Here is a 461,373-nt window from a genome sequence, read left to right on the forward strand (position 1 = left end):
ATCATAAAGAGATGATGCCCCAATTTGCCGATACGAATAATAAGATTCTAAACTATAAGAATCTCTCTCTTGGGCTATTTCTCTTTTCCATTGGCTTATTTAAAAAAGTAGTCATTGCTGATAGTTTTGCAAGGTGGGCGAATGCTGGATTTAGTGTGGTAGAAAATGGCGAGATTCTTAATTTTTTTGAATCTTGGGCGAGTATTTTATGCTATGCTTTTCAGCTCTACTTTGACTTTAGCGGATATAGTGATATGGCTGTGGCTTTGGGACTTATGTTTAATATCAAACTGCCTATTAACTTTAACTCCCCATTTAAAGCGTGTAATATTTCTGATTTTTGGCGTAGGTGGCATATAAGCCTTACAAATTTCATCACCACTTATATCTATACGCCTATGATTAGAGCTTTTAAGAATCCTACATTTGCCAAAATGATGGTGGCTACATTTTTGACTTTTCTCATCGCTGGAATCTGGCACGGATCTGGCTGGGGCTTTGTGATATTTGGGGCTTTACACGGCTTAGCCCTTGTGATCCATCAATATTGGAGTAAAAAATGGAGTAAGATTCTACAATTTAAGTTTCCAAAGATTCTAGGTTGGCTACTCACTTTTCTACTCGTGCTTGTGGCTTTTGTATTTTTTCGTGCTGAAAATCTGCAAGGGGCGGTGAATCTGTTAAAGGGAATGTTTGGTGGGGACATAGTCTTACCTAGCTTTTTAGAATCTAGGCTTAGATTCTTAAGTGAATATGGGATTCAATTCCATTGGTGGTTAGAGCAGATAGAGGGGAGCTTTATAACGCCATTGTGGATTCTAGGGGCTTTTATTGTGTGTTTGTGTTTCAAAAATAGTGTGGAACAAACAGCACATTTCAAGCCTACAAGATTCAATCTTTTTACAACCGCTCTTTTTTCGCTTATAGCTTTTCTTTCCATTGATAAAGCACAACAATTTTTATATTTTAATTTTTAAGGAGCAAAGATGAAATATAAAAAGTTTGTTTTATCTTATTTTATGATTTTGCTTATATTTGGACTACTGCTTGTAGGCATATTTTATTATCTCTCTAGAATCTTTGAACATAATAGCTTTGAAAGCATTGTGAAAAGACAACTGGAGCAGAACTCCATTTATGGCACAGCATTAAATGAAAATGTCTTTGCCTACAAGCTTGAGCTAGTGAAGCAGATAAAGCCAAAGATTATAGCACTTGGTGGCTCTAGGGTATTGCAATTTAGGGAGGAGTTTTTTATAGATTCTTTTGTGAGTGCGGGTAATGCGATGAATACACTCAAAGAAGGGAGGTTGTTTTTAGAAGAAGTATTAAAGTTTTACAAACCTGAAATAGTCATCTTAGGGCTTGATATTTGGTGGTTTAATGCTTTATATCCAAACTATGAGAAGGGAGTGTATTTTAATATAACAGGGACAAATATTAGCACAACAAAGATACTTGATATAGCAAAACATATTTACAACCAGCAATTCTTTCAATCTCAATATCTCTTAGATAATCATTTTATTGCAAATCCTTATAGCCATCTTGATTCTTTAGGACTAAATGCTATGTATAATGGCAGGGGCTTTTTCAAAGATGGCTCATATGTATATGGAGAAATTTTCAAAGATGAAAAGACAAAGGATGCTAATTTTGCTGACACATTGTGGAGGATAGAAAATAGTAATTCACAATTTGCTTATGCTTCTCACATAGATGTAAAGCGTATGCAGGATTTATTTGACATACTTAATATTTTGAAAAAACACAACATACAAGTTGTTATTTTTATCCCTCCTCTTGCTCCAAGCATATATAAAGCTATGCAGGAGAAGCAAGAGAAATATGCGTATATTGATGAGCTTTTTACAAGCCTAGAAAAAAATTACATAACTTTTTTTAATTATTATAATCCAGCAGTGCTAAAAGATGATGATTGCGAATTTTTAGATGGCTTTCACGGAGGAGATGTGTTTTATGTGAGAATCCTTGTAGATATGGCACAAAAAAGTGAGATATTACAACCCTATGTCAATATGCCCTATCTCACAGAGCTGATACGCACACATAAAGGCAGAGTATTTTCTAAAGATTCTATCAGCGATTTAAAAGAGCAAGATTTTTTGAATTTAGGGTGTGGGAAGTAAGGCTATCTCCCTTTTTTCTTTTTATTGTCCCCCCCCCCCCCTTTTTTTTTTGCACCGCCTTTCTACTACTTTTTTGCCCTTTTTGTTTATTACTCGTGTCGCAGGGCGTCAATGGGGTTAAGCTTTGAAGCGCGTCTAGCTGGGAGATAGCCAAACAAGATTCCAATAAAAGCAGAAAACAAAAAGGCAACAATGGCTGTTGGCACATCAAAAATAAATGGAATCTCCATATAATAGCTTAATCCAAGTGAAGCAAAAAACGCCCATATAATCCCAATCAAACCACCAAAGGAGCTTAGTGTAATAGATTCAATCAAAAACTGCATAAGCACCTCACTTTGCAACGCCCCAATCGCCATACGCGTCCCAATCTCCTTTGTCCGCTCGGTTACAGAAACAAGCATAATATTCATAATGCCAATACCCCCAACAATCAAACTCACCCCCGCTATCATACCCAAAAGCCCTGTTAGCCTTTTTGTCGTGGAAGTAAGTGTTTGCTCAATTTGCTTAGTATCCATAATCTCAAAGGAATCTTTCTCACCAACGCGGACATTTCTCACTTCACGCAAAGCCTGAGTTAAAACAGGAAGTATTTCTGTGGAATCGGCATTATCCTTTGCCCTAAGCATTAAGCGATTAACAAAAAAGAGTGAGTTATTCCCTGAAACAGAGCGTAAAAACGCCTTCATAGGCAGTAAAATCACATCATCTTGATCATTTCCCATACCGCCCTGCCCTTTAGATTCTAAAACGCCTATACATTCACATACAATGTTATTTAAGCGGATTTTCTGCCCGAGCGGATTACTCTCATTAAAAAGATTTTTTCGCACAGATTCGCCTATCAAGCAGACATTACTCCCCACACGATATTCATTTTCTTCAAAGCCCCTGCCCTCACTACTATCCCATTGCGTTACTTCAAAAAAGCCTTCCGTTACGCCTTGAGCCTGTGTAGTGGTATTTTGAGATTGAAATTGCAGCACAACTGAACTTTGCGAGATGGGTGCAACAGCTTGTATATAATCTTGTGTAAGGGCTTGTAGCCTTTGGGCTTCTTGCAAACTAAAATTACGGCGTAAATTTGCCCCACTTGGATTCATAGCCCTTGCAGGAAACACAAGCAAAAGATTGCTTCCAAGTGAAGAAATTCTATCTGTTATCATTTTGGTTGTGCCATTGCCTATGCTAATCATCACAACAACCGCCCCAACGCCAATAATCACGCCAAGCATTGTCAAAAATGCGCGTAGAAAATTCCGCCTTATCTGCCGAAAGGCTAACATAAAGGCATTGAGTATCATAAATCCCCCTTAGAATCCATCTCTAAAGTATCAGTAGTTATAGAATCCGCCCTTAAAGATTCAGCCTTTTGAGCGTTTAAAGTATCGCTTTGTGAATCAGCCACCAACTTACCATCTAAAAAATGCAATTCTCTCTTGGCATATCTCGCCATATCCGGCTCGTGCGTTACCATAAGAATCGTAATGCCTAAACTTTGATTTAAGCTCTTTAGAATCTCCATTATCTCCACACTTCTTTTGGTATCAAGATTCCCCGTTGGTTCATCGGCAAGTAAAAAAAGTGGTTCCTGTGCGATCGCCCTAGCGATAGCCACTCTTTGCTGCTGTCCGCCACTTAGCTTGGCACTTGTATGCTCTGCCCATTCTCTAAGCCCTACTTTATCAAGCGCTTTCAAGGCTATCTCTTCACGCACTGCCTTTTTCACCCCACGATACATCAAGGGTAGCTCCACATTTTCAAGTGCCGTTGTGCGGGGCAGGAGATTAAATCCTTGAAAAATAAAGCCTATATAATTGCGGCGGAGCAAGGCGCGTTCATTGTGAGATAAGCTAAACACATCTATATCCCCAAAGTGATATTCTCCACTACTCCCCACATCAAGTGTGCCTAGAATATTGGCAAGGCTTGATTTACCCGATCCACTAGGACCCATAAGGGCGACAAACTCCCCCTTATCTATCTGCAAACTCACGCCCTTTAATGCTTCAAACGCACTCTCTCCCTTGCCATAAGTCTTATGAATATTTTTTAGGACAATAAAATTACGAGATTCCATATCTCTGCCTTACTTCATCTTTATATTTGTAATGATGGGCGTTGTTTCATCAATTCCACTTAGAATCTGCGTAAAATTCCCATTGCTAATGCCTAGCTCCACGCTCACAGATTCTGCCTTGCCATTGTTTAGAATCCACAGAGTCCCCGTTTTTGTATGAGATTTTTGTTTGCTATGAATCTGTGCTTTGGGGCGAGGTGGCGGGGCAAACATATTCCCAAGAGATGAGCTAGTTTTTTTACCCCCCACTTTTTGCAAGGATTTGTTTAAGTCAAAATACAAAGCCGAGCTTGGCACAAGCAGGACATTTTCTGCCTTTGCGGTGATAATATCAGCTGTGGCACTCATATCGGGGCGTAAAAGCAAGGATTTGTTATCTACTTCAATTTTAGCACGATAGATGACAATATTAGAGCTAGAAGCACTAGAACTGCTAGAGCTTGAACTTATTGTGCTGCCATCACCTGAACCAAAATTCACACGATTAACCTTTGCGTGAAAGATTCTATCTGGATAAGCATCAACACTAAAAGTAACTTCCTGCCCCTCTTTAACCTTGCCAATATCTGCTTCTGAAATACTCGCATACAGCTGCATTTCTTCTAAATTTTCAGCCACCTTAAATAATGTCGGTGCTTGAAAACTCGCCGCCACACTCTGCCCTACTTCCACATTGCGAGAAAGCACAATACCATCAACGGGGGATATGATGATAGAATTTTTTAAATCAATTTTAGCACTTTCAATGCTTGTTTGAATCTCCACAATGGAAGCGCGTTTAATGTCCACATCAGCCCCTGCACTTGTATAGTTTGTCTTAGCATTTTGTAGCTCTAAAAGTGAAGGTGAAGCTCCATTAGTCGCATTATATAGCTCTTGTAATCTATCATAATTCCACTTTTTATCCTTTAAAGTTTGCTCACTTGCTTTGAGCTGGGCTTTGGCGGAATTAAGCTGTGCGGTGTATTTAGCAATCTGCTGATTGATACTATCAGGATTGATACGCGCTAGAATCTGCCCCTTTTTGACTTCATCATTTTCTTCTACTAGCACTTCAAGCACAAGCCCGGATATAACACTGCCGATTTCCACTTCATTCACAGGGGAAAGTGAGCCAGAAGCCGAAATGCTTGAATGTATATTGCCCCTTGTTGCGTGTGTGGTTTCAAAGCTAATTTTTTCTTCAAATAGCCACCATACAAGCCAAGAGCTTATAATGATAGCCACTAAAACAACGATGATAATGCCCCACGCTAATGGAGTAAGCTTTTTTCTTATTTTTTTTGGTTTTAATGTTTGGTAGAGATTCATTATTTTTCCCCTTTTGGTAAAGTGTCGGTTTGAGTATTGAGTTGAGCTGAAGTATCTAGTGCAAGATTCCCGCCTAATGCTTTAAAAAGCGTGATAAGTGAGAGAATCTCATTTGTCTTTACGGTAAAAAGCTGTGTTTGCGAAGAAAGATAGGTATTTTCCTGCGTTAAAAAATCATTTGTATCAAGCAATCCACGCGTATTTTTAGCCCTATTGCTTTCATAGGCTTTTATTGCTACTTCATAGGCATTTTGCGTATTTTGAGTTTGTCGTTTTTTAGATTCTATATCAAATAAGGCATTTTCAATTTCGCCCAAAGCGGTGTTAATATTATTTTGCAAGGTGTAATACGCCTCTTTACTTAGCTCCTTTTGAATAAGGTAGTTTTGCTTTAAAGATGTGCGATTAAGAAGCGGGGCGGTAATGGAATTTGCGATTTGAAACACAAGCGAGCCTGCCCCTGCACTACTATATAGAATCTCGCCCACAGAACCACTTAGAGAAATGCTAGGCAACCTTGCAGCTTTTGCATTAGTTTGCTTGTAAAGTTGAGAATGTAGGGCGTATAGGCTAGATTCAATATCGGGGCGGGATAGCAGAATCTCACTTGGCATTTTATCTATGTAAAAAGTCGTAATTTGCGGAAAGCTATAAGTAGATTCCATAAAATCTATATGTTTATGTAGTTCACCAGATTCGATGTTTAATAGCACAAGCAGGGCGTTTTTATTTTGTTCAAAGGTGTAAAGTAAGCTCTCATAATTGTTTTTTTGTGTCGTGGTATTTGCTACAAAGCTTTGATGTGTCGCAATGTCAATAAGCCCAACTTGCAGTTTTTCTGCATTAATAGATTCTATATGTTGAAGATTTTCAAGTGTGTTTTTGGCTAAAAGCAAGGCATTGGCATTTTCACGCAATGTGAAGTAGAGACTTGCCACTTCAGCAATGAGTGAGATTTGTGCGTAGGCAAGGTTACTTTGAGCGGTAGCATAGTCTTTTTTACTTGATTGTCGCAGGGCATTAAGCTTACCAAATAAGTCAATCTCCCAGCTCATACCCACACTCGCATTTACAGAGTTTGCTCCCGGGCGAATCATCGTGCTTTGCGAAAGGGTGCGTCTATCAATATAGCTTGAGTTGATAGATCCATTAATTGTAGGCAGCATACTTGCGGTGTTGATTTTCACTTGCGATTTGGCTTGTTTGATACGAGATGCCATTGTCAGCACATTGGTGTTGTTTTCTAGTGCTATATAAAGCAGGGAATGAAGTGTCTTGTCATCAATAAGGGCTATAAATTGTCTTAGGCTAAAAGGCTCATCATCTGTGTGATTTTGGGGAGATTGTAGATTCTGTTGCGTTTTGGAATCTTGTGAATCTTTAATGAGTGAAGGGGCGTTGCGAAATTGCTGTGGGATATGCGTTTGCGTAGCAGTCTCTTCAAGGCTTGGAATCTTGGTGCTACACCCTGCAAAAATACAAACAAGCAAGATTTTATAAAAAACCTTAAAAAGCGTTGTTTTATCCACTAGAATCCTTAATAAAAAAATAAAGCTTGGCATACTATTGAAAAAATGTGAATTTTAAGTGAAGTTTAAAAAAAAGAAATACAATATGCATCCTCTCAAAATTTTACTATAAAAGGAGTGTAATGAGGTATGTCTATTCAGTTTTAGTGCCATTATGGCTGATTTTAATGACTGCGTGTTCTCATCAAGGGGCTTTGCAAACTTTCAACGAACACTATTATGGTGGAGAGGATACAAAGGCTTATGAATACGCAAAATCACAAGCAGGAGATTCTGGAGATGTCTTATGGAATCTGCAAGCGGGTGTCAGTGGCTTTGGCTCATCACAAGAAGATGTTGCAACTTTGCTAGAACAAGGAGAGGGATTGTTTAGCAAATATGAATCTGAAGGCTTGATGGGTGGCTTATTTGGCAATGTGGGTGCTGTGCTTGTGAATGAAAATGTCAAAACCTATCGTGGCAATATCTATGAGGGCGTTTTATTTAACTACTACAAAGCGTTAAATGCTATGGAGCTAGGAGATTACGCTTTGGCTCGTGTAGAGTTTAATAGAGCAAATGACAGGCAACGCAGGGCAAAGGAGTATTTTAGAAAAGATATTAATAAAGCAATGGAAGAAAGCAAGAAGGAAAATGCTTCAAATGAGGATCTTAAAAATATTAATGCTAGACATACCAAGGAAAGCACAGCTTCTATTTTAGAATCTCAATATAGCAACCTTAAAAACTTTAATATCTATGAAGGCTTTATTAATCCTGCTGTGAGTTATGTGTCTGCGTTGTTTTTTATGAGTGAGGCTGACTACTCAAAAGCGACTGATTTATACAAAGAAGCCTATGGAATCACACACGCTTATGTAATCAATCAGGATTTAGAAGTGATGAATAAACGCAAAAGGGGTGATAAAACAAAATACACTTGGTTTATCATAGAAGATGGCAAAAGTGCTTCACTTGAAGAGCTGTCCATTGACTTACCTGCATATCTTGTAAGTGAAAGTGTCTTGCACGTGGGCGTGTCAATCCCACAACTGAAAGAGGGTATCCCAAGTGCAAGTTTATACCAAGCAGTGAGTCATAAGAACAAGAGAGAATACAAGGCTTTTGAAGTAAGTGATACCGATGGTATTATTGCAAATGAGTTTAGTGAAAAACTCCCTTTTATCCTTACTCGTGCTATAAGCTCTGCCATCTTAAAGGCAACAACTCAAGCGACTTTAAATAATGTGGGTGGCGATCAGTTTGGTGCGACTGGAGCGATTGTAGGATCGCTTGTTGGAGCGGCTTATTCTGCAGCTACAAACAATGCTGATGTGCGTATCACAACAGCTCTGCCAAAGCGAGTTTTAGCTCTGCAAGTGCCAAATAATGCGTTAGATTTTGCACTTCAAGCCGATGGCAACACATTGTATGAAGTAAGTTTTTCTTGCAAAAAAGATACAGAAAGCGAGAAAAAAGTAAGCAATGTTATTGTTTTGTGCGATAAAAATGATAACATTCTTTATCTGCGTTCAAAAGGTAAAAATCCAACTTATCAAATTCTAAAAGGAGGAATCAATGAATAAGAAGTTAGTAGCGTGTGGAGTGGCTTTAAGCACACTTCTCATAGCTGGGTGCGGTGGCGGACCTGAATATGTAGATGCGTCAAATTCTAAGGCGTATGCGAGTATGGGCTTAGACTATCACGATATTGAAAAAGCAGCAAGTGATAGTGTGCAATCGCTTCTAAGCAGTGCTCAAGTGCGTGAAATCTCACAAGGTGGGAAGAAAAGAGTCGTTATGATTTCTGGTGTAATTAATGACACTATGCAGACGATTGATACCGACCAGCTTAGTCGTAAGATTACACGCGATATGAGAAATAGTGGTAAGTTTGTGCTTACTCTGGCTCAAGGGGCAAAGACTGAAAAAGGCATTGATATGGCAAGAAGTGCGCGTGATAATGATGAGTTTGATCAACGCACAACCATAGAAAAAGGCAATCTAAAATCTGCCGAGCTTTCACTCTCTGGGAAAATCGTGCAAAAGAACACAAAAGTTGGCTCAAAGCAACGCACAGATTACTTTTTCTTACTTACACTGACCAATCTTAAAGATGGAACTGTTGTCTGGGACGATGAAGTCAATATCATCAAGCTTGGCTCAAACTCATCGGTAACTTGGTAAGATTCTAAAACTAAAAACAAAGGAGATAAAATGAATACAAAGGCAAAATTGTTAGCAGGAAGTGTTGTAGCGGCATTATTACTCATTGGCTGTGGTGGCGATGATTCACTTGGGGTTGGCGGTAAAAGCATAGATAAAAAAGCACTTAAGGCTCTCAATCTTAAAGGTGCACCAAATTGGGTGCTTAATGCTGGACAAGGCGATATGAGTGCTATTGGAGATGCGGAAATTGTAGGTGGAGATTTAGGCTTTGCGCGCAATGAAGCCCTTGCTTTAGCTAGAGATGAAATCGCACGACAAGTTTCAGTAAGTGTTAAAGGCTCACTTTTAAATGCTAAAAGCAAAACTAAAAGTGATATGGGCGATGCGAGTATGCAGTCTATCACAGAGGAAATTACAAAACAAAGCACAGATACGATTCTTAGTGGGACAAAGCAAACTGACACTTGGATAACTGGTGATGGCTCACGCATTTTTGTTCTTGCAAAGCTTGATGAAGGTAACAAAGCAAAACTTGAAGCAAATGTAAAAAAGCAAATTGCTCAAAACAGGCTTATCCCCAATGATATGAAGCGAGAAATGCTGGAAAACCTTGATTTAAGCTCTAGTGCTGAATAAAGATTGGTAGAGAATGCGGTTAATAGGTATCTTAGCGATAGGGGCTGTTTTTTGGTTGGCTGGTTGCGGTGGCGATTCGCCTAAACAACCTACTTGGTTTGGTAAAAACGCACAAAGTGAAGCTTTTATGATTGGCTTTGGTAGTGCCAAAACGCTTGATGTCGCCAAAGCAAGAGCATTAAGTGATATAAGCAATCAGCTAAGTGTGCAGGTGAGTTCGCAGTTTAAATCACACACACAAAGGCAAGATTCCCATATCACACATAGTGCGAGTAATGAAGTCAAGCTTGATACGGCTGGGATTGAGCTAAGTGATGTGAGCTATGTCAAAGATGAGTTTAAGGACAATCAATATTTTGTCCAAGCTCAGATTCCAAAAGCTTCACTCATTAAGCAGTTTCAAAACTCATTTAACAAAGAGTATGGTGCTTTAAACTTTAATAGAATGTCGCAATGCAGTAGCATTTCAATCAAAGACAAAATGCGTCTAGCGTATGCATTAGATAAACTTAGTCTTTATGGAATGCTTTTGCACTCGCTTGGTGTGAATACAAGGGATCTTTCAGCACTTGAAGATACGCTTTCAAAAAACTCACCCTTGCCTACTACAAGACTTCAGATTCAGGGTGCAGCTGGGGATATTGTGGCAGCAGAGCTTGAAAAGGAGTTGGGAGAATTCTACAACTTTGACTTAGAAGCGGAAAGTGTGATTCAAGTCAAGCTTAAGATGAATCTTATTAATGGAAATACGATTAAAGCTGATGCGGTTATGACTATTTATGATTGTCGCAAAAATGCTGTATTTACAACAAGTGTGAGTAACACACATCAAGGCAACAATATTGATGATTCTCTTAGCTTTACTACTAAACGCATAGGTGTTCAGCTCTACAAAAAACTCCAAGAGTGGGTAGAGGGATAAAACTCTCTAGGCATTTTGAAATGGCTTCTCCTTATGGGGAGCCAAACTTACTTCTTTTTGACTATGGCATTGCTCTAAAGATTTTAGATTTGCTAACACTCATTAGAGAGACTTATCCTTACAAATTAATTCCATACAAAACACAAATACTCTAAATAATCCCACCCTGCACTACTTATACTGAAGTAACTTTGTGATTTTTTGGTTTAAATATAAAGAAGATTTCCAAACAACGCTTATCGCACTATTTAAAAAATAAAAAGCCTAAATCCGTTAAAATTCTAAAACTTAAAAAATCCCACCATTAACACTATCAACAAATCTCATCTTATTCACAACAGAATCTATAAGCCCTTTCATCTCTTTGCTGTGATTGTCATTTGCGGCGATTTTTTCAAATTCATCAAAGCTTAGTTTTGAAGAATTGTTTTTAAGATAATCCATTGCCACTTTTTCATTACTATTGATCAAACCCTCTTGTTTAAGTGTCTTTGCAAGATTCTCAAAAGAAGTCTTATCTTTGAATCCACTTTCTAGCTCACCGCCGATTTCTTTAGCCTTTTTTAGCTCTTGTGATGGGGAAAATTTATCCTCAATTCTTTTGGTAATATCTATATATTGCAGGGAATGCGTAGCCTTATCTCTATTATGGAGACTATCAACACCATTAATATCCTGCTCACTCTCTCGTGTTTTGTTAGCATCTTGAGGTTGATTAGCAACATTATAAATATTAGCTAGTAGTCCTTGCACACCACCGTGACTAGCTTTTGTAATATCCACCTGTAATCTCCCGCTACATAATCAAATCTAATATAAATAGAACCTAAGCAAATAACATTCCTAAAAATCCCAACCCTTGCGTGATTGATCCTGCTTTATATCTTGCCCCTCGCTCTCATTTCCCTCTTCCTGTTTGCCGACATCTTGCCCTTGAGATTCTGCTAAATCTAGCAAAATCAAATAAGCCTTATCAATCTCCTTAAGACGCGTCAAAGAAGTGTCTTGAAAGCTTTTATTAATATTTTTGTTATCAAAAATATTTTGCTTTGTTTGCTTGATAAGTGCGTGATACTTTTCATTTAAACTCGCTTTATCTAGCTTGTTTGTATCTGTGATCTCAAAAATAGCCCTAGCCTGTTGTGTATCCATTTCAATCTCATCGGCATACTCTTTTTCAAATGCGTTGTATATGCTATTAAAATCATCATTAACTATCTCAAAATACGCTGCAATATCAATAATCTGCTCCTGTTCAGAATCTTCAAGCTTCCCATCAGCATACGCAAGAGCGAATAAAAACTCCACCACCTTCAACCGCTTCTTATACTCGCCCTTTGTCAAAGCCACATAGTTTTCACACAATTCATCAAGCTCAACACTTGGTGTTTTTTCTTTTTCAACAATCTCTTCTAGCTCTTCCTTGCTAAGCTTAGGATTCTTAGATTCAGCTGCCATATCGCTTAGTATCTCATCTAAAAGCTGTTTCTCCAAAGGACAGATTTTATCATCACTCCACACCACTCGTGCGATAATCGCCGCAAGGATTGAAAACTCGTTTGATTTGATTTTACTCTCCCAAGTATCCTCCACCTGATAAGGATTATCAAAATTTATCGGTGTATTATCCGCATTACCAAAGCCAAATGATGTATTTTGTGGATTTTGGTGTAATGGGTTTTTGAGATAATCCTGCAAAGTGTTATAAAGAAAATATATCACAACTCCTGCAATGAGTAAAAGCACGATCTCCATAGTGTATTATCCTTTGTGTGAGTTTGGCAAATATTGTAGCAAATTTTACTTTAGCGTTTGTTAATACGCTTTTCAAAATCCTTTTTAAGCTTTTCTTCCTGCTCTCGCTCGGCTTTTCTCAACCGCTTAAGCTCTTCAATCCGCTCATTCTCAAGAGCGATTTTCTTTTCCCTACTATCGCGGATTCTCTGCATATATTCCTCACGCCTTTTTGGGTCCTGATAGCGGATAGGCTTCATAAATAGCACTCCCACGATGATGAAAAAAAACACCAACGCCATTGCCGCATCTTCTCCGCCAAAGTGATACCAAGTCGCTCCAACAACCGCGGCAAGAAGAAGTTTCCAAAAAGCCTGCATTAAAACATCTCCACTTTTTGCTGATGATGGTTAAAGCCAAGTTTTTTATGATCGCTCTCTCCACAAGCAAGGAGCAAAATTTGAGGCAAAAACACAATCGGCAGCGTGATATTATCGCGATTATACGCTTTGCAAAGCTCCGTGCGTTTAGAATCTAGCAAATCAAATTGCCCCAATGAATAAGAAAGGATAAAATCCACACCCAAATCTGCCAAATCAAAAAATAGCTTTGCTCCGTTATACAACGCACTTTGTGGATTAACTTCTAAAAGATGAGTGTAATACTGCAATGCAAGTGGATTTTCAAGCATTTTTAAATCAATTTTTTCATAGATTCTGTGATTCGTGCTTTTTGGTAAATGTCCTTGATACGCCCCACGCACGATAATAGAGCTAAAGGGTGAAAATCTCTTTTGAATAAGATTGTCAAACTCCAAAGTATTAAGCAAATCGGGCAAATAGCTCATCTGCACCTTGCTATCATAGAGCAATTTAAATTGATGTAAAAAATTTGTTTCAATATCACGCATAAGTGTAGAATCTGATTCTATAAGTGTCTTAGCATACAACGCATTAGCATAGGCATCTTCCTCGGCAAACACAAGTGTAGCATTAAGCGAGTTTGCTAAGGCAAGATTATAGGCGACATTATGCACTAAAATGTCTTTGTGTGTGAATCTAGCAAAATATCCGCCACAATCAAGCAAGGATTCTTTTGGTTTTAGCACTCCAAGTCCTAGTCTTGCAAACAATTCGTTTGTGCTACTTAGCAACGCCTTTGCATTTTCATATCTATCATATATAATATATTTCATTGCCTAGATCTCCTTTAGTGTATGCAAATGAGCAAATTGCTTATGTTTTGTAGAAAGCACAAGGCTTATAAGCTCCCACATCTCTTCATCAAGCGTATTTCCGCGTGGATACGCCATATCTGCTAAACTCACAAAGTTTAAAATCCCACTTTGAGGTTGGACAATCCACTCCAAAAGCTCATTTAGCTTTTCTGGATGGCGGGAAAGTAGCCACTTAAAATACAAGAAGAATCCATCGCCCAAATACTCATCATTACTCATTGGTGTAATGAGATTAAGCAATAGATATTTATCTAGCTCTTCTCTTTCCTCCGCATTCAAAAAGTCCGCCCACGCAAAAAACGCATCATATTTTTTTCTCAACGCTTTTTTATCCACAAGCAAATCTTTATACGCATAATACACGCTAATAGGTTCAATCTGCCATTCATCACCAAATCGCTGGACTACATCAATCAAGTTTAGATTCTCAAAAATAGCAATACCATTAATCCTTAGTGCCAAATGCTCTATATCACAAGCATATCCGCTAATTTCCTGCTGTAAAAATACGAGTAAGTCTCGCAAAGTTTGATTATCTTTTATCTGCAAACATAGCTTTTTATAATAAGGCAGATAATCCACACCTGCTTCAAACGCAAAAACTTCAAGTTGCACCTTATTCATCAAAACTCCTTATCTTATTTAGAATCTTGTCTCAAATGCCCTGATTGTAACACATTTCATTTACACTATCCCTTAAAAGGTTAATTATTTTTTAAAAAATCTACCATTTTCTGGACTTAAAGCAAAGGCGAGATTAGACTGCTCCAACCCCTCTTTTTGGATCGATTCAATCTCTTCAAGCTCCTGTTTTGAAAGGTTATAAAAACAAGGGTGGCTTACATTTGTAAAAAGTAGAATCTCACGCAACAATTCATTATCGTGAAGTAAAATCTGCACAATCCCTTCATACTTAATATTCACAAAGCTTCCAATATTCTCACTGCCAAATCCCGCTTCAAAGCTCATACCGCTATCGTGTAGCTCTATACTCTCAAAAGTATATCCCGCTAAGACAAAAAGTGTAATATCATTAAAAGTGCTTGTGATATGCTCTGGCAGCTGGGGAGAGAAACTTGCCTTTTTCATATCGCATAGGATATTAAAATTCACGCCATTATTAAGCAAAAACTGCAAAATATCCCGCATATGTGCGGTCATCACCGCCTTAAATTGTGGCTGAAAAAGTATCTTGTGCATTGACTAGCTCCTTAAATTCCATAAGCATTTTTTGCACTTCATTCATACCAATAAGCCAAAATTTATCGCTTTCTAAATTGAATCCAAACGCACTAATAAGCTCTTTGGGACTTTTACTTCCGCCAAGTGAAAGAAACTCGGTATATTTTTGGATAAACTTCTCCCTATTGCGTGGTGTTTTTTGTGCCTTATACAAGCCAAATAACGCCAAAACAAGCAGCTGCCCATAGCTATACGCATAGCAATAAAAGGGCGAATGCACAAAATGGGGGATATAGCACCACCAACTTTCATAATTTTTAGTGAGTATGAGACTATCCCCAAACATTCTTTCATTTTCTTCACGCCAGATTCTATCAAAGTCCTCAGGCTTCAGTTCATCGCTTGTAGCGTGAATCCTCCGCTCAAAATGTGTCATCGTAATCTGCCGAAAAAGCGTTGAAAAAATATCTTCTAACTTTCCTGCATAAAGTGGGATAAGCTCATCTTTGCTTAAAGATTTTTTTAATGTATCAAAAAGTAGCATTTCAGCAAAGACCGAAGCTGTCTCTGCCGTAGTCAGTGGCATATCCATATTGAGATAGCCTTGCGTTTTTGATAACTCTTGGTGAATCATATGACCAAACTCGTGAGCGATTGTAAAGACATCGCGGCGAGAATTTGTGTAGTTTAAAAGCACATAGGGGTGTGCGGTTGGCACACTGCCGTGGCTAAATGCCCCTCCTCTTTTATTTGGGGTGGGGTGGGAATCTACCCAGCCTTTTTTTAATGCCTTTGTAGCTATGTCTTTAAACTCCTTGCTGAAATCCCCAAATGCCTTTAGCACAAGCTTTAATGCGTCATTGTAGCCAACTTCACTTTGGCTAGATTCTAGCGGTGCATATCTGTCATAATCTTTTAATTGCTTAATGCCAAGTAGCTTTGCCTTTATCGTGTAATACTCGCCAACAAGACCATAATGTGAGCTTACAACATCTACGAGCTTATCTACACTTTTTTGCGTTGCAGCATTGCTTAGATGTCGAAAAGATTCAGGGAGCTTGTATCCACGCAATGACTGCATAATGCTTAAATCCTTACGCACCATATTAAGAATATAGCTCAATAAATGCCGAGATTTTTTTAACTTTTTTGTAAAAATCTTTTGAGCTTCCTTGCGGACATTGCGTTTGCAATGATGTAATAGACTTAAAATCTCCTCTTCACTTATAGTAGTTTTTAAACTCGCCTTTGACTTTTTAATCTTTTTCTGCAAGGGACTTTTATCATTTGCTTTAAGATTTGACACAGGATTTTTAAAACTCAAATGCGATAAATGCTCATCAAAAAGCCGAGAAAACGCCCCCACACCCACAGGTGAAGTCACTAAAAGCACCTTTTCTTCTTTCAACGACAGGCTAAACTCATCTTGTTCAATGAGTTTTTGTAAAAAATAGGCATATTGTGGGCTAGATTTAATACATTCTTTTTGTTGATTTTGTGAGAGTTTGCAAAACTCTAGCTCAAAAAATAGCACAAGATTGTGAATCTGCGTTGTTTGCATTTCATATTTAGCATACACATCGCCCTGTGTGCTATCCTTGGCAAAGCCCAAAAACACATAGGTCATCACCCGTCCAATACCCTCTAAAATCTCTTCATACTCCCTAATCACTGCACAAAAATCCTGCGATTTTATCTCGCTTAACTTACCTTCATAAGCCTTAGCAAACTGCCTAGCATTGCGTTTAAGAGAGCTCATAAATCGCTCAAGCTGTTCTTCACTCCTAAAAAGTGCTTTTAAATCCCATTCTGTAACTTCTATCATTTTATCTCCTTTTTGGATTCTGTAATCGCTTAAATTTTTAGCTCTTCTGGCTCATCTTCTTGAATCAGTGTCAAAGCCTTAAGGAAGCTGAGTTTATCCATTTGCATACCTGAAGTCATATTTTTCAAAGTCAGCGTTTTTGAATTAAACTCGCTCTCACCAATAACGATGACAAACTCGTGTCCCTTAGCATTAGCATAGCCAAATTGTTTTTTAAGCTTACTTATTTCCGGATAGACTTCAATGGGGACTTTTGAGCGGCGGAAAGATTCTGCTAAAAAATGTGCGTAGCCAAAATATGTAGAATCCATACAAACAATAAGCGCACGAGCTGAAGTTGCCTTTTTATCAAGTAGATTTAGCTCTTCTAACGCTGCCAAAAGCCTATCGATGCCGATACTCGCCCCCACGCCGCTCATTTTGTCCTTAGAGAAAGTGCGTGTGAGATTATCATACCGCCCACCTGAACACACGCTCCCTATGCTTTTTAGGGCATTCAGCGTTGTTTCATACACGATTCCTGTGTAATAGCCTAGCCCTCTAGCGATTGAAAAATTCACACGATAAGTATCCCTATCCATTTGTAAAGGCTCTAGCACCGCATACAAGGCTTTTAAATCCTTTATGCCTTCCCTTGTATTTTCATTCCACTCTTCCATAAATGATATTTGTTTGAAAAAGCTCTCACTATCGCCCTGCTGCTTGATTGAAGTATATTCTAGCAGATTATCAGCTTGAGTGCTAGAAAGACTAAGCTCTTTTTGTAGTTCCGCACTTACAGCCTCTTTTCCAATCTTATCTAACTTATCAATAATCCGCAAAGTCGCATTGACATTCCGCTCCCCTACAATGCCGCAATACTCGCAGATTCCATTTAAGATTTTACGATGATTAAGCCAAATAGTAAATTCATCTATGCCAAGCCCCACAAGCGAAGCGTATATCACTTGCAGAATCTCCGCATCACAAGAGATACTATCACTCCCAATAAAGTCAAAATCACATTGTGTAAATTCCCTATATCGCCCCCTTTGCGCTCTCTCTCCACGAAACACATTCCCAATAGCAAAGCGTTTAAAAGGCAAATCCACTTCGTTTTTATATTGCGAGACAAAGCGTGCTAAAGGCACAGTCAAATCAAAACGCAACGCTACATCTCTATCCCCGTGATCCTTAAAGCGATACAACTCTTTTTGAATCTCTTCACTCCCCTGCTTTACAAGCACTTCAGCATATTCCAAATGCGGCGTCTCAATGGGGACAAATCCAAAGTTCATAAACACACTGCTAACCTTACTTAACAAATGAGCTTTAGCAAGAGCCTCTTTGGGTAATCTATCCTTAAAGCCACTAAGTGTGCGGGGCGTGATAAGTGCCATTATAAAACCTCCTAGAATAAAAAAGCAAAATTTTAACCTATTAAAATTCCAAAACTCTACATTTTTTGGTGCGATGTTTAGATTTTTTAAGATAAATGCAAGATTTTATCTTAAAAATGTTGTATTTCGGCTATATTTTTAACTATTTTCATTCTCACATACTTTAATTTTTGAATTTTTTGGCTTTTTCTTTGCTACAATTTTGACTTTATTGCATTATGCTAATTTGTGGAGTTAGAATCTTGTTTCAATCTCATCATACAATTCATACCAAAGATGTTAAAAGCATTTTGTTGCGGCTGCCAAATTGGCTAGGCGATAGCGTTATGGTGTCTTCTGCGTTTGAATGGCTTAAGCTTAGCTTCCCCTGTGCTGATTTTAGCCTTGTAGGCACAAAGGCGAGTTGTGGAATCTATGAGCGAGATTCACGCATTAAACATATTTTTATTGATGAAAGCAAAAAGGCTAAATCTAGAATCCTAGCCACAAAAGACTTAGCCAACGCCATAGGCAAACACGACTTAGCCATTACTTTTAGCAACACCTTTTTTTCTGCCCTGCTTTTGTATCTCATAAAAAGCCCTGTGCGTATAGGTTACGCAAAAAACGCTCGTGGATTCTTGCTTACCCACGCATTAAAATTACAAAAGCAAAATTTACAAGGCAAAAAATATCATCAAGTGCTTTTATATCTCTCTCTCATCGCCCCACTTTTACAAGTAAGAGAGCAAGTCGCACACACACTTTCTAACACTCTTACAAGAACATTGCCAAATAATGCCCCAAAAGAGCCAATTTCACATAAGATTCTAATGCCAAATGAAATCCTAGAAGCCCTTTCAACAAAGCCTTTAACGCTTATCTCACATTCCATAGATTTAGCACATTTAGCTTCCTCAAAAACAAACTCAAATCAGCCAATTATCGGTATAAATCCCGGTGCTGCCTTTGGGAGTGCGAAGCGATGGGAGCAGTCGCATTTTGTAAGCGTGATAGAATATTTTTTAGATAAAGAATATCAAGTTTATCTTTTTGGATCAAGTGCTGAATCTAGTGCAAATATAGACATTGCTAACGCCTTAAAGAATCATAAAAACTTACAATATTTTCATAATCTCACAGATAAAACAGGCTTAAGCGAATTAATTGACTATATCAACGCTATGAGTGTATTTGTTACAAATGATAGCGGACCTATGCATATCGCCACAGCGTTGAAGGTCCCAATAGTAGCCATTTTTGGACCAACAGATATAAATGAAACTGCCCCATATACCCCAACCCACACAGAGCAGTCTATTGCCCTACTTCACGCTGACTTGCCCTGCTCTCCTTGCAAAAAGCGTGAATGTCCGCTCAAACATCATAATTGTATGAAGCTCATCTCGCCACAGGAAGTTATCACTTCCACTCTAAGAGTGCTAGAAATCAACCAAAAAAGGCTAAATGATGATAATTGACGCACATAGCTCCACACCATTGCAACGCTACAAGATTCTAAGTAATACCATAACCCCCCGCCCAATCGCGTGGGTTAGCACGATTTTTCCAAATGGTGGGATAAATCTCGCACCCTTTAGTTTCTTTGCACCCATCAGCGTGAATCCGCCTATTTTTTCGCTCTGTATAATGCAAAAAAGTGATGGCAGTCAAAAAGATACTTTTAGGAATATCACACAATCAAAAAGAGCTACCATCAGTATGTGCGAGCTTTCGCATTTAGAAGCCTTGCAGAATTCTAGCAATGAACTTGATTTTAATGTGAGTGAAGCGAGTGAGTTTGGTATTTCGCTTGAGATTATAGAATCTAACTATCCACCCGTGCCGCAAGGAATAAAAGTCGCTTTTATGTGTGAGCTGTATGATGTGCTAGAGCTTGGCGATAGTAAGAGTGTGCTACTTGAAGCAAAAAGCTTTTATATCGCTGATGAAATTTATACGCAGGATTTAAACTTTTTGCCACAATTTATTGGACGCGTAGGGCGGATTTACAAAAGCCCGGGCAGTCAAATATTCTTACAAAACAACCACGAAAAAAAGGATTGATTATGCCCTTGTCATTATTAAAAGATTTAGTCAAGCTCCCTAGCATCACCCCGCAGGAATGTGGAATCTACACTATGATTAAAGAAAAATTTAGCCAGATTCAAACCCCGCTTTTAGAAAGCCTTGTCATTGAGCAGGAAAATAATGGTGTGAAAAATCTTTTTTACCTTTTCTATCCAAAGGGGGCTGATATAAGTGCATTGCCCCATTTATGCTTTGCTGGGCATATTGATGTCGTCCCCACAGGGGAAAGTTGGCAGTATGAACCATTCTCTGCTAAAGAAGTAGATGGATATATCTATGGCAGGGGAACACAGGATATGAAAGGCGGTGTGAGTGCGTTTGTGAGTGCAATTTGCCAAAGTTTAGAATCTCAAAGCCTTGAAAATTGTATGCTCTCTATCCTACTTACAAGCGATGAAGAAGGGGAAGGAACTTATGGCACAAAAATTATGCTAGAAACGCTACAAAAACGCCACTTACTGCCCCATTGCTGTATTGTCGCCGAGCCTACAAGCACACATCACACAGGCGATACGATAAAAATCGGGCGTCGCGGATCCATTAATGGCACACTCATCATTGAAGGCAAACAAGGGCATGCCGCCTATCCGCAAAAATGTCTTAATCCCATAGAATTGCTTGGGAGCAGACTTGGGTTTTTGGCTGGAGTGAATCTTGATAATGGCAATAGCTATTTTGAACCAAGCAAACTTGTGATAACCGATATTCGCGGGGGTATGGAGGTTGTGAATGTAACACCGCAGAATCTTAAAATAATGTTTAATGTAAGAAATTCCCCTTTAAGTGATGAATCTTCTATCCGCATATATGTAGAATCTACTCTTGCTACACTGCCCTATACGCTGACACTCAAAACAAGCTCTCTGCCCTTTATCACTGAAAGCAACACAGAGCTTGTAAAATCACTCAATGCCGTGATTGAAGCAAAGGTGGGTAAAAAGGCGGAGCTTAGCACAAGCGGTGGGACAAGCGATGCGAGATTTTTCTCTGCTTTTGGTGTCAAAGTGGTAGAACTTGGCGTCCCAAATGATAGAATCCACGCCATCAATGAGCGAGTAAAAATAGATGATATTCTCATACTGCACGATATTTTCATTGATTTTCTAGCAATTTTTAAAAATAGTGCTAAAAAATTTGTTTGAGTTTAGAATCTACACAATCTATAAAAGGAGTTATAAATGGCAATTATCGCACAAGCTAGGACATTAGAGTGGTTTTTTAAAGCTTACCCACAGCTCAATGTCGTAAAAGAATATATCTCTCAAGCTCTCAATCCGCAAAGTGAGATTCATAAAAGAATTTCAACACTTCAAATTCCACAATTTCAAGATAGAATTGAAGTGAGCTATCCCCTTGAATACGGCATTAGAGCCATTGAGCAAAGCTATTATCTTAAGCCTATGAAAAACGCATTTTTTGAAACACACAAAGCCTATTTGGACTTCCAGCTTGTGATAAGTGGCTATGAGTATATGTGTATTGGCGATAAAGACACTTTTGATGTGAAAATCCCTTATAATGAATCTAGGGATTTAATCGTGTATGAAAACACCCTACCACAGAATCTTTGCTTAAGTAATACAAATACCAAAGGAACGCAAACACAGCAAGATTCTAGCAATAATCAAAATAGAATGCTAGAATCTTGCTATACACTCCCAAACAACGAAACTTTAAATGCCCCTTACCGCACACAGATTCTTTTAAGTAGTGGGGATTTGGCTATATTTTTTCCAGAAGACACACACGCTGGGGGCTTAGAGCTAACACCTGATATACTCCCACATTCTAAAATTATCAAAAAAAGTGTGCTAAAAGTCCCGGTAAGCCTGATTCTCTAAGGCAAGTGGTAAATTTAAAAACTTGCAAATTAGAATCTCTAGCAAAACTCAATCAATCACTTGCGAGTCTGCTTTAAGTCCAAAATCTCTAAAATAAATATGCTTTCGCCTAGAATCTCAGCTTAACTTTCCTGCATACACGCCATAAACTCTTCCTCACTCAAAGTCTTAACACCTAGATTCTGTGCTTTTTCAAGTTTGCTCCCTGCCTTTTCTCCATAAATCACAAAATCCGTCTTCTTACTGACACTTGAGCTTATCTTTGCCCCCTTAGATTCTAGCATTTCAACAATCTCATCTCGTGGCTTATTCAATGTGCCTGTTAGCACGATACTTTTGCCATAAAAAATATGCCCACTATCAAGCTTTATCTGCTCAATTTTTGGACTAATAATTTCAAGCAATTTTGCTATAAGCTCCTTATTTGCGTGGTTAAACTCCACAAGTGAATACGCCATCTCTTCCCCAAAGCCATCAAGACCTAGAATCTGCTGAAAATCCGCACTAAAAGTATCTCTGCCAAAGCTTTGAGCTAATCTCTTACTTGCCCCCTCGCCTATATGCTCAATCCCAAGTGCATTGATAAAACGCCATAGTTCCACGCCTATGGTATTTTGTATGGCTACAATAAGATTTTTCGCCCTTTTTTCTTTCCAGCCCTCAAGGGCTAAAAGCTGAGATTCTTCTAAAGCATAAATATCTAAAATACTTTGGATTAAGCCATTTTCAAAAAGCTGAATTACAATCTTTTCGCCAAGCCCATCAATATTGAGTGCTTTTTTTGAAGCAAAATGGATAATAGATTCTATCACTCGTGCTTCACAGCTCAAATTTTGACATTTGATAAAAATCTCTTCAATCAATAGCTCCTGCCTACACACAGGGCAATGCGTGGGCTTTGTGATAGGGATTTGTGTGCCATCACGCAACGCAGTTATAGGCTTAATAATCTTAGGTATCACATCGCCACTGCGGATAATAATCACTTCATCATTTATGCGTATATCCTTGCGTTCAATCTCGCTAAAATTATGCAGTGTCGCACGAGCAATCATCGCCCCTTCAATCTCCACAGGCTCTAGTTCCGCCACAGGTGTGATAATCCCCGTGCGTCCCACTTGCAAGGTAATATCTAGAATCTTAGAGCTTTTCTCCACCGCTGGAAACTTAAACGCACACGCAAAACGCGGAGCTTTAATCGTCCAGCCCAGCCTTTGTTGAATCTCTATTTCATCTAGCATTATCACCATACCATCAAGCATTATGGGATAGTCATCGCGTTTTGATATAAGTATTTTATACATCTGCATAATATCATCACTTCCCTCGCAGTGCGTAAGGAAAGGCACAGGAGCAAAGCCAAAATCTGTAATTTTTTGTAACGCTTCATAAAAGCTACCAAATTGACTAAGCCCCGCCCCAATCCCCCAAGGCATAAAGCGGAGTTTCCTTTGAGCCGTAATCTTAGAATCTAGCTGTCTTAGGCTGCCAGCAGCGGCGTTTCGTGGGTTAGCAAAAAGGCTTAGATTCTGCTCCAATCGCTCGTTATTTATCTTTTCAAAATCATCTTTAGCTATCACAACTTCTCCGCGTATCTCAATCTCACCTTTATAATCAATGCTTAAAGGAATGCTTTGAATCGTCCTAGCATTGCTCGTTACAAGCTCTCCTACAATGCCATCGCCCCTTGTAGTCGCACTCACTAAGATTCCATCACGATATAAGAGATTGAGACTTGCCCCATCAAACTTTGGCGAACAGGTAAAGTGTGAATGCGGATAGCTTTTATAAATCCTTTCACACCACTCTTGCATCTCCGCTTGATTAAAGACATCTTCCAAGCTCCACATACGCTCTATATGGGAATTTTTACTAAAAGATTCTAAAGGTGTGCCACCTACGCGTTGGGTTGGGGAGTTTGGGCTAATCAATATTGGGTTTTGCCTTTCAAAGTTTAAGACTTGATGATACAGCTCATCATATTGGCTATCCGTGGCGATTGGGTCATCAAGCACATAGTAATGATACGCCATTTTTGTGAGCTTTTGAATGTTTGAGCTGTATTCTTGCTGCGTCATAAGTTGCCCTTTAGATTCTAAGTTTTTAGGATTTAATGCTATTTTATGTATTTTGCGATAGAATTATAGCACTTTCATTCAAATGCTACATTTTGCAAATGCTAAGTTTTGAAAATACCAAATTTGGAGGCAGGGTTTGACACAGGGACAAAATGCAATTGACAAAACCACTTCGTTACACCTTAATAATGAAGTGCAGTTTTTATGCTTTACACTTGAAGAGGAAAAAGATGGCACAAATCAGCTTTACGCAATGAATGTATTTAAAATCCGTGAGATTATCTACTATGATAATGAGCTAACAGAAACCGTTGGGGATAATAGCGGAATTATTCTAGGCTATCTCACGGTAAGAGATGAGACAATTCCGCTTGTAGATATGCGGCGATGGCTGTATTATAGCAAGGACGATCCTTGCAGAGATTTGCGAGAATACTCACTCAATACCGAAAAAAGCCTTGTGATTATTTGTAGCTTTTCAAACAACACCGTGGGGCTTAAGATTATGGGTGTGAAACGCATTATTCACAAAAGCTGGAATGCTATTAGTGTCGGATCGGAATTTGGCATTGATGGCGATGCGAAAATCACAGCAACAACAAAATATGATGATGGCTCTGTGATACAGATTCTAGATGTGGAGCGAATGCTTACAGAAGCCTTTCCTGTAGGTAATGCTGCAAATGAGCTTGAGATTAACGACTTGCAAAGTATTGCTAGTGATAAAATCGTGCTTTTGGCTGAAGATTCTAAATCGGCGGCAAAATCCTTGCAAAGAATTATAGAAAAGCTTGATCTAAAATACTTTAGCTTCCCTAATGGTGAAGCTTTACTTGACTACTTGCATAATCCGGGTGTGGCAGCAAAGATTGGTGCGATTATCACGGATTTAGAAATGCCTGTTGTCTCTGGCTTTGAAGTGTTAAAACGCATTAAAGAAACACCATCAACTTGCCATATCCCTGTGATTATCAATTCATCAATGAGTAGCGATAGCAACCATCAAATGGCGGAGCGACTGAAAGCCGATGGCTTTGTTAGTAAATCAAATCCTACCGAGATAGAACAAGCATTGCGGCAGATTCTCGTAGATATTGATTTTTAGAATCCCAACATCATATTGAAAAAGGTAAAAAATGTTAAGAACTCATTTGTGTGCAGAATTAAATGAAAAACATATTGGCAAAGAAGTGCAGGTATGTGGCTGGTGTAATACTTACCGAGACCACGGCGGCGTAATTTTTATTGACTTGCGTGATAAAAGCGGGATTATCCAGCTTGTGTGCGACCCGAATAGTCAGGCTCATAGCATTGCTTCAAGTGTGCGTGATGAATATGTGCTTATCGCTAAAGGGAAAATCCGCACTCGTGGTGAAGGGCTAGAAAATCCAAAGCTCAAAACGGGAATGATTGAAGTCGTGCTTGAAAGCCTAGTGATTGAAAATAAATCGCCCACACCTCCCATTGCCATTGGCGATGAAAGTGTGAATGAAGAGTTAAGGCTTAAATATCGCTATTTGGACTTACGCTCTCCTAAAGCCTATAATATTTTTAAAATCCGCTCCGATGCGGCAATCGCAGCAAGGAATAGCTTACAAAAAATGGGCTTTCTTGAAGTGGAGACACCCATTCTCACAAAGGCTACACCTGAAGGAGCAAGGGACTATCTCGTGCCTTCTCGCGTGCATTCTGGCGAGTTTTATGCCCTGCCCCAAAGCCCACAGCTTTTTAAACAGCTCCTAATGATGAGTGGCTTTGATAAATATTTTCAAATTGCCAAATGCTTTAGAGATGAGGATTTGCGTGCGGATAGACAGCCCGAATTTACTCAAATTGACATTGAGATGAGCTTTTGTGAGCAAAATGACATTATTACTATGGCGGAGACATTATTGCAGGATATTTTTGTAGCCTGTGGCGAAAGCATACAAACGCCTTTTATGCGTATGCCTTACACTCAAGCAATGGAATCTTATGGGAGTGATAAGCCGGATTTACGCTTTGAAATGCCCCTTGTGGAAGTCGGCGATTTATTTTTAGATTCTAATAATGAGATATTTAAAAATATCGCTAAAGATTCCAAAAATAATCGCTTTAAGGCACTTTGTGTCAAAGGTGGAGATAGCTTTTTTACACGCAAAAGTTTGGGCGAGGCAGAAGAGTTTGTGCGGAAGTTTGGTGCTAAAGGTTTGGCATATATTCAAGTGAAGGAAAACGAATTGAAAGGTCCGCTTGTGAAATTTATTTCAGAATCTGCTATGAATGAGCTTATCTCACGCGTGGAGGCGGAGCCTAATGACATTATTTTCTTTGGTGCTGGGGCTAAAAAAGTCGTGTGGGACTATATGGGGCGGTTGCGATTAAAAATTGCTATGGATATGAATCTTATTGATGAAAATATGCGGAAGTTTTTGTGGGTGGTGGATTTCCCAATGTTTGAAAAAGAAGATGGCAAGGTCAAAGCCCTGCACCACCCTTTCACAATGCCAAAAGATTTAGACAAAGATGATGTTGAAGAGATAGAATCTATCGCCTATGATGTGGTGCTAAATGGCATTGAACTCGGCGGTGGAAGCATTAGAATCCATAAAGATAGCATTCAAAAACGCGTGTTTGAACTGCTTGGCATTAGCAATAATGAAGCACAAGATAAGTTTGGATTCTTGCTTGAAGCCCTAAGCTTTGGAGCGCCACCTCACGGGGGAATTGCCATAGGTTTTGATAGGCTTATTATGCTTTTAGCTAAAACGCAAAGTATCCGCGATGTGATAGCTTTCCCTAAAACGCAAAAAGCTACCTGCCCACTTACCCTTGCCCCAAGTGCGGTAAGCGATGAGCAGCTAAGAGATGTTCATATCCGCCTTAAAGGGGAATGAGTGGATTCTCATAATAATATAAAAACAAAGAGTTTCTTTCTCTCTTTGCCCTTTCTCTTTGTGCTTTATGCGACACTCTGCATTCTTGGTATTTTAGCTTGGCGATATTTCGTTACACAAGCACCACTTTTTGAACACACTTATTTAGAACTTATATCAAGGGGAATTGTCCTTGTTTTTTATCTTTTTGTCGTGAATCTTCCTGCATTTTTTCTTATATTTATTCCCATATTGCGACAAAGTCTTGTTGTTTTTGGCGTATGTCTTGCCCTTGTTGTTGCCTTTTCTCTCACGGGGTTGCCTGCTACCCTAACTCTCAGCAATCAAATTTTTATGATTCCTTGGTTTGTGATATGGGAAAGCTTTATTATAGTCGGCATTGTGTGTAATACCTTTTTCCGCAACACACCCAAGCTCAATGCATCTATCGTGCTAGCTTCAAGCCTTACAATCATTTTTGGCTTTTGCCTTGGCGTTGTGCTTTTTATATTTTGCATAGCATTTCAATTCTCTATCTTTGACAAATATGATTTTACCGGCAAAAACTATGGGATACCATCTTATAAACAAGTTCTCTTTCAAAACTCGGGATTTTAGATTCTAAAATCCGCTAGATTCTATTCTCTTACAGAATCTAGCACCGCAACCTTTAGAATCTATTTTACTCAAATCTTACTTTTAATAAAGGCTTCCATTTCACTTACAATCGCTTCAATGCTCCGCTCACCATTAATCCTATGTAGCACATTGCTTTGTGTATAAAATGCTTCAATCTCTTTAAGCGGAGTGAGATACACCTGCATACGATTATTAAATACTTCTGCATTATCATCAGCCCCCCTAGCTCGTCCCAGAACTCTATCTCGTGCCATAGATTCACTCACTTCAACTTCTATCACGCTTATAAGCTTAACTTCGCTTTGAGCTTTAAGCTTCTTATCCAAGGCTTCCATTTGCTCCACACTTCGCGGATACCCATCAATGATAATCACATCTTTTGGGGCGTTTGCCATAGCCTTTACAATCGTGCTTACCACAATATCAAGCGGCACAAGATTCCCTTTACTGATAAAGCCATCTATGATTTTCCCTTGCTCACTGCCACTTGCGACCTCTTCTCTTAGCAAATCGCCCGTGGAATAATGCACGATAGAATCCGCACTATTCTTTGCGATAAGCTGTGCGTCTGTGGTTTTCCCACTGCCCGGTGCTCCAATGATTAAAAACAACTTTTTCATAAACTCTCCTTTACATTGTTTTATGATTTTCAACAGAGCTAAAATTATAACTTGTGAAACCTTAAGAGTATATGCTTTCAGCAATTTTTCAGCAAAAAAATAAGAAAATCCCACCTTTAAATTTTCACAAATAAGGAGTTTTTATGCTAAGACATAAGCTTATCGCTACACTTGGGGGGGGGCTGCTTCTGCTATCTTCTTCTACTTTGGCTGCGACATTAGATTCTCTTCAAAAAGACATTGATGAACTCAATGATCGCGTTGATGCAAATGAGCTTGCCGCCACACTTAATAAAGTGAAATTTGGGCTTGAATTTACCACAGCGTTAAACAACATTCAATCAAAAGCAGAAGGCACAACGAAAAATTACAAAAACCGCTGGGCTATGGGACTTTACCTTAATATGAATGCCGATGTGAATAGATATACAAAATTCACAGGGCGTCTTTCTATGACAAAAGCATTTGGTGATATTGATTTGGGTTATCCTGCAGTTGGGACGATCGGTTCGCTAGATGCAGGACGCGGTATAGCCGGAGGAAGTGCTATCTATGTAGAAAGAGCCTATGTAGATATTTATATGGGGAAATATACCGCCCTTACTATCGGTCGTTTGCCCGGCACTGATGGTCCCGGATCAAATCTCCGCAATAGCTCGGCTCGTATGAGCACATACCCTGCCCTTGCGGTAAATGCACTTGGCGATGGTGCTGTGCTAACACTCAAACCTTATACAAACGCAGCCCTAAGAGCTGGATATTCTAAAATCTATCAACCCTTGAATCCAAATAGTTCTTCTGCTGGTGGAAATATTTGGGGTAATAAAGGTGCAAGTGATGCAAATCTGTTCTTTGGTGCGTTTGAAACACCTTTTGCACCAAAAAGCTTTGGGCAAAATCTCTTAATGCTGACTTATATCAATCTCCAAAACTATGCCACACCTGATATAAAAACAGGTCAGACTAGCTCAACTAATGGCTCAACAAATACAACTAATGCTGTAATTCCCGCCCAAAATATTGGCGATATGCAATATGTGAATCTTCATATTGAAAATGACAAAATGCTTGGCACAGGGCTTAACTGGTTTGTATCAGCAAGTTATTATAAAGGTAGTAATGGTAAGTCAAGCAAGCTAGCAGAAACAATAGCAAATACACAAAATGCGGATACGCCTTATATCAAGTTTGCCAACGAAAATGCGTGGGCGGTTCACGCTGGATTGCGTTATGATATTGGCTCGACTTTCAAAATCGGCTACGAATACTTCAAAGGTAGTCAATATTGGTATGCTTTCTCTCGTGTAAGCATTAATGATCCATTCAACTTCCGCAATACACGCGGTGATGTACACGATGTCTATGCGATTTGGCAGCTTGATTTGAATCAATTTTTCCGCCTAAGCTACACAAGACAACATTTTGATTATAACACAGCTGCTATGCCTATGCCTACACCAAAAGCAGATATTACAAATCAAAACATCGCTCTTGCGTATCTTTTGAGATTCTAAGAAAGGAGTAAGAAATGAAAAAATATATTGCAATCGCCCTTATCGCTGGGCTTCCTAGCTTTATGTTAGCAGATTGTGCTTCACTTATGAAGCAATATAATGCTCCTGATCCATCATCTAAGACAATGGCTCAAATCAATCGTTGGCTAAAAAAAGTGGATAATGCCGCTGATGCCAAAACGCTTGAAAGCTGTATGATAGCTCAAGCTGCTGATAATCCAAACAAAGCACAAGTTGCTGGTAAATAACACTTCTATTTGCCCCTGTATGCTATCATATCGGGGCAGTTTCTCTTTTTTCCGCTTATTTATAAATACTAGAAATTGTGAATCTAAAACCTATGGTGCAACAATGTTAAGACAATTTATAATGCGATTTTGCTTTTTCTTTGCCTATCCCATATTCCTTTGTGCAGAACATTTTGATTACAGCTCATTACAACCCTTAGAGCAAGTTTCTAAGAATCTAACAAACTATGAGAATCCTTACATCTATGAGCCTACAAGTAGGCTAGGCTACCTTAGCGTTGGCTCTGGGCTAATTTTAGGCGGGACACTTGTAGGAGCTGGTGTGCTGTATCTTATGCCGGAGAGTGTAACAAACTGGGATAAAAAAGAGATTTATAATCTTGGCGATAATTGGGCTAGGAAAACTGCGTGTGGTCCTATCGTAGATGGTGATGATTGGTATTTAAACTGGATTACTCACCCATATTGGGGTGCAGTGTATTATATGCAGCCGCGTGTAGCAGGATATAGCTGGGCTGAATCTGCTCTGTATAGCACTCTTGCTTCTGCACTCTTTTGGGAATATGGTGTGGAAGCCTTTGCCGAAACGCCCTCTTGGCAGGATCTTGTCATCACCCCTGCGGTTGGCTCAATTCTAGGAGAGCTATTTTATCAAGCGAGTATGAAGATTCACAAAAATCACAATACTTTGCTTGGCTCAAGATTCCTTGGCAAAACTGCATTGCTTCTTATGGATCCTGTGGGTTTTATTTTGCAGGATTTGAGCCTTGCAAATGCCTTTGGTGTGAAAAATAAAAATGATATGCAAAGCTTTATCACACCCACAAGTGGCAAAAGTGGCTCTGGAGCTAGGCTTGTTGTAGTGAAATATTTCTAATGCCAAATCCCCAACATATCCAACATCTCCACTATATCTATGGTGGCATTTACACATTATTATGGGATAATACGCCCATATCTTTAGGAATCTACACAAACGCCACACATATCACACACATCACTTGGGACAAAAAGCTTTTAAATAAATCTCACAAAACGCCCTTAAGTGATGAATGTGCCTTGCAGATTCAAGCCTATTTTGATAAAAAACTTCTCTATTTTGATTTGCCCCTTTTGCCACAGGGAAGTGCGTTTCAAATGCGTGTATGGGAAGCTTTAAGGCAGATTCCTTATGGGGAGAAACGAAGCTATAAAGACATTGCTAGAGCTATTCATAATCCTAATGCTTCACGGGCTGTTGGCAACGCAAACAATGCAAATCCATTAATGATACTTATCCCTTGTCATCGTGTAGTGCGTGAAAATGGGGACATTGGCGGATATGCCTTAGATATATTCAAAAATGCAATGGGCATAAAAGCTAAACTTTTAGAGCTTGAATCTAGCCCTAAATACTAAAATCATAAAAACTCACACTTAACATAATGCCTTGTGTATCAAAAGATTCACCTTTAATCTTTTTGCTTTTTTCGTTAAACCCTCGTGTATAGCCCACACTTAGCCCATAGCCTTGTGCAATATCTATAAAAAGCTCTGCTCTTGCTAATCCACCATAGATGTTATATTGCTCTTTTGGAATATGTGGCATAGCAAGATTACTCATCTCAAATCCCCCACCAAGCAACACAATCACTAACCCATTAAACAAACGATAGCCAATCTGTCCGCCCACAGAGCCACTATACAAGCCATTTTTGTTTTCAACCCCAGCACTCCCCTCAAGCCACGCGTTTAAAAGCACCTTTTTAGAATCCCCAAGCAAAAATCCACGCTTTAGCCCAAAAAGCACTGCCCCGCGTGTATTATCATAGCCCTGCTTACTTTTGACATTATACGCCACACCACCAATACTTACACTGCCAAAAGTGGAGTTATTCTCATAAATGGGTGCGGGTGAAAAATCCACTGCGAGAAGATTCTGCCCCACACTCAACACAAAAAGTGAAAGTAAGAATCTCTTAAGTATTCCTCCCACAGCCACTACCCCCAAATGCTTCCTGTGTATGGCTGACTTTTATCCACATCATCATAACGCTTTCTGCCTCTTTTATTTCCGCCCATATCTCTACCATTACCCCTGCTATTGTTTCTTTGAGATTGTGGCTTAGACTTTGCATTGTGTGAAAATTTGCTAGATTTTTTATTGTGTTTTTGCTCTTTAGATTCGGATTGGGATTCAAGCTGGGCGATTTGCTCTTTACTTAGCCCAATCTTATTTTGCTTACTTTTTTCCAAATGCAAGGCAATGAGCTTAAGGCAAAGTTGTGTTGTATCAACCTTATCTTTAAGCTTTTCATAAATCGCCACAGATTTATCATTAACCTTAGCGTGGGAAATCTCTTGTGAAAACGCATCATCGCTGTATTCCTGCGTAATCTCACACAATGTGAGCTTTGCTTTTGTAATCTGTTTAATCTTGCTTAAATCTTTATATTCAAGCGGTGTGGCAAGGGTGATAGCCACACCCTTTTTCCCTGCCCTGCCTGTTCGCCCTATGCGATGCACATAGCTTTCAGGATTCAGCGGTATGTGATAGTTAAACACATGACTCACATCGCTAATATCAAGCCCACGCGAAGCCACATCAGTTGCCACAAGCAGTTCAATCTCATTTTCCTTAAACGCCTTAATGGCTGTGCGTCTATCCCACTGCTCCATATCGCCGTGCAGTGCCATAGCCTTGAATCCCTTTGTAACAAGCCTTGTCGCCAATGCATCGGCTTCTTTTTTGGTGCGTGTGAAAATAATGCTTTTTGTGGGATTTTGCGTCTCAAGTAGCCGCACAATCGCTTCATCTCGCTCCCCTTCATTGATAATGTAGTATTGCTGTTCTATGTCTTTATTTGTAATATCTGTGGGAGTGATTTTTACAAACTCCGGCTTATCTAGAATCTTCAAGGCTAGATTCTTGATAGGCTCTGGCATTGTGGCGGAAAAGAGCAAGGTTTGGTGCGTATTTGGCAAAAACTTAAAAATCTCTTCAATATCATCTAAAAAGCCCATATCAAGCATTTCATCAGATTCATCAAGCACTACTACCTTTGGAGCGAAATTCTCTATCCTGCCATTTTGCAAGTGATCAAGCAATCTGCCCGGTGTAGCTATCATCACCTTTGGCTTTTTCTCTAACAAATCACATTGCCGCTTGATACTCTGCCCCCCATACATACAAATGGTTTTAATACGCCCAAATCGCCCAAGCTTTAGCACCTCTTCGCTAATTTGCATAGCAAGTTCTCGTGTGGGTGTAATCACAAGGGCTTCAATCTCTTTGTTGCGACTAAGGGCATTTAAAATGGGGATACTAAAGGCAGCCGTTTTGCCCGTGCCTGTTTGAGCTTGAGCGATTAAGTCTTTGCCTTGTAAAACAATAGGGATACTTTGAGCTTGAACGGGGCTAGGAGAGCTAAATCCCGCTTCTTTAATGCCCTTTAACACAAAATCTTTTAAGCCAAATGTTTCAAAGCTTTGTTCGTTTTGGGCTGGAGATTCTTGAGTGGGTGTTTGTGAATCTTGTGTCATTAGTTGCCTTTATGTAATGGATTTGATAATGTTATTTTCATAAATTTGAAGCAATTTAAAAAACGCGATTATAGCAAAAATTGTGCTTTTTGGGATAAATTTACAAAAATATTATAAGCCTTAGCTATAATGCTAATGCTTTAATAATTTTTAGCACAATCAAATATAAGGATAAAAGTGAATCTGGAAAGCACCCTTATCACACTCTATGATTCTACGCCTTTTGGGGCAAGTTTTTTAGCTGGGATTCTTACCTTTCTAAGCCCTTGCCTACTGCCGCTTATCCCCCCTTATATCTCTTACATCTCTGGCATAAGTATTGAAGAGCTACATCAAAAAACAACACACAAATCCCGCATAATCCTAGCTTCACTTTTATTCATCTTTGGTTTTTCAGCAACCTTTATAACCCTTGCTCTCTTTGCTGAATCTACCCTTAGCTCAATCCTTAGCTCATCTATTATGCGGTATATTGCTGGGGGGGTGATTATCCTTTTTGGGATTCATTTTTTGTTTCAATTTAAATTCGCCTTTTTGTATAAAGCCTTTCATTTTAGCCCAAATCACACTGCCTTTGGCTTTTTATCCCCCTTTGTGCTAGGCGTTGGCTTTAGTATCGGCTGGAGTCCTTGTGTGGGTCCCATTCTTGCTTCAATCTTAGCTCTTGGGATTTTTAATCAAAATAGTGCATTGTGGCTCATGCTATGCTATTGCTTGGGGCTTGGTTTGGCTTTTTTGCTCGTGGCGATTTTTATCAATACTGCCCTTAAAATGCTCAAAAAACTCACGCCCTTTCTTAAAGTCATTGAAGTGATTTCGGGGATTTTGCTTATTCTTATAGGCGTGTTGATTATGGCACAAAAGAGTGATTTTTTACTGACCTAAAGGAGTTTTATGCTGTTTAAAAATGCGATACTTTGTGATTATCAGGGAGTAAAAGAGGCGGACTTACGCACACAAAATGGGTTGATTTCACATATAGGCTCTTTAAGTCCTATGGAGAATGAAAAGGTGCTTGATATACAGGGTAAGATTCTATTTCCTGCGATGATTGATTTAAATATCGCCCCAAAAGCCCTATCTCTCTCAAGTAAAACGCTCATTTCCTTAGCACAAAAAGCCCTAAAAGGCGGTGTTGGCACAATTTTACTGAATCCTTATACAAATCCACCTTGCAGTGAAAATGGCTCTATTGAACTCATAAAAAGCCTAAATAGCAAATCCCCTATCCACCTGCTCCCCGCGATTAATCCACTCACGCCTAATGATAGACTTAGCGATATTAGCTCACTTCATCAAAGTGGGGGCAAAGCTATTTTTGTAAAAAGTGATTATGACGCCCATACTTTTATGCGTATCGCACAATACGCTCAAATGCTTCACATTCCGCTTATATGCTTCCCTCAAGATTCTACTCTCGCTGATGGGGCGATGAATGAAGGACTTTTAAGTGCGGAGTTAGGACTCCCTTCAATCCCCACATATAGCCAAACCAAAGAGATTCCAAAAATCGCCGAAATGCTAAAAGATTTACCCTTAAGGCTTATTTTTGATTCCCTTACCTATCCGCGTAGTTTTGAATTATTAGAATCTTACAAAAACAAGGGCTATGCCTGTGAGTTTTTTACCCAAAGCCCAATCCATCATCTCCTGCTTGATGAAAGCCTATGTCAAAACTACAACACCGCTGCCAAGCTTAACCCTCCGCTTGTAGATTCTATCTCACAAAAAGCATTGCTAGAAAAGCTTAAAAATGGCGAGATTGACTTGCTTGGCTCTTTGCAGTCGGCAGATTATAACTCTAAAAAGGACCAAGTTTTTGAGCTTGCAAGTTTTGGTATAGATGCCCTTGAATCTTACCTATCACTTCTTTATACATTTTTGCATAAAAGCCACAAGATTCCATTAGAGATAATCTCAAAGCTCACAAGCTTCACGCCCTCACAAATTCTAGGACTAAACAAAGGAGCATTGCAGGAAGGGAAAATCGCCGAGCTTGTGCTATTTAATCAACATCAAACATACATTTGTAGCGATATATTCTCTCCTTACTATCAACAAGAGCTTTGCGGTGTTGTAGAAGCGTTTTTAAGCAATGAGATTCTACACGATCCCAACAATAAACTTTAAAGGATAAAAAATGCAGGATTTTAAAAGCTTTCTTACAACTTTTATTCCACAGCTAGAACATTTAGGCATAGCTCTTTTCAAAGCTTGTATTATTTTGATTGTGGGCTATTATCTCTCGCGTTTTTTAAGCTCTAAAATCCGCAAGATTGTCGCCAAAAAAGATGAGATTCTATCCCGCTTTATCTCTCAAGTTGTCTTTATTCTCTGCCTTGTGGTGATGATTGTCGCTGCACTTGGCACGATTGGTGTGCAAACAAATTCCATCATCGCCGTGCTTGGGACTGCGGGTGTGGCTATCGCCCTTGGACTTAAAGATTCTCTTTCATCTGTGGCAAGTGGCATTGTGCTGATTATCTTGCGTCCATTTAAAAGGGGGGATTTGATTGAAGTAGGCGGTTTGGTAGGGAGTGTGGAGGCGATAAATCTTTTTACAACAAATCTCCGCTTAAATGATGGCAAGGTCGCTATTATCCCAAATAGCAATATGGCAACAGCAAATATCATAAATACCACTTTCAACGACCAAAGACGCATTGAGCTTATCATCGGTGTAGGTTATGAAAGTGATATAGAATCTGTGAAAAAAATTATCATTGATGTGCTAGAAAACACGCCTGAAGTTGATCCAAATCAACAGCATTTCATAGGCTTAACCGAGCTTGGAGTAAGCTCACTTAACTTCACACTCCGCTTTTGGGTGAAAATAGAATATGGCATTTTAAACACACAAAGCAAAGTGTTAGAATCTATAAAAATCGCCCTTGATAAAAACGGCATTGAGATTCCATATAACAAGCTTGATGTGAATATCACAAGCACAAAATAGGGCGTATAATGATTGAAATATTTGGTGCCGGACTAGTGTTTGTATGTAACGAAAAGTTTGAGATTTTGCATAATGGTGGCATTGCCTTTGAATCTAGCAAGGATAGCATTTTACGCGTTGGGGATTATGAAAGCCTAAGTGCTGAGTTTAAAAACGCAAAAAAGACTTTTATCCCTAATGGAATCTTGCTTCCTGCCCTTATTAACGCCCATATACATTTTGAGTTTGGCGGGGTTTTGGCGGAGTTTTGCTATGGGGATTTTGGAAAATGGCTTGATAGCCTTATGGAAAATCGCGATAATGTGTTAGAAAATGATGCGTTTGAATCCATTATCAATCAAGGGATTAATGAGCAGTTAAAATCAGGCGTAGGCTCTGTGGGGGCGATAAGTAGCTATGGTAATGATATGGAGATTCTAGCCCATAGCCCTTTGCGTTGCGTGTATTTTAACGAAGCCATAGGGAGCAACGCAGAAGTGATAGATTTCCTTTACGCTAATGTGCTAGAGCGATTAAATAATGCTAAGAATCTCAAATCGCCCACTTTTACCCCCGCCATCGCCCTACACTCGCCCTACTCGCTCCACCCCATTATGGCAAAAAAACTTATAGAACTCTGTGTGAGTGAAACCCTCCCACTATCTGCTCACTTTTTAGAATCTCCACAAGAAAAGCAGTGGCTTACCCAGCAAGATGGCTATTTTAAGGGCTTTTTTAAACGCTTAGCTAACATTGAAAACGCAAAGCCCTTTTATACACCACAAAGCTTTTTAGAAATGCTCTTGCCTATAAAAAATGCCCTTTCACTCACACATTGCTTACACATCACGCAAAAAGAGCTAGATTTATGTGAGAATGCGACACTCATCACTTGTCCGCGGAGCAATCGGCTTTTAAACAATGCTTTTTTGCCCCTTGAGATTTTACAAAATCGCCCAACCGCCATTGGCACTGATGGCAAAAGCTCAAATAATAATGTTAATTTACTTGATGAGTTACGCACAGCCTTATACGCCTATCCGCAAGCTGATATTTTAGAGCTATCTAAGACTTTATTGCTTGGTGCTACACTCTGTGGGGCAAGAGCTTTAGGGCTAAATAATGGAATCTTGGCTAAAAATAAAAGTGTAGATTTTGCGATTTTTGATTTTGAAAAGCCACTTTTTTGCGAAAATCAAACCCATTTAAATCAAGCTCCGCTGCATTTTATCCTTAATGCAAACTCCCCCACTCATCTCTATATCAACGCAAAGGTGGTAATATGAAAGAAGTCTCTAGTATTTTATTTGTATGTTTAGGCAATATCTGTCGCTCCCCACTAGCTGAAGGCATAGCAAGGGAGTTTGTGAAAAAATATAATCTACCCTTAAAGGTAGATTCAGCAGGGACAAGCGGTTGGCATATTGATGAATGCCCCCACGCTGGGTCTAGACAAATAGCAAAAAAGCATAATTTTAGCATTGATGATTTGCGTGGTAGGCGTGTGAGCGTGTATGCTGATGATAGTTTTGATATTATCATCGCCTTAGATTCAAGTAATTACAAGGATTTATTGCAGCTTGGCTTTGATAAAGAGAAAGTAAAAAAGCTAGGCGATTTTGGGCTAAATGGTGTAGATGTCCCTGACCCTTATGGCTACAAGGATATGGATGGCTTTGAAAAGGTGTATCAAATGATTGCATTTTGCGTTAGAAATCTGCTTTGTATGCACTATCCTGTGATAGAATCCGATTCAAATTTTTTAGATATTAAGCAACCAAACTTTTAAAGGCAGGATAATGACAATCATACTCTATGGTATCAAAACTTGCAGTAGTGTCAAAAAGGCAATAACCTTGCTAGATAAGCATAGTATTCCATTTCACTTTATTGATTTAAAAACCACTACGCCAAGTCAAAAACAGCTCAATAAGGAACAGCTCAAGTCGTGGATAGAATCTAAAGGTATTAAAGTCATTCTTAACAGCAAAGGCACTACTTATAAAAATCTCAAAAAAGAAGGCAAAATCACAGAATCTATCCTAGATTCACATATACAAGAGCAAATTGATATACTTTTTGCCACGCCTATGCTTTTAAAACGCCCCATTATCACAAGTGATAAACGCCTCATCATCGGCTATAATGAAAGCGAGATTTTAGAGCTTATCCACGCCTTTCAACAAAGGGCATTATAATGACATTTCGCCCTGCTTTCATCATATATGCTTTTTTTCTCATCTTAGGTTTGAATGCCTGTGCGGATAAAGTTATCCCTAGCCATCAAGTCAAAGATTTACAGACTTTGCCTCAAGATGCACTCTTTTATCTCCCAGCGGATTTAGAATCTAAACGCAATGACAAAGTCCTAGCAAAACTTCAAAAAGACTATTTGCAAAAACATTTCTCTCCGTGGCATCAAAAGCCAAATCCTAAAAAAAATGAAGTCTTTTGGATTGTGCCTTCACTGCAAAATCTTGCCACAAATGAGAGCAAAACCAAAAGCAAAAATAAAAGCTATGGTGAAGATCTCCAAGAGATAAGCCCACAAATCGCACAAAATATTATAGATTCTATGAATCTTAGCTCCTATCCAAACCAAAATCAAAAAGCCATTATCACCACAACGACTGCTGTGCGTGCCGTGCCGACAAACAAGCCCTTGTTTAATAAGATAAATGGCTATCCATTTGATAGGTGGCAAAACTCCCTTATCTTTGCCAATACACCTGTGCTGATTACACACATAAGCAAAGATAAGCAATGGGTGCATATACAATCAAGCTTTGTGTATGGCTGGGTAGAATCTACTCATCTTGCCACGCTTACATCTAAGCAGATTAGCGAGATAGAGAGCTACACACAATACATCAGCCCAAAGATTGATAAGATTCCACTCTATAACTCACAGCATCACTTTATCTCACAAGCACGCATTGGACAGATTTTCCCCAAATATGGCACACAGCTAAAGCAATCTGTGGGCGTAGCAGTCTATGTGCGTTTGCCAAATGGAGAAGCTAAAAGAGAACAGGTATATTTGCCTAATGAAATGATGAAGCCTTTCCCACAAATTGCAGATTCTAAAGCCATTGCTGAAATCATCAATACAATGATAGGGGATAAATATGGCTGGGGCGGATTCTTAGAAAGTCGTGATTGCTCGGCTTTTGTCCGTGATATTTTTACAAATTTTGGCATTCATCTTCCGCGTAATTCAAAAGCCCAAGTGTATTATGGAAATAATCAAGTTGATTTAAGCAATCTTTCACGCAAAGAAAAAGAAAGCTATATTATTGCTAATGCTACGCCTTATCAAACAATCCTTTGGCTACAAGGGCATATTATGCTCTACATCGGCGAGTATGAAGGCAGGGCGATTGTGGCTCATAGTGCGTGGAGTGCGACTACGGGCAGAGGCTATGAGAATATGCTAGGCGGTGTTGTTATCACAAGCTTGTATGTGGGGGAAGAGCATAATTCATTATTTGCAAAATCCCCACTTCTGCTTGATAAGGTTAAGGCAATGTCTAATATCTCTCAACTTGCTGAAAAAATCACCGCCCCACAAGAATTTGGCAAGAATCTAAAATGAAAGAAGCTCAATGAAAAAAATAGCTTATATTTTACTTTTACTCTGTCTTTGTGGCTATGCCGAGCCTATTAAGGTGCTTGTGAGTGTTCTGCCACAAAAGCAAATGCTAGAATCTATCGGCAAAGAATATGTAGAAGTAGAAGTGCTTGTCCCGCCTAGCAAATCCCCTGAAATCTATGAGCCAAATATACAACAAATGAAGCATATTCAAAATGCTGAAGTGTTTTTTGGCGTGGGAATGCCTCTAGAATCCACTTGGCTTAAGAAATTCCACAGCATTAATCCAAAACTAAAATATTATAATCTCTCAGAATCTCACGCTCACACTTTAGATTCTAGCTCACTTTCTCACTCGCAAGATTCTAAACATTCTAGCACACACACTCACAATCCACATATCTGGCTTTCTCTTAAAGAATCCCAAGCACAAATAGCATTCATTGCCAAGATTCTAAGCACCTTGCAACCAACGCATAAAGACTTTTTTACCACACAATCAACACAACTTACAAAAGAGCTTGAGCAGATTTATATTCAAGCTCAAAATCTTTTTGCCAAATACGCAACAAAAAGCTTTCTTGTGTATCACCCAGCCTTTGGGGATTTTGCTAGGGATTTTGACTTAGAAGAATTAAGCATAGAAAAAGATGGCAAAGAAGCTAAGGGTAGAGACTTGAGAGAGCTTATCGCACAGATTAAACAAAGACAAATCAAAGCCCTTTTTATCCAACCACAATATTCAAAATCTCGCGTCCAAAGCCTTGCGAATGAATTAAAGCTTGAAATTCTTACTCTCAATCCACTCAAATCCCAATGGCTTAACTCCTTTGCTCTCTATGCGTGTCAAATCGCCCTATCCCTTGATGAGAATAATCCCAAACTACAAGAATGCCTAGAAAAGCACTTTAGCAAAGAGAGAAACAAATAATGCTAGAGATGAAAAATGTAAGCTTTGCTTATGGGGCAGAAAATGTGCTAGAAAAGATTAACTTCAAGCTAGAATCTGGCGATTTTTGGGCGGTGATAGGACCAAATGGCGGGGGCAAGACAACATTTGTAAAGCTTTTGCTTGGGCTACTAAAGCCAAATAAGGGCGAGATTAGCTACACTTCAAATATACAGCCCTGCCATATCGGCAATGTCCCACAAATGACTTATCACAATATACAATTCCCCATTTGCGTGAGAGATACCATTGCCCTTGGGCTGCTTAAACCTAGAATCTTTGGGTTCAATCCAAAAAAGAGTGAATGTTCTATTTTTCAAGCAATGGAACTTTTAGAAATCACTCATCTTGCTAAAAAGCCCTTATATGCTCTATCAGGCGGAGAGCGGCAAAAGGTGCTTATCGCAAGGGCAATTGTGAATAATCCGCAGATTCTTATCCTTGATGAGCCAACGGCAAATATTGACTCTAAAGCACAAAAAAGCATTTATGAACTGCTCAAAAAGCTTAATCGCACGATGAGTATTGTTGTGGTAAGCCACGATATTTCACTCACACTTGGCTATGCCAAAAAGGTGCTTTATGTCAATAAGAATGCTGTTATACACGAGATTCCACATTTTGAGCTTGATATGAGTGGACATATTTGTGAAGTAGATTTGCTAACTCATTTTGCTATGCAACCTAACAATTCGTCTTTGGGTAATCATAGCGTTGATTCCACACTTTGTCATTTTGAGTGTAGCGAAAAATCTAAAAACTTAGAATCTAAAACAAATCTCATAATTTCCGCAGTAGCAAAGCACGACTTTGCTACCATAAAAATCAATGGTGGCAATTCACAGGCAAATTTACGCAATTTATCGCCACAAAAAGCGATGGATAATCTCAAGGATTTAAAATTATGATTGAACTCTTTTCATATCAATTCGTATGGGTGGCATTATTTGTATCATTTCTTGTGAGTATTTGTAGTGGAATCATCGGCTCTATGATTGTGGCAAATAAAAATGTCTTTATCGCTGGGGGCGTAGCTCATAGTGCTTTTGGCGGTGTTGGATTAGCTCTTTTTTGTGGCTTTAGCACGATGCTTGGAGTGTTGTGCTTTGGGGTGCTTATGGCGATATTTTTAGCCTATGCGTTTTTATACCAAAGAGAAAGGCTAGATGCCTATGTGGGTGCAAGCTGGGCATTTGGAATGGCAATAGGCATTATTCTTATTGACTTAAGTCCGGGATATAATAGCGATATTTCAAGCTATCTTTTTGGCTCAATTCTCGCTGTTGGCACAGATGAAATGATAGCAATGGCGGCATTTGATATTTTCCTTATCATTTTTGTTAGGCTGTATTATTATGAGATTCTAGGCTTATTTTATGATAGTGAGTTTTGTCAAACAAAGGGCTTAAATGTGAATATGTGGATAAGCATTGTCTTTGTGCTTATCGCCATTGGTGTGGTGCTGTCTATGAGCGTGGCTGGGCTTATTCTTGTTTTGGCGATTTTATCAATCCCTGCATATATTGCCAATCTCTTTTCCCACTCGCTTGGCTCTATGATGTTTATCTCGTGGCTTATTTCACTTATTTTTATGTGGGCTGGGTTTTTTATCGCCTATTATTTTAATGTCAGTATTGGGGCGTGTATTGTCGTGCTGTTGGCACTTGGAATGTTTAGTGCTATACTTATTCATAAAATTACAAGGAGGCTTTTATGAGAGAAGAGGATTCAAACAAAATCGCTAAAAGAGCGGTTAAAATTGCGTTGTTTTGTGTGTTTGCTACTTTGCTTTTAAGCCTTATTAATATTTACATCTTAATTAACCAAGTCAGTGCCACAGCGGCTATGAGCAAAGAAATCAAAGCCTTGCAAGAAAAAGTTGGCATTGAGCGTGAGAAATTCAACTAGCACAAAGTGATGTTTTCTATAAACTCAATATGCCCACCTTTGATGATGAGTGCATCAAGGCAATACTCTTGCGTGAGATTCTGCGTTGAAAGATAGAATCCTATTGTGGATATAAGCTTTTCAATCTTGCTTGGCGTGATGTTATAAATAGGCTCAAAGCCACTTTTAGCCCCAACACTCGCACTTTTGACTTCAATAAAATGTAAGATTCCATCTCTTTGAGCGATAATGTCAATCTCCCCATATCGTGCAAAAAAGTTCCGCTCTATAATCTCAAAGCCATTTTCACGCAAAAACGCACACGCCTTGTCTTCTGCCTCTTTGCCCTTTGCCCTACTCATACTCATCTTCAAGCCGCATTTTGAAAGGCTTTTGGGTAATGGATTCTATATTTTCAAGCTCACACAATGCGTGATTTATCTCTCTTTCAAAGCAATGATGTGTAGAAAATAGCATTGTGGCGATATTTTTCTTATCTGTCTCTTTTTGCAAAAATGCACCAATAGAAATATTATGTCGCCCTAGAATCTGTGCTACCTCCCCTAACACTCCGGGCTTATCTCTCACATAAAGGCGTATGTAGTAGCGTGAGTGAATCTTTTCTTTATCTTTCAGTCGCAATTTACCCTCTTCCAAAGGTCGGCTAAAGCCAAGCATTGCCGCACTCTCCCCCCTAGCAATAGCGACAATATCACTTATCACCGAACTTGCTGTTGCTTCCCCTCCTGCTCCCGCTCCATAATACATACTCTCCCCCACATAATCGCCTATCACACTAATGCCATTCATCACGCCATCAACCTTGCTAATCATAGATTTTTTTTTAATCATACTTGGATGGACGCGTAGCTCCACTTCATCATCTTGCTTTTTAGCAATGCCTAGAAGTTTAATCACATAGCCAAATTCATTCGCAAACTCCATATCATCAGGCGTTATATCAGCAATACCTTCAATCAATATATCTTCGGGCATAGCGTGGATTCCATACGCAAGGGAAGCAAGGATTAAAAGCTTATGCCCCGCATCGCCACCATTAATATCAAGGCTAGGGTCAGCCTCCGCATAGCCAAGATTCTGCGCTTCTTTAAGGGCGGTGGCAAAGTTTTTGCCAAACTGCTGCATTTGAGTTAGGATATAATTACTCGTGCCATTGAGAATCCCGCGTATGGCTAAAATATGATTAGCACTTAAGCCATCTTTCAAAACGCGTATAATGGGTATGCCACCACACACGCTTGCTTCAAAGCCCACAGGCAAACCACTCGCAAGGGGTGCAATATCACTTCTATGGTAGGCTAACATTGCCTTATTAGCGGTGATAAAAGCTTTTTTTGCTTTCAATGCTCTTTGTGCTATTGTGTAGGCAAACTCCACACCGCCCATAAGCTCAATGACAACATCAATCTCACTATCTTGTAAAATCTCATCTATATTCGTGCTAAGGGCTACATTTGCATTCATATCGGCAAGTTTTTTTGCCGCTTTTGCTTTATCACGCACAACAATACTTTTTAAAACTATCTGCTTCCCTGCCCTTGCATTAATAATCTCACCATTTGCTAAAATTGCCTTTAACACACTGGAGCCAACAACCCCAAAGCCAACCATTCCCAAAACAAGCTTTGACATCAAATAATCCTTAAAATCTTAATAAAATCTTATGAAAATTGCTTCAAAAATGCCTTGAGATTCCGTGCGGATTGGCGGATTCGCTTTTCATTTTCAATTAACGCAATTCTCACATACCCTTCTCCATAATCCCCAAAGCCCACACCCGGACTCACAGCAATCTTTGCCTCTTTTAAAAGCCTTTTTGAAAATTCCAAGCTACCCATATCACCCACACATTCAGGCAACTTTGCCCAAATAAACATACTTGCCTTTGGTTTTTTCATCTCCCAACCCGCTTCTTTAAAACTCTTAATCAGCACTTCCATACGCTTTTCATACTTACCCTTTATCTCTTCCACACAGCTTTGATCGCCATCAAGGGCGATAGTAGAGGCAATTTGCAAAGGCGTGTAGATTCCATAATCAATCCAGCTTTTAATCTTTTGCAACGCTTCAATAATTTTCTTATTCCCCACCACAAAGCCAACTCGCCAACCTGCCATATTATAAGTTTTACTCAGCGTATAGCTCTCAACAGCTACATCTTTAGCTCCGTGGATTTCTAAAATACTTGGCGTTTTAAAGCCATCAAAGCAAAGCTCGGCATACGCAATGTCCGAAATAATATAAAATCGCTCCTGCTTTGCCATAGCCACTAAGCGTTCATAAAACTCCCTATACACAACAATAGTCGTGGGATTATGCGGAAAATTCACAACAACAAATTTTGGACGGGGCATTACTTCTTTTAGCACCCTTTTAATATTTGCAAAAAAATCATTTGCATCAAGCTCCATTTCATCATTCCACTTTAGCCCAAAAGTAGAGACATTCGCCCCATTAAGAATAAAAGCATAATAATGAATAGGATAGGCAGGCTCGGCTACAATGGCATTATCACCAGCATTTGCAATAGCTTGGACTAAATGCACATAGCCTTCTTTACTCCCCATTGTTACACACGCTTCAGATTCTGGGTCTAAATCCACACCATAAGTCCGCTTATACCAATTACAAATGGCTAAACGCAACTTGTAGATTCCACGGCTTACAGAATAGCCTTGATTCTTATCTTTTTGTACGGCTTCACAAAGCTTTTGGATAATATGTTCAGGTGTCTTACCATCTGGATTCCCCATAGAAAAGTCAATCACATCTTCATTATTGCGACGCATTTCAAGTTTAATCTCATTAATTGCAGCAAAGACATATTTTGGCAAACGCTTTATTTTGCCAAACTCAATCTCATCAAACATAGCTCTCTCCTCATTGTTAGATTCATAATCTACTTCAAATTCACAGCAATACCACCCTTAAGATTCTCCGCCCCATCATAATCTGTAATCATCACAAACTTCACACCTTGTGGAATCTTAACTTTCAAGCTTTCATTACTACCGGCATTACTTATCATATCTATAATGCCAAGATTCTTATCATACAACACAATATGTGGATTCCACTTTGGAAAATCCACAGCCTGTATATATAAATCTCCGCTTGTATTGACACTGACCCAATATTCCCCGGAGGCATCACGCCATTTAAGTGCTGCTGATTTTGCTAAGAATTTTGTATTTGGCAGACGCGACTCATTGACTTCAAGCATATATTCCCACTTCTGTGCATTGATACGATTAATATCAAGGCAAACAAAGCCCCTTTTACCTAACTCATCAACAATAATCCCCATATCAGGGCTATGCTCGGTATTAAAAGAAAACTCCACACTTGAAAGCCCACCACTTAGCTCCGCTCTGCTTACTACAAAGTATGAATATCCCATCGTGCTTAAAATATTATTCCCAATCTTTGTTAGTAACACGGGACTAGTCCTTGCACTAAAGCTAAGTTTTACCTCGCTTGGTTGAGAAAAGCGCGAGCTAAGTAGCCCATTACTTTTTAGCGCATAAACAATTTTAGCAATATCCAATCGTCCGCCTGTATAGTATATATTTCTATTTGCAAAGATTCTATTAATGAAATTTGCGTTTGTTTGGTAGCTTTGCTCCCCCATTAGATTTTTTATCTTATCATCAAAGGCATCAGCCCACGCACCCGCTACAATACAAAAAAGAATGAAGATAAGCCTTACCATTCAAGACCACCATTCAGCTGTTTAAAACGCGTATAATTCACATCTACAAGGCTTGAGCCATCAAAATACATTCTCACTGGATGTTTGCTCCCGTGAGCTACTTCCTCGCCATTGAGTGTGAGCTTAAATGCACTATGCCCCATCACAAAAAGCATTTTATTGTTTAATGGAATCTCATAACTATTTTTATATGCAAACTGCTCCTTGCTTCCTGTCTCAAGATTAATCACGCCAAGCCACAAATCCTGCTCGGCTTGGATATATAAGATATTATCACTCGGCTTCTTTTGACTATCTGCTTGAGAATCTGCTTGACTAGGCTTAGGGCTAAAAAAGAAATTTTGCTCTGGGTGGCTTGATTGATGAGTTTCTTGAGTTTGCGTTGTTGTATTTTGTGGGGCTAAAGCTTGTGGCATAGAATCCTTACTTGTAGATTCTAAAGGCACATCTTGAGATTGCACTTCCTGTGTATTTTGTGTTGGCTTATCTGCTTGTTGTGTTGGGGCATTATCTAGCGGTTTTGTTGCATCAAAAAATACACCATCATACCCCTCATCATTCTCATTTTGTGCTGTGCTACTAGACTGCGAAGTAGGCGGAATAGGACTATCCTGCATAAAAGCCTTGTAGGCAAAATATCCCATAAGTGCAAGAAAAACAAGTCCTAAAATCACATAAAGCCAAGAGTAAGATTCTGCGTGAGACTTACTTTTAGATTCATTTTTTAATGCAATCTCAATCACGTGATGCTCACGCTCTTTTTGTAAATCTTTCTTTCTCTCTTCTTCTTTTTCTCTCACAATCACTACATTTTCAATAAGCTTTTGAGATCGCTCTTCTTGATCCTGTTTGCTTATCACCTCTGCAACACTACTTATATCAGGCTTTTGCAACTGCTCTTTAGAGAGAATCCAATCACGCAAATCAACACCATACTCACGCTCCAAAATCGCAATGAAGCCCTTTGCCCGCACACTATCAATCTTATCAAATCGCTTTTCTAGCACATCTTCAATCTTAGAACTCGCAAGTTTAGTTGTTTTGCTTAGCTCCTTTAGCCCAATTGCCTTAAGCTTCCCTAGTTCCTCATCAAGTAATTGCATATTAATGTTTCCCTGCATAATTAATCCTATCTATTAAAATTCCCGTAGCCACCGCTACATTGAGCGAATCAAAGTGATGCTTCATTTTGATAGAGAGCATTGTATCAAGTTTGTGCTTCAATCGTGCTGATAAACCCATAGATTCACTTCCTAGAAACAATGCCCATTTTTGTGGATTTTCTATTCTCTCTTGCCCTCGCATATCCGCACCTACAAGGGTAAAGTTTGCATTTTTAAGCTCATTTAGCACATCAAAGACTTGTGTAAAAACCCCATAAGGCATATTTAAAAACGCCCCACTTGAAAGACGCACTATACCTTCTATCGCTTTTTGACTAAGGCTTGGCAAACAAATGACTATTCCGCCCACACCCAACGCGTAAGCTGTGCGAAAAATTGAGCCAATATTCCCCACATCGCTAATCTCACATAGCACCAAAAGTGAATCTTTCTCCTTTAGTTCTTTAAGACTTAAAGCTTGTGGCGGGATAATTTGCGCGAGAATCCCTTGATGATTACCGCCACGAGAGAGAGCTTGAGCTTTTTTATTATCCACGCGTTTAATGGGCTTGTCTAATTTAGCAAGTTGTGAAAATAAATCTCTAGGCAATTCTTTTGCGAGATAAAATTCTGTAATACTGCAAGGGCAAGTCTCTATGGCATACAAAATAGGCTGCTTACCATAAATAATCACTGCTTACTCCGCACTCAAAATTTCTTCATAGCATTGCTTGATACTTTTACCACTCATCTTGCTTAGAATCTTTGCCTTAATCTTTGGTGGAATATCAAGCATCAGGGCTTCCTCATACTCTAGCGAATATTCCTTATGCTCCAAAGTATGCGAAAAATCAAGGATAAGCACCCACTCTCCTCGTATTACAGAATCTTCTAGCATTGTGCCAATCTCGTGTGCTGTGCCATAATATCGCTGCTGATGAAGTTTTGTAAGCTCTTTTTGCACGGCAATGCGAGTATGTGGAAGTAAAAATGCAATATCTTGCAAGGTCTCTAAGATTCTATGCGGACTTTCATAGCAAATCGCACTATACGCACCGCCCATATTGAGCCTAGCAATCTGCAAAAGTTTCGCTTGTCGCTCTAGCTTTTTATGTGGTAAAAATCCTACAAAAACAAATGGTGTAGATTCTACACCACTCCCACAAAATGCCACATTTAACGCACAAGCCCCGGGCAAAACATCAAAGGCAATGTGATGTTCTATCGCATAAGATACAAGCTTTGCACCAGGATCACTAATACAAGGCATTCCCGCATCGCTAAGATACACGACATTTGTATTGAAAAAATCCTGCGACAAGATGGAGAGAAACTCATCTTGATTATGTGAGTGAAAGGATTTGATTTGCTTAGAATCCACAAATTCCTTAGGATTCTGTTCATTTGGAAGTTCAAGGATATTGCGTGAAATGAGTAGCTCTAAAAGCTTTTTAGCCACTCTTGTATCTTCACACAAAATTACATCAGCTGACTTTATGGCTTCCAACGCCCGCAAGGTAACGTCTTCAAGGTTTCCTATGGGGGTTGGCACAAGTGTCAGCATAGATTTATTTCATATTATATTTTTGGCGGAATTTCTCAACGCGTCCAGTGATGTCAGTGATTTTATCACTTCCTGTGTAGAATGGGTGGCAAAAGCTTGAAATATCAATGCGTAGCTCACTCTTATTGCTTAAAACCTCAATTTGCTTTCCGCTTGTTACGCAGGTTACCTTACAAGGGATGTATTCTGGGTGGATTCCTTTTTTCATTCTATGTCCTTTGTTTTGTGTTGATCTAAAAAAGCTGGGGATTGTAGCAAAAAATGTTTTAATTCCTGCTTTAATAGAGTAAATTTTATAAAGTGGTGTGTATATAAAACTACAAGGCTAGAAGCCTAGCCTTGCAAGGATTCTTAGAATCCAAATTTAGCAAATGCAAGGGCAGAGTTTTGCCACTTACCATTCCAAGAATCAACAATCGCTCCACCAAGAGTTGTTCCAGCTACACCTCCCTTGCGTGTCCCAACATACCCAGCACCGACTTTGAAATACATCTTATCACTTCCTTGCCAAAGTGTGAGTGAGCCAACCGCAGAGATTTCCTCATAATCGCCACCAGAGTAAAGCACATCAAGGGCTGCTCGCTTAGATTCAATACCACCGAAGATATACCAAGTATCGCCATAGCCTAAGAAACTACCTACTCCAGCTCCACTCATACCGCCACGATAGCCATAGAATCTTGCTCTATCGCCATAGTTTAGTAAATGCGAGTTTTTGCCATTTGAAATATACCCTGCACCAAGTTTAAAGACTTCATTTAAACGCAATTCTTCATCAATCCAAAAAGTCATACCATTTGTGCTTTTACCATCGCCTACGATATTATCCATACCATACACGGCACGCAAAATTGTCTTTGACTGCACATTTCCAGAGCCAATATCAAGCTGTGCTTTTGCACCCGCATTCAAAATATCGTGCGTGCCAACCTGTGTATTTGTATCTGTAAGATAGCTCACAAATGGAGAAACTTTAAACATTTCACCAAATTTGATATCCACACCACCACTTGCAAGTTCGCCAACTTTGCCCTTTTGGTGTTGATAAGTATCAAAGCTTGAAAGCTCATAGCCCATTCTGTTATAAGCCTGTCCTGCTCCAAGCTGAGAGTTTCTCCAATATGCCCATAAACTTATAGCCCCACCATCTACATTTAACGCACCACCTTGCACATTGCCATAGATCCAATCTACACCCGTATAGTTTTTACCATCAACGCCTAGGAAAAACTGCCCTATATCAAAGCGTCCAAGCACAAAGCTTAATCTCCCGCCATCATATTTAAAATACGCATCAGACACATCAGCATAATTTGGAAATGCCCTTTTAGTGATAAAATCATTTTGTGAAATATCATAGAATGGGTAAGCACCCCAGCCACCAAGACCAATGCTTATGTTTTTGCCTAAGCCTAGCTCAATCCCTACGCGTGCAGAGACATTGCCATAAGCTGCTTGCACTTCCTTGCCTTTGTCATTCTTCACACCTAAACCACCAAATCCTTGATGATAAAATGCTCCTAAATGCCCAAAAGGATTCACCTCTACCGCATTTGCACCAATCGCCATAGCAGAGGCTAAAACAAGTGAAACATATACTTTTTTCATAAAAACTCCTTAAAAAGATTTAAAAACTAACTTGTGCAAAGACACGAGTCAGCAGATAATTCCTACCATCATTGGCAAAAATTGAATTATCGAGCGTAAAATCGGCATTATTTATCATTCCTATAATCTTTGCACCCAACTTGATATTGTGTTGAGGTTCAGAGACAAGTCCAATCTCCCAGTTAAATATGTTTTTGCTTCCTATGGTTGTATGCCTAATAGCTGCATCAAGCTGCACATATTGCCTTAAGTCATATTCTAAGAATCCATAAAGTGATGTGGCATTATTGTAAAAAAGCCCTTCTCGCCTTTCAAAATAGCTACTCTGCCCAAACGAATCAATCCCCCTAGCTCCATTTTCAGCCACAGAGAGAACACCACCTCCAACATTCATACCCAGCCACTTTGCTCCACCCTCAAGCCATACAAATCCCCCATCGCCTTTTGTGCTTGAATGGTCAATGATTTTATCATTCCTAGCACTAAAAGACAAAAAGTGCATTTTCCCATATAAAAGTGCAGTATTTACAGGCACAGCCACAAGCACTTTTGCACCAAAGGCGGTAAAATCATTAGGAGCAGCATAAATATATGGGGTAATTTGCAAAGGAGATTCAGGAAGTGTGATAGTTGCCCCTAGATACAACGCACCCACACTACCAAATGGATTTGAAAAATTATCCATTCTATAATTTGTTACATATGCATTTTTATATGCCCAGATAAAATCAAGCTTTAAATTTTCTATATCTTCATAAGTCGCTGACACACCTTGTGTATAATGCTTAATCCACTCGCTATTAGTTTGGAATCTCCCTGCATACACACTTAAGCGATTGGGATTCACAAAACTTGCATAAAGCTCTGTGAGAACAAAATTATCTTTCACTTGCGAAAAGTCTCCGCCGTGTGCTTGATATAGCTTTGTTGCAGCCCACATAGAGCCACCAAGTGCCACACCTTGGAAGCGTTGGGTTTGATAGGCTAAAGACACATTGGCATCAGCGAAACTTGGTGCACCACCTGTCATACCTTGATAATACACGCCCATATGTCCGCTTGGACGCCCAGTTAAGAGCAATTGTGCGATATTATTTGCATTTGCTACTTCATAGAATCCACATACGCACAGCAAAACTGCTAGTATTCTTTTCATAAAATCCCTTTAATCAAATCCCTAAGTCCTTTTAGAGATGAAGCTTTACTTTTTTAAAGGATTGTCAGCAAAAATAATTCCACTTTTATTTATCTCACAAAATAAGCCTATAACCGCATTTTTCACATAGCTCGCAAGGGGCTTTTCCATGCTTTAATGCCAAAGCAAAATCCACAAACTTTTTACTTTGTAAAATCTCCCTTATGCCCTGCTCTCTCACATTGCCAAAGCTCGTCTTCCCACCATGATCAATACAGCAAGGCACCACATTGCCATTACTTAAGATTCCAAACTGCTTTATCGCCCCATAGCAAAACACTTTTATATTACTTTTTTGAGCTTTTAGCCGATAAGTTTTCACCCCGCTACTTTGCTCCCATTCAAATGAAGTTTTAGGATTAGCAAATACCTTTGCCCCAAGCCTTACTCGCCCTTTTTTAAGACTTTCCATAAATACATTAGAATCTAGCCCAAAAAATCTAGCCACAAAGCCACACAACACCCTAAACTTCACACTATCAGCAAAAATATCATCACTATGCAGACGCAGATTCACAAAAATGGGCGAATTTTGAGAGAGATTAAACGCACAAAATTTTAGAATCTGCTCCAAATGTCGCTTTTTCAAAAGATTCTCATTTGCCAAAAACGCACTTAAAGAAAACGCCACCTGCACAAAAGGCTTTTGTGTGAGTAGCTCAAAATGCCACTCTTGCAAAAAAAGCCCTGTGGTAACAAGCTCCACTGCCAAATGATATTTTTTCAAGATCTCAACATAAGAGATAAAATCTTGTACCCCCAAAGGATCGCCCAAAATATGCAAACACACCCGCTTTGTGTGAGACCGAATCTCATAACATATCTTTTCAAACAGCTCTAAATCCATAGCTCCGCGTCTTTGCTCCATATTTGCACTCGGGCAAAATCCACACTTCAGCCCACAATAATCGCTTATTTCAATATAAATCTTTTCAAATTTTAGCTTAGATTCTGGTTTGCATTGTGGCGTAAATTTTGCTTGAAACTGCGGATTGAATCCACCCTCACATAGACTTTCCCTCACACTCCGCCACCTTGCAGTTCAAAGCAAAAGAGATGAAAAAACGCCCATATAATCTTTTTATCACTTTGATAAACATTTGGCAGATTCAAAGCCTGAAAAAACTCCGTCTTTTCCTGCCTTTGCGTATTTTTAGCCTTAAGCTCATCTATTATCTCATTAAGATGATATATCCTTTTACGCTCATAGTCATACTGCCCCATCATCAGCTCTACAAGGCAAAGCACCATAGCAGCAAGTTTTGATTGATTAAAAATCATTTGAGATTTTTCATTGTGAATCTCGCCTAGATTCACACTCATCATTTCATTATGAGATAAAAGCTCTAAAATCCGCTTAGATTCTAAAGGCATAATAAATTCCAAAGCTTTATGCAAAGCAAAAGGCAATTCCTTTGTATTGTGTAATTCTTTTTGCATTACAATGCTTAATGCCCTACTCATCGCCATAAGATATTGTGGCATATCTTTAGTGTTAGGATAAAAGCTGTATGTAAAGCCCTGCAACTTACCAAAAGCCTTGAGCGTGTCAAAATAGCCAAGCTCCAAGTTCTCTTCAATACTCATTTTGTCAAAATCAAGCATACCGCCAAGGGGCTTAAGGGGGTAAATATTTTTCACAAGCGGATGATGACTAAAGGGGTGAGATTCTGGATTTAACGCTATGGCGATAACCTGCTCTGCACCTAGCTCAAAAGCAAGACTAATAGGGAGATTGTCATAATATCCCCCATCTATGTAGCCCCATCCATCAATCTCACATACCGGAAAAGCCGGAAAACACGAGGCTGAAGCCAAAATCCACGAAGCGAGATTCTCCATTGAAAGCTCATTTTTATATTTTTTTACAGGCACAAAGCTAGGGAATCTTACACTCATTAACGCATAATCCACGCTAGAGCTAAAAAACCGCTCATCAACGCATTTTTGAATAATCTTTTTAAGCGGAGTGATATCCATACCCTTATTATCCTTGTAGCTTTTGATAAAGGGCAGAAGTTTCTCACTATTTTCATAATAATATTGCAAATCTGTGCGGAGATTTAGCCCATTTAGCACCACCTTATCTATATCTATCTCACGCCACAGCCCCAAAGCCTTTTCATAATCGCCAAGCACCATTAATGCTCCATTCAAAGCCCCAATGCTTGTGCCTGTAACCATATCATACTTTATACCAAGCTCCCTTAATGCCCTCCACGCTCCAATTTGATACGCCCCCTTAGAGCCTCCACCACCTAGCACAATAGCTACTTTCACTTTTTTCCTTTATGTTTTTTTATTATGTTTGTCTTAGAATCTCACCATAGATTCTATAAAATTTTATAGAATCCACCCTTCAATCCCAACGCTAAAAATCCCAAGATTCTAGCTTGTCATTACTTACAACTCGGCCTGTATAACTTGTATAATAAATATTCTTAGAATCTTGCTTTGTTATTCCAAATATCATACAAAAAACTTAGTTTTTATTATATAAACTCACTCATTAAAGTTTATAGAATCATTATAAACTTTACACATAATTTAATATTTTCTGCTATGATTGCCACTTCAATTTGAATTTTAAGGAGAAAAAATGGCAACAAAACATCAATTTCAAACAGAAATTACACAACTTTTAGACCTAATGATACATTCCTTGTATTCCAATAAAGAGATATTCTTGCGAGAGCTTGTAAGTAATGCATCTGACGCACTTGATAAGCTCTCATATCTCACGCTCACACAGGATAATCTCAAATCCCTAAGCTTTGAGCCACGCATTGACATATCCTTTGATGAGCAGAAAAAAACACTCACCATAGAGGACAATGGCATTGGTATGAGTGAATCTGATATGAAAGAACATTTAGGCATTATCGCAAAGTCTGGCACAAAGAGCTTCCTTAGCCAACTGAGCGGGGATAAAAAGAAAGATTCAGCACTTATTGGGCAGTTTGGCGTAGGCTTTTACTCAGCATTTATGGTAGCACATCGTGTCGTGGTGCAAAGCAAGAAAGCAGGTGAAGAAAAAGCCTATGCGTGGGTAAGTGAAGGCAAGGGCGAATATGAGATTGGCGAGTGTATTAAAGAATCTCAAGGTACACAAATCACGCTGTATTTGCGAGATGAAGATGCACACTTTGCGTCTCGTTGGGAGATTGAAAACATTATCCATAAATATTCCCAGCATATCGCATTCCCTATTTATCTCCATTACACAGAGACCAAGAGTGAAAACGCAGAAGATTCTAAAAAAGGAGATTCTACAAAAGAGAGCAAAGAAAACAAGCAATCCCAAATCAACACCGCTAAAGCCCTATGGAAGATTCCAAAATCCGAGCTTAAAGATAAAGATTACAAAGAGTTTTACGCCACACTCTCACACGATAATAATGAGCCTATGCGGTGGATTCACACAAAGGTTGAAGGCAATTTAGAATACACCACACTTTTTTACATCCCTAGCAAAGCTCCATTTGACTTATTCCGCGTGGATTATCAATCAGGTGTGAAGCTCTATGTCAAGCGGGTATTTATCACTGATGATGACAAGGAGCTATTACCGCCATATTTACGCTTCGTGCGTGGGGTAATTGATAGTGAAGACCTGCCTTTGAATGTGAGCCGCGAGATTTTACAGCAAAATAAGATTCTAGCTAATATCAAATCCGCCTCCACAAAGAAGATTTTAGGCGAGATTGCTGATATCGCAAAAAACGAAGAAGAGTATAAGAAATTTTACGAGCAGTTTGGTAAAGTGCTGAAAGAAGGCTTGTATGGTGACTATGAGAATAAGGACAAGATTCTAGAACTTCTGCGGTTTGAGAGTGTAAAGGCTGAATCTATCTCGCTTAAAGCCTATAAAGAAGCAATGAGTAGTGAGCAAAAGAGCATTTACTATATGCTAGGCGAAAATAAAGAAGCGATTAAAAATGCACCACTGCTTGAAAAATACGCACAAAAGGGCTTTGATGTCTTGCTTTTAAGCGATGAGATTGACGCGGTTGTAATGCCGATGATTGGCGAATATGACAAAACTCCGCTAAAAAGCATTAATAGCAAAGAAGCCTTAGAAGAGCTAGGGGAGCAAAGCATTGATGAAGCCACACAAAAAGCCTATGAGCCGCTGATAAAAGCCTTTAAGGACACCTTAGGAGAGCAAATCAGCGAAGTCAAACTCTCACAACTAGGCGATTCACCAATCACGCTGATTAAAGAAGACTCTAATCCAATGATGGCAAATCTTATGGCACAAATGGGGCAGAAACTCCCCGAATCTAAGCCTATCTTAGAGCTTAACATCACTCACCCACTTTTTGAAAAGCTTAAAACCGCAAATGCGGAAAAAATCGCACAAAGTGCTACTTTACTCTTTGGTGCGGCAGTGGTGCTTGAAGGCAATAACCTTGAAAATGCTAAAGCTTTCAATGCTGAACTCCACGCCCTTCTACTCCAAAGCCTTTAAGGCTTTGGTGGCTTGTTTATCAAACTTTTTTGCTTTTTCTGCGTGTCTTATTTAGAATCTAGCTCACAAGCCCAAGCTGTCAATTATCCTAAATATCAAAAATAGAATCTGTGTAATTTTAAATCAAAACTCCCCCATATACATTTTGTAGCCACTGATTACTTTTAGTAACAAAATCCCACAAACAAAAAAAAAAAAAAACATTTTATCTATCTTTCAATAAACTTGACTAGAATACAGCAATTATTTCTCATTTTTTTGAAATAAGTTGGAGGTCATTATGCTTACATCATTAAGAAAACTCAAATTTGGCACTAAAATGAATCTTATTGTTGCTATTGTCGTTTTAGTCTGTATTGGTATTATGGCACTTGTCATTTTCTCACAATCTCGCTCCACGCTTGATAAGGAAGCTAAAACTATGCTCTATAATGTCGCCCAGCGACACGCAAACAAGATTGCCCCGATTTTTGATGAGAGTTTTGCACTTTTGGAAAACACACAAGGTGTAATCAATAACTTTCTTAAAGCTGGAATCACGCTTGATAACAAGACGATTGATAAAAGCGTATCAAGCCTACTAGATACATCAAATTGGGCAAAATATGCCTATGTATTTTTATTTGAGCCTTACGCTCACAATGGTTTGCAAAAAGATTTTGTTTCCAAAAACGGCAAAAGTGGATATTTAATGATTTATCGTGATGATGATCCTACGCGTATCGGCGGTGTCCATCGTGTTAATGCTGAATCTAAGGTGCTTGATTTTTCAGCTGTGCAAAATGCGATACAAGAAAAACGCTCTATCTTTGGTGTGCCTGTTGAAATTACCCTTGAGGGTGAAAGCTTCCACGCAGTCAATGCTGTCGTGCCACTCTTTAGCGGGAATCAACTCATCGGTGTGCTTGGTATGTCAATCAACCTTGATACGATTATCCAGCAAATCGTGCTAAATAAAGAAAATAGCGTGTATGAAAATGACTTTATCTCAATCCTTTCAACCGGTGGTGTGTATGCGGCAAGTGATGATATTAGCCTATTTGGTAAAAAGATTGCCGAAGTCAATACTCACCCATCACTTCAACAAATCACAGACGCTCAAGCTGCACATACAAGTGGTGTATATGAATACATAAATCGCCACGGCAAAGAAGCAATCGGTGGAGTTTCTACCTTTGAAGTGTGGCGTAATACTGGCTCGTTTTAGAGTGTGCTTGTCTCTGCACCGCAAACTTCAGTCTATGCACCATTAAGAAAAATCACAATCACTATGCTTGTGTCCGTCTTGGCAAGTTTTGCAAGTATCGTATTTATCATTTCGCTCTTTGTGAGACTTGCCCTTGTAAAGCGTCTATCTAGTATCTCCAACGCTCTCTTTGAATTTTTTAAATACCTTAATCATCAAAGAAAAGATGCTCCTAATCCTTTAAAGATTATCGCTCAAGATGAATTAGGACAAATGGGAATTGAGATTAACGAAAACATAGAAAAAACAAAGCTAGGCTTAGAATCCGACCAAGCCCTTGTGGCACAATCTCTTCAAGTCATAGACAAAGCAAAACAAGGTTATATTGATAGCCTTATAGAATCTAAAGGCAGTAATCCACAGCTTAATAATCTAAGAGATTCTGTAAATAGAACTGCTTAAACTCTTAATGACAGGTGTGGGAAAAAGATTTAAATGAGATTAATCGTGTATTTGAATCTTATGTAAGCTTAGACTTCACCACAGAAGTAAATAATGCAAGTGGTAGAGTAGAAGTAGTTACAAATACTCTAGGAGAAGAGATTGAAAAATGCTTCATACAAGCTCTAACTTTGCTCAAAATCTAAGTGAAGAGGCAAAAGCATTAGCAGAAGCAGTAAATAATCTTACAAATCTTACTAACTCTCAAGCAAGTAGCCTAGAACAAACAGCTCAAGCCGTAGAAGAGATTACTTCATCTATGACAAAATGTTAGTGGCAAGACAAGTAGAAGTTATACAGACAAGTAGAAGATATTAAAATGTTATAGCATTATTAGAGATATAGCAGACCAAACAAATCTACTAGCTCTTAATGCTGCTATTGAAGCAGCTCGTGCTGGAGAACACGGAAGAGGATTTGCTGTTGTTGCTGATGAAGTGAGAAAACTAGCGGAGAGAACACAAAAATCTTTAGGTGAGATTGAAGCTAATACGAATCTCTTAGTGCAAAGTATTAATGATATGGGTGAATCTATAAGAGAACAAACAACAGGTGTAACTCAAATCAATGAAGCCATATCTCATTTAGAATCTGTAACACAAGAAAATGTAGAGATAGCTAACTCTAGTGCTGAAATAAGTCAAAGAGTAGATAGAGTAGCTAAAGATATATTAGATGATGTGAATAAGAAGAGGTTTTAGGGGGATTTCACATTGATGAAAAGAATCTTAAGGGCTTAATTGCAAGTCTATAAGATTCTAATATTTGTAGCCTTACGCTTAAAGGTATGTTTAAAGCGTAAGACTCTGCTTAAACACGATTATTAATAGCCTCACTTATGTAGAAAATCAACTTTATACTTGTAAAAATTAAATTTGTCCCCTTAATAAAAGGCTAAAGCCTAAATATAAGGAAAGATGAAATTCAAAAACTTTCATCCAAATAAACGCTTTTTATATGCTTGTTTTTGTATTAGATTCAGATTTGCGATGATTTGGAATATGCTTTATATCCCCAAGCTTATACACAACTTCACTAAGCCTTTATATATATTCTTAGGACAACAACACGAAATTGAAATTTTTAAAGTTTAAAAATCTTATGGGAATTTAGGTTTTGTAAAAATTGATTAAAAGCAAGGGAAGTATCACTTTCTATTTTACAAGAGATACACAACAAGAATAAAGGCTATAAGTATAAGGAGTCTAGATTCTCCTACGACATATAGAATCTAGACTCCACTTACCTAACACAAATCCTAAAACCTCTTCTTATTCACATCATCTAATATATCTTTAGCTACTCTATCTACTCTTTGACTTATTTCAGCACTAGAGTTAGCTATCTCTACATTTTCTTGTGTTACAGATTCTAAATGAGATATGGCTTCATTGATTTGAGTTACACCTGTTGTTTGTTCTCTTATAGATTCACCCATATCATTAATACTTTGCACTAAGAGATTCGTATTAGCTTCAATCTCACCTAAAGATTTTTGTGTTCTCTCCGCTAGTTTTCTCACTTCATCAGCAACAACAGCAAATCCTCTTCCGTGTTCTCCAGCACGAGCTGCTTCAATAGCAGCATTAAGAGCTAGTAGATTTGTTTGGTCTGCTATATCTCTAATAATGCCTATAACATTTTTAATATCTTCACTTTGCTGTATAACTTCACTTGTCTTGCCACTAACATTTTGCATAGATGAAGTAATCTCTTCTACGGCTTGAGCTGTTTGTTCTAGGCTACTTGCTTGAGAGTTAGTAAGATGTGTAAGATTATTTACTGCTTCTGCTAATGCTTTGCCTCTTCACTTAGATTTTGAGCAAAGTTAGAGCTTGTATGAAGCATTTTTCTAATCTCTTCTCCTAGAGTATTTGTAACTACTTCTACTCTACCACTTGCATTATTTACTTCTGTGGTGAAGTCTAAGCTTACATAAGATTCAAATACACGATTAATCTCATTTAAATCTTTTCCCACACCTGTCATTAAGAGTTTAAGCAGTTCATTTACAGAATCTCTTAGATTATTAAGCTGTGGATTACTGCCTTTAGATTCTATAAGGCTATCAATATAACCTTGTTTTGCTTTGTCTATGACTTGAAGAGATTGTGCCACAAGGGCTTGGTCGGATTCTAAGCCTAGCTTTGTTTTTTCTATGTTTTCGTTAATCTCAATTCCCATTTGTCCTAATTCATCTTGAGCGATAATCTTTAAAGGATTAGGAGCATCTTTTCTTTGATGATTAAGGTATTTAAAAAATTCAAAGAGAGCGTTGGAGATATTGCGGATACGAGCTGTGATTGTCATTCGCACATAAATAGACATAAACAACACGATCGCAAGTACGCAAACCAAAATACCTACAACATTTAAATTTCTCATATAGCCCACAGACTCATACACTGATGATTTAGGTGCAACAATAACGCTCCCCCACCACTGCCCAGTTCTTCCTCGCCCCACTTCAAATGAAGCCACCCCCATAATACTCGCCTCCCCTCGCGTATTTGTTACTTCATACACACCAGATTCGTGGGATTTGAGTGCGTTGATTATGGTTTGCATACTAGGATTATCCCTACTTACATCGACAAGACTTTTTCCCATAAGCTCACTATTTGGGTGAAGCACAAGTAGTCCCTCGCTTGTTGTAAGCACACGATAATCATTATTAAAAACCTTCATACTCTCTGCAAAAAGAATATCTGCAATCAAATCAAGATGTAGCGTGCAACCAACAACACCCACGACACTGCCCTTCTCATCTTTAATAGGATAATTAAGCGTTGAGCGTATTATTTGCTTATCTCCCATTTGCACTTTCATTGGGTTGCCAACGCTATGCTTACCACTATTTAGTGCTTTTTGCAATCCATCATCTTCTAAAAACGACGCATTAGCGGGTAAAATCGCCACCCCACCAATCTCTTTTCCAAGTATCATTACCCCGCCATTACTTAGCCTATGATCACTACTCACATCAGGTATCAATGCAGAATCTTTAAGATAGATATAGCCATATTCCACCCATTGACTAGAATCTAAAAGTGCTGTTAAAATATTTTTGCTTGTATGCTCCCTTAGATTCCCACTATGAATGTATTGTGTAATATCTATTTGAGAATAGCCTAACGCTACAAAGCTTTCATTAATATGTCCCTCTATGGCATTTCCTGCCCTCTTTGCCGCATTTAGCATAAACCTATCAGCACTCTCAGTTTGGATATTTTGCGAAACCCTCACTACAATAACACCCAAAACTCCCATACACAAGATCAGAAGTAAGCTCACCGAAATAACAATCTTGCTTCCTATGCTTAACCTGTTAAACATCGTCTCTTTCTCCTTACAATCCATTTTTTAAGCCCGAAATTTTTTAGAAAAAAAGCTAAAAAATTAACAAAGGAAAAATTACTTTTAACTTATTAAGAAATTGTATTATTTCCTTTGTTAAAATTTATGCTGAAAAAACATAGGATTCTGTCTTTCAATCCACTACCCTACAAAGGAGACTTAGATGAAAAATGACCCATTCTCCCTTAAGCTTTCGCAACGCGACATTGCAGGTATCTTAAACATAGACACAAAAACGCTTTATAATTGGCGGAAAAATAAAAAGGAGCTATATGCAGTTGTTATGCTTGGCTTTAAGTTTAAAGAGCTATTATCCACACAGCAAAATTTCATAAAAGAATTAGAATTTATAGAATCTCAAGTGCTATCTCAAACACGACTAAATTCTGCCCCCCCCCCCCCCCGCAGTCGCAATGCGACAGCGAAGATCCAGACGAAAATAAATAAACTATTCTCTCGCATCGCATAAAGCAAGACAAAATATGACTTTAGATTCTAAAGATTTTGTAGCAAATTTAGAATCTAAAGTTACTTTAGATTCTACACTAGATTCATTCTCCACATCAAAAGCTGAAAATACACTTATAGCTTCCCTCAAGCTAGTTCCAGTGGTGATAATATCATCTACCAACACCACAAGCGGATAAGAGATATTTCTTGTAAGATAGAATCCTTTTGGGTTATTTTGACGAAAAGCAAGGCTTTCCCCTGCGTATTTAGTGGTATTTTTTGCCTTTAAAGCACCATAAGCCCCTTGACATCGCCCCTTAGATTCTGCTTCAAATGCCCTTAAAATCACGCCTGTATGCGAATACGCCCCATAGGGATAGTCATCTAGCCCCACAAGCCCTACCCTTTGAGTAAAATCAGCAAAATCAATATGTGTGAAAAAATATGCCGCTGCTTTGTGTGCCAAAAGATTTAAAACACGCGACCCGATAAGCTGATATTTACTCTGCATAAGCAAACTCACATCACTATACGCATAAAAGCTATATGCGTATATAGAATCTGTTAGCTTTCTTGTAGAAAGCTTAAGCGGTATAGAATCTAAACAAGCCTTGCATATCACAAAATCCACACGCCAATGCCACCGCCCACACACAAGACATTTCATCTGCTTAACGCCCTGTTTTAGATTCTATACTGCTTTTACTCAAATGCAATCTTTTGAAAATCCTTCTTAAAAACAAAATCGCACAAGCTCCAAAGCTCCTTTAGCAATTATTTAGGCTAGATTCTACTCTTTTAATCTCACCTACAATCTCTTGGCAAATCGCTTCCCTATCCAAACTCGCATCTATCTCAACATAAGGCAATCCTAGAATCTTTGTCGCCTCGCACATTCGCCCCTGTATCTCAAGCATATATTCTATACCACGGCTTTCAATGCTGTCATTTTTCTTAGATTCTAATCTCGCTTGTAATGCACTCTTTTCTAGCTTTAATATCACTACAAGTTGTGGCAAGATTCCCCTCAGGACAAGTTTATTTAGCATAATGGCTTTATCCATATCTATATGTTTTGCATAAGCAATGCTTGAGATTAAGCTTCTATCCGAGATTACAAGCCTGTTTTTATGCGGCTTTAATACTTCTTTGTAATGCTGCGCCCTATCCGCAAGAAAAAGCATAAACTCCGCATATTCATCAAGCACAAAGCCCTGCCTTTGCGGTGCAAAAAGGATTAAATCCCGCAAAGATTCACCTATCACGCTACCACCGGGTTCTTTTGTAAAAACAGCCTGTGGAAAATGCTTTTTAAGTAGTTCTAGCTGGGTGCTTTTACCACAAGTATCAATCCCTTCAATCACAACATACATTTTTTTAATCCTTTTTTGCTTGAGAATCTAATATCTTTTGCTGATACGATGAAAGTATAAAAGCCACAGCAGATTCAGGCACAAGATGAGAAAATCGTCCATTATGTTCAATAATGGAGCGGACAACTGATGAGCTGATAAAAGCATTTTCCAAAGTCGGCATAAAATAAATTGTCTCAAGCGTATCATTTAATGACGCATTCGCATGGCCCATTTGTAATTCATACTCAAAATCACTCACCGCCCTAAACCCCCTTATAATCACCCTAGCCCCCTTCTCTCTAGCAAAGTCAGCTAAAAGATTTTCAAAGCTCTCCACCTGCACATTTGGCAAATCACTTGTGCTAAGTTTTAGTATCTCAAGCCGCTCTTGTAAGCAAAACATCGGTTTTTTAGCGTTTGATGCTGCCACAGCAACAATCACTCTATCAAAAATCTCAATGGAACGCTTGATAATATCCAAATGCCCATTTGTGATAGGATCAAAAGTCCCCGGATAAATGGCAAGCTCTCTCATATATGCTCCTTATACTCATTAATCTGTGTCAATTTTCCAACGCTTATATAAGCTATTTTGAATTTTCAAGCTATCAAGCCATTTGCCGATGAAAAAATACTCCATAGATTCTAAATCTCTTATCTTAGCATAATACCCCACATTTGGCGGAGAGATAATCACGCCAAGGTTTGAAAGCCTACTCATTTGCTCCAACGCAATGGGGCTAAAGGGCATTTCACGCGGGGCTAAAAGTAATGTGCGTCTTTCTTTCAGCATAACTGCTGCACAACGCGAGATGAGATCATCACATAAGCCGTGAGCCACTTTTGCTAAAAGATTCATACTTGTAGGGATTATCGCCATCGCATCTATACCAAAACTCCCTGATGAAATCCCGCTATCTAGCTCATCTTCATCATAGATTCTAAAATCTCGGCTTTGCCTTGCCCTATCAAGTGCGGATTCAATCTCCTGTCCCATTTCACTCAATGCCACAGCCTTTGCCCCCTCACTGACGACAACAAATAATTCTATATCTTTGGGGATAGATTCTATAAACTTCACGCCCAAATGCACTCCACTTGCTCCACCTATGGCAACCACAAGCTTTTTGATACTCATTTTTACCCCTTTTTATGTCTTTTCAAATGTAAGATCATAGTATCTCGCCCTTATTCTCACTCACAATCCTAATCCGCAGAATCTTTCCGCTATCGGGATTTTGTGCGTTTATAATCTCATTATACGCCCCACTTTGCTTTGCTACAAGCAAAGTTTCAATACTCACCCCCTCTTGCACTCCCAAAACACGCACCATATCGCCCTTTTTGACTAAGATTCTAGGTTTAATCTTATCTTTAGTGATAGGCATTTGTGTGCGGATATAGCTTTTTGCACTATATTTTTGTATCTCCTCTATGCTCACAAACTCCGCCCCCACACGCTCAAACTTGATAAAATCCTCTTCCACATTCTGCAAGCTTAGATTCTCACTAGAAGGGATATTTTGTGTGCTTTTTGCCACCCTTAAACGAGCTTGTATCTCATAGATAAATGTGAGCTTTTTAATACGCTCTCCATCTAGTGTGCGGTATCTCATAGTAAAGCTTCCGCTGTTTTTTTTTACAGCAAAGTTTGGAATGCTAAAATCAATCAAAGTATAATCCTTAGGCAAACTCCCCAAAGGACGAACGAGTATCTTATCAATCTGTAAATCCTTACCATAATGCTGAATATACATCTTTTGGATAAATTCTAGGGCGTCATTTTCTTTCATACTTGAGACAAATTCAAACTCCACCACATCGCTTTCAAAGGAGATTATCTCATAGCCAAAGCGTTGAAAAATAAGCTTAATATCCACACTTTTTAGCCTAAGTATGAATCTATCGGGCGGAAAAGAGGCGATTTTAAACTTTCTATCCATTTGCGGAAATAAATCTGTGGAGTAAATATCATTTTGGCTCACAGAATAGCTTTTTTGTAAATGTAGCTTTGAGCTAGGCACAGATTCTGGAATCTTCATATCATCTGCCAAGCCCCCCACCACAGCAAATACCCACAGCATAAAACAGCTAAATATTTTTTTCATTTTTCTAAGCTCCATTTGCCAACTCTTGCTTTTATATCCCATTTTATATCAATCCATTTTTGTATCAATTTAGCTTCTCCACAAAGCTTCTTAGAATCACGCGTCTCATACCGCCAAAGTTAATCCTAAGCTTACACTGCTCTCCCTTGCCTTCCATACCCTCCACGCTTCCAACACCAAAAATCTTATGCACCACCTGTGAGCCTATCTCTATTTTATCATCGCTAGATTCTAAAACCGCAGAATCTCGCAAAGATTCCGCCCCCTCTACTAGCCCACTCTCTTTTAGGAATCTTGACTGCCTAAGCTGCCACTCCCTTTTGCCACGATAGAGCCGACTTTTGCTATAACATAAGCTTAAATGCTCTTTCGCACGAGTGAAAGCCACATAGCCAAGCCTCCGCTCCTCTTCTATCTCATCATTCTCTCCCCTATACAGTGGGAAAAAACCCTCCTCAAAGCCAATCACATAAATATGCTTAAACTCTAAGCCCTTTGCTGAATGCACACTCATACAGCTTACACAATCCCCAACCGCCTCATCACTAGGACTAGCAAGGGCTAAGTCATTTAAAAACTCATCTAAAGTATTTGTGGGATTATGAATGACATAGTCTTTAAACATACCATAAAATTCATAGATATTCCCTTCCCTATCTACTTCATCAAGTGGGCTAAACTCAAAAATAAGATTCTCCTGCATATCCTCAATCATCTCACTTAAATCCGCCATATTCCGCCATTTAGATAAATCTTTTTGTAGTTTGACAAGTGCGGTATATGCCTTTTCTCCAATGTGGGCTTTAGATTCTAATGGATATTGCTCCAAACACGCAAGACAGGAAAGCCCTTTGCTTTGAGAGAGCTGCTCTAGTTTGCTTTGTGTAACCTTACCAATCCCGCGTTTTGGGCGATTAATAATCCTAAGGAATGAAAAATCATCATCTGCATTCACAATCAAACGCAAGTAGCTTAACAAGTCCTTTATCTCGGCTCGTTCATAAAACCGCACCGCCCCAATGAGCTTATATGGAATCTTAAAGCGATTAAAGCTCTCTTCAATACTCCTTGATAACGCATTCACACGGAATAAAATAGCAATATCGCTTGGATTTTCCCCACTCTCACACAGCCTTGCTATCTCTTTAGCCAAAAATGTAGCCTCTTGTGCTTCATCATCATTTTCTATCACTCTAACTGCTTGTATAGAGCCTTTAACACTTTTTAGATTCTTACCCAAACGCTCGGTATTATGAGCGATTAAAGCATTGGCTGCTTGCAAAATCTCCTCACTTGAGCGGTAGTTTTCTTCTAGCTTTATGGTCGTTGCCCCGCTAAATTCCTTAGCAAAACGCAAAATATTGCCAATATCCGCTCCACGCCACCCATAAATGCTTTGATCATCATCACCCACGACACAAAGATTATTATGCGTTGTGCATAGAGATTTTAGAATCTTGTATTGCAGCTCATTTGTGTCTTGATACTCATCTACCATAATGTATCGATACCTTTGGCTCATCTCTTTAGCAATATCACTCCTTTGGGATAGAATCTTATAGGTAAGATAAAGTAAATCATCAAAATCAAGTAGATTCTTTTTTTGTATATAGCTTTCATACTCGGCATAGATTCTATTCATTAGCTTATACTCCGGGCTATGAGCGTAAGTAGCGGCTTCTTGTGGGGAGAGAGTGCTATTTTTCATATTTGAGATATAGGAGTCAAAATGCGACACAGGCAGGGCTTTTGATAAGGATTTTAAAATCGCTTTTTTATCATCAGAATCTAGCACGACAAAGTTTGCCTCCCGCTCCAACACCTTAATATAAAAACGCAAAAAAAGTAAGCCAAATTTATGAAAAGTGCATAGAAGTGGCGGGGCTTGGTAGGCATTACTTAAAAGGCTTAATGCTCTATCTCTCATCTCTTGTGCGGCTTTATTTGTAAAAGTCAGGGTAAGTGTGGCACTTGGTGGGATTCCCACTTCGTTAATAAGATAAGCTAGACGCGTAGTGAGCGTTTTTGTCTTCCCACTCCCAGCCCCAGCTAGAATCAGCAAAGCCCCATCAATATGTGTGGCTGCCTCTTTTTGCTTGGGATTCAAAGATTGAAGTGCTTGATGAAGTGGTGAATCTGCCATAAGATTTTGTTGTTATTATTTTATATCTTTGAGACTTGCTTCGACAACGGAAAAATCAGGCTTTTGCGAAAGATATGGAGCAACTTCCTTATCACTTAACTTTTTCCATATTTTTGTCTCACCCATTAAGCCCGATTTATCAATACTCCCTCGTAGCTCAAGCGTATCACCTTTAAGCGTAACTTTTGCATAATACTCTTTTCCCGCATCAAAGTTATACACTTTGCCATTTTTAAACACATCGCTTTTGCCATCTCGCACAAGGTTATACACAAATACACTGCCCTTATCAAAGCGTTCTCTTAGAGCTGGATTCTCATTATTCACATCTTTTTTAGGGGCAGAGCCATCAACATTCGCAAAGCCATAGCAGTAATATTTCCCATCTTTTTGAAAAAACTCCACGATAGATTGTCTCCCACTCTCACCCTTATGCGTCATATAATAACCCTCTAAATCCGCTCCAAATAGCCCAACACACATTCCACAAGTAGCAACTAGCTGAAATATACGCATTATCTCTCCTTTAAGTTTTAATAAGATAAAAAGTGGCACGAAATTCGCTTGTGCTTAGATAAACTCGCGTTTTTGCAAGTTTGATTTTGTAAGTATAACAAAAATATATTAGAATAACACAACTTTTTACCAACTTGCTTACGCAAAGCCCAAGTTAAGTAAGCACAACTGAAAGGGAGTATATGAGATTCTACACAATCCTAGCTTGTATCGCATTTTGTGGGAGTTTAGCACAGGGTGCAAAAAAAGAAGTTGTTCAAGATTTCCCACAAGATAAAAACCCCGAAGAAGTGCTAGAAGATGTCAAACAAACGCGTCAGGAATTACTCTATAAAGTCGCAGGGATAAAAATCAAAAAGCCAAAGGACCCAAGAGAAGGATTCTATGGACTTGTTAGCATTGGGGCTGCTTTTACCCCAAGCCTAGGGACAAGTAGTGTTTTAGGCGTAGAAGTAGGATATGATTTTATCTTTGGTAAAAGGCATTCTTTGCGGATTTTTGGCTTCTTTGATCGCACAAATTATGGCGGATTTGCCGACTTAGAGTTTGATAGCAGTAAGCCAAATGCAATGCAAATTTATCGCGGTGGATTTTCAGCAGAATATAGAATCTACGCAAATTCCTACATCGGCTTTCGCATTAGGCTTGGCTCACTAGGAGCGTTTAACTTCTCAAGGACGGATTCAGCCATTATCCCAACCCTTACTGCCGAGCATAAAAAGTGGTTTTTTTCAACAATCGCTTTTGGACCTATTTTCACCTATGGCAGACATCACGAGCTTTTTGTGGGCTATGATTTGCTAGATTACCAGAAAGAACGCGGTATGAGTGTAAATTATCTCAAATATTCATATAAATTTTAAAGGAGTTTTTATGCTTGATGTCAAACAATACTATATTGATGCCAATGCCTTGCTTAAAGGGCATTTTCTCTTAAGCAGTGGGAATCATTCAGATCACTATCTGCAATCTGCCCGTGTGCTTGAAAATCCAAAAGTCGCTGAAAAACTAGCCAACGCTTTAGCCAAACAGATTCTAGAATCTCATATAGAAGTGGATTGTGTCTGTTCTCCGGCTCTTGGTGGGATTTTGGCAGGATATGAGCTTGCTAGGGCTTTGGGTGTGAGATTTATCTTTACAGAGCGGGTAGAAGGGCAAATGCAGCTAAGGCGGGGCTTTGAAGTGAAGCAGGGTGAAAGGGTGCTTGTGTGTGAAGATATTATCACAACAGGTGGTTCAGCGTTGGAATCTGCACAATGCGTGGAGTTTCAAGGGGCAAAGATAGTTGCCTTTGCAGGATTAGCTAATCGCGGATTCTGCAAACGCGTAGGCTCACATTTAGAGCGGAAAAAGGAAGCACGACTGCCAGAGCATATACCGCTTTTTGCATTAGAAGATTTTGTGTTTAATATGTATGAGCCTAGCTCTTGTCCGCTTTGTCAAAATGGAGCAGATAAAGCTGTGAAGCCCGGTAGCCGTGGGAACTAATGGCAAAGCGTTGGCGTGAGATAAAGTCTCAAAAACACACTCCACAGATAGAATCTCAACCGCATTCACAATGGGTAAGCTTCAAAGATTTTCATCTCAAAAAGCAACTTCAACTAATGTATGCGAGTGAGCGGATTAAGGCATTTATCACAGATATGTTTATGATAAATATGCCCCTTTTATATCTCACAACCTATGTGTTTTTAGATGGTAAAAACGACTTCACACATAATCAAAGTGCAATTCTTGCCTGTGGTGTAGGCTATGGGCTTATCATTTCGCTTTTTTTGGCTTTCACTTCGCAAACACCCGGTTATCGCTATATGGGTTTAAAGCTTATGCAAAGGCAGGATTCTCATTCCAAGAAAGCTACTATGCAAGAGCAATCCGCACAAGATTCAAATACTACTGATGAGACACACTCGCCCTTTGTCAAAATCAGCCTTTTTAAATCTCTCGTGCGTTATGTGCTGTGGCTTGTTGGCACGACTTTCCTTGTAGGGCTACTCTTTGGGCTTATCCGCCGTGATGGACGGCTTTTGCACGATGTGCTTTGTGGGACTTACATTATCAAAGTCTAAATGTGTGCTTAAGGCATAAGATTTGTGCCGATAAACTCTCGCCCTAACTCCTTAGCACACTCAAACACGCTAAAACTCCCACTTGCTGGATCAAGCACTAAATCGCCCTTATTTGTGCAAGATTCTATTAAAGCTTTTTGCAATCCTTTGGGCTTTGAATGCGGATGAATCTTTAGCTCATCATTTGGAATCTTCTCACTCCACACATCGCGGATATTATGAAGCCGCCAAGTATTTTTAGCCTTTATCGGTGCTTTTTGCAAAACCAGCAGATACTCGCTCTGTCGCCTTGTGCGATAGCCCATACCTATTTTGAGCTTATCCCAAGTAATGAGATCTACCACCTGCAAACTTGTTTGTTTCACCCACGCTTTTACCCCCTCGCATAGATGAAACTTATCAATCCACAGCATCAAATAACAACTAGGCTTTAGCACTCTATCAATCTCGCATATAAAGCTTTGAATCTGCGTTTCACTCATCTGCACAAGATTGCTTCTGCCCTTTTGTCGCTCCCCTTCATTCCCATAACGCATTTTATCAAGCACCCCACGATACTGCGGGTCAAAAAAACACAAATCAACACTGCGAGATTCTAAACTCCCCATAAGCTCTAAGCCATCAATGTTGAGTTTGGTGTTAAGCAGTTGAATATGAGTAAGTTTGGTATTTTTTTGAATCTTCACATATTACCTTTGTGCTGCCTTTGGCAAAAATCTCTGTCATTATAGCAAAAGATATATTTAAGATAAATGCCAAAATTCACCGCAACTGGCTTAAGGCTATAAGTTTTCTCTAAAAAAGTTTTTTAAACGGGTGTAAATCTCTTTATTCCGTCTCTTTACATCTTCTTTTAGCCAATCATTTTGTGGCAGGTTGGCTAAATATTGCACTTCTTTTAAGTGGCTATTTGCAAAATCTGCATATTCTTTTTTCTTTTGAGCAAAGAAATTATCAGTACATTTAACATTACTCTTTTTAGGAAGTAGAATCTTATTGCCTATCTGCTCTAAATACTCCTTGTGACTCTCTTTATTCCAGCCATTAAAGTTAGCATTCTGCCACTGCTTTGGTAAAATATGTTCAACCTCCAAACAAGAAACATCAATAGGCTGTGAAAACTCATCATAAATGTAGGCATAAAGATAGAGCAAGTATTTAGCTCTTCTGGTGGCTATGTTGTTAAAGTTATTAAGAAAATTTTCTTCATTTGGATATGAGACTTTTTCAATTTCACTGGTCAAAGATATACTATGCAGAAGATTAACATTAAGTTTAAATACAATGTGATCAGTTGTGTTAGTGGTAGCTTGGTTATTTATAAAGAGCAAGCTCATTGTTTTAAGCAATTCTAGTAATGGTGCTTCAAAAACATTGCTAATCACATTCTTATCAGTACTTTCGCATATAAAATGCTCTTTATTTTTCCACACTAAGCAACTCACAAACGACTTCCAGCTTGAGTTTTGAAAGAGAAAAAGCACATTCATATATAAAAGTGATTTATCTTGCAAATAATTTTGTGGCTTTAACCAAAAATTTGTCAAACAAGTGATGAAGGGCATTGTTTCACTTTTATACAGCCATTTGTCCCTATAGCCATAAGTTACCTTTTTCTTACTATTTTCTTTACTTTCTTTCGTAAAAAAGTCTAAAAGACCAGGTGTTGTTGTATCAAAATCTTTATTCACCGCCCTAATAATGTGCATATACTGCAAAAATAGAAAATCAAGATTCACATCTTTATTACTCTCCACACTCTCTATATTTGCTTCAATCTCACTCCATTGATTAATAAAGCCATCGATATTGCCGTGCTCTTTGTAGTGTTTATATAAATATCCCTTTAACACATCAGCGTTAGAAAGTGGCATACCGCGAGAATTAAGTGTATTAAAAATTGTCATTGCAGATTCTTGACTATCACATACTACAAATAATACAAATAGATTTTTGCCCAAGACAAAATTGCAAAACTTACTCCAGCTAAGTGTTTGAGATCCTTTTAACTCTTCTAATTTATCTTTAAAATATAAATAGTTTTGCACATAAGGTGAGCGGTTATTTTTTATTTTCTTATTATCTTTTTGTATTAAATTCTCATCAATTGTATCACTTAAAATCTTGTTGAGATTCTCTTTCTCTTTTTCTGTGGCAACCTCACTTTGCAAATGTTGCTTGTCAAAGTCAAATCCTTCATCATTTTTATACTCCCACAAACATTTGCCAAAATCTTTTTCAAAATCCCCTTTTTCTTTTTCGCTATTAGATTCTGTTTTGAAACATTCATAAAATGCCCGAAATAGCAGAGTAAAAGTCGTAATTCTCTGCTGTCCATCAATGATTTGAAATTCATCTTTCTCTTCTGAAAATGCAATAATAGAGCCTAGAAAATACTCATCATCACTGTCATTAAAAGCATTGACAATATCATTCCATAATGTTTCACATTCATTTATCCCCCATTTATATGGGCGTTGATACGGTGGGATAATAAACTTTACATCCTCTTCGCTTAGCATTTTTGCAATATATTTTTGCTCTGGTTTAAAATTCACAATCACTCCTTACTATAGAATCTGGGCTAGATTCTAGTGCAGTGCAGGTCTTTTTTTGTAAAATTATGAAAAATTCATCAACCCATTTAGATTTTTAGCAAAAAAGTAACATTTTTTGTCTTTACAAAACCTATCTCTTCTCATAAACAAAGTTTATGAGCATGTAATACTTTTAGATTCTACCCCACATACGCAGTTTTTTTATCAAGGTAACGCACAAGCACAGATAGGCTAAAGCACACGACAAAATAAATACTCGCCACTACACCAATCATCAAAAGAATCTCTTCAAAGCTTGTAAGCTGAGCTAAGATAATCTTAGACTGATAGGTAAGCTCGGCGATTTGTAGCCCAGCAAGAAATGAAGTATCCTTAAATGTCGTAATAATCTGTGAAAGCAGTGAGGGAATGACTTTCCTAAAAGTTTGGGGCAAGATAATATAAAATAATGTAAAAAATTGACTAAATCCCTGTGAATACGCCGCCTCAAACTGCCCTTTTGGAATAGAGTTTAGCCCACCGCGGATAATCTCCGCCATAACCGAGCTTGTATAAAGCGAAAAGCCGATTGTCCCCCACACCGCAGGATCAGCCCTCCCAAAAAAGCTTGGCAAAACAAACACCGCTGTTAGCATCCATAAAAGCAAGGGGGTATTTCTAAAAGTCTCTATGTAGATAGCCGCTAGTGTGCGTGCTATCCTCCCGCCATAGTTACGCGTGATAGCAAGAAATGTCCCAAGAATGATAGAAATCACACAAGTAGCCACCGCCACCATAAGCGTTAAATATAAGCCATCAAGCAAAAAATGGAAGTTCGTCTCGTTAAATACATTTTCCATTCTAGATTCTCCTTAACGCTTAAGATGGGCATTTTTCAGCCTGTCTTCATAAAATTTTGCAAAATACGCCAACGGATAGCACACGATAAAATACAGCAATGCGGTAAAGAGATAAGCTGGAGCATAATTGCTCGTATCCCCAGCATAGCTATCCGCCACATACATAATCTCCCCACCCGCTACAATGAGCAACACAGAAGTATTTTTGATAAGATTCACCATTTGATTTGTAAGTGGCGGGAGGATAATCTTAATGGTTTGGGGCAGGATAATATAACGCATTTGCTGTGTGTAAGTGAATCCTTGCGAAGCGGAAGCTTCAAACTGCCCTTTTGGGACCGAGAGTATCCCACTTCTCACTACTTCACTCACATACGCTCCGTGATATGCCCCAACCCCCAAAACGCCAACGCTAAATACATCAAGGTGAATCCCAAGCGGAGGCAAAGCAAAATACAAGAAAAAAATCTGTATCACAAGCGGTGTATTTTGAAAAATCTCAACATAAATGCGTGTGTAGGCTTTAAGAATCTTAAATCTGCTTGTCGCCATAACGCCACCAATTGTCCCAAAAATAAGTGCAATCAAAAGAGCCAAACAACTCACCGATAAGGTATAGCCAAAGCCTGATAAAAACTCATCGGCGTGTGAAAGCATATCTGCAAACTTCCACAACGCAAATGGATTTGAGCTAGGATTTTCCTCATCATACAAACCAACAGATTCTAAGAATCCAAAAAGACTATCCCCCAAAGTCTCACTTCCTATCATTTCAGTCTCCAAGCCTACATCTTCCACTTTTTTATAGTCCCCACTTTTTAGCTAACTCATCAATCTGTGTTTTATTATCCTTCACAAATTTGTCAATAAATGTGGCAAACTCTTTATCTTTCTTAGGGCTTACAATGCCGTATTCTTGTGGCTCAAAGCTATCTGGGAGAATCTCACTCTTATCATCAACATAACCCAAAAGGATAGATTTATCCACACCAAAGGCATCTACGCGTTTTGCATCAAGGGCTGCTTTGATACTTGGATAGTCTGGAAACTCGTTAAACTTCACATTAACACCAAGCTTTTTAGCTGCTGCATCAATAGCCTTTTTCGAAGTCGCCGCTTGAGCTACACCAATAGTCGTATTTTTCATATCAGCGATAGATTTATACCCCTTTTCTTTCAGCACAAGTAAGCCCACAGCGTCCTTGTAGTATGCCTGTGAAAAGTTATAAGTGCGTTTGCGTTCTGGCGTGATTGTAAAGGTTGCAATAACCGCATCAATACTGCCATTATCAAGCAATGGTCCCCTAGTTTTGGCATTCACAGCTACGAGTTTAATCTTTTTCTCATCGCCCAAAATGCTTTTAGCCAAAAGTTTTGCCACATCAACTTCAAAGCCTTGAATCTCCTTTGTCTTTTGATCAAGTAAGGCAAAGCGTGGCACATCATTTTTCACACCCACAACAATCTCACCGCGTTTTTTAATATCTTCTAACATTCCTGCATTTGCTTGTAGAGCAAAGATGCCTGATACGAGAAACAAACCTGCTATTTTTAGCATTCCTTTAAAACCTAGTTTCATTACAACTCCTTTAAAATTAAGTTTAGCCTAGTGGCTCAAAATTTTTCCCAAAAATGTCCTTGCACGCTCTGTTTTTGGCGACACAAAGAAATCCTTAGGCACACTCTCTTCCACAATAGCACCATCTTCCATAAAGATGATTCTATCCGCCACCTCCTTGGCAAACCCCATCTCGTGCGTTACGACAACCATTGTCGTATTGCTTTGATGTGAGATTTCACGCATAACATCTAAAACTTCTTGTATCGTTTCAGGGTCAAGTGCGGAGGTTGGCTCATCAAAAAGAATGTAGGGCTTTTGTGTGCATAGACTTCTAGCAATCGCCACGCGTTGCTGCTGCCCTCCGCTAAGTGTGGCGGGATAGACTTTTGCCTTATCTTTTAAGCCAACGACTTCAAGGTATTTGTAGGCAATTTCTTGTGCTTCTTGTTTTGTTTTACCTCGCAGCTTAATGGGTGCAAGGGTCAAGTTTTCAAGCACAGTTAAATGCGGATAAAGATTAAAATGCTGAAACACCATCGCACAATACTCGCGACATATCTTTGTCTTTGTCTTATGATTAAGCGGAATACCACCAACAATAACTTCGCCAGAGCTTACCTCTTCAAGCCCATTCATACAGCGGATAGTGGTGCTTTTACCACTGCCACTTGGTCCAATGATAACAAGCTTTTCACCATCTTTAATTGTGAGATTAATATCTTTCAGCACGTGGTGTTTGCCATAGTATTTATTGACATTTTTAAGTTCAATCACGATTATCCTTGTTTGTTATGATTTTTGGGGAAACTGCAAAACTCTAGCACAAAATTACATAGAATTTGGAATAATGATGTAAAAATTGTGTATGACAAACAAAATATTGTTACAAAATTATATATATCACATATTTTTATTCACATCAAAGATTTATAAAATCAGTATATTTGTCCAACTAAAAAATAGTATTTATGCACCCAAATCTATTTCTAGCCATACAAACTTAACAAATAAACTTGTAACATTTTTCCTTTAATAAAACATTTTCCAAAAATCTTTCACCTTGCTTTTTTCTTTCTATTTCCACATAACTTCTTATAGTTTCTAAAGCTTCATTATAAGTTTTTTTGACACTTATCCCATCTTCTATATCACATATCCCTCTTTCTACAGAAAGAGAATAAAAATATAAAAAATAATAACTTGCATATTTTAAAAAAGAATAATATTCCTCCAATTCAATCTTTTTTTCCTCAATAAATAAATAAACTTTATATATTTTCAAAATATCTTTTGCATTAATTTCACTATCAAAAATATTCTTATACTCTAAATCAAACACTAAACCCTTATTGTTTCTTGCCTCTGTAGGTTTTCCTTTATATGCAAAGCAACACTTGCCCTATCTTTTCACTATCTATCCTCTTTTTCTTTGGATAATTTTTATATTGATTCTTTTTTCTCTCGTAGTAATATCCCAAAATTCTAAACTCATTTTCAAGCTTAATTTGTAGCTCATCAATTGAACGAATATCTCGCCATTTGACTGGATTTTGATTATTTGTAAACTCTGATATTTTAGCTTTTAATCTCTTGCTGTTGGTTTGATAAATCTTGTACAAAACAGAAACATTTTCTATATTATCATTTTGACTAAGCACTTCCTTAAGTGAGTGGATAGTTTGTCCACCATTAACTATTTGAATATTCTTAAGAATGATAGATACATCTTTTTTTCCTTGATACTGAATATTATCGCAAATAATTGTGATTCCATTATTATAAAAAAGAAATTAGAAGATTCTACATCATCTAGAGTCGTTTTTTTTAATAGATTTATTCACATTTGTTCTTTGATGTAAATAAACACGAACATTATCGTCAAAAGCCATCTCTTCAATATTGCCTTCTCTAATTTGTATTAAACTTACCTCTACATCCTTTCTTAAAATTTCACTATTACTTACTATTCTAATAATATCTTTTGCATAAAGCTCCATAATTAAAGCCCTATTTCTACCTTCATTTTTTTTTCAAAAAAATTGCCAGCAATACTCTTGACTCTCACATCAATTGATAATGTCCTATCAATAACTTTCTCTAGCAAATTGTCTAAGTGCAGAAAATTAATAGAAATATCTCGATATATATTTTTTTGTTTCAAATTTATTAATTTTATCTAATTGAAATCCATTAAAATAATTGCTTATAAAATAGAGATCAAAAGAAAAAAATGTCCTTTTTCTTGCATAAGAAAAATTTCCCTACACCTTTCTTGCAACATTTTATCAAGCCCATCACATTCTTTATTGAATAATTTTTCCAAAAATAATAAAATACTATCAAGTTTATTTGCTGGAAAATAATCATTTTTAGCTATTTCAAAATCTTCTGTATATCTGAAAAACATTATACTTATCCTATTGTTTTCAATAAGCATAGCATCAACTCCTGCTTTATCTAAAAAATTTTTTTCTCTTGTTTAAAATTTATACTATATATCAATGCTTCATCAGCTTCATCTTCTTGTAGTTTGAATATATTTTCTGCCACAAACCAATAAAACCCTATATCTTTCCTATCAAATCTATATTTCTCACTGTAATCTTCTATTGATTTGTTTACTGCAGTTTGAATAAGTTTAAAATCTTGATAATTAGCCATTTTCTATCCTTTCTTCTTTAGTGAGATATTTTATCTTCAACGTCATATCAAAATATTGATTTACTTTTACAAACACAATAAAAAACCATAACAACAAATACCCAAATATACTTACTAATAGTTTTAAACTCATTCTATAACTTCACTATAAAAATTAAAACTCTTATTTTTTTTAAATGATTATTGATGCAGGAAATTTTTCAATAAAGTAAAATTTGTTATAAACTCTTATCACAGCCTAGATCAATACTTTTGAAATAAAATATAGCAATACTAATAAATACTATTTAAAATAATATAAATATTTTCTAAGAGTATTTTTGCATCTAGCAAAATAAAGAAAAGGCTAAAAGTAGTTTCATAGAAAAAAATCTTTAATGGCATAAGTAAATATAAAAAACAAAAGAATATTGATACTCAATATAGAAAATATAAATCTATTGTAAAAAAGTATAACCTTCGAGATTAAACTCTAGCTCTCAATCCGCTTTATCTCATCTTTTAAAAAGTTTTTCCATTGCGTTGGTGTTAGGGCTTTTGCTGTGATGAAAATATCTTTATCACCCCTGCCTGACACATTTGCAATGATTTTTTTGCCTTTATTCTCTTTGCATACTTTAAGTAATGCAGCAAGGGCGTGGCTAGACTCTAAAGCGGGGATAATGCCCTCATTCTTAGCAAAAAATGTTAATGCTTCTAGTGCTTCATCATCTGTAGCGGAAGTAAAATGCAAACGATTGGCTTCATATAAATGTGCGAGTTGCGGTCCAATCCCAGCATAATCAAGCCCTGCAGAAATAGAATGCGTATGACTAAGCTGCCCGTCCTCATCTTGTAAAAATAGGCTTTTGTAGCCTTGAGCTATGCCTTCACTTGCATTTATAGCATTAATCCTAATAGCATTTTCGCCAATGCCATTCCCCTTGCCCCCAGCCTCAACGCCTATAAGCTTGACATTTTCTTTCAAATAATGTGCAAAAAAGCCCATAGCATTACTTCCGCCACCAACACAAGCTATCATAATATCAGGCAGTCCGCTAAAATAAGCCTTTGTCTGCTTTTTTAGCTCCTTGCTAATCACGCTTTGTAAATCCCGTACAAGATCAGGGTAAGGATAAGGACCAACCGCACTGCCTAGCACATAAAAGCTATCTTCGCTTCTTTTACTCCACTCTCGCAACGCTTCATTCACCGCATCTTTAAGCGTTTTGCTCCCGCTACTGACACTCTGTACTTTTGCCCCAAAAAGCTCCATATTAAAGACATTTGGATGCTGTCTTGCGATGTCAATCTCCCCCATAAAGATTTCGCATTCTAGCCCAAGCTTCGCACAAGCCGCCGCTGTGGCTAAGCCGTGCTGTCCCGCACCGGTTTCAGCAATCACGCGCTTTTTCCCCATATATTTTGCCAAAAGCACTTGTCCTAGGGCGTTATTAATCTTGTGTGCGCCTGTGTTTGCCAAGCCTTCAAACTTAAGATAAATCTCGTTATTTAGAATCTTAGAGGCATTTTTGGCATAAATAAGCGGTGTGGGTCGTCCTACAAAGTGCTTTAACAGACTTTTTAGCTCCTTTTTATACCCTTTGCTAAGAAACACGCCGCGATAGGCTTTCTCCAACTCTTTGAGTGCTGGAAGCAGAATCTCTGGGACATATTGTCCGCCAAAAGCGTGTTTGCCACCTTTTGCTTCACCAAAATAACCATTTTTAGATTCTGTAAAAACTTTTGCCATATTTTCCCTTTACTATAAAAAATAATCTTGATTGTAAGTAAAAAGGCATTAGCTTCACTTTAAACTTAAGACATTTTCAAAAAAAATGAGATACAATCGCCTTTTTCTTTACTTTTTATCCATTTTTGGAGGACATTATGAGTAAAAATAAGCAAACTCAGCTTATGGGGCATATTATCGCTGGGTATCCTACCTTGGAGCTAAGTATGTATGCCGCGCTTGGGATTGCCCACGCTGGGGCAAACTACCTTGAAGTGCAGTTTCCATTTTCTGATCCAAATGCCGATGGCGTAGTGATTGAAGAGGCTTGTGATAAAAGCCTAGCTCAAGGTTTTAAAGTTACACAGGGCTTTTCCTTGCTTCAAGCACTTTCTTCACGCCTAGCCCATACGCAGAGTAAGGATAAAACAACGCGTCTTATTGTGATGACTTATGCGAATTTGATTTTTCGCTATGGTGTTGAAGAGTTTATCAAAGAGGCAAAGGAATGTGGGGCGTGGGGTATGATAGTCCCTGATTTGCCTTTAGAATCTGATGAAAAACTCCGCATTTTAGCTCAAAAATATGAGATTAACATCATCTCGCTTATTGCCCCCAAAACCAAGGCTTCACGGATTAAGAAAATCGCTAAAGCAAGTGATGAGATTGTCTATATCGTCTCTCGCTCTGGGACTACGGGATCAAAAACGCATATAGATTCTACACTTTTAGAGTGGCTTAAGTTTATACGCAGATTCTGTAAAAAGCCTTTGGCACTGGGCTTTGGGATAAATAGCAATGAACAGGTTGAAATGCTAAAAAATAATGTTGAGATTATCGTGGCTGGAAGCTATTTTGTGCGGTTTATCACCGAATTATCTAAAGAATCTAAGCTCACTCCGCAGGATTATCTCCACAAGTTGCAAGAGCATACAAAAGCCCTTATGGGTTGGTAGATTGCTTGGTAGGCTTTGCTCGTGGAGTTTAGAATCTGGCTTGAGAGATTTGCTAGATTCTAGAGTGAGAGAAAGATTTTTAGATTCTGCTGAATATCGTTGTTGAAAAATTTAACTCGTGGTCGTGCCTTAAGCACAAGGCAGAAAAGCCTTGAATCTAAGACTAAGATTCAAGATTTGCGGTGTTGCTAGTTGGGCTTTTAGTAAAATTTAGGGTGGAGCTAGACATAAAGTCTGCGGTTACCCTAAATTTTACTAAATCGCTGCTATGGATACCCAAAGCTGAATTTTTCTAAGACTTCACAAAGTGTAAAGATAGAGAATTCACACAATGTCGCGTGTTTTTAGGCGTAAATCCTTCTCCATAAAAAATATGCCCTAAATGTCCGCCACACGATGAGCAGACAATCTCTGTGCGGATTCCATCGCTATCTGGCAGCTCACTCACTGAATCTTGTATATGGGAGTCAAAACTCGCCCACCCGCAGTGTGTGGGGAATTTAGAGCTAGATTCATAAAGTGGTGTGCCACACTGGCGACAGAGATACACACCATTATCAAAATTATCTGTGTAGATTCCACTTCCGGGGGCTTCTGTGCCTTTGTGTAAAATCACGGCTTGTTCTTGTGGGCTAAGTGGTGGCATAGAGATTTTATCTTTCATATTCTTTCCTTAAAAGTAGTATCTATACCCAAGCAGGACTTTTACCATTCCGTCTAGTGGGGCATTTTGACTAGGGTTGTGGGGTTTGCAGTGAGTTTGCCTACCCCTCCGCCAAGCTCAAAAAATAAAGTATGTCCAAAATGCGAGATAAACTCGTGTCCCATTCCCGCGCTCACTTCCCAATATTGCGGCGTTTTAGCGAGATTTTCTTTTGTGCTAAGCAGACCATAACCGCCACTTAGATAAAGATATGGACGGAAGTATTCAAAGCCAATACTTGAAGCGACTGTGCTACCTGAAAGAATACCAAGGCTTAGTTTGTCATAGATTCCAAAAATTTGCGAATCAAAGCGTTCATCATTAAAGAGCTTTGAAGCTTTAGATTCAAGTGAAATGCTATTGCGTAGGCTTAAAAGTGAGCCTTGAAAGAGTGAAAAGCCTAGCTCCAGCCCACCACCCATACTCGCCCCTGTGTTGGCATACACACCAAGGCTTATATTACTCCTTTCTCCAAACTCCCCTGCGTGAAGAGAAAAACAGCATAATAGTAATAAAAGATATTTTTTCATTGACTTTCTCCAAACTTTTATGTGGCTTCGTGTGGAAGCTCATTATACATTGTTAAAGTTTATGGTTAAAGTTTGTGTAATAAAACTTAGCTAGGATTAGCGTTTCTAAAGCTATCCCACGCAAAAAAGTAGAATCTATGGCGTTTCTCATTTTTACACTGACTTTGCTTTGCATTTATATCCGTCCTTTTAGGTTTCCTTTGTGGGTGTATAGCTCTCTTGGGGCATTGCTTTGCTTGGGGTTTGGGGTTGTAGGTTTTGCTGATGTGGCATTTGTGTGGAATATGGTATGGGATAGCACACTCACACTTGTTGGTCTCATTATCTTTTGCATTGTGCTTGAAAGGCTCTTATTTTTTGACTTTTTAGCCTACAAGATTCTAAGATTTTTAAGTGAAAAGGGGGAGTGCGGGGGCATTTCTAGCTTTAAATTTTATGTGTTTATTGTGCTTTTTGGGGGATTTTGGGGGGCATTTTTTGCCAATGATGGTGCGATTTTAATCCTAACACCACTCATCATCGCCCTTTTTGGCAAGCTAGATTCTAAAGATATGGAATCTAAGCTAGATTCTAAAAATTCAACGCAGATTCTAACCCCACTTGTGATTTTCCTGCTTATAGTGAGTTTTGTAAGCGATTTTGCTTCAAATACCTTTGTGATTTCAAATCTCACAAATATCATTGCCTTGCATTTTTTTAATCTTAATGCCCTAGATTTTAGCAAGGTTATGGCATTGCCACAAATTTTTATTATCATTGCTAGTCTTTGCTTTTTTATCCTTGTGCGTAAGAGATTGCCTAGAATCTTAAGGGTTAAGATTCCAAATGCGGAATCTCACACGATAGAATCTAGCACAATGCCACAAAAAAGCGTGATTATCATTTGTTTTGCCCTGCTTTTCTTGCTTTTATGCGGGATTTTTATAGCAAATGCTTTTGCTCTCCCGCTTTCTTCTTTCACGCTTTTATGTGCGGCTCTTAGCCTTATTCTTGCGTATAAAAGGATTGAGATTCTGCCCTGCCTTAAGGCTTCGCCCTTTGGGATTGTGGTATTTTCTTTAGGGCTTTTTATCGTGGTGTTTGGACTACATTCTACAAGCTCTTTTATGCGTGATATTTTTGCGTTTTTCCTTGATGATTCTCTAAGTGATAGTTTTTCTGCACACACTCTCACACAAATCTTTAGCGTTGGTGTGATTAGCTCACTTGGCTCTAGCCTTATTAATAATCTGTCTATGGTTATGCTTGGCAACCTTGCTTTAGGCGACTTTGTGGGGCTAGATTCTAGCTTTAGGGAGTTGCTAATTTACGCTCATCTGCTCGGCTGTAATGTCGGGGCAAAGCTCACGCCCATTGGCTCACTTGCTACACTGCTTTGGCTTTTTAGCCTTAAACGATATGGCATTTATATTAGCTTTTGGCGGTATATGCTAGTGGCAATGCTTGTCGTGCCTTTTATGCTGTGCGTGGGGCTTTTGGGGCTTGTGGTGTATGCAGGTCTGCATAGAATCTTAATGTAATTTTAAGTTTAAATTAATCTTAGAATATTACAATATAGCTCTAAATTTGAATGAAAGGAAAGCTATGAAAGGAAAGATTCTAGCAGTGGGCTTAATCAGCGGTGAAGATGGCAATCGCTACACTTTTGAGACAAGCGATGTGGCAAATTTGGAAGGTAGAAGTATGGAAAATCTCACGGGCTGTGAGGTGGATTTTGAAGTGAGTGAAAAGGCGGCAAAAAATGTTTTCATCACAGGTGGCAGCATTAATATGGCAAATATTCAAGGGCAATTGATGGCAAATGACACACAAAGTATTCGCTTTAAGTTTTTACTTAGCATTGGGCTTTATTTTGGAGGAAGTTTTATCTCTATAATCCCATTTATAGGCTGGGTGATTGGAGGTATTTTACTCATTGCTGGGTTTGTGCTGTTTGTGTTGGCTGTGCTTGGGACAAAACGCACAAGTGAAAGTCAAACTTTGTTTAAAAACTTTATTCTCTGTATTGCGGTTTTTGCAGTGACATTTACTTTGGCTATGATTTTTGGCAGTAGTGTTTTGTTTGGTGTTATGGCTGGGTATGATTCTGCTGGTGAATTTGGGCTTGTTGTGGCGATAATATTGCTTATTGTTGGTACTATTGTAGCACTTGTATATCAGCTTTTATTCTTTAGAGAGTTGGCATTTGTTACCGAGCAGAAGTTCTTGCTTTGGGCTTTCTATGCAAATATTATTGGAGGCATAACAGCAGTTATTTTTATCGGCTGGTTATTTGTGCTTGCGGCTCTTGTATTGTGGATTCTAGGATTCTATCAAATGAAAGAAATCCGCAAACGCACAGAAACTGATGTAATGCCTTGGTTTTAATTTTTAGATTCTACTTCATTTTAGAATCTAGCTTTAGCCCTATTTGCTTGAATGCGTTGGGGCTTGGGAGCTAAAATTCTTAACTAACTTCTTTCTAAACTTCTTTTGCTACAATGTCAAATCTTTTTATCTTACATTGACAAGGCGTTTTTATGCGATTAGATTCTCATTTTGTTGAAATTTTAGTGCTTGATTTTGGCTCACAATATACACAGCTTATTGCTCGGCGGCTGCGTGAGTATGGAATCTATACCGAGATTGCCCCTTACTTTGAAAAGCTAGATTCTATTAAAGCGAAAAATCCTAAGGGAATCATTCTTAGTGGGGGACCTGCGAGTGTGTATGAAGAGGGGGCGTATAAGCCGGATTCTAGAGTGTTTGAGCTAGGAGTCCCCGTGCTTGGAATCTGCTATGGTATGCAGTATATCGCACATTTTTTTGGCGGAAGCGTGGTAAGGGCAGAGGCACAGGAGTTTGGCAAAGCGGTTTTAGAAATTGCGGATTTAAATTTGGCGTTGTTTAAGGGTGTAAAGCAAGATTCTATCGTGTGGATGAGCCACGCGGATAAGGTGGAGTCTCTACCTAGCGGCTTTGTGGAATTAGCTAAAAGTGGAAATACGCATTATTGTGCTATCGCGGACTTTAAACGAAATGTATATGCTTTGCAGTTTCACCCAGAAGTCGTGCATAGTGAGTGTGGCGGAGAGATGTTGAAAAATTTTGCTGTGGGGATTTGTGGGGCAGATATAAGCTGGAATATGCGGAATTTTGCGGAAAGTGAGATTGCAAAACTGCGTGAAAAAGTGCTTGGGGATTCTAAAAAAGTGGATTCTAAGCCAACGCAAGAAAATCTACAAGAAAAAGGGTTAGATTCTAATGCGGAAGGATTTTGTGATGATTTTAAGGGTTGTGCAGATTTTGAAGCAAGGAGTTTATTAAACATAAATGACGAAGCTACAAAATCAAACTCCCTTAAAAACACGCAAAAGCCAACGCAGAAAGTGTTGTGTGCTGTGAGTGGTGGAGTTGATTCTAGCGTGGTAGCCATACTTCTTTATCGTGCCATAGGGGAGAATCTTATCCCTGTTTTTGTGGATACCGGGCTTTTAAGAAAGGGGGAGAGAGAAGCGGTAGAAGCGATGTTTAAAGAGAATCTAAAAGTGCCTTTGATTGTAGCCGATGCGAGAGAGCTATTTTTAAGACGATTAAAGGGCGTAACAGAGCCTGAGCAAAAGCGAAAAATAATCGGTGAAACCTTCATAGAAGTCTTTGAAGCTGAAGCTAAAAAGCACAACACAAAAGGTGAAATAAAATTCCTAGCACAAGGCACACTCTACCCTGATGTGATTGAATCTGTGAGTGTGAAAGGTCCTAGCAAAACGATAAAAAGCCACCATAATGTCGGCGGACTGCCTGAATGGATGAAGTTTGAGTTAATCGAGCCTTTAAGAGAGCTTTTTAAGGACGAGGTAAGGGCGTTAGGCAGAGAATTAGGAATGCCTGAATCTATGCTTATGCGACATCCTTTCCCCGGACCCGGACTTGCCATACGCATTATGGGCGAGGTGAATGCGGCGGATTTAGAGCTATTAAAAGAAGCGGATTCTATCTTTATAGAAGAGCTGCATAAATGGGGTTTGTATGATAGCGTGTGGCAGGCATTTTGTGTGCTTTTAAATGTGCGAAGTGTGGGCGTAATGGGCGATAACCGCACTTATGATAATACTATTTGTGTAAGAGCCGTGGAAGCACAAGATGGAATGACAGCGAGTTTCTTACACTTACCCCACGCATTTTTAGAATCTGTCTCAAATCGCATAATTAACGAAGTAGCAGGGATTAACCGAGTCGTGTATGACATCACCTCAAAACCCCCGGGAACCATTGAGTGGGAGTAGGGAATGACTGCGAAACAAAATATGTTGCCAAATTTATTGATAGAAATTGTAGAGTTTTTACAACAGCAAAATCTGCATTTAAGCCAACAAAGTCGCGATGGGCGAATTAACTCTGCTTTTAATGAAGATGAGATTTTTAATCTTTTAGATTCTCATTTTGTGATAAATCGTCCTAATATGCGTGATTGGGTGGATTTTAGTTTTTGTGAAAATAATGTGTTTTATCCTGTGAATATCAAAGTTAGCACGACAAAAACAACTGATAATCTCAACTGCAAACTTGGAATCTACTATGCTTTAACAGGTAAAATTCCACCTTTTGGCAATGGAGTAAGCTGGGAAATATACTTTAAAATGCTAAAAGAAAACTTAACAACAAATGACAAGGATTATTATTTTTTAATCATCAATAAAGATAATCCTAGCGATGTATTTGCCACTTCGCTTAAATGTTTAGAATCCATCTTGCCAAATGGTAACAACCTGCCCTTTCAGGCAAAATGGGATAATAATCGCCAAATCACACAAAGAGATTTTGAAGAAGTGAAAGATTTTTTATTAGGCACATTTGAACAGTCTTTAAAACTTAGGGCTGATGCATATTTGCATTTTAGGAAATACTTTTATGAATCTTGATGTTGAAAGCTTGGGGCAAGTTTTTACCCCACCACATATTGTAAGCGATATGTTAGCTTTAGTGCAAAATAGTGGGCGATTTTTAGAGCCAAGCTGTGGCAATGGGGCATTTTATGAGAATCTACCTAGCAATAAAGTAGGGATTGAGCTAGATTCTAGTGTTGCTTGCAAAGGGGCTTTAAGGCTTGACTTTTTCAGCTATCCTGTGAGTGAAAAATTTGATACCATTATTGGCAATCCCCCTTATGTGAGATTCCAAGATATTAGGACTCACACAAAAGAGCTTTTAACGCCCTTTATGTCTATGTTTGATGAAAGAAGTAATTTATATTTGTTTTTTATTTATAAGTGTATTTTGCATTTAAATGATGGTGGAGAGCTAATTTTTATCACGCCTAGAGATTTTCTAAAAAGCACTGCAAGTGTAAAGCTTAATGAGTTTTTGTTCCACACAGGGAGTATTACGCATTTTGTAGAGCTAGGGGATAGAAAGATTTTTGCAAAAGCCCAGCCAAACTGCATAATATGGCGTTTTGTTAAAGGGGATTTCACGCGTAAAACACAATGTTTAAAAGAATTTTCTTGCATAAATGGTCAAATCTTATTTACAAAAAAGACTTATACCATTCCTTTTAATTCATTATTTTTTGTAAAAGTTGGGGCTGTGAGTGGGGCGGATTCTATCTTTGGAAACGAAAAATGGGGTAATGTAGAATTTGTCGGCTCACAAACTTGCAAAAGTGGCAAAACTAAAAAAATGATATATGGTGAGTATGGTAGGGATTGTTCGTATTTACAGGGCTTTAAAACACAATTATTACAGCGAAAAATCAAAAAGTTTAATGAAGCAAATTGGTGGGAATGGGGGAGAGATTATTATAAAAGCGAAATGCCTCGCATTTATGTCAATACCAAGACACGCAATAAAAAGCCCTTTTTCTTACACCCTTGCAATGCTTATGATGGCTCAATTTTAGCGATTTTTCCAAAGTTTAAAGTGGATTCTACAATGCTACAAAAAATATGTGATAAGCTAAATGAAATAGATTGGCAGGAGCTTGGATTTGTGTGTGATGGGCGGTTTCTTTTCTCACAAAGAAGCCTAGAAAATGCAATGCTAGATTCTAGGTTTATTAAAACTAGCATAATCAACGAAGCAACAGGGATTAACCGCGTAGTCTATGACATCACCTCAAAACCCCCGGGAACGATTGAGTGGGAGTAGAGATAATTCAATGACAAAACCAACGCATTTAAGCACACAAGAAAAAATCAATCTCGGCAGTTTTTATACTGCTGATTTTTTGGTCAATGCAGTCTATATAATGCTTAAAAAATATGTAGATTCTAAAGATCATGTGCTGCTTGATAGCTCGTGCGGAAGTGGGAATTTCTTGCAATCACAAGCCATTATAAAAAGCGGATTTACTAAAGATAGCTTTAGTAAAATCATAGGAACTGATATTGATAAAACGGCTTTACATATCGCAAAACGCACACTGGATTCTAAGGTGATTTTGCTTCATAAAAACGCATTACATAATGTTACTAGGGAGCATTTTTCTATCGCACAAACTGATAGGCTCATTATCATAGGCAATCCGCCTTATAATGACAGAACTTCCATCGTGCAAAATCATCTTAAAAATAAAGAATCCATACAAATAGATTCTGCTTTGCAACATAGAGATATAGGCATAAGCTTTTTACGATCTTATGAGAGACTAAAAGCGGATTTTATCTGTGTTTTGCACCCACTTTCTTATTTGATAAAAAGGGCTAATTTTAGCGCATTAAAAGATTTTGTAAAAGCTTACAAACTCATAGATTCTACAATTATTAGCTCTCAAATTTTTTGCAAAGATTCTAAGGGGTATTTTCCTATTATTATCGCTCTGTATAAAAGGGATAATAAGGGAATGGATTATGAATATATTTGTAATTTTAAATTTAAGACAATAAATGAAAAAGAATTTAGCCTAAAGGGGTTTGATTATATTGGCAACTACATTGATAAATATCCTAATAAAAAGCGTGTAGTAAGCTCTAAAATCAAAGCGATGTTTTACACAATGCGTGATATAAATGCCCTGCGTCGTTCTAAGACTTTTATAAACAAAGAAAATAGCAATACGATTTTTGTAACACAAGAAAAATATAGCCTTTATTGCTATGTTGATGTGTTTAAATTATTTTTGCCACATATCCCTTATTATTTTGGAAACTGTGAAGTAATGATTAACTTTCAACAATTTAAAGCCCTAGAATCCCACTTTATACAAGCAAGTGAAAGCAAGATTCTAAGCCCTGAAATTTCGCAGTATTTTAGAGATTTACTAGGAGTGCATTATGAAAATACAACAATGTGAAAATAAACAAATCTTTGTAGAAATTCCGCTTACCACACAAAGTGGCAAAACAAGAGTAAAAACACGCAATAGCTTTTATGAATATGGACTGCCCACTGCAACAAGACAGATTCCATTTTCACAAAAGCATTACATTGAGTGGCAAATCGGCTATGATGTAGATAAAAATGATAAAGAAAAGTTGGCTTTAAGCACTTTAAGGCAAAGTGAGTTTATCGGGGCAAATGGCAAGACAAAAGCCCTGTATAAGCTTAGTGAATATCTGTACTATTTCACGCAATGGGGGATTATTACAGAGAGTGAAATAACAAATTTATTAGCATTTTTGCAAAATATTAACGATGATGAATTTTTGGATTCTAGGAGTGATTTACAGATTTTACGAAGCCACCCTATAAGTAAAAAGATTTTAGGTGTGGAGTTTTATGAATCTCAAGTCAAATATCCGCTTTTGGTGCATAAATTTAATCATTTTGATGTGCTAGTAGAAATCATCATTAAAGAAAAACAAAGGGCGGTTGGTGTGCAGCCTATGCTTTATGTTTGCTTTCCCATCACAGAGCTACATTGTAACCCCGTGCTTTTAGGCAGAGTGGCAGAATCTAAAGAATGCGGTTTGCTTATCTTAGATTCTAAGGATAAAAACTTTTTACTAGAGATTTTTAAAATCTTTGGAATGCTAAGTAAAAATCACAATTATGATGTATGCGAGATTGTAAAGATTATAAAAGTTAATATAGCCATAGAACCTATATAAAAACTCTTTGGTTCTATCTCATCACACAAGTAAAACTTTGCACCCAAAGATCACTATAAGGAACTTTTTTTGTTATTGATAAGCAAAGCTTTCACTATAAGCTCTAGCCCCTTAGCTCCACTGCCCTTATCAGCAAAGCTTCCCTAGAATGCTTTAATTTTTCACTTACAATCTCTTCTAACAATATCTGCAAGATTCTACCTATATCCTTACCCACAAAGCCCAAAGCCTTTATATCATCGCCATTTATACATAGCTCTTTTAGACTTAAAGGCAGGTTTGAAACTAGCACCTGCTCCATATTTTTTTGAAACTCTTTAAGCCCCTTTTGAGCTGAATCTTGCGTTAAATCTTGAGCCACCACCGCCATTTTTAGCCTTATCATATCACGCAAAATCCGCTCTCCGCTGATAGACAGCTCCTTATCCCCACTCATTTTCTCACTTGCACAGCCCCGCTCCAAATGCCCAAACTCCCTAGTCTCCCTACCGCCAAGGGCGATAATCCGCCCTGCTATCTCCTGCCTATTTGTCTCAAGGGGTATCTCACACGCTTTTAGAATCTCACTCACATACCGCCTTGTTTTATTATCAAATTTGAGAGATTCTAAAATCTTATCCGCCTTATCTCTTTTGCTTGTTTTGCCCCAATCGCACACTTGAGCTAAAAATAAAGCCCAAACAAATGCTTTAGATTCTATATTTTGCGGCAATCTTACTTCCAGCCCTTCAAAGCTTATCATTCCGCCAAATGCCACATTCAGCACATCACTATACTTACGCATAATTTTTTCCGCTGCCCTGCCACATAAAAGCTTTGTAAGCTCATCTCTTATGCGTTCTTTTGAGATATAGCATAAATTCTTAGCACATTCTCGCAATGCAGAATCCGTGTGAGATTCTATCTCAAAGTCCAAAGTCGCAGCAAAACGCAAGGCACGCAAGATTCTTAAAGCATCTTCATTAAAACGCAAATGTGCCTCCCCCACACACACAATCTTACGATTGATAATATCCCTTAGCCCACCTACCTTATCAATTAGCCCCGTATGTGGCGAATACGCAAGGGCATTCATCGTAAAATCCCGCCTTTGTAAATCCTGCTCTAATTCAGTGGTAAATCTCACGCTATCAGGTGCTCTTTTGTTGCTATAAGCCCCCTCTATGCGAAAGGTGCTTATCTCATAAATCTTATTATTATAAATCACACTTATCGTGCCGTGCTTTAAGCCTGTGGGGATTGTGCGGGGGAAAAGCCTTATCACTTCACTTGGCAGGGCAGAAGTGGCAATGTCATAATCACTTGGCAAATTTTGATAAGCTAAATCACTTTTAAGCCCCGCATTATCGCTACATTCTAAAGTATGTAAAATCATATCACGCACACACCCACCAACAATATACGCCTTATATCCGCTCATTTGTAATTGAGAAAGGATAAACTCCACGCTTTCAGGCAGTTGTGGGGTAAAATCTTTAGGATTGAAGTGAGATTCTGGCATTATTTAGAATCTCGCCTAGATTCTAAATGTATTTCCAAACTAGATAATCTTGCCATTTTCTAGCCCTTTTCTTAAACGCAATAGCCCAAATCGCAAAATCAACCGCCGAATGCAAGACACAAACATAAAAGGATACCGCACATAATGCCGAAATAAAGTTTTCACAATAAGCATTCTAGCCTTGGCTCTATACGCTCTATGTAAAGTAGATGTGCGTGAGACATTCATATCACAGGCATTTAAAATATGAGCTAGAATCCTAGAGCTATTCATCGCCCCGCTTATGCCCTCCAGCGTGCTTGCGTTAATAAACCCAGCCGCCTCGCCGATTAAAAATACGCCACTATGTCCTAAGACAAAGTCCTTTAGCCTTGTAGGTTGCAACACCAAACACGCCTCTTTTTTTAAAGGCTTCCCAAAGATAAAGCCCAAAGTGCGAAGTCGCTCTATCTGTGTGGCAAAGCGTTCTTGGCAGTTTGCGTGTGGATACGCCCCACCAAAGATAAAATAGCCATTTTTTGACATACTCCAGCTATAACTTGGCGTAAGTTCTTTATCAAAAACACAAGAAAGCATAGGAGCGTTATGTTCCTTATACCATTCTTGGATACACACAAGCGACTTTGTCTTAAGCTGTGGGTAGAGATACCGCCGTAAATGGCTCTTTGCCCCATCAGCACCGATGATAATCTTAGCCTTACAAGTAAAGTCCTGCGATATTTTAGCATTCTTAGAATCTTGGCGTTTAAAATGGAGCGTGTAGATTCCATTTTCACCTTGCTTGAGACTTTTAAAATACGCCTTATGAAAGGTAGAAATATGACTAGGAATGCGTGATTTTTGCCATAAGTCAAAGGCGTGTCGCTCCATATTGATGTAGCCTTTTTGAATGTAAGAAGCGTGAGGGTAGCCATAGTCAATGGTGTTTATGGCAAAAATTTGAGGCTCTACAAGTAGGCGTGTGGGGAGATTTAGCCCTTGTGTGGCAAATGCTTTCTGCCCGCCCTCAGATAGTAGCCCACCACAAGGCTTATGAAAACTCTCATCAAAGCAATCTCCACTAGAATCTTTTTTATCAATGGCGATGACTTTGAGATGAGATTGTAAAAGTGAGGCGAGATTGCTCCCTGCCACACCTAAGCCGATGATGGCTATATCAAACTCCCCTAAATCACGCATTGTCTCTTTTGAGCTTGTATTTTCACGCATTACCCTATCCACAATCCTTTCTAAAATAAAAATAAGGCAAGGATTTTAGCATAGTTTCATTAAATGCTTTTTGTGAAAGATTTTAGAGCAAATCAAGCATTCTTTTCTTTGCTTTTGCCACATCAAGTAGTCCATTTTTTGCCCTAGCATTCAGTGAGCTAAAAATATCTTCTATCATTGTAGAATCTAACCCATAATCACGCGGATTGCTTGAGATATGAAGTGTTTTAAAAAGATTTTTAATGCCTTGTTTATAGGGGCGTAGGATAGAATCTGCGTTTTCATCACTTATACAATCTAGCAAAATCGGCAGAGTAAAGCTACACGCCAAGCCGTGTGGCACACCAAAACGCATTGTGATAGGATAGCTTATGGCGTGAGCTAGGGCGGTTTGTGTGTTTGAAAAGCTAAGGGCAGCGTGCATACAAGCAAGGGCTAGATTTCTTCTAATCTGCGTTGTCTCTTTAGTGTTTTTCAGGGAGATTTGCTTTTTGCTTGTGCGACAGCCCTTATGGCTAGTCTCCGCACAAAAAGCTTCACAACCCTTGAAATTATCTAAAAATCCTTCCGCAGTGGTGGCGGTGCTGTTTGTGTTTTTTGTAGTCCTGTCATTTTGAGCCGTAGGCGAAAAATCTTTTTTAGATTCTATATTGTTAGATACTTCGCCTAAAGGCTCAGTATGACAAGCAATTGTTGTAGAATCTAAAATCTGTTTAGAATCTAAAGAGGTTAGCATTTCATATAATGGTGGCAGATTCTCTAAAATCAGCTCAATAGCCGCCTTTGCATATTGCGTAGAAATGGGATTTGCATTTTTATTCCAAATGGATTCTACTGCGTGAGATAGGCTATCAAGCGTGGTGTGAATACTAAGACTTAAAGGCAAGGATAGCAAAAGAGAGATGTCATAAAATGCTATTTGTGGATATAAGCATTTATGCGATAAAGAATATTTGACATTTGCCCCTTTATCCCAAATAGTCGCCCATTGTGTCAGCTCACTGCCCGTTCCAGCCGTGCTAGGACAGGCAAAAAGTGGCATCGCCTTTGCCTCGCCCACAATCTCCAAACCCCCATTCTTTGCTATAATCTCATTTTGCAGGGCAAAAAACTTCGCACTATCTAGCACACTCCCACCACCAAGAGCAATAACCACATCATAACGCCCCTTTAACTCCGCCTTTATACTTTGCAAGGATTCTAACTCTGGATTTGGATTTACAGAATCATAGATGATAATGTTGCTAAAAATCTTTGCGATATTTTGGGCTAAGTTTGCTCTTTTAGATTCTATGGGATTAGAATTTGGTGTTTGAGATGGTAGCTCACGCTTAGTATGACAAGGGAGAGAATCCACAATTCTAGAATCTTGGCTAAGATTTGAATGATTAGATTCTATTTGGCATTCTAAGGATTGAGATGAGAAAACCAGCGAAGCGGTGCAAGGCGAAGCTGCAGCGGGTTTCTTTAGTAAATTGGCATTATCAAGTGAGCCAACAAGAAGCTTACTAGAGGTAAGTGCCGCGGTTGGCGAACGCAGATTCGCCGATTTATCGCTCAATACTGAATGATCTTCTTGCCTATTAAAGCTTTTAGAAGTTACTAGCAATATTCTCTTTGAAGCCAACTCATTTTCCGCTAGATTCTGTAAAGATTCTAAAATATCCACATCAAAGTGGATTTGCACAGGATTATAATAACTAAAACTCATCGCTATTCCCCCGCATATACTCGCTTAGTCTTTGAGCCACTTCTTGCGGTGTAACCTTTGGTCGCCCTAGGTTGTCTTTAGAGCCTTTTTGGATTTTAAGGTAGATAAACCACGCCCCTTTTTTAGAATCTAAATTGCTAGGATTTGTTTTAGATTCTATAACTTTGTCATACTGAGCCGTAAGAGAAGTATCTTTGTTTGAAATGTTTTGATTTTTAGATTTTTTATTTTTTTCTTTAAGGAGGAAGGGCTTAAATTGCGAAGTCGCTCCCTCCCCCTTAAAAATCCCCCACCCCGACAACGCCTTCCTAGTGCTACGCACGAGTGCGGTATTGCTTTGTAAGTTTTGTGTGAATTTGGGGGCAGGAGTTACCTTATGAGTAATGACTGCCTCCAAAGACGCACAATCTTGCAAATGACTACCCAAAGACGAATTGCCACAAGCTGAATGCCTCGCATCTAAAAACAACCGAACATACAACTCAAACTCTTCTAAACTCTCCGCTATATACACATTCACATACCCACACGACCTAGCAATACTACTAAAATCCACAAAAGGTGAGAGATTAAACTGCCCACCTGTGCTATCGTGGCTTTCATTATCTAGTAAAATATGGCAAAAATTATCCCTATCCCTCGTGTAATATGCATTTGTGCTTAATGCACCAAGCCGCATAAGCAGGGCAGAATCACCATCTATGGCAATGACTTTTTGTCTGCTTTTTAACGCAATGCCAAGTGAGAGAGAACTCACACAGCCCATAGAGCCAACCATATAAAGCTGATTTGGACTATCCTCTATTTCATATAGTTCCCTGCCACATTTACCTGTGGTAGCAAACAGTAAAGCTTTAGAATCTTTTGCTAGAGTATGCAGAACTTCCAAGGCTTCTAGCCGTGTAGGCATTTTGTTTGCAGGTTGGGTGGGTTTAAAATCTGGTTTGGATTCTGTGTTGTTAGAATCGGCTTGAGATTCTAGAATCTTGTCATATTTGCAAGTGTGGGCAAGAGCTTTGCTCGTGCGAGCCTTTGAAAAAGGCGAAATATCTCTTTTAGATTCTGTGCTAGATACTTCAGCTAATGCTTCAGTATGACAAGGGGTGGAATGGGCTTGAGATTCCATATTGCTAGAATCTTGGCATTCTAAGGATTGAGATGAGAAAACCAGCGAAGCGGTGCAAAGCGAAGCCGCAGTAGGTTTCTTTAGTAAATCGTGGCTTTGCGAAGCAGAAGCAAGAAGCTTACTCGGTGTAAGTGCCGCAGCAGCAATCCGCGATTTATCGCTCAATACTGAATGCCCACTCACAAGAGAGACTTTAGAAAAAGTTTTATCTCTCACAATAAAGAAAAAACTCTCCCCTTTTTCTAACCACTCTAAAGCCTCTTGCACCTGCATTTTAGCCCTATCCATATCTGAATCTAAAAAGGCATATTTAATCTCGCAAGTCTCTAGCAATGTATCCGTGATAACGCCTAATAACTCGTGCTGTGGCTCATCTGTGTTTTTACCGCTAGAATCCCTTTCACCACGCAAGGACACAAAGCCTAGAATTGGAATCTTAAAAGTATAGTTAAGGCTTGTTAGGGGGCTTAGGGCGTTGCTTAAGCCGCTATTTTGCATTAGCACCACGCCGTAGTTATGGGGCGTTATCTCTTTGGTGCTTTTAGCAGATTCTGCACTCAAGGCTCGGTCATTTGCGTTTAGCAAACTCCCTTCGCCTTTCGCTTGAAAACCACTAAAATCACTCAAAGATACTTCCGCCTGAGAGTCTTTATTGTTGGAATTAACTTGAGATTCTAGGCTTGTAGATTTTTCGCTACGCTCAAAATGACAAGGGGTAGAATCCACAATTCTAGTATTTTGCAAGTATGGACTAGTGCTACGCACGAGTGCGGTATTGCTTTGTAAGTTTTGTGTGAATTTGGGGGCAGGAGTTACCTTATGAGTAATGACTGCCTCCAAAGACGCACAATCTTGCAAATGACTACCCAAAGACGAATTGTTATGAATTAGTCGGCACAAACTTATCCCACTTGCAATCGCCACCGCATCACCCTCATTATTACTCATAATGAAACGCTTGCTATTAATCGCATAATTAATAAGCGGTGCGAGATATGAGCAAGGCACACCGACAAAATCCCTTAATCCCACACTCTGCAAATAATCACCAAATTCCTGCGTGTCTAACATAGTTTTCCTTTCTCTAAGTTTTAATTAAGGCAATACTTAAATTATCGCCTATGGGAAGTGTGTAAATCTCATCGCTAGATTCTGCGATAAATTCCATAACCGCCTCCCTCACGCCAACATAGCCTTGCGAAAAATATTCGTGGCAGAGTATCACACCGCCCTTTACCATTTTGGGATAAAAATATCTAAGCCCCGCTAAAATTGGCTCATACAAATCACAATCAAGATTCACAAAGCAAAATCTTTCATTCTCTAGTCCCACAGCACTTTGTGGAAACCAACCCTTTTTGATTACACATCGCTCTTTATAGGGCATTTTACTTAGCACCAGCTCCACGCTTGTATTGGCAAAATGCTTTGCTCCAAGTGAATGAGCCATAGTAGAATCTTTACTTACATCGCTGTGAGTGAAGCCCTCAAATGTGTCAAACAAATACAAAGTTTTATCCCTAAAACTTTCATTTATATACCTTGCAAAATCCCCTCTATACACACCAAGCTCCGCTACACTGCCCTCTAAATGTTGCGATATTTTTGCAAAATCCTGCAAAAATACAATGCGTGCCTTGACACTTAGCTCAATATAGCCTACATCAATTTTTGCCTTTGGGATACCCATAGATTCTAACTGCTCGCTAATCTCATAAAGCCCTGTGAAAGTGCCTACAATCACTTTGTCAAAGTCTAGCTCCAGCAACTTAGGAGAAGAATATATACTTACCCCCCCCCCCGTAGAATCTTGGGTATTTTCTAAACAGATTTTCTGCCCTGCCTTTTGCGGATCATTATCAATAAAAGCGATAATCTCTACATTCTTATCTTGCATAAGATTTGCTCCAATGAGCCTACCGCAGTTTCCTGCACCAAAAATGACAACCTTTTGCATATTTGCTCCTTAAAAGTAATTTGTGTTCTATCTACCAAGCAATAGATAGAATCCAAACTACAAAATTTATAGAATCTGCCACTCAGATTCTATATTACATAGAGTTTTGTTTTGAGTGATTTTAGAAAATCTACTAATTTAGAATCTAGCAATTCTAAGATTGTGAGTGAGAAAACAAGGCAAAGCCGCAGTTTCTTTAGTAAATGTGGGGCTCAGGAAAATCACAAGGTTACCTTAAAGGGTAATGACCGCCGTGATTTTTCGCAGCTCCCGCATTTATCGCCACAAGCTGAATTGCCAAAACACAAAAACACTAAATTGTCCCCGGAATAAGTGAGAGAATCTCCTTCACACTCATACAAGAAGATTCCATCTCCTTACTTCTATCAAACTCTAAAATCCCTTGTGAGACCTTTTGCATCGCTATAAATGAAGCCCTAAGCAAGTGGTTTGCATAAATGATAATATTTGCCCCTGCTTCCCCTAGCTCTTTTGCAGTGATTTCATTAAAGCTTGTAGGCACGACTACCACAGGCGTTTTAGAATCTTTCTCTCTAAAGGCTTTGAGAAAAGCTAACACTTCATCAGGGCTTTTTTGGCGTGAATGTATCATTATACCATCTGCCCCAGCGTTAATATAGGCAAAAGCCCTTTTTAGTGCATCTTCTTGCCCTTTGTCTAGTATCAAAGATTCAATACGCGCGATAATCATAAAATCCTGTGTAATCTGTGCGTTTTTCCCTGCTCTAATCTTGTCGCAAAAGACTTCAATGTCTTCTTGGGTTTGCTCTACATCATTACCCAAAAGTGAATTTTTCTTTAAGCCCGTTTTGTCTTCAATGATGACAGCAGATACTCCCGTTCGCTCCAAACTTCTCACAGAAAAGACAAAATGCTCTATCTTGCCACCTGTGTCAGCATCATAAATCAAGGGCTTTGAGGTTACTTCAAAGATTTCATTAATGGTGTTTAAGCGGCTTGTTAGCTCTACGGCTTCAATATCTGGCTTACCCCTGCTTGTGCTATCTGTAAGGCTAGAACTCCAAAAGCCATCAAACTCTAGCTTTTTGCCGCTAGATTCTACACAAGCATTTTGTGCGATAAGGGCGGATATAGCGGAGTGGGTTTCACAGATTCTAAGTGGAGTTTTTGCATTCACAAGTCGGCGTAAGAGCGAAAGTCTAGCATTTGTGCTGATACCAATCGCCCTTGCATCAAGGTTTAGCTGTGTGGAGCTTATGCCCTCTGTGTAGCTAGGCTCTATAAGCTCACCGCAATTTAGCTCCTGCAGGGTATCAATGACATTTTGACGCGTTTTACTCTGTGTGCCGCTTTTCCAATCATCGCCGTGGATTACGAAGCGAGGCTTTAAGGAGCGGATATTGCCCTCATAACTCAATGTATCTTGCGGGATAACTCTATCAATCTCTTTTAAATGGCTAATGACTTCATAGCGTTGGGCATAGTTCATATAAGGTAGTCGTTTATAAGAGGCTATTGCCTTATCGGTCAAAAGTCCTAGCACGACTTCGCCCCTTCTGCCCTCACTAGATTCTAAGCTATCGGCTAACTCTCTTGCGATTTTTAGGATATTAATGTGTCCGGGGTGGATTAAATCTGCCGCCATAGCGACATAGACTATTAAAGCATTTTGATTAGGCTGACTAACGGGGGGGGGGGGTAAATGTATTTTTTCGCATACTTATCCTTTTAAAGTGGGTTTTTGAGTGAGAGTTTCTAAATCACTTGGAGTGAAAAGTGATTTATAAAGATTCAAATCATCTTTATTATCACATTCGCCCCAAATGCCACTATAAGGCATACAGGCTATCTTCTGCCCATTTTTAAGCAGGGTATTTAAAAGCGTGGTGCTATCCGTTGTTTTTGGGAGATTTTCACTTAAAGAAAAAAGGGTGCGTAAGCCTTGAAGGCTAAAAGATAGTAATCCCATATACTGCCCTTGTATCTCATCTAGATTCTGTGCTTTTAAGCCAATCTCTCGCAAGACTCCATCGCTTTGCTTAAAGCTCTCCGCATCAAGCAGTGGCTCATCAAAACGCAATTCCCACAGCTTACGCCATTGTGTGCTATATAAGATTCCTATATCATCTTTGCTTTTAAGCAGAGAATCTATCGCAGCAACGCTATAAAAAATATCGCTATAACTCACCACCACCCTATCGCTATCCATTAGCCACTCTTTTGCACAATACAGGGAGTAAATCATATTAGAATCTGCCCATTGCGGATTGATAATGCTGTGTAGATTAAAGTGCTTTATATAAGATTCTAAGCATTCCCTAGCATAGCCCACAACAATGCCTATATCATCTATCCCAGCGTTTTTTAACGCTTCAATTTGGTAGAGCAAAAGCGGCTTTTTGTGAAGTTCAACCAAACATTTGGGCTTCTCTTGTGTCAATTCCTGCATACGACTACCGCGTCCTGCTGCTAAGATAAGAGCTTTCATTGTGTGCCTCCATTTGCTGATATGTCCCAATTACCAAAACAAGAAAACAACGCAAGGTGCTTCAAAGTCGGGTGGATTCTATAATATGTCTCGCCCTCTTTGCGATTTTGCGAAGTTAGGCTAAAAGCCCCATTTTGCTTGTATTCTAAAAGCACTTTTACAAGAGCTTGAGAGCGGATATAAGGCTCAAGGGTAGTATCAATATCCGTGTTAGCAAACTCGCATAATTGCTTTGAGCTAAGGCTAAAAAAGCCTAGTATATCGCCACAATCAAGCCCATCGTTTAAAAACATAGCAGTTGAGCAAATCTCCCCTTCTTCTAAAAGTGAGTAATAGCAAGTCGTTGAGCCTTTATACTGCGGGAGCTTCCCAGCGTGGATATGGATAAAATGCTTTGGAATATGAAAATATTTAGATTCTAAAATCCCCCCGCCATAGCCTGAATAAATCACATATTTTTGTGGCAAACTTTCCACATAACTAAACACCGCTTCATCATTAATATCCTGTGTATCAATGCAATGTGTGCTAATGCCTAAGTCTTGAATCTGTGAAATGACTTGCCCTGCTTCAAGGGCATTGCCTAAAATCACAATATGGCTTGGGACGATACCACATTGCAACATCGCTTGAAAGTAGATATTTGAACGAGAGCTTAGGGCATATATCATAGCAAGGCTAGATTCTAGCTCTACACACTTTGCAGGAGCATTTATAGAGCCAAAATCAAGCGGAGTGTCCTTATACTCATAGTCTTTGATAGAATCTATCAAGGATTTAAGCTGTTGCAGCTCTGCTTGTAACTCTATTTGCAAATCATTGTGTGCTAGAATCTGCCTATCAACACTCGCAGATTCTATAAAATCCACGCAAGGTTGAAACCCTGCTTTTTGTGCTATCATTTTCACAGCTTCTATTTCACATTTCACGCTTTTGGCTAGGTAAGGCATTATACCCCCCCCCCCCGCTAGAATCTAACACTGCCAAATCCATAGCAGGATTATAAATAAGTGATAAAAGCGTATCGTTAAGTTTTAGCAAAGTATTAAGATACAAAAGATTATGTGTTTGAGCAAAAAACGCACATAAGGCTTTAGCAAAGCATAAATAATTATCAATATGCGTATATGAACTCATCTTATCTGGCTTTAAAATCTCTTCGTTAGAAAATCTAGAAACCCCTTTATCATAAGATATATACAGCCTTTTATTGATCTCAAAAGTTTTAATCACAAGCTTTAGTATTTTCTCGTTTTTACAAGATTCTAAAATATAGTCATTGACAGATTCTAGCTCTCTTTGCTCCATATTTTTACCTTGATTTTGGGCTGGTTCGCATAAAAATGTAAATAAAGCCCTGCGTGTAGAAAGATACTCTTGTAAAAATGCCACGCCACCAAAGGTGGTGTAATTGTAGCTTTGTGGTAGGTTTAGGTTATTTTCTGTGATATATGGATACATTTTTGCCCCTTAAGTTTGTAAAAATTGAGAGATTAAAGCCCTATCTGCTTGTATAGTAGAATCTTGTCTCTCTCGCTCTGGATGCCACATTAACGCTAGAATCTGCCTACTTTTCATCGCCTCTATCTCACTCTCAACATAAGCTAGATTCTCAAATCCACTTGGCACTTCCTTGATACAAAAATTATGATAGCTATGCACACTATGTGTAAGTGTGCCGCTTAGGGCGTGGTATTCTTTAACGGCGTGTGTGCTTTTGTGAAGTTTTAATCCAAAATATGTCGCTACAATCTGCATACCACGGCATATTGCTAGAATCTTTTTATTATGTTGTAACGCATACTCAAGTAGCATAAACTCAAATTCATCTCGCTTGGGATACTGCCCAATGTCATTGCCCCCACTTAGCACAAGCACTTCTTTATCTTTAAATATTTCAGCAATATAATCTTTTTGACTAAAAGACACACCAAAGCCCCTGCAATCACACTTTAGCAAATACTCATACAAGGCTACATCTAAGCATTCCCATAGCTCATTATAGGGCTTGTGGTGGCAGATTCTTTGGGTTATCAAAGCAGTCATAGCACAACCACCTTAGAATTCGCACAATCAATTTCTACCGCCCCTGCTGCTGCAAATGTCGCAAACTTCTCCCCACAGCCAATCACGGCTGGAATCCCAAGCTCATTTGCTCGTATTGCCATATGTGAATTTGCCCCGCCAAACTCCGTAATAAGCCCCTTAATATCGTGTGAAAAAATCCAATCAAAACCCGGATCCGCCCTTGAAATACACACAATTTTTTGAGTTAAATCCGCCTTTATCTCATCTTTTAAGTGAAGCACCTGCCCTTTTATGCGTTTTTGTGTGATGAAATTTGGCATAGATTCAGCAATGCTAAAGTATTCTGCTTGAGATTCATCTGTGATAAGTGGAGGCAGGATAATGGCTTGTTGCAGCTCATAGGAGCTTTTGCCATATTCAATGGATTCTAAAATCAAACGCTCCAAATTATTAGAAGTGCGATAGGCTTTAAAGAAAATATCCACATCGCAATAGCTCATATCTTCACTACTTAGTCCAAACTCCGCTCCAAGCTTTGCTATAAGGCTTAAAGCCGTGCTTAGATTCTTGCTAAATTCAAACTTAGACTGCTCCCTGTATATAATGCCTGTGGCGATAAAGTCAAAAAAGCCTAGCACATCAGTTTGTATGCTATGCTCTTTTAAAAGGCTATCAATGGCTTTAATCTGCTCTAAGCTTAGATTGAAGCTTTCTTTATGTAAGTTTAGCGGGGTTTTGTGCTTAAAATAAAAATCAAAGCCTTCATCATATCGTGGCGATAAAATATCATAAGTCCCCGGACGCAAATGCCCATATTTACGCAAAAAGTCATTTTTTGAGAGATGATGCAAATCGGTGGCAAAGTGAGAGGTTATACACTCTAAAGATTGAATAAAATTTTGCTTTTGCCATTCGTCTAGAATCTGTTCTTTCACTAATGCATTCAAAAAGCCCATTGCCATAAAGCCAATGCGTGCCAATCCCACAAAAGGCTTTGTACCATAGTTTCTACAATCTTGCAAAAGCCAATAGATTTTCTCAAGTAGAGAGCTTTCAAAGCTTAGAATCTGCTCTCGTTTATGACTTAAAATCTCTAGCTTTTGTATATCCGTGGTGTAGATTTTATTTGCGATAATGTTGTTTGTTAGGGCTTTTAGCTCTTTTGTTATCTCATTTATTTGCTTTGCTCCAAAGCCATATTTGCTTAAAATCTCTATCCTTCTTGGTGTATCAAAATAATAGCTATCAAAGAGAATCTCAAACTCTACCTTATCGTGCCAATGCGGATTCTCCCTTAATCGATGCAAGTAAAAATTAACAAGCATTTGACTTATATCATCTCTCAAATGCCGCGGCAAAAATGAATTAAAACTTGCCCTCACATCAACATAAGGTTTGCCGTGTAGATTATAAATCAGCGGATTGGCACTCACATCTTTATAGCCATACTCCGCCCTTTGTGTCGCATATACAGAATCTGTAATGAGATTAGCATACAAAGAAAGGGCTAGGGGGTGTGGGTGCAGCCCGATAATCTCAGCAGGATTCCAATCAGGCATAATCCCAAGTATGCCTTTTGTGCCTTGCAGTGAGGGGTGGGGCTTTAGGATAGAGTGAATCTTGTTTTTAAGTAAAGTGAGTTGTATGCTATGCGATGGGTATTGCTTGTGCGTTTTTACAAGCAGGGGGCGGACTTGAAAGCAATAGATTTCCTTGTCTGTGATACCAAACTCCACATCAAGTGGCGTATGCGGAATGAGCGATTCTAGCTCACGCAAAAGCCTTACAATCTTTTGTAAATGCGCATTGTTAATCTTTTTAGTGCAATGAGCGATATAAAAAGTCTGCGTGTTAGCCTCTCCACTTGTGATAGCGTGGGTAGATTCTAAAGAATATTCTATGACATAATAAGGAGCATTTGACTTTGGCTGCCTATTAAAAGCCACACCAGAGCAGATAATACCCTCTGCCATAGGCTGAATAAGCACCACTTCATCATTTGCTACACTTGAAAATGCCTTGTTTTTATCATCAATCTCTTTGTGATATGAAGCAAAAACTTCAAAAATATGCTCTTTTAGCTCATCTTTTTTGATATGTAGAAAACTCGCATAGGCCCCGGCATTTGAGTGAGAAAAGCCATCTTCACTCTTTGCTGATGAACGCACGATAAAGGAAGTAAAAGGTGTAGAATCTAGCTCTTGTAAAAGATGATTGAATGCACTAGATTCTAAAAAATCCTTTTTGCTTAGAATCCATAAAGGCAGAATCTTAGCGTATTGAAGCTTTGAATGGAGATTTTGTAGTGTTTTAGCTTTTGTGTCTAAAATATTATTTTCTACGCTTTGTGTGTGGCGTTGTGTAGAGTTTTGGGCTTTGCTTTCACGCAAAAAGCTATCAATTCTCAAGGCTATGTCATAAGGTGTCAAAGCACTATCATAGGAGATATGTAAATGTGCTTGTGGAATATCCACTTCTAAGTCAAGTCCGCCGACATTCCGCACGAGCCCAGATTTAAACTTGCTATAAATCCCCGCAGAATCTCGCTTTTCAAGCACGGATTTTGGCACATCAAGGAATATCTCATAATACTCACTCAAATGCAGACGATTATACGCACACACCTCTTCTAACATACCATTTGCTGCGATAATCACAGCCTTGCTAGATTGTGAAGAGAGACTCTTGGCAAGCTCGGCATAGCGGATACCAAGGGCGATACGAGAAGCCCTATCATAGCCATTTTGCTCAAAAATCTCACGCAGATGATTCCCATCAAGGATAATATTTTCAATCTCTCTTTTGTCTAGAATCTTACTTAGCTCTTGTGCTACGCTGCTTTTCCCAGCACCATTTAAGCCCATAATCCAAATAATCATAAGGCAATCCTGCTAGGCTTTGTGGATAGTGTAAATAGGGAGTTATTCGTGAAGCTATGGCTAGATTCAAGGCTTAGTTTGGAGGTTAGCTTACGATGTAATGTGAGAATTGCCTTAAGACTCGCAATGCTCCTTTCTTGCGATAATGCGGATAAAGTAGTCATCTTCACCATTAAATGGTGCAAAGCCATTATCTTCTTTTGCATAGAGAATTTTAAAGCGGTAAGTGAGAGCATTATACCCCCCCCCCCCGTAGTTATTATACGGGTATCTGCTTGGGTATTGCTTGTGTTATCTGTTTTTTTATTGAATACCCCTTGTGTCGCATTATTTGAGCTAAAACGCAAAGATTCAATCTCTTGCAATGTTTGAGTGAAGTTTAAGAATCTGCGGTAGTGATTATCATAAATAAATGCGTTTGTCTCATTCTCTACCGCCTTACCCTTGCCACAAAGGCTATTTTTCTCGCCTCTCACTTCAACGCTCAAGATTCCACCATCTTTACAATATTTAAGGCAATCTGCCAAGGTTTTATCTTGTTGAGCTTTGCTGACAGAATGCAGGGTAAAACGAGAGTAGATACAATCAAATTGTCGTTGAAAACTAAAGGAATCTAGCTGTGCGAAATCGCCACATAGAAAGCGTGGGATATTTTTAGTTTGTGGGCTTTGTTTAGAATCTTGCAATGTTTTTGCATAACCATTCAAAAACTCTACTTCCTCTTGCACTTGATCTATGGCGGTTGTATCTATACCATTATTTGCAAAATAGAGACTATCTCGCCCATTACCACAACCTAGCTCAAGGAGTGATGGAGCGTTAGATTCTGCGTATTTGTTAGTATCGCAATTTATGGATTCTAACAAATAGTTTTTATACACAAGTTTTGCAAAAAGTGATGGTTCTACACCGATTTTGTGCCTACTATAAAATTCACGCCAATATGTTTTGTCCACAGCTTATCCTTTATATTTTTACTACTATCTTGCTATTTAATGCTCTATCCCATCAATCTTAAAAGTGCCGTTTTTGACAGATTCTGTAATGTCTGTGAAATTTTTAGGATCAAGCACAGAATCTTTAACGAGCCATATTTTTTCAAAATACAATGTTGGCATTTTTCTAACCTCATCTGTCCATTGAACATTTCTTGTATGAATGATCTGTCTCTCTTGTGGATAGTTTTTGAGAATATTAGACACATTACACCCCCCCCCACCCATTACTTCATCGCATAAAATCCCATACACATCAGCATTGCTCATTAAGCGCATATCTATCTTTAAATTGCCATAGGCATGAAAATTTTTAATCATCAAGAGAGGATTGGGAGCATTTCCAAAAGATGGTTGATTGGACATATTATGTGCAATCAAATCATTCTCACTATGATCACTAACAAGCACTATCATTGTGTTATCATAAATACCATTGCCTTTTAAAAAATCAAGTAAAATTTTTGTCTCTTTCATTGCACAAACTTCATTGTTGTAATGTCGAAAATCCAACATAAAAGGTCTATACTGTTCGGGAAGCTTTGCAGAAGCATTTTGAGAAGGGACACAAGTATCCGCATCTAAAACCCATGGATAATGAGTATGAAGTGTGTGAATATATTTAAATGTCTTTTCCTGTGAATCTGCATTAAGATTTCTTACAATGGATGGCAAAACTGATGTGGTATTAACACCACCAAGGAATCGTATATTTTTCAATTTTTCTTTCGCAAAAATCCATGTATAATCAGCAAATTCAATATTATCATCTGTCCTAAAGTTAACAGTATAAACCACACCAACCCTTATTACATATGGAGAAAAGTAAAATAATCCAAGTGAAAGCAGTTCGCCCACAGGCTGAGTTTGTCCTCTCAAAACTTGTAAATAGTCATCAAGATGAATAAGTCTTTCATAATACAAACTATAATCCTGATTGCTTGAAAAAATCCAATTTGTAGGATAAACAGATATGCTATCTCCTAAAGATAGGTTGTTTTCTATATGTGGCATACCGTACGATTGCACATCAAACCCAACATCTCGTAATGTTTTGTATGTCCGCTCCAACTCATTTTTTGCTGTATTGGAAAAATCCTTTATACTTCCATCTCTTTGATTAAAAGCACTTGTTTTAAAACCGGAAAGAATAGTGTGAGCGGTAATGGTTGTGTTACCATCTAGAGAAAGCGTATTTGGATAATAAGTAAATCCTTGGAACTCTTGCTTTAATTCTGGGAATTGTTCAAAAATAATCTGCAAATGTGAGCCTGTAAAGGCATCAAAAAGCAATATAAGAACATTTTCTTTGTCTTTACTAAAACTGGTCAAATCGTGATGAAAAGGTGGTAAAAGATCTCGTAAATGAGAATCTGCTTCTTGCGAGATAGGTATATTGCGATATGATAAATCCATCTTCTGTGTAGCGATATGAGCAGCATTAAGAGTGCTAACTGCACCAAAAGCAATCAAAAGACATATAAGCGTATTTTTAAAGAGACTTTGCTTTCTCAAACATATCAATATCATAACACAGGCGAGAATCCCAACCAACAAATCAACATACTTAGCAAGAGGTGCGGAAAGATTGTGCGGATTTTTAAATACAAAATTATCAAGTTGGCTATAACTCTCACCCGTTACAACATTATAATCCAACACAAATGTATAAACAAGCCCTATGCAGAGAATGACACTTACACCATAAGTTCCAATCTTCAATAGTCTTGTTTTATAGAAAAAACTTGTGAAGTAAATGAATCCAAATGAAGAGAGAATAAAAAAGCCAAATAATGCTCCTAGTGTTTGATAAGTTTGGCTTATGTCAAATTGTGATACATCACTACTATAAATAGCATAAGGACTAAAAACACATATTATAAAGCAAATATTAAGAATAGCTAGAATGCTAATATTGCGATAGGTTTTGTAGGTTTTAGAATCTATGGTAGCGTGTGGGGTGAAAATGTTGAATACTAGAACTTGAAGTTTGCTTTTTGATGTTTTGGATTCTGTATCTTTAGAGTTTTGTTTAGATGATGTAATTTTAGATTCCATTCGAGATTCCGCAATTCTAGCATCTTGACTAAGATTTAAATCGTTAGAATCTCGGCATTCTACGCCAACCCTATCCGCACTTTCACGCATTCTAGTAATTGCAGTATTGCTTTGTGAGTTTTGTGTGGATTTGGGGGCAGGAGTTACCTTATGGGTAATGACTGCCTCCAAAGACACACAATCTTGCGAATGATTACTCAAAGATGAATGTTTTTTGTGTTTAAATATCTCTTTTAACAAAGAAAAAAACATATTACAAGTCCAATATAACACCAATGCACTCGGCATACTATAAAGTAGCACCAAAAACAATAAAGCAATCAAACTCCCTTGCACTCTTGCACCTAGCTCTTTTGAGCTATAAAAGACATTGATTAAAGTAAAAGCTGTCATCAGTAAAGGCAAGATATGAATACTTAAACCAAATAACATAATAGAATCTGGTTTGCTTAAATCATCTATCCATAGAAAGCGGACACTTTGTAGATATTCCGCATTCTCTACTAAATGAATCATTGCAATAAAAAATGGAATTTGTAATGCTAATCCCCCTAAGCCAAATAAGGCAAAAATGGGGTGAAAATGCTTTTGCTTATAGAGTGTGCGGATATAGCTTTGCAGTTCTGCACCTTTAAATACTCTTTTAAACTCTTTAATCTTACTATCACATTGTGCTTTTAGCGCTCCAAAGGAAGCCGCCTTTTTATCAAAGTAAAAAGTGAGTTTTAGCATAAAAAGCTGCATTATAAGAGAGAGTAAAATAATGCTTACACCATAATTCTTAGTTGCCTTAAAAAGTGTAAACAAAGCCCACTCAAGCACCTGTTCTACTGGAAATATAAAAATATAATATAAAATCTCTAGCATAGCTTCCCTTTCTCTAGTCCTTTTTCTAGCATAGTATCTAGCTCCCTTAGCCTTGCTACAAGGGCGATTTGTGGTTTTAGTCTAGTTTCAACAATCTCTCGCTCAATCTTTAGAAGTTCCCTTGCTGATTGCATTCCTGCATTGTGTGGGTGCTGCCATAAAAGCTCTTTTGTCTCTTGCAAGTGAAGCTGTGTATTCTTGTGTGAATTGTGTGTATGTGCTGTGTTTGTGTTTAAGCCACTCTGCTGCGTGTCTTTTAAATCACAAGAGTTAAAAATCTCTTCACAAATCTCTTGTATTTGTGAAAAATGTTTTTGCGAAATCCTTTTGCCTATTCTATCAAGTGCTTTAAATGTCCAAATAGAATCTCGCTCTATATCTGCCATATCATAACCGCTTAAATCCATATCATTATCAATAGTTAGTGCAGGCTTACCCTGCAAACACACAAAGTCAAATATCACACTTGAAAAATCAGAAATCATCATATCCGCCCTTGCAAATGCGTAAATATTAGGCGTGTCTTTATCCCATTCTACATTGTTGTAATCTTTTAACGCTTCTTGTAAGTGTTGTATATTTGCCTTCTCACTAGGTGAGATATAGCTTTGTGGATGAGGGCGGATAATGATGTGATACGGGCTTTTGACTAAAGGCAGAAGTAAGTTTAAACCATATTTATTAAGCAGGGTTTCCTTGCCCCAAGAGGGTGAAACAAGTATGGTTTTTGTGCTATTTGTAGATTCTAGTTTCTTGTCATATTTGCAAGCTGCAACAAGAGCTTCGCTCGTGCGAGTGTGTAAGCACGAAATATCTTTTTTAGATTCTATGTTAGATACTTCGCTAGGCTCAGTATGACAATTTGTTGTAGATTCTAAAGCATTTGCCTGTAAAGATAATTCATCAAGGTAGGTAGAACCTGTAATAGCAATATGCTTTCTTTTGACATTATGTGCAGATTCTATATCACGGATAAAGTCCTCCTGCACTCCATTTGCTACTAATACAGAATCAAAATAATCCACTCCAAACACACGATAAGTCATAGGGGAAAGCGAATGCACGATATGACAGTAATGAGCCACACCGCGATTGCGTTTAATATGTAAGACATCAAGTCCGGGAGTGGTAAGCACCAAAATATCAGCACGAAGTCTATTTAAAAGATTATAAGCCTTGTTGCCTTCACCAATGTAGATAAACTCGCCATTTTTTGAAGGGCTAGATTCTAAGCCCCTGCTAGAATCTAATCTATTGTTAGAATCTAATCGCTTAAGGGCTGGGTCGTTTTGTGAGGAAGTGTAATAAGTGTAGGGGTGTTTTAGAGAATCTAGTGCATCTAAAATAGGCTTAAAAGTGCCATAGTATTGAGGACCTTCAGCATAAAAAACTAGATTCTTATGAGATTGCCCCCCCCCCGTAGTTGATGTGGCTGAAGTTAAGGGATTGTATGTGCCAAAAGAGATGATTTTATAAAATAAATTTTTAATAAAAAACAAGGCTGAAGCAAAGAGTGCTACGATTGAAGAGAGTAGTAATGAACCACTGCCCGGATCAAGATAGGCAAATGCTATGCTAGGTGATAGGCATAGCAGAATGAAAAATGAGAATAGGTTTTTCACGCGAATTGTCCTTGTAAAAAATTAAAAAATAGCAAAACTCAAAATGCTTAGAAGATTTTAGAATCTTGAAATCTCAAAATGACAAAGTCCCAAAACCTTGAAAGCTTAAAAAACAAAAAAGGACTAGGATTCTAAACTCAAAATACTTAGAAAAGCATAAAATGGAAAAACATAAAATGCCCCCCCCCCCCCGCAATATAACAAAATTACCGCAAAAAACCTATGATATTTTAAATTTAGATTCTTTATTTATAATAATGAAAATCATTAAAGGAGAACAAATGAAACTTTACAAAACTTTTCGCATTCTTGATTCTATCTATGGGCTAATGCTTGGCATTGGCGTTGGGTGTATTATTGCCTGTGCGTTTGCGGCAGCGACAATTTTTGGTGCTTCTAGCTTTTTACCACAGCTTTCAATCAGTGATAGTGGCTTACTTATGGGAAAAATTTTTGAAAAATGCAATGTGTATTTCAATATTCTAGCTATTGTCATTATCATCTACGAGCTTACTACATTTTTTGCCGCTAGACTTTTTGCTTGTAGCACACAGCGGCAGTTGTGGCTTTTGCTTGGCGGGATAAATGTCATTCTTATCTTTCTTTTTACACTTTACTACACGCCTTATATAATGGAATCTCAAGCTCTAGGGAGCTTTGGCACTGCTGAATTTGATTCTATGCACAAACAAAGTGAAATGGTTTTTAAGATTTTACTTTTCACACTTTCTTTAAGTGCGATATGGAGAGGGATTATCGGCTCTAAGCCTTTTAATGCGTGTAAATAACAAGCTAGATTCTACGCTTTAAGTATAGAATCTATGTCATCAAATTATTGCTTAAGATTTAAAAGCGTGTTAAGAATCTGATCTGAAGTCGTAACCGCCTTTGAGTTAGCTTGGAATCCTCTCTGCACAACAATAAGTTGCGTTAAGCTTCGGCTCAAATCCACATTACTCATCTCTAGCTTACTTCCACTCACACCGCCCCTTCGCCCTGTGTTTGCCGCACCAATCATCGGCTCACCGCTATTTCCTGTCTGTGAGAATACATTCCCACCTTCAGCTTGCAAACCGGTATTGTTAGCAAAGTTTGCCAATGCTACTTGAGCTAGGGCAATTGAGCGTCCATTACTAAACGCCCCAAGCAACGAGCCATTTGAGTCAAAACGGATATCCATCAAATCCCCAGCTTGATAGCCATTTTGATTAATCGCATAAGTTTCAGAGATTTTATCTACGCTTGTTAAGCCCCCAAAACTCTCATTCGCACCAAATTTTAACTCAAGTCTTTGAGGTCCTTTACTTCCATTTTTGGGGTCAAACTGCAATACCGGCGGATTCATACCAGAGAGTGAGCCATCGCTATTAAATGTCGCTCTCCCACCCTCAAAGACATTAGGTTTAGTCGCGGAGCCACCGACAAATTGCGCAGGTTCAGGCACCACAGCTCTAAAACTCCACACCGCATCGCCTGTCTTCCAAAACTCAAAGCGGATATTATGCTTACTTCCCAAACTATCCACAATATCCACGCTTGTAGCGTGTGTAGCCTTATTAATCTTGCCTGTATTAACAGCCGCACCACCCTCAATGAGCGAAGCGGTATTTAATGCCTTAAATGTTTCTTTGAAAAGGACATTGTTTGTTACATTATCTGAAAAATGGCTTGTTACATAAAGGCTTAAGTTGCGTTGCTCATCATCAGCATCATCGCCATTTGTAATCTCGAACATACCCCAGCGATTAAGTGTTACAGCCACGGAAGCGGTGCTTTCTTGGTAGTTTTTTTCAGGATTCTTAATCATATTTGCATCATATTGAATGAGTGCTCTCAAATCCTCTGTCGTCCTAAACTGCCCCGTTGTAGAATCTGCATCCTCGGATTTTGTATAGCGGTATCTAAAGGCAGTAATATCCTCTTCACCCTTTACAAAGTTTTGGAATACACCTGTGCCATCGGCGGTAATGCGGATATTTTTAACTTTCTCTCCGCCGTCCATTTGATTGCGATTTTCAATCCTTAGCTGCCCCGCATCTACATAGGCACTTACACCTGTCTTATCTCGCAATGAGTTAATCGCATTTTGTGCCGCCACAATGGAGCTAACACCTGTTATTGCAGAATTATTAGAAAAGCTTACTTTTTCACCATTAATGCCTATTGTGCTAACTTCATCAGTTGCCACTGTGTCGTGCTTAATCACAGCAGTTTTGTAGCTCATCCAAATGCCCTGATTTTCATTCAATGCAAACGCATCACCATCATCATTAAACAAAACACCCATATCCTCGCCCACTTGCATAAGCACACCACGGGAATCATACACCGGTGCAATCCCATCAGCTGCCGTCCTAGCAGTAGAATCTAGTGCCGCTATCTCTTGCATTTGATCAATATGTCGCCCTGCATTAAGATTGGCTCTCAAAGTAATAGTCTTTGTCGCACGAGCTGGCATAACCATACCCGGGTCAATTTGGATATTTCTCACCGGTCCTGTGTTATCCACTCTAAAAAAGTCAAAATCACTCATTGTGCCAGATTCAGCAGCTTCAAGCGGAGGACGCACCCAACCTTGCACGACATAACCACCTGTTGTTACAAGATTCCCATTAGCATCAAAGAGAAACTCTCCATTACGCGTATAATTATGCGTTGTCCCTCGGTCTGGCGAGATAATGAAAAATCCATCACCCTCAATGGCAATATCAGTTTTCACATCGGTATTTTGCGTATTCCCTTGTGAAAAAACCTTTGTTGTCGCATCAATCCCAACACCCAAACCGATTGAGAAGTCATTCTGCCCTCCTAGCCCATTTTTGTAAGGTGAAGTAGCAATCAGCTTAATTTGCGATAGCATATCCACAAATGACGCCCTTGAGTATTTAAAACCAACGGTATTCACATTGGCAATGTTGTTACTCTCCACATCAAGTGCGATTTGATGTGCTTGCATACCGCTAACACCCGACCATAAAGACCTTAACATATTGTATCCTTTCCATTAAAATCTGCGATATTCACACAAAACAACAAGCAATAGATATTCCAAAAATACAAAAATTTAGAAAAAATATTCACAATTTTTAAAAACACACATCTCAAGGGATTATTTATCTTATGCTAAGATTTTAAGTTTTTAATTGAGATTTTTAAGAAGTTTGCAATGGAGCTTATGATGGAGCAAGATTCTATATTTTTAGCACAATGCGACACCACAGCGGGATTATTAAGCAAGAATCCACAGATTCTAAACTTACGCAAATCACGCCCCAAATCCCAAGCCCTCCTTATAGAATCTTATAATTTAGAGCATTTAAAAACCTTAGCGCGTTCGCCAAACAAGCATAAAAATACTATCCGCAAAGCCAAAAATAGCACCTTTATTTACCCTAATGGTAAGGCGGTGCGAGTGGTAAAAGATGATCTTCATTCGCGCTTCTTGCGAGATTTTCAAATGCTTTGCTCCACTTCGGCTAATCTCACGGGAAAAAGTTTTAATAAGCAATGGGCGTATGAAGTATGCGATGTGATTGTGTGTGATAGGCGTGGCTTTAGTGAATCTAGCCCATCAAAGATGTATAAAATTAATCATTCTAAGATTCAAAGGAAGCGATAAATGCGTGTTGATAAATTTTTAAGTAGTGTCAATATTTTGAAAAGGCGGAGTATTGCCCAAGATATGTGCGATAATGGTGTTGTAAAGATTAATGGTAATGTGGCTAAAAGTAGCAAGGAAGTGCGTGTGGGGGATAAAATCTCGCTTCATTATTTAGAATACACAAAGCACTATGAAGTCCTAGCCCTGCCCACGACAAAGACGATTCGTAAGAATAAAAGCAGCGAGTATTTTAGGGAGATTTTGAATCCTAGTCTCTAGCTCCTTTTAGTTTCTAGATCTTTCCAAAATCTCTTACACAGCCCAACACAATCTCTCTTAATGCTCTATCCCATCAATCTTAAATGTGCCGTTTTTAACAGATTCTGTGATGTCTTGCCAACTGCTTTCATCATAAACATTGCCTTTAACTTGAAAATAATGATTGATAAGCCACTCATTCTTTTTGTGTAAAGAGATGTCCAAATGAATAGGGATTGTGCTAATAATATTTCTATTTTTAGGATAGTTGCTAAGAATATTTTTTGGCACATTAGGACACCCATTAGGCAGATTATCGCAAAACATACTTGGACTATCATAGTTTGCCATAAGTCTGGAATCTAGTTTTAACTTTCCACTTGTATTAAAATCTTTAAACAAAAATAATGAGACAGGACGATGCCCCTTTTGACTTACAGAATATGGTATCCCAATATCATCAAATCCGCTATGATCGCTTACTACAAAAATCTGTGTGTTGTCATAGATTCCATTTTCTTTGAGCCATTGCACAAAATCACTAAGATAGCTCAAAGCACAGGCTTCGGTATCATAATGCTGAAAAGATGCTCTCTCATATTCTTTAACAACATAGTTCATCATATCTTTATGCGGATATGTATCAAAAATAGAATCCTGTGTAAAAGGCGCACATTCACCATTTTGAAAAGATAATGTATAAGGAAAATGTGTCATCAACGAGTGGAGATATTTAAAAGTTGGCTTTTTAGATTCTGTGTTGTGTAAATGCGTAAAAGCATAAAATGATGATGCAAATTCTAGGGCTACTTGTTGATTTGAAAGATTTTCATCTCCTAATAGCCACACTCCACCATTGTAGATTCTAGAGCGAAAAAACAGCTCCGGAGCAAAGCGAAATAAACCAGTATGAAGAAGCAAAAACTTTGCTCCATCTTTTTTAGCCAAAATCTGCTTGCTCATTCTTTCTTTTATGTGTGGATTGGAATTGTAATAATAGTTCGCATAAGCACGAGCATTTTGTATAAGCGTTACGTTGTTGTTGTATGTTTTTGCCTTGTCAAATCTTGTTGAAAGATCTGCCATAAAATACCCCACATCATAACCGTTCTTTACAAAAGTATCACCTATAACACCAAAGGCTTCAGTGATACTATCAGCAAGATTATCTTTTCTGGCATTCATATTATATACAGCATAATGCTCCCCGCCGATAAGTGTAGCAATACTATGGATAGTAGAGTTTGTCGTAGATATAGCGTTATCAAATAGCACAAAGCCATCAAGATTGGTTTTAAACTCTGGGAATTGCTCTAAGAGTGGATGCATATGTGAGCCACTAAACATATCAAGCACCATAACTACGATATTTTTCTCTGTCTTTGAGTAGGAAAATAACTCTTTTTCATAAGGCTGCATATCATTTGAATCTTGAATATTTTGCGTGTGAGAATATTTTGCATAATCTTGTAAAGAGTGTGCTATACCTATAAAATAATAACTACTCATAACAAAAAGTGTAACAAATAATATACCCCATATCTGTTTAAGCCATTTTGTCATCAATAAACAAAAGATTATAGAAACACATACTGCAAGAATAAAACAGACATATTTTTGAATCCTTAAATCATGATTGGCAAAGTTTGGTTTTTGCAAAACAAAATGATCCATTGCTCCGTAATCACCCACCAACACAAATGTATAAACAAGCCCTATGCAGAGAATGACACTTACACCCCAAGCTCCAAGCTTAAGCAATCTTGTCTTATAAAAGAAGCTTGTGAAGTAAATGAATCCAAATGAAGAGAGAATAAAAAAGCCAAATAATGCTCCTAGTGTTTGATAAGTTTGGCTTATGTCAAATTGTGATACATCACTACTATAAATAGCATAAGGACTAAAAACACATATTATAAAGCAAATATTAAGAATAGCTAGAATGCTAATATTGCGATAGGTTTTGTAGGTTTTAGAATCTATGGTAGCGTGTGGGGTGAAAATGTTGAAAAATAGAGTTTTGAGTTTGGTGTTTTTAAATCGTATCCTAGCCTGTGAAAATTTGTCTTTATCAAAGAAGCTATCTTGCCGTATCTTAGCTACATTTAAATCTTTTTCTACATTGAGGTTATGCCCCCCCCCCCCCGCTGTTTAATATGTGTATTTTTCACTCATCTCTCCTTTATATAGAATTAAGCCACTCGCAAATGGCGATGCGTTGGACTTTGCCCTTAAATAAAATATGCTGATTTTCTGTCATTTGTAGCTCTAAAATCTCATTGCTTGGTGGGATAAGCAAAGCCTTTTTCCCACACAAGCCTAGCCTTAAAGCCATAGCAAATACCGCAGCTGCACCCGTCCCACACGCTTGGGTAATGTCCTCCACTCCCCTTTCATAAGTCATATACAAAATCCTGCTTCTATCGCTACTTTCATCAATGTAGGCAAGATTCACATTCGCATTATATTTTTCACGCAAAGTTTGCAAAAGCTCATCTTTTGAGTATGTCAGCATTTTTTTATCATTCACAAAGCCCACAAGGTGTGGCACTCCGCTATCAAGTAAAGCCCACGCTTTAACGCCATAAGGATTAGATTCTACTATGTGTTCTTCCACAAGCTTATAAGCACCCAAATCACTTTGCACTAAGTTGGCATCACTCTCATCTATTGTAATCCCTATAATCCCAGCCTGACTTAAAAAGCTATGCTTCCTAGGAGCTATACCCTCCACAAATGCGTAATGCCCGATACTTCTGCTCGCATTGCCACACATTTTAGCCTTTGAGCCATCAGCGTTATAAAACTCCCACTCATACGCATACTTTTTAGAATCTTTAGAATCCTGCCCCAGCAAAAGCACAACCATACCATCAGCACCAATGCCATTGTGTCGCTCACACACACGCTTTGCAAGGCTAGAACGCCCCCCATTATCGCGTTCAAAACTTTGAAAAATCAAAAAGTCATTGCCACTGCTACTATATTTAACAAACTGCATACTAACGCCTATATGATGGCAAAGATTGCAAATAAGATTCTAGCCGTTGTTGCAAGGAACGCAAATCCCCATCATTACCTATAATATCATCTGCCAAGCGACATTTCTGCTCAATGGGAATCTGTGCCTCTAGTCGTGCTGTGGCATCTTCAAGGCTTAAATTATCACGCTTTATGATTCTAGCAATGGCTTTGTCTTTTGGCGTATAAACAACAAGGGAGCGTGCCACAGGGTAAGCCTCCTTGCCACCAACTTCAAAAAAAAGTGGGATATCCAAAAAATACCACACGCCCTTTTCCTCAAGCTGCCACGCTTTTGAGAGAATCTCAGCTTGAATGGGCGGATGCAGAATATTTTGAAGTTTTTCACGCTCCTTAGATGAACTAAAAATAATTTTTCCTAATTTTTTACGATTAATTTTTCCATTCTCATCTACAATACAATCTCCAAATGCTTTAATCACTTCCACCGCATTCTCATCAAGCACTTTGTGAGCTATGCTATCCCCACATACACTCTCATATCCATACAATGAAAGAAAGCTCACGAGTGTGCTTTTTCCACTCCCAATAGATCCTGTCAATGCAATAGCATAACACAGCTCCCCCATTTTACCCCCTAAAAACGCGCAATGCCATTGAGTTTATCAAATAAAAAGTTTGGCAGCACAAAGGCATTTTCGTGAATCTTGGCATTGTAATATTGCAACTGCGGAAGAAGATCTATCTTTTGTAAAAGCATATCAGCACAAGGATGAAGTCTTTTAGAAGCAAAAATATAACTCTTATCGCTCAAAATGCTGATATGCGAGAAAAAAGGCATAATGATTTGAAAAAAACCATCACAATATTTGAGAGATTCAATAAATAGATTTTCTTCAAGCAAAGGGTGATGATTACGGACAATCAAAATCCCCTCACTCGTCAGCATACGCGATAAGCCATCAATTTGATGTTTATTCAAAATAGAATCTGCGATGATAACATCATACTTTTTAATCTCTAAGTCCATTGCTTGAGCTACAAGCCTAAAATCTTTATGCTGCATAACCTGATGAAAATGGGGCAAAAAGCTCATCAGTGAATCTAAGCTCTTTCTGTCCCCTTGCACACAATCAACGCTTACATTGTGTTTCAAACATTCATAAGCAATCTCAAGGTTAAAACTATCAAAAAGCAGCACATTTTTTGGCTTTTGGATAACGCAAAGTGGGATATGAGAGAGAAGCTCAGATTCTATATAGAGATATTTTTTAAGCATTAAATGCTTTTCATCAATCATCGCTACTTCATCAAAATCGGCACTCTTAAAAATCTCTACAATATGTGTGCTACGAGAATCTACAAGCTTTCTTTCAATGGTGTATTCTTGTCTAAAATTTGGGGTGAGTTGTCGTGTAATCCACATAGCAAAAACCTTTATTAATATTAAATCTCAAGGGCTAAACTCTACAAAATATTTTTAAAGATGAAGTTAATAAGAAGTAAATGAATCTCAAAAACTCCCTTGCAGGTGCTTATGGCACACAAAATTACAAGATGCTCTGCTGTGTTCCCACCCTGAAGCGTTGTCTTGCAAACTTATTGCATAAGTCTGCAAGGAAGCGGTGGAATTATATCTTAAAGTGCTTAAAAGTGATTGAAGAAGTTAGCTCTCGCTTGGTTTTTTAGGATAACAAAAGCGATAGCCCCTGCGACGAACGGTCTCAATCGTGCCGATATTAAGAGGTTTATCCATTTTTTGACGAATCTGATTAATCGCCACTTCAATGACATTTGGTGTTACAAGCTCTGGCTCCTCCCAAATCGCATCAAGCAACTGCTCTTTTGAAACAATTTGATCACGATGACGCGCAAGGTGGGTAAGCACCTCAAAAGGTTTGCCTTTAACCTCAATCTCCTGCCCCTTGTATGTGATTTTCTCTTCATCTGGGTTAATGACTAAATCCTCAATTTCAATCACACTTGAACCCCAAAATCGCAATCTAGCCTGAATCCTAACAAGCAAAACTTCAGCATTAAAAGGTTTGGAAATAAAGTCATCAGCTCCTTCTTTAAATGCGTGAAGCTCATTTTCAACAGAAGACTTGCTAGACATTATCACAACAGGTGTGCGTGGGGATTTTTCTTTCACTTGAGAGATAATATCAACTCCGCAACCATCTGGTAAATCCCAATCCGATAGCACCAAATCATAGTTACGAATACTGATAAAGTATTCCCCATCTTTTAGATTCTCCGCAATATCAGTTTGGTAGCTATGCCCATTTAACATATCCTCAATACTCTTGCATAAAGCCGAATCGTCCTCAATGACCAAGATTCTCATTTTCCTTTCCTCTCAATACTTAAAATCAGCTTCAATTATAGCATAATTTATAATAACAATTTCCCAATTCTAAAATTTCTTGTGCTTGAAGTAGCAAATAACACCTTTTTAAACCAAAAAAGATTATCTTTCACATCAAAACGCTTAAGTGCATCATTGCTCTCTCCTACTTGATTTAAACCACCCTGCATTGTGTAAAACGCTTCATAACCCATACTCTTAGCTGTGCGGAGCAAACCTTGATTATAGTTTCCATCTGGCCAAGCTAGGTGTTTTGTATCCACACCAAGCCGTTCTTTAATCAAGCGTTTTGAGAGTTCAAAATCATCGTGCCACGACACAGACACGACATTTGAAAACTGATAAGTATGCGTCATAGAGCCGATACTAAATACATCTTGCATTTCACGCACCTCTTCCCAATTACACATCACACTTCTTGGGCTATGCAAAAGCGTATTTTTACACTCACTATGTGGGATAGGTTGGTATTCTTGCTTCTGCTTTGAAGATTCATCTATCCACTCTGTTACCACAAAAAGCCCCGCTTTCACCCAATGATGTTTTAATATCTCATAGGCATTTTGGTAAATATCCCTCCACGCCCCATCAAATGTAAGAAGCACACATTTTTGCGGTAGCTCCATCTGTCCTTGTTTGATGGCTATCATATCATCAAGGCTTAAAAAAGTGTAAGATTTTTTCTGTAAATACTGAATCTGCTTTTCAAAAACTGCTAATGAAACACTATGAGAATCCTGCATATCACGGATATGTGTGTAACGGAGTATAGGAATACAATTCATAGATAATTCACCAATGACATTTGATTAATACGGCTTGTTGAAGCAAGCACAGCATTGTAGTTTGTTGTGAGATTTGAGAAGTGATTATAAGTCTCTGCAACATCAGTGCCAATAGTGTCACTCTTAATAGATTCTATTTGCACACGCAAGACTTCATTGCGTCTAATCACATTCTCAAAACTCCTGCTATGCGCACCATTAAGTGCTATCATCTTTTCTATATGATCGCTTAAATGCCCAAAAAGTTCAATAGCATTTTGAATCCCCTTATTTCGCATTTCACTTGTATATTCGTCCCCAAACGCATCTGGTCGATACACCCCTGCTCTAACCGATTCAATGATACCATCAAGGGATTTGAAAAAATTCACATCGGGCTCATCAATAGTGAGTGCATTATTGGCATTAAAAGTCAAAGAAGAGCGGTAGTTGCGTATCCCCTGCTCACTAAAATCATTACTTGCATTATTATACATCATAAATTTCATACGCGATACAGAACGCATTTCATCACTTATCTCAATACGCCCATCTTGTGTCAAATACGCACTTACACGCCCTTTTGTCTGGGCTAGAAGTGATTCATAGGCATTTTTGCCTTCTCGCGTTGGCACACCCTTTTGAGCTTGGGCGTTTTGATAATACTCCATAGGCTGATTGCTATAATTAAGGGCAATGTTAATCGCATCAAGTAGTTGCCGATAGGACACATCATCAGCTTTGCTGATTGTTACTGCTGGTGGCTCATCGTGGGGATTATAAAGTGGGATTGAAAACTCCGCTTGGGACTTTGGATCATTCAAGTCAAAATCTGCATTAGACAAGATAAGATAGCTCCCTTTATTGCTAAACTCAATACGCGCATTAACAGGGATTCCATTATGGTCTTCAAGCACGAGATGATAGGTCTGCCCATCTAAACTTCCCCCAACCACGGCAGAAAGCTTTGTCTCATCATTCGCATACCCCATACCATTTGCTAGAATCTGCGATACATTAGAGATAAGCTTTGAGCCTTGATTATCAAAGCTGACTTGATCATACTCTGTGCGATAGTCCCGCCTTATACCCTTTGTCTCTAGCCCCATATCATTAAGCGTTGTGAGCGAAAGACTAAAGCCACTAGGACCATTATATGGTGGATTCATCATATCCCTATCTTTATGCGTTACATTCATATCACGCAGCACAAGCTCCCCACGGATAATCTCGCCTTCAACCTTGCCACCAAAATGCTTTTTAATCATAGCAAGTAAATCCTGCACTTCTAAATCATCACTCACCGCCACACTTAAAGCTTCAATAGGCTCTTCATTAATTGTGCCATCATCGTGATTTGGACGAGTCCCTGCTATCACAAGTGTGCTTACATCTTCACTTAGCACATCTTTGAGCTTTGTATTAAGCGTAGCAGGGAAGTTATCCTTAGTCAGCAAGGTTGAAGGGAAAGTGAGATTTCTGTGATCATAATTATCTTTTATCGCCTTAAGATGAGATTGTGAAAATTCCCCCATAAACGGGCTTTTTTGAAAACTCGTAACCCTAGCTCCAAGGGCTGGAAGATCATCAAGATTCTCAACATCCATATCACTTGATATAAGATTGAAATCCAAATTCGCATTGCCCGGCTGAAGATTCTTAATCTCAATCTGCCCCCAAAAGTTCAAACTCACATCAACGACTTTATTTTTACTCGTATTCCCAAACTCCTTGCCTATCTTATCTAGCAAGTCCTGCACCTTTGTGGCGTTATTTGGATTCTTATAGCCCACATCAAAGTCAAATTTACTCTTAAAGCTCGTGCCATCTGGTCGCACACCGCGTAAGTAAAAATACTCCTTGCCATTATTACTTGTGTCATCATCATTATCGCCTAGCAAATCACGCAAGGTATCACCGGCTTTAATATACACTTCTTCGGGTATATCACCGCGTTTAATCCTATCCATAATGTCGTTGTTCAGCTTTGTTTGATTAAATTTGCGGATATTTGTAGTGATACTCTTATGATGGTCGGAATCTCGCCCAAAAAACAGCTCCTGCCCCGTAATATTATAAGGTATAGGATTATTATTGCTTACCAACGCTTCCAAAGTTTCATCATTACCCTTATATGTGCCATCAGGCTCAAAAGGGCGGATTTTGACATTACTCCCAGCAAAGAGAAACTCCCCGCCAATAGAAGTATTAGCGATATTTATCATATGATCTTTAAGCTTTTCTAAGTCCCTAGCAATCGCCTCGCGTGAAGTAGGAGAGTGAATATCATTTGCCGCTTGAATAAGCTTTGTATTAAACTGTTCGGCGGTTTGGGAAAGCTCGGCTAGAGCCTTATCGGTATTAAGCGTAGAAGTATAGGCATCATTACCCACATCAATGCCTTGATCAAGATTGATTTTTTCATATTCAAGCTTGAGATTCTGATTAAACACACTGCTATCTTGGTAACCATACTGAATCTTAAGCCCCGAAGCAATCTTAGTATTTATGTCCATAAGTTTGCTTTGCATCGTGCCTTGATAATAATTCATTTGGTTATACTTCGTGCCAAATGTAACTCTCATTGTCCTGTTCCTTGCATATTTTTCGTCCTTGAAACAACTCTGCCTTATCTATATCGGCACTTTAAGCAAAAACAATACCTTTTTTTAGCAAAGCCCCAATTTTTGCCTACCAAAAGGCCAGTCAATAGTTTCTAGATTCTAAAAACTCCAAAACGCCCTGTGGAAGTATCTTTGAGATAAAATCGTGGTTTTTGCGTTAGCCGAGCTTGACTTCGTCTGCACCAAATGAACCAACAAGAAGCTTACTAGAAGTAAGTGTTGCGGTTGGCAAATGCAGAATCCGCGATTTTATCTCAAAAGACAACGCAGATTCTAGCTTCGCCAAATCTGCTTAACTTTCCAAATATTCCTGCAAAGAAAAGGCTTGAGAAAGATTATATTTTTTAATATCCCTAATGGCTTCAATCGCCACACGAGCCGCAGCCAAAGTCGTAAAATACGGAATAGAGCTTTTGATAATTTGTGTGCGGATAAGATGTGTGTCATCTTTGTTTGAAAGATTATCGCTTGTATTGATAGCAAGGGCAATTTGATTATTCATCATACGATCTATGATATTTGGTCGCCCCTCACTTACTTTCAAAATATGACTTGCTTCAATGCCATTTTCACATAGAATCTTATATGTCCCTTCCGTGGCACAGATAGAAAACCCAAGCTCTATAAAGTCGTTTGCTAACGCCACGCCCTCTTTCTTATCAAGACTAGCAAGGGATAAAAACACTTCTCCACTTAAAGGCAGGGCATTTTTACACGCAAGCTGACTTTTAGCAAAGCTTAGCCCAAAGCTCCTGCCTATCCCCATAACTTCACCTGTGCTTTTCATCTCTGGTCCAAGTGAGAGCTCCGCTCCACTAAGCTTTGTAAAAGGGAAAACAGATTCTTTTAAGCACACATACTGAAGGGTTTTTGGCTTAAGGGGGCTTTGCGTGAAATCAACTTTTTTGTATTTATCATAAAATCTCAATGCCTCTTCTAGTATAGAATCTTTAGATTCTGCTTTTTTTACACTATGATTCCACATAACTCTTGTGGCAATTTTTGCTAAAGGGAGTCCAGTAGCTTTGCTTACAAAAGGTACGGTGCGACTAGCACGCGGATTTACTTCAATCAAATACAACTCATTATTATAGATTGCATACTGCACATTCATAAGCCCCACTACGCCAAGTTTCAAGGCGATTTTAGCAGTGCTTTGCTCTATCTCTTTTAGCATAGATTCCCTAATATTTATTGTCGGCAGGGAACTCGCACTATCCCCGCTGTGAATCCCTGCCTCTTCAATATGCTCCATTATTCCGCCGATATACACACTCTCCCCATCGCTAATGCAATCTACATCAAGCTCAATGGCGTATTCCAAAAACTTATCAATAAGCACCGGAGAGCTATCACTCACAGCAATCACTTCGTCCATATACTGCTTTAGCTCATCATCATCATACACGATCCGCATAGCCCGTCCGCCAAGCACATAGCTCGGTCTTACAAGCACCGGAAAGCCGATTTTATTAGCCACACTATATGCTTGTTCTTTCTCATAGGCTATGCCATTTTGGGGCTGCTTTAGCCCTAGATTATTTACAAAACTCGCAAATTTCTCTCTATCTTCTGCGGTGTCAATGACCTTTGCACTTGTGCCGATGATTTTAGCATTGATTTTTGTTAGAGAATTTGCAAGTTTTAAGGGCGTTTGTCCCCCAAAATGCACGATTATGCCATCTGGCTTTTCTCTCTCAATCACAGCCCGGACGCGTTCAAAATCAATTGGCTCAAAATAAAGCACATCGCTTGTGTCATAATCTGTGCTAACGGTCTCTGGATTGCAATTATACATTATGCTTTTTATGCCTAAATCATTTAGGGCAAAGCTTGAATGAACGCAGCAGTAGTCAAACTCGATGCCTTGACCGATGCGGTTAGGACCACCGCCAATTATCATAACCTTTTTAGGCGTTGTCTCTTTGGTGCTTTTAACGGATTCTACACTCAAGGCTCGGTCATTACCCTTTAGGTAACTCCATTCGCCTTTCGTTTGAAAACCACTAAAATCACTCAAAGATACTTCCGCCTTAGAATCTCTAGTGCTAGAATCTTGTTTTGTGGAATCTTTAAACTCTAGGTGTGTGGATTTTTCGCTACGCTCAAAATGACAAGGGGTGGAATCTGTTTGAGAGTTTTGGCATTCTAAACTTACAGAATCCGCAATTCTAGTATTTGTGGTGTTGCCCACAGATTCTAAGGAGAAGCTAGAATCTTGGCATTCTAAGGATTGAGATGAGAAATCAGCGTTTTCAAGTGAGCCAACAAGAAGCTTACTAGAGGTAAGTGCCGCAGTTGGCGAACGCAGAATCGCCGATTTATCGCTCAATACTGAATGCCCACCTAGAACTTGAAAGTTACCTATTGTTGAGTAAAGATAGGGCGTAAGACTTGGAAACTCCGCCGCACAAGTATCCACCTCATTATACACACACTCCACACCAAGCCCAATTCTAGCCTGATACACTTCACTCTCACTTATCTCCATTCCATCATTATGCTTTAGCCAATGGGCTATCATCTTATCACTAAAGCCATAGCTTTTTATCCGCCGCATAAGAGCTTCATCGCTTAGAATCTGCGAAGTAATACTAGATTCAGAATCTACAATCTCTTTTATCTCGTGCAAAAACCACTTATCAATCCTGCATAGCTCGTGCATTTCTTCAATACTCATTCCAAGCCCAAAGCCTTCAGCGATATAAAGCAGTCTATTCGCATTTGGTCGTCTAATCTCTTTTTTGATAGTCTCTAAGTCATTGCAGATTTGATTTAACCCAAAAATGCCTGTCTCAAGGCTACACAACGCCTTTTGCAAACTCTCCTTAAAGCTTCCGCCAATCGCCATTACTTCGCCAATAGACTTCATACTCGTTGTGAGTGTGGAATCTGCCTGTGGGAATTTCTCAAATGTGAATCTAGGAATTTTTGTAACAATATAATCAATGCTAGGCTCAAAACTCGCCGGTGTGCCTGTAATGTCATTTTTTATCTCATCTAGGCTAAAGCCCACTGCTAACATTGTAGCCACTTTTGCGATAGGATAGCCTGTCGCCTTACTCGCTAGGGCGGAGCTACGCGATACACGCGGATTCATCTCAATCACAGTCATTCTGCCATTTTTTGGATTTATAGCAAACTGCACATTGCTCCCGCCTGTATCTACGCCGATTTCTCGCAAGATTTTAAAACTTGCATCACGCATTCTTTGATACTCTTTATCCGTGAGTGTTAAAGCCGGTGCAATGGTGATAGAATCTCCTGTATGCACGCCCATAGGATCAAGATTTTCAATGCTACACACGATGATGCAGTTATCAAACTTATCGCGTATAACCTCCATTTCATATTCTTTCCAGCCAAGCAGGGACTCTTCAATTAAAATTTCATTAATCGGACTTGTTTCTAAGCCATTTTTTGCCACCGCTTTAAACTCATCAATATTATATGCCACGCCACTGCCCCCACCTGCAAGGGTAAAACTAGCCCGAATAATGAGGGGGAATCCTATCTCTTTTGCTGCCTCTAGGGCTTCCTCTTCTGTATAAGCATAGCGGGATTTTGGCAAGTCCATACCAATCTTTAGCATAGCTTCTTTAAAAGCCTGTCTATCCTCACCCTTTTTAATCGCACTAGGCTTTGCACCTAAAAACTCTATGCCCTCAAGCATTCCCTTTTCATACATACTCATTGCCACATTAAGGGCTGTCTGTCCGCCCATAGTCGGCAAAATCGCATCAACACTCTCTCTTTTAATAATATCCGCAATAATCTCTTCAGTAATCGGCTCAATATAAGTGCGATCCGCAAAGTCTGGATCTGTCATAATAGTCGCTGGATTTGAGTTTATAAGCACAACACGATAGCCAAGAGATTTTAGCGTCTTTACTGCCTGTGTGCCTGAATAGTCAAACTCACAAGCCTGACCTATCACAATAGGACCTGAACCAATGAGTAAAATCGTGTGAATATCGGTGCGTTTTGGCATAGGAATCCTTTTTCATATTCTTTGGATAAATCCGCGGATTCTAGCTTAAAAGTGCTTAAAAATTACTAGAAAACATTCATAGGGCGTAAAATATGTAAAACCCACTTCATACAAATCCCCACCATAAAAGCTCCTGCCACACAAGATACAATAGCACCGCCCATAGCCCAAAACAAAGTAGCCAGGAGATACTCCACGAGACAAAAACACTCGTTTGTGAAAATCCATTATAGATTCTATCTTGCATAGAATCTAGCCAAGAAAGAGATGTCTTTTTGCTCTTTTTGCTTGTTTTACGCACCTTATGCTGTGAAAGCAAAGCCTTTTTACGCAAAATAAAAAGCTCTTTGATACTTCTAGAATCTTGCTCTTTTTTGGATTTTTGGGCTTGAGTTGTTTTCCTAGGCATTTTTTAATCTCTACACAAAAGGCTTAATCAGCAAAATATACAACAAAAAAATAACCAAAAGTCGCAATGGTAAGGCTAGACGGAGTGTGTAAAAATGTTTTTGAAAAGTTTTGCTTGTATGTGGTGGGGCTTTGAAGCCAAAGATGAGATACACCAGCCACTGCAATGCACAAAAAATACCTATACATACATCAATTAGCACTTCCATCAATCAGCACCTCAAGCAAAGTAGTTTTTGAATCCATTTTTACCTAACCTAGATTCTTAAAACACAATCGTTTTGTTCCCATACACAAAGATTCTATCTTCTAGTGCTAAATTTAACGCACGAGAAAGCACAATCTTTTCAATATCCCTGCCCGCCTTTTGCATATCCTGCCACGAATAGCTATGATTAATATGTATCACATCTTGGGTAATAATAGGACCTTCATCAAGATTCTCATTAACAAAATGTGCCGTCGCACCAATAAGCTTAACACCCCTTTGGTGTGCTTGTTTGTAGGGATTAGCCCCAATAAATGCAGGTAAAAAGCTATGATGAATATTAATAATACGATTTTCAAAATGCGAGACAAATTCATTTGTGAGAATCCGCATATACTTTGCCAACACAATATAGCTATGATTAAAGCTAGAAATACACTCCAAAAGCTTATCTTCGTGTGCTTTGCGGCTTAACCCCTCTGCAGAAATATGAAAAAAAGGTCTCCCAAACTTCATCGCCAAAGGTTCTAGCACATCATAATTGCTGATAATAGCCTCAATCTGTGCATTTAGCTCCCCGCTATCGTGCCTAAGGAGCAAGTCCCCCACACAATGATTTTCTTTTGTGCAAAGGATAAGTATCTTTTTTTTACCCACATCTTGAATCTTAAGTGTGCTTTGACGCGGCAGAATAGATTTTAATCTCTTTTGTAAAATCTCATCGTTAGCCTCACCATAAGTATGCGTCCGCATAAAAAATCGCTCATTTTCCTTATCCACATACTCATCATTGCGTTCAATATTTAACCCAAGCTCATATAGCACCGATGAGATATGATAAATAAGCCCTTTTTTATCCGGTGCACTAATGAGTATCACGCGTTCATCACGCTGTTGAGTAGCCTGAATGAGATGTCCTTTCATAGACTAGCCTTAAGCGATGGGAGTGAAAGGGATAGAATCTTAGAATTCATAGTATCAAAAAGCTTATCCATATAGGTTTCAAATTTATCCTTTTCAAGCCAAATAAGCTTATCTAGCCCCACTTTTTGCCGCAACGCTTCCATTGCCCCCTGCATAGATTCTACCTTGTCAATCAGTCCAAGCTCCAAGGCTTTATTTGCTGAAAAAACTTTCCCTTCAGCAAAATCGTGGTAATCCTTGCTTTTTAGCTTCTCCCCTCTAGCTTGCAGGACATCATTATAAAACATAGCATACTGCTCTTGTAAAAGATTTTCAAGGAATTGCCTTTCTTCATCGCTCCATTTGCGTGTCATCGTGCCTATTTCCTTGAACGCCCCAGCCTTAATACCCTGCTCTTTCACACCCACTTTTTGCATAAGCTCTTCAATATTTACCCCGCTAAAAATCACGCCCACAGAGCCTATTAACGCTCCACGATTAGCATAAATCTCATTTGCATACATTCCTGCATAGTAGCTTCCACTCGCCATTGAGCCTTGCACATAGGCAATCACGGGCATTTTTTGAGCTAAATCCTTTATCATATCAGCAATTTCAATACTCGCTCCAACAAGCCCACCCGGTGAATCTATCACAAGCAACACACCTTTAATATTTTCATTTTCTTTGATTTTTTTCACCGCCTGTGCGAAACTCTCACTCTCATAAATTGGCATCGTAAGATGAAGCTTTGCCACATTTGGCGGATCATTCTCACTCTCATCACCGCCAACAACAATCACAAATAGCACGATAAACAAAAAAAGCAATGCTTTAAAATATTTGTTAATAAAATCAAGCGGTGCGGTAAAAATACGAGTAATATTACGCAAATCCTCCATTATTTGTCTCCTTTATATGTGTCGTTTCAAAATCCTAGAATCTCTTAAAGCACGGCAATACACTCAATTTCTACAAGGGCATTTTTGGGAAGTGTTTTAACTGCAATGGTGCTTCTAGCAGGTTTATGTGAGCCAAAAAACTCCGCATACACCGCATTTAACGCATTAAAATGCTCCATATCACTTAAAAAAACGCTTGTCTTAATAACCTTTTGCAGACTGCTCCCTGCAGATTCTAAAATGGCTTTAAGATTGTTTAAAACTTGTGTGCTTTGAGCGGTAATATCCCCGTCTATAAACTCGCCTTGTGGTGTTAGGGCGATTTGCCCAGAAGTGTAGATTACACCATTATAGATATAGGCTTGAGAGTAAGGACCGATAGCTTGAGGGGCATTTAATGTGCTAATAGGCTGTGTATTTTCCATAAAATTCCTTTAAAATAAAAAAAACTTAAGATATAATTCTAGCAGTAAAATCTTAATCACAAACTTCATCTTAAAGGGGCAAATATGCGTATCACAAGTGCGAGTGTCAAGGGTGTATTTTTAGCGGTGTGTATGGGCTTTAGCATTAATGTTTTAGCAGATAATATGATTCTTGATTTTGAGACTATTGAACGCATTGAGCTTAATCTCAAGCCCAATCAAACGCTAATGATTGACCATAAAAGGGGTGTGTTACTTGGCATTATGGAGATTGCCCCAAATGGCTCAATCAAGCGTCTGCCTATCCCAAAGGAGCTTTTAGGCAAAAGTGAAGCTGATGTAATGGGTGGCAAAAAAGATGAGTATAAAAGCAATACAAGCCATTTTGGCGGTAGCCCCACAACAATTTATCACAAAAATATCAAAGGCAAGGCAAAATCCGCCACAGGCAATGAAAAAGCAATAGAAACTTCAAGTGGGATTAAAAAACGCGAGGGTAATAGAGAGTGGGATAAAAGCAAGATTATCTACGAGCAAGAAGAGCAGACACTAGATATTTTACGCTAAATTAATTTTAGAATACTAGAATCTAAATTTACAAAAATTATTTGTCTTATAAATAGTTTTTACGCAAATCGTTTTTAAGGGGTAAAAAATGAGACTATTAAGAATCTTTATATTTAGCATTATGATATGTGGCGGTTTAAGAGCTGGGCAAGAGCCACATATAGTGGGAAATTGGCTACAAATAGCTTCCTTTCACTATGGCTTTAGCAGAGATTTAAACAAGATAGATTCAGATAAAGTAGCTAAAGATAGATTTGGCGGAATCATTGGTGCAAGTGTAGGGTGGAATTTCTTTGTAGATGATGGATTTGGTTTAAAGCCTTCTGTATCCATTCCTTTTACTGATTATGAAGTAGGCTTTGGAGCAAGGCTTAAATATCTCTATATGGATACTTATGCCCCCACTCACTCTGTGGGTGGAATGCTGTATATTCACCCTCCAAGAGATTTTGGTGCCCTTAATCTTATAATTGGTGTCGGAGCAAACTTTAGCGAGAAACATAATCTCAAAGCAAATGGAGCATATATCGAAGTAGGTCTAGGCATAGCAAAAATAATTCCGTTTTTAGTCAATACCGATATTACCTATCGTGCAAATATCTATGGCAAATCTAATGATTTAGATTTAGGGACAATCCATAGCTTAAACTTTGTTTGGACTTTTCTCTAAAGATTCTATTTTTATGCTATGGGCTTAAAAAGCAGATTCTTACAACAAGCAGAATCCACAACAAGCCACTAGCCAAGCAGCATTATCGCCACATCGCTTCCTATCTGCATTCCTTGCGTGGCATAAATCTCTTTAACTACGCCATCTATGGGGGCTAACACTTCATTTTCCATTTTCATAGCCTCCACAATCGCCAAAGTATCGCCAAGCTTCACCTTATCGCCCACCTGCACCTTAAGCTTTGTGAGTGTGCCGGGCATTGGCGATTTAGCGTGTCCGGGAGCAGTAGCTTGTGGCAATGCCCCTGCCTTTTGCTCTTTATGAATCTTAGATTCTAATGATGTATCTATACTCTCTACAAAAACTTCCTTTAGCTCCCCATCTACGCGGATAAAAAACGGACGCACCTCATCAGTTCTCTCCCCACTGCCCTCAACCTTAATCTCATAATGCTCCCCATTGACAACAATATTAAAATCCTTAGGCAATTTGCTATCGCATTTTTCTTCAAAAGATTCTAATGGTTCAGGCTTTAACGCATTGGCATTCCGCTCTAGTAAAAAAGTCTTAGCAATATTCCCAAAAATCGCAAAAGAAATCACATCTTGCGGACTTTTAGCAAACTCTTTTGAATCTTGCCTTGCCTTTTCTAGCTCTGGCTCTAATAAATCCGCCGGACGCACATCTATGATTTTCTCTCCCTCACCTAGCACCTTTTTGACTAAAGATTCATTTAATGCCGCAGGTGTGCGACCATACAAGCCCTTGATGACATTACGCGTTTCAGTTGTGATAGTCTTATACCGCTCTCCCATTAGCACATTTAGCACCGCTTGTGTCCCTACAATCTGGCTTGAAGGCGTTACCAAAGGCACATAGCCAAAATCCGCTCTCACCTTTGGAATCTCACTCATCACAGAATCCATTCTATCAAGGGCATTTTGCTCTTTGAGCTGATTTGCCATATTTGAAATCATACCGCCGGGGATTTGACTAAGCAAAACGCGTGTATCAATTTGATTATATTGAGATTCAAACTTTTTATATTTTCTGCGGTTTTTACGCAAAATCTCCGCTGCCTTTTCCATTGGCTCTAAATCTAAGCCACTATCCCATTTGCTTCCTTGCAGTGTGGCGACCATTGACTGCGTACAGGGGTGGCTTGTGCCTTCACTTAAAGCAGAATTTGCCAAATCTAGCACATCTACACCAGCTTCGACTGCCTTTAAATGTGTGCCAAAAGCAAATCCAGCCGTTGAATGCGTATGCAGACTTAAACTCACACCTATCTCTTCTTTCAATGCTTTTACCAAATCATAGGCTACAAAAGGCGTTAAAAGTCCCGCCATATCTTTAATGGCAATAGAATCACAGCCCATTTTCACTAGCTCTTTAGCGTATTCCACAAAGCTTTGTATCGTATGCACCGGCGAAGTCGTGTAGCAAATCGCCCCTTGTGCGTGTTTGCCATATTTTTTGACAGATTCAATGGAAGTTTTAAGATTTCTGCCATCACTAAACGCATCAAAGATTCTAAAAATATCCATTCCTGCTTGAGAGGATAGCTTGATAAACTCATCTACCACATCATCAGCATAATGCCGATAGCCGATGAGATTCTGCCCCCGCAGTAGCATTTGCAAAGGCGTTTTCACACAGACTTTTTTAAATGCATATAAACGCTCAAAAGGATCTTCTTTCAAATACCGCAAACAAGTATCATAAGTCGCCCCACCCCAAACTTCCAAGCTATGAAACCCAATAGAATCAAAAATTTCCGCCGCTTGAAGTAAATCCTCTGTCCGCATACGCGTAGCTAGAAGTGATTGATGTCCATCTCGCAAACTATTTTCTGTGATTTTTATCATTACGCCAAACCTTTAATTTTGAGATTAAAAATTGTATCGCATTTGATATTACAAAAGGTAAAATCCCCTTAGGATACAACCTCGTAGGTTAAGATTGTAGCATTTTTGCCGTGTTTTACTTCACTCAAAACTAGCCCTGCTATCTCTAAATGCTCTAATTCTTTTGTAGAATCTAACCCTTTTTGAGCCACTGCCCTTGCGTAGATTCCACGATAATGTTTAGCATAATGGCTCACTCTCTTACCATTTTTTAAAAACACCACTTGTGTATAATGTTTGTATTTTTCCACTTGATAGACTTTGAGATACGCTTCTGCACGCAAATCTAGCACTTCACTATTTTCTAAAATCTCATCAATACTTGACTTAAGATTCTTATATAATGCTTTCAAAGCAAAAGTCCCCTTGCCCTTACCCTGATGAAGATTATAATAAGGCAGGGGTGTATCTGCCCTAACCATTCCAAATAAATTACTAAAAATATAGAGATGTTCTCGCACATAACTCTTTGCTTTAGAATCTAATCTTTCAAAATCTAAAGCCTTATACCCCACGCCATTATATAATCTCACCGCTTCAACACAAGGGGCATTCAAGCAGTTTTGTGCTAAAGCAAGTTCATCTAAATCTAGTTTTTTAGTGCCAAAAAGTGTGGATATCTTGCTTTCAGCCCCACTTTGCAAAAATACTATATATTGCTTCACCGCCTCTTTTACCACTAAAGACACGCCATTAGATTCTAGAGATTCTAAGTCAAACACTCGTAAATCCCCATTTGGGATTATCTTACCTTCACTTGGGCTAAATAGAATCTTCATTTAAGCCCCAATCCCAGCACTTCATCAATAATAGGCGTATAAATAGAATCTTTTCTTAGCCATTCCCCTAACTGCCCACGCCCCTTAATACCCAAATCTTCAGCACTCATAACCACGCGTATAAAGCCACTCGCATAAGGGGCAATCTCATAGGGCTGCCATATCATCACAATTCCAGCCCTTGTAATGAAAAATAAATTAGACATCTCCCTTAAGGGCAAAGATTCAGCAAAAAGCTCATTCTTTTGTGGCTCTAGTTTTTGACTTAGCAAAGAGAGAATCTTATCCTTTTTACTCATATCAAACACATCTTCAATCTTGTTTGAAAGCTCCTTGCCACTCTGCAGTGAAAAGCTACGGAATGCAATCTCGGTATTGCCGTGTGCCCCACCCTCATAGGCATATTCATTTTGCCTAAAGGTAATGATTTTATTTCTCGCCACCACTTCTATATTACTATCATACTCGCTATTAAAGATCAATCCCCCGCCATCTTGTGTGAGCTGACTAAAGCTATCTTGTAGCTCTTTTTTTAGGCTATTTATAAGGCTTTGTTTATCTTTTGCTCCATTATTCAAAGCAAGATTTAGATTCTCAATCGCCCCTTGTGGAATCTTATTATTCTGCGGGATAAAGGCTTTTGTGATACTTTTTACATATTCCACATTTTGCCCTTCAACATTTTGGCTACTCTTAAAACGCTCTGTGAAAAAATCAACCTCATACAGCTCACAGCTCTCACATACCTTAAAGGCAAACTCCTTACCCTTTAGCTCACTATCCGCATTCCACACGCCTTTTAGCACCAATGCTTGAGATTCTAGCCCAGATTCAACCTGTGAGAGTGAAAAATGCGAGATTTCATCATTCTCTGTTAGCGTAATGCCTATGTCCAATGCCCCATTATCCATTCTCGTAAGATAGACATACGCCTCTGTATTTTTATCTCCCACAACCCCCATAGCGACATAAAATCTTTGCTCATTTGGTAATAGCCCAAGCATTTGGCTAAACTCACTCTCACTACGGACTTTTAGCACAAGGGGCTGATTTTGTTTTGTCCCAGATTCTATTGTAGATTCTTCTTTTTTAGAATCCCCATTATCCCCACAGCCTGTAAATATCACTCCACCAAAAAGCAAAGCAACCCCACAAGCAAAAAGATAGTTTTTCATTTTCTACTCCTTAAATAGATTCTCTCTCCACTAACATTTCTACCAGCCTCTTGCGATAGCGTGGCAGCTCACACACCCAGAGAGAATCCGCCCATACACATCAGCACTTTTCATCATTTCATTTTGTTTCAAAAACCGCTCCAGCACTTCAATATTTTCAGCACTCCTATCCACAATCCCACTTACGACATTAATATTCCGCCTTTGTGTCGCACCAAGATAAGTATTTGGATCTGTGCGTTGCAATTCCTTATTAAGCATCTTAAACTCCGCCAACCCCTCATCAATCCACTCTTTTTTATTATACAAAAAGCCTTTTTCCATTTGATTCATCGCATATTCCATATTTTGCATAATATACACCAAAGAGCTTTGAGCAAAAGCCCCACACACAAAGATTCCAGCAATCCACAAGATTTTCATTCCCCTACTCCTTTTATGGCTTTATGTTTAATGTCTTTCAAACAGCTTTGAGCCGATACGCACGAGATTTGCCCCATAAGCAATGGCAATTTCAAAATCCCCACTCATTCCCATAGAGAGAATCTTAGCCCCCTTATCCTTCAAGGAATGAAAAATATCACTTGTTTTTTGAAAGCTTTGTTCTATCTCTTTGCGATTTGGGCTATTTGCCCCGATACACATCACCCCTTCCATAATGATATTAGGACAGGTTTTTAGAATCTCATCATACACTTCCCTAGCAGATTCTACACTCACGCCACTTTTGCTTATTTCATCTGCTGCATTGATTTGGAGTAACGCCCTAACCTTTGCTTCCCCCGAAAGCGTTTGCAAACGCTTTTGAATCGCTTGAGCGGTTTTGAGTGAATCTACACTATGAATAAGACTAGGCTTTAATGCCAAAAGAGCATTTATCTTATTTTCCTGCAACTTCCCTATAAAATGCCACTCCAAAGGCACATCATCTAAGATTTGAGCCTTCAAGCGTAAGTCCTGCACCTTATTTTCACCAAACGCCCTTTGTCCGCACTCATACAACGCCCTTATAGAATCCACATTTTGATACTTACTCACCGCCACAAGCGAGATGATTTGATGTGCGTTATAAGCCAATCTCGCCCTTTCAATCCGCCGCAAGATTCGTTCAAGTTGCAAAGCTAACATTTCTTTCCCCCTTTATGCTAAAAGCCTAAAAATATCATTATACAGCCCAAGCAGCATTAGCCCAAGCAACACTGCCCAACCACAAAGCGTGAGATAATACGCCACATTTTCACTTGGGGCTTTCCGCATAATTACTTCATAGAGATTAAATATAATATGCCCTCCATCAAGGGCGGGAATAGGCAGGAGATTTAAGATTCCAAGATTCACAGAGATTAAGGCAGTGAGCCAAAGCAAATGCGTTAGCCCAGATGACGAAGCCGCGCCAATCACAGAGACAATGCTTACCACCCCGCCAACTTCACTGCTAGGCACTACTCCGCTTATAAGCTTTATAATACTTTGTGCGATAAGCGTGCTTGCCTTAATGCTCTCATCTATCCCAAACACAATAGAATCTAGCCCCTTGTAATGCACCATTCCAACCGCCCCAGCACTGCTTATGCCAATAATCTTGCGAGTAATATTCTCCCTAAAAATATTTTGAGCTTCCTGCTCCATAGGCAAAACACGCACACGAAGACTTTCTTTTAATTCCCCTTGCCCCCTTTGAATCTTTAGCTCCAACTCCCCTTGAGATTCTATAATCATAGAATCTAGCTCTTCCCAAGTCTTAATCTCCTTGCCATTTATCGCTACAATCACATCTCCTACTTTTATCCCAGCTTTCACAGCAGGATAGTTTTCTTTCACTTCTCCAACCACAGGCAACAAGCTTGCTTTTCCCAAAAGCCCCACAGCCATATACAACAAAAACGCCAAAAAGAGATTAAAAAATGGACCAGCAAGTAAAATTGCTATGCGTTGCCAAGGCGACTTAGAAAGATAGGAATCCGCTTCATAATTTTTTAGCTTAGGGTTACTATCATCTTGCCCTTTTAGCTTGACATATCCACCTAGTGGGATCATTGATAAGGCATATTCTGTTTGCCCAAACTGCCACGACACAAGCTTTTTACCAAAGCCTATGCTAAAGACTTCTACTTTTACACCGCAGATTCTAGCGACTATAAAATGCCCTAGTTCGTGGAAAAACACAAGAAATGAAAGGATTAAAAGAGCGATAAAAATACTCATATATCCCTACTTATACATTTATGCTTTTCACATATTTTATCGTGTAATCAGCCCCAGAATACAATGTGAGTGCCACTGCTATCCATAGCAAAATCTCCCCACCCGGAAAGAAATCCGCGAGCAAAAAGCCAATCGCCGCACTTTGCACACCCGTTTTATACTTCCCACTCGCACTTGCTGCTACACTCGCCCCACTCCCAGCGATAATCACCCTTAAACCGGTAATAAAAAACTCCCTTGAGAGTATCAAAAACACCGCCCAAGGCGAAGCCCTATCCAAAATAAGCAACGCAATAAAAGCCGATAAAATAAGCATTTTATCCGCCAATGGATCAAAGACTTCCCCAAAACGCGAATGCAATCTATACTCCCTTGCGATATACCCATCAAAAAAATCTGTCAATGACGCCACACAAAAAATAAGGCAGGTTAGGTAATTCACCCAGCTCCTATCCACAAAATCAGGCAAAATCACATCATAATGCAAAGCAACAAAAAGTAATAAAATTGCTAGAAAAATCCTTGAAATGCTTAAGATATTAGGCAAATGCTTCACTCTCAATCCCTTTTATACTTGTGAATCTTAATCAAAATATGCGGAAAAATTAGGTCAGATTCTACAACGGATTGTTTAACTTAACACAAAACCAAGCAAAAGTTATATAAGAGTTATACAAGAATTATACGAGTTTTTGCTACAATCACAACATTTTTAAAGCACAATACAGCAAAGGAACAACGATGATTAATATTTTTGTAAGACGCAATGGCTTAATCGTGCGTGAAAGCCTACTACTCAACGATACAAGTGCCGCCATATTAAAAGAGCAAGATAAGATTCTATGGATTGACCTTTTTCACCCCTCAACCGATGAGATTAACCACATCTCCAAAACTTACAACCTTGAAATTCCCACAAAAGAAGAACGAGAAGAGATTGAGCAATCCGCGAGATATTGGGAAGACAGCGGCAGTATCACCATTAATACCTACTTCCTTGTCCGCTCTTTAGAATCTGAACTCCACAACGAAACAATCACCTTTTTGCTGTGTAAAAATATCCTTTTCACCCTGCGTTATAGTGAATTCCGTGTGTTTGATGAGATTCAGCAAATTGTCCTAGCCACGCCCAGAGTGTTTGAAGATGGCTTTGATTTAATCGGTAAAATCTTTGAAATCCGCGTAGAAAAGGACGCCGACTTGCTAGAATCTGCAGCCAAAAACACCCGAGCGTTGCGAAAAAGAGTTTTCAACTCACAAGTAATCAATTATGATGAAATGCTAGAAGAGCTTTCATCCTTGCAAGAGCTGAATATGAGTGTGCGAGATTCCCTTTTTGATAAAAGGCGTGCCATTACTGCTATCCTTAAAAGTGATAAAGCCGATAGCGATATGAAAAAAAATATTACCATCGTGCTTAAAGACTTAAACTCTCTTGTAGAATTTACCGCGGTAAATATGCACGCCCTAGATAATATTCAAACCATTCTCACAAACCAAATCAACATTGAGCAAAATAAAACCATTAAGCTATTCACGGTTGTTACCGTGGCAATGATGCCCCCCACACTCATTGGCACAATCTATGGTATGAACTTTGACTATATGCCTGAAACACATTGGGATTTTGCCTATCCTGTGGTGCTTGTGATTATGATTCTATCCACAATCTTCCCCATTATCTACTTTAAGAAAAAAGGTTGGATTTAATGGATTTTTCTCATCTTTTTCATCAAGCTTTTTTTTGGATTGATGATTTTAATGCTTGGGTAGCCCTAGCTACGCTTATATTTTTAGAAATTGTGCTAGGCATTGATAATCTTATATTCCTAGCTATTATCATTGCTCGTCTGCCTGAATCTAAGCGTGAAAAAGCTAGAATCTTTGGCTTAGCCCTTGCTATGCTTTCTCGCATTGCCCTGCTTGTCTCACTTTTTTGGGTGATGAAGCTTACAAAGCCCCTTTTCACACTAGGAGATTTTGCGGTAAGTGGGCGTGATATTGTGCTATTTCTAGGGGGATTATTCCTTATCTACAAAGCCACGACAGAAATCCACGCTATGACGCAGCCCCAAGATTCAAAGCCCCACGCCAAGCAATACGCCGCCTTTGGCATAGTGCTATTGCAAATTATGGTGCTAGATATTGTTTTTTCACTAGATTCAGTGATTACCGCGGTGGGTATGGTAGATATTCTCCCTGTGATGATTATTGCCATTATTGTGAGCATGTTTGTTATGCTCTTCGTATCGCAAAGCATTTCACGCTTTATAGAATCTAATCCTAGCATTAAGATTCTAGCCCTTGCGTTTTTAATCCTTGTTGGTGTTACGCTTGTAGCAGATAGTATGCACTTCCATATACCAAAGGGCTATATTTATTTTGCTATTGCCTTTTCTTTGGGTGTTGAGATGATTAATATTTATCTTGCTAAAACTCGCACCAAAGATTCTCATTAATTCTTCTATGTTTTAATTCCGCTTTTCAAATTAGTTGCATACACAACTATTATTTTAAATCAAATTCGAGGATATTTGATGACAAAGCGACTAAGAGAGAATGCAGTTTGGGGGCGATATGCGATTGATGAGAATCTTTTATCTTATATGCCTATGTCTTTTTGGCTCAAATCTTTTAACTTCAGGCTTTCGCTTAACAGAGCGAAGTCTAAACGGCACAGCACTCAACTTCGCTATCCCTAGAAGCAAAGAACGCAAGGTGCAAGTGGGAATCGTGGGAGAGATTTATATCAAATTCTCGCCACTTGGCAACAACAACCTAGAGGATTTCTTGTTGCAAGAGAATTGCGAGGTTGTGATACCGGGATTCTTAGATTTTTGTCTTTACTGCATAAACGATAGCATTGTGGAAAACAAAATGTATGGTGGCAAGCTCTCCACAAGGATTATTTATAAAATCGTGTTTGAGTATTTTTGTCGCAAACAACAAGACCTTATCAACATTATTAAAAAAACACGGGGTTTTCCGCACACCAGCGGCTTTCAAACACACTAAATCGCTTGCTGATGGCTATGTAAGTGAGGCGATGAATATGGGCGAGGGTTGGTTGCTGACAGCAGAAATGCTTGAGCTTATCGAGCAAGGTGTGAATAATGTCATCTGCACACAATCTTTTGGTTGCTTGCCAAACCACATCGTAGGACGCGGAATGATGAAAACTATCAAAGAGAAAAACCCGCAAAGCAACATTGTTTCAATCGATTATGACCCAAGTGCTACGCGTGTAAATCAAGAAAATCGCATTAAACTAATGCTTTCAAACGCAAAAAAAGAAATGCAAGAAAAAGCATTACAAGAAGCATAAAATATAAGCCAAACACCTTTAGATTCCAGAATCTAAAGGTGTTGCAAACACTTGATTTCACTACAATCTACTAAAATCTCAACAATCACTAAAATTGCTAGACTTTAACATTATCTTTTTGAGGCACTAAGCGCATACACAAGATTGCGTAGCTCAAAAATATCATCATTTGGTGCTTGAATGCCCTGTGGCAAATTGCTTGGCATAAAAACCTCACCATTACAACCATACCCATCAAACTTGCTAACTTTTAGCGTGCCAAGAACGATGTTCTCTCTTGCTCCTTCCCAAACTTGAGCAGTGTCTTTAATCTTATCGTTTTTATTTGGCACAACAAGTGTTAAATCAAACTCCACAGGAGCTTTTGATAACGCTTTTTTGAATGCAGATTCTAAAAATTCATCATTTAGCCCATTTAATTCCTCTTTGCTTAAACCCTTTATGCCAGCCTTTGGGATAAAGCTAAAGCGTGCCAAAAGCAAATCTCCATTTGATTGTAAAAACCCAAATGTATGCACGCTATGATACGCGCTATTTGCGAAGCTAGGTGTAATTGGCAGAGATTGGACTTCTTTGGCAAAGTTTGCAAACGAGCGCACTTTTGCTCGTTGTTTATCTGCCTTATCTTGCGTGATTTTACCCTCTTTTTGTTGCACTTGTAATCGCATAAACTGCTTAAACTCACTTGCATTGGTAGCAAAATTTATCCTCGCATTTGTCATTGCCATTTCCCAACTATCATTTTTGCCCTGTATTTTTAGTGCTAAGGAGCGATTTTTTGATTTATCGCTTTGTTTTAGATTCCCACCTGCTAGAGAAAATCGCACTTTCACCTTGCTTTTATTATGCAAAAGCGGGATAGCAAAGTCCTTTGCCACTTCTTTATTAGGGATAAACTCTCCAATAGCGCAAAAACCCTTAGCGTGATTGATTTTTTTATGTGGATTTGCCTCCTCTGCATTAAGTGTGTAAAAATACTCTACAATCTCTTGTGCATCATCTTGCACATCTGCTCTTAGCACACCAACAAATCCCAAAAACACCACAACAAGCACTTTTAGCCCATTCCAAACAAAAGTTTGTGAAATTCTTTTTTGCATTCTTACTTCCTTACAATAATTTTTAACCCAAACATTGTAGCATAAAACTTTCTTTAGAGAATCTTCGCGCCCTTTGATTGTGAGATTCCTATGAGTTGCACCTCATCACCGCTTACTAAGGATTGCAATGTCCTTATTTCCCCATCTTTTTCAATCTGCACAAACGCGCCTAAACGCTGTGGGTCTCGTGCATTTATGGCATTACATAATTGCTTTATATCATTTGTGGCGCACTCAAATCTATGTGTTATCCCCTGTGTTAGAGCATTTGGAAGTGGGCAACAACATTTCAATCGCAGCACTTGGTGTGGGTGCGCGCATATCAGCGACATAATCACTAATCACCGTATCGCTTTCGTGCCCCACTGCGCTAATGATTGGTGTCCTAGCATTATAAATGGCGTCTGCGACAATTTCTTCATTAAACGCCCATAAATCCTCCATACTGCCTCCACCTCTGCCAATGATAATGACATCAAAGCCTTTAGGCGTACCAAAAAAGCTATCAATATATGCAATATTTGTAGCGATAGATTCCTTTGCTTTCTCGCCTTGCACGAGGGTATTAAGCACAAAAAACTTCGCAAGATTCCACCGCTTTTGTGCGACTTTTTTAATATCCTCTATCACCGTGCCTGTGATAGAAGTGAGCACTGCCACACGCTTTGGGAATGCTGGGATTGGCTTTTTGTTATCAAAATATCCCCTTGCTTGAAGTGAGGTTTTTAACTGCTGATAAGTGAGCGAAAGCTCTCCTATACCATCTGGCAGGACTTCTAGGCAGTTTATCTGGTATTCGCCACGCGGTATGTATGCACTCACGCTTCCACGCACAATGAGGTTTAGCCCCTCTTGCATTTGGAATCTTAGCTTGCTTGCATTCCCTTTAAAAATAACACAGCGCACTTGAGAATTGCTATCCTTAAGGCTAAAAAAAATAAAACCGCTACTATGAATAGTAAGATTGCTTACTTCGCCGGGGCGTATGGGGCAGATTCTACATATTATAATCCCGCGAATATGGCGATAAGCGTGAGCTAGAAATAGATGCAAGTATTATCTATATCCCTACATTTAAGTTTGATGTGGTAAGTAGGGATAAGGGTATGAAACTAAGCTGCAAGAAAGCTTCTGACACAAATATGTGTGGTGCTGCTGGAAACACTATAGGTGGCTGTGGACAATTTGGCGGTAAAAATGGAGCGATTGTTGATGGCTATGCCAAGCAAACACTTCAGCCCGTCCCAAAGATTTTTTATAAAACTCGCACTTATGAGATTTTAGGATTAAAGACAAACTTTGGGTTAAACTTCACCACCCCATCAGGCTTATCTATGGACTGGGTGGTGAAGCTGGAGGCTTCTTAGAAGTTAGATGAGTTTGTAGGGGGCTTGTCCTACTTCATAGTAGTTATTCCCTTGTGAATCAATAGCCACAATCGCTGGAAAATTCTCAATTGTAAGCCTTGCTATCGCTTCAGGTCCAAGCTCTGGGTAAGCTAGCACCTCATACTTTGTAATACATTTAGAAATGAGTGCCGCTGCACCGCCCACAGCTACCATATACACAACGCCGTGCTTCACCATAGAATCCACCACTTCTTGGCTACGATAGCCCTTGCCTATCATTCCGTGAATACCCTGCTCTATGATTGTAGGCGTGTATTTATCCATTCTCCCACTTGTTGTAGGACCTGCTGAACCTATCGCATTGCCCGGCTTTGCAGGAGTAGGACCAAGATAGTAAATCGTCTCACCTGCCAAATCCACAGGGAGCTTTTCTCCCCTTGCCAATGCTTCAGTCAATGCCTTATGTGCAGCATCACGAGCAGCTAGAATCGTTCCGCTTATAAGTACGCTTTCCCCTGCTTTTAGGCTTTTTGCCACTTCTTTACTTAAAGGGGCTGTGATTTTCTTTGGCTCTGTCATTTTCTCCTCCTTCAATGCTTATAGCTCAATATCAGCGTGTCGTGCAGCGTGGCAGTTAATATTCACCGCAACAGGAAGCCCGGCAATATGTGTGGGATACCACTCTACATTGACCTTAAATGCCGTTGTCGTGCCACCTAGCCCTTGTGGTCCAACACCCGTTTTATTCGCAATCTCAAGGAGCTCTTCCTCAAGCTTAGCATATCGCTCATCGGCGTTTTTAGAATCTATCTCACGCACTGCGGCTTGTTTTGCTAAAAGAGCAGCTTTTTCCATTGTCCCACCAATCCCTACACCAATCACCATAGGCGGACACGCATTTGGTCCAGCAAGTTTAACCGCTTCTGTAAAAACCTTTTTCACCCCCTCAATACCATCAGCAGGAACAAGCATTTTTAAAATACTCTTATTTTCACTTCCAAAGCCTTTAGGGCAGACTTTTAAATGCAGTTTATCACCCCTTACAATGCGTGTATGAATCACAGCAGGAGCGTTATTTGTGGTATTTTTACGCTCATAGAGTGGCTCGGCTACAACCGACTTTCGTAAATAGCCATTTGTATAACCCTCTTTAATCCCTTCATTAATCGCATCTTCAAGGTAACCCCCGACGATATGCACATCTTGCCCAATCTCCACAAACACCACGGTCATTCCCGTATCTTGGCAGATAGCCATCATATTTGTTTCGGCAATTTTTCCATTTTCCATTAGTGTGTTAAGGATATTTTTCCCAAGCGGGGACTTCTCACTTTTGCTTGCAGCGACAAAAGCACGCTTAATATCCGGTGTTTGGATACAGCACGCATCAATGGCAAGTTTGGCAACAGCAGATTTAATATCTTCAAACCGCACTTCTCTCATTACTTCCTCCTTAAATGTATTTGAAAACAGCAGAATTCTACTACCCCAAATGTAAAAAACGCTTTAAATAAGCTTTTTTGCTTATATGAGATTCAAATACTCAAACCAAAGGTAGCAAAAAGCCTTCTTTGTGTTTTTAAAAATACAAAGTCAAATACTTACTTAAAATATTCTTAGCTTAGTTTAACCCATTGCTTCTTTTAAACTCGCAATATCGCTCTTTTTCTTCCCAAACTCTACAATTTTCCCGTGGAATCTCGCAAAAATCTGCCCCAAACTTATATCATCTATCTCACCCTTATACAGCTCAAGCACAGAATCTAGATTATCCCTTATCCCACACTCACAAAACTCCCTTAGCTCCTCATAGTCATCTATCTGTCGCCCCAACGCACATAAAAGCTTATAAGTATATTTATCTACCACCATATATTCCCGCAAACACGCATAATTCAAAATGCTATACGCACTCTCTAAGCCTATGCCCTTTTGTGCTAAAAGCCACTCCAAACTTACAGATTCTACAAATGCGCTAAAACTCCCAAAATCGCGGACAATCGCAGCAGCAAGATTCACAATCCGCACAGACTTTTGCTTTTGAAATCCATTGATATGACTTTCAAGCACATAAGGTTCTAGCCTAGCCACAGACACAAGATTAGATTCACTTTTGCTACTCTTTTCTAAAATCCCAGCTTTTCGCATAGAATCTAGGCTTTTTTCCACCCTGCTCCATTGCGTATTTTGCGTTAAAATACTGCCCAACACCACATCAAAGCTACCATAGCCCTCCCACCACCAACTAGGCAATCCGCTTAATAGATTCTGCTTTTTTAACGCCATAAATAAATCAAAACTTGAATCTAGCATTGTTTTTCACTCCCCTTTTCTTTTATTTACCAAAAAATGCTTCAATCAAAGCCCTTGCCTCCACACTCTGCGGAGTTTCAAACACATTCTCACTCCTGCCATATTCCACCGCCACGCCCTTGTGTAAAATCAGCACTTCATCACTCAACTCTCGCAAAATCTCCAAATCGTGCGTGATAAATATATAGCTCACCTGCATTTTCTCTTGTAGTTCTAATAAAAGCGTGAGTATGAGCTTTTGAGAGCTTTTATCAAGGGCGGTTGTTGGCTCATCAAGTAACAAAATCTTAGGCTCTCTTACAATGGCTCTAGCAATAGCTACGCGTTGCTTTTGCCCCCCGCTTAGTTCAAAGGGATAAGCGTGAGCCAAGCTAGAATCTAGCCCTGTCATTTCTAACGCCCACGCGATTTTTTCCCTATATGCTTCATTGGGGAGCTTTCCCAAAGCTTCTTTAATAATATCGCCAACACGAAACCGCGGGCAGAGTGAAGAAAAAGGATCTTGAAACACCATACTGATCTGCTTTCGCAAAAGCTTCACATCTGCCTTTGTGCGTTTAACCTGCCTTTCATTAAGATATAACTCCCCTTTTGTCTCAAGTAAATGCAAAAGCCCTAGGGCAAGGCTAGACTTGCCACTGCCAGATTCCCCGGCGATTCCTAGAATCTGCCCTTTTTTCAGGCAAAAGCTTAATGGGGATAGAATCTGCTTATAAGTGCTTGTGAAAAATCCCTGCTTTTTTACCCCCACGCTTAAATCCTTGGCTCTTAGCACAATGTCTTGTTGTGTAAAATCTTGGCTTGTTTGTGTGAGAGCTTTGCGTTTAGGGAGCCTTAAAGATTCAATTAAAAATCGCGTATAGGAATGCTGTGGGGCGTTAAAAAGCTTTTCACTCAAAGCAGATTCTATAATCTTGCCTTCTTTTAACACCACAACCCTATCGGCAAATTCACGCACAACGCCCAAATCGTGGCTAATAAACACAATCGCACTTTGCTTGGCTAGGCTTGAGAGTAGCTCCATAATTTGCCGCTGCACCAGCACATCTAGGGCAGTCGTAGGCTCATCACAAATCAGCAATTTTGGATTATTCACAATACTCATAGCAATGGCTACGCGTTGCTTTTGCCCCCCGCTTAGTTCAAAGGGATAAGCGTGAGCCAAGCTAGAATCTAGCCCGATTAATGCTAAAAGCTCTGCTAGTCGCTCTTTTGATTTGTTGTGTAACGCCTTGCCCTTAAGATTGGGGTAAAGCTCATTAGTGTGGAGATAAAAGCTCTCCATTATTTGTTTGCCGACTTTATGCAGGGGATTAAGGCTTGAAAGCGGCTCTTGTGGAATATAGGCAATGTCCCTGCCACGCAGAGATTCTAGCTCTTTTTGCGTGAGTGTCGCTAGATTTTTATTCTCAAACTCCACACTACCACTTTGCAAAGCAATATGCGGATTAAGATTCAAAATAAGTTGAGCTAACATACTCTTACCCGAGCCAGATTCTCCAACTAACGCCACTTTCTCGCCGGGCTTAATGTGTAAGCAAATATCTTGCAAACTAAAACGAGTAGAATGCAGAAAATGAGCATTAAGATGAGAGATGTTTAGCATTACACGCCTTGCTTTGAATCTTTTGAATCTAGGCTAGATTCTCGCCTAGCTTCTTTAATGTGAGCTTTAAGATGTGCTTTAATATGCGGATCAAGTGCATCACGCAACCCCTCGCCGATAAATACAAGGATTGAAAGCAACACACACAAAGCCAAAAACGCACTTATGCCTAAATGTGGCGAAGTGAGATTGTTTTTACCTTGGGAAAGCAACTCACCCAAACTCGCACTTCCAACCGGCATACCAAAGCCCAAAAAATCAAGGCTACTTAGCGTTACAATGCTTCCTGTCATAATAAAAGGTGTGAAAGTCAAAGTCGCACTCATCGCATTAGGCAAGATATATGAAAAGATGATTTTTATATCACTCACTCCCATTGCGTGAGCGGCTTTGACATACTCTAAATTCCTAGCCTTTAAAAATTCAGCTCGCACAAGATTCGCAAGTAAAATCCACGAAAACGCCCCTACCACGCACAGAATCCACCAAAAGCTAGGCTCAAACACACTTGAGATGATAATAATCACAAATAAAATAGGTACAGCATTAAAAATCTCTATCATTCTTTGTCCCACCAAGTCTAAAGCCCCACCATAATACCCCTGCAACGCTCCCACCACAACGCCTATCACCACACTACACACACTTAAAATAAGAGCAAAAATAATGGAGATTCTATATCCATAAAGTAGCCGACTTGCTACATCTCTTGCCTTATCATCTGTGCCAAGCCAATGCTTAGAATCTGGGGGCGTTGGGGCTTGAGCGTCTAAATCCATAATAATACTATCATAGCTATAAGGGATAATCGCTCTTAGCACAAAGGCGTCTTTAAGTAGCTCATCTCTCACATAGCTATCAAGGTAATCACAAGGCGTTTGAAAATCCCCACCAAACGCACTCTCTGGGTAATCCACAAACACAGGAAAATACATCTTAGAATCTTTATAGATAAAAAGTGGCTTTTCATTAGCGATAAACTCCGCAAAAAATGCTACACACAAGCAACACAAGAAAGATAAGCAAAGAGTAAAACGCGCGTTTATTTTGCTTAAACACCGCCCAACGCAGTTGTAAATTGCTCCGCTCCAAATTGCTTGGCTTTATGGATTCTATATGCGTAGATTTTATGTGTTTTTGAATCTTAGACATTTTTACTTCCAAAGTGAATCCTAGGATCAATAAAGCAATACAAAATATCACTAATAATGCCTATCACAAGGGCTATAAAGGTAAAAATATACAATGTCCCAAACACCACGGGATAATCGCGATTTACCACACTCTCATAGCCTAACAGCCCAAGCCCATCAAGGCTAAAAATAATCTCTATAAGCAAACTCCCGCTTAAAAATGCCCCTACAAACACCGCAGGGAATCCACTCACAATCAAAAGCATCGCATTGCGAAAAATATGCTTATACAAAATATGCTTTTCACTTCCGCCCTTTGCCCTAGCACTCATCACATAGCTTTTATGCATCTCTTCTAAAAAGCAATTTTTACTTAGCATACTCAAAGTCGCAAGCCCACCGATAGAAATACACAGCACCGGCAAAAATAAATGCCATAAATAATCTACAATCTTTTCAAAAACGCTTAAAGATTCAAAATTCTCACTCACTAGCCCACGCAAAGGGAAAATATCAAAATAGCTCCCCCCACAAAATAGCACCACAAGCACCACCGCAAACATAAACGCCGGAATAGCATTTAGCACCACAATCACAACGCTACTTAGCACATCAAACTTTGAGCCATTACGCACCGCCTTTGCAATGCCTAATGGAATGCTGATAAGATAAATCAGCAATGTGCTAAAAACACCTAGAGAGATAGACACAGGGAGTTTTTGAGCGATGATTGATAACACGCTTGATTGTGCGTAAAAGCTCTCGCCAAAGTCGAAGCACACAAAACGCCATAGCATTTCAACATATCGCTCACTTAAAGATTTGTCAAAGCCATAGAGCTTTTTTATCTCTTCAATAAGTTCAGAATCTAGCCCCACAGAGCCTTTGTAAAGTGTATTTGAGCCTGTTGGGGCTTCGGTAATTTGAGAGAGATTTTCCATTTTAGCGATACTTTGCTCCACTGGACCGCCCGGGGAGAGTTGCATAAGTAAGAAGTTGATAGTCATAACTCCCAAAAGTGTGGGGATAAGCAACAACAAACGCTTGAATATATAGTCTAGCACCGCTTTCCTTTAGAATCTAAGAGTTTAAAGCCATATTGTAGCAAAATGAAGATAAGTTTTTGTCATCGCAAACCTTGCGAGTTTATCCTTATCAGCACTTTGTCCTACCCGCTCCGTATTTTGCCTCTAATGCCTCGGCAAAAAACTCTTTTTGCGTTTTTGGAATCTTATCGGGGTGGTGGATTCTCATATGTTCCACATATTTATCATAGCTTGGCATACCCACCAGCAAGTGAAAGAATCTATCACTTCGCCGATAGAGAGCTTTAAGCCTAGCAAATAGTTTTTTCACTTTTTTACACTCTCTTTTTAGAATCTATAACTATACTGCAAAAGTAGCCTATGCGTTGAGTTTTCTGGCTCATAGATTGCTGTGGGAGCACTTGTAATGCTACTGCTTGTTCGCATAGGATCTGCTGCACCAATGTGCCAATACTTATACACTAAGCGGATAGACCGCACTGTAGAATCTTCACCATAATATGTGCGACCGATAAAGACACTTAGTCCAAAGCCATTTTTTTGCGTTACATAATAATCATCATTGAATCCATACTCCGAGGCGGTGGAGAGATGATTACCAAAAATTAAATACCGATAGCCTAAGCCATAGTTTAACACACCTTTATTGCCTATATGTGCTTCACCCTCAAGCTCAAGCGGCACATACAAGTAGCCTTGAAGTCTATCCATTGCCATAAATTCTGTGCGGTTGAAAAAATAGCCCAAACCACCTTGGAGATACAAACTCGCCTTTTGAGAATATTTCAAAAGATTATATCCGCCCCTTAGCTCCACATCACCAGCAAACACACCCATCATACTGACAAGCTTTTGCCCATTCCTTTGTGTATTGTCTGTATCAAGTATGCTGCCTGTGTAGATTCCAAGTGCATACCCAAGCCTTGCACTCCCCTCAAGCTTTATTCCCAAAGGATTTACCAAGCCAAGCTCCCCCATAAGCCCAAAAGTTGCGGTATCTATTCTCATTACCCTAGAGCCATCACGCCCTACTTCGCCATAATGATGATAGCCCGTATAAAAGCCCAAAGAGCGATACAAGCCACTTTTCATAAGGCTTTTTTGACTGCCATAAGCGATATATTCTTCATCTGCTATGCCTTCTATCACGCCAAATATGCCAAAACCCACACATAGCATACCTAGCACACAGGCTTTAAATTGAGTTAAGATTCTAGTTTTCATCACAGCACCTTCTAAAACCCAAAGCCCACGCGTAAGCCTACAAAGCTTGTGTGGGATTTAGGATAATGGATTGTAGCAGTTGCATTCGCTTTTACACCCGGCGTGGTAGAATCTGCTGACATACTGACATTGACGCTTGAAGATGCACCTAAGCTTTCAAATCTCGCATAAAGCTGAGTAAAGAAAAAGGAAGTGGCATTCACATAATACCGAAGCCCCAGCACAAAACGCAGAGCATTTTGCCCTCCATCAAATGTAAGTTTATGCTGTGCATTTCCATCGCCATACACAACTGCCGCACCACTTGCAGCCAAAAGCACATCATACGCAGCAATGTATTCTAGCTTTACTTTATGATTTAAGGCTACATCACCGCGTAATTCTAAAGGCAGATAAGTCCCACTAAACTCCCCCATAACAGGCATATTGACATAGCCAATCGCCCCAACAGATTCACGCAATCCTATGCCAAGATAGAGCGGGTTATCCCTTGTGCGTGTGATGAAGTAATAGCCCAAGCCAAAATTAAAATCAATATTCAGCCCCATACCCCCACGCACCGGTGCTGTGCTTAAAAATTCAGAACCCGCAACAGGAGCAATACCATTAAGATTCCCAGCACTGCCACCAAGACCTACAAACATATTATGTGCGAAGCGATTATCATAAATCGTCTCATACTCATAATAAATCATCGTATGTGCGGCGTTAAACTCACTCTTTCCAGCCTTGTGATTAAACCACGCCTCCTGAATCCCAATCCTATCAATGCTCTCACGCCCCTGTAATAAACACAGAGAGATTCCACACAGCAAAAAAATATACCTTTTCATCTCAAACCTCCGCATAAGTCCTATATACCTTTATTCCATAGATTGCCTTGTAACTTTTTTTTGTGATCACAACATTTTATATAAAAAAAAATATAATGAGCCTTACGCCTACCCTACATTATTTCAAAACGATACAGGATTTCACATTTTTTCACTTTACATTGAGCTTAACAGAGTCTTTATGGATTTCCGCCCCGTAAGATAAGCCTAAAAGCCACTCCTACAAAGGCGGAGATTCTAAGCAACTAAGCTTAGAATCATAAGCAAGAATCTAAAAGGCAGAATCTAACGCACTTTTAATGTGCTCCTGCCATACGCCCTTCAAAATCACTTGCCTTGCGATATGGACTTTCAGCCATTGGGAGTTTCTCTCCATTAGCACAACGCCAACAAATCATCACGCATTTAATCAAAATCAAACAAGTAACCACCATAAACAAGCCACAAAGCAAAGCATTGATGAGATTATTATTTGCAATAGTAGCAAATTTTGCCGCTTCAGCTGTAAGGTTTGCAATGACACTTTCATCTGTTGTTTCTTGAATCTTTTGCATAGTTGCCGCTGCCTTTTGGCTATTAATCTGCCATAATGCTATGTGGCTTACCGCATCGTGCACCTTTTCACCATTTGCTGGGAGAAGTTTTAAGATTCCAGCATAGAGCGTGCTAATAAGCACCCAAGCTGCCGGGACGATAGCTACCCAAGCTTGTTTTGCTTTACCCATTTTGAAAAGCACCACAATCACGGTGAGCAACGCCATTCCCGCTAACATTTGATTAGAAACACCAAAGAGTGTCCAAAGTGATTTTACCCCACCTTGTGGGTCTGTAACACCTTGATAAAGGATATAACCCCAACCAGCCACACAAATTAATGTCGCCACGACACCCCAAAACATTGAGTGAATGTTACCAATAGGCTTATACACATTCCCTAGCACATCTTGCACCATAAAGCGTCCTGCTCTAGTCCCCGCATCAACAGCAGTAAGAATAAACAACGCTTCAAACAAAATCGCAAAGTGATACCAAAATGCCATAGAGCCTTGATTGAAAAGTGGCACTTGAGAGATGATGGTCGCTAGTCCAATAGCAAATGTCGGCGCTCCACCGGTTTTACTTAGAATCGTTGGCTCTCCTACTTCTTTTGCCATACCAAGAATGTCTTCAGGCGTGATGACAAAGCCCCAGCTATTAATCGTCTGTGCAGCAATGGCTGCTGCTTCTGCGACATCTTTTACCCCAGCTGTGCCAAGTGCTGCAGGAGCGACATTGATTGAAAAATAAAGCCCGGGGGTGAGAATCACCGCTGCGATAAGTGCCATTACAGCCACTGCAGATTCCATAATCATAGAGCCATAACCCACCATTCGTGCGTGAGATTCTTTCTCTAGCATTTTTGGCGTTGTCCCACTTGAGATTAAAGCGTGGAATCCGCTAATAGCCCCACAAGCAATGGTGATAAACAAGAATGGGAAAAGCTGTCCGCTAAAGACAGGTCCTGTGCCATCAATGTATTTTGTAACGCTTTCAAATCGCACTTCAGGCATAACCACCAAGATTCCACCTGCCATAAGCACAATAACACCAATCTTTAAGAATGTGCTAAGGTAATCACGCGGAGCAAGTAAGAACCACACCGGCAAAATCGCCGCAACAAAGCCATAAACTATCATTACATAAGTGAGTGTTACAGGAGAGAGTGTGAAAATCTCTGCTAACTGCGGATTTGCCGCAACATCACGCCCATAATACAAGGCTAAAAGCAAAAGGGTAAAGCCAATAACACTTGCTTCACCAATCTTGCCCGGACGCAAAAAGCGCATATGCAAGCCCATATAAATGGCAATGGGAATTGTCATAGCGATTGTGAAAAGTCCCCACGGAGATTCAGCCAAGGCATTTACCACCACAAGAGCCAAAATCGCAATAATCAACATCATAATGCCTAGAATCCCAACCATTGCGATACTTCCAACACCCTTACCTAGCTCAAGCTTAATGATTTCACCGATAGACTTACCATTCCTACGCATAGAGATAAAAAGCACGGTAAAGTCGTGAACCGCCCCAGCTATCACAACACCCACAACAATCCAAATCATACTTGGCAAATACCCCATTTGTGCCGCAAGGATAGGACCAACAAGCGGACCAGCCCCAGCAATAGCAGCAAAATGATGTCCAAAAAGCACGATTTTATTTGTCGGCACAAAATCGCGTCCATCATTATTCACAACCGCAGGTGTCGCACGATTATCATCAAGCTCTAACACCTTAAAAGCGATGTATTTAGAGTAATAACGATACGCTATGGCATAAATACATACCGCCGCTACCACAATCCACACTGCTGAAATGCTTTCACCCGTATGCAGAGCCAAAATACCAAAGCAGTAAGCACCAATGAGCGAAACAATCGCCCACAATCCTATGCTAAGAATCTTATTCATAACACTCCTTTATTTTGTAAGATGGATTATGGCTCTAAGTCTAAACACTTCAAACTTAAAGGCTATCACGCAATAAAATAAATGTTTGATTTTTTTGAAAAATATGGCAGTTTAGTAACATCATTAATATGAGAAAATTCTATCTGTTTCATTTTGTAATGATTTTTGCGTGATTTTGTGGCTTTTACGCAGTTTGCCTTAAGCTATGCTGGAATAGAATCCGCGGATTTTATATGGTGGGAGCATTAGGGTAGATGGTAGTATGACAAATGCCGCAGATAGTAGCCTTATCTTTGGCTCATATAATGGTAAGCTAGGACAACTCATCGGCAATGTAGATAATCAAGGCAAGATTCAAGTAGATATTGCCAGAGCAGAACTAGGCTCACATCAGCTTATCACAGGCACATTAAGTGGAAATACAAATATAGAGATTCTAGCTAGTGGGGGCAAAAGTGAGTTTATAAACTCTAGCTCACAAGGCAATGGCTCTATCAAGCTTGAAAAGAACACCCAAGCTATTGATACCTTTCTCCAAAGCCTAGATAAAAATCAAAACAGTATTCTAACAAGCCTTGAAAGTAATTTAGAGCAAGATTCAAAGAGCCTTTATACTTATGGCGATAGGGCGTTTCTCACAAATTTGAGTTCCAATATTGACACTTCTGTGAATATACTAAGCACACAAGCCCCTAGCTTAAGCCTTTGGAGCATTATGCAAAACACCACATTGCCCCTTATCTATCAGCCGCCGATGAAAAGATTTTCATTTAATCTCACTCCTTTTGTCTCAAATGCAAGTAGTGCAAACCTCTCCACCCCACTTTATGGCACAAGCCTAAGCACTTCAGTGCAACACAATGCGTATTCTCTCAGTGTATTTGCCACTTATGCAACTTCTCAAGGCACAAGTGCTTTAAATTCTACACAAACCTACCTTAACTCAACCGCATCGCTTATCGGCACATATAGCAAACTCACTTTCCCAAAGCTTAAGCTAACACTCCTTGCTTATTATGGTAACACACAGCATAAAAGCAAACGCGAAGTCTTTTTTAGCTCAAGCACCTTTCAGGGCAAACTCTCCTACAACGAGCTAGGATTGCAAAGCACACTTGGCTATCCTATAAACTATCACAGATTCTATCTTAAGCCATTTTTAGGGCTTTCTTACACGCTTGGTACGCAGGGGGAATTTGCTGAATTTCAAGCAAATAATGCAACTATGCCAACACTTTCTCTTAAAGCCCAGCAACACCACACGCTAAGTCTCTTGCTAGGCACTCAAATGTGTTATTATTTTGGATCTCGTCATATTCTCTTTGGTGGGCTAAATCTACAATATGTCCCAACCTCTACCTCGCAGACAACAGCCTATTTTGGCAATTCACCACTTTACTTTACAAACCCGCAAACGCTTGGCTACACACTTCATTTAGGTGGCTCTGTGCCTTTACATAAACACATCTCACTTAGCCTTTATGCCCTATACGCTCAATCTCACACGCAATTTAAGACATATTCAGGCACACTCAATCTTTCATATTATTTTTAATATTGCCCAAGCTATGCTAGAATACGCCCTATCCACCTATCTCATATCACTTAAGGAATACATAAGCTTATGGTAGAAGTCCTAGCTAAAATTATCGCCAAACGATCACAAGATATCGCCACAAAGGGCTTAGACTTTGGACATACTATCCCACAAAATAGAATCCACCCACTTATCCCACCAAAGCTAGATAAGCCACTCATTATCACAGAGATTAAACGCGCCTCGCCTTCAGCTGGGCATATAGGGGATATACATTCAGTTACACATTTAGCACAGAGCTATCTTAATGGCGGAGCTTCAGCCATATCTGTGCTGTGCGAAGAGCGACATTTCAATGGGAGTTTGAGAGATTTAATGCAGGTTAAAGCTACCTATCCAAATGCCTGTGTTTTACGCAAAGATTTTATACAAGATTCACAAGAGATTGAGATTAGCTATCGTGCTGGGGCGGATATGGTGCTGCTTATTGCGGCGATGTTTATTGATGAAAAAGATGGCTTTTTGCAACTTCAAAAGATTTATGAAAAATGCCTATCTTTTGGCATTACGCCCTTACTTGAAGTGCATAATCAAAGAGAGATTGACTTTATCTCTCCATTGCAACCCGCCCTTGTGGGTGTGAATTCACGCAATCTCCACACTTTTGAGATTGATATACCCTCCGCTTGTATCTTGCGACAATCTTTACAAGATTCTCTGCCCACAAGCAAAGTCATTTTTGAATCTGGCATAGATTCAGCTTCAAGTGGCTTTATGGTAGGCTCTCTAGGCTTTAATGGATTATTATGCGGTAGCTACCTTGTAGCTCACAAAAACCCAACTCACGCTATTCAATCACTTAAAAAAGCCTTTGAGCTTGGCTTTACGCAAAAGCCACGATTCTGTAATGATGTGTTTCACAAATGGCACAGAGAAAAGATTCTTATTAAAATATGTGGTATTACAAGCCTTGATGATGCCCTGCAAATAGGCGAGTTAGAAACTTATGGTGGGGTGGATATGTTAGGCTTTATTTTAGCTAAAAACTCTCCGCGTTTTATAGAATCTAAGCAGATTCAAAACATAGCAAAAGCCCTGCAAAAGCTTTATCCGCATATTTTACGCATAGCTGTGGTGAATGATAAACACTCCTTAAACACCGCTAAAACGCTGTATAAAGAGGGTTATATTGATGGGATTCAGCTCCATAGCCTTAATCCACAAACACCAAAAATGTATGCCAACACTTCGCTTGAAGACGCCCTGTATTGCTACTATGTAGCACAAAATGTAGAGAATTTAGAGGATTTTAGCAAGGAATACGCAGGGGCATTCTGCCTTATAGATTCTAAAAGTATTCAAGGGGGAGGCTCTGGTAAAAGCGTGGCAAAAGATGTGCTTTTATCGCTTAAGGAGCGGTATTTGTGCGTTGCTGGGGGCATTAATCCGCAGAATCTAAAAAGCTTTCTAGCACTCAAACCCTCTCTACTTGATATAAACTCTGGCGTGGAAAAATCCGCAGGGCTAAAAGATATAAACGCAATTCAGCAGATTCTTAACACACTAGAATCTAGCCATAACCCTAAAGCAATATAATCCCAAACACAAAGGAATATCAATGAAAAAACTGTTTTTTGTATTTTGTGTCATTTTAAATCTTTCGCTTTCTGCTTACACAGATTCTAAACTCACACTTATTATGGCTGGAGACGCCCTGCTGCACGCTTCTGTATATAATGATGCAAAAAGGGAAAATAACCATTACGACTTTAGCCCTATGCTTAAAGCACTTGAAGATGTTGTCCCAAAATATGACCTTGCTTTTTATAATCAAGAGACGATTTTAGGTGGCAAGGAGCTTGGCTTAAGCACTTATCCTGCCTTTAACTCCCCACAAGAATTTGGCGATAATATACTCTCTTTAGGCTTTAATCTTATCTCATTAGCCAATAATCACACGCTTGATAGGGGTGAAAAGGCTATACGCTCCTCCCTTGCATACTGGAAAGACAAACCTGCTCTCACCGCTGGAAGCTATGAATCTTTAAAAACGCGTGATACTCCACAGATTCTAGAAAAAAATGGCATTACATACGCACTTTTAGCCTACACTTACGGCACAAATGGAATCCCCGTTCCAAAGGGCAAAGAATATCTTGTGAATGTCTATACAAAGGCAATGCTTGAAAAGGACATTAAGGCTATACGCGATAAAGTGGATTTGCTGATTGTATCAATGCACTGGGGGATTGAGTATGAGTTTGAGCCAAGTGTAGAGCAGAGAAAATATGCTAAGCTTTTGGCGGATTTGGGAGTGGATTTAGTCATCGGCACACATCCGCATGTTGTGCAACCCGCAGAATACATAGGAGATACTTTAATATTTTACTCACTTGGGAATCTTATCTCCGCACAAAAAGGCACAAATAAACGCATAGGAATGCTAGGAAGCGTGGAGATTGAAAAGCTTGAAAATGGCAAGGTGAAAGTGAAAAATCCTAGGGCAGAGCTGATTTATACCTACTACAATTCACACTTTAAGGATTTTAAGCTAATGTGGTTTAGCGACCTCAACAACGCAATTCTGCCTGATTATAAGAAAATTTATAAGCAATATATAAATATTATCACTCAAGGAAAAAGTGAGATTCAAATTGGGTTATAGATTTAAGATGAGCTACTAGAATCTAGCGGTAGGTAAGATTCTAGCCAAAGATTCTAGCGTTGTGCTTTAAAATGAATGCGTTGATGGCATTCTTTGCAATTAATGGGGTGGGTAGAATTACTCACAAAAATATGCATAGATTCTGTGAGTTTATGCTCCTTGCCCGGACACGCACAAGTATAATAATAGTGCTTGACATCTCGCACTTCACAACTCGCATTTTTCTCCAACTGCTCTTCGCGATACTTTTCAATCTGCATATCCTCTTGCAAAATATGCGTCAAAAGCCAGTCTTTAGCGATTGTTGAAATCATCTCTTTTAGAATCTCCACAGAATGCACATTTTTTACCATTCCTGCCATATCAGCAACAATTGTTCGGTGAATCTTCCTATGCTCCTCCAAGCGTGGATAGCCAATCGCCTGCATATACTGCTCTTCATCTTTAAAGTGCGTTTTCATATAATCAAAAAACTCAATAAGGATCATCTTTACTTCATTGGCTGAACTAGGGCTATTAGCGATACGACACGCCTTATGAGCCAAAGCAAAAAGCATTTGATGTTGCTGGTCAATAATCTCGTGATGAACGCTAAAATCATCGCTCCAATCTGGTAGCATATCTCCCCCTTAAGCTAAGTGATTTATCCAAGTGCATTTTGAACCTTAATGCTCTGCTGACACTCTTTGCAGCGAATACTTTGTGTGCTATTTTTCACAAAAATATGCATAGATTCTGTGAGTTTATGCTCCTTGCCCGGACACGCACAAGTATAAAGGTAAAATTTTTGAGGTTGTTTGGTTGGATTCTTACTTTGAGCTTCTTTGCGATATTTTTCAATCTGCATATCTTCTTGCAAAATATGTGTCAAAAGCCAGTCTTGCGCCATAATCATAATTTTGTCTTTTAGCTCATTTGCCGAGTGAATACTTTTTACCATAGCTGCCATATCAGCAACGATTTTTCGGTGAATCTTCCTATGCTCCTCCAAGCGTGGATAGCCAATCGCCTGCATATACTGCTCTTCATCTTTAAAGTGCGTTTTCATATAATCAAAAAATTGGGTAATCATATCTTTGACTTCATTGCGCGTAGTGTGGCTGTTGGCAATCTTATACGCCTTATGTGCAAGGTCAAATAATATTTGATGTTGCTGGTCAATAATCTCGTGATGAACGCTAAATTTTTCACTCCAACTCGGCAACATAGCAAACCCCATTTCCTTATTTTAAACTGAAAGCGACTTGGATTTTATCTCTTTTATATTTAATTTTAAGTTAAAATAAACATTCTTGCATAAGAATCTTAAAACTTTTGCGGTGATGGGGACAATATCCATTTTTGGCGATGGCTTTTTTATGTTGCAATGTCCCATAGCCCTTATTTTTAGCTAAAAAATACTGCGGATACAGCTTATCAAGCTCGTGCATTTGCCTATCCTTACTCACTTTTGCCACGATAGACGCACAGGATACAATGGGCATAATATCATCGGCTTTCACCAAAGTCTGCACCCCAACGCCACTTTGTGTAAGGATATGTGGAATCTTAGCCTGAAAGGTTGTATTGCCATCCATTATTATTTCCTGTAAAGCATTCTTTGAATCCGTGGAATCTGTAGGATTCTGCTCTACATCTTGTTCTAAAAGATTGTGTTTTGCGGTGTTTTGTTCCACATTTTGCCCTATAAGATTTTGCAAAGTAGCAAAATCCGCAATTCTACACAGAATCTGCTCTATGCCATTTTTCATCGCAATGCTTAAACCAAACTTATCAATCTCCCACGCTTCAATCTGTGCCACAAACAGCCCTATTTCGCCCTTATGTTGAGATTCTAACAAAGTTTGATAGATACGCTCTCTTTGCTTTGGGGATAGCTTTTTACTATCTTTTGCACCAAAATGTGCAATATTTTCCTCTCTCCCAATCACACCAGCAACAAACAACGCCCCGCAAATACAGCCTCGCCCAGCCTCATCAATCCCTGCTACCCACATAAAATCTGCACCTTTTAACTTCAAATAGTATCTTTATGCCCCACAAGGCATACCAAAATTGCCCAGATTCTATACTATTTCGCATAAATCTATCCAAAATTCACAGCTCAAGGCTTTATTTTAAGCTTAAGACATTACAATTAAGCCCTTTAATTTATAAAATCTTAAATTATCTTTCATGGAGACATTCAAATGAAAACATTGATGAAGCTGCTAGAATCTTGTATATCGCTCACGCTATGGGCTAAAAGCCTAGCATTACTTACAGCAACGCTAGGTATATTTACTCTCAATGCGTGCAGTGATAATGATCTTGTTGTAGCCACTTCGGCAAATTTTGCACCTTTTGAATATATTGATGGCAAGGAATTTAAGGGTATTGATATGGATATTGCTGAAGTCATTGCCAAAAAGCTTAACAAAAAGCTTGTAATTAAAGATATGGAGTTTGATTCTGTGGTTACTTCACTTGCAAGTGGAAACGCGCATATCGCCCTTTCAGGCTTGACGATTAACGACACGCGCTCCAAAGTTATTGATTTTAGCCAAACTTATTTTAGTGCTTCACAAATGGTGATTGCTAGGGCTAATGATACACGATTTGCAAATATCACCACAAAAGAAGAGCTTTTAAAAACACTTCAATCTATTCCAAATCTTAAAATTGGTGTGCAAGTCGGCACAGCAGGCGAGTTTTACGCTAAAGGCGATAGCGATTGGGGTTTTGAAGGATTCCATAACGCACAGGTAAAAAGCTTCTCAAATGGGGCATTAGCTGCAATTGCTATGAAAAATGAGCAGATTAACATTGTGATTATTGATGAAATGCCAGCGCGTGAGATTGTCAAGGCAAATAGTGGCACACAGCTCATTGATATTGCCTTGACGAATGAAAAATACGCTATTGGCATAGCACCTAATGATAAAGAGCTTAAGGATTCTATAAATGCTATTCTCAATGAAATCCGGCAAGATGGCACATTAGAATCTATCATCAATAAATATTACGCACAATAGGACTATATGGAACTCACACAAAAATACGAGCTTTTCTATCACCAGTTTATTACAAATGGCGGCTACAAGCTTATCCTAGAAGGGCTTGGCACGACACTGCTGCTTGCTATTGCCGCTCTCATCATTGGCGTGATTGTCGGCACACTTGTAGCCATTGCCATTACGCACAAAACCCCTTCAATCCCGCATAGAATCTTATGTGTGTTTTTAAAAGCCTATGTTGGTTTTTTCCGCGGGACACCCATTGTGGTGCAGCTACTTTTTATCTACTTTGTGATTCTCCCAGCCTTTGGGCTAAAGGGTATGAGTGCGTTACTTGTGGCGGTGGTGATTTTTGGGCTAAATAGTGGAGCGTATGTGAGTGAGATTATCCGCAGTGGAATCTTAAGCATTGATAAAGGGCAAGATGAAGCTGCAAGGGCATTGGGGCTTAGCTCAAGTTTAAGTATGCGTTATATCATCTTCCCCCAAGCGTTGAAAAATTCCCTGCCAACTTTGGGTAATGAGTTTATCGCCTTATTGAAAGAAACTTCCGTGGCAAACTACATCACGGTTCACGATTTGACTTATGCGTTTAAAAGCATAGGCAGTGCGACTTATGAATATATGTTTCCATACTTTTTCCTAGCCCTAGCCTACTTGCTACTTGTGATGTGTGCGAGCTATCTTGTGAAACTCTATGAAAGGAAGTTACGAGCAAGTGATACGCATTAATGGGCTAAAAAAATATTTTGATTCTAAGCTTGTATTAGCAGATATTCATCTCCATATTAAAATGGGCGAAAAGGTTGTCATCATAGGACCAAGCGGGAGTGGTAAATCAACCCTGCTGCGTTGTTTGAATCTCCTAGAAGTGCCTAGTTCTGGCGAGATTTGGCTTGATGGTAAGATGATTTTCCCTCAAAACAAGCAAGATTCTTGGGACTTAAACAAGGCTAGGACAAAAATGGGTATGGTGTTTCAGCATTTTAATCTTTTTAATAATCTTAGCGTTTTGCAAAATCTCACCCTTGCCCCCACACTTTTAAAACTCTTAAATGAAAATGAAGCTAAACAAAAAGCCCAAACACTGCTTAAACGCATAGGACTACTTGATAAGCAAGATGTGTATCCCTCCCGCCTAAGCGGCGGACAAAAGCAACGCGTAGCCATTGCCAGAGCGCTTATGAATAAGCCTGAAGTTATGCTTTTTGATGAGCCAACTTCTGCACTTGATCCTGAAATGGTGGGCGAAGTGCTTGATTTAATGCGGGATTTGGCAAATGAGGGTATGAGTATGGTGTGTGTAACGCACGAAATGCGATTTGCTAGGGAAGTGGGGAGTCGCATTATCTTTATGAGTGAGGGTAAAATCATAGAGCAAGGCACTCCGCAAGAAATTTTTGAAAACCCCCAAACCCCAAGACTTAAAGACTTTCTAAGCAAAATTAGAAACTAGTCTTTAGAATCTTTATTTACAAATCTTTGTCTATCCCAAAAAACTCTTTTAGCACATTGTGATTGCTAGGCAGGATTCTATGATGTGGATACGAGCCAACCACAATGGAATTGCTCGGCACATCTGTATTGATAATAAACGCATTTGCACCAAAGATGACATTATCGCCAACTTGACACTTCCCAATAACCTTGCTTGACGCACATAGCACCACGCCTTCACCCAAAGTAGGATAACATATCTCGCCATCTCGTGTATCGCCCCCAATAGTGCAGTTTTGATACACGCAAAGATAATTCCCATATCCTGCTCTGCCAAATACACTTCCCACAGGGTGAGTGAGATAAAACACTTCGGGCAGACATATCTCATAATATATATCAATCCCGTGTAGAATCTTATTTAAATAATACACCTTTGTGGCGAGTTTTGCCTTATCTGCTTTATACAGAGAGTGTGAAAGAAAATACAAAAATGTCGCATATTTATCAGTATGATAAAAATCTTCTATGCTTAATTGAGTTTCATAATACTTAAGGCAAATTTGCTTATTGCAACGCCAAAATGCGTCTAACGCCCTTTTCACATCGCTAGATTCTAGCTTTAGAGAATCTAGCCTAGAAAAGAACACATCTATTTGTCCTTGCACAAGCAACAAAACTTTAGAGGTTAGCATAACCCACCCCCAAAAAGTTTGTATCAATATTTAAAAAATTAGCACAAACAAAGAAATTATTTATCTGTAAGAAGGCACAAAGACTTTGTATTCTATTTTTTAGCTTTGAAGGGCACCCCCCCCCCCCCCGCAATATTATTTTACTTTTCATTGTATTCCTTTGTTTTATTTTGAGTTGAATGAGAATTACTTAAACTCTTTGCCAAAAGACTTTTTAGCCTATCAATCCGCTGATTTGCCACGCTAGAGATTGTCATAACAAAACATAAATTTTTAGAATCTTGTGTCTTTTGTATATCGCTCTGCGTGTCAAACATAGAATCTAAACTCTCCTGCCTTAAAGATTCTGCTACAATCTCACATTCCCCCGATAAACCCCGCATCGCAGGAAAATGCTTTTTCACAAATGCGTTAAAACTAGATTCTAAATCACTTCCACCCAAAGTATCACTTTTACTTAGCACAATGCCAAAGGAGCGGGTTTGAAGCGTGTGTGAAAACTTTCCTAGCTCATTACACAAGCTTTCAAATTGTAAGGAAATATCCATATCCCTACTCACATCAAGCACAAATAGCAACATTTTAGTGCGTTCAATATGCTTTAAAAACTCTAAGCCTAGCCCCCTGCCTTCACTTGCCCCATCAATAATGCCCGGAATATCCGCCACCACAAACGAGCTATAATCCCCCACATCAACCACACCAAGATTTGGCACAAGCGTGGTAAATTCATAATTCGCAATCTCTGGCTTGGCGTTTGATAGCACAGAAATGAGTGTGGATTTACCGACATTAGGATAGCCCACAAGCCCCACATCAGCAATCAGCTTTAACTCCAAAGCAATATGTCGCTCCTCCCCGCTTAAGCCACTTTGAGCGTAAGTTGGTGCTTGATTTGTGGAGTTTTTAAAATGCGAGTTCCCTAGCCCACCCTTGCCACCTTTCAGCAAACGCGAATGCATAGGGCATTTATCCATATCAATAATAATCTCTTTTGTGTCAAAATCTAGAATCTGCGTCCCCAAAGGCACTTTAATAGTAATGTCCTCCCCTCTCTTGCCACTGCACCGCCTAGCCCCACCGGGCTGCCCATTCTTAGCCTTATAATGCCTTGCTCCGCGGAATTTTGAAAGCGTATCAGTATTATTATCCACCTCCACATACACATCGCCGCCATCGCCGCCATCGCCGCCATCAGGACCACCTTGAATCACAAACTTTTCCCTGCGGAAGCTCACAGCCCCAGCTCCACCCTTACCAGAAGCGATAAAAATATCCACACTATCTACAAACATACACTTTCCTACACTCTAATTTTTGCAAAATCAAAACATTAATAAAATAATACGCTATAATTCCAAACATTCCCTACAATCAACCAACCAAGGAGCGTTACAATGTCAAAAGATACAAATTCATATCAGCCAAAAGTCGCCATTATCGTGCCAATTTACAATGTGGAGAAGTATTTAAAAAATTGCTTAGATTCTCTTATCAATCAAACATATAAGAATCTAGAGATTATACTCGTTGATGATGGAAGCACAGATAAAAGCACTGATATAGCAAAAGCATATTTTGAAAAAGATTATAGAATCACACTTATATGCAAAAGCAATGGAGGACAAGGGAGTGCGAGAAATGCGGGGATTGAATATGTAAGCAATGGCTTTGTTCTAACGCCACTTTTTGAGCCAAAATGCACAGCATTAGATACAGTAGATTCTATAAACCCTACATATACCACTTTTGATTATCAATCTATGCCTTTTACCTTTCAGGCTACGCTTAAGCCAAATGCCCTTAGTGCCAATCATATAGACTATCTTACAGGAGAGACTTTTTCTTTTGCTTCTAGCTATGTAGCTATGGGGGGGGGGCATAAGCTAAATTCTTTATCTAAACCGCTTGATTATTCCATTTATTCTTGCATTATTTTTTCTCACTCCCCTACACCACCAAAACAAGTTGAATATATACATTTTGTAGATTCTGATGATATGTTAAGCGTTGATTGTATAGAGCAATGTATAGAGAATATAGGGGAATGCGATATTATTTGGCACGATACGAAGTATATTTATGAAGATGGTATCCCCAAAGAACAGCATACTCCCCTTTTACAATCACTTCACCTTACGCAAAAACAAGCCCAAAATGGAAGCTTCAATGCCCTTGAACTATGGAAATATACTCATTCTTTTTCTTGGGTTCATCAAGGATTATTTAAGTTTTCCATGCTTGAAAATTTGCGTTTTTCAACACCACTTGCTAACGAAGATGCCCTTTTTGGTATGCTCCTTTTTGCTAGGGCAAAAAACATTAAAATCACATCATTTTATGGGCTTATTTACCGCTATCACACTGCTTCAGTATCAGCACACGGAGAATCTCAAAATATCTATCGCAAAACCTATCCCCTCTTTATGAGTAGTATTGTTATGGCGTTTCAAAATGGTTATAAAATTAAACACTATTATTTTGCCTACTCCTGCACTTATATTTGCCTTGGACTTTTAGCGTATATTGAAACATTAGATGATTCTCAATTAGCGTTAAAAAATAAACTTATAGAATTTTTACAAGTGAGGGCTGTATATGCTTTTGGTGCTATGAGTTTTGAATCTGATCCTAAATATGTCCGTCCATTATTAAAGCCCTTAGAACCTTATATGCAAAAAGTAGGTAAAGCTAATAAAATAGCTTACTTTACACCAAAAATCTATAAGATTCTAAAATGGTTAAATGGGAAAAGGAGAGGATTAAGATTGGGAAAAATTCAAAATAGCTAGATTCTGCATTGTCGCAGAATCTAAGGGGGTTAAGAAGCGGGGATAACAGAAACTTTCTTGCGGTTTTTATCTTTTTGCTGGAATTTCACAATCCCATCAATCAACGCATAAATCGTATGATCCTTGCCTAGTCCTACATTATCGCCCGGATGCACTTTCGTGCCTCTTTGGCGGACAATGATATTCCCCGCACGCACAAATTGAGAACCAAACTTCTTCACACCTAAGCGGCGTCCAGCTGAATCGCGGTTGTTTTGGGTGCTACCCTGACCTTTCTTGTGTGCCATTTCTACTCCTTTATTTTGCTATGATTTTGAGAATCTTCACACGAGTAAAATCGCGTCTAAAACCTCTTTTTGTCTTACTGTCTTTTCTTCTGCGTTTTTTGAATGTAACGACCTTTTTGCCCCTGCCTTCGTTAATGACTTCCGCTTCAATCTTAGCACCCTTTACAAAAGGATCACCAATTTGTGCCTTATCATCGCTTACAATGGCTAAAACTTCGTTCAATTCAACCTTTGACTTCGGCTCAAGGCTCATCTTATCAAGTAGCACAATGCTCCCTTCAACAACCTTGTATTGTTTGCCTCCATTCTTAAAAATTGCATACATCGCGTATCCTTGTGAATTGAAGTGTTATTTTTGCTTTTAGAAAACAAAGGTGGCGATTTTATCGCAACATTCTTTAATCTAAGCTTTGAATTGCTATAATCCCGCCTTTTTAGATTCTTACAACACAAAGGATTTATATGCTTTTTTTTCACAAGATTCGGTTTAGAACTGCTTTACTAGCCTTGCTTATGACATTTCAAATGTCAAATCTCTATGCCAAGACACAAAGCCCTAAAGTCCCCACAGCCTATAATGGCACAATCTTTATTTATCAAACTTCTACGCCAAACCCACTTAACTACAATAATGGCAAAAAATCCCTGCATTATATGCTTCACCCTAGTAAAAAGGGGGAATTTATAGCCTTTATTCCCATAGGCTATTATGACGAGGGCGTTAAAACCTTGCATAGCCCAAAGCAAACAGAATCTAGTCCGCAAACAATCAAGATTCTCCAAAAAGACTATCCAAAAAAGGAGCAAATCAATGTCGCCAACGATAAAGTGAGCTATTCTAATGAAGTAGCAAAACGCATAGAACAAGAAAAAAATGCCGCTGTGAAAACTTATGCCACCATCACAAAAGGGCGTTTGTGGGATAAGCCTTTTATCAAGCCGCTAGATTCTGCTATCACTAGCCCTTATGGGAGTGCTAGAATCTTTAATGGCAAGGTTAATAGCTACCACGGCGGCACAGATTTACGCGCCAGTATTGGCACACCTATCCTTGCTACAAATGACGGAAAAGTAGCCCTCGTGCAGGATCGCTACCTTTCAGGCAAATCAATCTACATTGATCACGGCTCTAGCGTGTATAGTGTGTATTTTCACCTTGATGAATTCCTAGTCAAGCAAGGGGATATGGTAAAGCAAGGGCAAGTCATTGCCAAAAGTGGCGATACAGGACGCGTAAGTGGGGCGCATTTGCATTTTGGCATTGTGATAAATGGCACAAATGTTGATGCAATGGACTTTATTGAACAAGTCAATGCGTTGTTTTAATAAAAATAAAAGGAGATTTATGCAGATTCTAATCACAGGAGCAGATGGCTTTATCGGCTCTCATCTTACACAAGCCCTTTATGAGCAAAGCAAAATACAAGATTCAGTATTTTTTAACGCAAAAATTAAGGCGTTAAGCTTATATAATTCCTTTAACTCGTGGGGTTGGCTTGAAGATATTGATTGTTTGGATTCTATTGAAGTGATAAGTGGCGATATACGCGACCCGCATTTTTGTAAGCATATTTGTAAAGGTGTGGATATGGTATTTCATCTTGCCGCACTCATCGCCATTCCCTATTCTTATGTTGCACCAGATAGCTATGTGGATACTAATATCAAAGGCACACTCAATATCTGCCAAGCTGCACTAGATTCAGGTGTGAAACGCATTATCCACACAAGCACAAGCGAAGTCTATGGCACGGCACAATATGTCCCCATTGATGAAAAGCACCCATTACAACCTCAAAGCCCATATTCCGCAAGTAAAATCGGTGCAGATGCCATTGCAATGAGTTTTCATAACGCCTTTTGTCTGCCCCTTACCATAGCACGACCCTTTAATACCTATGGACCAAGGCAGAGTGCAAGGGCGGTTATCCCAACTATCATTACGCAAATTGCCAATGGGGCAAAGCAGATTAAGCTAGGCGACACGACGCCAACGCGGGATTTTAACTATGTCAAAGATACTTGTGCGGGATTTATCGCTCTAGCCTTAGCGGAAAATACCATAGGCGAAGTTATCAATATCGGCTCAAATGCTGAAATAAGTATCCACGATACACTAGAGCTGATAAAAGAGCTAATGAAAAGTGATGTGGAATTTATCACAGAAAAGCAGAGAATCCGCCCCGAAAAGAGCGAAGTCTTCCGTTTGTGGTGTGATAATACAAAGATTCAATCTCTCACAGGCTTTAGCCCACGATACACGCTCAAAGAAGGCTTACAGGAAACAATTGAGTGGTTTTCAAACCCAAATAATCTTGCTAAATACAAAAGTGATATTTACAATATCTAAAAAAATCCAAAGGAGAAAAAATGCCAACTTCACAAAACACAAACCCCACACAAAATGTCAATAGTGGAGAAACGAATCGCCCAAAAGTGAATCTCGCCACCTTGCTAGATTCTAATAAAATTATTCCACATTATGAAAGCATAAGAGAGAGAATTTTAACGGGGGGGGGGGATATACTAAACTCTTTACCACCCATTGCTGCGGAATTTCACTGGTGTGCGAGCTGTAATTACAACTGCGTACATTGTAGCTACGGACAAAGACGCCAAAACAAATCCCGCCTAAGCCCCGAAGTCATCACCCAAACAATCAAAGACTTAAGCTCCCTTGGCACAAAAGCCGCCTATATCTCCGGTGGTGGAGAACCAACTACCCTTAGCAAATGGCACGATTATGCTCAAATGATGCTAGATTCACAAATGGAAGTAGCCCTTATCACAAATTCTGTGGCGATTAAGCCTGAGCATTATAAGCTCTTGCGACAATTTAACTACATTGCCGTGTCAGTGTATTCCACAAAAGAGGAGCAGTATAAGGCAATCGTGGGAGCTAATCATTTTGAGGGGCAATTCTCACTGCCCAAAAAGCTAAAAGATCAAGATTCTAAACTCATCGTTGGGGCAAGATGTGTCATCAATGGCATTAATTACCAAGAGATTTTTAACACCTACAAAAAGGCTATGGAAGAGGGCTTTGATTATATTATCTTTATCCCTGCGGTGGATTATGAGAAACGCTCCATTAATTTGAGTGAAGAGCAAAAGCAAAGTGTATTAAAGCAGATAGAAAATGGACTTTCACACATAAACCCCGCCACGACAAATCTTATTAATGTCAAAAATAATGGTGTGGGGCATTATGGCAGCACATACCTGCCTAAACTCCAAAAAAGCGTGTTATGCAACGCCATTGCTATGCGGAGCAATGTATTTATAAACTATGATGGCGAAGTGTATCTCTGCCAACCCCTTATAGGCAACAAAGAATATAGCCTAGGCAATCTTAACGAGCAGAGATTTTTAGACTTATGGAATGCAAAAAGACATAATGAAGCGATTGCCAAGCTACACGAGAAATTTGCCAAAGGTGCGTGTGAAAACTGCCGAGCTATATCCTATAATGTAGCGATTGATACATTGCTCCAAGGCAATAAACCTGCTATAATCCCAAGCGATAATTTTCTCTAAGATAGTTTTTTTGCTACAATACCAGATTATTGCACGATAACAACACAAAAAGGGGTTAGAATCTATGGGTTCTATGAGTGATTTTAATGATATTTTTAGCTTTATCCGTGAGCTTTATGATAGTCCGCAGGGCTTTATCCCATTACACGAGCCACGATTTATGGGGAATGAGAAGGCATATCTTTTAGAATGTATTGATAGCGGCTTTGTCTCAAGTGTAGGGGCGTTTGTAGATTCATTTGAAAAGGAAATTGCCAAGTTTTGCTCTAGTAAATACGCCATAGCCGCCACAAATGGCACTTCAGCCCTACACGCTACACTTCACGCCCTGAATGTCAATGCAGAATGCGAAGTGATAACCCAGCCCCTAAGCTTTATCGCCACAAGCAACGCCATTGCCTACACGGGAGCCGCTCCGGTATATATTGATGTGGATTTAGACACAATGGGACTATCCCCACTCTCACTCAAAGCCTTTTTAGAATCTTATGCAATAAAAAAGGGGGGCGTTACCTACAACAAGCAAAGTGGCAAGATTCTTAAAGCCTGTGTGCCAATGCACACCTTTGGACACCCTGCAAGAATCCAAGAGATTAAAGCAATATGCGATGAATGGGGGATTTTACTCATTGAAGATAGTGCGGAGAGCTTAGGGAGCTATGTATGCCACACAGATTCTCAAAAGAGTAAAGATTCACAAATCCACACCGGCACCTTTGGAATCTGCGGAATCCTTAGCTTCAATGGTAACAAAACCATAACCTGCGGTGGCGGTGGGGCGATTCTTACCCAAGATGAAGCATTAGCAAAAAAGCTTAAGCACCTTACCACCACGGCTAAAATCCCCCACCCTTACGAGTATAAACACGATATGCTAGGTTTCAATTATCGTCTTCCAAATATCAACGCAGCCCTAGCCCTAGCTCAAATAGAGCAGCTCCCAGCATTTTTACGCGATAAGCAAGACATTGCTAAAGAATATGAAGCGTTTTTTGCTACGCAATTACATTGTAGCTTTATAGGTGCTAGAGTAGGCACACAGCCTAATTTTTGGCTTAATGCCCTACTACTAGATTCCAAATCTTTGCGTGATGAGTTTTTAAAGCAGAGCAACGCTCAAGGCATTATGACACGCCCTATTTGGAAGCTTAATAATGAACTTAATATGTATCGCCACTGCCAAAGCGATGAGCTAAAAAATGCCAGATTCTTGCGTGATAGGATTGTCAATATCCCAAGCAGTGCGAGAATCCATAGCCTTAAAAAGTCTAGCTGATGGCTAAAAGATTCCACATACTTCATCATATTAAGCCAAAGCTTGTGCTTATCGGCGGTGGCGGACACGCTAGGGCTTGTATTGATGTGATAGAGAAGGAAAATCGCTTTAAGATTTGTGGCATTGTAGATTCTAATGCCTTACAAAATGGCATTAGCGAAGTGCTAGGCTACCCTATACTTGGCGGAGATGAATTGCTAGAATCTTTATATACTCAAGTCAAAATCGCCTTTATCGCCCTTGGACAGATTAAAACGCCAACTCACAGAATGCGTATTTACCAAAATCTTAAAACCATAGGCTATAATCTCCCCACTATCATATCCCCACTTGCCTATATCGCAAAGGGAGTGAATCTTAAGGAGGGAAGTATCATTATGCACCACGCCCTTGTGAATGCGAATGCAAAAATCGGCACAGCTTGTATCATTAACTCCAAAGCCCTTGTAGAACACGACTGCGTTGTAGAAGATTTTTGTCATCTCTCCACCGCAAGTGTCATCAATGGTAACTGCCACATCGGCGAAGGAAGTTTTTTAGGGAGCAATATGATTTTAGCTCACAATACCGCTGTTGCACCAAACTCTCTGCTTTATAACAATCCGCTAGAAGTTTCACAAAATATCTCTCGCATAAGCCCAAGCCTAGCCAACAAAAGCAATTCGCAAAGTAGTTTGCAAGAATCCACCACGCATTATTCCAATAAGAATCTCTCTTTACAAATAGATAAAAATTTAACGGGGGGGGGGATAGAATAAAATATCTCTATCCTTGTAACTCCAGCTTTTCTTTCTTTAGATTCCAAGCAATATCTTTTTACCCTTTCTCAAAACATATCACTTCATCTTATCCTGTAAAGATTGCTGTATGAGTGGATTTTACAGCATAAATGAACTCCTAGACTTAGGCATAAAGATTCCAAAAAATCCAAAAAATATTTTTATCTCAAAAAAAGCAAGTCTCTATAACGCAGAACGCATAAGTGTGGGGAATTATGTCCGCATTGATGACTTTGCGATTTTAAGCGGAAATATACAAATAGGTAGCTTTATCCATATAGGAGCGTGGGCTAGCCTCTCTGGTGGGGAAGCTGGCATTGTGCTGGAAGATTTTTGCGGTCTTTCGCAACGCGTAAGCCTTTTTAGCTCAAGTGATGATTATAGTGGGAAAAGCCTAACCAATCCTATGATACCCTCAAATTTTAAAAGCGTTAGCACCTCTAAGATTGTCCTACAAAAGCATTGTATCGTGGGAGCTGGAAGCGTGATTCTACCCTCAAGCAAAGGCTTAAGTGAGGGAGTGAGTGTGGGGGCTTTAAGCCTTGTTGTTCGCCCTACAAAACCTTTTGGAATCTACTTTGGCAACCCTGCAAAAAGAATCTTGGAGAGAAGCAAAAATATCCTCACACTTGAAAAAGAATTTTTAAAATCTTTAAAGAGTGAATTTTTAACGGGGGGGGGGGATAAACTAAAGCTTTTTTCACATAATATTCATAATATTCACTCTCTCATAACCCTACAAGATTCAAAGAGCATTATCTCAAGGAGAAGTGCCTAATGTCTCTTTGCAATCTTACTCCCAATACTCATCAAAAATTTTTATTCGTCGGCAATCGCCTTGAAGTATTGCAAGCTATGCTTCAAACTTGCCACAATCTCACTATTTGTATGCAGTCTCAAACCTATGCCGCACACACCTTGCAAACAAGCCTCTCTCCAAAATACAAAAAGCATTGTTATGAATTTTCATCAAAAAAAGAGCTTTTAGCCCTTGTGCAAAGCCTAGAATTTGATGTGCTAGTCTCCAATGGCTGCCCTTACATTCTGCCTATATCGCAGATTCAAAAGCCACATCAAATTTTTATTAACTGCCACCCATCTTTACTACCAAATCTCAAAGGCAACCACCCCATTAATGGAGCGATTTTGTTTCATCAGCCAAGTGGGGCAACTTGCCATATAATGACTAATGAGATTGATTCTGGGGCGATTATCTCGCAAGTGCCTGTTTATAATGATGATAACATATCTCTACCACTGCTTTATCAAATGTGCTTTTTAGCCGAAAAAGAAGCCTTTCTCCTTGCTATGCAAAGGGATTTCAAGCCTGATGAAAACTTTTTATCTCATAGCACTCCACCCATTCCCTACTACACACGGGCAAATTCCCATTTAGAGCTTGACTTTCATACACAAAGCACCCAGCATATTATTGATACCATAAAAGCCTTTGCTATGCAGACACAAGGAGCATATCTCAAATGCAATTCTTCTGTGCGTTTCATAGATGCAAAGCTCATTTCCAATCCATTCCTTGAAAGGACATTTGAGCAATCTCGCCTTAATGATATACTGCTTTCTTTTGACAATCACATACTTTGCAAACGAGAAGAGGGCTTTTTGCAACTCACCCTAGCAAACAAAAGCAAGATTCCACAGTCCCTAACAAAAAATGCTTGTGATATAAAATCCCAAACCTGCATTACAGATTCACACACTTACAACATTTCACATCACTGCAACATCCCACAAACAACAATCAAGGCAAATATGGAATCTAGCCACGCACAAACAAGCATTTTTAGCCAAGATTCTTATGCTAAAGCCCTTTTAGAACCACTCTTATATAATCAAAAGCAGATTTTTCACTTCTCATACACGCAAGGCAGTGATTTTTTCTCTAACACCGCCATCATAGAGCCAATACCCAACACACCCTACTTTGATATGAGCTCCCCCTATGGCTATGGTGGATATTTTAGCAACTCTAGCGACATAAACTTTTTACGCAATGCCCTAGAAGCACAAGCACAAGAAGCAAGGAAAAGAAACATTATCGCTGAGTTTATCCGCTTTCACCCACATTTTAGCTCCACACCGCATTTTGCTCATTTGCTTGATTTTTTTGATAATACAAGAGAGATTATAGCCACAACTACGGACACACAAGCAAGATGGCAAAGCTATTCTTCAAGGCTTAGAGGGAAACTTAGAAAATCACTTCAAGCCTTGCAAGTAAGCCAAAGCTACGATACAGAGCTTTTTCACACACTTTATACGCAAACAATGCAACGCAACAACGCAGATAAGTTTTATTTCTTTGATATAGCCTATTTTAAAACCCTGCTCCAAATGCCCCAATGCGTAATGCTACAAGCCACATTTGAAGGCAAAATTGCCGCAATGGGAATCTTTTTATTTGATTCCTTATGCGGATACTATCACTTAGGGGCGAATGCCGATATTTCACTTGATAAGAATCTTAATGCTATGGGAGCGTTGTTTGAACACTTCTTTGAAATCGCAAAAGATAAGGGCATATCCCAATGTATCCTAGGCGGTGGCAGAGGGAACGATAAGCAAGATTCTCTTTTTGTTTTTAAAAAGCAATTTAGCACACATATTTTACCTTTCACAATCGGTGGCAAAATCTATGACAAGCAAATTTATCAAACCCTAAAGGCAAATACAGAATCTACAATATTCCTAGCCTATCGTATAAGCCAAGATTCACACAAAGTAGCAGATAAGGAAATTGCACGGGGGGGGGGGCAGTATGGATTTATATACCGATTCGGCTTTGGATTTTTCTGCGGATTCAATTTTGGATTCAACCACAACCCCAGATTCAGCTTCTGCTTCAACGGATTCAACGCCACACCAGAGCTAAGATTCAAGGCAGTAGCAAAGGCAAAAGCCCTGCCCTATTTACGCACTGCTTATACTCCCCTATCTATCCCTACCATAGATTCAAAGCCAAAGCCTTTAAGGAAAGCCTATGCGTAGCCTAGCTCCACTCAAAATAGGCTACTTCGCCGATGGTATTTGGTCGCATAATGCCTTTAGAAAAATCATCGCACACAAAGACTTTTGTGTCTGCTTTATCACACCGCGATTTGACAGCACCGATGAGACTTTGCATAACTTTGCTAAAACGCATAATATCCCCTATATCAAAGCTCAAAATATCAATTCGCCCGAGTTTTTAGCCCAAATAGAATCTTTTGAGTGTGATATTTTTGTCTCAATGAGCTTTAATCAAATCTTTAAAGAACCGCTTATCTCCACGCCTAGGCTTCATACCATTAACTGCCACGCTGGGAAGCTACCCTTTTATCGTGGGCGGAATATCCTAAATTGGGCGTTAATCAATGATGAAAAGGAATTTGGCATTAGTGTGCATTATGTGGATAGTGGGATTGACACGGGCGATTTGATTTTGCAACGCACTTATCCCATAAATGACAAAGATGACTACTCTACACTTTTACGCACAGCCCACACAGAGTGTGCGGAAGTATTATTTGATGCACTTTGTCTTTTGCAGAGCGGCAAAGCGGAGCGGATACCACAAAGACATATCCACGAGATTGGATTCTACTGCCCTGCTAGAGTGAAGGGCGATGAGTGGATTAACTGGCACAAGACTTCAAGGGAGATTTTTAACTTTATCCGTGCGTTAAACGCCCCAGATTTAGGAGCTAAAACTCGCACAAACACCCAAGAGCTACGCATTTTTAAAGCCCAAGAGATTAAAAATACTCCGCATTATATCGCCACACCCGGTTGTGTTGTAGGCATAGAAAAAACCTTACAAAATCCCCTAGAATCTGCCACACAAGATTCTACAATGCACGATTCTATCACGGCAGAATCCGCCACGCAAAATGCTATGATACTGCCACATCTCATTATCAAAACGCTAGATTCTACATTACGCATTACGCACTATCAATGTGCCAAAGCACTTAAAATCGGCGACAGGCTATTAAGTGATATTTTAACGGGGGGGGGGGATAAAACTCTAATTTTTTATCTCTCATCTTCTCCCATTATTTCTTATCTTTTCTTTATTGCTATGGGCGTGTTTTATCACAAATTTATTACCCTTTTTTCTACTTTTACATCTTTATTCAATACTGCTTGTTTCAATCTTATTTTAAGGAGCAAAAAATGCAAACACAAATCCAATCATTAATCTATAAAACTCTCCAATCTCTAGCAGATGAGCTAGAGAATGAGAATCTAAAAAATCCAACACTTGAAACAAAAATCTATGGGATTGAGGGCAATTTAGATTCTCTAGCCCTTGTAAGCTTTATTGCCGACTTAGAGGAAATGTTAGCAGATGAACTCAATCTTAATCTTATCCTAGCTGATGAAAAGACAATGAGCGGAAGAAACTCGCCTTTTAAAGATGTCGCTACCCTAAGTGCCTATATCCTAGAAAAAAGTCAAAGCAATGCCTAGAGTCATACTTATCACAGGGACACGCAAGGGCATAGGCAGGGATTTAAGCGAGTATTACTTAAATAAAGGCGATATTGTGTGTGGCTGTTCGCGGACACAAAGCAATTTAGAGCATAAAAATTACAGACATTTCACCCTTGATGTGAGCGATGAAAATGCGGTTGTAAATATGGTAAGGGCTGTGAAAAAGGAATTTGGCACAATTGATGTATTGCTAAATAATGCCGGAATTGCTTCTATGAATCATATCCTTACTACACCACTAAAAACTATGCAAAATATCTTTAACACAAATGTGTTTGGTAGCTTTCTTTTCTTACGAGAAGTCTCAAAGGTTATGGTGCAAAATTATAAAAAGCGTATAAAGGATTTAGAATCTAAGGGGCTAGATTCTAAAAATAATGCGAAAAATGCCATTGCGGAAGCGGTTTGTGATGATTTTAAAGAATCTGCAATCTTAGATTCTAACAATAAGGATTCTACTGCGGAAGGATTTTTGAGTGATTTTAGTGGTTTTACTAAAGAAAGCATAGCTTTTGGAGCGAAAGGTGAAGGGAGTTTATTAAACATAAATGACCGAGCCTTGAGCGAACAATCCGCTAAAAGCACCAAAAAGCCGACGCAAACAACGCAAATGCCCTATCGTATCGTAAATTTCGCCACAGTCGCCACCCCCTTACGCCTAGAGGGAGAAGCCGCCTATGCCGCTTCAAAAGCCGCACTAGTCAATCTCACACAAGTGTGTGCTAAGGAACTAAGCGAGTTTGGCATTACCATAAATGCCGTTGGTCCCACACCTGTGCCAACGGATTTAATCAAAAATGTCCCTAAAGCAAAGATGGACGCCCTTTTAAATCAACAAGCCATCAAACGATTTGGTGAGTTTAGAGATGTGCTAAATGCCATTGAGTTTTTCTTAGATGAAAAAAGTGATTTTATCACCGCACAAGTCATTTATCTTGGAGGCGTAAATGCGTAGTGATTCTTATAATTTCACGCACCCATTCTTACGCAAGATTGAGAGTTTTAAGCAAGATTCTATATGTCTTATTGCACAAGATCAAAGCCACACTTATGGGGAGCTTTTAGATTCTACACGCAATGCCCTAAATTTACTCAATAGCATAAAGGCAAATAGTGTCATTGGCATTATCGGTGATTATGATTTAAAGACTTTAGCCTTTTTCCTAGCGTGTGTAGAAAAGGGCTTTATTGTTACGCCTCTATCTGCTTCACTTATCCCAAAAGATTCCATATTCTCTCCTATGCTTCAATCTTATATCAAAGAGGGGCAAATAGACTATCTTTTCTATAATAACACCTTGCATTCTACGCGTAGCATAGACAAAAAACACAGCATTATCGCTTCCTTGCAGGCAAATCACACAAGCGGATTAATCCTTTTTTCAAGCGGTAGCACAGGCAAACCCAAAGCCATAGTGCATAATCTAAACACCTTGCTTCAAGGTTTTTTAGAGAAAAAGCCAAAGCGTATAAATATCTTATTATTCCTTATGTTTGATCATATAGGTGGGCTAAATACGCTTTTTAATGTGCTAAGTCTTGGGGCGTGTGGCATTACTCTAAAAAATCGCAAAGATATGCAAGAGATTGCAAAAAGTATTCAAGATTACAAAATCGCCCTTTTACCCGCTAGTCCTAGTTTGCTTCATCTCTTTTTGCTTTCAAACCCAACGCAGCTTTATGATTTAAGCTCACTAAGGCTTATTACCTATGGCACAGAAAAAATGTCAGATTCTCTTTTAGCAAAGCTTAAAAACGCTTTTCCAAAAGTGCGATTTCATCAAACATTTGGAGCAAGTGAGATAGGTATCACGCAGACTACAACAAAGGATAATTTTATCCACCTTGATAATATGGAATATAAGATTGTAAATAATGAGCTTTTTATCAAATCCCACACAAACGCACTAGGCTATCTTAATAGTGATAATAGTGTGTTTGATAATGAAGGCTACTTTGCTACTGGAGATTTAGTAGAAGTAAAAACTATTAATGGGGAAGAGTATATAAAGATTATAGGCAGGGCAAAAGAAGTTATCAATGTGGGTGGAGAGAAAGTTATCCCACAAGAAGTTGAGGGAGTGCTATTACAGATTCCATTTATAAGTGATTGTGTTGTATATGGGGAATCTAATGCGATTACAGGGCAAAGTGTAAGTGTAAAGGTGGTGTTAGATTCTAATCATTACATAAAATCTAGCAAAGCAGAATCTGCAAACTTAGATTCTAAAAACACAGACAGCAACACTGCGGAAGTATCTTTGAGTGATTTTTAGTGGTTTTCAAAGCAAAGGCGAAGGGAGTTACCTAAGGGGTAATGACCGAGCCTTGAGTGCAGAATCCGCTAAAAGCACCAAAGAGACAACGCAGGTAACGCAGAATCTAGAATTAAAAAAATACATAAGAACTTTCTGCAAAGACAAACTTGCCCCCTTTAAGATTCCAAGTAAAGTCATCGTTGTGGAATCTTTGGAAGTGAGCGAGAGATTCAAGAAATTGCGACTTACTAATGGGGGGGGGGTAACACTCTATGAGTCCTATTATTATGCAATCTATCGTTATAAATCTTTATCATTTCGCCATATCTCTATATGTGAGAATTTACAATGTGCGTAAGTTCATTTATGCACAAAATGTCGTGCTATGGCGACAAAAATGCCTTAATACTCAACGACACACCCTACACTTATGCGGAGCTTTGCAAGAAAATGTCAGCCTTTAGTCTTTCTCAAACTATGCTTACAATCCCAAATAATGCAGTGATAGCACTTAGGGGGGATTATAGCCTTTCTTATATCATAGCATTTTTGGCTTTATGCAAAAAGCAGTGTATTATAGCCCCCTTACTTCCACGAAATATTGACATTTCGCTACAAGATTTTGGGGTAGAGTTTGTATTAGATACACAAGAAAACAAGCTAGATTCTATTAGTCCAAAATCACATAGTTTGCTTGATAGTTTAAAAAAGCAAAATAATGGCGGATTAATCCTTTTTTCAAGCGGTAGCACAGGCAAACCCAAAGCCATAGTGCATAATCTAAATACACTTTTAGAATCTTATTGTAATAAAAGGCAAAATCCATTGCGTATAATGAGTGTATATTTGCCAGACCATATCGCAGGGATTGATGTAATGCTAAATACCTTTGGGGGTGGTGGAAGCCTTATTATCCCAAAAGAGCGAAGTCCGCAGTGGATTCTAGAATCTTTACAAAAACATAAAGTAGAGATTTTACCTACTTCGCCGACATTATTGCGACTTTTGCTTGTTGCTGGATTAGGCAATTATGATTTAACTCATTTAAAGCTAGTCATTTATGGAAGCGAAAAAATGTCTTCAAAACTTTTAGAATCTTTGCAACAAGCCCTGCCGCACACAAGATTCAAGCAAAGCTTTGGGACAAGTGAGACAAATGCCATTAAAACCAAACAAACAGATGAGAGCGACTTCGCAGAGTTTTTTAGAATCATAAATGCAGGCTACAAGATAGTGGATAATATACTCTATCTTAAATCCCACACAAACGCACTAGGCTATCTTAATAGTGATAATAGTGTGTTTGATAATGAAGGCTACTTTGCTACTGGAGATTTAGTAGAAGTAAAAACTATTAATGGGGAAGAGTATATAAAGATTATAGGCAGGGCAAAAGAAGTTATCAATGTGGGTGGAGAGAAAGTTATCCCACAAGAAGTTGAGGGAGTGCTATTACAGATTCCATTTATAAGTGATTGTGTTGTATATGGGGAATCTAATGCGATTACAGGGCAAAGTGTAAGTGTAAAGGTGGTGTTAGATTCTAATCATTACATAAAATCTAGCAAAGCAGAATCTGCAAACTTAGATTCTAAAAACACAGACAGCAACACTGCGGAAGTATCTTTGAGTGATTTTAGTGGTTTTCAAAGCAAAGGCGAAGGGAGTTACCTAAGGGGTAATGACCGAGCCTTGAGTGCAGAATCCGCTAAAAGCACCAAAGAGACAACGCAGGTAACGCAGAATCTAGAATTAAAAAAATACATAAGAACTTTCTGCAAAGACAAACTTGCCCCCTTTAAGATTCCAAGTAAAGTCATCGTTGTGGAATCTTTGGAAGTGAGCGAGAGATTGAAAAGGAAAAGAGGGTGAGAATGCACAACACGATAAAGTATAATATAGACGGTTTTTACACTATCAATGAACTCCTAGACTTAGGCATAAAGATTCCAAAAAATCCAAAAAATATTTTTATCTCAAAAAAAGCAAGTCTCTATAACGCAGAACGCATAAGTGTGGGGAATTATGTCCGCATTGATGACTTTGCGATTTTAAGCGGAAATATACAAATAGGTAGCTTTATCCATATAGGAGCGTGGGCTAGCCTCTCTGGTGGGGAAGCTGGCATTGTGCTGGAAGATTTTTGCGGTCTTTCGCAACGCGTAAGCCTTTTTAGCTCAAGTGATGATTATAGTGGGAAAAGCCTAACCAATCCTATGATACCCTCAAATTTTAAAAGCGTTAGCACCTCTAAGATTGTCCTACAAAAGCATTGTATCGTGGGAGCTGGAAGCGTGATTCTACCCTCAAGCAAAGGCTTAAGTGAGGGAGTGAGTGTGGGGGCTTTAAGCCTTGTTGTTCGCCCTACAAAACCTTTTGGAATCTACTTTGGCAACCCTGCAAAAAGAATCTTGGAGAGAAGCAAAAATATCCTCACACTTGAAAAAGAATTTTTAAAATCTTTAAAGAGTGAATTTTTAACGGGGGGGGCAGTAACACTTCCTTTTATAAACCCTCTTATCTCTTTTGCAAGACTAAGCACCCATTTACAAAGCCCTTATGTGCTTAAGGGGGCGGCGTGAAAGCGACTTTTCATAACACAAGCATAAAAGGCATTTACACCATTGTGCCACCAAAGGTTATAGACATAGATTCCGAGCTTGACACCATTTACAAAGGTGATAAAAAGGGCTTAGAGCGGATTAAAAAAGTCATAGGCTTACAAACTCGCCATATCGCTGAAAAGCACATTACCGCAAGTGATTTAGGACTGCAAGCGGCTACAAGACTTTTAGAATCTCTTAATGTGGAAAGAGAGAGCATTGATGCGCTTATTTTTGTAACGCAAAGCCCTGATTACTTTTGCCCAGCAAGTGCGTGCTATTTGCAAGGCAAACTCGGCTTAAGTCAATCCTGCCTTAGCTTTGATATAAATCAAGCCTGTGCGGGCTATCTCTATGGACTATATGTAGCTCATAGTCTGTGCGATAGCGGTGGGGCAAATCGTGTGCTACTTATCGTTGGCGATACTTTAAGCAAGTTTGTTAATCCACTAGATTCTAATCTAGCACCGATGATGGGGGATGGGGTTAGTGCGACATTGCTAGAACGCAATTTAGCTAGGCATTCAGCTTGTGGCGACTTTTTGGGGAATGCGGCGGACGCTTCATTGCGGCGTATGTCTAATTTGCAAGTGTGGATTTCGCCTACGGCTACATCGCCTCATTCGCTTACCTTGCATAACCCCAAAAATTCACTCACAATCTTAGAATGCCAAGACTCTAGCGATACAGAATCTCAAGCAGATTCTACACACCAAGATCCCAGCAATTCTAAGATTTTTGATGAGAAATGTGGGTTGCAAGGAAAATCGCAAGGGAGTTACCTAAGCGGAGACCTGTGCGATTTTTCGCAGCTCCCGCATTTATCGCAAAACGAAGTTTCTTTAGAAAAAGCTGAATTGCAAAAAGAGCATTATTTTGAATTGGGCAGCGATGGTTCTAAGTTCCACCAACTCATAATCCCACAAGGTGCGTGTAGAATCCCAACAAAAGAGATTATTACAGATTCTAAAGTATGGGAAACAAGCGAGAGCCGAAGTCTTAAAGACTTATATATGGACGGGGCAGAGATTTTTAGCTTTGCGGTTTCTACCTATCCAAAGACATTTCAGGGCATTATAGATTACGCACAATGTGATAAAGACAGAATTGATTACTTCTTTTTCCATCAGGCAAATAAATATATTGTGGATAATATCACGCGAAGTTTAGGGCTGCCAAAAGAGAAAGTCCCAAACACCACGACTAACAAATACGGCAATCTTAGTGGCTGCTCAATCCCAGCGACAATATGCGACACTCTAGCAGAGTTAGCGAGTAATGGGCTAGATTCGCCTTTAAGGGTGCATTTAGCAGGATTTGGTGCGGGACTAGCGTGGGGCAATGCGGTGGTAACGCTAGATAAAGGATTTAAATGCCAAAAGGTAGGGGTTTATGAGTAACTGCATTGTCTTTTGGGGGTATTCAGTATTGAGCGATAAATCGGCGATTTGCAAGTGTGGATTTGTTGCTTTGCAACTGCATCTACATTCGCTAACTTCGGCACTTACACCAAGCAAGCTTCTTGCTTCTGCTTCGCAAAGCCACGATTTACTAAAGAAACCTGTTACGACTTTGCCTTTCACCGCTTCGCTGATTTTTTCATCTCAATCCTTAGAGTGCCAAGATTCCAAAAAAGTGGAATCTAGCAATACGGATTCTAAGTTTTGTCATACCGAGCCTTTAGGCGAAGTATCTAAAATTTTACAATCCAAAAGAGATTTTTCGCCTTTTTCAAAGACTCACACGAGCGAAACTCTTGCCCACACTTACAAATATGACAAGAATCTAGATTCTTACCCAAATGGGCGGGTGCAGGGCATAGGGGTGCAAAAAGCAGAAAAACTAAAATCCACTGCAAATATAGATTCCATATATAACACAAGCCAAATCACACAGAATCTAGATTCTATAAATTTTGCACCCTTACACCCTGCACCCACCCAATTAGCAGGGAATCTAAAATCTAAAAACACACAATCCACACAAAATCTAAAAATGTTACATAATCTTTGCAGTCAAAGATTTACAAAAGCTGACTTTAAAGATTATGCAACTTTGCATAAACACTTAACAACACTGCGGAAGTATCTTGGAGTGATTTTAAGTGTTTTCAAAGCAAAGGCGAAAGGAGTTACCTAAAGGGTAATGACCGAGCCTTGAGTGCAGAATCACTTAAAAGCGTCAAAGAAACAATGCAGAGACACAAATTTCAACATTAAAGGATACACAATGACACAACAAGACTTTTTGGCACACATCGCTGATGCGATACAAAGAGATGAGCCATTAACGCCAGATATGCCCTTAGATTCTATTGAAGAATACGACAGCCTAGCCATTGTCTCACTCATCGCCCTATTTGAAAATCTCTTTGCTATGCAAGTAAGCGGCAATGCTCTGCATAATTGCAAAAGTGTAAGCGACATAATCGCTTTAGCACAAGATAAGTTAGAAGGCTAAATATGTTTCAAAAAGATTGTTTTAGCAATAAACGCTTTTTAATCACAGGGGCTAGTAGCGGCTTAGGTGCGGCGATTGCATTAGAGCTAAACGCACTTGGTGCAGAGGTTATAGCACTAGCAAGGGATAGCAAAAAGCTAGAATCTAAAAGGGAAAAAGCTCTGTATAAAGAGCGGTTTATCCCTATTTCAAAGGATATTAGCGAATATGTATCTTTGGATAAGTGGGCTTTGAATCTCGCTAAAGAATATGGCAGCTTTGATGGCGCGGTGCTATCTGCTGGTCTCCAGCAGACAGCACCGATTTCATCGGTGCTGTCTGTGGAAAACGCCACAGCGATTTTTAATGTCAATTATTTTGGGAATTTACAGATTCTAAAAGGGCTGCTAGATAAAAGGGCAAAAAGTGTAGATAAGGCGTCTTTTGTGTGGATTAGCTCAAATGCAAGTGTGAAAGCACAAAAGGGCTTATCTAACTATTCTGCGACAAAAGCGGGAGTAAATGCGACGGTCAAATCAATCGCGCTAGAAATCGCCCCAAAATACCGCATAAACGCCATTAGTCCGGGCTTTGTCAAAACGGAGATGATAGAATCTTGGAGTAAAATCTATGATAAAGAGTATATTGAAGCAATGGATAAAGCCTATCCGCTAGGCATAGGCAAGGTAGAGTATATTACCCCACTTGTATGCTTTCTCTTGAGTGAATCTAGCTCTTGGATAACAGGGCAGAATATCATCATTGATGGCGGCGGGAGTTTGTGATGAAAAAGTCTATACAAGCAGATACAATAACTACACTTATGCAATCCCAACGCAATGAGGGGCATTACACAGAGGCAGAGCTTAAAAAAATAGGCTTTAAAAGCTTAGGGCGAAATGTCCTTATCTCACGCAAAACAGAGATTTACGCTCCACATAAAATATCTCTAGGCAATCATATTCGTATTGATGATTTTGTGATTCTAAGTGGGGCTATAAGGCTTGGAGATTTTATCCATTTAGGAGCATTTTCAAGTATCACAGGAGGCGATGGGATAGAATCTAGCGTGAGTTTTGGGGATTTTTGCGGTATGAGCAGTTATAGCAAAATTTTTGCTACCACCGATGATTTTGCGGGAGGCTATCTCGTGGGACCTTGTGTGCCGACTATGCTAAGAAATATCAAAGGCTCCCATATTGTTTTAGAGAAGCACTGCCATATAGGAAGTCATTCGCTCGTGTTGCCAAAGAGTTATTTTTCTATCGGTGCGTCTTTGGGACCAATGAGTCTCAATATGGGGCGAAAACTAAAGCCTTGGAGCTACTATTTTGGCAACCCTGCTAAAAAAATTTATACGCTAGATTCACACGCGATTCTTCAAAAAGAATCACAAATATTTCAATCTTAATTTTAAGGAGATTCTATGGTATCAATTCCACAAACAAGTCCATTTGTAGCAATACAAAATACAAAAACTTACCCTGATACACACGCTGTATTAGAAAAGCTCAAAACAAGCACAAAGGAGATTTATATCTTTGGTGGGATTCAGGGCGGCATATCGCTGGGCTCTATGGTCCGGGATTTTTGTGATAGAAATGGTGTAGAGATAAAAGGGCATATTGTCAATAAGGCGTTTAAGAATGGGACGCATTTTAGGGGTAAGGAAGTCTTTACGCTTGAATCTTGGGATAAGTCAAAAGATGTAGCGATTATCATCGGCACAGCTGATGTGAAAGCAAAGACTAAGATTCTAAGAGAATATGGCTTTTATGACTTTTATTTTCTTAATGTCTTTAGAGATGAAGTATATTTACAAGGCTGCACTCAGGGTTTTGAAGAGTATTTTAGCTCTCATTTGCGTGAGTTTGAAACTACCTATCATCTTTTAGCCGATGATGTAAGCCGTGAAGTGATGAAAGGCTACTTACAAGATAGAATCTATAACAATTACGACACACTTGCTTCCACACGAGATTCTAAGGCATTTTTTAGTGATGTGCTAGGACTTGGCAAAAATGAAGTGATGATTGATTGTGGGGCTTATGATGGCGATACTTGCCTTGCTTTTGCAAAGCTTGTGCCAGAGTATTCACATATTTTTGCACTTGAGCCAGACACGAGCATTCTAGCAATTTTAAAGGAAAATACCGCTTCACTGCGATGCAGTATAATACCCAAGGGCGCGTCTCATAAAAAAGAGACTTTGCGATTTAGCACAAAAGATTCCGGCACTTCACACGCTGATTCAAATGGAAGTATCACAATAGAATGCGACAGCATAGACAATCTTTTGCAACTAGAGAGAGAGAGAGAGAGAACAGAGCTACTTTAAGAATCCTATAAGCTTTATCAAAATGGATATTGAAGGCGGGGAGTTAAATGCATTGCAAGGGGCAAAACACACTATTAAAACTTACAAACCAAAACTCGCCATCTGTGCCTATCACAAAAGAGAGGATTTAATCACACTGCCACAATACATTCTCTCACTTTATCCAAACTATAAGATTTTTCTAAGAAATTGCAATCCAGTGGCGGAAGATACCATTCTTTTATGTGTGCCGTAATACCTTAAGATTCTTATGCTATAATCGTCGCCCTAAATTATTCATCAAAGGAACATTATGTCAAAAGTATTAATCATCGCAGAAGCTGGTGTCAATCACAATGGCGATATAGACATCGCCAAAAAGCTTGTTGATGTCGCTGCTGAATCTGGAGCGGATATAGTGAAGTTTCAAACAGCAAAAGCAGAAAATGTCGTTAGTCGCTTCGCCAAAAAAGCAGAATATCAAATAGAAAATACAGGCAATGGTGCAGAATCTCAACTAGAGATGATACAAAAACTTGTGCTTGATGATAGTGCGTGGTCTATTCTCATAGACTACTGCAAACAAAAAAATATCAAATTTCTCTCCACACCATTTGACCTTGAGAGTGTGGATTTGCTCCATAATCTTGGATTAAAGATTTTTAAAATCCCAAGTGGCGAGATTACAAACCTCCCCTACCTACGCAAGATAGGTAAATACAATAAGCAAGTTATACTCTCCACTGGTATGGCAAATCTAGGCGAGATAGAATCTGCTATCGCTGTGCTTGTAGATTCTGGCACGAAGCGGGAGAATATCACGCTTTTACAGTGCAATACAGAATACCCAACGCCCTTTGCTGATGTAAATCTTAAAGCGATGAAAAGCCTTAAAAAAGCCTTCCGTCTGCCTGTTGGCTATTCAGATCATACGCCGGGCATTGCCATTCCTTTGGCGGCTGTGGGTATGGGAGCAAAGGTTATTGAAAAGCATTTCACGCTTGATAAAAATATGGAAGGACCTGATCATAAGGCAAGTTTAGAGCCTTGCGAGTTAAAAGCAATGGTGCAAGGCATACGCGAGATAGAATTAGCCTTAGGCGATGGGATTAAACAAACAAGTGCAAGTGAAGCAAAAAACAAGCCCATTGCTAGAAAATCAATTGTGGCAAATTGTGCGATCAAAAAAGGGGAGATTTTGAGTGAGAGCAATCTCTATACAAAGCGTCCAGCAGGGGGAATTTCCCCTATGGAATGGGATAAAGTCATTGGCACAAAAGCCGTGCGTGATTTTGAACCCGATGAAATGATAGAACTATAAGGAGCGTAAAAATGAATAATAAGAATAATATTTTAACGGGGGGGGGGCATAAGCAAAGCTCCTCTGCATTTTCAGATTCTGCATTTTCAAATCCCCATACGCAATCAAATGAGATAAATATACAATCACTTGAGATTTTAGATTCTATCCCACAATCTCAAGCTACCTACTCCACAAAAGAACATTCCCCAAACGAAGCAAATCCACAACTTAAAGCGAAAAGTACATTTGCAGACCGCCTTATTCCTCAAGGCAACTTAAAGCACGATTGGCTTTTGCTTTTTATTATCTATACGCTTGCCTTTGGGCTTATGCTTTTAAATACAAGGGGCTATTATTGGGACGATTGGGGGTTGATTGGTGATTTTAGCTTTGATTCTATGAATCAGCAATTTTTACAAAATGGCAATATATGGTATGGCTATTTTGAGTGGATTTTTATCTCACTTCAGCCCTATGGAATCCCGCTTTTTAGATTTTTTACATTTTTTAGCTTTTTTATATGTGGCTTATGCGTCTATCATATCGCTAAATCACTGCAGATTCTAAAAACCTATGAACTCTTTTTTATTGTGGTATTTTTTCTTCTACTTCCTTTTAATATCATCTCACGCAATGCCCTAATCAACGCTCCATACACATTATGCTATCTACTTTTTTTCCTAGCATTTTTCCTTGTGAGCGTGAAATCAACACAGCATATTTTAATTAGAATCTTAACACTCGCTCTGTTTTTCATCTCCTTTACGATGAATTCTTTGCTTATCTTTTATATCTTGCCCCTTGTATATCTGCTCTACACGCACAAAGCCTATACATCTTTCAAAGCCTTGTGGCTATGGGCTTTAAAGCATTTTGACTTTATATTCTTGCCTGTTGTATTTTATGCGATAAAGATTCTCTTTTTCAAGCCATATGGCTTGTATGAAGGCTATAATGCAGTAAGTGCAGGTGGATTTTTTAAAGCCTTTATTAAAACGCCTATTTTCTCCATCTCGCATCTTTTGCATACGAGCTTCTTTCTCCTTGGGAGTCTATGCGTGTTGGCAATCATTATTGGATTCTGCATTTTTATCTACCGTTTAAGATATAGGCTTTTAGCAAAACGCGACATATTCGGCATTGGGCTTGGCTTTATTATTATGTGGGCGGGTATGTTTAGCTATGTGGTTGTATTTAAATATGTAGCCTTTGATACGGTAGCAGATAGATTTGGTATTTTAGAATCTTTGGGGGCTGGGATTATTCTTGTATTTTTCGTAAATCTGCTTACAAAAAATACAAATTATAAAATGTGGATTCTAAGTATCCTTACCCTTTGTGCCTTGCATTACAATATCATTTCACAGCAAAGAGTATTTTTAGCCTATGTCAAGCAAGTGGGTGTATTTGAGCATCTTATGCAAGATTCAAAGTTTCTTAATCACGATACATTTGTTATCTATGATACAAACCGGGGTATTTATGATAATGCCTTTTATCAACTTAATGGAATCTATGCAAAGCTCTCCCATAAGAGTGATAAATTTATAAGCGGGGATTATGGGGATATACAAGAAATGGTAGAGTATTGCAAAGCCGCACCAACTTATAACTGCTGGGAATATAAGGGTGATATAAATGCCTATGACAAGATTTTCATCACAGAAAATAGAAATGAGTTTAAGCATATATATAACTTCCTAGTCGATTTGCGTTTATATGTGCTTGATATTTTTAGCCAAGATTCATTTAAGCATAAGGCAAAAAATCGCTATGAAGTAGTAGTCCTCCCGCCAGAGTCTTAAGCTTTTTACTGATATAATCACGCATACCACACACAAGGACTTCTATGCGTAAAACTCGGCGTAAAATCTGTATCATCACCGGCACTCGTGCAGAATGGGGCTTACTCGCTCCATTGGCACATAAGATTCATAATGACCAAAATCTAGAGCTTCAAATCATCGCCACAGGAATGCACCTTAGCACAGAGTTTGGACTGACTTATCGTGATATTACCTTGCCTATTAATAAAAAATGTGAGATTCTATTAAGCTCTGATACGCCCATCGGGCTTTGCAAGGCTATGGGACTAGCTCAAATCTCTATATGTGAGGCTTATAACGAGCTAAAGCCTGATATTATTGTCGTGTTAGGGGATAGATATGAGATTTTTGCCTGTGTGGCAAGTGCGATGATATGTCGCATACCTGTGGCACATTTGCACGGCGGGGAAGCCACAGAAGGACTGATTGATGAGGCAATACGCCATAGCATTACAAAGATGAGTCATCTTCACTTTGTCGCCACAGAGCCTTATAAAAAGCGTGTGATTCAGCTAGGCGAAAACCCATCGCGTGTGTTTAATGTCGGCGGATTTGGGATTGACAACATCATATCGCTTGATTTTTTAGATAAGCCAAGTTTAGAATCTAGCCTTAATTTTAAGCTAAGAGATAAAAATTTCCTTATCACATTCCACCCCGTAACGCTTGAAAACGCCACCGCACAAGAGCAGTTTAAAGCATTGCTTGATGCCCTAAAATCGCTATCAACCAGCTATGACATAGGCTATATTTTCACAAAGGCAAATGCCGATACCGATGGACGCATTATAAATGAAATGATTGATGAGTTTGTTCGCACACATAGTAATGCTATCGCCTTTACTTCAATGGGGCAGCTGCGGTATCTTAGCACAATGCGATTTGTAAATGCGGTGGTGGGGAATAGCTCAAGTGGGCTAGGCGAAGCCCCAAGCTTTAAAGTCGCTACAATCAATATCGGCGATAGGCAAAAGGGGCGGATTAAGGCAGATTCTGTGATTGATTGTAAGCCAAGCTATGAAGAGATTTTACAAAGCTGTGAATATGCGATGAGTGGGGAGTTTCAAGCTATTTTACAAAATGTGAAAAATCCCTATGGGGAGGGTGGGGCTAGTCAAAAAACACTTGAAATCTTAAAAAGCTACCCACTTGAAGGGGTTTTGAAAAAGGCATTTTATGATGTGGATTTTTAGAATCTTAAACTCCCAAATTCACGCAAAATAAACTCGCACAAAATCAGCAAAGTAAAATAAGTAAATAAAACTATGCTACAATACTAAAATCTTACACAAAGGCAGTTATTTGAAAATCTTTTTTATAGGTTGCGTTGAGTTTTCATACATATCACTTCACACACTCATCACAAGATTCCACATTCACAACAAGCTTGAAATTGTAGGTGTGGCGACAAAGGAGCATTCCGCATTCAATGCTGATTTTTGTAATCTCGCTCCATTATGTGAAGAATCTCACATTCCTTTCATATACACAAAAGATATTAACTCCCCTGCCACGCTTGATTTTATTCATTCTTGTAAGCCTGATGTGATTTATTGCTTTGGCTGGAGTTCACTTATCAAAAAAGAGCTTTTAGATTCTTATCCTATTATTGGCTATCACCCTGCTGCATTGCCGCATAATCGCGGACGCCACCCTATCATTTGGGCTTTAGTGCTTGGGTTAAAGCAGAGTGCTAGCACATTTTTCCTTATGGAAGAAGGGGCAGATAGTGGGGCTATCATCTCACAAGTGCCTTTTAATATTAATTTTGAAGATAATGCTAAAAGCCTGTGTGAAAAGGTAGAATCTATCGCGCAAAAGCAGATTTGCGATTTTACTGCGGCTCTTCTCTCCGCTGTGGAAAATCCAAAAAATATAGCGAAATTTGGGGAAATCACGCCAAAAAATAATTCGCTAGAAAAGAATCAGCCTGAATCTACAAGCCAAGATTCTCTAAATTTAGCTGGGGGGGGGGCGATACACAATTCTATCTATGCTCAAGCCCTTTTTGCTATGGCTACACCGCAAAATCACTCCATTGCCAATCTTTGGCGGAAACGAGGTGTGCGTGATGGTGTGATTGATTTTAGAATGAGTGCGGTTGGGATTTATAACCTTATCCGTGCGTTAAGTCAGCCTTATGTTGGAGCGGAAGTAGTTTATAATGGCAAACATTATAAGGTATGGGAAGCAAAGATTGTTAAGGTGGATTTGCCTAATATAGAATCTGGCAAGGTTTTGAGAGTGGATTCACAAGGGGTGCTTATCAAAGCCTATGATGATGCGATTTTACTCACACAATGTGAGTTTGATACCTTGCCAAAGGAGGGCGACTACTTCTAACTCTTTAACTCCCATTACTTTTTGCTCCTATTTTTTAGCTTTACATTAGTTTATAAGGGAGCAAAAAATGCAAACACAAATCCAATCATTAATCTATAAAACTCTCCAATCTCTAGCAGATGAGCTAGAGAATGAGAATCTAAAAAATCCAACACTTGAAACAAAAATCTATGGGATTGAGGGCAATTTAGATTCTCTAGCCCTTGTAAGCTTTATTGCCGACTTAGAGGAAATGTTAGCAGATGAACTCAATCTTAATCTTATCCTAGCTGATGAAAAGACAATGAGCGGAAGAAACTCGCCTTTTAAAGATGTCGCTACCCTAAGTGCCTATATCCTAGAAAAAAGTCAAAGCAATGCCTAGAGTCATACTTATCACAGGGACACGCAAGGGCATAGGCAGGGATTTAAGCGAGTATTACTTAAATAAAGGCGATATTGTGTGTGGCTGTTCGCGGACACAAAGCAATTTAGAGCATAAAAATTACAGACATTTCACCCTTGATGTGAGCGATGAAAATGCGGTTGTAAATATGGTAAGGGCTGTGAAAAAGGAATTTGGCACAATTGATGTATTGCTAAATAATGCCGGAATTGCTTCTATGAATCATATCCTTACTACACCACTAAAAACTATGCAAAATATCTTTAACACAAATGTGTTTGGTAGCTTTCTTTTCTTACGAGAAGTCTCAAAGGTTATGGTGCAAAATTATAAAAAGCGTATAAAGGATTTAGAATCTAAGGGGCTAGATTCTAAAAATAATGCGAAAAATGCCATTGCGGAAGCGGTTTGTGATGATTTTAAAGAATCTGCAATCTTAGATTCTAACAATAAGGATTCTACTGCGGAAGGATTTTTGAGTGATTTTAGTGGTTTTACTAAAGAAAGCATAGCTTTTGGAGCGAAAGGTGAAGGGAGTTTATTAAACATAAATGACCGAGCCTTGAGCGAACAATCCGCTAAAAGCACCAAAAAGCCGACGCAAACAACGCAAATGCCCTATCGTATCGTAAATTTCGCCACAGTCGCCACCCCCTTACGCCTAGAGGGAGAAGCCGCCTATGCCGCTTCAAAAGCCGCACTAGTCAATCTCACACAAGTGTGTGCTAAGGAACTAAGCGAGTTTGGCATTACCATAAATGCCGTTGGTCCCACACCTGTGCCAACGGATTTAATCAAAAATGTCCCTAAAGCAAAGATGGACGCCCTTTTAAATCAACAAGCCATCAAACGATTTGGTGAGTTTAGAGATGTGCTAAATGCCATTGAGTTTTTCTTAGATGAAAAAAGTGATTTTATCACCGCACAAGTCATTTATCTTGGAGGCGTAAATGCGTAGTGATTCTTATAATTTCACGCACCCATTCTTACGCAAGATTGAGAGTTTTAAGCAAGATTCTATATGTCTTATTGCACAAGATCAAAGCCACACTTATGGGGAGCTTTTAGATTCTACACGCAATGCCCTAAATTTACTCAATAGCATAAAGGCAAATAGTGTCATTGGCATTATCGGTGATTATGATTTAAAGACTTTAGCCTTTTTCCTAGCGTGTGTAGAAAAGGGCTTTATTGTTACGCCTCTATCTGCTTCACTTATCCCAAAAGATTCCATATTCTCTCCTATGCTTCAATCTTATATCAAAGAGGGGCAAATAGACTATCTTTTCTATAATAACACCTTGCATTCTACGCGTAGCATAGACAAAAAACACAGCATTATCGCTTCCTTGCAGGCAAATCACACAAGCGGATTAATCCTTTTTTCAAGCGGTAGCACAGGCAAACCCAAAGCCATAGTGCATAATCTAAACACCTTGCTTCAAGGTTTTTTAGAGAAAAAGCCAAAGCGTATAAATATCTTATTATTCCTTATGTTTGATCATATAGGTGGGCTAAATACGCTTTTTAATGTGCTAAGTCTTGGGGCGTGTGGCATTACTCTAAAAAATCGCAAAGATATGCAAGAGATTGCAAAAAGTATTCAAGATTACAAAATCGCCCTTTTACCCGCTAGTCCTAGTTTGCTTCATCTCTTTTTGCTTTCAAACCCAACGCAGCTTTATGATTTAAGCTCACTAAGGCTTATTACCTATGGCACAGAAAAAATGTCAGATTCTCTTTTAGCAAAGCTTAAAAACGCTTTTCCAAAAGTGCGATTTCATCAAACATTTGGAGCAAGTGAGATAGGTATCACGCAGACTACAACAAAGGATAATTTTATCCACCTTGATAATATGGAATATAAGATTGTAAATAATGAGCTTTTTATCAAATCCCACACAAACGCACTAGGCTATCTTAATAGTGATAATAGTGTGTTTGATAATGAAGGCTACTTTGCTACTGGAGATTTAGTAGAAGTAAAAACTATTAATGGGGAAGAGTATATAAAGATTATAGGCAGGGCAAAAGAAGTTATCAATGTGGGTGGAGAGAAAGTTATCCCACAAGAAGTTGAGGGAGTGCTATTACAGATTCCATTTATAAGTGATTGTGTTGTATATGGGGAATCTAATGCGATTACAGGGCAAAGTGTAAGTGTAAAGGTGGTGTTAGATTCTAATCATTACATAAAATCTAGCAAAGTCAGAATCTGCAAACTTAGATTCTAAAACACAGACAGCAACACTGCGGAAGTATCTTTGAGTGATTTTTAGTGGTTTTCAAAGCAAAGGCGAAGGGAGTTACCTAAGGGGTAATGACCGAGCCTTGAGTGCAGAATCCGCTAAAAGCACCAAAGAGACAACGCAGGTAACGCAGAATCTAGAATTAAAAAAATACATAAGAACTTTCTGCAAAGACAAACTTGCCCCCTTTAAGATTCCAAGTAAAGTCATCGTTGTGGAATCTTTGGAAGTGAGCGAGAGATTCAAGAAATTGCGACTTACTAATGGGGGGGGGGTAACACTCTATGAGTCCTATTATTATGCAATCTATCGTTATAAATCTTTATCATTTCGCCATATCTCTATATGTGAGAATTTACAATGTGCGTAAGTTCATTTATGCACAAAATGTCGTGCTATGGCGACAAAAATGCCTTAATACTCAACGACACACCCTACACTTATGCGGAGCTTTGCAAGAAAATGTCAGCCTTTAGTCTTTCTCAAACTATGCTTACAATCCCAAATAATGCAGTGATAGCACTTAGGGGGGATTATAGCCTTTCTTATATCATAGCATTTTTGGCTTTATGCAAAAAGCAGTGTATTATAGCCCCCTTACTTCCACGAAATATTGACATTTCGCTACAAGATTTTGGGGTAGAGTTTGTATTAGATACACAAGAAAACAAGCTAGATTCTATTAGTCCAAAATCACATAGTTTGCTTGATAGTTTAAAAAAGCAAAATAATGGCGGATTAATCCTTTTTTCAAGCGGTAGCACAGGCAAACCCAAAGCCATAGTGCATAATCTAAATACACTTTTAGAATCTTATTGTAATAAAAGGCAAAATCCATTGCGTATAATGAGTGTATATTTGCCAGACCATATCGCAGGGATTGATGTAATGCTAAATACCTTTGGGGGTGGTGGAAGCCTTATTATCCCAAAAGAGCGAAGTCCGCAGTGGATTCTAGAATCTTTACAAAAACATAAAGTAGAGATTTTACCTACTTCGCCGACATTATTGCGACTTTTGCTTGTTGCTGGATTAGGCAATTATGATTTAACTCATTTAAAGCTAGTCATTTATGGAAGCGAAAAAATGTCTTCAAAACTTTTAGAATCTTTGCAACAAGCCCTGCCGCACACAAGATTCAAGCAAAGCTTTGGGACAAGTGAGACAAATGCCATTAAAACCAAACAAACAGATGAGAGCGACTTCGCAGAGTTTTTTAGAATCATAAATGCAGGCTACAAGATAGTGGATAATATACTCTATCTTAAATCCCACACAAACGCACTAGGCTATCTTAATAGTGATAATAGTGTGTTTGATAATGAAGGCTACTTTGCTACTGGAGATTTAGTAGAAGTAAAAACTATTAATGGGGAAGAGTATATAAAGATTATAGGCAGGGCAAAAGAAGTTATCAATGTGGGTGGAGAGAAAGTTATCCCACAAGAAGTTGAGGGAGTGCTATTACAGATTCCATTTATAAGTGATTGTGTTGTATATGGGGAATCTAATGCGATTACAGGGCAAAGTGTAAGTGTAAAGGTGGTGTTAGATTCTAATCATTACATAAAATCTAGCAAAGCAGAATCTGCAAACTTAGATTCTAAAAACACAGACAGCAACACTGCGGAAGTATCTTTGAGTGATTTTAGTGGTTTTCAAAGCAAAGGCGAAGGGAGTTACCTAAGGGGTAATGACCGAGCCTTGAGTGCAGAATCCGCTAAAAGCACCAAAGAGACAACGCAGGTAACGCAGAATCTAGAATTAAAAAAATACATAAGAACTTTCTGCAAAGACAAACTTGCCCCCTTTAAGATTCCAAGTAAAGTCATCGTTGTGGAATCTTTGGAAGTGAGCGAGAGATTGAAAAGGAAAAGAGGGTGAGAGAGAATATTATTATTTTAGAAAATAGCAAAGATAAATTAAATTATCAGGCAGAGATTCAAAACTTGTTTCACAAAATCTTTCGTAAGCCTATGCCGTATTATGAAAGATTTTTTACCGCCACACCATTTGGCAATAAAATGATTTGCTACACTCGCGATAACGCGATTAAGGGTATGGGGAATATCACAAGAATCCAAGCCAAGCTTGATGAGCAAAGCTACAATTATTATCTCTTTACAACCTCAATGATTGATGAAAGTGTGCGGAAAAATGGAGCGTATTTTGCCATTCTCAACACCATAAAAAAAGTAGCTATGGAAGATAAAGTTGATTTTATCCTTGCTTTTCCAAATGCTAATGCCTATCCTATCTTGTCAAAACTCGGTAGATTTGAGCTTATAGGCAAATATGCTTTTTCAACCCTACCCTTACATCAGGTTCTGTCTCTGCCTTGGCAACAACTTCGCTTTACGCAAGAAATGTTGCAGTGGAGATTGTCATTTCATCAATACTATAAGTATATTGATACAGACTGCCAAATCATTTACAAGCTCTATAATGATGTGATTGATGTGTTACACATCTTTGATAATCAAGTGCAAATCCCTATACCAACGCAAAATTTTAATCATAAGGAAGTGCTAATGCCACTAAAATTTGAGAGCAAGATTCATAAAAATACTCAACCCATTTGTATGACTTTTTTTCCTATACTGAAAGATAAAACCTCTTTAGATTTTTCACCTATTTTATCGGATGTGTTTTGATGAAAAAAATTCTAGCCTTTAGCTCTATTCGTTCAGAATATGACCTCTTAAGTCCATTGTATAAACTGCTTACACAAGATTCACAAATAGATTTTCGCCTTTTAGTGAGTGGAGCACACCTTTCGCCTATTTATGGATATTCTGTGAAAGAAATTGAAAAAGATAATATCCCTATCCTTGCAAAAATAGAAACACTTCTTGCAAGTGATTCTAAAATATCAAGGATTAAAAGTGCTAGTCTTTTATTGCAAAATTCACTAGAGATTATTGCAGATTTTGCCCCAGATGTCTTATGCTATGCGGGAGATAGGGAAGATGTGGTGATTTACAGTATGATAAGTGGTTATCTTGGTATTCCTTCAATTCACTTTTTTGGTGGAGACCACGTCCGTGATGGCTATATTGATAACCCGATACGACACGCCACATCAAAGCTATCAAGCCTACATTTTGTATCGTGTGAAGCACACTTGAAACGACTTGTAGCAATGGGGGAAGCAAGGGAGAGAATCTATAATATTGGAAGCATTGCCCTAGATAAATTTGTGGATTTTAACCCTATGCCCTTGAAACAGATTTTTTCAAAATTCAATAGAAAGCAACTTGAAAGATTCGCTATTCTTATTTTTCACCCTGTTACACAAGAAGCAGATATTGTTGATGTGATTTTTACAAATATTTTAGAATCCTTACAAGAGGCAAATATAGGAGCTTTTGTAAGCTATCCAAATGTTGATTATGGCAATCAAAAGCTTATTGCTACAATAGAGCGTTTCAAGACACATCAAAATTTTATTTTTTACGCAAACATAGATAGAGATTTATTTTTATCTATTTATAAACAAGCGGAGTTTATAATAGGAAACAGCAGTTCTGGGATAGGCGAGGCAGCTTCTATCCCAATACCTGCGATTAATGTCGGTATGCGACAAACCGGTCGTATGGCAGATAAAAATGTCATTTTCTGCTCATCAAACAAACAGGATATTAAAGATTCTATTACCAAAGCAACAAGCATAGCATTTAGAGAATCTATCCAAAACATACAAAATAGCTATGGTGATGGCAGAAGTGCAAAAAGGGCGTATGAGCTTATAAAAACTTTGGACTTTTCTCAATTTTTAGGTAAAAAAGAAGATCCTCTTGATCAAACCTTGGGATAAAATAAAGGATACAAATGAATAAAGACATTCTAGTCATCGCCACACACCCTGATGATGAGACGCTAGGGGCTGGTGGGACGCTTCTTAAGCACAAAGCTAATGGCGATAGAATCCACTGCATTTTTTGCACAGATATTTTTGAAGAAGAGGGCTTTAGTCAAAAAGTAATCCAAAAAAGAGAGCAAGAAATCGCTGCTGTATGCCAAGCCTATGGATTTTCAAGTGTGCATAGACTAGGGCTTAAAACAATGAAAGTTGATGAATATCCAAAAAGCAAGATTATCAACGCATTTTCTAGCATTTTTAAGCAAATAGAGCCTAATGTCATTTACCTGCCCTTTGCCTATGATGTGCATAGTGATCATCGCGTGATTTTTGAATCCGCCTTTGCCTGCACGAAGTCTTTCCGCTACCCAAGCATTGAACGAGTGCTAATGATGGAGACTTTGAGTGAGAGTGAGTTTGCCCCGAGCTTTGCCTCACAGAGCTTTATCCCAAATGTGTTTGTAGATATTAGCGAGTTTTTTGCTAAAAAATGCGAGATTATGGCAATTTATGAAAGTGAAGTGGGAATCCTGCCCTTCCCCCGTTCAATCCCAAACCTAAAAGCCCTAGCACTCTATCGTGGCTGCACCCGCGGAGCGGACGCAATTTCTACGGATAAAAACGACTTAATTTTAGCCGGGGGGGGGGCGATAGATGAAATCCCCCTTTACGCAGAATCCTTTATGCTCCTTAAAGAAAAGCTCTAATTTTAAATCCCTTAAGTCCATAGCTCTAGTAACCGGCACTCGTGCAGAATGGGGCTTACTCTACCCTCTTGCTAAAGCCCTAAAAAATACTCCATTTTTTAAGCTATCCCTTATCGTTACGGGTGCTCATCTTAGCAAAACGCTGGGCAATACCTATAAGGAAATACAATCCGATGGCTTTAAGATTGACACTAAAATCCCCATTTTACAAGATTCTAGCTCCACCCAACTTGACATAGCTAAATCACTATCCACCACGATTGCAGCATTTAGTCAGCATTTTTCCACCTCCCCTTATGATATGGTGATTATTTTAGGCGATAGATATGAAGCCTTTGGAACAAGTATCGCCTGTGCTAATCTCAATATCCCCATAGCTCATATTAGCGGTGGTGAGACTACACAAGGGGCGAATGATGAGTATATGCGACATTGTATCACTAAAATGAGCTATTTACATTTTGCTAGCACAGAGATATATAGGAGACGCGTTATTCAGCTAGGCGAAAACCCATCGCGTGTGTTTAATGTCGGATCATTAGCCGTTGAAAATATCCATAACACACCATTGCTTACTCAAGCAGAGCTAGAATCTACACTTCAAACCCCTGCGGATTTTCTCCATTCTTTTTGTGTGCTGACTTTTCATTCCACGACTTTAGAATCTACAAATCCAACGCAAGAAATTACACTTATTCTAAACGCCCTTTTACAAAGCCCATATAAGATTCTAGCCACAAAGGCAAATGCCGATAGTGGCGGAACTCTCATCAATGAAGTGCTAGAATCTTATGCGAAAAAATATCCGCAAAACATTGTGCTTTGTGCGAGTTTAGGCAGAATGCTGTATCTCTCAAGCCTAAAGCTAGCAAACTTTGTCATAGGCAATAGCTCAAGTGGTTTAGGCGAAGCCCCCATTTTGCGAACGCCTACAATCAATATAGGCGATAGGCAGAAGGGACGATTAATGCCAGAATCTGTCCTTGCCATTACGCCAAATCCAAATGATGAAAAAGCGTATATCCAAGCGATTTTAGATTCTATACAAACCATTACAAACAAAGATTTTATGGATAAAGCCATCACTCACCCCTTTGGCAATGGCACAACTTCACAGCAAATGATACAAATCTTGCATAACACACTTTATAACGACACAATCAATCTTAAAAAAGCCTTTTATGATATAGAGCCTTGAATCTTAGCCATTTTTACATTACCAAAGAGTGAAGCAAAGGTGTGCTTATCATTGATTTGCAAATCTCCATATTCATCTTTGCTAAGTAAGCCTTGCTGCTGCATTTTCTGCAAGATTCTACTTAGCGTTTCAAGCTTGATATTGAGTTCGTGTGCGATGACCTGCCTTTGGACCTTATTGAACCGCTCTAGCTCGGTATAGAGCAGATACCCCACACGCGAAGTGCTATCATACACTTCTTTGAAGTTAATAAAATTCTTAAATACAATCACCTTATCCATAAAAGCCGATAAAAAAGCATTGCTTATCTCAATATCCTGCTGAATCAGTAGCTCCAAAGATTCTAATTCAATAAACGCCACTACACTTGGCTCTATGCTCCGCACACTCGCAGCCGCCTCATAAGGCTTAAAAGAACCAAAAGCATTTACCAGTCTTATCCCCTTAGCCCTACTCTCCACATAGCACAAAAATAATTCATTATCATTTTTATCCATTTTGTATAGCTCCAAATGCCCACTTATAAGCATACAAGCCCATTTGAGTAAATCCCCTTCATAATACAAAATCTCATTTTTATCTATCTGCTTTATCTTTGTGATAGATTCTAAAGATTTCAAACTCTTCTCACTTATATGCTCAAAATCCCCTATGTGCCGTAATGATTGCTTTTTCATCTTCTTTTCCTTATTTTTTTCTTATTTGTTATTTATCCGCGTGAGAATAGCAAAAAATAACCATTCTAGAGTAAAATACGCTCAAAAATCTTTAAGGATTCTAATGGAATATGATGTTTTAGTCGTGGGTGGCGGACACGCTGGGCTAGAAGCAAGTATAGCAAGTGCGAAAATGGGTGCAAAAACACATCTGCTTACACTTTTAATTCAAAATATCGCCCTAGCAAGTTGTAATCCCGCAGTAGGTGGGCTTGGCAAAGGGCATTTAGTAAAAGAGATAGACGCATTAGGGGGAGTTATGGGGGAGATTACCGATAAATGCGGGATTCAATTTAGAATCTTAAACTCCTCCAAAGGTCCTGCTGTGCGTGGCACAAGAGCACAAATTGATATGGATAGATATAGCATTATCGCTAAAGACATAGCCCTAAACACCCCAAATCTCACGCTCTCACAAGAAAGCGTAGAATCCCTTATCTACGAGCAAGATTCACAAGGGCGATTTATCGCTAAAGGTGTGAAAACAAATATCGGCAAGACTTATTATGCAAAAGCGGTGATTCTTACCACAGGGACTTTTCTGCGTGGGCTAGTGCATATTGGGGAGAGCAAGATTCAAAATGGACGCTTTGGCGAGATGAGTCCGCAGAATCTTAGCACTTCCTTGCAGGAGCTAGACTTGTCTCTAGGGCGGCTTAAAACAGGGACTTGTGCTAGGATTGATTGGCGGAGTATTGATTTCTCACGCCTTGAAACGCATAGTGGTGATAGCAACCCTCCGCATTTTAGCCATAAAACAAAAGATTTTGCTCCCACACAACTGCCCTGCTTTGTAACCTACACAAATGAAAAAACGCATAATATTATCCGTAGCAACTTCCATCGCGCACCGCTTTTTACAGGGCAGATTGAGGGTGTGGGACCGCGATACTGCCCAAGTATTGAAGATAAAATCAACCGCTTTGCCGATAAAGAGCGACATCAGCTTTTCTTAGAGCCTCAAACACAAGAAGCGGTGGAATATTACATTAATGGACTTACAACTTCACTGCCTATTGATGTGCAAGAGGAGATGATTCATAGCATTGAAGGGCTAGAAAACGCCCATATTACGCGATATGGCTACGCCATAGAGTATGATTATGTAGAGCCAACCGAGCTTTACCACACACTAGAGACTAAAAAATGTGCGAATCTTTTCTTAGCCGGGCAGATTAATGGCACAACAGGCTATGAAGAAGCCGCCGCTCAAGGCATTATGGCTGGAATCAACGCTGCCCTTTCATTAAAGGGGGAATCTTTTAGCCTAGCACGAAATGAAGCCTATATAGGCGTGATGATTGATGATTTGGTAACAAAAGGCACAAAAGAGCCCTATCGTGTTTTTACCTCTCGTGCGGAGTATCGGCTGCTTTTGCGTGAGGATAATGCGTATTTGCGGCTTGTGCCTTATGCGTTTGCTTTGGGCTTAGTTACAAAAGAATATTATGAAAAAACTATGCAAGATAAAGAGCATATCACAAACACGATGAACTATTTACAGAATAATTACCTTACCCCATCGCAAATCTCACTTGATATGCTAAAATCGCTTAATCTCTCGCCCATTAGTGATAAAACTTTACTTATACATATTATCGGTCGCGAAGAGCTAGAACCTCATAGACTTAGGACTCTTCTAGCAAAATGTGGGGTAGAAAATGTAGAATCTATGAGCGAAAAGGCGATTGAACAAATATTCATAGAATCTAAATATTTTGACTATATCCAAAAGCAAAAAGAGCAAATTGGGCAGATGGAGCAAATGCTACAAGTGGAGATTCCACGGGATTTTGTATTTGATAAGATTCCCGGACTTAGCCTTGAAGTGATAGAAAAGCTCAAAAAATTCACACCAAAGAGCCTTTTTGAAGCAAGTGAGATTAGCGGTATCACTCCTGCAAGCATTGATGTCCTGCATTTGTATATCCATTTACATCATAAAAAATCAGCTTTGGTATAATCTTTGTAAGTCAAAAGGAGTGGCAAATGAAACATATTAACACGATTAAAAACTATGCGATGGTTGGCGGACTTGGGGTAATGGCTATTTTTGGGCTAAATGCGTGTGATTCAGGCAATAACAATAACAACCTTAACTCCACTTTGCAAAATACGCAGAAAAACGGGGCGTTTGTGATTATTGAAGAGCAGTTTGATGGGAGCTACAAGGTGCTTGAAGAGTATCCAAGCGAGCAAACACGCGTTATGCTTAAAGATAAAAATGGCGGAGAGCGAATGCTAAGTCAAGCTGAAATTGATGAGCTTATCAAACAAGAAGAAGGCAAGATTAATGCTGGGACAAGTGAGCTAACAAACCCAAATGGCGGGGGGCTGGGGCTTGGCGGGGCGATACTAGCGAGTGCGGCTGGGGCGATTCTAGGCAGCTATATTGGCAATAAGCTTTTTAATAATCCAAACTATCAAGCTAACCAACAACGCAACTACAAATCCCCACAAGCCTATGAAAGAAGTCAAAATAGCTTTAATAATAAAAATGCTACAAGCACAAGCGGCACAAAAAGCAATGCTGGAAAAAGTGGATTTTTTAGCGGCAATAATGCAGGGGCAAATACAAATAGAAGCACACAAAATTACGGCGGATAATCACGACACATAGAATCTTAAGGTGTGCAAAATCTATAAAATATGTAAAAACCCACACAAACACAACAAAAGGAATCAAATGACAATCACTACCCTTTCACTGCCTAGCATACAACAATTTGAATCTATGGGACTACAATGGCATACGGATTTGGATAATACCTCTTATATCAGCGATGAGCTTATCCATATCACAGAGCAGGAAGCAAATGTCTTTTATGAGGCGGGAAATACGCTATATGATATGTTTGTAGAAGCCGGAGAATATGTGATAGAAAATGATTTATTCTTTGAGCTTGACATTCCGCCAAGTCTAATTGATGCCATAAAGCAAAGCTGGGAGGAGGACATACATTGGCATTTATACGGACGCTTTGATCTCGCTGGGGGGCTTGAAGGCAGACCTATTAAGCTATTAGAATTTAATGCCGATACACCAACAATGCTTTATGAAACCGCCCTTTTACAATGGGCGTTACTCAAACACAATAAGCTAGATGAAAACAAGCAGTTTAATAATATTCACAACGCTTTGAGTGAAAATTTTAAGCGACTTATTACGCTTGATAAAAACACTTCTAGCTTTAACTCACTCTATGAGGGCTGGAAGATTCTCTTTTCCTGCATTACAGATTCTAGTGAAGATATTAGCACGACACGATTTTTAGAGTATATCGCTAGGGAATCTGGCTTTATATGCGACTTTGCCCCTATTGATAAGATAAATTTTTCTGCCACTGAAGGGGTTAGCTTTGAAGGGGTAAATTATGAATTTTTATTTAAACTCATTCCGTGGGAGAATATTGCCATTGATGAGCCTGAACTCGCCTTGCTTATGAGTGAAATGATGACAAATCACAATGCTATTTTTCTAAACCCTGCCTACACACTGCTTTTTCAAAGTAAAAGAATGCTAAAGATTTTATGGGATCTTTTTCCAAATCATCCACTATTACTCCCTGCGAGTTTTGAGCCACTGCCAAAAACAAAGCAAGTGCATAAAAGGGCATTTGGCAGAGAGGGGGCAAATATTGAGATTATAGATTCACAAGGCAGGATTTTAGAATCTAAAGAAGGCATATATACTCATCACAAAAGCGTGTATCAAGCCTACTATGAGCTAAACTCACATAAAGATGCCTACTATCAACCTAATGTGTTTTTTGCCTATGAATCTTGTGGGCTTGGATTCCGCAAGGGCGGGAATATTATAGATAATTTTTCAAAATTTGTAAGCCACTGTATAAAATAGAATCTATACTAGAAAACCAGAATCTATAATTACGCCCAAACCCCATAGCCCACCCAAAATGGGCTTTGCAAAAGACAAGATTCTAGAATCTTTACAAAATCTTAAGGCTGCAAAATATCAAGATTCTTATCGTAGTCTTGTGTCTGCACATTTAAGATATGCAAAAGTGTGTGAAACACATAATCTTGACTAAAATCCTGCTCCACCCTTTGACGCACCAAATGTGGAATCTCCCCCCACGATTGACTAAACCACATAATTGAGGGGATATGCTTTTGATATTTTGGAGCTAGAGTATAGCCAAGTCCGCCGTGCATATACAGCCCAAGCTCCCCCAAACTCTCTCCGTGATCGCTCACATACCACAGCATAGAACGCATAGGGCTAGAATCTTTGCTTGTAGAATCCTTTTGAAGCATACCTATCATTTGAGCTAAAACCCAATCTGTGTAAAGCAATGAATTATCATAAGCATTGCTTATCTCTTCAGTCGTGCATTTTGATAACTCCTTTTGCTCACACACAGGAGTAAAACGCTCAAACTCCTTTGGGTAACGGCTCGTATATGAAGCCCCGTGGCTACCATAGCCGTGAATGACAATAAATGTGTTGCGATTATTTTGCTTTGCTTTTTCTACAATCTTAGCAATGTCTTTTAGCATTACACCATCAAGACTATCTGTGGAGTAAAAAAGCGTGTTGCGGATATTCCTATCACAGCCTCCCACACATTTACCACCATTATTTCCCAAATACCACACATCATATCCTACACTTTGGGCAATATCAAGGATATTATTGACATACAATGAAAGGTTTCTGTGCGTATAAGTCTCTCTCGTATAATGTGTCAGCATACAAGGCACAGCAATAGCTGTAATCACACCGCAAGAATAAAATTCCCTAAAACTTATGACATTGAATGCTTTTGTATAGGGATTTGTCTCTTTTTTATAGCCATTGAGTGAAAAATTTGCACTCCTTGCACTCTCACCAATCATAAACAACACAATTTGCTTTGGAGAATCCACACTCAACACCGCATCTTTAGCCACGAGCATAGGGGTAAAATTTTTCTCTTTTGAATGCTGGATATACCGCACAAAGGAGCGGATAGGGGCAATGGGATTTGGCATATCCCTAAGCGTTTTTTGCGTTTTAAACACAAAGGTAATGTCTTTTCCCGTAGCTGCGTAGCTTCCGCTAATCATAATGGCTAAAACCGCTACAAAGAAAAGTTTCTCTCGCAATGCTTTTTTCAGGCTAAAACGCTTTATTTTTATCAACAATACAAGCACACTTGGCACAACACCAAAAAGCAAAACATACACGATAAACCCAAAACTTACCATATCCAAAGCTTCGTTAGTATGTGTCTCAAACACACTTTGGATAATGTCCTCATCAAGCACCACACCTAAAGATTCCATATAGAATCCACACACACTACACAAAAGCAATACAAAAATTACGACATATTTAACACTCAATCTTAAGCTTAGAATCTCAAATGCCAAAGCCAAGATAGCTATATGCACGATATATTTTACCCATACAAGATAGCTAAATCCAACTTGTAAAGCAACATCATCAAATGTCTTATGAAAAGAATGATTAAGACACACGACAATATAAGCACTCACAATAAGAATAAGCCAATGATAGCTAATGGAATAAGAAAAGATTGTTTTGAAAAATTTAAGCATTTATGTATTTTAAAGTCCTAAGCCCTGCAAATGCAGAGCTTAGATTCTTGATTTACGAAGTTAAGATTCTTAGAGAAGTGAATCTATTTTTTGGCGGATAACATCTTCTGGCTGAACACCTGTGATTTGATCAACAATCTCGCCATTTTTCATAAACAGCATTGTGGGGATATTGCGGATTCCAAATCGCCTTGAAAGCTCACCCTCATTATCCACATTCACCTTGCAAATCTTTGCCTTGCCACTATAATCTTCTGCAAGTTTATCAATCACAGGGGATAGCATTTTGCAAGGATTGCACCAAGGCGCCCAAAAATCAACCAACGCTACGCTATTTGCGATCTCCGCATCAAAATTATCATTACTTAGCTCTATATACTTAGCCATAACAAACTCCTTCTTAAGGTTGTTTAAAATTATTTTAACCATGCATTGCAAGTTTAAAATCCGCCCATTATACATTGCTTTTTTCAACAAAAAATATCTTTTGTAATATTTTCACAATCTTTGTTTGTGATTTTTAAGACAGCAACCTACCCTTAGTTCTTACTTTGCCATTTTACAAAGCCTACTTTTTCACACTATCACTTTTTGTAACTTTTATTTAAAAATGTTTTACTTTTTCTCACAAGCCACAATTTTATCTTAAGAAAATCCCAAAAATAAGATAATATTCCAAACATCTCTCAGTTTTCAAACAACAATCAACAAAAGGAGTATCCACAATGAAAATACAAGATGCAAATGGAGGGCTATTCAAACAAGCTTCCAAACGACTAGATGAGTTAGCCAAGCTCCCCGCACATAATGCAGATAAAGACTTAATGCAGGAGTTAGAATCTAGAGGCTTTTCTCGCCGTGATTTTATGAAATGGTCAGGCATGATGACAGCTACACTTGCCCTGCCTGCGAGCTTTGCCCCACTCACTGCTAAAGCGGCTGAAGTGGCTAATCGCCTACCTGTTGTATGGCTACATATGGCAGAATGCACCGGTTGTAGTGAAAGTTTATTGCGAAGCGATGCGCCAAGTATAGATTCGCTTATCTTTGATTACATTAGCCTTGAATACCACGAAACCGTTATGGCAGCAGCTGGTTGGCAAGCAGAACAAAATCTTCATCACGCCATTGAAAAATATGCTGGAGAGTATATCCTTATGGTAGAAGGTGGGATTCCAAAAGGAAGCAGTGAGTTTTATCTCACTATCGGCGGACACGCACGCACAGGAGCAGAGGAAGCAAGAATAGCGGCAAAAAATGCAAAAGCCATTTTTGCCATTGGCACTTGCTCTAGTTTTGGTGGGATTCAAGCCGCTCACCCAAACCCCACAAATGCCGTGCCACTTAGTGAAATCACAAGTCGCAATGTGATAAATGTGCCGGGCTGTCCGCCGAGTGAAAAAAACATTGTCGGCAATGTCTTGCACTATATCCTTTTTGGCTCACTTCCTACACTTGATGCTTACAATCGCCCAACTTGGGCTTATGGACTTAGAATCCACGATTTATGTGAAAGACGCGGGAGATTTGACGCTGGGCAGTTTGTAGAGCATTTTGGCGATGAAAACGCACAAAAAGGCTACTGCCTTTACAAAGTAGGCTGCAAAGGACCTTATACATTTAACAACTGCTCAAAACTAAGATTTAACCAACACACAAGTTGGCCTATTCAAGCGGGACACGGCTGTATTGGCTGCAGTGAGCCACATTTCTGGGATACAATGAATCCATTTGAAGAGCCTATTGGTAATAAGCTTTATGCCACAAGCTTTAATGGACTAGGAGCGGATAAAACAGCAGATACAATAGGAGCTGTCGTGCTTGGAGCAACCGCCATTGGAATCGCCGCTCACGCGATTATTAGCTCAACACAGAATGCAAAATAAGGAGTAGAAAATGACAAAGCGTATTATTGTAGATCCTATCACAAGAATTGAAGGACATTTGCGTATTGAGGTGATTGTTGATGAAAACAATGTGATTCAAGATGCGTTTTCTAGCTCAACACTTTGGCGTGGGCTAGAAACAATCGTAAAAAACCGCGACCCACGCGATGCAGGATTCTTGGTGCAGAGAATCTGTGGTGTTTGTACCTACTCGCATTACAAAGCTGGGATTGTAGCGGTTGAAGATGCGTTGGGGATTAAACCTCCGCTCAATGCCATTCTCACACGCACACTAATGAATATCTCACTCTTTTTGCACGACCACGCGGTGCATTTTTACACACTGCACGGGCTTGATTGGTGCGATATTACCTCAGCTTTGCAGGCTGATTGTGCCAAGGCGGCTAAACTTGCATTTAAATACACTAAAAATCCGTTATGTGCGGGAGAAGCGGACTTAAAAGTCGTGCAAGAAAAAGTGAGTGCCTTTGTCAAACAAGGTGCGTTAGGACCATTTGCAAACGCATATTGGGGACATAAGACTTATAGATTTTCGCCTGAACAAAATCTCATTGTGCTTTCACATTATCTTAAACTCCTTGAAGTCCAACGCGTCATCGCTCAAATGATGGCGATTTTTGGTGCGAAAAATCCCCACCCGCAAAGTCTAACCGTTGGTGGTGTAACTTCTGTTATGGACATTTTAGATCCCAGCCGTTTGGGCGAGTGGCTCACTAAACATTTAGAGGTGGTAGATTTTGTTAATCGTGCGTATTGGGCGGATATTATTATGGCAGCAGAAGCTTATAAAAATGAAGATTCTGTACTAAAAGGCTGTGGGGTTAAAAACTTCATTAGCTTCCAAGAAATGCAGGTGGGAGCTGAAGAGTGGCTTTTCAGCAGTGGGATTGTCAAAAATGGCGATTTAAGCAAAGTTTATCCTATTGATGAAAGCAAGATCACAGAAGAGGCTACGCACTCGTGGTATGAAGATAATGAGCCGCTCCACCCCTATGATGGTAAGACAAATCCACATTATACAGGCTTTAGAGATGCTCAAACTATTGGAGCTGATGGTAAGCTTGTGGATTCTAAAATCCTTGATGAGAGTGGTAAATACTCGTGGATTAAATCACCACGCTATGATGGAGAGCCTATGGAAGTAGGACCTTTAGCGAGTGTTGTGGTGGGATACGCAAGTGGCAACAAGGCGATTGTAGATGTTGTGAATGAATTTTTACAAGCCACAGGATTGCCAAAAGAGGCGTTATTTAGCACACTTGGCAGAACTGCTGCTAGAGCTATTGAATGCAAAGTTGTCGCAGATCACGGCATTAAGGCATTTAACGCACTTAAAGATAATATCGCAAAGGGCGATAAAAGCACTTGTGCACCTTATAGCATAGATAAAAATAAGGAATATAAGGGACGATTTATCGGTAATGTGCCACGCGGAATGCTAAGCCATTGGGTAAGAATCAAAAATGGCGTGATTGAAAACTATCAAGCCGTTGTGCCATCCACTTGGAATGCCGGACCACGCGATGCTAAGGGACAAAAAGGACCTTATGAGATGAGTCTTATTGGCACACAGGTTAAAGACATTACCCAGCCACTTGAAATTATCCGCCATATCCATTCATTTGATCCTTGTATCGCTTGTGCGGTGCATTTAATGGATACGCAAGGTAATGAGCTTAGCCTTTACAAAGTAGAGCCATCATTTGCCAGACTCCACTAGAGGATAAAAGGAGAAAATATGAAGAAGGTTGAAATGTTTAAAAAAGAACTCCATATGCACGAGGAGTTTTCAGGGCTTACACGAATCTTCCATTGGATTAGAGCATTGTGTATTTTTACACTTATTGCCACGGGATTCTACATCGCCTATCCTTTTATCAGCTCAAACCCAGAAATGACACAAGCCACCTTGCAAGGTGTCATACAAGGGCAGATTGTTACAGAGCAGCAAGTGGGTGCGGTGAGTAATTCCTACCTTCAAGCCTATATCCGGAGTGTGCATTTGATTATGGGCTTTGTGTTGATTGGTATTTCATTTTTTAGAGTCTATCTTTTTATTTTTGATAAAAAATCTTTACCAGAAAGAGTATCGTTTGCTCAAGTTAAACAACCAAAAGTATGGCTAGATACCATTAGGGCGTATTTGTTTATAGGCTCTCACCCACACATTGATGGTGCATACAATCCATTGCAATTTACCACTTATCTTTGCCTTGGCATACTTGTTTTACTGATTTCACTCACAGGTGTTGTGCTGTATTACAATGTCTATAATGATGGCTTAGGAGCGATTTTAGAATCTTGCTTCAAATGGGTGGAGGTGCTTTTTGGTGGGCTATCAAATGTGCGTGATTTGCACCATATGCTTACTTGGGCATTTGTGATTTTTATCCCTGTGCATATTTATCTTGCTGTGTGGAATTCTGTCAAATACCCAAATGGCGGTGTAGATGCGATTGTGAGCGGTATGCGTTATACTGATGATGTGAAAGTCTAGAACAGAATGAAGATTCTTGTCCTTGGCATTGGCAATATTCTTTTTGGTGATGAGGGCATTGGGGTGCATTTATCCAATCTCTTAAAGCTCAATTACCGCTTCAGCGGCGAAAATGAAGTGGATTTTGTAGATGGTGGCACACTTGCTTCTATGCTTATCCCCCTTATCACTTCTTATGATAAAGTCCTTATCCTTGATTGCGTGAGTGTGAAGGACGCTCAAATAGGCGAAGTGTATTATTTTGATTTTGATAATGTCCCGCACATCATCACTTGGGCGGGGAGTGCTCACGAAGTAGAAATGCTCCAAACACTAAGAATGACAGCTATTTATGGCGATTTACCCCCGGTTAAAATCATCGGTATTATCCCAGAAGTTATCGGCGAAGACACAGCTTTCACTCTTTCATCAGCAGTCAAAAATGGCGCAAAAACAATGGAGCAACTCGCCCTAGACTTTTTAGCAGAAAATGGCATAACCGCCCACAAAAAAGATGATAGGGATTTACAAGAGGTTGCCAATGGCTCATTTAGAGGCTATGAATGATTTATGATTTTAGATTCTTAAATACAAGTGAAGATGCGGATTTTTTTCTCTATCTCCTTGCTTCACAAGCTAACAACCTAAACCTAGAAGCGTTTTTCTACACACAAGATTCACATACGCATTGCATTATCCCAGACTTATCAGCCATTATAGAATCTTATCTACAAAGCCAAGCCACACAGAATCATCAAACCCCACAAACTAGCCAAGATTCTATACAATCAGCACCTACGCACACAGCCCAAACCAACATATTACCCCACACTTTCACACTTTATCGCAACTCACAAAATATTGTAGATTCTCAAAAAATCTTAGACTTTGCTAATGACATCTCACTCACTCTGCCGCTTTCACTTTATTTTACCTTTAAAGAGATTACACCCATTAGCCCAAATCAAGCCTTTTTTAAAAAGCTCTCCTTGCAAGAATCTAACCACGCTAAAGAATCTAATGAATCTAGCCACACCCATGAAAATCTAACGCAGATTCTCTCCCTTGCTTTGCTTGAGCTACTCCCCTGCCCTACGCTTTTTAGCTCTAGTCAAATCATTGCTCTTTTTAACACACCCAAAACCTACTACTACACGCCCCTGCAAACAAGCCAGATTCTAAACCCCAAAAGTGATGCCTTTGCTTTTCTTAATCCTCCGCTTTCTATTACCCACAAACCCCTTGCTTCACAGGATAGGGTATATTTTTTACAGATTCTCCACGCCCTAAAGGACAATCAGCAAGTCCCTCTCCACACCCAACGCGGCATTGTCTCACTCTCTCTTACTCCAACGCCAAACACCCACACAACCCTTACTTGTGATATTGCCTCGCTTAAAACCTACTTCCGCATACATAAGGCACAAATTGATGTTCTTGCAAGTTTTGAAAAACCCCTAACCCACCTTGTGCCAAAGGAAGTTTTTGAAAAGCATTTTCCGCTTAATGCCACGGGGCTAGTTAAAGTTGGGTTGCCTTATGATATGCCTTTAGCTATTATCGGGGCTTTACTCTTGCAAGATGATATAGGTTATTTTTTTCTATCTACGCCTAGTCAAGATTCTAAGCCACCCTTTGACTTTTGCCACTCTCCAGCCCCAAAGGAGCAGATTCTTACCATCTCACAGAGCGGGATCTTTATTGATAATCGCATTGCCACATCACATACGCTCACTTCTCTTGTACAGGAGCATATCACAGATTTAACCCAAAGGCATTTAGTCATCTACCTTAGCACAAGGCATAAAAGTGCCTTCCTTGTGTATGAAGATACGCCAAAAGTCCTGCTTGACATTCATTTTGAAAGCAACCCAAAGCTTATTTTACAAAACATCGCCACTTCTTACAAAAGCGGAGATAATCTCATCAAAAACTTCACTTCACGCTTTCCACATCTTATAGAATCTATAAACGCCCTGCCGGATTTAGAGCAGCCAACTAGCAATCTTATTGACATCTTTGATAGTGCGGCTTTTACTCTAGGCTTTAGCACAAATGGAGCGAGTGATAAAAATGCCCTTTTCTATCGTGCGTATCGTTTCGTGCGTGAGCGGGGACCTCGCATTGATTATACGCTTTTGCGGGAAGATAACGCACTTAGCCTTGATTATCATCGCATTATCCGCTCAAGCATTAGCTTTAAATGTGCAGATATGGAAGATGAGATTTTAAGCTATGGAATACTAGATTCTCTAAGCGAATTTATCGCCACGCTTGTGCGGGATACAAAAACAAACCTACAGATTAAAAAAGTATTGCTACTTGGGGATATGCTAAGTAATAACATTTTCCTTGATAGAATCTTAGGCTATTTGCCAAAAGATATTCATCTTATTTTGCCAAAAGATGGCTTACTTGATTACTAGCAAGTTACTCAAAAAAGCTATAATCCACAGCATTTCACACCTACAACTTTTCACAACAAGGAGAATCCTATGAGAAAATCCATAAAACTTCAACCTTTTGCCATAGCGTCATTAAGCCTTGGGTTACTTTTTTTTACCGCGTGCAGTGATGATAGCACAACTCTAGCCACAAATGAATGCCCTAGCCACGCTCTATGTATTTACAAAAACATCTCCTTTTCTCAACCCATTATTCCTGATGTATATAAGGCGAGTATCCGCATTACCGAAAGCGATAGTTTGCGTAAAGGTGGCGAGATAGAATCTAGTGCTAAAAAAGAAATCGCCAACACCCTTAATGATATTTTGAATCTCAATAAAGAAAGGGGCTTGTGTGAAGGGGGTAACTATGACTTGCGTCCAAATATCCAATATAAAGATGGAGCGGCACGAGACACTGTTGGCTATACGCTAAGCTTTAGCTTAGAATGCGATGTCCCAAGTGAGCAAAAAAAAGATTATGATAATTTTATCGTCTCGGTTGATAAAAAAATCAACAAAAACAAATTCCTAAGCTTTCTTGCACCAAATGTTACTATAATCGCCACGCCTGAAGCGTGGCAAAACGCGCAAGACAAGGCTTTTGCTGGAGCGTTGAATCTTGCTAAAGAAAGTCAAAAAGAGCTAAGTGAGATTCTAGATAAAAAATGCGTCTTAGCAGGAGCTGATGGCGTGAATAACGCTATCGCACCGCGTGAGTTTGCAAAACTTAGCAATATGAGTGCATCAGCAGACATCAGTTGGGAGCTTCCCGCACCAAAGGAACAGGAAGTGAGTGCTAAGATTCAAGTTAAATATATTTGTAAGTAAAGGATTTCTATGCAAAGCACACTTGATACCACACTAATCCACGGCGGGCTTACCACAGACCCACGCACAGGAGCGGTAAATACGCCTATTTTCCAAACCTCCACTTACGCTCAAGATGAGCTAGGCAAACACAAAGGCTATGAATACTCTCGCACCAAAAACCCCACAAGAGATGGGATTGAAAGCCTTATTGCCGAATGTGAGAGTGGGAAGTATGGCTTTGCCTTTGCCTCTGGTATGGCAGCACTTGGCACGATTTTAAGCCTATTTAAAAGCGGAGATTCTATCATCATCTCACAAAATGTCTATGGCGGCACTTTTAGAATCTTAGATAAAGTCTTTAAAAACTTTAATATCACTTATAAAATCGTAGATACAAGGGACTTAGACACGCTAGATTCTGCCCTAACCACTGAAGTCAAAGCTGTGTTAATTGAAAGCCCTGCAAACCCACTTCTAAGCGTTACGCCTTTAGCAAAAGTCGCTGAAATTTGCAAGAAAAAAGGTGTGCTAAGTATCGTGGATAATACCTTTATGACGCCCTATCTCCAGCAGCCCTTAAGGCTAGGCATTGACATTGTGGTGCATTCTGCGACAAAGTATCTTGGCGGACATAGCGACCTTGTAGCCGGGCTTGTGGTGGTAGATGATGAGAATCTAGCTGAACGCATAGGCTTTTTGCAAAATAGCATTGGCGGTGTGCTTGCGCCATTTGATAGCTTTTTGCTTATCCGCGGTATGAAAACACTAGGCTTACGAATGCAGCGACATTGTGAAAATGCCTTGTTTCTAGCAGAATCTTTAAGTGAGCATAAAGCGGTGGCAAAAGTGTATTATCCGGGGCTAAAAAGCGATAGCGAATATGAAGTGCAAAGCTCTCAAGCGCGTGGTGGCGGAGGAATGCTAAGCTTTATATTAAAGCCAGAATATGATTATAGAATCTTTTTTAAATCCGCGCGTATCATCGTTTTAGCGGAAAGCTTGGGAGGCGTGGAGAGTTTGCTCTGCCACCCTGCGAGTATGACTCACGCCTCTATTCCTAAAGATTTGCGTGAATCTATGGGGATAGCTGAAAATCTTATCCGCCTATCTGTTGGCATTGAATATAGCAAAGACTTGCTTGAAGATATAAATCAAGCGATTGAAAAAAGTTGCGTGTAATATATAGCCTTGCTATTAAGATTCTAGTCGCCTATGCTTTTATATCAAACGACACTTATTTAAATTCTCAAAGGAAGCTATTTGTCGTAAATCATTTATTTTAGATTCTATATCTTTAAATTTAGAATCTAACTCGCTCTTGCACTTTATGCTTAAATTGATAAAGCTAGATTCTTTTTCAATACCTACAAACTGCCTACCTAAAAGATTTGCGGCAATGCCTGTAGTGCTAGAGCCTGAAAATGGATCACAAATTATAGAATCTTCATTGCTTGCCATTAAAAGCAATCGCACCAAAAGGGCTAAAGGCTTTTGTGTGGGGTGTTTGCCAAAGGTTTTTTCCCAAGAGGCAATAGCTGGGAAGCTCCACACATCACGCATTTGTTTATCATTGTTTAGCTTTTTTAGAATCTCGTAGTTAAAAATATGCTTATGCTTATGGCTTTTTCTAGCCTAGATGATTTGCTCGGTAGAATGTGTGAGATAGCGACAGCTAAAGTTTGGTGGGGGATTAGTTTTCTGCCAAGTGATGATATTTAAAATCTTAAAATCAAGCTTTTGCAATGCCCTGCCAAGCGAAAAAATATTATGATAAGTCCCACTTATCATAATACTACCTGTGGGCTTTAGGGCTATTTTTGCATTGCTTATCCACTCCATATTAAACCTATCAATTTCATCAATATTTTCGCCCCTGTCCCATTCGCCTTTATTCACACTTACAATCTTGCCGCTTTGGATACTTAAACCATCATTTGAGAGAAAGTAAGGCGGATCAGCAAAAATCACATCAAAACTCTCTTTCATCTGTGGTAAAAGGGCATTACAATCGCCTTGATAAAGGCTAAATGTAGAATCTAAGCTTGTAAAAGTGGGGGTTAATGTGTGAAATTTAGCGGTCATTTTGTGCCTTTTTAATAAAATCTTTTACATTATTGAGATTATACATCTCTACGCTTTTATAGGCTTCTTGCAATTTATTTTTGCTGCTGTGCCAACCTTGCCCATCGGTAATCCATATAAAATTTTTATCGGCAAACCCATCAAATTTTGGGGCTAATTCTTGATATGCTCTAGCTGTTTCGTTAAGCTTACTCCCGCCACTCGTATAGAAATTACACTCAATAAAATAGCTTATATTTTTCCCAAAAATCACAAAGTCAAATCGCTTTTTATCATCTCCAAAGTTTCTCTGCAAATCGCTAAACTCTGCAATATTTACTTCTTTTTTAAAGTGTAAATTAGCCTTTGCAAAAAGATCTCTTAAATAAGATTCCATAAAAGCACCGCCACGATTTTTCCTTGCATTACTATCTAAACCCACTTCAATACCAAAGACAAAGTCATTTAAATCTTTAATCTTTCTATCACTAAAGATAGAATCTAGCCCACTCTCACAGATAAATTCTAAATCCCTTTAGGACTTTGTAAATACGCATTGATAGGTGTTTCATTGCCATTAGAATCTAGCACCAACTCTTTCTCATTGCGAATCGCTAAAATCAAGGGCAAAACATCAAAAGCCTTAGCATACTCATTAAAAAGCAAAGTAATCTTATCTTGCAAACTATCCTTTGGCACACCCAACAAAAGATTTAAATGATTAAGGCTAATACTTAATTTATCTTTATTTGCTAGACACTTCTGCCAATCTACAAAAAAAGCCCAAATCTCTATTTGTCACCCTAAGAGTGCTTAGAAAAATCTCAAATGCTAATGTATTTTTCATATTGATTCCTTATGCATTATGTTTAGATTTACTACCCTAAACATTCTTTTGAAAATAAAATCCACTTCTTCCTTAAACTGCAAAGGTTACTATTTATATTATTAAAAATCCTTTTGTGCCTACAATCTTTAAATGCCAAATTCTATCTTTTTTATTTTAATTTTTATCTATTTTATGGAAAATAACAAAAATTAGAAGTAGAAAAAAGTTATAATAACATTTACCATACAATTAAAAGTCTTATTTACTATATTTCGTAATTTTTAAAAATAAAAGGATATAAATGCATTTTCACTCAAGTCTTGAACTTATCGGTAATACGCCACTTGTAGAGCTTTCACGCATAGCAATTCCAAATAACAACCGCATTTTTGCCAAACTTGAATCCTACAATCCCGCTGGGGGTGTGAAGGACCGCGTAGCCTTGCATATTTTGCAAAAGGCACAAAAAGAGGGCAAACTACATAAAGATTCTGTGGTGATAGAAGCAACGGCAGGGAATACCGGACTAGGCATTGCCTTTGTGTGTTTGCATTTTAATATCAAGGCGATTTTAGTCGTGCCGGATAAATTTTCTACTGAAAAGCAGATTCTAATGCGAGCTTTAGGGGCAGAAGTGATCAACACACCAAAAGAGCTAGGCATACAAGGAGCGATTGATAAAGCTAAAGAATTGCTAGATTCTACCCCGCATTCTTTTAGTTTGCATCAATTTGAAAATCCGCTAAATCCACAGGCACATTATGAGACAAGTGGCAAGGAGATCTATGTGCAAATGCAGGGCGTGCGAGACTTAGCACCTGTGCTGGATTATTTTGTATGCGGTGCTGGAAGTGGTGGCAGCTTTAGCGGTGTGGCAAAATACCTAAAAGAGCAGGATTCTAGGATACAAGCTGTGCTATGCGATCCTATCGGCTCTGTGATTGGCGGAGGGCAAGAGGGGTGTGCGAATATTGAGGGCATTGGTAATAACTTTATCCCAAAGACTATGGATACAAGCCTTATAGATAGAGTAGAAAAAATTAGCGATGAAGAAGCGTATCAAGGGCTAAAAATCTTAGCTAGAGAAGAAGGAATCTTAGCTGGAATCTCATCAGGGGCGTGTTTGCAAGCGTGTTTAAAACTCGCCCAAGAAGTAGAAAACAAGCTCATCGTTACACTCTTTGCCGATGATTTAAGCAGGTATTTGAGTAAGAATCTTGTGTAAAATATACAGAGATTTTATATAATTACATAATTTTTTAAGGTGGTGCAATGCAAGTTAGTTTTATTGATTTATTTGCTGGAGTGGGTGGATTCCACCTAGCGTTATCACAAGCAAATAATGGGGGGGGGGCAAAATACTACAAAATGTGTATTTGCAAGTGAGATAGATTCTAACGCACAAATAACCTATACGCAAAACTTCCCACACACTCCGCTTTATGGCGATATTACGCAAGATTCTACACAAGCCTTTATCCCCAAAGATTTTGATATTTTATGTGCTGGATTTCCTTGCCAAGCCTTTAGCATAGCTGGTTATCAAAAAGGCTTTGAGGACACACGAGGGACACTCTTTTTTGAAATTGCAAAAATTACTAAAGTCCATAAGCCAAAAGTGCTATTTTTAGAAAATGTTAAAAATCTAAAAAACCACAATAATGGCAAGACATTTCAAGTCATCAAATACACTTTAGAATCTTTAAATTACATCGTGTATGATTCTATACTTAACACCGCTACACACGCAAATATCCCGCAAAATAGAGAGCGGATTTTCATAATCGCTTTTCATAAAGATAAAGTGAAAAATCACGCAGATTTTAGCTTCCCAAGTCCTATAAAACTAACAAAAGCCATACATAATTGCATAGATTCTAACAAACAAGATGATAGTTTCTACTATACACCAAAGAGTAAATATTATGCGTGGCTAGAAAAAGAAGTGATAAAACAAGATAGCATTTATCAGCTAAGGCGTATTTATATACGAGAAAATAAAAGCAAACTTTGTCCAACATTGACTGCAAATATGGGGACAGGTGGGCATAATGTGCCAATCATTAAGGATAATTATGGTATCCGCAAACTCACACCTAGAGAATGCTTTAATTTTCAAGGCTATCCTAAAAGTTTTAAGCTACCAAACCTAGCAAACTCTAGGCTTTATATGTAGGCTGGAAATTCTATTACCCTGCCATTAGTTAAACGCATAGCACAAGAGATTTTAAAGGTGCTAAATAATGGGTAGTTTAGATTTTTATGCAATTGATAAAGAACAAAATAAAAATTATGCAAAATCTTTAAGTATTATCGCAACTTTATCAAGGCTTTTTAGTGACAATACAACACCTTATTTGCATTATAGGATTATGGAAAATCTTTTTTGTGATTGTTTTGGATTTGAGAATCTTAGTCGCTCTGACACTGCCTATGATGCAAGGCTAAATCACTTGGGAGTAGGGTTAAAAACTTTCATTTGTAATAGTAATGCAAGTATTGAAAAAGTGGCAGAATTTAATAAAGATTCTGCGTTTTTAAAACACATAACAGACAAAAGAGATTTAGCAGAAAAACTAGCACATTTACGCAATGAACGCATAGAATCTGCTAATAAAATTTATGATATAAAGGATTCTATTTATCATATCATCGCAAGACAGGATAAAAAACTACTCTTTTTTGAAACTGATTATAAAAAAATCAATATAAACAATATACAAAAGATTAAAAATAATGATAAAAGCTTAAGTTTTTACGATGGCAGTAATGAATATATTTTTAATCATTCTAAAAGCGTTTTGCAGAGAAAATTTTATATCCCTAAAAATCCTCATATTTTAGAAATAGAAATCGTCAAAAACCCCTTTGAGCTACTTCTATCGCTACAAGACTTGCAAATAAAACAACATAAAGAAAAAATTGCAGGGCTTGATTATGTCATTTTGCCTTTGTATAGTATGAAAGGCGGGGTAAAAAATGTGCCCGAAAAAAGCGGATTAAATCAATGGAATGCAGGGGGTAGGACACGAAAATATGGCGAAGTGTATATCCCTGTGCCAAGAGAAATCCACAAAAAATATCCTAACTTTTTCCCACCAAGAGATGAGATATTTACCCTAACAACGCCTAATAAAGAACAATTACAAGCCAAACTCTGCCAAGATAATGCAAAAGCACTAATGAGTAATCCAAACACAGACTTAGCAAAATGGCTTTTACAAACTGCCTTGCATTATAAAGAAGGGGAGCTTGTAACTTATGAGAGAATGCTAGAGCTTGGCTTTGATAGCGTGATTATCACAAAGCATTCGCAATCACGCTTTAGTATAGACATTATGCCACTTGATAGCTATGAGAAGTTTATATCATAACGCTTGCCGATGATTTAAGCAGGTATTTGAGTAAGAATCTCGTGTAAAATATGAAGTGATTTTGTATAATTGCGTAATTTTATAAGGCAGTGCAATTAAAAGGTGCAAGATGGATATGATTGATACTTTCACGCAAGTAAAAGAATGTGTCTATAAAGGAAGGACTTATTCTGTAAGGGATAATGGTGCAGTATTTCGTCACGCAAAAGATAAGATATGTAAAAATGATAATTATTGGAGTTTTGGCACACTAAACCATAAAAATGGCTATCTTCATCTTGGCTCTGCGAGAGTGCATAGGATTGTAGCTCTAGCTTTTCTAGGTGAGCCGCCAACACAAGAACACATTGTAGATCATATTGATACCAATCGTCAAAATAATCGTCCAGAAAACCTTCGCTACCTTACACGACTTGAAAATGCCCTGCTTAATCCGCTCACGCGTCAAAAGATTATTTATCATTGTGGAAGCATTGAAGCGTTTTTAAAAAATCCTAAGATTCTAAGAGAGAAAGTTGTAGCAAATGAATCTCAAAATTTCCAATGGATGCGACAGGTCAGTGTAGAAGAAGCACAAAATTGCCTTAAGAATTTAGAATATTTATTTTTGCAAAGAAAGTCAAACAAGAAAGAGCTTTCTTATCAAAATAATAGTTTGGGTGAATGGATTTATAAGCCACTCTATTTTACAGATACACAACCTAGTGAATCCATACAAGATGATTTTTATGACACACAAGCTATCTCTCCAGCAAACGCAAAGCAAAGGGACTGGAGAACGCCAAGTGAATTTCCACTTTGCCCAAACACAAACGAGCCAAATCCGCTTGAAACCTATGCGAAAAATATGCAACAAGGCAAAGTATTTGCAAGTAATCAATATGGCACATCTGTGATTATGGAATATGCCCTTTTACAAGGTAATATGCCACAAGATAGGCAGAACATTAAAGATTCTCATATACAAGATTCTAAAGTTAATGAAAATGCCTTGCTTGTGCTTTGCAAATTTGAACCACCAAATGCAAAGGCATATTCTTTAGCAAAAGTTACATACGAGAATGATTGTTTTATTCACACAGCTTTAGGGACATATTTTGATGAAAATGGCGGACGCAAATATTTCACTCTCGCACAAGGACTAGAATGGAAAGGTGGGGAAGTTTTTGATGACTATTGCTAGAAATGGGCATATAGTATGGAAAAAGTCAAGTGATATATAATCCTAGAATCTTATTTTATTCTATGTGCTAGAATCTTTGCATTTAACAAACAAAGCAAAGGCGGTGATTTATGGGCATTTTTATAAGATTATTTAAGGTTAGCACAAAGGCTAAGATTCTAATGCCTTTGGCGTTTATAGCGTTTGCAAATATGGCTTTTGCTGATAGTGAGAGCTTACAAAAGTTGTTTAAGGAATATAATGTAAGCAAAGATAAGCAAGAGTATATCAACAAAGAATGCAATAAGGAAGTCCTTAAAGATAATTTCAAGGATTTAAGTAAGATAGAGCAAATCTATAAATTTGAAGTAGCACGGATTGATTGTGAAGTGAATAACTTAGGCGAAGTGCTAGGCTCAACACAAGGCATTTTAGCTTCACTTAATTATGGCTATGATGAGTATGACAAGCTTTTAAACAAATACTACAAACTCTACCACGCTGAAGTCAAAAAGAAAGGCAAAACCACGCCAACAGGGGCTTTCTCCCACGAGCCAAGTATAAAAAAGGGGCCACACTGCTAGAAGAGCAAAGAGCGTGGCTCAAACTCCGCGATAGCTATGAGGCATACACAAAGACACATCACGCACATATCTATGATATAAATGGCGGTGGCACGATATATAGCATTAGTGTGAGCAATGCAAGGCTAGGATTCTTAAAAATGCGCTTAAATGAGCTATTTTCACGCTATTTGATGATGATAATAGATGGTAGCGTAGAGTTTGATAGTCTCTTTGGGTGCAAGCTAGATGGGGATATATAGGCTCAAGTTATAGCCAAATCCTGCAAGATTCCAAGATTCTATGTTTGGCAAAAAGTTTAGAATCTGTGGGTTAGATATGATTCTAAGCTTTGCATTGCTTTGTTTAAGTGATTTTAAAGATTCTATAAATTTATACAATATTAATTTTTTAAAAAAGCTTCTAGGATAGAATACGGCTACAACAACCTAAAGGAGAGAAGATGAAAGATGTGTTGATATTGCAGGCGAGATACAATCAAATGGCGGATAGAGCGATGTTTGCAGTGTTTAATGATATGGTGAAAAGTGGCAAAAAAGATTTGCTTTATAAAGATTGCGGATTGTTTTATAAAAGCATTATTGGTACTGCGGCACATAGCCTTTGCGGGAGTATTGGGCTATTTTTAGGGCAATTTAGTGCATTTGTGGAGCAAAAGCCAAATAAATTAGAATCTTTACTACAACATTTACAGCAAGACTTTACGCTTAAAGATTCCTTGTTGCAGGATTTAAATGCCCTTCAAACACTTCAAGATGACACAGACACAGCGATGATAGAGCTTATCACAAATATGAGTGATTTTAATAAAGTGGAAACTTTGCATTTGGGGCAAAATCTCTCTTTTAGTAAAACAAGGGCGCATTTAATCCTTGCGTTGCTAAATCACGCTACACATCATCGCGGACAGATTGCAGGTGCGCTTGATATACTTGGTGTTGAAAATGATTTTGCCGGAATGCTGGGTATGTAGATTAAATATGTAGGGCAAATGTGAAAATCAAGCAAGTGCATAGATTCAAACATATAAAGAAATAGGCTTTGTAAAGCCTAACACAAAGCCTAGAATCTCATCGCTCAAACCACTTAAAATATAAGAATCTAGCCTTTCATTTTACTTTCCAAAGTTTTAGAATCTAGCCCTAAAGCTTATAAAAATCCATACAGATTCATAAATCACCCCAACTTTTGCCAAACACTTAGAAGCAGGTATTCTTAACGCAAACTAAGCAATTCTAGCTCACAAAAAGTTTTTTTGTTTAATCTAATGCTTAAATTTAAATCCCTACCCCAAATGACTTAACAAGATTCAAGTAAATATGGCAAGTTATTTAACTAAAATTTTATTCCACTCTACTTTGGGATTTTAAGGCAGTTATTTTTATACCGCTACAAAAAATAGAGTTTTTGGAATAAAATTTCTTGCTTGTAATTCAACAAAGATTCCTAAAATCTTAGAATCTTAGCCTACAAACACAATACCCCAAAACCCTAAAACTTCTTCATATTTGCATCTTGTAAAATATCTTGCGCGATATGCTCTACACCTAGGCTAATTTCTTGCGTCTTATGTGCGGTTTGCGTGTTATGATTTGTTATCTCTTCTAGGGCAACAATGCTTCATTGATATGCTCAATGCCCTCCATTTGCACCTTAATCGACTCGCCCATATCATTAATGCTTTGCACAAGCAGATTCACACTTGCCCCTATCTCGCCTAAGCTTTTTTGTGTGCGTTCAGCCAAGTTTCGCACTTCATCGGCAATGACTGCAAAGCCCCGCCCGTACTCCCCAGCCCTTGCCGCTTCAATCGCCGCATTCAACGCCAAAAGATTAGTTTGATCGGCAATCTCTGCGATAAATCCTAGAATCTTTTTAATATCATCGCTTTGCTGCACCACTTCTTGAGCCTTACTATCAACACCCTGCATAGATTCTGCAATCTCTCTTACCGCATTTGCCGTCTCTTCTAGCGACTTCTGTGTGCTTTCACTCATCACCATTACAGAATCTTCTAACTCTTTTGCCTTAATATTTAGCGATTTTGCAAAATCAAGGCTTGTAAAAAACATTTTGCGTATCTCTTCGCCCAAATGCCCCACACCTTCATTCATCGCTTGAAGTTCGCCTTGCAGATTCTGTGCTGACCCACTCTCTTGCTTTTGGAAATCATTGTCTGCATATCGCTTCAAAATCTCAAGCACACGCGAGACATTCTCATCAAGGGAAGTTAGCATTTCATTAAACAGCGCGCCAAGTTGGGTTAGCTGCGGATTATTCGCATTTGTCTGTATCTGCAAATGCGAATGCCCCTGCTTGATACCCTCAACCGCCTGAAAAAAATCCTGCAAACTCTTTATATCCTTTAAGAGATTATGCTGGATTGTCTCTTCATTTTCATTGATCGCTTCTGCCATTTCTTGAAACTCATCGCCACTGCGGAGTTTCAAAGGATTCACACTTTTTTGCTTGTGATTTAAAAAGTCAAAAAACTCTAGCAAACTCTTTTTTAATGCGTCTAATAGACTTTAGCAAATACGCCAAAATCACATACAACGCCACCACAAGAATAAGCACAAAAATGCCTAGCATAATGAAAATGGGCTTATTGTTTTGACTAAGCTTATCGGCAATGCGAGATTCTGGGATAATGGAGCAAAGCAGCCATTGCGTTTGAGATTCTACCTTACAAGTTGCGATATTAGAATCTAGTTTAAAAGTCGTTGTGTCCGCACTAAAGCTACTTTTTATCACCTTAGAAAAATCATCACTTTGTAAAATCTTACTCTCATCATTATGGCTGACATAATTGCCATTTTTGTCTATGATGATAATCTCCTGTTCGCTTGTATTCTCATCTTGTGCGTGGATATAGGCATTAAGCGATTTTAGAGCAATATCCACACTTGCCACACCGATGAATCTGCCATTTTCAATCAGCGGAGAGGCAAAGCCAAAAACGGGGATTTTGTAAGACGCCTAAATCCACGGCTCACTTAGCACTTCATCTTTGAGTAAATTTTTGGGATTTGATACCAACTTCTTGTGCGTGGGTCATAGCCATCTTGTGGGTATTGATGTTTGCCATTGCCCCATAGCATTCTCCCGCTAGATTCTATACCGATACGATATAAGTGAGATTAAAATCCCCTGATTCTTGGATAAGGTGGAGATTTTGTGTCATTTGAGATTCATTTAAGCCACTTGCAAGGGCTTCTTTTACGAGTTTGTTAATAAGGCGTTTTTTCTCATCAATATACACATCTATGAGATTTTCTAATTGCGTTACTTGCTTTTCTTGCGTCTCATACTCAATAAGTGTAATAGTCTTTTGTGCGTTAAAATACACAAACCACGCCAAAAGGCTAAAACTCACAAACACCATTAAAGTCGTGCTAATTGATACCTTTGCGTTGATTCCTAATCTTAGTTTCGCCCATTTACCACACCTTTGTCATAAGATATTCCAACATAGGTTAATCATATACACAAAACATAAAAACAAACTTTTCATATATTCATATGAAGCAAATTTCTCATTTTTAATGTGTTTTTACACATTCTTTATATTTTTATTGTCATTTTTGCTTTTCATACATATAAAAATCACAAAATGAACTCTCATTTGGCTTGTTTTCATCATAAGGATAGGCATTTGGTATCATTGTCTTAAACTTCCACTCTACTGCATTTTTTTGCACCCAACTACTAAACTGCCTATGTCGCACATGTTGAGTGTGGGGCTGGTCCTTGTTTGATGAATAGATGATTACAAATTTTTGTGCGTATGCAAAAAGATTACGCATATAAGATTCAAAAATTTCATCATTTATGAGATGATACATCACATCTAACGATAAGCCAAGCTCCACACTGCTAGGATTTTCTAAAAATTCCCCCACTTCATAAAACATCTTACTTTTATCATTAGCAAACTGCTTTTTTACTTTTTCAATCACACAAGGCGACACATCAAGCCCTGTGTATTGGGGATATTCCGCCAAGGAGAGCTGATTCCCATCGCCACAGCCCCATTCTATCACACTTTGAATCTTATGCTTTTTTACAAAGTCATTTATCACTTTTGCCTTAAAAATCGCTAAATCCCCATAGCTCCCAACCCCAGAAGCACCAAGCCCTTGTGAATCTTCGTGGGATTTATAGCGTATCTCCCAATACTCATTACTATCAAAAGCTACTTTTTGCTTCAAATCGGGGTAAAACTTCAGCAAATTTTGAATCTGCCAATCATTCCGCCATTTCGCATTTTCTATCCACAACGCACCACTTTTAGCGGTATCAACAAAGCTTGATTGCATTTTGAGATTATCTCTCACCACATTTATTTTTGTCCCATTTAGAACCGCCATTGCCCAAAACCACAAATCATCGCCATACGGGCAAAGCTCCATAAAAATCTCTTCTTTTAGCACATCTTTATACAAACAATGAGGGGGGGGGGGATATAATATACCGCCAACGCCTGTTGGGAGATTTAAAAACGAAGCTACACTTTGCTTATGTGAAACATCAAGATTCCATTTGAGATAGGGTAGAATCTCGCCGTATTTATCAAAAGTAATACGATGAGCTCGGTGAGTATGAATACAATGCGGATTTTCCTTATACGCATAATAGAGCTTAGAGAGCCAATCCTTAGCATACAACGCATCATCATCGGCACTTACCAAAATAGAATCTGGAAATTCTTTTAAAGCATAAATAAGCTTCTTGTAAGATTTAAGATTCCCCCTAACCCACACTATCTCTAGTCCGCATTGCTTGAAATCCAAAATCTCTTGGGGCAGTGGCGGGTGAAGATTGGCAAACTCATCTTGCGACAGCCATAAAATCACCCTATCTGGCTTAAAATCCTGTATGAACAATGTAAAAAGTGTATAGTGTAATGTGGAGATTCTAGCTGGATATGAAGTAAGCGTTACCACAACTTACGGACGAGATTTCATAGAATCTTTGTGTGCTAAATATGGACTTGTGGGATTTGTAGCATTGTTTTTAGCACCATATAAAAACTCCGCAATCTCCCTATCAAGCCTTGATTGAAGCTCATTTTGTTTATGCTGATTTTTCAACTTTTGCCTTTAATCTTTATTTATACGCAACTTTTAGCTTAAATCTCCGCAGGGTGCTTAATCTCCTAATCATTTGTTAGATTCTTATTTAAAAATTATTCACTACTCTCACAACTTCTTCTGCTTGTTCCTTGCTCATAACCGGGCTAATCGGCAAAGACAACACTTCCCTATGAATCTTTTCAGTAATCGGTAAAGAGAGGAGATTATATTCCTTATAGGCTTCCTGCTTGTGCGGTGGGATAGGATAGTGGATAATTGTCTCAATCCCATTATCCTTTAAATACGCTTGGAATCTTTCCCGCTCTTCGCACCGCACGACAAATAAATGCCACGCGTGTCCTTCTTCACTCACACATTCAGGTAAAATAATCTTTTTATTTGTGATATTTTCGCGGTAAAACTTCGCCACTGCCCTGCGAGATTCATTATCAGAATCTAAATACTTAAGCTTTATTTCTAGGAATGCTGCTTGAAGCTCATCAAGCCTAGAGTTTAGCCCCTTGTAGAGATTAACATACTTTTTATGTGAGCCATAATTCCCTAATGCCCTAACTTTTTCCGCTACTTCTTTGTGCTTTGTGGTTACCGCTCCACTATCGCCTAATGCCCCTAGATTCTTCCCCGGGAAAAATGAGAATCCAGCCACATCGCCAAGTGTGCCAACCCTTCTGCCTTGATATATCGCGCCGTGTGCTTGTGCGCAATCCTCTATAATAGCAAGTTTGTGCTTTTGTGCCAGCTCCCATACCTTTTGCATCTCCACGACCTGCCCATACAAATGTACGACTAAAATCGCCTTTGTGTTGGGTGTTATGGCAGATTCTATTTTCTCCACATCAATGTTATAAGTCTGCAAACTTGGCTCAACAAAGATAGGCTTACACCCATTATCAGAGATAGCCAAAATTGAGGCGATATAGGTATTTGCCGGGACGATTATCTCATCATTTTCCCCCAAACCTAACGCCTTTATGCTTAAACGCAAGGCATCTAGTCCATTACCACAGCCTATGCAATGCTCTATCCCGCAATATTCAGCAAATGCCTTTTCAAAAGCTCTGCTTTTTTCTCCTAAAATATACCAGCCAGATTCTAGCACCTGCTTCATCGCCAATTCTAGCTCATTTTTAAAACGCAAATTAATTGCCTTTACATCAAGAAATGGGACCATTGTATAACTCCTTTACGCAATAGTTTGCTTCTCAAGCGATTGTAGAGATAGAGATATCTATCACCTATTAGCACAACGATACTCATCATAATCATAAATATATTCATCTTTATTATAATAAGTATCGCTTAAAACAAGTAACACACAATCACTTGAAAAATCATACATTTGTTTCCATATCATTTTATCCAAATAAAGTCCCTGATTTGGCGTGTTTAAAACTATCTCTTTTTGCACTTCTCCATTATCAACCCTAATCTTACACTGCCCCTTTAACACAATAAATAAAAATCTGGAATCTCTATTTGCGTGATTCCCCCTCACAACACCATTTGGCACATCAAAAATATAAAACACTCTTTTAATATCAAAAGGGCAATTTGAGCCATTCTGTAAAGCCACTAGCACAGAATCTTTATCACCAAAACACTGAAAATCAATTAGTTGATACACTAGCCCTTCCTTCATATTCTTTCTACATCTTGTTGAATTGTCCGCAATAATCTCGCAGGATTCCCGCCAATCAAAGCATTATCCCCAAAAGATTTTGTTACCACACTCCCACTTCCCACAACACAGCCTTTTCCAAGTTTTACGCCTTTTAACACAATGACATTATTCCCCATAAAGCAATCATCTCCTATTTCCACACCCGCACTTTGTATATACTCTTCATTATTCCTATTCTCTATTGTAAATCCGTGAAAATCAGAACTCATAGCTTGAAAATTTATCCCTAAAACAATTCCTGCCAATGTGAATGTTCTCCTTATATGCAACAAGAAAGAAATTGTTACTGATAAATGTTCCAGAGTCTATACTTATCATAGTATTACCCCCCCCCCCCGCACATCAATATGATTGTACGCATTAAAAAATAAAGGAGACGGATAATAGCCCAGATGCACATTATCAGCAATACATATTTTACCCTCATTCACGCTATGAAAAATCGTAGCTGAATGTATTTTAAAATCCCCAGACACTTTAACATTAGAAACGAAATGACGATAATACGCCACTCTTATTTTTTGCAATATTCTAGCTACTTTATTCATAAAACACTCCTATATTTTCTCACATAATACCGCAATGTCTTCTCTAGCCCACTTGCGAAACTCTCTTGTGGCTTCCAATCTAGAATCTTAGCTATTTTGCTAGAATCAATGGCATAACGCCTATCGTGTCCTGCCCTATCCTGCACAAAAGCAATTTGACTTTGATAAGACTTTTTATCCGCCCTTGGGGCAATTTCATCAAGTAACGCACAAATATGCTTTGCAATCTCTATATTCACACGCTCACAATTCCCACCGACATTAAAAGTCTCGCCATAGCATTGTGAGTGAAACACTACATCAATAGCACGGCAATGATCCTCCACATAGAGCCAATCACGCACATTTTTACCATCGCCATAAATAGGTATTGTCTCACCTTGCAGGGCGTTACGAATGATTGTGGGGATAAGCTTCTCATCGTGTTGCTTAGGACCATAATTGTTAGAGCAATTTGTAATAAACGCCTTTAATCCATAGGTATGGATATAAGATCTCACAAGCATATCGCTTGATGCCTTAGAAGCTGAATAGGGGGAGTTTGGTGCATAGGGTGTAGATTCTGTAAAATACCCACTCTCGCCCAAAGAGCCAAAAACTTCATCAGTGCTAATGTGATGAAACACACAATTTTCCTTGCCCCTTTTTGCAATATGCGGTGCTTCAAACCAATGTAAATAAGCAGTATGCAAAAGATTAAAAGTCCCATTAACATTTGTTTTTATAAACGCATTGGGATTGGCAATAGAATTATCCACGTGGGATTCAGCAGCAAAATGTATCACACTTTCAATCTCATATTTTGTAAAAATCTCATTCACCAAGCCTTCATCGCAAATATCGCCCTGTATAAAAGTATAATTGCTGAAACTTTCCACGCCTTTTAGATTCTCTAGACTCCCAGCGTAAGTAAGCATATCTAAATTTACAATGTGATAATTTGGATATTTTTTCAAAAAATACAACACAAAATTGCTACCGATAAAACCAGCCCCACCCGTTATTAAAATGCTTTTCACTGCCCTGCCCTACTTAAGTCTAAAAGATTTTTCAAATACTCACCATAGCCACTTTTTTGCAAAATACAAGCACGATTCAGTAGTTTTTCTTCATTAATCCAGCCATTATGATAGGCAATCTCTTCTAAACAAGCAATCTTATAGCCCTGTCGCAACTCAATAGTCTGCACAAAAGTAGAAGCCTCCACAAGACTATCGTGTGTGCCTGTATCAAGCCACGCAAAGCCTCTGCCTAGCACTTGAGATCTTAACTTATTTTGCTTAAGATACGCAATATTTACATCGGTGATTTCTAGCTCTCCCCTTGCACTAGGCTTTAAAGATTTTGCAATAGAAATAGCATTATTATCATAAAAATACAACCCAGTTACTGCAAAATTACTCTTAGGATTAAGTGGCTTTTCCTCAATGCTTAACGCCCTACCCTCTTTATCTATCTCTACCACACCAAAACGCTCTGGGTCTTTAACGCGATAGGAAAAAATCGTAGCAATGCCATTTTGTGCCTCTTGCTTTGCCTCTAAAAGCATAGGTGAAAAACCCTGCCCATAAAAGACATTATCCCCCAGAATCAATGCTACATCATCATTGCCTACAAACTGCTCTGCTAAAACAAGTCCTTGAGCTAACCCATCTGGGCTTTCTTGCACAGAGTAACTAATCTCCATACCAAGCCAACTACCATCGCCAAAAATCTCTCTAAATCTTGGTGTGTCTTTAGGGGTAGAAATGATTAAAACCTCTCTAATTTGAGCAAGCATTAGCACAGATAATGGATAATAAATCATAGGTTTATCATAAATAGGCAACAACTGCTTAGATACCATAAGCGTAGATGGATAAAGTCTTGTCCCACTTCCACCTGCTAAAACTATGCCTTTCATCTTATTCTCCAAACTTACTTTTGTATCGCACAAGCATCATAGCATATCTTTTTTTATTGCTTATTCATCAATTTTTAGCACAGCTAAAAATGCTTCCTGTGGTAACTCAACCTTGCCGATAGCTTTCATACGCTTTTTACCCTCTTTTTGCTTTTCTAGCAGTTTTCTTTTACGCGTTATATCCCCGCCATAGCACTTTGCCGTTACATTCTTACCCATTGATTTAATCGTCTCTCTTGCGATAATCTTATTGCCAACACTGGCTTGAATCGCCACTTCAAAAAGCTGCCGCGGCACAATCTCTTTCATAGATTCTACTAATGCTCTGCCTTTTTCATAGCTTTTTGACTTATCTACAATGATTGACAACGCATCTATAACTTCCCCTGCCACGCGTATATCAAGCCGCACCAAATCGCCCTCCCTATACTCAATAGGCTCATAGTCAAAACTCGCATAGCCCTTCGTGCAAGACTTTAGCTTATCATAAAAATCCATCACAATCTCATTGCTCGGCAGCGCATACACAAGCATTACACGACTTTGGGTAAGATAATCCATCTTTTCTTGAATCCCGCGGCGATTTGAAAGCAGTGTGATGATATTCCCCAAATACTCGCTAGGTGTGATGATACTCGCCCGGACATACGGCTCTTTTATAGATTCTATCTTTTGCACTTCAGGCAACTCGCTGGGATTTTGCACCGCTACCATAGAGCCATCAGTAAGATAGACTTCATACACCACCGTGGGGGCAGTGGCAATAAGACTTAGCCCAAACTCCCGCTCCAAACGCTCTTTCACCACTTCCATATGCAAAAGCCCCAAAAAGCCAACGCGGAATCCAAAGCCTAATGCCACGCTCGTTTCCGGCTCAAAACTCAAAGCAGAATCATTAAGCTTCAACTTATTTAACGCGTCGCGTAACTCCTCAAACTTATCTGTCTCAATGGGATAGATTCCCGCAAATACAAAGGGCTTTGCCGGACGGAAGCCCTCTATGGGCTCTTGTGTGGGATTCTTCGCATCTGTAATCGTATCGCCAACTGCCATATCTGTAAGGCTTTTTAACCCAAGTGAGAGAATGCCAATCTCGCCACAAGCGATATTCTGTGTTTGAATCTTTTGCACCGGGTGGGGATAATACAACGCCAACACCTCATACTTTTTCCCACTGCTCATTACCTGCACTTCCTGCCCTACTCTAAGCTCCCCATTCACAAGTCGCACGAGTGCTAAAGCACCAAGATAGTTATCAAACCACGAATCATAGATTAAAGCTTTTGTAGGAGCGTTGCTATCGCCTTGTGGAGCGGGGATTTTCTCAATAATAGATTCTATTAATGCTGTAATGCCTTCCCCACTTTTTGCACTTACTTTCAACGCCTCCGTGCAGTCAAGCCCTATGGTAGATTCTATATCTTCAGCCACTTTGAGTGGATCGGCAGCAGGCAGGTCAATTTTATTAATCACAGGGATAATCTCAAGGTTATTTTCCATAGCGATATAAACATTTGCGATTGTTTGTGCCTCCACGCCTTGACTTGCATCAACCACGAGCAATGCCCCCTCACACGAGCTAAGAGAGCGAGAAACCTCATAGCTAAAATCCACATGTCCGGGGGTATCAATGAGATTTAAAATATAAGTTTGTCCCTTGTAGGGGTAGCTAAGACGCACGGATTGTGCTTTTATCGTGATACCGCGTTCTTTTTCAATATCCATTGTATCCATAATCTGTGCGGTCATCTCCCGCTCACTCACCGCCCCACACTCTTGGATAAGCCTATCTGCAAGTGTGGATTTGCCGTGATCAATATGAGCGATGATGGAAAAATTACGAATATATTGCTGCTGAAAAGCATTTTGCGGATTCATTTCGTGCCTTTGTGTAGAATCTAAGGCGTGATTGTAGCACACTCAAGGCACTTTGTCTATATTAGCCTCTGCGCCTTATCTCAAGTAAGGAAAAGTAATGCAAAAGCCCAAGCCCATTAATAATTGCTCTCTTGCCATTTTCAAGCCTAATCGTCCAAGAACGCAAATAATCATCATTCCTCCTAGGTAAATCAATACCTATTTCAAAGTCATTATGAAACACACCCTCAAATCCAAGCTTATCGCATAATTGCAGTGCTGTTTCCCTACTATGCATATTCCAGCCAGATTCTAAATGCTCACTCTTAGTGGCACGAGCTTTGATAAATACATCAAGCGGATAGGGGTTGAAACCAGCCCAAATATACCCCCTACCATTTGGGGCAATAAGGGAACAGAAATGCTCCAAAGGCTTGCTTAAATCATCAAAGATCCCTATGACACCATTTAAAAACACAACATCAAATTGTTGTTTTGGTAACCCCTTTCCACTTGCTATATCCCCCTGCCATAAGGTTGGTATAGGCTTATTGCGTGATTGAAAATCTGCCCTTGTCTTTTCAAGCAAACTTGGCAAAATATCAATCCCAAAAAGTTGAGATTCAGGGAAAATCTCACTTAGATAGTAAAGAAAATCCCCATTTGAACAGCCAATATCTAAAATACTTTTAGGGAAATTTTGAGATGAAGGCTTTTTAGTATTTCACCCCCCCCCCCCGCAAGATTCTAGCACTACATTTGCTATGTATTTAAAGCTTTCTTTAACATTGTCCTTATGGCTTTCACTCGCATAAAACTCATCGTGAGTTCGCTTTGTCTCTACTGACATTTTTTACTCCTTTTGTCCTATAAACATATAATGATGCGAACTTCCCTCGCTATTATATGGCTCATACAAGTCAAATGCCCTATACTCGCCAATATACAAGGTTTTAAAAGGAGCAAAGATAATCTTTAGCTCACTTTCATCATTCACAAACCTAATATAAGTCCGCTCATTTAGCCTACCGCTTAAAGTTACTTCACTTAGCCCATTTTCAAGCTCTTTAGTGATACATTTACCATAGCCATTTTGCCTACTCATCATCGTAAAAAAGCAGATTCCACCTTTTCTAGTCATAGAATATAGCTCATCAACCTGCCGCCTTAAGTTTGCATTATCTAAGTAATACAAGCTTTGATTAGCAAAAACCACATCAAATTGAGTATCAAATAAGTTAGCCACGCTTTGATTTGGCTCTATAAGCTTTGCCCTTTGTCCCATAATGCCTTGAGCTTGAGTTATTGCCTCTTTGATAATATCCACACCATAAACTCTAAAGCCCTTGCTTTGAAAATATTCAGCGTGTGTGCCATTCCCACAACCAAAGTCAAATACTTTCCCCGAAGTCAGTCCCAACTCATATTTTAAAATCCGCTCATAAAAGCGTATAATATGCCCTTCAGGGTATCTAACACCATAGCCCTTAGCGTATTTTTCGTTATAAGCTGCTTTGGAATCTAAACTTTGCGTTGTCTCTTTGGCACTTTTAAGGGAGTTTGCTTCTTGTGCTTGCTCACTACCGCTTAGGTAGCTTCTCGCACAAGAATCTTCACAACCCTTAAAATTGCCTAAAGATACTTCCGCATCGCTGCTTGAGAGATGGCTATTTAAGGAGTTATCCCCCCCCCCCCCCGCACATAAAGTGCTAGGCATTACTTTATTGTTTTCCATAATTTGATCCTTTTGTTTGTTTTTTAAGATTCCCATACAGGGTTTTTTAACACCCAACGCCCAAAGCTATCTTTTGTGAAAATATCACGATTGTAGAATCCATCTAAAATCTTCCAAAACTCACTCTCTCTATATCCCGTGAATTTGCAAAAATCTTCTACCGCTTTTGCATCAAGATTATGATCCCTTTGCTTGACAATCTCCACTGCCTCATCGCGACTCATCATTCCATAGCGGATAAATCTCGCCGCATAGTCAGTTGCACAGGCGTGTCCAAATTTAGGATATTTCATCCACGCGTGAACAAGATATGCCACAGAATCTACCTGATCAAAGCTCTCCGCACACATTGTCCTATCCCATTCTCCAACCAAGTCATGGAAGCCGCGGGATTTAGCAAAAATATAGTTTGAATAGGAATTCCAAGGAATAAAATAAGAAAGATAAATAGGGTCTAGCTTACTAAAAGCAGTGGGGGGGGGGGCAATAGTTAATTCAAGGTCTTTTTTTGAAAGATTTTCATCAATAAGTTCTTCTAATGGTATATCACTTGCCACACCATTGCTTAAAATTTCTCTCGCACTATATGTCTCTTCACTATCGCCACCACCATATTCATAGCTTACATTCTCGCCATACACAAGCAATGGTGTATTAAACTTCAACGCCATATGGATAGGATAAGTATATATTAGCCTATCTATAAACCAAGTGGGCTTCCCATATTTTTCAAAAGTCTTACGCATAAGGGCTTTTTGTGTCCGCAAATCCGGCTTTAGCGTTATAAGATGACAGCCAAAGGCTTCGGAAATATTGCGTAAATTATGCCTACCTGCTTCAGTCATAGAAAAATTATCTTCCACTGAAAACAAAATAGGATTCATACCCATTACTTCTTTCATCATATAGGTTTGAAAGTGTGAATCTTTCCCACCACTCACAGCAATCGCACAATCCCAAGAATCTCCATTACACCCACGATACTTATCGCATAGCTTTTTAAGCTCCTCAAATCGTGCTTCATAATCCACCTTTTGCTTACGCTCGTGATTTTTACACGGCATACACACGCCATCACTATCAAATGTAATACCCGGTCGCGTATCAGGCATTACACACTTCTTGCAATACTTCATTTGCACTCCTTTAAAATTAAGATAGGCAAAAATTATATCACACTTTGCGTTTTTTTTGTTAAAAATTGCTCAACTACCCAAATATTGCCTTAGCTACTTCATAGCTTTTTCTAAGAGAATCTAAGCCACTATACACTTCTAATGTATAAATTTTTTGACTATGATGAAAAGAAACAAGGGTGGGCAAAAACTCACTCTCCATACTGATGTACTTATTTTCATCACTTAAACTATTATTATCGCTCAAATGGATATAATCCGCCACCCTAGCACAGCCTTTTAACTCACTCATAAAATCCCTATCCATTGTATAAGCACTCACTTTCAAATGCCCCACATCAAGTAATAATTTACAATCAATAGAATCTTGAAGTTTAAGCAAATCCTCCAAGCAAAGTAGCATAGCCAAATCCCAAGTGCCATACTTGTTGGCATACGCAGTAGAAATAACATTATTTTCAATATACAGGGTAATCCCAAGCCTTTTGGCACTACTATCTAATAGCTTATAGCCCTTGATAAACTGCTCTATCGCCTTATGTTTATTATAGATTCTATGTTTATTTCTTAGCTCCAAAGCACCCAGTTCATTTGAATGCAGTGGCAAAAAGAATCCAGCGTGAAAGCCAAAATGAGCACTTCCAAGCTTATGACTATACTCCAAAGCTGTATGCAAATGCTCCAACGAACGCTCAAACACAGCAGAATCCAAACTCGCAAGATTAATGACAAAATCACCATTTTTAGGCGGGGGAAAATAATTATGACACGCAAATTGCAAATTATATTTTTCTTTCAATTCCAGTAAATCTTCTAGAATTTGCGGATAATACTCACTACCACCAGAAAGCTCAATACAGCCAAATCCACTCTCTGCAAGTGTTTTTACACTTTGCTTAATGTATTGAGCCTTGATACAAGAACTTGATACATAAATCATCTTTTACCCCTTTACTCTTACTTCAAATCAAACATAAGCCTTCCCCTTAAAAAATAAACAAACATAAATCAAGATTCACTCGTAAAAATATTCAATACAGATTCTACTCCGCACTAAGCAACGCAAAAAGCGTATCACTCGCCCCAAGAGATGCTAAAGTCTGCTCATACGCACACTTGAGTAACTCATTATCCAAAAACTCACCCCACACCTTATGCCCAGCTGGTTTATTGTGGGAGAGCCAGTAGAGATGATTTGAAAGAGAGTATCTCTGCACACATTTAATAAACTCCACTTTCAATCCTGCCAATTTAGCCAACTTCTCAAGTGTATGAGGCGTAAATAAATACAAATGCGCACTCCAATATGTAAAATCAGCAAACGCCTCACTCTTATAGATTCTAAGCAGGGCGTCATTCGCATTTGGCACTTCAAGGATAATCTTGCCACCTTTTTTCAAGTGTCGTTTAAAAGTCTTAAGGAACTCAATGGGATTTGCTAAATGCTCCAAACAATGAAAACTTGTAATCACATCAAAGTTCTTATGCGTATCCTCTATGCTTACATAAAGTGGAATCTGCTCTCTCTCATACACGGGGGCTACTTGAGATTCTAGCTCCACACCACATACAGAATCTGCCGCTTCTTTTGCTAGAGTCAAAAATCCCCCATATCCGCTTCCAAAGTCGCAAATCTCCTTACAAGCAATCATATTTTTCACAAATTCATATCTCCTTTTTGCATCTTCATCATTAGCAGCTAGGTTTCCCCCCCCCCCCCGACAAGCATTTGTATGCGTTCATCGTGCATTTTGCCTTCTTTATAAAACGCTTCATTCGTCTTATGTGAATCCAAATACACAAGCCCACATTCCAAGCATTCCCATACGCCAATGCTCTTATCATCACGCACACCATTATGAATCCTGCTCCTTTTATCACTTCCGCATAAGTAACAACTCTGTATCATCAAAACTCCTTTAAAATTGATTGAATGCTTGAGCTAATATCCTCAAGGCTTCTTAGCGATTCATAAGTTGGCAAATTAAAGCCAAGTTTAGAAATCTTATGTGCTACCGGTGTGGGCTTTGCATATTTTGCATACAGGGGCATATCACTTAATGGATAGAAAAAATTTCGTGAATCAATACCATTTTTCTTTAACTCCTGTATAAACGCATCTTTATTCTCACCGCGAAATAAAAAACTCGCCAACCAAGTGATTTTCTTTCGTTTTGGCAAATGAGCTTGAGGGATAATCAATGAGCCTAGAATCTGCTTATACTGCTCCTCATATCGTGTGCGATGATATAAAATCTCATCAATGCGTTCAAGCTGTGCTAGTCCTAGTGCGGCTTGAATATTTGTCATACGATAATTAAAGCCAACTTCGCTATGCCAATATCGCTTGTGCTTATCCATTCCGTGATCACGCAAGATTCTCATTTTCTCACTCAACGCCTTGTCATTACACACGCACATTCCACCTTCCCCTGTGGTAATGACCTTATTCCCAAAAAATGAAAAGCACCCCACATCGCCAAAGCTCCCCACCTTTTTGTCATTAAACTCCGCTCCGTGAGCCTCTGCACAATCCTCAATCACATAAAGTTTATACTTTTTAGCACAATTCATAATCGCTTCCATATCGCATACTTGCCCATATAAATGTACAGGGATAATTGCCCTTGTTTTTGGCGTAATAGCAGACTCTATGGCTTGTGGAGAAATACACCAAGAATCTTCCTCAATATCTACAATTACAGGCGTAGCACCAGCCAACAAAACAGCATTAATCGTAGCAGCAAAAGTCAAATCAGGCACGATAACTTCATCGCCTTGCTTAATTCCAAGAGAATGGAGTGCTAAGTGCAAAGCCACCGTGCCATTAAACACACTCACCCCCTGTCCCACTCCACAATATGAAGCAAATGCCTCCTCAAACTGCGTAATATAACGCCCACTACTTGAAATCCACGAACTAAGAAAGGCATCTAAGAGATAATTTAGCTCATTGCCGTGCAAACTCGGTGTTGCCACAGGATAGAATCTTTTTTTACTTGAATAATAATCCACCAAAATATGCGATGTATCCACAATGGGAATGAGCCTAAACTCCGCTAATTTCGCATTATCAATCACATCATTTTGTAGCGTGTAATAATATTCTTTTTGTATAATGGATTTAGCAGGACTTTGCAGACTTAAGCCCTTAAGCAATCCCCTGCGTATATCCCCATCGCTTATCACACCTTGTAACTTCATAGCAGAATCCACCACAAACGCAACGCCCATTGTATTTTGATTGATACAAGACATTGCCGTAAAAATACTCGCCTCATAATCAATGCAAAACTCGCTCAATCCTAAACTTCCCACTTTACTATTCAACTATTTCTCCTTGAGAGCATTGGCAAGTTATGAAAAGTCAAATTTTCATAACTAAATATGAAGTTTGTTTGCGATAGACAAGGCATTTTTTCTTAAGATAAATTCAGTTTGTTTTTGCTAGAATGTGCCTCCAAAACCTAAAAATAGGCATTGTGTTAGTTATGAAAATTTGACTTTTCGTATCTTAATTTCACTCTTAAGGACATATTCAAAAACTATGCAAAACATCAAACAATTATCCGTTTTTTTAGACACAAGCATTCAAGATGCGCTAAAGATTTTTGGCACTTATGATGGTGTAAGACTACTTGTTGTCAATGATAGAAATGGCAAGTTTTTAGGTATTTTGACTGACCCAGATATACGCAGGGGATTGCTTAAGGGTTTAAGTCTGCAAAGCCCTGTGGAATCTATTATGCAAAAGTCCCCCATTACCGCAAGTATCAAAGATTCTAAACAAAAGCTTATTGGGCTTTCAGCACGATATAATATTTATGAGATTCCGCTTTTAGATGAGAATGGCAAAATCGTGCGGATAGAATCTATTGCTTCCTTGCTAAGAACGCCAATTTTTGATAATCCCATTGTGATTATGGCAGGGGGCTTGGGGAAGCGTCTTAGACCTTTGACAGATTCTATCCCAAAGCCTATGCTTAAAGTCGGCTCAAAGCCGATTTTACAAATCATTTTAGAGCGATTTAAGGCTCAAGGCTTTAGTAATATTATTCTTTGTGTGAATTACAAATCACATATCATTGAAGATTTTTTTGGCGATGGGAGCAAGTTTGGATTATCTATCCGCTATGTCAAGGAAGAGAAAGCTCTAGGCACAGCCGGGGCATTAAGCCTGATTGACAACATAGGAGAAAAGCCGTTTTTTGTGATGAATGGCGATATTTTAAGCGATATAAGCTTTCAAGCAATGCTAGAGTTTCATAATGAGCGTGGCTCACACGCTACAATGGGTGTGAGAGAGTATAGCTATCAAGTGCCTTATGGCGTGGTAGAATGCGAGGAGAGCAAGATTCTTAACATCATAGAAAAGCCCACGCAAAGTTTCCTTGTGAGTGCGGGAATCTATGTGCTAGAGCCGCAGATTCTGCCCCTTATCCCCAAGGATTGCTTTTTTGATATGCCTAGCTTATTTAATCTTATTTTTAGCCAAGCACACTATAATTCCCACTCGTATTTAATCACTGACTATTGGATTGACATCGGTCGCCACGAGGAATACGAAAGAGCTAATAGCGAATACACAACATAAACCCAAAGGAGTTTTTTATGAGCACGAATTACCGATAAGATGACTACTACTTCCACGAAAACGAATACCATAAACAAGTTGATGCTTTTAGATTTGGCAAACTTCTCTCACACTATGAGATATACAAAAAGACCATAGGGATTCCGGGCGATATAGTGGAGTGTGGAATCTTTAGAGGTAAGTCGTTTTTCCAAATGGCTGGATTTAGAGATGTGGTGGAGAATCCTTACTCAAGAAAGCTGATTGGCTTTGATATTTTTGGTATGTTCCCACCTACAAACTTTGAAGAGGATAAGCAGATTCTACAAGACTTTATTGATGCTTCTGGTGGGGAGAGTATAAGTATAGATGAGATGCACACTGCCTTAAAGGCTAAAGATGTGAAAAACTATGAGCTTGTCAAAGGCGATATCAATCAAACCGTGCCGCAATACTGCAAAGACCACCCCGAGCTTAGAATCTCGCTCCTGCATATTGATGTTGATGTGTATGAGCCTTGCGTTACGATTTTGGAAAATCTTTATGAGCGAGTAACGGGGGGGGGGGATAATAATGCTAGATGATTATCCTTGTTTTCCGGGTGAAGAAAAGGCGGTGGAAGATTTTATTAAAGGGAAAAATATCCAGTTACAAAAGCTTCCCTTTGCTCACGCCCCATCTTTTTTTGTAAAGCCTTTGTGATTTATCACGGGCTTGAAATATGACTTAGATTCACATTTTGTATTTTGATTTTTAGGGAGTTGTTATGAAAAAACCAATCGTATATGTCGTGCATTGCATAGATACAGAAGGACCACTCTATCAAAGCACACAGGCTATTTGTGAGCTACTTCAAAGCACTTTTAAGATTAAAGTAAGCTCACAAGATGAGATTTTAGCATTACAAAAAGGCGATTTTTCACATTTAGCTGGGGGGGGGGGCAACACTAGATTCTAAAGCAAAAGAAGCCATACAAACTTTTTTAGACCCTCATCTTTTACATTCGCACGGCTCTTGGGAGCAAATTGATGTTATGTTAGAATCTATTACTGCTCCGGCATTTCGCAATGTCCTGCTAGATTCTTTTGGTGGAGGCTGGATATATAATTGGTTTTGTATGGACCACACGGGATTTGATGGCTACAATCCACGCAGACGCGATGCAGGCTATCACAACATCTTTGATCATTATGCGGGGTTAAAAAGTGTTACAGATTATGATCATTTAAGCTTTCATTATCACCCTCTGCCTTTCATAGCCGATTATCACGCTAGTGGCACACGATTTTGGGGAAGTAATATTACTGAGATTCTCTCTCGCAGATTGATTGATAGACACTTTTTTCCCTCTACTTTCCGCCCCGGATTCCACACAGAGCGACCTGATAGCCATTTTTTCTTAGAGCAATGGATACCCTTTGATTATGCCAATCAATCTACAAAGGGCTTAGATACTAATCAGCCCGATTGTGGCGATGGACGCTTTGGCGATTGGAGACGAGCTACAACAGAATGGGAAGTCTATCACCCAAGCCACGATGACTATCAGGTAAAGGGTTCTTGCAGACGCTATATAGCACGATGTCTTAATATGTATGCGAGGCTTCGCTGTATTACACAAGATGATGTTAATGATGCGTTTCAAAGAGCCTTAAAAACAAATGATGATGTGATTTTAGCCTTTGACTGCCACGATTACCGCGATATGAGCTTTGAAGTCAATCTCCTACGCGATATGATTAAAAACGCTTCCCTTGCCTACCCGCAGGTGCATTTCAAGTATGAAAAAGCCGATGTAGCAATGAGAGCTGTCCTAAAGCTTGATAAAAAGCCACTAAATCTGCGTTTAGAATATGACTTTTCACACAATAAGCTTCATATACAAACAGATTCTAATATCTTTGGTCCCCAGCCATTCCTTGCCATAAAAACAACGCAAGGACAATACTTCCACGATAATTTTGATTTCTATCAGCCTTATCACTGGACTTACACTTTTGATAGAAACACAATCCCCCCACAAGCAATAGAAAAAATAGGCGTAGCAAGCAACACAAATGCCGGTGTAACGGAACTCATCGTGTGGGATAAAGCCACAAACACACAGAGCAAAACCACACTCAATAATGCATAATCTCACCTAAAGGATAAACGATGAACGAGCAAGACAGACAAGCTTATTGGGATAATTACATTAACTATTGGCTTAAACGCGTTGAAGATTCAAATACTAACACCAACAACGAAGACAAAATGGCTGATGATTCTGTAATGGAAGGCTATATCGCCCTCCTAACAGATTCTCTTAAAAATGAACTGGGGGGGGGGGCAATACACGATTTTAGACTATGGCTGCGGTTTTGGTAGGTCATATCCATATTTTGAAAAGCTCAACTGCTTGTATTATGGCTGCGACATCGCACAATCCTGCATTGACTATATGCTTTCACACTATCCCAACGCACAAGCCCAAAAACTTCTCCCAAATGATTCTATCCCCTTTGAAAAGCAAAAATTTGATGGTATATTTTGCTATGGCGTGTTTGATGCGTGTTTTCAGCATATCACAATTTTTGAGATTCTATCCCGTCTTAAAACCGGCGGTATAGCCCTTATCACAGGCAAAAATAACAATTATTTAGAATCCGATGAAATGGCACTTGTAGCAGAGATTGGTGCAAGGAAAAATAACCACCCAAACTACTTTACAGACACTCCTTTGCTTTTAAATGAGCTACAAAAACGCAAGGTTAAAATCCTGCAATCCCGCTTTTTCTTGGAGAGAAAAGATGGTGCGACTGATACCTACACGACAACTATGCCAGAGCGATTTTATACCTATGCTCTTTTACTACAAGTCCAAGAGAATAGCATTTTAGAGCCTTTTGCACCTTTTAGCCACACACATAGCAAAACCTTTGAGCTAAAAAATAAACATTTATAATTCTTTGCTATAATCCGCCCCTGTTTTACAAAGGATTTATAGATTTTACAAGGGGTGGCAACTCTCGCTTAGAATCTTAAGCTAGAGATAGCAATTTTATATGGCAACACTTACACTAGCACATTCTCATTCTCGCTTTCTCTCCATTATCCCAGCAAGGAGTGGGAGTAAAAGACTGCCTGATAAAAATATAAAGCTTTTATGTGGGAAACCACTTTTAGCGTGGAGTATAGAATCTGCGTTAGATTCTGCTTATATTGATGAAGTGGTAGTTAGCACAGATTCTAGTGTGTATGCGGATATTGCTAAATCTTATGGGGCAAATGTGCCATTTTTGCGTCCAGAATCTTTAAGTAGTGATACAACGACTACTTTTGATGTGTTAGAGCATTGTATTAGATTCTACAAAGAATCTTTAGGGAAAGAGTTTGATTATGTGGTGCTACTTCAGCCCACTAGCCCCTTGAGACAAACTTGGCATATAGATGAAGCGTGTAAAAAAATTATCACAAAAGAGGTAGATTCTCTTATCTCTGTGTGTAAATGCGAACACCCACCATTATGGAGCAACACCCTGCCAGAAAATGAAAATATGAATGATTTTATTCCTAAGTCTGTGCGAGAGATACACTCCCAAGACTTGCCACAATACTACCGCCTAAATGGTACGATTTTCATCGCTAAAACTGAATCCCTACTTGCAAACAAAAGTTTTCTCACGCCCCAAACCATTGCCTATAAAATGGACAATCTCTACTCAAGCGACATAGATTCTGCCCTTGATTTTGCATTTGCTGAGTTTTTGGCTTCACATATAAGAGAGAATATTAACGGGGGGGGGGGCAATACACAACTAAAGCCAAAAATTCTTTATATTCTCCCCACGCCTTTTATCACAGCATTATCACACCGCACATTTTTATCCACCCTAGAGATAGACTCACCAAAAGCAGTCTCAATGGAGGCAGCCTAAATGTCGCTTAAGATTCTTATCATCGGCTATGGCTCTATTGGCAAACGCCACGCACAAGTTTTACAAGAATATTTCACACACACAAACATCACGCTCATTAGCTCCCAAAATCTCCCAAACGCCTACCCTAACCTAGAATCTCTGCCCAATATCCACGCTTTTGACTACTATATTATCGCCTCTCCTACCGCCTGTCATCTAGCCCATTTGAGCTATCTAGATTCTAAAGTCAAGCATAAAAAAATCTTTGTAGAAAAGCCCCTTTTTGAATCTGCCCACAGCTTTACCCCGAGTGGGCAAAATACAATCGTAGTGGGATTTTGCCTAAGACTTCACCCACTCTTAAAGCAGCTTAAAACAATCCTGCAAGATTCTGTTCCCTATGCAGTGGAAGTAGCTTGTGGCTCATATCTGCCATCTTGGCGTAAAGATGTGAATTATCGTCAAGTATATAGTGCGGATAAAACGCAGGGTGGTGGCGTTTTGCTTGATTTGAGCCACGAGCTTGACTATATACAATGGCTTTTTGGGAGCTTCCAAGATGAAAGCCTTGTAGGCTTTAATGGCAAGATTTCGGAGCTTGAGATTTCAAGCGATGATACACTTATGCTTATAGGTAAGACAGAGCAAAATACCCTTATTCAGCTAAACCTTGACTACTTTAGCAAAAATCCAAAACGACTGCTAAGAATCCACACGCCAAGCCAAAGCATAGAGCTTGATTTAATCGTAAATTCCCTTAGCATTACCGACACACAAGGCAATACAGAGCATTTAAACGCCGCATTTGAACGCAATGAGCTTTTTGCGATAATGCATCAAAGTGTGCTAGATTCAGCAGATTTTTCACATACAAAAATCCCAAAAAAACTTTTAGATTCTCTTAAATCCAAAGCTCAGATTCTCCCTACCTTAGAAGAATCTCTCCCCCTAATGCAAACTCTCACAAGGATAAAAAATATGAAACCACATCAAAAGATTCTCTGTGTCATCGGTGCTAGAGGCGGAAGCAAAGGTGTGAAAAATAAAAATATCACGCCCATTGCCGGAAAGCCCCTTATCGCTTATACTATTCTCCAAGCCCTGCAAAGCAGTCTCTTTACACATATTGTGCTTAGCACAGATTCTAAAGAGATAGCCAAAGTCGGCAAGGAATGGGGAGCAGAAGTGTTTTTTCTAAGAGATAAGGAACTAGCAAGTGATACTGCTGGGAAGCTCCCTGCCATACGCGATGCACTTTTAAGAAGTGAAGAGCATTTTCAAACGCATTATGATGTTGTGTTTGACCTTGATGCGACAAGCCCTTTGCGACTTGTGAGCGATATTACACAAGCTTATAGTCAATTTGTGCGTGATGATAATGATATTTTAATCACAGCCGCCCCAGCACGAAAAAGCCCTTATTTTAATCTTGTAGAAATATTTGAAAACAATGGCAAACAACAAGTAGCTTTAAGCAAAACCCCAACCACGCCTATTTTACGCCGACAAGATTCACCAAAATGCTATGATATGAATGCCAGCATTTATATTTGGAAGCGTGAAGCACTGCTTAGTAATGAGAGTGTCTTTACACCGAACACAGGGCTTTTTGTAATGCCAGAATCTAGAAGCGTAGATATTGACACGCCACTTGATTTCGAATTTGTAGAATTTATGCTAAATAAGGCAAACAAGTTAAATCTAACGGGGGGGGGGGGATAGAGTAAATATTTTTGCGCGAGATATAATCTCCCATATAGCCTCCATAAAGGAGGCTATATGATAAAAAATCTCGCTATTATCCCCGCACGAGGCGGAAGCAAAGGTATTATAGGTAAAAATATCAAGCCCATCTGTGGCAAACCTCTCATTGCTCACACGATTAATTTTATAAAACAAATCCCTGCTTTTGACAAAATCATTGTATCCACTGATGATTCTCATATCAAACGCGTAAGCCTTGAATATGGTGCAGAAGTTATTGATCGCCCAAAAGCATTAGCCACAGATACTGCCTTGGCTATGGATTCTATCCGCCACGCTGTGCAAGAGCTAGAATCTAGCGGGGAAACAATAGAGTATATCTATATACTTGAGGCAACTTCGCCCTTGCGTAGAAAAAGTGATATTGTGCAATGTATGGAGATTCTAAGAAATGGTGATGAGAGTGGGGAGTATGATAGTATCGCTACTCTTATGCCATCACACATATCGCCCGGACGAATGTTTCAAATCAATAACAACACCATAAGCCCTTATATTGAAGGCTCTGTGGCGTGGATGCCTCGCCAATCCCAACCAAAAGCCTATCAATGTGATGGGATTCTCTATGGCTTTAGCAATGCCGTTCTTCAAAAGGAAAAAGATTCTAAATCCGCCTTTTTAGGCAAAACCTACCCCTATATCACGCCCTATGAATGCCTTGATATTGATACACTCTTTGAATTTGTCATTATTGAAAAGCTCCTTGAAATGGGCTACCCAGAAAAGCCTTTATCAAGCCTTTAGAGTGAGAAATCTACAATGAAAAGGAATGCAATGAAAAAACCTTATCTTTTAATCACTGGGGCAAGTAGTGGCGTGGGCAATGCTCTTGCACATTATCTTTCCCAAAGATTCCATATCCTAGCCCTAGCAAGACGCAAGAAAAAAATGCAAGAATCCTTTGGCAATAACGCCAATGTAGAGATTATAGAATCTAACCTTGCTTCACTTACAGACCTAAAGCACACACTAGATTCTATTACACAACGCTACAATGAAGTGCTATATATCATTAATTGTGCAGGGACAAACCAGCCCCAAACTCCACTAGAATCACTCAATATGCAGGATTTAGACTATGCCCTAACACTCAATGCAAAAGCTCCTATGATGATTATCAACCACTTTTTGCCCATAATGAAAAAACGCAACTTTGGCAGAATCATCAATGTAACAAGCGGTGCGCCACTGAATTGTGCGGAAAACTTTGGCATATATAGTGGGAGCAAAGCCCTGTTTAACACCCTAAGTGTAACTTTAAGCAAAGAGCTAAAAGATACAAATATTAAGCTTAATCTCCTATCCCCGGACCTGTGCGTTCAGAAATGAGCCCTAATGCGACTTTAGAGCCAAACATCTGCTTTGATATGGTGGATTATCTACTCAACATAGATAAATCTTCTGTCGGCGGGGGATTTTACTGGATTAAATGGCGGGTGCCGCTCTTCCGAGATTTGGAGGGAGTGGAGTGGCTTAAAGGTATTGGCAATCACAAATTAGAAAGGATTTTAGATGAAAACACTCAAGGAATTAGCAAACTTGAAAGGCAAAACCGCTTTGATTACAGCGGGGGGGGGGGGTATCTAGGAATGTCTATGAGCGAATGTGTGGCTGAGCTTGGTGCAAATGTCATTGTGGCTAGTCGCAATAAAACAAAATGTGAGGAGAGTGCGAAATATTTGCAAGATACTTTTGGTATTAAAGCCATAGGCGAAGTGGTGGATATTACAGATACTAAAAGTATAGAATCTCTAGCAAATACCATAGAGCAGGAGTTTGGAGAGCTTGATATTCTTATCAGCAATGCCGCCCAAAGAAAGAAAAATACCTTAGAAAGCATAGATAAAGAGGATTGGCTTTTTGATATGGAGCATTGCTTAAATGGTGTATTTTATCTCATCAAAGCCTTTATACCCATACTTAAGCAAAGCAAGGGTTGCATCATCAATATTGCTTCTATGTATGGGCATATAGCACCTGATTATAGAATCTACAATCGCAACTGCTACACAAATCCACCAAGCTATGGTGCAGCAAAAGCTGGAGTCATACAATTTAGCAAATATTTGGCTAGTTTTTTAAGCCCCTATGGCATTAGAGTAAATAGCATTAGCCCCGGAGCGTTTCCTTATGGATTCACAAATGATGATGAAGAATTTATGCAAAATCTCTCAAGCAAAGCTATGCTTAATCGCATAGGTGAGCCTGATGACTTAAAGGGTGCGGTTATGCTCCTTGCAAGTGATTTAGGCAAATTTATTACCGCACAAAATATCTGCGTTGATGGAGGGTGGAAAGAATGGTAAAGCAAATAAAACTTGGCTTAATCGGCTTAAGTGAGGGGAATGGACACCCCTACTCTTTTTCTGCCATTATTAATGGCTATGACAAACAAGCAATGCAAAAAAGTGATTGGAGCGTGATTTATAACTATCTCTTAAAATGCGATAAGCAGGATTTTCTTAACCGCAATGATGTGGCTATCACCCATCTTTACACACAAGATAAGCAAGTGAGTGAAAATCTCTCCCGTGCGTGTAAGATTCCATATATTGTAAATTCACTTGAAGAATTAGCTCTAGCCCCCATTGATGGAGTGATTCTCGCGCGTGATGATTGGCAAAATCACAAAGCAATGGCAAAGCCATTTTTAGAATCTCATAAGTTTGTTTTTATTGACAAACCTTTAAGCCTTAATATGCAGGATATAGCTTATTTTACACCATTCTTAGAGCAAAATAGGCTTATGTCTTGCTCAGGTATGCGATATGCTAGGGAGCTAGATTCTATCCGCAAAGCCATAAAAGAAGATGGGGAATCTATACGCTTTGTTGAAGCAAGTATTGGCTCTGCGTGGGATAGATATTTTATCCATTTGATAGATGCCATTATGGGACTCACCCCCTTTAAAGCTACGCATATTGAAGTGATGAGGCTAGATTTTTGCGTGAGTGCTTTGATACAAACGCAGAGCTTTCATATCCAGCTTAATAATATCAATGCCTCTTTTCAGCCCTGCACCCTTACTATCACAACAGATAAAAATCGCTATACCATTACACTAAGCGATAATTTCAGTGCGTTTAGACGCGCAATGGGACATTTTGTAGCCCTTATGGAGGGCGAATCTTTTGACTACCAAAGCACCTTAGAAGCGATGGATATCTTAAGCCAAATAAAAGCTAAACTTGAAAAAGTAGGCAATTTAGCTGGGGGGGGGGATAGACTAAATTCTTTTGTAGATTCTCCTACCTTTTTTGCCCCTACTTTTTATCAAAGCCTTTTTGTATCCCATTCTTTTACTTTTGTTGATTGTTTCATCTCCACTCATTCTTTTGCCCCTGTGGCTCATCTCTCTTTTGCGGAGGTGGCATAATGTATCAAGGACATACATTTCTAGCCATTATTCCTGCAAGGAGTGGAAGTAAGGGATTGCCTGATAAAAATATAAAGCTTTTATGTGGGAAACCACTTTTAGCGTGGAGTATAGAATCTGCGTTAGATTCTGCTTATATTGATGAAGTGGTAGTTAGCACAGATTCTAGTGTGTATGCGGATATTGCTAAATCTTATGGGGCAAATGTGCCATTTTTGCGTCCAGAATCTTTAAGTAGTGATACAACGACTACTTTTGATGTGTTAGAGCATTGTATTAGATTCTACAAAGAATCTTTAGGGAAAGAGTTTGATTATGTGGTGCTACTAGAGCCTACGAGTCCTTTGAGAGAAAAAGGCGACATAGACAAAATGATAGAAAAGCTCATCGCAGAAAAAGCAGATTCTATCTCAAGTATTGGCGAAGTCAAAGAACACCCCGCCATTTTAAAGAAAATCACAAATAATCGCCTCCATACCTTTATGCCTAGCCTCCCCAAAACTACACGAAGACAGGATAATGAAACCCTTTACTTCCCCTATGGCGTAGCCTATATTGCTAAAACTACCGCCCTTTTGCAAGAGCAGACATTCTACACGCAAAACTGCACCTTTTACACCATCTTGCCCCATCAATGCTACGAGGTTGATGACTTATGCGACTTTATCTGTATAGAGGCGATGATGAAACACTTTTATCCAATTCAACACAAGGAGAAAACAATGGAAAACAAAATCTTAGTTATTGGGCTAGGCTCAATGGGAAAAAGACGCGTGCGAAACTTAATCGCACTAGGGCTAAAGGATAGAATCTTAGGCTTTGATGTGCGTGAAGACAGACGCAAGGAAGCAGAGCAAAAATACAGCATAAGCACATTTGATACTTTAGAATCTGCTATGCAAAGCCACAAAATAGAGATTTTTATCAATTCCACACCGCCACATATCCATATGCAATACGCTGAAATTGCCGCAAAAAACAATATCCACTGCTTTATAGAAGCCTCTGTCGTGGAAAAAGAAAGAATCTTAGCCCTCTCTCAAAGGGAGAATCAAAACACGCTCATACTGCCTAGCAGCACGATGTATCACACACCGATGGTAAAGCACATTAAACGCTTAGTGGAAAATCAAACCATAGGCAAGATTCTAAACATCAACTACCACACCGGGCAGTATCTACCTGATTGGCATCCGTGGGAGGATATAGGGGATTACTATGTGAGCCGCACGGATACGGGAGGGGGACGAGAGATTGTGCCTTTTGAGCTTACTTGGCTTTGTGCTATCTTTGGCAAAGTGAGTGCCATAGGCGGAATGTATGGGAAGCTTACCGATATGAACGCCCCTATTGATGATATGTATCACTGCCTTTTGCAATTCACAAGCGGAGCGTTACTAAACCTTAGCATTGAAGTGATTTCTGCTCCAAAGGCTACAAGAGAGCTTAGAATCTTAGGGAGCAAGGGCATTATCAAATACACTCAAGATTCAAATATTCTAAGCTTTATAAACGCTGATATGAGTGATTGGGAGCATATACACTTTGATACGGGCACTATTGAAGCACAATACATAAACCCCGAAGAGCCATATATTGAAGAGATGAAAACATTCCTTGAAGCCATAAGGCAAAATAACCCCACCCTTTTCCCCAACTCACTAGCACGGGATTATGAGATTTTATCACTTTTAGAAAATATTGAATCTCAAAGTAGGCATTTAGGTAGAGATATAGTAGCCGCCCCCCGCAGGGCTTTAGGAGCTGAAGCGGGAGAGAATAATTTCACACAAACAAGCACAACAATCCCAAGCGGAAGTATTTTTGAAATAGAATCGGCGTTTTCAAGTAAGACAACAAGAAGCTTACTCGGCGTAAGTGCCGCAGTTGGCGAACACAGAATCGCCGATTCTAGCCAAAAAGACAACGCTAGGCACAATAGCGATGAAAATATAATGGGGGGGGGGGGCGATAAATGAATCGCCCTACAAATATCTTTCTCAATTCCCAAATGGATTCAAGACACAATCCCAAATTTCAAAAAGCTCACGCACCGCCTTAGAATCCCCTAGCCTATGCTACTTTGATTCTATCTCTTTATGGGGTAATGCTAGAAATATCATAGATTCTAGCAAATGGGCTGCATAATGTATCAAGGACATACATTTCTAGCCATTATTCCTGCAAGGAGTGGAAGTAAGGGATTGCCTGATAAAAATATAAAGCTTTTATGTGGGAAACCACTTTTAGCGTGGAGTATAGAATCTGCGTTAGATTCTGCTTATATTGATGAAGTGGTAGTTAGCACAGATTCTAGTGTGTATGCGGATATTGCTAAATCTTATGGGGCAAATGTGCCATTTTTGCGTCCAGAATCTTTAAGTAGTGATACAACGACTACTTTTGATGTGTTAGAGCATTGTATTAGATTCTACAAAGAATCTTTGGGAAAAAGCTTTGATTATATCGTGCTACTAGAGCCTACGAGTCCTTTGAGGGTGAAAAATGGCTCTAAAAATATAAGCGACATAGACAGAGCCATACAAATGCTCTTAGCTCATAAGCCGCCCAAAGAATCTAAAAAGGCTGAAAAGTCTCAAGCACAAGCACAATCAATAGTCGGTATATCGCTCACAGAGGGGAGCAACCCAGCCTTTTTAGTCCGGCTAGAAAATGGCTTTATCCGCCCGTATGAAAATATGGACTTTAAGCCCTTGCGGCGGCAAGAGATTAAGCCTGTGTATTTTTTTGAAGGCAGTTTGTATATCAGTAGCACAAAGGCATTGCTAGAGCATAAGGGCTTTTATCATCATCTCACACTTGGCTTTGAAATGCCTAAATGGCAGAGTTTGGAGGTTGATGATATTGATGACTTTGCTATGGTGGAAGCTATGGCAGAACGATACAAGGAGAGATTATGAAACATAAAATTACACAAGATAGCTACCTATCAGCCGCACAAATGGATAAGCAAAGCACAAAAAACTACTTTGCTAAATCTATCAATAAAACAGAACAGCAAAAAGCTTTAGAATCTTTGCTTATAGATTCTATAAACAAAGGGGAGTTAGATGAGAGTGCTCCTTATAGAATTGCAGATTTAGCTTGTGGTGGTGGGACTTTAAGCTATCATCTATCTAGCTTTTTTCCTAATGCGAGTTTTGTGCTTTTGGATTATAATGAAGATGGATTAGAATTAGCAAAAGAGATAAATGCTGAATCTAAAGATAGAATGGAATTTATACAAGGGGATTTAAGGGATTTACCTTTGCAAGATTCTAGCTTTGATTTGGTGTTTTGTTGGGGAGTGTTTTTAATATTCAATGAAAAAGCCCTGCAGCCCATTATCAACGAAGTGCATCGTATCTTAAAGCCAAAGGGCAAACTCTATGCTTCTAGTCTTTTTAATACAGAATTTGATGTGGATATAGTCTGTGATTTTAAAGACTTGACAAGAGAATCTGGCAAGGCTGGAATTTGGGGGCGATACACGACCTTTAGCCTCCCTACAATGCAAGGCATATTACAAAACTACAATGCTTTTACTATCCACCCCTTTATGCCAGAGATTGACTTCCCACGCACGACACACAGAGGCATTGCCACATATAGTGTGAAAGTGTTACAAGATTCTCATCTTATCCAAGTAGATGAAAACTTTGGCGGTGCGTTTGTAGGAGAGACAAAGAGCGATGAAAATATGAGTGCCCCCCCCCCGCAGGGGACTGAAGCGGAGGAGAATGATTCAAGCAAGATAACCCCAAGCGGAAGTATTTGCGAGGAAAAATCGCTGCTTTCAAGCGAACAAGCAAAGAGTTACCTAAGCGGTAATGACGCCGCTTGTGAGCGTAGAATCAGCGATTTTAACCGCAAAGACAACGCTAGGTGTAACCCCACAAGACTGCAAATATCCGCAGGTATGCTAATGAATTGGGGGGTTTTAGAAGCGACAAAATAGCTTAATCCCATAAAGAAAGGCGTAAAAATGTAGAGAGAAACAAAGCGGTTTCAGCCACGCAAAAGACGAGCCACAAAGCGAGGCGACAAAGCAAGTCGCAAAAGACAAGCCGACATAAAAACGGCTCAAACAAGACACACAAACCAGCCTTCCAAGATTTGAGATGAGAAAGCTGCGTTTTGCGAATGAGATGTATTAAACATACATCGCAGTGAAGCAAGATGAAGCAATCGCGGCTTTATCGCTCAAAGCTGGAGGCTAAAAAGGAGAATTTAAAATGAACTATCAAGAGCAATTACTCAAAGCCATTCCCGGTGGCGCCCATACATATTCACGCGGATACGATCAATACCCTAGCAACGCACCGCAGATTCTCAAACGCGGCAAGGGGGCGTATATCTATGATGAAAATGAAAATGAATTTTTAGACTATGGTATGGCTTTAAGGGCGGTATGTATCGGCTATGCTGATGAGCGTGTAAATGCCGCTGCTATAAGGCAGATTGAAAATGGCAATAATCTCACACGCCCTTCACTCATAGAGCTAGAAGCCGCTCAAACGCTGATTTCTGCAATAGATTCAGTAGATATGGTGAAATTTACCAAAAACGGCAGCACCGCTACAAGTGCAGCAGTCAAACTCTCTCGTGCCTACACGGACAGAACGCTCATCGCACGATGTTTAGAGCATCCATTTTTTAGCTATGATGATTGGTTTATCGGTAGCACAGAAGTCAAACGCGGTATCCCACAAAACATACAAGATGACACGCTTGTATTCCACTACAATGACATAGCCTCACTTGAAGCCCTTTTTGATAAGTATAAAGACAAAATTGCCTGTGTGATTTTAGAACCTTCAAATTTAGAACACCCAAGGGATAACTTCTTGCAGAATGTCCGTGAGCTTTGCAATAAAAATGGGACGGTGATGATTTTAGATGAAATGATTACAGGCTTTAGGTGGCATATTAAGGGTGCGCAGCATTATTATGGTGTAACACCTGATTTATGCACCTTTGGCAAAGCATTGGCAAATGGCTTTTCAGTGGCAGCAGTGGCTGGAAAAAGGGAGATTATGCAATTAGGCAGTATTGAATTTAGCGGAAGTGAGCGGGTATTTTTACTCTCTACCACACACGGGGCAGAGATGTCCCCACTTGGTGCGTTTATAGAAACATATAGAATCTTAAAAGAAAACAATGTCGTTGATTATCTATGGGATTATGGGCGAAAACTTGTCAGCGGTATCAATCAAATCGCTAAAGATTTGGGGATTGAGAAACATTTTGTCGCCACAGGCGTGGAATGTCAGCCCTATATCCTTACCTTTGATGAAAAAGGAGAATCTAGCCTAGCATTCCGCACACTCTTTTTACAAGAGATGATTAAACATAAGATTCTATTCCCTTGTATTGCGATGAGTTATGCTCATAAGCAAAAGGAGCTTGATTACACATTAGAGGCAGTGGCAAAGAGCCTTGAAGTGTATAAAAAGGCATTGCAAAATGGCGTGGCAAACTACCTTGTAGGCGATGTAGTGAAGCCTGTGTTTAGAAAATACAACTAAAGGAGAAAACAATGGAAGAAAATTTTTGCTTAGAGGTTACGACAATCTGTGATGCAAACTGCATTATGTGTCCGCGTGATGAATATCCATTCCGCTTTAAGACTATGGATTGGGAGACCTACAAACTTTGTGTTAGTCGCTTAAAAGAGCATTTTAGACAAACAGGGGGGGGGGCAGACCATAGGCTTTGGCGGTTATGGTGATATTTTTATGTGTAAAAAAGAAATTCTTTTGCAATATATGCAATATATCAAAGATGAAATCCCGAATTGCAAATTGCAAAGCTCTTCTACTTGCAATGCTATCACCGAAGAGAAATTGCCCCTGCTAGAATACCTTGATGTCTTGCGTGTAAGTATGTATGGTATGGATAAGCAAACCTATGAGAGTGTGCATAAGGGCAGTGTGAAGTTTGAACGCGTATGGGAGAATATCCATAGAATCTTAGACTATCCCAAGCGTCCCTATCTTAGCTTTAACTATGTGATTTTAAAGCAAAATAAACATCATATAGAGCAGTGGAAAGAGTATTGGGAAAAAAGGGTTGATAAGATTCAAATATGGAAACCCCATAATTTTGGTGGATTCTACGATACGCTTGAGTTGCAGGGCTTAAAAGATAGCATAGAGATTAAGCCTTTCACCGAAGCCAAAGACCACCCAAAATGCAATAGAATCTATGGTAGAGATATGATTATTAGAGAAAATGGCGAGGTGAGCCTATGCTGCTTTGACCCACATAGAAAGTTTATTATGGGGAATTTACACACACAAAGCTTAGAGCAAATACAAAATGGAGAACCTATCAAAAATGTGCAGAGAATCTTCAAAGAAAATAGAGTGTTTTCATCAAATCTTATCTGCAAGGTATGCGATCAAATCACTGATAGAAGCGATAGCCTTGTGTATAGCAATGCCCCTGTGGAAGTAGGCAAGACAAATAATGTCGCTAAACGCGTTAATAAAAATCAAAAGGAGTAACAAATGCAAAAGAACATAACGCAAGACAATTATCTACGCACGATGAAAGCAGATAAGAATCTAGCAAAAGATTATTACGCTAAATCTATCAATAAAACAGAACAGCAAAAAGCTTTAGAATCTTTGCTTATAGATTCTATAAACAAAGGGGAGTTAGATGAGAGTGCTCCTTATAGAATTGCAGATTTAGCTTGTGGTGGTGGGACTTTAAGCTATCATCTATCTAGCTTTTTTCCTAATGCGAGTTTTGTGCTTTTGGATTATAATGAAGATGGATTAGAATTAGCAAAAGAGATAAATGCTGAATCTAAAGATAGAATGGAATTTATACAAGGGGATTTAAGGGATTTACCTTTGCAAGATTCTAGCTTTGATTTGGTGTTTTGTTGGCAGACTTTGAGCTGGGTGGATAAAGAAAACATTAGTCGTGTTATGCAAGAGATTGTAAGAATCTTAAAGCCTAAGGGGCGATTGTATGCTTCAAGCTTGTTTAACACAGAGTTTGATGTGGATTTATACACGACTATTTGCGATAGGACTCGCCCTTCAAGCTATAATGAAAACAATCCCAAAAAGCCATTCACCAATGGCTACTACAATACCTACTGCAAACAAAGCATTATAGATATGTGTGATGGTGTGCGAAGCCTTGAGATTGTGCCATTTTATCCACAAATAGATTTTAAACGCGACTTTTCACAAAGGGGCATAGGGAGCTTTACTCTAGCTATTGATAACACAGAATCTAACTTTGCTTTTGGGCATAACAGCGAAGATTATATAACGGGGGGGGGGGGCGAAACATAACTCCATTTCAACCATCTCAAGTAGCCACCACACAGCCCGATTTGATAGAATCTCATCTCACACAATCCCATATTATAGAATCCACAGCAACACCTCGCCTTACCATTTCTGCGGGAATGCTACTCAACTGGGGGATTCTCATCATTATCAAATAAACACACATATAAATATACGCAAGGGGGCAATATGACTGCCCTGCTCCCTTTTGTATCCGCACTTATCCATAAGCAAACAGATTCACTCTTTCCGCTTGAATATAACCAAAACCTTATAGAATCTGCTGACTTGCTTATCGCAATGGAGCATTTTGCCTCTTGCTTAACGCACATATCTGGCAAATACTACACACAAGCCCTAAGTCAAAATGACTTCTACCATAGCGATAAATATGCTGTATTTCTCTACTACCTAGCAAATACGCTTTATCGCCATAATAAAATTGATTGTGCTACGCAGATATATTGCTTAAATAAGGCATTGCATAGCGTTGATATGTTTTATGAAGTGAAGTTACCTAAGATTTTTATGCTTACTCACCCTGTAGGGAGTGTGCTAGGCAGGGCAGAGTATGGTGATTATTTTTGTGCGTATCATAATTGTGGCGTTGGCTCTAGCAAAGAAAATGGCATTACGCATTATCCATCTTTTGGGCAGGGAGTGCTGATGTATGGGGGTAGCAGAGTGATAGGTAAATGTAATGTAGGAGATAATGTCATCTTTGGGGCAAATACCTTTATCATAGATACTGATGTGCCGAGTAACAGTATTGTTGTAGGCTCTTATCCCAAGCATAGAATCTTAGTAAGCTCACACAATGTGCTAAGGGATATTTTTGGAGTGGATTCCACTCTATAAGGAGGTGTCATTAAAGCTGAAACTAGAATCTTTTTAACTCAAATTTTCAAAATCTTAAAAAACAAAAAGGAGTAAAAATGGAAACCATAACAGGCTGTAAAATATGCGGATTCCCTATGGAGTATCGCCCAAATCTTTATGTAGAAAATGGAATCTGTGGGGCGTGTATCAACGCTAAGGCAAAAAAACATATTGACTTTAAAGCAAGGCAGGAGTGGCTTACAAAGCATTTGGAGCAGAGCAGACAATTAACTGGGGGGGGGGCAGTAGATAAAAATAGTTATGATTGCGTTATTGGTGTGAGTGGTGGGAAAGATTCCCATATGATTGTAAAAAGGCTTATACAAAATCATAATGTCAAAAATCCCTTGCTGATTACCACTTATGATGAATCTACTCGCACACAAGCAGGGGCTCATAATCTCAATAATATCGCAGAATTTTTTGATGTAGATCATATCATCTATCGCTACAAGCCTAAAACTTGCAAACAGGAAATGAAAGAATGCTTTGAAAAATATCTTAATCCCTATATGTTGGCTGAACTCCGTTTGGGGAGCTTTGAAAGTGAGGTGGTAAAGATTGCTAGAGCATTTGGGGTAAGAGATGTGTTTTATGGCGAAGATGCGGCTTTTGAGTATGGCAGCACAAAGGAACTCAATATTTTTCACAAACAAAGCACAGATGAGCTGAAGTTTATATTTATGGGAGCGATTTATCCCTATGGCTATGTAGATTCAATGCATGAGGCTAGAAGTGTGGGATTTAAGGACTTGCAAGACTTCCACGAATGGTATAGGCAAGGCTCTGTGGAGCATTTTGCACAAATTGATAGTATTGGCTATATGGTGCAGTATTGGTGCAAATTTGTAAAATTTGGCGCACAACGCACAACTGATATGGCGACACGCCTTTGTAGAGAGGGGGCTATCACACGAGAACAGGCTCTGCTTTATATCAATGAAGCTGATCATATCCTTGATCCTTTAGCTAAATATGATATTTGTCAAACAATGGGGATAAGTGAATCTCATTTTGATAGAATCGTAGATTCTCACGCAAATACAGAGATTGTAAAAAAAGATGCAAATGGCGTATGGAGACGCATTAAACAAGTGGTGTGATAGCTTTAAACACAATCTCATTTTGCATTTTTTGATGTTTTATTCTTAATGTTTTGATAGAATGGCGTTTTTAATCCCCAACGCAAATAAAAGATTAAACATAACTTTAAAACAAAGTGAGATTTATGGCAGATTCTAGGCTTTTTTATGCGGTTACACTTTTATCTTGTATCGGTGCGGTGATGTCTTACTCACTCGCAGCATATATCACAAGTCATAATGGCTATACGCATTTTCACTTTTTTATAAGGCAGATTATAGCTGTGATTTGTGGCATTTTGCTGATGTGGGGACTTTCTAAGCTTAATGTTGAAGCCCATTTTAAACGCATTGGCGTTGCTATTTTTCTTTTATCTATCATTCTTATGGTGGGTATGCACTTTTTGCCCCAAAGCTTTGTAAGCTCGGCTGGTGGGGCAAAGAGATGGATTAGGCTTTCTTTTATCTCCCTTGCACCATCTGAACTTTTTAAAATCGGTTTTGTGTATTTTCTAGCTTGGAGTTTTTCTCGCAAGTTTGTAAGCAATGTGCATCTTTCCATTAAAGATGAGATTAGAATCTTTATCCCCTATTTGCTTTTATTTATCGTGGCTGTGGTGCTTATTGCGGTGCTACAAAATGATTTAGGGCAGGTTATTCTCCTAGCACTCACACTAGGAGTAATGCTGCTTTTTGCCGGAGGGAGTTTGCGACTGCTAGGCATTATCTTTCTAGGCACGATAAGCACAGCATTTCTAGCTATTATCACAAGCCCACATAGAATCTTGCGTGTCAAGTCGTGGTGGGCAAGCGCACAAGATTCTGTTTTGGCATTGCTCCCACAAGGCTGGGCGGAGAATCTCCGCGTGAGCGGACTACCTGAACCTTATCAAATCTATCACGCTACAAATGCTATGTCAAATGGTGGATTTTTTGGCTCTGGCTTAGCTGAAGGCTCTATTAAGCTTGGATTTTTAAGCGATGTCCATACAGACATCATTCTAGCTGGAATTACAGAGGAGCTTGGCTTCCTTGGGTTATTTGGGATTATGCTGCTTTTTGGCTATATCTTACTTTTACTCTTTCGCATAGCTAATCGTGCTGCAAACAAAATGTGCTATCTTTTTTGCATTGGCGTTGGGCTACTCATTGGTTTTTCACTTATTATTAACGCCTTTGGAATCTCTGGAATCACGCCTGTAAAAGGTATAGCTGTGCCGTTTTTAAGTTATGGGGGTAGCTCACTTATTGCAAATTGCATTGCCATTGGCTTAGTTTTAGCTATCTCAAAATCCCAACCTCAAACTCAAATTTCATCACATCAAACCTCATTATTAAGGAGCAAAAATGAATCTTAAAAGCATACTTTGGTTGGCCTTTAGCCTTTCACTCATCATTTTAGGTATTGTGTGTATTGCAAATCCGGATAACACAATGATTGTCATTGCCTATCTTGTAGGCTTTATTATGCTTTTTAGTGGGCTAGGAAGCCTTGTGTATTTTTTTCAAATGCGTTTTATGATGATACTCATAGATGGGCTATTGTCGTGTGCATTTGGCTTGGTACTGCTTTTTGGCGGTGAAGAAATAGCACAAAATTTTATTCCACTTCTTATCGCCTTGTGGCTTATTTTAAAAGGAATCTTGTGGCTTATCCACGCGTGGAGACTTTCAAAAATCTCAAATCTCGCTAGTGGCGTGATGATTATGGGTGGGCTGTATGTGCTACTTGGTGTGCTTTTTGTCATCTTCCCTGAAGTGCTTGCTACACTCATTAGCCTGATTCTTGGCATTACACTTATTATCAGTGGCGGTATTGGCTTAATCTTTTGGAATAGTCTAAGAAAAATGCAGTAATCCATAATGGCAGATTCAGTATTGCTTACAAGCAAATCCTATAATCCCCTTGCCACTCGTGCCTACGAAGTTGTGCTTATAGGCACACGCGAAGTAAAAAATGTCAAATGCCTTATTACAAATAAAATCACCTATCTGCCTATCACACACGATTTACAAGGCATTGATAGCCTTATTTTTACTTCACGCTACGCTATACGAGCCCTGCTAGAATCTGCCAACCCCCTATCCCCACACTACAATCCACATCTTGCTAAGTGGCGTGAGATTCCAAGCTTTGTGATAAGCCCAAAGAGTGCGGAGATTCTCTATCAGCATAACGCAAAGGTGGAGTTTGTAGGGCAAAAAGCGCACGGGCAAGAATTTGCTAAAGAGATTATCCCCCTGCTTCAAAATCGCTTTCCAATCTATCTACGCGCCAAAGAGATTGTCTCACAGCTTAATGCCACACTTATAAATGCCAAAGTCCCGCTGCAAGAAGTCATAGCTTATGTGAATACACCCTTAACTTTAGAGCAGAATCTTAAGCCAAAACCGCAAAGCGTGTTAATCTTCACCGCACCAAGTGCGTATAAAAGCTTTGTAGCAAATTTTAGCTGGGAATATGAGTATATCGCTATTGCCATTGGTAAAAGCACCTTTGCTTCTTTTAGCCCCACACTTCAGGCTTACATTAGCCCAAAGCCTAGCATTCCCCACGCTATTGAGTTTGCTAAATCCATAGCCTTAGGGCTAAATACCCAAAATGCAAGAAAGTAGAATCTAGGCTTAAAGTCCATTTAACTTTGATTGCTACAATCCTGCAAATCTTAAATTTTGGAGAAATAACGATGAAAAAACATCTTCCCGCAAAACAACTTTTTGGTGCGATTTTTTTAAGCCTAGCTATCGCATCTTTACAAGCTAAGACTTACGCTACCATTGATGGCAAACCTGCCGTTACGGATAAGGATTTAGAAATTTTGAAGCAAAGTATCCCTAACTTCAATTATGCTAAACTTTCTGGTCAAGAAAAAGAGGGTATTATCCAAGAGCTTGTCAATCGTCAGCTTATCCTTAAAGCCGCCAAGGCTGAAAAGCTTGATACTTCAAAAGAATATACCGAAGCGATTAATAATATTAAAGATCAGCTTCTTATTGACTTATGGAGCAAAAAGCAAGTAGGTGGGATTCAAATGCCAAGTGTCAATGACGCACAAATTAAGGAAATTTACAAAAATAATGAGGGTATGTTTATTAACCAAGAAATGCACGCAAGACATATTTTGGTAAAGACTGAATCTGAAGCAAAAGATATTATTAAAGAGCTTGATAAAGCAGGGAAAAAAGCTGAATCTAAGTTTATTGAACTTGCCAATGCTAAGAGCACTGACCCAGCTTCAAAACAAGCTAAAAATGGTGGGGATTTAGGAACATTCCAACGCAATGTTATGCACCCAGACTTTGCTAATGCTGCTTCAAATCTTAAACCCGGCACATATACGCAAGAGCCGGTGCAAACGCCATTTGGCTACCACGTTATCTACCTTATCAAAAAGAGTGAGCCAAAAATCATTCCTTACAATGAGGCTAAAAAAATCATTGAAGAGCAAATCAAAATGCAAAATGTGCAAGGTGGTATGATGCAAAAGATTCAGGCTTTGCGTGAAAAAGCAAAAATTCAGATTACAAAATAGTTTTAATCACATAAGGAGAGAATATGCTTGTTTCGGGGATTGAGATTCTAAATAAAGCCCATAGAGAGGGTTATGGCGTGGGGGCGTTTAACTTTGTAAATTTTGAAATGCTAAATGCCATTTTTATGGCAGCTGATGTTGCTAAATCGCCCATCATCGTTCAGGCAAGTGAAGGGGCGATTAAATATATGGGGATTGATATGGCAGTGGGCTTAGTCAAGATTCTATCCAACCGCTATTCACATATCCCCGTGGCATTGCACCTAGATCACGGCACAAGCTTTGAATCTTGCAAAAAAGCAGTGGATGCAGGATTTACTTCCGTGATGATTGATGCCTCTCACCACCCTTTTAAAGAAAACTTAGAAATGACAAAAGAAGTGGTAGCATACGCCCATAGCAAGGGGGTGAGCGTGGAAGCGGAGCTTGGGCGACTTATGGGGATTGAGGATAATATTTCCGTTGATGAAAAAGATGCGGTGCTTATTAATCCTGATGAAGCAGAAGAGTTTGTCAAAGCCACACAGGTGGATTATCTAGCCCCTGCCATTGGCACAAGCCACGGGGCATTTAAGTTTAAGGGTGAGCCAAAGCTTGACTTTGAGCGTCTCCAAGAAGTCAAAGTCCGCACAAATATTCCGCTTGTTTTGCACGGCGCAAGTGCGATACCAGATTATGTGAGAGAAGCTTTCCTAGCCACAGGTGGGGATTTGAAGGACAGCAAAGGTGTGCCGTTTGCATTTTTACAAGAAGCAGTCAAAGGCGGGATTAATAAGGTAAATATCGACACAGACTTGCGTATTGCCTTTATCGCTGAAGTGCGAAGGGTGGCAAATAGCGATAACACACAATTTGACTTACGCAAATTCTTCACTCCAGCAATGGAATTTGTTACCAAACTTATGGTGGAGAGAATGGGTGTGCTAGGCAGTGCTGGAAAAATATAAGGGAAGAAAAATCGGCTATTAAACAAACCCCTTATCTATAATATAGAATCTTTGTAAGATTCTATATTCTTTTAATCTTTAAATTTATCCCCCTAAACGCCAAATCTTAATTGCAAATACCACACACAAATGCTATAATACGCGACTTTACACTACTTGAAAGGATTTAAACAATGGCAATTGGAATGAGCGAACTCAAAAAAGGACTAAAAATTGAAATTGATGGGATTCCATACAGAATCACAGAGTATCAACATGTAAAACCGGGTAAAGGTGCGGCGTTTGTCCGTGCTAAGATTAAGTCATTTCTTGATGGCAAAGTGATTGAAAAGACCTTCCACGCGGGTGATAAATGCGAAGAGCCAAATTTACAAGAAAAGACAATGCAGTTTCTCTACCACGATGGCAGCTCTTTTCAGTTTATGGACACAACTACCTATGAGCAAATCGCACTGAATGAAGATCAAGTAGGTGAAGTGGCAAAATGGATGCTTGATGGGCTAAATGTGCAGATTCTATTCCATAATGATAAGGCGATTTCCGTTGATGTGCCGCTTGTCGTGGAGCTAACAATCACAGAAACCGCACCAAACTTCAAAGGCGATACAAGTAGCGGAGGTAAAAAACCAGCCACACTCGAAACTGGTGCTGTTGTGCAGGTGCCTTTCCACGTGTTGGAGGGCGAAAAAATTAAGGTCAATACCGAAACAGGTGAGTATTTAGAAAAAGTTAAATAAGTCCCTGCAAAAAGGCTGAAACCTTAGCCTTTTTTGATATTCCTAAAACAATCTCTTAAATACACTTCACATTTTTTAATTCTCAAGCCTAGATTTTGAGCTATTGCTTCACACAATAAGCACTTCATCTCGCCAAAGGACGAGCCTCCACAAGTGCGGGTGTAAAGAAAAATAGCTCACTTGTATCAATCAAAAAATCAAAATCAAGCGAACAAGGCTGTATGCCAAAACGCCGCTCAATAGGCACATTTGGATTTTCAAACGCACTCAAACATTCATTGGCTTCTAGCACTAGAGAGCGTATCTGCACCGCCCCACTGCTTGTGGGAATGATCGAAAATATACTCTCAAACGCCTTTGATTGTATATCACCCCTGCAAGACTTGTAATGCAAAAAACCATCCTCACCAATAGATAGACATCTATCCTGATTACGCGGATCAACAAACTGCACATAGCCAAAGCCCCAACTTTTAGCCAAAGGATCTTTACCTTTAATAAACTTAGGATTAAGCCCAAAATCACGCAAAAACCAATTTTGCGTATTAAAATCGCCCTTCCTATCAATATTTAATGCAATGCCATTTCGCACATTGCGTATTTGAAAACGCCGTGTAACATTCTCAAAATCATCTCTTCTTCCGCCACTATTAAAGCTAAAACCAGACACACCCTCTTCAGCGACACTCTCCATACTCCCTACACTCATCACGCCAAGCATCAATACAACATAACATAGCTTTTTCATCACATATCCTTTTTTGTATATTTTTTAATTTGGTGGGAATCTTCTAAAATTCACAGGAAAATGATCCGACACGAGCTGTGTGCGGAAATTTGCCAACATCAAAACAGCTGCAATAAGCGGTTCTCTAAAGCCGCTTCCAGAGTTCCCTATCACTGCATAATCAAGTATGCCTCCGCTTCTTTGTGTGGCTATATTTGGAGCAACTATCGCCGTCCTTACTCGCGTCTCCAAATTAAGCTCAAGCCGCAAACTCGCAGGGCTACGATTAAAATCTCCCAAAATCATCCAATTAATATCTGATCGTCCGCTAAAATGATTAAACACAGAATTGACAATCGCAGGTGCATCTCTTCCGCCATTAGCCAAAGCGTGGATTGAGAAAAACACATCATTACCTATGCGGATTCCAATAATCGGGCGAGAAACCGTTGTGGGTGGTGGCAGAACAATCACATCATCCGCCCTTCGCCTAGAAACAATAGCAAGATTCACGCGATTTGCTCCAACATCAACCGGAGAATAATAAATATACACCATATCCGGACGAGAGCGAGAGCCTAAATCCCAAGTATATTCAGCAATAGGAATACCCTGTGGCGTTTGAAAAGTCCTTTGAGTGGGCGTTGCCGTTTGTGGCAAAGACCCAGCCTCTTGCAGAGCAAGTATATCAGCTGCATTTTCTCCACTTATGAGCTGCCGCACACTCACGCTCCATTTGCTTTCAGATGTTGCCGAAGAGCCTTGAAGATTCCAAGAAGCAGTCTTAAAATCATCAATCGCACCAAATGCTACACCAACAACACAAAGCCAAGCACATATTGCTTTTATCATTTTTTCTATTGTTATTGTTTTTACGCCCATTTTTGCTACCTCCATTATTTTTACTGCCATTATTTTCATTTATCAATATCCCGCCTATACAAAGGACGCACTAAAAAAGTCGGTGGGGCAACATACCACTGCTGATCTAAATTGCTTCCTGTCGCACATTTGGTTAAAAAGATACTTGTTACCCTATGGAAATCGCCGAAAATATTGCCTATGGGTGCTTGCACACATTGATTCAAGCCTACATTTTTAAGCTGAAAAGATTCATTAGACATAGGAATGAGTTTGAATCTTTGGTAGCGATTTTTTGTATTACACGCCATATGGATAAGCCCATTTTTATAGCCATTGAGACAAGTTCGTGTCTCGTTATTTTCAATCATCACTTCATCATTATCAAAGAATCTAAGTCGCCACACGCGTGCACCACCAAAGCCTATACTATCAATAAGTGTATAGCCCCATATCCAATTCCCCTGTGCCAAAGCCCACACGGTCAAAGCCGCACCACCGGGCGACATCAATACTATCCAATCTCCATTTTGCGGTGGAATAGGCGGTGCATTTACTCCACTACTCCCAACTAGTGGTGGGTGCTTGACAGGCAACACGGCATTGCGTGAACTTTTCCCCACCATCTCTTCGGTGATTTGTGTTCTCACTCTTGTATTAAAGCGTTTATTTTGATCTTCAGGCACAACTATGGGTCCAACAACAAGTGTAGGTGTGCTTTGCTTTGCTGGTGGCTTGGGCTTTGAGCCTATTTTCAACGGATCAGAATCCTTAGAATACCCTATCAGTCCAGCGGTTGGATTCACATCGCCTATTTTCCCTCCACAGCCACCAAAAGCCAACATATAGCCAATTACAAAGGCTATAGAGATTCTATTTTTCATATAAGCCACTCCTTTATATATTAAAATTTCTGTGAAAGCCAAGTCATTATATGGCTTCTATCATTTGTTTGATTATGCGATAAGGGAGATGAATCTGAATCGCCGCCGACAGAATATCCAGCCTTTGTAACATCGCTAAAATATTCAATCTTTACACGCATACTTAGCTCCTTATACAGCCTTTGATTCAAAGTGAGTGCCAAAGCATTTTCATCACTTCGTGGGCTTTGTGTGTGTCGCCCTAGAATCTGCCAAGAAAAATCCCCATAATCTCCGCCAATATAGCCAATAGTGCTTATCGCATTGCGTCCTATCATATCGCTCAAAGAAGCACCTTTATCATACGCACTGCCTATCCAAATATCAAAGCCATTAAACGGATCGCCATACGAGCCTATCCACGCATTAGCATTGCCCCAATTTTTATAGAGCATTACCCCGGCAAAATGTTTGTAAAAATTCACCTGTTCCCTAATAAAAAGTGTTTGCGTGTATTTATCAAGCTTGTCACCAAAAAGCGTATCTTTGCCTACTAACGCAGATCCACCGCTCATTCCTTTAGGATTCTCTTCATTTATAGGAAATAGTCCAATAGCCACAAATTTATTTGAAAGATGTTCCCCCAGAGCCTCATTCCACGCAAACTTCACGCCCGGTGCTACAAAGCGATCTTGCGAACCATAAGTATAGAGCGAAAGTTTTATAGAATCTGTGCCAACATCTAGCCCACCAGCATACACGCCCTTACCAGCCACACTAAAACGCGTATAATCCCAAAACCAATTGCTATACACCATAGCCCTGCTATCAGAGTAAAATCCCCAGAGCTTCACATACTCATTGCCAACATATAGCTCCCCACCTTGATTCCACGCACCAAACCAGTCTAGCCCACTACTCTCATATCGCCCAGCCTTAAAGCCAAAATACTCCCCCTCATAGCCAACAAATGCATTATGTAAAATATATTGTCTCGCTTCCATTGCCTTATCGCCCTTGTAGCCAAACCACGCACCGATATAGCCATTTCCTAAAGATTGCCCACCTTGTGAAGAAGTACTATCATACACCAAAGCATTAATCGCACCGCCTAAAGACGCACTAAAACCATTTTGAGCTTTTACATCAAACTCCATAGCCCCAAATAACGAAGCATAACTATCAGTAGGGTTTTTAAATGTATTTGGATTATATGATCCATTATTAAAGCCAAATTTACCAAAAGTTTCAGCTTTTCCTCCAATCTTATACTCCACTCCAAAAGCACTTAACCACACGCAACAGCACACACCAACAAGAAACTTTCTCACTCATACTCCTTAAAGATGAAAATTTTACACATATTATACAAAACTCATCCAAAAAACCTTTTTAAAAATGCAAAAAATTCTCAATAAATTCATATAGAATCTAAATTTTTAGCAACTTGGCATAAAATTTGACAGATTCTAAGCATATTAGCAAAAACTTATCACTTATTTTATAAATAAACTTGACATTAAATGACTAAACTTATATAATACAATTCATATAAAACTTAAAAGGAGTTTGCTATGAATTTATTTGATAAACTAACCAATCAACTCAAAGAAGCCATTGATAGTGCGGCTTCACTTGCACTACATTCACAGAATCAAGAAATCGCCCCTTCACATTTGTATTGGGCATTATTAAGCAATCATCAAAGTGTGCTGAATCAAGCCTTAAATAAGCTCAATATTGACAAAGCTACCATTACGCTACAAGCACAAAGTCAAGTCAATACCCTGCCAAAAAGCTCTCAAGTCTCAAAGGAAAGTCTAAGTATCAGCAAAGAGCTTTCAAATGCATTAAATCTCGCTCAAGGCGAAGCCACAAAAAATAATGATAGCTTTATTGCGGTGGATATGTTTCTCATCGCTAATCTTAAAGAGCAAGATTTTGTAAGTATTTTTAAGCCATTTGTGGATATGAATGAGCTGAAAAAGACGCTACTTGCGTTAAGAGGGGATAGCAAGATAGAATCTCAAAGTGGTGATGACAATCTAGAATCTTTAAGCAAGTTTGGCATTGACCTTACACAAAAGGCGTTAGAAAACACGCTTGATCCAGTGATTGGACGCGATGATGAGATTAATGCGATGATGCAGATTCTAATCCGCAAAAGCAAAAATAATCCTATTTTGCTAGGCGAACCCGGAGTTGGGAAAACTGCTGTGGTAGAGGGCTTGGCTCAAAGGATTATCTCAAAATCTGTGCCTTTAAGCTTACAAAACAAAAGGCTCATAGCCCTTGATATGAGTGCGTTAATCGCTGGGGCGAAGTATCGCGGTGAGTTTGAAGAGCGATTAAAAAATGTTGTGAATGAAGTAAAAAAAGCGGGTAATGTGATTTTATTCATTGATGAGATTCACACCATCGTGGGAGCAGGAGCAAGTGAAGGGAGTATGGACGCGGCAAATATTCTAAAACCAGCTCTTGCACGCGGAGAGCTTCACACCATCGGTGCGACCACACTCAAAGAATATCGTAAATATTTTGAAAAAGATGCCGCCCTTACACGCCGATTCCAGCCTATTAATGTCAATGAACCAAGCATTAATGAAGCCTTACAGATTCTGCGTGGGATTAAGCCAAACCTTGAAGCCCATCATAATGTTAATATCACAGATTTAGCACTCATTGCTGCAGCAAAGCTTTCAAGCCGCTATATCACGGATAGATTCCTGCCCGATAAGGCTATTGACTTAATTGATGAAGCCGCTGCGGAGCTTAAAATGCAAATAGAATCTGAGCCATTGGAACTTAGCAAAGTCAAAAAGCAAATTGCAAATTTAGAAGTGGAAAGACAAGCACTCAATATGGAAAAGACAGATTCTAATCAAGCAAGAATCACAGAGATTGACAAAGAGCTAGAAAATCTTAAAGAGGAGAAAATCTCACTCAATGGACGCTTTGAGCAGGAAAAAAATGTCTTCACGCAAATTGCTAACATTAAAGCCGAGCTTGATAGCCTAAGGCGAGAATCTGAAAATGCCAAACGAAGTGGGGATTACAGCAAGGCGGCTGAAATTGACTATGGCAAGATTCCACAGACTTTAAATAAAGAGAAAGAGTTGCAAGACCAATGGGAGCAAATGCAGAAAAATGGCACTTTGCTTAAAAATGCCGTAACGCAAGAAAGTATCGCAAGTGTGGTAAGTCGCTGGAGTGGAGTGCCTATCAAAAAAATGCTCCAAAGCCAAAAGGAGCGAATTTTAGACATAGAATCTGAACTCACAAAAAGTGTGGTGGGGCAAGAATCTGCAATCAAAGCCATTGCTCGTGCCATTAAACGCAATAAAGCCGGGCTAAGTGATGCTAATCGCCCCATTGGGAGTTTTTTGTTTCTGGGACCCACAGGTGTAGGGAAAACGCAGTGTGCTAAGACTTTAGCGGAGTTTTTGTTTGACAATGCCAAATCGCTTGTTAGGATTGATATGAGCGAATATATGGAAAAACACGCAGTCAGTAGGCTTGTAGGTGCACCTCCGGGATATGTGGGCTATGAAGAAGGTGGTGTCTTGACTGAGGCTATAAGACGCAAACCTTATAGTATTGTGCTGTTTGATGAAGTGGAGAAGGCTCATCCAGATGTGTTTAATATCCTATTACAAGTGCTTGATGATGGGCGATTGAGTGATAACAAGGGCGTTGTGGTAGATTTTAGCAATACCATTATCATTTTAACGAGCAATATCGCAAGTGATAAGATTCTAGAGTTGCAAGATAAAGAACAGAAGCAAAATGCTGTCAAAGAGGCGTTAAGAATGTATTTTAAACCTGAATTTTTAAATCGCCTTGATGATGTTGTGATTTTTAATCCTCTAGGAATGGAGCAAATCACGCAAATTGTGGATATTATGTTTCAATCTCTTGCTAAAAAGGCTAAGGAAAAGGGCATAGAGATTAGCCTAAGTGATGAGGCAAAAGAGCATATCGCAAAGGTTGGCTTTGATAGCGTGTATGGGGCGCGTCCGCTAAAAAGGGCGTTGTATGAGCAGGTTGAAGACAAACTCGCTGATTTAATTCTGCGTGATGAAGTAAGCGAAGGAGGAAGTGTGCTTTTCACACTTAATGGGGATTCTATTAACGCACAGGTGGAGAAAAAAGAGGGTTAAACAACATACTAAAATCTTTAAAGATTTTAGTATTAAAGATTTGCTATACATATTAAGCCTAAAAACATTAAACACTTAAAAATAGAATCTCACAAAGTAGGTAAATAGGGGTTTAACAAACTGCAGAATCCCAAGTCCTATGTATTGATTTAACAAAGTCCTGCAAGATTCTGCAAAAGGAAGTTTATATGAAAAAACTGCCCTAGCCTTTTATAAAAAAGCTAAGGGCAAGTCAAGCTTTTAGATTCTTAGCAGGTCTTAGAATCTATTAGAAGCTAAATGTATAGCGAACACCTGCATTGTAAGTTGCGAGATGCACTAAGCTTTTACGTCTCCACGTGTACATCTTTGACATCAAACATTGTCGTTGCAATAAAAGGCACTCTTGCAAAAATTTCAACGCCGTGTTGTTTAGCAAATACACCACGCAAACCAGCATTAAGAGCTAAATCAAAGCCTGTTGTTGAAACTTTTTTACCAGAATCTTTAATTTGATCTTTAAGTCCATCTACTGCTTTTCCACTCCAAGTGTTAGCACCAAGTCCAAGACCTAAGAATGCACCAAAGTCCATACCATCAGAGCTTACAAAGTTATAAAGTGCATCTACATTCACACCATAGTTAATGGCATTTAATGCTACTTTTTCAGTATCCACTTTGATTTTAGAGCTATTGTAGTCAATATTTGCATAATAGCGAAGTCCAAAGCCATCAGTAAAGAATTGCTTATAACCAGCTACTAAGCCATAGTTTAAACCACTGCCATTAGCTGTGTCTTTTGTTGATACACCGTCGATTGACGCTTCAGCTTTAACACTGCTTCCACCAAAGCCTAAGCCCAAACCTACAAATACTCCGCTTTCTTCTGCTACAACTACGCTACTTGTAAGAGCCATAGCTGCAATAGAACTCACTAACAATCTTTTCATTGTTATTCTCCTTGTTGTAATTTTTGCTTGTTTTAAAAACATAGCGGAGAGATTGTAGCACCCCCCCCCCCCCCCCATTTGCCTTAAAATAAGGCAAATGATAAGAAAAAGTAAAATTGATGTAACAAAATGTAATAATCTTGTAAGGTTTGAAAAATAAATATTTTGTGTAAGGGTAAAGTATAAAAAGTAAGTTGTCTAAAAAATACTAAGAAAGATAGTGGGGAACTTAGAATCTATGGCGGGGTTTATAAGCCATAACGGGCGATTTTATGACGCAAGACTTCTATATTCATACCTAGCATATCACTTGCTTTTTGTAAATCATTGTGAGATTCTGTAAGTGTTTGGGCGATGAGCTGTTTTCTAGCTCACTTATGCCTTGTTTTTGTGATGAATTACCACCAAGTGCCTGACTGCGAGATTCTAAACATAATCCTTTGGGTCTTATCTCTTCATTTCACTTAAATCCCGCTCGCTCCACGACTGAAAGCAACTCTCGCACATTGCCATACCACTCGTAACTAAGCAATGCGTCCTTTGCCTCTTTGGAAAATCGCTTCTGCCCTAAGCCATACTGCATACAGACAGATTCTAGCTTCCACTCACTGAGAGGTAAAATCTCTTCCTTTCTCTCTTTGAGTGGTGGGATAGATAAAGGAATAGTCTGCAAGCGGAAAAATAAATCCTCTCTAAACTCATTTTTTGCAATCTTAGCTTGAATGTTGGCATTTGTCGCAGAGATAAAACGCACATCAATTTTAATGGGCTTTGAACTGCCTAGTCGTGTAACGCTTTTTTCTTGCAAAACACGCAAAAGCTTTGCTTGAAGGCTCAAGGGCATTTCGCCGATTTCATCTAAAAACACACTTCCACCATTAGCATCTTCTAAAATGCCCGGTTTTGGGCTTGTGGCGTCTGTAAAAGCTCCTTTTTCATAGCCAAAAAGCTCAGATTCTAATAAATGCTCGGGGATTGCTGCCATATTAATGGCAATAAATGGTGCATTTGCACGGGAGGAATGTTTATGGATAAAGTTTGCAAACACATCTTTACCTACACCACTTTGCCCTGCGTCAAACTTGCGGGGACATTACAGAACTTGATTATCCAAGCACAAACACACTTCCAAACTTACACATAAATTTTACAAATATCCAACTTTACTCATCAACTCGCCTACACATTAAACCTAAAGTGCATTATATCCCCATCTTGCACGATATATTCTTTCCCCTCAATCCGCATAGCCCCTGCTTCTTTTACCTTTGCTTCTCCGCCATACTTGATAAAATCATCATAGCTTATACATTCCGCACGGATAAAGCCCTTTTCAAAATCCTTATGTATCACACTAGCCGCCTTTGGTGCTAAATCCCCACGCCTAATCGTCCAAGCCCGAACTTCTTTCACCCCCGCAGTAAAATAGCTAATAAGCCCAAGCCGTGAAAACCCCTCTCTAATAATCTGCTCTAGCCCACTCTCACTTGCCCCCAGACTTGCCAAAAACTCTGCCCTTTCACTATCCTCCATTCCTACCATTTCTTCTTCAATCTTCGCACAAAGCTTGATAGCAATGCCCCCATTTTTCTCGGCATATTCACGCACTTTTTTTACATATTCGTTATCAGATTCTAGCCCATCTTCACTCACATTTGCTCCATACATCACTTCCTTATTTGTGAGAAATCGTAGCTCACGATTAAGTGTTATAAACTCTTCGCTCTCTTTTTTAGCAAAGGTTTTGACCGGCTTATTAGATTCTAAATGGGCTAAAAGCTCTTGTGCAATAGAGAGGTGTGCGTTTGCACCCTTTTGTGCCTTGCTCTCTTTTTGTAGCTTTTCAATGCGTTTGTTTAGACTTGCCATATCGGCAAAAAGCAGCTCTAGCTCAATAATCTCAATATCGCTAATAGGGTCAATCCGCCCTTCCACGTGTGTAATATTAGAATCTTCAAAGCACCGCACAATATGCAAAATCATATCCGCTTCTTTAATGTTTGCTAAAAACTGATTGCCTAGCCCTTCACCCTTACTCGCCCCTCTTACAAGCCCCGCAATATCCACAAACTCCACGACTGAATGTTGAATCTTTTGAGGATTTACTATCTTTGCTAACTCATCTAGCCTAGAATCTGGCACAGGCACAACCGCCTTATTTGGCTCAATCGTGCAGAATGGATAGTTTGCCGCCTCCGCATTTTGTGCCTTTGTAAGTGCGTTAAAGGTCGTAGATTTACCAACATTTGGAAGCCCAACAATACCAATTGAAAGTCCCATAGCTACCCTTTCACAGCTTGTGTAAGGATAAACTCAATCCCAGCTCTCACTCCAGCTCCACTACCCCCACTTGGGTTAATATCCCACTCTTTTTCCACATACGCAGGACCGGCAATATCAATATGCAGCCACTTATCCTTATACTCATCGCGGATAAACTCACTCAAAAATAACCCCGCACTAATCGCCCCACCATAGCGACTTGAGCCGACATTACACACATCAGCGATTTTAGATTCTATAAGCTTTTTTAAGTGTCTATTAAAAGGCAGGCACGCCATAAGCTCTCCAGAATCTAACGCAATCTTTTCAAATTCTAGCTTTAGCTTATCATTATGCCCCATAATCCCACTTGTATATTCCCCCAACGCCACGACACAAGCCCCTGTGAGTGTCGCAAAGTCAATTAAAATATCAGGCTTCAAATCTTGAGCATAGCTCAAGCAATCAGCCAATACCAAACGCCCCTCCGCATCGGTATTTCTCACTTCTATACTCTTGCCCTCCCTAGAATACAGCACATCATCAGGCTTGTAAGCATTGCCACCTATCATATTTTCCGCCGCACCTACAATGCTATGCACCTCTACATTTGCCCCAAGTCTAGCCACAGCTCTAATAATCTCCATAACCGCACAGCCACCGCTCTTATCAGCTTTCATTGTTACCATAAAATCCGCTGGTTTGAGCGACAGCCCCCCACAATCATAAGTCAGCCCCTTACCTACAAGCACCACTCTTTTTGTCGCGCCCTTTGGCTTATAGCTCAAATGAATTAAACGCGGCGGATTACACGAAGCACGATTCACTGCTAGAAATGCACCCATTTTTTCCTTTTCCAAAAGAGATTCATCTAAAATCTTACATTCAATCTTATCTAGCTCTTTGCTTAAGCCTTTAGCATATTTGGCGAGATATTTTGGCGTAGCCACCTGTGGGATAGTGTTAATAAGCTCACGCGTGGCATTGACAGATTGAGCGATAATTTCAGCCTTTGTAACAATGCTAGAATCTAAACTCGTTTTTTGCTCCACTAGAACAAATTCTTTCAAAGCATTTGCCTTTGGCTTACTCTTATAGCTCATACATTCATATTCCCCACACAATGCTCCCAAAAGCAAGGCATACGCCTTTTTGTTATCTATCTTGCCTTCAATGCTTACATTCACACCCTCATAAGGCAAACCTTTAAAATACCGCACGATATTTGCTCCAGATTCTCGCAAACAATCAGATTCTAGCTCATCTACACACACCACAAGAATCCTGCCCTCTTGTAAGAAAAACTTCCCCTCACCCTCAAAGCCAAAAGGTTTGCACAGCTTGGCATAAGCCGATTTACCAAACGCACTTTTTGCCATTACAACACATTGTGCGTATTTTTTTTCATTCTTTATACTCTTTGAAATGCTTACTTTCATTATGTCGCTCCTTTGTTTTATTTAGCCTTTGAATCTAGCTCACTTTGAATCTTAGCAATCCTTTTATCCACCTTTTTGGTTTGGGAGTTAAAATACCACCAAACACCTCCACCAATCACAATAGCAAGTGGTATCAGCAAATATGGACGATCTTTAAACCAATCAAGCACGATGAAAATCTCTTCACCAAAAATCCAAGTTAGCACAATGGTAATTGCCGCCCAAACCCACGCTGAAAAAAGATTAATAATCGCAAATTTTAACGCACTATAACGCGTTGTGCCAATACTCATAGGAATGATTGTCCGCATACCATACATATAGCGTTGTATAAAAATAATAGACCAGCCATATTTTTTTAAAAGCAAATGTGCTAGGGCGAACTTGCGTCTTTGCGAAGTAAATTCCTCCTGAATCGTCTTGCGATTAAAACGCCCAATGTAAAAATAAATCTGATCGCCCACAAAGCCCCCAAGTCCCGCAACAAAAATCGCCAAAAACAGATCCATTTTTCCATCGTGCACAGCAAGTCCAGCAAAGATAAGTCCTAGCTCACCCTCCAAAATCCCCCAGCAAAATAAAATAAGATACCCCCAAGTCTCTACATATCTATCCCAAAGCTGTGTAATAAACTCTTCAAGCGAGAATCCAGACTGCTTATACAGCACAATAAGTCCTATAATAACAGCAAACACTAATCCCCACACAAAAACGCGTTTAGGATTATGCTGAATATAAGCAAAAAATCTTTGTATAAAACTCATTTATTTTCCCTCATAGTCCAAAATGCTAAATACTTTTGTATGTGAAAGGAGCTTTTTCTCACCCTGCAAACCTTTTAGATTAATAATAAACGCTGCCTCCACGCATTCTGCCCCCATAGATTCTATAAGCTTCACGCTTGCCTCTGCCGTGCCACCTGTGGCAATCAAGTCATCTACCAACACAACTTTGGGATTTTTCACTTCCCTAAAGGCATCAATATGCATCTCTACTTCATCAAAGCCATACTCCAAGCTATATTTTTCACTCACGGTTGTAAAAGGGAGTTTGCCCTTTTTGCGTATAGGCACAAAGCCCACACCCATAGCAAATGCCAAAGCCGAGCCAAAGATAAAGCCCCTTGCCTCAATACCAGCGATAAAATCAATCTTCTTATCCATATAGCGATTTTTTAGAATCTCAATGACCCCATTAAAAACCTCCGCATTGCCAATAAGTGTGGTAATATCGCGGAAAATAATATCAGGCTTTGGATAGTCGGGTATGGCGCGTATAGAATCTGCTATTTTTTGTTTGTCTATGGTATTCATTCAAGCTCCTTTGCGTATTTTTAAAATAGAATCTTAGAGTAATGCCTCTATTTTTTGCTCTAAGTCTTTGATTCTCGCTTTGTATTTATCAGTCTCAACTCTGTATTGAGAATTTCGCGATTTTAGCACCTTCACTTCATTTTTTAAGGCATTCATCTCTTGAGTAAGAATGTCAATATTCCCCAATGCCCTTTGCAACTGCAATTGATGCTTGCGGATAAGAATCTCTGCTTCATTGAGTGTTAGCTTCATTGCCGCGGAGTTTCTCTCCTCCTTTTGTGCCACAGAGCGATAGAAAAATGTCCGCACAAGCATATACAATACAAATAAAATAAAGCCTGTTAAAAAAAACCATTGTGCGATAGAAGTCCCTGTATTCCCCATTTTATCTCCTTATTGCCACCTAGATTCTACTCCATATCCCCTAGCTTCTCAACCCTCTGTGCGTGTCGCCCACCCTCAAATTCAAAATCCACAAATGCTTCAAGAATTGACTCCACTTCGCCCACGCCACTGATACGCTCACCCATACACAAGACATTAGCATCATTATGTAACCTTGCCATTTTTGCCATATACGCATCGTGGCATAATGCTGCACGGATATGCTTGTAGCGATTAGCAGCAATGCTCATTCCAATTCCACTTCCACAGATTAAGATCCCCTTATACTGCGGATTTTCTTTTAAAACATCGCATACTTTTTTAGCATAATCGGGGTAATCCACCCTTTGTGTATCTTGCGGGGCTAAGCCAATCACGCTAAAGCCTTTTTCTCGCAAAAAAGTCATCACAAAATCTTTTAGATTCACTCCCGCGTGGTCTGTGCCTATCACATAGGTTTGTTTTTTGTTTTCTCTCATCTTTATCCCTTTTATCTCTATTTTACAGCTTTATTTTGGCATTGCCTCTCTCATTTTCTGCTCCAAGCCCTCCATTGTTTTAAACATTCTCTCCCAGCGGATTGTATAACGCTTACTCTTATCCACATCTGCCCCAGATTCTTCGCTATTTGCCTTATTGAGACTAAGATAGATAAACCACGGCTTCCCTACAATATTTTTATACGGCACACTTCCCCAAAATCGTGAATCAAAGCTGTTATTGCGATTATCACCGACCATAAAAAATTCATCTTGTTTGATTTTGATATAAAACATATCATCATATTTTTCCATACTGCGGATTGTCCTATCATTAAACATATCCGTGAAAGCGACATTTCTATCTTCTATAAGCCCACTTGTATCTGTGATATATTCTTTTTTCCACAGCTCACAGCCAAGCTCCCCATCGCCCATATTTGCGTGTCCTGCTCCCTCTACGCACACTCTTTTATAGAGCTTTCCTTGCTCGTCTATTTTATAACGACTTTCACTATACGGATTCTCATAATACACACTTTGATAAGCAATGCCCGGATGCTGTCCCATATATGGCTCTTTGACAAAGAGTTTGCCAAATCGCTCCACAAGCACATAACCAGAAAAATGCTCTCTTATATATTCATCGCCCTCAAATGGACGCAAATACATTCCGTCCTTATCAAAAATCACTTCATCACCGCCCACAGCAAAAGTGCGTTTGACATAATACACCTTTTGTTCGTGTGGGGGGATAAAGACAACAACATCGCCCCTTTTTGGTCGCTCTCCCTCAAACAAATGCCCATTCCCACGAAAATTAGGCAGTATATTCACCTCAACCCAAGGGATTCTAGGTATTGGGATTCCATAGCTAAATTTTTTCACAAATAAAAAATCACCCTCATAGAGTGTGCCTACCATTGAACGCGTAGGAATAACAAACGCCTGCATAACAAAAAATATCAAAAACAAAACGATGATAATCGTCCCCGTCCAGCTTGAAACAAATGCTTTTAGTCCATTAAAAAGTTTTTTCATCTCTATATCCTTTGTGTCAAGCGATACAATGCTGCTTTATAGGTATTTTGCAATAGTGTAGCAATTGTCATAGGTCCTACACCTCCGGGCACAGGGGTAATAAAACTTACCTTTTTAGAGACATTTTCAAAATCCACATCGCCCACAAGCACCCCAGATTCCAAACGATTAATACCAATATCCACAACAATTGCACCCTCTTTTATCATATCTGCCTTAATCAGCCCAGCCTTCCCTACACCAACGCATACAATATCCGCATTTTTGGTATAAGCACTCACATCGCGTGTTAGAATATGTGTGCAGCTTACACTCGCTCCCGCATTTAGCATTAATGCAGCCAAGGGCTTACCTACAATATTACTCATTCCTACAATCACAACATCTTTGCCACTTACATCAATATTATAATGTTTTAAAAGATTCATAACACCAAGGGGAGTAGCAGGGACAAAGCTATCAAGATTCACACTTAGTCGCCCCACATTAAAAGGGTGGAATCCATCTACATCTTTTTGCGGATTTATGGCTTCTAGCACTTTAGAAGTTTTGATATGTGGGGGCAATGGAAGTTGGACTAAGATTCCATCAATATTTGGATTTTTATTAAGAATTTCAATGACGGAAAGCAACTCATCTTCAGTGATACTTGGGGGCATTTCGTGTGTTACGGAGTAGATTCCCACACGCTTACACGCCTTAGCTTTCATCTGCACATACGCACAGCTTGCCGGGTCATTCCCCACTAAAATCACTGCCAAACCGGGCGTTATTCCCTGTTTTGCAAGATCTTGGACTTGAGTAATGAGATTTTTTTCAATATTTGCACTTAGAGTCGTGCCATCAAGTAAAGTCATTGTATTAAGCCTTTGTGATTATCATTTCGCTATTATAATACAAGATATTAAAGAAATACTATTAAGCGAGGAAATATGAGTAAAAAACTAATGCTGTGTGCTTTGATTCTAGGGAGTATAAACGCCCAAAGCAAGTTTCTCTCACAAGATGAATATGGTAAGAATCTTTATCAAAATCCGCGTGGTATCGCGTGTAGTAAATGCCACGGAGAGAGTGGAGAGCCTACCATAATAGCCCACTACAAGCATAAGGGTGTTGAAAAAACACTTCTTGCCCCGCGTATTAACAACCTTGAGTTTAGCACCTTTAGCAAAGCATTCAAAAAGCAAAAAGGCGTTATGCCTGCATACTATTTGACAGAAGAAGAGATAAAAGCCATTTATATCTACCTCTATCGTCCATAAGCACTTTTGACTACAAAAAGCGGTAAAAAAGCCAAGATTCTAAAATAACTTTAAAAAAGATAGAGGGAAAGATTCTAAAGGGATTCTAAAAAGAAAAAAGAAATCAACCCTCCCCCTTACTCAAAGGAAGAGAGAAAGGAGTGGCAAGAGTCAAGAGACTAGCTCAACTTAGTTAAGCAATCTTAGGATATTTTGCTGAATGGCATTTGCTTGAGAAAGTGCATAGCTACCAGATTGAGCAAGAATATTAAGCTTACTAAATTCTGAACTTTCAGCTGCAAAATCCACTTCGCGGATAGTAGATTCGGCTGCTTTAACATTCACTTGAGTTACTGTGATGTTATTAACCGTGCTTATCATTTGTCCTTGAACGGAACCAAGGTCAGCTCTAATCTTATCAAGCATTTTCTGTGCAGATTCTGCAATATCCATTGTTACCATAGCACCTCGCAAACTTGTTACACCAGCACCAAGATCCGCACCACCACTTGCGATAACAGCATTGTAGTTCGCACCTGAAGCAGACTTCACATCAGCATTAAACACACCTGTTATATCACGAAGATTTGCTGTTGTTTGAGCGATCTTTGTGTCATCTTTGTAACCTGTTGAGCTGATATTTGTCCCAGAGACAACAATATCTCTCGCATCAGTTCTTACAAGTGAAAGGCGTCCATAGTTTGTAGAGCCATTTTTCAAATCGTGGTTTCCATTTACCATTTCCACAGCAATATCACCTTGATTACCCACAGCACCATCAATTTTTAAATCAATACCGCGTCCATCCATGCTTCTTAGCATCAAGCGACCGAAATTATCAGTATAAGCTTCAACACCTGTATGCATTGTAGCAGCATTGAAAGCCTGAACCAAACGACCATCACTATCATTCTTCTTAATACCAATGATATCCCCAATAGAGATACCATTAATCATTACATTTGCCATACTTCCAGACTTAATAGCCTCATTAGAAGTTGTAATAGTATTAGCTTGAGCACGGATACCTGTTTTATCAGAGTTTTTGTTAATAACTTCCGCCAAAACACCAAGCCCTGTTCCTGCAGATGATGAAATTTTCACAGATTCTAAAGTAATATCATTTACACCATCAACATTTTTAAACACAACCGTTGTTTCACCAGAAGCTGTTACAAGATCACCTGTCTCAATACGCACCTGCCCAATTTTATCAGATGTCGTTGAAGCAATAGAAGCCTTGATCGTTTGATTTGAGTAAGCTCCCACTTGGAATTCTTTATTTGAGAATTGCCCTGAAAGCAACGCCATACCATTATAAGTCGTGGTATTACCGATATTATCAAGCCCCTCAATAAGTCGCTTAATATCCATTTGAATCATTGAGCGAGATTGAGTAGATTGCCCATCTTGAGCTGCTTGAACTGCCTTGGTTTTGATTGTATCAAGGATTTTGATTTGCTCATCCATCGCCTTATCCGCAATTTGGATAATCCCCATACCATCATTTGTATTTCTAATTGCTTGTCCCAAAGCACTTGCTTGTGAGCGTAAGCTATCCGCAATCGTCATACCTGAAGCATCATCTGCTGCCTTGTTAATGCGAAGACCTGAACTCAATTTTTCCATTGAATTTTTGAGGCTGTATTGAGTAAAGGTAGATTGAGCATGTGCGTTGAGCGCATTTATGTTAGTATTGACTTGAAAAGCCATAGTAACTCCTTTTTTTGTTTTTCCTTAGGCGTCCTTGCCCTTGGTTGAAAGACATATCGGCTATGTAAAAATTTTTTAAATAAAATCCGCGAGATTCTGCGTATTTTTGTTAGGAATCCTAGAATCTAAGGCGGTAGCAAGTTACTTTTAGAGACATTGAGAGCGTAAAAGAAGCAAACTTTCGCCCATAATATATAAAAATAACTTTGCCATTGCATAATTGAAGCTTAAAATAAACTTGCCTTTTAGGAGCTTTACAATGGAAGATATATTTGATCCAAAATCCTTAACAATGAGTGTGCTTGCCTCACCAAGTATGGCAAACTTTAGCGGTGTAATGCACGGCGGAGAGCTTATGAAGCTTTTAGACCAAGTAGCCTATGCTTGTGCTACGCGATATTGTGGCTGTGGTGTGGTAACTATTGGCGTTGATGGAATGGTGTTTAAAAATCCCATTCCCATTGGCTCACTTGTGATTTTTCTTGCCTCTGTGAATTATGTAGGGAGCAGTAGCTGTGAAGTGGGGATTAAAGTCATCAGTGAAGATATTAAAAACCGCTTTGTTACACATTGCAATAGTTGCTACTTTACAATGGTAGCCATTGACAAAGAGGGTAAAAAAGTCAAAATCCCTCGACTTACCCCCACCACAGAAGCAGAAAAAAGACGCTTTGAAGCAGCCAAAAAACGCAAAGAGTTTAGAGTCCAAATCAAACCTAACTGAACTTTGACAAGCCCTAAAGCAACATCAATCCAGCATTGCAGAATCTTTGGGGCAATCTCTACATTAAACTTCATTAATAATTTTATGGCTTTTCACATTCCTTTGCCTTTGCTTTCATAAGAAAATTTTCAGCCTTAGCTATACGCCCTTTAAGATAAGAGCTAAAATCAGGGAAAGATTCAAGCAGGATAGCTAAAATCGTGCTTGTGTAGGGCATTGCTTCAAATTCCTTTAATGCCTCTTCATTATTTTGAAAAATAAATCTATTAAGATGTAAATCCGAGACTTTCAAGCGAAAATACACATTGCCATCAGCCACTTGTTCTAAAAGGATTGAAGGCAAGATCTCATCTGTCATTATGCCATTTTCCTTATCAAAAAATAGGCTATACCCACACACGCCTTGCTTTTCTTGCAATCTCCCTAAACGCTCATCTATAAGTAGATTCTGCTTGTAGCACTTCCTATCTGCCACACCCACAACCATAAACCTATCAAAATCAACAAAATATTTACCCATTTGTGAGAAATCTCTCACACCAAAAACCTCCTCCATACGAATCTTAAAAAAATCTGGTGCAATGCCCTCATAGCCTTGAATCTTATACGCTTGATAAACTAAAGAGAGCATAAACTCCACATCTGCAACATCAAGGCAAAATACTTCTCTCTGCTGGGGATTCTGCTCCTTTGTCATAAGCTCGTTAATCTTTTGCATTTCTTGCGGGGATAAATCAAGGGCAATCTTTATAAATCCATATTCATCTTTAGGCTTACTCTCCACAAAGCTAATAGAACTAAAAGCTTCTTTATCGGTTTTTTCTAGCACTCCTAGCATTTCTTTATACAGATTCATATCATCTTCATTTATGACATCATCATATTGAGCGAGTTCAGTTTGAATCCTGCGTAGCAAATCCTCAAAATACTCTCTATCCTGATGTAAGCCCGATAAGATATACGCTCCTACAAACATTGAAGTGAGATAGTTTTGAAAATATGGAGGCAAAAATGTGTGTTGCTGAATCTGATAGAATTGAAAATCTTTTTGCAAATATTCTAGTGCAGTTTCTATGTTGCGTGAAACATTTTCATTTAAAAACGCAAGGGTAAGATAGTTAAGCCCATAGATGTAGTTCCCCACTTCATCTTCTTCACAAGTGTTTTTCAGCGGATTTTGTGTGATTTCTACAATCTCTTTTGCCTGTGGGCTTGAAAAGTCCCTTATTTGAAATAACTCATAGGCTTTTTGCAAACGCTCAGTCTCCGCCCCATCCATATCTCGCTCTATCTGCACTATAAATGAATATGTCAAAAGTTGCTGTAAGATTCTATCTATTGGTATTTGCCCCTGCAACGAAGTATCGCCAAATAGCTCCAAAGCCTTGTCATATAGCTCATAATGTTTAGGTGGAAGAAAATCTTTATATTGCTTAAGATAGTCTTGTGCTTCAGCCTTAAAACGCAAAGTATCCTCCAAACTCCCATCTAGAGAAGTCTCGCCCATTTGACTACATAATCCATAGAGAGTTAAAAGCCGTATTTGAATCTGATATTCTATCACTTCTGCAAGTGAGCCAGATTCTTTGGCATTCTCTTCCTGCCCTAGTAACAAATCCGTGAGACTCTGCATACTGCCTTGCCCCACCAGAAAAAGAGCTAAATCAGTATCAATCTCTAGCTCATAGGCAAGATCTATCGTAATGGCATTTTGTGCTGTCCTTTCCCGCAAATCTTTTTTTATCAAATGGAGTGTTTCAGATATTTGCTGATAAGAACCCACACCCTTATTCATTTCATAAGCTCTTTGTAGATAGCCTTTGACATTTGCAGAACTAGATAGATGTGTCCTGCTGTAATTATTTTGCTCTTTGTCCTGCAAATTTGGCTCATACACGACATAAGCTAGAATCTTATCCATAATATTTGTAAGATTAACATCATTAGATTCAAGCTCCAGCTTAGGCTTTTGTAGTAAAGACTGTGAATCTCGTGTGGTTGTAGAATCATCACTACACGCAAAAAGCATAAACACCACAAGCACAAGGCTTAAGATTCTTGATTTTCTCATTTTTACTCCTTATTTTCTAAGCTCTAGCTCAAAGCTATGCCTCTCTTCACCCACGCTCACTTCTACCTTGATAGCCCCATTTTTTAGCCTATTTGGTGCATAGAGCATAAAGCCACCCTTTGGAGCGGCGTTTGACTCTAGGGTATTTTTCCGCAAGACACTCGCAAAGATAATCGCCCTTTTTGCCCTATTCTCATCAAGCTGAATCTGCCTCTGCATTCTCTCTCGTGCGGAGATAATCATATAATCATACACATAAAATCCCCCCATATACCCACGATAGATAAAAGGTATCCCCACAGGCAGTTCAGGCATAGGAGCAGGAGGCACATACAAATGATAAGATTCTACAATACTCCCAAAGTCATAGTTATCCGTCTTAATCTCACTCTCACTTAGTGGAATAATTTCCTTATTATTTTGATAAATGCGGATATTATCCCTATCAAAAATTACAGGGTGGATAGAGAGATTTTGTGCTAAGACAAAAATAGCTAAAGGGATAGCACTTGAGCCACCAACTTTGCCTTGCCCTATCTCAAGTCGCACCTTACTTTTTTGCTTACTAGAATCTAAAATCCTTGCACCCTCATTATACAAGCTCACATTTTTAACTTCAAGGGTATAACTCGCACAAGCACTTACAAACACACCCACACAAGCAAGAGTAAAAATGAAGCTAAGCGTTGAGATTATAGACTTCAAAGCCAAATCCTAGTAATCACTCTCTTTTGCCTTTACCCCAGCGATACAAAGTAAAATCACCGAAAAGAGATTTGCCACAACTGCTCCTACAACCAACGCCGTAGCAATCTCAATATCACCAAAGACTTGCAAAAACACAAACGCAGGAATAAGATGAAAATCAGCCACCAACGAGCTTGCAAAAAGTTCAGCAGAGAGACTATTTTTCACGCCAATACGCAAAGTCGTAGCAATAAAATTAATCGCTGTTGCAATAAAAAGAATAACGATATTACTCTCATACAAAAAGCCCAAAGTAAAAGTCAAGCTCATTAAGCTGAAAAATACAAAAAATACCTTGCCCCAATCCATATTTTCTCCTTATAAACGACCTTTATAGGCGACCTTTCTCATACATCTCACGCAAACGCTTCTTTTCTTCTTTGCGTTTCAGCTTGGCTGCTTCTTTTTGGTAATACTCTTCAAGGCTAAAGCCAAACATTATAGCCAAGCGTGGTGCAAAAAAGATTGAACTACAAGTCGCCACAATCACGCCAACAAGCATAGGGAGTGAAAAACCTACAATAATCTCCCCACCAAACAAATAAAGTGTCAGCACCACAAAAAATACCGTGAGTGAGGTCAGCAAAGTGCGTGAAAGGGTGCAAGAAACCGCTTCATTAATCACATAACGCATATCTTTTTGACGCTTTATAAGCATTTGCTCACGGATTCTATCAAAAATGATAATCGTGTCATTAATGGAATACCCTATGAGTGTCAGCAAAGCCGCCAAAACATCAAGGTTAAAATCCACACCTACCAAAATCACCACACCAGATACAATAATCACATCGTGCATTAACGCCAAAACACCCGCTAAAGAGAATCGCCACTCATAGCGAAAAGAAATATAAATCATCATCGCCACAAGTGCCAAAGCAAGTGCGACAATACCATTTTGCTTTAGCTCATCACCCACCTTTGGACCAACAGAATCTAACCTTCTTAGCTCAAAATCCCCGCTTGGCTTTAAAAGCGTGATAATATCTTGTGCCATATTCTCATTTACACCTGTTGGAATATATGGAACCTTAAGTAGCACTTCTTGTTTGGAGCCAAACTCACTCACTTGCGAATTTTTAAACCGCTCATCTTTGGCAAGCAACTCTCTAATCTGTGCTAAAGGAGCATCCTTGCTATATTGCAACTGCACCACAGAGCCACCAGCAAAATCAATCCCTAGATTAAATCCTTTCACACCCAAAAGCATAAAAGAAGCCAAAATCAAAACAAGCGAGATAACAAGCCCATAGGAGCTATATTTTACAAAATCATAAACTTTTACTTTTTTAAAGACTTCCATTGTTATCCTTTTATGTTTTGCGTATGATCACTTGGTAGCTTAATCCCAAACCACAAATTGACATTACCACTTTTTATAATCCGCCCCATCATCGCCTGATAAATGCCGTGAGTGCCGACAATCGCAGTCAAAATAGACGCAGTAATTCCAATCCCCATTGTGATAGCAAAGCCCTTAATGGCTCCACTGCCAAAAGCATAGAGCAAAATCGCTGCAATAAGTGTGGTAAGGTTTGAATCAAAAATCGCCCTTGAAGCGTTTGCATAGCCCATTTCTATGGATTTAGCAATGCCAAATCCCCCGCGTAATGCCTCTCTAATTCTTTCATTAATAATAATATTTGCATCAACAGCCATTCCCACGGTAAGCACAATTCCAGCCATTCCGGGCAATGTCAAAGACGCTCCAAAACAAGCCATAACCGCAATGATTAAGATGATATTGACAAACAACGCCACAACAGCAATCACACCAGCCAAAGAGTAATATATCATCATAAAAAGCACCACCAGCACAAAACCACTAAGCAAAGCAATCAGCGATGCTTTAATAGAATCTTCTCCCAAACTTGGACCTACACTGCGTTTTTCAAGCACTTCCATAGGTGCAGGTAATGCACCACTTTTTAACGCAATGGCTAAATCTGTGGCTTCTTCTACGCTAAAGCCCCCACTAATCTGTCCGCTTCCACCACCGATACGCTCTCGTATCACAGGGGCAGAATACACCTTACCATCAAGCACAATCGCCATTCTTTTACCGACATTAGCTCCCGAAAAATCCCCAAAGATTCTAGCCCCTTTTGAATCTAAGCTAAAACTTACAATGGGCTGATTATTTTGATCAAATGCCGCCCTTGCATCTGTCAGCATTGAGCCATCAAGGATAGGCACAGCTTTAAGCAAGATAACTTGATCGCCCCTTGCTTTTTGAGATTCTATTTGGGCATTTAAACGCTCTATCTCGCTAACAAGATTCTCTTTTTTTTGTGAGCTTTTAGAATCTGTGTTGTTTAATAACTCAAGCTGGGCTTGAAGTGAAGTCAGCTGATTTTCTAGTGTTTGCAAGGCAGAATTTGCAAAAGGTAAGATAACATCATTATACTTCTGTGCTTCAAGCTCACTCATTATGCCTACTCGTGCATTTCTCTCCTCATCAACCGCCATCATCTGCAAATGTGCAGGTTTAGCGATTAAATCCCTAGCTCTTTGCTCCTCTTCCACACTCTTAATGCCCGGCAATTGCACTAAAATATTATCTTTACCCTGCTGCGTAACACTTGGCTCAGCTAATCCAAACTCATCTAAACGACTACGAATCGTGCCAATAGCTTGTTTTAATGCACTATCTTTGATTTCCTCTTGGTATTCTTGAGTAAAGCTAATAGTGTAAAAACCTTTATTCTCACTCACCTGCAAACCACTAATGGAAGAAAGGACTTTATCCATCTTTGGCTTCTCATCAGTATCTACAAGCTCAAAGCTTATGTTCCCTTCAAGCACCTTAAGGTTATCAATCAAAATATTTTCTTTTTTAGTATCAAAGACGATTTGTGAGGCAAGAGAAGAAAATCTTGCCTTAATCGCTTCATCAGTTTTTACACCAAGTAGGAGATTAAGTCCTCCTTGCAAATCAAGCCCTAAGGAAATCTTACGCCCTTGAATATCCATAAAAGAAGGCAAACACAAGGCAACGCCAAGCAGTGCTGCTACAATAAACGACCATAAATGATAATTAAAGCCTTTAGTATTTTGAGGCTGAAATGACGACTTTGCCATTTATTCTTGAGCATCACTCTCATCAAGTCTATATGCGATAAACTCTCTTGAAAGCCTTACAATCGTATCGTCATTTAAACGCACACTAAAAAATGTCTTTTCTGCTTTGACAACCTCGCAAATAAGCCCACCAGTAGTGATAATCTTATCACCCTTTTGAAGCGCATTAATCATCTCTTGATGTTTTTTGCGTTTGACATTTGCCGGACGAATAAGCAAAAGATAAAAAATCGCAATAAAAAAGACAATAGGGAGTAATGAGATAAGTGTTTCTTGCATTCCACCTTGTTCCATAGTGATCCTTTTAAGAGTAAATTAAAGTGCGGATTCTATCCAAAAATAGTTAAATTTTGGAATAGCTAAGACTTAGCCTTGCCAATTTGATGATAAACAAGCAAAAACATAGACCCAACAACCCCAGCAATACTTGAAGCAAGTAAAATTGCCACTTTTGCTACATCTGCCGAGCTTGGATCATCAAAAGCAAGATTACCTACAAACATTGACATTGTAAAGCCAATCCCTGCAAGCATTCCTGCCCCAAACATATGACTCCAAGTTACGCCCTCGGGACGCGAAGCGATTTTGAGTTTTTCACATACAAAAGTCAAGCCCAAAATACCCAAAGGCTTACCAACAACAAGTCCCAAGATAATGCCAAGCATAATATGATCAATATTAAAATTCACTTCTGCCTGTATATTTACCCCCGCATTTGCAAAAGCAAAAAGCGGCATAATAAAATACGCACACAATGGTTGCAAGGCGTGTTCTAGCCGCAAAAGTGGATTTTGCACCTTTGTAAAATCGTGCGAAAGCTCATTGATGGCACTCATCTGTTCTGTATCAAGCAAAATATTTTTTCTTTCCTTTTCCTTATCTACAAACACCTGCATAAGCTGACGCACCACTTCAATAAAGTCCTTGCTTTGAATCTTGGGCTTCACAGGGATACAAAATGCCAATGCCACAGCGGCGATTGTGGCGTGAATCCCGCCGTGATGCACACAAAACCACAAAATAATCCCAACGCCCAAATATACATCAAGTCGCCTTACCCCAAAGCGATTTAAAACCACCAAAAATGCCACAATGCCAAATGCCGCAAAAAGATAAGCAAAATGTAAGCCTTCAGGTGATGGATAAAAAACCGCAATTACAGCAATCGCTCCCAAATCATCTGCCACAGCTAAAGTTACAAGAAATACTTTCAATGCCAAAGGCACACGCTTCCCAAGAAGTAAAATCACGCCCAAAGCAAAGGCAATATCTGTCGCCATTGGAATCCCAAAGCCGTGATATGAAGGTGTGTTAGCATTCATCACATAATAAATCACACCCGGCACAACCATACCACCAATTGCCCCAATCACAGGAAAAGCCGCCTTAGCAAACCCCGATAAATCCCCAAATAATAACTCACGCTTTATCTCCAAACCCACCATAAGAAAAAATACAGACATCAATACATCATTAATCCAATCGTGAATACTAAAGCCATAAAAATGCCCAGCAAAGCTAAAGCCAAAGGGCTGCTCCCAAAAGTTTTTATATACATCAGCAAAAGGCGAGTTTGCTACAATCATCGCACTCACAGCACAAAAAAACAAAAAAATACCACTAAAAGATTCAGCACGGATAAAATTACTCAATGCTTCTGAAACTTTATTTTGTCTTGTCTGTTTTGTCATTGCTACTCCTTGCCATTAAATCATAAACTTAAATCACACTCTGCGTATCTTTGAGCCTTTGAATCTCATCATCTTTACTTGTCGCTTCTGCTAGATTCTGTTTTTCTATCGTGCTAAGATACACGGCAATCAGCCCAAACACCGCTGCAATAGATGATGCCACAAGAATGGAAATTTTAGACATATCAATACTCATCATATCATCTTTGTAAGCGAGATTTGCCACAAACATTGACATCGTAAAACCAATGCCTGACATCATACCAACAGCCACAATATGTCCGTAATTTAAATCTTTTGGACGCACAGCAAGATTTAGTCTCTCCCCTAAAAAGCAAAATAGCACAACACCTATTGGCTTCCCTACCACTAAGCCCAAAATAGTGCCAACCATCACACTATTGAGACTTATCTCAACGCCACTTTCAAGCGATACTCCTGCATTTGCAAAAGCAAAAAGTGGCACAAAAAAATACGCACATAATGGCTGCAGGGCGTGTTCTAATCGCAAAAGTGGATTTTTAGCATAGCTGGAATATGTCCCTATGGTATCAAGCATATGCACAAGCTGCGAAGTTTTTACCATATCAATCTTTTTTTCCACATCTTGTGTGCCAAACACAAAGTTTTTGATATTTTTAAAACTCCCTTTCCAAAATCCAAGCTTTTCTGTCTCATTTGTATGAATCACATCATTCCACTCATTTGTAGCCGTTTTCATCTTATCAAACTCTTTGAGCATATTGACAAAATATCGCTTATTCACACGCGTTCGCCCCGGAATCGCCATAGCCAAAATGACCGCAGCAATCGTTACATGAATCCCACTATGATGCACACAAATCCACAGCAAGATTCCAACCAAAAAATATAAAGACAAATGCTTTGTATCGCGGTAATTAAGATAAACTAGCACAACTACAAGTGCTAAAGAAGCATAAATCCACTCTAAATGAATCGTATCCGAATAAAAAATCGCAATGACAGAAATAGCACCCAAATCATCTGCCACAGCTAAAGTTACAAGAAATACTTTGAGAATCTTTGGCACCCTATGACCAAGAAGCATAACAAGCCCCAAAGCAAAAGCTGTATCCGTGCTCATCGCTACACCAAAGCCATTCTCATAAGCTGTGCCAAGATTAAAATACAAATAAATCATTACAGGACATATAATCCCCCCAAAAGCTGCCAAAAATGAAAAACTTACCTTTTTAAATCCCGCAAGCTCTCCATAAAGCATTTCACGCTTCATCTCCAAGCCCACAAGCAAGAAGAAAAATGACATCAGCACATCATTAATAAACTCTTGCACATTAATCTTAATATCAGAATCCCCAAAAAAAGCCCCAAACTCCGTATGAAAAAACTCAAAATATATCTCCGCATAAGGCGAGTTTGCCACAAGCATAGCCACAACCACACAAAACGCAAGCAAGATTCCACCAAAAGACTCGTGCTTAATAAAGGCGTTGAGATTCTCCTGCAATTTATCTTTAACATACGAATGTTTGCTAGGCTTTAATTTTGGCATAGAATCTCCTCCAAAGACAATACGGTAAATATGATTTAGATTCCAAGTTTTAGTGTGGAAAACTTAAGGGGGTTTAAAATTCGCATTATACTTAATTGCAATAGGCTAGTCAAGGGGATATAAGCCACTTTTTAAGATTTATGCTACTTACTTATTTTTTACTTAATTCTAAAATCTATTTGAAGCCTTGCAAGACAAAGATTCTAGCTGCAATATAGAATCTAACCTATGTCTCTACCCTATCAAAGATACCTCACACAACTGCTCACCTTGCTTTCTCAAAGGATACACAATAAAGCCTCGTATTTGCTTATGCTCTTTAGATTCTTTATCCTTGCCATACCGCCTTAGAAACTCCATATATTCACGCACCTGCTGTTTATGAGAATCTTCATCACTTGTTGCACTCTTATAATCTAGCACAATCCACTCTTTCTTATCATACAAAAGCGTATCCATACGATAGAGGCGATTTTCTGCCTTGTAACTCACTTCACACCTAGCCATCTTGCTTCCAAGCAGATTCTTAAACTCCACACTTTGCATACACGACATAGCTTTTTGCATACAATCTTGTATATTTTCAAGTGTGAGTGCAAAACCATAGCGATTAAATAAAATACTCTGTATATCTTTCACGCTCATTTTATAGCCCAAATGCAGCTCAAACACACTATGCAAGGCATTTCCAAAAATAATATTACGCCAACTCTGCGAATCAAAAATGCCCTTACTTTCACTCTGTTCCACACGCACAAAATCATCTTGCTCCCCAAGCTTTGGCATTGTATAAAGAAGGCTTTGCATATTTTGCATATTGTGGCTTTTTGACTTAGAAACAAGCTTAGGAATGTCATCAAACTGCCTAGAATTTTCAAGCCCTAGAATCTCAAACTTCCCTTTAGATTTTTGCATCACACTTAGCCCACATTTTGCCCTTGTGAAAGCCACATACAACACATTATGCTTTTCTTGATTAGCATATACATTATATGATTGTAACGCCCCATTATACGCAATATCAAACACTTCACGATGTGGCATTTTATAATAAAGCTGACTCATACTAGCCCCGTGATACTCTATAATAAACCTATCACTACTATTATTTTCTCTGCCTAGCCTATCGCATAAAATCACATATTTAAACTCCAAACCCTTTGATTTGTGAATAGTCATTATTTTTACACCCTGATTGCTTTGTGTTGGGGCATTACAAAGCAGTGAAGGTATCTCTTGTAAAAACTCTTCAATACTCCTATATTCACAACTAAGCTCCAAAAATCGCCAACTCACACTTTGGGCTAAATCTAGCTCTTCAACCAGTGCGAGTATGACCTGCGATGGAGATATGTCAATGTCTAAATGAAGCGATTTGAGCTTATGTAACACAAGGTGAGATGACCCAGATTCTCCCACACAATCGCCAAAATACGATTCTCCAAGTAATTTGAGAATGCTTTTTTCATAGAGTTTTAGCTCTCTATATAGCCTTGCTCTTTCATCATTCTTCTGTCTATTCTCCCATTGCTCCTGCTTGTGAAGTTTAGAATCTACAACAATACACTTCAACGCATAAAGTAAAATTTTCACTTCCTTTTTTTCAAAAAGCCTAGAGTTTGTTTCAGTTACGATATTTAAGTGGGGCATTTGAGCTTGAATAGATTCTTTAAGTGTTAAAATATCATTATTTTTGAAAACCAAAATCGCAATATCATCTTCATCTGCCCCCTGCCCTAGCAATGCCCCCAGCTCATCAACCACTTGTGATACAAGGACATTATCTACCTTTTGAGCTTCCTTTTCTTCCTCACCCACAGGGGCAAAAACTCGCACAAAGCCTATCTCTTGCTCCTTGCTCTCTTGCCTTAAAGTATGCGGATATGCTTGATTAATATAATTTTCAAAGCAACGCGAAAAAGTAGCATTATTAAAGTCAATCACGCGTTTGCTTGAGCGGTAATTATATTCAAGATTCTCTTGTGTCAAAGCCTTTGTAGCCTCTTCAAAAACGCCCGAAAAACTCCCGCGAAACATATAAATACTTTGCTTCTCATCGCCTACAATAAATACACTTCTATCGCCTATGCGTCCATTCCCGGATTGTATTTCATCAATTATAGGTCGCAAAATTTGATACTGCATACAGCTTGTATCTTGAAATTCATCAAGCAAAATATGCGTAATCTTTTCATCTAAACGAAAATAAAAAAACTCCCTGTCTATGTTTTGTGTGAGCAACTCATAATTTTTCATACTCACAGATTCAAAATCTAGCACATTTTTGCTTTTTAGCACTCGCTGTTGTGCGTTTTTAAACCGCGTAAGATAATGTAAAATCCGCAATAGAATCTGCCTTTGCTTTTGATGATAATACATCACAAAAAGCCCATAAATCCTTTCACGCACAGATTCCATAGATGATAAATCATACTTTTTGAGATAAGAATGGTTATCCCAATTTATTAGCATATTAACCGCTTCTATCCGCATAATATCATCAAATGTTTTATCAAATAGCTTTATCGCCCTCGTAGTAGCATTTTGCCTTTTAAGCTCATCACACACCTTAGTCATATTTATAGTAATCTCTTGAGTGATTTGCTCCAAGCTTAAGCCCTTGGTATCAATCTCATCATAACAAGAATCTAGCAAAATATTATGCGGTAAAAAGGAAAAACTATAAAGCATAGCTAAAAAATCCTGCAACTTTAACCCTTGGGTAAAGCAAAATCCAACAAATTCCTTTATCTCTTTAGACGAAAGTGAGCTTAAAAACATCTCATACATCTCGCCCTTATCTATCTGCCCTATCTCAAACCTTGAAGACACGCCCACATACCAGCAAAATTTTTTCAAAACAGAGTGAAAAAATGAATCAATAGTCGTAATGCGTGAGCTACTTTGCATAAAAGTATGATACAAAGCAGCAATATTTTCACTTATTTGATTATGACTTAGCCCCTTTTGCAACAAAGCCTTATAAATATCATTGCTTTCAAAAGTGCCTGTCTCAAAACTTAATAAAAGACTTTTAAGATGCTCATAGATTCTGCGATACATCTCATTTGAAGCTTTTTTTGTAAAAGTGAGTGTTAGAATCTGATGTGGATTTGCCCCTTGAAAAAGCAAATATATAAAACGCAACGAAAGGCTAAAGGTCTTCCCACTTCCTGCCGATGCTTTAAGTGCCAAAAACTGCTCTTGCATAGTCTATTCCTTATAAAGATTCTTTTTTTACATTGTTATTAAGAGAGTTTAAATTATAACCCAACTCGCAAACTTTTTGCAAATTTTAACCTTGATTACACTTTGCTAAACTTTTATGATACAATAACACTTAAATTATATAAAAATCACTATAAATTTTAAGGAGTTATATATGTCAAAAAGTCTTTATGATACGCTTGAAATAAGCGAAAATGCTTCACAAGATGAGATTAAAAAAGCCTATCGCAAGCTAGCGAGAAAATATCACCCTGACATTAATAAAGATTCTAGAGCAGAAGAGAAGTTTAAAGAAATTAACGCTGCGTATGAAGTTTTAAGCGATGAAAATAAAAAAGCACAATATGATCGCTTTGGCGATACAATGTTTGGTGGGCAGAATTTCCACGACTTTTCACGCTCACAAGGCAGTGGGGCAAACCTTGATGATATTCTTGCTTCAATCTTTGGGCAAGGCGGCTTTGGTGCGGGTAATGGCAGTGGATTCTTCGGTGGAGGATTCGGCGGATTTGGCGGTGGTAGCGGAGATTTTGGCTTTTCAAACTTCAATGCCCCAAATCTTGATGTGCAAGAAAATATCCAAATCCCATTTGAAAATGCCGCCCTTGGTGGAAGCTATCATTATAGTGGGCGAAGCGGGAGCTTTGATATTAAGATTCCAGTCGGGCTAAAAGATAATGAAACAATCCGCCTAAGAGGCAAGGGTAATTCACAAAATGGACACTCTGGGGATTTGCTCCTTAAAGTCAAGGTGCTAGATTCAGCTGAATTTATAAGAGAAGAAGATGATCTACATAAAATCATTGACATTTCACTAAAAACTGCCCTTTTTGGCGGCAAAGTCTCGCTTTCAACGCTTTATGAGGAAGTTACACTCACAATCCCGCAAAATACAAAAAACAACCAAAAATTCCGCATTAAAGGCAAAGGGATTAAAAACCGCAAAAGTGGGATTTTTGGGGATTTATATGTGAAAGTAAATGTTATCTTACCCCGCATAGATGAGCTAAGCAAAGAATCACAAGAAATGCTAAAAACCCAGCTTCCATAATCCAAGCAAAATCAAATAAGGAACGAGAAAATGTATAGTTATGATGAGCCGGTTTATCTTATTAGCGTGGTAGCAAAGATTCTAGAAATCCACCCCCAAACCTTGCGTCAATACGAAAAAGAGGGCTTAATCCAGCCCGGACGCACCGATGGCAAAATGCGTCTCTACTCACAACGAGATATTGATAAGATTAAAACCATACTCAAACTTACACGCGATATGGGTGTGAATCTAGCAGGTGTGGATATTATCCTACGGTTAAAAGAACGGCTTGATGAGCTTGATAAAATGGCAGGAGATTTGCGTGAGGATTTAGCCAAACATCAAGGCAAAACAAATGTCTTACAATCACATCAAAGCTCTTATGAAATCATTTTGTTCAAAAAAAAGTAAAGTTTTCATTTGCTAAATCTCGCCGCCCTACTCCGCCCAGAATCTTTACAAGATTTTATCGCCCAAGAGCATATCATCGCACCTGATACGCCCCTTTTTAAAATGCTAAAACACAACGCCTTGTCACATTGTTTTTTTTATGGACCACCCGGCAGTGGTAAAACCACTCTTGCTGCACTCATTGCCAAAGAACTGAATAAACCTTTTATGAGTTACAACGCCACAAGCTTTAAAATAGAAGAGCTTCGGCAGTTTGTCAAAAGCTATGAGAATACCCTATTCCAGCCCATTATTTTTATTGATGAAGTTCATCGCCTTACCCGCACCCAGCAGGAAGTCTTACTGCCTATTATGGAATCTTATAGTGCCATTATCCTAGGGGCTAGCACTTATAATCCTTTCCATTCTCTTACAAATGCTATCCGCTCTCGTAGCTTCCTTTTTGAGTTAAAGCCCCATTCCAACGCCCATTTAGATTCTATTTTAGAGAAAGCCTTAGCCTATGTAAAAGATTCTAAACATATCCACATAGAGCTTGAATCCCAAGCAAGGGAGTATCTTATCCATTCAAGTGTGGGTGATGCAAGAGCTATGCTAAACCTGCTTGATGCCATAATCAGCACGGGAGAGCATCATATCTCACTGCAAGGCTTAAAAGCCCTGCGTCCCTACGCTCTGCACGATGGGGCAAGTGAGAGTGAAAGCCACTACACGCTTATAAGTGCCTTAATCAAGTCTATTCGCGGCAGTGATGTCAATGCAAGTGTGTATTATTTAGCACGGCTTATTGCGGGAAATGAGAATCCGGAGTTTATCGCAAGGCGACTTGTGATTTTAGCTAGTGAAGATATAGGCAATGCCAACCCAAACGCCCTAAATCTCGCCACTAGCACGATGATGGCTGTAAGTAAAATCGGCTATCCTGAATCTCGCATTATCTTATCTCAATGCGTGATTTATCTTGCTAGCTCACCTAAAAGCAACACCGCCTATAACGCCATAAACGCCGCCCTTGATAGCATTAAGCAAGGCTGTGTGCTGGAAGTGCCAAGTCAAATTCTGCCAGATTCTAGCTCGTATCTCTATCCGCATAATTTTGGTGGCTGGGTGGAGCAAAGCTACCTTGCACAAGATTTACATTTTGTAGAATCCACCACCAAAGGCTTTGAAAAAACGCTCAATGAGTGGCTAGAGAAAATTAAAAATAAAGAGAAAATCACAAACACAAGCAAAGATAAAGGAACAGAAAATGCCTAGATTCTATTTTTATGCCTTGCTTATGCTTTGTGCTATCTCCTATACCTTGGGAGCGGGTATTGATGTCAATCCTGATAAACGCAGTTGGCATATTGAGCTAAAGCGTATCTCAACAAATCTAAGTTCTACTACAATCCAAGGGCAAGATGAATATGTAAAGTTTTCAGATAGCCGTATTAAGGGCGATTCACAGCTTATCGCTCAAGGCTACTTTGATTTAGGGCTTGACTTTTATGCACCGCGTTATGTCGTGTTTAACTCCACTCTTGCCGAGTATGGACGCACCATTCTTGTGCGAGATGATGAAAGAATTAGCAACACTACATTAGATAGAATCTTAATTACCACCGATTACACACACAGAATCTGGTATGTCCCAACATTTGCAGGGGGCTTTGAAATCGGTCCATTTCTCAAGGCAAACTACCAAACCGGCTTTGAAAATAGGCGGCAAATCACACGACTTAACGCGGGAGTAAAACTTTTTGATGGGGTGTATATCAAAGATTTACATTTTAACGCCTTTGGGGAAAAGGACTTCTCACTGAAAACAGAATCTGAAAACTATGGCTGGGAGGGCGGTATCAAACTTGAATATAAATTTAATAAAGATTCAAAGTTTTACTACTTTACAAACTTTCGCCACTATCTTTACAGCTCCGCCTCACAGGAATACAATCCACTCTATCAGCTAGAAATAGAAGTGCGTTTAGATACAAAATTTTACAAAAGACTAGCTATTGCTCCATTTGTGAAATACTATGCCCTGCAGGGACGCAATATCCCAACAAAAGGCGATAATCTCCTGCTTGGATTCTCATTCTCATTCGGGCATATATTCCTTGATGCGACAAAAAAGCAGGAACTCACCCAGATGTAAAGCCCAAGCCAATAACAGAATCTTAAAACAATACAAATTTTAAAAATAGAATCTCACAAAGTAGGTAAATAGGGGTTTAACAAACTGCAGAATCCCAAGTCCTATGTATTGATTTAACAAAGTCCTGCAAGATTCTGCAAAAGGAAGTTTATATGAAAAAACTGCCCTAGCCTTTTATAAAAAAGCTAAGGGCAAGTCAAGCTTTTAGATTCTTAGCAGGTCTTAGAATCTATTAGAAGCTAAATGTATAGCGAACACCTGCATTGTAGTTGCGAGATGCACTAGCTTTTACGCTCCATGTGTCATCTTTGACATCAAACATTGTCGTTGCAATAAAAGGCACTCTTGCAAAAATTTCAACGCCGTGTTGTTTAGCAAATACACCACGCAAACCAGCATTAAGAGCTAAATCAAAGCCTGTTGTTGAAACTTTTTTACCAGAATCTTTAATTTGATCTTTAAGTCCATCTACTGCTTTTCCACTCCAAGTGTTAGCACCAAGTCCAAGACCTAAGAATGCACCAAAGTCCATACCATCAGAGCTTACAAAGTTATAAAGTGCATCTACATTCACACCATAGTTAATGGCATTTAATGCTACTTTTTCAGTATTCACTTTGATTTTAGAGCTATTGTAGTCAATATTTGCATAATAGCGAAGTCCAAAGCTATCAGTAAAGAATTGCTTATAACCAGCTACTAAGCCATAGTTTAAGCCACCGCCACTCATTGTTTCTTTTGTTGATACACCGTCGATTGACGCTTCAGCTTTAACACTGCTTCCACCAAAGCCTAAGCCCAAACCTACAAATACTCCGCTTTCTTCTGCTACAACTACGCTACCTGTAAGAGCCATAGCTGCAATAGAACTCACTAACAATCTTTTCATTGTTATTCTCCTTGTTGTAATTTTTGCTTGTTTTAAAAACATAGCGGAGCGATTGTAGCACCCCCCCCCCCCCCCCCCCATTTGCCTTAAAATAAGGCAAATGATAAGAAAAAGTAAAATTGATGTAACAAAATGTAATAATCTTGTAAGGTTTGAAAAATAAATATTTTGTGTAAGGGTAAAGTATAAAAAGTAAGTTGTCTAAAAAATACTAAGAAAGATAGTGGGGAACTTAGAATCTATGGCGGGGTTTATAAGCCATAACGGGCGATTTTATGACGCAAGACTTCTATATTCATACCTAGCATATCACTTGCTTTTTGTAAATCATTGTGAGATTCTGTAAGTGTTTGGGCGATGAGCTGTTTTTCTAGCTCACTTATGCCTTGTTTTTGTGATGAATTACCACCAAGTGCCTGACTGCGAGATTCTAAACATAAATCCTTTGGGCTTATCTCTTCATTTTCACTTAAAATCCCCGCTCGCTCCACGACTGAAAGCAACTCTCGCACATTGCCATACCACTCGTAACTAAGCAATGCGTCCTTTGCCTCTTTGGAAAATCGCTTCTGCCCTAAGCCATACTGCATACAGACAGATTCTAGCTTCCACTCACTGAGAGGTAAAATCTCTTCCTTTCTCTCTTTGAGTGGTGGGATAGATAAAGGAATAGTCTGCAAGCGGAAAAATAAATCCTCTCTAAACTCATTTTTTGCAATCTTAGCTTGAATGTTGGCATTTGTCGCAGAGATAAAACGCACATCAATTTTAATGGGCTTTGAACTGCCTAGTCGTGTAACGCTTTTTTCTTGCAAAACACGCAAAAGCTTTGCTTGAAGGCTCAAGGGCATTTCGCCGATTTCATCTAAAAACACACTTCCACCATTAGCATCTTCTAAAATGCCCGGTTTTGGGCTTGTGGCGTCTGTAAAAGCTCCTTTTTCATAGCCAAAAAGCTCAGATTCTAATAAATGCTCGGGGATTGCTGCCATATTAATGGCAATAAATGGTGCATTTGCACGGGAGGAATGTTTATGGATAAAGTTTGCAAACACATCTTTACCTACACCACTTTGCCCTAAAATCAGCACACTTGCATCAGTCTTAGCCACTTTAAGTGCGATATTTTTTGCCTCTTCTAGCTTTAGAGAAGTGGAGATAAAATCTTTAGTAGGTTTCTGGGATTTGTGGGCATTTGTAGAATCTTGGGGCTTTGTGGGGTTTTGCGTGATTGTATGCACTTTATGACTTCGCTCTATGGCTTCAATGAGTGCTTCTATCTCAAAACCTTTAACAAGAAAATCTTTCACACCCAAGCGGATAGACTTAATCGCATTTTGCACAGAGGCATTACCTGTGATAACAATGGCTTCATATCGCCCATTTAGCTCTTGCAAAAAGCTTAGTCCGTCCATTTGGGGCATATTAATATCAGTAATCACGAGATGAAAACTATCATCAAGCTTTTTTAGGGCATCTTTTGGATTCTTAAAACTTACAATCTCATATTGCGGATAGTCTTCAAAGGCTGTCTCTAAGGACTTTCTATAATTAATATCATCTTCTATAATGGCAATTTTCATCTCTCCCCCTTGGCTAAAATATACATCACTATGCTTTTATCAACAAGCTTTGCCCTAATCCTTGTTGGAGCTATCTCAAGGCTGACTTTTGAGCTTATGGCGTTATTCCTACCTTTTGTGCTTTCACGCACATTCACTTCATATCCATACAAACACTCAAGCACCTGCTCTTTTTCCTGCTTTAAAACAGATGAGATGAAATAGGGCATATCGTCCATTATAAGATATCTACTCGCATCAATCTCACACTCCTTTGTGATATGATACCCGCTCTTTTCTTGCATTACTTGCGACACGCGGTAACGCTCACGCTGGGCTAGATTATCTTGACTAACAACTTTGTATGAAATAAGCAACTCAACTTCTAGCCCATCAAGTCGCTCATTATATGGAAGTAAATCAAGCTTATTTGCCCCAAAGACGCAAACATAAGCCCCAAGCATAAGCCAAGCTACAAGTTTATAACGCATAGAATCTCCCATTCTCGCACTAATCTTCTTGTGTTAATCCCTCTTCTTCATCATCTTCTTTTGGCTCTTTGGGGCAGACATTGGCGTAAGCGACTTTATCATTACCAACATTGACAATTTTCACGCCACTTGTATTACGCCCTGCTTCGCGTATGGCTTCGGTATCTACGCGTATCATTTTGCCCGAGCTTGTCAGCACCATTAAATCCATATTTTCATCATTGATATTGACCACACTCACAAGTTTGCCCGTTTTTGGAGTAAGCTTCATTACAATCACACCCTTACCTGCACGCGATTGTAGCCTATACTCTCTTGCCAGTGTTTGCTTACCAATGCCCTGCTCACTCACGGTTAAAAGCTTATCTGTATCGCTTGTGATTGTCGTTGCCGCAATGACGCAATCTTCACTTGCCTTAAACTTAATGCCCGTTACCCCGCGACCCACCCGTCCAATCTCTCGCAATTCATCAATACCAAAGCGGATACACATACCCTGCTGTGTAGCGATAAATAGCTCTTTGACACTTGAGCCTACGATATGTGCGGTTACTAGCTCATCATTCTCATCAAGGTTAATCGCCCTTACCCCCACACTGCGGATATTGCTGTATTCTTTGAGATTTGTGCGTTTGACAATACCATTTTTAGTGAAAAACACAAGCGATTTGTCATCATTAAAATCAGTCGTTGTGATAGTTGCCATAATCTTTTCATCAGGGGAGAGATTAATAAGATTCACAACTGCCTTGCCAATGGCTGTGCGACCCGCTTCTGGAATCTTATAGACTTTGAGCCAATAGAGCTGTCCTTTATTAGTAACAAACATAATCGTATCGTGCGTATTTGCCACAAAGAAAGATTCAATAAAGTCATCTTCGTGCGTATTCCCGCTAATCTTACCTTTACCACCACGATTTTGCTTTTCATAAGTTTTAAGTAGCACTCGCTTGACATAGCCGCGATGACTCATTGTTACCACAACTTTTTCATTTGGGATTAAATCCTCTATATCAATGCTGTCATAGTCCTCTTCAATCTGTGTTTTGCGTTTGGAGCTAAACTTTTCTTTTATCTCTAAAAGCTCATCTTTTACGATACTTTTTAACTTTTCTTCACTTTTAAGGATAGATTCTAAATATGCGATTTGTTCTTGTAGCTCGGCATATTCCGCATTAATCTTATCTCGCTCTAACCCTGTCAAGCGTTGCAAACGCATTTCAAGTATGGCTTTAGCTTGTAGCTCACTTAAACTAAACTTCTCTACTAACGCATTTTTTGCTTCTTCTGTATCTTTTGACGCACGAATAATGCGGATAATCTCATCAATATTATCAAGGGCTATGATTAAGCCCTCCAAAATATGCGCTCTAGCCTTAGCCTTTTCAAGCTCAAAAATACTTCGGCGGATAATAATCGTCTTGCGATGAGCAATAAAAATCTGCAATAGCTCAAGGAGATTAAAAATCTTTGGCTCTTTGTTATTAATTGCAAGAAGTATGATTCCAAAGGTGCTTTCCATTGTGGTGGATTTAAAAAGATGATTAAGCACTATTTCGCTCATCGCATCGCGTTTTAGCTCAATGACTACGCGTATCCCTTCCCTATCGCTTTCATCTCGCACTTCTGCAATGCCTTCTATAATCTTTTCTTTAGCAAGTTCGGATATTTGCTCCACAAGCTTGGCTTTATTGACTTGATAAGGCACTTCATCAATGACAATCACATCTTTTGTCTTTGTTTTTTCAATATGCACCTTTGCACGCACACGGATTCTACCTCGCCCAGTGCGGTAAGCCTCTAAGATTCCCATCTTGCCATAGATAATCCCACCTGTTGGAAAATCCGGTCCTTGCACAAGTTCAAGCACATCATCAACATTTTGCGTGTTGTTATCAATCACAAAAATAAGTACGTCAATAATCTCATCAATGCGGTGTGGCGGAATAGAAGTCGCCATACCCACAGCAATACCACTTGAGCCATTTACAAGCAAATTTGGGATTCTACTAGGCAGGACATCTGGCTCACTTAGCGTATTATCATAGTTTGGCACAAACTCCACCGTGTCCTTATCAATATCGCGTAGCATTTCTTCACTCGCACTTGTCATACGTGCTTCAGTATAACGCATAGCCGCCGCACCATCACCATCAATGGAGCCAAAGTTCCCCTGCCCATCTACAAGCTCAAGTCGCATAGAAAAGTCCTGTGCCATACGCACAAGTGCATCATACACGGCTATATCGCCGTGTGGGTGGTATTTACCAATCACATCGCCAACAATCCTAGCACTTTTCTTATAAGGGCGGCGGGGAGAGAGGCTTAGCTCATTCATTGCATATAAGATTCTCCTATGCACCGGCTTTAGTCCATCTTTAGCATCTGGTAATGCCCGCCCCACAATAACACTCATTGAATAATCAAGATAACTCTCCTTAATAGAATCATCAATCTTTACTTCCACACTTTTATCTTCTAGTAGGCTATCCATTCTCTCTCCAAAACGATTTTTTACAAAGTGATTTTTAAAGGTAGGATTCTAGCCCAAATTGACTAAAAATAGGCTTACTCCTAAGCAAAAAGAACTATAATAACCCATTTATCTTTTCCCAAAGGTTTGTTATGGATAGTATAGAAAAAATCGTTCTTCTTTGCCTTATGGGCTTTTTTGGTGCAATCACACCCGGACCTGATATTTTACTCACACTCAAAACAACTCTTCGGTATGGAATTTTGCAAGGATTTAAAGTGCTTTTTGGCATAGCAAGTGGGTGGTTTTTGTATCTAGGGATTATTTATGTGGGGCTAAGCCATTGGCTTAATACCCCCATTATTCAGCTTATCCTTAGCTTTGTTGGTGGAGGCTATTTGCTCTATCTTGCTTTTGCTATGCTAAATGCCACGCCCTACACACTAGATTCTACGCACAATGTCAAAAAAGATGGCTTTTTGCAGGGCTTAATCCTTAATGTCTCTAATCCTAAGGCTATTTTGTTTTTTATCTTTTTGGTTACACCTTTTGTTGATGAAAATATCAAACTTGGACTTGTGGCATTGTGGTGTTCGCTTTTTGCCGCTTTTGTTTTTGTGATTTTGAGTGCAAACATAGCAAGAAGTTACATTAATGCAAAGACTTTTTATGTGATTGATAGAATCTGTGGCGTTTTATTTGCTATTTTTGCGTGGCTTTTGTGCTTTGAATGTGGAGAGATTGTTGCTACATTATTGCTTTAATTTCACGAGATTCTATAACAAGATTCTAGGGCTAGATCTACCACAGCCGCAATTCTGTATTTGTCTTTTTATACAGACTATCGCCCTTTCCATCAAGGTCATATTCCACCGCAAAACCATATTTTATATCCGTAACACCTGATTTTTTAATGCGGATATTCTCATAAGTATCAGTTGGGATTTTTAAGCTCCCCACAGATGCATTTGAACGCGGTGGAATCTTTTTGCTCACTTCCGCTTCGCTGATTAAATCTCCATTGATATACAATGCAATGTAATTAATAGTAGCAAACTTATCGCTTGTATTGTTAATGCTGATATTCACGCTTCCTTGCCCAAGATTAAATGAAGAGGCATTGAGCGTAATATCAGCATTTTTAATACTCACAGCAGGCAGAGAGCGAGTAGCTAAAATATAACGCGCAGGTGTATCGCCCTTATGATTTTCCGCATACATATCCGCACCATTAGAAAGTAAAAGGCTTATCATTTCAGGATTCTTTTTCATCACTGCATAATGCAGGGGCGTATTTCCCAAATGCTCATCGGCAACTTTGACTTTAGCCCCCTTGCTAATCAATGCTTTAGCAAATTTGAGATTATTCAAAGCCACAACCTTAAGCAATGGTGTCTCGCCGTGAGAGACTGCATTGACATCAGCTCCGCGTTCAATCAAAAGATATAAAATCTCTAGATTCCCTTTCCTTGCCGCATCATAAAGCGGTGTGCTTCCACGCAGTCTAGCTTCAATGTCAGCCCCAAGATTTATGCCCTTACGCACCTCTGTGTAGTCATTGCTAAAAAGCAAATAATTATATCTATCATTTGCCCCATAGCTTAGACTTACAATAATGGCTAATATTGCTAAGTAGATTCTCATTTTTGCTCCTTTTATTTTCTCTCTATATTTATCTCAAGCTTGTCCCGTAGGATTCAAATGCTTTTTGCTTAAAGCTTTAATCTTTTGATAGATAGAATCAAAATCCATTCCATAAGTGCGAGTATCAGCTATGCTTGTAATAAAATTTGTATCGCCTACATATCGTGGCACAAAATGTATATGTAAATGCTCTGGGATTCCAGCTCCACCTGCTTTTTTGATATTTATCCCCATATTTACCCCTTGTGCACCATACTCATACAGCACAGACATCGCCTTATGTGAAAGTGTGTGTAGATGAAGCCACACTTCAAGAGGCAATTTCTCTGGGGAATCGCAATGGGACAAAGGCAAAAGCATAAAATGCCCGGGTGTGTAGGGGTAAAGATTCATAACACCAAAGACAAAATCATCACGATAGATTACACGATTTTTCTCATCATCTTGCGGATTGTTGGCAATATGGCAAAACACGCACCCCTCAATGCAAGAGCCAAAATATTCACTCCTCCAAGGTGCGTAGATTCTATCCATTCTTTACCCCTTACATACAGAATCTTGCAAAATCTTACAGAATCTCAAATATAGCTTGGTGCGTCATTACTAAACAGCACCAAATCATGCGGTTGAGAGCAGGATTTCAGCATATCTTCAAGCATAGACTTATCTTTAATAATAATTTTTTGCGTGTTGTGTATGTTATCAGCAAGTGTCCTAGCATTCAACTCTCCCGTGATAATCGCAATATCAAAGACTTCATCAATGGCTTTTGCAAGTTCAATATTTGCCTCCTTTGTGCTTTCCACAATGCCGGGTGTTACGATGATCTTGCGTCCTTCATAGAGTGAAGAAAGCCTTATAGCTTCCTTCATACCCTTAAGATTCCCATTAAAGCCATCATCAATAATGAGCTTTTGATTTGTTTGAATCTTATTGAGCCTATGCGGGATTGGCTCAATCCTTTTCACCGCTTTTTGAATCTCCTCCACCCTAAGCCCAAGCTCAACCCCCATATAAATCGCCGCACTTAGATTCACAACATTAAACTGCCCTAGCACCATTGTGTCAAAGCGATGCCATTCATTTTTAATAAATAGCTCAAAGCTTGTGCCTTCAAGGTTTGCCTCTACATTTCGCACATTTTCAGGAAAATATGTGATTTTTTTAGCAAGGGCATTATCAAGATTCTGCGGTTTTAGATTATCTTTAAACACAAAAGCTTTTTTGAGCCTTTTGCTTTGCAATAACTCAAATTTTGTCTCAACAATATTTTCTAAACTTTTAAAATACTCTAAATGCTGCTCCCCTACTTCGCCTATCACAGCATAATGCGGATTAATAAACTCACTAATCAAAGCAATATCACCTTTCAAACGCGCCCCAGCTTCAGTGATGTAAATCTCTGTGGTGTAATCAAGGTTATTATTAATATCAGCCACAATGCCTGTGTGCGTATTGACACTACGCGGCGTGGCATACACACGATACTTTTCTTTTAGAATCTGTGTGAGAAAGTTTTTCATACTCGTTTTGCCATAGCTCCCTGTTACGCCGATGATAATAAGACGCGACATAATATCAAGCTTCTCTTTCGCAAGGACGATGTAGCGATTAAGCAAAACATTTTCATATATTTTTGAAATCACACTCGCAAAGATGAGAGGCATTAAATCAAGCAATCCACTCTCAATATCAAGCATATAGCACAAAGATTCATTTAAAGCCATAAAGATAAAAAAGATCACAAAAAATTTCACAACACGAGGCGTGAAATTAAGCCTTTTATCAAGCTTTATAGCCCAAACCACAAGAGCGATAAAATACACCAAGCTCAAACTCACAAGGATATAATCACCCCAAGGGCTAAGCACAAAAAATCCGCCAACATAAACAACCAAGGGAAGAATAAAATAATACAAATGCCAAGAGCGTTTATGGTGCATAAACAGCACTCTTTTAAAACTATAATTATACCACTGCAAATTCGTCATTCCATAATATGCTAGACATAGTGCAAATGCCCATTGTGCTATCGTATCAATGATTTGCATATCCATTATTTTCTCCTTATCTTAGAATCTCAAAACTATCAAATTCTGCCTTCGCAACATCACTTACTTCTATATGCGACACTTCACTTTTAATCGTGCCAACACTCAAAATCTCATAGAGTTTTTGTAAATCTTCCTTGCTTCCTTGTGCGACAACACGCACACTGCCATCGCTAAGGTTACACACATAGCCACTTATTTTCATCTCTTCTTCATTAATTACATCAACCTTTGCTTTCACAAAACGGCGGAATCCCACACCCTGCACCTTGCCAAAAACTAAAAACTGCCTACTTTGTTTCACACTTGCTCCTATATAATCGCTCCACTTCCAAACCTTGCTTTAAAAAAAAGTAGTGATCACCTTGCATTGGAAAAAATCTACTTTGCTTTATTAAACCTGCGATTTTCTCTCCACAAAAAAGCGGTGTAGCCTTATCAGATTCTCCCCAAAAAATACTCGCTACCCCGCCATACGAGCTAAACTCCCCTGAAAAATCCTCATCAACGACATTTTTAAAAGTTTGATACATTCCTTCATTCATCGCACTTACATCGCTTGAGCGGAATACCTTGCCTATACTCCTAAGCCCTAGTTTTCCCATTATCTTAGTTAAAGCGATTTTAAAACGCACTTTCAAAGGCTTTGGCACGATGATTCCAGCAGATGAGAGTAAAATCATCTCTTTTGGCTGACACAAAGTCGCTACCTTACCGCCAAAGCTATGCCCTACAATCACACATTCACTCGCTTCTATTTTAGCCACTTCCCGCATAAACTTCTGTATTATATTGGCATAATCCTGCGTATGTAAAGGCTTCTCATTAGGGCTATTGCCAAAGCCGGGCATATCTACATAAATATGACAAAACTCCCTAAAACACTTGCTAAAGGCAATTTTCATCAAGTCTTTATTACTCCCCCAGCCGTGTAAAAATAGCATCATAGGCGGTGAATCTTGAGATTCTAAAGAGCAAGATTCTAAATTTGGCTTTATTATCTCATAGCTTATATCAAAGATATTCCCCTGATACTCTATCCGCCTTTGTGCCATAGATTACTTTCCTTTTGCGTGATGAATGCGTTCAATATATTTATAGCTTACCTTGATAGAATGTTTTTTTGGCAAATTATGAGCCAAAGATTCAAGCACACAAGCAAAATCTTCAAATAAATAATTCGCCATAGACCCCGGAATGGGATTAATCTCATTCAAATACACTTCATTATCAATCACAAAAAAATCACAACGGATCAACGCCCCCTCAAAAGCGTTTTCATAAAGTTTGGCAAAATTTTGCTGAATCTGCTTTTCAAGCTCTTGGCTAATATCAGCTTTCAAAACCTGTGCTGTGCGAGAAAAGTCCAAATATTTATTTTCAAAATCTAGCATTTCTTTCTTACTTGGCTCTTCTACGATAGAGAATCTAAACTCATCACCTATCTTGCACCCAGCCAAATTATATTCTTTCACACCGCTTTTAAAGCACTCCACCACAATACTATCATCATACTCAAATGCTAAATCTTTAGCATATTCTAGCTCATCTTCTTTATTTACTACACTTACACCTATGGAGCTTCCAAGGCGAGATGGCTTTAAAATCAAAGGATAGGGCAAAGTGGGATTAGGGCTATTGCGAGTGAGTATCTCATAATCTAACACTTTCACGCCCCTTGATTGTGCGTAAATCTTTGTCAAAGCCTTGTTAAAACTCATCACACTAGATTCTATACGCGGACCAATAAAAGGAATATGATAAAAATCAAGCAACGCACTCATACTGCCATCTTCCCCATCTGCTCCGTGTATAAGGCTAATAAGCGTATTTGGGATAATCGCCTTAAAGCCAAAAAGAGATTTTTTTACAAATGAACTCCTTTGCAAAAAAATCTCTGTGCATTTTTTATACTCCCCTGAACTAAAAGTTTTAGACTTCATTAGCGTTGCGGGAATAAGGTAGAATCTATGCAAAGAATCTAAAAAAATAAAATTTGATATTCTCTCCCCTAGCACCTTTTTTAACGCCACCGCACTCACAATGCTAATCTCGTGCTCAAAGCTCACGCCACCAAAGATTACATCAAATTTCATTTTTTTCCTTTTGTTTTTTATATTTTTTATCACGCTCTAATTCCAAGGCTAGATATTTGCCCGTATAACTGCCACTTTTTGAATGATTTTTGACAATCTGCTCCACAGAACCACCATCCACGACTTTGCCGCCCCCTGCTCCACCTTCTGGACCAATATCAAGGATATAATCCGCGTTTTTAATCATATCTAAATTATGTTCAATAACAATAACAGAATTGCCCAAATCCACCAAATGATGTAGCACCTTTGTAAGTCTATCCACATCGGCAAAATGTAATCCCGTGGTTGGCTCATCAAGCACATAGAGTGTTTTGCCTGTGTCCTTGCGACTAAGCTCTTTTGCAAGTTTTATCCTTTGAGCTTCCCCACCGCTTAGTGTAATGGCATTCTGCCCTAGTGTAATATAGCCTAGCCCCACATCTTGCAAAGTTTGCAAACGCGAAGCAATCTTTGGCACTTTAGCAAAAAATTCCAACGCAGATTCAACACTCATACTTAACACATCAGCGATATTCTTGCCCTTATAGGTAATCTCAAGCGTTTGGGGATTGTATTTCGCCCCTTGGCACATATCACATTTCACCATAATATCTGGCAAAAAGTGCATTTCAATCTTAATCTCCCCTTCCCCTTGGCATTTCTCACATCGCCCACCTTTGACATTAAAGCTAAATCGCCCCGCCCCATAGCCACGAATCTTAGATTCTTTAACCTCAGCAAACAAAGAGCGTATATCGTCCATAAGATGCGTGTAAGTGGCTGGATTACTACGCGGAGTGCGTCCAACAGGGCTTTGATCTAAATAAATGACTTTGTCTAAATGCTCTAAGCCCACAATCTCAACGCCATCGCATTTTTGCACTTTTTTAGCATTGTTTAAAAGCTCTTGTGCCACAGGCAAAAGCGTTTGTAAAATAAGAGAGCTTTTTCCGCTCCCACTCACCCCCGTTACGCACACAAACTGCGATAATGGAATCTTGGTGCTAAGTGAGTGAATATTATTAATGCTGACATTTTTGATACCTAGCCAATGCGTAGTCTTCCGTTTATGCGGATACTCAATAATCCGCTCTCCTTTGACATACTCCGCTGTCAGCGTGTGAGATTCTAATAATGCCTTAACATCACCGCTAAAGACAACTTCCCCTCCACGCAGTCCCGCTTCTGGTCCAATATCTACAATATAATCCGCATTTAAAATCGTCTCTTTGTCGTGTTCTACCACAATAACACTATTGCCCTTTTCCTGCAAACTCCGCAAGGTTTTAATAAGCCGCAAGGTATCTCGCTCGTGCAGTCCAATGCTAGGCTCATCAAGCACATACATCACGCCTGTAAGCCCACTGCCGATTTGACTAGCAATGCGAATGCGTTGAGATTCTCCCCCGCTAATGCTTCTTGCATCACGCCCCAAACTCAAATAGCCTAGCCCCACATCATAGAGAAAAAATAACCTTTCTCTTATCTCTTTTAAAATAGGCTCTGCGATGAAGCTTTTTTGAGAATCTAAATAGGCAAAATGTGAGCTATCATTAAAAAACTCATACACCTTTTCAATAGGCAGACTGATAATATCCCCTATACCAAACCCTGCAACTTTTACGCTTAAAGATTCAGGCTTTAGGCGATGTCCATTACATTTTTGACACACCTTTTCTGTTGTATAATCGCCTAGCTCTTTATCATCTTTAAACATATCATACGCAATTTGCAAAATCCCCTTCCAAGGACGCTTTAATTTACTTGAACGCCAAGTGATTTCCACTTCCTCTTCTCGCCCATAAAGGAGTATGCTTTGTTGTGTGCTACTTAGCTCTTCAAAACTTGAATCTGGATTAATCTTAGCACTCTTACACAGAGCATAAAAAAGCTCGGCATAATAGTTGCGATTAAAGCCAAAAATGATTTTTATCCCACCTTTATTGAGTGGTTGAGATTTATCTAAAATCTTTTTAATATCAATAGCATACTTTGCCCCAAGCCCAGAGCAGTCCTCACACGCACCCTTTGGCGAGTTAAAAGAAAAGCCAAGTGGCTCTAGCTCTTCAAAGCTCACTTTACATTTAAAACACGCAAAATGCTCTGAATAATGCAAGATTTTTTTCTCACTCACAAGCTCTACTTCCACCTCGCCATAAGATTCTTTCAACGCCTTTTCCACACCTTGTGCGATGCGTGATGTATTCTCATCTGTGTTTGTTACCCTATCAATGACAACCTTAATCGTGTGCTTTTTATGCTTGGCAAGTTCAATTTCCTCATCAAGCCGCACCATCACACCATCTACCATTGCGTGGACATAGCCCTTTTGCCGCAAAGATTCTATTTTATCAGCAAAACTGCCCTTTTTCTCTTTCACAATGGGTGCTAGAAGTATGAGCCTTGAATCTTTAGGCAAAGAGAGAATCTGCTCAATAATATCCGTTTGACTCATTTGCGAAATAGATTCACCACATAAATGACAATGCTGAATCCCAACCCTCGCATACAGCAAACGCAAATAATCATAAATCTCTGTAATCGTGCCAACCGTGGAACGTGGATTTTTACTTGTAGTTTTTTGATCAATGGCAATAGCAGGTGTTAGCCCTTCAATCTTATCAACATTTGGCTTCCCCACCTTATCCAAAAACTGCCGAGCATAGCTTGAAAGCGATTCTATATATCGCCTTTGCCCTTCAGCATAAAGCGTGTCAAATGCTAGAGTTGATTTACCAGAGCCTGAAAGCCCGGTAAAAACAACAAGCTGATTTTTAGGGATACTCAAATTGATGTTTTTAAGATTATTTTCCCTTGCCCCTGTGATGTGAATATAATCATTTTTCAAAAATTATCCTTAGATTCTATACATTTACAATCTTTACACCAAGACACGCAGGAATTGCTTCAAGCTCATTAATTGCCTCATTTGGCACATCTGAATCCACAAGAATAACCGCCATTGCCTCTTTATTTTGCCTAGCAAGGCGAAAATCGGCAATATTGACCTTATAATTCCCCAAAATACTTCCAACAAGCCCCACAACGCCCGGCACATCGGTATTTTTGAAAAATATCATCTTGCCCTTTGGCTCAATGTCAAACTGAAATTGGTTAATAGAAGTAATACGCAAATGCCTATCTTCAAATACCGCTCCGCTTAAGCTAATGCTCTCATTTTGTGTGCTAAGCGTGATAGAAATGTGATTTTTATAAGTCTCACTTTGCTTTTTACAAATTGTCTTTAGCTCAATACCCCGCTCTTTAGCCACAAATGGGGCATTGACATAGTTTATCTTATCGCCCAAACTTGCATTTAATGCCCCTACAAGCCCAAAGGTTTGCAACGAATCTGCATACTCGCTTATCTCGCCTTGTGCCTCTATGGCAATGGAAGTAATCACGCCCTTATTTGCCTGCACGGCTAAGAATCCAAGCTTTTGCATAAGCTCAAGATAGGGCTTTACCATTTTTGGCAGCTCATTTTCTTTAACCGGGAGATTAAGTGCATTTGGATAGCTTGAGCCTCTTGCTGCTTCAATGGCAGCTTGTGCGGCTTGAATGGCGATTTGCTCTTGGGATTCTAAAGTATTAGCCCCGATATGTGGCGTTACATACACATTTGGCAGATTAAGCAAGGCATTATCAATAGCCGGTTCTTTGTCAAACACATCAATTCCAGCCCATTTAATCTTGCCAGATTCTAATCCCGCATACAAATCCTTTTCATTATATAGCCCACCCCTAGCACAATTTATTAAAATCACGCCATCTTTCATTTTTTCAATTTGCTTGGAGGTAATCATATTTTTTGTTTCAGCATTTTTAGGCGTGTGGATTGTGATAATATCACAGGAGAGAATCTCATCAAAATTTGTCGTGTAATTGACACCTAAATCCGTAGCCTTTGAAGGCAGGATATAAGGATCATACGCTAAGACTTCCATTTCAAAAGCCTTCGCCCTAATACTTACGCGACTACCGATATTCCCAAAGCCGATGATTCCTAGCTTTTTACCTTTGAGTTCAATACCATACCAATCTTCACGCTTCCATTTTCTTTCATTCTTAAGCTGTGTGTTGGCTCCGGGGAAGTTACGCACAGCGTTAATCAAATGTGCCATTGTAAGCTCTACTGCCGCAATAGTATTTGCCGTAGGCACATTCATCACAACAATACCCTTGCGTGAGCAGCCATCAATATCCACATTATCTACGCCCACACCAGCACGCACAACTGCCCGTATCTGCCCAGAAGATTCTAAAAACTTCTCATCAACATCAGTTGAACTTCGCGTAATCACAACATCAGCATTTGCGATTTTACCAAGTAGCTCATCTTTTGGAATAAAAGCGAGATTCTCCATTTCAACATCATTTTGAGCCAAAAGCAAATCAAGGCCACTTTGATGAATATGATCACACACAATGATTTTATACTTCATAACACACTCCTTTTGTTTTGATTACTGCACACTGAAACTAAGACGATAGTATTTTAAATCCGTCAAAAGCTTTTCATACATAGCCTCATCTGTCAAAAATACCATAAGCTTAAGGTTATCTCCTGACTTATAATAGGCAGATTCTATATTGTTTTGTCGCAACACTTGCTTCACACAAGCAAATTTATACTCATCTAAATCATTAATGCTAATTGAAGAAGGCATACCGCGTTTAGAATCTGCATCCGCAAAATCAAACCGCACACTTAGCTCCGTAGCTGGATACGCATAAGGCAACTCGTCACTATCAGTCAGTGAGCTAAGCCAACTTTCATCTTGCTTCATCTCATTTGTGCTAGTCTTTGGAAACTCAACAGGTTGAGTTTGAGGGTTTGGGGCAACAGAGATTCTATCAAAATACAACACACCATAAATTGCCCCACTCAAAACCGCTAAAAGCCCTGCAATAAATGCTAGCTTTTTCATTGCCTATTTATCTCCTAAAGGCGATTTTTAAGCTTATCGCCAAGTGTAATTTTCTCTTCAGCATTAAAAGCCTTGAGCGTTTCCTTTTCTTTTTGTCGCTCAAGTCGCTTGATAGACGCTCTTACTTTGTTATTCTCTTCATCAATATGAGTGATAACACACTCTATCTCTTGCCCTGAAACAATCTCATCTTTTTTAAGCGGATAAATATCATCATTGCGGATAAGGGCTTCCATCTCATCAATCTTCACAAACACGCCAAAATCTTTCACATCAATGACTTTTGCATTTACAACATCATCAACCTTATGCGTTTTTGCAAACTCTTTAGCCGGAGAATGATCTAGAAGTTTTTTAGAGAGAGAGATACGCTCATTTTCCTTATCAATCTTAATGATTTTTACCTCAATCTCATCGCCAACTTTAAATTCATTCTTACATTTTAACTCTTTATCCCAAAACGCATCTTCATTATGCAATAATCCATCAACGCCATCAAGCTTTACAAAAGCTCCAAAATCAGTTAGCGTAGCGATTTTACCCTTGATAACCTCGCCCACTTGGTGCGTTTTGGCAAACTTAGCAAAAGGCTTATCAAGCAAACGCTTCAATGACACACGCAGTCTTTTACTCTCTGTGTCAATCTCAATAATCTCAACATCAATCTCTTGTCCCACGCTCAAATATTGCGAAGGGTGCTTGATATTCTTATCCCAAGAAATTTCAGAGATATGCAAGAATCCTTCAATATCATTTCCCAAATCTACAAATGCCCCATACGCTTCAATATTGCTTACACTCACCTTAATCGCATAGCCTACTTCAAGCTCTTTTTCTATCTCTTTCCAAGGGTCATCACCTAAGGCTTTCATAGAGAGTGAAAGTCTGCGTTTTTTCTCATCATAGCCTAGCACTTTGACAACAACAGCATCGCCCTCTTTAAAGTTCTTTGCCGGATTCACAGGTCCCTTATGGCTAAGCTCTGTGTAATGCACCAATCCCTCAATCCCACCAATATCAACAAAAATACCAAAAGGAGCAATCTTAGCCACTACGCCATTTTGCACACCATCATTTTCAAGGAACTTACTACTCATATTTTGACGATTCACATCATCAAGCTCAAAAAATCTCTTGCGTGAAACCACAATAGAATTATTCTCTTTATCAAGATTCACAATCGCTACTTTGTAAGTTTTACCAATAGCCTTATCATCTTCGCGCACAGCAGAATCTCGGCGTGGCATAAACACATCTACACCATCATATTCCAAAATAAAGCCACCCTTATTTTTCTTAATAACTTTTGCTTCAATGACTTTATCCTTATAATCATCTGCTAACTCCGCGATTTTCTCAACAATCTTGCGCATTTTCAACGCCTTTTTATAAGACGCACTTGGTCTGCCTCGCCCAGAAGTTACAAATACCTCAATCTTATCGCCCTTGTTAAAAAGCAGTTTTCCATTCTCATCTTGAATCTCACTTAGTCGCAGCGAAGCCTCTATCTTTTCATTCGGCACAGCCACCATAGCATATTCATCATTTATCGCTACAATCTCGCCTGTCTGCATTGCTCCACTTACAACCCTACGCTCACTTGCCTCAAGCATAGCCGCAAAATCTTCTTCGCCTTCCAAGACTACATTATCCAAATTTACTAACATTGACGCCCTTTACCTTTTTAAAATTAAAATCCGCTTATTCTACCAAAGCAAACCTTGCCATAGCTTAAGAATGGCATTGTGTTATAAAAGATTCTTAAATTTGTTCTATTTTTGCCACAACATTTTGAATAATCCAATCCGGAGTAGAAGCTCCCGCACTCACTCCACATAGTTTCTTATTTTCAAACCACGCCCTTTCTAACTCATTTTCATCTTCTACCAAATAGCTATTCTCACAATATTTTTGTGCGATTTTTAAAAGCTGCTTTGTGTTTGAGGAGTTTTTCCCCCCAACGATAATCATCACATCTACTTCTCTGCTTAGTTCATCAACCGCAGATTGATTATCAAAAGTCGCATTGCAAATAGTATTAAACACGCGGCATTCATTCACTTTTGTTGCTAAAAACGCCGTAATCTCGCCAAAAAGCTTAGGTTGCTTTGTTGTTTGGGATACAAGGGCTACTTTTTTCTTAAACTTCACATTTTCTAGCTCTTCCACACTCCCTGCGATAATCACATCTTCACCATAACTCGCCACACCCATTACTTCTGGGTGATTACTATCGCCAAAAATCACAATTTGATAGCCCTCATTTGACATCTTTTCCACAATATTTTGTGGCTTTGTTACAAAGGGGCAGGTTGCATCAACGATATGAATCTGCTGATTTTTTAAAGTCTCTAAATCACCCTTTGTAATGCCGTGCGTACGGACAATGATACTTTGAAATTGTTGAGCTTGATTTAAAGTTTCACTTAAACTTACATTAAAATCTTTCTGCAGTCGCTCTATCTCTTTGGCATTATGAATAAGCGGACCAAAAGTCGTGGCGTGTTTGTTTTTTTCAGCAATATTAATAGCTCTTTTTACACCAAAACAAAATCCGTATTTTTTCGCAAGTTTTACTTCCATTATATATTCTCCACATCAGTAATTTGCCCTAAAAGCTCTAAAAAATTTGGAAATGACACATCAATACAAGCACTATCTTCAATCTCCCCGCCACACACAAGCTGGGCGATAGCAAAACTCATCGCAATGCGATGATCGCCAAAAGAGCTAACTCTAGCTCTTTTTAACTCCCCACCATTCACACTAAAGCCATCTTCAAATTCCTCACATTCTATTCCCATAGCACGCAAATTTGTAATAGTAGCTAGGATTCTATCACTCTCTTTTACCCTTAGCTCCTTAGCATTCCGCACTTCACTCCGCCCCTTTGCTAAAGCAAAACACACACCAAGAGCTGGAAGCTCATCAATAAGCCACGCGATATTTTTATCCACTTGAACTGCTTGTAATCGCCCCCCTTGCACTTCAATATCGCCAATCTCTTCATATAGTGAGCTTCTCACATTATAGCTCACTTTTGCCCCCATAGATTCTAGAATCTTAAAAGCCTCAATGCGCGTTTTATTGAGCAACACATTTTTTAACAGCACCTTTGATTCTAGCACACACGCCGCCACAGCGAAGAAAAACGCACTTGAAGGATCGGCTGGGACTTCAAGCTTAAAAGATTCTAATTTTTTACAAGAGCCTTCAAACTCCACCTCATAGCCATCCACCGCATTTGTCCCGCTTTGAATCTCACGCCCTTGTATTTTCACACCCATACCTTTGAGCATATTCTCCGTGTGATTGCGACTTAAAAGCGGCTCATAGAATCTGCATTTACCCTCTGTGCGTAATCCGGCTAAAATCATCGCACTTTTGACTTGAGCTGAAGCAATTTTGCTTTGATAATTAAAACTTTTTAACCTTGCTCCTTGTATGCTTAAAGGAGCGTATTTATTCTGCTCTCTCCCCCTAATATCCGCCCCAATGGCACTTAAAGGCTCAATCACTCTCCCCATAGGGCGTGCATTTAAATACTCATCACCGCTTAAGACAAAATGCCCCTTTACTCCGCTTAAAAGCCCCACATACATCCGCATTCCTGTCCCTGCATTACCACAATCAAGCACTTGCTTTGGCTCTTGCAACCCTCCTTTTGGCGGGGTAAGGTGAAGTATATCCCCCCTTTTTTCCACCACAAGCCCTAGATTCTTAGCAATCTCTAAAGTATGCAGCGTATCCTCCCCTTCTAAAAATCCCTTTATCTCACAAGGCGCATTTGCCAAAAGGGCAAACATCGCCCCACGATGCGAGATTGACTTATCCGTGGCAATACTATCAAATTCTAGCTCAAATCTCTTTGCCACTGCAATTTTTGTAATACGCATATATTCCCCTTAGATTCTAGATTCTATATTTTTCAGCCCATTTTTATCACATCAGCACACGCTTGAAAGCGTCTTTGCCAAGCCACCAAGCGAGGTTTCTTTATATTTGCGATTCATATCCTTGCCGGTTTGATACATTGTAGAGATAATCTCATCAAGCCCCACAATCGGCTTAGAAGTCCTACCCATCGCAATCCGCACCGCACTAATAGCCTTAATCGCCCCAAAGGCATTCCGTTCAATACAAGGCACTTGCACAAGCCCACCTACAGGATCGCAAGTCAGCCCCAAATGATGCTCCATAGCAATCTCCGCAGCATTACACGCCTTATTTGCATCTGCTCCAAGGGTTGTTGCCATAGCGGCTGCTGCCATAGAACTAGCCGAGCCAATCTCCGCTTGACACCCAGCTTCCGCACCGCTAATTGACGCATTCCTTTTATACAATGAGCCAATCAGCATAGCAGAGAGCAAAAAATCTTCAATCAATTTGTCATTAAAGCCTATGGTATGATTTTTAAGATATAAAATGACAGCAGGTATCACCGCACAAGCCCCATTTGTCGGTGCGGTAACAACCTTGCCCCCCGCAGCATTCTCTTCAGCAATAGCAATAGCATACAATGAAACATAATCAATAATCCCAAAAGGATCAGTCGTTGGTTTTAATCGCTCACTTAGCCCCTTTGCCCTGCGGTGTAAGTGTATTTTGCCGGGTAATTCTAAACTTTGTGGATTGCACCCACGATGATAAGAATCTTCCATCACCCCCCAAATCTCTTGGCAATAGCGTGAGATATGCTCTTGTGTGTGAAACTGCAACTCATACTCTAGCGATATTTGAGCGAGATTCTTATTTTTCTTTTCACAAAGCTCCAATAAATGTGAAGCATTATCAATCTCTAAGGCAAAGTGAGATTCTGCTCTAATCCCCCCTTGTAAATGAGACTCTAGCTCATCTTGTGTAGCGACAAATCCACCACCTGTGGAATAATACACTTGAGATTCTATAATCTTAGCATTTTCATCAAAAGCGGTGATTTTTAGGGCATTTTCGTGGAGTGGCAAAAACTCTTGTGAAAAAATCAAATCCTTTTCATAGTTAAAACTTATTTGTTTTTTTCCACACAGATTTAGAATCTGCCCCTGTAAGCAGTCATTTATGATCTTATGCTGAAGCTCTGCGGTGATAGTTTGTGCTTTTAAATCGCTTAAGCCCCAAAGGATAGCCTTATCACTCAAATGCCCCCTGCCTGTCAATGACAAAGAGCCATAAAGAATAATCTCCACTCTTTTTACAGATTCTCTTTTAGAATCTACTCGCTCACAAAATAAATTCCCAGCCAACATCGGTCCAAGTGTATGAGAGCTTGAAGGACCTACACCGATTTTGAAAATGCTAAGATTGCTCATATTGCCACCCTTTAGAAGATGCTAGATTCTAAAAAATCCAAAATGTCTACTGTGGAAGTATTTTTAGATAATTTCAAGGGTTGTGCAGATTCTTGTGCGAGAAGTTTATTGAGATATATGCAGTGGCAAAGCCACACTCGTGCGAAGCACTAGTCCAAACCTGCAAAATCCACACTTGCAAAATGACGACGCACAAGAATCAAACTCCCTTGAAAGCACTAAAAAGACAATGCAGATTCTACTTTCTGCTGTTTCCACGCATTATAACAATATAAAGTTTAGTTTTTGGCAATTTTAACAAAAAAGGTTTTTGTCTCTTGTGAATCTTGTAATTCAATGCTTCCATTATGTGCTACCACTATCTGCTGACACAACGCCAAGCCAAGCCCATTGCCCTTTAGCTTTGTTGTTTTAAATGGCTCAAACAAAATATTTTTATCTTTAATCCCCACGCCATTATCACTGATACTAAAGCACCAAAAATCACTCTCATCGCTAAAAGTAATACTCACTTGCCCTGCTTCACACTCCCCCGCTTCAATAGCATCAATGGCATTTGATAAGAAATTTTGTAGCACAATACTTAATAAATCAAAATCCGCTAGAATCTCACTCACATCGCCATCACAAAGCTTAAAGCTAAACTCAATAGGCTTTGAATAAGTATAATACCCAACACTATCATATAAATCAGATTCAAAATCAATCAGAGCGTGAATCTGCCTATTTGGATTCACACCTTTTGTAAAAAGCAAAGTCGCATTGATGAGTCGCTCCACTCGCCAAAGTGCCTTTTTCATCTCAAACACAAGCGGTTTTATCTGCTCATCACCCCTTTTAAGTAGGCTTGAAGTCAAGAGTGAGATTGAACCGATTGGATTGCGTATCTCGTGTGCTAGATGTGCGGAGACTTGCCCCATAGAGGCTAGTCGCTCTTGTCGCTTTTGGTTAGTGATATGTGTCGCACTCATCACTTGTTTATCATTTTTTCTATTATTTTGTAAGAGATAAAACTGCCCTTCAAATTCCACCTCGTGTTCGCCTTCTTGCAGGTTGATAATACTTGGTAGCATTGATTTTAGCTTATTTGCGTGCTCATTTTGATAAAACACACTCTTATCAGATTCTAGCACCCACACCGCTTGAGGTATCAGCTCTAAAACCCACTCATACAAGGCTTTTAACGCATTAAAATCACTTTGAAGCTTTTTAAACTCCTGCTCTGTGCCATAGGTGCTTTGTATGAGTGTGGCTAAAGATTCAAGCAGGACACTTTTATCATCACTGCTTAAATGCTGTAAAATCTCTGGGCTTATGATATTTTGATTATCCATAAGGATTCTTTACTCCATTAGTTAGTTTTGTGGTGGGATTTGGCTTTACCTTGCCTTGATTTTGCTGCTCTTTTAGGAAGTTAAAAAGTAGCTCACTATACCCAAAGCTCCCGCTTAGCTCTTGGCTTAAGTTATCAATATACATTGAGTGGTAAATATCACTCCCAGCCTGTTTAGGATAAAGTGTATCATCATTTTTTATCGCTTGTTCTAACATAATCTTTAAAAGCAAAGATTCAAAATTATCTGTCTGCTCCCTTAGTTTCGCGTCCTCCCCTTGTAAATCCGCTGAATCTACACGCAATTTATTAGAATCTTTAGCTTTGTGAAAATTCATTAACGCCATAGAAGTATCTACATTCATTTTTTCACTCCTTATATCATTTTAAAACTTGATTTCAGCCTTTAGCTTCAAATCTTACATCACTTCAATATCCGCACGCAATGCACCGGATTTTTTAATATTTTCAAGGATAGAGATGATATTTTTAGGTGTCGCACCCATTTTTTGTAAAGCCTTAACAACGCTTGAAACCGTGGGCTTTGTGCCATTTACACTAGCGATTGTGCCTTGGGACTTACTCATTAAAATATCATTATCTAGCTTTGTCGCCTCTGGATCTTCTAAAATCTCATCAGAGATTTTAATCGTAATATCGCCGTGCGTTACCACCACAGGATCAATACTAATGCCAACTCCCGCTACAATCGTGCCGGTTTTCTCATCTATAATGATTTTTTCCTTGCGTGAGTAGTCTATCTCTACTTCTTCCACAAGGGCTAGAAACTCCACCATACTAAGATTCTCTGGCTTTTTAAGTTTGATAGTCCTTGCATCCACAGCCACCGCTATCGCATCAGAAAACACGCTATTAAGCGTTTGCTGAATCTTTATGGCATTTTGTAAATGTGAGCTTTTAAGGCTTAGAGTGGCATTTTCTTGATTATAAAGATTATAGTTTATCTCACGCTCCACACTCGCCCCACCTATGATTCTACCCGATAATACACTCCCACTTTCTCCCATTGTGATATTGCCTTGAGCTAGAGCATAGATATTGCCATCAACTCCGGTAAGGGGTGTCATCACAAGTGTGCCACCGCTAATAGATTTCGCATCACCGATGGAAGAGACTAAAATATCAAGCTTATCGCCCTGCCGTGCAAAAGGTGGCAAAGAAGCCGTTACCATAACCGCGGCGACATTTTTAGACTTAATATCATTTGCTGAAAGCTTGACATTGACACTTTCCAGCATATTGGCAATACTTTGCATTGTGAATTTTGATCCGCTCTTATCGCCTGTACCATTTAGCCCTATCACAAGCCCATAGCCTACAAGGCTATTATCTCTAATGCCGACAACTTGGGCGATTTGGCTTATTTTTTGCCCATATAGAGCGGAGATTCCAAACATCAGCCAAAAGGCTATAAGAACGAGTCTTATCTTGCTTAGTTTTACTTGGTTTAACCTTTGATTTAGCCTAAATTGACTTAGCTCAACCTGTCTCATTTCGCGTCCTTGCTACTTAAGATTCTATACACTTTTGCATATTTTGCGAGATTTTAAAGCAATTTGCATTCCTAGAATCTAGATTCTTTCGGATTTTAATCATTTATATTGCTTTCTTGCTGTGTTTTCTTTTTTTTATTTGAATCTGCATTTACATTGTGTATATAATATCGCTAAGTAAAAACAAAAAGGAGATAAGAAAATGAGTTGGTTAGAGACTTTATTTTTAGCAGATGTGTTGAACAGTGATAAGAAGACTGCACAAAAAAAAGATTAGAGCTTTTGTGTGGGTGTTTTTTGGTTTGATAGGATTTTTTCTTGTAGCAACCTTTCTAATGATGCCTTCATCTTCGGAAGCAAAGAGATAGGAAGCTTTAGAAATTATTTTTAGAGAACATAATTATGCCTAAAACACTGCAAGATGGCATTAAAACAGAAAATATGGATAAAGCAATTAGTGAGGAAATAGCCCTTTTAAAGGAGAAGCAAAATCCTCTATATGAGGACTTGATTTTGATGCAAGAAAACTACCACAAATTTCTTGCAAATAATGGTAAGCTGTGTGAAGAACACAAAAACACTCAGTCTAACAACAAGTATCTCGAGGGGCTTGATGACATAAAGCAGCAAACAAAAAATGACAAAGTTTCTGTATGGCAAATTAAAAATCCTTATCATATATCTATCCAATCAATGATTGATATTTCACAAGGAAAGAATGCGGAATTAGAGTTGCCATCACTAGAAACAATTAAGGAATGTGTCAAACAAAACTAAAACGCTTTCCCCATTCCACCAGTTTTATTTGCACCAATAACAAGCCCACCTTGTTTATTTCTTTTCATTAGTCCATTAGCTTGGGCTGATAAGCTTAAATCAAAACAGATAAAATCTTTGCTACTATCTGCATAAAACCACAAAATATTTTTTAGGATTCTATTAAGGCTTGAAGTAAAAGAAATGGTCGGAGTAGCGGGATTCAAACCCACGACCTCACCCACCCCAAGGGTGCGCGCTAATCAGGCTGCGCTATACTCCGCCAAAAGAAGCAAAGGCGACATTATATCAAATTTTGTTAATATACCTAAACAGACTGATACATTTAAGCAATTAAACAACGCTGTGTAGAATCTACCTAAATCAATAATCGCACATAGTTTTGGGAGTAAAAAAGTAACTCTTTTTTGATATTTGTAAAGTATTTTTTAACCAAACATACTGATTTTTAGAATCTATACACTACAATCGCATACAAATTACAACAACAAAAAGGAACAAGATGAGTCATTCCGTCTTTGAACATCCATATTTTGGCGTTTTTGTGCTGTTTGTGCTGACAAGTGTTGCTTTTACACTCACACTAAGACTGCAACGCATTATCTCAAGAAAAATGGCAAAAAAGGATAGGGAAAAGCTCAAACTCTCAACCTACGAGTGCGGTCCTACCCCAAATAAGCAGCAAAATAGAATCTCCACGCACTTTTTTATCCTTGCCCTGCTTTTTATCCTTTTTGATATTGAAGTGATTTTTATGATTCCTTGGGCGATAGATTTTAAATATTTCACATACATTGGGCTTGGGAATTTTGTGTTTTTTGAAATGTTAAGCTTTATTGCCTTTTTGGTTGTAGGATTTATCTACGCGTGGAAGAAAGGAGCGTTATCGTGGCAGAGCATCAAGTAAATTATACACAAAGTGCGGGACTTCCCATCGCCCTTAGCAGTGTGGATAAGCTACTGAATTGGGGGAGAAGCAATTCACTTTGGGGGCTTACTTATGGCTTGGCGTGCTGTGCGATTGAGATGATGGCGACAGGTGGCAGCCGCTTTGATTTAGATAGATTTGGGACAATCTTTCGTGCTTCGCCTAGACAGGCGGATTTGATGATTGTATCAGGGACGGTAACAAAAAAACACGCCGAGTTTGTCCGCCGACTTTACGACCAAATGCCCGAGCCAAAGTGGGTCATCTCTATGGGGAGCTGTGCCAATACGGGCGGAATGTTTAATACTTATTCAACCGTTCAAGGGGTGGATAGGATTATCCCCGTTGATATTTACCTGCCCGGCTGTGCGCCTAGAAGAGTAAAATATATAATCAGGGGGCAAAATGTTTTGGACATTATTTTTAATTTATTTGGCTGATATTTCTGATTTTATCAAGTCTGTGGCTGGTTGGGGGGCTATTGTATTTGGGATACTCACAATCGGTGGATTTGGAAACGCAAGTGAGGGAAAAGGCAGTTGGGTTATGGCATTTATCTGCCTGCCTCTTGCAGTTTTATTAACTTCTGTGTGGTTTTTTATGCCAAGCAAGAACTTCTTTTACATCGCCGCAGGGATATATACAGGCAATGAAATGCTCACCAACGAAAAAGCAAGTAATATATTAGATAAAAGCTACAAGCTGCTTGATACAAAACTTGATGAGCTATTAGAGCGGCAAGAAGCCAAGAAAAAAGATTAGATTCATATGAGTAGATTTGATATAAAACCACAAGGGTAATTTTATATCATTTGCCCTTGCTCTTTCATTTGTTGTTGAGAATCTTCTGTTTAATCTCCAATACACGAGCTAATATTGAAGCTTTTTGCACACCTATGACTTGGCTTCTTAGCTCTGTGGCTTCTTTTTGACTTGCTGATTTTCCGTGCACATTCTCATTACGCAAGGCTTTAAGTGTATGGATAAATGGGACAATCTCAAAGCGTATCGCCTTTTGTATAGATTGAGAAAGGCTCTGCTGTACTTTATCTATACTAGGATTTTTTAATAAAAACGGATAAGTGCCTAAATTTGGTTTTTGAGTAAAAAAATCTCGCAAGGCAAATTCTGTGCCTTGCACATTATAGGCTACATCTAAAATCTGTGGGGATTCCACGCTCAAAGCCTGAAATAAGGCATAAAACAATAAATATAGCTCTTTTTCCATTGTCTTAGAATACTTCACAATCACCGAGCTAAAATCATACAGCATATCCTGCTTATTTTGCTGATACTCTAGCTCCGCAGAGATGATATTATCAAGGCTATCTGGTGTCATAGCGTGAAGAAGTATGTCAAAATTAAACTGCATTAGCTGTGTTTTGAGCCTTAAATACTCATCATTTTTATAAATATTTTTATAATGCACACCCTCTTCAAAGTAATTAAGCGGTATCTTTTGCCGAATGATAAGCGGATAAATATAGTTGTTGCCATAGAGTGAGTAAGTGCGGTTGTTGCTTGTAATTTTAGATAAAAACTCATCGCGAATGACTTCAAAATTATTCCGCACAAGCTCCCGTATATCGCTTATAACAAACCACTTCTCCACCAAAAAGCCCTTATGCGTGTAATATGATGGTATGATGCTCTCATCTGCCACATCGCTCACACGCACAACCTTTGCTACAAATAAACTCGCATAATCACTCAAAAAAAGTTGCAAAGGATTTGTTTCATTTGTGGCATTATAAATAGATTCTAGCTCCTGCATAAAGGGCTGCTCTATCGCCTTTTGACGGATATTGACCTTACCAAAGGCAACCCTGCCACACTCTTTTAGAATCTCAAGATGAGATTCTATGACATTTTCTTGGTAATATGGATTATAAAGTATAAGCAGTGCGTTCATATCCTATCCTTGCTTGTGTTCTAGCAAATGCCCTAAGTTAAAAGCACAGCCTATCTTTTAAAAATATTACTTAAAGGTGCAAGGGCAATATCAAGCACAGAAGGCTCACAAGATTCCATTGCTTTCTTGCACTTTGGGCAAATCCCAGCTATTAGATCACCTCCGCTTAAGCAATCACTCTTGGGCTGATATACCTTAGAATACCCGCACTGCTTACATACATATTTAATCGCCCTTGGCTGTATCATCATTCTCTCCTTAATATTGTGATAACAAAAACGCACAAACACATAAAGCCAAAATACTACCATAACCCAGCCAATGCCAAGCAAAAACTCATTATATGGCTCCCCATTATACCACTCCCACAGCAATGAAAAGCCCACAATGCTTAAAATCACTATAAGAATAAAGGCAAAATACACAGCTTTTAGCATAAACACACAAGCCGCCAAGATAAGCACAAGAATGGCTCCTAGTATAGGCATTACTCCGCCTTTTTTAGCAAGGAAATAAGTGTTTGTCTCAACTCTTCATCTGTATGATAGCGTTTTAGCAAAGATTCAATCTCATCTAGCACAATGCGTATATCCTCTGGATTCTCACGCTTATATTTAAAAATAGCCTCTGCGATATTTACCCCAGAATCAAGCTTCTGCTCAGCATTGCCACCTTGAATCTTTGATAAATCACTGCCTAAATCAAACACAAAAAGTTTAGTCAATCTCGCAAACACAACAGGATGACACACTAAAAATCTAGCACATTCTTTTATAATCATAAAAATATCTTTCATACCCTATCCTTATTTGATATTTTGATAGTATTAAGATTTCATTTTAGAATCTACAAGGAGAATTATAATGCAGTGTGAGACAGGTAATGTCATCAAAAAAAGCTTAAATCACTCCATCGTGCTTAAGATGCACATAAATAAAAACTTCTTTTTTAAGCTCTTTTTTCTTCAATTCTTGTTGCAAGTACTTAATATGTGCTCGAATATGTTGAAACGGATCAAAACCTTTTTTGCTTAAAAAGGGAAGCCATCTCTTAAAGAAAGGTATCCCCACATCAACTTTCAAGTTCTTTATCTTTTTTTATCTCTTCTCTTTGAGTGAATTTTTCCTCTTTTTTATAGATTATATGCAACTGCCCACTATCTAAAAATTCTTTTATCATATTGCATAAATGCGTAGGCAAAGAGTCTATATCAATCCTTTCTTTATCTATCCAATCCTTTATCTCTTCTTTACTACATTTTGAGCGAAAACTTTGAATAGACTGACGGCTTTTGCTACTTCTTTCTTTTTTATGAGAAATCTCTTCTTGAATATTGCCTTTGGCCATCTCAACAATAGAGACATTTTTATCATTTTTTTTTGATATACTCTTCTCGCTCTTCTTTTGTAGCAAAAACCTCCGCAATAGAGCCTTTGCCCAATTTCATTACAAACCTTTCAAGAATCTTTTCATATTCTCCCCAATATTGCTCCTCAAACTTATCAGCTTCAAAATATACATTTTTATAAAGCCCAGAAAGCACAATATATTGAGCAAAAGTCTCTCCTTTTGAATCTGCATATTCTTTAAGAGTTATAATTTTGCCCCGGCTTATAGCCAGAGTATGGTCTAATGCAATAACCTTCTTCATCTAATGTGGTGGCGATAGCCGTCTTATATGCTTCACACGGATTATGCTTCATCCCAGCCTGCGTAACTTCATCTACCAGTATTATATCCTTCATTCAATCCTCCTTTAATGCTGTAATATAAGTAAAAAAATCGCACACAACCCTGCTAACACCCCACTTGTGATAAGCAAAATCTTTCTCTGCTCTAATAGCTGATTGATACGCCTTGCTTGATACTGCGTATATAGCTCTCTAAAGCGAGAGACATCTAGCTCCATAGCTTCTATTGTCCGCTCTACATCTTCTAGCTTCTCATCTTTATCCCATAAAATCCCAACAGGACATATACGATTTTTATCATCTCTTTTAGGATGATACTGCACACAGATAAAGTATCTATTCTTAAATAGCACTATCCTTTCATCTTTGGGAAATTCAAAATCCCCTACAATCCTAGAAAACTCACGCGCATACTGCTGTGCTAAGTCAAACTCAAGCACCTTGCCATTAAGTGCGCTTACACTTGAAACATCACCTGTGGTTAAAGACTGTCTTGTTGCCAATACCATTTTACTTCTCCTTATGATTAACTATATAAAGCTTTAATACGCTCTATAATCTCTTTTTGTGGATTCTTGCTTAACTCATAGAATACCACCCGAATCCTTTTTCCTTCTAAATCATTTTTAATCCTTTCTCTCTTATCTTTGTTTGTATCCAAATGTGTCCCAAAAGCTAAGAATTCAAATCCTCTCTCTCGTGCTTCTTCATATCTTCCCTGTATTTCTTTAGCTAATGAGATATGAGTAATGTTATTCCGTTTATCATACTCACCCATATCAAACACTTCAATCCACAATGTTTTTCTCTTAGGTAGCTTATCTCTCGCTTTGGATTTTTTCCCAGTTTCACCTTTTGCACCAGCAGTATTATATATGTAACATCGCTTCTCTTCTAGATTTAACATTATTTTTTCCACTGCTGTTTTTGATTCCTGTCCGTTTTCATCAAAACCCTCCCCTTTCATAATTTTAAGCAATGTATCCTTGTCAGCTCCGGGTCGCCCATCTAGCATAATCACATAATCTGCTCTTTTGATTTTCCACCAAATCCGCAACTTCTCAAACATCCAACTCTCCTTACGCTTATAAATTTTACCGCGGGATTATACAAAAAAAAAAAAAAAAGAATGAATTTTTACTCTTCTTCATCATTGTCATCATCACATTCGCATTTAAAGCGATTCATTATACCTCTGCGTTGCTTATAGGCTTTGATATACCAGCTTGGCGGATTTATCTCCAAAGGCGAGTCTTCAAACATACTCTCCACACGACAAAATTCATAATTAATCTTGTCTCCCCACGCTTCTAAATCCTGCCTAAAAGCCCTAGCTCCCCTAAACATACACTCCATACCTCTTACCTTTCTTACATCCCACTTACTCAAATCTTGATTAAACAACCTTGCTTGATCAAACATACAATACATAGCATCCACATTGCTGACATTCCAGCTGCTTATATCGGCATTAAAATACTTCGCATTATGAAACATTCTATGCATAGATGTTACATTACTGACATCCCACGATTCTATCCCGCTAAAGTCCTTGCGTTTAGAGTTTTGAAAAAGATAGTCCATCCTCTGCACCATAGAAACATCAATCTTAGCCAGACTGATTTGCTTGTGTTTTAAAAGATTTTTTAGCATATCCCCTGTGAGCGGATAGAATCTTGGCGTATTTGCTAAAAATTTTTCAATCATCTCTTTTGCTTCTATTTCAAGTCTAGTCCTTTTCACCACATCTTCATAATACACAAGATACGCCCCATTACCCCATTTTGGCAAAGCTCTCAAGCCCCTTGCGTCATAAAACATTCTATCCACGCTTACAGAATCTGCGAGATTCCACTTGCTTAAATCTTGGTTAAAAGCCCGAGTTTCAGCAAACATTCTGTCCATATTATTCACATTACTTACATCCCAAGAGCTTATATCGGCGTTAAAAGATTCTGCCCCTTTAAACATACCCTCCATTCTCGTTACGCTACTCACATTCCATTTACTAATATCAGCATTAAAAGATGGGGCAATTTCAAACATATATCGCATACTTTTGACTTGAGAGACATTCCATTGATTGATAGGCTGATTAAAAGCCATTGCCCCAGCAAACATATGATCCATATTACGCACTTTGGCTACATTCCAGCTGCTTATATCAGCATTAAAGGATGAGGCAGATTTAAACATAGCCTGCATCATCTTGACATTACTCACATTCCATTTGCTAATATCAGCATTAAAAGATTTAGCACTAGCAAACATATGATCCATATTTTTTACCTTGCTGACATCCCACGATTCTATTCCGCTAAAATCCTTGCGTTGGGAACACAAGAAAAGATAGCTCATATCTGTGATGTGGCTTACATCTATATCACTAAGTTTTACCTGCTCATACTCAACAAGTGAGCGGAGATGATTATTCTTAAGCGGGACAAAATGTCTTGTATTTGCTAAAAAAGATTCTATAATCTCTTGTGTCTCATCTTCAAGCTCTGTATCTTCCATTATATCACGCGCATATGCAAAATGCCTTGCTTCCCACTTTGGCAATGTCTGCAAAGACTTTGCTCTATAAAACATCAAATCTAAATTGACAGAATCTAAAAGCTTCCACTTGCTCAAGTCTTGGTTAAAAAGTTTAGCTCCCTTAAACATTCCTTGCATATTTTTTACTTTGGCTACATTCCAACCACTGATGTCAGCATTAAAATATTCATAGCCACTAAACATTTCCTGCATATTTTCCACATTGCTGACATCCCAAGATTCTATTCCACTAAAATCTCTATGCAGAGAATCCTCAATAAACGCAAGTCGCTTATCATTAAAACGATGAAAAAGGTAGCTCATATCTGTGATATGGCTTACATCTATATCACTGAGCTTTATGTGCTTATAGCTTATAAGTGCAGATAGTTGAAATTTTGTAAGTGGTGTAAAACGCTTGGTATTTTGTAAAAACTCTTTTATCATCTTTTTGACTTGCCTTTCAAGCTTAGTCCCCTTAAAAATATCCATAGAATACGCAAAATGCCTTATCTCCCATTGCGGTAAAATCTCTAAAGATTTCACATTTTCAAACATAGACCCTAAATCCACAGAATCTAAAAGCTCCCATTTACTCAAGTCTTGGTTAAAAACCTTAGCTCCATAGAACATATATCGCATATCTGCTACTTTGCTTACATTCCAGCCACTAATATCAGCGTTAAAAAACTCATTATTTTGAAACATTTGAGACATAGAAGTTACTTGAGAGACATCCCACGATTCTATTCCGCTAAAGTCCTTGCGTTGGGAAATGAGATAAAAAAGAGAATCCATTGCAGTAATGCGACTTGTATCAATATCGCCTAAATGTATATTGTCATCTTTACATAATGCCAAAAGCTCATTAAAATCCTTAGGCTGATACTTGCCATTGACCTTAATGAGTGAATCTATTTTTACTTTGAGATATTCTACCATTATCTACTCCTTATGAGAAAATATGACAAAACTATATCACACCACAATGACAGGTAATGTCATTGTGGTAGTAAATTATGGAATGTGTAAAAGATTATTTAGCTTGGGGTTTTGTTTGGGCTTGTTGGTTTGTTTCTTGGCTATCTTTTTTTCTTAAGCAATTCAAAGATGTCCTTGATGTCCTTAAATAAATCTTCAAGCTTATTCTTATTATCCATCATCCATTCAAATCCCTCTTTCACAGATTGACCCACATCTTTGACACTCTCCCATAGAGATTCCCACCAGCTTTTCTTAGTCTCTTCGCCATATTTTTTCCCTTTATCATCTTTCCCACCAATCTCATTTGTGTTGCTGATATAGACTAAACGCTTTTTTGGCGGAGTCTTTTGTGTGATGTGATAGAGCAATTTTGTCAAGTTGTAAGGTGGCTCTTTTGGCTTACCTTCCTTGCTTAGTCCCGCTGCATAATACACTACCTCCACATCAACACCCGTATCATCTTTAATCCGCTTTTGTATGTTTTCTACCTGCTTATTTAAAAACTCAAGCTGACTTTCACTTGGCTCTCCACCATTTTCTACAAACTCCACTCTATCAACGACCGTGTCGCACTTATTTAAGGCAACTAAGATTCTATTTTTATCCTCTAAATTGGGGATAATCACCTTATTGATAAGCTCGTATGCAGTGCTTAAGTCCTTATTACTCGCATCAAGTATCACAAGCACAAGGTCAATCTTAGCAAGTCCATTTTCATCTTTTTCCTGTAAAAGACTTATGATTTTCTCTCTATGCCTTTCATCTTTATCCTTACTCTCGCCAAGCCCCGGAGAATCCCATAGCGTAATAGTATTGCTGATTTTATACTTGCTTATCTCTTGTGTTTGTGGATTTGAATCCACACCAATCTCTGGGATATTCTCGCCCTTAAATAACGCAGCAATTGTAGAGCTTTTCCCCACACCTGTGCCACCAACCACAAGAATATTGAGCTTAATCTTTAGCCGTTTCATTAGCCTTGCAGCAAACTCAACCTTTTGCTCCTCTGACAACTCTTCTCCAAGCTTTTTAAACTCTTCTTTAAATTGTTGATAATTTTTCTCTTCCATTTTCATCACTTCCTTTCTATGTAAATCTCTCTGTCTTAAAAACGCCACACATACAACCGCAGGGATTGCAACGCGATATGCTGGACCCATTAAATCTGAAACAAACCACGCTGTCGCCGCTGCCACAGCAACAGGATTAATCATCCCAACAACCTTACTAAGCCCAACACTAGCAAGCGCACTCATACCAAAGCCAAAACCAGCCTTTGTAACCGACTGCAAAATGATTGTAGAAACAAGCCCTGCAAGTTTATACGCATACAACTTATCCTGCATAAAAAGCTTTTTTAGAGCATCTAGGGTAATATCTCCTAAGCTTGGATCAAACACTTTTGCTATATCCTGTATCTGCTTAGGCGAAGCATCTTTTAGCATAGTATCTAGCATTGTTTCTAAAAGTCTTGTTTCATTCTCCGCAACACTATCGCTTTCATAGTATTTGACTTTTTGCTTTTCACACACATCTTTTAGAATCTCACTATACAAAACACCCTGACCCCTAGCCAGATTCACAAGTGTATGTCCGCCAAAGCGTTGCAACTCCTCTAAAATATCATCAACATAAAGATGATGATTTGGGGAATGCTTTTTGTAAGAATCTTTTCCTGTTAGACTTTCTGTGGTGCGAGTTTTGCCATCAGAATCTTCTGTCAATACTTGAACCAACATATCTAGCTCATTGCTTGGCACATTTTTTAAAAACTCTAAATCCTTATCTTTCCTATAAGACATTCTCTCTCCTTTGTAAAAATTAACGCTGTAAGCAATCAAATAGTATCAAAAAAAAAAAAAAATGGCTAGTTTTTATTTGCTTTTTTTAAGGCTATGTTGTATAGACAATACACATATTAAAATCAAAAACAAAACAATAACGCATAGCAAAAATAGCAATTTAACCACACCATACCATTCTGTAAAGCTTGAAGGCAGTTGCAAAGATACAAGGCAATTATACCCCAGCCATAACGCATTATACTCCCACGAGTAATACCCTATCACAATCCCTAAGCCCACAATCGCCGCCCAAAAAACCCCTAGCCCTAATAAATTTTTCATACCAACTCCTTTTTTTACTTGCTCTTTTTTTAAACTTGACTATGCCGAGATTCTAGCTTTGATTTTGTGCTTCATAAGATAGGCAATGCCAAAAAGGCAGGACAGTAGGCTTATCAAAGATAGAATCTCAAAGCCAACAAGCACCAAGGCAAGAACCCATAAGCTTAAGAAATACTCCAAGACAAACTCAAAGACACAAGGCATTCATACCCCTGCAATAACGCACTAGAACACCACTCAAAATACCCCAACACAACAGACAGAAGCACTATAAGTCCATAGTATTACTCTCATTTTATCTCCCTTATCTCACTCTAAATTCAGCCTTCAAGCCACAATCCCCACTCCAAGCATCGCCTAAAGGGGCTTATCAACATCTAGCTCATCAATCCACTTTTCTAAATCATTTTGCTTTAGCATTGCGTTTGTATAAAGCTTTCCAATATCGTCTATCATTGAGCTATAAGGATTATTCCAAGGCGAATAATGCGAAGGCTCAAAGCCACAGCAGCCTCTCATTGTCGCATCGCAAAACTGCCTTTGACTATATTTTTTTATTGCCATATGGGCGAGTTTTTCCACAGCAAGAGAAAAATTTTTAATAGGCTTAGTGTATATAAGCGTCTGCAAATGCCACATTAAACATACTTGTATAGGTAGCATAAGCCCGGGGTAAAAAGGTCGTTATACTGCCATTTATTCTCAATATCAAGCTTTTCTACCGCTTCTTTGTAGATTCTAACAAGCCCAAATGCCTTATCTCTTGGATTTTCATTCTTTGCTTCCAAATCTCTAGCAAAAACCTTCGCCGTGATGACTTTTTGAAACATATCCTGTCCGCATTCTATGACTCTTTCTAAATCTTTTGAATCTAGCTTATAGCTCATATAATGCTTTTTCATCGCATTTGTTTCTATATTTTCACCCGTATTGTCATACCAATCATCCCACCCAAATATAACACAACCAGCAGGTTGAGATTCTGCCCTAGCTTCTTGACTGCCCCTATCTTTATCCTGCTTTTCACGCTCCTGTTTGACTTCATTGAGTATATTGAAATACAGCTTCCCAAATTCAAAGCTCTCCATCGCATCGCAGAATTTTCTAAAATCCTTTTCAATCTCTTCAGCAAGTCGCTCGGCCTTTAGCTCTAGCTCCTTTGCTTCACTCGCCCTTTGTGCGGCAGAATCTGCTCTTTTTTGTGCGTATTGCTCTTTTTCACTTTCATATTTCTCATCTTTAAACTTTCTATACAGAAAGTATCCCAATGTCCCCAATCCTCCGCCTATGATGGCAGTATTTTTAAGCCAACCCATTTTTGCTCCTTATATTTTATTTTTGCAAAATTTTATTTTGCAGGGGCATTATACATATAGGGTATGAAAGGTTTTGTCAGGGTAGCAAAAATTTTTAAGATTTTATATTTTGAGAATCCTTTAAATATTCTTGCAAGATTCGTTCTAGCTTCTCTTGTAGCTCCACAGGCTCAACAATCTTCACAAAAGGTAAAAATATCTTCACAAGATTCAAAATCTCATCATCATAGCTATGATTACACACAACATAAAAATACATAGAATCCTCATATTCCACTCGCATATTACTTATAAAAGCCTTACGCATAAAATATTCTTTAGCGATATTTTGCACCTGTAGTTTGACACTTTTTGGATTTGAGTTTATCCACTGAACTTTGCTTTTTTCTATCATAGATTCAATCTCTTGGCTTGGGGTAAAATGCGTATCTTTCACATTTAAGCTCTTAATGCGACTAAAGGCAAAATGCTTTAAAACTCCACTTTCATCAGCCAACAAATACCAAATGCCATTATTGTTTAAAAGCCTATAAGGACACACTTCACGCTTTTTGTCCTTATAGATAAAAAAGGCGATTTTATGCTTTAAAATCGCCTGAGAGAGTTGTGTAAAAACAAGCCGATGATGAGAAATATTCTCAAAGCCTTGATTTTTAATAATGATAGCATTAGACTTTAGCACAGGAGTTTGATCAGTGTGATTATCCCAATAGGTTGGAAGCGGAATATGTAATAAATCGCCAAGAAATCTATCATCAAGGCTAGGGTATAGCCCCCAGATTCCACTAAGGCGCGCAAACTCTCGTATATCTTTAAAGCCAAGTTTGCCTAGTGATTCTTCTTGCAAATAGCATTTGCCTTCTTTGTCCCGCTGGATAGGCAGAAAGCTCAAGCGTTGGTTAATATCTCGCTGAATAGTTCGCAAATCTACATTAAATTCCTTAGCAAGCTCTCTCATAGAGATATGCTCACCATTAATAAAAGCTTGAAAGATTCTCACTATCCGCATAATTTTCGTATCATACTGCGTTGTAATGCCCTTTTTATCTACCATTTTTACTCCTTTTTGTTAGTAAGTTTCATTTCTTACATCTCTATTCTTAAAACACAGCTCCTATGCTGAGGCTTATAGGTGCTCCGCCTTGCAGTGTGATTCTAGCGTGTTTGTCATCTTTAAATCTCGTGCTTGTATAGGCGATATAGCCTACTCTCATATCAAAATATTTATAATTAAATCCCACAAACACTCGTGCATCATCAATCAATCCACCCTTATTATACACCCCACCCACATAGGCTATCCAATCATTATTGATATGATAATTTACTCGCCCAAAAAATGGAAACTTCACACCCGTAAAGCCCTCTGCAAAATACCCCTTTGTTTGATAGTCATAATTGAGCTTGCTCCAATCAAAGAGATTCCATACATTGCTTAAATCCCCACTTAGCATTGCATCTTTAACCTTCTCAACAAACTCCGGCTTCAAAATACTCTCCACATACGCCAAATCAGCCGAATCAATGTGATTTGCCTTGCCATTATGGGAGAATTTCACACTTTGCGTGCCTATCCCAGCCCCAAGCTCAAGACTCACATACTGCACAGGACGCAGCAAAAAACCAAGTGTCAAATCAAGCCCAGAGACTTCTGAAGTATTGTAATTTATTTTTTTGTTGCTATAAGTGTTAAAATTCACATCATAGCCTAGAGCCAAACGCCACTCAAATGCTTTGTAAGATTTTTGTGCAGATTCCCATTGAGATTTTCTCTTAGATTCTAGCTCGGCTTCCTGTCTAGATTCACTTGTAATAGAATCTCCAAAATGCCAAGATTCAAATTCTTGCTCATCGGCAAACACATAGCCTACAATCAGCATTCCGCATAAGACAAGCTTTCTCATAACTCCCCCTTTAGAATCTTGCTTTATTTTCTAGCCACAAGCCCCAATTTTACGCCAACTCAAAGCCCACAAAATCACAACACGCCATCATATCCCTACTCATAAGCCTTAAGTGCTTCACACGCCTTTTTATCGCTTTTAAACAAACATTGTCTCTGTAAATGCTCATACTGCTCTAAATGCTCTTTTGCCCTTTGCTCTTCTTTTGCCTTTTCTATGGCTTTTTGCTCCCTATACTGCTTCATTTGAAACTGATTAACCACATACATAAACACGCAAATAAAAATGATAAGCAGCACATCAATTTTTTTGAGCCTTTTTATCCTATCGCAGAATCTACACGCCATTTTTTATCTCCATTTTTACCCCATTGTTTTGCCTTTTAAGATTCTCACGCAAAAAATTCATAATACTCATAAGCACATCGTCCCAATCCTTGCTTGGTGCTTGAATACTCTGCTTTGTGCTATCCATAAAAGTAAAGGTAATATTCTGCCCATAGTGCATAATCTGCTTTAAGCCTAACGCATTTGCCAACACCTTAATGCGTATAAGCTCAATAAATGCCAAACTCACATCATCAAGCTTCCCAAATCTATCAAAGATTTCAGATTCTATCTCACTGACTTCTTGTAGATTTTCACAAAGTGAAAGGCGGCGATACAGCTCTAAACGCAAAGTATCACTTGCGATTAAAGTAGGGTTAAGATAGGCATTAAGACTGAGTTTTAAATCACATTGTGCTTGTGTAATATTCCCCTTGCCGCTAAGATAATTAATACACTCTTCTAACATACGCAAATACAGCCCATAGCCGATATTTTTAATATGCCCACTTTGAGCCTCTCCTAGCAGATTCCCACCACCGCGAATTTCTAAGTCATAATAGGCGAGATTTTCCCCACTGCCAAGATAGGAATTTTTCTCCAACGCACTCAAACGCTTTTTAGCTTCAGGCGTGATTTCTTGCATATCTTCTAGCAAAAAGTAACAAAAGCCTTGTTTATCCCCACGCCCCACGCGTCCGCGTAGCTGATGTAAATCCGCTATACCAAACCTATCTGCCCGAGCAATGATAATACTATTAGCATTAGGCAGGTGAATGCCAGATTCTACAATGCTTGTGCAAAGTAGCACATTATAAGCGTTATTGGCAAAATCAAGCATAATCTCTTCACTCTTAGCATTCTCCACTTGTGAATGCAAAATAGCAATTTTAATCTGTGGGAGAATCTGCTGCAACTCTTTTGCTCTTTTTTCAATACTTGCGATGTTATTATGGATATAAAACACTTGCCCACCGCGTCTTATCTCACGCAAGATAATCTCTTTTAGCAACGCATTATTACTCGTTTTGATAAAAGTCCTAACAGGGATTCTAGCCATAGGGGGAGTCTGCAAGGAGCTAAGAGACTTAATCTGTGAAAGTGCCATATTGAGCGTTCTGGGAATAGGCGTAGCACTCATACTTAGCAAATGCGTATTGGCACATAACTCTTTAATCTTTTCTTTTTGTTTTACCCCAAATTTATGCTCTTCATCAACCACAATCAACCCAAGATTCTTAAATCTCGCCCCAAGCAATGCGTGTGTGCCGACAACGACTTCTATCTCGCCTTTTTCCAAAGATTCAAAAAGCTTTTTTTTCTCATTTGCTTTTAAGAATCTATCGCACCTTGCTATGCGGATATTATGTGGGGCTAAACGCATTTGTAAGGAATGAAAATGCTGTGCAGATAAAAGCGTTGTAGGCACAATCATCATCGCTTGAAAGCCTGATAAAATAGTAGCATATATGGCATTTATCGCTACTTCTGTCTTGCCAAAGCCCACATCACCACTCAAAAGCCTATCCATCACCTTGCCCGAGCTTAAATCCGCATAAATCTCTTTGATACTCCGCTCTTGGTCTTTTGTAAGGGTAAATCCACAAGTGCTTTGAAAATGTAAAAGCTTGGGATTATCTGTATCAATTTTCACCCCTTGCAAAAGGTTGCGTTTTGCCGCAAGCTCAATAATGCCATTGGCAATTTCTAGTAGTTTTGTTCTTACCTTTTGCTTTAATTTAGCAAAGCTCCCCTTGCCCAGCCTATCTAGCATTGGTATCTGCCCTGAATCTGCCACATATCTATCAATCATATTGAGATTTTCAACCGGCAGTAAAAGCTTATCCTCGCCCTGATAGGCTATTTCAATAAAATCTCTTACCACACCGGCTACTTGAGCTTGTTTTATCCCCTGAAAAATCCCCACACCATAGTCATTATGCACGACATATTCGCCTTGCGAGATTTCATTAAGCTTTAATGTGGGCTTTTTGTGCTTGATTTTTGGTGTGAAAGTATTAAGCGATACAATCAGCTCACTTGGCGTGATGAGATTGACTACCGCAGTTGAATGCTTAATTTTGACATTTTCAAAACTTTTTATATCTACATCAAAGGCTTTGAGTTTAATATCATTATGCGTAATGATTGTGATTTGCCTTTTAGTGTGGGCTTGAAGCATTGAAGGAAGATTTTGGGGTAAGAATACAATATCATCATAGCCTTGCTGTGATTCTAAGATAGGCAGTTGCTGTAAAGATTCAAAGCTTATTGCTTGCTCCATTGTGTTAAGCGAGTAGCTCTCTTGTGCTTCTTGCAAAGATTCAGGAGATAGAATTGTTTTAAAATTTAAAGGCAAAAAATGTGCATTTTCATTTAAAAACCAGAATCCAAATGAAGCAATATCCTTATGAAAACCATCAAATGTGCTTTGGGCAACATTCTCTTGTATATCCTTATTTTGCTTTTCATTTAAGCAAAAAAGGGCAGGTGTAATCTCAAGGCTATTTATCTCATTTGGGTTACTTAACTGCGTATGAATATCAAACTCGCGGATACTTTCAATCTCATCATCAAAAAACACAATGCGATAAGGAGATTCACAATGGGGCATAAAAATATCAATAATATCGCCTCTAAAGCTCACCTCCCCTTCTAGCTCCACAACCTCAACGCACTCATAGCCATATTCTAAGAGCCGTTTTTGTAGCTCAGGCATTTTATAGATTACGGATTGCTTAAGCTCAAAGCTCTGCAAAATCTCTGCCTTTGGCAAGGCATACAATACACTAGAGATGGGAGAGATGAGAATCTTTGGCGATTTTGCCGCATAAAAAAGTCGCAATACGCTTAAAGATTCTAAAAATTCTTCCCTAAACGCACTTAAATCATCGCCATAGACAAAACGCATCTCCGGCAAGATAAAAGGCGTAATTTCTCCATTAAATCTAAAAAGCTCTAAGGCACTTTGGGCTTCCTTATAATCCTTTGTTAATAGAATCTCATAAGCAAATTGCCCTTGATGAAGAAGTCTATACAGGCAAGATTGTATCAACTTCTCCCCTTGCTATTTATCTTTTTTAGGGAGCTCTAATGATGAAATGTCAGCCTTTGAAGCTTTAGGGTCTTTTGCCTTACTCTCACCCATAAACACACCTTTGCGTTCAATGATAAATTCAGCCACCTCAACGCTACCTTCAACGCGTCCTTGAGGCTTAATCTCAAGCACATTAGCAGTTACATTACCGATAAATCGTCCGCTTACAATCAAAGAGTTAGCCCGCACATCACCACGCACTACACCACTTTTGCCAACCATTACCACATCTTTAGCGTGGATATTCCCCTCAAACTCACCATCAATATGCAAACGGCAATCTGTATTAATTTCTCCCTTAATCCTTGTGCCTTGAGCGATAATAGTCGCCCCTCCACCACCACTAGAACTTACTCCATCAAGCTGTTTATTGTCGCTAACAAAGATTGCCATGCTACACTCCTTTCTTTTTCAAAAATTGAATCAAAGTTACTCATCTTCCATTCCATAAAGTTTTTAGGATCAATAACATTACCTAAAAACCTTATTTCATAATGAAGATGAGGACCCGTGCTTTGTCCTGTATTGCCACTATAAGCGATAAGCTGTCCTCGTTTGACAAACATTCCTTTTTGCACCACTATTTTATTCAAATGAGCATAATAAGTCATAAACCCAAGTGAATGATCTATTTTAACCAAATAACCATAACCGCCGGTTGAAAAACTCGCCGCATTTACCACACCATCAGCTGTGGCATACACAGGAGTGCCAATAGATGTGGCAAAATCCACGCCTGTGTGTAAATGCCTTGTAAAAAACAGCGGATGCACTCTATAACCGTAATCTGCGGAGATTCTATTATAATGTTCCATAGGATAACCATTTGGAACAAATTTCATAACAAACGCCTTTTGTGTCCCGCTTAAAGACGCCGCATCAATGCGATGCTCCAAATTATTCTGTTCTCCTTCAGGCACTTCAGTAGAAACACCTATAATACTCTCCAAATCCCCGACACGATTATCAACTTCGGTAATTTCTTCCATTCTTTGCTCTATTTTGATATTCAAAGCCTCATTTTTAGCAAGCATTTTTTTATAACGCTTAGCGATATTTTCATTTAAAATCGCCATTTTTTTAATCTCTGCACTAAAAGTTTTAATTGAAATCACACCAAAAGCCATAAGTGTGATAACAAAAACAATGGCATACAAGGCAACTTGCTTAAAAATAGAGCTAACATTAAAATAACGCGACCCATTTTGGTCGGTTATCATCAAAACAAGGCGACTTTTTTGTGCTTTCATTCTATGATTAGTAAGTCAAAATATTTTCTTCGCTTTGGTAGCTAATGCGGTAATTTTTAAGCTGAATAATATCATCTAACGCCCACACAAGGCTTTTCCAATCAATGGCACTATTGAGTGCTACTGCGGCAAAATTCTCACTATCCCAGCTTGTATATTTTGCCACCTCAAGTGTAGAATCAATAAAACGCAAATCATAATATAAATTCGCACTTGAAGCACTATATCCTATAATCTGCCCTTTAGTAACAAAATCGCCCTTTTGCACAACAACTCTGCCCAAATGTCCGTAGTTTGAAGTAAATCCGTAAGAATGCCGAATCTGGATTCCATAGTTTTCATTCCCCGCTACACGCACAGAGTCAATAATCCCATTTGCTGTGGCATACACAGGGGAGATTTTAGCAAGACTATAAACTAAAGCCCCCTTGCTTGGAAAAGTCTGGGTTGCAAACTCATCAACCGGATTGCCATTAGGAATAATCTTTAAAATCATATCTTTTTGCAATGACGAAAGAGAATCTAGGTTAATATCTTTATTATTATGCATCCCATTGCTGTGTTTGCGTATATTAACAATGCTTTCTAGCTCATTAATCTTGCTGCTTACTTTCATTAGCTCACTTGTTTTGTAATCAATATTGCGTTCTAGCTCACTATTTTTTTCATAAATACTTTGGAAACTCTCACGCACCTTCGTGTTATTTGCCAAAATGACTTCAAGCTCACTCATTAAAAAATGTGCCAAAATAAAATACAAAATCACCACCGACACAATGCCTATGCCCGTAAATAATGCAACCTTTTGCACCAAACGATGCACACTAAATTGCTTTGAGCCATTATCATCAATAATAGAAATCACTAATTTATCTTGCACTGCACTTCCCCCTGTCTTGTTGTCATTGTATATTGTTGTAAAAATTCCTGTGCTACGCTAAAAGAACCAAAGATAAGATAGGTTTCACTCTCACTCATCGTAGCTATGTCAAAGTCCATAAACGCGATTTGCAAAGATTCTAGAATCTTAACCAACCTTTGCCTTGGGCAAATTCGCGAATTCTGCACGGATAATATTAAAACTTTCTTAATATTTGGCAAAAGTTCGCGTAAAATCGCCCTAATGTCCTTTTCAATGTAGCTATTATACACCAAATTGACCTTTTTGTCACCCAAAAAAGCCCTTAAAGCCCTAGCTCCATCAATATTATGCCCCACATCAAGCACAATATTTTTTGCCAGAATCTCACAGCGTCCGCGTAAAGACAGCCTACCAAGCGTTGCAAAATCAAATTTCATTCCAAAAAATGCCAAAACACGCAGAGCATTGCTAAGATTCTCCCGCAAAAACATAGGCAAGTTATATCGCTCTGCGTAGTCATAAAAAGCTTTTTTTTGCTCTCCTAGAATCCTATCCATTCCCTCCCACAAGGCACACCGCAGAGCTTTTTGTGAAGCAATCTCTAAAGCAAGATTTTCTACTTCCTTATCATTTTGCCTAGCGAGTATTGTGTGTCCGCTCATCGCTTTAAGCTTTGTCTTCGCAATTTGCTCTATATTTTCACCTAGCATCTCTTGATGATCTAGTCCAATGAGTGTAAAAACACTCACATTTGCTAGAATTACAGAAGTGGAATCAAACTCCCCACCAACCCCCGCTTCTAGCACCAAATATTCATACTCCATTCCCAGCACAAGGGCTAAAAATGTCGCATATTCAAAATAACTCGCCTCACGCACAGATTCTATCGCCCAAAGTTTTTGATGAATAGATTCAAGCCTTGATTGTGGAATCTCCCCTCTAAAATCCCCACGACTTACAAAAAATCGCTCATTAAAATTAAACAAATGCGGAGAGCTAAAATGCAGCACACTTTTTTTATACTGCTCTAACCCCATTGTGATAAATCGCCCCGTGCTGCCCTTGCCATTTGTGCCAATAATGTGTATCACCTTACACTTTGTGCCAAAGCACTTTTCAAAGCCAAAAATAGGTGCAATAGCATCATAGATTCTTTTAGCCCTGCTTGTATCAAATGGAGCGTATTCCGCCCCCTTGCTTATTAAAACTTCATTAAGAGTTGGCATTTAAGAATCTTTAGATTCAATGCTAATATGTGAATTATGCAACTTGTCTCTTAAGGTGCTATTGAGCTGCTCTAATGTCTCAAACTCTCTATACTCAAGCACTTCAGCACTAAACCCAAAAGTAAAAAGCACCCCTTGGTAAGAGAATTTCTGCGTTTGAAGCCGCTCTTTAATAGGCTCAATCTTTTCAAGCACTTGCTCTTTTTGTTCTTTTATCATCACGGCAAAGCCATTTTGATAATGCCCCACAAGTGTAGCTTCTTCTAACGCCTCAAGGCACATTGTTTTTAGAATCTCCATAGCTTTATTGATTGCCTTATCCTTATCAAAATCAGCCTTTTTCTCCACAAACTGCAAATGATTAAGCTTAAAAATCACAATACATCTTTGTGCCATCTCATCTTTAAGAAACGCACTTTGAATCTCCTTAATCCCCAAAAGTCTCTCAATCTTTTCAAGCAAATATACATCAACAAGATTTTCAGGGTGCATAAGCAACACTGAAGAAAGCTCCAAAGCTTCCTTGCTAACTTTCCCATTCTCTGTTGGGGTGCGAAGAATAAAGGCAAGTATTCTAACAAGCTTTCTTAAAACACCAGAATGCACCCCAGATACCCTAAAACGCCGCCAATAATTAGCAAGTTTCTTTGTGCCTTCAACTTTGTTTAATCCGCCAATGCCAAAAAGAAAAGAGAATCTTTGCTTAGCATTAATAGAAAAAATATCACTCACACACCCAAGCAATAAGCGATTAAGATTCTTAAGCTCCCTTATATGCTCTAGATTCTGCGTTTCTTTAGAATCTTTTAGCATTGTAGAGAGTATATCAATAAATTCATCAGGACTTTGAGCCTTTTTTAGCTCAAGCTGCAAGGGCTTATCAAACTTCTTAAGCCATTGCTCCTGCCAGTCTAAATCCTTAGCCCACACAGAATCCTTTAAAGACTTTTCTTTTTTCACCACTTCATAAAATGCCTCAAAATACGCACTAGGCGTTGGTGGCTTTTTTGATATATACAAGCGTTGCAAAGCCTTGCGTGAAATCTCCTCAATTCTCATAATAAAACTCTCCATAATAAGCTATCTGTGAAATAAATTTATCAAGGGCTTGATTTGTAGCATTAACAATAGATTCCAAACGATATTGATCAAGCACAATGGTTGAAGAAAAATCCGCACTATAATCATAAAATCCCGTGTTTGTAACGCTAAAATTCACACCTTGAGTGCTCCTAAACTCAATCAACAAGGTAACATTTGTGCGATAAAAGCTCACAAAGCCCTGCTGATTATATGCAATAGGCGTTTGTGTGATACTTTGGATATTAATATCAAGGAAGCTTTGTGCCTCTTGTTTGCCTTTAAGCTTACTATGAAAACGCTTGATGATAGCATTATTGACCGCATCTTTTACGCCCGTGCCAGATTCAGGCACAGAAGGATTAATACGCACTTCCACATACACGCCATCATTAAAGATATTATGCGAATAATGGCTCACAGGCTTATACCCACAGCCACAAGCCCACAACCCCACGCATAATATGAGAATCGACTTGAGATAATGCATTACTTCACCACAAGATTCACAAGTTTATTTGGCACGACAATTTCTTTCACCACACTCACATTCTCTAGCCATTTTGCCACACTTTTTTTCGCCTTCGCAAGTATCTCATCATTGCTTAAGCCTAAGGCAAGTTCAATTTCAGCGCGTTTTTTACCATTAATGGTAACCGCATAACACACACTTTGCTTTTGTAACGCCGCAGAATCCACACTGATAGGAGCAAAATTTGCCCTAGCAAAAAGATTATTGCTTAGCTCCCAGCAAATATGAGGCACAATAGGCTCTAAAATATGAAGTAAAATAAAATAGCCCTCCGTCCATACCTGCGGATTTTCTTGCTCATTCAACGCATTAAAAGCCTCCATACTTGCAGCAATAAGTGTATTAAATGCATAACCACTTTGCTTTTTACTAAAAATATCATTACTTTTTTGCAATGCCTCATACACCTTAACCCTAGCATATTGCTCCTGCTTTGATAGCTCACTATGGGTAATTATAGGCTTTTTCTCGCAGGTTAAAGCATTACTCGCCCTTTCCCACAATCGCTTCAAGAATCTAAACGCCCCCTCCAACGCACTATCATTCCACTCTAACTCACGCATAGGTGGTGCAGCAAAAAGTATAAACAGCCTTGCTGTATCTGCCCCATATCGCGTGATAATATCATTTGGATTGACTACATTGCCCTTAGACTTACTCATTTTTGCACCATTTTTTAGCACCATACCCTGAGTAAGGAGATTCTTAAAAGGCTCATTGATATGCACATAGCCCAAATCTCGCAGCACTTTTGTAAAAAATCTCGCATACAGCAAGTGTAAAATGGCGTGTTCAATCCCGCCGATATACTCATCAACATTCAGCCAATACTCCAAACTTGCCTTATCAAAGGCTTGTTTTTCCCACAATTCCCTTGGTGTGGTATAACGCAAAAAATACCAGCTTGATTGGATAAAAGTATCCATCGTATCACTCTCTCTTAAAGCCTCTTTGCCACATTGCGGACATTTGCAAACTTTCCAAGTAGGGTGCTTATCAAGCGGATTGCCCTCTCCATCAATCACCACATCTTCAGGCAAGATAACAGGCAGATTCTCTATCTTTTCAGGCACAATGCCACAGGATTCACAATGCACCATAGGGATAGGCGCACCCCAATATCTCTGCCGTGAAACGCCCCAATCACGCAAACGATAATTAATCACGCCCTTGCCTAACTGCCTTTTTTCAAATGTAGCAATAATTGCCTCTCTTGCCTCCGCACTACTTTTGCCACTAAACTCGCCAGATTCTATCAAATAGCCATCTTCGCACATTGGGCTATCAAACTCTATAAAATGAGATGCCTTAGAATCTTGCTTCTCTTTTACAATCACACATTCTAAAGGCAAACCATACTTCTTAGCAAACTCAAAATCCCGCTCATCGTGCATAGGCACACTCATCACCGCCCCACTGCCATAATCCATAAGCACAAAGTTTGCCACCCACACAGGAATCTTTTCTTTCGTCAATGGGTGAATTGCGTAAATCCCTAAGTCAAAGCCGATTTTCTCACTTTGAACGCGTTCTCTTGCGGCGGTGTTTTGAATAGCTGTAATAGATTCTATTACTTCCTTTGAAAGCTTCTTTTTAGCGATGAGCTCCTTTACAATGGGGTGTTCAGGCGCCACCGCACAATATGTAACACCAAAAATCGTATCAGGACGCGTAGTAAAAACCTCTAAGTCTTTTATACTAGATTCTAAAGTAGAATCTAGCTCTAGCTTAAAGCTTAAGCCTTTTGACTTCCCTATCCAATTTCTTTGCATATGAAGCACTTGCTGGGGCCAATGCCCTTCTAGCTCATCTAATCCAGTGAGTAACTCATCAGCATACGCTGTAATTTTTATATAGTATTGAAACATCAGCTTTTGCACCACAGGCGTATCACATCGCCAACATTTCCCTTCAATCACCTGCTCATTTGCTAAAATCGTCTTATCATTTGGGCAGTAGTTTAAATACGCCTCTTTGCGGTATATAAGCCCTTTTTCCCACATTTTTATGAAAAATTCCTGCTCAAAACGCGTATAGATAGGATCACTTGTCGCAAACTCCCGTTCTTTTGAAAAGCTAAGTCCAAGCGTTGCAAGCTCCTTTCTCATTGTGTCAATATTGCTATAAGTCCAAGTTTTTGGGTGAGATTTATGCTTGATAGCGGCATTTTCCGCAGGCATACCAAAAGCGTCCCAGCCCATAGGGTGCAGGACATTGTAACCACTCTTGCGATAGTGTCTTGCCAACGCATCGCCTATGCAATAATTCCTTACATGTCCCATATGGATAGCCCCACTTGGATAGGGAAACATACTCAAAATATACTTTTTTTGCTTGTTTGAATCTAGCGATATTGAATCTGGCTCAAAGCTATGATTCTCCTGCCAAAACTCCTGCCATTTAGATTCTATTATCTTTGCTTCATACCCTTTTTGCATACCTTAGCCTTTTGTGAGATTTACCTTATAATGTAAATTGTAGAAATGAAATCCGCATTATAAAAAAAAAGCTTAAATCACATCATAATAACTCTAGCTTACTACACCCATTCCCCTTAAGCCTATAATAATCATCTGCACACCCATCGCCACAATAAAAACAAGTGCTATGCGTGAAAGCACATACAGCACGAGCTTCCCTGCATAACACTAAGCATGTATTCAAAGTAACTCAAGTCAGAATGTTCCATTCTTTTGATGACAAGAATTTGAAAAAAGGACAAAATTAAAGGCACACCGCAGAAAATGGCAATAAGTGCAAGAGTAGGCATTACCAACCAGCCTAAGAAAAACTCAAGTGTGCCTTCAGCTTCTGGATGTTCTTTTTTTGCTCGCACTAATAGCCTTTAATTTTTTAGCCTTTTTCTTAGAAATCTTTTTATCAGGCATTTTAACTCCCTTATATCTTTATTAAATGCTAAGTAGAGAGTGGTTAAGATTACCTAGCTCACCTTAGCAAAATGAGCTAAGCTTGAATAAATCTTAACCATACCGACCTCCTTTGCTTAAAGTAGGTCGCAAACTAGAGAGGTGCAACTCTCTAGTGCAACCTCTACTATAATTATACAAAATCAAAGATTTTTTCTCTAATGGTTTTTAGCTGTCAAAGAAGAAGCAAACGGTCTTGATTCTTAGCTAAACTCCATATTTATCCTTTTTTGATTTTTGGTGTATCCTTGGCACACGCCACACACAAGCTTTAGTTTGCCAAAAACACCAAAGAAAAAAAGAAGACTCACGCTATGGAAAAGCACCACAAGTGCGACCAAGTGAGGTAGAAATGGAATAGAGATGAGCGGCGGCTAGGGAGGGTGGTTATTTTAGTGGGTTCAAAAAAAAAAAAAAATAAAAGCATATTTTTAGGGGGGGGGGGGGGTCTCCCCGCAAGTTGTGGGGTCTGGGGATTACTTCCACAGCAATATGTGGAAAGGTAGTTTTCCTGTTGTTGTATTTCATATTTGAAACCGCTATTTAAGTTTGTGATTAAGTTTTTTTCTTTAGAATACGCCCTTTCTTTTTTCTTGTAAAAAAAGAAAGGGCGTATTAGATGAATGGCGACAATAAAAACAAGGGCACAAGTGAGTTGGAGAAGCTTTTAGGCAAAACAAAAACAAACGGAAATGATAAAAACTTTGCATCAGCAAATATTGCTGGTAATATGGGGAAAAACAAGGGACAAGACAATAAGAAACAACATCAAAAGAGTAAAGATGTCAGTGGATTAGAAAAACTTTTGGGGAAAGATGAAAGAAAAGGTGTTGATTTAAGAAGCTCAACATTGCAAATCCCTGTTCCTAAAAGAAGTGAGGGGGATATAGTATATGACAAAAACACGCCAGATCTCTCCCACTTAAAGCACAATGGCGAAATTATAGAAGTGGAAATAAAAAAATTAATTCCTAACCAGAAACAAATGAGGGCTGGATATGAGAATGGATTTTTCTCTAAAGAAGCAAGGGAAATTATTGAGCGAGATTCTTCAATCAAAGAACTTGCAACGAGCATTAAGGCAAATGGTTTATTACAACCCATTGCTGTATACAGCTTAGGACATGAAGCACAAGTGCTTTATGGACACAGAAGGGTATTAGCTCATATTCTCTTAGGGGAAACTAAAATTAAGGCAATACCCATCTCTTTAAATGGGATTGCAAACACAGACAAGGATTTTTTAATCAAAAATATAAGTGAAAACCTTGTAAGAGAGAAATTGTCACCTATGGAAATGGCTCGTGTATTTAATGTCTTGCTGGAGCATTATTATCTCAAAGACATACAGGAAAAGCTTGGCATTTCTATTTCGCGCATATCGGAGATTTCCGGGCTTATAAAACTACACCCAGACATACAAAAACATATAGACACACAAAAAGAGCCAAAACTCAATACGATTCTACTTATTACCCTATCAAAAAAGACAAAACCCCCTTCAGCTCAAACTATTCAATGCCTTTGTAAATGGGGAAATGAGCGAAAAAAAGGTTATAGAACACGCCCAAATCACAAGCACAAGAGCTAAAAAGAAAAAGGTTTCTTACTTTTGTAAAAATATCCAATTTGGGAATAAAGCTGTGGCTGAAACTATAGAAAAAAACAAAGAAGAATTTGCTAATAGATTTGATATTTTTTTAAAAGAATTTCTAGCTGAAAAAGGATTTTATATTAAACCTGAAATAGCCAAAAAAATTGACGAGCCAAAACAAGAAACACAACAGGAAAATACGCAAGAGGCTACGCTGTTTTCTGATGAAAACAAACAGGAATAACTCCTAAAATACTGCTCCTATAGTCAAACTTACAGGAGCTCCACCTTGCTGTGTGATTCTAGCATATCTATCATCTTTAAATTTTTCGCTCGTATAAGCAATATTCCCACTCTCATATCAAAATATTTGTAATTAAAGCCCACAAACACTCTAGCATCATCAATTAATCCGCCCTTATTATAGCCCCACCGATATAAGTAGTCCAATTATTATTGATGTGATAATTAAATTTAGCTATAAAAGGGAATTTAAAGGTTGTATAAATCCTTCTGAAGTATAAGGCTTGCCCTGATAGTCATAGTTTAATTTGCTCCAATCAAATAAATCCCACACATTGCTTAAATCCCCTGTCATCATCGCATCTTTAACTTTTGCAAAAAACTCTGGCGTTAATAGGCTTTCTACATAGGCTAAATCCGCTGGATCTGGCTCTGTCTTTTTTGCCATTATGAGAGAATTTAGCACTCTGTGTGCCTACACCAGCCCCAAGCTCAAAGCTAAAATGTCGTGTTGGGCGAACTAGGAAGCCAAACACTCAATCAAGACCTGAAACCTCCGAATTGTGATAATTGATTTTTTTGTTGTTATAGGTGCTAAAGTTTATATCATAGCCTACGCCAAATCTAAACTCAAACCTCTTGAATGGCTGAATATAATCAGGCTTTACCTTTTGTGAAACATAATCATATTCTAAATCATCTGCGAATATAGGGCTTACAAATAACAATCCTACAAATAATAGGCTTTTTTTCAGCATAGATTCTCCTATTTTTTTGTTTTTGACAATATACCTAAAATATGATTGTGTTTTCAAGTGGAGCGCACAAGCCTTTTTAGGACTTGGCGTGAATGGAGGATTAGAGGATTAATCCTCTTCTTCTTATGTTTTTTTGTTCTTTTGTGGTGTTGTTAACCTTATCAAGCACAGAATCAAGTCCATTTAGGAACTTTTGATACTGCTCTTCAGACATATTTTTAACCTTATCAATGATGTCCTGCGTGCTTTTGTTATTGATAGCTTCTTCTAGCTCCTCAGCCTTTGGAGAATATTCTGTATTTCTCTCTACATTTGTTGCAACTATGCCATCTTCACAGGCTTGTGGTTGTGGTGCTCCAAATGCCACTCCAAAAGTGGCTATTAAAAGAAGAGGTAATGCTTTCCTTTTCATACTCGCTCCTTAATATTAATATACAAACACCATACCGACACTATAAAAGCTGTTTGCATCAATCATTGCTTTTTGAGTGGTAATTTTGTTGCCTGAAATAGCTGGAGCATCAAGTTTCATACCGCCACTTAATCCATAACTTACACGAAGTGTCCAATGATCGTCAATGGTGCAATACCAAGATACACTTCTGTCTTTCCAAAGTCTGTAGAATACTCATAACTTACACCTGCAAGAAAGCGAGAGTGTCTTCTATACTTATCAGCCCAGCCCACTTCAAGAGCAAAGGGGAAATAAGCTGAGTGTCCTGCTTCACTATATGCGTAACCTACACCTGTAAGGGCACGAAATTCTAAATTTGGGTGGAATTGTCTTTTACTGATACCTCCACGAAAGCCAGCTTACATAATAAAAGTCCCTTCGTTCCCTTGAACTCCATCAAAGTCCATTAAGGTTACCAAAGGCAAATCCACTTGTGCTGGAATACCCCAGCCACCTTCTTTTTCAATCCAACGGCGATGATCTATTTTCTTTTTTAGCTCATCAAGGTTTTTAGCGGCTTCACGATGAAACTTTCTCTCTTCTGCGCTATCAAGTTGCAAGGCAGCTTGAAAATGAGATTCTTTATTCTCATTTATTCTGCTACGCAATTTTAATCCAATCTTGTTTGCTCATATTCACAGCTTCTTCTTCATCAACCTTAAATGTATTTTTAGATTGTTGAGTGTTTTTCTGCTCATCAGCTAATCCAAAATTAGCCAAAACAGCCATACTGATACCCGCAATGAAAAGTAATTTTTTCTACAAAAGCTCCTTTTGTAGTATAAAATTGTGGTTGTTAGCCCAAGGGATCCAAAAGAGCAACTTTTTTTGTCGCACCTTTGCAACTCTTTTGATATTTTTTTGCACTGCAAATCGTGGAATACATTGATTATGATAAATAATACTTGACAAAAAAAGAAGCAGATTTGCTTAATTAAGTTTCTAACTGCAATTATATATCAATACTCCACGATATTATAAATATATTTCTAGATTCCTAAGATACGAGATATTTCTTCTCGCATACTCATATCGTTTGTTGCACTCTCATACAAGGAAAAGCTACCTTCGTTTTGTTTTTTTTGTCCCCACAGCTGTCCCAGCTAATATCTCTTAATAATGCCTTCTCTATATGCAAGAAACATTAATGCCTTAGCCACTGCATCGTATGGTTTTCTAGCAGTTTTGCAAAAACTAAAATTGCCTACTTCTGCTTGTGGTTCAAGTGAAAATGTCTAGTGGCTCTTATCGCCAAAGCCATTAATCCAAATACCATCATTTGCAACACACTCTTTCAAGAGCTCTTCGTTAAGCTCAGATACACCAAAAGATGTTTCGCCATCGCCACTAGCAAGTTCAATACCTCTGTCAAAACCAAGTCTGCAGATTTCTCTTGCTTTTTCAACAAATTCATCGCTGAATCTATCTTGCTTTTTGTTTTGAGTCCAATAGTTTGTATAACCCATTTTTGCGCTCCTTTGTGTTGTTTTGTATGGGCGTATTATATGGGTTTTGAACGGTATTTTCAAATGAGATTTTAGCTATCAAAGGAATAGATATAAAAGAGCATTTTCTTCTTTGATAGGAATCCTGTCTATTTTTTCATAAGCCTATTATAATTCTCTACAAGCTCATTTTCATTCCTTTCTTTAAGAGACTGCAGAGCTTCTTTCTCTTTAGTTTGGGCTTCAAATTTGACTTTTTTCCTTTGCAAGAAGCTTGTTGGCACAAATAAGGCTAATCACCTTTTGTGCCATTTGTTAGAAACGGCTTCAAATGAGAATCTAAAACTATTTTTTTCGCAAAACCTTTGGCTTGTATTCTTCTTTGATGGGGCAGTTCCTAAATTCATAAGGACCATACACATACCTTTCATTTAGATTCCAGCTAGAAATATCTTGATTAAATGATGTAGCACCATCAAATAGATAATTTGTAGCTTGCACTCTGCCAACATCCCACTTGTCTAGAGGTTTGTTGAAACTTTTGACATCTTTAAATAAAAATCTTAAATCATTCACATTGCTGACATCCCAAGAATTAATATCTTGGTTAAATGAAATAGCACCTTCAAACATACCTTTTATACTATATGTATGATATGAAGTTTTTATAAGCTCTTTTTCAAAGAATTGCCATCTATCTAATGGCTGATTGAAATTTACTGCGTTTTTAAACATACTTGTCCTGAATATTGCATTGCGGACATCCCACTCATTTAGTGGCTGATTGAATGATTTGGCTTTCTCGAACATACTTGCCATATTTTCTACACTACTGACATCCCACCTGCTGATGTCTTGGTTGAATGAATGAGTACCAGCAAACATATAGGACATTTTCTTTACATTGCCTACATTCCACTCTGAAATGTCGGCATTAAACGATTTGGCTCCCTGAAACATACAGGACATATCAGTCACATTACGAACATCCCAGCCATTTAACGACTTGATTAAATGAATCTGCGTCAAGCAACATATTAGACATTTCAAACACATTAGATACATCCCAGCTGGAAATATCTTGATTAAAATGTTTTGCTCCACTAAATGCGCCAACCATATAGGTCACATTAGAGGTATCCCAAGTTTCAATTCCACTAAAATCTTTTCTAGTTGAATTTTGGAATAAAAGCCCAAAGCTACCAACATTAGAAGTATCAATATCTCCTAAGTTTATTTTCTCATTGCGAACGAGTTCTTTTAGCTCAAACACATTTGTTGGTTTGTGTTTCATTGCCTACTCCTTTTTTTATATGCCCGTATTATAGGGATTTTATGTCTATATTTCAATCAAGCAAATCTTGGCTTTTTTGAGCGTGTTGAATCCACTCACAAACTTGCCGAATAGCCTCTTTTTTGTCAATCCCAAAATCTTTAGCAACAATAGCGCCTTCTGAAACTTGAGATCCAAAGTCAATTTTTAGTCCATTTTCGGTGAAGCCTATCACTTCGCCTTGTATTGCCTCCGCAAAATATGTCTTGCCATTTTTTCCTAGTGTTTCAATTATGCTGAATTTTAGCATTCCGCCAAAGAGAGAGGTTACAATCACTTCTTTTGGATTGAAGTCTTCTTGCTTTAGCAATCCTTCCTCTAAGCGTTGGTTGATTTTTTGTTGTAGTATTTCCATTTGCATTCCTTTTCTTTCTTATGCAAACATTTCTAGGAGTATGTTTCTTAGCTTCTCTTGCTCACTATTTTTAGGTAGCGTAACTATTATTGATTTGGACACCAAAATCACAACAACTAAAAAATTAACATATCCGCTTCCATACATAAATAGAATTTACTATGGATATGCGCAATCAGTAGAATCAAGGAGATACTCATGCTGTCAAGACTTCAATTAATCATTACATTAGCTTTATTGCCTATTTGGCTTATTGCTGCAAACACTAACACAGCTCCACAAAACCAAAATCAAAAGCCACAAGGGCAAGGACAGCAACAGCAAACAAGATACTATTGTCCCATAAGCAAGGAATAAGGAATATAAAAACGGTAATGGCAAGTTAGAATCTATTCCTTCATTCACAAATGAAAAAACTTGCGAAACTCAATGCCTTTCACAAGGGCAATGTATGTTTGTTGGGGCTCAAAGTCAAGGAATAGTTATTGCCAAAGTCGCAGATGGGAAAAAGCTTGATTTGGCTAAGATAAACAAAGAATTAGCTAGTATCAAAAAAAATAACAGGTATTAAAATTGTTGTCTCCAATGTTGAAGCTTTATCTGTTAGCGATTTAAATGGCATAAGTGTAAAAGAGCTATTTGTGCCTGTAAAACAAAGTGATATTAAAAAAGAAGGTATTAAGGCTAATGTTTCAGGCAATAATTTAACCCTTACCGATCTTGGAGATGGTAGCAAAATAATTGAGATTACAAGCTCAAAACTTACCAAAAACACAGAAAATGGACATATACAGCAGAACACCTTACTCGCAAAAAGAAAGTGCCTATGACACAAGATGAAATTAATAAGCTTACACCACAACAGAGATTACAATATGAAGAAGCTTATCAAAAAGCACTAGAAGCCTACAATTCTGGAAAAAGTACATATAAACCAATAGGTGCATTTGTCAAAGATGATGGAGATGAGCAATATACCCTTATTACTGCAGAGAATGGAAAGTTAAGTGAACAAGCAGGTTGGATTCCATTAGCACCACTTGCAGGTGTAAATCATAATGCTTCGCAAGTAAGCCTTGAAACAGAAGTAATGGATGTTGATGGATCAACAAAAAAAGAAACTATTACTATTCCACTTGATGGAAGTGGGCAGGGTGAGTATTTATTTACTGTGGATGGAACAACAAAAAATGCTATTCAGGTAGGATGGGATTCTATTGTTTTTAATAGTAGTGTCAAAGACCCTAAAGATTTAAGCAATATCACATATAGCGTTGAAAAGATTGCAGACAACATAACTGGCAATAGAGTGAGTGGAGAGTTTGAAGTTGAAATTTCAAGTGAATCCACTGGCAATAGATATATGTGTCAAGGCAATGATAAAATTACAGGATATCTTGGCAAAAATGCCTTTAGTGATGAAAAGGCTTGCACTACTCAATGTAAGCTTACAAATGCTTGTGTTACAATCAATCAAGGCGGAAATAGTAATAATGGTTGTCAAGTGCTAAGTTCCAAGCTGCTTAACCCGATAACAGATGTAAATGGCAAGACTATTTATTTAAATAAAAAAGTGACTGAGAAATATACCGTTATAGTCGATAAGCAAATAGGCTGTAGGCAATATTCAACACAAACTTCAGAAACACCAGATATAGAAAAACTTTTGGGTGGAATCCCAAAAGTCCAAACAAATAAGCAAAACCACGACTTCTCACAAGCCACAGAAGCTTTGGGGCAAATGGGGCTTATGGAGGCATCAACACATATCTTTGGAGCAGAAGCTAGCTATTGCGATAAGGGACAATTTTTGCCAACCGCAATGGATTTGATTTCTATGGCCATAAAATATGCGAGTATGGGTTATTCTGCAGGATCTACTGGGGTAATGAATGATGCAATGAGTGCTGGAGGGAAAGCTTTTGCAAATGGAACTGGAAATATTGCTTCAAAAGCTACACAAGCAGCTGCGGCAGCCTTTAAAGTAGGGTTTAAGAAATTTGCTAGCAATATTGCCAAAAAAACCACTGAAGAAGCAATTAAACAAGCACTCAAGCAGGTTGCAACACAAGTGGCTGTTAAAGTTGCCGGAGAAATATTAAAACAATATTGCGATAATAAAGGGATAAAAGGAATATACGACAAGAAAGAAAAACAAAGACAATCTGCTTGGACAACAGGTTCTACAGATGGAATTTTAAGTAACGAAGAGCTTGATGGAGCGACAGATGAAGAAGATAAAATTGCTATGGATTATGCAAATTGTATGAGTGGTCGCTTTGGGCTAACCTATGAAGCTGTTTTAGCTTGGCAAATGGGAACAAGAGAAGTGAATGAGCTTCATTATCCATTTAAAGTGCCTATGATGATTAATGGCAATGAGCTTGGTATATTGAGATTGGTTATGGAAAATGAAAATGCAGCTGCTGCTGATATAGACAAGTATTTTTATGCGAGATATAATGTTGAGGAATCTGGGAAAATAGATGACAAAACAGTTTATGCCTTATACGCTTTGAACGGACAAGATGCACTGATAGCAGCTGAAACAATTTGTGGTAGAGAAAAAACAGTCAATATTATTAGGCAAAAATATGGCAAAAGGTTCTTAGATCCAAAGCTTGCAAACCCAACAATAGAGAGCGAATCTCCAAAAGAAGAATAGCTTAAAGAGGAATTGCCCGGTTTAACTGAAGATAGCAATGACCCATCTAACAAAATAGATCCTGTAGATGTTGCTGTTCAGGCTGCTGAAATGATAGCTTCCGCTATTCCTACACCATATAATTTATTGCAAATGCCATTATTGACACTCTAAAACAGCTTCAAGAAAATAGGGATACTTGCACCGATATGAAATTTGCAGAGAGAAGGGCACAAAAAACACCTACAGAAGGACAAGAATATATCAGGACAAACAAACGAATTTCGCTTGGACTTTGCACACATGTTTCTAGCGAAGATATAGAAAAGGTGGGAAAGATAGTTTTGAGAAAGCGCAAACACCATTGTTGCTACGATCAAATAACAACCAGCATCTTTGCAGAAGGGATGATGGCTCAACTTGGCAAAAAGATTTCCCAAGGTAATTGTGCCCCACTAGGCATTGATGATCTTAACAAGGTTTCATTCAAATCTTGCAAGGCAGGACAAAAACCAAAGAAAGACAACTGCTTCCCAGCTGACAAGTTCCAAGAGCTCACTAACGCCTATATGTCTGGAGCTCACATAGGTATAGATGAGGCTGTAAGCGGCATTGTTAATGGCGTATTCCAGCTTGATGAATCGCAATAAAAAGGATTTTTATGACTGAAACAGAAATTAAAAAAGCTAAACCAAAAGAGAGGGACTACTTCTTAAATGATAGGGATGGATTGCGCTTAAGGGTATCTCCTACGGGTTCAAAAACATTTTAAATGCAATACTCTTTTGGGGATAAAAGAAAGCTTATTACTATTGGGCAATATCCATCTGTTTCCTTGGAGCAGACAAGAGAGAATGCTATTGGATACAAAAAACTTATTCTGGCAGAAGCTGATCCACAAGAAAATAAAAAGCTAGACAAAGCAGCCAAAATAAAAATGAAAGAGGGACAACTGCACCTAGTGGTAGAAGCATGGCTCAAATTCAAAGAAAAGCAAGTTACCTATTCCACACTCAAAAGAGATAGACGAATGATGGAGCAACACCTTTTGCCGAATTTTTCAAAATATGAATCTGATAGAAAAATTGTAAGCTCCACACACATTGAGGATATTGCACATTCAGACATTACGCATATTATCGCAAAGATTCAAGACTATAGGGTAGAGCTTGCTAGAAGACTTTTTGCCCATTGTCTTAGTATATGGCAATTTGCCCTTGGTCGCGGATACACAGAAACAAATTGCCTATTCAAAATTGACACAAAACAACTTCTTTTGCCTAAAGTAACAAATCACTATGAAAAGATTACAGATGAAGCAACGCTAGGAGAACTTTTGAGGGCTATTAATGGGTATATTCATTCTTCTATTATACGATCGGCATTAAAGTTTGTAAGCATTATTCCTTTAAGGGCTGAAAACCTTGCCACACTTAAATGGAGTTATGTTGATTTTGAGAAAAAGATACTCACCATTCCAAGAAGCGAGATGAAAGTCAAAAAGAAATCATTCCCGGATTTTTCTCTTCCTTTGCCTACACAAGCTATTGAGATTCTAAAGGAAATTAAAAAAAATACAGGTTGGGGTGTTTGGATATTCCACGGACACAATAAAATACATAAACCGATGGTGTCAGAGAGTGCTAATAAAGCTTTGCGTTCTATGGGTTTTGCAGATGCCAAAAGAGGCAGGAAGCAAACACTTCACTCTTTTAGGGGAACTTTTAGAAGCCTTTGTGATACACACCAAGACAAACATAACGCATCATTTGAGATTAAAGAGGCTGTGCTATATCATAGAATAGGTAATAATGTTACACAAGCCTATCTACATAAAGCTTATTATGTTGAGCAGATGAGACCACTTTTGCAATGGTGGGCTGATTACTTAGATGAGCTTAAAGAGCGCTAGGCGAGAGAAATATTTTCTCCTTTGACAGCAAACTCTATTTAAAAATCATTGTCTTGCATAAACTTAATATAGAGGAATAGCCATACAGTCACTAAAAGAATCTTTGCTGGTATCATTTTTAAAGGGGGTAAGAATATCCAGCATCTTTTTCAGTTCTTCTTTTGCAATACCAAAAACATCAGCTAATCTACAAAATATCACCCTTAAAGAAAAGTTCAAAATCATCATAATTTGGCAATATTGTAGAACAAAGCGTTTTTTGGAGTTCTCTTCTGGCAATCTCGCTTTGATTGATTTTGTCGATAACGCCAAGACAATAGCCTAAGCCCAAGCCATATCCTCTTGTGCTTTAGCTACATCTTTGCCAAACTCAACAATATCAAAATTATCGTGTTTAATAAGACTCAGTCCATCAGCTACAAAGGTTTTGTTGTGTTCTAGCGTATCTAGTAAGCTCTTTAACGCATACATAGCGTATTTAACATTGAAGTCTCCACGGCTCTGGGCTGTTTTATTACATGGTCTATCTCGTTTCTTATATCTCCCCACGCTTCTTTTTCCATAGTGTTTAGGTGCTTTGCGATACTTAAAAACAATAATGTAGAACTTTCTATAAGCCTGTTACATATTGCTTCGTAAGATTCTTTATGGTTTCTGTATTCGTATGTTTGCACTATATTAGAAAACACTTCGCCTAAATGGAGCGGATTTCCAGCAAAGAGAGCTGCCACCGCCAATGAAACTACGCTCTTTTTCATTTTTTTGTTCCTTTTTCACAGTTGTCTTATTCTTTTTATTCTTTTTTTTGAATTTACACATACTGAAACATACCATATCTCATAGAGACACATTATTACAATAACACAAAAAAAAATGTTATTGTAATATTTACCGCTCATACTCATCTCTCATCATAAATAATCTGCAAAAGTGATACTAGATTCACATTTTCAAGCAGATTATAATTTTGAGAGATGATGGGGAAGTTTGCTTCAATTTATATATTTAAGCTTTATTTAATATAAAATTAACCTATAATACAATTAATTATAGGTTAATTTTATATTAAGGTTTTAAATGTCAAAAACACAAATTCAAATCGCTCAAAATATTCTCAATCATTGCTATTGAGGCAATACAAATATGACTGCGGAATTTATTGTTGAAAATATTAAAAATAAAGAGTTTGCAAAGCGTATTTTTTCTGCAATTTTTCAAAGCTCTCAAGCAATGATAGAGGATTTAAGGATTATAAAAGAGGAATGGGTAAGGGAATTTATTGTAGAGCAAAATCAAAAATTGGGTTATTTTAAGTGATTTTATTTAGAGCCTAGACTTGATAGACTTATTCAATACTATGGGACAACAAATGCGGGAAAGAGAAGAGAAATATATACGATTGTATAAAACTCAAGATTCAATTATTGATTTAGTTGTCAAAGAAAATTTGAGATTTTATCTCACAGGTGGAACGGCTTTGCAGAGATTTTATTTTGACTCTTATAGGTATTCTGATGATTTGGATTTTTTTCTTATGGATAATGGAACAAGCAACGCAAATTCTAAAGAATTTCAAAAATTTATAGACATCTTTATTTTAAGGGAATGTAGAATTCGTATCAAGTCGTATCGTGTGAGCAAACATAGATAAATATAACATAATATATATATACAAGTATATAATATTATATACTTATATATATTATAATAGAATATAATATCCTTATCTATGTTTTCTTATAAGCTCTGTCTTTTTAGCTTCGTTAAATTCATTACTTATTTCAAATTCTGCAATTTTTGATTTTTTACCTGTAAGCAAATGTGTTAAGTCGTGTTGTTCGCCTATATCTGTTACATCAAAATTTAGCACACAAGTAGAGAGCCAAGATAGCTGTTTATTAAGTTTTCTAACTAATTTTGTTATTTCTCTTTCATTCATAGGTTCTTTAGAAATATAACCTGAATATTGCCTATGCTCAAAACCATTTTCAATCATAAATATTTTGATTTGACTATAAGCTTCCGCAGTGCTATTAAAATGCTTTTTAAGTTCATTTGTAGATAAATCAAAGTTTAGGGCTTTACGATTCTTCATTGCCAAACGCCCATATCATCGCCAATAAGAGTCTCGTTCCCCTCTTTTTCACTTATCCAATCCCATTCTTTAACATTCAAAGTGAACCATTTGCAATCAATAAGATTGTTATATACAAATATGCCTAAACACGCCAAGTCTTTATCATTGCCTTTGCAATGATAGGTGTGTTTATCTATCTTTATAAGTCCAGATTCTTTAGCCAATTCATCAATAATCTCATACATTCTATCTAAGTCGTATTTGTTTTCTTTTAGAATCTTTTCTTCATCTAATACAATTCTAGTGCCTAATAATGAGCGTCTTTGTGTGTGTTGTGTAGATACAGCTGTCATTTGAAACTCCTTTGATGTAAGAGATTTTTATCATTATAACATTTATTTGATATATATAATATAAGATAGATAAATATAGCAAAGTATATAATATTATATGTTCTACTATAATATTATATATTATCTATGCCTTTTAATATGTTTTTTTCTTGTGTTTTCTTTACAAGATTTTTATGTGCCTGTTGTGCTTCAGTGATAGACAATCCTTTTGTATCAATTCCTAGAATCTCATCATAAAAGTCTAAAAGTTTCCGCAGAGCTTCACGCTCTTTTTCTTTCATAGCTCCATATTTGCGTGGCTCTATGCGTTCTCTTTTGCTGATGCGTTTGTCTTGTCCCCACTCCATTTGTAGAATCTCGGCAACTTCGGTTTGGATTTGTCGCAGAGCTTTAGGTTTTTGCAATTCTGCACGAAATAAGCTCTTGCCACTTTCTTTATCAAGCGTTATAAACTCCAAATGGGCGTGATGATTGATAACTTTCTCTCCATTATCATCAATATGCCCTTCATCTCTATGTATGGCGATTTGGTAGCATTGGAATCCATACTTAGTTTCAAAATGCTTTGCAAGTCCTTCTAAATCTTGCATTGTGGTATCAGGCTTGATATTGCAAACTGCACTACTCCACTCGTAACTTTTAGCTTTGAAATTTGGAGTCCGTTTTTTTTGGGGGGGGGGGGGTTTGTGCGATTATAGGCTTCTATGGCATTTTGTATTAACTCTTGTTTGATTTTTAGGGCTTCATAGCCTTTGCGATTGTAGGATAATTCCGTTCCTATTGCATAATTAGGGCGTATATTTGCGTTATGGAATACTTGAAAATCTTTTGACTTTTTAAAATTTATGCTTGAAATATGGCTCATACCTAATCCTTATATGTTTTGTCTTCATAACAAGAATATTGTGTTTCATACATTAATAACAACTCCCTTTTCAGTTATAAAATATCGTGTTTCATAAGATTATATTCATACTCCAGCCAAAGTGCAAAGCCATTTTTATAATATACGGAGCTAGATTTTGTTAATTCTAATGCAGAATTAATGCCACAGAATTTTGTTTTATTTGACATCTATTCTTTGTATGTATCAAGATTTAGTGTTTTCTTAATGTCTTCTGTCTTAAAGTAAATTTCATCATCTACTATTGCAATAAGTATATTATATGCTCCATAATTGATATTTTTATATTCTTTCTTAAAACTTTTCATTTTTTTTCCTTATGCAAAAAACAAAAGCTTATATTTCGCACAAATCCATAGAGTTAATAAAAAGCTTAAAAGTCCAAAGAGATTAAAAATCATTCCAATTTTAAATCCACCTTGCTGATTTTTTGAAACTTTTTTGGTTAAAAGTTCTCTTTTTGTTTCTTCAATCATTTCTTGTTGCAGGGCTTTAAAATCAGATTCTAATAGTGTTTTCAAGAATTTTTCATAATTACTACTTTCTTGTTCTTCACTAATTTCTGCTAAGGCAAAGCTCATATTTGCAGTATTATCAATATGTCGTTTAAGATTTTCATTCATAGTATTGAGATTATTTGTGTTCTTTGTTTTTAGAATCTTAATGTGCTGTGCATTAACAAGTGTGTCTTCCTTAAGCTCTTTGACTTCCTTTTGTAAATCAAGTGTGAGTTTTGTTAAGTCGCTATTAAGTTTTTCTATTTTGTCTTTATATTCTTGTTCCATTTTAAACTCCTTGTTTGATTTTAATCATCTTCTTTTCTTTATTTTTGCAATGTGAGATTGATTATTTTCATTCTCATCTTGCAAATTGTCATAATATTCTTTTACAAGTGGATTTTTAAATTCCATTCTTTCGTTAAGTCTTGTTTCCTTAGCTAGTTTTTGATTTAACAACAGGTTCTATTTTAATGCGTTCAATTCTTAATCCGTAAGGATTAATATCGCTTGATTTGTTTAGGTCAAAACTTCCCTCACTGATAATTTTAAAATTACCATTTTGTTGTTTGTAATTATTTTCGCTAAGAATATAACTTTGTGCTACAACTTTAATGATAATTTCAGTGCTAAATTTATTGCCTGTATATTCGTATTTTTCTACACTATAATCTTTGATGGCAATATATTCAGGCAGTTTGTCTTGTGCGGTAACAGAGATTAACCATTGAACATAAGCTCTTAAATCTCCAACTGCCACTTGATTAATTTTAATGCCCTTTTCTTCATCTTCTTTATAATCCATAAAATTTGTAAGAATATTTCTAATTTGTGGAACATTATCCATTACTTCCCCATAATCTTTAAATTGTGGGGCTTGAAAATTATTCGTTAGTTGCGAACGAGACACAATAAGATTATTGACATAAGTGCTTATGGCAAATTGTTTTAAATATTCGGCTTTTAATGGCTCTTTTGTTACTTTAATTGCTCTTCCATCGCTTGTTGTTAAAACAACTTTTGAGTTGTTTTCTAAGACTACTTGCTCTAAATCATTCATTTTTGTGCTGATATGATTTAGCTCATACGCAAAAATCAGTATAGCAATACCTAAGAATGAAGCGATATATTTCCAATTTTTCCCAAAAAATTGTTCGCAGTGAAAATTGAGCGATTCTTTATGTGGGTCTTTTTCTACTGCATTTTTTTTAAGTTTTTCATTTTGCTTTTTATTTTTGTCTTTAGATTTTTCTTCAACATTATTTTTGTTAGTTATTGCTTCATTTTGTATAGTCTCTTCTTGTGGAGAGATGGTAGCTATTTCTTTGTTTTCAATTTCATTCATTTTTTACCCTTTTAATTGCTATTTACAATGCGATTAGCTTCTTCTCTCACTTTTTTCTCATCAAATGTTTGGGATAAAATTACCTCTTTATCAATAAGTAATTTTGCGAGGTTATATTTTCTCTCCCACTTTTCTTCAATTTGTGAAATTAATGCTACTTCTTGTGCTTGTTGTCTTCTTATTTGTGCGATAGCTCCAGGTTGCAAGTCTTTTCTTAAAAGTTTGACATAATCTTGTGTAGGAATTGCAATTTTTTATAATCACTTATAGCCAATGCGTTGCCTATTTCTGCAATTTTTGCATTGTTGTAATCACTTTTAAGTTGATTTGATAATTTTTTCATATCTTCTTTATTGTTTTTACTCAATTTTGCACGAGCTAAAGAAGCACTTTGGCTCGGATTAGCATTTTTGATAATAGTTCTATAGTTTTTAATGCCATCGTCTATGCCTTTACGATAATCATTCATACTGCTTGGTGCTTTAATATCTTCCATATTGATTGATTTTATATCTGTTTTAGCTCCATAACTTTTTGTATAATCCATAAACAATTCTAGCTCTTTCATCTTTCCATCTTTAAGCATTTTGCTTATGGTGCTATCATCTTTCAAAAGATTGTTAATATCCCATTTAGAATCAAAATCTGCCACAGATATTCCACTTGCAAATTTTGCATTATAATCAGTAGTTTTTTCTCCATTTTGAAGCACAGCCCATTCAGTAAAGTTATTTGCTTGTCTGCTTACATAGTCTTTAAATTCTTTTTGTTTGGCTTCACACAGACTTTGGAATCCACTTATGCCTTTATTCATAGTGCCACTTCCTCCGACAAGAGAGCATATATTAACTTTAATTTCATCAAGTTTTGAAGCCATAGCATATACATCAGTTGTATCTATACCTAAGTCTATATCAAGTTTTAAATCAGTTTCATAACAAGCGTTTATGAAATTTAAGGAATTGCTAAAAATATTTGAAAATTGAGAGTCTAGTTTTCCTAGAACAGAATCTAAAACTCCTCCTAAAGCTCCATCTACAATATTTCCTATATTTCCTCCCCCTATAATGTCTCCCAATCCACGAGTGTTACTTGCTTGTTGGCTTATTGCTTGATTGTTTTGTGGGGTTTGTGCTTGTTGATTTTGATATTGCTTTTCAAGAGCTTCCCTTGCTTCCCTATTTGCCTGTTCTTGCAATTCTTTTGCTTTTAGCTCCATTATCTTTTGTTGAGCTTTTTCTTGTTGTTCTTTAGCAAGTTCGGCTTGAGATTTTATCTCCATTCCAAATAAACTAAAAGCATTAGCATTGTTTAATCCTATTAATGCAACAATGAAAGTTGCTAGAAGTGTTTTTTGTTTCATCATTTTCTCCTTAATGTTGATTTTTGAGATTGAGTTTCTACTCTTTGTGTAGTATCTTGTGTTTGTGTATTCTCTTGTGTGTTGTCTTTATTTATATCTTTATCTATATCACTTGCTTTTGGCATAGCATTGAGTGTTTTTTGATTTTCTTTGGCCAGAGATATTTGTTCTTCTAATGAGAGATTAGAAATAGAATCTTGTGTAATAAAATGTGTATGAGAAGTATTTTGATTAGGAATCATATATGTTTCTTCATCATTGTTGGGAGATTGTGGTATAATGGTGTGGTTAGCGGAAGTGCGAAAATCGGAGTCGTTAAATAACGGAGGCGGAGCTGACTTTGTCCGCCCATTTTCGCTATATCTTACCCTTTGATTTGATTCTGTTCTTGAATGAGCTGTTAGCAATCTATTGATTTCCTTATTGTCTTTAACATATTCTCTGCTTCCATATAGTAAAATATTTTCATCATTTGCTTTAACTTTCCAAGTATAGTCTTTATGTTCCGTAATTGTATTCCGCTTCCACATTCTTAGCCACTTTAGGATAAGAGAGCATTTCTTCTGTGGTTACCATTCCCCTTAATGCAGGATTATTAAGGTGTTTGTGGATTTCTTTTTCCATAAACTCTCTATCTACAACCACATTTCCCACATTGCTTCTTACAAGTGCTAGGCTTATCATTCTCTAGCACTTTATACATCTTGCTACTTTCTTTTTTAGAATCTCTATCCCACGCAATATCTTTGAGATTTTGCAATGTTTTCTTTGTAGAATCTAAACTTAGTTGTAAATTTCTTATGCTTTTTTGTATATCTTCTAATTGAGATTCTAAAATTGCAATTTCTTATTGTCTATCCTATCTACCGCTTTGTTTTTGTTGTCTAGTGTTTTATCTTATAAATCTCGCGGTAAATCTTGCGGCGGCAGGTCGCAAAGTCCAAAATCAGTAAGACCAAAATTAAAATAGTAACATTCAGCAATTTGGGCTACCTTTTCTTTAAGCAACATTTTAAAGTTGTAAAAAAGATAATCATCATTCATAAGATGATACAGCGAAAACAATAAAAGTTTTTTATCCATACTCATAGAAGAAGGACTCAAAGATTCTAGCTCTCTCCTAAAATCACTAGATAAAATATCATTAACTTTTAGCAGTGTATTGCCCAACAAATTGCACTTATCTTCAAATGTTTTATTCTTAATCTCGCTCATTGTTAGCCCCTTTTTGTTTTTGAGATTCAATCAATCCTTTGCCTTTTTCAAGTCCTTTGTTTGTCAGCTCACTTGTTTTTTCTTTAACCTTATCTAGCATTCTGCTTTTTTTCAATGGCTTCTTTTGCTTCAATGCCCTTTTCTTTCAATTTAGAAAACGCAGAGCCAAATGAAAAGCCATTTGTTGTTTGCTTTTGATTTTCATCAGCATAACTTTTAAAGTCATTTAGGGCATTAAAATTCTGCTTTGACTCAACCACACTCTGTGAAGTGTTACTATCGCCATCTTGTGTCTCTAGCTCTGCCATTATTCGTATCCAATTGGCTTCAATCTCACTAATTTTAGTCCCTTCTTAAACTTCTATATGCTAGAATATGACAAGTCTATACCCGTTTTTATACTCGGTTTTAGTCCCTTCTTAAACTTCTATATGCTAGAATATAGAGATGAAAAAGCAAAAAACTGCCACAGTTTTAGTCCCTTCTTAAACTTCTATATGCTAGAATTGGTATAATATAAAGGGTGTAGCGAAATACTGTTTTAGTCCCTTCTTAAACTTCTATATGCTAGAATTTTACGCAGTTACGATGATAATGGGTATCTGTTTTAGTCCCTTCTTAAACTTCTATATGCTAGAATTGGAATACTCGCTATAGAGATGAGGATCTTGTTTTAGTCCCTTCTTAAACTTCTATATGCTAGAATATGACAAGTCTATACCCGTTTTTATACTCGGTTTTAGTCCCTTCTTAAACTTCTATATGCTAGAATATAGAGATGAAAAAGCAAAAAACTGCCACAGTTTTAGTCCCTTCTTAAACTTCTATATGCTAGAATTCTAGCACAATTTAACAAGTTTAACCGCAAGTTTTAGTCCCTTCTTAAACTTCTATATGCTAGAATTAAAGGCTTTGCCAATGAAATGCTAAAGAAGTTTTAGTCCCTTCTTAAACTTCTATATGCTAGAATACACTTGATTTAGAAACTTTAAAAGATGACGTTTTAGTCCCTTCTTAAACTTCTATATGCTAGAATAGCGTCCATTCCGTCTTCCAATCTTTGCTTGTTTTAGTCCCTTCTTAAACTTCTATATGCTAGAATAAGAGCATTTTACAAGCAATATTATGTAGAGTTTTAGTCCCTTCTTAAACTTCTATATGCTAGAATCTAAATCACTTCTTGCCTACGAGATTCTTCGTTTTAGTCCCTTCTTAAACTTCTATATGCTAGAATCTAAATCACTTCTTGCCTACGAGATTCTTCGTTTTAGTCCCTTCTTAAACTTCTATATGCTAGAATCAAACACGCTAGGTATCTAAATAGTGCTAAGTTTTAGTCCCTTCTTAAACTTCTATATGCTAGAATAGGCTCTCTGTTGGTGCCTATAGATAGGGATTTCAAAGGATTTTAAGCTGGAAATTACCTGAAATCCTTTATAATTCGCGACATAGAAGTTTAAGAAGGGACTAAAATAAGGGAGTAAGGGGTCTTCCGCAGGGTAAATCATATCCCTATCAAAACCCTAGAATTCAAATAGGCTTGGTTGCCTATTTTTGATTTTTTGTTTTGGTTGTGTAGTAGTTGTATTCAATTCTTCTTGTTTTTGATACTCCATACCATAGCGGTAATCACCCGCATTTTCGTCAAAGTCAAATAGCACAAGATTTTTATCTTCATTAACATTCTCATTAAATGATGGGTTTCCTAATAATATTTCTATATTGTCGAATTGTCTTTCTGTGATGATAAGTGCGCGGACATTACCATAAGGTGGAAGCACCTTTTTTACAACATTTAGAGAGCTTTTTGCCGAGCTTAACCCTTTGCATATTTTCATATACACGCTAAATTGCATCATAAAAAAGCCAAGCTTGATGAGTTCATTTCGAAATCTTGTAGCTTGTTTTTGTTCTTTTTTTGTTTTTGTTGGCACATCAAACATTAAGAGTATGCGCATAAATTTATCTTCAACTTTCAAAACTTACAACCATTAATGTTTGATCTCCCAATAACGCCGATCTAAAACTTTGAATATAGCGTCCAATGGCTCGGCTCAAAGGATGTTTTTGGCCATCTATTAAGGCTGCTTGTTGTAAAATATTAATAAGCTCTCGTTTGTCGTTTGGCCGTAAGGTTGCTTCTTTATCTAGCGTATTCAGTTTAAGCACACATAGATCTACCCACGGGCGAAATACTTCTATTAAATCATCACAAAGATTAAAACTATTATACATATTGTCGTGTTTAATTCCTAGCCAAGTAATAAGCCCACTGATACAGACATTTCGCACGATACAAGCCCTAAGAATCGCATAGCCATAGTTAAGTGCAGAATTGATAAAGTTTATTTCATCTCTGTGAAATTCTTTGCCAAATAAGGCCTTAAAATATATTGCTGCTGCAACTGCCTCTAAATTTCTAGAATCCCCCAGTGAAACATTTTTAGCAAAACTTAAGAGTTCATCGCTTTCTTTAGATTTGTGGTGTAATTTTAAGATACGGGCTTGATTTGTAATTTTATTTTTAACGATTTTTTGCCATACAATCGCTTTTTTATGAGTGCTGACCATCATTTGTTCCTTGGCAATTTTAGCGTGCTGAAAATGCCCCAAATATGAGTGCATAATGCCATTGATATGATGACTTTCATCACAAGTCAAAAGAACGATATTGTGTTTTGCAAAGGCACTTAATAAGGCGGAAGTAATAAGAATTTGTGGAGATTCTAAAATCACAAAATGAATATCTTTGAGAAAAAGTTTTGCCTCTTTATTTGTTTGCTTTAGCACCAAGTGATTTGCCTGCAAACTAAGCTTTGCTTCAGAGCTAACCAAGACACTTCTAAAGGCTTCATCAAAACTCATTTTATTTCTTTGCTTTAGAGGCAAGAGATATGTTTTCGCGTGGGTATGATTGTGTGCGTTTTACTTCACCTAAAACTGAGACTTGCCATTTTTCAAAAACTTGCAAGTTTTGGATTCCAATACTTTTGCCAGATACATCTTCTTGCGTGGCATTGCTAAAAAGTAGCTTCTGGTTCTTTGTGAGTGTAGAGAAGTTATTATCGTGTTTTGCTACACTAATTTGTGCAATACTAGAATTAAAACTCATAAAGTAGCATAACTCAGGCTCCGCCATTTCTTTCTTTTGCACCAAAAGCAAATCATCTTTATAGAGTGAAAATATAAATTCATAGCTAGAATCCATCTCTAGCCAATCTTTAATCACACCATTTTTATCCTTGCCAACAACTACTGCCTTATTTGGCAAAATCCCTAGCGCGAAGTCCATTGTATAAACAGGCACGCCGTAGAATTTCCCGCTACTTTTATGTCTAAAAATATCCACCCGCACCATCGCGCCATTGCTTACAATCTTTGCGCCAACTTTTCTCATCTTACCTAGGGCTAATGCCCTTTCCACGCCCTTTGTCCCACCATAGTTTTTAAGCAGTTTGGGGTCATTTGGCGAGTAGAAGGTAGCCTCGTGCAATGCCCCTCTCACTCTTTTTCTTGGTGGTTTGGAAACAAAGACAGATTCTACTTTTTCTAGCACGCTTGCGCGGAAATTTTCGCCGCTTGGGAGTTGGATAAAAGCTCGTTGTTTTTTATACTCCTGCTTACTTAGAGTGTGGGCATAGTAGGCGGCTTTGCTTGTCTCTTGCGTCTTTTTGAAATCGCTAAAAGCCTTTATCACACTATCATTCATAAAGCCAATAATCACCGCATCAAGAGCGTGGTGTAAGTGATTATCCCTATCTTTGCTAGCAAAGCCTAGATAATATCTCATCGTGCTAGTAAGCGCACCATTGACAATGGCAATGTGCTTTTTGCTCCCCTTTTGCCCCTTGCCAAGCGTGGTGTTCTCACTCTCAACTAGGGGCAAAAACTCCAAATATGTTTCAGTATAATCTGCTACAAGGCGTGCGATATAGCTTGTGTCATTAAGGTTACGGAGCTTAAATCCTGCTTCCTTATCGTTAAAGGCTGTGTTTAGGATTCTACGGCGTTTTTTGTGTGGGAGCTTTTGGGCTAGGGTTGTGATAACTCCCCACTTGGCAGAGTCTGTTCCAAAGGCTTCAAAAGGCGTGCGGTTGCCCTTTTCTTGGTTTGCTTTTGTAAGGACTAGACACTTATTCATATAGCTATCATCAAAGCTACGCGAGTAGGGATAGATATGATCCACTTGCAATGCGGTGGGATCTTGCAAGTAGGAGATTGTGATTTTTGCCCCACTATATAGACACAACCCTCCTTGCTCTTGCCAAAGCTTTAGCTTTAAGAGATTGGTGCTACTTGGCTCAAGCCCTAACTCTTGGCATTTCTTGTGGGCAGCTTGATTAGCGGCGTAATTATCTTTCTGCTCTTTTTCATACTTTTGTCGCTCTGTGCTACTTAGCTTGGCTTCTCTGGCGTATTCTATGTGGATTTTATGGGGGCTACCATATTGCTTAAGCAGCGCGTTTAGCACCTTTCTATACTCGGCTAATGCCCTTGCTACAACGGGGTTTGAGAGATATGGTTCAAACTCATTAAGCGGTGGGAGCATCTGCCCTTTTAAAGTATCTTTGCTTAGAGCTTTTAACCCTGCTTTTTCTACAGACTCATCATAGTCCAAGCACTGCTCTCCATTATCTCCACGCATAAAGGGTAGAATCTGTTTCAAGGCTTGAAGGCTTAGATTGATATGTGCAGAAAAGCTAAGATTACTTAAGGCTTCTCTTTGCTCTTTTGTGAGCGCATAAGATTCTAGCTTCTCGTTTAATTTCACACGATCTTTAATCAATGCAATATGCTCTGCTATCTCATCTAGCTGTGATCTTGCAAGTGTGGTAAAACTCTCTCCTAGGGCTTTTTTGAATCCTTTCAATTGTTTAAATTCTAAGAATTTTACCTTTTCTGCTTCTTTTATCTCTCTACTATAATCTAGTCTAGGATCTTTAAATCTTAAACGCTCATCTAGTCTTATTATTTCTCGTAGCTCTTTGTAGCTTATTTCGCCCTTTTTGAGTGTGGATTCTACGATTTGTAAAATTATCGCTCTATTGTATATTTCACCACTTTCTTTTGAGAGATTTATAAGAGTATTGATAGTGCGAGATAGAGCGATAAACTCTATTGCACTAAGCGAGTCTTTTGGTGTGCGTTTTTCCCCAGCGATGAAACAGCAATTTCCAACTTTATCAGCAAAGCTTTTTAATGGGCGTTGTTCAAAAATCTTTGTTAGCAATTTATTTTCAAAATCTTGTTTTAAACTGAATCCAAACTGCCTTTGTGCATTCAATATGCTCTCAAGTTCCTCTTTTAGCATATCTTGTGCTACGCAATGCTCGTAATTTCCAGCCTTGTTTCGCACATTGATAAATTCTGTTGCACCGTTATTTTGTGAGATTCTGCTTTGTTGGAAAAATTCTCTATATAGATATTCTCCAACACTCCTATAACCCTTTTCTGCTAGAGTCTTGCGATTAAATTCTATTGCCTTTTTAACCTTGCCAGATTCTGTGTCTTTGCTGTCTTTGGCGTGTTTATTACCATAGCCACGGTGCTTTGCAATGTGTAAAATCACACGCACCAAATCTTTAGAATCTAGCTTTTGACTTAGGGCAAGTGTGCGTAGCTCATAAGGGGATTTCAAAGGGTTAGCTTTAGAAGCAGTGTAGGCTTTTGGCAATTCACCATCATTACTCAAATAATCTTCTAATTGCAATCCAAATTCTTTACAAAGTAATTGTTTTATGGTGTTTAATCTCCCTCTCCTCCTAGCTAATCTTTTTCGCACTCCTCGTGCCTCTCGCCTAGGCAAAGCTAGGGAGGCTCCATTTTTTGGATTTTCTGCTTTGGTAAAGATTCTAATACCACAATCTTGTAGCACTTCATTTTCTATAAACGCCCAGCCAATGCTCGCTACACCGATGTCAAAGCTATATATTTTCATACACACACCTCTTTATTACTTGTCGTATATGATAACAACTTTTATTGAAAATTTTATTAAATAGGTGCTAATTTTCGTTGTATTCATATGCACTTCTACACTTCATTTTTTCTTTAAGATTCCTAATAGAATACAATGTTATAATCACACTCGCAAAGGGGGAAGGTGGCAGTTGTCGTCCTCCCCTTTGTTTCTTTTGTAAATTTCACAAAGGATTAACTATGTTTGGCACACGATTTGAATTAGATGAAGAAAAGATTCTAAGAGAGGACATCTATGACTTAGATGAAATGTATGCAAAGATAGAAGAGTTGGCTACTAAAAGAGCAGGGCTTACAAAAGTATCTAAAAATCATTATGAGTTTAGAGGAGAGAAAAACGCACAGGCACATTTGGGGATTTTAGTATTTAATTGTCTAAAACATTGCGATTGGTTTGCTAAGAATGTTAAAAGTTGGGATTGGCTAGGCGATAGCAATAATCCAAACTATGTGGGCGATTTGATTGCACTCTTTCAAAAAGATAAAGACAATGAAATTTGGCAAAATAGACATAAAAAACTTAAAACCATAGCCTTTGATTTAGATACTAAAGCTCTGCAAGAGTATTACACTGAAAGTGATTGGCATAATGCCTATAATGATATAGGAAGTTTTCTTGCAAAGTATGATTTTATGCGTATGCAGGGTTCAGTCTATGATTCTACTACGAAATTTAGCGATGATGAATTAGGGGACTTGATTGAAAAAATGGGCAGACAACTCACTTGGCTACCTCATTGTGTTAAAAGCATACGAGGCTATGACCAGCCTGTAATGATTGATTATACTTTACAGCTCAAAGATAGCATTACACAGGATTTAACTTTAACAAATAACAAAAGCAAGAATACAGATTCTATAAAAATACGCAAAAGATGATAAATTCAATTACTCATTGCTTCTGCATTTGTGTTTGTTGCATAACTTAATCCTAGTTTTTTAACAATTTCATTAGTCTTTTTAAAAAATAGTCTTTTGCTAACATATTGAACTAATGGAATTTTTTCGCTACTCATTCCTTGATAAGTCGTTTTTTTACCAAGTGCCATTAAAGAAGTTTCCGTTTGTGCTATGGCTCTATGTAGTTTGCCATTAGCAAATATCATCATCTCGCCATTATTCATATTTACTACTTCATTATGTTCTATGGCTTCTTTCTCTTCTATTCTAAAAGTATCTTCTGTCGCTCCAGAACCTTTAGCTCCATCACGCCTTTTAAGATAGTCTCTGCTCATTGTTTTAATTTTTTCAACCATTTTTGCATAAAATTCTGTTGTTTCAGGGTGCATATTTTTCATTAATAGTAACATCAATGATTTCTTTTCTTTCATAATCATTTTTTGCAACAACATCAATTTGTGCGGGACTTTGAAAAAATGGAACAACGCTAATACCCAAACTTCTACTTTTAGATTCTAATCTTCCAAATCCCTCAATAACATAGCTTCCCAACTCATCACAAAAACAAGCAAAAGGAATTTTAGATTCTTTTGCAAATTTTGCTTTTTGGGCGGCGACTCCTTTAATAAGTCCTAGCAACAATCTTCCAAGCTCTTTTGGAGTAGTATCAGAATCCATTGTAGGCAATGTTACAAATATAATTTTATTTCTTTGTGTAGCTTCCCATAAAGAAATATCAGGGTTTGGAGCGTTAAAAATCCTACCATAGTCTGAGCTTAAATTTGTCAAAACATTTCTCCAAGCTCCAACGCATACAGAAACATCATAAATGCCTTGCCCCTCTCCACTTGTTTTTTTAATCATTTCATCTACCCATTTTTTATTTTCTTTATCTCCTTGTAAAAAATCATTTATATCCACTTCAATGGTAGAACTTACATATTTAACAAAATCCATTATTCCAACATTATATCTTGCTAAATGTTTATATTCTATTGCAGTTTTTACTAGCGTTACAAGACTCATCATATTTGTAAGTGATGAAAAGTCAAAAACAAAGTCTTTTTCATTATCTCTTTTATACACCATAAGTTTGAGGATACATTTCATAAATTCTTTTTGTTTTTCTTTCCATTCGTTTTCTTCTCCTATCAATAAAGCAATAAGAATTTCATATATACTTAACGCCCCTCCGCTCAATAATGGATTGATTGTGTGAGTATTATCCATATCTAAAAAATTAAGATATACAAAATCATCTTCTCTCCCCACACTTGCAACTACTCCATATATTTCCTTTGCAAACTCATCTGTCCCCTTACCATCAATAATAAAACAACCTCCGCCCAATACGGCATATTGTTCTATCAATCCTTTCATTAGAACTGATTTTCCTGCTCCAATGGTTGCCATTACAAGAAAGTGCCGTTTCATTGTTTCTGCATTTATAAGCAAAGGACGAGTTTTATTGTTTTTTACTCTACCACTTTTAACAGCGTCTCCATAAAACTTTTTCACTTCATATCCAAGTGAAAGTAAATACTCTTTATCTGCTTCATTTGGAATAACAGCTTCTTTTGTATCTTTTGTTTCGCTTACAAAATAAAGTCCTATCATTATTCCTGCATATATGACTCCTAGCATATAGAGTCCTATGGCAATATTTTCTCCAATAGTAAAAAAAGAAGTTAAGAAAGCAAGAATACAGCCTAAAATTCCACCAAATAAAATTAATTTTTGCAAAACCTCTTCTTCTTGTAAAAAAATACAAAGATTATTTTGGTATGGTTTGTATAAATTAACTTTTGCAGATTCAATTTTCATTCTAGTTTGCCTTTATATTGTTATTTATGCTTTGTAACTCGTTGTTTTGTTTAAGCAAAAAGCTTTTTTTCAAAGCCAAAATTGATTCGGCCTCTTTTGCTCTCTTTAAGTTTTTTAATAGTGTTTTGTTATTGTTTTCTATTTGCTTAATTTCACTTTTTATCGTATTGGTAATATTTCTTATTTCATTTCCAATTTCATTATCTCCTTGAGTATATTTACTATTTGTCATTTGTTCATATACATTAAGTGTTGCAAAATCAACACAGAAAACCGCATTAGCATTACTTGCAATTATTGCAATAATAAATAATATAGTAGAAAGTTTTATTTTTATCATTTAATCACTCCTTATGTCTATTTCTCGTTTTGGCATAAAAAATCTCTTTTCTAAAATCAAATCGCTCAAAGTTTTTATGCTTATCTAACTTCAAGCAATGCAAATACAAGGTATTTGCCTCTATCTCATCGCTTGTAAAATTCACATCTCTATGCCAATGACCAAATATCCAAAATTGTGGTTTTTGATGATTATCAATCAAAGCGTTTTTAATCTTTTCTAGCTTGTATGGATTCTCATCGTGAATCTTATGGTCTATATTGATAAGTTCGCTTAAAGGGCTTAAAAAGCTTTGGGGGCAAGTGTGGGTTACTACAAGCTCTATTTTTCCCTTATAGTTTTGTATATTGTGTAAAGCATTCTCAAGTTCCATTTGAGTAATGGCTTCTTGCCTCCACCAGCTTAGCCTTTCAGCCCTCCACGCCTTATCTATGCTTAAAGCTCCACCCATAGTGAAAATAGTATGTCCTATTATATTATAAATATTCCCTCTTTTGAGATGATAGCATTTATCTTTTATATATTCACCCACAATAGATTCAAATCTCTCAACTTGCTTAAGAGTGTTTAGGCGATTAAAATTCTCGTGGTTACCATCTATAAACAAAAGAGTGCAAGGCAAGGTTTGAATGCGTTCTTTTAGCTTGGCTTCTTTTTCTAGCATATCATCTTGCTTAAACACACCCGTTTCATCACTCCATAATACGCCAAAATCTCCACAGACAATAATATAATCATCTGCTTGATAACTAGGCATAAAAATCTTATCTATATCAAGGCTTCCGTGTGTATCACCAAAGAAGTAAATATTACTCATTTTTGAATCCTTTTATATACATATCTTTTTGAAGTTCAGGTGTGAAATCTGCTGAAAATGCTTTTTTGCATAGTTAAGAATCTGCGTAAGTGCGGGATTGTATTCCTCAATGCTAATTTGCACAAATCTACTAAACGCCTCAACTCTCAAAAAAATATCCTTGCCTAAAATCTAAATTTTTCTTTAAATATCTTTGCGATTCGTAAGCAAAAAGGATTCTGTTAAATATCATTTTTATTTAAAAATTCTTGCAAAATCTTTGTGATTGCTTCGCTTTCAAATTGCGCCCTAAATTGTATCTTTGCGCCAAAAATCCCACTTTTTTCCAAAAACTGCTCGGCGCGAGATATTTTTAGATTTTCTACCTTGCTTAAATCACGCAAATCTTTGCCCTTGCTCTCAATTATGCAATATATCTGCTCGCCATTTTCGCACTTCAAAACATAAGCAAAATCTGGTGTGTAGCTTATCCCACCTGCCACAGGGATTTTTAACGCATTTTTAGGAATCTTGGTGAAAACCAAAACTCTATCAACATTTTGTAAGATATTTTCTCTCTCAATAGCAGAATCATAAAACAACTCATCAAAAAGATAATTTTTTGGCGTGATTTCATCGCTAGATTCTATCCCTAAATTGCTTGATTCTATCGCCTCATAGGGTTTGCCATTTGTATCTGTGAAAGCCGTAGGGTGCAAGTTTGGCTGTGTCGCACTAGAGATTTTAGCAAAGCCCACTTCAAAGCCGCTTATCGCATTTTCAAACAAAAATCTATTAAATTCACTTTTTAGCAAAGCAATATTTCGTGCATTAAAAAATTGCGATTCAAAGCCCACAGATTCTAGCACTTCGCGTAATGTCCCCACATTTACTAAAAGTGCGTTTGCGCTCTGCTGTAAAAACTCGCTCTTACCCATTGCTTGATATTGCATACTTTTGCTATCAAGAGCATTTTCTTGTCGCAAAATTTCTTGCAAACTCGCGCTATTGTCCCTCATTTCTAGTCGTTTGGTTGTCGTGGTGATATTTGATTGCACGGCTTGATTTTTTTGCATAAATTCACGCAAAAACGATTCAAGCAATGCGCTAAATTCTCCCTCGCTTTTGATTTTATACTCTAAAATCACCTTTTGGTTGATAGTCTCCCAAAGTTCTCGTAAGATTTTGTAATTATCACGGCGGATATGTGCCTTTGTTTGTGTTTTGCCACTTTGTCGCACCTTGTCTTTTTGTAAGCTTTCTTTGTCAAAGGCGTTTGGATAAAGTTCTTTTAGCCTCAACATACCATTTTCTAAAAAATCAAACTTTTTATCGACAATCCCACTTGACACTAATTCGCTTAGCAAGTCAAACTCGGCTATTTCATACACTTCGCAGATTTTTTGCCTCATTTTTTCATCTAGCGTTTTAGCATTCTCGCTAAATATCACGCCACTTTGAGCGTTTATATCGCTTATAAGGCTTTGTGCAAAGTCTCGCTCACTATCATTGACTATATAATGCAAATAATGCGCCCCAAAATCACCATCATTCCCCACGCGCGACATATATTCATTCACAGGCAGCCTAAGCCCACGCCCAACCTCTTGGAGTTTGCTTATCTCGCTTCCGCTAGAACGCAGCTTGCATATCACAAAGACATTTGGATTGTCCCAGCCCTCACGCAAAGTCCATTTAGAAAAGATAAAACGCCTTATATTCTCGCAGCTTAACAGCTTTTCTTTGTCGTGTAAAATTTCATTTATCTCACTTACGACATACTCTTCTTTATTTGAGTTATCTTTGGAAAAATACCCGCCGCTAATGCCTCGCAAATCACGCAATGACTTTTCTAAATACTCCTTATAAAACCCACTCGCCTCTTTTAAGTTCTCACGCATTAAATTCTCGGCGATTTTTTCAAACTCGATTCGCAAAAACTCCCTTGTAGCGTCATCACTGCGGTAACTTTCAATATCCTCGATGAAAAACAGCGTTAAAGGTTTGATTTTCGTTTGGCTTTGCATTAGCCTTTTTTCTAACTCAAAGTGCTTTTTAAGCGCAGTTTGTAGCATTTGCGTTTGCATTTGTGGCAAATACGCATTTAGGTTAATCCTATCGCCCTTTTTTAGCTCGTTGTTATCGTCTTGATTGTTGAGTTTAAATTTTGTGATTGCGTTTGTTTTTTTGGTTTTTATCTCCACGCACAAATGCGCTAAATTTTCATCTATCACGCCCAAACTCTCACCAGCATTTAAGCTCACTTGCCTAAGCGCTCCGCTTTTGCCCTGCTCTTTGAGTTCAAATTTGGCTTGATTGTTTTCTATGCCGCTAAATTCTACCCATTTGTGCTTTTCGCTACCTTGTGCTTCGCAGACACTGATTTCCACGCCTTTGACGAGATTGTCATTAAACGCACTAATGGCGTTGAGTTGGTAGATAAGATTGTGATATTTATTTCCTCGTCCGTCCTCTTTAAATGTCGCGCCATAGCGAAAAATCATCTGCGGATTTATGGCTTTTTCTGTTTTATTTACAATCTTCGCCCACGCCTTATTTGTTTCATCAAACCTATGCGGCTCATCTACAATGCACACGGCATTTACCGCATTAAGCGCGTCATAAGGATTGCTAAATTCATCACACAAGTTTTGTTCATAATCCTCATTCATCGAAGTCGCCGTAAGCATTTGGGCGTTTATGATTAAAAAATGCACCTCTTTTGGATTGTCATTTTCTATAAAATCACGCAACCCATTTGGCATTAGCTTTCTGCCTTTTTTGCCAGCTTGTTTTTTAGCTTCGATTGCATTAGCGATGATTTCAAGCTCAAATTCACTTTTAAAATGCTCTCTTGTGGCAACGGCTTGTAAAAAGTTAAGCGTGTTGGCTTTTATGGCTAGGCTTGGGACGATGATGATAAATTTTCGCAACCCAAATTCCTTACACAACTCTAATGCCATTTTAGTGTAGGTGTAAGTTTTTCCCGTCCCTGTCTCCATACATATATCAAACACCCTTGTAAGCGTGTGCAAAGAATTTATATTCTCTCGTTTTTGCAACTCTCTTAAATTTGCGCTTAAATTTAAGTCGTTAATGCTTATCTTTGGGTTAAAACTTTTGTTTAAACTTGCTTCTACGCTCGCACCTTTTAAGGCTAACAAAACACAATCTATCGCCTTGCTTTGGTGTGGCAAATTTCTCTCATAACTAAATCCCATTAAGCAAACCTCGCTCGCACAAGGATTTTAAGCTCTTTTTTGTTGCTGTAAGATTTGATTCCCTCTTCTATTTCGCGGATTCTAGCACTTTCAAAGGCGTCGTTAAGATAACTTATCTCTTTTATCACAAAGTCTTTTTGCGCGTCAATGAGTGAGATTAGTTTTTGCAAATGTTTCATTTCAAAGCCACTGTTGAGTAAATACAGCTTTTCCCCTGCCCTTATCGCTTTGTATCCGCCCAAATCGATTGTTTGATTTTCTACACTCAAGGGCGTGGAGTCTTGGAGTCTAAAACTTTCTAACAACGCGTTTTTATCAACTTCTTTAAACAAAGCACCATTTTGTGAGTCAAAATCATTTTCACGCAATTCATAGATTTTAAATCCTAAATCCAAATTTGAATTTTGCGCGATTTTTGCGCTTGCGCGTTTAATGCGCTCTTTGGTAATGTCAAAAATCGTAGGATTTTCGCTTCCTAGCTCATTTTTACAAAACTCATAAGCCGTTTTTGATTTGCTTTTGTCGATAACTTCATCTAACTGCACCAAAATAAACTCTCTATTGCCATTATCCTCTGCGTTTAATTCCATAACCGCTTGGGCAGTCGTTCCGCTTCCTGCAAAAAAGTCTAAAATAATATCGTTTGAATTTGGCGTGGTTGAAAGTTGCAATAAGGTTTTTATTAAATTTGTCGGTTTTGGAGTATCAAAAATTTTTTGATTATTAAATAAATTCAAAATCTCTTTCGTTGCGTCTGTTGTAGTTCCATAGCCAGTAAAAATTGTTCTAGTTTTTATGATTTTTTCCTTATCTTTTACTTCGTCAAAATAAATTACTTCATAAGGCGTTAATCTTCCTTTGCTATTTTCTTGCCAATAAATATATTCGCTATCTAAATTTTCAGGTTTTTTACGCCAACGCCCTTTTTCTCCGTTCGGGGCGATAGGGTAAAAGTCGTTTCCATTTGGATCTTTAATAGGGTAATAAAGGCTCGGGGCATCTTCCATTAACGCTCCTATTCCCCATTTTTCTAATTTAGAAATTATTGCTTTTTTACCATTTATAATTTTATTAAATTTATTCTCGCTTAATTGTTCTTTTTTATCGTTAATTTTCCATTCATACTTTGAATAACATAAAATATATTCGTGTTCTTTTGCAAAATCTTGCGAATCTTGACCTCCGCCTTTTTTCTTTTGCCAAATAATTTGTCCAACAAAATTTTCTTCCCCAAAAATTTCATCGCATAAAAGTTTTAAATTTGCCTGTTCATTATCGTCAATGCTGATGAAAATCACGCCGTCATCGTGCAAAAGCTGCCTAGCGATATATAATCGCGGATACATAAAACTAAGCCACGCACTATGCGTGCTAGAATTTTTCAGCGTAAGATTAAGTATGCTGCTTGCTTCTTCAAGCTCTATATTTGCCATTTGTGCCAAACTCTGCGGCGTGAAACTTCGCTCGTCATTGTAGATAAAGTCTCCATTGCCCGTGTTGTAAGGCGGGTCGATATAAATCATCTTTACTTTGCGGTAATAAGCGTTTTTTAGGTGTTTTAGCACTTCTAAATTGTCGCCTTTGATAAGGACATTTTTAGAATTTGCATTTTGTGGCTGTGCGTTGTGCGCGCTATCTTGCGCAATCAGCGTGTGTGTAGGCAAATGACGCAAGAGTTTAGCATAAGACTTGCCAAGCCAATTTAGGCTATATGACTCTTTTGAGAGTGAAAACGCCGCTTCATTTTCTAAATCCTGCGTTGCTGTGTTTGCTTGTGCGTTAATTTCTTGCGCCAAATCCAAAATCGCCTTTTGAAGTTTGTGTGGCATTAAATCGCCGTTTTTGTCAAAGCACTGCGGAAAATGCTCTTTAAGTTTGTGGAATCTATCTAACATAATTATTTTGTCCTTCTAAAATCAAAAAATAAATCTTGCATTATAGTAGAGAGTTACTAATAAAACTTTGAATCAAGGGCAAAGCGCGGTGCAAAAATCTCACCGAAGCAAAGCGCATAAAAGCTGAGCTAGATAAGCCAATCTATAAATTTCTCAACAACATTACGCGCTATGGGAATTTTAACAACATTAGAATCTTGCAAAATTTCCCAAAATTTGGGAGCTTTGAACTAACAAAATATGGATAAAGAAAGGCTTGATATAGAGGTTTTAGACAAAAGCAAATGTGATGAGGAAGGGTTTGTGTATGTGTTTGTTGTAAATGAAAAAATATTTAAAATTGGACAATCTACGACAAATATCATTAAACGCATACAAAGTTATAATTGTGGCAAGGCTCAATATCGTAAAAACGGCACTTGCGGGACAACGAATTATTTTGTGTTGCAAAGTTTATTAAATCTAAACTTAGAAGTGTTTGTGTATGCCTTTTTCCCACAAAAGCCACGATATGAAATCTTTGGGCAAGTATTTGAGGATAGCTACCCGCCGAGCAAAAAAGTAGAAAATATCATCATCACAGATTTTATCAAAAAGCACGGCAAAAAGCCTATCGGATGCACACAGGCTTGATTTATAAACAACACAAGCAATCCCCCAAAACAAATATACACCACTCAAGCACCGATATGCGTGAAGTGAGCGATAATAGTGCGTGGATTTGATTATCACAAGTCCGCCGTATTTTAATATCAAAGACTATGCCAAAAATGGCTTTTGGGTGGAATCAATGATTATAATGCCTACATTAAAGCACTTTTAGGCGTATGGAAAGAATGTGCGCGAATCCTAAAGCCAAATGGCAAGCTATGTGTGAATGTCCCGCTAATGCCTATGCTTAAAAGGTCCTTATCTTTAATAAAACCTAACATTACATTAATGCTAGGAGGATATGTTTGCTTTTTTTCTGCAATTTCAGGCTTATAAAAATCCTCTTCTTCTTTCAAATTTTGCAATCTTTGCACTTCTTGTTTTTTGTTTTGAGAATCTTCACTTAATAGTGTCAAATCTTGTAAAGATGTTAATAATTCTTTACTGACAATGTCCTCTTTATTTGTATTGGTTTCTAAAAACTCTTTGTTAGATTGCAAATTACTCTCTTCTTGAACAAAAGAATCTTCTAATTTATATTCTTTAAAATTTTGATAAAATTTTTCATAATCTACAAAGCCATTTTGAATGCACTCTTCTGCTAGAGAAATACTTGAGATTGCTCGTTTTAACTGCTCTTTATTTTTATCATCAATATTTTGCCTCATTAAATCTATAAAAGTTTTTATATCATTGATATTATATTCATTTTTATATTTCAATACAAAAAAAGTTAAATTCTGTGCAAATTCTTTAAAATCCTCATCTTTTTTCGCCTCTGCAAACTCATTTAATAAAACGATAGCCTTTTCAATAAGCATTGTTTAGATTCTCCTTATCAATAAATAGTGGGTATTGTATTGCATAAAGAAAAGCTATACTTTAAAATAAACTTAAAAACTTTCAAATGAAAGAATTTAGAATCGGCTTGTTTCTAATTATTTTGTCCGACAAACTATATTCTTCGTCTCCTTAATCTTCTTAGCCTATATTCCATTCTTTGTTCTCTAAGTTTTGCAAGAGATTTCGTGTTATTTGTCCTCATTTCTTGAAGTTTCGCTTCAAAAGTGCTTTGCTGAACTTCAACACTCTTTACTTTTTCTAACTTTTTCTTCAGTTTTAAAAGTTTTTCATCAAAGGTATTAATGAGTTTTTCTATCTCTTCCTTGCTATTACTTTTTCTTTGTATGAATTTACGATATTTGATTTCATCTTGTAAATCACTATGTTTGGGATACCTTGCTTTTGGATTGATTTTATGCCTCTATGCAAATTAAAATGTAATCATCTCCAATGGGTGTGGAGGACAATTACCACATACCCCAAACCCATCTTGGCATAAAAGTTAGGTAAATGAGCATTGCAATCAATACATTACTCATATATTGATTGCAAGTTTAAAGTCGCCACATACATCATAATGGTCTATGAATACCTATTTTTATATTTTTCCAAAGCTTTGATAGTTAAATTCTCAAATAAAGCTTTCTCTTCCTTGATGTTGCCCTGAATGGCGACTTGGAGATATTTTATAAACATATTTTCTTCCATTTCTTCAAAAATAGGGCTATATAATTCTTTACTAATCAAACTTAAGGCTAAAAGATTAATGAGTGTTGTAGATTTTATAAGTGGAATATTGGCAATAATCTTTTCTAAATCTCTAATATCTAATTTCCCATATTGCTCGTTCAATTTTGCACTTTTTTGATTCATTTGCAATTCTCTTAAAGTTTTATCAATGGTTTTTAAAATGTTTTGATATTCAAATTCCAAAGGATTCTTTTTATCACTTTGATTTAAAAAACTATTATCTATTTTTTCCTCTATAAAAGCGTAATCGGTCTTGCTCTCAACAATCTCTTTTATATTTTCCTTTTCTTTAAAATCAAATTGAATCTTACCTCTAGGCGTTAAAAGCCCTTCATTTATTTCATCGCACTTTTCAATGTCATCAAGCTTCTCCTTGTTTCTTAAAAATTCTTCATTGATTTCTTTATAATCCACAAAACGAAATTGAACGTTTGAAATTCTAAAAATATCACCTTTATTAATAATAGTTTCAAAACCACCTTGCATTTTAGAAAAAGATTCGTTATAAAAAACAACAGCATCTTCCACAGGAGCAATAGTAAAAAATCCTTCTTCAAAACCTATTCTCAGATGTTTGCTTTGTATTTTGTTTTCTCTATCTTGGACACAAAAAGAACATTGGAAATCACTTCCTATAAACCCACCCTCTTTATCAAAAATATATGCTTTACCTCTAGTTAAAATCTCTTCTAAGTTTTCAATAATAACTCCAATTTTTTCTTCGTTATCTGCCATTGTTATTTCCTCCTATTGTAATATGTTCTACGATTTTTATCTGCGGGAGTGCATTAAGGATTTGATGAGTCTCTGAAGCACCATTAATCAATTTAAAATCAAAATATAATTTTTTATTATTATTAAAAATTACACTATACGCACCATTATTTTGATTTTCTTTTAAGAATCTATACCAAGCCCACTCGCCAATATACATTTTATGATGGCTTAAATTTAAATTGTGGTAATCAAAAGCTGTCAAATTCAAATTCGTATTATTATTAAATTGTTCTCCAATAATCTGTAGAGCAGAATTTAAAGTATGGTCATACTTCATATTATGAGAATTGTATTGTAATTCTATAGAAGAGAAATCGGCACTCAAATCTAAACTTTGTAATGTAAAATTAACTCTTATATTATCATTTGAGTTTAACATTAAGTATGAAAGGTTTTTAGTCTCTCTCATAAAATCTAAAAAATTCTTAGAAAAATTTATTTTAACATCAGATTGAGTATTTAAGGAATAAGTATTTGTCTTCTTAACTAGTACAGAATTTAAATATTTATCATAAAACCTATTAATAGTCCCATTTCTGCCAAAGAATTCTTTGAAAGAATCTATACTTAATTGCTGTGTGCTTTCATCATTAAAAGGATAAAAAGGGGCAACATCATTGATAAAGGGGGTATAAACTTCATTGAACCAAGCAGTATTAAGCAAAGAGACTCCGTGAGACTCTACGAGATTCCAAGCATATAAATGTAATTTTGCATAATATTTTTCCAATTCTGGCGGAAGCTTTTTAATATCATTAACAAACACTATAAAAGGGTCATCTTGTTCTTTTCCACGATTAAGTGCATATGCTATCTTATTTTCAACACTTTGAGTATTATTTGTGCCAAACTCTATTATCTTGGTTTGGATGTTTTTAATATCTAAACCAAGAACTTCCATAATCTTTACATCATTATTGATATTAAGACCTACTGCCGAAGCTCCAGAACTTAGAATAGAATCTTGCTCCGCAATTTTATGATAAGAACTAAAAAAATGGGTAATATTGCCAAAATGTGTTTTAATCTCATTGGCATTAAGCCCTATATTATAGGCTTCTCCAAGCAAAAAAGCATCATTTAACTTGGTATTAGTGCTAACGATTCTAATTAAAGTCGATACAGGATTATCCTTTTTAGATAGAATATCGAGCTGATTGAGTATAGATTCTTTAGAATTATATTGTTTTGGTGCAAGAGAAAGAAGTAAATCTTCCCATTTATTTTGATATTCCACTAAATACAATTTGAGTATGTCTATAGAAAGCATACCCTTATTTTCTTTTGTCAAGCCATCAGTGCTTTCAAGCATCCAAGATTCTATATTTATTATATCATCTACATTTTGATTGAGATTTTGTAAAAATCCTATCATTCCATTTTTGGTATAGATTTTATCTATGGAAGCTATTTTACTTGATTCTGCAAAAACATTAGTCGCGGCAAAGCCTAATTCTTCTTTTATTTTATAAATTTCTTTTCGTTTATCACTATTTAAAAAATTTAACAAAACATATAGTCTTTGTGGTCTTGATGTCGTTCTTTGTAGCATTTTGATTGCTAATTCAATGCTCTTTTTATCTTCATAAAAACTTTCTATATGAATCTTTTGAATAGCATCAACTCCACTTAAGAAATTCTCCCTAGAAATATTATATTTACTTAGTAATTGCCAATTTTCATTAATCCAAATTTTAAGCAAATTTTTGTTCAAATATTTTTGTTCAAATAAAGATTTATACATATACAAAGTTTTTATTAAATTATTTTTATCATTTTCATCTGTTTGTAAAATATATTCCATCTCTTTAAGTAAAGTATTTTTAAGCACATCTTCGTTCAATTTATAATAAAACTCTTGAGCATTTAAAAAACCTCTATATGATATATTCAAACTTGGATATTGCATAAGATTATTATTTGCTAAGAGTTGAGGATAGACACCCAAAATATTTTTTAAATTTGCAAGTAAATTTGCTCTTTCTTTTATACTAAACTTTTTGTAGTCTGTATCACTTAATAAAACCTGCAATGCGGTTAAAGTGCTTTCTGCCTTTTCTTTTTCTGCTTTATGCCTAGAAATAAAATAAAAGGATAAGAAATAAGTGCTTAAACTTACAATTAATACAAGCAACAATAAAGAAAACTTTTTAAAAATATTTTTCATACTGCTCAAAGAATAATCTTTAAAAATAATATCATCTAATAAAGATTTCACAAAGTAACTCTGCTTATTGTGTAAGGGATTCACTTTTGCTAATGTTTTTTTAATATTGTATTTCTCACATATACTATCGAGTAAAAAGTTTCTAGGAATATTTTCTTGATAAGCACTTACAAAATACACTCCTCTTAACAAAGAATTATTCTTAAATGTGTTTTCGTTCTGTATCTCTAAAAGAAAGTTTTTTGCTAAAGCGAATAGATTATCAAACTGCTTTAAAAAAAGATAAGTCTTGTTTTTGTCCTCAAGAGAATGAATAAAATGATTTTTATTGGTAAAATTTAAAAACAAAGACTGACTTAGTTGCTTTAACCGTTTATCTAAAATATCATCATTTAACTTCTCTTTAAAACTAATACCTAAAGCTCTATCAACTATTCTTTCATTAAAAATTTCAAAAAACTCTTTCATGCCCTCTAATAAATCAATCTTAGAAAAAACTACATAAATAGGAAATTGAAGATTAAGATAATTTTCGCAATCATTTACTCTTTTTACAAGATAGCGAATAATATCTTTTGAATACTCTTTGGGATTGCTTAAAAATAATCTTGTATCTATTACTAAAACTATGCCATTGAGCTTATTATGAAAAAAGTTTCTATTTAAGAAGTTTAAAAAAATCCTCCAAATATTCTTTTTAATCAGAAATTCTTTGTTTTTATCTAAATCATCTTCTGGAAGTTCATCACTGCTTGATGGGACAAAAAACTTTTCTTGAGAAAAATAATTTCCCTCTGTATCAAGCAAAGCTCCATTTTTAGAAACATACAAAGAAAAATTATTAGTGGATTGATGAAATTTCTTATAAGATTGCAGACTATCACTTAAGGGATATTCTACATTAGAATAATTGATAAAAGTGCTTTTCCCAGCACCTTCTTCCCCCACAATGATAATTAAAGGCAATTTTTTGAATTTTATTTTCTTCCAAGTTGTCTTGGCATCTTGTAAAGCAATAAAAAAGTTTCTTTTGGCTCTAAATACGAAGTCATTAGATTCTTTTTTCAAGGCTTTTAATTTTGCCCTTCTTTCACTTTTGAGCGACAGAAAAAAATTAATGGTTGGTTTAAGAAAGAAAAATAAAAAAACGATAAGCCACAGTATAAATATGATTCCAAATCTCAAATATGGATTCCCAAAGATATAAATATCATTAAACGATATTGAAGAACCCCAAAACCAAAATAATATACTCAAAACAATAAAAAATGCGAGCAATAACAAAATAACAAATAACTTAGATTTTATAAAATCAAAAATTTTTCTAAACATATTACTTTTCTCCAACTCCTTTAAATATTGATATTTTATTAAAATTTAACGACATTTTATAACATTCTTTTAAATTTTATGCTAAAATAATATCACTTGTATTAAGTATAAGTAAAATAAACTAAAAAATTAAGGAGACAAAATGGCACAACCAGCCTATATAAAAATTGAGGGTTCTACTCAAGGACTTATTTCAAGTGGAGCTTCCACAGAAGCGAGTATTGGAAATCGTTACCAAGCAGGACACGAAGACGAGATTATGGCACAAGAAGTTGCTCATATTGTAACCGTTCCAACAGACCCACAAAGCGGACAACCATCAGGGCAAAGAGTGCATAAGCCTTTTTCTTTTACCTGTTCTTTAAATAAAGCTGTTCCTCTGCTTTATAATGCACTCACAAGCGGGGAGAGATTAACAAGTGTAGAAATTCATTGGTTTAGAACTTCTACAAGTGGGGGACAAGAGCATTATTTCACAACAAAATTAGAAGACGCTATTATTACAGATATTAATCTTGTAATGCCTAATGCACAAGAACAAAACAATAGCGATAAAACAGAGCTTTTTAAAGTTTCTCTCAATTATAGAAAAGTGATTTGGGAGCACATTGCCGCAGGGACAAGTGGAAGTGATGATTGGAGAGAAACTAAAGTTTAAAGCTTCCCAATAAGCCCTTTTATAGCTGTTATTTTATACATTATACTAAGGGGGGGGGTTGGTTTAGTTCTCCTATTGTAATAATTTGTTACAAAAAGAAGCATTTAAAAATATAAATACAAAAACTTTCAATCAGGGGGAACTTTCTATAAATACTAGACCACTCTCCCATCCCTACACTTAACATAAAGGATTATCTATGCCTTACCTCTCCCTAAAAGTAAAGCCAATATTCTTAGTAGTATTTCTCTTTTAAAGGACCCTTATGTCTTATCTACAACTGAGTATAGATTCCCTCTCTTTTACTATCACTAAAGCCCATATTAAAGAAAGTTTAGAATCCTTATGGAGAATTGAGTGTGAAGGATATATAGAAAGCTTAGAAGAGCATCCTTTTACTTTAGACTTTTTCAACTCTTCAAGGAAAGACCAAGGGAACACTTTTAACTCTTTCCCACATAAGGAGAGCACTTTAAACTTTCACCCCAATGCTTTAATTAACAAGCAAGCAACCTTTAAAATCAGCAATCCCTATCCTCAATCACACTCTACTTCTCACACTTTAGATTTTATAAACAATGCCCTACCCTCTACTTTAGAATCTCTTAAAGATACTATCAAGAGTGCTAAGAATAAAAACAAAGACACTCATCATAATCAAACAAGTAAAGATTCTAAAAACTCTCAAGAATCTTTAGATTCTTTAGGGAGGATAAAAGAATATCAAGGCATACTCTGCTTTGTAGAGTATCTAGGATTAAATACTCAAAGTAGTGCAAATGTGTTTCATAGAGGTAATCTTACCCCCTCTTTAAATCATAAACATTTCTTTAAGCTTACTCTTTGCTCTTCTCTTTATAGAATGTCTTTAAATAAAGCAAATAGAATCTATACCAATAAGAGTGTTATAGAAGCCATACATTCTACACTCAACTTTTATACACACGATTTAATCAAACCTTTGGATTTCTCTGGGATTGCTTTACACTATCCAAAGTTAGAACTTATTTCTCAATATGAGGAGAGTGATTTAGACTTCATCACAAGATTAGCCCATAATAATGGCATATACTTTTGTGATGTGAGAGGGAGTATATGCTTTTATGATAGCGCACAAAGACACTCTAGTAGAGAACTTACTTTTAATCCTAATGTGAATAACACTTTAAATGAACCTTGTATCTCTAGTGTCTCTAAACTTCAATCTTTAAGAGCAAATTTCTTTACTCAAAGTAGCCAGAATGCTCTCAATCCTTTTTCATTAGAAAGTTTAAGTCTAAAGAGTGATTCCTTATTACAAGAAGGAGAGCAGAATAATTTCACACACTCTTTACATATAAATGAGCATCACTATAGCAATGAATCCTCCTTTACTCAAAGCAGTGATTTAAAAACTCCCATTACTTTAAAAGAAAAAAGATTAAGAGTGATTGAACAAAGTCTCAATGCACAGAGTAATATCTATGATTTAGCTTTAAATGAAAGTATTACTTTAAACTTCTCCTCAAGTTTAAAAGAAAACAAAGAGAGTTTAAGAGATTTTATAATTATAGGAATGGAGCAAGAACTTATTAATGAATCTTTATTAGAGAATAACTTTAATTCTAATGATAATGCCATTAAAAAAGAGAATGCAAAACATTTAAAAGAAAGTGTTACTTCTTTAATGAATACAGAGCAGATAAACAAAGGGAATGAAAGCTTTAATCCCCTCACTCAAAATACTTCTAATGCTTTAGAATCTCTTTCTTCTCCTTCTTCTTTAGGTAAATCTCACTCTTATAGTAATACCCTCACCCTTTTACCTATTACCTTTAGCTATACTCCCTCTTTAAAGAGTAAGCCTAAAGCTCCTAGTAGCACTTTAGGAGTTGTTATTGGAGAGAGTGAGGATATAGATGGAGAAAGAAATACTATTCATACAGATAACTTTGGTAGAGTAAAGGTCCGAATAAATTGCTTTGCTTCTCAAGAGGTTATAGATAATGCAAGAGTGAAAGAACAAAATAATGTTCAAGGAAAAAATATAGAGAATAACCATTCACAAGGCACTCTTCAAAACATTAATGGAAATACTAACACTCATACACAAACAACCAATGATACTTTAAGCAATACAACACAGACAGAGGAGAATATACACTCACAAGAAAATCATACAACAAACAATGATGTAGAGAATAACCATTCACAAATGAAAGCCTATTCTTATCATTACTCTCCTTATCTTAGAGTAAGCTCTCCTATTGCAAGTATAAGTTCAGGTTTGTATCATACTCCAAGAGTGGGAGATGAAGTGATTGTAAGTTTCTTTGATGAGGATATAGATAAGCCTTATATCAGTGCTAGTCTGTATAACCAAAGTAATCCTGCCTTGCCTCCTTTGCCTTTAAATGCTCATCAAACAAGTTTAAGTGCAAGAACTCTTAATAATACAAAAGAGACAGAGGATACAAACTCTTCTATAGTAGAATCTGGATTAAATGAAATCACGCTCTCTAATATAAAAGAGAAAGAACAAATCTATCTTCAAGCACAAAGAGATTATGAAGAACTCATTAAACATAACTTCACTCAAAAGATACAGAATAATAAAGATTCCATAGTAGAGGGAGCATATAATGAAAGGATTAAAAAGATTCATACGCAAACCATAGATTTAGCAAAGATTGTAAGTATTGGAGGAGAATATAATACGAATGTGGCTTTATCTAAAGATACCATTGTAGGATTAAGTCATACTTTAAATGTAGGAGCAAGTAATAAACTTAGAGTAGCTAAGGATAGTAGTGAGTATGTAGGAGAGGATAAGAGTGTAGAGATAGGGGGAAGTGTAAAAGAAGAGATAAAGGGAGATAAACACGAAGAGATTAAAGGAGAAGTGCAAACACATATAGAAAAATCTTTGATGCAAAATGTAGAGGGAGATATGGATATAAATACCACACAAAACTATACTCTCGTAAGCAATGAAAAAACGATATTAAAATCTTCTAAAGCAATGAGTTTAACAACAAATGAAAATTTAAGTCTTGAGGCTGATTCTTCAAATTCAGAGATTCAAACCAATTATAGCGTTAATGCTGGTAACACTATCCTTCACCAAGTAGGAGATACTTCTATTACTGCTAAGGGAGATTGTGTTATTATTAAAGCTGGTGGAGTAGAAGTAGTCATAGATTCTAATGGACTTATAGTTAAAGGTGGGGAGGTGAAGGCGGAGTGAGGGAAGATGCTAAGAGCAACTTTGACCCATTGCTTCTGCAAGGATTGCCATATAAGAAGGGAGGGGTAGATTATAGGACTCTATTTGCTCCAAATAATAATATTAAACTTTATGATTCTAAAGATACATATAATCGTATTCCTTTCGCAGAAGTTATAATGTGTAATATTGATTGTCAAGAGTTTTTACAAAATACTTCAATACCAATAAAGCAAGATGATTTTAATATTACTACTCAAGAAAATACAAAATCTCCAATAAGCATTACTACTTCACAAAGCAATAGTATCCAACCCTTTACCTATGAAGATTCTAACATTACAGCTAAAGAGATTATCAATAAGGATAATACTTCAACTTTGGTCATAGAATCTAATACAAATTTGCTAGAATATCAAGGTAATACCACTGATACTCTAATGAGTGGATTAAGTGGAGTGTTTGCTTCAATGGCAACATTAGCAAAGCAATTAGATTCACATATCAAAAATAATGTTAGAAAGTTTGGAGTGAAAGGACGAATTGCTTATTGGATATTTCAAGCAGAGGGTGCTTCAGTAAGTTTAACTTATAATTATGGCAATAATGGTAAGGATTTATTAAAAGTGGAGATAGTTTAATGAGCAAAAATCTAAAAAGCAATATAGAATCTAAGAAGTTAGCTTCTAAAAGAGAATCTATTACAAACACAGAATCTAAAGAAATCAACGACACTAAAAACCAAGAGAATATAAAGTTAGATTCTAAGGGCGATGAGATTGTGTATGAGGTAAAATCCAAATATTATTTTTTCAATACATTTACTCATATAATAATTCTTGCATTATGTGTAATTCTTTTGTGTATAGGGGTATTTACAGATATTTTTACAACATTGCTAGTTAAAATTTTATGGAGTATATTTTTTGGATTTACTATTTATCAGATTTATAATATTTTATTTGGAATGGTGCGCTTTTATGTTACAAACAGCGGTATAGGTTTTGAGCGCAGAAAGCTATTTGGAATCCAAAAAAAATTTTTTAAATTTGGAGAAGTAGAAGTAAGCATAGGGGAATATCAAGTTTTTGTTTTATATAATCACAACGAAATGTTTATTGCTCCATTTAACGCAAAAGGTTGGTATAGGCGAAAAAATATTTATCGCTTACATTTTCTAAATTTTTACTTAAAGAATGATAGGAAAATTTATGAAATATGGGATTTTATAAGGACAAAGAGTAAAATAGCATTAGAATCTAAAGGTATTGATACTCAATTTATAAGCTTTAACACGCTTTTTATTTGTTTTGTTGAGGAATAAATAATGAATCACGATAGCAATGAATCCAACACAGCAGGTATTAAAATAGGCTTACCTAACTCTAGTAATAAAGGATTTGATGTTAAGGCTGGCATGATAGATTCTAACCCCAATGCTCCCTATAATCCAAATAATAATCTTAAACTTTATGATTCTAAAGATACATATAATCGCACTCCCAATACAAATACCATAGTATGCTATGTTAATTGTGATAATTTTATAAACAATAATACAGGTAATAATCTCAATGGTTTTTCAAATAACAATAAAACTTTTTCCGCACAAGTTACAATGGATTCTAATCCTACCCAACCCTTTACCTATGAATATTCTAACATTACAGCTAAAGAAATTATCAATAAGGATAATACTTCAACTTTAGTCATAGAATCTAATACAAATTTGCTAGAATATCAAGGTAATACCACTGATACACTAATGAGTGGAATAAGTGGAGTGTTTGGGGCAATGGCAACATTAGCAGAGAAATATGGGGTAGATAAATCACTCAAAGAATCAACTAAAGGACTTGGAACTAAAGGCAGAATCTTGGCTAGTGTATTATTTCAAACAGAGGGTGCTTCAGTAAGTTTAACTTATAATTATGGCAATAATGGTAAGGATTTATTAAAAGCTGGGGTAACTCTTGGAGCAGAAATAGCTGGGACATATATTGCAACAAAGATAGGTTTATCCTTAATGGCTTCATCAATGGGGCTAAGTATAGCAGCTTTACCTGTCTTGCCCGCTGTTGCTATCTCTGCCCTTGCCGCAGTAGGCATTGGATTATTTCTTAATACTCAAACAGGCAAAGACTTTATAAATTTCCTTGCTGATGATGTTCTTAAACCCCTCATAGACTCCCTTGAATCCAAACTCCAATCTTTCTTTTCTATGTTTGATTCTAATCCTTTAGAATATGAATTAGTGCCAAATCCTACTTTAGAATCCAAAGACTACCAATCCCTTATAGAACTTCTCTTAAACAAAAACTCTAATGCCCTTGATATAGATACACTTCTCCATACTTTTCCAAACTATCTTGCTTATCCTACCCACTCTTATTCCACTAAAGATTCCACAAACTCTTCTCTTGCTCTCTCTACTCCAAAAGATGCTCTCCCTATACACATCAAAGCCCAATGCTTTAATCATAAAAAAGAAGTTTTAAGTAATAGAGAGATTTATGTGTATTCTCCAAACTTTTATTCTTTTGTAGATAGGGCTAAAAGTGATGAAAATGGCTTTATAGAATTTCATAATGCTTATGTCAGCTCTAAGATGACTAATTCGGATTTGTATTTTGTATTAAATAGGTATGGTTTAGATGAAGAACAAAAAGACTTTCATATCAAAATCTCTCCTTCTAAAACTATCCAACCAAAGGATAAACAAGTAGGAGAACTTTTAGAGCAAAGATTAAGCTTTGAGAAAAACATTCCTAAAGCTATCACTCTCAATGACAATATAAAGCCCAATATTAAAGTTAATGCCATAGAGTATATACCACAAGAATACAATCACAATTCTTTTAATTCACCTTTAGAACATCATCTTATAGAATCTATCACACTTCAAGCCCATTATGTTCTTAAAGATTCTCACAAGAAAAATATACAAGGTGATGAACAAAGTCTTCTTAAAGAATCTATACAAAGATATAAACATAAAACTAAATGGGGATACATTGTATTTGATAGAGATGAAGAGATAGAGCAAACATTAAAGCAAGTCAATAAGACACAACCTCTGATTTATTCTAAGAGATTTAAAGAATTAGAAAATATTAAAGGGGAAATAGTCAATATTCCTTTCAAAGAAGAATGGGAGAATAAGCAAATAAGATTCTTTGCTTATTTATGGAGAGCAAATAGAGATGTGGGAATAGATGTGGAAAAAAGAGAATATAGCTATATCATCCAAGTAGTCCATACCAAGCAAGAGGAAAAAGCTTGGTATGAGAATGAAAAGCTATGGGATACCATAGATGCTGTATCATTAGGTGCTGCTTTTATCCCTGTGGGTGGTTGGACTGCTGGTGTGGTAATTAAAGCCGGTGCAGAAGGTGCAAAAGTTGCTATCCGTTGGGCTAGTAAGAAACTCACAACAAGAACTCTAAAACTAAGAAATACGCAAAACAAAATCACAATTCAACAATATGAGTATAAAATAACAAAATATATCACTCGTTCTACCAATAGAGTAGCTAAACCTAAATATCCAAAACAAAGCCTTAGCCAAATGCCACAGCATGTAAGGGCTAGGTATGAGGAAAGAGTAGCGAGTAATTGGAAAAGAAGTAAGGGGGTGCCGGACAAAAAACTTGAGGCGGGTAGAAAATGGAAAAACGATATAGCACAACTACCTACGAGAGACACTAAGGGCAATCCTATCTTTTACAAAGAACACGATATAAGCATAGCAAGTAGTCAAAGTGGTAGAGGTGCAGAACGAATTGTAGTAGGACATAGTCAAGATGGCAATGTGTTGTATGACTATATCTACTATACACCCAATCATTACAATGATTTCATACATTTGATACCAAAATAAAGGAGAATACAATGTATTTAGATGAGGAATCAAAAAACTTTAAATACGATATGGAATATGGAATCTATACCATACAAAGCGAAAGTGAGATACCAAAGGAACTCATAGAGGACAAATATACTTTTTATGTCAAGATAAATGGCAAGGATATAAAAGATTATGAATTTGACTATATGGATATTATGCAAAATGCCTTTTTATTTCACACTAAAGATTGTGTAGGGAATCCCGATGCTTTTAGAGATTGGATGAGTGTTTTAGAATGGCTTACTTATGATGATGGAAATGGTATAGCCTATAAAAATATTATCTTAGTTTTTAAGCATTGGAATGAAGTGGGTAAGGGTTTTTTAAGTAGCGGGAAAAAGGTAAGGGAAAAGATATTGGAGGATTTTATAGAAAGTGGAGACTATGATAACTCTTGTGGAGGAATCTTGAGGCAGCTTGATTTTCAAGGGCGTTTAAAAGTTTTCAATATCTACCTAATCCTATAACAACAAAGCCTTAATCAAATGCCACAGAATGTAAGGGCTAGGTATGAGGAAAGAGTAGCGAATAATTGGAAAAGATTAACAAAATATGCTAAAAAAATAGAACCTAGAAACGATAAAAAATATGGAGAGCAAATAGAGATGTGGGAATAGATGTGCATTATCAAGCGACAATCCCTGATAATGTTATAAGAATAGAAACATTAGATGAGAGTGATGAGTTTATAGAGATTATCTTACCTGAAGAGCAAGAAGAGAATAATACCAATGATATAGAACAAGAAAATGATTGGCTAGATACTGCAAAAGATTTAGCATTAAATTTGGGACTAGCTGTAATCTCAAGAGGTAGATATAAGCCAAAGAATAGAACTAATAAGGTGAATAAAGGAGCAACAAATTTTAATAGGAGTTTGACGAGAGAAGAGGTGTTGGAGGTGGTGGATAAGTTGCCTAATGGCTAAAGAATTAGGCATCACACGAAGTAAGAGAGTCCATTTTGTAAGAAACACAAAAGAATTAGACGAATTAGTAAATAAATTTACAAAAAATGCAAAATATATTGGAGAACATAAACAAACAATAAAAGTGAAAAAAAACAGGGCAAAAAGAGGAGGTAAATGTGTTAGAATATTTTTTAGATGATGGCACTCCTATAGGCATCCGCTCTAATTCTCAAACAGGTGGTAAAGCCATAGATATAAACAAAAAAGAAAAGATTATTCATAATTTGGAGACGATAAGAAAATGAGGTATAAGGTCTTAGAAAGTATTGATAAATTTATATTTGATTCTATTTATAAAATCGGTATGGATAAAAAAATAGCGGCTGTTTTAGGTGATGAGGCATTGGATTTAAAATTACTATTAAGCAATTCAAATATTACAAAAATAGATATTTTAGAATACTTTGAGCATTATATTTTGGCAGAAGCAGAGTCTAACTTTGAAATTGATGAAGTATTTATGGGGCAATATGATGTTTATCCATTTGATGTTTTAGATAAGACACTTTTTGAAAATGATCCTAAACCTAGTTATGCAAGTGAATATATAGGAGTGATTGGTGAGTGTTTTTTGGGTAATTTGATAGATTTTACTTGCAAAGATGAAGAAAAAAGCTTGTTTCATTCTTTTAACTCTTCGTTTGAAGCTTGGAAATATTTTGAAGAAATATTTTTTTATCAATATCAAAATTATTTATATAGCAACGACAAAAAAGAAAATTCTAAAATACTTTGGAATAATCCTAAAGATTGGAATTCTTGGGATATAAATGTAATCCGCACAGAGAAAGGCACAAAATACTTTAATGAAATCCTAGCCCCTAGATTTTATAACAAATACAAAGACTTAAGTGTTGAAATAGATTCAAAAGGAAATATTATAAAGTGGATAGGAAAGATTAATAGATGAGTGCTTCAAACACATCTCACTCTTATAGTAATACCCTCACCCTTTTACCTATTACCTTTAGCTATACTCCCTCTTTAAAGAGTAAGCCTAAAGCTCCTAGTAGCACTTTAGGAGTTGTTATTGGAGAGAGTGAGGATATAGATGGAGAAAGAAATACTATTCATACAGATAACTTTGGTAGAGTAAAGGTCCGAATAAATTGCTTTGCTTCTCAAGAGGTTATAGATAATGCAAGAGTGAAAGAACAAAATAATGTTCAAGGAAAAAATATAGAGAATAACCATTCACAAGGCACTCTTCAAAACATTAATGGAAATACTAACACTCATACACAAACAACCAATGATACTTTAAGCAATACAACACAGACAGAGGAGAATATACACTCACAAGAAAATCATACAACAAACAATGATGTAGAGAATAACCATTCACAAATGAAAGCCTATTCTTATCATTACTCTCCTTATCTTAGAGTAAGCTCTCCTATTGCAAGTATAAGTTCAGGTTTGTATCATACTCCAAGAGTGGGAGATGAAGTGATTGTAAGTTTCTTTGATGAGGATATAGATAAGCCTTATATCAGTGCTAGTCTGTATAACCAAAGTAATCCTGCCTTGCCTCCTTTGCCTTTAAATGCTCATCAAACAAGTTTAAGTGCAAGAACTCTTAATAATACAAAAGAGACAGAGGATACAAACTCTTCTATAGTAGAATCTGGATTAAATGAAATCACGCTCTCTAATATAAAAGAGAAAGAACAAATCTATCTTCAAGCACAAAGAGATTATGAAGAACTCATTAAACATAACTTCACTCAAAAGATACAGAATAATAAAGATTCCATAGTAGAGGGAGCATATAATGAAAGGATTAAAAAGATTCATACGCAAACCATAGATTTAGCAAAGATTGTAAGTATTGGAGGAGAATATAATACGAATGTGGCTTTATCTAAAGATACCATTGTAGGATTAAGTCATACTTTAAATGTAGGAGCAAGTAATAAACTTAGAGTAGCTAAGGATAGTAGTGAGTATGTAGGAGAGGATAAGAGTGTAGAGATACAAGCAAACCTCAATACAAGTATTAAGCAAGATGAGAATAGGAATGTAGGGGGGAATAAGAGGGAGGTGGTGGAGGGAGATGTTGAATTGGATTCTATAAAAGGCTTAAATTACAGAAGTCAAGAACATATTAATCTACAAGCTATCAATTATATAGATGTATTTGCAAAAGAGAGCTTCTCTACCCAAACAGATAAGCAACACACAGAAACTGCAGATTCTAAATATAGTGAGATTCAAACCAATTATAGCGTTAATGCTGGTAACACTATCCTTCACCAAGTAGGAGATACTTCTATTACTGCTAAGGGAGATTGTGTTATTATTAAAGCTGGTGGAGTAGAAGTAGTCATAGATTCTAAAGGACTTATAGTTAAAGGTGGGGAGGTAAAGGCGGAGTGAAAGTAATAACACATATAAAGATAATAATAGGCAGATATGAAACCAATAAATAATAGCAACTCTATTCAGCAAAGTAATGAAATGCTACTTTATAATACTTTTAAATTTTACTTTGAGATAGATTTAGAAAATAATATAATGCCCATTGATAATGCCAAAAATTCTTTAAACACTTTTCTTAATAATGACAACAATGACTATATACAAATCACACAAGAGAATCTAAAAACACTCAAATCTTCAAAAGAGTATCTTACTTTATTACATATACAATATCTTGGGGAAAATGAACAAGTATTCGGTAAAGGCTTTCAACAAGCACTCAAAGAAAAATCTCATCTTAAGCTTTGGTATGAGATAAGATACAATAGCAATAGTAAAAATGATAAAAGCATAGCTATTAAGCGTTTTAAACAATCCAATCTCTTTGGGCTTTATGAAAATAATGATATTAATGATAAAATCTTTCAATCACTTTGTGATAATGTGCAAATTAAAACTAAAGACCTCAATCAAGATAAAGTTAGCCTTAATGAATCTATGATATTCTTTGAATTTTTAAACATTGCAGAATCTTCAAAATCTCAAACATACTATGAGAGCATAATAAAAAAAGAAGAAGAAATAAAGAAAAACTTTACAGATAATAGCTTCCCACTATCTCAAAGTCTAGTTTCAATCACTCAACCCTTTTTAAATACAATGAAGCAATATTATATCCAAGAGAATAATCCAAGCCTTAAAATAGAGAGTATTTACATTATACAAAAATCTAAAGATAAACCAAATGTTACAGATAATATCGCTACAATCAATAAGCGAATGCAGCAAAACAACTCCTCTTTTTTTATCTTTTATCCTCAAAGTATCGGGGATATAGCTCTGCAAATAAGACAAAAGTTTAATTCTACGCTCTACCTTATAGTTTGCAAAGATACAAAGATTGATTGCACTTACTTAGGCACTCATTCAAGGCTTTATTTGAGTGATTTTAAAGATAAGCAAAGCACAAATTATTTTTTAGGCACAGAGATAAAAAATGACACAGAATCTGCACAAGAACCAACTCTTTCACAAAAAGATGATTATCTTGAATTAGATAAAAATGGTGATGATATAGCAGATTATCAACAAGAATATATCTTTAAAAATGCAGAGCCTATACTCACTATCCAAAAACACCAAAGCAATATCCTACTCTACAATACAGGCTTTAGCAAACAAAACCATATTATTTCCAATGAAATAAACAAAAATCAAAAAGTGAATAAGCTTGGTATTAAATTAAAACTCAAAGAAGAAAAATCTCACTCTACTGATTGTTCTAAAGAAGGTAATTTCACACTCTACATTAATGAACTCTATATCTATTGCTCTAATCAACACTCCTCTATTCAACACAATCATAACAATGAAACGAACTCCAATGAGTCAAATAATTCTATACAAGATTCTCATAATTCACAGGGGCAACCTATCATCTATCTTCTTAACTGCGAAAATAGAAAAACCTATCAAATAAACTTACAAGAAAACAAAGATAATAATGGCAATACCAAAACAGATAAAGCTGGTAATATCAGTTATAGTGCTACTCTAAGCACCGAACTTAACCTTGATGATACTCCTCTTGCAAATGTTACAACTAAACTCATACTCTCTTGTAATGATTTAGTGACTCAAAATTATTCCACTTATGATATACACAAAATAACAGGTGTGGGCATAATATCAGTAAATAATCAAATAAAAAAACAAGCTAAAGCAGGTAAAGGCATTACTTATAAGAATATCTTACATCTTAAGCAAACTACAACACTTGATGAAAAGATAGACAATACAGATTCTATCCTTGAAGTGAGAATAAACAACATACAAAAACCAATAAAGATAGATACTGCCTTAGAATGTGAGGCTATCTATTATGGCTATAATTTGGTTAAATGGGCTTATATGATACTTCCTACAAAAGATTATAATCCAAACAAAACAGGCTTAATAAAAGATGAGCATTACTATGAACTCCCAAGTGATACCTACAAGGGAAATATAATAACATTTAATCCTAAAGAATATTTGCAAAGCCTACAATCACATCAAACAAGCTCTCAAAGTCCAAATTCAAAAGCACAAACAAACAATTCACAACCATCATCAAACTCTCAAACCACCAATCCTCCCAACTATTCCCAACAACTCCAATACCTCACACAGGGAGATTATACTTTAGTTATCTTTGCTTATCTACGCTCCCCAGCCTATAAAGCGAGGAATTATACCACCCATACCAAACTAGATTATAAACCTCCTTTATCACTTCAATTTAATGGTAAAGAACTTCAAATATTAGAATGGGGAGAGGTAAAAAGGGATAAGCTAGATTCTAATATATTTGATAAGGGAAATAATGAAAATAAAGCATATTATAGAATCTACTCTAAAGACTATGATGTTATAGATAAACAAGATATTCCTAAATTGTTTTCATCTTACTCTCTTACATATGATATTCTAGATACAGAAAAATATTATCAATCCAATCATCTCAAAGAACAAGATATTATAGTTTCTATGAAGCAAGATACTTCTCTACCCAAAGGAAGCTACTATCTTTATACTAAAGATATAGAGCAATCTCTAAAAATTCAAACAGACTATCTCTATAGAGCAAGAGGATATAAAGCCCTTAATATCTATACCATAGATACAAACAATCAATATAAAATCTCTTATCATAGTAATCCATTAGATAATATCCCTTATCCCAAAGGCACTACTTTTATCATAGCTCCTAATACTCCAATACCTACACATTATACAGATAAAAAAGTAAAAATATGTCTCAAAGGAAGCAGAACTTATAAAGACTTTATATTGAATCTCAAACAAAAGATAGATACTCTCAAAACTCAAGGTTATGAAATAGATAAGGTGAAACTAGAGGTGGGGTATGTTAGTATTGAAATAGCAAGGCTAAAAGCCTTTATGTATGCTTTGAGATATGGGGAAGGAACACTTTATGATAAAGGCTATAAAACACTTGTAGGTGGAGACACTTTTGATGATTTTTCAAAACACCCAAATATTTACAATAAAAAATTAAATTCCACAGCAGCTGGAGCTTATCAAATTTTAAAAAAAACTTGGGATAACATTAAGAAATATAGAGATAAGTATGGTATTGATGATTTTTCTCCAAAAAATCAAGATAAATCGTGCATAATATTATTGCACAAAATTAGAGACTCACTAGATTTAATAATGGCAAATAAAATTGACGAAGCCGTAAGAACTAGGACAGATAAGCCAAAGAAAAGATTGCATTATGAGTGGGCGTCTCTCCCAGAATCTCCATACAATCAGAGAACAGAAACAATGGAGAATTTTATGAAATATTATGATAAACATTTAAAAGAGGAATTGCAAGGCATATCAAATCTTGCAATAAGCAATGGAGAAATTGCAGAATTTTTACAATTATTAAGGAGTGATAAATGAAAAAACTAATCCTTGCTTTTATGTTGATTTTTGGCCATGCGCAAGATTTAGTGCACATGCAAAGCACACAAAACACCGAGTCCGATTTTTATAATGAGTGGTTTAAGCAATGGGGAAATCATAAATGGAACAATAAATCTAGCAACCCTGCCGCTACAAATAAATCTTATGCTTTTGAGAGCGCGTATATTATCATTGATATGATTAAGGCAGATGATATTGCTGGGTTAGAGCTTATATACAAAGCATTAGAAAAGGACAAAGAGCATAATATGGCGTTTTTAAATGGCATTATCGGTGCGCCTACTTTTGAGCAGCAAGCCATAGATTTGGCAAATGCAAAGGCACTTAAATTTTTGCTTAAAAATCATATAATAGACGATGATATAGAGAGTTTGTGCGACTACGCTAATCAAAAGCTAAATGAGGCAAAATCTAATGGTGATTCTAATGCTGTTCAAAATTATGAAAAGATTATTGAGATTTTAGAAAAATATAAAAGCGGACAATGATTTGCAAAAATCATTTTTAAGAAAGGAGCGCAAAAAATGAAAAAACTACTAGCATTTATATTTTTAACGTGTAGTGTGGCGTTTGGTGCGGAGAATCTAGCCACAAATCAAGCACAGATTCACACTTTTAAATCCAAACAAAATGATGGCATAACAATCAAGATTCAAGAGTTGCAAGGCACAAAAAAGTGGATTGCAGAAATGAGCGATTATTTTATGTTTAGGGTGATAGATTTTGAGATAATCCACAATGGAAAATTGCTTCTCAAAGACAGGGCAAATGTCCATCCAAATAGCTATCTTGGCGGTGAGAGTGATACTGCGGAAAATGGCGTTGGTTATGACGCGGTAGAATTTTGGAATGAGGGCTATGATAAAGGCAAATGCGCTTTGTCGATTAGAATCCAAGATGAGCCCATAGATGAAAACGATAAAGAACAAAGACTAAAAATCAGTGGAAATTTAAGCGATTGTGTGTCGCTTAAAGGTATTGTGCTAAAAAATAAAATTTTTTATAGGGTTAGCGAGGAGTAAAAATGACAAAGTTGGTAAAAATTTTAAATAAAGGATATGATTGTGAAAAAATATGCTGTATTTATTGTGTTGTTTTGTGGTAGTTTATATAGTGCAACAATCAAGATTGATGACACTCAAGCAGCAACAATGATAGATGAAAGAGAAAAATTTTTTTCAGAAGTATTTTTAGTGCAATATGATGAAACTAAAATACAAAAGGATTCTCAAAATAATCTTGTTTTTATTGATTTGTGTAAATATAGAACAAGTGGCTATGAATTCCCTTGTGGAAATGTAAATGGAGAGGATATAGGTATAAGAAAATATTTTATAAAAGCTAAAGAGATTAAAGAAGCCTATATTTTATTTAGACAAAAACACGAAATGAAAACACTGCCCGATAAAAACTTATATGATTATGGCGAATCAGAATCTAATAAAGATGACGAAGTGGGAACATATTATATACACGATATTAAAGGGAAATTTTGGGTAATTGGTATGGGGTATGATAGTGGTAGCATTACGATTTATAGACAAACAAAAGATTATATTGAAGTAATCTATCAATGGAGTATAGATTGGTAATTCTTAACACACAAAGCAAGACAAATCCATAATAATGGAATCAAGATAAAAAGGAGTAAAAATGAAATAAAAAAACTACTTTTAACGCTATTATGTTTCATTGCACTAAACGCAGATGAGTTTAGCAAATATCCTGCCAACGAGTATAATGGCTAACAATCCTTTTATGAAAATATAGGAGGCAATAAAGCACACTATGGTGCAGAAAAAATGATAGAGGCTTTAAAGGATACTCAAGAAAAATATAAGAATTATATTAACACAAAAGGATATTGAAATGAAAAAAATAGTTGCATATTCAATGGCATTAATATTTTTGGTTGGTATTAGCGTATATGCTAATTCTTTATGTAATATCAATGATAAATCTTCTCTTTTTCAGCAATGGAAATTGGATTTGGGAGAGTATGAGTGGGGAGATAATGCACAAATTAATCAATACTATATTGTAGAGACAAAGTGGGGTTGTTAAAGATATGATGCAAACTTGTGATATAATGGGTTTAAAGCAAATGCTCAACTATCTTGGAAAAAACGAGATAATCACTCTACAAAATGCAGAGGGAAGTTATCTTGATAATATCTTACAAAAGAATATAAATCCTTTGGTTGTGAGTTTTTTACTTGAAAATGAACTTATCCTAAAAGAATTGCACCTAACAATAAAATATAAACAACTTGCCAATCAAAAACTCCAAGAAGTTAAAGCTAAAGGAGATTCTAAAGCCATAGCAAATTATGAAAAGATACTAGAGATTCTTAAAGAATATAGTGTAAAATAGATAATGAGCATAATATAAAAAATACCTTTGATGTTTCGGTGCGTAGCCTCAAAAACCAGAAGGAGTTTTTTAGGGCTGCTGAAGAATACAAAAATATTCATCAAGGTTTTCATATTATTGATGAACGAAGAAATCAAGCGTCTTGCTACCATATTGAAATTACGCAACCTTAGGAGGAAAAATAATGCTTAAATATTGTATTGTTTTTGTTAGTGTGATTTTTAGTCTTTATGGCAATGATATAAAAATTGTCCATAAAGATTGCAGGATATTATGTGAGAAATGTGGATTTTACGCGACACAAACAGAAGGCTACTTTAAAAATCTTAAACTTTCTAGCAACGATGAAGATGATTTTTATACTGCAATGGATGATTGGGCATATTATCTTGATTCGGTAGGGAATTATTTGCGTGCTAATGGGATTGAAACCAATTTCTATGCCATACCTGTAGAGGAATGTAAGGCATTAACCTTCCAAAGCTATTCTTTAGAAATAAGCAAAATTGATAGCCCCTATATTTTTATTCTTTATCAAAAAGATAAAAAGCCTCATAAGCTTATTGATATTCTAGCTCCAGAAGATGAAATCAATGCTTATTTTAATATCACAAGCAATGACAAACACAATTAATGAAGTTGGTGCTTCTAATGTATCAAAACATTGTGCAGATTTTAACATTGTAAATGTAGTGGATATTCCACATTCATCTTTGGGTGCAAATAGAGAAAACTTCAAAAGTGAAGCAGGGTTTCATTTTAAATTTAGGCAAAGACCCTACCAATCCCAAATGGCTAAAAGTAGCTTATATCCCACCAGAAGTAAAAGATACAAGTAAAGCAATCTATGGAGTAATCCACGAGAGTCAGGTAAGCTCTCAGTGTGAAGGCTTTTAAAATGAGTTATTCTCCTATACACCAAACCACAACAACTAATCCAAACTTTCAAATCAACAGACAAGCAAAACTCTCTCAACGCTATATCATTACAGATGCAAAACTGAGCACAAAAAAGCCTCCCTTACAAAACAAGAGCAAAGTTCTTGTACAAAGTGTAAGTTTTAAAGACAAGAAGTATATACATTATAAAGCCAACGATACTCTTACATTTCAAGCTCACTATAATAATACAAAGCTCTCACAAGAAGAACTCAAAGAAGCTAAAGCAAATACGAAATGGGCATATATTTTAAGCACAGATGAAACTCTTCCTCAAAAACTTGATTACAGAAAGATTACACAAGAAGGAAGTGATAGTCCTTATATAGGTGAAGACTACACACTTACTTTAAAAAAAGAATACTTTGATATAAACAAAGCTACTTATCTTCATATCTTTGCTTATATTAATGTTCCGAGCAGTAAAGTCAAACAAGTGCTTAAACTTGAATATCCCCTCTCTTTAAGATTTAATGGGAAAGAACTTCATATAGTAGAGTGGGGAAAGGTAAAAAAAGATAAAAGCTTTAAGCTTCATGCTTTAAATCTTAGTAATCCAAAAGAGACTATTGCAGAATCTCAACATTATAAAGTAAAATTAGAGAATCTTCCAATGACTATAAAACCACAAGAATCGTATAGACTGCATATCACAAATAGAAAGAATTCTAATAAGGCAACACTCACAAATCACAATACACAAAATATCATCAATGCTGAAATATTTATAGATGATGACTTCTGTGAGCCAATCAATATATTGCAAAACTATAAGAATGAATATAGAGTAGATGATGTGAGATTAGAGGTGGGGTATGAGAGTGAATTATTATGGATAGCAATAGCAAAAAAAGAATTAGGAGTTTTAGAGATAAAAGGAAATATACACAATCCTAGAATTATAGAATATCACTCCACGACAGGAAAATTTAAAGACGATGAAACGGCTTGGTGTTCTAGTTTTGTAAATTGGGTTATGACGCAAGCAGGAATTAAAGGAACAAATAGTGCAGCTGCTAGGTCTTGGAAAGATTGGGGTCAAAAATTAGACAAACCAGCTTATGGTTGCATAGGCGTTCATATAAAACCAAATGGATATGGACATGTTGGCTTTATAGTTGGAAAAACGGAAAATGGATATTTGGTGAGTTTAGGTGGTAATCAAAACGATTCGGTTAAACACACAGCATACAGCAAAAATTTCTTTCAATATTTTGTATATCCAAAAGAATATGTTCCCAACTACACATTACCTACGCTTAATAGCAATACAATAAACAAAGGAGAAAAAACAAGATGAAAAAACTACTAGCATTTATATTTTTAACGTGTAGTGTGGCGTTTGGTGCGGAGAATCTAGCCACAAATCAAGCACAGATTCACACTTTTAAATCCAAACAAAATGATGGCATAACAATCAAGATTCAAGAGTTGCAAGGCACAAAAAAGTGGATTGCAGAAATGAGCGATTATTTTATGTTTAGGGTGATAGATTTTGAGATAATCCACAATGGAAAATTGCTTCTCAAAGACAGGGCAAATGTCCATCCAAATAGCTATCTTGGCGGTGAGAGTGATACTGCGGAAAATGGCGTTGGTTATGACGCGGTAGAATTTTGGAATGAGGGCTATGATAAAGGCAAATGCGCTTTGTCGATTAGAATCCAAGATGAGCCCATAGATGAAAACGATAAAGAACAAAGACTAAAAATCAGTGGAAATTTAAGCGATTGTGTGTCGCTTAAAGGTATTGTGCTAAAAAATAAAATTTTTTATAGGGTTAGTAAGGAGTAAAAATGACAAAGTTGGTAAAAATTTTAGGAATTTTGCTTGTGGCATTTTAGATAAATGCGTGTGGTGATTCCAAAGATTCAGGCGAATTACAAACGCAAGATTCACAAGAATGCAACTTCATAAGAGAATCCGCTCTCTATAATGAGTGGGCAAAAGATTGGAAAGGACAGGAAGATGATGTATATTATTATAATTCAGGCACGCCTTATGCGATAATAAATATGCTTAAACAATGCGACATAAAGGGCTTGAGACTAATGCTTGATGAGCTTGGGAAGCGGGAATTTACCTCTATGCAAGCAAGTGGAGGAATGATTTTTTTGATTGCTGCTATTGAATCTGCGAAGGTAGAATCTGTCCAATTTCTGCTAGAAAATAAACTCACATATAAAGATAATGTGGCACAGTATGAGGAATTTGTCATAGATGAAGTGTATTATAATAAAAATTATGTTAAGAGAGCACCATTGCAATTTGCCAATCAAAAGCTAAATGAGGCAAAATCTAATGGTGATTCTAATGCTGTTCAAAATTATGAAAAGATTATTGAGATTTTAGATGAAGTATGAAATATAAATACAAACAGCAAAAAAATAAAGGAAAAAAAAATTATGATTAAAATGTGCGAGATAAAAGATATTTGTAAATCACACTTTTTATTGTTAAGAGTTTATATATTAACTTTTAATCAAACTTATGATAAAACAAGTTTATAAATTTAAATTCATAAATTAATGATATTTAAAGCATAACATTACAAATAATTCTAAATTTAATAAAAATTCAAAAGGAAAGTCATCTGTGCCACCTTTAAACCCCTTGCTTGAATCTGACAGCATAGAATGCCTCCACAAAGGCAAAGTCATATTTCAATCAAGCACAAAAGATTTAATGTGTGTGCAAGATTCTAATAATAATGACGCTGGATTGATAAGTTTGGGCGATTTGGCAAATGCCACAATTATAGGCTGCACCGATAATATCGCTGGAATCCCAAGTCCTTGCACGAAATTAGTTAATATCCCAAATTCGATTTGCTCTACATTACTAGAAATTGATAATCAAAAAATAGTCTTAGCCCAAGCAACCTCACAAGTCATCACAGATAAAGGCTCACCTTTAATCTTACAAGGAGAACCAAAAGCAAAGGATATATTTGAGATTGATGAGGACATAACAAAGAATGCACAAAATACACAAAGCAACAATATAAAATCTATAAGCGAATCTAGCGGAGATTCAAATCTACCAAAACCACTGCCTCAACGATATGCAAGCAATGATAATATGGCGTTTAGAGATTTGATAAAATGGCAAACAAATAGAAAAGTTCGCCTATTATTTTATGGTGGAGCGCGTAAAGTTGGCGATAATTCATCCTTCTATTATGCTTCCCTAAATGTTTTAAGAGATTACAAAAAGCACCATCCAAACGATATATATGAACATAAATTTATTGATTCTGCAAAAACCATAGTGGATATTATAAATGAGCAAAAACCTAATTCTATTACTTCGCTGGATTTGTTTTTTCACGGTAGTAAGTGGGGGCTATATATGTATAGAGGTAGTTCTATGTCAAAAAACTTATCAAAAGATGAAATACAAACCAATAATCTTAATGCTGGTTTGTATGCAAGTAAAACGACTGATTTTTTGAGTGCAACTTATACACACAAAGAAAAAAGAACAATATATGATATAAAATTCGATAGGTTTATCGCACAAGGAGCATATATTGAAATACACGGTTGTGAATCTGGCGGAGACCTTGTTATTATAGATAGCATTGCAAAAAATTTGTCCGAAGAGATTCCGCAAGGGTATGTTGTAGAACATATTACAAAAGCAAATCCCAACATTAACAACACAAAAGATGTTAAAAAACAAGATTATCGGCACGGCAAAAGAGCGATTTGGCAAAATGGTAAAGTTATTAAAGAAACCTCACAAAAAGGGTGGCTAAATTTCGAGGAGTTATTACAATGAGAACAAAGCTATTTTTTTATATCATATTTTCTATGTTTTTTATGGGTTGTAGCAATGATAAACAACACATATCTTTATATACAATAAATATGCAATATGCTTGCGAATGTCCGCAATATAGGGTTTTTAAAATAGAGGACAAAAGCCAAAGTAGTCCATTTAAAGACAAACAACATATTGATATAGAGACATTAAATAATGAAATAGAATATGCTCTTAATATCGCGAATCGCGATGATAATTCCATAAGTAGCACAGATGAAAATTCTCTAATCGGCTGGGATATAGATTTATTGTTTGAAAATAAAGAAATAGAGAGGGATTTTATTGCAAATGAGGGAATCTCACCCATTTGTAATATTTACTATTTAGAGGGATACTTGCAAAAAACACTACTAAATACGCCCATCTTGCTGGTAAAAAATTTTAAGATTTTTTCTAAAGATTCTAAGTGTGCTTCTAGTGGTGTTGTAAATACGCAAGATAATAATGAAATAAAAATACACAAATGACAACACTAAACCCCCTACTAGAAACAGATAAAATAGAATGTATCCACAAAGGCAAAGTCATATTTCAATCAAGCACAAAAGATTTAATGTGTGTGCAAGATTCTAGTGGCACTGATGCAGGTGCAATAAGCCTACAAGATTTAGCAAATGCTGTCATTATAGGCTGTGCTAATAATATTGCTGGAATCCCAATTCCTTGCACGAAATTAGCTAATATCCCAAATTCTATCACTTCATCTTTACTAGAAATAGATAATCAAAAAATAGTTTTAGCCCAAGCAATCTCTCAAGTCATCACAGATAAAGGCTCACCTTTAATCTTACAAGGAGAACCAAAGGCAAAGGATATATTAGAACTTGATGAGGATATAGTAGAATTTAATAACGCACAAAACGACAATGAGAGTGAAAAATCTATAAGCGAATCTAAAGTAGTTTCAAATGTAGTTTCAAGCGAATCTAATGCAAAATCAAGCAACGAATCTAGCCCAAAATCTAGCACGAATTCAAACAAAGATTCACAAACCAAAAAAGAAATATTAGAAATGTATTTTAGTTATGGAAAAGAAATGATAAAATTAGAGGGTGATGATTCAAGACATAGCAATGATATGAATTTACATATCGTTACAAGTGGGTATGAGAATGGGGAAGAGGTAAAAGTTATGTTAGAATCTAGCGATAATCAAAAGTTTGTTGTTTGTGGCAAAATACAAAACAATGAAGTAATAGTTAAAAATGTAGTTAAGGATAGATAATGGCAGTAGTAGAATGGAGGGCAACTTGTGGCACAAAAAATGCAAGCATAAAATGCAAAAGACCCAACTGGGACAAAGTCAAAAGGGCGTATGATGAAATCAATAAAATAGACAAAAGTGATATTGACAAGGCATATGAAGTTGTTTTCAATGACGAGAAAAATAAATTCATAAAAAAGGGCGAACAAGAATGGATTGCAAGACAAAAAGCACACGAAATTGCAAATAAAACAAAAGTATCACAAGCAAGATATGAGAAGGTGGGAGGTGAAGCTTTAAGATATTTTAAGGGAAATAGAGAATATTACAGAAATACTTGCACTTTACAAATAAGTTATGCTCTAAATTTTGGTAGAATGTCATTACATAATACAATCAAAAAAAGGGAATTTGGCTCTGTTGGCGGTGCTATAATAGAACAAAAAGAATTGCTTTACATATTGGGAGTAATTGATATGAGAGATTTTTTGCTACAACAATGGAGGCAACCAGAATTTAAAGAAAGTTTATATGAAATAAAATCGTATGATGTCCTATTATCTCGCAATAAAACACTTTTGCAAAAATTAAAAGATTTAAAGTCTAAAGGTTTGGTAACCATTGGTGGAGGGAGATTCCGTGATAAAAAATATCTTAAAAGTTTTTGGCATTCAACACTATGGGATACAAATGAATTTGTCGATGTGCGAAACAATAGAAACATAAACTATCTAGGTGGCATAGATGATGGTGTAGAATTTTTAGCAAAAGAATTGTTCTTTTGGGAGCTAAAATAAAGGAGTCAAAGTATGAAAAAGATTATATTGTTAGCGTTTGCTTTCTGTGTGTATTTAGTGGGATATGAGCTTGAGCCAAAGCATAGATATAAAAATAACTATTCATTTGATGAGCGAGTGCTTGCATTTAAAAAAGACGGAATGATTTCTTGTCTATACGATGAAAAATTTGACAATGGCAGACCTATAAGTAGTTTGCACGATACTGGATATTATACAAGAATCTTTTACCCTATTTTTGGCGATGGTAAATTTTACCTCGCGCAAAGAGAGCTTTCTGACTATGTAAAAAAAGCAAAAAAAGAAATGGTGTTTGGCAGTTTAACCCATATAATCACTTGCATAGAAATCTATGAATCCTCCAAATACCAAGCCGAAATCGAACGAATCGTAAAAAAATACTGCAAAGGGTGCAAATAAGAATCTACAATGCCACCTTTAAACCCCTTGCTTGAATCTGACATTATAGAATGTATCCACAAAGGCAAAGTCATATTTCAATCAAGCACAAAAGATTTAATGTGTGTGCAAGATTCTAATAATAATGACGCTGGATTGATAAGTTTGCAAGATTTAGCAAATGCTGTCATTATAGGCTGCACCAATAATATAGCTGGAATCCCAAATCCTTGCACGAAATTAGCTAATATCCCAAATTCTATCACTTCATCTTTACTAGAAATTGATAATCAAAAAATAGTCTTAGCCCAAGCAATCTCTCAAGTCATCACAGATAAAGGCTCACCTTTAATCTTACAAGGAGAACCAAAAGCAAAGGATATATTTGAGATTGATGAGGATATAGCCGAATCTGTGAATGAAATTAGCGATAATTCAAATGAATTTAATGCAGATTTAGGCGAATCTAGCGAAGATTCTAGTGAAATACTAACACCACTACCACAACGATATGCAAGTAATGATGATATGGCAATTAGAGATTTTGTAAAATGGCAAGAATGGGAAAAATTTAAGAAATATTATCTCAATATGCACAAAATAAACACTAACGACAGAATAGAATCTAAAAATAGGATAGAGCAAGAAGAAGGTAGGTTAGATAGGTGGGTAAAAAGCAAAGATAATATTTTTAGATATGAAGAAAAGGATTTTATTGATGCTGAAATAAGATATTATAGAATCAAGGGGGCTATTTATGATTTGTTTATGAATAGCCCATATCAACGCATAAATACTTGCACCGCAAGACTAAGTAAAGCACTATATGACTATGGAATATCCATTAAAAGATTAAAAGGTATGGAATCTGCCGATTTGGCATACGCTGGGAAAAACACTAATGATGATAGGATTTTAATAAAAGTTAAAGATATGGTAACATTTTTAAAAGAAAGCGAACATTTTGGAGAGTTAGAAACATATTCAGCAACTAATGGTGCAAATTTTTATCACACATTTTACGATGAATCCTATGACAAATTAGTGTTAAACAAAAAAATATTAAATCAAACACGAGTCGATGAAATACGACAAGATAATGAAAAATTTCACACAAATCTAAACGGCAAAAAAAGGCATTATAGCTTTAGAAATAGAGGCTTGGGGTGATGCTTTTGGGCATATAACACTATGGGAAAATAATGATTTTGTCGATGAAAGCGAATTTTTACCCGACAAAAGAGAGTATGTTTTTGTAAAAACACTTTATTTTTGGGAGTTTTCATAATGAAAAAATTGCTTTATACTATTTTGTTATGCCTTATTTTTAGCGCAAATGCTGAACCCCCTACATTAGCCGACACTTACTCTTGCACTAAAAGTGGAAGCACAGAGCAAAGCATTGCTGAAAAGTCTTTTATACAAAATCCAATCAAATACTATAAAAGATGGGCTTTAGCCCATTGCTTAAAATACACTTCAAGTGTGGATAAAACTATGTCATCAGGCTGTGGTAAAAAAATGCCACAAGATATAATAAACCTAAGACATATAGATAATATGACAAGGCTTTTGGGAGGTGAGGCATTAGATGAAGTAAAAGCATATATAGATGAATATTATAAGGTTATTGTCGAATTTTCGCATAAGGGTTATGTAAATGCTTGCTTTGATTTGGTGTATGAAAATAAAGAATTTGACGCCGAAGTGGAGCGCATTGTGAAAAAATACTGCAAAGAATGTGAGTGAATCTATATAGAAATTCTATTTTTGGGAGCTAAAATAAGCAAAAATGCAGATGAAAAAGACAATATGGTTATTTTTGATAGTGATGATATATCTTAATGCGGGTGATTTAGAATTTAATGGAGAGCTTGCAGGGAAAATAAATAAGGCAAGTTATTCTTATGAAAAAAAAAAAAAATACTAATTGTAAAAAGGATAGGTATAGAGTATTGTATAACAGGAGAAGATTTTAGTAAAGTGCAACCAAATATTAGCATACTAGGTCGATATAATTACAAAATAGGGCTAATGTGGAAAGGGTTGGAAAATCAAATATTGCCAGAACTTAAATCATATATAGATAACAAATCACGCATAGACAATGAAACAATATTTGCACATTATAGTAACGGCAATTTTTCAAGGTTTTATGTTTGCCTAGAAATTTATGATTCCAAAGAATACAACGCCGAAGTAGAGCGAATCATCAAAAAATACTGCAAAGAATGTGAGTGAGGCAAAGTGCAAAGAAACAAAATCTTAAAAGATAAAATGAAGCGAATCGTAGTGATTTGCTGTGTGCTTGTGTGTGAAATATTTGCCAATCCCATTTATCCAAATCTCTTTCAAGTGCAATCTAGTAATTTTATCCACGATTTACGCTATGGCACGATAGATAATTTTATGGGCGTGAATCTTTACGAACATTTTGGATTAGATAAATGCTTTTTGCATAATGATTTGAGTGAGCGCGCAAAAATGCTTAGCGAGATTGCAAGCAGGGAGCGAGTAAAAATCGTATTTTTTGACTGCTTTCGTCCGCATAGCGCACAAATAAAAGCGTGGGAAAAGATAAGTGATGAGCGATTTGTGGCAAATCCGTATAAAAATGGCTCAAATCATTCGCGAGCAATCGCGCTTGATGTTGGATTGGCAAATGAAAATGGTGAGATTTTAGCGATGCCTAGCGAGTTTGATGAGTTTAGCCAAAAGGCATTTAGTGATTATAAATGCCCCAAAGCAGATTCTCAAAAATGTGCTAATAGAGAGAGGCTAAAAGCGATAATGAAAGAGGCTGGATTTAGGGAAATTAAAAGCGAATGGTGGCATTATGAAGCGGACTTTTCGCAAGATTCTCCGCCACTTAATAAAACTCAAATTCGTGAAAAATATCCCATACTTGATTTGCCATAAATGCAAGCGTGAGATTTATTACAATTATCCAAACAAAACTTACTCCACCTTTGGAATCAAACTAAAACTTAATCAAATCCAAGATACTTTTAGCAACAAAGGCAACTTTGAGATTCATCTATGCAATGATGCCTTTATACATTGAGATTCTCTACAATGATTATCTCTACACGGCGGCGTTTGCAGTGGCAAGTGTGCTAACGCTACTTTCAATCATCGCGCTCATTTTGAAATTTATCATTGAAAAATATGAAAGGGCGTGAAGGCGTGAATCTGGGCAAGATTTGCAAGATTGACGCGAATCTAAAAATTTTTTGCTAAAATCACATTTTAATTTTTAAAAAGGACAAAAATGCAAAATATGACAAACAAAAAGCACTCTGTCTTGCTAGATTTATATAATCATTGCAAAGTGCGAAATGATTTTGTATTTCACAATGATTTAGTTAAGGATTTTGCTAAAAAACACAAATTTGGCAACCCATTTGACGCTACAAAGCTTGATTCTAGCGATAAATTGCCACAACTTTTTAAAGAACAAGACATTTGTTTGCTTCATTTAGGCAGCGGAAATCACAAATTTATCAAAGGTATAAACAAACTTTACCACACATTTGAACCGATACAAGAAAGGACAGAATGGGCTTATAAAAAAAGCCTGCTTAATGAATACAACGACAGCGAAAGCAACATTTTAAGCGTAGCAAACAATCAACGCATTTTACACGATTTTGTCTTTGGTAGAGACTTGGAATTTGAAAATTTATCCATTCAAAAACGCCCTAAAACTTATTTTCCACACCGCACAAAAACCACACTTCGATACTCTTTTGAAAACGAGCAAATAATAGCCTTAAATCAGCAAATTGAAATCGATTTAACGCTCGAATTTAACGCAGTTGTAGCTGTTTTTGAGGCAAAAAACGGCAAACCAAAAGATTTTAATATTTATCAAATTTATCATCCATTTTTGTATTATTACAACTCAAATTTGCCTTTGCAAAATATCATTTGCTGTTATTTGTTGCGAAATGAAAATAGTTTAAAGTTTTTTGCCTACACTTTTGAAAAACCATTACAACTTGATTCAATCAAATTTTTAAAATCAAAAGAATATATTTTGACAAGGGGCTAAAATGGAGTGGAATAAAATCTACAATGACGATACACTGAAAATTCTTAAATCCCTACCAAATGCGTGCTTGGATATGATTTGGGGCGACCCTGATTATAATGTCGGTATCAACTACAATGGTAGCAAATACACGCAAAAATGGGAGGATTATATTTCGTGGTATTGCGAGCTAGCAACGCAGTGTTTGCGAGTGCTAAAACCTAGTGGCAATGCGTTTTTTATGAACTATCCAAAGCAAAATGCGTATTTACGAGTGAAATGTTTAGATAGCCTTGCTTATGATGTGAGCGAATATGTATGGGTATATAACACAAATGTCGGGCATAGCAAACGGCGTCTCACTACCGCACACAGAAGCATTCTCCACGCGACAAAATCTAAAAACAATCATTTCTACAAAGACAATATCGCCCTGCCTTATCAAAATCCCACCGACAAAAGAATTTTGCAGCGGTTAGCTGACGGACACAAGGGCAGAATGCCTTACTCGTGGTTTTATTTTGATTTAGTTAAAAATGTAAGCAAAGATAAAACCTTTCATTCTTGTCAGATTCCTGCGCCATTAGTAGAAATGTTTATCAAATCCTGCACAAATGAAGGCGATAGCGTGTTTGTGCTTTTTGGCGGAAGTGGAGGGGAAATTTTATTATGTGAAAATCTCAAACGCAAATGGATAAGCTGTGAGTTGCATAAGCCCTATTTTGAAATGATAAATGATAGGCTACAATCAAATGGGACGATAAAAAATGAATTTAGATTGCCAAATTTTGTGCGAAAAAACTATGAAAATAGCGCAAATAAAGAACAAAGTTTATTTGAAAATGCACTATAAGATTTGCAAGATTGGCACGAATCTAAATTAAAATAATGGAGCGATAAAAAATGCAAAATATAAGCAAAATTTTAATGATTCTATGTCTTTGCTTTTTGGCAAATATAGCGGTGGCAGAGGATGAGGATATTATTAGTTTAGAAAGATTAGAGCAAATCAAAAAAGAAGAAAATGAATATTGGCTACAATTTTTAGCCAAAGCTCTTTATTATGATGATTCACCTGATGCTTTGGCAAGACTCGCTTTTGCTAAAAAGCATTTCACGCCTTTGTGGTATGAAATCATCACAAATGACAAAGGGCAAAAAGTCGCGAAATGGACTTGCTTTAACAATGAAGCCCAAAGAACTTGTCCCTATCGCCTAAAAGCCCCCATTAAGCTAAAAGGCACGCTTACCATTGAGACAAATTATGGTGGTGCTGCTTGTGATACATTTTTTTATACTTGGTTTGAAAATAAGGATTTGCCCACAACTGAAATGGATTTTTTGAATGGTAAGTATTTGCAGATAAAGCCCACTTCGCGCAATCAAAAAGAAGTATTAGCAAAGATTCCAAAATGGCTGCTTGATGGATTTGCTGGGGAGGTGAGCTATGAAGTGGAGTTTGAAGTGGCAAATATGAGCGGATATATAAGCGATGTTTGGATCAATCAACAGCAAGATATAGCTTTGATAGCAGACTATTCTGCATGTAGCAGTGGAAGCTATCTTGTCGCTGATAATATTAAATTTATCAAAAAATTAAGCGAAAAAATGGATAAAAATGCAGAATCATATTTGGTAGAATACAGCGAACAGGGAGTGCGCCCATTGACACTTAAAACAAACGATGATTTTGTAAATCTGCGTGAAACCCCAAATGGTGCTATTATAACGCGAATCTATAAAAAAGATTTTAGCGATAGTTTGGTAATAAAAGTCCCGCAAACGCGTTTGCTAGGATTTAATCAAAATCAAAAAATTGATATGTATGATAAAGAATCAAAATGGCATAAAGTGATTTATTTCCCGCCAAATACGCGCAAGACAAAGGACGCAAAAGCGGGATTTATCCACAAATCACAGATTGATTTTGGTGAATGAATCATAAAATGGGAGTGCAAAAAATAAAAAAGTTAACTTTAGCGATTTTAATTGTCGTGGCGGTTGCTATGGCTTTTGGTGCGGTTATAAGCGTGAAGATTTTAAATGTAAATCAAAGCGATTTGCATTCATTACAATCCGTGCTCAAAGGCAATGCAATCGGATTCATTGCTTGTCAAAAAAAGCGATAGAACGCTAAAAGTGTTGGCAAAAGATTCTGCATAAGTATCCTCCATCACTTAGATGAGCTAAACCTCTGTTTGTTTCTACTTCTGCATATAGGTATTCATATTCTTTATTGATAAGATTTCCATTCTCATCTACATTACAATAAGCCTCATAAGGTATATCTATAACAGAACTTCTTAATCCACTTCTTATTACTAAGTATTTATATCTTTCTCTTTTTGTTTTTAAAGATTCATAATAAGCTTTTTCTTTTTTAGTCCAAGGAGCTATAGCTCCTTTTATGGGTTCTTTTAAATATAAATCTTGCCAAGCTTTAAATTCTAAATAACTTGAGCTTTGTCCTGTCTTTAATGTAGGGTCTAAATAAATTGGTTTATAGGATTTATAGGGGGAGGATTCTCTTGCTTTATATGATTTAAAATAAATATTGCTATGCTTTTTATTATACTTTCCTGCCTCTTTTGTTCCTGTTGAAAAGTATATTTCATTAGTTTGTTTATTAACTTCAACTCCTACTCCATTGGGGGCATATATTATATAAGTTTCACTCATTCTTTCTCCTTTATCCTATATACAATCCATCTTTCATTATTATAGTAGTAGCTAATCTACCTATAAATTTGGGTCTTTTGTTCTCATCATTTTCAGTATTGGCAATGTTCTTGCTTGCTTTTTCTCTACGCTTTGAGATTACCCTACTACTATTAGGGTTTTGTTCTTCATTATTTTTCTCTCCCACCCCCACATACATAGCCTTAATATTATTCTCTCCTATTATATTCAAAGCTCTTAAAAATTCTCTGTGTTTTTGTAAGTTTGGAGTATTGTCTTTTAAATTGGTATTGAAACAATCATTATATACATCATCTAAATAATTCATTGCAATATGGTAGGAGTCTATGGCTGAAGTTGGTGCGTTTGTGTCATTGTCTTTATTGTTTGGATTTCTACTTTCTTTGTCTTTATAGAATTTATCTTGTTCTAAAATCATAAAGAATTCTTTGAGTATTTGTATATTTATAGAATCCATAGTGTAATTTCTCATAGAAAAGCTTTGAGATTCTAAGTCTTTTAAAAAAGATTGTAAGCTATCATAATGATAAGAGAGAAAGGGTAAATTTTTATGGGGCATTGGCATATTGAGATAATAATGTGTAGTGTCTAAATATTGGCTTGTAGTTAAAGGAATTATAAAATTTACATTTCTTTCTTGCTTTTTATGAAATTGTAAGATACTTGCATATTCGTGTGGAATAGAGAAATGCTTTAAGGGTAAGGAGAGAATCTCTTGAGGGATATTAGAGCTAAAGAGAGGATTTGTGATTGTGTGAGTTGAGTAAGGTATAAAATCTTGTAGAGATTCTATTATGCTACTTTCTAATGTAGAATCTAAGCTCTTTTTTTGATAGGTATAGATTCCAAAGCTTCCTGCTACTCCAAGCAATCCTAAATCCCTTAGATATTTGAGTGCTTCTCTCCTATGTAAATTACTCTGTAAATATATATTTTTAGTCTTTGCCATTATGTCTCCTTTGAGATAAGATTCTTTATTGCTTTATATTATGCTTCCTTGCATAATCCTCTATTTCTTTTCTTAAGTATTCTGGGAAGTTTTCTCTATACATTGCTGGTATAGTGGGGTTTAGCTTTTTGTCTAGTTTGTGGTCTTTATAAATATTCTCTAAATCTTCAGGGATATAGTAAGTTGGTGCATTAGGATAACCTTGAGGTGGAGTAACTGCCATAATCTTAGCTTCTAAAAGCATAGTATCTATATATAGTTTAGCAGACTTTTCGCTCCATTCATTTGGAATATCAAGATTATAAGATTCTAAATTATTAGCCAATGCGACTCTGCTTTTTTTATGAAACTCCCTCCTACTCTCGAGTGTAGAATCTTTATCTCTAGGGTCTTTGAGTTTGCCTTGTTTGATTTGATTGAATAAAGCTCTTATGGCATTACCATCATCAACCGCATATCTATATAGCATATTAAAATCCATCACCCAATCTACTCCTATCATCTCATCTAAATAAGGGAGCATACCATATTTATCATAAGGGGGATTCTTGGCAAAGTTTTTTAGCATTTGTGCTTTAATAGGATTTTCGTGCAAACCATCTATTAAGCCTCTATATTGATAAGAATCATATAAGACACTAAAGCCGGGATGACCTAGTTGTAGGAGTAGAAAAGCAACCGCTTGAGCTCTTGTTTTAAATCCTGTCATAGAGAGCTGTAATGCTCCTGTAAATCCTTGTATATCTCCTAATATCCCAGCGGTTAATTCCCATTCAGCCATAGAAAGCCAACCATCACTTAGATGAGCTAAACCTCTGTTTGTTTCTACTTCTGCATATAGGTATTCATATTCTTTATTGATAAGATTTCCATTCTCATCTACATTACAATAAGCCTCATAAGGTATATCTATAACAGAACTTCTTAATCCACTTCTTATTACTAAGTATTTATATCTTTCTCTTTTTGTTTTTAAAGATTCATAATAAGCTTTTTCTTTTTTAGTCCAAGGAGCTATAGCTCCTTTTATGGGTTCTTTTAAATATAAATCTTGCCAAGCTTTAAATTCTAAATAACTTGAGCTTTGTCCTGTCTTTAATGTAGGGTCTAAATAAATTGGTTTATAGGATTTATAGGGGGAGGATTCCATAATGTGCCAAGCGTCTAAAAGTGCTTTGGAGTATTCTTTGGTGTATTTGCCTGTATTTGTTTCTTTTTCCCATTTATCAAAAATTACTTCCTTGTTTTGTTTATCTATATTTAAAAACACGCTATTTGGTGCTGTGATTTGGTAATTCTCACTCATCTCCATTCCTTATTTAAATTTTATTAGTTTTTTCTTTACCCTATCCACAATCCATCTTCTATGATGATAGTCGTGGCTAGACGACCTATGAATTTTGGGCGAGTTTCTTTTTTATCTTGTTCTTGTTTTTTCTCATCTTCATTATCTAATTGCAAACTATTAGATGGTTTCTGTTTATCATCTTTTTTTTGGTTTATCCCCACATACATAGCCTTAATATTATTCTCTCCTATTATATTCAAAGCTCTTAAAAATTCTCTGTGTTTTTCTAAGTTTGGAGTATTGTCTTTTAAATTGGTATTGAAACAATCCATATAAACATCATCAAGATAATTTATTGCGATATGATAAGCGTCTATGGCTGAGGCTGAAGCTTGCATTTCTCCTCTTTCCTCATTATTAGCACTTCTGTTTTCTCTGTCTTTATATTCTTTATATAATGCTTGTTTTCTCTCATCTCCATTTATGCTTTGCATTTTTTGATTAAACTCTGCTATGTTTATTTTTATCTGCTCACTCGCATTAGGTGGGGCTTTAAACTCACCCTCCTTGTGTTGAAGCTTTAATAATCTTGGGCGAGTGGGTAAATCTTGTGTATATGCTCTTGTATTAAAAAACTCTATATCATTTAGAGAAGTAAGGCTATCATTCATTCCCCTTAATTCATCAAGGCACAGATAAGCAAGGAGTTTGTTTAAAAGATAATTCCTCGTATTTGTAGTTTTTATATCCTCATAACAATAAAACAAAGAGTCAATGTCTCCAAAAGCTCCTGTTCTAAGTCTGCCTCCTATAATCATATTAATAAAATTAAAAGATAAAAAAGTATTATTCACAAGCATAGGGTAGAATACACCCTCATTTTGTCTTTTAAGCACATAAGGGGGATGGTATTTGTAAGAAAATTTTGTAAATTTTAAGCGTTCAAACTCTTTTTTGCTCTTCTCATAATGCGTAATAAAAAGTTGATTAAAGATATTCATACCAACAGCTTGTGGGAGAGATTTGAAAAAACTCTTAATAGTGTCTTTCGTATAATCTTTCAAGAAAATATTTTTATAATATTTCAAATCTTGTCCTTTTATCTGTTTGAAATCTTTTATATGGTCCTTTTGACTGATAGTTACAATGCTGTTTTGGACTTGTTTAACTGCTTGAACAAATGATTTTTTCTTTAATTGTTCAAATCTCCTTTTTAAAGTTCTATTTTTCTCATATGTTTGAGTGTATATCTTCATATCGTGATTATAGAGAATATAGGCTAAATAGGCTAAACCCAACTCCCCAAATAATACTTCTCTTAAATGTTTTATCTTATAGGAGAATAGGAGTTTTACAAGTGCCTTGCTTATATTGAAAGGACTTAGATTAAAAAAGAGTGAGGCAAAAGGGAAAAAAGAGACAATGAAATGCTCTATTATCACCTGCAAAGATTCACTTGCTTTGAGTCTTGTGTTTGTTTGCTCTTTTTGTAAGTCCTTTTCTAAATCTTGAAGTTTGGTTTCTAAGGTCTTTAAATTTTCTAAACTTCCTTGATTTGTTTCATCTAAACTTCCAAATTCACTTTTAGAATCAGAATCCTCCTCATTAAAAAACTCTTCTAAGATTTCATCTACATTAATCTTATCTGTATCCTTTTGATTTTCTAATTCCTCAACAAACTCTTCTATACAAAAGACTTCTTCATTATTCTTTAATAACTCATTTTTTCTTTGCTTAGAAAAGCATAGGGGTATTTTACTTTTACTATCTTCAAGCACTAAAAAACTTTCATAAGGCAATATTCTAAGACTTTCTTTATCAATCTCTATGCACTCATATTTAGAAATAAAATTCCACCATTTTTGTGTATCTGTTTTTATGGAAGTATAGAAATTTTTAATCACATAATAAGTTAGAGCAAGCAAAAGCACTTCTAAGACAGAATAATTTTTTTTTGGTTCAAGTTTTGTTTCTCGCATTGGGATTTCATAACCATCATAATAATTATATTCATAAGTTACCAAGACTTGAGTAATGCTATCAATATAACTTTGCAGACATTCTATACTTTCTTTAAAATATTTTTTCTCCTGCTCTAAAAAATATGTTTTATTGTTCTCTTGCTGAAAGAAATGTTCTATAAAATTGAAATTGAGTATTTTGTCTCTATTTTCTCTTTCAAATTTGTGATAATCTTCTATTTGATTCTTATCTTGAGGATAAAAGCCATAATTAAGACTATCAAGATGTTCTTTGGTATTCTTATAATCATTGTATTCCTTTTGTGGGACAAAGACAAAAGGACTTAGAGAAACAACATAAGGCTTGCTTATTTCATCTTTTATAGTGATTTTATATTTACTATAATCAATGGTTTCATCATAATCTTTTTTAGGATTTGTAAATAAAGTATCACTTTTGACTTCCTTTTTATTTTCATCTCCATAGCTTATAGTATTACCTAACTCCTCTAACAATTTATGATTTAATCCTGCATTATGCTTATAGGGAGCATTGCTAATGATAAGATAGTTATATCCTTGTGCTGATGGAGCTTTTATCTCGCTTTTTTGCTCATTTTTCATAAGCTGCACAAGTTGGCTAGAGTTAAAATAAGGGCTTTCTATAAAGACAAGTCTATTGTTATTAGAAGTCATTTGTGCACTAAGATGATTTGTAATGCTGTCTTTACCGCAAATTTGCAATTTTTCATTCTCACAGACACAACTTAAATTTATTCCCTCCACATTTGTCAAACTCTCTTGTTTTAACTCTATCAGCAGGGCTAAATTTTGTTTTATATAGGCACTGCTCTCTTCAATATCGTGTTTAAATCCTGATAACTCTATAAGAATCTTATTATCTATAATGAGAGTATAATTCAAAATACGATTTTCAAAAAGAAAGATAATGGGGGCAATATCTTGCACAAAAAGTTTAATAATTGAATTTGAAATGGCAAAAGAATATTTAGAATCTGCCCATTCTAAAATATTTCCTAAAGTCTTACTCCCTTCAAAAAGTGTATCAATAGCTAAAAAAACCAAATTACCTTTAGAGGCAATCTTTTTAATATCAAAGATATTAAAAATACTAAAGAAAAAATTTACAATTTCTTTATAAGTTTGGGCATTACCCTCCTCATATATATTTCTAATATCTTGTATTAGATTATCAAAAGCAAACTGCAAACTCTCTTTATATTTTCCTTGACCACCAAAAAATTCTGTCTCTTTAAAATCTGATAATTTTTCAATGATGGGTTTTTGCAAATTATTTTCAATACAAGATTTCAATTTCTCAAAACTGTCCTTCTGCTTTATAAACTTACTAATAGCTTTTGAGAGATTATCAATATCTTTACCACCGTTTAATTGCTTTACAAAATTAAATAAGATGCTTGATGTATCATTTTGCTTGTTATAAATTTTAATATTTCCACAATCCCTTTCCTGATTATTTTTAACTATATTTTTTTGATTAATACTATTGTAGTCATAGACTTCTATTGTTACCTCTTTATCTCTTAAACTAAAAAAATGCTGCACAAGCCAATCTTCAAGAGATAACCTCTCTTTTGTTCTTATCAAACATTTAGCATCTATTTCTTTAAAATTAGAGCAATATAGAGCAATTTTTTTGGCATTTTGTGTATAAGCAGTAATTTCTCTTAATAAATCATTCCTATTATGTAAAAACAATATTCTTTTTACATTATTCTCCTTCATCATACACCCCTCCAATAATTATCTTTAACTCTGTGGTATTGTCTTTGTCTAAGTAATCATCTAAGCCTAATGCAAATGTAAAGTGAAGTTTGTTCGCTTTAAAAGGAAGAAAGGGAATACTCTTGTATGAGTAATGCTTATAGATTGTAAAGAAGTATCTTTAGAATGAGTAGATTCTCTGTATTCTTTAATGTCTTTAGAATAATTTAGGAGTGGTTTATATTGTCCTATACCATAATCTTTATGCTCATAGTCTTTATAGGGTTCTTTAAAGAGTTTAGGGAGATATTGGGGGATACTCATTGACAATCCTTGCAGTGTTTTTTGACAATGCGTTCAACTTCGGCTTGGTATTCTTTGGAATCGTAGAGGTGCATACAATCTTGAACCAATACTCTGAATCCTTGTTTTGTAGTAGCTTCCCTTTGAGGACTTGACATAAATTGAGAAACATAAGATTGTATGATTTTAGCAACTTGTTCTTCATTTTTAAGTCCAGCCATTACAGAAAATTTCATACTCCCTCGTTGGAATATATGCAAATGATACGATAATGTTGACATTTCACCTCCTTTTTCTACATAACCATAACTTTTTTGCAAACAAAAACCAAAGCCATAATGTTTAAGATTCTTTCTAACATCAAACCTATCATCAGCATTAGTGTTTATGCAAAATATACACAACAAAACCAATAAGACAAAATATTTCATACAATCCCTTTAATCAATCAAATCCCAAAAGTATAAATCTCGTATTATATATTGAGTTTCATTAAGATAATTAGGGCTTACTTTCAAGTCTGTATCCACAAAATTATTTCCATTCCATAAAGTAGTATGTCGTAGTCCATCTGTGCCATCATTGCCACAATACTTTTTGCATAGAATCACTTGCAATCCTTGCAGTATTTTTTGACAATGCGTTCAACTTCGGCTTGGTATTCTTTGGAATCGTAGAGTTCTAGGCAGGTATAGAATCTACTAAAATTTGAATTTTTATAGTGATTTAATATGGTTTCATTATTGATTGTAGCTTTATCATCTATGTATGATTTAAGCTCTAGCGGTGGCAAGATTGCACCATACCCTAGCCCAAGTCTATTAGTATAGCGACCCAAAACCCGAATATCAGTTCGTGTTTCATAAAAATCATTTCCTTTAATGCAATATTCTATGCCTATTCTTTTCATAATTCTTACCTTTTTTTCATAGGAATAAGCTGTCCTATCTACTTTTCCCGCCAACTCTTCGTCAAATTTTATATCGCCGCCATTAAGACATACAAATGATACAAAGTAAAGCCACATTATTTTTTTCATTTTCACTTTAACTCCCATAATTCAAGCTTGGCTGTTCCTATATTAGTCAAATAATAATTTCTAGCCATACCATTTTCCACATCTACAAATTTACTTCCATTCCAAAGGGTTGTGTGAGAATAATTTCCTTTCATTACGACAATTCCCTTTTTATCTTTAATCTGTTCTAGTGCTGCAGTTTTGCCACTATCTGTTGCTGTTATAGATATTTCCGCTTTACCCCATTTATCATTCAAATACCTACCTATATAATCAGCTCCTAAAATATAAAGATATTTCTCACCTCTACCATACATAGAGTTATATTCTTTTGCTTTAATTTCGGTATGAAGCGGCATTCCTCCATAATTGAGCGCATAGCTTACCTGCATAGCACAAGTGTTGCTATAATCTTGATACACATAACCAAATCTAAAGAAATCCTTGTAATTAATATATTCGCTTAAAGGTTTCCCTCCAACCAAAGCGTATCTCTGCCATACATTATCATCATATTGTCCATCTTTGATAGATTGTATTATATTTTCTGCTGTATTTTTTGATATTTTCTCTGTTTTACCTCTCCATATACCATTATCTACTATGCCTTGTCTAAATGCTTCTTGCAAATTTTCATCATTTGGATTGGCGGTATTGATTTTATCATATTCTTTTCTAACTTCCTTAAAGCTCGGTCTCCTGCACTCTATACTTTTAGATTTACCTTCACAGGTTGCCGTTATTGTTATTCCCATTCTATCTTTCCTCCTCAATTTCTTTTAAAACATTCATTATGAATGCTTCGTTATTCTGTATTCTGCCACGAACAATAAATGTTTGATTGGTAGAAGATTCTAATTTTACCTTTATTATTTCCCCCTCCTCATACCCTTGTGTTCTTATATGCAAATTTATATCTTGTGAATGTCTTGAAATATCCTTAAGTTTTATCTTATCCTCTCCATAAGAAAAATATATTTCTGTGATTTGTTTTTCTTCCTTAGTATCCTCTAATGCTTCATACTCTAATCTATCATCATTACTTGCTAGAGTTGCTACTAGATCAGATTCTATCTCTCCTTCATCATACACCCCTCCAATAATTATCTTTAACTCTGTGGTATTGTCTTTGTCTAAGTAATCATCTAAGCCTAATGCAAATGTAAAGTGAAGTTTGTTCGCTTTAAAAGGAGAAAGGAATACTCTTGTATGAGTAATGCTTATAGATTGTAAAGAAGTATCTTTAGAATGAGTAGATTCTCTGTATTCTTTAATGTCTTTAGAATAATTTAGGAGTGGTTTATATTGTCCTATACCATAATCTTTATGCTCATAGTCTTTATAGGGTTCTTTAAAGAGTTTAGGGAGATATTGGGGGATAATAAAGACAAGATGGATTTGATGGATTCCAAATTGTAGATTGATTTGTTTGTGTTGATATTCTTTATTGGAATAGCTTTGCAGTAACTCTTTTTCTAAATTTTTATCACTCATACTTTGTGCATCACTTTGATAATCTAAAATAAGGTTTTCAAAAGGACTTGTCTGTTCTTTTAGATTATCAAAAAGATAGAATTGAGTAATAGGTAAATTGTCTTGTTGGGATTTGTGTTCTTTATAGTGTAGTCTTAGTATAGGTTTATGAAATTCTATTTGTGTCTTTAAAGCCTCTTTGTCTCTATTCTTAGTATGAGTAGGACTAGGAGCATTGATTTTATAACTATTAGGTTTAGGTGTGCAAATAAGAGGAAAGCCTTTATCACTCATTACACCACTAGAGACTAAATCTTGCATTATGGGATAGTCATCATTATATTTCTTTAATCCTCTTGCATTTGGGAGTATGAGTGCTACTTGTGTGCAAGGAGTAGGAACACCTGCAATGTTATTAGTGCAACCTATGATAGGAGAGTTTAATAAATCAGATTCTAAAATAAAAGGGATATTCTTATCTGTAATACTTTTACCCTTATTAGATTGTAATTGCACTACTCCATTATGAGGACATTTTATTTCATTATCTTCTAGTAGAGGGTGAAGCATTGCAGTGCTTGTTAGAGAATCTATGGAGTTAGAATCTCTTTGTATCTGCTCTCTTTGTGTTTGTTCTTTTTCTAGTATTGCTTTAGATTCTTTAGAGTTACATTCTAATTTGATGTTAAGACTAGAATCTAGGAGGGAGTAATTTAAAAGAGTAAGAGTGCAAGAGTTTAAAAAGATAGTAAGTGTGCCTAGATTATTTTCTTCATCCTTAGGGGAGAAGTGATAGATGGGTTTAGATTCATCTAATCCTATGTTGGATTTAGTATCTGGTGTGCCAAAGAAAAAGGGATTAGTTTCTATTTCAGATGAACCTAGTAGGAGGGTGGAATAAAAAAAGAGAGAGGGCTTATAGGATTGTAATTCCTCTATGCTTTCTTGTAGTTTCAATTCTTGTTTGATTTGTTCATAGATTGTATCACAATCAATGAAATCTTTATCGTTGGCAAAGAGATATAACTCTTTTGTTTGTGTATCTATATAAATGGTAGAGCTCATAGGGTTAAATGTAGCCTGTATTTCACTATTTTGATTAGCAAGATACAAGCTTTTGCATTCTTCATCATAAAGTAAATTAATTATTTGTTTTTCTTTAGCATTGAAAAATTCTTCGTTATCATCAGATAAGACAATCTTGGCAAAATTGGATTTATAAGTATAAGTTTTATAGATATTTTCTTTTTCTAATATATCTTGATTTTCTTTGTCTTCTATACAAAAAGGTAAGGCTTTATAGAGCGTTCTGTATTTATTCATTTATGCTCCTTTTAGCAAACATTTCATATCATTTTTATCTATAATTTTAGTATAAATCTCAAGAGCAAGTAAAAGTAAAAAGGTATTCATTGTATCATTTTTGCTTAGCTCTTTCTTTATAACTCTCTCTTTTATATCCTCCATTTGTATCACTTCACTTTTTCCATTGAAATCGTATTCATATCTTTGTGCCATTTTTTTAGGATTATGAACAAAAATATGTAAAATTTCTTGTTGATACACACTAAGATAGTTATCATTTTTGCTTGTCTTTGTAATAGTTGTTGCATTTGTTATAAGCTTGTTGCCATATATCAATTCCATAAGAAGTTTAGAATAGGAGTTAAGATAATCTAGTGCTTTTTCTATACTTTGGCTAAGTTGTATTTTGGCTTGATTACTTGGGGATTGCAGGAGATAATTATAAAAATACAATATTTGTAAGATACTTTCCAAGAAATGACTTGTCGCTACATAACTTGTTTCTAGCTCTCCTACATAGAGTAAATGTAGCCTTTGTGTGTTTTTATAATCTAGTTTATCTATAATATTTAATCCATACTTATATCCTAAATCAGAAATCACAGATATTGAGGGTTCTAGGGTTTGTTTCCATTCTCTTGCAAAAGATTCTTCTTTAGGTAGAGGATTTTTTATAGTTTCTATATGATGCACTTCTATTTTTGTTTGTGCTTTAGAGAGTTCTTTCGCATTTATCGCAAGATTCTCAATCTCCTCTTCTCCTATTTCTTGTTTAAGTGTATCTGCATATTCTGTATAATTTTCTAAAGTATCATTGGGATTACAAGTATGGACACATTTATCAATTATTTTTCTTGTAAAGCCTAAAAGATTAAAAAGTTTTTTTGCACATTTGACAATGAGTTTGCCTACAAGCCTTATAACTCTTATGGCAATATTTAAAAGACTAGCTAGTATTCCTCCAAATCCCGGCGCATTAAAAGTATAGAGTTTATGGATAGCTTCTGTTTTGTGGCATAGACAAAAGGCTTGTGCAAGATGTCCTCCTAAAGAATGCCCTACTACATTAAGCTTATAGATAGAATCCTTTATATCTTTTTCAATAGTTTTTAAGACTTCTTTTTTAAATTTTACTAAAGAAATAATTTGAGGGATAGCAATTCCAATAGCAATAGAGCCATCAGTTAAAACTATATCTTTAAAAAGTTCTGCCCCTCTTATTTCTGTGCCGCGAAAGCTAAGTATGTAAGCATCATTTATATCTTTTGCTTGAGTATCTTGAAAAAGCGTATGAGAATAGCCACTCATAGAAGTATTAGGCTGGTGGTGGAGCATTTCAAAGCGAGAAGTGAAATATTTAGTGCGAGGGGAGAGGTGGTAGGTATTTTTATCTTGTATGGCTCTTTCTTTATTAACTGAAACTTCAATTTTTTGTTTATCACTCTTTTTATCTCTATAAATAAGGTTTTGGATTCTATTGTCAATCAATGTTGGCTCTAATTCGCTGGGATTATCATATTTGGGCGTTTTTATTTCTATATCCTGACTAAATCTAGCCTCTATGGCTAAAGCATAAGCAGTGGGTTGTTCTAGTTTGATTTTTTTATCATTAAATAATCGTTTTGCTAAAACAGATTTATTGATATTTTCCTCTTTTATTTCATACCCTAATTTTATTCCATCTGCATATATCCATCTTTCTATTGGTTTAAATGCGGGGATTTTAGCTCTAAACTCATCATCTCTTGGGTCAAATACTTCATTATTATCAATATAATGCAACATTGCATAACTAGCATCAGCTACATCTGCATAATCTTTGAGTTGCTCTATAAAGTCTTTAGGAGTCATTTCATATCCTTTCTTTTTTCATTACTTTTTATAAATCTACCATTTTCTAGGTAAAAAATATTATCTCCACCCATACCTGTTTTCCTTGTTTCTGTAAATCTAAATCCTGCTCCCTCATCACCATAGAGTCCATAAGTAGTTATAGTCCAAGTAAATTCTACAAGAAAAGTAATGGGTATATGTTTCTCTTTGTCCTTTTCTTTAATCCTATAAAAACTTGTTAAGATTATATCAGGTTTTAATTCTTTAAATATTTCCTCCCCCATATATTCTTTGATTTTTTGGTAGTAGGGCTCATACTCTTTTTCATAGTATCCAAGTCCATCACTATATTTATAGCCATTGGAGAGAATCGAATATTTTTCCTCTAAAGCTACCATTTTTTTAACAAAGTTTGGGTCATCAAGGCTTACTTTTTTTCTTTCTATAAGTTCTTGTTTTTGTAATGCTATTATCTCATCTCTAATTGCTTTATCAAAAACATAGATTCCGCCATATTCCTCCATTAATTCTTTTTGTTCTTTTGTAGGAGCTCCTTTAGTTGTATGGATAAGCCCACAAGAAGCACAAATGACTAAAGTTATAAGACTAATAAAAATTAAGATAAAGTATTTCATAGAGTTATCCTTTTAGTTTTTGAATCTTTTTTATTTCTATAAATAAGATTCTGTATTGTATTATTTATTAGCTTTAATTCTAGTTTGCTAGGATTATTATATTTGGGCGTTTTTATTTCTATATTTTGACTAAATCTAGCCTCTATGGCTAAAGCATAAGCTGTGGGTTGTCTTAACTCTCTTTGATTTTTCTCTATAAAATTTTTAATTCTCTCATCTTTTAAATGCTTGTCTTGTATCTCATATCCTAATTTTATTCCATCTGCATATATCCATCTTTCTATTGGTTTAAATGCGGGGATTTTAGCCCTAAACTCATCATCTCTTGGGTCAAATACTTCATTATTATCAATATAATGCAACATAGCATAACTAGCATCAGCTACATCTGCATAATCTTTGAGTTGCTCTATAAAGTCTTTAGGAGTCATTTCATATCCTTTCTTTTTTCATTACTTTTTATAAATCTACCATTTTCTAAGTAAAAGATATTATCACCTGCTATACCAACAGAATATCTCTCTGTCAATCTAAACCCTGCTCCCTCATCACCATAGAGTCCATAAGTAGTTATAGTCCAAGTAAATTCTACAATAAATGTTAGAGGAAACTCTATTCCCTTATCATCTCTATAAAAGCTTGTAAGAATTATATCAGGTTTTAATTCATTAAAAACTTCCTCCCCCATATATTCTTTGATTTTTTGGTAGTAAGGTTCAAATTGTTTTTCATAATAACTAAGGGCTTGATTATAGTATTTATACCCATTAGAGAGAGTTTGGGGGTGGGTTTTATCAAGTTGTATTAAATCATCTTTTGTAAAAAATTTGTGCGTTTTAAACCAATCGTCCATATATTCCCTCCTCTCTTTCTCCCTTTGTATCATTTCTTCTCTTAATTTCTCATCAAAGACATAAAGCCCAGCATATTGTTCTATTAACTCTTTTTGTTTCTTCGTTGGAGCCCCTTTGGTCGTATAAATCAATCCACAAGCAGAAAGCACAAATAAAACCACAAGACCCATAAAAGTTAAGATAAATGATTTTATAGTTTGTCCTTTTTTTGGAATTATATTATTAATTCTCCATTATATTTCTTTAATCCTCTAGCACTAGGAAGTATGAATGCTACTTGTGTGCAAGGTCCTCCACTTATATGAGGATTAGGACAACCTACAATAGAGCTATAGAGTAAATCAGTTTCTAAAATAAAAGGGATATTCTTATCTGTAATACTTTTACCCTTATTAGATTTTAATTGCACTACTCCATTATGAGGACATTTTATTTCATCATCTTCTAGTAGAGGGTGAAGCATTGCAGTGCTTAAAGGTTTTAATTGTTCAGGTTGTGTTTGTTGTTTTGTTTTGGCTTTAGCTTGTTGTTGTTTGGCTTTAGATTCTTTGTTTGTTAATGTGAGTTTAATATTTAGAGTAGAATCTAAGAGAGAGTAGTTTAAAAGAGTAAGAGTGCAAGAGTTTAAAAAGATAGTAAGTGTGCCTAGATTATTTTCTTCATCTTTGGGGGAGAAGTGATAAGTTGGTGTATCTTGTTTAATGGTATTGTCTTTATCTAATTGACCAAAGAAAAAGGGATTAGATTGTATTTCAGATGAGCCTGTGAGAAGAGTGGAATAGAAAAAGAGAGAGGGCTTATAGGATTGTAATTCCTCTATGCTTATATTTTTTGTTCTTCATTGTCTTGTATCTTTTCATAAATTTGGGAGTGGATTGTATCACAATCAATGAAATCTTTATCATTAGCAAAGATAAAAATACTTTTGCTTTGTTCGTCTAAATATAAAGTAGAACTCATAGATAAAACAGATGACATTATTTTCCCTCCTCATTTAATTCGCTTCGCGTATATGATACACTCTCATTTCATCATCATAAAGAATACTTTTCATCATAGAGATTCTAGCATCAAAATATGATGTGTTAGATTCATCACTATATAGAGCTATTTTAGTGGAATTGCTATTATATCTAAAGAGTTTAGCAATGTTGTTTTTGCTTAATACTTCGTTTCCATCTCTATCAATTATTGTAAAAGGCTGACATTTAAAAATAGCTCTTTTTTCTGCTATACTACACTGCTTAGGGTCTAACTTATCTATGTCTTGTTTATCTAAGATTTTTGGATAATATCTTTTAGCACTTAACACTATTATTTTATCTATAATGTTATCTTTGGTAGTATGTAGTTGAATATATATACTTTCTCTCTCTTTTTCTAGGCTTGTTACATAAAGGATATACTCTATAAAGGTGGGTAGGAAATCTGTGCTATCTGGTTTCTTTTTTTGAGTTTTATAAGGTGTTAGATTTTTGTTATTAATGACGATACTTAAAGGATTAAAGACTTTATAAACTCCTTGCATAAAAGTATTTAAATATTCTATACATTCATTAATGTCTTTATCTTTTACTTTGTCATAGTTGGATTGCGAGTCTAAAAGATAAGAGTAAAGGTAGAGGGTTTGAGTGAGAGGGATAATGGAATGGGTGTTAATGAAGCCTGTTTTACCAATTTGTATTTCATATCTTTCTCCTAAGGCTTTGATTCCTAAATTACCTATAATATCACACTCACTATTTAAATCTTTAGAAATAATATGAAAAAACTGCTCCTGTGCAAGTGTATTTGGCGTATAAGCATTGTTTTGTCTTAAAGATTTAAATTGATTACCCAAACTCCCAAAAGGAATATGCAAATCATAGTCTAAAATAATAGTGTTACTTTCACAAATTTTTGCTTGTGTAGCAGTATGAACAAAAGCATAAGCATAATATACATAAAAAGTTTGCCCTTTGTGCGTATCCCTATAAGCTTTGATTTTATCATAAAGTTTTTGTGCATATTCTTGCATGCTTGGTATATAAAATATTTTTCTTACACCATTAATTTTGGAGTTTTCTAAACTTATTTCTTCTTGGTCTGTGCGTAAAAAATAAGGGATAGTATGTTTAAGTTGGAGTGCTGAATTATCTGTGCCTTTAATGGCTAGTAATCTTTTGCTATTGCTTTGATAGCTTTCTATTCTCTGAAACAATGTCTCATTTATTTCTATCATACCACAATATAGTCCTGTATCACTACTTGTTTGCAACATTTCATAAGCTTGTATATTTACTTGAGACTCAAAAAGAGAAATGATACTATTAGCAATAATACTTCCTACCACTAATGATTGTATTGGAGGAAAAAGAGTTGCTACATTTTTAAGTTGATTAAATAGCTTTTCTGTATCATCATTAAAGATTCCCGGTGCATTATAAGTATAAACCTTATCCACTAAATGAGAATAAGATAAAGCAAACATTTGGGCAAGATAACCTCCTAGAGAATGTCCCACAATAGTCATCTTAGCATAGCTTTGTGTTATGTCATCGTAGATAATAGGCTTTACTTTTGTCTCTATGAAATCTATCATATCAAAGTATTGCTTGGTGTGTCTATTTGTGCCTAATAAGAAATCTGTGTGTAGGTCTTTTGCTGTTTCCTCTGTTTTGTTTGTGCTTAGTTCTGTGCCACGAATAGAGAGGATATATTGAGAATCTTTATCTACTGCGTTTCTTGTATTGGTTTTTTTATCAAATTCTCCTAAGTCTTTAAATAAAGTTGCACTAAATCCTGAATTGGTATTAGGACAATGCTCTAGTAAATCATAGCGTTCAAAGAATCTTTTTGCTTGTGTTGGGGAGAAGTCGCCATCGAGTTTGCCTAGTTTAAATCCTTTTTCATCAATAATTTTGGAATTTTTATAAGTAATATCTAAAACATTTTCCAATGAAACAATCTTATTTTCATCTTTTATGTCAAATTTATTACCAACGCAATGAAAATATCCATAACTAGCCCACGCTAATTCTGCATTATCTCTTAATTTATCTACCTGTTGCTTGTTATCCATCTAACTCGCCTACAAATTTTTTGCACTCAATCTCGCCATCAAATCTTATTCTAAAATCCATATTGCCCTCATTGCCATATAGCTCTGGAGCGTAGGACTTCCATATTGGTCTAAAATATATTTTATCAATATTTTCAAAAATTAATGCTTTATTACTTGGATTTTTATAATAAATATATACTCCCAAATCTATTCTATTTGAATATCCTATTTTTGCATAACCATCTTCTCCTAGACTATTGTCTAATTTTTTATCAAAATAGCCTAGTATTCTATTGTATTTTTCTTGACTTTTTGGAAAGTTATTTAACTCACATAATTTTCTAAATTCATAATAGCTAGGATATACAAATGGAGTACAAAATAATATAATCAAAAGAATTAGTGATAAAAAGATTAGAATCTTTTTTATTTTTACTCTAGGCTGCTTTTCTGTCATTGTTTGTGCCTATGTAATAATCATTGAGTAAATCTTGGATTTGTTCTAGTTTAAATTCTGTGCCACGAATAGAGAGGATATATTCTGAATCTTTAGAATCTGCCTTTGTATCTTTAAAGAGAGTGGCGGAGAATCCTGAATTGATATTAGGTTGATGCTCTAGTAAATCATAGCGTTCAAAGAAGTTTTTTGCTTGAGTGGGGGTGAAGTCGCCTTTGAGTGTGCCTAGCTCTATATCTTGTCCCCAGCGGTTTTTACCCATTGCGATATAGCCATTATAAACAGAATCTAAAATGTCGTGGAGGGTAATTACTGTATCTTTTCTACCTTTATATTCGTCCTTATTACCAAATTTTTTACCCACTAAGTCAAAGTATCCATAAGAAGCCCAAGCTAATTCCGTGTTATCTCTTAGTCTATTGATTTGTTGTTTATTGCTCATTTCATTTTATCCTTTCTACATAGTCATATTTCAAGGGCGCAATATTAGTGCAACTTAATCCTTTTTCACGCCATACAAGATTATAATTTGCCATACTTTTTTGCTCTAAAAAATAGCGCTTTGTATCCCAAGAGCCGTATGTCTGAATATATGTTATATTGTCTTTTGAAAACCCTTTGGTGTTAGCATACAATCAACCGAAACATTATAGCGTTTCTTTTGAATTGTTGCAATCTTTACCCTATATTCCAACTTGCTTTCGACATAATCTGTATTAAAACCTTTAACTAGCTTTAATGATCTCTCATTCAACTCCTCCCAATCCAAACTCTCTAAATCTGTATCAAAATACTTAAGAATCTTATTATACTTTTCCTCATCATTAGGAAGTTCATTAATCTTACACATATTTCTAAACTGCCAATAACTCGGTTGTAATTCGTAAGGCACAAGCCAACCCCAGCCAAAGAAATAGATAAAGACGATAAGAGGCGGAATAATGATAAAACTTAAAATTTTAAAAGTTTTTAGAATCTTTTTCATTAAGCTATCTTTTTATAACTATTAGGTTTAGGAGTGCAAATAAGTGGAACTCCCTTATCAGAGAATACTCCAGAGCTTACTAAATCTTGCATTATAGGATAATCATCATTATGTTTCTTTAGTCCTCTAGCACTAGGAAGTATGAATGCTACTTGTGTGCAAGGTCCTCCACTTATATGAGGATTAGGACAACCTATAATAGAGCTATATAATAAATCAGTTTCTAAAATAAAAGGAATCTTCTTATCTGTAATGCTTTTACCCTTATTAGATTGTAATTGCACTACTCCATTATGAGGACATTTGATTTCATCATCTTCTAGAATTGGGTGAAGCATAGCAGTGCTTAAAGGTTTTAATTGTTCAGGTTGTGTTTGTTGTTTTGTTTTGGCTAATAATTCTCCAGTCATTAATGCGTCCCCTAAATTTTTATGATTAGAGCAGAATCCAACATAAAAAACAATAAAATTACTTAATTTGGAAATATAAAAATTTATTCATACATTTTAATACACATTAAATGATATTTTTTCTTAAAATTCCCCAATGCTAATCCCCAACTAAGTTTTGCTACACTTTCATCACCTAGAATAAAATTCATTTTTTCATTGTGGTTAATACGCAAATACAAGTCAATACAAAATTGATGATTGGTAAGAAATAGTATGCTCTCTTTGAGTTCTTCGTGTTTATTTTGATTGGGTAAATATTCTATGGCTCTATGGTATTCAATGTCTTTGATATAAATACCTATCTTGCTCTGATAAGAGAGGAATTTACTCCCTAAAATAAAATTTTTACCTAAAACATCATTTTTAATACCTAATTTATTTTTTTGAGAAGGAGCGATGAAAATCTGATGTGGGAGATTTTCAATGATATATAATTTATTATGCAAATTAAAATTACTTTGCAATACTTTTTCTATATAATATTTAGGACGAGAGGCACTTAAAAGCAAAGGTGCAAAAGGCAAATAATTTTTAGCAATTTCTCTATCATTAATGCCCAATATAGAAAATAAAATCTTTGAAATAGAATCACTAAAATCTTTTTTGAAACTTCTAGAATAATTTTTCAAATTCGCGCTTTCAAAAAAGAGCCAAAGAATATAATGATTAAAAAAATCAAAGAATAATGTCCATCCAGAGCCTCCATCTTCATTCCTTGAGAGCTTATCAAGCATATAAGAGGGTAGTTGTGATGTATTGCCTTGCAATCCCATAAAATTTACCATTATTTCAATCAAAAACTCTTTATTTTCTTCAATGTATTCAATCTCTTTATGAGGGTGTTTGAGGCTTTTATTGGTTCTTAAAAAAATGTCCCTTTTGTCGTATTTTTTAAGAAGCTTATAAAGAAGCTTATGGAAAGTAAAATAAGTCGTATTGTTCATAAAGAAACTTTTTTGCCGCGAGTAGCTGGATAATACAAAATCTCTTTGCTATCCAAGCATTTTATCTTTAATTCGCAAAAAGAATTAATGCTTACAAAAGAAGCAAAAAATTTAGATATTATAAGCCCTAATTTATAAACTTCTCCCAAAGAATAAAAATTAGAATCCTTAATGCCCATTATACAGAGTGTTCCCTTTTTTGTAATGTATTCATCAACGAGGTAAGTCGATTTAGATTCTATATATGCAATAGAATTTTTTAAACGCTTATAAGTTTCTTCATTCTCCTTGTCATTGACAAAACTATAACTTTCTAATACTCCAAAAAATGAAGTTGTATTAAGAATACTTTGATAATTAAAAGAGAGTATAGATACAAGCTTCCAAAGTAAATGCCCATCAACGCTATATTCTCTCATCATACTTGGGATTTTAATATTTTTAGTGGATATATCCTCAAAATTAATATGTCTTATATCGCCTATCTTAAGCTTAGAGGGTAAATTCTTATTACAACACAAAGCATCAATGGTAATTATCTCATTGTAAGAATGCTCTGAAAAAAAAGAAATTTCTTTGTATGTTTCACCTTTAGAATTTTTTTTAACATTTATACTATAAAATTCATTTTGATTGTCTTTTAAAAACTCAAAACGTTCAAAACTCTTATAATTTTTAAGAATCCTTCTTCCACTATCACTATTGTGAGCTTTGACTTGATTAATCTTTATAATTTCATAAGAATCTAAATGCACCCTATCTACAAAAATCCTATATCCATCTTTGGTATGGTCATTAATAATTGATTCTGCATTTTTGGGAAAAATATTCACAATAGGCGTAATGCTTAAAGAAAATAAATCTGCTCTGACGATGCAATTCTTTGGAAAAATTTTATTGAACTTAAATTGAATACTCAAATTTGAGCCTTGACAATCCTTTAAAATATCTAAACCCTGTATTCTTATAAAATTAAATTTTTCAGGGATAAAAAAATACTCCCTAAGCAAAGAAAAAGCCTCAAACCCTAAATCATCATAATTTAAACAACTTTCATTTGGTTCAAGCCCTATTGTTTTAATGTTGCAAGAATTAAGCTTAAACTTTTCAGAAGTATCACAAGAAATGATTTTTACCTCCTCCAAATAAAGGTGAATGAATAAAAGTAAAGTTGCGGAAGTGTAGATGTCATCTCCAAGATATAAATTTAAACAATCTAATCCTATATCACAAATTTTTAAATCAGGCTTATTAACCTTTAACCTTAAATCCATTGTGTGATATTGTTTTTCACTGCTCATAAACACTTCATCAATATCTAAAGGGTAGAGATAAACATCATAAATCGTTCTAAACTCACACTCAATTTGTTCTATGGTTATAGACTGAAGGCGACTTCCTTTTGGAACAATAATCTTATTTTTTTTACTATCTTTATTTAAAAGAAACTCTTGCATACACAAAGAAGGTAGTGGATTAGTATAATTAGGAGAGACTACATTCAACAAAGATTCTGCTATGTATGGAATATTTTGTTCCATTTCCTGATGAATTTTAGAAGTCAAAATAGCAAGATTTTCAATAATTCTCTCAATATCTGGGTCTTTACTATCAAGAGCTAAAAATGGTGCGAGTTTTGGAAATTTTTTGACAAAATATTCTCTTGTTTGATAGAGATAGGAAAGCTCTTTTTGGTAGTAAAATACATCTTCATTATTCACTAAAAGACCTCACAATATCTATCATTTTTAAAAATAATTTCTAAACTAAATTCTTTAAAATGGTCTTGAAAAAAATTGCATTGCAAAAAGAATGAAATTTGCCAAGGCGTCAAAGAATTGTCATAACGAATAGATAAGATTCTAATTCTCCGCTCATATTTGCTTATAAGGAAATGAATCTCTTTAGCCATTTTGAAGCATAAATCACTTGCGTTTAAATTAAATTCTACAACATTTGACAAACCCAAATCATTAGCTATAATACAATCATCTAACTTGGTATTAAGTAAAGCTTGAATGTTGGTCTTAATATCCTCAAATTCGTTTTGATAAAAAGGAATATTTTGACACTGATCGTCTAACTGATGAATGATCTTGCCAAGCAATGACATCTTCACTCTTTATCAAGTTTGCCCACTAATGAAAGTTCGAAATTTCCGCCCATATATTTAAAATGAGGGCGAACACTAAGCCCTATCTTATACCATCCCGGCTCTCCAGCCACATTATCCACTTTGATCTGAGCTCCTCTAAATGGTCTCCTACTTCGGACTTCAGCAGGAGGATTTTCTTGGTCTGAAATATATTGTCTTACCCATTCGTTGAGTCCGTTTTCAATATCAGTTCTTTCTTTCCAACTACCTATTTCTTCTCTTTGTAAAACCTTAAGATAATGTGCTAATCTTGATATAAGGAATATATAAGGAAGCTGTGTTCCCAATCGATAATTCGTTTCTGCTTCCTTTCCCTCAGGTGTATTTGGAAATACTTTAGGTTTTAAAGCTGAATTTGCAGAGAAAAAAGCTGCATTATTACTATCTCTTCTTAAAGTCAAAGCAATAAACCCTGCTTCAGCAAGCTCATATTCTCTTCTATCTGTAATAAGCACTTCGGTTGGAATCTTGGATTGCATAGTGCCAAAACTCTCGTAAAGATAAGTAGGTAAATCTTTCACGCTCCCTCCACTTTTTGGACCTATAATACTTCCACACCATCTATATTTTGCAAAACTTTCAGTTAATCTTGTAGCAAAGGCATAAGCTGAATTGCCCCATAATAAATGATTATGTGAATTATGAACATTTTCTTTATAATTAAAAGTTTTGATAGGATTTTCTTCTGGACTATAAGGAGAGCGTGTTAAAAATCTTGTTACCATAAGCCCCACATATTTTGAATCTTCATTTTCTCTAAAGGTTCTCCATCTAGTGTATTGAGGACCTTGAAGCAAACCTCCTAAATCTTGAATATTTGCTAACTCTGAATAATTCTCTAACCCAAAAAAACTAGGAGCACAAGAGGTTAAAAATGGCGAATGGCTCATTGCAGCAATACTTGCCATTTTATTTAAAAAAGTCATATCTGGACTATTGGTGCTAAGCTGATAATCGCCTATGATAGCACCAACAGGCTCTCCACCAAATTGTCCATATTCTGAAGAATAAATATTTTTATAAATGACACTTTGGGTAATATCAGGATTGTTCTCAAAATCTTCTAAAGCTTCTTCTTTGGTTACATCAAAAAGGTTGATTTTAATATTTTCATTAAAATCTGTTCTTTCTACTAAGAAATATAAGCCTCTCCATACAGACTCTAGTTTTTGGAAATCCTCATTGTGTAGAATCTCGTCCATTTGCTTAGATACTAAATCATCAATATGTGCTATCATCTCATCTAAAGCAAATTTATTAATTTTATCTTCTACATCATCATTCTCAACAATAGCAGAGATAAATTCGGCAACACCTCTTTTAGCTATACTATAACTTTCATCATTTTTTAAATACTTACTTTTTTCCATAATGCTTTCAATAATAGGTGTATCAACCACTTTATCGCTTGACATTTTCTCTCCTATTCTTTGACTTCTTCTTTAATTTCTAAAAGCAATTTCTCTTTTGTTTTTTTATCTTTTAAAGCGGTTAAAACTGCTTTTCTAAAATCTGGAATATTACCCATAGGTCCTTTTAAAGCCACTAAAGCCTCTCTTAGTTGCATAAGTTTATTAAGCTCGGGAATTTGCTTTGCTATACTATCTGGGGAAAAGTCTTTCATACTAGAAATTTTAAGATTAATACTTAGCTCTTCTGCTCCTGTGCCCAAGGTGTTCTTAACACTAAATTTAGAACTAATATCCAATTTCTGCATTACCTGACTAAAATTTACCTTATTAATTTGTAAAATCTCTCGCTCTTCCAAAGGTAATTTATCAGCTCCTCCTGTCAAATTTGTCATTACCATCAATTTTAAGGGTAACTCAACATCTGCTTCTTGTCCATTCGTTTTTGCTTTGTATGTGATATTAATACGCTCTTTTGGAGCACTAGAACCATCAGACATTATCCAAATCCTTTCCGCGTTTTTTCATAAGGCATATTATAACGAAATTGTGTAAATTTTAGTTAAGTTTTTATATTTCTTTCACTTTTTATTGTAATTTTTGAATATTCCTCCGATAAATAATCTTTTAATAATGTTTTCTCCATTAAATCTTTAACTTGGATATAAAGTATCCTAGCATTATTTGGCATATTTTTTTCCTCAAAAAATCTAGCCATTTCAATCAAAGCATTGATATGTGAAAATATGGAATTATTGCTATTTTGAGTATTCATATCTAATAAAATTTCGTCTATATTATTCTGCTTGTTTTTATTCGCTTTGGGCTTTATATGATTAAAATCTATGTCTTGCTTCAAAAAATAATTAAAAACCTGCTCTTCACACATAGATTCACCATTACTAAACTTAAGATTAGAAATCTCCTTAAATTTAATAAGAAACTCTCTAGTTAAAGTATTAAGCAATTTGGAAGCACTTATTTTTTTACGCTTGTATAAAGATTCACAAAATAACTTTAAGCCCTCTATCCAAAAAGGATTTAATGCAAGATTTGACATAAAACACTTAATATGTTCTAATTCATCAAAATTATTTTCAAGCAAAATTTGTATTAAATTTTTATCTGGATACTTAATTTGAGTAATACTTTCATTATGGATAGGAAGGGTTCTAATCCTCCCCCACATCGCTTCAACAAACATAGCATAAGCGTTAAGATTATCTTTATTTTTTTCTAAAAGCTCAAAAGCTAAATGGTTAAAAAATATTCTATATTCTCTATCATTTAAGGAATTGGTATTTGGGTTTTGAGTGTGAAATTCAACTTGTTTTCTAGTTGATGATATAACTTCACTTTTTTGTATCTCCTGTTTAACTTGAATCTCTTTAAAATCGCACTCTAAAATTTTCCCTAAAATCCTGAATGTATGGTTTAAATCCATGATAATCTGAGGAAAATGTGATAAGCTAAGTCTGTCAGTTTCTATTATAAAATGTTGCACGACACTCTTTATCTTCTTTTTTTGAGCATTTAAAGTATCAGCATTTTTCCCTAAATTTTCAGGAGAATTTTGTAAAATATGAACCAAAAATTCAAATAGCTTATTCATTATTCTGAAGGATTCTTCGCTGTTTAATGCTATACACGATAAAACAAAATAATGATAAATTCTAGCGTCCATAGAGAATCTTTGCAGGATTTCTAAAGAATATTCATAAACCTTGTTCCACTTTATATCCTCGTGATTCAATGTTTTATATTTTGACATCTCATCTTCAAGAAAATGGTAAATTTCCAAGTTATCCAAATTATCCTTTAAATGACTAACAAATTGCATTGATTTAATTCCTCACCAATTATTTTATAAAAGTTTTAGCAATCAAATATTAAAATATTGTCATAATTTAAATATTAAAATATTACATAATTTAAGGTTTAGAAAAATTTAAAAAGGGGGATATTGTTAATGTATCAAAAAATACTAATTTTGGCTTTATGTCTTTTATTTGGAGCTTGCTCAAACAATGTGAGTGTAAAAATAAGTAACATTGAAAAATCAAATCTTAATAATAGATTCGATGATGTTCCTGTTACTCTTATTATCTATAAACTTAAGGATGTTAAAAAATTTGAAGAAGCAAATGATAAGGACTTAATTACTAGAGAAGATGGAGCTCTTGGTAAGGATAAAATAGATTCAATCAAATTACAAATTGCTCCTAAAAGCGAAATTGTAGCAATAAAAGTTAAGGATAAAGAAGTTCCCTACATTGGTCTTTTAGCTTTATTTGCCAGTGATACAAAAAAAGTAACTAAAGCTTGGGTTAAAACAAAAGATGTAAGCGGACTTTGGAGTAGATTTTGGAATGAAAAAACACTAAAATTTGAAATCACACAAGAAGGAATTAAAACGATTAAATGAGTTCTAGGATATTAATATGGCAAATCAACTAAAAGTTGCTTGGTTTAATGGTTTAAATATTGATAAAATTCATTTTGAACAGCAAGAGAGATATTTTCAAAGAAATATAGATTTAAAAACCATTGAAGTATCAAATAATCTTTATGGAATTATTGATTTAAAATTTTCTAATGAACTGCTTATACAAGGTAAGATTGCATTAGAAAAAATTTCTGGGATAGCTAAAGATGGAAGTATTTTTAACGCTCCAGAACAAGATTTATTGCCAGAAGCTTTAGAAATCAATTATGAATCATTAGAAAATTCGGTTATAGTATTAAAAATCCCTCTAAGCACTGCTAGCATTGCTGATGTAGCCCTACAAAATAATTTTCCTAATTCTAAATACCTAACTTTAAGAAGCATTATTGCCTCAAGAACTTATGATGATAACCATAGTGTAGGTATTTCAAGGGAATTATTAGAAGATGAAAAAGATTTACAAAATACAACTTTTACTCAGGAAAAAATTAACTTAACGCTTGCGAGTTTGAGACTGAAACTCGGAATTTTAGGCAATGCAACACCTGATGAACTTGAGATTCCTATTGCCAAAATTAAAAATATAGATTCAAATAAAAAAATAGAGCTTGAAGAAAATTTTATTCCTACCTGTATTAATATCAACAAAGTTTCCATTGTCAAGTCTTTTTTAGAAGAAACATTATATTCTATCAAACAACATAAAGAGATACTTTGGGAAGTTTTTAAAGGCATTGACCAAACAAAAAATACTTTAGATTTTAGCACTTATTTATCTTTAAATCTTCTTAAAAAATGGTTTTTAATTTTTTCTTACCTTATTCACAAGAACAAATTACACCCCGAATATTTATATGAAAAGCTTATTGAATTTCAGGGGGAACTTGGGGCATTTGGCGTTGAAAATTCCTTTTTAGAATTTATTGCCTACCAACACGATAATTTAAATGAAACTTTTTTTCCTTTAATCAATAATATAAAGATTTTATTTGCTAAAATTACTTCTCCGAGATATTCAATGGCAAAACTTATAGATAATGGTAATGGTTTCTATGATTTGTTATTTGATAACGCTGGAATTTTAGAAGAATCTGAACTTTTCTTAGCCATTAATGCTGATGTTAATCACGAATATTTATTAAAAAACTTTAAAACACAAAGTAAAATCCATACGCAGAGTAAAATCAAAAATATAGTAGCTACTCAACTTAGAGGATTGAATATTATCCAAATTCCAAATATTCCTTCAGCTATCCCTTATTTAAATGGCTATGTTTATTATAAGCTAGATAAAAAAGATGAATTGTTTAAACATTTTAAAGGAGAAAACGCAATAAGTATTTACCTTACTCATAATATTAAGAATCCTGATATAAAAATGTGGGCAGTATTTTAAGGAAACAAAATGCAAAAACAATCAAGTGCAGAGACACAAGAATTTAGTTTGCTTTTAAGTTCCGGTTTAAGCGGTCTTGGAAATAATAAAGTTGTTGATTATTGTTTAGAACTCCTCTTGCTCTCTTTTAGATTATCTAAAGTAACCTTACTTGATACAAGCACCATAGAATCCCTTAGAGAAAAAATTGTCAATGATATTTTGACTTGGAGTTCCAAACTTAGTGCTTTAAGAGAATATGATGAAAAAGACATTATTAGGCTTAGATATTGCCTTTGTGTTTTCATTGATGAGATGTTAATGAAAAATGAGCTTTTTATTAATAGCTCTTGGGCAAATAATACCCTAACAGTGCGTTTATTTGACGAAACTTTAGGGGGAGATAATTTTTATGATATAACACATTCTTGGCTTAACAATCCTGCCAAAAACAAAGATTTTTTAGAATTTATTTATGCCTGTCTTGTATTGGGTTACAAAGGCAAATATTCAAACAACAAAGATATAGAAGAAAGAATTTTGCTTTTTTGTAATAATATTGCTTCTTCTCTCACACCATTATATGATGTTAGTGAAGAACTAGCCTTTACAAAAGCTTATGATGGAATCATGAAGGAGAGTTTTTGGCAAAATTTTCAAAGAATGTATCTTAAAAAAATTTTAATTGCTTTGCCTTTATGTATCATTGTAGGAGTTTTTATCTATGCTGTATTTGACCTTGAAGTTAATAACAGACGAATACACGATAGCGTGAATGAAATTATCAAAAATTATTAAAATTAAGATTTTTATCCATTTCTAAAATTTACCTAAATTCTTTTTTGCACTTTCATTGTATTTCCAATTCTAAAAACAATATAAAAATAAACTTAAAAACTTTCAAATGAAAGAATTTAGAATCGGCTTGTTTCTAATTATTTTGTCCGACAAACTATATTCTTCGTCTCCTTAATCTTCTTAGCCTATATTCCATTCTTTGTTCTCTAAGTTTTGCAAGAGATTTCGTGTTATTTGTCCTCATTTCTTGAAGTTTCGCTTCAAAAGTGCTTTGCTGAACTTCAACACTCTTTACTTTTTCTAACTTTTTCTTCAGTTTTAAAAGTTTTTCATCAAAGGTATTAATGAGTTTTTCTATCTCTTCCTTGCTATTACTTTTTCTTTGTATGAATTTACGATATTTGATTTCATCTTGTAAATCACTATGTTTGGGATACCTTGCTTTTGGATTGATTTTATAATAAGGTCTAAAGTCTTTTTTGCTTAGTGCAGATTCTATGCTTGTTTCATATTTTATTCTACCAAAGTCTGCGCTATAATTACCTCTACTTTAGGTGCATTCATACCTACAAATTGAATATGGGGAGAATTAATTTCTCTATCTTGTAAATGAACTTCTAAAATGCCCTCTACCCCCTCTTGTAAAAGCCTTATTTGTAAAATTTTTAAAAGCTCATTAATATCTTCCTTATCCATACTTAAGGCTCTTGCCCATATATTCGCTGTTTGCACATAACCTTTTTGTCTAAGATAAGCCAAAATCTCACTTTTTACATTTTTTTCGCCTGTTTGCTTACTTGAACTACCACTTGAACCACTACGTTTAGCATTGACTTGCCCTAAACTCTTTAAAAAATAATTTCTTGCCTTAGGATTCCCTATCAATACAAGAGAAAATTCAAGCTCTCTTAAAAAACTTCTTGATTCTTCACTTCTTGCAGCTTGAAGCATTAGCAAAATCTCTTTATACAAAATTTTAATTCAACAAACTTCATCTAAGTTTTCTTTTATTTGATTTTTGTGATTGAAACATCTTTTTTAACATATTCTTTTCCTTAACAAAGTATGCCTTTTTGTCTTTTAACCCATTTAATTTCATCTTTATAATTTCTCCTCTCCAAAGCATCATTTCCTATTGTTTTTAAAGTGTGATAATAAAGACAATTTGCGGTGGTTGTGCCTATATTAAAGCTAATATCTCTATGCCAATGCCCAAACATAAAATATTTTGGAATCTTATTCTGTTTAAATAAGGTTTGATAGATGATTTCTAACTTATAGGGATTCTTATCCTCTATTTTATGGCTTATATCCATTTGTTCGCCAAGTTTTTTTTAAAAAACTTTGTGGGCAAGTGTGTGTTACACAAAAATCAAGTTTTCCTTTGAAGTTTGAAATATTTTCTAGGGCAGTTTCAAGGTCTTTTTTACTAATTTTTTCATCTTCCCACCAGCTTAAATTTGGTTCTCTTCTATATTTATCAATACTTAAAGCACCACCCATTGTAAAGACAAATTTATTATCAATGTTATAAATTTGCCCTCTTTTCAAATGATAGCATTTGTTTTCTAGGTATTCTCCAACCACGCCACCAAATTTTTTGACCTGTTTTAAAGCCTTTAAATGATTGAAATTGTCGTGGTTTCCATCAATAAAAAGTAAAATGCAGGGAAGTTTTTCTATCCTTTCTTTTAAATTTTCCTCCATTTTTAGAGCATCAATTTGCTTATATTTTCCCTCTAAATCACTCCACAATACTCCAAAATCTCCACATACTATAATAAAATCTTCTTTTATATAATCTTTCACAAAGAAAATTTTATCAATATCAATTCCTGCGTGAGTATCACCAAAAAAGTAGATTGCCATTACTTGTATTCTTTTGATTGTGAAAATTTCTCATTTTCTTTTTCTTTTGATATGGGAATTTGATTTTTCGTTTAAATATTCTTGTGTGTTCTGAGCTTGAGGATTGTTTGAAATTTTTATTTCAAAATATTCCAAAATCTCTTTAAATTTATCTTGACAAGAAAGGCAAGTATCAATTAAAAATCCCTTTGTGTTAGGATATTCTTTCAAACCTCTATAATAAAACAATCTATGCTCCTCATCGATAACAAATGGAATAACATTATTTTTTAAGCATTCTTTAAACATTAAAAGTCTTCCTACTCTACCATTACCATCTTCAAAAGGGTGAATTTTTTCAAAGTGAAAATGAGATTTTATAATTTTTTCTAAATAATTTTCTTTCTTGTAATTTTCAAGCAAAATATTCATTTCCTTTAAAACTTGACTTGGTGGGGTTGTTTAATATCGCCTATAGTTTTTATATCAGTGCAATTTTGTTTTACTAAAAAGTGTAAATTCTTAATAAAATCAATATCTAAATCAATCAAAGCATTTTCTAAAATAAAATCAAAGGCTATAAAATGATTTTTTGCTTCTAAAATATCATTTGTCTTAATAATTTGATTTTCATTTGCTAAAAAAATATCTTTTTCATAAATCAATCTTGTTTGTTCATTTGTGAGTGTGCTTTCCTCAATGTGATTGGAATTATAAGCAAAATGAATTTGTGTATAATGATACAAACCATTTTTATGAGAATTCCTTTTTTCTCTAAGTAAAATTTCAAGGATTTCACTCATCTTTTTTTCCTTGTATGCAATGGAAATTTTTCCATATGGCTTGTCATACTATTAATGTTAGATTCCTTGCTCATTACAATCTCATCTTTAATTTGCGATATATCTACTTCATCGGCTACATTATATACTTTTCCTCTATAAATTCCAAAGCCATTTTGGCTCTTTGTTGCATATAAGATTCTATGGGTTGTAGCCATTCCTCACTTAGATTAAATTCTTTGTGTCTTTTAAAGGTAAAATTGGAGAGTTTTTGGAGATTTGAAATGTGTCGTTCTTGTGCGAAGAGTTTTAGTTGTCTATTAAAATTAAATTCCAAATAACTTTTTTGGCCAAGTAGAACACTATCAATATCTTGTAAATCAGATTTATAAAGTAAATTTAGCATAGAACAACTATTATCAAAGATAGGTGCGGGGCGTAGAATCTCTCCTGTATTGTTATCTACTATCATTCCAAAGTTTCCTAAATGTCTATCAATATTGCAGATTAGTGCATCAAAGAGAAATAAATCCTCTAATTTATTTTTATCATAAATTACTTCAAGTTTATCCACCAAATCAATACCTTTTAGTTTTCTATCTTTTTTTTCTAAGAGATAGAAAATTGGCATATAGCCTTCATTTTCATTAGTAAAAATAGAGCAAGTGCTTACAAGTTGATTATGAAACATTTTTAAATCATAATTTATGTATTCAAATTCCATAATTTCAGCTACTTGAGCCATATAATACTCAGTATATGCTTCTTTGCCTCCATATTCTTCATCATCATCTGACTTTTGAGTGCTTCCTTTATAGAGAAAAATTTTATTATTCTCTTTATGCCAACATTTTTTTAGCATTCCATTGGTAGTATATTCAGGCGATGAAGTAATTCCACTAATTTTGCTTATTCCTATACCAAATGCAATTAATTCTAAAGCTTCATTAAAAGCGTGTTGATAGAGATTATAATCTTTCCATTTGTAATCTTTATTTGCGGGAATTATCCAATAAGAATCATTGAGAGACAATCCAAATGACACATCAATATAATCCATAAGTCTTTCTTCGCCCCTGCTATAACTTGCTATAATCTTTTGGACATATTGCCTATGGCTTGGAGCTTTTCTATATTTTATAAAAGATTCTAAAGATTCAGATGGATTATTTATATCCAAATTAATTGGTGCTAAGGAAATATTAAAAAGTTGTATATTTTTAATCATGTCTTTAGAGATTTCAACACCTCTTTCTATGTGCTTTATTGTTTCTACTTCAAACTCCAAAACCACTTCATCTTTGTTCTTTAAAATATATTGCATTCTATGCGTCTCCTAATATATCCCTGCTTCTTTTAGGTTTTTCTGTTTTTGCTTGTGGCTGACTATTTTGTTTATTCATCATATCTTCAAGTATGCCATTTAGTTTTCCTTCTAAAGCAGTATTTTTGCCCTTAAGCTCCTTAATTTGCTCTTTATACATATTTTCTTTATCATTAAAAATTTCTACTTGTGCTTCAAGCTTATAAAGTCTTTTAATGTGGGATTCTGCTACTTCTAGCTTTTCTTTAAATTCTTTTTGTAAGGATTCCAACTCTTTTTTCTGCTCTTTTAGATGAGATTCTAAAAGAGTATTTTGGGAACTTAATTTGAAGTTTATTTCATTGATTTTTTTATTTTCATCATTTAACACTTCTACTTCTTGCTTCATTTGCTCCTTGTCTTTTTCATATCTATTTTCAATCTCACTTAAAGACTTTTGCAAAGCTGCATTTTGAGAGTTAAGCTTTAAATTTTGTTCATTAATCTTTTTATTTTCATTGCTTAATTCCTCATTTGCACAATCAAGCTCTTTAATCTCTTGCTCATATTCATTATTTACCTTCTCTTGTTCTTTTTGCAAACTTTCAAGCTCTTTAAGCATTGCTGCTTCTTTTTCTTGGAGTTTTACCTCAAATTTTTTTTCTAACTCATATTCATAATTTTGCATTTCATTAATCTTGCTCTGAAGCGTACTTTTAAGTTTGGAGATAGTCTCCTCTCTTTTTTCTACTTCATTATAAACATTTTCGCACTCTGCCCTTAACTCTCCTTTTTCTTGGTTAAGACTTATAATTTCTTCTTCCTTACTCCTTAGATTTAAAATATCTTTACTAAAAAGCAGAGAAGCAAAATTAATTGTATCTTCATTCCGATATTTTTGTTGAATATTTTTAAGAGCTTCTAAGATACTTAAGCCATTATGAATATAGTCTTTTAAATCATTATAAGCGTTTTGGGAATCTTTTTCTGCCTTTTCTAGCCTTGATTTGAGCTTTTCTTGTTCTTTTTGTTTATAAAGTTCTATGCTTTTGGCACTAATCTCATTGATCTTTGTTTCTTGTCTCTCTTTTACCTCATTAAAAGATTCCTGTGTCTTATTTTCTGCTTGTTCTTTAGCAAATTCAGAAATATTATAAAGACGCACATTCTTTTCTTGCTCTAATACTTCTTTTGCCTCGTGAGGCTTAAGAGAATTTCTATTATTATTTGCCTCTGCCTTTAGCTCTTGTTTTGCTTGATTTTTTGCCTCATTATTTAACTCTTTTTGCTCTCGCATTTCAGCTTTAATTTCTTTTTTTTCTTCTGCACTCAAATGCCCCCAATAAATAACTTCGTGGATATTTTTATTATTTTCTTCTCCATTATTGTATTGCACACAAAAACTCTCTTCTACGCCATTCTCTTCTAGCTTATTTGCTAAATCAAGTAAAAGTCTTGAAAGGATAAAATTATTATCCTTTGGCACTTCATAATTTTCTAACAAAGTTAAACTCTCTCTCGTATTGCACATATAGGGTTCATCATTATAATAAAATGCACCTTTTTTATGATAGATAAGAGAACAAGAATCCTCATTGACATCTACGAAATTAACCAAAGAAACACTTTTTGTTTCCACAAATAAATCTTTAATAAGCTCTTTAGATTCAGGGTTATTTATGTGTCTTAAATCAATCGTTAGCTTCATAAATTCGTGGTCGTGTATCTCTTTAAGATTCTTAGATTTTAGCAAGTTAATGGTTTTAAAATCAAAGGCATTATCCAAGCCTTGCTCTGCTATGGTATTAAGAATAGTAATATCGTGCTTCATCACTTCTTTAAGCTCTGCAATAGAGGAGAAATTTCTGTAAAAATCAATATTGTTTTTTTCTAAAAAATCTATATATTCATTTTCACTTTTGCTCCAAAACTTCTGCAAAGACTCTAAAATGGGTCTTTTTGAAATGTCCTCAACTCTTAATTCATTGAAATCAACTCTTCGTAAAGTTAAATTTAGCATTGTGTTCTCCTTAGTTTATTTTCTATTCTTTGGCTTTAAATCATTCTTAAGACTTAAAGTAGCCGACTTAAATTTCTCTATCCTTTGTTGCTCTTCCTTTTGAATTTTTTAATAAAATCAATCATCACATCATCTATTTTGTTTGCTCTTAAATAAGAAATATAGTAAGCCTTTTCTTCTTTAGGTATAACAATGGGCGTTAAATTATGTTCAAAGCAAGAATAGGCTATCAAAAGCCTGCCTATTCTCCCATTACCATCACTAAAAGGGTGAATTTTCTCAAAATGAATATGGGATTGCAAAATTGCCTTAATTTTTTCCTCATCATTTTTAGAGTTTTCTAATTTATAATATAGGTTGTCGCACATATCTTTAAGTAATGAGGATACCGAATAGGGTTTAGCTGTTTCAAAATCTGCACCTATAATCGCATTTTCTAAAGTTTTAAATTTCCCAGCTTCTTCGTGTAAATCTTTCATTATAAAAGAATGAAAAAACTTTATAAGTTCTAAGTCAATCTTTGTATTTAATTTAAGTTTTTCTATAAAATAAGGCAAGAGGTATTTATAATTTCTTACTTCATAAAATTCCCTATCTTTTATTGCTCTTGGAATGAAATTATCTAGGATAATAGAGGCTGTTTCATCTTGAGTAAGCGTATTACCTTCTATTGCTGTGCTGTGATGAGCCATTCTTATACACAAATCTAGCATATATTCTTGATTATCCAATATCATTTAGCCTCCTTACCTTTAAACTTTAAGCAAACATCTCTAAGAGAATATTTTTTAGAGCCTCTTGCTTATTAGATTCTAAATCACAAATTTTATTTAAGAATCTATCTATACTCACACAACGAATTTGGTCGCAAAGGATTCTAGACTTTTTGCCCTCTAATTCAAAATTTACTCTAAAAGGAGCATCAAATCCCTTTGAAGTAATAGGTGCAACAAGTCTTGTTTGTAAATAGTTTAATTCATTGGGTGAGATAATCACACAAGGTCTTTTTTTAGAAATTTCCGCTCCTTTTGTAAGATTTAAATCTATCCAAAAAATCTCAAACTGCCTCAATATTACCACTCCCATTCTTTCATATCCTCACAAGCAAAATCTTTTTGCAAAGAGATTGTGTTTTGCTTATCATCTTCTTGCTTTGCTCTTTTTCTAAGTATTGCACTATCCCAATTTGAACGATGTGTTTTATTCGGGCTTAATAAAAGCCCATTTTTAAATAATTTTAGGTCAATAACAACGTCTTCTAAATGAGCTTTTTTTATAAAAACTTTTGGAATACGAATGCCATAAGAATTGCCAATTTTTATTAACTTTGTCATCAAATTTACCCTTTAAAATATAATTACAAAGTAATTATATTGATATATTATGAATAAGTCAATATTGCCGCTCATAATATGTCCCTGTTTCTTTTTGCATTTGAAATATTTGCTTGATTCTGCTCTAAGATAGCAATTCTATATTCCAATTCATCTTTTCTGCTAAAAGTTTGAAACTCAATGTTTGCCTCCTCTATTTGTATAATTTTGTTGTCAATTAATGCAACATATTTCTCTTCATCGGGAGTTTTAAGTTTTTTATTTGCTTCTGTTTTGCATTGTATAGGTTGTGATTCCTCGCTCCAATTTACCTTAGAAATTGCTCTATTCGTTGAATCTGACATTTTGGATTCTTGATTTTTGCCGATACTGATACTCTGTGCATTTTGAGGATTAAATTTCCCTCTCTCGTCTAAAAGCTTTGGATATTGTGGAAGCAAATGTTGAATGTCTTTGCTATCAAGCGTAACTTTTATGCCCTCTTTCTTATTTTGGGCAATTAACTCAAAAATTGCATTAATATTTTTCTCATCAGCCTTTAAAGTATCAAGCAAAATTTTTCTTGAATAGCTACCTAAAGTATTGTTTTTAAGAAAGTTTTCTTTTTGTGTAATTTCACTAATTGTAAGTTTTAGATTCTCGCTATTTTTATGAATAAAACTTGAAGCTTTAGACATTATATTTTTTGTTTTTATTAAAAGTCCATCAAGATTAGGAATAGAATCAAAGATTAAATATCCACTTTGAGCTTTGAAAAACATATTCTCTATTCTTTTCATCAATCATTATCCCTGTATAGATAAAATCGCCACCAAGTTCGTTAAATTTTCCCCTTAAAACAACTTTGATTTTATTTGCCCTAAAAACTTCTATTTCTTTATCGCTAGGATTTTTAAATATTTTTTCAATATTTAAATTAATAGCCTCTCTTAAAGCTTTGTGTTCTTTTTCCTCCTCTTTATTAATAGTCTTTTTGTGTATTTTTATCCCAAAAGCTTCTATGATATAATTTTCCTTTTCAAATTCCTTGTTATTGACAAACTCTCTTAACACTTCATTTTCGCTTTCTAATCTCTTTTTCTTAGCTTTTAAAATCTCAAGGTTTCGTTCATTTTGCAAAATGCTTCTTTTATACTGCTTATAATATCTTTCTTCTGTCTTTAAAAGTCAGTGATTTTATGCTTCTGCAAAATAAAAGGATTTCCTGTTGCAACTGCTTTCATTTCAGCTACATTTGCAACTTCGGCATCTATTGCTTCAAAAACTCTCTGTCCATCGTTAAAATTTAAAGATTTCAGTTGCACAAGAGGTTTTAGTTTTTGCTCATTAATCTGGAACATTCTCGCATCATAAGTTTGTTCAGTGGCATAACGATAATGAGCTATATTAAATTTTATATTCTCTTCTAAGATTTGATTCTTCGCTTCCAAACTCAAACTCTTTTCTTTCAACTCCTCTAATATTCTTTGCAATTCCTTTTCAAAAAACATATTGCCTTGCCTAATCCCTCTTCCCATTCTTTGCTCTAAATCACAAGGTCTCCACGGACAATCAAGCTCGTATAATGCGATAATTCTTTTTTGCACATTTGTGCCTGTTCCCATTTTTGTAGTTGAACCAATTAAAACCCTTATTGCACCCTCATTCATTTTCATAAAAAGTTCTTGTTTTTGATTGTCGGTCTTTGCATCGCCTATAAAAGCAATTTGCTCCTGTGGGATTCCAGACTTAACAAGTTTTTTAAGTATATCCCCATAAACATCAAATTTTTCTACTTGCAATACCATTAAGTCTTCTATGCTATATCGTTTCTTAATCCCATTACTTTCTGCCTCTAATGGCTCATCAAAGTTTTTAAGCAAAGCATAGAAATTTTCCTCATTTTTTTCATCATAGAGCAACACTAAATTCATTTCTCTAGCTACATCTTCAATACTTTTATATTCTATTTTATCTTCAGCATAAACATCAATTTTTTTGAGAGTGTTGCTTACTCACGCCCATATCACAAAAGATAAGTTGTGTGCCATTTTGATAGGTTTCATCTTTGTAGTGAAGCAAGACTTTCTCACACATCTTATTTATCTTAGAATCTCCATAGTCTTGTGCATTTTGGTCTATAAGTCTAAAATCAAGTGCGGCTTTTTAGCATCTGTCGTGCAGGCTAAAACATTGTTTTTCTTTGGGTCGTCATTTACATTTTCCATTCTCCATTTAAAATATTTGCATTTGGATAAGCTCTTTTAAACTCTTCTCCCCATTGCACACTTAAATGATTTGGAACAAGAATTAAAGCTTTTTTAATCAAGTTCATTCTAATTTGCTCCATTACAATGGCGATTCCAGCCAAAGTTTTTCCAGCTCCAACTTGATGGTCTAAAAGTAAAGAATTTTTAGAAATCGCTTTAAAAGCAGCATTCTTTTGATGCGTCATTAAAGTAATCTCTTTATTTAAGTGCGGAGTTTCCAAGAAGTTTCCATAATTAAATCTTTTATGGGTAAAAACATTAATTGTTTCATTATAGATTTTTTCTATTGTCTCTCTTCTTTCCTTACTAGAAAAACAAAAATTAGAAAAAGATTCTTTTAGAATCTCCGCTTTTTCTAGGGCAATTTTTGTGGAAATACTCTCGCTTACTTTAATTTTTTTATCTTTCTCGTGTGGGTGAGGCTCAAAATGATAAACCTCAAGACTTTTGCCATTCAATACATTTTCAATAAAAGATTCTTTTGCAAACATTGTGCTTGTATCTTCTCTCAAAATTTCTAAGTTTAGCCCAACTTCATTAAAATCATAATTGGAAGCTTCAACTTCTTTTAAAACTATTTCGCCATCATTAAAATCCTCTCTTAAAATTTTAAATTTCTCTAAAGAATATGCTCCATTTAAAAAACTAACCTTTACGATAGCTTTAGTTGGGTCGTTAAAAAAGCTTTCTTTAATAAAATCCTCATAGTATTTTATTTGCACAAATTTAGCACCAAAAGAAGTTTCTATATCCTCATAATACAAATATGAATGGAAAGCTTCTTTCAAAGCTAAGACTGTTTGGTTTAAATCTAAATGAAGCTTTAGAAAACCTATAAAAGTTCCCTCTTGTTTTTGCTTAATTAAACTTTGCACTCTTTCATATTTTGCTTTTACATTTCCGCTTAAAAATTCACCTACTAATTGATAAAAAATATCATCTTGTGGGTCTCTATCTATCCTATAAAAAATTAATTGTTTCTCGCATAAATCCTGCAATATTTTATTAAGTGGTGTATTTGGTTTATAGCTTTGCAAGGTTTTCTCATCAATAAAACCTTTTTCATTGATAGTTTTTTGTAAAGCTTCTTCATTTGAATTGGCTAGGCTTTTTTGTAAAGGCTTATAAACTCTCATCTTTAATATAGAATATAGTTCATAATTTCCCTTATCGTTTTTTTATTTCTGTTGCAAGAATACTAAATCAAACAAGCTTATCCAAATTTAAAATATTTTGTAAATTATGTTGCAAAACTATCCCTTGTTTATCTATCTTGTTCCTATTCTTTTGATGAAAAGATTTGATATTCACAAGATGTAAAATTTCACTTCTTAACTCTCTTAATCTTTCTTTTTGTTTCAAAATAATTGCATTGCTCTTTTCATTGTCTAAATAATGTTTTTCATTTTTTAAATTTTCATTAAGCAAATCTCTAAAATCTATGATTTTTTTAGCAATTTGCACTTCATCTCTATTTAAAAAGCTTTTATATTGAAAATTCTTTTTATCTATTTTAAGAATATGTGCCTTTGGCACTAAATCCATTTTACTTATATCTAAACTATCACTAAAGTAAGCTTCTTCACAACTTGAATACTCACCTTTTATATAAATTTTATTATCCATAAAAAAGAGATTCCCAACTCCTAAACTATTAACTTTAATTGCTTCTTCATTACTTAAAAGAGAGAAATCAATTAAATTTAATTCCTTTTCAAATGGGTTTAGCGCAATTATTTAACACTATGGCTAAAAGAAAAGATTTGATTTTTCAAGTGCTTACTAAAAGAGCGGATAAAATGTATCATTTTATTGATAATTGTATATTAAAAGCACTTTAAACCTTGATGATATGCTTCACATTTGGTTTGGAGTAACTGCTGAAAATCAACAATGTGTAGATAAGAGGATTCCTTATCTTATAAATCTAAAAAATATTAGTAGTGCTATTACAATTTTTGTGAGCATTGAGCCTATGTTAGAGAATATGGATTTAAGCGACTATATTGATAAGCTAGATTGGGTAATTGTAGGCGGAGAGAAAATACCAAACAATAAAAAGAAAGCAAGGCAAATAAAATCGGAATGGGTAGATAATATTCACTATCAATGTCAAAAGAATGGAGTACCATTTTTCTTTAAGCAATGGGGTAGTCGCCCTTCATTGAATTTGAATAGTGATATATCCGCAATAGAAACTTGCAAGGAGTTTCCAAATGAATAAGGAATGTGTAACCTATGGAATTAAGGAGAGTGAAATGAATCCAAACAATAAAAGAATAAATGGAATAGCAGTCATTCTAAACGCAGAGGATTATTCAATATTACAAATAAAAGAAAATCCTAAAATGAAGTTTATAGAGAAATACGATGATGGATTAAGCTATGAGGTTTTGCTATTTGATAGCTATGATGATTTGGGAGAGTATTTATTCTTTAGCAACCAATATTCTAAAGCATTTAGTAAAGGAATGGATAACGCAGATAACAAATTATGGATTCTACGCAGAGAAGAAGCAAGACAAATAGATTAAAGAATGAGAGAAAGCCAAAAACAACAAGCGGACAACAATGGGAGTAAGGAGTAATAATGGCAGATTTACTGACTGAACAAAAAATTAACGCATTGCTAGGCATAACAGATGATGTGCCTGAATCTGATAATGTGGCTGAACAAATAGCTAAACTAATATGAGAGCGTGATAGGCTTAATAATGATATTGTGGATTTGACTTTTAGATTGCAAAAGTTGGGCTATTTATGGACAAGAAGTGAGAGTGAATGCAAGACTATTGATGTTATACATCCAAGCACACGCTGCATAGTTATGAGTAAGTGAGGAGATAGTTTTGAATTTATCGGCAATATCCATAGAATCTAGAATTGTAAAGGTTAGAAAATGAACAATAAAGAGATAAGAAAATGGTATCCAATATCTAGTGCAAATCTAATTAATGAAGAGGGATTCCCTATATCGTATTATGATTTAACTGAATTTAAAGATGATGATATGATTTATGTGGGTGATGATTTATTCGCGTTTAATAAGCCTTTTGATGATTTACGAGAAATTATAACCTCAATGCGTGCAGATTGTTATGAAAGGGAATTTGAAGTTTTGACTCATCACCCTAAAAGGCTTATAGAGTTTTTAGAATTTTTAAATACGAACCAATATAAATATTTTAGAAATTTAGCAACGAGACATTCTGTTGGTGTTATAACTGCAATGGGAGAATTTTTTGATTCATTGGAAAATATCAAGCTCACTATTCATTATAACAACCAAACATATCATATCACTTTAGGAGAGGCTGCGAAAGGCATTCATTATGACAAAATAAAAGATGTAGATTCTTTAATGTGCCAAACACAAGAGGCAAACCACAAAGCATCTGCAATCCCAACATCTTTTTTAAAAGTTTATAAAAGAAGATGAAATGAAATTGTTTATAAAAAATAGTAATAAAGTTTTGCGTTTGCAGCTTGGACTTTTTAATGGAGAGAATGATTTAAATATATTCTTGAAACATTATGGATTAGCAGAAAATCGTCCATTTTATAGCGAAGATGTTGCACAAGATTATTGCAAGAGAGCTTTAGATTTTGGTTTGATAGCAGAGATTGAAAAAGACAAAGTAAGGGGCAAAGAATGAGTAAGAATATTTTTAATATTAATATCAATATTGCTGGCAAAGAAGTTTTGTTTCAAACTGCTGACAATCAAATATTCTGCACAAGTTTAGATATAGCTAATGTGTTTGAGAAAAACCACAAAGATGTGTTGAAAGCCATTAGAAAATATGAGCAAGAATCCTTTAATGATTTGGATATGAAAATTTTTCATCAGTGTAATTTTACGCAGACCTACAAAGAGACACAAATAAGAGGATTTAATAAGGTTGAAGGTAGGATAAGAAAAGACCCTTTTTATAAGCTCACAAGAGATGGTTTTTCATTTTTAGCAATGAGCTTTACAGGAGCTAAGGCAAATCGTTGGAAAGTAGCTTTTATTAACGCTTTTAATAAATTAGAAGTTGCCTTACGAGAGCAGCAGCGAAATTATGTCCTAGAAGATACAAAAGAACTTTTTAATCTCAAGCAAAAAACACCTTGCAGAAGTTATATTTTGGAAGAGGTTAAAACTATGGAGCAAAAAAGAAAATCAAAATGCAATAAAATCGTTGAATACAAAATCACAGAAACTTTTTGCAATGGCATTGTTAAGGTTAATAGTGAGGTTATCGTTGAATTTGATAAGCCCACAAGCCAAATAGAAGCACAAAGTTTAGGAAAACGCTGATGAAGCAAGAAAAATGAGGAATTTACAATGTAACCTTTAATGACAAAAAAGCTACGCCCATTCTCAAAGATATTGAAGCTATTGAAGATGCTGTGATTGAATATATTGCGATGTATGTGAAAGGATTTCATCTTGAAAGAAGAGATAAGGGCAGAGGTGCGGAACATATCAAGTTGCATTTGAAAGAGAATAGCAAGGGCGAAATAAAACTACAAGAACTTTTAGACATAGGACATTCCCTAAGAGAATATTTAAAAAACTTTAGCAAGCCTTTCATTGATGAAAAAGGAGCAAAGATTTATGAATGGGAGAATAAAGAGGGTATAAGATTTAGGACTATTGTAGATAGGATAGATGGGCAGGGGCACACATCTACCACCTTCCACCCATCTAATGAACAAATTATATCTTTTTATTCTGATAGAAACTTTAACAAATAAATGGAATTTAAGAATCCTAAAATCAAAGTTTATTATGAAAATCTGCAATCCCAAGATGCACAGACAAAAGTTTTTAGGAAAAGGAGATGAAAAATGCAGACGATTAAAGAATACTTCACTTTCTACTCAACTATCAAGCCTAAAGGCACTAAATTAAAGAAATTTAGCTTTTTAGACAAGCAAATTAGTTTGATAAATATTTAAAAAATAATAAAAATGAAATCATAAGAAACATTAATTATGCTTTTGTAGAAAGCCAATAGCCTTATTGGCTTAGTGTATTTAGTGAAAGTAATATACATTTTATTCGCATCAACGCTAGAATCTGCAAGGATTATCCAAAAATCTTTGATTCCATTTATGAATATGAAAACTATCTTGCTATTTATGGGACATTTGCAGTTTTAATTGATATAAATTTTCAGGCTGAAAGCTTGGAAGATAGCCGTATATTTTTTAAAGATTTCCTAGAGGATTTAACTTTTAAAATTTATTATGATGAAGCTTTTAGACTGAATTTAGAAAGCTTTGTTGATGAGCAAAACGAAGTTTTAAAATATGTTTATCGCTATGGCTATGATTTTTTACTGCAATGCTTCAAGCTTTTTTATAAAGATACATTTGATGCCTTGAACTATTCTCGTATTATGAAATTTTTGCAGATGAGTGATTTAGAATTTAAAGAGCTTTTCAGGCTATATAAGTCAAAAATTATTTTGGAGAATGAGTAATGAAAGATATTGTTATCAACAATAAAAGCATTCAATTTGAAAAGCAAGGAGAGCAAATCTTCTGCACAAGTTTAGATATAGCGAATGTGTTTGAGAAGAGGCACGCTGATGTATTAGAATTAATTTATGAAAAATTAACAAATGAAGAAATTAAAGATTTTACTGAGCGGAATTTTCCGCTGAGTGAATATAAAGATAGCACAGGTAGAACTTTGCCTTGTTATAAACTCACTCGTGATGGCTTTTCATTTATTGCTATTTATGACAAAAAAGACAAAGATGGAAATGTCATTGAAGAGAGAACACAAGAGGACGCAAAAGCATAAAGGCAACATAGATAACCTTATGTCTAAAGTAGAAAAAGCAAAAGAGCAGCAAAAAGAACAAGAAGCTACTCAAAACTCTACCCAAGGAGACTTTGTGGGTGATAATATCAGCAAGCTAAACCGACCAAGAATGTAGCTTTTTGCCTCGCTTTGCGGGGCTATTGTATTTATTTTCAAAATTATAGTGTTTATAAAATATATTTTTGTAAGTGAATACAACTTTAAGGAGTAGAGTATGACCATTTGGGAAGCTAAAGAAACATTTGAGGAAAAGGGTATAAAGTATAAATTCTATGATTGTTATGCTGGTAATAATGATAAAGAGTTTGTCTTGTTCAATACTGCTGTGTTACTTCCTCAAGGATTAAGTATGAGATATGCCATTTATGCGAGTGATAAGAGTAATTGGCATATTTTAAACCTAGAAAACACAAGAGATGAGTTCTTGGATTTAGTTTTAGAATCTCAACAAGCAAGAGATGAGCATTATGAAAATGAGTGTATTAAATTACATAAAGCTACAAATCAAGATGAGCAATGCCTTATTGATAGTATCGATAAGAATTTAGCAGCTTTACTGCTTGAAAAACAACCATA

Annotated in this window: 483 protein-coding genes, 1 tRNA gene, 1 other RNA gene, 15 pseudogenes and 1 CRISPR repeat array (2 of these 501 only partly in view); of the genes and pseudogenes, 214 read left to right on the plus strand and 286 right to left on the minus strand. The window is 37.3% G+C overall.

Annotated features, from left to right (window positions below; genetic code table 11):
* Nucleotides 1-977: the 3' portion of an MBOAT family O-acyltransferase gene (locus HCN_RS04895; RefSeq protein ID WP_014666733.1), read on the plus strand. 529 nt of this gene lie to the left of the window's left edge; 977 of the gene's 1,506 nt are visible here — the last part of the coding sequence; its start codon lies beyond the left edge, outside the window; it ends in the stop codon at nt 975-977.
* A 9-nt stretch (nt 978-986) separates the two neighbouring features.
* Nucleotides 987-2,150, plus strand: a complete 1,164-nt coding sequence (locus HCN_RS04900; RefSeq protein WP_014666562.1) for a hypothetical protein — start codon at nt 987-989, stop codon at nt 2,148-2,150.
* 89 nt (nt 2,151-2,239) lie between these two features.
* Here HCN_RS04900 and HCN_RS04905 read toward each other — a convergent pair whose 3' ends face one another.
* Genes HCN_RS04905 through HCN_RS04920 form a run of 4 tightly spaced genes read right to left on the minus strand, consistent with a single transcriptional unit; the run spans nt 2,240 to nt 7,073 of the window.
* Nucleotides 2,240-3,457 carry an ABC transporter permease gene (locus tag HCN_RS04905; protein WP_014666734.1) on the minus strand — a complete coding sequence of 406 codons (1,218 nt, stop codon included), beginning with the start codon at nt 3,455-3,457 and terminating at the stop codon, nt 2,240-2,242.
* A complete protein-coding gene (locus HCN_RS04910) occupies nt 3,454-4,233 on the minus strand; it encodes an ABC transporter ATP-binding protein (protein WP_002956663.1) in 780 nt (259 codons plus the stop codon). Before HCN_RS04910 ends, HCN_RS04905 begins: the two co-directional genes overlap by 4 nt.
* 9 nt (nt 4,234-4,242) lie before the next feature.
* Nucleotides 4,243-5,544 carry an efflux RND transporter periplasmic adaptor subunit gene (locus tag HCN_RS04915; protein ID WP_014666735.1) on the minus strand — a complete coding sequence of 434 codons (1,302 nt, stop codon included), beginning with the start codon at nt 5,542-5,544 and terminating at the stop codon, nt 4,243-4,245.
* Nucleotides 5,544-7,073, minus strand: a complete 1,530-nt coding sequence (locus tag HCN_RS04920) for a TolC family protein (RefSeq protein ID WP_014667562.1) — start codon at nt 7,071-7,073, stop codon at nt 5,544-5,546. Before HCN_RS04920 ends, HCN_RS04915 begins: the two co-directional genes overlap by 1 nt.
* 122 nt (nt 7,074-7,195) lie before the next feature.
* On the opposite strand from HCN_RS04920, the gene HCN_RS04925 reads away from it, so the two are divergent.
* Genes HCN_RS04925 through HCN_RS04940 form a run of 4 tightly spaced genes read left to right on the plus strand, consistent with a single transcriptional unit; the run spans nt 7,196 to nt 10,779 of the window.
* On the plus strand, nt 7,196-8,638 hold the full coding sequence (locus tag HCN_RS04925) for a hypothetical protein (RefSeq protein ID WP_014666736.1): 1,443 nt from the start codon (nt 7,196-7,198) through the stop codon (nt 8,636-8,638).
* Nucleotides 8,631-9,239, plus strand: a complete 609-nt coding sequence (lpoB, locus tag HCN_RS04930; protein WP_014666737.1) for a penicillin-binding protein activator LpoB — start codon at nt 8,631-8,633, stop codon at nt 9,237-9,239. Before HCN_RS04925 ends, lpoB begins: the two co-directional genes overlap by 8 nt.
* Nucleotides 9,240-9,269: 30 nt before the next feature.
* Nucleotides 9,270-9,857, plus strand: a complete 588-nt coding sequence (locus HCN_RS04935; protein ID WP_014666738.1) for an LPP20 family lipoprotein — start codon at nt 9,270-9,272, stop codon at nt 9,855-9,857.
* 13 nt (nt 9,858-9,870) lie between these two features.
* Nucleotides 9,871-10,779, plus strand: a complete 909-nt coding sequence (locus tag HCN_RS04940) for an LPP20 family lipoprotein (protein WP_232086504.1) — start codon at nt 9,871-9,873, stop codon at nt 10,777-10,779.
* 288 nt (nt 10,780-11,067) lie between these two features.
* On the opposite strand, the gene HCN_RS04945 is transcribed toward HCN_RS04940, so the two are convergent.
* The 8 genes from HCN_RS04945 to hisS form a co-directional block, all read right to left on the minus strand.
* Nucleotides 11,068-11,562, minus strand: a complete 495-nt coding sequence (locus HCN_RS04945) for a hypothetical protein (protein ID WP_014666740.1) — start codon at nt 11,560-11,562, stop codon at nt 11,068-11,070.
* A 60-nt stretch (nt 11,563-11,622) separates the two neighbouring features.
* The gene (locus HCN_RS04950) at nt 11,623-12,534 is read right to left on the minus strand and encodes a TerB family tellurite resistance protein (protein ID WP_014666741.1); all 912 of its coding nucleotides are present in this window, start codon (nt 12,532-12,534) and stop codon (nt 11,623-11,625) included.
* A gap of 50 nt (nt 12,535-12,584) precedes the next feature.
* Nucleotides 12,585-12,893, minus strand: a complete 309-nt coding sequence (locus HCN_RS04955; RefSeq protein ID WP_002956651.1) for a hypothetical protein — start codon at nt 12,891-12,893, stop codon at nt 12,585-12,587.
* Nucleotides 12,893-13,708 carry an HdrB C-terminal domain-containing protein gene (locus tag HCN_RS04960; RefSeq protein WP_014666742.1) on the minus strand — a complete coding sequence of 272 codons (816 nt, stop codon included), beginning with the start codon at nt 13,706-13,708 and terminating at the stop codon, nt 12,893-12,895. Before HCN_RS04960 ends, HCN_RS04955 begins: the two co-directional genes overlap by 1 nt.
* 3 nt (nt 13,709-13,711) lie before the next feature.
* Complete coding sequence (locus HCN_RS04965; protein ID WP_014666743.1) at nt 13,712-14,374, minus strand: DUF5644 domain-containing protein; 663 nt, start codon at nt 14,372-14,374, stop codon at nt 13,712-13,714.
* 84 nt (nt 14,375-14,458) lie between these two features.
* Nucleotides 14,459-14,950, minus strand: coding sequence for a hypothetical protein (locus HCN_RS04970; RefSeq protein WP_014666744.1), 492 nt, complete (start codon nt 14,948-14,950; stop codon nt 14,459-14,461).
* The gene (locus HCN_RS04975; RefSeq protein WP_014666745.1) at nt 14,919-16,757 is read right to left on the minus strand and encodes a M3 family oligoendopeptidase; all 1,839 of its coding nucleotides are present in this window, start codon (nt 16,755-16,757) and stop codon (nt 14,919-14,921) included. Before HCN_RS04975 ends, HCN_RS04970 begins: the two co-directional genes overlap by 32 nt.
* A 29-nt stretch (nt 16,758-16,786) precedes the next feature.
* Nucleotides 16,787-18,136, minus strand: a complete 1,350-nt coding sequence (hisS, locus tag HCN_RS04980; protein WP_002956646.1) for a histidine--tRNA ligase — start codon at nt 18,134-18,136, stop codon at nt 16,787-16,789.
* A gap of 293 nt (nt 18,137-18,429) precedes the next feature.
* Between hisS and waaF the strand changes: the two genes are divergently transcribed.
* The 4 genes from waaF to HCN_RS05000 are packed head-to-tail and all read left to right on the plus strand — an operon-like array spanning nt 18,430 to nt 22,047.
* Nucleotides 18,430-19,596, plus strand: a complete 1,167-nt coding sequence (gene waaF, locus HCN_RS04985) for a lipopolysaccharide heptosyltransferase II (protein WP_232501880.1) — start codon at nt 18,430-18,432, stop codon at nt 19,594-19,596.
* A complete protein-coding gene (locus HCN_RS04990) occupies nt 19,586-20,182 on the plus strand; it encodes a flavin reductase family protein (protein ID WP_002956644.1) in 597 nt (198 codons plus the stop codon). Before waaF ends, HCN_RS04990 begins: the two co-directional genes overlap by 11 nt.
* 2 nt (nt 20,183-20,184) lie before the next feature.
* Nucleotides 20,185-21,348 carry a succinyl-diaminopimelate desuccinylase gene (dapE, locus tag HCN_RS04995; protein WP_014666747.1) on the plus strand — a complete coding sequence of 388 codons (1,164 nt, stop codon included), beginning with the start codon at nt 20,185-20,187 and terminating at the stop codon, nt 21,346-21,348.
* A gap of 36 nt (nt 21,349-21,384) precedes the next feature.
* Entirely contained in the window at nt 21,385-22,047 is a 663-nt protein-coding gene (locus HCN_RS05000) for a YhcH/YjgK/YiaL family protein (protein WP_014666748.1), read from the plus strand.
* 122 nt (nt 22,048-22,169) lie between these two features.
* Here the strand turns inward: HCN_RS05000 and ligA are convergent, their stop codons facing one another.
* Nucleotides 22,170-24,125, minus strand: coding sequence for an NAD-dependent DNA ligase LigA (ligA, locus tag HCN_RS05005; RefSeq protein ID WP_002956641.1), 1,956 nt, complete (start codon nt 24,123-24,125; stop codon nt 22,170-22,172).
* Between the two features lie 136 nt (nt 24,126-24,261).
* Between ligA and HCN_RS05010 the strand changes: the two genes are divergently transcribed.
* The 3 genes from HCN_RS05010 to HCN_RS05020 are packed head-to-tail and all read left to right on the plus strand — an operon-like array spanning nt 24,262 to nt 27,598.
* Nucleotides 24,262-25,230, plus strand: a complete 969-nt coding sequence (locus tag HCN_RS05010) for a chemotaxis protein (RefSeq protein WP_002956640.1) — start codon at nt 24,262-24,264, stop codon at nt 25,228-25,230.
* A 31-nt stretch (nt 25,231-25,261) separates the two neighbouring features.
* The gene (gene aspS / locus HCN_RS05015) at nt 25,262-27,001 is read left to right on the plus strand and encodes an aspartate--tRNA ligase (protein WP_014666749.1); all 1,740 of its coding nucleotides are present in this window, start codon (nt 25,262-25,264) and stop codon (nt 26,999-27,001) included.
* Nucleotides 27,002-27,598 carry a hypothetical protein gene (locus HCN_RS05020; RefSeq protein WP_041309515.1) on the plus strand — a complete coding sequence of 199 codons (597 nt, stop codon included), beginning with the start codon at nt 27,002-27,004 and terminating at the stop codon, nt 27,596-27,598.
* Nucleotides 27,599-27,666: 68 nt separating this feature from the next.
* Here HCN_RS05020 and HCN_RS05025 read toward each other — a convergent pair whose 3' ends face one another.
* Nucleotides 27,667-28,239: an adenylate kinase gene (locus HCN_RS05025; protein ID WP_014666750.1), complete on the minus strand. Its 573-nt coding sequence runs from the start codon at nt 28,237-28,239 to the stop codon at nt 27,667-27,669.
* 143 nt (nt 28,240-28,382) lie between these two features.
* Here HCN_RS05025 and HCN_RS05030 point away from each other — a divergent pair, with 143 nt between their 5' ends.
* The 4 genes from HCN_RS05030 (at nt 28,383) to HCN_RS05045 (ending at nt 31,399) form a co-directional block, all read left to right on the plus strand.
* Nucleotides 28,383-29,753, plus strand: a complete 1,371-nt coding sequence (locus HCN_RS05030; RefSeq protein ID WP_014666751.1) for a DUF3373 family protein — start codon at nt 28,383-28,385, stop codon at nt 29,751-29,753.
* A gap of 14 nt (nt 29,754-29,767) precedes the next feature.
* Complete coding sequence (locus HCN_RS05035) at nt 29,768-30,001, plus strand: hypothetical protein (RefSeq protein ID WP_002956635.1); 234 nt, start codon at nt 29,768-29,770, stop codon at nt 29,999-30,001.
* A 121-nt stretch (nt 30,002-30,122) separates the two neighbouring features.
* Entirely contained in the window at nt 30,123-30,878 is a 756-nt protein-coding gene (locus tag HCN_RS05040; protein ID WP_014666752.1) for a DUF3943 domain-containing protein, read from the plus strand.
* Nucleotides 30,878-31,399 carry a methylated-DNA--[protein]-cysteine S-methyltransferase gene (locus HCN_RS05045; protein WP_014667563.1) on the plus strand — a complete coding sequence of 174 codons (522 nt, stop codon included), beginning with the start codon at nt 30,878-30,880 and terminating at the stop codon, nt 31,397-31,399. Before HCN_RS05040 ends, HCN_RS05045 begins: the two co-directional genes overlap by 1 nt.
* Here HCN_RS05045 and HCN_RS05050 read toward each other — a convergent pair.
* Both HCN_RS05050 and HCN_RS05055 read right to left on the minus strand, forming a co-directional pair.
* Nucleotides 31,389-31,976 (minus strand): hypothetical protein, encoded by a 588-nt coding sequence (locus HCN_RS05050; RefSeq protein WP_002956631.1) that lies wholly within the window; start codon nt 31,974-31,976, stop codon nt 31,389-31,391. The genes HCN_RS05045 and HCN_RS05050 overlap by 11 nt on opposite strands.
* 5 nt (nt 31,977-31,981) lie before the next feature.
* Nucleotides 31,982-33,523, minus strand: a complete 1,542-nt coding sequence (locus tag HCN_RS05055; RefSeq protein WP_002956629.1) for a DEAD/DEAH box helicase — start codon at nt 33,521-33,523, stop codon at nt 31,982-31,984.
* Between the two features lie 177 nt (nt 33,524-33,700).
* On the opposite strand from HCN_RS05055, the gene HCN_RS05060 reads away from it, so the two are divergent.
* From HCN_RS05060 to HCN_RS05110, 11 genes are read left to right on the plus strand one after another with little or no spacing between them, the layout of a single operon-like run.
* A complete protein-coding gene (locus HCN_RS05060) occupies nt 33,701-34,408 on the plus strand; it encodes a cytochrome c biogenesis CcdA family protein (protein ID WP_002956628.1) in 708 nt (235 codons plus the stop codon).
* A gap of 9 nt (nt 34,409-34,417) precedes the next feature.
* Nucleotides 34,418-35,653 (plus strand): metal-dependent hydrolase, encoded by a 1,236-nt coding sequence (locus tag HCN_RS05065; RefSeq protein ID WP_002956627.1) that lies wholly within the window; start codon nt 34,418-34,420, stop codon nt 35,651-35,653.
* A gap of 10 nt (nt 35,654-35,663) precedes the next feature.
* On the plus strand, nt 35,664-36,479 hold the full coding sequence (gene mscS, locus HCN_RS05070; RefSeq protein ID WP_014666754.1) for a small-conductance mechanosensitive channel MscS: 816 nt from the start codon (nt 35,664-35,666) through the stop codon (nt 36,477-36,479).
* Nucleotides 36,480-36,487: 8 nt separating this feature from the next.
* A complete protein-coding gene (mqnF, locus tag HCN_RS05075; protein WP_002956625.1) occupies nt 36,488-37,744 on the plus strand; it encodes an aminofutalosine deaminase family hydrolase in 1,257 nt (418 codons plus the stop codon).
* Entirely contained in the window at nt 37,741-38,247 is a 507-nt protein-coding gene (locus HCN_RS05080) for a low molecular weight protein-tyrosine-phosphatase (RefSeq protein ID WP_002956624.1), read from the plus strand. Before mqnF ends, HCN_RS05080 begins: the two co-directional genes overlap by 4 nt.
* 10 nt (nt 38,248-38,257) lie before the next feature.
* Entirely contained in the window at nt 38,258-38,656 is a 399-nt protein-coding gene (locus HCN_RS05085; RefSeq protein WP_014666755.1) for an arsenate reductase family protein, read from the plus strand.
* Complete coding sequence (locus tag HCN_RS05090; RefSeq protein ID WP_002956622.1) at nt 38,656-40,053, plus strand: SH3 domain-containing protein; 1,398 nt, start codon at nt 38,656-38,658, stop codon at nt 40,051-40,053. The genes HCN_RS05085 and HCN_RS05090 overlap by 1 nt, the downstream gene beginning before the upstream one ends.
* A gap of 10 nt (nt 40,054-40,063) precedes the next feature.
* Nucleotides 40,064-40,981, plus strand: a complete 918-nt coding sequence (locus HCN_RS05095; protein WP_002956621.1) for a metal ABC transporter solute-binding protein, Zn/Mn family — start codon at nt 40,064-40,066, stop codon at nt 40,979-40,981.
* Nucleotides 40,981-41,907 carry a metal ABC transporter ATP-binding protein gene (locus HCN_RS05100; RefSeq protein ID WP_002956620.1) on the plus strand — a complete coding sequence of 309 codons (927 nt, stop codon included), beginning with the start codon at nt 40,981-40,983 and terminating at the stop codon, nt 41,905-41,907. The genes HCN_RS05095 and HCN_RS05100 overlap by 1 nt, the downstream gene beginning before the upstream one ends.
* Nucleotides 41,904-42,716, plus strand: coding sequence for a metal ABC transporter permease (locus tag HCN_RS05105; RefSeq protein WP_002956619.1), 813 nt, complete (start codon nt 41,904-41,906; stop codon nt 42,714-42,716). The genes HCN_RS05100 and HCN_RS05105 overlap by 4 nt, the downstream gene beginning before the upstream one ends.
* Nucleotides 42,713-42,907, plus strand: coding sequence for a DUF5408 family protein (locus HCN_RS05110; protein WP_002956618.1), 195 nt, complete (start codon nt 42,713-42,715; stop codon nt 42,905-42,907). Before HCN_RS05105 ends, HCN_RS05110 begins: the two co-directional genes overlap by 4 nt.
* Here HCN_RS05110 and HCN_RS05115 read toward each other — a convergent pair.
* The 12 genes from HCN_RS05115 to HCN_RS05170 form a co-directional block, all read right to left on the minus strand.
* Nucleotides 42,904-43,248 (minus strand): YraN family protein, encoded by a 345-nt coding sequence (locus HCN_RS05115; protein WP_002956617.1) that lies wholly within the window; start codon nt 43,246-43,248, stop codon nt 42,904-42,906. The two genes, HCN_RS05110 and HCN_RS05115, sit on opposite strands and share 4 nt — an antisense overlap.
* Nucleotides 43,241-44,542 (minus strand): homoserine dehydrogenase, encoded by a 1,302-nt coding sequence (locus HCN_RS05120; RefSeq protein ID WP_172583176.1) that lies wholly within the window; start codon nt 44,540-44,542, stop codon nt 43,241-43,243. Before HCN_RS05120 ends, HCN_RS05115 begins: the two co-directional genes overlap by 8 nt.
* Nucleotides 44,543-44,568: 26 nt before the next feature.
* Nucleotides 44,569-45,777, minus strand: a complete 1,209-nt coding sequence (locus tag HCN_RS05125; RefSeq protein WP_014666757.1) for an LL-diaminopimelate aminotransferase — start codon at nt 45,775-45,777, stop codon at nt 44,569-44,571.
* Nucleotides 45,778-45,806: 29 nt separating this feature from the next.
* The gene (locus HCN_RS05130; protein WP_002956614.1) at nt 45,807-46,619 is read right to left on the minus strand and encodes a hypothetical protein; all 813 of its coding nucleotides are present in this window, start codon (nt 46,617-46,619) and stop codon (nt 45,807-45,809) included.
* Nucleotides 46,613-47,740 (minus strand): hypothetical protein, encoded by a 1,128-nt coding sequence (locus HCN_RS05135; RefSeq protein WP_014666758.1) that lies wholly within the window; start codon nt 47,738-47,740, stop codon nt 46,613-46,615. The genes HCN_RS05130 and HCN_RS05135 overlap by 7 nt, the downstream gene beginning before the upstream one ends.
* Nucleotides 47,724-48,416 carry a 23S rRNA (guanosine(2251)-2'-O)-methyltransferase RlmB gene (gene rlmB, locus HCN_RS05140; protein WP_002956612.1) on the minus strand — a complete coding sequence of 231 codons (693 nt, stop codon included), beginning with the start codon at nt 48,414-48,416 and terminating at the stop codon, nt 47,724-47,726. Before rlmB ends, HCN_RS05135 begins: the two co-directional genes overlap by 17 nt.
* Nucleotides 48,417-48,419: 3 nt before the next feature.
* Nucleotides 48,420-49,286, minus strand: a complete 867-nt coding sequence (gene rsmI / locus HCN_RS05145) for a 16S rRNA (cytidine(1402)-2'-O)-methyltransferase (RefSeq protein ID WP_002956611.1) — start codon at nt 49,284-49,286, stop codon at nt 48,420-48,422.
* A 4-nt stretch (nt 49,287-49,290) separates the two neighbouring features.
* Nucleotides 49,291-49,494, minus strand: a complete 204-nt coding sequence (gene rpmE, locus HCN_RS05150; RefSeq protein WP_002956610.1) for a 50S ribosomal protein L31 — start codon at nt 49,492-49,494, stop codon at nt 49,291-49,293.
* 143 nt (nt 49,495-49,637) lie between these two features.
* Nucleotides 49,638-50,894 carry a hypothetical protein gene (locus tag HCN_RS05155; protein WP_014666759.1) on the minus strand — a complete coding sequence of 419 codons (1,257 nt, stop codon included), beginning with the start codon at nt 50,892-50,894 and terminating at the stop codon, nt 49,638-49,640.
* 19 nt (nt 50,895-50,913) lie between these two features.
* On the minus strand, nt 50,914-52,050 hold the full coding sequence (locus tag HCN_RS05160; protein WP_002956608.1) for an Opr family porin: 1,137 nt from the start codon (nt 52,048-52,050) through the stop codon (nt 50,914-50,916).
* 94 nt (nt 52,051-52,144) lie between these two features.
* A complete protein-coding gene (locus HCN_RS05165; protein ID WP_014666760.1) occupies nt 52,145-53,113 on the minus strand; it encodes a radical SAM/SPASM domain-containing protein in 969 nt (322 codons plus the stop codon).
* Nucleotides 53,110-54,369: a patatin-like phospholipase family protein gene (locus tag HCN_RS05170; protein WP_014666761.1), complete on the minus strand. Its 1,260-nt coding sequence runs from the start codon at nt 54,367-54,369 to the stop codon at nt 53,110-53,112. Before HCN_RS05170 ends, HCN_RS05165 begins: the two co-directional genes overlap by 4 nt.
* 319 nt (nt 54,370-54,688) lie before the next feature.
* Between HCN_RS05170 and htpG the strand changes: the two genes are divergently transcribed.
* The 5 genes and pseudogenes from htpG to HCN_RS11935 form a co-directional block, all read left to right on the plus strand.
* Nucleotides 54,689-56,560 carry a molecular chaperone HtpG gene (gene htpG, locus HCN_RS05175; protein WP_014666762.1) on the plus strand — a complete coding sequence of 624 codons (1,872 nt, stop codon included), beginning with the start codon at nt 54,689-54,691 and terminating at the stop codon, nt 56,558-56,560.
* A 280-nt stretch (nt 56,561-56,840) separates the two neighbouring features.
* Nucleotides 56,841-57,767: a PDC sensor domain-containing protein gene (locus HCN_RS11920; protein ID WP_014666763.1), complete on the plus strand. Its 927-nt coding sequence runs from the start codon at nt 56,841-56,843 to the stop codon at nt 57,765-57,767.
* A gap of 3 nt (nt 57,768-57,770) precedes the next feature.
* Nucleotides 57,771-58,208, plus strand: a complete 438-nt coding sequence (locus HCN_RS11925) for a hypothetical protein (RefSeq protein ID WP_014666764.1) — start codon at nt 57,771-57,773, stop codon at nt 58,206-58,208.
* A 148-nt stretch (nt 58,209-58,356) separates the two neighbouring features.
* The gene (locus HCN_RS11930; protein WP_014666766.1) at nt 58,357-58,521 is read left to right on the plus strand and encodes a hypothetical protein; all 165 of its coding nucleotides are present in this window, start codon (nt 58,357-58,359) and stop codon (nt 58,519-58,521) included.
* Nucleotides 58,522-58,576: 55 nt separating this feature from the next.
* Nucleotides 58,577-58,948 (plus strand): annotated as a pseudogene (locus HCN_RS11935) (methyl-accepting chemotaxis protein); the annotation flags it as partial.
* A gap of 557 nt (nt 58,949-59,505) precedes the next feature.
* On the opposite strand, the gene HCN_RS11940 reads toward HCN_RS11935, so the two are convergent.
* Both HCN_RS11940 and HCN_RS11620 read right to left on the minus strand, forming a co-directional pair.
* The gene (locus HCN_RS11940) at nt 59,506-59,946 is read right to left on the minus strand and encodes a methyl-accepting chemotaxis protein (protein ID WP_014666767.1); all 441 of its coding nucleotides are present in this window, start codon (nt 59,944-59,946) and stop codon (nt 59,506-59,508) included.
* A gap of 92 nt (nt 59,947-60,038) precedes the next feature.
* Nucleotides 60,039-61,583 carry a PDC sensor domain-containing protein gene (locus HCN_RS11620; RefSeq protein ID WP_014666768.1) on the minus strand — a complete coding sequence of 515 codons (1,545 nt, stop codon included), beginning with the start codon at nt 61,581-61,583 and terminating at the stop codon, nt 60,039-60,041.
* Between the two features lie 184 nt (nt 61,584-61,767).
* On the opposite strand from HCN_RS11620, the pseudogene HCN_RS11625 reads away from it, so the two are divergent.
* A pseudogene (locus HCN_RS11625) lies at nt 61,768-61,968 on the plus strand (hypothetical protein); the annotation flags it as partial.
* Nucleotides 61,969-62,052: 84 nt separating this feature from the next.
* Here HCN_RS11625 and HCN_RS05195 read toward each other — a convergent pair.
* From HCN_RS05195 to HCN_RS05225, 7 genes are all read right to left on the minus strand, one after another.
* Nucleotides 62,053-62,721, minus strand: coding sequence for a phosphoribosyltransferase (locus HCN_RS05195; protein ID WP_014666770.1), 669 nt, complete (start codon nt 62,719-62,721; stop codon nt 62,053-62,055).
* A 100-nt stretch (nt 62,722-62,821) separates the two neighbouring features.
* A complete protein-coding gene (tmk, locus tag HCN_RS05200) occupies nt 62,822-63,427 on the minus strand; it encodes a dTMP kinase (protein ID WP_014666771.1) in 606 nt (201 codons plus the stop codon).
* A 4-nt stretch (nt 63,428-63,431) separates the two neighbouring features.
* The gene (gene coaD / locus HCN_RS05205; RefSeq protein ID WP_014666772.1) at nt 63,432-63,944 is read right to left on the minus strand and encodes a pantetheine-phosphate adenylyltransferase; all 513 of its coding nucleotides are present in this window, start codon (nt 63,942-63,944) and stop codon (nt 63,432-63,434) included.
* Between the two features lie 18 nt (nt 63,945-63,962).
* Nucleotides 63,963-64,547: a UbiX family flavin prenyltransferase gene (locus tag HCN_RS05210; RefSeq protein WP_014666773.1), complete on the minus strand. Its 585-nt coding sequence runs from the start codon at nt 64,545-64,547 to the stop codon at nt 63,963-63,965.
* Nucleotides 64,548-64,581: 34 nt separating this feature from the next.
* Nucleotides 64,582-65,517: a flagellar basal body P-ring formation chaperone FlgA gene (gene flgA / locus HCN_RS05215; protein WP_014667564.1), complete on the minus strand. Its 936-nt coding sequence runs from the start codon at nt 65,515-65,517 to the stop codon at nt 64,582-64,584.
* A gap of 64 nt (nt 65,518-65,581) precedes the next feature.
* Entirely contained in the window at nt 65,582-67,660 is a 2,079-nt protein-coding gene (locus tag HCN_RS05220; protein WP_014666774.1) for an ATP-dependent helicase, read from the minus strand.
* A 15-nt stretch (nt 67,661-67,675) separates the two neighbouring features.
* Nucleotides 67,676-68,176: a DUF2147 domain-containing protein gene (locus HCN_RS05225; RefSeq protein ID WP_014666775.1), complete on the minus strand. Its 501-nt coding sequence runs from the start codon at nt 68,174-68,176 to the stop codon at nt 67,676-67,678.
* A 182-nt stretch (nt 68,177-68,358) separates the two neighbouring features.
* Between HCN_RS05225 and HCN_RS05230 the strand changes: the two genes are divergently transcribed.
* The 3 genes from HCN_RS05230 to HCN_RS05240 are packed head-to-tail and all read left to right on the plus strand — an operon-like array spanning nt 68,359 to nt 70,245.
* The gene (locus HCN_RS05230) at nt 68,359-69,039 is read left to right on the plus strand and encodes a hypothetical protein (protein ID WP_002956590.1); all 681 of its coding nucleotides are present in this window, start codon (nt 68,359-68,361) and stop codon (nt 69,037-69,039) included.
* Between the two features lie 10 nt (nt 69,040-69,049).
* Nucleotides 69,050-69,664 carry an orotate phosphoribosyltransferase gene (gene pyrE, locus HCN_RS05235; protein ID WP_002956589.1) on the plus strand — a complete coding sequence of 205 codons (615 nt, stop codon included), beginning with the start codon at nt 69,050-69,052 and terminating at the stop codon, nt 69,662-69,664.
* Nucleotides 69,664-70,245, plus strand: a complete 582-nt coding sequence (locus HCN_RS05240; RefSeq protein WP_014666776.1) for an RDD family protein — start codon at nt 69,664-69,666, stop codon at nt 70,243-70,245. Before pyrE ends, HCN_RS05240 begins: the two co-directional genes overlap by 1 nt.
* 8 nt (nt 70,246-70,253) lie before the next feature.
* Here HCN_RS05240 and HCN_RS05245 read toward each other — a convergent pair whose 3' ends face one another.
* From HCN_RS05245 to trpB, 12 genes are all read right to left on the minus strand, one after another.
* A complete protein-coding gene (locus HCN_RS05245) occupies nt 70,254-70,931 on the minus strand; it encodes a DNA-methyltransferase (RefSeq protein ID WP_002956587.1) in 678 nt (225 codons plus the stop codon).
* Nucleotides 70,932-71,027: 96 nt separating this feature from the next.
* Entirely contained in the window at nt 71,028-72,803 is a 1,776-nt protein-coding gene (locus HCN_RS05250) for a DUF262 domain-containing protein (protein ID WP_014666777.1), read from the minus strand.
* Nucleotides 72,804-72,982: 179 nt separating this feature from the next.
* Complete coding sequence (locus HCN_RS05255) at nt 72,983-73,642, minus strand: amino acid ABC transporter permease (RefSeq protein ID WP_002956584.1); 660 nt, start codon at nt 73,640-73,642, stop codon at nt 72,983-72,985.
* Nucleotides 73,643-73,654: 12 nt separating this feature from the next.
* Nucleotides 73,655-74,413 (minus strand): amino acid ABC transporter permease, encoded by a 759-nt coding sequence (locus HCN_RS05260; protein ID WP_014666778.1) that lies wholly within the window; start codon nt 74,411-74,413, stop codon nt 73,655-73,657.
* A gap of 31 nt (nt 74,414-74,444) precedes the next feature.
* Nucleotides 74,445-75,221: a transporter substrate-binding domain-containing protein gene (locus HCN_RS05265; protein WP_014667565.1), complete on the minus strand. Its 777-nt coding sequence runs from the start codon at nt 75,219-75,221 to the stop codon at nt 74,445-74,447.
* A 27-nt stretch (nt 75,222-75,248) separates the two neighbouring features.
* Nucleotides 75,249-75,977 carry an amino acid ABC transporter ATP-binding protein gene (locus HCN_RS05270; RefSeq protein ID WP_014667566.1) on the minus strand — a complete coding sequence of 243 codons (729 nt, stop codon included), beginning with the start codon at nt 75,975-75,977 and terminating at the stop codon, nt 75,249-75,251.
* Between the two features lie 226 nt (nt 75,978-76,203).
* Complete coding sequence (locus HCN_RS05275) at nt 76,204-76,542, minus strand: hypothetical protein (RefSeq protein ID WP_002956579.1); 339 nt, start codon at nt 76,540-76,542, stop codon at nt 76,204-76,206.
* 37 nt (nt 76,543-76,579) lie between these two features.
* Nucleotides 76,580-76,972: an AIPR family protein gene (locus HCN_RS10970; RefSeq protein WP_081495226.1), complete on the minus strand. Its 393-nt coding sequence runs from the start codon at nt 76,970-76,972 to the stop codon at nt 76,580-76,582.
* A 36-nt stretch (nt 76,973-77,008) separates the two neighbouring features.
* Entirely contained in the window at nt 77,009-77,200 is a 192-nt protein-coding gene (locus HCN_RS05285) for a hypothetical protein (RefSeq protein WP_014666780.1), read from the minus strand.
* Between the two features lie 206 nt (nt 77,201-77,406).
* Nucleotides 77,407-77,640: a hypothetical protein gene (locus HCN_RS05290; RefSeq protein ID WP_014666781.1), complete on the minus strand. Its 234-nt coding sequence runs from the start codon at nt 77,638-77,640 to the stop codon at nt 77,407-77,409.
* Between the two features lie 20 nt (nt 77,641-77,660).
* On the minus strand, nt 77,661-77,864 hold the full coding sequence (locus HCN_RS05295) for a hypothetical protein (protein WP_014666782.1): 204 nt from the start codon (nt 77,862-77,864) through the stop codon (nt 77,661-77,663).
* Nucleotides 77,865-78,336: 472 nt separating this feature from the next.
* The gene (gene trpB / locus HCN_RS05300) at nt 78,337-79,596 is read right to left on the minus strand and encodes a tryptophan synthase subunit beta (protein WP_002956575.1); all 1,260 of its coding nucleotides are present in this window, start codon (nt 79,594-79,596) and stop codon (nt 78,337-78,339) included.
* Between the two features lie 137 nt (nt 79,597-79,733).
* Here trpB and trpA point away from each other — a divergent pair, with 137 nt between their 5' ends.
* Nucleotides 79,734-80,531: a tryptophan synthase subunit alpha gene (trpA, locus tag HCN_RS05305; protein ID WP_002956574.1), complete on the plus strand. Its 798-nt coding sequence runs from the start codon at nt 79,734-79,736 to the stop codon at nt 80,529-80,531.
* A gap of 292 nt (nt 80,532-80,823) precedes the next feature.
* Here trpA and HCN_RS05310 read toward each other — a convergent pair whose 3' ends face one another.
* Complete coding sequence (locus tag HCN_RS05310; RefSeq protein WP_014666783.1) at nt 80,824-81,195, minus strand: methionine-R-sulfoxide reductase; 372 nt, start codon at nt 81,193-81,195, stop codon at nt 80,824-80,826.
* A 53-nt stretch (nt 81,196-81,248) separates the two neighbouring features.
* Entirely contained in the window at nt 81,249-81,764 is a 516-nt protein-coding gene (locus HCN_RS05315; RefSeq protein WP_014666784.1) for a hypothetical protein, read from the minus strand.
* A 137-nt stretch (nt 81,765-81,901) separates the two neighbouring features.
* Between HCN_RS05315 and HCN_RS05320 the strand changes: the two genes are divergently transcribed.
* The 7 genes from HCN_RS05320 to HCN_RS05350 all read left to right on the plus strand — a co-directional run bounded on the left by HCN_RS05320 (nt 81,902) and on the right by HCN_RS05350 (nt 89,791).
* Nucleotides 81,902-83,284, plus strand: coding sequence for an arsenic transporter (locus tag HCN_RS05320; protein WP_014666785.1), 1,383 nt, complete (start codon nt 81,902-81,904; stop codon nt 83,282-83,284).
* 64 nt (nt 83,285-83,348) lie between these two features.
* The gene (locus tag HCN_RS05325; RefSeq protein ID WP_002956570.1) at nt 83,349-84,131 is read left to right on the plus strand and encodes a V-type ATP synthase subunit I domain-containing protein; all 783 of its coding nucleotides are present in this window, start codon (nt 83,349-83,351) and stop codon (nt 84,129-84,131) included.
* Nucleotides 84,132-84,283: 152 nt separating this feature from the next.
* Nucleotides 84,284-86,029: a glutamine-hydrolyzing GMP synthase gene (gene guaA / locus HCN_RS05330; protein ID WP_014666786.1), complete on the plus strand. Its 1,746-nt coding sequence runs from the start codon at nt 84,284-84,286 to the stop codon at nt 86,027-86,029.
* Nucleotides 86,030-86,050: 21 nt separating this feature from the next.
* On the plus strand, nt 86,051-86,665 hold the full coding sequence (locus tag HCN_RS05335) for a hypothetical protein (RefSeq protein ID WP_041309604.1): 615 nt from the start codon (nt 86,051-86,053) through the stop codon (nt 86,663-86,665).
* Entirely contained in the window at nt 86,655-87,890 is a 1,236-nt protein-coding gene (locus tag HCN_RS05340; protein WP_014667567.1) for a GMP synthase (glutamine-hydrolyzing), read from the plus strand. Before HCN_RS05335 ends, HCN_RS05340 begins: the two co-directional genes overlap by 11 nt.
* Nucleotides 87,891-87,900: 10 nt before the next feature.
* Nucleotides 87,901-89,034, plus strand: coding sequence for a DNA methyltransferase family protein (locus HCN_RS05345; RefSeq protein WP_014666788.1), 1,134 nt, complete (start codon nt 87,901-87,903; stop codon nt 89,032-89,034).
* On the plus strand, nt 89,015-89,791 hold the full coding sequence (locus HCN_RS05350; protein WP_014666789.1) for a R.Pab1 family restriction endonuclease: 777 nt from the start codon (nt 89,015-89,017) through the stop codon (nt 89,789-89,791). Before HCN_RS05345 ends, HCN_RS05350 begins: the two co-directional genes overlap by 20 nt.
* Nucleotides 89,792-89,894: 103 nt before the next feature.
* On the opposite strand, the gene HCN_RS05355 is transcribed toward HCN_RS05350, so the two are convergent.
* From HCN_RS05355 to HCN_RS05375, 5 genes are all read right to left on the minus strand, one after another.
* Complete coding sequence (locus HCN_RS05355) at nt 89,895-91,292, minus strand: CCA tRNA nucleotidyltransferase (RefSeq protein ID WP_014667568.1); 1,398 nt, start codon at nt 91,290-91,292, stop codon at nt 89,895-89,897.
* 39 nt (nt 91,293-91,331) lie between these two features.
* On the minus strand, nt 91,332-92,501 hold the full coding sequence (locus HCN_RS05360; protein ID WP_014666790.1) for an FAD-binding protein: 1,170 nt from the start codon (nt 92,499-92,501) through the stop codon (nt 91,332-91,334).
* Nucleotides 92,502-92,583: 82 nt separating this feature from the next.
* Complete coding sequence (locus tag HCN_RS05365) at nt 92,584-94,212, minus strand: phosphonoacetaldehyde reductase (protein WP_014666791.1); 1,629 nt, start codon at nt 94,210-94,212, stop codon at nt 92,584-92,586.
* The gene (locus HCN_RS05370) at nt 94,202-96,409 is read right to left on the minus strand and encodes a thiamine pyrophosphate-dependent enzyme (RefSeq protein ID WP_014666792.1); all 2,208 of its coding nucleotides are present in this window, start codon (nt 96,407-96,409) and stop codon (nt 94,202-94,204) included. The genes HCN_RS05365 and HCN_RS05370 overlap by 11 nt, the downstream gene beginning before the upstream one ends.
* A gap of 13 nt (nt 96,410-96,422) precedes the next feature.
* Complete coding sequence (locus tag HCN_RS05375) at nt 96,423-97,295, minus strand: TylF/MycF/NovP-related O-methyltransferase (protein ID WP_002956561.1); 873 nt, start codon at nt 97,293-97,295, stop codon at nt 96,423-96,425.
* A gap of 111 nt (nt 97,296-97,406) precedes the next feature.
* Between HCN_RS05375 and HCN_RS05380 the strand changes: the two genes are divergently transcribed.
* A complete protein-coding gene (locus HCN_RS05380) occupies nt 97,407-97,628 on the plus strand; it encodes a hypothetical protein (protein ID WP_014666793.1) in 222 nt (73 codons plus the stop codon).
* Here the strand turns inward: HCN_RS05380 and aepX are convergent.
* From aepX to HCN_RS05425, 9 genes are all read right to left on the minus strand, one after another.
* Entirely contained in the window at nt 97,609-98,922 is a 1,314-nt protein-coding gene (aepX, locus tag HCN_RS05385) for a phosphoenolpyruvate mutase (protein ID WP_014666794.1), read from the minus strand. The genes HCN_RS05380 and aepX overlap by 20 nt on opposite strands.
* A 75-nt stretch (nt 98,923-98,997) precedes the next feature.
* Nucleotides 98,998-99,765 carry a phosphocholine cytidylyltransferase family protein gene (locus HCN_RS05390; protein ID WP_014666795.1) on the minus strand — a complete coding sequence of 256 codons (768 nt, stop codon included), beginning with the start codon at nt 99,763-99,765 and terminating at the stop codon, nt 98,998-99,000.
* Complete coding sequence (locus tag HCN_RS05395) at nt 99,762-100,715, minus strand: hypothetical protein (RefSeq protein WP_041309517.1); 954 nt, start codon at nt 100,713-100,715, stop codon at nt 99,762-99,764. The genes HCN_RS05390 and HCN_RS05395 overlap by 4 nt, the downstream gene beginning before the upstream one ends.
* On the minus strand, nt 100,684-101,226 hold the full coding sequence (locus HCN_RS05400) for a hypothetical protein (RefSeq protein WP_014666797.1): 543 nt from the start codon (nt 101,224-101,226) through the stop codon (nt 100,684-100,686). The genes HCN_RS05395 and HCN_RS05400 overlap by 32 nt, the downstream gene beginning before the upstream one ends.
* Nucleotides 101,227-101,235: 9 nt before the next feature.
* The gene (locus HCN_RS05405) at nt 101,236-101,811 is read right to left on the minus strand and encodes a gamma-glutamyl-gamma-aminobutyrate hydrolase family protein (protein ID WP_002956555.1); all 576 of its coding nucleotides are present in this window, start codon (nt 101,809-101,811) and stop codon (nt 101,236-101,238) included.
* Nucleotides 101,808-104,672 carry an adenylyl-sulfate kinase gene (locus tag HCN_RS05410; RefSeq protein WP_014666798.1) on the minus strand — a complete coding sequence of 955 codons (2,865 nt, stop codon included), beginning with the start codon at nt 104,670-104,672 and terminating at the stop codon, nt 101,808-101,810. The genes HCN_RS05405 and HCN_RS05410 overlap by 4 nt, the downstream gene beginning before the upstream one ends.
* Nucleotides 104,669-105,628, minus strand: coding sequence for a class I SAM-dependent methyltransferase (locus tag HCN_RS05415; RefSeq protein WP_014666799.1), 960 nt, complete (start codon nt 105,626-105,628; stop codon nt 104,669-104,671). Before HCN_RS05415 ends, HCN_RS05410 begins: the two co-directional genes overlap by 4 nt.
* Nucleotides 105,629-105,664: 36 nt before the next feature.
* Nucleotides 105,665-108,592 (minus strand): YidC/Oxa1 family membrane protein insertase, encoded by a 2,928-nt coding sequence (locus HCN_RS05420; protein ID WP_014666800.1) that lies wholly within the window; start codon nt 108,590-108,592, stop codon nt 105,665-105,667.
* Complete coding sequence (locus HCN_RS05425) at nt 108,586-110,214, minus strand: CDP-glycerol glycerophosphotransferase family protein (protein WP_014666801.1); 1,629 nt, start codon at nt 110,212-110,214, stop codon at nt 108,586-108,588. Before HCN_RS05425 ends, HCN_RS05420 begins: the two co-directional genes overlap by 7 nt.
* Before the next feature lie 281 nt (nt 110,215-110,495).
* On the opposite strand from HCN_RS05425, the gene HCN_RS05430 reads away from it, so the two are divergent.
* Nucleotides 110,496-111,002 carry a DUF4149 domain-containing protein gene (locus tag HCN_RS05430; protein ID WP_002956548.1) on the plus strand — a complete coding sequence of 169 codons (507 nt, stop codon included), beginning with the start codon at nt 110,496-110,498 and terminating at the stop codon, nt 111,000-111,002.
* 44 nt (nt 111,003-111,046) lie between these two features.
* Here HCN_RS05430 and flgE read toward each other — a convergent pair whose 3' ends face one another.
* On the minus strand, nt 111,047-113,203 hold the full coding sequence (gene flgE, locus HCN_RS05435; RefSeq protein ID WP_014666802.1) for a flagellar hook protein FlgE: 2,157 nt from the start codon (nt 113,201-113,203) through the stop codon (nt 111,047-111,049).
* Between the two features lie 177 nt (nt 113,204-113,380).
* Between flgE and HCN_RS05440 the strand changes: the two genes are divergently transcribed.
* Together HCN_RS05440 and HCN_RS05445 are read left to right on the plus strand one after the other, a co-directional pair.
* Nucleotides 113,381-113,833, plus strand: coding sequence for an L-threonylcarbamoyladenylate synthase (locus HCN_RS05440; protein WP_014666803.1), 453 nt, complete (start codon nt 113,381-113,383; stop codon nt 113,831-113,833).
* Entirely contained in the window at nt 113,834-114,094 is a 261-nt protein-coding gene (locus tag HCN_RS05445) for an RNA-binding S4 domain-containing protein (protein WP_014666804.1), read from the plus strand. It begins immediately after the preceding gene.
* 57 nt (nt 114,095-114,151) lie between these two features.
* Here the strand turns inward: HCN_RS05445 and HCN_RS05450 are convergent, their stop codons facing one another.
* The 15 genes from HCN_RS05450 to HCN_RS05510 form a co-directional block, all read right to left on the minus strand.
* Nucleotides 114,152-115,834, minus strand: a complete 1,683-nt coding sequence (locus HCN_RS05450; protein ID WP_232501850.1) for a sulfatase-like hydrolase/transferase — start codon at nt 115,832-115,834, stop codon at nt 114,152-114,154.
* A 421-nt stretch (nt 115,835-116,255) separates the two neighbouring features.
* A complete protein-coding gene (dapF, locus tag HCN_RS05455) occupies nt 116,256-117,074 on the minus strand; it encodes a diaminopimelate epimerase (protein ID WP_014666806.1) in 819 nt (272 codons plus the stop codon).
* Between the two features lies 1 nt (nt 117,075).
* A complete protein-coding gene (gene coaE / locus HCN_RS05460; RefSeq protein ID WP_014666807.1) occupies nt 117,076-117,684 on the minus strand; it encodes a dephospho-CoA kinase in 609 nt (202 codons plus the stop codon).
* Nucleotides 117,685-117,692: 8 nt separating this feature from the next.
* Nucleotides 117,693-118,481, minus strand: a complete 789-nt coding sequence (locus tag HCN_RS05465) for a spermidine synthase (RefSeq protein WP_014666808.1) — start codon at nt 118,479-118,481, stop codon at nt 117,693-117,695.
* A 95-nt stretch (nt 118,482-118,576) separates the two neighbouring features.
* Nucleotides 118,577-118,674, minus strand: an RNA gene (gene ffs / locus HCN_RS12645) — signal recognition particle sRNA small type.
* A 47-nt stretch (nt 118,675-118,721) separates the two neighbouring features.
* Nucleotides 118,722-119,402 (minus strand): homeostatic response regulator transcription factor HsrA, encoded by a 681-nt coding sequence (gene hsrA / locus HCN_RS05470; RefSeq protein ID WP_034585611.1) that lies wholly within the window; start codon nt 119,400-119,402, stop codon nt 118,722-118,724.
* A gap of 47 nt (nt 119,403-119,449) precedes the next feature.
* Complete coding sequence (locus HCN_RS05475; RefSeq protein WP_002956536.1) at nt 119,450-120,208, minus strand: polysaccharide deacetylase family protein; 759 nt, start codon at nt 120,206-120,208, stop codon at nt 119,450-119,452.
* Nucleotides 120,205-122,772: a flagellar hook-associated protein FlgL gene (gene flgL, locus HCN_RS05480; protein ID WP_014666810.1), complete on the minus strand. Its 2,568-nt coding sequence runs from the start codon at nt 122,770-122,772 to the stop codon at nt 120,205-120,207. The genes HCN_RS05475 and flgL overlap by 4 nt, the downstream gene beginning before the upstream one ends.
* A gap of 196 nt (nt 122,773-122,968) precedes the next feature.
* A complete protein-coding gene (locus tag HCN_RS12375; RefSeq protein ID WP_002956534.1) occupies nt 122,969-123,097 on the minus strand; it encodes a hypothetical protein in 129 nt (42 codons plus the stop codon).
* A 6-nt stretch (nt 123,098-123,103) separates the two neighbouring features.
* Entirely contained in the window at nt 123,104-126,802 is a 3,699-nt protein-coding gene (carB, locus tag HCN_RS05485; protein ID WP_014666811.1) for a carbamoyl-phosphate synthase large subunit, read from the minus strand.
* Nucleotides 126,803-126,908: 106 nt separating this feature from the next.
* Nucleotides 126,909-127,211 (minus strand): hypothetical protein, encoded by a 303-nt coding sequence (locus HCN_RS05490; protein WP_002956532.1) that lies wholly within the window; start codon nt 127,209-127,211, stop codon nt 126,909-126,911.
* Nucleotides 127,212-127,221: 10 nt separating this feature from the next.
* Entirely contained in the window at nt 127,222-127,419 is a 198-nt protein-coding gene (locus tag HCN_RS05495; RefSeq protein WP_002956531.1) for a hypothetical protein, read from the minus strand.
* A 56-nt stretch (nt 127,420-127,475) separates the two neighbouring features.
* Nucleotides 127,476-128,342: a formyltetrahydrofolate deformylase gene (gene purU, locus HCN_RS05500; RefSeq protein ID WP_014666812.1), complete on the minus strand. Its 867-nt coding sequence runs from the start codon at nt 128,340-128,342 to the stop codon at nt 127,476-127,478.
* Nucleotides 128,339-129,223, minus strand: coding sequence for a signal peptide peptidase SppA (gene sppA / locus HCN_RS05505; protein WP_014666813.1), 885 nt, complete (start codon nt 129,221-129,223; stop codon nt 128,339-128,341). Before sppA ends, purU begins: the two co-directional genes overlap by 4 nt.
* Nucleotides 129,224-129,267: 44 nt before the next feature.
* Nucleotides 129,268-129,648 carry a RidA family protein gene (locus HCN_RS05510; protein ID WP_002956526.1) on the minus strand — a complete coding sequence of 127 codons (381 nt, stop codon included), beginning with the start codon at nt 129,646-129,648 and terminating at the stop codon, nt 129,268-129,270.
* Between the two features lie 84 nt (nt 129,649-129,732).
* On the opposite strand from HCN_RS05510, the gene HCN_RS05515 reads away from it, so the two are divergent.
* Together HCN_RS05515 and HCN_RS05520 are read left to right on the plus strand one after the other, a co-directional pair.
* On the plus strand, nt 129,733-130,215 hold the full coding sequence (locus HCN_RS05515; RefSeq protein ID WP_002956525.1) for a hypothetical protein: 483 nt from the start codon (nt 129,733-129,735) through the stop codon (nt 130,213-130,215).
* Between the two features lie 88 nt (nt 130,216-130,303).
* A complete protein-coding gene (locus HCN_RS05520; protein WP_014666814.1) occupies nt 130,304-130,885 on the plus strand; it encodes a hypothetical protein in 582 nt (193 codons plus the stop codon).
* 68 nt (nt 130,886-130,953) lie between these two features.
* Here HCN_RS05520 and oadA read toward each other — a convergent pair whose 3' ends face one another.
* The 7 genes from oadA to pgsA all read right to left on the minus strand — a co-directional run bounded on the left by oadA (nt 130,954) and on the right by pgsA (nt 137,507).
* Complete coding sequence (oadA, locus tag HCN_RS05525; protein WP_014666815.1) at nt 130,954-132,753, minus strand: sodium-extruding oxaloacetate decarboxylase subunit alpha; 1,800 nt, start codon at nt 132,751-132,753, stop codon at nt 130,954-130,956.
* Between the two features lie 68 nt (nt 132,754-132,821).
* Entirely contained in the window at nt 132,822-133,571 is a 750-nt protein-coding gene (locus HCN_RS05530) for a YaaA family protein (RefSeq protein WP_014666816.1), read from the minus strand.
* Nucleotides 133,568-134,746 (minus strand): DUF3298 and DUF4163 domain-containing protein, encoded by a 1,179-nt coding sequence (locus HCN_RS05535; protein ID WP_002956521.1) that lies wholly within the window; start codon nt 134,744-134,746, stop codon nt 133,568-133,570. Before HCN_RS05535 ends, HCN_RS05530 begins: the two co-directional genes overlap by 4 nt.
* 39 nt (nt 134,747-134,785) lie before the next feature.
* Complete coding sequence (locus tag HCN_RS05540; RefSeq protein WP_014666817.1) at nt 134,786-135,169, minus strand: hypothetical protein; 384 nt, start codon at nt 135,167-135,169, stop codon at nt 134,786-134,788.
* A 27-nt stretch (nt 135,170-135,196) separates the two neighbouring features.
* Entirely contained in the window at nt 135,197-135,874 is a 678-nt protein-coding gene (locus tag HCN_RS05545) for a YggS family pyridoxal phosphate-dependent enzyme (RefSeq protein ID WP_014666818.1), read from the minus strand.
* Between the two features lie 12 nt (nt 135,875-135,886).
* Entirely contained in the window at nt 135,887-136,951 is a 1,065-nt protein-coding gene (gene rseP, locus HCN_RS05550; protein WP_014666819.1) for an RIP metalloprotease RseP, read from the minus strand.
* A 10-nt stretch (nt 136,952-136,961) separates the two neighbouring features.
* Nucleotides 136,962-137,507 (minus strand): CDP-diacylglycerol--glycerol-3-phosphate 3-phosphatidyltransferase, encoded by a 546-nt coding sequence (pgsA, locus tag HCN_RS05555; RefSeq protein WP_002956517.1) that lies wholly within the window; start codon nt 137,505-137,507, stop codon nt 136,962-136,964.
* 185 nt (nt 137,508-137,692) lie between these two features.
* On the opposite strand from pgsA, the gene corA reads away from it, so the two are divergent.
* The 4 genes from corA (at nt 137,693) to HCN_RS05575 (ending at nt 140,276) form a co-directional block, all read left to right on the plus strand.
* Nucleotides 137,693-138,661, plus strand: a complete 969-nt coding sequence (gene corA / locus HCN_RS05560) for a magnesium/cobalt transporter CorA (RefSeq protein WP_002956516.1) — start codon at nt 137,693-137,695, stop codon at nt 138,659-138,661.
* Nucleotides 138,661-139,410, plus strand: coding sequence for a TerC family protein (locus tag HCN_RS05565; RefSeq protein ID WP_014666820.1), 750 nt, complete (start codon nt 138,661-138,663; stop codon nt 139,408-139,410). Before corA ends, HCN_RS05565 begins: the two co-directional genes overlap by 1 nt.
* A gap of 100 nt (nt 139,411-139,510) precedes the next feature.
* Nucleotides 139,511-139,966, plus strand: a complete 456-nt coding sequence (locus HCN_RS05570; protein WP_014666821.1) for a hypothetical protein — start codon at nt 139,511-139,513, stop codon at nt 139,964-139,966.
* A 37-nt stretch (nt 139,967-140,003) separates the two neighbouring features.
* Nucleotides 140,004-140,276 carry a hypothetical protein gene (locus HCN_RS05575; RefSeq protein WP_014666822.1) on the plus strand — a complete coding sequence of 91 codons (273 nt, stop codon included), beginning with the start codon at nt 140,004-140,006 and terminating at the stop codon, nt 140,274-140,276.
* Nucleotides 140,277-140,386: 110 nt separating this feature from the next.
* Here the strand turns inward: HCN_RS05575 and HCN_RS05580 are convergent, their stop codons facing one another.
* Entirely contained in the window at nt 140,387-141,376 is a 990-nt protein-coding gene (locus HCN_RS05580) for a catalase (protein ID WP_014666823.1), read from the minus strand.
* 240 nt (nt 141,377-141,616) lie between these two features.
* Nucleotides 141,617-142,363 (minus strand): exodeoxyribonuclease VII large subunit, encoded by a 747-nt coding sequence (xseA, locus tag HCN_RS10975; protein ID WP_232501883.1) that lies wholly within the window; start codon nt 142,361-142,363, stop codon nt 141,617-141,619.
* Nucleotides 142,364-142,482: 119 nt separating this feature from the next.
* Between xseA and HCN_RS05590 the strand changes: the two genes are divergently transcribed.
* Nucleotides 142,483-142,743: a hypothetical protein gene (locus tag HCN_RS05590; protein WP_014666825.1), complete on the plus strand. Its 261-nt coding sequence runs from the start codon at nt 142,483-142,485 to the stop codon at nt 142,741-142,743.
* 3 nt (nt 142,744-142,746) lie between these two features.
* Here the strand turns inward: HCN_RS05590 and HCN_RS05595 are convergent, their stop codons facing one another.
* From HCN_RS05595 to HCN_RS05645, 10 genes and pseudogenes are all read right to left on the minus strand, one after another.
* Nucleotides 142,747-143,304, minus strand: coding sequence for a Fe-S-containing hydro-lyase (locus HCN_RS05595; protein WP_014667569.1), 558 nt, complete (start codon nt 143,302-143,304; stop codon nt 142,747-142,749).
* Nucleotides 143,305-143,322: 18 nt separating this feature from the next.
* Nucleotides 143,323-144,168, minus strand: coding sequence for a fumarate hydratase (locus tag HCN_RS05600; protein ID WP_002956507.1), 846 nt, complete (start codon nt 144,166-144,168; stop codon nt 143,323-143,325).
* 183 nt (nt 144,169-144,351) lie between these two features.
* Nucleotides 144,352-145,038, minus strand: coding sequence for a 3-methyladenine DNA glycosylase (locus HCN_RS05605; protein ID WP_002956506.1), 687 nt, complete (start codon nt 145,036-145,038; stop codon nt 144,352-144,354).
* A 22-nt stretch (nt 145,039-145,060) separates the two neighbouring features.
* On the minus strand, nt 145,061-146,644 hold the full coding sequence (locus tag HCN_RS05610) for an ATP-binding cassette domain-containing protein (protein ID WP_014667570.1): 1,584 nt from the start codon (nt 146,642-146,644) through the stop codon (nt 145,061-145,063).
* An 80-nt stretch (nt 146,645-146,724) separates the two neighbouring features.
* A pseudogene (locus tag HCN_RS05615) lies at nt 146,725-147,736 on the minus strand (ABC transporter permease); the annotation flags it as partial.
* A 52-nt stretch (nt 147,737-147,788) separates the two neighbouring features.
* On the minus strand, nt 147,789-148,841 hold the full coding sequence (yejB, locus tag HCN_RS05625) for a microcin C ABC transporter permease YejB (protein ID WP_002956503.1): 1,053 nt from the start codon (nt 148,839-148,841) through the stop codon (nt 147,789-147,791).
* Nucleotides 148,842-148,932: 91 nt separating this feature from the next.
* Nucleotides 148,933-149,133, minus strand: coding sequence for a KCU-star family selenoprotein (gene kcuS / locus HCN_RS05630; protein WP_002956502.1), 201 nt, complete (start codon nt 149,131-149,133; stop codon nt 148,933-148,935).
* Between the two features lie 17 nt (nt 149,134-149,150).
* Entirely contained in the window at nt 149,151-150,047 is an 897-nt protein-coding gene (locus HCN_RS05635) for a hypothetical protein (protein ID WP_014666827.1), read from the minus strand.
* Between the two features lie 11 nt (nt 150,048-150,058).
* A complete protein-coding gene (locus HCN_RS05640; RefSeq protein ID WP_231997469.1) occupies nt 150,059-150,880 on the minus strand; it encodes a hypothetical protein in 822 nt (273 codons plus the stop codon).
* A 296-nt stretch (nt 150,881-151,176) separates the two neighbouring features.
* Nucleotides 151,177-153,333, minus strand: coding sequence for a carbon starvation CstA family protein (locus tag HCN_RS05645; protein ID WP_014666829.1), 2,157 nt, complete (start codon nt 153,331-153,333; stop codon nt 151,177-151,179).
* A gap of 262 nt (nt 153,334-153,595) precedes the next feature.
* On the opposite strand from HCN_RS05645, the gene HCN_RS05650 reads away from it, so the two are divergent.
* From HCN_RS05650 to HCN_RS05660, 3 genes are all read left to right on the plus strand, one after another.
* Complete coding sequence (locus tag HCN_RS05650) at nt 153,596-154,888, plus strand: autotransporter outer membrane beta-barrel domain-containing protein (protein WP_014666830.1); 1,293 nt, start codon at nt 153,596-153,598, stop codon at nt 154,886-154,888.
* 69 nt (nt 154,889-154,957) lie between these two features.
* On the plus strand, nt 154,958-156,466 hold the full coding sequence (trpF, locus tag HCN_RS05655) for a bifunctional indole-3-glycerol phosphate synthase/phosphoribosylanthranilate isomerase (RefSeq protein WP_002956496.1): 1,509 nt from the start codon (nt 154,958-154,960) through the stop codon (nt 156,464-156,466).
* A gap of 22 nt (nt 156,467-156,488) precedes the next feature.
* Entirely contained in the window at nt 156,489-157,535 is a 1,047-nt protein-coding gene (locus HCN_RS05660; protein WP_002956495.1) for a CapA family protein, read from the plus strand.
* A 53-nt stretch (nt 157,536-157,588) separates the two neighbouring features.
* Here the strand turns inward: HCN_RS05660 and HCN_RS05665 are convergent, their stop codons facing one another.
* Genes HCN_RS05665 through HCN_RS05675 form a run of 3 tightly spaced genes read right to left on the minus strand, consistent with a single transcriptional unit; the run spans nt 157,589 to nt 159,556 of the window.
* Nucleotides 157,589-158,155, minus strand: a complete 567-nt coding sequence (locus tag HCN_RS05665; protein WP_002956494.1) for a hemerythrin family protein — start codon at nt 158,153-158,155, stop codon at nt 157,589-157,591.
* A 23-nt stretch (nt 158,156-158,178) separates the two neighbouring features.
* On the minus strand, nt 158,179-158,754 hold the full coding sequence (locus HCN_RS05670) for a hemerythrin family protein (protein ID WP_002956493.1): 576 nt from the start codon (nt 158,752-158,754) through the stop codon (nt 158,179-158,181).
* A 58-nt stretch (nt 158,755-158,812) separates the two neighbouring features.
* Nucleotides 158,813-159,556, minus strand: coding sequence for a ribonuclease HII (locus tag HCN_RS05675; protein WP_231997470.1), 744 nt, complete (start codon nt 159,554-159,556; stop codon nt 158,813-158,815).
* Between the two features lie 168 nt (nt 159,557-159,724).
* Between HCN_RS05675 and HCN_RS05680 the strand changes: the two genes are divergently transcribed.
* From HCN_RS05680 to HCN_RS05690, 3 genes are read left to right on the plus strand one after another with little or no spacing between them, the layout of a single operon-like run.
* Entirely contained in the window at nt 159,725-160,549 is an 825-nt protein-coding gene (locus HCN_RS05680) for an ABC transporter substrate-binding protein (RefSeq protein WP_014667571.1), read from the plus strand.
* 6 nt (nt 160,550-160,555) lie between these two features.
* The gene (locus HCN_RS05685; protein ID WP_002956489.1) at nt 160,556-161,263 is read left to right on the plus strand and encodes an amino acid ABC transporter permease; all 708 of its coding nucleotides are present in this window, start codon (nt 160,556-160,558) and stop codon (nt 161,261-161,263) included.
* The gene (locus tag HCN_RS05690) at nt 161,250-161,987 is read left to right on the plus strand and encodes an amino acid ABC transporter ATP-binding protein (protein WP_014666833.1); all 738 of its coding nucleotides are present in this window, start codon (nt 161,250-161,252) and stop codon (nt 161,985-161,987) included. Before HCN_RS05685 ends, HCN_RS05690 begins: the two co-directional genes overlap by 14 nt.
* Before the next feature lie 16 nt (nt 161,988-162,003).
* On the opposite strand, the gene HCN_RS05695 is transcribed toward HCN_RS05690, so the two are convergent.
* Complete coding sequence (locus tag HCN_RS05695) at nt 162,004-162,663, minus strand: LbetaH domain-containing protein (protein ID WP_014666834.1); 660 nt, start codon at nt 162,661-162,663, stop codon at nt 162,004-162,006.
* Between the two features lie 140 nt (nt 162,664-162,803).
* Nucleotides 162,804-163,958: a GTPase ObgE gene (gene obgE, locus HCN_RS05700; protein WP_014666835.1), complete on the minus strand. Its 1,155-nt coding sequence runs from the start codon at nt 163,956-163,958 to the stop codon at nt 162,804-162,806.
* A gap of 102 nt (nt 163,959-164,060) precedes the next feature.
* Here obgE and HCN_RS05705 point away from each other — a divergent pair, with 102 nt between their 5' ends.
* Nucleotides 164,061-165,455, plus strand: a complete 1,395-nt coding sequence (locus HCN_RS05705; RefSeq protein ID WP_014666836.1) for a glycosyltransferase family 2 protein — start codon at nt 164,061-164,063, stop codon at nt 165,453-165,455.
* 29 nt (nt 165,456-165,484) lie between these two features.
* Here HCN_RS05705 and rpmA read toward each other — a convergent pair whose 3' ends face one another.
* Nucleotides 165,485-165,742, minus strand: a complete 258-nt coding sequence (gene rpmA / locus HCN_RS05710; RefSeq protein WP_014666837.1) for a 50S ribosomal protein L27 — start codon at nt 165,740-165,742, stop codon at nt 165,485-165,487.
* A 10-nt stretch (nt 165,743-165,752) separates the two neighbouring features.
* On the minus strand, nt 165,753-166,067 hold the full coding sequence (gene rplU / locus HCN_RS05715; protein ID WP_002956483.1) for a 50S ribosomal protein L21: 315 nt from the start codon (nt 166,065-166,067) through the stop codon (nt 165,753-165,755).
* A gap of 137 nt (nt 166,068-166,204) precedes the next feature.
* Between rplU and pgp3 the strand changes: the two genes are divergently transcribed.
* The 33 genes and pseudogenes from pgp3 to neuC (HCN_RS05880) all read left to right on the plus strand — a co-directional run bounded on the left by pgp3 (nt 166,205) and on the right by neuC (HCN_RS05880) (nt 199,318).
* A complete protein-coding gene (gene pgp3 / locus HCN_RS05720) occupies nt 166,205-167,068 on the plus strand; it encodes a peptidoglycan metallopeptidase Pgp3 (protein ID WP_014666838.1) in 864 nt (287 codons plus the stop codon).
* A gap of 19 nt (nt 167,069-167,087) precedes the next feature.
* Nucleotides 167,088-168,092: an NAD-dependent 4,6-dehydratase LegB gene (locus tag HCN_RS05725; protein ID WP_002956481.1), complete on the plus strand. Its 1,005-nt coding sequence runs from the start codon at nt 167,088-167,090 to the stop codon at nt 168,090-168,092.
* A 20-nt stretch (nt 168,093-168,112) separates the two neighbouring features.
* Nucleotides 168,113-169,279 (plus strand): radical SAM/SPASM domain-containing protein, encoded by a 1,167-nt coding sequence (locus HCN_RS05730; RefSeq protein ID WP_002956480.1) that lies wholly within the window; start codon nt 168,113-168,115, stop codon nt 169,277-169,279.
* Nucleotides 169,280-169,343: 64 nt separating this feature from the next.
* Entirely contained in the window at nt 169,344-170,555 is a 1,212-nt protein-coding gene (locus HCN_RS05735; RefSeq protein WP_014666839.1) for a LegC family aminotransferase, read from the plus strand.
* On the plus strand, nt 170,555-171,313 hold the full coding sequence (locus HCN_RS05740) for a NeuD/PglB/VioB family sugar acetyltransferase (protein ID WP_014666840.1): 759 nt from the start codon (nt 170,555-170,557) through the stop codon (nt 171,311-171,313). Before HCN_RS05735 ends, HCN_RS05740 begins: the two co-directional genes overlap by 1 nt.
* Before the next feature lie 109 nt (nt 171,314-171,422).
* Nucleotides 171,423-172,112, plus strand: a complete 690-nt coding sequence (locus HCN_RS05745) for an acyltransferase (RefSeq protein WP_014667572.1) — start codon at nt 171,423-171,425, stop codon at nt 172,110-172,112.
* Complete coding sequence (locus HCN_RS05750; RefSeq protein ID WP_014666841.1) at nt 172,112-174,340, plus strand: formyltransferase family protein; 2,229 nt, start codon at nt 172,112-172,114, stop codon at nt 174,338-174,340. Before HCN_RS05745 ends, HCN_RS05750 begins: the two co-directional genes overlap by 1 nt.
* Nucleotides 174,333-175,532, plus strand: coding sequence for a methionyl-tRNA formyltransferase (locus HCN_RS05755; protein WP_002956476.1), 1,200 nt, complete (start codon nt 174,333-174,335; stop codon nt 175,530-175,532). The genes HCN_RS05750 and HCN_RS05755 overlap by 8 nt, the downstream gene beginning before the upstream one ends.
* On the plus strand, nt 175,508-175,804 hold the full coding sequence (locus HCN_RS05760; protein ID WP_002956475.1) for a hypothetical protein: 297 nt from the start codon (nt 175,508-175,510) through the stop codon (nt 175,802-175,804). Before HCN_RS05755 ends, HCN_RS05760 begins: the two co-directional genes overlap by 25 nt.
* Nucleotides 175,797-176,783, plus strand: coding sequence for an SDR family NAD(P)-dependent oxidoreductase (locus HCN_RS05765; RefSeq protein ID WP_002956474.1), 987 nt, complete (start codon nt 175,797-175,799; stop codon nt 176,781-176,783). The genes HCN_RS05760 and HCN_RS05765 overlap by 8 nt, the downstream gene beginning before the upstream one ends.
* Nucleotides 176,776-178,336: pseudogene (locus HCN_RS05770) on the plus strand (ANL family adenylate-forming protein); the annotation flags it as partial. The gene HCN_RS05765 and the pseudogene HCN_RS05770, both read left to right, overlap by 8 nt.
* A gap of 200 nt (nt 178,337-178,536) precedes the next feature.
* Complete coding sequence (locus tag HCN_RS05780; protein WP_014666844.1) at nt 178,537-179,958, plus strand: ANL family adenylate-forming protein; 1,422 nt, start codon at nt 178,537-178,539, stop codon at nt 179,956-179,958.
* Between the two features lie 2 nt (nt 179,959-179,960).
* Entirely contained in the window at nt 179,961-180,668 is a 708-nt protein-coding gene (locus tag HCN_RS05785) for an acyltransferase (RefSeq protein ID WP_014666845.1), read from the plus strand.
* Nucleotides 180,665-182,089 carry a 3-oxoacyl-ACP synthase gene (locus HCN_RS05790; protein WP_002956472.1) on the plus strand — a complete coding sequence of 475 codons (1,425 nt, stop codon included), beginning with the start codon at nt 180,665-180,667 and terminating at the stop codon, nt 182,087-182,089. The genes HCN_RS05785 and HCN_RS05790 overlap by 4 nt, the downstream gene beginning before the upstream one ends.
* Nucleotides 182,082-182,828, plus strand: coding sequence for a hypothetical protein (locus HCN_RS11730; RefSeq protein ID WP_014666846.1), 747 nt, complete (start codon nt 182,082-182,084; stop codon nt 182,826-182,828). Before HCN_RS05790 ends, HCN_RS11730 begins: the two co-directional genes overlap by 8 nt.
* Before the next feature lie 90 nt (nt 182,829-182,918).
* Complete coding sequence (locus tag HCN_RS05800; RefSeq protein WP_002956470.1) at nt 182,919-183,149, plus strand: acyl carrier protein; 231 nt, start codon at nt 182,919-182,921, stop codon at nt 183,147-183,149.
* A gap of 2 nt (nt 183,150-183,151) precedes the next feature.
* Nucleotides 183,152-183,913, plus strand: coding sequence for an SDR family NAD(P)-dependent oxidoreductase (locus HCN_RS05805; RefSeq protein WP_014667573.1), 762 nt, complete (start codon nt 183,152-183,154; stop codon nt 183,911-183,913).
* A complete protein-coding gene (locus HCN_RS05810) occupies nt 183,913-184,539 on the plus strand; it encodes an acyltransferase (RefSeq protein WP_014666847.1) in 627 nt (208 codons plus the stop codon). The genes HCN_RS05805 and HCN_RS05810 overlap by 1 nt, the downstream gene beginning before the upstream one ends.
* A 15-nt stretch (nt 184,540-184,554) precedes the next feature.
* Nucleotides 184,555-185,466 carry an FkbM family methyltransferase gene (locus HCN_RS10705; RefSeq protein ID WP_014666848.1) on the plus strand — a complete coding sequence of 304 codons (912 nt, stop codon included), beginning with the start codon at nt 184,555-184,557 and terminating at the stop codon, nt 185,464-185,466.
* A 22-nt stretch (nt 185,467-185,488) separates the two neighbouring features.
* A complete protein-coding gene (locus HCN_RS10710) occupies nt 185,489-185,701 on the plus strand; it encodes an FkbM family methyltransferase (protein ID WP_014666849.1) in 213 nt (70 codons plus the stop codon).
* Nucleotides 185,702-185,758: 57 nt separating this feature from the next.
* Entirely contained in the window at nt 185,759-186,766 is a 1,008-nt protein-coding gene (neuB, locus tag HCN_RS05820) for an N-acetylneuraminate synthase (RefSeq protein ID WP_014666850.1), read from the plus strand.
* An 11-nt stretch (nt 186,767-186,777) separates the two neighbouring features.
* The gene (locus HCN_RS05825; protein WP_014666851.1) at nt 186,778-188,553 is read left to right on the plus strand and encodes a hypothetical protein; all 1,776 of its coding nucleotides are present in this window, start codon (nt 186,778-186,780) and stop codon (nt 188,551-188,553) included.
* Nucleotides 188,554-188,597: 44 nt separating this feature from the next.
* Entirely contained in the window at nt 188,598-189,767 is a 1,170-nt protein-coding gene (gene neuC, locus HCN_RS05830; protein ID WP_014666852.1) for a UDP-N-acetylglucosamine 2-epimerase, read from the plus strand.
* 109 nt (nt 189,768-189,876) lie between these two features.
* Entirely contained in the window at nt 189,877-190,917 is a 1,041-nt protein-coding gene (locus tag HCN_RS05835) for a formyltransferase family protein (RefSeq protein WP_014666853.1), read from the plus strand.
* Nucleotides 190,918-190,984: 67 nt separating this feature from the next.
* The gene (locus HCN_RS05840) at nt 190,985-191,281 is read left to right on the plus strand and encodes a hypothetical protein (protein ID WP_002956475.1); all 297 of its coding nucleotides are present in this window, start codon (nt 190,985-190,987) and stop codon (nt 191,279-191,281) included.
* Complete coding sequence (locus HCN_RS05845) at nt 191,274-192,260, plus strand: SDR family NAD(P)-dependent oxidoreductase (RefSeq protein ID WP_002956474.1); 987 nt, start codon at nt 191,274-191,276, stop codon at nt 192,258-192,260. The genes HCN_RS05840 and HCN_RS05845 overlap by 8 nt, the downstream gene beginning before the upstream one ends.
* Complete coding sequence (locus tag HCN_RS05850) at nt 192,253-193,536, plus strand: ANL family adenylate-forming protein (RefSeq protein ID WP_014666854.1); 1,284 nt, start codon at nt 192,253-192,255, stop codon at nt 193,534-193,536. Before HCN_RS05845 ends, HCN_RS05850 begins: the two co-directional genes overlap by 8 nt.
* Before the next feature lie 34 nt (nt 193,537-193,570).
* Nucleotides 193,571-193,921, plus strand: coding sequence for a hypothetical protein (locus tag HCN_RS12650; protein WP_041309521.1), 351 nt, complete (start codon nt 193,571-193,573; stop codon nt 193,919-193,921).
* A gap of 92 nt (nt 193,922-194,013) precedes the next feature.
* The gene (locus tag HCN_RS05860; protein WP_014666844.1) at nt 194,014-195,435 is read left to right on the plus strand and encodes an ANL family adenylate-forming protein; all 1,422 of its coding nucleotides are present in this window, start codon (nt 194,014-194,016) and stop codon (nt 195,433-195,435) included.
* A complete protein-coding gene (locus HCN_RS05865) occupies nt 195,432-196,205 on the plus strand; it encodes a hypothetical protein (protein ID WP_014666855.1) in 774 nt (257 codons plus the stop codon). Before HCN_RS05860 ends, HCN_RS05865 begins: the two co-directional genes overlap by 4 nt.
* Entirely contained in the window at nt 196,205-197,368 is a 1,164-nt protein-coding gene (gene neuC / locus HCN_RS05870; RefSeq protein ID WP_014666856.1) for a UDP-N-acetylglucosamine 2-epimerase, read from the plus strand. Before HCN_RS05865 ends, neuC (HCN_RS05870) begins: the two co-directional genes overlap by 1 nt.
* Before the next feature lie 14 nt (nt 197,369-197,382).
* On the plus strand, nt 197,383-198,120 hold the full coding sequence (locus HCN_RS05875) for a PIG-L deacetylase family protein (protein WP_014666857.1): 738 nt from the start codon (nt 197,383-197,385) through the stop codon (nt 198,118-198,120).
* Nucleotides 198,068-199,318: a UDP-N-acetylglucosamine 2-epimerase gene (gene neuC, locus HCN_RS05880; RefSeq protein ID WP_002956450.1), complete on the plus strand. Its 1,251-nt coding sequence runs from the start codon at nt 198,068-198,070 to the stop codon at nt 199,316-199,318. The genes HCN_RS05875 and neuC (HCN_RS05880) overlap by 53 nt, the downstream gene beginning before the upstream one ends.
* On the opposite strand, the gene HCN_RS05885 is transcribed toward neuC (HCN_RS05880), so the two are convergent.
* Complete coding sequence (locus HCN_RS05885; protein WP_002956449.1) at nt 199,300-199,995, minus strand: Crp/Fnr family transcriptional regulator; 696 nt, start codon at nt 199,993-199,995, stop codon at nt 199,300-199,302. The genes neuC (HCN_RS05880) and HCN_RS05885 overlap by 19 nt on opposite strands.
* Nucleotides 199,996-200,092: 97 nt before the next feature.
* Here HCN_RS05885 and mnmG point away from each other — a divergent pair, with 97 nt between their 5' ends.
* The 3 genes from mnmG to HCN_RS05900 all read left to right on the plus strand — a co-directional run bounded on the left by mnmG (nt 200,093) and on the right by HCN_RS05900 (nt 203,893).
* Nucleotides 200,093-201,997, plus strand: a complete 1,905-nt coding sequence (gene mnmG, locus HCN_RS05890; RefSeq protein ID WP_173363061.1) for a tRNA uridine-5-carboxymethylaminomethyl(34) synthesis enzyme MnmG — start codon at nt 200,093-200,095, stop codon at nt 201,995-201,997.
* Between the two features lie 26 nt (nt 201,998-202,023).
* Nucleotides 202,024-202,641, plus strand: coding sequence for a UPF0323 family lipoprotein (locus tag HCN_RS05895; RefSeq protein WP_002956447.1), 618 nt, complete (start codon nt 202,024-202,026; stop codon nt 202,639-202,641).
* A gap of 79 nt (nt 202,642-202,720) precedes the next feature.
* On the plus strand, nt 202,721-203,893 hold the full coding sequence (locus HCN_RS05900) for a glutathionylspermidine synthase family protein (protein WP_014666858.1): 1,173 nt from the start codon (nt 202,721-202,723) through the stop codon (nt 203,891-203,893).
* A 101-nt stretch (nt 203,894-203,994) separates the two neighbouring features.
* Here HCN_RS05900 and HCN_RS05905 read toward each other — a convergent pair whose 3' ends face one another.
* Both HCN_RS05905 and trxA read right to left on the minus strand, forming a co-directional pair.
* Entirely contained in the window at nt 203,995-205,599 is a 1,605-nt protein-coding gene (locus tag HCN_RS05905) for a phosphoethanolamine transferase (RefSeq protein ID WP_014667575.1), read from the minus strand.
* 69 nt (nt 205,600-205,668) lie between these two features.
* Nucleotides 205,669-205,986 carry a thioredoxin gene (gene trxA / locus HCN_RS05910; RefSeq protein ID WP_002956444.1) on the minus strand — a complete coding sequence of 106 codons (318 nt, stop codon included), beginning with the start codon at nt 205,984-205,986 and terminating at the stop codon, nt 205,669-205,671.
* A 338-nt stretch (nt 205,987-206,324) separates the two neighbouring features.
* Between trxA and HCN_RS05915 the strand changes: the two genes are divergently transcribed.
* From HCN_RS05915 to HCN_RS05945, 7 genes are all read left to right on the plus strand, one after another.
* A complete protein-coding gene (locus HCN_RS05915) occupies nt 206,325-207,485 on the plus strand; it encodes a hydrogenase small subunit (RefSeq protein WP_014666859.1) in 1,161 nt (386 codons plus the stop codon).
* 10 nt (nt 207,486-207,495) lie between these two features.
* Nucleotides 207,496-209,226 carry a nickel-dependent hydrogenase large subunit gene (locus HCN_RS05920; RefSeq protein ID WP_002956442.1) on the plus strand — a complete coding sequence of 577 codons (1,731 nt, stop codon included), beginning with the start codon at nt 207,496-207,498 and terminating at the stop codon, nt 209,224-209,226.
* Nucleotides 209,227-209,244: 18 nt separating this feature from the next.
* Entirely contained in the window at nt 209,245-210,003 is a 759-nt protein-coding gene (gene cybH / locus HCN_RS05925; RefSeq protein WP_014666860.1) for a Ni/Fe-hydrogenase, b-type cytochrome subunit, read from the plus strand.
* Between the two features lie 6 nt (nt 210,004-210,009).
* Nucleotides 210,010-210,549 carry a HyaD/HybD family hydrogenase maturation endopeptidase gene (locus HCN_RS05930; protein WP_002956440.1) on the plus strand — a complete coding sequence of 180 codons (540 nt, stop codon included), beginning with the start codon at nt 210,010-210,012 and terminating at the stop codon, nt 210,547-210,549.
* Entirely contained in the window at nt 210,546-212,408 is a 1,863-nt protein-coding gene (locus tag HCN_RS05935; RefSeq protein WP_014666861.1) for a hypothetical protein, read from the plus strand. Before HCN_RS05930 ends, HCN_RS05935 begins: the two co-directional genes overlap by 4 nt.
* 69 nt (nt 212,409-212,477) lie before the next feature.
* Nucleotides 212,478-213,257 (plus strand): SIMPL domain-containing protein, encoded by a 780-nt coding sequence (locus HCN_RS05940; RefSeq protein ID WP_014666862.1) that lies wholly within the window; start codon nt 212,478-212,480, stop codon nt 213,255-213,257.
* A gap of 9 nt (nt 213,258-213,266) precedes the next feature.
* Nucleotides 213,267-214,418, plus strand: coding sequence for a trans-sulfuration enzyme family protein (locus HCN_RS05945; protein WP_014666863.1), 1,152 nt, complete (start codon nt 213,267-213,269; stop codon nt 214,416-214,418).
* 39 nt (nt 214,419-214,457) lie between these two features.
* Here the strand turns inward: HCN_RS05945 and HCN_RS05950 are convergent.
* Nucleotides 214,458-215,321, minus strand: a pseudogene (locus HCN_RS05950) (DNA-methyltransferase).
* A pseudogene (locus HCN_RS11945) lies at nt 215,311-216,147 on the minus strand (type II restriction endonuclease). Before HCN_RS11945 ends, HCN_RS05950 begins: the two co-directional pseudogenes overlap by 11 nt.
* Nucleotides 216,148-216,430: 283 nt before the next feature.
* Here HCN_RS11945 and HCN_RS05965 point away from each other — a divergent pair.
* The 7 genes from HCN_RS05965 (at nt 216,431) to HCN_RS12490 (ending at nt 221,491) form a co-directional block, all read left to right on the plus strand.
* A complete protein-coding gene (locus HCN_RS05965; RefSeq protein ID WP_002956434.1) occupies nt 216,431-217,354 on the plus strand; it encodes a PLP-dependent cysteine synthase family protein in 924 nt (307 codons plus the stop codon).
* A gap of 47 nt (nt 217,355-217,401) precedes the next feature.
* Entirely contained in the window at nt 217,402-217,515 is a 114-nt protein-coding gene (locus tag HCN_RS11950) for a DNA cytosine methyltransferase (RefSeq protein WP_110570848.1), read from the plus strand.
* Nucleotides 217,472-218,305 carry a DNA (cytosine-5-)-methyltransferase gene (gene dcm / locus HCN_RS05970; protein ID WP_014666867.1) on the plus strand — a complete coding sequence of 278 codons (834 nt, stop codon included), beginning with the start codon at nt 217,472-217,474 and terminating at the stop codon, nt 218,303-218,305. Before HCN_RS11950 ends, dcm begins: the two co-directional genes overlap by 44 nt.
* Nucleotides 218,306-218,372: 67 nt before the next feature.
* Nucleotides 218,373-219,503, plus strand: a complete 1,131-nt coding sequence (locus HCN_RS05975; protein ID WP_014666868.1) for a phospholipase D-like domain-containing protein — start codon at nt 218,373-218,375, stop codon at nt 219,501-219,503.
* 109 nt (nt 219,504-219,612) lie between these two features.
* The gene (locus HCN_RS05980; protein ID WP_014666869.1) at nt 219,613-220,686 is read left to right on the plus strand and encodes an HNH endonuclease signature motif containing protein; all 1,074 of its coding nucleotides are present in this window, start codon (nt 219,613-219,615) and stop codon (nt 220,684-220,686) included.
* Nucleotides 220,687-220,796: 110 nt separating this feature from the next.
* Nucleotides 220,797-221,249 carry a hypothetical protein gene (locus HCN_RS05985; protein WP_014666870.1) on the plus strand — a complete coding sequence of 151 codons (453 nt, stop codon included), beginning with the start codon at nt 220,797-220,799 and terminating at the stop codon, nt 221,247-221,249.
* Complete coding sequence (locus tag HCN_RS12490) at nt 221,243-221,491, plus strand: lysozyme inhibitor LprI family protein (RefSeq protein ID WP_041309523.1); 249 nt, start codon at nt 221,243-221,245, stop codon at nt 221,489-221,491. Before HCN_RS05985 ends, HCN_RS12490 begins: the two co-directional genes overlap by 7 nt.
* On the opposite strand, the gene HCN_RS11440 is transcribed toward HCN_RS12490, so the two are convergent.
* The gene (locus HCN_RS11440) at nt 221,474-221,629 is read right to left on the minus strand and encodes a hypothetical protein (protein WP_002956424.1); all 156 of its coding nucleotides are present in this window, start codon (nt 221,627-221,629) and stop codon (nt 221,474-221,476) included. The genes HCN_RS12490 and HCN_RS11440 overlap by 18 nt on opposite strands.
* Before the next feature lie 62 nt (nt 221,630-221,691).
* Between HCN_RS11440 and HCN_RS05995 the strand changes: the two genes are divergently transcribed.
* Nucleotides 221,692-222,222, plus strand: a complete 531-nt coding sequence (locus HCN_RS05995) for a DinB family protein (RefSeq protein WP_014666871.1) — start codon at nt 221,692-221,694, stop codon at nt 222,220-222,222.
* Between the two features lie 631 nt (nt 222,223-222,853).
* On the opposite strand, the gene HCN_RS12380 is transcribed toward HCN_RS05995, so the two are convergent.
* From HCN_RS12380 to HCN_RS06090, 20 genes are all read right to left on the minus strand, one after another.
* Entirely contained in the window at nt 222,854-223,708 is an 855-nt protein-coding gene (locus tag HCN_RS12380; protein WP_269460649.1) for a methyl-accepting chemotaxis protein, read from the minus strand.
* Nucleotides 223,709-223,733: 25 nt separating this feature from the next.
* On the minus strand, nt 223,734-224,162 hold the full coding sequence (locus tag HCN_RS06005) for a PDC sensor domain-containing protein (RefSeq protein ID WP_014666872.1): 429 nt from the start codon (nt 224,160-224,162) through the stop codon (nt 223,734-223,736).
* 202 nt (nt 224,163-224,364) lie between these two features.
* Nucleotides 224,365-224,634, minus strand: coding sequence for a hypothetical protein (locus HCN_RS06010; RefSeq protein WP_014666873.1), 270 nt, complete (start codon nt 224,632-224,634; stop codon nt 224,365-224,367).
* 193 nt (nt 224,635-224,827) lie between these two features.
* Nucleotides 224,828-226,195 carry a class I SAM-dependent methyltransferase gene (locus tag HCN_RS06015; RefSeq protein WP_014666874.1) on the minus strand — a complete coding sequence of 456 codons (1,368 nt, stop codon included), beginning with the start codon at nt 226,193-226,195 and terminating at the stop codon, nt 224,828-224,830.
* A 3-nt stretch (nt 226,196-226,198) separates the two neighbouring features.
* Nucleotides 226,199-226,342 carry a hypothetical protein gene (locus tag HCN_RS11960; RefSeq protein WP_162129470.1) on the minus strand — a complete coding sequence of 48 codons (144 nt, stop codon included), beginning with the start codon at nt 226,340-226,342 and terminating at the stop codon, nt 226,199-226,201.
* An 88-nt stretch (nt 226,343-226,430) separates the two neighbouring features.
* Nucleotides 226,431-227,516: a DegT/DnrJ/EryC1/StrS family aminotransferase gene (locus HCN_RS06025; RefSeq protein ID WP_014666875.1), complete on the minus strand. Its 1,086-nt coding sequence runs from the start codon at nt 227,514-227,516 to the stop codon at nt 226,431-226,433.
* A 60-nt stretch (nt 227,517-227,576) separates the two neighbouring features.
* Nucleotides 227,577-227,984 (minus strand): sugar 3,4-ketoisomerase, encoded by a 408-nt coding sequence (locus HCN_RS06030; RefSeq protein WP_014666876.1) that lies wholly within the window; start codon nt 227,982-227,984, stop codon nt 227,577-227,579.
* Entirely contained in the window at nt 227,981-228,271 is a 291-nt protein-coding gene (locus HCN_RS11635) for an acyltransferase (RefSeq protein ID WP_014666877.1), read from the minus strand. Before HCN_RS11635 ends, HCN_RS06030 begins: the two co-directional genes overlap by 4 nt.
* A gap of 69 nt (nt 228,272-228,340) precedes the next feature.
* On the minus strand, nt 228,341-228,574 hold the full coding sequence (locus HCN_RS11640) for a hypothetical protein (RefSeq protein WP_014666878.1): 234 nt from the start codon (nt 228,572-228,574) through the stop codon (nt 228,341-228,343).
* Nucleotides 228,571-229,593 (minus strand): dTDP-glucose 4,6-dehydratase, encoded by a 1,023-nt coding sequence (gene rfbB / locus HCN_RS06045; protein WP_014666879.1) that lies wholly within the window; start codon nt 229,591-229,593, stop codon nt 228,571-228,573. The genes HCN_RS11640 and rfbB overlap by 4 nt, the downstream gene beginning before the upstream one ends.
* Nucleotides 229,590-230,477 carry a glucose-1-phosphate thymidylyltransferase RfbA gene (gene rfbA, locus HCN_RS06050; RefSeq protein ID WP_014666880.1) on the minus strand — a complete coding sequence of 296 codons (888 nt, stop codon included), beginning with the start codon at nt 230,475-230,477 and terminating at the stop codon, nt 229,590-229,592. Before rfbA ends, rfbB begins: the two co-directional genes overlap by 4 nt.
* Before the next feature lie 60 nt (nt 230,478-230,537).
* Nucleotides 230,538-232,355, minus strand: a complete 1,818-nt coding sequence (gene lepA / locus HCN_RS06055) for a translation elongation factor 4 (RefSeq protein ID WP_014666881.1) — start codon at nt 232,353-232,355, stop codon at nt 230,538-230,540.
* Between the two features lie 61 nt (nt 232,356-232,416).
* Nucleotides 232,417-233,019, minus strand: coding sequence for a class I SAM-dependent methyltransferase (locus HCN_RS06060; protein ID WP_081495228.1), 603 nt, complete (start codon nt 233,017-233,019; stop codon nt 232,417-232,419).
* A 39-nt stretch (nt 233,020-233,058) separates the two neighbouring features.
* Nucleotides 233,059-233,184, minus strand: coding sequence for a hypothetical protein (locus HCN_RS12385; protein ID WP_268903735.1), 126 nt, complete (start codon nt 233,182-233,184; stop codon nt 233,059-233,061).
* Nucleotides 233,185-233,187: 3 nt separating this feature from the next.
* A complete protein-coding gene (locus HCN_RS06065; protein ID WP_014666883.1) occupies nt 233,188-234,069 on the minus strand; it encodes a class I SAM-dependent methyltransferase in 882 nt (293 codons plus the stop codon).
* A 23-nt stretch (nt 234,070-234,092) separates the two neighbouring features.
* Entirely contained in the window at nt 234,093-235,205 is a 1,113-nt protein-coding gene (locus HCN_RS06070; RefSeq protein WP_041309524.1) for an N-acetyl sugar amidotransferase, read from the minus strand.
* Nucleotides 235,206-235,278: 73 nt separating this feature from the next.
* On the minus strand, nt 235,279-236,145 hold the full coding sequence (locus HCN_RS06075; RefSeq protein ID WP_014666885.1) for a TIM barrel protein: 867 nt from the start codon (nt 236,143-236,145) through the stop codon (nt 235,279-235,281).
* A gap of 103 nt (nt 236,146-236,248) precedes the next feature.
* Complete coding sequence (locus HCN_RS06080) at nt 236,249-236,857, minus strand: class I SAM-dependent methyltransferase (protein WP_002956412.1); 609 nt, start codon at nt 236,855-236,857, stop codon at nt 236,249-236,251.
* 47 nt (nt 236,858-236,904) lie between these two features.
* On the minus strand, nt 236,905-237,114 hold the full coding sequence (locus HCN_RS06085; RefSeq protein ID WP_014666887.1) for a hypothetical protein: 210 nt from the start codon (nt 237,112-237,114) through the stop codon (nt 236,905-236,907).
* Nucleotides 237,114-238,535: an aminotransferase class I/II-fold pyridoxal phosphate-dependent enzyme gene (locus tag HCN_RS06090; RefSeq protein ID WP_014666888.1), complete on the minus strand. Its 1,422-nt coding sequence runs from the start codon at nt 238,533-238,535 to the stop codon at nt 237,114-237,116. Before HCN_RS06090 ends, HCN_RS06085 begins: the two co-directional genes overlap by 1 nt.
* Before the next feature lie 217 nt (nt 238,536-238,752).
* Here HCN_RS06090 and HCN_RS06095 point away from each other — a divergent pair, with 217 nt between their 5' ends.
* The 28 genes and pseudogenes from HCN_RS06095 (at nt 238,753) to efp (ending at nt 263,309) form a co-directional block, all read left to right on the plus strand.
* The gene (locus tag HCN_RS06095) at nt 238,753-239,799 is read left to right on the plus strand and encodes a nucleotidyltransferase family protein (RefSeq protein WP_002956409.1); all 1,047 of its coding nucleotides are present in this window, start codon (nt 238,753-238,755) and stop codon (nt 239,797-239,799) included.
* A 155-nt stretch (nt 239,800-239,954) separates the two neighbouring features.
* Nucleotides 239,955-240,362 (plus strand): TylF/MycF family methyltransferase, encoded by a 408-nt coding sequence (locus HCN_RS06100; protein ID WP_231998051.1) that lies wholly within the window; start codon nt 239,955-239,957, stop codon nt 240,360-240,362.
* Between the two features lie 182 nt (nt 240,363-240,544).
* On the plus strand, nt 240,545-240,736 hold the full coding sequence (locus HCN_RS11965) for a hypothetical protein (RefSeq protein WP_014666889.1): 192 nt from the start codon (nt 240,545-240,547) through the stop codon (nt 240,734-240,736).
* 76 nt (nt 240,737-240,812) lie between these two features.
* The gene (locus tag HCN_RS06105) at nt 240,813-241,913 is read left to right on the plus strand and encodes a hypothetical protein (protein WP_014666890.1); all 1,101 of its coding nucleotides are present in this window, start codon (nt 240,813-240,815) and stop codon (nt 241,911-241,913) included.
* 20 nt (nt 241,914-241,933) lie between these two features.
* Nucleotides 241,934-242,146: a hypothetical protein gene (locus HCN_RS11970; RefSeq protein ID WP_232501852.1), complete on the plus strand. Its 213-nt coding sequence runs from the start codon at nt 241,934-241,936 to the stop codon at nt 242,144-242,146.
* Nucleotides 242,091-242,723 (plus strand): class I SAM-dependent methyltransferase, encoded by a 633-nt coding sequence (locus HCN_RS06110; RefSeq protein WP_232501853.1) that lies wholly within the window; start codon nt 242,091-242,093, stop codon nt 242,721-242,723. The genes HCN_RS11970 and HCN_RS06110 overlap by 56 nt, the downstream gene beginning before the upstream one ends.
* 100 nt (nt 242,724-242,823) lie before the next feature.
* A complete protein-coding gene (locus tag HCN_RS10720; protein WP_014666892.1) occupies nt 242,824-243,696 on the plus strand; it encodes an acylneuraminate cytidylyltransferase family protein in 873 nt (290 codons plus the stop codon).
* Nucleotides 243,697-244,311 (plus strand): annotated as a pseudogene (locus HCN_RS11975) (Gfo/Idh/MocA family protein); the annotation flags it as partial.
* 345 nt (nt 244,312-244,656) lie between these two features.
* Nucleotides 244,657-245,400 (plus strand): acylneuraminate cytidylyltransferase family protein, encoded by a 744-nt coding sequence (locus HCN_RS11980; RefSeq protein ID WP_041309618.1) that lies wholly within the window; start codon nt 244,657-244,659, stop codon nt 245,398-245,400.
* A 57-nt stretch (nt 245,401-245,457) separates the two neighbouring features.
* Nucleotides 245,458-246,186, plus strand: coding sequence for an acylneuraminate cytidylyltransferase family protein (locus HCN_RS06125; RefSeq protein WP_014666894.1), 729 nt, complete (start codon nt 245,458-245,460; stop codon nt 246,184-246,186).
* 30 nt (nt 246,187-246,216) lie between these two features.
* On the plus strand, nt 246,217-246,771 hold the full coding sequence (locus HCN_RS06130; RefSeq protein ID WP_014666895.1) for an SDR family NAD(P)-dependent oxidoreductase: 555 nt from the start codon (nt 246,217-246,219) through the stop codon (nt 246,769-246,771).
* Nucleotides 246,768-247,748, plus strand: a complete 981-nt coding sequence (locus tag HCN_RS06135) for an SDR family oxidoreductase (protein WP_014666896.1) — start codon at nt 246,768-246,770, stop codon at nt 247,746-247,748. Before HCN_RS06130 ends, HCN_RS06135 begins: the two co-directional genes overlap by 4 nt.
* Nucleotides 247,742-248,818 (plus strand): Gfo/Idh/MocA family oxidoreductase, encoded by a 1,077-nt coding sequence (locus tag HCN_RS06140; RefSeq protein ID WP_041309525.1) that lies wholly within the window; start codon nt 247,742-247,744, stop codon nt 248,816-248,818. Before HCN_RS06135 ends, HCN_RS06140 begins: the two co-directional genes overlap by 7 nt.
* Entirely contained in the window at nt 248,818-250,797 is a 1,980-nt protein-coding gene (locus tag HCN_RS11005; RefSeq protein ID WP_081495230.1) for a cytidylyltransferase domain-containing protein, read from the plus strand. Before HCN_RS06140 ends, HCN_RS11005 begins: the two co-directional genes overlap by 1 nt.
* Nucleotides 250,798-250,965: 168 nt before the next feature.
* Nucleotides 250,966-251,739, plus strand: a complete 774-nt coding sequence (locus tag HCN_RS06155) for an acylneuraminate cytidylyltransferase family protein (RefSeq protein WP_081495231.1) — start codon at nt 250,966-250,968, stop codon at nt 251,737-251,739.
* The gene (locus HCN_RS06160; protein WP_014666900.1) at nt 251,736-252,776 is read left to right on the plus strand and encodes a class I SAM-dependent methyltransferase; all 1,041 of its coding nucleotides are present in this window, start codon (nt 251,736-251,738) and stop codon (nt 252,774-252,776) included. Before HCN_RS06155 ends, HCN_RS06160 begins: the two co-directional genes overlap by 4 nt.
* Nucleotides 252,777-253,053: 277 nt before the next feature.
* Nucleotides 253,054-254,346, plus strand: a complete 1,293-nt coding sequence (locus HCN_RS06165; protein ID WP_014666901.1) for a glutamate-1-semialdehyde 2,1-aminomutase — start codon at nt 253,054-253,056, stop codon at nt 254,344-254,346.
* 11 nt (nt 254,347-254,357) lie between these two features.
* Nucleotides 254,358-254,549 carry a hypothetical protein gene (locus HCN_RS06170; RefSeq protein WP_014666902.1) on the plus strand — a complete coding sequence of 64 codons (192 nt, stop codon included), beginning with the start codon at nt 254,358-254,360 and terminating at the stop codon, nt 254,547-254,549.
* 7 nt (nt 254,550-254,556) lie between these two features.
* Nucleotides 254,557-255,327: an SPASM domain-containing protein gene (locus HCN_RS06175; protein ID WP_014666903.1), complete on the plus strand. Its 771-nt coding sequence runs from the start codon at nt 254,557-254,559 to the stop codon at nt 255,325-255,327.
* A gap of 3 nt (nt 255,328-255,330) precedes the next feature.
* Nucleotides 255,331-256,134: a class I SAM-dependent methyltransferase gene (locus HCN_RS06180; protein WP_014666904.1), complete on the plus strand. Its 804-nt coding sequence runs from the start codon at nt 255,331-255,333 to the stop codon at nt 256,132-256,134.
* A gap of 186 nt (nt 256,135-256,320) precedes the next feature.
* Entirely contained in the window at nt 256,321-256,989 is a 669-nt protein-coding gene (locus HCN_RS11985; protein ID WP_014666905.1) for an LbetaH domain-containing protein, read from the plus strand.
* Between the two features lie 77 nt (nt 256,990-257,066).
* On the plus strand, nt 257,067-258,113 hold the full coding sequence (locus HCN_RS06190) for an adenine nucleotide alpha hydrolase family protein (protein ID WP_014666906.1): 1,047 nt from the start codon (nt 257,067-257,069) through the stop codon (nt 258,111-258,113).
* A gap of 125 nt (nt 258,114-258,238) precedes the next feature.
* Nucleotides 258,239-259,450 (plus strand): peptidoglycan glycosyltransferase FtsW, encoded by a 1,212-nt coding sequence (locus HCN_RS06195; RefSeq protein WP_014666907.1) that lies wholly within the window; start codon nt 258,239-258,241, stop codon nt 259,448-259,450.
* Nucleotides 259,440-259,949 (plus strand): HdeD family acid-resistance protein, encoded by a 510-nt coding sequence (locus HCN_RS06200; RefSeq protein ID WP_014666908.1) that lies wholly within the window; start codon nt 259,440-259,442, stop codon nt 259,947-259,949. The genes HCN_RS06195 and HCN_RS06200 overlap by 11 nt, the downstream gene beginning before the upstream one ends.
* A gap of 6 nt (nt 259,950-259,955) precedes the next feature.
* Entirely contained in the window at nt 259,956-260,708 is a 753-nt protein-coding gene (locus HCN_RS06205; RefSeq protein WP_014666909.1) for a uroporphyrinogen-III synthase, read from the plus strand.
* A 71-nt stretch (nt 260,709-260,779) separates the two neighbouring features.
* Complete coding sequence (locus tag HCN_RS06210; protein ID WP_014666910.1) at nt 260,780-261,625, plus strand: peptidylprolyl isomerase; 846 nt, start codon at nt 260,780-260,782, stop codon at nt 261,623-261,625.
* A gap of 23 nt (nt 261,626-261,648) precedes the next feature.
* Nucleotides 261,649-262,572 (plus strand): class II fructose-bisphosphate aldolase, encoded by a 924-nt coding sequence (locus HCN_RS06215; RefSeq protein ID WP_014666911.1) that lies wholly within the window; start codon nt 261,649-261,651, stop codon nt 262,570-262,572.
* Nucleotides 262,573-262,745: 173 nt separating this feature from the next.
* Nucleotides 262,746-263,309 (plus strand): elongation factor P, encoded by a 564-nt coding sequence (gene efp / locus HCN_RS06220; protein ID WP_002956382.1) that lies wholly within the window; start codon nt 262,746-262,748, stop codon nt 263,307-263,309.
* A gap of 124 nt (nt 263,310-263,433) precedes the next feature.
* Here efp and HCN_RS06225 read toward each other — a convergent pair whose 3' ends face one another.
* The 4 genes from HCN_RS06225 to HCN_RS06240 form a co-directional block, all read right to left on the minus strand.
* Complete coding sequence (locus HCN_RS06225; protein ID WP_014666912.1) at nt 263,434-264,057, minus strand: RICIN domain-containing protein; 624 nt, start codon at nt 264,055-264,057, stop codon at nt 263,434-263,436.
* A 24-nt stretch (nt 264,058-264,081) separates the two neighbouring features.
* Complete coding sequence (locus HCN_RS06230; protein WP_050982842.1) at nt 264,082-264,888, minus strand: cytolethal distending toxin subunit B family protein; 807 nt, start codon at nt 264,886-264,888, stop codon at nt 264,082-264,084.
* Nucleotides 264,889-264,953: 65 nt separating this feature from the next.
* On the minus strand, nt 264,954-265,781 hold the full coding sequence (locus tag HCN_RS06235; protein WP_014666914.1) for an RICIN domain-containing protein: 828 nt from the start codon (nt 265,779-265,781) through the stop codon (nt 264,954-264,956).
* Between the two features lie 20 nt (nt 265,782-265,801).
* On the minus strand, nt 265,802-267,091 hold the full coding sequence (locus HCN_RS06240; RefSeq protein WP_014666915.1) for an outer membrane family protein: 1,290 nt from the start codon (nt 267,089-267,091) through the stop codon (nt 265,802-265,804).
* A gap of 243 nt (nt 267,092-267,334) precedes the next feature.
* Between HCN_RS06240 and HCN_RS06245 the strand changes: the two genes are divergently transcribed.
* Nucleotides 267,335-269,920, plus strand: coding sequence for an ATP-dependent Clp protease ATP-binding subunit (locus tag HCN_RS06245; protein WP_014666916.1), 2,586 nt, complete (start codon nt 267,335-267,337; stop codon nt 269,918-269,920).
* 326 nt (nt 269,921-270,246) lie between these two features.
* Here the strand turns inward: HCN_RS06245 and HCN_RS06250 are convergent, their stop codons facing one another.
* The 11 genes and pseudogenes from HCN_RS06250 to folD form a co-directional block, all read right to left on the minus strand.
* Nucleotides 270,247-270,849 carry an outer membrane protein gene (locus tag HCN_RS06250; RefSeq protein ID WP_014666917.1) on the minus strand — a complete coding sequence of 201 codons (603 nt, stop codon included), beginning with the start codon at nt 270,847-270,849 and terminating at the stop codon, nt 270,247-270,249.
* 248 nt (nt 270,850-271,097) lie between these two features.
* A pseudogene (locus HCN_RS06255) lies at nt 271,098-271,921 on the minus strand (sigma 54-interacting transcriptional regulator); the annotation flags it as partial.
* A gap of 107 nt (nt 271,922-272,028) precedes the next feature.
* Nucleotides 272,029-273,129 (minus strand): redox-regulated ATPase YchF, encoded by a 1,101-nt coding sequence (gene ychF, locus HCN_RS06260; RefSeq protein ID WP_014666918.1) that lies wholly within the window; start codon nt 273,127-273,129, stop codon nt 272,029-272,031.
* A 2-nt stretch (nt 273,130-273,131) separates the two neighbouring features.
* On the minus strand, nt 273,132-274,550 hold the full coding sequence (locus HCN_RS06265) for a leucyl aminopeptidase (RefSeq protein WP_014666919.1): 1,419 nt from the start codon (nt 274,548-274,550) through the stop codon (nt 273,132-273,134).
* Nucleotides 274,551-274,567: 17 nt separating this feature from the next.
* On the minus strand, nt 274,568-275,314 hold the full coding sequence (locus HCN_RS06270; protein WP_014666920.1) for a DedA family protein: 747 nt from the start codon (nt 275,312-275,314) through the stop codon (nt 274,568-274,570).
* Nucleotides 275,315-275,863, minus strand: coding sequence for an adenine phosphoribosyltransferase (locus tag HCN_RS06275; RefSeq protein ID WP_002956373.1), 549 nt, complete (start codon nt 275,861-275,863; stop codon nt 275,315-275,317).
* Nucleotides 275,864-275,896: 33 nt separating this feature from the next.
* The gene (locus tag HCN_RS06280) at nt 275,897-276,247 is read right to left on the minus strand and encodes a hypothetical protein (RefSeq protein WP_002956372.1); all 351 of its coding nucleotides are present in this window, start codon (nt 276,245-276,247) and stop codon (nt 275,897-275,899) included.
* A gap of 26 nt (nt 276,248-276,273) precedes the next feature.
* Nucleotides 276,274-276,726, minus strand: coding sequence for a ribose 5-phosphate isomerase B (gene rpiB / locus HCN_RS06285; protein WP_014666921.1), 453 nt, complete (start codon nt 276,724-276,726; stop codon nt 276,274-276,276).
* A gap of 192 nt (nt 276,727-276,918) precedes the next feature.
* A pseudogene (locus HCN_RS12580) lies at nt 276,919-277,020 on the minus strand (S26 family signal peptidase); the annotation flags it as partial.
* Between the two features lie 423 nt (nt 277,021-277,443).
* Nucleotides 277,444-277,767, minus strand: a pseudogene (lepB, locus tag HCN_RS12585) (signal peptidase I); the annotation flags it as partial.
* A 2-nt stretch (nt 277,768-277,769) separates the two neighbouring features.
* Nucleotides 277,770-278,624: a bifunctional methylenetetrahydrofolate dehydrogenase/methenyltetrahydrofolate cyclohydrolase FolD gene (folD, locus tag HCN_RS06295; protein WP_014667578.1), complete on the minus strand. Its 855-nt coding sequence runs from the start codon at nt 278,622-278,624 to the stop codon at nt 277,770-277,772.
* Between the two features lie 75 nt (nt 278,625-278,699).
* Between folD and HCN_RS06300 the strand changes: the two genes are divergently transcribed.
* Complete coding sequence (locus HCN_RS06300) at nt 278,700-279,029, plus strand: c-type cytochrome (RefSeq protein ID WP_014666923.1); 330 nt, start codon at nt 278,700-278,702, stop codon at nt 279,027-279,029.
* A 168-nt stretch (nt 279,030-279,197) separates the two neighbouring features.
* On the opposite strand, the gene HCN_RS06305 is transcribed toward HCN_RS06300, so the two are convergent.
* A complete protein-coding gene (locus tag HCN_RS06305) occupies nt 279,198-280,721 on the minus strand; it encodes a flagellin A (protein ID WP_002956366.1) in 1,524 nt (507 codons plus the stop codon).
* 259 nt (nt 280,722-280,980) lie between these two features.
* Here HCN_RS06305 and HCN_RS06310 point away from each other — a divergent pair, with 259 nt between their 5' ends.
* Entirely contained in the window at nt 280,981-281,445 is a 465-nt protein-coding gene (locus tag HCN_RS06310; protein WP_014666924.1) for an acyl-CoA thioesterase, read from the plus strand.
* An 82-nt stretch (nt 281,446-281,527) separates the two neighbouring features.
* Here HCN_RS06310 and HCN_RS06315 read toward each other — a convergent pair whose 3' ends face one another.
* From HCN_RS06315 to HCN_RS06355, 9 genes are all read right to left on the minus strand, one after another.
* Nucleotides 281,528-283,516: a hypothetical protein gene (locus HCN_RS06315; RefSeq protein WP_014666925.1), complete on the minus strand. Its 1,989-nt coding sequence runs from the start codon at nt 283,514-283,516 to the stop codon at nt 281,528-281,530.
* 9 nt (nt 283,517-283,525) lie between these two features.
* Nucleotides 283,526-284,221, minus strand: coding sequence for a hypothetical protein (locus HCN_RS06320; RefSeq protein ID WP_014666926.1), 696 nt, complete (start codon nt 284,219-284,221; stop codon nt 283,526-283,528).
* 9 nt (nt 284,222-284,230) lie between these two features.
* Nucleotides 284,231-284,572 (minus strand): DUF6394 family protein, encoded by a 342-nt coding sequence (locus tag HCN_RS06325; protein WP_002956362.1) that lies wholly within the window; start codon nt 284,570-284,572, stop codon nt 284,231-284,233.
* Nucleotides 284,573-284,594: 22 nt separating this feature from the next.
* Complete coding sequence (secF, locus tag HCN_RS06330; protein ID WP_014666927.1) at nt 284,595-285,566, minus strand: protein translocase subunit SecF; 972 nt, start codon at nt 285,564-285,566, stop codon at nt 284,595-284,597.
* 2 nt (nt 285,567-285,568) lie between these two features.
* A complete protein-coding gene (gene secD / locus HCN_RS06335) occupies nt 285,569-287,344 on the minus strand; it encodes a protein translocase subunit SecD (RefSeq protein WP_002956360.1) in 1,776 nt (591 codons plus the stop codon).
* Nucleotides 287,345-287,638, minus strand: coding sequence for a preprotein translocase subunit YajC (gene yajC / locus HCN_RS06340; protein ID WP_002956359.1), 294 nt, complete (start codon nt 287,636-287,638; stop codon nt 287,345-287,347).
* Between the two features lie 65 nt (nt 287,639-287,703).
* A complete protein-coding gene (gene nhaA, locus HCN_RS06345) occupies nt 287,704-289,035 on the minus strand; it encodes a sodium/proton antiporter NhaA (RefSeq protein ID WP_002956358.1) in 1,332 nt (443 codons plus the stop codon).
* A 28-nt stretch (nt 289,036-289,063) separates the two neighbouring features.
* Nucleotides 289,064-290,569, minus strand: coding sequence for a Na+/H+ antiporter NhaA (nhaA, locus tag HCN_RS06350; protein ID WP_014666928.1), 1,506 nt, complete (start codon nt 290,567-290,569; stop codon nt 289,064-289,066).
* A gap of 234 nt (nt 290,570-290,803) precedes the next feature.
* Nucleotides 290,804-293,779: a RecB-like helicase gene (locus tag HCN_RS06355; RefSeq protein ID WP_014666929.1), complete on the minus strand. Its 2,976-nt coding sequence runs from the start codon at nt 293,777-293,779 to the stop codon at nt 290,804-290,806.
* 172 nt (nt 293,780-293,951) lie between these two features.
* Here HCN_RS06355 and HCN_RS06360 point away from each other — a divergent pair, with 172 nt between their 5' ends.
* From HCN_RS06360 to HCN_RS06375, 4 genes are read left to right on the plus strand one after another with little or no spacing between them, the layout of a single operon-like run.
* On the plus strand, nt 293,952-294,848 hold the full coding sequence (locus HCN_RS06360; protein WP_014666930.1) for a DnaJ family protein: 897 nt from the start codon (nt 293,952-293,954) through the stop codon (nt 294,846-294,848).
* 30 nt (nt 294,849-294,878) lie between these two features.
* Nucleotides 294,879-295,241, plus strand: a complete 363-nt coding sequence (locus HCN_RS06365) for a heat shock protein transcriptional repressor HspR (protein ID WP_002956354.1) — start codon at nt 294,879-294,881, stop codon at nt 295,239-295,241.
* Nucleotides 295,242-295,250: 9 nt separating this feature from the next.
* Nucleotides 295,251-296,498 carry a replication-associated recombination protein A gene (locus HCN_RS06370; protein WP_014666931.1) on the plus strand — a complete coding sequence of 416 codons (1,248 nt, stop codon included), beginning with the start codon at nt 295,251-295,253 and terminating at the stop codon, nt 296,496-296,498.
* Nucleotides 296,491-297,378, plus strand: a complete 888-nt coding sequence (locus HCN_RS06375; RefSeq protein WP_002956352.1) for a hypothetical protein — start codon at nt 296,491-296,493, stop codon at nt 297,376-297,378. Before HCN_RS06370 ends, HCN_RS06375 begins: the two co-directional genes overlap by 8 nt.
* A 232-nt stretch (nt 297,379-297,610) precedes the next feature.
* On the opposite strand, the gene HCN_RS06380 is transcribed toward HCN_RS06375, so the two are convergent.
* From HCN_RS06380 to gyrA, 4 genes are all read right to left on the minus strand, one after another.
* Complete coding sequence (locus HCN_RS06380; RefSeq protein WP_014666932.1) at nt 297,611-298,267, minus strand: outer membrane protein; 657 nt, start codon at nt 298,265-298,267, stop codon at nt 297,611-297,613.
* A gap of 251 nt (nt 298,268-298,518) precedes the next feature.
* A complete protein-coding gene (locus HCN_RS06385; protein ID WP_014667579.1) occupies nt 298,519-299,850 on the minus strand; it encodes a sigma-54-dependent transcriptional regulator in 1,332 nt (443 codons plus the stop codon).
* The gene (locus HCN_RS06390) at nt 299,847-300,320 is read right to left on the minus strand and encodes a hypothetical protein (protein ID WP_002956350.1); all 474 of its coding nucleotides are present in this window, start codon (nt 300,318-300,320) and stop codon (nt 299,847-299,849) included. Before HCN_RS06390 ends, HCN_RS06385 begins: the two co-directional genes overlap by 4 nt.
* Nucleotides 300,321-300,339: 19 nt before the next feature.
* The gene (gene gyrA / locus HCN_RS06395) at nt 300,340-302,814 is read right to left on the minus strand and encodes a DNA topoisomerase (ATP-hydrolyzing) subunit A (RefSeq protein WP_014666933.1); all 2,475 of its coding nucleotides are present in this window, start codon (nt 302,812-302,814) and stop codon (nt 300,340-300,342) included.
* Between the two features lie 131 nt (nt 302,815-302,945).
* Between gyrA and HCN_RS06400 the strand changes: the two genes are divergently transcribed.
* Entirely contained in the window at nt 302,946-303,557 is a 612-nt protein-coding gene (locus tag HCN_RS06400) for a LysE family translocator (RefSeq protein WP_002956348.1), read from the plus strand.
* Between the two features lie 37 nt (nt 303,558-303,594).
* On the opposite strand, the gene HCN_RS06405 is transcribed toward HCN_RS06400, so the two are convergent.
* From HCN_RS06405 to HCN_RS06480, 16 genes are all read right to left on the minus strand, one after another.
* Nucleotides 303,595-304,437 carry an ankyrin repeat domain-containing protein gene (locus HCN_RS06405; protein ID WP_002956347.1) on the minus strand — a complete coding sequence of 281 codons (843 nt, stop codon included), beginning with the start codon at nt 304,435-304,437 and terminating at the stop codon, nt 303,595-303,597.
* A gap of 33 nt (nt 304,438-304,470) precedes the next feature.
* Entirely contained in the window at nt 304,471-304,971 is a 501-nt protein-coding gene (locus HCN_RS06410; RefSeq protein ID WP_014666934.1) for an HIT family protein, read from the minus strand.
* Nucleotides 304,972-305,015: 44 nt separating this feature from the next.
* Complete coding sequence (locus tag HCN_RS06415) at nt 305,016-306,494, minus strand: Mur ligase family protein (protein WP_014666935.1); 1,479 nt, start codon at nt 306,492-306,494, stop codon at nt 305,016-305,018.
* A gap of 10 nt (nt 306,495-306,504) precedes the next feature.
* Nucleotides 306,505-306,792, minus strand: a complete 288-nt coding sequence (locus HCN_RS06420) for an acylphosphatase (protein WP_014666936.1) — start codon at nt 306,790-306,792, stop codon at nt 306,505-306,507.
* Nucleotides 306,779-307,543 carry an alpha/beta fold hydrolase gene (locus HCN_RS06425; RefSeq protein ID WP_002956344.1) on the minus strand — a complete coding sequence of 255 codons (765 nt, stop codon included), beginning with the start codon at nt 307,541-307,543 and terminating at the stop codon, nt 306,779-306,781. Before HCN_RS06425 ends, HCN_RS06420 begins: the two co-directional genes overlap by 14 nt.
* A 3-nt stretch (nt 307,544-307,546) precedes the next feature.
* Complete coding sequence (locus HCN_RS06430) at nt 307,547-308,584, minus strand: D-alanine--D-alanine ligase (protein ID WP_014666937.1); 1,038 nt, start codon at nt 308,582-308,584, stop codon at nt 307,547-307,549.
* On the minus strand, nt 308,574-311,414 hold the full coding sequence (gene uvrA / locus HCN_RS06435) for an excinuclease ABC subunit UvrA (RefSeq protein ID WP_014666938.1): 2,841 nt from the start codon (nt 311,412-311,414) through the stop codon (nt 308,574-308,576). The genes HCN_RS06430 and uvrA overlap by 11 nt, the downstream gene beginning before the upstream one ends.
* 16 nt (nt 311,415-311,430) lie before the next feature.
* Nucleotides 311,431-313,011, minus strand: a complete 1,581-nt coding sequence (gene serA, locus HCN_RS06440) for a phosphoglycerate dehydrogenase (protein WP_014666939.1) — start codon at nt 313,009-313,011, stop codon at nt 311,431-311,433.
* A gap of 21 nt (nt 313,012-313,032) precedes the next feature.
* Nucleotides 313,033-313,497, minus strand: coding sequence for a hypothetical protein (locus HCN_RS06445; protein WP_014666940.1), 465 nt, complete (start codon nt 313,495-313,497; stop codon nt 313,033-313,035).
* Nucleotides 313,498-313,511: 14 nt separating this feature from the next.
* Nucleotides 313,512-315,164: a 30S ribosomal protein S1 gene (locus HCN_RS06450; protein ID WP_014666941.1), complete on the minus strand. Its 1,653-nt coding sequence runs from the start codon at nt 315,162-315,164 to the stop codon at nt 313,512-313,514.
* Nucleotides 315,165-315,258: 94 nt separating this feature from the next.
* Nucleotides 315,259-316,080 carry a 4-hydroxy-3-methylbut-2-enyl diphosphate reductase gene (locus HCN_RS06455; protein WP_002956337.1) on the minus strand — a complete coding sequence of 274 codons (822 nt, stop codon included), beginning with the start codon at nt 316,078-316,080 and terminating at the stop codon, nt 315,259-315,261.
* Nucleotides 316,080-317,393, minus strand: coding sequence for a 3-phosphoshikimate 1-carboxyvinyltransferase (gene aroA / locus HCN_RS06460; protein ID WP_014666942.1), 1,314 nt, complete (start codon nt 317,391-317,393; stop codon nt 316,080-316,082). Before aroA ends, HCN_RS06455 begins: the two co-directional genes overlap by 1 nt.
* 51 nt (nt 317,394-317,444) lie before the next feature.
* A complete protein-coding gene (locus HCN_RS06465; RefSeq protein ID WP_002956335.1) occupies nt 317,445-318,806 on the minus strand; it encodes an L-serine ammonia-lyase in 1,362 nt (453 codons plus the stop codon).
* A gap of 278 nt (nt 318,807-319,084) precedes the next feature.
* Nucleotides 319,085-320,140 carry a sensor histidine kinase gene (locus tag HCN_RS06470; RefSeq protein ID WP_002956332.1) on the minus strand — a complete coding sequence of 352 codons (1,056 nt, stop codon included), beginning with the start codon at nt 320,138-320,140 and terminating at the stop codon, nt 319,085-319,087.
* On the minus strand, nt 320,133-320,504 hold the full coding sequence (locus tag HCN_RS06475; RefSeq protein ID WP_002956331.1) for a hypothetical protein: 372 nt from the start codon (nt 320,502-320,504) through the stop codon (nt 320,133-320,135). The genes HCN_RS06470 and HCN_RS06475 overlap by 8 nt, the downstream gene beginning before the upstream one ends.
* 54 nt (nt 320,505-320,558) lie before the next feature.
* A complete protein-coding gene (locus HCN_RS06480) occupies nt 320,559-321,572 on the minus strand; it encodes a flagellar basal body P-ring protein FlgI (protein WP_172583201.1) in 1,014 nt (337 codons plus the stop codon).
* Between the two features lie 483 nt (nt 321,573-322,055).
* On the opposite strand from HCN_RS06480, the gene HCN_RS11990 reads away from it, so the two are divergent.
* A complete protein-coding gene (locus tag HCN_RS11990) occupies nt 322,056-322,430 on the plus strand; it encodes a hypothetical protein (protein ID WP_014666944.1) in 375 nt (124 codons plus the stop codon).
* Here the strand turns inward: HCN_RS11990 and HCN_RS11015 are convergent.
* Together HCN_RS11015 and HCN_RS06495 are read right to left on the minus strand one after the other, a co-directional pair.
* Nucleotides 322,427-322,642 carry a hypothetical protein gene (locus tag HCN_RS11015; protein WP_230197905.1) on the minus strand — a complete coding sequence of 72 codons (216 nt, stop codon included), beginning with the start codon at nt 322,640-322,642 and terminating at the stop codon, nt 322,427-322,429. The two genes, HCN_RS11990 and HCN_RS11015, sit on opposite strands and share 4 nt — an antisense overlap.
* Nucleotides 322,615-322,692: transfer RNA gene (locus tag HCN_RS06495), tRNA-Pro, on the minus strand. Before HCN_RS06495 ends, HCN_RS11015 begins: the two co-directional genes overlap by 28 nt.
* 240 nt (nt 322,693-322,932) lie before the next feature.
* Here HCN_RS06495 and HCN_RS06500 point away from each other — a divergent pair.
* Genes HCN_RS06500 through HCN_RS06510 form a run of 3 tightly spaced genes read left to right on the plus strand, consistent with a single transcriptional unit; the run spans nt 322,933 to nt 324,120 of the window.
* On the plus strand, nt 322,933-323,337 hold the full coding sequence (locus tag HCN_RS06500) for an NAD(P)H-quinone oxidoreductase subunit 3 (protein WP_014666945.1): 405 nt from the start codon (nt 322,933-322,935) through the stop codon (nt 323,335-323,337).
* A complete protein-coding gene (locus HCN_RS06505) occupies nt 323,319-323,798 on the plus strand; it encodes a NuoB/complex I 20 kDa subunit family protein (protein WP_014666946.1) in 480 nt (159 codons plus the stop codon). The genes HCN_RS06500 and HCN_RS06505 overlap by 19 nt, the downstream gene beginning before the upstream one ends.
* Entirely contained in the window at nt 323,764-324,120 is a 357-nt protein-coding gene (locus HCN_RS06510; protein WP_014666947.1) for a hypothetical protein, read from the plus strand. The genes HCN_RS06505 and HCN_RS06510 overlap by 35 nt, the downstream gene beginning before the upstream one ends.
* Before the next feature lie 64 nt (nt 324,121-324,184).
* Here HCN_RS06510 and HCN_RS06515 read toward each other — a convergent pair whose 3' ends face one another.
* The 25 genes and pseudogenes from HCN_RS06515 to HCN_RS12000 form a co-directional block, all read right to left on the minus strand.
* Nucleotides 324,185-325,270, minus strand: coding sequence for an HP0729 family protein (locus tag HCN_RS06515; RefSeq protein WP_014666948.1), 1,086 nt, complete (start codon nt 325,268-325,270; stop codon nt 324,185-324,187).
* Between the two features lie 50 nt (nt 325,271-325,320).
* Nucleotides 325,321-325,758: a hypothetical protein gene (locus tag HCN_RS11995; protein ID WP_014666949.1), complete on the minus strand. Its 438-nt coding sequence runs from the start codon at nt 325,756-325,758 to the stop codon at nt 325,321-325,323.
* A complete protein-coding gene (locus HCN_RS06525; RefSeq protein ID WP_014666950.1) occupies nt 325,758-326,066 on the minus strand; it encodes a hypothetical protein in 309 nt (102 codons plus the stop codon). The genes HCN_RS11995 and HCN_RS06525 overlap by 1 nt, the downstream gene beginning before the upstream one ends.
* Nucleotides 326,067-326,341: 275 nt before the next feature.
* On the minus strand, nt 326,342-326,683 hold the full coding sequence (locus tag HCN_RS06535) for a hypothetical protein (RefSeq protein ID WP_041309527.1): 342 nt from the start codon (nt 326,681-326,683) through the stop codon (nt 326,342-326,344).
* Nucleotides 326,640-326,921 (minus strand): hypothetical protein, encoded by a 282-nt coding sequence (locus HCN_RS11445; protein ID WP_014666953.1) that lies wholly within the window; start codon nt 326,919-326,921, stop codon nt 326,640-326,642. The genes HCN_RS06535 and HCN_RS11445 overlap by 44 nt, the downstream gene beginning before the upstream one ends.
* A gap of 105 nt (nt 326,922-327,026) precedes the next feature.
* A complete protein-coding gene (locus HCN_RS06545) occupies nt 327,027-327,470 on the minus strand; it encodes a hypothetical protein (protein ID WP_014666955.1) in 444 nt (147 codons plus the stop codon).
* Nucleotides 327,471-327,487: 17 nt separating this feature from the next.
* Complete coding sequence (locus tag HCN_RS06550; protein ID WP_014666956.1) at nt 327,488-328,030, minus strand: hypothetical protein; 543 nt, start codon at nt 328,028-328,030, stop codon at nt 327,488-327,490.
* Nucleotides 328,031-328,098: 68 nt separating this feature from the next.
* On the minus strand, nt 328,099-330,441 hold the full coding sequence (locus tag HCN_RS10730) for a BspA family leucine-rich repeat surface protein (RefSeq protein WP_014666957.1): 2,343 nt from the start codon (nt 330,439-330,441) through the stop codon (nt 328,099-328,101).
* 140 nt (nt 330,442-330,581) lie between these two features.
* Nucleotides 330,582-332,285: a DUF3944 domain-containing protein gene (locus HCN_RS06560; protein ID WP_014666958.1), complete on the minus strand. Its 1,704-nt coding sequence runs from the start codon at nt 332,283-332,285 to the stop codon at nt 330,582-330,584.
* A 72-nt stretch (nt 332,286-332,357) separates the two neighbouring features.
* Nucleotides 332,358-332,609, minus strand: a complete 252-nt coding sequence (locus tag HCN_RS06565; RefSeq protein WP_014666959.1) for a hypothetical protein — start codon at nt 332,607-332,609, stop codon at nt 332,358-332,360.
* Nucleotides 332,610-332,648: 39 nt separating this feature from the next.
* A complete protein-coding gene (locus tag HCN_RS11450; protein WP_158309890.1) occupies nt 332,649-332,813 on the minus strand; it encodes a hypothetical protein in 165 nt (54 codons plus the stop codon).
* Between the two features lie 153 nt (nt 332,814-332,966).
* The gene (locus HCN_RS06570; RefSeq protein ID WP_014666960.1) at nt 332,967-333,248 is read right to left on the minus strand and encodes a hypothetical protein; all 282 of its coding nucleotides are present in this window, start codon (nt 333,246-333,248) and stop codon (nt 332,967-332,969) included.
* Nucleotides 333,248-333,925 (minus strand): hypothetical protein, encoded by a 678-nt coding sequence (locus tag HCN_RS06575; RefSeq protein WP_014666961.1) that lies wholly within the window; start codon nt 333,923-333,925, stop codon nt 333,248-333,250. Before HCN_RS06575 ends, HCN_RS06570 begins: the two co-directional genes overlap by 1 nt.
* A gap of 94 nt (nt 333,926-334,019) precedes the next feature.
* On the minus strand, nt 334,020-334,979 hold the full coding sequence (locus HCN_RS06580) for a helix-turn-helix transcriptional regulator (RefSeq protein ID WP_014666962.1): 960 nt from the start codon (nt 334,977-334,979) through the stop codon (nt 334,020-334,022).
* A gap of 46 nt (nt 334,980-335,025) precedes the next feature.
* The gene (locus HCN_RS06585) at nt 335,026-335,829 is read right to left on the minus strand and encodes a hypothetical protein (protein ID WP_014666963.1); all 804 of its coding nucleotides are present in this window, start codon (nt 335,827-335,829) and stop codon (nt 335,026-335,028) included.
* Between the two features lie 95 nt (nt 335,830-335,924).
* Nucleotides 335,925-336,176: a hypothetical protein gene (locus HCN_RS06595; protein WP_014666964.1), complete on the minus strand. Its 252-nt coding sequence runs from the start codon at nt 336,174-336,176 to the stop codon at nt 335,925-335,927.
* Nucleotides 336,166-339,210 carry a transcription-repair coupling factor gene (gene mfd / locus HCN_RS06600; protein ID WP_014666965.1) on the minus strand — a complete coding sequence of 1,015 codons (3,045 nt, stop codon included), beginning with the start codon at nt 339,208-339,210 and terminating at the stop codon, nt 336,166-336,168. The genes HCN_RS06595 and mfd overlap by 11 nt, the downstream gene beginning before the upstream one ends.
* Before the next feature lie 12 nt (nt 339,211-339,222).
* Nucleotides 339,223-339,645 carry a bactofilin family protein gene (locus HCN_RS06605; RefSeq protein ID WP_002957440.1) on the minus strand — a complete coding sequence of 141 codons (423 nt, stop codon included), beginning with the start codon at nt 339,643-339,645 and terminating at the stop codon, nt 339,223-339,225.
* Nucleotides 339,603-340,502 (minus strand): M23 family metallopeptidase, encoded by a 900-nt coding sequence (locus HCN_RS06610; protein ID WP_002957439.1) that lies wholly within the window; start codon nt 340,500-340,502, stop codon nt 339,603-339,605. Before HCN_RS06610 ends, HCN_RS06605 begins: the two co-directional genes overlap by 43 nt.
* Nucleotides 340,503-340,509: 7 nt before the next feature.
* Entirely contained in the window at nt 340,510-341,382 is an 873-nt protein-coding gene (locus HCN_RS06615) for a M23 family metallopeptidase (RefSeq protein ID WP_002957438.1), read from the minus strand.
* The gene (locus tag HCN_RS06620; RefSeq protein WP_014666967.1) at nt 341,367-342,590 is read right to left on the minus strand and encodes a folylpolyglutamate synthase/dihydrofolate synthase family protein; all 1,224 of its coding nucleotides are present in this window, start codon (nt 342,588-342,590) and stop codon (nt 341,367-341,369) included. The genes HCN_RS06615 and HCN_RS06620 overlap by 16 nt, the downstream gene beginning before the upstream one ends.
* On the minus strand, nt 342,591-343,649 hold the full coding sequence (locus tag HCN_RS06625; RefSeq protein ID WP_002957436.1) for a hypothetical protein: 1,059 nt from the start codon (nt 343,647-343,649) through the stop codon (nt 342,591-342,593).
* Entirely contained in the window at nt 343,639-344,160 is a 522-nt protein-coding gene (lptE, locus tag HCN_RS06630) for an LPS assembly lipoprotein LptE (protein WP_002957435.1), read from the minus strand. The genes HCN_RS06625 and lptE overlap by 11 nt, the downstream gene beginning before the upstream one ends.
* On the minus strand, nt 344,160-346,640 hold the full coding sequence (gene leuS, locus HCN_RS06635) for a leucine--tRNA ligase (protein WP_014666968.1): 2,481 nt from the start codon (nt 346,638-346,640) through the stop codon (nt 344,160-344,162). Before leuS ends, lptE begins: the two co-directional genes overlap by 1 nt.
* A 93-nt stretch (nt 346,641-346,733) precedes the next feature.
* A pseudogene (locus HCN_RS12000) lies at nt 346,734-346,841 on the minus strand (MarC family protein); the annotation flags it as partial.
* Between the two features lie 907 nt (nt 346,842-347,748).
* Between HCN_RS12000 and HCN_RS06640 the strand changes: the two are divergent.
* Together HCN_RS06640 and HCN_RS12005 are read left to right on the plus strand one after the other, a co-directional pair.
* Complete coding sequence (locus HCN_RS06640; protein WP_014666970.1) at nt 347,749-348,720, plus strand: ParB/RepB/Spo0J family partition protein; 972 nt, start codon at nt 347,749-347,751, stop codon at nt 348,718-348,720.
* Nucleotides 348,668-348,967, plus strand: coding sequence for a hypothetical protein (locus tag HCN_RS12005; RefSeq protein WP_014666971.1), 300 nt, complete (start codon nt 348,668-348,670; stop codon nt 348,965-348,967). Before HCN_RS06640 ends, HCN_RS12005 begins: the two co-directional genes overlap by 53 nt.
* A gap of 234 nt (nt 348,968-349,201) precedes the next feature.
* Here the strand turns inward: HCN_RS12005 and HCN_RS06645 are convergent, their stop codons facing one another.
* The 10 genes from HCN_RS06645 to HCN_RS06680 all read right to left on the minus strand — a co-directional run bounded on the left by HCN_RS06645 (nt 349,202) and on the right by HCN_RS06680 (nt 353,311).
* Nucleotides 349,202-349,432 (minus strand): hypothetical protein, encoded by a 231-nt coding sequence (locus tag HCN_RS06645; protein ID WP_231998053.1) that lies wholly within the window; start codon nt 349,430-349,432, stop codon nt 349,202-349,204.
* Nucleotides 349,433-349,502: 70 nt separating this feature from the next.
* Complete coding sequence (locus HCN_RS06650; RefSeq protein WP_014666973.1) at nt 349,503-349,724, minus strand: hypothetical protein; 222 nt, start codon at nt 349,722-349,724, stop codon at nt 349,503-349,505.
* Between the two features lie 100 nt (nt 349,725-349,824).
* Nucleotides 349,825-350,136, minus strand: a complete 312-nt coding sequence (locus tag HCN_RS06655) for a hypothetical protein (RefSeq protein WP_014666974.1) — start codon at nt 350,134-350,136, stop codon at nt 349,825-349,827.
* A 401-nt stretch (nt 350,137-350,537) separates the two neighbouring features.
* Nucleotides 350,538-350,786: a hypothetical protein gene (locus tag HCN_RS06660; RefSeq protein ID WP_014666975.1), complete on the minus strand. Its 249-nt coding sequence runs from the start codon at nt 350,784-350,786 to the stop codon at nt 350,538-350,540.
* Nucleotides 350,779-350,907, minus strand: a complete 129-nt coding sequence (locus HCN_RS12390; protein WP_014666976.1) for a hypothetical protein — start codon at nt 350,905-350,907, stop codon at nt 350,779-350,781. Before HCN_RS12390 ends, HCN_RS06660 begins: the two co-directional genes overlap by 8 nt.
* Nucleotides 350,908-351,413: 506 nt before the next feature.
* A complete protein-coding gene (locus HCN_RS06665; protein ID WP_002957427.1) occupies nt 351,414-351,644 on the minus strand; it encodes a hypothetical protein in 231 nt (76 codons plus the stop codon).
* A gap of 128 nt (nt 351,645-351,772) precedes the next feature.
* Complete coding sequence (locus HCN_RS12395; protein WP_267891775.1) at nt 351,773-351,907, minus strand: hypothetical protein; 135 nt, start codon at nt 351,905-351,907, stop codon at nt 351,773-351,775.
* 61 nt (nt 351,908-351,968) lie between these two features.
* Nucleotides 351,969-352,592, minus strand: coding sequence for a BspA family leucine-rich repeat surface protein (locus tag HCN_RS06670; RefSeq protein WP_230197952.1), 624 nt, complete (start codon nt 352,590-352,592; stop codon nt 351,969-351,971).
* A 10-nt stretch (nt 352,593-352,602) separates the two neighbouring features.
* On the minus strand, nt 352,603-352,917 hold the full coding sequence (locus HCN_RS12010) for a BspA family leucine-rich repeat surface protein (RefSeq protein WP_014666978.1): 315 nt from the start codon (nt 352,915-352,917) through the stop codon (nt 352,603-352,605).
* Between the two features lie 52 nt (nt 352,918-352,969).
* The gene (locus tag HCN_RS06680; protein ID WP_014666979.1) at nt 352,970-353,311 is read right to left on the minus strand and encodes a hypothetical protein; all 342 of its coding nucleotides are present in this window, start codon (nt 353,309-353,311) and stop codon (nt 352,970-352,972) included.
* A 198-nt stretch (nt 353,312-353,509) separates the two neighbouring features.
* Between HCN_RS06680 and HCN_RS11645 the strand changes: the two genes are divergently transcribed.
* The 6 genes and pseudogenes from HCN_RS11645 to HCN_RS06700 all read left to right on the plus strand — a co-directional run bounded on the left by HCN_RS11645 (nt 353,510) and on the right by HCN_RS06700 (nt 357,867).
* Nucleotides 353,510-353,668 (plus strand): hypothetical protein, encoded by a 159-nt coding sequence (locus tag HCN_RS11645; RefSeq protein WP_014666980.1) that lies wholly within the window; start codon nt 353,510-353,512, stop codon nt 353,666-353,668.
* A gap of 284 nt (nt 353,669-353,952) precedes the next feature.
* The gene (locus tag HCN_RS12015; RefSeq protein ID WP_014666982.1) at nt 353,953-354,141 is read left to right on the plus strand and encodes a hypothetical protein; all 189 of its coding nucleotides are present in this window, start codon (nt 353,953-353,955) and stop codon (nt 354,139-354,141) included.
* The gene (locus tag HCN_RS06690; RefSeq protein ID WP_014666983.1) at nt 354,138-355,976 is read left to right on the plus strand and encodes a hypothetical protein; all 1,839 of its coding nucleotides are present in this window, start codon (nt 354,138-354,140) and stop codon (nt 355,974-355,976) included. The genes HCN_RS12015 and HCN_RS06690 overlap by 4 nt, the downstream gene beginning before the upstream one ends.
* A 188-nt stretch (nt 355,977-356,164) precedes the next feature.
* Nucleotides 356,165-356,605, plus strand: coding sequence for a hypothetical protein (locus tag HCN_RS06695; protein ID WP_002957420.1), 441 nt, complete (start codon nt 356,165-356,167; stop codon nt 356,603-356,605).
* 11 nt (nt 356,606-356,616) lie between these two features.
* Nucleotides 356,617-356,808, plus strand: a pseudogene (locus HCN_RS12495) (Arm DNA-binding domain-containing protein); the annotation flags it as partial.
* Between the two features lie 180 nt (nt 356,809-356,988).
* On the plus strand, nt 356,989-357,867 hold the full coding sequence (locus tag HCN_RS06700) for a tyrosine-type recombinase/integrase (RefSeq protein WP_331838532.1): 879 nt from the start codon (nt 356,989-356,991) through the stop codon (nt 357,865-357,867).
* A 63-nt stretch (nt 357,868-357,930) separates the two neighbouring features.
* Here HCN_RS06700 and HCN_RS11020 read toward each other — a convergent pair whose 3' ends face one another.
* The 3 genes from HCN_RS11020 to HCN_RS06710 are packed head-to-tail and all read right to left on the minus strand — an operon-like array spanning nt 357,931 to nt 358,625.
* A complete protein-coding gene (locus tag HCN_RS11020) occupies nt 357,931-358,179 on the minus strand; it encodes a hypothetical protein (RefSeq protein WP_014666986.1) in 249 nt (82 codons plus the stop codon).
* Nucleotides 358,180-358,188: 9 nt separating this feature from the next.
* Nucleotides 358,189-358,338 carry a hypothetical protein gene (locus HCN_RS06705; RefSeq protein ID WP_231996501.1) on the minus strand — a complete coding sequence of 50 codons (150 nt, stop codon included), beginning with the start codon at nt 358,336-358,338 and terminating at the stop codon, nt 358,189-358,191.
* Complete coding sequence (locus tag HCN_RS06710; RefSeq protein WP_014666988.1) at nt 358,326-358,625, minus strand: hypothetical protein; 300 nt, start codon at nt 358,623-358,625, stop codon at nt 358,326-358,328. The genes HCN_RS06705 and HCN_RS06710 overlap by 13 nt, the downstream gene beginning before the upstream one ends.
* Nucleotides 358,626-359,010: 385 nt before the next feature.
* Here HCN_RS06710 and HCN_RS06715 point away from each other — a divergent pair, with 385 nt between their 5' ends.
* Entirely contained in the window at nt 359,011-359,184 is a 174-nt protein-coding gene (locus HCN_RS06715; RefSeq protein ID WP_014666989.1) for a hypothetical protein, read from the plus strand.
* 52 nt (nt 359,185-359,236) lie between these two features.
* Nucleotides 359,237-359,518: a nucleotidyl transferase AbiEii/AbiGii toxin family protein gene (locus tag HCN_RS06720; RefSeq protein WP_014666990.1), complete on the plus strand. Its 282-nt coding sequence runs from the start codon at nt 359,237-359,239 to the stop codon at nt 359,516-359,518.
* Nucleotides 359,519-359,590: 72 nt separating this feature from the next.
* On the opposite strand, the gene vapD is transcribed toward HCN_RS06720, so the two are convergent.
* From vapD to cas9, 16 genes are all read right to left on the minus strand, one after another.
* Nucleotides 359,591-359,962, minus strand: coding sequence for a VapD family protein (gene vapD, locus HCN_RS06725; protein WP_014666991.1), 372 nt, complete (start codon nt 359,960-359,962; stop codon nt 359,591-359,593).
* Nucleotides 359,959-360,297, minus strand: a complete 339-nt coding sequence (locus HCN_RS06730; protein ID WP_014666992.1) for a hypothetical protein — start codon at nt 360,295-360,297, stop codon at nt 359,959-359,961. The genes vapD and HCN_RS06730 overlap by 4 nt, the downstream gene beginning before the upstream one ends.
* A gap of 113 nt (nt 360,298-360,410) precedes the next feature.
* Entirely contained in the window at nt 360,411-360,887 is a 477-nt protein-coding gene (locus tag HCN_RS06735) for a hypothetical protein (RefSeq protein ID WP_014666993.1), read from the minus strand.
* A complete protein-coding gene (locus HCN_RS06740; RefSeq protein WP_014666994.1) occupies nt 360,875-361,162 on the minus strand; it encodes a hypothetical protein in 288 nt (95 codons plus the stop codon). Before HCN_RS06740 ends, HCN_RS06735 begins: the two co-directional genes overlap by 13 nt.
* Before the next feature lie 74 nt (nt 361,163-361,236).
* On the minus strand, nt 361,237-361,371 hold the full coding sequence (locus HCN_RS12400) for a hypothetical protein (protein WP_268257962.1): 135 nt from the start codon (nt 361,369-361,371) through the stop codon (nt 361,237-361,239).
* Entirely contained in the window at nt 361,372-361,509 is a 138-nt protein-coding gene (locus HCN_RS11650; RefSeq protein ID WP_014666995.1) for a hypothetical protein, read from the minus strand. It lies immediately after the preceding gene.
* Nucleotides 361,510-361,518: 9 nt separating this feature from the next.
* Entirely contained in the window at nt 361,519-361,986 is a 468-nt protein-coding gene (locus tag HCN_RS06745) for a hypothetical protein (protein WP_014666996.1), read from the minus strand.
* Between the two features lie 148 nt (nt 361,987-362,134).
* Nucleotides 362,135-363,043 carry a hypothetical protein gene (locus tag HCN_RS06750; protein WP_014666998.1) on the minus strand — a complete coding sequence of 303 codons (909 nt, stop codon included), beginning with the start codon at nt 363,041-363,043 and terminating at the stop codon, nt 362,135-362,137.
* A 214-nt stretch (nt 363,044-363,257) separates the two neighbouring features.
* Nucleotides 363,258-364,406, minus strand: coding sequence for a hypothetical protein (locus tag HCN_RS06755; RefSeq protein WP_014667000.1), 1,149 nt, complete (start codon nt 364,404-364,406; stop codon nt 363,258-363,260).
* Nucleotides 364,406-364,936 (minus strand): hypothetical protein, encoded by a 531-nt coding sequence (locus tag HCN_RS06760; protein WP_014667001.1) that lies wholly within the window; start codon nt 364,934-364,936, stop codon nt 364,406-364,408. Before HCN_RS06760 ends, HCN_RS06755 begins: the two co-directional genes overlap by 1 nt.
* Entirely contained in the window at nt 364,905-365,090 is a 186-nt protein-coding gene (locus tag HCN_RS12020; RefSeq protein WP_231996504.1) for a hypothetical protein, read from the minus strand. The genes HCN_RS06760 and HCN_RS12020 overlap by 32 nt, the downstream gene beginning before the upstream one ends.
* Before the next feature lie 213 nt (nt 365,091-365,303).
* A complete protein-coding gene (locus tag HCN_RS06765; RefSeq protein WP_014667003.1) occupies nt 365,304-365,621 on the minus strand; it encodes a hypothetical protein in 318 nt (105 codons plus the stop codon).
* Between the two features lie 89 nt (nt 365,622-365,710).
* Complete coding sequence (locus tag HCN_RS06770; RefSeq protein ID WP_014667004.1) at nt 365,711-365,929, minus strand: hypothetical protein; 219 nt, start codon at nt 365,927-365,929, stop codon at nt 365,711-365,713.
* Nucleotides 365,930-365,960: 31 nt separating this feature from the next.
* A CRISPR array of direct repeats spans nt 365,961-366,987; the repeat unit is 36 nt; unit sequence GTTTTAGTCCCTTCTTAAACTTCTATATGCTAGAAT.
* Nucleotides 366,988-367,144: 157 nt separating this feature from the next.
* Nucleotides 367,145-367,600: a CRISPR-associated endonuclease Cas2 gene (gene cas2 / locus HCN_RS06775; protein ID WP_014667005.1), complete on the minus strand. Its 456-nt coding sequence runs from the start codon at nt 367,598-367,600 to the stop codon at nt 367,145-367,147.
* Nucleotides 367,590-368,486 (minus strand): type II CRISPR-associated endonuclease Cas1, encoded by an 897-nt coding sequence (gene cas1 / locus HCN_RS06780; protein WP_014667006.1) that lies wholly within the window; start codon nt 368,484-368,486, stop codon nt 367,590-367,592. Before cas1 ends, cas2 begins: the two co-directional genes overlap by 11 nt.
* Nucleotide 368,487: 1 nt before the next feature.
* Nucleotides 368,488-371,559, minus strand: coding sequence for a type II CRISPR RNA-guided endonuclease Cas9 (cas9, locus tag HCN_RS06785; protein ID WP_014667007.1), 3,072 nt, complete (start codon nt 371,557-371,559; stop codon nt 368,488-368,490).
* A 221-nt stretch (nt 371,560-371,780) separates the two neighbouring features.
* Here cas9 and HCN_RS12025 point away from each other — a divergent pair, with 221 nt between their 5' ends.
* Nucleotides 371,781-372,479, plus strand: coding sequence for a hybrid protein contained Cpp29 and VapD (locus HCN_RS12025; protein ID WP_014667581.1), 699 nt, complete (start codon nt 371,781-371,783; stop codon nt 372,477-372,479).
* 5 nt (nt 372,480-372,484) lie between these two features.
* Here the strand turns inward: HCN_RS12025 and HCN_RS12030 are convergent, their stop codons facing one another.
* The 7 genes from HCN_RS12030 to HCN_RS06820 form a co-directional block, all read right to left on the minus strand.
* Complete coding sequence (locus HCN_RS12030) at nt 372,485-372,913, minus strand: hypothetical protein (protein ID WP_232501854.1); 429 nt, start codon at nt 372,911-372,913, stop codon at nt 372,485-372,487.
* Entirely contained in the window at nt 372,879-374,324 is a 1,446-nt protein-coding gene (locus HCN_RS06800; RefSeq protein WP_014667583.1) for a type IV secretory system conjugative DNA transfer family protein, read from the minus strand. The genes HCN_RS12030 and HCN_RS06800 overlap by 35 nt, the downstream gene beginning before the upstream one ends.
* 1 nt (nt 374,325) lies before the next feature.
* The gene (locus HCN_RS06805; RefSeq protein ID WP_014667008.1) at nt 374,326-374,664 is read right to left on the minus strand and encodes a hypothetical protein; all 339 of its coding nucleotides are present in this window, start codon (nt 374,662-374,664) and stop codon (nt 374,326-374,328) included.
* Nucleotides 374,665-374,668: 4 nt separating this feature from the next.
* Nucleotides 374,669-375,481 carry a metallophosphoesterase family protein gene (locus HCN_RS06810; RefSeq protein WP_014667009.1) on the minus strand — a complete coding sequence of 271 codons (813 nt, stop codon included), beginning with the start codon at nt 375,479-375,481 and terminating at the stop codon, nt 374,669-374,671.
* A gap of 12 nt (nt 375,482-375,493) precedes the next feature.
* A complete protein-coding gene (locus HCN_RS11460) occupies nt 375,494-375,631 on the minus strand; it encodes a hypothetical protein (RefSeq protein WP_154645880.1) in 138 nt (45 codons plus the stop codon).
* Between the two features lie 71 nt (nt 375,632-375,702).
* Nucleotides 375,703-378,681: a type III restriction-modification system endonuclease gene (locus HCN_RS06815; protein ID WP_014667584.1), complete on the minus strand. Its 2,979-nt coding sequence runs from the start codon at nt 378,679-378,681 to the stop codon at nt 375,703-375,705.
* Nucleotides 378,681-380,576 (minus strand): site-specific DNA-methyltransferase, encoded by a 1,896-nt coding sequence (locus HCN_RS06820; RefSeq protein WP_014667585.1) that lies wholly within the window; start codon nt 380,574-380,576, stop codon nt 378,681-378,683. Before HCN_RS06820 ends, HCN_RS06815 begins: the two co-directional genes overlap by 1 nt.
* Nucleotides 380,577-380,662: 86 nt before the next feature.
* Between HCN_RS06820 and HCN_RS12035 the strand changes: the two are divergent.
* From HCN_RS12035 to HCN_RS12040, 3 genes and pseudogenes are all read left to right on the plus strand, one after another.
* Nucleotides 380,663-380,815, plus strand: a pseudogene (locus tag HCN_RS12035) (class I SAM-dependent methyltransferase); the annotation flags it as partial.
* A gap of 1 nt (nt 380,816) precedes the next feature.
* Nucleotides 380,817-381,209, plus strand: a complete 393-nt coding sequence (locus HCN_RS06825) for a GIY-YIG nuclease family protein (protein ID WP_002957390.1) — start codon at nt 380,817-380,819, stop codon at nt 381,207-381,209.
* Between the two features lie 56 nt (nt 381,210-381,265).
* Nucleotides 381,266-381,491, plus strand: a pseudogene (locus HCN_RS12040) (DNA methyltransferase); the annotation flags it as partial.
* On the opposite strand, the gene HCN_RS11465 reads toward HCN_RS12040, so the two are convergent.
* From HCN_RS11465 to tssM, 3 genes are all read right to left on the minus strand, one after another.
* A complete protein-coding gene (locus HCN_RS11465; RefSeq protein ID WP_014667010.1) occupies nt 381,380-382,048 on the minus strand; it encodes a hypothetical protein in 669 nt (222 codons plus the stop codon). The pseudogene HCN_RS12040 and the gene HCN_RS11465 sit on opposite strands and share 112 nt — an antisense overlap.
* A gap of 604 nt (nt 382,049-382,652) precedes the next feature.
* Nucleotides 382,653-383,555 carry an FHA domain-containing protein gene (locus tag HCN_RS06835; protein ID WP_002957559.1) on the minus strand — a complete coding sequence of 301 codons (903 nt, stop codon included), beginning with the start codon at nt 383,553-383,555 and terminating at the stop codon, nt 382,653-382,655.
* Entirely contained in the window at nt 383,545-387,096 is a 3,552-nt protein-coding gene (gene tssM / locus HCN_RS06840; RefSeq protein ID WP_041309532.1) for a type VI secretion system membrane subunit TssM, read from the minus strand. Before tssM ends, HCN_RS06835 begins: the two co-directional genes overlap by 11 nt.
* A gap of 142 nt (nt 387,097-387,238) precedes the next feature.
* Here tssM and HCN_RS06845 point away from each other — a divergent pair, with 142 nt between their 5' ends.
* The 34 genes and pseudogenes from HCN_RS06845 (at nt 387,239) to HCN_RS07035 (ending at nt 417,440) form a co-directional block, all read left to right on the plus strand.
* On the plus strand, nt 387,239-387,754 hold the full coding sequence (locus HCN_RS06845; RefSeq protein WP_002957561.1) for an Hcp family type VI secretion system effector: 516 nt from the start codon (nt 387,239-387,241) through the stop codon (nt 387,752-387,754).
* Nucleotides 387,755-388,616: 862 nt separating this feature from the next.
* A pseudogene (locus tag HCN_RS12590) lies at nt 388,617-389,201 on the plus strand (contractile injection system protein, VgrG/Pvc8 family); the annotation flags it as partial.
* A 360-nt stretch (nt 389,202-389,561) separates the two neighbouring features.
* Nucleotides 389,562-390,980 carry a bacteriophage T4 gp5 trimerisation domain-containing protein gene (locus HCN_RS12595; RefSeq protein WP_408605638.1) on the plus strand — a complete coding sequence of 473 codons (1,419 nt, stop codon included), beginning with the start codon at nt 389,562-389,564 and terminating at the stop codon, nt 390,978-390,980.
* The gene (locus HCN_RS06855; RefSeq protein ID WP_014667013.1) at nt 390,977-391,600 is read left to right on the plus strand and encodes a hypothetical protein; all 624 of its coding nucleotides are present in this window, start codon (nt 390,977-390,979) and stop codon (nt 391,598-391,600) included. The genes HCN_RS12595 and HCN_RS06855 overlap by 4 nt, the downstream gene beginning before the upstream one ends.
* Nucleotides 391,600-392,283: a hypothetical protein gene (locus HCN_RS06860; RefSeq protein ID WP_014667014.1), complete on the plus strand. Its 684-nt coding sequence runs from the start codon at nt 391,600-391,602 to the stop codon at nt 392,281-392,283. The genes HCN_RS06855 and HCN_RS06860 overlap by 1 nt, the downstream gene beginning before the upstream one ends.
* A gap of 3 nt (nt 392,284-392,286) precedes the next feature.
* Nucleotides 392,287-394,839, plus strand: a complete 2,553-nt coding sequence (locus tag HCN_RS12045) for a ribonuclease domain-containing protein (protein WP_014667015.1) — start codon at nt 392,287-392,289, stop codon at nt 394,837-394,839.
* A gap of 11 nt (nt 394,840-394,850) precedes the next feature.
* A complete protein-coding gene (locus HCN_RS06880; RefSeq protein ID WP_002957589.1) occupies nt 394,851-395,333 on the plus strand; it encodes a hypothetical protein in 483 nt (160 codons plus the stop codon).
* Nucleotides 395,334-395,473: 140 nt separating this feature from the next.
* A complete protein-coding gene (locus HCN_RS06885; protein ID WP_014667016.1) occupies nt 395,474-395,794 on the plus strand; it encodes a hypothetical protein in 321 nt (106 codons plus the stop codon).
* Nucleotides 395,795-396,077: 283 nt separating this feature from the next.
* A complete protein-coding gene (locus tag HCN_RS06895; protein WP_014667019.1) occupies nt 396,078-396,746 on the plus strand; it encodes a hypothetical protein in 669 nt (222 codons plus the stop codon).
* Nucleotides 396,743-398,215, plus strand: a complete 1,473-nt coding sequence (locus HCN_RS06900) for a bacteriophage T4 gp5 trimerisation domain-containing protein (RefSeq protein WP_014667020.1) — start codon at nt 396,743-396,745, stop codon at nt 398,213-398,215. The genes HCN_RS06895 and HCN_RS06900 overlap by 4 nt, the downstream gene beginning before the upstream one ends.
* 36 nt (nt 398,216-398,251) lie before the next feature.
* The gene (locus HCN_RS06905) at nt 398,252-401,713 is read left to right on the plus strand and encodes a glycoside hydrolase family 24 protein (RefSeq protein WP_014667021.1); all 3,462 of its coding nucleotides are present in this window, start codon (nt 398,252-398,254) and stop codon (nt 401,711-401,713) included.
* Nucleotides 401,710-402,225 carry a hypothetical protein gene (locus tag HCN_RS06910; protein ID WP_014667022.1) on the plus strand — a complete coding sequence of 172 codons (516 nt, stop codon included), beginning with the start codon at nt 401,710-401,712 and terminating at the stop codon, nt 402,223-402,225. Before HCN_RS06905 ends, HCN_RS06910 begins: the two co-directional genes overlap by 4 nt.
* A 36-nt stretch (nt 402,226-402,261) precedes the next feature.
* Nucleotides 402,262-402,759 carry a hypothetical protein gene (locus HCN_RS06915; protein WP_014667023.1) on the plus strand — a complete coding sequence of 166 codons (498 nt, stop codon included), beginning with the start codon at nt 402,262-402,264 and terminating at the stop codon, nt 402,757-402,759.
* Between the two features lie 36 nt (nt 402,760-402,795).
* A complete protein-coding gene (locus tag HCN_RS06920) occupies nt 402,796-403,329 on the plus strand; it encodes a hypothetical protein (protein WP_231997493.1) in 534 nt (177 codons plus the stop codon).
* Between the two features lie 277 nt (nt 403,330-403,606).
* Nucleotides 403,607-403,801: a hypothetical protein gene (locus HCN_RS06925; protein ID WP_014667025.1), complete on the plus strand. Its 195-nt coding sequence runs from the start codon at nt 403,607-403,609 to the stop codon at nt 403,799-403,801.
* Nucleotides 403,802-403,805: 4 nt separating this feature from the next.
* On the plus strand, nt 403,806-404,111 hold the full coding sequence (locus tag HCN_RS06930; protein ID WP_014667026.1) for a hypothetical protein: 306 nt from the start codon (nt 403,806-403,808) through the stop codon (nt 404,109-404,111).
* Between the two features lie 184 nt (nt 404,112-404,295).
* The gene (locus tag HCN_RS06935) at nt 404,296-404,745 is read left to right on the plus strand and encodes a hypothetical protein (protein WP_014667027.1); all 450 of its coding nucleotides are present in this window, start codon (nt 404,296-404,298) and stop codon (nt 404,743-404,745) included.
* Nucleotides 404,746-405,009: 264 nt separating this feature from the next.
* Entirely contained in the window at nt 405,010-406,350 is a 1,341-nt protein-coding gene (locus tag HCN_RS12050; RefSeq protein ID WP_014667028.1) for an NlpC/P60 family protein, read from the plus strand.
* Complete coding sequence (locus HCN_RS06950) at nt 406,347-406,844, plus strand: hypothetical protein (protein ID WP_014667029.1); 498 nt, start codon at nt 406,347-406,349, stop codon at nt 406,842-406,844. The genes HCN_RS12050 and HCN_RS06950 overlap by 4 nt, the downstream gene beginning before the upstream one ends.
* A gap of 257 nt (nt 406,845-407,101) precedes the next feature.
* Nucleotides 407,102-407,413 carry a hypothetical protein gene (locus HCN_RS06955; protein WP_014667030.1) on the plus strand — a complete coding sequence of 104 codons (312 nt, stop codon included), beginning with the start codon at nt 407,102-407,104 and terminating at the stop codon, nt 407,411-407,413.
* 232 nt (nt 407,414-407,645) lie between these two features.
* On the plus strand, nt 407,646-408,833 hold the full coding sequence (locus tag HCN_RS12055) for a hypothetical protein (protein ID WP_014667031.1): 1,188 nt from the start codon (nt 407,646-407,648) through the stop codon (nt 408,831-408,833).
* On the plus strand, nt 408,830-409,345 hold the full coding sequence (locus tag HCN_RS06970; protein WP_014667032.1) for a hypothetical protein: 516 nt from the start codon (nt 408,830-408,832) through the stop codon (nt 409,343-409,345). The genes HCN_RS12055 and HCN_RS06970 overlap by 4 nt, the downstream gene beginning before the upstream one ends.
* Nucleotides 409,342-410,103 carry a hypothetical protein gene (locus HCN_RS12060; RefSeq protein WP_014667033.1) on the plus strand — a complete coding sequence of 254 codons (762 nt, stop codon included), beginning with the start codon at nt 409,342-409,344 and terminating at the stop codon, nt 410,101-410,103. Before HCN_RS06970 ends, HCN_RS12060 begins: the two co-directional genes overlap by 4 nt.
* Nucleotides 410,103-410,879, plus strand: coding sequence for a T6SS effector amidase Tae4 family protein (locus HCN_RS06985; protein ID WP_014667034.1), 777 nt, complete (start codon nt 410,103-410,105; stop codon nt 410,877-410,879). The genes HCN_RS12060 and HCN_RS06985 overlap by 1 nt, the downstream gene beginning before the upstream one ends.
* A 12-nt stretch (nt 410,880-410,891) precedes the next feature.
* A complete protein-coding gene (locus HCN_RS06990; protein WP_014667035.1) occupies nt 410,892-411,299 on the plus strand; it encodes a hypothetical protein in 408 nt (135 codons plus the stop codon).
* Nucleotides 411,300-411,308: 9 nt separating this feature from the next.
* Complete coding sequence (locus HCN_RS12405; RefSeq protein ID WP_014667036.1) at nt 411,309-412,448, plus strand: T6SS effector amidase Tae4 family protein; 1,140 nt, start codon at nt 411,309-411,311, stop codon at nt 412,446-412,448.
* Nucleotides 412,449-412,461: 13 nt separating this feature from the next.
* Nucleotides 412,462-412,566, plus strand: a complete 105-nt coding sequence (locus HCN_RS12600) for a hypothetical protein (RefSeq protein WP_373365037.1) — start codon at nt 412,462-412,464, stop codon at nt 412,564-412,566.
* Nucleotides 412,566-413,027: a hypothetical protein gene (locus tag HCN_RS07000; protein WP_014667037.1), complete on the plus strand. Its 462-nt coding sequence runs from the start codon at nt 412,566-412,568 to the stop codon at nt 413,025-413,027. Before HCN_RS12600 ends, HCN_RS07000 begins: the two co-directional genes overlap by 1 nt.
* A 528-nt stretch (nt 413,028-413,555) precedes the next feature.
* A complete protein-coding gene (locus HCN_RS07010) occupies nt 413,556-414,197 on the plus strand; it encodes a M15 family metallopeptidase (RefSeq protein ID WP_231997498.1) in 642 nt (213 codons plus the stop codon).
* Between the two features lie 107 nt (nt 414,198-414,304).
* Nucleotides 414,305-414,460: a hypothetical protein gene (locus HCN_RS11660; protein WP_002957614.1), complete on the plus strand. Its 156-nt coding sequence runs from the start codon at nt 414,305-414,307 to the stop codon at nt 414,458-414,460.
* An 89-nt stretch (nt 414,461-414,549) separates the two neighbouring features.
* Nucleotides 414,550-415,332 (plus strand): type II restriction enzyme, encoded by a 783-nt coding sequence (locus tag HCN_RS07015; protein ID WP_014667041.1) that lies wholly within the window; start codon nt 414,550-414,552, stop codon nt 415,330-415,332.
* 1 nt (nt 415,333) lies between these two features.
* A complete protein-coding gene (locus tag HCN_RS07020) occupies nt 415,334-416,164 on the plus strand; it encodes a DNA-methyltransferase (protein WP_014667042.1) in 831 nt (276 codons plus the stop codon).
* Between the two features lie 50 nt (nt 416,165-416,214).
* Entirely contained in the window at nt 416,215-417,249 is a 1,035-nt protein-coding gene (locus tag HCN_RS12070) for a hypothetical protein (protein ID WP_014667043.1), read from the plus strand.
* Nucleotides 417,250-417,257: 8 nt separating this feature from the next.
* Entirely contained in the window at nt 417,258-417,440 is a 183-nt protein-coding gene (locus HCN_RS07035) for a hypothetical protein (RefSeq protein ID WP_231998057.1), read from the plus strand.
* A gap of 4 nt (nt 417,441-417,444) precedes the next feature.
* Here the strand turns inward: HCN_RS07035 and HCN_RS07040 are convergent, their stop codons facing one another.
* The 27 genes from HCN_RS07040 to HCN_RS07165 all read right to left on the minus strand — a co-directional run bounded on the left by HCN_RS07040 (nt 417,445) and on the right by HCN_RS07165 (nt 442,661).
* Complete coding sequence (locus tag HCN_RS07040) at nt 417,445-417,990, minus strand: hypothetical protein (RefSeq protein WP_014667045.1); 546 nt, start codon at nt 417,988-417,990, stop codon at nt 417,445-417,447.
* Between the two features lie 10 nt (nt 417,991-418,000).
* Nucleotides 418,001-418,960 (minus strand): hypothetical protein, encoded by a 960-nt coding sequence (locus tag HCN_RS07045; RefSeq protein WP_014667046.1) that lies wholly within the window; start codon nt 418,958-418,960, stop codon nt 418,001-418,003.
* Between the two features lie 25 nt (nt 418,961-418,985).
* Complete coding sequence (locus tag HCN_RS07050; protein ID WP_014667047.1) at nt 418,986-420,266, minus strand: hypothetical protein; 1,281 nt, start codon at nt 420,264-420,266, stop codon at nt 418,986-418,988.
* 35 nt (nt 420,267-420,301) lie between these two features.
* On the minus strand, nt 420,302-423,979 hold the full coding sequence (locus tag HCN_RS07055; protein ID WP_014667048.1) for a hypothetical protein: 3,678 nt from the start codon (nt 423,977-423,979) through the stop codon (nt 420,302-420,304).
* 63 nt (nt 423,980-424,042) lie between these two features.
* Entirely contained in the window at nt 424,043-424,279 is a 237-nt protein-coding gene (locus HCN_RS07060) for a hypothetical protein (RefSeq protein WP_014667049.1), read from the minus strand.
* Nucleotides 424,276-424,689 (minus strand): hypothetical protein, encoded by a 414-nt coding sequence (locus tag HCN_RS10740; RefSeq protein ID WP_014667050.1) that lies wholly within the window; start codon nt 424,687-424,689, stop codon nt 424,276-424,278. The genes HCN_RS07060 and HCN_RS10740 overlap by 4 nt, the downstream gene beginning before the upstream one ends.
* 9 nt (nt 424,690-424,698) lie before the next feature.
* Nucleotides 424,699-424,869, minus strand: coding sequence for a hypothetical protein (locus tag HCN_RS11560; protein WP_014667051.1), 171 nt, complete (start codon nt 424,867-424,869; stop codon nt 424,699-424,701).
* Entirely contained in the window at nt 424,866-425,303 is a 438-nt protein-coding gene (locus tag HCN_RS07070) for a hypothetical protein (RefSeq protein WP_014667052.1), read from the minus strand. The genes HCN_RS11560 and HCN_RS07070 overlap by 4 nt, the downstream gene beginning before the upstream one ends.
* A complete protein-coding gene (locus HCN_RS07075; RefSeq protein ID WP_014667053.1) occupies nt 425,300-426,031 on the minus strand; it encodes a type VI secretion system amidase effector protein Tae4 in 732 nt (243 codons plus the stop codon). The genes HCN_RS07070 and HCN_RS07075 overlap by 4 nt, the downstream gene beginning before the upstream one ends.
* A 1-nt stretch (nt 426,032) precedes the next feature.
* Nucleotides 426,033-428,072, minus strand: coding sequence for a hypothetical protein (locus tag HCN_RS12075; RefSeq protein WP_014667054.1), 2,040 nt, complete (start codon nt 428,070-428,072; stop codon nt 426,033-426,035).
* Entirely contained in the window at nt 428,073-429,905 is a 1,833-nt protein-coding gene (locus tag HCN_RS07085; RefSeq protein ID WP_014667055.1) for an alpha/beta hydrolase family protein, read from the minus strand.
* Nucleotides 429,902-430,522 (minus strand): hypothetical protein, encoded by a 621-nt coding sequence (locus tag HCN_RS07090; RefSeq protein WP_014667056.1) that lies wholly within the window; start codon nt 430,520-430,522, stop codon nt 429,902-429,904. Before HCN_RS07090 ends, HCN_RS07085 begins: the two co-directional genes overlap by 4 nt.
* The gene (locus tag HCN_RS07095; protein WP_014667057.1) at nt 430,519-430,953 is read right to left on the minus strand and encodes a hypothetical protein; all 435 of its coding nucleotides are present in this window, start codon (nt 430,951-430,953) and stop codon (nt 430,519-430,521) included. The genes HCN_RS07090 and HCN_RS07095 overlap by 4 nt, the downstream gene beginning before the upstream one ends.
* On the minus strand, nt 430,950-431,546 hold the full coding sequence (locus tag HCN_RS07100; protein ID WP_014667058.1) for a hypothetical protein: 597 nt from the start codon (nt 431,544-431,546) through the stop codon (nt 430,950-430,952). Before HCN_RS07100 ends, HCN_RS07095 begins: the two co-directional genes overlap by 4 nt.
* 44 nt (nt 431,547-431,590) lie before the next feature.
* A complete protein-coding gene (locus HCN_RS07105) occupies nt 431,591-431,839 on the minus strand; it encodes a hypothetical protein (RefSeq protein WP_014667059.1) in 249 nt (82 codons plus the stop codon).
* A gap of 359 nt (nt 431,840-432,198) precedes the next feature.
* The gene (locus HCN_RS11470) at nt 432,199-432,354 is read right to left on the minus strand and encodes a hypothetical protein (RefSeq protein WP_014667060.1); all 156 of its coding nucleotides are present in this window, start codon (nt 432,352-432,354) and stop codon (nt 432,199-432,201) included.
* A 16-nt stretch (nt 432,355-432,370) separates the two neighbouring features.
* Entirely contained in the window at nt 432,371-434,437 is a 2,067-nt protein-coding gene (locus HCN_RS12080) for a lipase family protein (RefSeq protein ID WP_014667061.1), read from the minus strand.
* Complete coding sequence (locus tag HCN_RS07115) at nt 434,430-434,876, minus strand: hypothetical protein (protein WP_014667062.1); 447 nt, start codon at nt 434,874-434,876, stop codon at nt 434,430-434,432. The genes HCN_RS12080 and HCN_RS07115 overlap by 8 nt, the downstream gene beginning before the upstream one ends.
* Nucleotides 434,857-435,318 carry a hypothetical protein gene (locus HCN_RS07120; RefSeq protein ID WP_014667063.1) on the minus strand — a complete coding sequence of 154 codons (462 nt, stop codon included), beginning with the start codon at nt 435,316-435,318 and terminating at the stop codon, nt 434,857-434,859. The genes HCN_RS07115 and HCN_RS07120 overlap by 20 nt, the downstream gene beginning before the upstream one ends.
* Nucleotides 435,319-435,471: 153 nt before the next feature.
* Complete coding sequence (locus tag HCN_RS12085; protein ID WP_014667065.1) at nt 435,472-435,861, minus strand: hypothetical protein; 390 nt, start codon at nt 435,859-435,861, stop codon at nt 435,472-435,474.
* A complete protein-coding gene (locus tag HCN_RS07135; RefSeq protein WP_014667066.1) occupies nt 435,861-436,271 on the minus strand; it encodes a hypothetical protein in 411 nt (136 codons plus the stop codon). The genes HCN_RS12085 and HCN_RS07135 overlap by 1 nt, the downstream gene beginning before the upstream one ends.
* A gap of 83 nt (nt 436,272-436,354) precedes the next feature.
* The gene (locus tag HCN_RS07140; RefSeq protein ID WP_002957594.1) at nt 436,355-437,257 is read right to left on the minus strand and encodes a type VI secretion system baseplate subunit TssG; all 903 of its coding nucleotides are present in this window, start codon (nt 437,255-437,257) and stop codon (nt 436,355-436,357) included.
* The gene (gene tssF / locus HCN_RS07145) at nt 437,254-438,978 is read right to left on the minus strand and encodes a type VI secretion system baseplate subunit TssF (protein ID WP_014667067.1); all 1,725 of its coding nucleotides are present in this window, start codon (nt 438,976-438,978) and stop codon (nt 437,254-437,256) included. The genes HCN_RS07140 and tssF overlap by 4 nt, the downstream gene beginning before the upstream one ends.
* Entirely contained in the window at nt 438,978-439,370 is a 393-nt protein-coding gene (locus tag HCN_RS07150; RefSeq protein WP_002957596.1) for a GPW/gp25 family protein, read from the minus strand. Before HCN_RS07150 ends, tssF begins: the two co-directional genes overlap by 1 nt.
* Nucleotides 439,371-439,372: 2 nt before the next feature.
* Entirely contained in the window at nt 439,373-440,827 is a 1,455-nt protein-coding gene (tssC, locus tag HCN_RS07155) for a type VI secretion system contractile sheath large subunit (protein WP_014667068.1), read from the minus strand.
* Nucleotides 440,828-440,835: 8 nt separating this feature from the next.
* The gene (gene tssB / locus HCN_RS07160) at nt 440,836-441,321 is read right to left on the minus strand and encodes a type VI secretion system contractile sheath small subunit (protein ID WP_002957598.1); all 486 of its coding nucleotides are present in this window, start codon (nt 441,319-441,321) and stop codon (nt 440,836-440,838) included.
* Between the two features lie 62 nt (nt 441,322-441,383).
* Complete coding sequence (locus HCN_RS07165) at nt 441,384-442,661, minus strand: type VI secretion system domain-containing protein (protein WP_002957599.1); 1,278 nt, start codon at nt 442,659-442,661, stop codon at nt 441,384-441,386.
* 129 nt (nt 442,662-442,790) lie between these two features.
* On the opposite strand from HCN_RS07165, the gene tssJ reads away from it, so the two are divergent.
* The 3 genes from tssJ to icmH are packed head-to-tail and all read left to right on the plus strand — an operon-like array spanning nt 442,791 to nt 445,440.
* Complete coding sequence (tssJ, locus tag HCN_RS07170) at nt 442,791-443,246, plus strand: type VI secretion system lipoprotein TssJ (RefSeq protein ID WP_014667069.1); 456 nt, start codon at nt 442,791-442,793, stop codon at nt 443,244-443,246.
* Between the two features lie 16 nt (nt 443,247-443,262).
* Nucleotides 443,263-444,663, plus strand: coding sequence for a type VI secretion system baseplate subunit TssK (gene tssK / locus HCN_RS07175; protein WP_014667070.1), 1,401 nt, complete (start codon nt 443,263-443,265; stop codon nt 444,661-444,663).
* 9 nt (nt 444,664-444,672) lie between these two features.
* Nucleotides 444,673-445,440, plus strand: a complete 768-nt coding sequence (gene icmH / locus HCN_RS07180; RefSeq protein ID WP_014667587.1) for a type IVB secretion system protein IcmH/DotU — start codon at nt 444,673-444,675, stop codon at nt 445,438-445,440.
* 513 nt (nt 445,441-445,953) lie between these two features.
* On the opposite strand, the gene HCN_RS07185 is transcribed toward icmH, so the two are convergent.
* The 15 genes from HCN_RS07185 to HCN_RS07255 all read right to left on the minus strand — a co-directional run bounded on the left by HCN_RS07185 (nt 445,954) and on the right by HCN_RS07255 (nt 456,602).
* A complete protein-coding gene (locus tag HCN_RS07185) occupies nt 445,954-446,391 on the minus strand; it encodes a hypothetical protein (protein ID WP_014667071.1) in 438 nt (145 codons plus the stop codon).
* A gap of 104 nt (nt 446,392-446,495) precedes the next feature.
* A complete protein-coding gene (locus tag HCN_RS07190) occupies nt 446,496-446,756 on the minus strand; it encodes a hypothetical protein (protein ID WP_014667072.1) in 261 nt (86 codons plus the stop codon).
* Complete coding sequence (locus tag HCN_RS07195) at nt 446,740-447,309, minus strand: metallophosphoesterase (RefSeq protein WP_002955279.1); 570 nt, start codon at nt 447,307-447,309, stop codon at nt 446,740-446,742. Before HCN_RS07195 ends, HCN_RS07190 begins: the two co-directional genes overlap by 17 nt.
* A gap of 30 nt (nt 447,310-447,339) precedes the next feature.
* Nucleotides 447,340-447,720, minus strand: a complete 381-nt coding sequence (locus HCN_RS12500; RefSeq protein WP_002955280.1) for a Fic family protein — start codon at nt 447,718-447,720, stop codon at nt 447,340-447,342.
* Nucleotides 447,721-447,725: 5 nt separating this feature from the next.
* Nucleotides 447,726-448,091, minus strand: coding sequence for a Fic family protein (locus tag HCN_RS12505; protein WP_014667074.1), 366 nt, complete (start codon nt 448,089-448,091; stop codon nt 447,726-447,728).
* A gap of 115 nt (nt 448,092-448,206) precedes the next feature.
* The gene (locus HCN_RS07210; protein WP_014667076.1) at nt 448,207-449,394 is read right to left on the minus strand and encodes a HipA domain-containing protein; all 1,188 of its coding nucleotides are present in this window, start codon (nt 449,392-449,394) and stop codon (nt 448,207-448,209) included.
* A gap of 1 nt (nt 449,395) precedes the next feature.
* Entirely contained in the window at nt 449,396-451,393 is a 1,998-nt protein-coding gene (locus HCN_RS07215; protein WP_014667077.1) for a coiled-coil domain-containing protein, read from the minus strand.
* Nucleotides 451,394-451,470: 77 nt separating this feature from the next.
* Entirely contained in the window at nt 451,471-452,130 is a 660-nt protein-coding gene (locus HCN_RS07220; protein ID WP_014667078.1) for a Fic family protein, read from the minus strand.
* Between the two features lie 22 nt (nt 452,131-452,152).
* Nucleotides 452,153-452,479 (minus strand): type II toxin-antitoxin system PemK/MazF family toxin, encoded by a 327-nt coding sequence (locus HCN_RS07225; protein WP_002955286.1) that lies wholly within the window; start codon nt 452,477-452,479, stop codon nt 452,153-452,155.
* The gene (locus HCN_RS07230) at nt 452,467-452,727 is read right to left on the minus strand and encodes an AbrB/MazE/SpoVT family DNA-binding domain-containing protein (RefSeq protein ID WP_014667588.1); all 261 of its coding nucleotides are present in this window, start codon (nt 452,725-452,727) and stop codon (nt 452,467-452,469) included. Before HCN_RS07230 ends, HCN_RS07225 begins: the two co-directional genes overlap by 13 nt.
* 71 nt (nt 452,728-452,798) lie before the next feature.
* Nucleotides 452,799-453,488 (minus strand): hypothetical protein, encoded by a 690-nt coding sequence (locus HCN_RS07235; protein WP_232501855.1) that lies wholly within the window; start codon nt 453,486-453,488, stop codon nt 452,799-452,801.
* Nucleotides 453,451-453,846: a hypothetical protein gene (locus HCN_RS07240; protein WP_014667081.1), complete on the minus strand. Its 396-nt coding sequence runs from the start codon at nt 453,844-453,846 to the stop codon at nt 453,451-453,453. The genes HCN_RS07235 and HCN_RS07240 overlap by 38 nt, the downstream gene beginning before the upstream one ends.
* Before the next feature lie 41 nt (nt 453,847-453,887).
* Nucleotides 453,888-454,640, minus strand: coding sequence for a helicase-related protein (locus tag HCN_RS07245; protein ID WP_014667082.1), 753 nt, complete (start codon nt 454,638-454,640; stop codon nt 453,888-453,890).
* 281 nt (nt 454,641-454,921) lie between these two features.
* A complete protein-coding gene (locus tag HCN_RS07250; RefSeq protein WP_014667083.1) occupies nt 454,922-456,112 on the minus strand; it encodes a DEAD/DEAH box helicase family protein in 1,191 nt (396 codons plus the stop codon).
* Between the two features lie 67 nt (nt 456,113-456,179).
* Nucleotides 456,180-456,602: a hypothetical protein gene (locus HCN_RS07255; RefSeq protein ID WP_014667084.1), complete on the minus strand. Its 423-nt coding sequence runs from the start codon at nt 456,600-456,602 to the stop codon at nt 456,180-456,182.
* A 193-nt stretch (nt 456,603-456,795) separates the two neighbouring features.
* Between HCN_RS07255 and HCN_RS07260 the strand changes: the two genes are divergently transcribed.
* The 9 genes from HCN_RS07260 to HCN_RS07305 all read left to right on the plus strand — a co-directional run.
* Entirely contained in the window at nt 456,796-457,200 is a 405-nt protein-coding gene (locus HCN_RS07260; protein ID WP_014667085.1) for a DUF5131 family protein, read from the plus strand.
* Complete coding sequence (locus HCN_RS07265) at nt 457,193-457,510, plus strand: hypothetical protein (RefSeq protein ID WP_014667086.1); 318 nt, start codon at nt 457,193-457,195, stop codon at nt 457,508-457,510. The genes HCN_RS07260 and HCN_RS07265 overlap by 8 nt, the downstream gene beginning before the upstream one ends.
* Nucleotides 457,511-457,875: 365 nt before the next feature.
* Nucleotides 457,876-458,415, plus strand: a complete 540-nt coding sequence (locus HCN_RS07270) for a hypothetical protein (protein ID WP_014667087.1) — start codon at nt 457,876-457,878, stop codon at nt 458,413-458,415.
* Nucleotide 458,416: 1 nt separating this feature from the next.
* Entirely contained in the window at nt 458,417-458,632 is a 216-nt protein-coding gene (locus HCN_RS07275) for a hypothetical protein (protein ID WP_014667088.1), read from the plus strand.
* Nucleotides 458,629-459,279, plus strand: coding sequence for a Rha family transcriptional regulator (locus tag HCN_RS12095; protein WP_014667089.1), 651 nt, complete (start codon nt 458,629-458,631; stop codon nt 459,277-459,279). Before HCN_RS07275 ends, HCN_RS12095 begins: the two co-directional genes overlap by 4 nt.
* Nucleotides 459,280-459,371: 92 nt before the next feature.
* Nucleotides 459,372-459,719 (plus strand): hypothetical protein, encoded by a 348-nt coding sequence (locus HCN_RS07285; protein WP_014667090.1) that lies wholly within the window; start codon nt 459,372-459,374, stop codon nt 459,717-459,719.
* Between the two features lie 434 nt (nt 459,720-460,153).
* Nucleotides 460,154-460,450 (plus strand): hypothetical protein, encoded by a 297-nt coding sequence (locus HCN_RS07290; protein WP_002955299.1) that lies wholly within the window; start codon nt 460,154-460,156, stop codon nt 460,448-460,450.
* Complete coding sequence (locus HCN_RS07295) at nt 460,450-460,776, plus strand: Rha family transcriptional regulator (protein WP_002955300.1); 327 nt, start codon at nt 460,450-460,452, stop codon at nt 460,774-460,776. Before HCN_RS07290 ends, HCN_RS07295 begins: the two co-directional genes overlap by 1 nt.
* A 235-nt stretch (nt 460,777-461,011) precedes the next feature.
* Nucleotides 461,012-461,373 carry the 5' portion of a hypothetical protein gene (locus HCN_RS07305; protein WP_002955302.1) on the plus strand. It continues 1 nt past the right edge of the window, so 362 of the gene's 363 nt are visible here — the first part of the coding sequence; its start codon is at nt 461,012-461,014; only part of the stop codon is in view: it crosses the right edge, with 2 bases visible at nt 461,372-461,373.

The sequence above is a fragment of the Helicobacter cinaedi PAGU611 genome (genome assembly GCF_000284635.1).
GTDB lineage: Bacteria > Campylobacterota > Campylobacteria > Campylobacterales > Helicobacteraceae > Helicobacter_C > Helicobacter_C cinaedi.

Excerpts from the sequence above, each read along its gene's own strand:
- HCN_RS04900 (WP_014666562.1), top strand. The coding sequence starts at position 987 with ATGAAATATAAAAAGTTTGTTTTATCTTATTTTATGATTTTGCTTATA.
- HCN_RS04905 (WP_014666734.1), bottom strand. The coding sequence starts at position 3,457 with ATGATACTCAATGCCTTTATGTTAGCCTTTCGGCAGATAAGGCGGAAT.
- HCN_RS04910 (WP_002956663.1), bottom strand. The coding sequence starts at position 4,233 with ATGGAATCTCGTAATTTTATTGTCCTAAAAAATATTCATAAGACTTAT.
- HCN_RS04915 (WP_014666735.1), bottom strand. The coding sequence starts at position 5,544 with ATGAATCTCTACCAAACATTAAAACCAAAAAAAATAAGAAAAAAGCTT.
- HCN_RS04925 (WP_014666736.1), top strand. The coding sequence starts at position 7,196 with ATGAGGTATGTCTATTCAGTTTTAGTGCCATTATGGCTGATTTTAATG.
- lpoB (WP_014666737.1), top strand. The coding sequence starts at position 8,631 with ATGAATAAGAAGTTAGTAGCGTGTGGAGTGGCTTTAAGCACACTTCTC.
- HCN_RS04935 (WP_014666738.1), top strand. The coding sequence starts at position 9,270 with ATGAATACAAAGGCAAAATTGTTAGCAGGAAGTGTTGTAGCGGCATTA.
- HCN_RS04940 (WP_232086504.1), top strand. The coding sequence starts at position 9,871 with ATGCGGTTAATAGGTATCTTAGCGATAGGGGCTGTTTTTTGGTTGGCT.
- HCN_RS04950 (WP_014666741.1), bottom strand. The coding sequence starts at position 12,534 with ATGGAGATCGTGCTTTTACTCATTGCAGGAGTTGTGATATATTTTCTT.
- HCN_RS04955 (WP_002956651.1), bottom strand. The coding sequence starts at position 12,893 with ATGCAGGCTTTTTGGAAACTTCTTCTTGCCGCGGTTGTTGGAGCGACT.
- HCN_RS04960 (WP_014666742.1), bottom strand. The coding sequence starts at position 13,708 with ATGAAATATATTATATATGATAGATATGAAAATGCAAAGGCGTTGCTA.
- HCN_RS04965 (WP_014666743.1), bottom strand. The coding sequence starts at position 14,374 with ATGAATAAGGTGCAACTTGAAGTTTTTGCGTTTGAAGCAGGTGTGGAT.
- HCN_RS04970 (WP_014666744.1), bottom strand. The coding sequence starts at position 14,950 with ATGCACAAGATACTTTTTCAGCCACAATTTAAGGCGGTGATGACCGCA.
- HCN_RS04975 (WP_014666745.1), bottom strand. The coding sequence starts at position 16,757 with ATGATAGAAGTTACAGAATGGGATTTAAAAGCACTTTTTAGGAGTGAA.
- hisS (WP_002956646.1), bottom strand. The coding sequence starts at position 18,136 with ATGGCACTTATCACGCCCCGCACACTTAGTGGCTTTAAGGATAGATTA.
- HCN_RS04990 (WP_002956644.1), top strand. The coding sequence starts at position 19,586 with ATGATAATTGACGCACATAGCTCCACACCATTGCAACGCTACAAGATT.
- dapE (WP_014666747.1), top strand. The coding sequence starts at position 20,185 with ATGCCCTTGTCATTATTAAAAGATTTAGTCAAGCTCCCTAGCATCACC.
- HCN_RS05000 (WP_014666748.1), top strand. The coding sequence starts at position 21,385 with ATGGCAATTATCGCACAAGCTAGGACATTAGAGTGGTTTTTTAAAGCT.
- ligA (WP_002956641.1), bottom strand. The coding sequence starts at position 24,125 with ATGACGCAGCAAGAATACAGCTCAAACATTCAAAAGCTCACAAAAATG.
- aspS (WP_014666749.1), top strand. The coding sequence starts at position 25,262 with ATGTTAAGAACTCATTTGTGTGCAGAATTAAATGAAAAACATATTGGC.
- HCN_RS05025 (WP_014666750.1), bottom strand. The coding sequence starts at position 28,239 with ATGAAAAAGTTGTTTTTAATCATTGGAGCACCGGGCAGTGGGAAAACC.
- HCN_RS05030 (WP_014666751.1), top strand. The coding sequence starts at position 28,383 with ATGCTAAGACATAAGCTTATCGCTACACTTGGGGGGGGGCTGCTTCTG.
- HCN_RS05035 (WP_002956635.1), top strand. The coding sequence starts at position 29,768 with ATGAAAAAATATATTGCAATCGCCCTTATCGCTGGGCTTCCTAGCTTT.
- HCN_RS05040 (WP_014666752.1), top strand. The coding sequence starts at position 30,123 with ATGCGATTTTGCTTTTTCTTTGCCTATCCCATATTCCTTTGTGCAGAA.
- HCN_RS05045 (WP_014667563.1), top strand. The coding sequence starts at position 30,878 with ATGCCAAATCCCCAACATATCCAACATCTCCACTATATCTATGGTGGC.
- HCN_RS05055 (WP_002956629.1), bottom strand. The coding sequence starts at position 33,523 with ATGACACAAGATTCACAAACACCCACTCAAGAATCTCCAGCCCAAAAC.
- HCN_RS05065 (WP_002956627.1), top strand. The coding sequence starts at position 34,418 with ATGCTGTTTAAAAATGCGATACTTTGTGATTATCAGGGAGTAAAAGAG.
- mscS (WP_014666754.1), top strand. The coding sequence starts at position 35,664 with ATGCAGGATTTTAAAAGCTTTCTTACAACTTTTATTCCACAGCTAGAA.
- mqnF (WP_002956625.1), top strand. The coding sequence starts at position 36,488 with ATGATTGAAATATTTGGTGCCGGACTAGTGTTTGTATGTAACGAAAAG.
- HCN_RS05080 (WP_002956624.1), top strand. The coding sequence starts at position 37,741 with ATGAAAGAAGTCTCTAGTATTTTATTTGTATGTTTAGGCAATATCTGT.
- HCN_RS05085 (WP_014666755.1), top strand. The coding sequence starts at position 38,258 with ATGACAATCATACTCTATGGTATCAAAACTTGCAGTAGTGTCAAAAAG.
- HCN_RS05090 (WP_002956622.1), top strand. The coding sequence starts at position 38,656 with ATGACATTTCGCCCTGCTTTCATCATATATGCTTTTTTTCTCATCTTA.
- HCN_RS05095 (WP_002956621.1), top strand. The coding sequence starts at position 40,064 with ATGAAAAAAATAGCTTATATTTTACTTTTACTCTGTCTTTGTGGCTAT.
- HCN_RS05100 (WP_002956620.1), top strand. The coding sequence starts at position 40,981 with ATGCTAGAGATGAAAAATGTAAGCTTTGCTTATGGGGCAGAAAATGTG.
- HCN_RS05105 (WP_002956619.1), top strand. The coding sequence starts at position 41,904 with ATGATTGAACTCTTTTCATATCAATTCGTATGGGTGGCATTATTTGTA.
- HCN_RS05110 (WP_002956618.1), top strand. The coding sequence starts at position 42,713 with ATGAGAGAAGAGGATTCAAACAAAATCGCTAAAAGAGCGGTTAAAATT.
- HCN_RS05115 (WP_002956617.1), bottom strand. The coding sequence starts at position 43,248 with ATGAGTAGGGCAAAGGGCAAAGAGGCAGAAGACAAGGCGTGTGCGTTT.
- HCN_RS05125 (WP_014666757.1), bottom strand. The coding sequence starts at position 45,777 with ATGTTTGATGAGATTGAGTTTGGCAAAATAAAGCGTTTGCCAAAATAT.
- HCN_RS05130 (WP_002956614.1), bottom strand. The coding sequence starts at position 46,619 with ATGGTAAGGCTTATCTTCATTCTTTTTTGTATTGTAGCGGGTGCGTGG.
- HCN_RS05135 (WP_014666758.1), bottom strand. The coding sequence starts at position 47,740 with ATGCAGGGAAACATTAATATGCAATTACTTGATGAGGAACTAGGGAAG.
- rsmI (WP_002956611.1), bottom strand. The coding sequence starts at position 49,286 with ATGCTGACACTTGTGCCAACCCCCATAGGAAACCTTGAAGACGTTACC.
- rpmE (WP_002956610.1), bottom strand. The coding sequence starts at position 49,494 with ATGAAAAAAGGAATCCACCCAGAATACATCCCTTGTAAGGTAACCTGC.
- HCN_RS05155 (WP_014666759.1), bottom strand. The coding sequence starts at position 50,894 with ATGAAAAAAGTATATGTTTCACTTGTTTTAGCCTCTGCTATGGCGATT.
- HCN_RS05160 (WP_002956608.1), bottom strand. The coding sequence starts at position 52,050 with ATGAAAAGAATACTAGCAGTTTTGCTGTGCGTATGTGGATTCTATGAA.
- htpG (WP_014666762.1), top strand. The coding sequence starts at position 54,689 with ATGGCAACAAAACATCAATTTCAAACAGAAATTACACAACTTTTAGAC.
- HCN_RS11920 (WP_014666763.1), top strand. The coding sequence starts at position 56,841 with ATGCTTACATCATTAAGAAAACTCAAATTTGGCACTAAAATGAATCTT.
- HCN_RS11930 (WP_014666766.1), top strand. The coding sequence starts at position 58,357 with ATGCTTCATACAAGCTCTAACTTTGCTCAAAATCTAAGTGAAGAGGCA.
- HCN_RS11940 (WP_014666767.1), bottom strand. The coding sequence starts at position 59,946 with ATGCAAAATGTTAGTGGCAAGACAAGTGAAGTTATACAGCAAAGTGAA.
- HCN_RS11620 (WP_014666768.1), bottom strand. The coding sequence starts at position 61,583 with ATGTTTAACAGGTTAAGCATAGGAAGCAAGATTGTTATTTCGGTGAGC.
- HCN_RS05195 (WP_014666770.1), bottom strand. The coding sequence starts at position 62,721 with ATGAAATGTCTTGTGTGTGGGCGGTGGCATTGGCGTGTGGATTTTGTG.
- tmk (WP_014666771.1), bottom strand. The coding sequence starts at position 63,427 with ATGTATGTTGTGATTGAAGGGATTGATACTTGTGGTAAAAGCACCCAG.
- coaD (WP_014666772.1), bottom strand. The coding sequence starts at position 63,944 with ATGAGAGAGCTTGCCATTTATCCGGGGACTTTTGATCCTATCACAAAT.
- HCN_RS05210 (WP_014666773.1), bottom strand. The coding sequence starts at position 64,547 with ATGAGTATCAAAAAGCTTGTGGTTGCCATAGGTGGAGCAAGTGGAGTG.
- flgA (WP_014667564.1), bottom strand. The coding sequence starts at position 65,517 with ATGAAAAAAATATTTAGCTGTTTTATGCTGTGGGTATTTGCTGTGGTG.
- HCN_RS05220 (WP_014666774.1), bottom strand. The coding sequence starts at position 67,660 with ATGGCAGATTCACCACTTCATCAAGCACTTCAATCTTTGAATCCCAAG.
- HCN_RS05225 (WP_014666775.1), bottom strand. The coding sequence starts at position 68,176 with ATGCGTATATTTCAGCTAGTTGCTACTTGTGGAATGTGTGTTGGGCTA.
- HCN_RS05230 (WP_002956590.1), top strand. The coding sequence starts at position 68,359 with ATGAGATTCTACACAATCCTAGCTTGTATCGCATTTTGTGGGAGTTTA.
- pyrE (WP_002956589.1), top strand. The coding sequence starts at position 69,050 with ATGCTTGATGTCAAACAATACTATATTGATGCCAATGCCTTGCTTAAA.
- HCN_RS05240 (WP_014666776.1), top strand. The coding sequence starts at position 69,664 with ATGGCAAAGCGTTGGCGTGAGATAAAGTCTCAAAAACACACTCCACAG.
- HCN_RS05255 (WP_002956584.1), bottom strand. The coding sequence starts at position 73,642 with ATGGAAAATGTATTTAACGAGACGAACTTCCATTTTTTGCTTGATGGC.
- HCN_RS05260 (WP_014666778.1), bottom strand. The coding sequence starts at position 74,413 with ATGATAGGAAGTGAGACTTTGGGGGATAGTCTTTTTGGATTCTTAGAA.
- HCN_RS05265 (WP_014667565.1), bottom strand. The coding sequence starts at position 75,221 with ATGAAACTAGGTTTTAAAGGAATGCTAAAAATAGCAGGTTTGTTTCTC.
- HCN_RS05285 (WP_014666780.1), bottom strand. The coding sequence starts at position 77,200 with ATGGAGCTTTATGCAAAAGATATTATTAGAATAGTAAGTAATAGTGAA.
- HCN_RS05290 (WP_014666781.1), bottom strand. The coding sequence starts at position 77,640 with ATGCTTATTGAAAACAATAGGATAAGTATAATGTTTTTCAGATATACA.
- HCN_RS05295 (WP_014666782.1), bottom strand. The coding sequence starts at position 77,864 with ATGGCTAATTATCAAGATTTTAAACTTATTCAAACTGCAGTAAACAAA.
- trpB (WP_002956575.1), bottom strand. The coding sequence starts at position 79,596 with ATGGCAAAAGTTTTTACAGAATCTAAAAATGGTTATTTTGGTGAAGCA.
- trpA (WP_002956574.1), top strand. The coding sequence starts at position 79,734 with ATGAGTAAAAATAAGCAAACTCAGCTTATGGGGCATATTATCGCTGGG.
- HCN_RS05310 (WP_014666783.1), bottom strand. The coding sequence starts at position 81,195 with ATGAAAGATAAAATCTCTATGCCACCACTTAGCCCACAAGAACAAGCC.
- HCN_RS05315 (WP_014666784.1), bottom strand. The coding sequence starts at position 81,764 with ATGAAAAAATATCTTTTATTACTATTATGCTGTTTTTCTCTTCACGCA.
- HCN_RS05320 (WP_014666785.1), top strand. The coding sequence starts at position 81,902 with ATGGCGTTTCTCATTTTTACACTGACTTTGCTTTGCATTTATATCCGT.
- HCN_RS05325 (WP_002956570.1), top strand. The coding sequence starts at position 83,349 with ATGAAAGGAAAGATTCTAGCAGTGGGCTTAATCAGCGGTGAAGATGGC.
- guaA (WP_014666786.1), top strand. The coding sequence starts at position 84,284 with ATGCGATTAGATTCTCATTTTGTTGAAATTTTAGTGCTTGATTTTGGC.
- HCN_RS05335 (WP_041309604.1), top strand. The coding sequence starts at position 86,051 with ATGTTGCCAAATTTATTGATAGAAATTGTAGAGTTTTTACAACAGCAA.
- HCN_RS05340 (WP_014667567.1), top strand. The coding sequence starts at position 86,655 with ATGAATCTTGATGTTGAAAGCTTGGGGCAAGTTTTTACCCCACCACAT.
- HCN_RS05345 (WP_014666788.1), top strand. The coding sequence starts at position 87,901 with ATGACAAAACCAACGCATTTAAGCACACAAGAAAAAATCAATCTCGGC.
- HCN_RS05350 (WP_014666789.1), top strand. The coding sequence starts at position 89,015 with ATGAAAATACAACAATGTGAAAATAAACAAATCTTTGTAGAAATTCCG.
- HCN_RS05355 (WP_014667568.1), bottom strand. The coding sequence starts at position 91,292 with ATGCCAGAATCTCACTTCAATCCTAAAGATTTTACCCCACAACTGCCT.
- HCN_RS05360 (WP_014666790.1), bottom strand. The coding sequence starts at position 92,501 with ATGCGTGAAAATACAAGCTCAAAAGAGACAATGCGTGATTTAGGGGAG.
- HCN_RS05365 (WP_014666791.1), bottom strand. The coding sequence starts at position 94,212 with ATGAGTTTTAGTTATTATAATCCTGTGCAAATCCACTTTGATGTGGAT.
- HCN_RS05370 (WP_014666792.1), bottom strand. The coding sequence starts at position 96,409 with ATGTTAGACACGCAGGAATTTGGTGATTATTTGCAGAGTGTGGGATTA.
- HCN_RS05375 (WP_002956561.1), bottom strand. The coding sequence starts at position 97,295 with ATGCAAAAGGTTGTCATTTTTGGTGCAGGAAACTGCGGTAGGCTCATT.
- aepX (WP_014666794.1), bottom strand. The coding sequence starts at position 98,922 with ATGGCGGCAGATTTAATCCACCCCGGACACATTAATATCCTAAAAATC.
- HCN_RS05390 (WP_014666795.1), bottom strand. The coding sequence starts at position 99,765 with ATGAAAGCTCTTATCTTAGCAGCAGGACGCGGTAGTCGTATGCAGGAA.
- HCN_RS05395 (WP_041309517.1), bottom strand. The coding sequence starts at position 100,715 with ATGCCTTACCTAGCCAAAAGCGTGAAATGTGAAATAGAAGCTGTGAAA.
- HCN_RS05400 (WP_014666797.1), bottom strand. The coding sequence starts at position 101,226 with ATGTATCCATATATCACAGAAAATAACCTAAACCTACCACAAAGCTAC.
- HCN_RS05405 (WP_002956555.1), bottom strand. The coding sequence starts at position 101,811 with ATGACTGCTTTGATAACCCAAAGAATCTGCCACCACAAGCCCTATAAT.
- HCN_RS05410 (WP_014666798.1), bottom strand. The coding sequence starts at position 104,672 with ATGATTATTTGGATTATGGGCTTAAATGGTGCTGGGAAAAGCAGCGTA.
- HCN_RS05420 (WP_014666800.1), bottom strand. The coding sequence starts at position 108,592 with ATGCTAGAGATTTTATATTATATTTTTATATTTCCAGTAGAACAGGTG.
- HCN_RS05430 (WP_002956548.1), top strand. The coding sequence starts at position 110,496 with ATGAAACTTTACAAAACTTTTCGCATTCTTGATTCTATCTATGGGCTA.
- flgE (WP_014666802.1), bottom strand. The coding sequence starts at position 113,203 with ATGTTAAGGTCTTTATGGTCGGGTGTTAGCGGTATGCAAGCACATCAA.
- HCN_RS05440 (WP_014666803.1), top strand. The coding sequence starts at position 113,381 with ATGGAGCTTATGATGGAGCAAGATTCTATATTTTTAGCACAATGCGAC.
- HCN_RS05445 (WP_014666804.1), top strand. The coding sequence starts at position 113,834 with ATGCGTGTTGATAAATTTTTAAGTAGTGTCAATATTTTGAAAAGGCGG.
- dapF (WP_014666806.1), bottom strand. The coding sequence starts at position 117,074 with ATGCAGTTTGTTAAATATAGTAGCAGTGGCAATGACTTTTTGATTTTT.
- coaE (WP_014666807.1), bottom strand. The coding sequence starts at position 117,684 with ATGGGGGAGCTGTGTTATGCTATTGCATTGACAGGATCTATTGGGAGT.
- HCN_RS05465 (WP_014666808.1), bottom strand. The coding sequence starts at position 118,481 with ATGTGGATTACACGACAACTCACCCCAAATTTTAGACAAGAATACACC.
- hsrA (WP_034585611.1), bottom strand. The coding sequence starts at position 119,402 with ATGAGAATCTTGGTCATTGAGGACGATTCGGCTTTATGCAAGAGTATT.
- HCN_RS05475 (WP_002956536.1), bottom strand. The coding sequence starts at position 120,208 with ATGAATTGTATTCCTATACTCCGTTACACACATATCCGTGATATGCAG.
- flgL (WP_014666810.1), bottom strand. The coding sequence starts at position 122,772 with ATGAGAGTTACATTTGGCACGAAGTATAACCAAATGAATTATTATCAA.
- carB (WP_014666811.1), bottom strand. The coding sequence starts at position 126,802 with ATGCCAAAACGCACCGATATTCACACGATTTTACTCATTGGTTCAGGT.
- HCN_RS05490 (WP_002956532.1), bottom strand. The coding sequence starts at position 127,211 with ATGCCTAGGAAAACAACTCAAGCCCAAAAATCCAAAAAAGAGCAAGAT.
- HCN_RS05495 (WP_002956531.1), bottom strand. The coding sequence starts at position 127,419 with ATGGAAGTGCTAATTGATGTATGTATAGGTATTTTTTGTGCATTGCAG.
- purU (WP_014666812.1), bottom strand. The coding sequence starts at position 128,342 with ATGAAAGGACATCTCATTCAGGCTACTCAACAGCGTGATGAACGCGTG.
- sppA (WP_014666813.1), bottom strand. The coding sequence starts at position 129,223 with ATGGAGGATTTGCGTAATATTACTCGTATTTTTACCGCACCGCTTGAT.
- HCN_RS05510 (WP_002956526.1), bottom strand. The coding sequence starts at position 129,648 with ATGGAAAATACACAGCCTATTAGCACATTAAATGCCCCTCAAGCTATC.
- HCN_RS05515 (WP_002956525.1), top strand. The coding sequence starts at position 129,733 with ATGCGTATCACAAGTGCGAGTGTCAAGGGTGTATTTTTAGCGGTGTGT.
- HCN_RS05520 (WP_014666814.1), top strand. The coding sequence starts at position 130,304 with ATGAGACTATTAAGAATCTTTATATTTAGCATTATGATATGTGGCGGT.
- oadA (WP_014666815.1), bottom strand. The coding sequence starts at position 132,753 with ATGATAAAAATCACAGAAAATAGTTTGCGAGATGGACATCAATCACTT.
- HCN_RS05530 (WP_014666816.1), bottom strand. The coding sequence starts at position 133,571 with ATGAAGATTCTATTTAGCCCAAGTGAAGGTAAGATAATCCCAAATGGG.
- HCN_RS05535 (WP_002956521.1), bottom strand. The coding sequence starts at position 134,746 with ATGAAAAACTATCTTTTTGCTTGTGGGGTTGCTTTGCTTTTTGGTGGA.
- HCN_RS05540 (WP_014666817.1), bottom strand. The coding sequence starts at position 135,169 with ATGAAAATCTTGTGGATTGCTGGAATCTTTGTGTGTGGGGCTTTTGCT.
- HCN_RS05545 (WP_014666818.1), bottom strand. The coding sequence starts at position 135,874 with ATGTTAGCTTTGCAACTTGAACGAATCTTGCGGCGGATTGAAAGGGCG.
- rseP (WP_014666819.1), bottom strand. The coding sequence starts at position 136,951 with ATGAGTATTTTTATCGCTCTTTTAATCCTTTCATTTCTTGTGTTTTTC.
- corA (WP_002956516.1), top strand. The coding sequence starts at position 137,693 with ATGATTAATATTTTTGTAAGACGCAATGGCTTAATCGTGCGTGAAAGC.
- HCN_RS05565 (WP_014666820.1), top strand. The coding sequence starts at position 138,661 with ATGGATTTTTCTCATCTTTTTCATCAAGCTTTTTTTTGGATTGATGAT.
- HCN_RS05570 (WP_014666821.1), top strand. The coding sequence starts at position 139,511 with ATGCAGTTTGGGGGCGATATGCGATTGATGAGAATCTTTTATCTTATA.
- HCN_RS05575 (WP_014666822.1), top strand. The coding sequence starts at position 140,004 with ATGGGCGAGGGTTGGTTGCTGACAGCAGAAATGCTTGAGCTTATCGAG.
- HCN_RS05580 (WP_014666823.1), bottom strand. The coding sequence starts at position 141,376 with ATGCAAAAAAGAATTTCACAAACTTTTGTTTGGAATGGGCTAAAAGTG.
- HCN_RS05590 (WP_014666825.1), top strand. The coding sequence starts at position 142,483 with ATGAAACTAAGCTGCAAGAAAGCTTCTGACACAAATATGTGTGGTGCT.
- HCN_RS05595 (WP_014667569.1), bottom strand. The coding sequence starts at position 143,304 with ATGACAGAGCCAAAGAAAATCACAGCCCCTTTAAGTAAAGAAGTGGCA.
- HCN_RS05600 (WP_002956507.1), bottom strand. The coding sequence starts at position 144,168 with ATGAGAGAAGTGCGGTTTGAAGATATTAAATCTGCTGTTGCCAAACTT.
- HCN_RS05605 (WP_002956506.1), bottom strand. The coding sequence starts at position 145,038 with ATGCTAGATTCAAGTTTTGATTTATTTATGGCGTTAAAAAAGCAGAAT.
- HCN_RS05610 (WP_014667570.1), bottom strand. The coding sequence starts at position 146,644 with ATGCTAAACATCTCTCATCTTAATGCTCATTTTCTGCATTCTACTCGT.
- HCN_RS05635 (WP_014666827.1), bottom strand. The coding sequence starts at position 150,047 with ATGAAAACTAGAATCTTAACTCAATTTAAAGCCTGTGTGCTAGGTATG.
- HCN_RS05640 (WP_231997469.1), bottom strand. The coding sequence starts at position 150,880 with ATGAAAAGGTATATTTTTTTGCTGTGTGGAATCTCTCTGTGTTTATTA.
- HCN_RS05645 (WP_014666829.1), bottom strand. The coding sequence starts at position 153,333 with ATGAATAAGATTCTTAGCATAGGATTGTGGGCGATTGTTTCGCTCATT.
- HCN_RS05650 (WP_014666830.1), top strand. The coding sequence starts at position 153,596 with ATGACAAATGCCGCAGATAGTAGCCTTATCTTTGGCTCATATAATGGT.
- trpF (WP_002956496.1), top strand. The coding sequence starts at position 154,958 with ATGGTAGAAGTCCTAGCTAAAATTATCGCCAAACGATCACAAGATATC.
- HCN_RS05660 (WP_002956495.1), top strand. The coding sequence starts at position 156,489 with ATGAAAAAACTGTTTTTTGTATTTTGTGTCATTTTAAATCTTTCGCTT.
- HCN_RS05665 (WP_002956494.1), bottom strand. The coding sequence starts at position 158,155 with ATGCTACCAGATTGGAGCGATGATTTTAGCGTTCATCACGAGATTATT.
- HCN_RS05670 (WP_002956493.1), bottom strand. The coding sequence starts at position 158,754 with ATGGGGTTTGCTATGTTGCCGAGTTGGAGTGAAAAATTTAGCGTTCAT.
- HCN_RS05680 (WP_014667571.1), top strand. The coding sequence starts at position 159,725 with ATGAAAACATTGATGAAGCTGCTAGAATCTTGTATATCGCTCACGCTA.
- HCN_RS05685 (WP_002956489.1), top strand. The coding sequence starts at position 160,556 with ATGGAACTCACACAAAAATACGAGCTTTTCTATCACCAGTTTATTACA.
- HCN_RS05695 (WP_014666834.1), bottom strand. The coding sequence starts at position 162,663 with ATGCTAACCTCTAAAGTTTTGTTGCTTGTGCAAGGACAAATAGATGTG.
- obgE (WP_014666835.1), bottom strand. The coding sequence starts at position 163,958 with ATGTTTGTAGATAGTGTGGATATTTTTATCGCTTCTGGTAAGGGTGGA.
- HCN_RS05705 (WP_014666836.1), top strand. The coding sequence starts at position 164,061 with ATGTCAAAAGATACAAATTCATATCAGCCAAAAGTCGCCATTATCGTG.
- rpmA (WP_014666837.1), bottom strand. The coding sequence starts at position 165,742 with ATGGCACACAAGAAAGGTCAGGGTAGCACCCAAAACAACCGCGATTCA.
- rplU (WP_002956483.1), bottom strand. The coding sequence starts at position 166,067 with ATGTATGCAATTTTTAAGAATGGAGGCAAACAATACAAGGTTGTTGAA.
- pgp3 (WP_014666838.1), top strand. The coding sequence starts at position 166,205 with ATGCTTTTTTTTCACAAGATTCGGTTTAGAACTGCTTTACTAGCCTTG.
- HCN_RS05725 (WP_002956481.1), top strand. The coding sequence starts at position 167,088 with ATGCAGATTCTAATCACAGGAGCAGATGGCTTTATCGGCTCTCATCTT.
- HCN_RS05730 (WP_002956480.1), top strand. The coding sequence starts at position 168,113 with ATGCCAACTTCACAAAACACAAACCCCACACAAAATGTCAATAGTGGA.
- HCN_RS05735 (WP_014666839.1), top strand. The coding sequence starts at position 169,344 with ATGGGTTCTATGAGTGATTTTAATGATATTTTTAGCTTTATCCGTGAG.
- HCN_RS05740 (WP_014666840.1), top strand. The coding sequence starts at position 170,555 with ATGGCTAAAAGATTCCACATACTTCATCATATTAAGCCAAAGCTTGTG.
- HCN_RS05745 (WP_014667572.1), top strand. The coding sequence starts at position 171,423 with ATGAGTGGATTTTACAGCATAAATGAACTCCTAGACTTAGGCATAAAG.
- HCN_RS05750 (WP_014666841.1), top strand. The coding sequence starts at position 172,112 with ATGTCTCTTTGCAATCTTACTCCCAATACTCATCAAAAATTTTTATTC.
- HCN_RS05755 (WP_002956476.1), top strand. The coding sequence starts at position 174,333 with ATGCGTAGCCTAGCTCCACTCAAAATAGGCTACTTCGCCGATGGTATT.
- HCN_RS05760 (WP_002956475.1), top strand. The coding sequence starts at position 175,508 with ATGCAAACACAAATCCAATCATTAATCTATAAAACTCTCCAATCTCTA.
- HCN_RS05765 (WP_002956474.1), top strand. The coding sequence starts at position 175,797 with ATGCCTAGAGTCATACTTATCACAGGGACACGCAAGGGCATAGGCAGG.
- HCN_RS05780 (WP_014666844.1), top strand. The coding sequence starts at position 178,537 with ATGTCAGCCTTTAGTCTTTCTCAAACTATGCTTACAATCCCAAATAAT.
- HCN_RS05785 (WP_014666845.1), top strand. The coding sequence starts at position 179,961 with ATGCACAACACGATAAAGTATAATATAGACGGTTTTTACACTATCAAT.
- HCN_RS11730 (WP_014666846.1), top strand. The coding sequence starts at position 182,082 with ATGAGTAACTGCATTGTCTTTTGGGGGTATTCAGTATTGAGCGATAAA.
- HCN_RS05800 (WP_002956470.1), top strand. The coding sequence starts at position 182,919 with ATGACACAACAAGACTTTTTGGCACACATCGCTGATGCGATACAAAGA.
- HCN_RS05805 (WP_014667573.1), top strand. The coding sequence starts at position 183,152 with ATGTTTCAAAAAGATTGTTTTAGCAATAAACGCTTTTTAATCACAGGG.
- HCN_RS05810 (WP_014666847.1), top strand. The coding sequence starts at position 183,913 with ATGAAAAAGTCTATACAAGCAGATACAATAACTACACTTATGCAATCC.
- HCN_RS10705 (WP_014666848.1), top strand. The coding sequence starts at position 184,555 with ATGGTATCAATTCCACAAACAAGTCCATTTGTAGCAATACAAAATACA.
- HCN_RS10710 (WP_014666849.1), top strand. The coding sequence starts at position 185,489 with ATGGATATTGAAGGCGGGGAGTTAAATGCATTGCAAGGGGCAAAACAC.
- neuB (WP_014666850.1), top strand. The coding sequence starts at position 185,759 with ATGTCAAAAGTATTAATCATCGCAGAAGCTGGTGTCAATCACAATGGC.
- HCN_RS05825 (WP_014666851.1), top strand. The coding sequence starts at position 186,778 with ATGAATAATAAGAATAATATTTTAACGGGGGGGGGGCATAAGCAAAGC.
- neuC (WP_014666852.1), top strand. The coding sequence starts at position 188,598 with ATGCGTAAAACTCGGCGTAAAATCTGTATCATCACCGGCACTCGTGCA.
- HCN_RS05840 (WP_002956475.1), top strand. The coding sequence starts at position 190,985 with ATGCAAACACAAATCCAATCATTAATCTATAAAACTCTCCAATCTCTA.
- HCN_RS05845 (WP_002956474.1), top strand. The coding sequence starts at position 191,274 with ATGCCTAGAGTCATACTTATCACAGGGACACGCAAGGGCATAGGCAGG.
- HCN_RS05850 (WP_014666854.1), top strand. The coding sequence starts at position 192,253 with ATGCGTAGTGATTCTTATAATTTCACGCACCCATTCTTACGCAAGATT.
- HCN_RS05860 (WP_014666844.1), top strand. The coding sequence starts at position 194,014 with ATGTCAGCCTTTAGTCTTTCTCAAACTATGCTTACAATCCCAAATAAT.
- neuC (WP_014666856.1), top strand. The coding sequence starts at position 196,205 with ATGAAAAAAATTCTAGCCTTTAGCTCTATTCGTTCAGAATATGACCTC.
- HCN_RS05875 (WP_014666857.1), top strand. The coding sequence starts at position 197,383 with ATGAATAAAGACATTCTAGTCATCGCCACACACCCTGATGATGAGACG.
- neuC (WP_002956450.1), top strand. The coding sequence starts at position 198,068 with ATGAAATCCCCCTTTACGCAGAATCCTTTATGCTCCTTAAAGAAAAGC.
- HCN_RS05885 (WP_002956449.1), bottom strand. The coding sequence starts at position 199,995 with ATGAAAAAGCAATCATTACGGCACATAGGGGATTTTGAGCATATAAGT.
- HCN_RS05895 (WP_002956447.1), top strand. The coding sequence starts at position 202,024 with ATGAAACATATTAACACGATTAAAAACTATGCGATGGTTGGCGGACTT.
- HCN_RS05900 (WP_014666858.1), top strand. The coding sequence starts at position 202,721 with ATGACAATCACTACCCTTTCACTGCCTAGCATACAACAATTTGAATCT.
- HCN_RS05905 (WP_014667575.1), bottom strand. The coding sequence starts at position 205,599 with ATGCTTAAATTTTTCAAAACAATCTTTTCTTATTCCATTAGCTATCAT.
- trxA (WP_002956444.1), bottom strand. The coding sequence starts at position 205,986 with ATGGCTAAGTATATAGAGCTAAGTAATGATAATTTTGATGCGGAGATC.
- HCN_RS05915 (WP_014666859.1), top strand. The coding sequence starts at position 206,325 with ATGAAAATACAAGATGCAAATGGAGGGCTATTCAAACAAGCTTCCAAA.
- HCN_RS05920 (WP_002956442.1), top strand. The coding sequence starts at position 207,496 with ATGACAAAGCGTATTATTGTAGATCCTATCACAAGAATTGAAGGACAT.
- cybH (WP_014666860.1), top strand. The coding sequence starts at position 209,245 with ATGAAGAAGGTTGAAATGTTTAAAAAAGAACTCCATATGCACGAGGAG.
- HCN_RS05930 (WP_002956440.1), top strand. The coding sequence starts at position 210,010 with ATGAAGATTCTTGTCCTTGGCATTGGCAATATTCTTTTTGGTGATGAG.
- HCN_RS05935 (WP_014666861.1), top strand. The coding sequence starts at position 210,546 with ATGATTTATGATTTTAGATTCTTAAATACAAGTGAAGATGCGGATTTT.
- HCN_RS05940 (WP_014666862.1), top strand. The coding sequence starts at position 212,478 with ATGAGAAAATCCATAAAACTTCAACCTTTTGCCATAGCGTCATTAAGC.
- HCN_RS05945 (WP_014666863.1), top strand. The coding sequence starts at position 213,267 with ATGCAAAGCACACTTGATACCACACTAATCCACGGCGGGCTTACCACA.
- HCN_RS05965 (WP_002956434.1), top strand. The coding sequence starts at position 216,431 with ATGCATTTTCACTCAAGTCTTGAACTTATCGGTAATACGCCACTTGTA.
- HCN_RS11950 (WP_110570848.1), top strand. The coding sequence starts at position 217,402 with ATGCAAGTTAGTTTTATTGATTTATTTGCTGGAGTGGGTGGATTCCAC.
- dcm (WP_014666867.1), top strand. The coding sequence starts at position 217,472 with ATGGGGGGGGGGCAAAATACTACAAAATGTGTATTTGCAAGTGAGATA.
- HCN_RS05975 (WP_014666868.1), top strand. The coding sequence starts at position 218,373 with ATGGGTAGTTTAGATTTTTATGCAATTGATAAAGAACAAAATAAAAAT.
- HCN_RS05980 (WP_014666869.1), top strand. The coding sequence starts at position 219,613 with ATGGATATGATTGATACTTTCACGCAAGTAAAAGAATGTGTCTATAAA.
- HCN_RS05985 (WP_014666870.1), top strand. The coding sequence starts at position 220,797 with ATGGGCATTTTTATAAGATTATTTAAGGTTAGCACAAAGGCTAAGATT.
- HCN_RS05995 (WP_014666871.1), top strand. The coding sequence starts at position 221,692 with ATGAAAGATGTGTTGATATTGCAGGCGAGATACAATCAAATGGCGGAT.
- HCN_RS06010 (WP_014666873.1), bottom strand. The coding sequence starts at position 224,634 with ATGGTGTTTGTGAGTTTTAGCCTTTTGGCGTGGTTTGTGTATTTTAAC.
- HCN_RS06025 (WP_014666875.1), bottom strand. The coding sequence starts at position 227,516 with ATGGTCCCATTTCTTGATGTAAAGGCAATTAATTTGCGTTTTAAAAAT.
- HCN_RS06030 (WP_014666876.1), bottom strand. The coding sequence starts at position 227,984 with ATGAAGGAAGGGCTAGTGTATCAACTAATTGATTTTCAGTGTTTTGGT.
- HCN_RS11640 (WP_014666878.1), bottom strand. The coding sequence starts at position 228,574 with ATGAATAAAGTAGCTAGAATATTGCAAAAAATAAGAGTGGCGTATTAT.
- rfbA (WP_014666880.1), bottom strand. The coding sequence starts at position 230,477 with ATGAAAGGCATAGTTTTAGCAGGTGGAAGTGGGACAAGACTTTATCCA.
- lepA (WP_014666881.1), bottom strand. The coding sequence starts at position 232,355 with ATGAATCCGCAAAATGCTTTTCAGCAGCAATATATTCGTAATTTTTCC.
- HCN_RS12385 (WP_268903735.1), bottom strand. The coding sequence starts at position 233,184 with ATGTCAGTAGAGACAAAGCGAACTCACGATGAGTTTTATGCGAGTGAA.
- HCN_RS06065 (WP_014666883.1), bottom strand. The coding sequence starts at position 234,069 with ATGGAAAACAATAAAGTAATGCCTAGCACTTTATGTGCGGGGGGGGGG.
- HCN_RS06070 (WP_041309524.1), bottom strand. The coding sequence starts at position 235,205 with ATGAAGTATTGCAAGAAGTGTGTAATGCCTGATACGCGACCGGGTATT.
- HCN_RS06075 (WP_014666885.1), bottom strand. The coding sequence starts at position 236,145 with ATGATTTATGTATCAAGTTCTTGTATCAAGGCTCAATACATTAAGCAA.
- HCN_RS06080 (WP_002956412.1), bottom strand. The coding sequence starts at position 236,857 with ATGATTGCTTGTAAGGAGATTTGCGACTTTGGAAGCGGATATGGGGGA.
- HCN_RS06085 (WP_014666887.1), bottom strand. The coding sequence starts at position 237,114 with ATGATACAGAGTTGTTACTTATGCGGAAGTGATAAAAGGAGCAGGATT.
- HCN_RS06095 (WP_002956409.1), top strand. The coding sequence starts at position 238,753 with ATGCAAAACATCAAACAATTATCCGTTTTTTTAGACACAAGCATTCAA.
- HCN_RS11965 (WP_014666889.1), top strand. The coding sequence starts at position 240,545 with ATGAAAAAACCAATCGTATATGTCGTGCATTGCATAGATACAGAAGGA.
- HCN_RS06105 (WP_014666890.1), top strand. The coding sequence starts at position 240,813 with ATGTTAGAATCTATTACTGCTCCGGCATTTCGCAATGTCCTGCTAGAT.
- HCN_RS11970 (WP_232501852.1), top strand. The coding sequence starts at position 241,934 with ATGAACGAGCAAGACAGACAAGCTTATTGGGATAATTACATTAACTAT.
- HCN_RS06110 (WP_232501853.1), top strand. The coding sequence starts at position 242,091 with ATGAACTGGGGGGGGGGGCAATACACGATTTTAGACTATGGCTGCGGT.
- HCN_RS10720 (WP_014666892.1), top strand. The coding sequence starts at position 242,824 with ATGGCAACACTTACACTAGCACATTCTCATTCTCGCTTTCTCTCCATT.
- HCN_RS11980 (WP_041309618.1), top strand. The coding sequence starts at position 244,657 with ATGAAACCACATCAAAAGATTCTCTGTGTCATCGGTGCTAGAGGCGGA.
- HCN_RS06125 (WP_014666894.1), top strand. The coding sequence starts at position 245,458 with ATGATAAAAAATCTCGCTATTATCCCCGCACGAGGCGGAAGCAAAGGT.
- HCN_RS06130 (WP_014666895.1), top strand. The coding sequence starts at position 246,217 with ATGAAAAAACCTTATCTTTTAATCACTGGGGCAAGTAGTGGCGTGGGC.
- HCN_RS06135 (WP_014666896.1), top strand. The coding sequence starts at position 246,768 with ATGAGCCCTAATGCGACTTTAGAGCCAAACATCTGCTTTGATATGGTG.
- HCN_RS06140 (WP_041309525.1), top strand. The coding sequence starts at position 247,742 with ATGGTAAAGCAAATAAAACTTGGCTTAATCGGCTTAAGTGAGGGGAAT.
- HCN_RS11005 (WP_081495230.1), top strand. The coding sequence starts at position 248,818 with ATGTATCAAGGACATACATTTCTAGCCATTATTCCTGCAAGGAGTGGA.
- HCN_RS06155 (WP_081495231.1), top strand. The coding sequence starts at position 250,966 with ATGTATCAAGGACATACATTTCTAGCCATTATTCCTGCAAGGAGTGGA.
- HCN_RS06160 (WP_014666900.1), top strand. The coding sequence starts at position 251,736 with ATGAAACATAAAATTACACAAGATAGCTACCTATCAGCCGCACAAATG.
- HCN_RS06165 (WP_014666901.1), top strand. The coding sequence starts at position 253,054 with ATGAACTATCAAGAGCAATTACTCAAAGCCATTCCCGGTGGCGCCCAT.
- HCN_RS06170 (WP_014666902.1), top strand. The coding sequence starts at position 254,358 with ATGGAAGAAAATTTTTGCTTAGAGGTTACGACAATCTGTGATGCAAAC.
- HCN_RS06175 (WP_014666903.1), top strand. The coding sequence starts at position 254,557 with ATGTGTAAAAAAGAAATTCTTTTGCAATATATGCAATATATCAAAGAT.
- HCN_RS06180 (WP_014666904.1), top strand. The coding sequence starts at position 255,331 with ATGCAAAAGAACATAACGCAAGACAATTATCTACGCACGATGAAAGCA.
- HCN_RS11985 (WP_014666905.1), top strand. The coding sequence starts at position 256,321 with ATGACTGCCCTGCTCCCTTTTGTATCCGCACTTATCCATAAGCAAACA.
- HCN_RS06190 (WP_014666906.1), top strand. The coding sequence starts at position 257,067 with ATGGAAACCATAACAGGCTGTAAAATATGCGGATTCCCTATGGAGTAT.
- HCN_RS06195 (WP_014666907.1), top strand. The coding sequence starts at position 258,239 with ATGGCAGATTCTAGGCTTTTTTATGCGGTTACACTTTTATCTTGTATC.
- HCN_RS06200 (WP_014666908.1), top strand. The coding sequence starts at position 259,440 with ATGAATCTTAAAAGCATACTTTGGTTGGCCTTTAGCCTTTCACTCATC.
- HCN_RS06205 (WP_014666909.1), top strand. The coding sequence starts at position 259,956 with ATGGCAGATTCAGTATTGCTTACAAGCAAATCCTATAATCCCCTTGCC.
- HCN_RS06210 (WP_014666910.1), top strand. The coding sequence starts at position 260,780 with ATGAAAAAACATCTTCCCGCAAAACAACTTTTTGGTGCGATTTTTTTA.
- HCN_RS06215 (WP_014666911.1), top strand. The coding sequence starts at position 261,649 with ATGCTTGTTTCGGGGATTGAGATTCTAAATAAAGCCCATAGAGAGGGT.
- efp (WP_002956382.1), top strand. The coding sequence starts at position 262,746 with ATGGCAATTGGAATGAGCGAACTCAAAAAAGGACTAAAAATTGAAATT.
- HCN_RS06225 (WP_014666912.1), bottom strand. The coding sequence starts at position 264,057 with ATGAAAAAGCTATGTTATGTTGTATTGATGCTTGGCGTGATGAGTGTA.
- HCN_RS06230 (WP_050982842.1), bottom strand. The coding sequence starts at position 264,888 with ATGATAAAAGCAATATGTGCTTGGCTTTGTGTTGTTGGTGTAGCATTT.
- HCN_RS06235 (WP_014666914.1), bottom strand. The coding sequence starts at position 265,781 with ATGAAAAATAGAATCTCTATAGCCTTTGTAATTGGCTATATGTTGGCT.
- HCN_RS06245 (WP_014666916.1), top strand. The coding sequence starts at position 267,335 with ATGAATTTATTTGATAAACTAACCAATCAACTCAAAGAAGCCATTGAT.
- HCN_RS06250 (WP_014666917.1), bottom strand. The coding sequence starts at position 270,849 with ATGAAAAGATTGTTAGTGAGTTCTATTGCAGCTATGGCTCTTACAAGT.
- ychF (WP_014666918.1), bottom strand. The coding sequence starts at position 273,129 with ATGGGACTTTCAATTGGTATTGTTGGGCTTCCAAATGTTGGTAAATCT.
- HCN_RS06265 (WP_014666919.1), bottom strand. The coding sequence starts at position 274,550 with ATGAAAGTAAGCATTTCAAAGAGTATAAAGAATGAAAAAAAATACGCA.
- HCN_RS06270 (WP_014666920.1), bottom strand. The coding sequence starts at position 275,314 with ATGAGTTTTATACAAAGATTTTTTGCTTATATTCAGCATAATCCTAAA.
- HCN_RS06275 (WP_002956373.1), bottom strand. The coding sequence starts at position 275,863 with ATGAATACCATAGACAAACAAAAAATAGCAGATTCTATACGCGCCATA.
- HCN_RS06280 (WP_002956372.1), bottom strand. The coding sequence starts at position 276,247 with ATGGGGAATACAGGGACTTCTATCGCACAATGGTTTTTTTTAACAGGC.
- rpiB (WP_014666921.1), bottom strand. The coding sequence starts at position 276,726 with ATGAGAGAAAACAAAAAACAAACCTATGTGATAGGCACAGACCACGCG.
- folD (WP_014667578.1), bottom strand. The coding sequence starts at position 278,624 with ATGACTTTACTTGATGGCACGACTCTAAGTGCAAATATTGAAAAAAAT.
- HCN_RS06300 (WP_014666923.1), top strand. The coding sequence starts at position 278,700 with ATGAGTAAAAAACTAATGCTGTGTGCTTTGATTCTAGGGAGTATAAAC.
- HCN_RS06305 (WP_002956366.1), bottom strand. The coding sequence starts at position 280,721 with ATGGCTTTTCAAGTCAATACTAACATAAATGCGCTCAACGCACATGCT.
- HCN_RS06310 (WP_014666924.1), top strand. The coding sequence starts at position 280,981 with ATGGAAGATATATTTGATCCAAAATCCTTAACAATGAGTGTGCTTGCC.
- HCN_RS06315 (WP_014666925.1), bottom strand. The coding sequence starts at position 283,516 with ATGAGAAAATCAAGAATCTTAAGCCTTGTGCTTGTGGTGTTTATGCTT.
- HCN_RS06325 (WP_002956362.1), bottom strand. The coding sequence starts at position 284,572 with ATGGATTGGGGCAAGGTATTTTTTGTATTTTTCAGCTTAATGAGCTTG.
- secF (WP_014666927.1), bottom strand. The coding sequence starts at position 285,566 with ATGGAAGTCTTTAAAAAAGTAAAAGTTTATGATTTTGTAAAATATAGC.
- secD (WP_002956360.1), bottom strand. The coding sequence starts at position 287,344 with ATGGCAAAGTCGTCATTTCAGCCTCAAAATACTAAAGGCTTTAATTAT.
- yajC (WP_002956359.1), bottom strand. The coding sequence starts at position 287,638 with ATGGAACAAGGTGGAATGCAAGAAACACTTATCTCATTACTCCCTATT.
- nhaA (WP_002956358.1), bottom strand. The coding sequence starts at position 289,035 with ATGACAAAACAGACAAGACAAAATAAAGTTTCAGAAGCATTGAGTAAT.
- nhaA (WP_014666928.1), bottom strand. The coding sequence starts at position 290,569 with ATGCCAAAATTAAAGCCTAGCAAACATTCGTATGTTAAAGATAAATTG.
- HCN_RS06355 (WP_014666929.1), bottom strand. The coding sequence starts at position 293,779 with ATGCAAGAGCAGTTTTTGGCACTTAAAGCATCGGCAGGAAGTGGGAAG.
- HCN_RS06360 (WP_014666930.1), top strand. The coding sequence starts at position 293,952 with ATGTCAAAAAGTCTTTATGATACGCTTGAAATAAGCGAAAATGCTTCA.
- HCN_RS06365 (WP_002956354.1), top strand. The coding sequence starts at position 294,879 with ATGTATAGTTATGATGAGCCGGTTTATCTTATTAGCGTGGTAGCAAAG.
- HCN_RS06375 (WP_002956352.1), top strand. The coding sequence starts at position 296,491 with ATGCCTAGATTCTATTTTTATGCCTTGCTTATGCTTTGTGCTATCTCC.
- HCN_RS06380 (WP_014666932.1), bottom strand. The coding sequence starts at position 298,267 with ATGAAAAGATTGTTAGTGAGTTCTATTGCAGCTATGGCTCTTACAGGT.
- HCN_RS06385 (WP_014667579.1), bottom strand. The coding sequence starts at position 299,850 with ATGAAAATTGCCATTATAGAAGATGATATTAATTATAGAAAGTCCTTA.
- HCN_RS06390 (WP_002956350.1), bottom strand. The coding sequence starts at position 300,320 with ATGCGTTATAAACTTGTAGCTTGGCTTATGCTTGGGGCTTATGTTTGC.
- gyrA (WP_014666933.1), bottom strand. The coding sequence starts at position 302,814 with ATGGATAGCCTACTAGAAGATAAAAGTGTGGAAGTAAAGATTGATGAT.
- HCN_RS06400 (WP_002956348.1), top strand. The coding sequence starts at position 302,946 with ATGGATAGTATAGAAAAAATCGTTCTTCTTTGCCTTATGGGCTTTTTT.
- HCN_RS06405 (WP_002956347.1), bottom strand. The coding sequence starts at position 304,437 with ATGAGAATCTACTTAGCAATATTAGCCATTATTGTAAGTCTAAGCTAT.
- HCN_RS06410 (WP_014666934.1), bottom strand. The coding sequence starts at position 304,971 with ATGGATAGAATCTACGCACCTTGGAGGAGTGAATATTTTGGCTCTTGC.
- HCN_RS06415 (WP_014666935.1), bottom strand. The coding sequence starts at position 306,494 with ATGGATATGCAAATCATTGATACGATAGCACAATGGGCATTTGCACTA.
- HCN_RS06425 (WP_002956344.1), bottom strand. The coding sequence starts at position 307,543 with ATGGCACAAAGGCGGATAGAGTATCAGGGGAATATCTTTGATATAAGC.
- HCN_RS06430 (WP_014666937.1), bottom strand. The coding sequence starts at position 308,584 with ATGAAATTTGATGTAATCTTTGGTGGCGTGAGCTTTGAGCACGAGATT.
- serA (WP_014666939.1), bottom strand. The coding sequence starts at position 313,011 with ATGAAGTATAAAATCATTGTGTGTGATCATATTCATCAAAGTGGCCTT.
- HCN_RS06445 (WP_014666940.1), bottom strand. The coding sequence starts at position 313,497 with ATGAAAAAGCTAGCATTTATTGCAGGGCTTTTAGCGGTTTTGAGTGGG.
- HCN_RS06450 (WP_014666941.1), bottom strand. The coding sequence starts at position 315,164 with ATGTTAGTAAATTTGGATAATGTAGTCTTGGAAGGCGAAGAAGATTTT.
- HCN_RS06455 (WP_002956337.1), bottom strand. The coding sequence starts at position 316,080 with ATGGAAGTAAAACTTGCGAAAAAATACGGATTTTGTTTTGGTGTAAAA.
- aroA (WP_014666942.1), bottom strand. The coding sequence starts at position 317,393 with ATGCGTATTACAAAAATTGCAGTGGCAAAGAGATTTGAGCTAGAATTT.
- HCN_RS06465 (WP_002956335.1), bottom strand. The coding sequence starts at position 318,806 with ATGAGCAATCTTAGCATTTTCAAAATCGGTGTAGGTCCTTCAAGCTCT.
- HCN_RS06470 (WP_002956332.1), bottom strand. The coding sequence starts at position 320,140 with ATGGATAATCAAAATATCATAAGCCCAGAGATTTTACAGCATTTAAGC.
- HCN_RS06475 (WP_002956331.1), bottom strand. The coding sequence starts at position 320,504 with ATGAATGTAGATACTTCTATGGCGTTAATGAATTTTCACAAAGCTAAA.
- HCN_RS11990 (WP_014666944.1), top strand. The coding sequence starts at position 322,056 with ATGCCTAAAACACTGCAAGATGGCATTAAAACAGAAAATATGGATAAA.
- HCN_RS06500 (WP_014666945.1), top strand. The coding sequence starts at position 322,933 with ATGAGTCATTCCGTCTTTGAACATCCATATTTTGGCGTTTTTGTGCTG.
- HCN_RS06510 (WP_014666947.1), top strand. The coding sequence starts at position 323,764 with ATGTTTTGGACATTATTTTTAATTTATTTGGCTGATATTTCTGATTTT.
- HCN_RS06515 (WP_014666948.1), bottom strand. The coding sequence starts at position 325,270 with ATGAACGCACTGCTTATACTTTATAATCCATATTACCAAGAAAATGTC.
- HCN_RS11995 (WP_014666949.1), bottom strand. The coding sequence starts at position 325,758 with ATGCCTATACTAGGAGCCATTCTTGTGCTTATCTTGGCGGCTTGTGTG.
- HCN_RS06525 (WP_014666950.1), bottom strand. The coding sequence starts at position 326,066 with ATGAAAGATATTTTTATGATTATAAAAGAATGTGCTAGATTTTTAGTG.
- HCN_RS11445 (WP_014666953.1), bottom strand. The coding sequence starts at position 326,921 with ATGAAGAAGGTTATTGCATTAGACCATACTCTGGCTATAAGCCGGGGC.
- HCN_RS06545 (WP_014666955.1), bottom strand. The coding sequence starts at position 327,470 with ATGGTATTGGCAACAAGACAGTCTTTAACCACAGGTGATGTTTCAAGT.
- HCN_RS06550 (WP_014666956.1), bottom strand. The coding sequence starts at position 328,030 with ATGTTTGAGAAGTTGCGGATTTGGTGGAAAATCAAAAGAGCAGATTAT.
- HCN_RS10730 (WP_014666957.1), bottom strand. The coding sequence starts at position 330,441 with ATGGTAGAATATCTCAAAGTAAAAATAGATTCACTCATTAAGGTCAAT.
- HCN_RS06560 (WP_014666958.1), bottom strand. The coding sequence starts at position 332,285 with ATGTCTTATAGGAAAGATAAGGATTTAGAGTTTTTAAAAAATGTGCCA.
- HCN_RS06565 (WP_014666959.1), bottom strand. The coding sequence starts at position 332,609 with ATGAAAAATTTATTAGGGCTAGGGGTTTTTTGGGCGGCGATTGTGGGC.
- HCN_RS11450 (WP_158309890.1), bottom strand. The coding sequence starts at position 332,813 with ATGCCTTGTGTCTTTGAGTTTGTCTTGGAGTATTTCTTAAGCTTATGG.
- HCN_RS06570 (WP_014666960.1), bottom strand. The coding sequence starts at position 333,248 with ATGTGGCATTTGCAGACGCTTATATACACTAAGCCTATTAAAAATTTT.
- HCN_RS06575 (WP_014666961.1), bottom strand. The coding sequence starts at position 333,925 with ATGGGTTGGCTTAAAAATACTGCCATCATAGGCGGAGGATTGGGGACA.
- HCN_RS06580 (WP_014666962.1), bottom strand. The coding sequence starts at position 334,979 with ATGGTAGATAAAAAGGGCATTACAACGCAGTATGATACGAAAATTATG.
- HCN_RS06585 (WP_014666963.1), bottom strand. The coding sequence starts at position 335,829 with ATGAGAAAGCTTGTCTTATGCGGAATGCTGATTGTAGGCTATGTGTTT.
- HCN_RS06595 (WP_014666964.1), bottom strand. The coding sequence starts at position 336,176 with ATGGCGTGTAGATTCTGCGATAGGATAAAAAGGCTCAAAAAAATTGAT.
- HCN_RS06605 (WP_002957440.1), bottom strand. The coding sequence starts at position 339,645 with ATGGCAATCTTTGTTAGCGACAATAAACAGCTTGATGGAGTAAGTTCT.
- HCN_RS06610 (WP_002957439.1), bottom strand. The coding sequence starts at position 340,502 with ATGAAAGCACAAAAAAGTCGCCTTGTTTTGATGATAACCGACCAAAAT.
- HCN_RS06620 (WP_014666967.1), bottom strand. The coding sequence starts at position 342,590 with ATGCCAACTCTTAATGAAGTTTTAATAAGCAAGGGGGCGGAATACGCT.
- HCN_RS06625 (WP_002957436.1), bottom strand. The coding sequence starts at position 343,649 with ATGAGAATTGAGGAGATTTCACGCAAGGCTTTGCAACGCTTGTATATA.
- lptE (WP_002957435.1), bottom strand. The coding sequence starts at position 344,160 with ATGCATTATCTCAAGTCGATTCTCATATTATGCGTGGGGTTGTGGGCT.
- leuS (WP_014666968.1), bottom strand. The coding sequence starts at position 346,640 with ATGCAAAAAGGGTATGAAGCAAAGATAATAGAATCTAAATGGCAGGAG.
- HCN_RS06640 (WP_014666970.1), top strand. The coding sequence starts at position 347,749 with ATGAATGGCGACAATAAAAACAAGGGCACAAGTGAGTTGGAGAAGCTT.
- HCN_RS12005 (WP_014666971.1), top strand. The coding sequence starts at position 348,668 with ATGAGCGAAAAAAAGGTTATAGAACACGCCCAAATCACAAGCACAAGA.
- HCN_RS06650 (WP_014666973.1), bottom strand. The coding sequence starts at position 349,724 with ATGCTGAAAAAAAGCCTATTATTTGTAGGATTGTTATTTGTAAGCCCT.
- HCN_RS06655 (WP_014666974.1), bottom strand. The coding sequence starts at position 350,136 with ATGAAAAGGAAAGCATTACCTCTTCTTTTAATAGCCACTTTTGGAGTG.
- HCN_RS12390 (WP_014666976.1), bottom strand. The coding sequence starts at position 350,907 with ATGGCTGTTTTGGCTAATTTTGGATTAGCTGATGAGCAGAAAAACACT.
- HCN_RS06665 (WP_002957427.1), bottom strand. The coding sequence starts at position 351,644 with ATGGGTTATACAAACTATTGGACTCAAAACAAAAAGCAAGATAGATTC.
- HCN_RS06670 (WP_230197952.1), bottom strand. The coding sequence starts at position 352,592 with ATGTCCTGTATGTTTCAGGGAGCCAAATCGTTTAATGCCGACATTTCA.
- HCN_RS12010 (WP_014666978.1), bottom strand. The coding sequence starts at position 352,917 with ATGAAACACAAACCAACAAATGTGTTTGAGCTAAAAGAACTCGTTCGC.
- HCN_RS06680 (WP_014666979.1), bottom strand. The coding sequence starts at position 353,311 with ATGGAAATACTACAACAAAAAATCAACCAACGCTTAGAGGAAGGATTG.
- HCN_RS11645 (WP_014666980.1), top strand. The coding sequence starts at position 353,510 with ATGCTGTCAAGACTTCAATTAATCATTACATTAGCTTTATTGCCTATT.
- HCN_RS06690 (WP_014666983.1), top strand. The coding sequence starts at position 354,138 with ATGACACAAGATGAAATTAATAAGCTTACACCACAACAGAGATTACAA.
- HCN_RS06695 (WP_002957420.1), top strand. The coding sequence starts at position 356,165 with ATGAAATTTGCAGAGAGAAGGGCACAAAAAACACCTACAGAAGGACAA.
- HCN_RS06700 (WP_331838532.1), top strand. The coding sequence starts at position 356,989 with ATGGAGCAACACCTTTTGCCGAATTTTTCAAAATATGAATCTGATAGA.
- HCN_RS06705 (WP_231996501.1), bottom strand. The coding sequence starts at position 358,338 with ATGTATGCGTTAAAGAGCTTACTAGATACGCTAGAACACAACAAAACC.
- HCN_RS06710 (WP_014666988.1), bottom strand. The coding sequence starts at position 358,625 with ATGAAAAAGAGCGTAGTTTCATTGGCGGTGGCAGCTCTCTTTGCTGGA.
- HCN_RS06715 (WP_014666989.1), top strand. The coding sequence starts at position 359,011 with ATGACTGCGGAATTTATTGTTGAAAATATTAAAAATAAAGAGTTTGCA.
- HCN_RS06720 (WP_014666990.1), top strand. The coding sequence starts at position 359,237 with ATGCGGGAAAGAGAAGAGAAATATATACGATTGTATAAAACTCAAGAT.
- vapD (WP_014666991.1), bottom strand. The coding sequence starts at position 359,962 with ATGAAGAATCGTAAAGCCCTAAACTTTGATTTATCTACAAATGAACTT.
- HCN_RS06730 (WP_014666992.1), bottom strand. The coding sequence starts at position 360,297 with ATGACAGCTGTATCTACACAACACACACAAAGACGCTCATTATTAGGC.
- HCN_RS06735 (WP_014666993.1), bottom strand. The coding sequence starts at position 360,887 with ATGCAAGATTTAGAAGGACTTGCAAAGCATTTTGAAACTAAGTATGGA.
- HCN_RS06740 (WP_014666994.1), bottom strand. The coding sequence starts at position 361,162 with ATGAGCCATATTTCAAGCATAAATTTTAAAAAGTCAAAAGATTTTCAA.
- HCN_RS12400 (WP_268257962.1), bottom strand. The coding sequence starts at position 361,371 with ATGTCAAATAAAACAAAATTCTGTGGCATTAATTCTGCATTAGAATTA.
- HCN_RS11650 (WP_014666995.1), bottom strand. The coding sequence starts at position 361,509 with ATGAAAAGTTTTAAGAAAGAATATAAAAATATCAATTATGGAGCATAT.
- HCN_RS06745 (WP_014666996.1), bottom strand. The coding sequence starts at position 361,986 with ATGGAACAAGAATATAAAGACAAAATAGAAAAACTTAATAGCGACTTA.
- HCN_RS06750 (WP_014666998.1), bottom strand. The coding sequence starts at position 363,043 with ATGAATGAAATTGAAAACAAAGAAATAGCTACCATCTCTCCACAAGAA.
- HCN_RS06755 (WP_014667000.1), bottom strand. The coding sequence starts at position 364,406 with ATGAAACAAAAAACACTTCTAGCAACTTTCATTGTTGCATTAATAGGA.
- HCN_RS06760 (WP_014667001.1), bottom strand. The coding sequence starts at position 364,936 with ATGTGGAAGCGGAATACAATTACGGAACATAAAGACTATACTTGGAAA.
- HCN_RS12020 (WP_231996504.1), bottom strand. The coding sequence starts at position 365,090 with ATGATAAGCCTAGCACTTGTAAGAAGCAATGTGGGAAATGTGGTTGTA.
- HCN_RS06765 (WP_014667003.1), bottom strand. The coding sequence starts at position 365,621 with ATGAGCGAGATTAAGAATAAAACATTTGAAGATAAGTGCAATTTGTTG.
- HCN_RS06770 (WP_014667004.1), bottom strand. The coding sequence starts at position 365,929 with ATGGCAGAGCTAGAGACACAAGATGGCGATAGTAACACTTCACAGAGT.
- cas1 (WP_014667006.1), bottom strand. The coding sequence starts at position 368,486 with ATGAGTTTTGATGAAGCCTTTAGAAGTGTCTTGGTTAGCTCTGAAGCA.
- cas9 (WP_014667007.1), bottom strand. The coding sequence starts at position 371,559 with ATGAAAATATATAGCTTTGACATCGGTGTAGCGAGCATTGGCTGGGCG.
- HCN_RS12025 (WP_014667581.1), top strand. The coding sequence starts at position 371,781 with ATGTTTGGCACACGATTTGAATTAGATGAAGAAAAGATTCTAAGAGAG.
- HCN_RS06800 (WP_014667583.1), bottom strand. The coding sequence starts at position 374,324 with ATGAAAATTGAATCTGCAAAAGTTAATTTATACAAACCATACCAAAAT.
- HCN_RS06805 (WP_014667008.1), bottom strand. The coding sequence starts at position 374,664 with ATGATAAAAATAAAACTTTCTACTATATTATTTATTATTGCAATAATT.
- HCN_RS06810 (WP_014667009.1), bottom strand. The coding sequence starts at position 375,481 with ATGAGTAATATTTACTTCTTTGGTGATACACACGGAAGCCTTGATATA.
- HCN_RS06815 (WP_014667584.1), bottom strand. The coding sequence starts at position 378,681 with ATGGGATTTAGTTATGAGAGAAATTTGCCACACCAAAGCAAGGCGATA.
- HCN_RS06820 (WP_014667585.1), bottom strand. The coding sequence starts at position 380,576 with ATGTTAGATAGATTCCACAAACTTAAAGAGCATTTTCCGCAGTGCTTT.
- HCN_RS06825 (WP_002957390.1), top strand. The coding sequence starts at position 380,817 with ATGGATAAAGAAAGGCTTGATATAGAGGTTTTAGACAAAAGCAAATGT.
- HCN_RS11465 (WP_014667010.1), bottom strand. The coding sequence starts at position 382,048 with ATGCTTATTGAAAAGGCTATCGTTTTATTAAATGAGTTTGCAGAGGCG.
- HCN_RS06835 (WP_002957559.1), bottom strand. The coding sequence starts at position 383,555 with ATGGCAGATAACGAAGAAAAAATTGGAGTTATTATTGAAAACTTAGAA.
- tssM (WP_041309532.1), bottom strand. The coding sequence starts at position 387,096 with ATGTTTAGAAAAATTTTTGATTTTATAAAATCTAAGTTATTTGTTATT.
- HCN_RS06845 (WP_002957561.1), top strand. The coding sequence starts at position 387,239 with ATGGCACAACCAGCCTATATAAAAATTGAGGGTTCTACTCAAGGACTT.
- HCN_RS06860 (WP_014667014.1), top strand. The coding sequence starts at position 391,600 with ATGAGCAAAAATCTAAAAAGCAATATAGAATCTAAGAAGTTAGCTTCT.
- HCN_RS12045 (WP_014667015.1), top strand. The coding sequence starts at position 392,287 with ATGAATCACGATAGCAATGAATCCAACACAGCAGGTATTAAAATAGGC.
- HCN_RS06880 (WP_002957589.1), top strand. The coding sequence starts at position 394,851 with ATGTATTTAGATGAGGAATCAAAAAACTTTAAATACGATATGGAATAT.
- HCN_RS06895 (WP_014667019.1), top strand. The coding sequence starts at position 396,078 with ATGAGGTATAAGGTCTTAGAAAGTATTGATAAATTTATATTTGATTCT.
- HCN_RS06900 (WP_014667020.1), top strand. The coding sequence starts at position 396,743 with ATGAGTGCTTCAAACACATCTCACTCTTATAGTAATACCCTCACCCTT.
- HCN_RS06905 (WP_014667021.1), top strand. The coding sequence starts at position 398,252 with ATGAAACCAATAAATAATAGCAACTCTATTCAGCAAAGTAATGAAATG.
- HCN_RS06910 (WP_014667022.1), top strand. The coding sequence starts at position 401,710 with ATGAAAAAACTAATCCTTGCTTTTATGTTGATTTTTGGCCATGCGCAA.
- HCN_RS06915 (WP_014667023.1), top strand. The coding sequence starts at position 402,262 with ATGAAAAAACTACTAGCATTTATATTTTTAACGTGTAGTGTGGCGTTT.
- HCN_RS06920 (WP_231997493.1), top strand. The coding sequence starts at position 402,796 with ATGATTGTGAAAAAATATGCTGTATTTATTGTGTTGTTTTGTGGTAGT.
- HCN_RS06925 (WP_014667025.1), top strand. The coding sequence starts at position 403,607 with ATGAAAAAAATAGTTGCATATTCAATGGCATTAATATTTTTGGTTGGT.
- HCN_RS06930 (WP_014667026.1), top strand. The coding sequence starts at position 403,806 with ATGATGCAAACTTGTGATATAATGGGTTTAAAGCAAATGCTCAACTAT.
- HCN_RS06935 (WP_014667027.1), top strand. The coding sequence starts at position 404,296 with ATGCTTAAATATTGTATTGTTTTTGTTAGTGTGATTTTTAGTCTTTAT.
- HCN_RS12050 (WP_014667028.1), top strand. The coding sequence starts at position 405,010 with ATGAGTTATTCTCCTATACACCAAACCACAACAACTAATCCAAACTTT.
- HCN_RS06950 (WP_014667029.1), top strand. The coding sequence starts at position 406,347 with ATGAAAAAACTACTAGCATTTATATTTTTAACGTGTAGTGTGGCGTTT.
- HCN_RS06955 (WP_014667030.1), top strand. The coding sequence starts at position 407,102 with ATGCTTGATGAGCTTGGGAAGCGGGAATTTACCTCTATGCAAGCAAGT.
- HCN_RS06970 (WP_014667032.1), top strand. The coding sequence starts at position 408,830 with ATGAGAACAAAGCTATTTTTTTATATCATATTTTCTATGTTTTTTATG.
- HCN_RS12060 (WP_014667033.1), top strand. The coding sequence starts at position 409,342 with ATGACAACACTAAACCCCCTACTAGAAACAGATAAAATAGAATGTATC.
- HCN_RS06985 (WP_014667034.1), top strand. The coding sequence starts at position 410,103 with ATGGCAGTAGTAGAATGGAGGGCAACTTGTGGCACAAAAAATGCAAGC.
- HCN_RS06990 (WP_014667035.1), top strand. The coding sequence starts at position 410,892 with ATGAAAAAGATTATATTGTTAGCGTTTGCTTTCTGTGTGTATTTAGTG.
- HCN_RS12405 (WP_014667036.1), top strand. The coding sequence starts at position 411,309 with ATGCCACCTTTAAACCCCTTGCTTGAATCTGACATTATAGAATGTATC.
- HCN_RS07000 (WP_014667037.1), top strand. The coding sequence starts at position 412,566 with ATGAAAAAATTGCTTTATACTATTTTGTTATGCCTTATTTTTAGCGCA.
- HCN_RS07010 (WP_231997498.1), top strand. The coding sequence starts at position 413,556 with ATGAAGCGAATCGTAGTGATTTGCTGTGTGCTTGTGTGTGAAATATTT.
- HCN_RS07015 (WP_014667041.1), top strand. The coding sequence starts at position 414,550 with ATGCAAAATATGACAAACAAAAAGCACTCTGTCTTGCTAGATTTATAT.
- HCN_RS07020 (WP_014667042.1), top strand. The coding sequence starts at position 415,334 with ATGGAGTGGAATAAAATCTACAATGACGATACACTGAAAATTCTTAAA.
- HCN_RS12070 (WP_014667043.1), top strand. The coding sequence starts at position 416,215 with ATGCAAAATATAAGCAAAATTTTAATGATTCTATGTCTTTGCTTTTTG.
- HCN_RS07035 (WP_231998057.1), top strand. The coding sequence starts at position 417,258 with ATGGGAGTGCAAAAAATAAAAAAGTTAACTTTAGCGATTTTAATTGTC.
- HCN_RS07040 (WP_014667045.1), bottom strand. The coding sequence starts at position 417,990 with ATGAGTGAAACTTATATAATATATGCCCCCAATGGAGTAGGAGTTGAA.
- HCN_RS07045 (WP_014667046.1), bottom strand. The coding sequence starts at position 418,960 with ATGGCAAAGACTAAAAATATATATTTACAGAGTAATTTACATAGGAGA.
- HCN_RS07050 (WP_014667047.1), bottom strand. The coding sequence starts at position 420,266 with ATGAGTGAGAATTACCAAATCACAGCACCAAATAGCGTGTTTTTAAAT.
- HCN_RS07055 (WP_014667048.1), bottom strand. The coding sequence starts at position 423,979 with ATGATGAAGGAGAATAATGTAAAAAGAATATTGTTTTTACATAATAGG.
- HCN_RS07060 (WP_014667049.1), bottom strand. The coding sequence starts at position 424,279 with ATGAGTATCCCCCAATATCTCCCTAAACTCTTTAAAGAACCCTATAAA.
- HCN_RS10740 (WP_014667050.1), bottom strand. The coding sequence starts at position 424,689 with ATGAAATATTTTGTCTTATTGGTTTTGTTGTGTATATTTTGCATAAAC.
- HCN_RS07075 (WP_014667053.1), bottom strand. The coding sequence starts at position 426,031 with ATGGGAATAACAATAACGGCAACCTGTGAAGGTAAATCTAAAAGTATA.
- HCN_RS12075 (WP_014667054.1), bottom strand. The coding sequence starts at position 428,072 with ATGAATAAATACAGAACGCTCTATAAAGCCTTACCTTTTTGTATAGAA.
- HCN_RS07085 (WP_014667055.1), bottom strand. The coding sequence starts at position 429,905 with ATGACTCCTAAAGACTTTATAGAGCAACTCAAAGATTATGCAGATGTA.
- HCN_RS07090 (WP_014667056.1), bottom strand. The coding sequence starts at position 430,522 with ATGAAATACTTTATCTTAATTTTTATTAGTCTTATAACTTTAGTCATT.
- HCN_RS07095 (WP_014667057.1), bottom strand. The coding sequence starts at position 430,953 with ATGACTCCTAAAGACTTTATAGAGCAACTCAAAGATTATGCAGATGTA.
- HCN_RS07100 (WP_014667058.1), bottom strand. The coding sequence starts at position 431,546 with ATGGGTCTTGTGGTTTTATTTGTGCTTTCTGCTTGTGGATTGATTTAT.
- HCN_RS07105 (WP_014667059.1), bottom strand. The coding sequence starts at position 431,839 with ATGCTTCACCCTCTACTAGAAGATGATGAAATAAAATGTCCTCATAAT.
- HCN_RS11470 (WP_014667060.1), bottom strand. The coding sequence starts at position 432,354 with ATGTCATCTGTTTTATCTATGAGTTCTACTTTATATTTAGACGAACAA.
- HCN_RS12080 (WP_014667061.1), bottom strand. The coding sequence starts at position 434,437 with ATGGATAACAAGCAACAGGTAGATAAATTAAGAGATAATGCAGAATTA.
- HCN_RS07115 (WP_014667062.1), bottom strand. The coding sequence starts at position 434,876 with ATGACAGAAAAGCAGCCTAGAGTAAAAATAAAAAAGATTCTAATCTTT.
- HCN_RS07120 (WP_014667063.1), bottom strand. The coding sequence starts at position 435,318 with ATGAGCAATAAACAACAAATCAATAGACTAAGAGATAACACGGAATTA.
- HCN_RS12085 (WP_014667065.1), bottom strand. The coding sequence starts at position 435,861 with ATGAAAAAGATTCTAAAAACTTTTAAAATTTTAAGTTTTATCATTATT.
- HCN_RS07135 (WP_014667066.1), bottom strand. The coding sequence starts at position 436,271 with ATGACTGGAGAATTATTAGCCAAAACAAAACAACAAACACAACCTGAA.
- HCN_RS07140 (WP_002957594.1), bottom strand. The coding sequence starts at position 437,257 with ATGAACAATACGACTTATTTTACTTTCCATAAGCTTCTTTATAAGCTT.
- HCN_RS07150 (WP_002957596.1), bottom strand. The coding sequence starts at position 439,370 with ATGTCATTGCTTGGCAAGATCATTCATCAGTTAGACGATCAGTGTCAA.
- tssC (WP_014667068.1), bottom strand. The coding sequence starts at position 440,827 with ATGTCAAGCGATAAAGTGGTTGATACACCTATTATTGAAAGCATTATG.
- tssB (WP_002957598.1), bottom strand. The coding sequence starts at position 441,321 with ATGTCTGATGGTTCTAGTGCTCCAAAAGAGCGTATTAATATCACATAC.
- HCN_RS07165 (WP_002957599.1), bottom strand. The coding sequence starts at position 442,661 with ATGCAATTTGTTAGTCATTTAAAGGATAATTTGGATAACTTGGAAATT.
- tssJ (WP_014667069.1), top strand. The coding sequence starts at position 442,791 with ATGTATCAAAAAATACTAATTTTGGCTTTATGTCTTTTATTTGGAGCT.
- tssK (WP_014667070.1), top strand. The coding sequence starts at position 443,263 with ATGGCAAATCAACTAAAAGTTGCTTGGTTTAATGGTTTAAATATTGAT.
- icmH (WP_014667587.1), top strand. The coding sequence starts at position 444,673 with ATGCAAAAACAATCAAGTGCAGAGACACAAGAATTTAGTTTGCTTTTA.
- HCN_RS07185 (WP_014667071.1), bottom strand. The coding sequence starts at position 446,391 with ATGCTTCAAGCTGCAAGAAGTGAAGAATCAAGAAGTTTTTTAAGAGAG.
- HCN_RS07190 (WP_014667072.1), bottom strand. The coding sequence starts at position 446,756 with ATGGATATAAGCCATAAAATAGAGGATAAGAATCCCTATAAGTTAGAA.
- HCN_RS07195 (WP_002955279.1), bottom strand. The coding sequence starts at position 447,309 with ATGGCAATCTACTTTTTTGGTGATACTCACGCAGGAATTGATATTGAT.
- HCN_RS12500 (WP_002955280.1), bottom strand. The coding sequence starts at position 447,720 with ATGAATATTTTGCTTGAAAATTACAAGAAAGAAAATTATTTAGAAAAA.
- HCN_RS12505 (WP_014667074.1), bottom strand. The coding sequence starts at position 448,091 with ATGAGTGAAATCCTTGAAATTTTACTTAGAGAAAAAAGGAATTCTCAT.
- HCN_RS07210 (WP_014667076.1), bottom strand. The coding sequence starts at position 449,394 with ATGCAATATATTTTAAAGAACAAAGATGAAGTGGTTTTGGAGTTTGAA.
- HCN_RS07215 (WP_014667077.1), bottom strand. The coding sequence starts at position 451,393 with ATGCTAAATTTAACTTTACGAAGAGTTGATTTCAATGAATTAAGAGTT.
- HCN_RS07220 (WP_014667078.1), bottom strand. The coding sequence starts at position 452,130 with ATGATATTGGATAATCAAGAATATATGCTAGATTTGTGTATAAGAATG.
- HCN_RS07225 (WP_002955286.1), bottom strand. The coding sequence starts at position 452,479 with ATGGGAGTGGTAATATTGAGGCAGTTTGAGATTTTTTGGATAGATTTA.
- HCN_RS07230 (WP_014667588.1), bottom strand. The coding sequence starts at position 452,727 with ATGACAAAGTTAATAAAAATTGGCAATTCTTATGGCATTCGTATTCCA.
- HCN_RS07235 (WP_232501855.1), bottom strand. The coding sequence starts at position 453,488 with ATGTTTTTCAAAGCTCAAAGTGGATATTTAATCTTTGATTCTATTCCT.
- HCN_RS07245 (WP_014667082.1), bottom strand. The coding sequence starts at position 454,640 with ATGAATTTAGTGTTGCTCTATGATGAAAAAAATGAGGAAAATTTCTAT.
- HCN_RS07250 (WP_014667083.1), bottom strand. The coding sequence starts at position 456,112 with ATGAGAGTTTATAAGCCTTTACAAAAAAGCCTAGCCAATTCAAATGAA.
- HCN_RS07255 (WP_014667084.1), bottom strand. The coding sequence starts at position 456,602 with ATGGATAATAAAATTTATATAAAAGGTGAGTATTCAAGTTGTGAAGAA.
- HCN_RS07265 (WP_014667086.1), top strand. The coding sequence starts at position 457,193 with ATGAATAAGGAATGTGTAACCTATGGAATTAAGGAGAGTGAAATGAAT.
- HCN_RS07270 (WP_014667087.1), top strand. The coding sequence starts at position 457,876 with ATGAACAATAAAGAGATAAGAAAATGGTATCCAATATCTAGTGCAAAT.
- HCN_RS07275 (WP_014667088.1), top strand. The coding sequence starts at position 458,417 with ATGAAATTGTTTATAAAAAATAGTAATAAAGTTTTGCGTTTGCAGCTT.
- HCN_RS12095 (WP_014667089.1), top strand. The coding sequence starts at position 458,629 with ATGAGTAAGAATATTTTTAATATTAATATCAATATTGCTGGCAAAGAA.
- HCN_RS07295 (WP_002955300.1), top strand. The coding sequence starts at position 460,450 with ATGAAAGATATTGTTATCAACAATAAAAGCATTCAATTTGAAAAGCAA.